General features: G+C 35.1%; 407 protein-coding genes, 19 tRNA genes, 2 other RNA genes and 42 pseudogenes (1 of these 470 only partly in view). 219 read left to right on the top strand and 251 right to left on the bottom strand.

Annotated elements, in window-relative coordinates; all coding sequences use genetic code 11:
• The 6 genes from ONI09_RS02380 to dapA form a co-directional block, all read left to right on the top strand.
• Positions 1 to 570: the 3' end of a hypothetical protein gene (locus tag ONI09_RS02380; RefSeq protein ID WP_265014303.1), read on the top strand. The gene continues 870 nt to the left of window position 1, outside the view; 570 of the gene's 1440 nt are visible here — the last part of the coding sequence; its start codon lies beyond the left edge, outside the window; it ends in the stop codon at positions 568 to 570.
• Between the two features lie 4 nt (positions 571 to 574).
• Positions 575 to 1183 (top strand): hypothetical protein, encoded by a 609-nt coding sequence (locus tag ONI09_RS02375; RefSeq protein ID WP_265014302.1) that lies wholly within the window; start codon positions 575 to 577, stop codon positions 1181 to 1183.
• A gap of 4 nt (positions 1184 to 1187) precedes the next feature.
• The gene (locus tag ONI09_RS02370) at positions 1188 to 2003 is read left to right on the top strand and encodes a hypothetical protein (protein WP_264705397.1); all 816 of its coding nucleotides are present in this window, start codon (positions 1188 to 1190) and stop codon (positions 2001 to 2003) included.
• 13 nt (positions 2004 to 2016) lie between these two features.
• Positions 2017 to 2090 (top strand) — tRNA-Arg (locus ONI09_RS02365).
• 67 nt (positions 2091 to 2157) lie between these two features.
• Complete coding sequence (ssb, locus tag ONI09_RS02360; RefSeq protein WP_010082448.1) at positions 2158 to 2640, top strand: single-stranded DNA-binding protein; 483 nt, start codon at positions 2158 to 2160, stop codon at positions 2638 to 2640.
• Between the two features lie 9 nt (positions 2641 to 2649).
• A complete protein-coding gene (dapA, locus tag ONI09_RS02355) occupies positions 2650 to 3531 on the top strand; it encodes a 4-hydroxy-tetrahydrodipicolinate synthase (RefSeq protein WP_265014301.1) in 882 nt (293 codons plus the stop codon).
• Between the two features lie 38 nt (positions 3532 to 3569).
• Here the strand turns inward: dapA and ligA are convergent, their stop codons facing one another.
• Positions 3570 to 5558, bottom strand: a complete 1989-nt coding sequence (gene ligA, locus ONI09_RS02350) for an NAD-dependent DNA ligase LigA (RefSeq protein WP_265014300.1) — start codon at positions 5556 to 5558, stop codon at positions 3570 to 3572.
• Positions 5559 to 5772: 214 nt separating this feature from the next.
• Between ligA and gltX the strand changes: the two genes are divergently transcribed.
• From gltX to ONI09_RS02305, 9 genes are all read left to right on the top strand, one after another.
• Positions 5773 to 7095 carry a glutamate--tRNA ligase gene (gene gltX / locus ONI09_RS02345; RefSeq protein WP_265014299.1) on the top strand — a complete coding sequence of 441 codons (1323 nt, stop codon included), beginning with the start codon at positions 5773 to 5775 and terminating at the stop codon, positions 7093 to 7095.
• A gap of 20 nt (positions 7096 to 7115) precedes the next feature.
• Positions 7116 to 7271: a hypothetical protein gene (locus ONI09_RS02340; RefSeq protein WP_265014298.1), complete on the top strand. Its 156-nt coding sequence runs from the start codon at positions 7116 to 7118 to the stop codon at positions 7269 to 7271.
• A 660-nt stretch (positions 7272 to 7931) separates the two neighbouring features.
• Positions 7932 to 11261, top strand: coding sequence for a DNA polymerase III subunit alpha (dnaE, locus tag ONI09_RS02335; protein WP_265014413.1), 3330 nt, complete (start codon positions 7932 to 7934; stop codon positions 11259 to 11261).
• 48 nt (positions 11262 to 11309) lie between these two features.
• The gene (locus tag ONI09_RS02330; RefSeq protein ID WP_265014297.1) at positions 11310 to 12083 is read left to right on the top strand and encodes a 30S ribosomal protein S6; all 774 of its coding nucleotides are present in this window, start codon (positions 11310 to 11312) and stop codon (positions 12081 to 12083) included.
• Positions 12083 to 12358, top strand: coding sequence for a 30S ribosomal protein S18 (rpsR, locus tag ONI09_RS02325; RefSeq protein WP_007548890.1), 276 nt, complete (start codon positions 12083 to 12085; stop codon positions 12356 to 12358). The genes ONI09_RS02330 and rpsR overlap by 1 nt, the downstream gene beginning before the upstream one ends.
• 7 nt (positions 12359 to 12365) lie before the next feature.
• On the top strand, positions 12366 to 12920 hold the full coding sequence (gene rplI / locus ONI09_RS02320) for a 50S ribosomal protein L9 (protein WP_265014296.1): 555 nt from the start codon (positions 12366 to 12368) through the stop codon (positions 12918 to 12920).
• A gap of 6 nt (positions 12921 to 12926) precedes the next feature.
• Positions 12927 to 13160: a hypothetical protein gene (locus ONI09_RS02315; protein ID WP_265014295.1), complete on the top strand. Its 234-nt coding sequence runs from the start codon at positions 12927 to 12929 to the stop codon at positions 13158 to 13160.
• Positions 13157 to 14449, top strand: a complete 1293-nt coding sequence (gene purB, locus ONI09_RS02310) for an adenylosuccinate lyase (protein WP_265014294.1) — start codon at positions 13157 to 13159, stop codon at positions 14447 to 14449. The genes ONI09_RS02315 and purB overlap by 4 nt, the downstream gene beginning before the upstream one ends.
• Positions 14449 to 14521, top strand: a tRNA-Met gene (locus tag ONI09_RS02305). Before purB ends, ONI09_RS02305 begins: the two co-directional genes overlap by 1 nt.
• Positions 14522 to 14691: 170 nt before the next feature.
• On the opposite strand, the gene ONI09_RS02300 is transcribed toward ONI09_RS02305, so the two are convergent.
• Complete coding sequence (locus ONI09_RS02300) at positions 14692 to 15948, bottom strand: iron-containing alcohol dehydrogenase (protein ID WP_265014293.1); 1257 nt, start codon at positions 15946 to 15948, stop codon at positions 14692 to 14694.
• Positions 15949 to 15990: 42 nt separating this feature from the next.
• Here ONI09_RS02300 and dapE point away from each other — a divergent pair, with 42 nt between their 5' ends.
• Positions 15991 to 17187 carry a succinyl-diaminopimelate desuccinylase gene (gene dapE / locus ONI09_RS02295; protein ID WP_265014292.1) on the top strand — a complete coding sequence of 399 codons (1197 nt, stop codon included), beginning with the start codon at positions 15991 to 15993 and terminating at the stop codon, positions 17185 to 17187.
• Positions 17188 to 17304: 117 nt separating this feature from the next.
• Here dapE and nth read toward each other — a convergent pair whose 3' ends face one another.
• A complete protein-coding gene (gene nth, locus ONI09_RS02290; protein WP_265014291.1) occupies positions 17305 to 17943 on the bottom strand; it encodes an endonuclease III in 639 nt (212 codons plus the stop codon).
• A 27-nt stretch (positions 17944 to 17970) separates the two neighbouring features.
• Positions 17971 to 19398 carry an isocitrate dehydrogenase gene (gene icd, locus ONI09_RS02285; RefSeq protein WP_265014290.1) on the bottom strand — a complete coding sequence of 476 codons (1428 nt, stop codon included), beginning with the start codon at positions 19396 to 19398 and terminating at the stop codon, positions 17971 to 17973.
• 145 nt (positions 19399 to 19543) lie between these two features.
• Here icd and ONI09_RS02280 point away from each other — a divergent pair, with 145 nt between their 5' ends.
• Together ONI09_RS02280 and ONI09_RS02275 are read left to right on the top strand one after the other, a co-directional pair.
• The gene (locus tag ONI09_RS02280; protein WP_265014289.1) at positions 19544 to 20005 is read left to right on the top strand and encodes an RDD family protein; all 462 of its coding nucleotides are present in this window, start codon (positions 19544 to 19546) and stop codon (positions 20003 to 20005) included.
• Positions 20006 to 20108: 103 nt separating this feature from the next.
• Positions 20109 to 20585, top strand: a complete 477-nt coding sequence (locus tag ONI09_RS02275; protein WP_006279800.1) for an RDD family protein — start codon at positions 20109 to 20111, stop codon at positions 20583 to 20585.
• Between the two features lie 166 nt (positions 20586 to 20751).
• On the opposite strand, the gene rho is transcribed toward ONI09_RS02275, so the two are convergent.
• Complete coding sequence (gene rho / locus ONI09_RS02270; RefSeq protein WP_265014288.1) at positions 20752 to 22155, bottom strand: transcription termination factor Rho; 1404 nt, start codon at positions 22153 to 22155, stop codon at positions 20752 to 20754.
• Positions 22156 to 22354: 199 nt separating this feature from the next.
• Complete coding sequence (locus tag ONI09_RS02265; protein ID WP_320109951.1) at positions 22355 to 22957, bottom strand: cell cycle transcriptional regulator TrcR; 603 nt, start codon at positions 22955 to 22957, stop codon at positions 22355 to 22357.
• Positions 22958 to 23288: 331 nt separating this feature from the next.
• Between ONI09_RS02265 and ONI09_RS02260 the strand changes: the two genes are divergently transcribed.
• A complete protein-coding gene (locus ONI09_RS02260; protein ID WP_265014286.1) occupies positions 23289 to 25097 on the top strand; it encodes a peptidylprolyl isomerase in 1809 nt (602 codons plus the stop codon).
• A gap of 167 nt (positions 25098 to 25264) precedes the next feature.
• On the opposite strand, the gene ONI09_RS02255 is transcribed toward ONI09_RS02260, so the two are convergent.
• On the bottom strand, positions 25265 to 26221 hold the full coding sequence (locus ONI09_RS02255) for an IS5 family transposase (RefSeq protein ID WP_265013977.1): 957 nt from the start codon (positions 26219 to 26221) through the stop codon (positions 25265 to 25267).
• 33 nt (positions 26222 to 26254) lie between these two features.
• Between ONI09_RS02255 and ONI09_RS02250 the strand changes: the two genes are divergently transcribed.
• From ONI09_RS02250 to dnaN, 5 genes are all read left to right on the top strand, one after another.
• Positions 26255 to 26464, top strand: coding sequence for a hypothetical protein (locus ONI09_RS02250; protein WP_265014285.1), 210 nt, complete (start codon positions 26255 to 26257; stop codon positions 26462 to 26464).
• A 205-nt stretch (positions 26465 to 26669) separates the two neighbouring features.
• Positions 26670 to 27359, top strand: coding sequence for an acyloxyacyl hydrolase (locus tag ONI09_RS02245; protein ID WP_265014284.1), 690 nt, complete (start codon positions 26670 to 26672; stop codon positions 27357 to 27359).
• 318 nt (positions 27360 to 27677) lie between these two features.
• On the top strand, positions 27678 to 28571 hold the full coding sequence (locus tag ONI09_RS02240) for an RNA polymerase factor sigma-32 (RefSeq protein WP_265014283.1): 894 nt from the start codon (positions 27678 to 27680) through the stop codon (positions 28569 to 28571).
• On the top strand, positions 28564 to 29061 hold the full coding sequence (locus tag ONI09_RS02235) for an invasion associated locus B family protein (protein WP_265014282.1): 498 nt from the start codon (positions 28564 to 28566) through the stop codon (positions 29059 to 29061). The genes ONI09_RS02240 and ONI09_RS02235 overlap by 8 nt, the downstream gene beginning before the upstream one ends.
• A 123-nt stretch (positions 29062 to 29184) precedes the next feature.
• Positions 29185 to 30342: a DNA polymerase III subunit beta gene (dnaN, locus tag ONI09_RS02230; RefSeq protein ID WP_265014281.1), complete on the top strand. Its 1158-nt coding sequence runs from the start codon at positions 29185 to 29187 to the stop codon at positions 30340 to 30342.
• Between the two features lie 79 nt (positions 30343 to 30421).
• Here dnaN and truA read toward each other — a convergent pair whose 3' ends face one another.
• Complete coding sequence (gene truA / locus ONI09_RS02225) at positions 30422 to 31159, bottom strand: tRNA pseudouridine(38-40) synthase TruA (protein WP_010963021.1); 738 nt, start codon at positions 31157 to 31159, stop codon at positions 30422 to 30424.
• Positions 31160 to 31230: 71 nt separating this feature from the next.
• A pseudogene (locus ONI09_RS02220) lies at positions 31231 to 31353 on the bottom strand (IS630 transposase-related protein); the annotation flags it as partial.
• A 47-nt stretch (positions 31354 to 31400) separates the two neighbouring features.
• Here ONI09_RS02220 and ONI09_RS07075 point away from each other — a divergent pair.
• A pseudogene (locus ONI09_RS07075) lies at positions 31401 to 31499 on the top strand (IS5 family transposase); the annotation flags it as partial.
• A gap of 138 nt (positions 31500 to 31637) precedes the next feature.
• Here the strand turns inward: ONI09_RS07075 and ONI09_RS02215 are convergent.
• The 3 genes from ONI09_RS02215 to ONI09_RS02205 all read right to left on the bottom strand — a co-directional run bounded on the left by ONI09_RS02215 (position 31638) and on the right by ONI09_RS02205 (position 34248).
• Positions 31638 to 32396, bottom strand: a complete 759-nt coding sequence (locus tag ONI09_RS02215; protein WP_265014412.1) for a cytochrome c1 — start codon at positions 32394 to 32396, stop codon at positions 31638 to 31640.
• Positions 32397 to 32743: 347 nt separating this feature from the next.
• A complete protein-coding gene (locus tag ONI09_RS02210; protein ID WP_265014280.1) occupies positions 32744 to 33973 on the bottom strand; it encodes a cytochrome b in 1230 nt (409 codons plus the stop codon).
• Between the two features lie 104 nt (positions 33974 to 34077).
• On the bottom strand, positions 34078 to 34248 hold the full coding sequence (locus ONI09_RS02205; RefSeq protein ID WP_010082675.1) for a J domain-containing protein: 171 nt from the start codon (positions 34246 to 34248) through the stop codon (positions 34078 to 34080).
• A 68-nt stretch (positions 34249 to 34316) separates the two neighbouring features.
• On the opposite strand from ONI09_RS02205, the gene ONI09_RS02200 reads away from it, so the two are divergent.
• Positions 34317 to 35846 carry an N-acetylmuramoyl-L-alanine amidase gene (locus tag ONI09_RS02200; protein WP_265014279.1) on the top strand — a complete coding sequence of 510 codons (1530 nt, stop codon included), beginning with the start codon at positions 34317 to 34319 and terminating at the stop codon, positions 35844 to 35846.
• A 19-nt stretch (positions 35847 to 35865) separates the two neighbouring features.
• Here the strand turns inward: ONI09_RS02200 and ONI09_RS02195 are convergent, their stop codons facing one another.
• A complete protein-coding gene (locus ONI09_RS02195) occupies positions 35866 to 36117 on the bottom strand; it encodes a J domain-containing protein (RefSeq protein ID WP_223823149.1) in 252 nt (83 codons plus the stop codon).
• A gap of 168 nt (positions 36118 to 36285) precedes the next feature.
• Here ONI09_RS02195 and ONI09_RS02190 point away from each other — a divergent pair, with 168 nt between their 5' ends.
• Together ONI09_RS02190 and hisS are read left to right on the top strand one after the other, a co-directional pair.
• A complete protein-coding gene (locus tag ONI09_RS02190) occupies positions 36286 to 36858 on the top strand; it encodes a NifU family protein (RefSeq protein ID WP_264707689.1) in 573 nt (190 codons plus the stop codon).
• The gene (gene hisS, locus ONI09_RS02185; protein ID WP_265014278.1) at positions 36855 to 38081 is read left to right on the top strand and encodes a histidine--tRNA ligase; all 1227 of its coding nucleotides are present in this window, start codon (positions 36855 to 36857) and stop codon (positions 38079 to 38081) included. Before ONI09_RS02190 ends, hisS begins: the two co-directional genes overlap by 4 nt.
• Before the next feature lie 20 nt (positions 38082 to 38101).
• Here the strand turns inward: hisS and surE are convergent, their stop codons facing one another.
• The 8 genes from surE to rseP all read right to left on the bottom strand — a co-directional run bounded on the left by surE (position 38102) and on the right by rseP (position 50609).
• Positions 38102 to 38854 (bottom strand): 5'/3'-nucleotidase SurE, encoded by a 753-nt coding sequence (gene surE / locus ONI09_RS02180; protein ID WP_007550279.1) that lies wholly within the window; start codon positions 38852 to 38854, stop codon positions 38102 to 38104.
• A gap of 1205 nt (positions 38855 to 40059) precedes the next feature.
• Positions 40060 to 41403: a signal recognition particle protein gene (ffh, locus tag ONI09_RS02175; RefSeq protein ID WP_265014277.1), complete on the bottom strand. Its 1344-nt coding sequence runs from the start codon at positions 41401 to 41403 to the stop codon at positions 40060 to 40062.
• Positions 41388 to 42947 (bottom strand): proton-conducting transporter transmembrane domain-containing protein, encoded by a 1560-nt coding sequence (locus ONI09_RS02170; protein WP_265014276.1) that lies wholly within the window; start codon positions 42945 to 42947, stop codon positions 41388 to 41390. Before ONI09_RS02170 ends, ffh begins: the two co-directional genes overlap by 16 nt.
• 303 nt (positions 42948 to 43250) lie before the next feature.
• Complete coding sequence (locus tag ONI09_RS02165; protein ID WP_265014275.1) at positions 43251 to 46112, bottom strand: FAD-dependent oxidoreductase; 2862 nt, start codon at positions 46110 to 46112, stop codon at positions 43251 to 43253.
• A 45-nt stretch (positions 46113 to 46157) separates the two neighbouring features.
• Positions 46158 to 46589, bottom strand: a complete 432-nt coding sequence (gene fabZ / locus ONI09_RS02160) for a 3-hydroxyacyl-ACP dehydratase FabZ (RefSeq protein WP_264707690.1) — start codon at positions 46587 to 46589, stop codon at positions 46158 to 46160.
• Positions 46590 to 46593: 4 nt separating this feature from the next.
• On the bottom strand, positions 46594 to 47145 hold the full coding sequence (locus tag ONI09_RS02155; RefSeq protein ID WP_077188197.1) for an OmpH family outer membrane protein: 552 nt from the start codon (positions 47143 to 47145) through the stop codon (positions 46594 to 46596).
• Positions 47146 to 49482: an outer membrane protein assembly factor BamA gene (gene bamA, locus ONI09_RS02150; RefSeq protein ID WP_265014274.1), complete on the bottom strand. Its 2337-nt coding sequence runs from the start codon at positions 49480 to 49482 to the stop codon at positions 47146 to 47148.
• Positions 49483 to 49490: 8 nt separating this feature from the next.
• Positions 49491 to 50609: an RIP metalloprotease RseP gene (rseP, locus tag ONI09_RS02145; protein WP_264707283.1), complete on the bottom strand. Its 1119-nt coding sequence runs from the start codon at positions 50607 to 50609 to the stop codon at positions 49491 to 49493.
• 99 nt (positions 50610 to 50708) lie between these two features.
• Here rseP and ONI09_RS02140 point away from each other — a divergent pair, with 99 nt between their 5' ends.
• Positions 50709 to 50987 carry an FAD assembly factor SdhE gene (locus ONI09_RS02140; RefSeq protein WP_265014273.1) on the top strand — a complete coding sequence of 93 codons (279 nt, stop codon included), beginning with the start codon at positions 50709 to 50711 and terminating at the stop codon, positions 50985 to 50987.
• On the opposite strand, the gene ONI09_RS02135 is transcribed toward ONI09_RS02140, so the two are convergent.
• From ONI09_RS02135 to ONI09_RS02125, 3 genes are all read right to left on the bottom strand, one after another.
• Entirely contained in the window at positions 50962 to 51288 is a 327-nt protein-coding gene (locus ONI09_RS02135; RefSeq protein WP_265014272.1) for a cell division protein ZapA, read from the bottom strand. The two genes, ONI09_RS02140 and ONI09_RS02135, sit on opposite strands and share 26 nt — an antisense overlap.
• A gap of 72 nt (positions 51289 to 51360) precedes the next feature.
• Complete coding sequence (locus ONI09_RS02130; RefSeq protein ID WP_010963035.1) at positions 51361 to 51639, bottom strand: HU family DNA-binding protein; 279 nt, start codon at positions 51637 to 51639, stop codon at positions 51361 to 51363.
• Between the two features lie 29 nt (positions 51640 to 51668).
• Positions 51669 to 53321 carry a 30S ribosomal protein S1 gene (locus tag ONI09_RS02125; protein WP_265014271.1) on the bottom strand — a complete coding sequence of 551 codons (1653 nt, stop codon included), beginning with the start codon at positions 53319 to 53321 and terminating at the stop codon, positions 51669 to 51671.
• Positions 53322 to 53460: 139 nt separating this feature from the next.
• On the opposite strand from ONI09_RS02125, the gene trmB reads away from it, so the two are divergent.
• Complete coding sequence (gene trmB / locus ONI09_RS02120) at positions 53461 to 54126, top strand: tRNA (guanosine(46)-N7)-methyltransferase TrmB (RefSeq protein WP_265014270.1); 666 nt, start codon at positions 53461 to 53463, stop codon at positions 54124 to 54126.
• Between the two features lie 476 nt (positions 54127 to 54602).
• Here the strand turns inward: trmB and ONI09_RS02115 are convergent, their stop codons facing one another.
• On the bottom strand, positions 54603 to 55250 hold the full coding sequence (locus tag ONI09_RS02115; RefSeq protein WP_265014269.1) for a heme exporter protein CcmB: 648 nt from the start codon (positions 55248 to 55250) through the stop codon (positions 54603 to 54605).
• A 106-nt stretch (positions 55251 to 55356) separates the two neighbouring features.
• Here ONI09_RS02115 and ONI09_RS02110 point away from each other — a divergent pair, with 106 nt between their 5' ends.
• Together ONI09_RS02110 and ONI09_RS02105 are read left to right on the top strand one after the other, a co-directional pair.
• The gene (locus ONI09_RS02110) at positions 55357 to 55749 is read left to right on the top strand and encodes a TraR/DksA family transcriptional regulator (protein ID WP_010963040.1); all 393 of its coding nucleotides are present in this window, start codon (positions 55357 to 55359) and stop codon (positions 55747 to 55749) included.
• A gap of 296 nt (positions 55750 to 56045) precedes the next feature.
• Positions 56046 to 57198 (top strand): annotated as a pseudogene (locus ONI09_RS02105) (transposase).
• A 9-nt stretch (positions 57199 to 57207) separates the two neighbouring features.
• Here ONI09_RS02105 and ONI09_RS02100 read toward each other — a convergent pair.
• Positions 57208 to 57417: a hypothetical protein gene (locus tag ONI09_RS02100; RefSeq protein ID WP_265014268.1), complete on the bottom strand. Its 210-nt coding sequence runs from the start codon at positions 57415 to 57417 to the stop codon at positions 57208 to 57210.
• Between the two features lie 131 nt (positions 57418 to 57548).
• Between ONI09_RS02100 and der the strand changes: the two genes are divergently transcribed.
• The 5 genes from der (at position 57549) to ONI09_RS02075 (ending at position 62012) form a co-directional block, all read left to right on the top strand.
• Positions 57549 to 58874 (top strand): ribosome biogenesis GTPase Der, encoded by a 1326-nt coding sequence (gene der, locus ONI09_RS02095; protein WP_012673406.1) that lies wholly within the window; start codon positions 57549 to 57551, stop codon positions 58872 to 58874.
• A complete protein-coding gene (locus tag ONI09_RS02090) occupies positions 58871 to 59392 on the top strand; it encodes a disulfide bond formation protein B (RefSeq protein ID WP_015589379.1) in 522 nt (173 codons plus the stop codon). The genes der and ONI09_RS02090 overlap by 4 nt, the downstream gene beginning before the upstream one ends.
• Entirely contained in the window at positions 59367 to 59909 is a 543-nt protein-coding gene (locus tag ONI09_RS02085; protein WP_265014267.1) for a demethoxyubiquinone hydroxylase family protein, read from the top strand. The genes ONI09_RS02090 and ONI09_RS02085 overlap by 26 nt, the downstream gene beginning before the upstream one ends.
• 519 nt (positions 59910 to 60428) lie before the next feature.
• Positions 60429 to 61409 (top strand): phospho-N-acetylmuramoyl-pentapeptide-transferase, encoded by a 981-nt coding sequence (gene mraY / locus ONI09_RS02080; protein WP_065094848.1) that lies wholly within the window; start codon positions 60429 to 60431, stop codon positions 61407 to 61409.
• Positions 61410 to 61415: 6 nt separating this feature from the next.
• A complete protein-coding gene (locus ONI09_RS02075) occupies positions 61416 to 62012 on the top strand; it encodes a ribonuclease HII (RefSeq protein ID WP_265014266.1) in 597 nt (198 codons plus the stop codon).
• A 14-nt stretch (positions 62013 to 62026) separates the two neighbouring features.
• On the opposite strand, the gene virB9 (ONI09_RS02070) is transcribed toward ONI09_RS02075, so the two are convergent.
• The 3 genes from virB9 (ONI09_RS02070) to ONI09_RS02060 all read right to left on the bottom strand — a co-directional run bounded on the left by virB9 (ONI09_RS02070) (position 62027) and on the right by ONI09_RS02060 (position 63770).
• Positions 62027 to 62812: a P-type conjugative transfer protein VirB9 gene (gene virB9 / locus ONI09_RS02070; RefSeq protein WP_265014265.1), complete on the bottom strand. Its 786-nt coding sequence runs from the start codon at positions 62810 to 62812 to the stop codon at positions 62027 to 62029.
• Positions 62813 to 62997: 185 nt separating this feature from the next.
• On the bottom strand, positions 62998 to 63453 hold the full coding sequence (gene mlaD / locus ONI09_RS02065; RefSeq protein ID WP_265014264.1) for an outer membrane lipid asymmetry maintenance protein MlaD: 456 nt from the start codon (positions 63451 to 63453) through the stop codon (positions 62998 to 63000).
• 2 nt (positions 63454 to 63455) lie between these two features.
• The gene (locus ONI09_RS02060; protein ID WP_253309564.1) at positions 63456 to 63770 is read right to left on the bottom strand and encodes an NADH-ubiquinone oxidoreductase subunit NDUFA12 family protein; all 315 of its coding nucleotides are present in this window, start codon (positions 63768 to 63770) and stop codon (positions 63456 to 63458) included.
• Positions 63771 to 63834: 64 nt separating this feature from the next.
• Here ONI09_RS02060 and ONI09_RS02055 point away from each other — a divergent pair, with 64 nt between their 5' ends.
• The 3 genes from ONI09_RS02055 to purF are packed head-to-tail and all read left to right on the top strand — an operon-like array spanning position 63835 to position 67861.
• Positions 63835 to 65301, top strand: coding sequence for a proton-conducting transporter transmembrane domain-containing protein (locus ONI09_RS02055; protein WP_265014263.1), 1467 nt, complete (start codon positions 63835 to 63837; stop codon positions 65299 to 65301).
• Positions 65302 to 65346: 45 nt separating this feature from the next.
• Positions 65347 to 66450, top strand: a complete 1104-nt coding sequence (gene rodA / locus ONI09_RS02050; RefSeq protein ID WP_265014262.1) for a rod shape-determining protein RodA — start codon at positions 65347 to 65349, stop codon at positions 66448 to 66450.
• Positions 66451 to 66475: 25 nt separating this feature from the next.
• Positions 66476 to 67861, top strand: coding sequence for an amidophosphoribosyltransferase (gene purF, locus ONI09_RS02045; RefSeq protein WP_265014261.1), 1386 nt, complete (start codon positions 66476 to 66478; stop codon positions 67859 to 67861).
• Between the two features lie 19 nt (positions 67862 to 67880).
• Here purF and ONI09_RS02040 read toward each other — a convergent pair whose 3' ends face one another.
• From ONI09_RS02040 to ruvA, 5 genes are all read right to left on the bottom strand, one after another.
• Positions 67881 to 68390 carry a DNA-3-methyladenine glycosylase gene (locus ONI09_RS02040; RefSeq protein ID WP_265014260.1) on the bottom strand — a complete coding sequence of 170 codons (510 nt, stop codon included), beginning with the start codon at positions 68388 to 68390 and terminating at the stop codon, positions 67881 to 67883.
• Positions 68391 to 68450: 60 nt separating this feature from the next.
• Positions 68451 to 68756, bottom strand: coding sequence for a hypothetical protein (locus ONI09_RS02035; RefSeq protein WP_237357316.1), 306 nt, complete (start codon positions 68754 to 68756; stop codon positions 68451 to 68453).
• Between the two features lie 46 nt (positions 68757 to 68802).
• On the bottom strand, positions 68803 to 69318 hold the full coding sequence (locus tag ONI09_RS02030; protein ID WP_265014259.1) for a hypothetical protein: 516 nt from the start codon (positions 69316 to 69318) through the stop codon (positions 68803 to 68805).
• A gap of 77 nt (positions 69319 to 69395) precedes the next feature.
• A complete protein-coding gene (gene ruvB, locus ONI09_RS02025; protein ID WP_265014258.1) occupies positions 69396 to 70376 on the bottom strand; it encodes a Holliday junction branch migration DNA helicase RuvB in 981 nt (326 codons plus the stop codon).
• On the bottom strand, positions 70373 to 70954 hold the full coding sequence (ruvA, locus tag ONI09_RS02020) for a Holliday junction branch migration protein RuvA (RefSeq protein ID WP_264338838.1): 582 nt from the start codon (positions 70952 to 70954) through the stop codon (positions 70373 to 70375). Before ruvA ends, ruvB begins: the two co-directional genes overlap by 4 nt.
• Positions 70955 to 71748: 794 nt before the next feature.
• Here ruvA and ONI09_RS02015 point away from each other — a divergent pair.
• From ONI09_RS02015 to ONI09_RS02005, 3 genes and pseudogenes are all read left to right on the top strand, one after another.
• Positions 71749 to 72571, top strand: a pseudogene (locus ONI09_RS02015) (IS5 family transposase).
• 37 nt (positions 72572 to 72608) lie between these two features.
• Positions 72609 to 73109, top strand: a pseudogene (locus ONI09_RS02010) (IS4-like element ISWosp8 family transposase); the annotation flags it as partial.
• Positions 73109 to 73282, top strand: a complete 174-nt coding sequence (locus ONI09_RS02005; protein WP_179943778.1) for a hypothetical protein — start codon at positions 73109 to 73111, stop codon at positions 73280 to 73282. The pseudogene ONI09_RS02010 and the gene ONI09_RS02005, both read left to right, overlap by 1 nt.
• Before the next feature lie 16 nt (positions 73283 to 73298).
• Here the strand turns inward: ONI09_RS02005 and ONI09_RS02000 are convergent, their stop codons facing one another.
• From ONI09_RS02000 to ONI09_RS01975, 6 genes are all read right to left on the bottom strand, one after another.
• A complete protein-coding gene (locus ONI09_RS02000) occupies positions 73299 to 74549 on the bottom strand; it encodes a citrate synthase (RefSeq protein WP_265014257.1) in 1251 nt (416 codons plus the stop codon).
• A gap of 80 nt (positions 74550 to 74629) precedes the next feature.
• Entirely contained in the window at positions 74630 to 74899 is a 270-nt protein-coding gene (gene rpsT / locus ONI09_RS01995) for a 30S ribosomal protein S20 (protein WP_265014256.1), read from the bottom strand.
• Positions 74900 to 74950: 51 nt separating this feature from the next.
• Positions 74951 to 75676, bottom strand: coding sequence for a lysophospholipid acyltransferase family protein (locus ONI09_RS01990; RefSeq protein WP_010963063.1), 726 nt, complete (start codon positions 75674 to 75676; stop codon positions 74951 to 74953).
• 55 nt (positions 75677 to 75731) lie between these two features.
• Complete coding sequence (locus ONI09_RS01985; protein WP_265014255.1) at positions 75732 to 76718, bottom strand: tyrosine recombinase; 987 nt, start codon at positions 76716 to 76718, stop codon at positions 75732 to 75734.
• Positions 76719 to 77083: 365 nt separating this feature from the next.
• Positions 77084 to 77719: a DnaA ATPase domain-containing protein gene (locus ONI09_RS01980; RefSeq protein WP_006280257.1), complete on the bottom strand. Its 636-nt coding sequence runs from the start codon at positions 77717 to 77719 to the stop codon at positions 77084 to 77086.
• Between the two features lie 129 nt (positions 77720 to 77848).
• Entirely contained in the window at positions 77849 to 78913 is a 1065-nt protein-coding gene (locus tag ONI09_RS01975; protein WP_320109950.1) for an AI-2E family transporter, read from the bottom strand.
• A gap of 263 nt (positions 78914 to 79176) precedes the next feature.
• On the opposite strand from ONI09_RS01975, the gene ONI09_RS01970 reads away from it, so the two are divergent.
• Positions 79177 to 80370: a bifunctional 2-C-methyl-D-erythritol 4-phosphate cytidylyltransferase/2-C-methyl-D-erythritol 2,4-cyclodiphosphate synthase gene (locus ONI09_RS01970; RefSeq protein ID WP_265014254.1), complete on the top strand. Its 1194-nt coding sequence runs from the start codon at positions 79177 to 79179 to the stop codon at positions 80368 to 80370.
• Between the two features lie 826 nt (positions 80371 to 81196).
• Here ONI09_RS01970 and ONI09_RS01965 read toward each other — a convergent pair.
• On the bottom strand, positions 81197 to 82261 hold the full coding sequence (locus ONI09_RS01965; protein WP_264707434.1) for a 5-(carboxyamino)imidazole ribonucleotide synthase: 1065 nt from the start codon (positions 82259 to 82261) through the stop codon (positions 81197 to 81199).
• A 99-nt stretch (positions 82262 to 82360) separates the two neighbouring features.
• Here ONI09_RS01965 and apaG point away from each other — a divergent pair, with 99 nt between their 5' ends.
• Complete coding sequence (gene apaG, locus ONI09_RS01960) at positions 82361 to 82762, top strand: Co2+/Mg2+ efflux protein ApaG (protein ID WP_179951370.1); 402 nt, start codon at positions 82361 to 82363, stop codon at positions 82760 to 82762.
• A gap of 177 nt (positions 82763 to 82939) precedes the next feature.
• Positions 82940 to 83833, top strand: coding sequence for an Rpn family recombination-promoting nuclease/putative transposase (locus ONI09_RS01955; RefSeq protein ID WP_259245539.1), 894 nt, complete (start codon positions 82940 to 82942; stop codon positions 83831 to 83833).
• 10 nt (positions 83834 to 83843) lie between these two features.
• Here the strand turns inward: ONI09_RS01955 and ONI09_RS01950 are convergent, their stop codons facing one another.
• The gene (locus tag ONI09_RS01950; protein WP_265014253.1) at positions 83844 to 85442 is read right to left on the bottom strand and encodes an ABC transporter permease; all 1599 of its coding nucleotides are present in this window, start codon (positions 85440 to 85442) and stop codon (positions 83844 to 83846) included.
• A gap of 157 nt (positions 85443 to 85599) precedes the next feature.
• Here ONI09_RS01950 and ONI09_RS01945 point away from each other — a divergent pair, with 157 nt between their 5' ends.
• Both ONI09_RS01945 and trhO read left to right on the top strand, forming a co-directional pair.
• Entirely contained in the window at positions 85600 to 85812 is a 213-nt protein-coding gene (locus tag ONI09_RS01945) for a hypothetical protein (RefSeq protein ID WP_265014252.1), read from the top strand.
• 444 nt (positions 85813 to 86256) lie between these two features.
• A complete protein-coding gene (gene trhO, locus ONI09_RS01940; RefSeq protein ID WP_265014251.1) occupies positions 86257 to 87084 on the top strand; it encodes an oxygen-dependent tRNA uridine(34) hydroxylase TrhO in 828 nt (275 codons plus the stop codon).
• On the opposite strand, the gene ONI09_RS01935 is transcribed toward trhO, so the two are convergent.
• The 4 genes from ONI09_RS01935 to terL (ONI09_RS01925) all read right to left on the bottom strand — a co-directional run bounded on the left by ONI09_RS01935 (position 87072) and on the right by terL (ONI09_RS01925) (position 91441).
• Positions 87072 to 87206 (bottom strand): hypothetical protein, encoded by a 135-nt coding sequence (locus ONI09_RS01935; protein WP_255407365.1) that lies wholly within the window; start codon positions 87204 to 87206, stop codon positions 87072 to 87074. The genes trhO and ONI09_RS01935 overlap by 13 nt on opposite strands.
• 56 nt (positions 87207 to 87262) lie before the next feature.
• Positions 87263 to 89713, bottom strand: a complete 2451-nt coding sequence (gene topA, locus ONI09_RS01930; protein ID WP_265014250.1) for a type I DNA topoisomerase — start codon at positions 89711 to 89713, stop codon at positions 87263 to 87265.
• Between the two features lie 87 nt (positions 89714 to 89800).
• On the bottom strand, positions 89801 to 89887 hold the full coding sequence (locus ONI09_RS07070; protein ID WP_419236910.1) for a hypothetical protein: 87 nt from the start codon (positions 89885 to 89887) through the stop codon (positions 89801 to 89803).
• Positions 89888 to 89989: 102 nt separating this feature from the next.
• Complete coding sequence (terL, locus tag ONI09_RS01925) at positions 89990 to 91441, bottom strand: phage terminase large subunit (RefSeq protein WP_265014249.1); 1452 nt, start codon at positions 91439 to 91441, stop codon at positions 89990 to 89992.
• A gap of 883 nt (positions 91442 to 92324) precedes the next feature.
• Between terL (ONI09_RS01925) and ONI09_RS01920 the strand changes: the two genes are divergently transcribed.
• A tRNA-Arg gene (locus tag ONI09_RS01920) sits at positions 92325 to 92398 on the top strand.
• 8 nt (positions 92399 to 92406) lie between these two features.
• Here the strand turns inward: ONI09_RS01920 and ONI09_RS01915 are convergent.
• Positions 92407 to 93357 (bottom strand): complex I NDUFA9 subunit family protein, encoded by a 951-nt coding sequence (locus ONI09_RS01915; protein ID WP_265014248.1) that lies wholly within the window; start codon positions 93355 to 93357, stop codon positions 92407 to 92409.
• Positions 93358 to 93407: 50 nt separating this feature from the next.
• Positions 93408 to 94937, bottom strand: a complete 1530-nt coding sequence (locus ONI09_RS01910) for a UDP-N-acetylmuramoyl-tripeptide--D-alanyl-D-alanine ligase (RefSeq protein WP_265014247.1) — start codon at positions 94935 to 94937, stop codon at positions 93408 to 93410.
• A gap of 183 nt (positions 94938 to 95120) precedes the next feature.
• Between ONI09_RS01910 and ONI09_RS01905 the strand changes: the two genes are divergently transcribed.
• Genes ONI09_RS01905 through mdh form a run of 7 tightly spaced genes read left to right on the top strand, consistent with a single transcriptional unit; the run spans position 95121 to position 98968 of the window.
• Positions 95121 to 95915 carry a hypothetical protein gene (locus ONI09_RS01905; RefSeq protein ID WP_265014246.1) on the top strand — a complete coding sequence of 265 codons (795 nt, stop codon included), beginning with the start codon at positions 95121 to 95123 and terminating at the stop codon, positions 95913 to 95915.
• Between the two features lie 22 nt (positions 95916 to 95937).
• A complete protein-coding gene (locus ONI09_RS01900) occupies positions 95938 to 96195 on the top strand; it encodes a hypothetical protein (protein ID WP_006279579.1) in 258 nt (85 codons plus the stop codon).
• A 3-nt stretch (positions 96196 to 96198) separates the two neighbouring features.
• Positions 96199 to 96567, top strand: a complete 369-nt coding sequence (locus tag ONI09_RS01895; protein ID WP_015589394.1) for an HIT domain-containing protein — start codon at positions 96199 to 96201, stop codon at positions 96565 to 96567.
• A gap of 18 nt (positions 96568 to 96585) precedes the next feature.
• Positions 96586 to 96939: an NADH-quinone oxidoreductase subunit A gene (locus ONI09_RS01890; protein ID WP_006279576.1), complete on the top strand. Its 354-nt coding sequence runs from the start codon at positions 96586 to 96588 to the stop codon at positions 96937 to 96939.
• A gap of 3 nt (positions 96940 to 96942) precedes the next feature.
• The gene (locus ONI09_RS01885) at positions 96943 to 97449 is read left to right on the top strand and encodes a NuoB/complex I 20 kDa subunit family protein (protein WP_006279574.1); all 507 of its coding nucleotides are present in this window, start codon (positions 96943 to 96945) and stop codon (positions 97447 to 97449) included.
• Positions 97442 to 98014 (top strand): NADH-quinone oxidoreductase subunit C, encoded by a 573-nt coding sequence (locus ONI09_RS01880; RefSeq protein ID WP_265014245.1) that lies wholly within the window; start codon positions 97442 to 97444, stop codon positions 98012 to 98014. The genes ONI09_RS01885 and ONI09_RS01880 overlap by 8 nt, the downstream gene beginning before the upstream one ends.
• Before the next feature lie 3 nt (positions 98015 to 98017).
• Positions 98018 to 98968, top strand: coding sequence for a malate dehydrogenase (gene mdh, locus ONI09_RS01875; protein ID WP_265014244.1), 951 nt, complete (start codon positions 98018 to 98020; stop codon positions 98966 to 98968).
• A gap of 27 nt (positions 98969 to 98995) precedes the next feature.
• Here mdh and ONI09_RS01870 read toward each other — a convergent pair whose 3' ends face one another.
• Genes ONI09_RS01870 through ONI09_RS01860 form a run of 3 tightly spaced genes read right to left on the bottom strand, consistent with a single transcriptional unit; the run spans position 98996 to position 100858 of the window.
• On the bottom strand, positions 98996 to 99763 hold the full coding sequence (locus ONI09_RS01870; protein ID WP_265014243.1) for a TatD family hydrolase: 768 nt from the start codon (positions 99761 to 99763) through the stop codon (positions 98996 to 98998).
• Positions 99760 to 100206 carry an RNA pyrophosphohydrolase gene (locus ONI09_RS01865; RefSeq protein ID WP_007548581.1) on the bottom strand — a complete coding sequence of 149 codons (447 nt, stop codon included), beginning with the start codon at positions 100204 to 100206 and terminating at the stop codon, positions 99760 to 99762. The genes ONI09_RS01870 and ONI09_RS01865 overlap by 4 nt, the downstream gene beginning before the upstream one ends.
• Positions 100207 to 100240: 34 nt before the next feature.
• The gene (locus tag ONI09_RS01860) at positions 100241 to 100858 is read right to left on the bottom strand and encodes an AAA family ATPase (RefSeq protein ID WP_265014242.1); all 618 of its coding nucleotides are present in this window, start codon (positions 100856 to 100858) and stop codon (positions 100241 to 100243) included.
• A gap of 179 nt (positions 100859 to 101037) precedes the next feature.
• Between ONI09_RS01860 and rsfS the strand changes: the two genes are divergently transcribed.
• From rsfS to ONI09_RS01840, 4 genes and pseudogenes are all read left to right on the top strand, one after another.
• Positions 101038 to 101355 (top strand): ribosome silencing factor, encoded by a 318-nt coding sequence (rsfS, locus tag ONI09_RS01855; protein ID WP_264707441.1) that lies wholly within the window; start codon positions 101038 to 101040, stop codon positions 101353 to 101355.
• A complete protein-coding gene (locus ONI09_RS01850; RefSeq protein WP_265014240.1) occupies positions 101346 to 101585 on the top strand; it encodes a hypothetical protein in 240 nt (79 codons plus the stop codon). The genes rsfS and ONI09_RS01850 overlap by 10 nt, the downstream gene beginning before the upstream one ends.
• A 1-nt stretch (position 101586) precedes the next feature.
• A complete protein-coding gene (tyrS, locus tag ONI09_RS01845; RefSeq protein WP_265014239.1) occupies positions 101587 to 102837 on the top strand; it encodes a tyrosine--tRNA ligase in 1251 nt (416 codons plus the stop codon).
• Positions 102838 to 103232: 395 nt separating this feature from the next.
• Positions 103233 to 104055: pseudogene (locus tag ONI09_RS01840) on the top strand (IS5 family transposase).
• 16 nt (positions 104056 to 104071) lie between these two features.
• Here ONI09_RS01840 and ONI09_RS01835 read toward each other — a convergent pair.
• A pseudogene (locus ONI09_RS01835) lies at positions 104072 to 104619 on the bottom strand (DUF6444 domain-containing protein); the annotation flags it as partial.
• A 497-nt stretch (positions 104620 to 105116) separates the two neighbouring features.
• Here ONI09_RS01835 and ONI09_RS01830 point away from each other — a divergent pair.
• The 3 genes from ONI09_RS01830 to lepB all read left to right on the top strand — a co-directional run bounded on the left by ONI09_RS01830 (position 105117) and on the right by lepB (position 108928).
• Positions 105117 to 106142 (top strand): extracellular solute-binding protein, encoded by a 1026-nt coding sequence (locus ONI09_RS01830; RefSeq protein ID WP_265014238.1) that lies wholly within the window; start codon positions 105117 to 105119, stop codon positions 106140 to 106142.
• Positions 106143 to 106345: 203 nt separating this feature from the next.
• Positions 106346 to 107233, top strand: coding sequence for an aspartate carbamoyltransferase catalytic subunit (locus ONI09_RS01825; RefSeq protein ID WP_006280416.1), 888 nt, complete (start codon positions 106346 to 106348; stop codon positions 107231 to 107233).
• Positions 107234 to 108181: 948 nt separating this feature from the next.
• A complete protein-coding gene (lepB, locus tag ONI09_RS01820) occupies positions 108182 to 108928 on the top strand; it encodes a signal peptidase I (protein ID WP_010962911.1) in 747 nt (248 codons plus the stop codon).
• Positions 108929 to 108935: 7 nt separating this feature from the next.
• On the opposite strand, the gene hscA is transcribed toward lepB, so the two are convergent.
• The 4 genes from hscA to iscU are packed head-to-tail and all read right to left on the bottom strand — an operon-like array spanning position 108936 to position 111900.
• Positions 108936 to 110684 (bottom strand): Fe-S protein assembly chaperone HscA, encoded by a 1749-nt coding sequence (hscA, locus tag ONI09_RS01815; protein ID WP_264707444.1) that lies wholly within the window; start codon positions 110682 to 110684, stop codon positions 108936 to 108938.
• Positions 110662 to 111114: an iron-sulfur cluster co-chaperone HscB C-terminal domain-containing protein gene (locus ONI09_RS01810; RefSeq protein WP_264705220.1), complete on the bottom strand. Its 453-nt coding sequence runs from the start codon at positions 111112 to 111114 to the stop codon at positions 110662 to 110664. Before ONI09_RS01810 ends, hscA begins: the two co-directional genes overlap by 23 nt.
• Positions 111107 to 111511, bottom strand: coding sequence for a HesB/IscA family protein (locus tag ONI09_RS01805; RefSeq protein ID WP_264705221.1), 405 nt, complete (start codon positions 111509 to 111511; stop codon positions 111107 to 111109). Before ONI09_RS01805 ends, ONI09_RS01810 begins: the two co-directional genes overlap by 8 nt.
• A gap of 5 nt (positions 111512 to 111516) precedes the next feature.
• Entirely contained in the window at positions 111517 to 111900 is a 384-nt protein-coding gene (gene iscU, locus ONI09_RS01800) for a Fe-S cluster assembly scaffold IscU (protein ID WP_007548853.1), read from the bottom strand.
• A gap of 188 nt (positions 111901 to 112088) precedes the next feature.
• Here iscU and ftsY point away from each other — a divergent pair, with 188 nt between their 5' ends.
• Positions 112089 to 113000, top strand: a complete 912-nt coding sequence (gene ftsY, locus ONI09_RS01795; RefSeq protein ID WP_264705222.1) for a signal recognition particle-docking protein FtsY — start codon at positions 112089 to 112091, stop codon at positions 112998 to 113000.
• On the opposite strand, the gene radA is transcribed toward ftsY, so the two are convergent.
• The 9 genes and pseudogenes from radA to trxA all read right to left on the bottom strand — a co-directional run bounded on the left by radA (position 112987) and on the right by trxA (position 120174).
• Positions 112987 to 114330 carry a DNA repair protein RadA gene (radA, locus tag ONI09_RS01790; RefSeq protein ID WP_265014237.1) on the bottom strand — a complete coding sequence of 448 codons (1344 nt, stop codon included), beginning with the start codon at positions 114328 to 114330 and terminating at the stop codon, positions 112987 to 112989. The genes ftsY and radA overlap by 14 nt on opposite strands.
• A gap of 832 nt (positions 114331 to 115162) precedes the next feature.
• Positions 115163 to 115985 (bottom strand): annotated as a pseudogene (locus ONI09_RS01785) (IS5 family transposase).
• Between the two features lie 141 nt (positions 115986 to 116126).
• On the bottom strand, positions 116127 to 116816 hold the full coding sequence (locus ONI09_RS01780; protein WP_265014236.1) for a putative folate metabolism gamma-glutamate ligase: 690 nt from the start codon (positions 116814 to 116816) through the stop codon (positions 116127 to 116129).
• A gap of 1 nt (position 116817) precedes the next feature.
• The gene (locus ONI09_RS01775; RefSeq protein WP_006279286.1) at positions 116818 to 117297 is read right to left on the bottom strand and encodes a dihydrofolate reductase; all 480 of its coding nucleotides are present in this window, start codon (positions 117295 to 117297) and stop codon (positions 116818 to 116820) included.
• Positions 117291 to 118574: a dihydropteroate synthase gene (gene folP / locus ONI09_RS01770; protein WP_265014235.1), complete on the bottom strand. Its 1284-nt coding sequence runs from the start codon at positions 118572 to 118574 to the stop codon at positions 117291 to 117293. The genes ONI09_RS01775 and folP overlap by 7 nt, the downstream gene beginning before the upstream one ends.
• Positions 118571 to 118957, bottom strand: a complete 387-nt coding sequence (locus ONI09_RS01765) for a dihydroneopterin aldolase (RefSeq protein WP_007548841.1) — start codon at positions 118955 to 118957, stop codon at positions 118571 to 118573. The genes folP and ONI09_RS01765 overlap by 4 nt, the downstream gene beginning before the upstream one ends.
• 39 nt (positions 118958 to 118996) lie before the next feature.
• Complete coding sequence (locus ONI09_RS01760) at positions 118997 to 119653, bottom strand: CADD family putative folate metabolism protein (RefSeq protein ID WP_264707420.1); 657 nt, start codon at positions 119651 to 119653, stop codon at positions 118997 to 118999.
• Between the two features lie 78 nt (positions 119654 to 119731).
• Positions 119732 to 119808: transfer RNA gene (locus ONI09_RS01755), tRNA-Ile, on the bottom strand.
• Between the two features lie 42 nt (positions 119809 to 119850).
• Positions 119851 to 120174, bottom strand: coding sequence for a thioredoxin (gene trxA, locus ONI09_RS01750; protein WP_006279168.1), 324 nt, complete (start codon positions 120172 to 120174; stop codon positions 119851 to 119853).
• A gap of 308 nt (positions 120175 to 120482) precedes the next feature.
• On the opposite strand from trxA, the pseudogene ONI09_RS01745 reads away from it, so the two are divergent.
• Positions 120483 to 121486: pseudogene (locus tag ONI09_RS01745) on the top strand (IS110 family RNA-guided transposase).
• Between the two features lie 23 nt (positions 121487 to 121509).
• On the opposite strand, the gene ONI09_RS01740 reads toward ONI09_RS01745, so the two are convergent.
• Complete coding sequence (locus ONI09_RS01740) at positions 121510 to 121881, bottom strand: phage tail protein (RefSeq protein ID WP_065095214.1); 372 nt, start codon at positions 121879 to 121881, stop codon at positions 121510 to 121512.
• 67 nt (positions 121882 to 121948) lie between these two features.
• Complete coding sequence (locus tag ONI09_RS01735) at positions 121949 to 122569, bottom strand: ribonuclease D (RefSeq protein WP_265014234.1); 621 nt, start codon at positions 122567 to 122569, stop codon at positions 121949 to 121951.
• Between the two features lie 180 nt (positions 122570 to 122749).
• Here ONI09_RS01735 and ONI09_RS01730 point away from each other — a divergent pair.
• Positions 122750 to 122822, top strand: a tRNA-Gly gene (locus tag ONI09_RS01730).
• A gap of 331 nt (positions 122823 to 123153) precedes the next feature.
• On the opposite strand, the gene ONI09_RS01725 is transcribed toward ONI09_RS01730, so the two are convergent.
• Entirely contained in the window at positions 123154 to 123297 is a 144-nt protein-coding gene (locus ONI09_RS01725) for a hypothetical protein (RefSeq protein WP_265014233.1), read from the bottom strand.
• Between the two features lie 33 nt (positions 123298 to 123330).
• On the opposite strand from ONI09_RS01725, the pseudogene ONI09_RS01720 reads away from it, so the two are divergent.
• The 3 pseudogenes from ONI09_RS01720 to ONI09_RS07065 all read left to right on the top strand — a co-directional run.
• A pseudogene (locus ONI09_RS01720) lies at positions 123331 to 123687 on the top strand (transposase); the annotation flags it as partial.
• A 42-nt stretch (positions 123688 to 123729) separates the two neighbouring features.
• Positions 123730 to 124382 (top strand): annotated as a pseudogene (locus tag ONI09_RS01715) (IS630 family transposase); the annotation flags it as partial.
• 72 nt (positions 124383 to 124454) lie between these two features.
• Positions 124455 to 125541, top strand: a pseudogene (locus ONI09_RS07065) (IS3 family transposase).
• 193 nt (positions 125542 to 125734) lie between these two features.
• On the opposite strand, the gene ONI09_RS01690 reads toward ONI09_RS07065, so the two are convergent.
• The 4 genes from ONI09_RS01690 to rpmE form a co-directional block, all read right to left on the bottom strand.
• Complete coding sequence (locus ONI09_RS01690) at positions 125735 to 126412, bottom strand: hypothetical protein (RefSeq protein ID WP_265014229.1); 678 nt, start codon at positions 126410 to 126412, stop codon at positions 125735 to 125737.
• Positions 126367 to 127197, bottom strand: a complete 831-nt coding sequence (locus tag ONI09_RS01685) for a hypothetical protein (protein ID WP_265014228.1) — start codon at positions 127195 to 127197, stop codon at positions 126367 to 126369. The genes ONI09_RS01690 and ONI09_RS01685 overlap by 46 nt, the downstream gene beginning before the upstream one ends.
• A 315-nt stretch (positions 127198 to 127512) precedes the next feature.
• The gene (locus tag ONI09_RS01675) at positions 127513 to 128307 is read right to left on the bottom strand and encodes an NAD kinase (protein WP_265014227.1); all 795 of its coding nucleotides are present in this window, start codon (positions 128305 to 128307) and stop codon (positions 127513 to 127515) included.
• Positions 128308 to 128345: 38 nt separating this feature from the next.
• Positions 128346 to 128549, bottom strand: a complete 204-nt coding sequence (gene rpmE / locus ONI09_RS01670; protein ID WP_264707336.1) for a 50S ribosomal protein L31 — start codon at positions 128547 to 128549, stop codon at positions 128346 to 128348.
• Between the two features lie 128 nt (positions 128550 to 128677).
• Between rpmE and fabD the strand changes: the two genes are divergently transcribed.
• A complete protein-coding gene (gene fabD / locus ONI09_RS01665) occupies positions 128678 to 129658 on the top strand; it encodes an ACP S-malonyltransferase (RefSeq protein ID WP_253303648.1) in 981 nt (326 codons plus the stop codon).
• Positions 129659 to 129697: 39 nt separating this feature from the next.
• Here fabD and gpmI read toward each other — a convergent pair whose 3' ends face one another.
• From gpmI to purH, 3 genes are all read right to left on the bottom strand, one after another.
• The gene (gpmI, locus tag ONI09_RS01660; RefSeq protein WP_265014226.1) at positions 129698 to 131218 is read right to left on the bottom strand and encodes a 2,3-bisphosphoglycerate-independent phosphoglycerate mutase; all 1521 of its coding nucleotides are present in this window, start codon (positions 131216 to 131218) and stop codon (positions 129698 to 129700) included.
• A gap of 33 nt (positions 131219 to 131251) precedes the next feature.
• Positions 131252 to 131323, bottom strand: a tRNA-Asn gene (locus ONI09_RS01655).
• 847 nt (positions 131324 to 132170) lie between these two features.
• Positions 132171 to 133682, bottom strand: coding sequence for a bifunctional phosphoribosylaminoimidazolecarboxamide formyltransferase/IMP cyclohydrolase (gene purH / locus ONI09_RS01650; protein WP_265014225.1), 1512 nt, complete (start codon positions 133680 to 133682; stop codon positions 132171 to 132173).
• A gap of 133 nt (positions 133683 to 133815) precedes the next feature.
• Between purH and ONI09_RS07060 the strand changes: the two are divergent.
• Positions 133816 to 133963 (top strand): annotated as a pseudogene (locus ONI09_RS07060) (WPE palindromic element domain-containing protein); the annotation flags it as partial.
• A gap of 87 nt (positions 133964 to 134050) precedes the next feature.
• On the opposite strand, the gene fmt reads toward ONI09_RS07060, so the two are convergent.
• From fmt to ONI09_RS01625, 4 genes are all read right to left on the bottom strand, one after another.
• Entirely contained in the window at positions 134051 to 134950 is a 900-nt protein-coding gene (gene fmt, locus ONI09_RS01640; RefSeq protein ID WP_265014223.1) for a methionyl-tRNA formyltransferase, read from the bottom strand.
• A gap of 12 nt (positions 134951 to 134962) precedes the next feature.
• Positions 134963 to 135328 carry a 50S ribosomal protein L20 gene (gene rplT, locus ONI09_RS01635; RefSeq protein WP_006279340.1) on the bottom strand — a complete coding sequence of 122 codons (366 nt, stop codon included), beginning with the start codon at positions 135326 to 135328 and terminating at the stop codon, positions 134963 to 134965.
• Between the two features lie 20 nt (positions 135329 to 135348).
• Positions 135349 to 135555 carry a 50S ribosomal protein L35 gene (gene rpmI, locus ONI09_RS01630; protein WP_007548610.1) on the bottom strand — a complete coding sequence of 69 codons (207 nt, stop codon included), beginning with the start codon at positions 135553 to 135555 and terminating at the stop codon, positions 135349 to 135351.
• Between the two features lie 98 nt (positions 135556 to 135653).
• Positions 135654 to 136097: a PAS domain-containing protein gene (locus ONI09_RS01625; RefSeq protein ID WP_010962890.1), complete on the bottom strand. Its 444-nt coding sequence runs from the start codon at positions 136095 to 136097 to the stop codon at positions 135654 to 135656.
• Between the two features lie 165 nt (positions 136098 to 136262).
• On the opposite strand from ONI09_RS01625, the gene alaS reads away from it, so the two are divergent.
• Together alaS and ONI09_RS01615 are read left to right on the top strand one after the other, a co-directional pair.
• Positions 136263 to 138896: an alanine--tRNA ligase gene (gene alaS / locus ONI09_RS01620; protein ID WP_265014222.1), complete on the top strand. Its 2634-nt coding sequence runs from the start codon at positions 136263 to 136265 to the stop codon at positions 138894 to 138896.
• A 186-nt stretch (positions 138897 to 139082) separates the two neighbouring features.
• A complete protein-coding gene (locus ONI09_RS01615) occupies positions 139083 to 139226 on the top strand; it encodes a hypothetical protein (RefSeq protein WP_265014221.1) in 144 nt (47 codons plus the stop codon).
• Positions 139227 to 139951: 725 nt separating this feature from the next.
• Here ONI09_RS01615 and ONI09_RS01605 read toward each other — a convergent pair.
• Positions 139952 to 141487: a lysine--tRNA ligase gene (locus ONI09_RS01605; RefSeq protein ID WP_265014220.1), complete on the bottom strand. Its 1536-nt coding sequence runs from the start codon at positions 141485 to 141487 to the stop codon at positions 139952 to 139954.
• Between the two features lie 108 nt (positions 141488 to 141595).
• On the opposite strand from ONI09_RS01605, the gene ONI09_RS01600 reads away from it, so the two are divergent.
• The 8 genes from ONI09_RS01600 to rsmD all read left to right on the top strand — a co-directional run bounded on the left by ONI09_RS01600 (position 141596) and on the right by rsmD (position 157353).
• Entirely contained in the window at positions 141596 to 141892 is a 297-nt protein-coding gene (locus tag ONI09_RS01600) for a type IV secretion system protein VirB3 (protein ID WP_007548615.1), read from the top strand.
• Between the two features lie 9 nt (positions 141893 to 141901).
• On the top strand, positions 141902 to 144307 hold the full coding sequence (locus ONI09_RS01595) for a VirB4 family type IV secretion/conjugal transfer ATPase (protein ID WP_265014219.1): 2406 nt from the start codon (positions 141902 to 141904) through the stop codon (positions 144305 to 144307).
• Positions 144300 to 146864 (top strand): TrbL/VirB6 family protein, encoded by a 2565-nt coding sequence (locus ONI09_RS01590; RefSeq protein ID WP_265014218.1) that lies wholly within the window; start codon positions 144300 to 144302, stop codon positions 146862 to 146864. Before ONI09_RS01595 ends, ONI09_RS01590 begins: the two co-directional genes overlap by 8 nt.
• A gap of 9 nt (positions 146865 to 146873) precedes the next feature.
• The gene (locus tag ONI09_RS01585) at positions 146874 to 149258 is read left to right on the top strand and encodes a TrbL/VirB6 family protein (protein ID WP_265014217.1); all 2385 of its coding nucleotides are present in this window, start codon (positions 146874 to 146876) and stop codon (positions 149256 to 149258) included.
• Entirely contained in the window at positions 149255 to 152236 is a 2982-nt protein-coding gene (locus ONI09_RS01580) for a TrbL/VirB6 family protein (RefSeq protein ID WP_265014216.1), read from the top strand. Before ONI09_RS01585 ends, ONI09_RS01580 begins: the two co-directional genes overlap by 4 nt.
• 89 nt (positions 152237 to 152325) lie before the next feature.
• Complete coding sequence (locus ONI09_RS01575) at positions 152326 to 156060, top strand: type IV secretion system protein (protein WP_265014215.1); 3735 nt, start codon at positions 152326 to 152328, stop codon at positions 156058 to 156060.
• A complete protein-coding gene (locus ONI09_RS01570) occupies positions 156050 to 156682 on the top strand; it encodes a WD_0853 family protein (protein WP_253303722.1) in 633 nt (210 codons plus the stop codon). The genes ONI09_RS01575 and ONI09_RS01570 overlap by 11 nt, the downstream gene beginning before the upstream one ends.
• A 122-nt stretch (positions 156683 to 156804) precedes the next feature.
• Positions 156805 to 157353 carry a 16S rRNA (guanine(966)-N(2))-methyltransferase RsmD gene (rsmD, locus tag ONI09_RS01565; RefSeq protein ID WP_265014214.1) on the top strand — a complete coding sequence of 183 codons (549 nt, stop codon included), beginning with the start codon at positions 156805 to 156807 and terminating at the stop codon, positions 157351 to 157353.
• Here the strand turns inward: rsmD and ONI09_RS01560 are convergent.
• The 3 genes and pseudogenes from ONI09_RS01560 to ONI09_RS01550 form a co-directional block, all read right to left on the bottom strand.
• Positions 157311 to 157625, bottom strand: a pseudogene (locus tag ONI09_RS01560) (hypothetical protein); the annotation flags it as partial. The gene rsmD and the pseudogene ONI09_RS01560 sit on opposite strands and share 43 nt — an antisense overlap.
• 22 nt (positions 157626 to 157647) lie before the next feature.
• Positions 157648 to 158238, bottom strand: coding sequence for a COQ9 family protein (locus ONI09_RS01555; protein WP_265014212.1), 591 nt, complete (start codon positions 158236 to 158238; stop codon positions 157648 to 157650).
• A gap of 6 nt (positions 158239 to 158244) precedes the next feature.
• Positions 158245 to 159798 carry a Mur ligase family protein gene (locus ONI09_RS01550; protein WP_265014211.1) on the bottom strand — a complete coding sequence of 518 codons (1554 nt, stop codon included), beginning with the start codon at positions 159796 to 159798 and terminating at the stop codon, positions 158245 to 158247.
• Between the two features lie 752 nt (positions 159799 to 160550).
• Between ONI09_RS01550 and ONI09_RS01545 the strand changes: the two genes are divergently transcribed.
• The 4 genes from ONI09_RS01545 to ONI09_RS01530 all read left to right on the top strand — a co-directional run bounded on the left by ONI09_RS01545 (position 160551) and on the right by ONI09_RS01530 (position 162542).
• The gene (locus ONI09_RS01545) at positions 160551 to 160673 is read left to right on the top strand and encodes a hypothetical protein (protein ID WP_007549233.1); all 123 of its coding nucleotides are present in this window, start codon (positions 160551 to 160553) and stop codon (positions 160671 to 160673) included.
• Between the two features lie 96 nt (positions 160674 to 160769).
• Positions 160770 to 161129, top strand: coding sequence for a ferredoxin family 2Fe-2S iron-sulfur cluster binding protein (locus tag ONI09_RS01540; protein ID WP_155969176.1), 360 nt, complete (start codon positions 160770 to 160772; stop codon positions 161127 to 161129).
• Between the two features lie 2 nt (positions 161130 to 161131).
• Entirely contained in the window at positions 161132 to 162172 is a 1041-nt protein-coding gene (locus tag ONI09_RS01535) for a hypothetical protein (RefSeq protein ID WP_265014210.1), read from the top strand.
• Positions 162156 to 162542 carry a cytochrome c-type biogenesis protein gene (locus ONI09_RS01530; RefSeq protein ID WP_015589263.1) on the top strand — a complete coding sequence of 129 codons (387 nt, stop codon included), beginning with the start codon at positions 162156 to 162158 and terminating at the stop codon, positions 162540 to 162542. The genes ONI09_RS01535 and ONI09_RS01530 overlap by 17 nt, the downstream gene beginning before the upstream one ends.
• A gap of 344 nt (positions 162543 to 162886) precedes the next feature.
• Here the strand turns inward: ONI09_RS01530 and ONI09_RS01525 are convergent, their stop codons facing one another.
• From ONI09_RS01525 to ONI09_RS06900, 6 genes and pseudogenes are all read right to left on the bottom strand, one after another.
• Positions 162887 to 163135, bottom strand: a complete 249-nt coding sequence (locus ONI09_RS01525; RefSeq protein ID WP_182309100.1) for a transposase — start codon at positions 163133 to 163135, stop codon at positions 162887 to 162889.
• 11 nt (positions 163136 to 163146) lie between these two features.
• Positions 163147 to 163299, bottom strand: coding sequence for a transposase (locus ONI09_RS06920; protein WP_369408987.1), 153 nt, complete (start codon positions 163297 to 163299; stop codon positions 163147 to 163149).
• Positions 163276 to 163457, bottom strand: a pseudogene (locus ONI09_RS06915) (transposase); the annotation flags it as partial. The pseudogene ONI09_RS06915 and the gene ONI09_RS06920, both read right to left, overlap by 24 nt.
• Positions 163417 to 163542 carry a hypothetical protein gene (locus tag ONI09_RS06910; RefSeq protein ID WP_369440743.1) on the bottom strand — a complete coding sequence of 42 codons (126 nt, stop codon included), beginning with the start codon at positions 163540 to 163542 and terminating at the stop codon, positions 163417 to 163419. The gene ONI09_RS06910 and the pseudogene ONI09_RS06915, both read right to left, overlap by 41 nt.
• Before the next feature lie 28 nt (positions 163543 to 163570).
• Positions 163571 to 163618, bottom strand: a pseudogene (locus ONI09_RS06905) (hypothetical protein); the annotation flags it as partial.
• Between the two features lie 167 nt (positions 163619 to 163785).
• Positions 163786 to 163959: a hypothetical protein gene (locus ONI09_RS06900; protein ID WP_406848658.1), complete on the bottom strand. Its 174-nt coding sequence runs from the start codon at positions 163957 to 163959 to the stop codon at positions 163786 to 163788.
• A 133-nt stretch (positions 163960 to 164092) separates the two neighbouring features.
• On the opposite strand from ONI09_RS06900, the pseudogene ONI09_RS01515 reads away from it, so the two are divergent.
• Together ONI09_RS01515 and uvrB are read left to right on the top strand one after the other, a co-directional pair.
• Positions 164093 to 164365, top strand: a pseudogene (locus ONI09_RS01515) (transposase); the annotation flags it as partial.
• 394 nt (positions 164366 to 164759) lie between these two features.
• Positions 164760 to 166667, top strand: coding sequence for an excinuclease ABC subunit UvrB (uvrB, locus tag ONI09_RS01510; RefSeq protein ID WP_264707317.1), 1908 nt, complete (start codon positions 164760 to 164762; stop codon positions 166665 to 166667).
• A gap of 206 nt (positions 166668 to 166873) precedes the next feature.
• Here uvrB and ONI09_RS01505 read toward each other — a convergent pair whose 3' ends face one another.
• The 3 genes and pseudogenes from ONI09_RS01505 to ONI09_RS07055 all read right to left on the bottom strand — a co-directional run.
• Positions 166874 to 169135 (bottom strand): hypothetical protein, encoded by a 2262-nt coding sequence (locus tag ONI09_RS01505; RefSeq protein ID WP_265014209.1) that lies wholly within the window; start codon positions 169133 to 169135, stop codon positions 166874 to 166876.
• A 41-nt stretch (positions 169136 to 169176) separates the two neighbouring features.
• Positions 169177 to 169374: a hypothetical protein gene (locus tag ONI09_RS01500; protein ID WP_265014208.1), complete on the bottom strand. Its 198-nt coding sequence runs from the start codon at positions 169372 to 169374 to the stop codon at positions 169177 to 169179.
• A gap of 808 nt (positions 169375 to 170182) precedes the next feature.
• A pseudogene (locus ONI09_RS07055) lies at positions 170183 to 170903 on the bottom strand (hypothetical protein); the annotation flags it as partial.
• Between the two features lie 525 nt (positions 170904 to 171428).
• Between ONI09_RS07055 and ONI09_RS01490 the strand changes: the two are divergent.
• The 3 genes from ONI09_RS01490 (at position 171429) to ONI09_RS01480 (ending at position 175524) form a co-directional block, all read left to right on the top strand.
• Entirely contained in the window at positions 171429 to 172721 is a 1293-nt protein-coding gene (locus ONI09_RS01490) for a hypothetical protein (protein ID WP_265014410.1), read from the top strand.
• A 272-nt stretch (positions 172722 to 172993) separates the two neighbouring features.
• On the top strand, positions 172994 to 173185 hold the full coding sequence (locus ONI09_RS01485; protein ID WP_265014206.1) for a hypothetical protein: 192 nt from the start codon (positions 172994 to 172996) through the stop codon (positions 173183 to 173185).
• A 26-nt stretch (positions 173186 to 173211) separates the two neighbouring features.
• A complete protein-coding gene (locus ONI09_RS01480) occupies positions 173212 to 175524 on the top strand; it encodes a hypothetical protein (protein WP_265014205.1) in 2313 nt (770 codons plus the stop codon).
• 42 nt (positions 175525 to 175566) lie between these two features.
• Here the strand turns inward: ONI09_RS01480 and terL (ONI09_RS01475) are convergent, their stop codons facing one another.
• From terL (ONI09_RS01475) to ONI09_RS01455, 5 genes are all read right to left on the bottom strand, one after another.
• On the bottom strand, positions 175567 to 177111 hold the full coding sequence (terL, locus tag ONI09_RS01475; protein WP_265014204.1) for a phage terminase large subunit: 1545 nt from the start codon (positions 177109 to 177111) through the stop codon (positions 175567 to 175569).
• Positions 177112 to 177227: 116 nt separating this feature from the next.
• Entirely contained in the window at positions 177228 to 178712 is a 1485-nt protein-coding gene (locus tag ONI09_RS01470; RefSeq protein WP_265014203.1) for a DegQ family serine endoprotease, read from the bottom strand.
• 3 nt (positions 178713 to 178715) lie between these two features.
• Positions 178716 to 179588, bottom strand: a complete 873-nt coding sequence (hflC, locus tag ONI09_RS01465; protein WP_265014202.1) for a protease modulator HflC — start codon at positions 179586 to 179588, stop codon at positions 178716 to 178718.
• Positions 179589 to 179590: 2 nt separating this feature from the next.
• Positions 179591 to 180625: an FtsH protease activity modulator HflK gene (gene hflK / locus ONI09_RS01460; RefSeq protein WP_264707300.1), complete on the bottom strand. Its 1035-nt coding sequence runs from the start codon at positions 180623 to 180625 to the stop codon at positions 179591 to 179593.
• Positions 180626 to 180707: 82 nt separating this feature from the next.
• Positions 180708 to 180923 (bottom strand): hypothetical protein, encoded by a 216-nt coding sequence (locus tag ONI09_RS01455; protein ID WP_265014201.1) that lies wholly within the window; start codon positions 180921 to 180923, stop codon positions 180708 to 180710.
• Positions 180924 to 181078: 155 nt separating this feature from the next.
• On the opposite strand from ONI09_RS01455, the gene ONI09_RS01450 reads away from it, so the two are divergent.
• The 5 genes from ONI09_RS01450 (at position 181079) to ONI09_RS01435 (ending at position 184348) form a co-directional block, all read left to right on the top strand.
• Positions 181079 to 182293, top strand: a complete 1215-nt coding sequence (locus ONI09_RS01450; RefSeq protein WP_458695105.1) for an actin-bundling T4SS effector WalE1 family protein — start codon at positions 181079 to 181081, stop codon at positions 182291 to 182293.
• Complete coding sequence (locus tag ONI09_RS07050) at positions 182290 to 182577, top strand: hypothetical protein (protein WP_458695104.1); 288 nt, start codon at positions 182290 to 182292, stop codon at positions 182575 to 182577. Before ONI09_RS01450 ends, ONI09_RS07050 begins: the two co-directional genes overlap by 4 nt.
• Before the next feature lie 776 nt (positions 182578 to 183353).
• A complete protein-coding gene (gene cutA / locus ONI09_RS01445; RefSeq protein ID WP_006279213.1) occupies positions 183354 to 183689 on the top strand; it encodes a divalent-cation tolerance protein CutA in 336 nt (111 codons plus the stop codon).
• Positions 183680 to 183754 (top strand) — tRNA-Gln (locus ONI09_RS01440). The genes cutA and ONI09_RS01440 overlap by 10 nt, the downstream gene beginning before the upstream one ends.
• A gap of 135 nt (positions 183755 to 183889) precedes the next feature.
• Positions 183890 to 184348, top strand: a complete 459-nt coding sequence (locus ONI09_RS01435) for a hypothetical protein (RefSeq protein ID WP_265014200.1) — start codon at positions 183890 to 183892, stop codon at positions 184346 to 184348.
• Positions 184349 to 184363: 15 nt separating this feature from the next.
• Here the strand turns inward: ONI09_RS01435 and ONI09_RS01430 are convergent, their stop codons facing one another.
• Positions 184364 to 184540 carry a hypothetical protein gene (locus ONI09_RS01430; protein WP_265014199.1) on the bottom strand — a complete coding sequence of 59 codons (177 nt, stop codon included), beginning with the start codon at positions 184538 to 184540 and terminating at the stop codon, positions 184364 to 184366.
• 304 nt (positions 184541 to 184844) lie between these two features.
• Between ONI09_RS01430 and ONI09_RS01425 the strand changes: the two genes are divergently transcribed.
• Complete coding sequence (locus ONI09_RS01425) at positions 184845 to 184982, top strand: hypothetical protein (RefSeq protein WP_265014198.1); 138 nt, start codon at positions 184845 to 184847, stop codon at positions 184980 to 184982.
• A 621-nt stretch (positions 184983 to 185603) separates the two neighbouring features.
• On the opposite strand, the gene recG is transcribed toward ONI09_RS01425, so the two are convergent.
• Positions 185604 to 187625, bottom strand: a complete 2022-nt coding sequence (recG, locus tag ONI09_RS01420; protein WP_265014197.1) for an ATP-dependent DNA helicase RecG — start codon at positions 187623 to 187625, stop codon at positions 185604 to 185606.
• Positions 187626 to 187921: 296 nt separating this feature from the next.
• Between recG and ONI09_RS06895 the strand changes: the two are divergent.
• Positions 187922 to 188751 (top strand): annotated as a pseudogene (locus ONI09_RS06895) (hypothetical protein).
• A 3-nt stretch (positions 188752 to 188754) separates the two neighbouring features.
• Here ONI09_RS06895 and miaA read toward each other — a convergent pair.
• On the bottom strand, positions 188755 to 189648 hold the full coding sequence (miaA, locus tag ONI09_RS01410) for a tRNA (adenosine(37)-N6)-dimethylallyltransferase MiaA (RefSeq protein WP_265014196.1): 894 nt from the start codon (positions 189646 to 189648) through the stop codon (positions 188755 to 188757).
• 75 nt (positions 189649 to 189723) lie between these two features.
• Between miaA and ONI09_RS01405 the strand changes: the two genes are divergently transcribed.
• From ONI09_RS01405 to ONI09_RS01380, 5 genes and pseudogenes are all read left to right on the top strand, one after another.
• Positions 189724 to 190194, top strand: coding sequence for a hypothetical protein (locus tag ONI09_RS01405; protein WP_265014195.1), 471 nt, complete (start codon positions 189724 to 189726; stop codon positions 190192 to 190194).
• A gap of 118 nt (positions 190195 to 190312) precedes the next feature.
• The gene (locus ONI09_RS01400; RefSeq protein ID WP_265014194.1) at positions 190313 to 190900 is read left to right on the top strand and encodes an L-threonylcarbamoyladenylate synthase; all 588 of its coding nucleotides are present in this window, start codon (positions 190313 to 190315) and stop codon (positions 190898 to 190900) included.
• Positions 190901 to 190917: 17 nt separating this feature from the next.
• Positions 190918 to 191739 carry an AAA family ATPase gene (locus tag ONI09_RS01395; RefSeq protein ID WP_265014193.1) on the top strand — a complete coding sequence of 274 codons (822 nt, stop codon included), beginning with the start codon at positions 190918 to 190920 and terminating at the stop codon, positions 191737 to 191739.
• 73 nt (positions 191740 to 191812) lie between these two features.
• Positions 191813 to 192607 (top strand): annotated as a pseudogene (locus tag ONI09_RS06800) (hypothetical protein).
• A 68-nt stretch (positions 192608 to 192675) separates the two neighbouring features.
• Positions 192676 to 193335 carry a conjugal transfer protein TraJ gene (locus ONI09_RS01380; RefSeq protein WP_264707314.1) on the top strand — a complete coding sequence of 220 codons (660 nt, stop codon included), beginning with the start codon at positions 192676 to 192678 and terminating at the stop codon, positions 193333 to 193335.
• 6 nt (positions 193336 to 193341) lie between these two features.
• Here the strand turns inward: ONI09_RS01380 and ONI09_RS01375 are convergent, their stop codons facing one another.
• The 6 genes from ONI09_RS01375 to ONI09_RS01350 form a co-directional block, all read right to left on the bottom strand.
• A complete protein-coding gene (locus tag ONI09_RS01375) occupies positions 193342 to 194823 on the bottom strand; it encodes a proton-conducting transporter transmembrane domain-containing protein (protein WP_265014409.1) in 1482 nt (493 codons plus the stop codon).
• Between the two features lie 69 nt (positions 194824 to 194892).
• Positions 194893 to 195147: a hypothetical protein gene (locus tag ONI09_RS01370; protein WP_265014190.1), complete on the bottom strand. Its 255-nt coding sequence runs from the start codon at positions 195145 to 195147 to the stop codon at positions 194893 to 194895.
• 11 nt (positions 195148 to 195158) lie between these two features.
• Positions 195159 to 195530, bottom strand: a complete 372-nt coding sequence (locus ONI09_RS01365) for a holo-[acyl-carrier-protein] synthase (protein ID WP_265014189.1) — start codon at positions 195528 to 195530, stop codon at positions 195159 to 195161.
• Positions 195527 to 196795 carry a proline--tRNA ligase gene (proS, locus tag ONI09_RS01360; protein ID WP_265014188.1) on the bottom strand — a complete coding sequence of 423 codons (1269 nt, stop codon included), beginning with the start codon at positions 196793 to 196795 and terminating at the stop codon, positions 195527 to 195529. The genes ONI09_RS01365 and proS overlap by 4 nt, the downstream gene beginning before the upstream one ends.
• Before the next feature lie 55 nt (positions 196796 to 196850).
• Entirely contained in the window at positions 196851 to 198062 is a 1212-nt protein-coding gene (locus ONI09_RS01355) for a WH2 domain-containing protein (RefSeq protein WP_265014187.1), read from the bottom strand.
• A gap of 412 nt (positions 198063 to 198474) precedes the next feature.
• Positions 198475 to 198639, bottom strand: coding sequence for a hypothetical protein (locus tag ONI09_RS01350; RefSeq protein WP_162829040.1), 165 nt, complete (start codon positions 198637 to 198639; stop codon positions 198475 to 198477).
• A gap of 181 nt (positions 198640 to 198820) precedes the next feature.
• On the opposite strand from ONI09_RS01350, the pseudogene ONI09_RS01345 reads away from it, so the two are divergent.
• From ONI09_RS01345 to ONI09_RS01335, 3 genes and pseudogenes are all read left to right on the top strand, one after another.
• Positions 198821 to 200076 (top strand): annotated as a pseudogene (locus ONI09_RS01345) (IS4 family transposase).
• A gap of 440 nt (positions 200077 to 200516) precedes the next feature.
• The gene (locus ONI09_RS01340) at positions 200517 to 201044 is read left to right on the top strand and encodes a c-type cytochrome (RefSeq protein WP_265014186.1); all 528 of its coding nucleotides are present in this window, start codon (positions 200517 to 200519) and stop codon (positions 201042 to 201044) included.
• 1 nt (position 201045) lies between these two features.
• Positions 201046 to 201807: an alpha/beta hydrolase gene (locus tag ONI09_RS01335; protein WP_265014185.1), complete on the top strand. Its 762-nt coding sequence runs from the start codon at positions 201046 to 201048 to the stop codon at positions 201805 to 201807.
• A 175-nt stretch (positions 201808 to 201982) separates the two neighbouring features.
• Here the strand turns inward: ONI09_RS01335 and trpS are convergent, their stop codons facing one another.
• The 4 genes from trpS to rpsP form a co-directional block, all read right to left on the bottom strand.
• Positions 201983 to 202981 (bottom strand): tryptophan--tRNA ligase, encoded by a 999-nt coding sequence (gene trpS / locus ONI09_RS01330; protein WP_265014184.1) that lies wholly within the window; start codon positions 202979 to 202981, stop codon positions 201983 to 201985.
• Between the two features lie 17 nt (positions 202982 to 202998).
• Positions 202999 to 203568, bottom strand: a complete 570-nt coding sequence (locus ONI09_RS01325; protein WP_012673267.1) for a nucleotide exchange factor GrpE — start codon at positions 203566 to 203568, stop codon at positions 202999 to 203001.
• A gap of 61 nt (positions 203569 to 203629) precedes the next feature.
• A complete protein-coding gene (locus ONI09_RS01320) occupies positions 203630 to 204616 on the bottom strand; it encodes a polyprenyl synthetase family protein (protein WP_182320705.1) in 987 nt (328 codons plus the stop codon).
• Positions 204617 to 204626: 10 nt separating this feature from the next.
• The gene (gene rpsP / locus ONI09_RS01315) at positions 204627 to 204947 is read right to left on the bottom strand and encodes a 30S ribosomal protein S16 (RefSeq protein WP_006279266.1); all 321 of its coding nucleotides are present in this window, start codon (positions 204945 to 204947) and stop codon (positions 204627 to 204629) included.
• A 375-nt stretch (positions 204948 to 205322) separates the two neighbouring features.
• On the opposite strand from rpsP, the gene ONI09_RS01310 reads away from it, so the two are divergent.
• Together ONI09_RS01310 and ONI09_RS01305 are read left to right on the top strand one after the other, a co-directional pair.
• Positions 205323 to 206279, top strand: coding sequence for an IS5 family transposase (locus tag ONI09_RS01310; RefSeq protein ID WP_265013977.1), 957 nt, complete (start codon positions 205323 to 205325; stop codon positions 206277 to 206279).
• 97 nt (positions 206280 to 206376) lie between these two features.
• Complete coding sequence (locus ONI09_RS01305; protein WP_265014183.1) at positions 206377 to 206529, top strand: hypothetical protein; 153 nt, start codon at positions 206377 to 206379, stop codon at positions 206527 to 206529.
• A gap of 84 nt (positions 206530 to 206613) precedes the next feature.
• Here ONI09_RS01305 and ONI09_RS01300 read toward each other — a convergent pair whose 3' ends face one another.
• From ONI09_RS01300 to ffs, 3 genes are all read right to left on the bottom strand, one after another.
• Complete coding sequence (locus ONI09_RS01300; protein WP_010963017.1) at positions 206614 to 206946, bottom strand: YbaB/EbfC family nucleoid-associated protein; 333 nt, start codon at positions 206944 to 206946, stop codon at positions 206614 to 206616.
• Between the two features lie 3 nt (positions 206947 to 206949).
• Positions 206950 to 208434: a DNA polymerase III subunit gamma/tau gene (dnaX, locus tag ONI09_RS01295; RefSeq protein WP_265014182.1), complete on the bottom strand. Its 1485-nt coding sequence runs from the start codon at positions 208432 to 208434 to the stop codon at positions 206950 to 206952.
• 15 nt (positions 208435 to 208449) lie between these two features.
• Positions 208450 to 208549, bottom strand: an RNA gene (gene ffs / locus ONI09_RS01290) — signal recognition particle sRNA small type.
• A 232-nt stretch (positions 208550 to 208781) separates the two neighbouring features.
• Between ffs and ONI09_RS06890 the strand changes: the two are divergent.
• Positions 208782 to 208898 (top strand): annotated as a pseudogene (locus tag ONI09_RS06890) (WPE palindromic element domain-containing protein); the annotation flags it as partial.
• A 107-nt stretch (positions 208899 to 209005) separates the two neighbouring features.
• Complete coding sequence (locus ONI09_RS01280) at positions 209006 to 209659, top strand: glutathione S-transferase family protein (RefSeq protein ID WP_065094500.1); 654 nt, start codon at positions 209006 to 209008, stop codon at positions 209657 to 209659.
• 1 nt (position 209660) lies between these two features.
• On the opposite strand, the gene ONI09_RS01275 is transcribed toward ONI09_RS01280, so the two are convergent.
• On the bottom strand, positions 209661 to 210308 hold the full coding sequence (locus ONI09_RS01275) for an O-methyltransferase (protein WP_265014180.1): 648 nt from the start codon (positions 210306 to 210308) through the stop codon (positions 209661 to 209663).
• Positions 210309 to 210558: 250 nt separating this feature from the next.
• Here ONI09_RS01275 and ONI09_RS01270 point away from each other — a divergent pair, with 250 nt between their 5' ends.
• A complete protein-coding gene (locus ONI09_RS01270; RefSeq protein WP_006279425.1) occupies positions 210559 to 210837 on the top strand; it encodes a DUF2671 domain-containing protein in 279 nt (92 codons plus the stop codon).
• Between the two features lie 29 nt (positions 210838 to 210866).
• Here the strand turns inward: ONI09_RS01270 and ONI09_RS01265 are convergent, their stop codons facing one another.
• The 3 genes from ONI09_RS01265 to ssrS all read right to left on the bottom strand — a co-directional run bounded on the left by ONI09_RS01265 (position 210867) and on the right by ssrS (position 212267).
• Positions 210867 to 211571 carry a DsbA family protein gene (locus ONI09_RS01265; RefSeq protein ID WP_065094498.1) on the bottom strand — a complete coding sequence of 235 codons (705 nt, stop codon included), beginning with the start codon at positions 211569 to 211571 and terminating at the stop codon, positions 210867 to 210869.
• A 54-nt stretch (positions 211572 to 211625) separates the two neighbouring features.
• Positions 211626 to 212087: a type II toxin-antitoxin system RatA family toxin gene (locus tag ONI09_RS01260; protein ID WP_265014179.1), complete on the bottom strand. Its 462-nt coding sequence runs from the start codon at positions 212085 to 212087 to the stop codon at positions 211626 to 211628.
• A 19-nt stretch (positions 212088 to 212106) separates the two neighbouring features.
• Positions 212107 to 212267: non-coding RNA, 6S RNA (gene ssrS / locus ONI09_RS01255), on the bottom strand.
• 116 nt (positions 212268 to 212383) lie between these two features.
• Here ssrS and ONI09_RS01250 point away from each other — a divergent pair.
• Together ONI09_RS01250 and ONI09_RS01245 are read left to right on the top strand one after the other, a co-directional pair.
• Complete coding sequence (locus tag ONI09_RS01250; protein ID WP_182321265.1) at positions 212384 to 212974, top strand: MlaC/ttg2D family ABC transporter substrate-binding protein; 591 nt, start codon at positions 212384 to 212386, stop codon at positions 212972 to 212974.
• On the top strand, positions 212971 to 214260 hold the full coding sequence (locus tag ONI09_RS01245) for a bifunctional folylpolyglutamate synthase/dihydrofolate synthase (RefSeq protein ID WP_265014178.1): 1290 nt from the start codon (positions 212971 to 212973) through the stop codon (positions 214258 to 214260). The genes ONI09_RS01250 and ONI09_RS01245 overlap by 4 nt, the downstream gene beginning before the upstream one ends.
• On the opposite strand, the gene ONI09_RS01240 is transcribed toward ONI09_RS01245, so the two are convergent.
• Positions 214228 to 215190: a J domain-containing protein gene (locus ONI09_RS01240; protein WP_265014459.1), complete on the bottom strand. Its 963-nt coding sequence runs from the start codon at positions 215188 to 215190 to the stop codon at positions 214228 to 214230. The genes ONI09_RS01245 and ONI09_RS01240 overlap by 33 nt on opposite strands.
• Positions 215191 to 215814: 624 nt before the next feature.
• Here ONI09_RS01240 and recA point away from each other — a divergent pair.
• The 6 genes from recA to plsY all read left to right on the top strand — a co-directional run bounded on the left by recA (position 215815) and on the right by plsY (position 222083).
• Positions 215815 to 216882, top strand: a complete 1068-nt coding sequence (gene recA / locus ONI09_RS01235; protein WP_265014177.1) for a recombinase RecA — start codon at positions 215815 to 215817, stop codon at positions 216880 to 216882.
• Between the two features lie 187 nt (positions 216883 to 217069).
• Positions 217070 to 217762 carry a phosphatidylserine decarboxylase gene (locus ONI09_RS01230; RefSeq protein WP_265014176.1) on the top strand — a complete coding sequence of 231 codons (693 nt, stop codon included), beginning with the start codon at positions 217070 to 217072 and terminating at the stop codon, positions 217760 to 217762.
• A complete protein-coding gene (locus ONI09_RS01225; RefSeq protein ID WP_265014175.1) occupies positions 217759 to 218529 on the top strand; it encodes a CDP-alcohol phosphatidyltransferase family protein in 771 nt (256 codons plus the stop codon). Before ONI09_RS01230 ends, ONI09_RS01225 begins: the two co-directional genes overlap by 4 nt.
• 22 nt (positions 218530 to 218551) lie before the next feature.
• Positions 218552 to 219895 (top strand): alanine/glycine:cation symporter family protein, encoded by a 1344-nt coding sequence (locus ONI09_RS01220; RefSeq protein ID WP_265014174.1) that lies wholly within the window; start codon positions 218552 to 218554, stop codon positions 219893 to 219895.
• Between the two features lies 1 nt (position 219896).
• The gene (locus tag ONI09_RS01215) at positions 219897 to 221363 is read left to right on the top strand and encodes an alanine/glycine:cation symporter family protein (RefSeq protein WP_077188354.1); all 1467 of its coding nucleotides are present in this window, start codon (positions 219897 to 219899) and stop codon (positions 221361 to 221363) included.
• Positions 221364 to 221510: 147 nt separating this feature from the next.
• Positions 221511 to 222083 (top strand): glycerol-3-phosphate 1-O-acyltransferase PlsY, encoded by a 573-nt coding sequence (gene plsY, locus ONI09_RS01210; protein ID WP_007548744.1) that lies wholly within the window; start codon positions 221511 to 221513, stop codon positions 222081 to 222083.
• On the opposite strand, the gene ONI09_RS01205 is transcribed toward plsY, so the two are convergent.
• From ONI09_RS01205 to ONI09_RS01195, 3 genes are all read right to left on the bottom strand, one after another.
• Complete coding sequence (locus ONI09_RS01205) at positions 222078 to 223898, bottom strand: hypothetical protein (RefSeq protein WP_265014173.1); 1821 nt, start codon at positions 223896 to 223898, stop codon at positions 222078 to 222080. The two genes, plsY and ONI09_RS01205, sit on opposite strands and share 6 nt — an antisense overlap.
• 52 nt (positions 223899 to 223950) lie before the next feature.
• On the bottom strand, positions 223951 to 224862 hold the full coding sequence (locus tag ONI09_RS01200) for a cation diffusion facilitator family transporter (RefSeq protein WP_082246115.1): 912 nt from the start codon (positions 224860 to 224862) through the stop codon (positions 223951 to 223953).
• 11 nt (positions 224863 to 224873) lie between these two features.
• Positions 224874 to 224946 (bottom strand) — tRNA-Val (locus ONI09_RS01195).
• A gap of 250 nt (positions 224947 to 225196) precedes the next feature.
• Between ONI09_RS01195 and ONI09_RS01190 the strand changes: the two genes are divergently transcribed.
• The 5 genes from ONI09_RS01190 (at position 225197) to ONI09_RS01170 (ending at position 230422) form a co-directional block, all read left to right on the top strand.
• A complete protein-coding gene (locus ONI09_RS01190; RefSeq protein ID WP_265014172.1) occupies positions 225197 to 225970 on the top strand; it encodes a collagenase in 774 nt (257 codons plus the stop codon).
• Positions 225971 to 225997: 27 nt separating this feature from the next.
• Positions 225998 to 228520 carry a surface protein-related protein gene (locus ONI09_RS01185; RefSeq protein ID WP_265014171.1) on the top strand — a complete coding sequence of 841 codons (2523 nt, stop codon included), beginning with the start codon at positions 225998 to 226000 and terminating at the stop codon, positions 228518 to 228520.
• Between the two features lie 17 nt (positions 228521 to 228537).
• On the top strand, positions 228538 to 228693 hold the full coding sequence (locus tag ONI09_RS01180) for a hypothetical protein (RefSeq protein WP_265014170.1): 156 nt from the start codon (positions 228538 to 228540) through the stop codon (positions 228691 to 228693).
• A 501-nt stretch (positions 228694 to 229194) separates the two neighbouring features.
• Positions 229195 to 230193: a collagen-like protein gene (locus ONI09_RS01175; protein WP_265014169.1), complete on the top strand. Its 999-nt coding sequence runs from the start codon at positions 229195 to 229197 to the stop codon at positions 230191 to 230193.
• On the top strand, positions 230168 to 230422 hold the full coding sequence (locus ONI09_RS01170) for a collagen-like triple helix repeat-containing protein (protein ID WP_265014168.1): 255 nt from the start codon (positions 230168 to 230170) through the stop codon (positions 230420 to 230422). The genes ONI09_RS01175 and ONI09_RS01170 overlap by 26 nt, the downstream gene beginning before the upstream one ends.
• Positions 230423 to 231583: 1161 nt before the next feature.
• On the opposite strand, the gene glyA is transcribed toward ONI09_RS01170, so the two are convergent.
• Both glyA and ONI09_RS01160 read right to left on the bottom strand, forming a co-directional pair.
• A complete protein-coding gene (gene glyA / locus ONI09_RS01165) occupies positions 231584 to 232861 on the bottom strand; it encodes a serine hydroxymethyltransferase (protein ID WP_265014167.1) in 1278 nt (425 codons plus the stop codon).
• 40 nt (positions 232862 to 232901) lie between these two features.
• Positions 232902 to 233990: pseudogene (locus ONI09_RS01160) on the bottom strand (MFS transporter); the annotation flags it as partial.
• Positions 233991 to 234213: 223 nt separating this feature from the next.
• Here ONI09_RS01160 and ONI09_RS01155 point away from each other — a divergent pair.
• Positions 234214 to 235217: pseudogene (locus ONI09_RS01155) on the top strand (IS110 family RNA-guided transposase).
• Positions 235218 to 235240: 23 nt separating this feature from the next.
• On the opposite strand, the gene ONI09_RS01150 reads toward ONI09_RS01155, so the two are convergent.
• The 3 genes and pseudogenes from ONI09_RS01150 to ONI09_RS01140 form a co-directional block, all read right to left on the bottom strand.
• Positions 235241 to 235612 carry a phage tail protein gene (locus ONI09_RS01150; protein ID WP_065095214.1) on the bottom strand — a complete coding sequence of 124 codons (372 nt, stop codon included), beginning with the start codon at positions 235610 to 235612 and terminating at the stop codon, positions 235241 to 235243.
• A 36-nt stretch (positions 235613 to 235648) separates the two neighbouring features.
• Positions 235649 to 235780, bottom strand: a pseudogene (locus ONI09_RS01145) (MFS transporter); the annotation flags it as partial.
• A gap of 153 nt (positions 235781 to 235933) precedes the next feature.
• Positions 235934 to 237142 carry an MFS transporter gene (locus tag ONI09_RS01140; RefSeq protein WP_265014166.1) on the bottom strand — a complete coding sequence of 403 codons (1209 nt, stop codon included), beginning with the start codon at positions 237140 to 237142 and terminating at the stop codon, positions 235934 to 235936.
• A 488-nt stretch (positions 237143 to 237630) separates the two neighbouring features.
• Here ONI09_RS01140 and ONI09_RS01135 point away from each other — a divergent pair, with 488 nt between their 5' ends.
• On the top strand, positions 237631 to 238119 hold the full coding sequence (locus ONI09_RS01135) for a hypothetical protein (protein ID WP_265014165.1): 489 nt from the start codon (positions 237631 to 237633) through the stop codon (positions 238117 to 238119).
• 45 nt (positions 238120 to 238164) lie between these two features.
• On the opposite strand, the gene ONI09_RS01130 is transcribed toward ONI09_RS01135, so the two are convergent.
• Positions 238165 to 239358: a pyridoxal phosphate-dependent aminotransferase gene (locus ONI09_RS01130; RefSeq protein WP_012673336.1), complete on the bottom strand. Its 1194-nt coding sequence runs from the start codon at positions 239356 to 239358 to the stop codon at positions 238165 to 238167.
• A gap of 69 nt (positions 239359 to 239427) precedes the next feature.
• On the bottom strand, positions 239428 to 240444 hold the full coding sequence (hemE, locus tag ONI09_RS01125; protein WP_265014164.1) for a uroporphyrinogen decarboxylase: 1017 nt from the start codon (positions 240442 to 240444) through the stop codon (positions 239428 to 239430).
• A gap of 402 nt (positions 240445 to 240846) precedes the next feature.
• Here hemE and ONI09_RS01120 point away from each other — a divergent pair, with 402 nt between their 5' ends.
• On the top strand, positions 240847 to 241665 hold the full coding sequence (locus ONI09_RS01120) for a transporter associated domain-containing protein (protein WP_007549273.1): 819 nt from the start codon (positions 240847 to 240849) through the stop codon (positions 241663 to 241665).
• A gap of 66 nt (positions 241666 to 241731) precedes the next feature.
• Here the strand turns inward: ONI09_RS01120 and ONI09_RS01115 are convergent, their stop codons facing one another.
• Both ONI09_RS01115 and ONI09_RS01110 read right to left on the bottom strand, forming a co-directional pair.
• Positions 241732 to 242010, bottom strand: coding sequence for a hypothetical protein (locus tag ONI09_RS01115; RefSeq protein WP_406848657.1), 279 nt, complete (start codon positions 242008 to 242010; stop codon positions 241732 to 241734).
• An 80-nt stretch (positions 242011 to 242090) separates the two neighbouring features.
• Positions 242091 to 242384, bottom strand: coding sequence for a hypothetical protein (locus ONI09_RS01110; RefSeq protein ID WP_265014163.1), 294 nt, complete (start codon positions 242382 to 242384; stop codon positions 242091 to 242093).
• A 133-nt stretch (positions 242385 to 242517) separates the two neighbouring features.
• On the opposite strand from ONI09_RS01110, the gene purM reads away from it, so the two are divergent.
• On the top strand, positions 242518 to 243555 hold the full coding sequence (gene purM, locus ONI09_RS01105) for a phosphoribosylformylglycinamidine cyclo-ligase (RefSeq protein WP_265014162.1): 1038 nt from the start codon (positions 242518 to 242520) through the stop codon (positions 243553 to 243555).
• Here purM and purC read toward each other — a convergent pair.
• On the bottom strand, positions 243552 to 244274 hold the full coding sequence (purC, locus tag ONI09_RS01100) for a phosphoribosylaminoimidazolesuccinocarboxamide synthase (RefSeq protein WP_265014161.1): 723 nt from the start codon (positions 244272 to 244274) through the stop codon (positions 243552 to 243554). The genes purM and purC overlap by 4 nt on opposite strands.
• Positions 244275 to 244348: 74 nt before the next feature.
• On the opposite strand from purC, the gene trmD reads away from it, so the two are divergent.
• The 5 genes from trmD (at position 244349) to terL (ONI09_RS01075) (ending at position 249658) form a co-directional block, all read left to right on the top strand.
• A complete protein-coding gene (trmD, locus tag ONI09_RS01095; protein ID WP_265014160.1) occupies positions 244349 to 245059 on the top strand; it encodes a tRNA (guanosine(37)-N1)-methyltransferase TrmD in 711 nt (236 codons plus the stop codon).
• The gene (rplS, locus tag ONI09_RS01090) at positions 245043 to 245420 is read left to right on the top strand and encodes a 50S ribosomal protein L19 (RefSeq protein WP_164225025.1); all 378 of its coding nucleotides are present in this window, start codon (positions 245043 to 245045) and stop codon (positions 245418 to 245420) included. The genes trmD and rplS overlap by 17 nt, the downstream gene beginning before the upstream one ends.
• An 83-nt stretch (positions 245421 to 245503) precedes the next feature.
• Positions 245504 to 246754, top strand: coding sequence for a phosphate ABC transporter permease PstA (gene pstA / locus ONI09_RS01085; RefSeq protein ID WP_015589336.1), 1251 nt, complete (start codon positions 245504 to 245506; stop codon positions 246752 to 246754).
• 6 nt (positions 246755 to 246760) lie between these two features.
• Positions 246761 to 247558 (top strand): phosphoribosylformylglycinamidine synthase subunit PurQ, encoded by a 798-nt coding sequence (locus tag ONI09_RS01080; protein WP_006279487.1) that lies wholly within the window; start codon positions 246761 to 246763, stop codon positions 247556 to 247558.
• Positions 247559 to 248194: 636 nt separating this feature from the next.
• Complete coding sequence (gene terL, locus ONI09_RS01075; protein ID WP_265014159.1) at positions 248195 to 249658, top strand: phage terminase large subunit; 1464 nt, start codon at positions 248195 to 248197, stop codon at positions 249656 to 249658.
• A 242-nt stretch (positions 249659 to 249900) separates the two neighbouring features.
• Here terL (ONI09_RS01075) and ONI09_RS01070 read toward each other — a convergent pair whose 3' ends face one another.
• On the bottom strand, positions 249901 to 250926 hold the full coding sequence (locus ONI09_RS01070; RefSeq protein WP_264707345.1) for an LD-carboxypeptidase: 1026 nt from the start codon (positions 250924 to 250926) through the stop codon (positions 249901 to 249903).
• Positions 250926 to 251543 (bottom strand): lipoyl(octanoyl) transferase LipB, encoded by a 618-nt coding sequence (lipB, locus tag ONI09_RS01065; RefSeq protein WP_010081985.1) that lies wholly within the window; start codon positions 251541 to 251543, stop codon positions 250926 to 250928. Before lipB ends, ONI09_RS01070 begins: the two co-directional genes overlap by 1 nt.
• Before the next feature lie 251 nt (positions 251544 to 251794).
• On the opposite strand from lipB, the gene ONI09_RS01060 reads away from it, so the two are divergent.
• The 3 genes from ONI09_RS01060 to ONI09_RS01050 all read left to right on the top strand — a co-directional run bounded on the left by ONI09_RS01060 (position 251795) and on the right by ONI09_RS01050 (position 253696).
• The gene (locus ONI09_RS01060) at positions 251795 to 252028 is read left to right on the top strand and encodes a DUF6290 family protein (RefSeq protein WP_265014158.1); all 234 of its coding nucleotides are present in this window, start codon (positions 251795 to 251797) and stop codon (positions 252026 to 252028) included.
• Positions 252004 to 252267 (top strand): type II toxin-antitoxin system RelE family toxin, encoded by a 264-nt coding sequence (locus ONI09_RS01055; RefSeq protein WP_320109960.1) that lies wholly within the window; start codon positions 252004 to 252006, stop codon positions 252265 to 252267. Before ONI09_RS01060 ends, ONI09_RS01055 begins: the two co-directional genes overlap by 25 nt.
• A 235-nt stretch (positions 252268 to 252502) precedes the next feature.
• Positions 252503 to 253696: a phage portal protein gene (locus tag ONI09_RS01050; protein ID WP_265014157.1), complete on the top strand. Its 1194-nt coding sequence runs from the start codon at positions 252503 to 252505 to the stop codon at positions 253694 to 253696.
• Between the two features lie 54 nt (positions 253697 to 253750).
• Here ONI09_RS01050 and ONI09_RS01045 read toward each other — a convergent pair whose 3' ends face one another.
• Complete coding sequence (locus ONI09_RS01045; protein WP_265014156.1) at positions 253751 to 256294, bottom strand: AsmA-like C-terminal region-containing protein; 2544 nt, start codon at positions 256292 to 256294, stop codon at positions 253751 to 253753.
• A 3-nt stretch (positions 256295 to 256297) separates the two neighbouring features.
• The gene (gene murJ / locus ONI09_RS01040; RefSeq protein WP_264707423.1) at positions 256298 to 257785 is read right to left on the bottom strand and encodes a murein biosynthesis integral membrane protein MurJ; all 1488 of its coding nucleotides are present in this window, start codon (positions 257783 to 257785) and stop codon (positions 256298 to 256300) included.
• Positions 257786 to 257935: 150 nt separating this feature from the next.
• Here murJ and ONI09_RS01035 point away from each other — a divergent pair.
• The 9 genes and pseudogenes from ONI09_RS01035 (at position 257936) to ONI09_RS00975 (ending at position 269675) form a co-directional block, all read left to right on the top strand.
• Positions 257936 to 258011, top strand: a tRNA-His gene (locus tag ONI09_RS01035).
• Between the two features lie 187 nt (positions 258012 to 258198).
• Positions 258199 to 261801, top strand: a complete 3603-nt coding sequence (mnmG, locus tag ONI09_RS06885) for a tRNA uridine-5-carboxymethylaminomethyl(34) synthesis enzyme MnmG (protein ID WP_406848656.1) — start codon at positions 258199 to 258201, stop codon at positions 261799 to 261801.
• Positions 261802 to 261922: 121 nt separating this feature from the next.
• Positions 261923 to 262288, top strand: coding sequence for a hypothetical protein (locus ONI09_RS01020; RefSeq protein ID WP_265014155.1), 366 nt, complete (start codon positions 261923 to 261925; stop codon positions 262286 to 262288).
• 41 nt (positions 262289 to 262329) lie between these two features.
• Positions 262330 to 262455, top strand: coding sequence for a hypothetical protein (locus tag ONI09_RS01015; RefSeq protein WP_255703159.1), 126 nt, complete (start codon positions 262330 to 262332; stop codon positions 262453 to 262455).
• 577 nt (positions 262456 to 263032) lie between these two features.
• A complete protein-coding gene (locus ONI09_RS01010) occupies positions 263033 to 263677 on the top strand; it encodes an alpha/beta hydrolase (RefSeq protein WP_320109959.1) in 645 nt (214 codons plus the stop codon).
• Positions 263678 to 263682: 5 nt separating this feature from the next.
• Entirely contained in the window at positions 263683 to 264498 is an 816-nt protein-coding gene (locus tag ONI09_RS01005; RefSeq protein WP_265014153.1) for an SDR family oxidoreductase, read from the top strand.
• Between the two features lie 232 nt (positions 264499 to 264730).
• Positions 264731 to 265825 (top strand): annotated as a pseudogene (locus tag ONI09_RS07045) (IS3 family transposase).
• 171 nt (positions 265826 to 265996) lie between these two features.
• The gene (gene polA / locus ONI09_RS00980) at positions 265997 to 268582 is read left to right on the top strand and encodes a DNA polymerase I (protein WP_265014152.1); all 2586 of its coding nucleotides are present in this window, start codon (positions 265997 to 265999) and stop codon (positions 268580 to 268582) included.
• Between the two features lie 49 nt (positions 268583 to 268631).
• Positions 268632 to 269675, top strand: a complete 1044-nt coding sequence (locus ONI09_RS00975; RefSeq protein ID WP_265014151.1) for a hypothetical protein — start codon at positions 268632 to 268634, stop codon at positions 269673 to 269675.
• A gap of 20 nt (positions 269676 to 269695) precedes the next feature.
• On the opposite strand, the gene ONI09_RS00970 is transcribed toward ONI09_RS00975, so the two are convergent.
• The 4 genes from ONI09_RS00970 to ONI09_RS00955 form a co-directional block, all read right to left on the bottom strand.
• Positions 269696 to 270475 (bottom strand): exodeoxyribonuclease III, encoded by a 780-nt coding sequence (locus ONI09_RS00970; protein WP_265014150.1) that lies wholly within the window; start codon positions 270473 to 270475, stop codon positions 269696 to 269698.
• Entirely contained in the window at positions 270475 to 271182 is a 708-nt protein-coding gene (locus tag ONI09_RS00965; RefSeq protein ID WP_265014149.1) for a uroporphyrinogen-III synthase, read from the bottom strand. Before ONI09_RS00965 ends, ONI09_RS00970 begins: the two co-directional genes overlap by 1 nt.
• 253 nt (positions 271183 to 271435) lie before the next feature.
• Entirely contained in the window at positions 271436 to 271933 is a 498-nt protein-coding gene (locus ONI09_RS00960; protein WP_010962975.1) for a hypothetical protein, read from the bottom strand.
• 70 nt (positions 271934 to 272003) lie between these two features.
• A tRNA-Leu gene (locus ONI09_RS00955) sits at positions 272004 to 272088 on the bottom strand.
• A 62-nt stretch (positions 272089 to 272150) separates the two neighbouring features.
• Here ONI09_RS00955 and tldD point away from each other — a divergent pair.
• The 3 genes from tldD (at position 272151) to ONI09_RS00940 (ending at position 275103) form a co-directional block, all read left to right on the top strand.
• Positions 272151 to 273569, top strand: a complete 1419-nt coding sequence (tldD, locus tag ONI09_RS00950; RefSeq protein ID WP_265014148.1) for a metalloprotease TldD — start codon at positions 272151 to 272153, stop codon at positions 273567 to 273569.
• A 55-nt stretch (positions 273570 to 273624) separates the two neighbouring features.
• The gene (locus ONI09_RS00945; protein ID WP_265014147.1) at positions 273625 to 273765 is read left to right on the top strand and encodes a hypothetical protein; all 141 of its coding nucleotides are present in this window, start codon (positions 273625 to 273627) and stop codon (positions 273763 to 273765) included.
• A 90-nt stretch (positions 273766 to 273855) separates the two neighbouring features.
• A complete protein-coding gene (locus ONI09_RS00940) occupies positions 273856 to 275103 on the top strand; it encodes an IscS subfamily cysteine desulfurase (RefSeq protein ID WP_265014146.1) in 1248 nt (415 codons plus the stop codon).
• 34 nt (positions 275104 to 275137) lie between these two features.
• On the opposite strand, the gene ONI09_RS00935 is transcribed toward ONI09_RS00940, so the two are convergent.
• From ONI09_RS00935 to ONI09_RS00915, 5 genes are all read right to left on the bottom strand, one after another.
• Positions 275138 to 276061, bottom strand: coding sequence for an Rpn family recombination-promoting nuclease/putative transposase (locus ONI09_RS00935; protein ID WP_265014145.1), 924 nt, complete (start codon positions 276059 to 276061; stop codon positions 275138 to 275140).
• 157 nt (positions 276062 to 276218) lie between these two features.
• The gene (dxr, locus tag ONI09_RS00930) at positions 276219 to 277382 is read right to left on the bottom strand and encodes a 1-deoxy-D-xylulose-5-phosphate reductoisomerase (protein ID WP_265014144.1); all 1164 of its coding nucleotides are present in this window, start codon (positions 277380 to 277382) and stop codon (positions 276219 to 276221) included.
• Positions 277383 to 277454: 72 nt separating this feature from the next.
• Entirely contained in the window at positions 277455 to 277952 is a 498-nt protein-coding gene (locus ONI09_RS00925) for a hypothetical protein (RefSeq protein WP_265014143.1), read from the bottom strand.
• Positions 277953 to 278272: 320 nt separating this feature from the next.
• Positions 278273 to 278974: an ABC transporter ATP-binding protein gene (locus ONI09_RS00920; protein WP_265014142.1), complete on the bottom strand. Its 702-nt coding sequence runs from the start codon at positions 278972 to 278974 to the stop codon at positions 278273 to 278275.
• Complete coding sequence (locus ONI09_RS00915; protein WP_265014141.1) at positions 278967 to 279749, bottom strand: MlaE family ABC transporter permease; 783 nt, start codon at positions 279747 to 279749, stop codon at positions 278967 to 278969. Before ONI09_RS00915 ends, ONI09_RS00920 begins: the two co-directional genes overlap by 8 nt.
• 918 nt (positions 279750 to 280667) lie before the next feature.
• On the opposite strand from ONI09_RS00915, the gene rpmF reads away from it, so the two are divergent.
• The 4 genes from rpmF (at position 280668) to ONI09_RS00895 (ending at position 284080) form a co-directional block, all read left to right on the top strand.
• Complete coding sequence (gene rpmF, locus ONI09_RS00910; RefSeq protein ID WP_265014456.1) at positions 280668 to 280850, top strand: 50S ribosomal protein L32; 183 nt, start codon at positions 280668 to 280670, stop codon at positions 280848 to 280850.
• A gap of 10 nt (positions 280851 to 280860) precedes the next feature.
• The gene (gene plsX, locus ONI09_RS00905) at positions 280861 to 281898 is read left to right on the top strand and encodes a phosphate acyltransferase PlsX (protein WP_265014455.1); all 1038 of its coding nucleotides are present in this window, start codon (positions 280861 to 280863) and stop codon (positions 281896 to 281898) included.
• Positions 281891 to 282901, top strand: a complete 1011-nt coding sequence (locus ONI09_RS00900) for a beta-ketoacyl-ACP synthase III (RefSeq protein WP_265014140.1) — start codon at positions 281891 to 281893, stop codon at positions 282899 to 282901. The genes plsX and ONI09_RS00900 overlap by 8 nt, the downstream gene beginning before the upstream one ends.
• 222 nt (positions 282902 to 283123) lie before the next feature.
• Positions 283124 to 284080 carry an IS5 family transposase gene (locus ONI09_RS00895; RefSeq protein WP_265013977.1) on the top strand — a complete coding sequence of 319 codons (957 nt, stop codon included), beginning with the start codon at positions 283124 to 283126 and terminating at the stop codon, positions 284078 to 284080.
• A 146-nt stretch (positions 284081 to 284226) separates the two neighbouring features.
• Here ONI09_RS00895 and ONI09_RS00890 read toward each other — a convergent pair whose 3' ends face one another.
• A complete protein-coding gene (locus ONI09_RS00890; protein ID WP_265014139.1) occupies positions 284227 to 285501 on the bottom strand; it encodes an APC family permease in 1275 nt (424 codons plus the stop codon).
• A gap of 135 nt (positions 285502 to 285636) precedes the next feature.
• Here ONI09_RS00890 and ONI09_RS00885 point away from each other — a divergent pair, with 135 nt between their 5' ends.
• Positions 285637 to 285957, top strand: a complete 321-nt coding sequence (locus ONI09_RS00885) for a hypothetical protein (RefSeq protein ID WP_265014138.1) — start codon at positions 285637 to 285639, stop codon at positions 285955 to 285957.
• Between the two features lie 84 nt (positions 285958 to 286041).
• Positions 286042 to 286935, top strand: coding sequence for a hypothetical protein (locus tag ONI09_RS00880; RefSeq protein WP_265014137.1), 894 nt, complete (start codon positions 286042 to 286044; stop codon positions 286933 to 286935).
• Positions 286936 to 287189: 254 nt separating this feature from the next.
• On the opposite strand, the pseudogene ONI09_RS00875 reads toward ONI09_RS00880, so the two are convergent.
• Positions 287190 to 287366, bottom strand: a pseudogene (locus ONI09_RS00875) (WPE palindromic element domain-containing protein); the annotation flags it as partial.
• 135 nt (positions 287367 to 287501) lie between these two features.
• Here ONI09_RS00875 and ONI09_RS00870 point away from each other — a divergent pair.
• The 4 genes from ONI09_RS00870 to ONI09_RS00860 all read left to right on the top strand — a co-directional run bounded on the left by ONI09_RS00870 (position 287502) and on the right by ONI09_RS00860 (position 289754).
• The gene (locus ONI09_RS00870; RefSeq protein WP_265014135.1) at positions 287502 to 288668 is read left to right on the top strand and encodes an aspartate kinase; all 1167 of its coding nucleotides are present in this window, start codon (positions 287502 to 287504) and stop codon (positions 288666 to 288668) included.
• A gap of 91 nt (positions 288669 to 288759) precedes the next feature.
• A complete protein-coding gene (locus ONI09_RS00865) occupies positions 288760 to 288963 on the top strand; it encodes a transposase (RefSeq protein WP_265014134.1) in 204 nt (67 codons plus the stop codon).
• A 158-nt stretch (positions 288964 to 289121) separates the two neighbouring features.
• The gene (locus ONI09_RS06880; RefSeq protein WP_406848665.1) at positions 289122 to 289379 is read left to right on the top strand and encodes a transposase; all 258 of its coding nucleotides are present in this window, start codon (positions 289122 to 289124) and stop codon (positions 289377 to 289379) included.
• A 135-nt stretch (positions 289380 to 289514) separates the two neighbouring features.
• Entirely contained in the window at positions 289515 to 289754 is a 240-nt protein-coding gene (locus ONI09_RS00860; RefSeq protein WP_320109958.1) for a reverse transcriptase domain-containing protein, read from the top strand.
• A 154-nt stretch (positions 289755 to 289908) separates the two neighbouring features.
• Here ONI09_RS00860 and ONI09_RS00855 read toward each other — a convergent pair whose 3' ends face one another.
• The gene (locus ONI09_RS00855; protein WP_265014133.1) at positions 289909 to 291825 is read right to left on the bottom strand and encodes an ATP-dependent helicase; all 1917 of its coding nucleotides are present in this window, start codon (positions 291823 to 291825) and stop codon (positions 289909 to 289911) included.
• 392 nt (positions 291826 to 292217) lie between these two features.
• Here ONI09_RS00855 and ONI09_RS00850 point away from each other — a divergent pair, with 392 nt between their 5' ends.
• From ONI09_RS00850 to ccmE, 8 genes are read left to right on the top strand one after another with little or no spacing between them, the layout of a single operon-like run.
• Positions 292218 to 292805, top strand: coding sequence for an NADH-quinone oxidoreductase subunit J (locus ONI09_RS00850; RefSeq protein ID WP_265014132.1), 588 nt, complete (start codon positions 292218 to 292220; stop codon positions 292803 to 292805).
• Positions 292796 to 293104 carry an NADH-quinone oxidoreductase subunit NuoK gene (gene nuoK / locus ONI09_RS00845; protein ID WP_265014131.1) on the top strand — a complete coding sequence of 103 codons (309 nt, stop codon included), beginning with the start codon at positions 292796 to 292798 and terminating at the stop codon, positions 293102 to 293104. Before ONI09_RS00850 ends, nuoK begins: the two co-directional genes overlap by 10 nt.
• Before the next feature lie 4 nt (positions 293105 to 293108).
• Positions 293109 to 294956 carry an NADH-quinone oxidoreductase subunit L gene (gene nuoL, locus ONI09_RS00840; protein WP_265014130.1) on the top strand — a complete coding sequence of 616 codons (1848 nt, stop codon included), beginning with the start codon at positions 293109 to 293111 and terminating at the stop codon, positions 294954 to 294956.
• Between the two features lie 3 nt (positions 294957 to 294959).
• A complete protein-coding gene (locus ONI09_RS00835) occupies positions 294960 to 296402 on the top strand; it encodes a complex I subunit 4 family protein (protein WP_265014129.1) in 1443 nt (480 codons plus the stop codon).
• On the top strand, positions 296399 to 297784 hold the full coding sequence (locus ONI09_RS00830) for an NADH-quinone oxidoreductase subunit N (RefSeq protein WP_265014128.1): 1386 nt from the start codon (positions 296399 to 296401) through the stop codon (positions 297782 to 297784). Before ONI09_RS00835 ends, ONI09_RS00830 begins: the two co-directional genes overlap by 4 nt.
• Positions 297785 to 297788: 4 nt before the next feature.
• The gene (locus ONI09_RS00825; protein WP_265014127.1) at positions 297789 to 298832 is read left to right on the top strand and encodes a biotin--[acetyl-CoA-carboxylase] ligase; all 1044 of its coding nucleotides are present in this window, start codon (positions 297789 to 297791) and stop codon (positions 298830 to 298832) included.
• Positions 298829 to 298966 (top strand): CcmD-like small membrane protein, encoded by a 138-nt coding sequence (locus tag ONI09_RS07040; RefSeq protein ID WP_006012903.1) that lies wholly within the window; start codon positions 298829 to 298831, stop codon positions 298964 to 298966. Before ONI09_RS00825 ends, ONI09_RS07040 begins: the two co-directional genes overlap by 4 nt.
• Positions 298950 to 299351 carry a cytochrome c maturation protein CcmE gene (gene ccmE / locus ONI09_RS00820; protein WP_012673317.1) on the top strand — a complete coding sequence of 134 codons (402 nt, stop codon included), beginning with the start codon at positions 298950 to 298952 and terminating at the stop codon, positions 299349 to 299351. The genes ONI09_RS07040 and ccmE overlap by 17 nt, the downstream gene beginning before the upstream one ends.
• A 62-nt stretch (positions 299352 to 299413) precedes the next feature.
• Here the strand turns inward: ccmE and ONI09_RS00815 are convergent, their stop codons facing one another.
• The 4 genes from ONI09_RS00815 to ONI09_RS00800 all read right to left on the bottom strand — a co-directional run bounded on the left by ONI09_RS00815 (position 299414) and on the right by ONI09_RS00800 (position 302228).
• The gene (locus ONI09_RS00815) at positions 299414 to 299746 is read right to left on the bottom strand and encodes a hypothetical protein (protein ID WP_265014126.1); all 333 of its coding nucleotides are present in this window, start codon (positions 299744 to 299746) and stop codon (positions 299414 to 299416) included.
• A gap of 101 nt (positions 299747 to 299847) precedes the next feature.
• Positions 299848 to 300291, bottom strand: coding sequence for a hypothetical protein (locus ONI09_RS00810; RefSeq protein ID WP_182320993.1), 444 nt, complete (start codon positions 300289 to 300291; stop codon positions 299848 to 299850).
• A 46-nt stretch (positions 300292 to 300337) separates the two neighbouring features.
• Complete coding sequence (locus tag ONI09_RS00805; protein ID WP_265014125.1) at positions 300338 to 301954, bottom strand: magnesium transporter MgtE N-terminal domain-containing protein; 1617 nt, start codon at positions 301952 to 301954, stop codon at positions 300338 to 300340.
• Between the two features lie 198 nt (positions 301955 to 302152).
• Positions 302153 to 302228, bottom strand: a tRNA-Ala gene (locus tag ONI09_RS00800).
• A 320-nt stretch (positions 302229 to 302548) separates the two neighbouring features.
• On the opposite strand from ONI09_RS00800, the gene ONI09_RS00795 reads away from it, so the two are divergent.
• Positions 302549 to 302621: transfer RNA gene (locus ONI09_RS00795), tRNA-Lys, on the top strand.
• A gap of 19 nt (positions 302622 to 302640) precedes the next feature.
• Complete coding sequence (gene nuoF, locus ONI09_RS00790) at positions 302641 to 303894, top strand: NADH-quinone oxidoreductase subunit NuoF (RefSeq protein ID WP_264707386.1); 1254 nt, start codon at positions 302641 to 302643, stop codon at positions 303892 to 303894.
• A 28-nt stretch (positions 303895 to 303922) separates the two neighbouring features.
• On the opposite strand, the gene infC is transcribed toward nuoF, so the two are convergent.
• From infC to nuoI, 5 genes are read right to left on the bottom strand one after another with little or no spacing between them, the layout of a single operon-like run.
• Complete coding sequence (gene infC, locus ONI09_RS00785; protein ID WP_265014124.1) at positions 303923 to 304441, bottom strand: translation initiation factor IF-3; 519 nt, start codon at positions 304439 to 304441, stop codon at positions 303923 to 303925.
• Positions 304442 to 304453: 12 nt separating this feature from the next.
• A complete protein-coding gene (thrS, locus tag ONI09_RS00780; RefSeq protein WP_265014123.1) occupies positions 304454 to 306355 on the bottom strand; it encodes a threonine--tRNA ligase in 1902 nt (633 codons plus the stop codon).
• Positions 306352 to 306567: a hypothetical protein gene (locus tag ONI09_RS00775; RefSeq protein WP_265014122.1), complete on the bottom strand. Its 216-nt coding sequence runs from the start codon at positions 306565 to 306567 to the stop codon at positions 306352 to 306354. The genes thrS and ONI09_RS00775 overlap by 4 nt, the downstream gene beginning before the upstream one ends.
• On the bottom strand, positions 306561 to 306683 hold the full coding sequence (locus tag ONI09_RS00770) for a hypothetical protein (RefSeq protein ID WP_265014121.1): 123 nt from the start codon (positions 306681 to 306683) through the stop codon (positions 306561 to 306563). The genes ONI09_RS00775 and ONI09_RS00770 overlap by 7 nt, the downstream gene beginning before the upstream one ends.
• Complete coding sequence (gene nuoI, locus ONI09_RS00765; RefSeq protein ID WP_038199316.1) at positions 306683 to 307165, bottom strand: NADH-quinone oxidoreductase subunit NuoI; 483 nt, start codon at positions 307163 to 307165, stop codon at positions 306683 to 306685. Before nuoI ends, ONI09_RS00770 begins: the two co-directional genes overlap by 1 nt.
• A gap of 131 nt (positions 307166 to 307296) precedes the next feature.
• Here nuoI and mnmE point away from each other — a divergent pair, with 131 nt between their 5' ends.
• The 3 genes from mnmE (at position 307297) to ONI09_RS00750 (ending at position 310161) form a co-directional block, all read left to right on the top strand.
• Positions 307297 to 308841, top strand: coding sequence for a tRNA uridine-5-carboxymethylaminomethyl(34) synthesis GTPase MnmE (gene mnmE / locus ONI09_RS00760; protein WP_265014120.1), 1545 nt, complete (start codon positions 307297 to 307299; stop codon positions 308839 to 308841).
• Between the two features lie 47 nt (positions 308842 to 308888).
• Positions 308889 to 308976: transfer RNA gene (locus ONI09_RS00755), tRNA-Ser, on the top strand.
• Between the two features lie 168 nt (positions 308977 to 309144).
• Positions 309145 to 310161 carry an NAD(P)/FAD-dependent oxidoreductase gene (locus ONI09_RS00750; RefSeq protein WP_265014119.1) on the top strand — a complete coding sequence of 339 codons (1017 nt, stop codon included), beginning with the start codon at positions 309145 to 309147 and terminating at the stop codon, positions 310159 to 310161.
• 629 nt (positions 310162 to 310790) lie between these two features.
• On the opposite strand, the gene ONI09_RS00745 is transcribed toward ONI09_RS00750, so the two are convergent.
• Complete coding sequence (locus ONI09_RS00745; protein ID WP_265013977.1) at positions 310791 to 311747, bottom strand: IS5 family transposase; 957 nt, start codon at positions 311745 to 311747, stop codon at positions 310791 to 310793.
• 265 nt (positions 311748 to 312012) lie between these two features.
• Here ONI09_RS00745 and ONI09_RS00740 point away from each other — a divergent pair.
• From ONI09_RS00740 to petA, 3 genes are all read left to right on the top strand, one after another.
• Positions 312013 to 312085, top strand: a tRNA-Val gene (locus ONI09_RS00740).
• A 52-nt stretch (positions 312086 to 312137) separates the two neighbouring features.
• Positions 312138 to 314840 carry a DNA gyrase subunit A gene (gyrA, locus tag ONI09_RS00735; RefSeq protein ID WP_265014118.1) on the top strand — a complete coding sequence of 901 codons (2703 nt, stop codon included), beginning with the start codon at positions 312138 to 312140 and terminating at the stop codon, positions 314838 to 314840.
• Positions 314841 to 314932: 92 nt separating this feature from the next.
• Positions 314933 to 315532, top strand: coding sequence for a ubiquinol-cytochrome c reductase iron-sulfur subunit (gene petA, locus ONI09_RS00730; RefSeq protein ID WP_265014117.1), 600 nt, complete (start codon positions 314933 to 314935; stop codon positions 315530 to 315532).
• Positions 315533 to 315541: 9 nt separating this feature from the next.
• On the opposite strand, the gene priA is transcribed toward petA, so the two are convergent.
• On the bottom strand, positions 315542 to 317884 hold the full coding sequence (gene priA / locus ONI09_RS00725; RefSeq protein ID WP_265014116.1) for a replication restart helicase PriA: 2343 nt from the start codon (positions 317882 to 317884) through the stop codon (positions 315542 to 315544).
• Positions 317885 to 318028: 144 nt separating this feature from the next.
• On the opposite strand from priA, the gene ONI09_RS00720 reads away from it, so the two are divergent.
• Positions 318029 to 319813 (top strand): hypothetical protein, encoded by a 1785-nt coding sequence (locus ONI09_RS00720; RefSeq protein WP_265014115.1) that lies wholly within the window; start codon positions 318029 to 318031, stop codon positions 319811 to 319813.
• Positions 319814 to 319885: 72 nt separating this feature from the next.
• On the opposite strand, the gene thyX is transcribed toward ONI09_RS00720, so the two are convergent.
• From thyX to acpP, 5 genes are all read right to left on the bottom strand, one after another.
• Entirely contained in the window at positions 319886 to 320740 is an 855-nt protein-coding gene (gene thyX, locus ONI09_RS00715; protein ID WP_265014114.1) for an FAD-dependent thymidylate synthase, read from the bottom strand.
• A 9-nt stretch (positions 320741 to 320749) separates the two neighbouring features.
• On the bottom strand, positions 320750 to 322027 hold the full coding sequence (gene murA, locus ONI09_RS00710; protein ID WP_265014113.1) for a UDP-N-acetylglucosamine 1-carboxyvinyltransferase: 1278 nt from the start codon (positions 322025 to 322027) through the stop codon (positions 320750 to 320752).
• A gap of 155 nt (positions 322028 to 322182) precedes the next feature.
• Positions 322183 to 323007, bottom strand: coding sequence for a CPBP family intramembrane glutamic endopeptidase (locus ONI09_RS00705; protein ID WP_265014112.1), 825 nt, complete (start codon positions 323005 to 323007; stop codon positions 322183 to 322185).
• 229 nt (positions 323008 to 323236) lie between these two features.
• On the bottom strand, positions 323237 to 324508 hold the full coding sequence (fabF, locus tag ONI09_RS00700; protein WP_265014111.1) for a beta-ketoacyl-ACP synthase II: 1272 nt from the start codon (positions 324506 to 324508) through the stop codon (positions 323237 to 323239).
• A 13-nt stretch (positions 324509 to 324521) separates the two neighbouring features.
• Complete coding sequence (gene acpP, locus ONI09_RS00695) at positions 324522 to 324782, bottom strand: acyl carrier protein (protein ID WP_323132832.1); 261 nt, start codon at positions 324780 to 324782, stop codon at positions 324522 to 324524.
• A 145-nt stretch (positions 324783 to 324927) separates the two neighbouring features.
• On the opposite strand from acpP, the gene ONI09_RS06995 reads away from it, so the two are divergent.
• Positions 324928 to 325935, top strand: a complete 1008-nt coding sequence (locus tag ONI09_RS06995) for a polyprenyl synthetase family protein (protein ID WP_265014110.1) — start codon at positions 324928 to 324930, stop codon at positions 325933 to 325935.
• A complete protein-coding gene (locus tag ONI09_RS00685) occupies positions 325928 to 326869 on the top strand; it encodes an FKBP-type peptidyl-prolyl cis-trans isomerase (protein WP_265014109.1) in 942 nt (313 codons plus the stop codon). The genes ONI09_RS06995 and ONI09_RS00685 overlap by 8 nt, the downstream gene beginning before the upstream one ends.
• 68 nt (positions 326870 to 326937) lie before the next feature.
• On the opposite strand, the gene hslU is transcribed toward ONI09_RS00685, so the two are convergent.
• Positions 326938 to 328428 carry an ATP-dependent protease ATPase subunit HslU gene (gene hslU / locus ONI09_RS00680; protein ID WP_265014108.1) on the bottom strand — a complete coding sequence of 497 codons (1491 nt, stop codon included), beginning with the start codon at positions 328426 to 328428 and terminating at the stop codon, positions 326938 to 326940.
• A gap of 1 nt (position 328429) precedes the next feature.
• Complete coding sequence (gene hslV / locus ONI09_RS00675; RefSeq protein WP_264707401.1) at positions 328430 to 328984, bottom strand: ATP-dependent protease subunit HslV; 555 nt, start codon at positions 328982 to 328984, stop codon at positions 328430 to 328432.
• Positions 328985 to 329099: 115 nt separating this feature from the next.
• Here hslV and gshA point away from each other — a divergent pair, with 115 nt between their 5' ends.
• Entirely contained in the window at positions 329100 to 330260 is a 1161-nt protein-coding gene (gene gshA / locus ONI09_RS00670; protein ID WP_182321244.1) for a glutamate--cysteine ligase, read from the top strand.
• Between the two features lie 3 nt (positions 330261 to 330263).
• Here gshA and ONI09_RS00665 read toward each other — a convergent pair whose 3' ends face one another.
• The 3 genes from ONI09_RS00665 to ONI09_RS00655 all read right to left on the bottom strand — a co-directional run bounded on the left by ONI09_RS00665 (position 330264) and on the right by ONI09_RS00655 (position 332895).
• A complete protein-coding gene (locus tag ONI09_RS00665; protein ID WP_265014107.1) occupies positions 330264 to 331079 on the bottom strand; it encodes a hypothetical protein in 816 nt (271 codons plus the stop codon).
• 70 nt (positions 331080 to 331149) lie between these two features.
• Positions 331150 to 332097, bottom strand: coding sequence for a ferrochelatase (gene hemH / locus ONI09_RS00660; RefSeq protein ID WP_265014106.1), 948 nt, complete (start codon positions 332095 to 332097; stop codon positions 331150 to 331152).
• Positions 332098 to 332895: a hypothetical protein gene (locus ONI09_RS00655; protein ID WP_006279845.1), complete on the bottom strand. Its 798-nt coding sequence runs from the start codon at positions 332893 to 332895 to the stop codon at positions 332098 to 332100.
• A 113-nt stretch (positions 332896 to 333008) separates the two neighbouring features.
• Here ONI09_RS00655 and ndk point away from each other — a divergent pair, with 113 nt between their 5' ends.
• The gene (ndk, locus tag ONI09_RS00650; RefSeq protein WP_015589428.1) at positions 333009 to 333428 is read left to right on the top strand and encodes a nucleoside-diphosphate kinase; all 420 of its coding nucleotides are present in this window, start codon (positions 333009 to 333011) and stop codon (positions 333426 to 333428) included.
• Positions 333429 to 334027: 599 nt separating this feature from the next.
• On the opposite strand, the gene ONI09_RS00645 is transcribed toward ndk, so the two are convergent.
• Positions 334028 to 334138, bottom strand: coding sequence for a WPE palindromic element domain-containing protein (locus ONI09_RS00645; RefSeq protein ID WP_080717651.1), 111 nt, complete (start codon positions 334136 to 334138; stop codon positions 334028 to 334030).
• A 21-nt stretch (positions 334139 to 334159) separates the two neighbouring features.
• Positions 334160 to 334312, bottom strand: coding sequence for a hypothetical protein (locus ONI09_RS00640; protein WP_156517965.1), 153 nt, complete (start codon positions 334310 to 334312; stop codon positions 334160 to 334162).
• A gap of 222 nt (positions 334313 to 334534) precedes the next feature.
• Between ONI09_RS00640 and recR the strand changes: the two genes are divergently transcribed.
• Together recR and ONI09_RS00630 are read left to right on the top strand one after the other, a co-directional pair.
• The gene (gene recR / locus ONI09_RS00635; protein WP_265014105.1) at positions 334535 to 335140 is read left to right on the top strand and encodes a recombination mediator RecR; all 606 of its coding nucleotides are present in this window, start codon (positions 334535 to 334537) and stop codon (positions 335138 to 335140) included.
• Positions 335141 to 335143: 3 nt separating this feature from the next.
• Positions 335144 to 336364 carry a KAP family P-loop NTPase fold protein gene (locus ONI09_RS00630; RefSeq protein ID WP_265014104.1) on the top strand — a complete coding sequence of 407 codons (1221 nt, stop codon included), beginning with the start codon at positions 335144 to 335146 and terminating at the stop codon, positions 336362 to 336364.
• Positions 336365 to 336409: 45 nt separating this feature from the next.
• Here the strand turns inward: ONI09_RS00630 and ONI09_RS00625 are convergent, their stop codons facing one another.
• The 3 genes from ONI09_RS00625 to ONI09_RS00615 all read right to left on the bottom strand — a co-directional run bounded on the left by ONI09_RS00625 (position 336410) and on the right by ONI09_RS00615 (position 339798).
• On the bottom strand, positions 336410 to 337234 hold the full coding sequence (locus tag ONI09_RS00625; protein WP_265014103.1) for a hypothetical protein: 825 nt from the start codon (positions 337232 to 337234) through the stop codon (positions 336410 to 336412).
• A 69-nt stretch (positions 337235 to 337303) separates the two neighbouring features.
• Positions 337304 to 338668 (bottom strand): pyruvate dehydrogenase complex dihydrolipoamide acetyltransferase, encoded by a 1365-nt coding sequence (locus ONI09_RS00620; RefSeq protein ID WP_265014453.1) that lies wholly within the window; start codon positions 338666 to 338668, stop codon positions 337304 to 337306.
• Positions 338669 to 338841: 173 nt separating this feature from the next.
• The gene (locus tag ONI09_RS00615) at positions 338842 to 339798 is read right to left on the bottom strand and encodes an IS5 family transposase (protein ID WP_265013977.1); all 957 of its coding nucleotides are present in this window, start codon (positions 339796 to 339798) and stop codon (positions 338842 to 338844) included.
• Positions 339799 to 339872: 74 nt separating this feature from the next.
• Between ONI09_RS00615 and ONI09_RS00610 the strand changes: the two genes are divergently transcribed.
• The gene (locus tag ONI09_RS00610) at positions 339873 to 340328 is read left to right on the top strand and encodes an SH3 domain-containing protein (protein WP_265014102.1); all 456 of its coding nucleotides are present in this window, start codon (positions 339873 to 339875) and stop codon (positions 340326 to 340328) included.
• On the opposite strand, the gene ONI09_RS07035 is transcribed toward ONI09_RS00610, so the two are convergent.
• The 7 genes and pseudogenes from ONI09_RS07035 to ONI09_RS00575 all read right to left on the bottom strand — a co-directional run bounded on the left by ONI09_RS07035 (position 340325) and on the right by ONI09_RS00575 (position 349499).
• Positions 340325 to 340657, bottom strand: coding sequence for a hypothetical protein (locus ONI09_RS07035; RefSeq protein WP_458695108.1), 333 nt, complete (start codon positions 340655 to 340657; stop codon positions 340325 to 340327). The two genes, ONI09_RS00610 and ONI09_RS07035, sit on opposite strands and share 4 nt — an antisense overlap.
• A 274-nt stretch (positions 340658 to 340931) precedes the next feature.
• Positions 340932 to 343730 (bottom strand): annotated as a pseudogene (locus ONI09_RS00600) (hypothetical protein).
• The gene (locus tag ONI09_RS00595; protein WP_265014100.1) at positions 343711 to 346065 is read right to left on the bottom strand and encodes a VirB4 family type IV secretion/conjugal transfer ATPase; all 2355 of its coding nucleotides are present in this window, start codon (positions 346063 to 346065) and stop codon (positions 343711 to 343713) included. The pseudogene ONI09_RS00600 and the gene ONI09_RS00595 overlap by 20 nt, the downstream one beginning before the upstream one ends.
• 44 nt (positions 346066 to 346109) lie before the next feature.
• Positions 346110 to 346484 carry a hypothetical protein gene (locus ONI09_RS00590; RefSeq protein WP_253303543.1) on the bottom strand — a complete coding sequence of 125 codons (375 nt, stop codon included), beginning with the start codon at positions 346482 to 346484 and terminating at the stop codon, positions 346110 to 346112.
• 94 nt (positions 346485 to 346578) lie between these two features.
• Positions 346579 to 347820, bottom strand: coding sequence for a hypothetical protein (locus ONI09_RS00585; RefSeq protein ID WP_265014099.1), 1242 nt, complete (start codon positions 347818 to 347820; stop codon positions 346579 to 346581).
• 123 nt (positions 347821 to 347943) lie between these two features.
• Positions 347944 to 348972: an NAD(P)H-dependent flavin oxidoreductase gene (locus tag ONI09_RS00580; protein WP_265014098.1), complete on the bottom strand. Its 1029-nt coding sequence runs from the start codon at positions 348970 to 348972 to the stop codon at positions 347944 to 347946.
• A 5-nt stretch (positions 348973 to 348977) separates the two neighbouring features.
• A complete protein-coding gene (locus ONI09_RS00575) occupies positions 348978 to 349499 on the bottom strand; it encodes a cytochrome b (RefSeq protein WP_265014097.1) in 522 nt (173 codons plus the stop codon).
• 619 nt (positions 349500 to 350118) lie between these two features.
• On the opposite strand from ONI09_RS00575, the gene ONI09_RS00570 reads away from it, so the two are divergent.
• The 4 genes and pseudogenes from ONI09_RS00570 (at position 350119) to ONI09_RS00545 (ending at position 353124) form a co-directional block, all read left to right on the top strand.
• Positions 350119 to 350256, top strand: a complete 138-nt coding sequence (locus ONI09_RS00570) for a hypothetical protein (protein ID WP_213863637.1) — start codon at positions 350119 to 350121, stop codon at positions 350254 to 350256.
• Positions 350257 to 350635: 379 nt separating this feature from the next.
• Complete coding sequence (locus ONI09_RS00565) at positions 350636 to 351832, top strand: phosphoglycerate kinase (protein WP_264707391.1); 1197 nt, start codon at positions 350636 to 350638, stop codon at positions 351830 to 351832.
• Between the two features lie 49 nt (positions 351833 to 351881).
• Positions 351882 to 352676: pseudogene (locus ONI09_RS07030) on the top strand (EndoU domain-containing protein).
• A gap of 223 nt (positions 352677 to 352899) precedes the next feature.
• Positions 352900 to 353124: a diacylglycerol kinase gene (locus ONI09_RS00545; RefSeq protein WP_320109947.1), complete on the top strand. Its 225-nt coding sequence runs from the start codon at positions 352900 to 352902 to the stop codon at positions 353122 to 353124.
• Positions 353125 to 353135: 11 nt separating this feature from the next.
• On the opposite strand, the gene ONI09_RS00540 is transcribed toward ONI09_RS00545, so the two are convergent.
• From ONI09_RS00540 to ONI09_RS00525, 4 genes are all read right to left on the bottom strand, one after another.
• Positions 353136 to 354080: an RluA family pseudouridine synthase gene (locus ONI09_RS00540; protein ID WP_264707654.1), complete on the bottom strand. Its 945-nt coding sequence runs from the start codon at positions 354078 to 354080 to the stop codon at positions 353136 to 353138.
• Positions 354071 to 355270: a hypothetical protein gene (locus tag ONI09_RS00535; protein ID WP_265014095.1), complete on the bottom strand. Its 1200-nt coding sequence runs from the start codon at positions 355268 to 355270 to the stop codon at positions 354071 to 354073. The genes ONI09_RS00540 and ONI09_RS00535 overlap by 10 nt, the downstream gene beginning before the upstream one ends.
• A gap of 107 nt (positions 355271 to 355377) precedes the next feature.
• Positions 355378 to 355755, bottom strand: coding sequence for a hypothetical protein (locus tag ONI09_RS00530; RefSeq protein ID WP_265014094.1), 378 nt, complete (start codon positions 355753 to 355755; stop codon positions 355378 to 355380).
• A 61-nt stretch (positions 355756 to 355816) separates the two neighbouring features.
• Positions 355817 to 357979, bottom strand: coding sequence for a ComEC/Rec2 family competence protein (locus ONI09_RS00525; protein WP_265014093.1), 2163 nt, complete (start codon positions 357977 to 357979; stop codon positions 355817 to 355819).
• A 62-nt stretch (positions 357980 to 358041) separates the two neighbouring features.
• Between ONI09_RS00525 and ONI09_RS00520 the strand changes: the two genes are divergently transcribed.
• A tRNA-Met gene (locus ONI09_RS00520) sits at positions 358042 to 358118 on the top strand.
• Positions 358119 to 358121: 3 nt separating this feature from the next.
• Here ONI09_RS00520 and pdxH read toward each other — a convergent pair.
• Together pdxH and mutM are read right to left on the bottom strand one after the other, a co-directional pair.
• Positions 358122 to 358715 (bottom strand): pyridoxamine 5'-phosphate oxidase, encoded by a 594-nt coding sequence (pdxH, locus tag ONI09_RS00515; protein ID WP_265014092.1) that lies wholly within the window; start codon positions 358713 to 358715, stop codon positions 358122 to 358124.
• A 16-nt stretch (positions 358716 to 358731) separates the two neighbouring features.
• Positions 358732 to 359547: a bifunctional DNA-formamidopyrimidine glycosylase/DNA-(apurinic or apyrimidinic site) lyase gene (mutM, locus tag ONI09_RS00510; protein WP_010963068.1), complete on the bottom strand. Its 816-nt coding sequence runs from the start codon at positions 359545 to 359547 to the stop codon at positions 358732 to 358734.
• A gap of 247 nt (positions 359548 to 359794) precedes the next feature.
• Here mutM and ONI09_RS00505 point away from each other — a divergent pair.
• A tRNA-Thr gene (locus ONI09_RS00505) sits at positions 359795 to 359867 on the top strand.
• 52 nt (positions 359868 to 359919) lie between these two features.
• On the opposite strand, the gene ONI09_RS00500 is transcribed toward ONI09_RS00505, so the two are convergent.
• The 3 genes from ONI09_RS00500 to ONI09_RS00490 form a co-directional block, all read right to left on the bottom strand.
• Entirely contained in the window at positions 359920 to 361446 is a 1527-nt protein-coding gene (locus tag ONI09_RS00500; RefSeq protein ID WP_265014091.1) for an acyl-CoA carboxylase subunit beta, read from the bottom strand.
• A 107-nt stretch (positions 361447 to 361553) separates the two neighbouring features.
• On the bottom strand, positions 361554 to 361856 hold the full coding sequence (locus ONI09_RS00495; RefSeq protein WP_231115838.1) for a hypothetical protein: 303 nt from the start codon (positions 361854 to 361856) through the stop codon (positions 361554 to 361556).
• Between the two features lie 164 nt (positions 361857 to 362020).
• Complete coding sequence (locus tag ONI09_RS00490; protein WP_233641024.1) at positions 362021 to 362236, bottom strand: hypothetical protein; 216 nt, start codon at positions 362234 to 362236, stop codon at positions 362021 to 362023.
• A gap of 321 nt (positions 362237 to 362557) precedes the next feature.
• Between ONI09_RS00490 and ONI09_RS00485 the strand changes: the two are divergent.
• Positions 362558 to 362823: pseudogene (locus ONI09_RS00485) on the top strand (IS4-like element ISWosp8 family transposase); the annotation flags it as partial.
• Between the two features lie 13 nt (positions 362824 to 362836).
• On the opposite strand, the pseudogene ONI09_RS00480 reads toward ONI09_RS00485, so the two are convergent.
• Both ONI09_RS00480 and ONI09_RS00475 read right to left on the bottom strand, forming a co-directional pair.
• A pseudogene (locus ONI09_RS00480) lies at positions 362837 to 363658 on the bottom strand (IS5 family transposase).
• 72 nt (positions 363659 to 363730) lie between these two features.
• A pseudogene (locus ONI09_RS00475) lies at positions 363731 to 364138 on the bottom strand (IS4 family transposase); the annotation flags it as partial.
• 216 nt (positions 364139 to 364354) lie between these two features.
• Here ONI09_RS00475 and ONI09_RS00470 point away from each other — a divergent pair.
• Positions 364355 to 365294 (top strand): annotated as a pseudogene (locus tag ONI09_RS00470) (IS110 family RNA-guided transposase).
• Between the two features lie 193 nt (positions 365295 to 365487).
• Here the strand turns inward: ONI09_RS00470 and ONI09_RS00465 are convergent.
• The 6 genes and pseudogenes from ONI09_RS00465 to rlmB all read right to left on the bottom strand — a co-directional run.
• A pseudogene (locus ONI09_RS00465) lies at positions 365488 to 366471 on the bottom strand (IS4 family transposase); the annotation flags it as partial.
• 26 nt (positions 366472 to 366497) lie between these two features.
• Positions 366498 to 366695: a hypothetical protein gene (locus tag ONI09_RS00460; RefSeq protein ID WP_265014090.1), complete on the bottom strand. Its 198-nt coding sequence runs from the start codon at positions 366693 to 366695 to the stop codon at positions 366498 to 366500.
• Between the two features lie 229 nt (positions 366696 to 366924).
• Entirely contained in the window at positions 366925 to 367902 is a 978-nt protein-coding gene (locus tag ONI09_RS00455; RefSeq protein ID WP_253303422.1) for a quinone oxidoreductase family protein, read from the bottom strand.
• Positions 367903 to 368072: 170 nt separating this feature from the next.
• Complete coding sequence (locus ONI09_RS00450) at positions 368073 to 368609, bottom strand: cytochrome c oxidase assembly protein (protein ID WP_006279376.1); 537 nt, start codon at positions 368607 to 368609, stop codon at positions 368073 to 368075.
• Entirely contained in the window at positions 368610 to 369332 is a 723-nt protein-coding gene (locus ONI09_RS00445; RefSeq protein WP_265014089.1) for a Bax inhibitor-1/YccA family protein, read from the bottom strand. It lies immediately after the preceding gene.
• Between the two features lie 79 nt (positions 369333 to 369411).
• The gene (gene rlmB / locus ONI09_RS00440) at positions 369412 to 370176 is read right to left on the bottom strand and encodes a 23S rRNA (guanosine(2251)-2'-O)-methyltransferase RlmB (protein ID WP_253303421.1); all 765 of its coding nucleotides are present in this window, start codon (positions 370174 to 370176) and stop codon (positions 369412 to 369414) included.
• A gap of 92 nt (positions 370177 to 370268) precedes the next feature.
• Between rlmB and ONI09_RS00435 the strand changes: the two genes are divergently transcribed.
• Positions 370269 to 370763 (top strand): Smr/MutS family protein, encoded by a 495-nt coding sequence (locus ONI09_RS00435; RefSeq protein ID WP_265014088.1) that lies wholly within the window; start codon positions 370269 to 370271, stop codon positions 370761 to 370763.
• Here ONI09_RS00435 and ONI09_RS00430 read toward each other — a convergent pair.
• The 3 genes from ONI09_RS00430 to ONI09_RS00420 form a co-directional block, all read right to left on the bottom strand.
• Complete coding sequence (locus tag ONI09_RS00430; protein ID WP_264705267.1) at positions 370740 to 370901, bottom strand: hypothetical protein; 162 nt, start codon at positions 370899 to 370901, stop codon at positions 370740 to 370742. The two genes, ONI09_RS00435 and ONI09_RS00430, sit on opposite strands and share 24 nt — an antisense overlap.
• Before the next feature lie 211 nt (positions 370902 to 371112).
• Entirely contained in the window at positions 371113 to 371244 is a 132-nt protein-coding gene (locus ONI09_RS00425) for a hypothetical protein (protein ID WP_265014087.1), read from the bottom strand.
• A gap of 402 nt (positions 371245 to 371646) precedes the next feature.
• Complete coding sequence (locus ONI09_RS00420) at positions 371647 to 372681, bottom strand: aspartate-semialdehyde dehydrogenase (protein ID WP_265014086.1); 1035 nt, start codon at positions 372679 to 372681, stop codon at positions 371647 to 371649.
• Positions 372682 to 372821: 140 nt separating this feature from the next.
• Here ONI09_RS00420 and ONI09_RS00415 point away from each other — a divergent pair, with 140 nt between their 5' ends.
• Positions 372822 to 373274: a hypothetical protein gene (locus tag ONI09_RS00415; RefSeq protein ID WP_265014085.1), complete on the top strand. Its 453-nt coding sequence runs from the start codon at positions 372822 to 372824 to the stop codon at positions 373272 to 373274.
• Between the two features lie 24 nt (positions 373275 to 373298).
• Here ONI09_RS00415 and ONI09_RS00410 read toward each other — a convergent pair whose 3' ends face one another.
• Positions 373299 to 373421 (bottom strand): hypothetical protein, encoded by a 123-nt coding sequence (locus ONI09_RS00410; RefSeq protein ID WP_255324202.1) that lies wholly within the window; start codon positions 373419 to 373421, stop codon positions 373299 to 373301.
• 174 nt (positions 373422 to 373595) lie between these two features.
• Between ONI09_RS00410 and ONI09_RS00405 the strand changes: the two genes are divergently transcribed.
• The 3 genes from ONI09_RS00405 to ONI09_RS00395 are packed head-to-tail and all read left to right on the top strand — an operon-like array spanning position 373596 to position 375723.
• Positions 373596 to 374558 carry an IS110 family RNA-guided transposase gene (locus ONI09_RS00405; protein WP_265013931.1) on the top strand — a complete coding sequence of 321 codons (963 nt, stop codon included), beginning with the start codon at positions 373596 to 373598 and terminating at the stop codon, positions 374556 to 374558.
• A 5-nt stretch (positions 374559 to 374563) separates the two neighbouring features.
• On the top strand, positions 374564 to 374782 hold the full coding sequence (locus tag ONI09_RS00400) for a hypothetical protein (RefSeq protein WP_265014084.1): 219 nt from the start codon (positions 374564 to 374566) through the stop codon (positions 374780 to 374782).
• Complete coding sequence (locus ONI09_RS00395) at positions 374767 to 375723, top strand: IS5 family transposase (RefSeq protein WP_265013977.1); 957 nt, start codon at positions 374767 to 374769, stop codon at positions 375721 to 375723. Before ONI09_RS00400 ends, ONI09_RS00395 begins: the two co-directional genes overlap by 16 nt.
• A 124-nt stretch (positions 375724 to 375847) precedes the next feature.
• Here ONI09_RS00395 and murE read toward each other — a convergent pair whose 3' ends face one another.
• From murE to ONI09_RS00370, 5 genes and pseudogenes are all read right to left on the bottom strand, one after another.
• Entirely contained in the window at positions 375848 to 377395 is a 1548-nt protein-coding gene (gene murE / locus ONI09_RS00390; RefSeq protein ID WP_265014451.1) for a UDP-N-acetylmuramoyl-L-alanyl-D-glutamate--2,6-diaminopimelate ligase, read from the bottom strand.
• Positions 377370 to 378603: pseudogene (gene metC / locus ONI09_RS00385) on the bottom strand (cystathionine beta-lyase). The gene murE and the pseudogene metC overlap by 26 nt, the downstream one beginning before the upstream one ends.
• A 7-nt stretch (positions 378604 to 378610) precedes the next feature.
• Entirely contained in the window at positions 378611 to 378895 is a 285-nt protein-coding gene (locus ONI09_RS00380; protein WP_077188332.1) for a BolA family protein, read from the bottom strand.
• A 70-nt stretch (positions 378896 to 378965) separates the two neighbouring features.
• Complete coding sequence (dnaK, locus tag ONI09_RS00375) at positions 378966 to 380888, bottom strand: molecular chaperone DnaK (RefSeq protein WP_265014082.1); 1923 nt, start codon at positions 380886 to 380888, stop codon at positions 378966 to 378968.
• Between the two features lie 86 nt (positions 380889 to 380974).
• Positions 380975 to 382747 (bottom strand): Rne/Rng family ribonuclease, encoded by a 1773-nt coding sequence (locus ONI09_RS00370; protein WP_265014081.1) that lies wholly within the window; start codon positions 382745 to 382747, stop codon positions 380975 to 380977.
• A gap of 149 nt (positions 382748 to 382896) precedes the next feature.
• On the opposite strand from ONI09_RS00370, the gene rpmG reads away from it, so the two are divergent.
• Together rpmG and ONI09_RS00360 are read left to right on the top strand one after the other, a co-directional pair.
• Complete coding sequence (gene rpmG / locus ONI09_RS00365; protein ID WP_015589280.1) at positions 382897 to 383097, top strand: 50S ribosomal protein L33; 201 nt, start codon at positions 382897 to 382899, stop codon at positions 383095 to 383097.
• A 25-nt stretch (positions 383098 to 383122) separates the two neighbouring features.
• A complete protein-coding gene (locus ONI09_RS00360) occupies positions 383123 to 383398 on the top strand; it encodes a helix-turn-helix domain-containing protein (protein WP_265014080.1) in 276 nt (91 codons plus the stop codon).
• 56 nt (positions 383399 to 383454) lie between these two features.
• Here the strand turns inward: ONI09_RS00360 and ONI09_RS00355 are convergent, their stop codons facing one another.
• Entirely contained in the window at positions 383455 to 384336 is an 882-nt protein-coding gene (locus ONI09_RS00355) for a zinc ABC transporter substrate-binding protein (protein ID WP_265014079.1), read from the bottom strand.
• Here ONI09_RS00355 and ONI09_RS00350 point away from each other — a divergent pair.
• Positions 384328 to 385068: a metal ABC transporter ATP-binding protein gene (locus ONI09_RS00350; RefSeq protein ID WP_265014078.1), complete on the top strand. Its 741-nt coding sequence runs from the start codon at positions 384328 to 384330 to the stop codon at positions 385066 to 385068. The genes ONI09_RS00355 and ONI09_RS00350 overlap by 9 nt on opposite strands.
• Positions 385065 to 386495: a 2-polyprenylphenol 6-hydroxylase gene (ubiB, locus tag ONI09_RS00345; RefSeq protein WP_265014077.1), complete on the top strand. Its 1431-nt coding sequence runs from the start codon at positions 385065 to 385067 to the stop codon at positions 386493 to 386495. The genes ONI09_RS00350 and ubiB overlap by 4 nt, the downstream gene beginning before the upstream one ends.
• A 416-nt stretch (positions 386496 to 386911) precedes the next feature.
• On the opposite strand, the gene ONI09_RS00340 is transcribed toward ubiB, so the two are convergent.
• The 4 genes and pseudogenes from ONI09_RS00340 to ONI09_RS00325 form a co-directional block, all read right to left on the bottom strand.
• Positions 386912 to 387247 carry a transposase gene (locus tag ONI09_RS00340; protein ID WP_049973597.1) on the bottom strand — a complete coding sequence of 112 codons (336 nt, stop codon included), beginning with the start codon at positions 387245 to 387247 and terminating at the stop codon, positions 386912 to 386914.
• A 167-nt stretch (positions 387248 to 387414) separates the two neighbouring features.
• Positions 387415 to 387762 carry a transposase gene (locus ONI09_RS00335; RefSeq protein WP_265014076.1) on the bottom strand — a complete coding sequence of 116 codons (348 nt, stop codon included), beginning with the start codon at positions 387760 to 387762 and terminating at the stop codon, positions 387415 to 387417.
• A gap of 177 nt (positions 387763 to 387939) precedes the next feature.
• Entirely contained in the window at positions 387940 to 389553 is a 1614-nt protein-coding gene (locus ONI09_RS00330) for a hypothetical protein (RefSeq protein WP_265014075.1), read from the bottom strand.
• 157 nt (positions 389554 to 389710) lie between these two features.
• Positions 389711 to 390118 (bottom strand): annotated as a pseudogene (locus tag ONI09_RS00325) (IS4 family transposase); the annotation flags it as partial.
• Between the two features lie 216 nt (positions 390119 to 390334).
• On the opposite strand from ONI09_RS00325, the pseudogene ONI09_RS00320 reads away from it, so the two are divergent.
• Positions 390335 to 391274: pseudogene (locus ONI09_RS00320) on the top strand (IS110 family RNA-guided transposase).
• A 193-nt stretch (positions 391275 to 391467) separates the two neighbouring features.
• On the opposite strand, the pseudogene ONI09_RS00315 reads toward ONI09_RS00320, so the two are convergent.
• Positions 391468 to 392451, bottom strand: a pseudogene (locus ONI09_RS00315) (IS4 family transposase); the annotation flags it as partial.
• 81 nt (positions 392452 to 392532) lie between these two features.
• Here ONI09_RS00315 and ONI09_RS00310 point away from each other — a divergent pair.
• Positions 392533 to 392757, top strand: a pseudogene (locus ONI09_RS00310) (tRNA pseudouridine(55) synthase TruB); the annotation flags it as partial.
• Positions 392758 to 392804: 47 nt separating this feature from the next.
• Here ONI09_RS00310 and ONI09_RS00305 read toward each other — a convergent pair.
• From ONI09_RS00305 to ONI09_RS00290, 4 genes are all read right to left on the bottom strand, one after another.
• A complete protein-coding gene (locus tag ONI09_RS00305; protein WP_265013968.1) occupies positions 392805 to 393761 on the bottom strand; it encodes an IS5 family transposase in 957 nt (318 codons plus the stop codon).
• Positions 393762 to 394472: 711 nt separating this feature from the next.
• Positions 394473 to 395051 carry an RlmE family RNA methyltransferase gene (locus tag ONI09_RS00300; RefSeq protein ID WP_010962344.1) on the bottom strand — a complete coding sequence of 193 codons (579 nt, stop codon included), beginning with the start codon at positions 395049 to 395051 and terminating at the stop codon, positions 394473 to 394475.
• A gap of 76 nt (positions 395052 to 395127) precedes the next feature.
• The gene (locus tag ONI09_RS00295; RefSeq protein ID WP_010082598.1) at positions 395128 to 395703 is read right to left on the bottom strand and encodes a PopZ family protein; all 576 of its coding nucleotides are present in this window, start codon (positions 395701 to 395703) and stop codon (positions 395128 to 395130) included.
• A gap of 19 nt (positions 395704 to 395722) precedes the next feature.
• Complete coding sequence (locus ONI09_RS00290; RefSeq protein WP_265014074.1) at positions 395723 to 396946, bottom strand: TolC family protein; 1224 nt, start codon at positions 396944 to 396946, stop codon at positions 395723 to 395725.
• Between the two features lie 129 nt (positions 396947 to 397075).
• On the opposite strand from ONI09_RS00290, the gene rplM reads away from it, so the two are divergent.
• The 3 genes from rplM to ONI09_RS00275 all read left to right on the top strand — a co-directional run bounded on the left by rplM (position 397076) and on the right by ONI09_RS00275 (position 398458).
• Positions 397076 to 397534, top strand: coding sequence for a 50S ribosomal protein L13 (gene rplM, locus ONI09_RS00285; protein ID WP_265014073.1), 459 nt, complete (start codon positions 397076 to 397078; stop codon positions 397532 to 397534).
• A 10-nt stretch (positions 397535 to 397544) separates the two neighbouring features.
• Complete coding sequence (gene rpsI / locus ONI09_RS00280) at positions 397545 to 398000, top strand: 30S ribosomal protein S9 (protein WP_006279875.1); 456 nt, start codon at positions 397545 to 397547, stop codon at positions 397998 to 398000.
• A 146-nt stretch (positions 398001 to 398146) separates the two neighbouring features.
• Positions 398147 to 398458, top strand: a complete 312-nt coding sequence (locus tag ONI09_RS00275) for an HU family DNA-binding protein (RefSeq protein WP_010082594.1) — start codon at positions 398147 to 398149, stop codon at positions 398456 to 398458.
• On the opposite strand, the gene ONI09_RS00270 is transcribed toward ONI09_RS00275, so the two are convergent.
• Positions 398451 to 399158, bottom strand: a complete 708-nt coding sequence (locus tag ONI09_RS00270; RefSeq protein WP_265014072.1) for a pyridoxine 5'-phosphate synthase — start codon at positions 399156 to 399158, stop codon at positions 398451 to 398453. The two genes, ONI09_RS00275 and ONI09_RS00270, sit on opposite strands and share 8 nt — an antisense overlap.
• A gap of 136 nt (positions 399159 to 399294) precedes the next feature.
• Here ONI09_RS00270 and ONI09_RS07025 point away from each other — a divergent pair.
• Together ONI09_RS07025 and ONI09_RS00245 are read left to right on the top strand one after the other, a co-directional pair.
• Positions 399295 to 400346 (top strand): annotated as a pseudogene (locus tag ONI09_RS07025) (IS3 family transposase).
• A 58-nt stretch (positions 400347 to 400404) separates the two neighbouring features.
• Positions 400405 to 401226, top strand: a pseudogene (locus ONI09_RS00245) (IS5 family transposase).
• Positions 401227 to 401763: 537 nt separating this feature from the next.
• Here the strand turns inward: ONI09_RS00245 and ONI09_RS00240 are convergent.
• The 8 genes from ONI09_RS00240 to ONI09_RS00205 form a co-directional block, all read right to left on the bottom strand.
• Entirely contained in the window at positions 401764 to 402399 is a 636-nt protein-coding gene (locus tag ONI09_RS00240; protein ID WP_077188484.1) for a hypothetical protein, read from the bottom strand.
• A 128-nt stretch (positions 402400 to 402527) separates the two neighbouring features.
• Positions 402528 to 405044, bottom strand: a complete 2517-nt coding sequence (leuS, locus tag ONI09_RS00235) for a leucine--tRNA ligase (protein WP_265014070.1) — start codon at positions 405042 to 405044, stop codon at positions 402528 to 402530.
• Between the two features lie 12 nt (positions 405045 to 405056).
• Positions 405057 to 405653: a murein hydrolase activator EnvC family protein gene (locus tag ONI09_RS00230; RefSeq protein WP_006279879.1), complete on the bottom strand. Its 597-nt coding sequence runs from the start codon at positions 405651 to 405653 to the stop codon at positions 405057 to 405059.
• 45 nt (positions 405654 to 405698) lie between these two features.
• Positions 405699 to 406025, bottom strand: a complete 327-nt coding sequence (locus ONI09_RS00225; protein ID WP_265014069.1) for a MerR family transcriptional regulator — start codon at positions 406023 to 406025, stop codon at positions 405699 to 405701.
• Positions 406025 to 406330, bottom strand: coding sequence for an integration host factor subunit alpha (locus ONI09_RS00220; protein ID WP_006279881.1), 306 nt, complete (start codon positions 406328 to 406330; stop codon positions 406025 to 406027). The genes ONI09_RS00225 and ONI09_RS00220 overlap by 1 nt, the downstream gene beginning before the upstream one ends.
• 60 nt (positions 406331 to 406390) lie before the next feature.
• On the bottom strand, positions 406391 to 407512 hold the full coding sequence (locus ONI09_RS00215; RefSeq protein WP_265014068.1) for an MFS transporter: 1122 nt from the start codon (positions 407510 to 407512) through the stop codon (positions 406391 to 406393).
• A gap of 1095 nt (positions 407513 to 408607) precedes the next feature.
• Positions 408608 to 410110 carry a leucyl aminopeptidase gene (locus tag ONI09_RS00210; RefSeq protein ID WP_265014067.1) on the bottom strand — a complete coding sequence of 501 codons (1503 nt, stop codon included), beginning with the start codon at positions 410108 to 410110 and terminating at the stop codon, positions 408608 to 408610.
• Between the two features lie 96 nt (positions 410111 to 410206).
• Entirely contained in the window at positions 410207 to 410848 is a 642-nt protein-coding gene (locus ONI09_RS00205; protein ID WP_265014066.1) for a protocatechuate 3,4-dioxygenase, read from the bottom strand.
• 869 nt (positions 410849 to 411717) lie between these two features.
• Between ONI09_RS00205 and ltrA the strand changes: the two genes are divergently transcribed.
• From ltrA to ONI09_RS00165, 8 genes and pseudogenes are all read left to right on the top strand, one after another.
• Positions 411718 to 413547 carry a group II intron reverse transcriptase/maturase gene (gene ltrA / locus ONI09_RS00200; protein WP_265013697.1) on the top strand — a complete coding sequence of 610 codons (1830 nt, stop codon included), beginning with the start codon at positions 411718 to 411720 and terminating at the stop codon, positions 413545 to 413547.
• A 353-nt stretch (positions 413548 to 413900) separates the two neighbouring features.
• Positions 413901 to 415643 carry a reverse transcriptase domain-containing protein gene (locus ONI09_RS00195; protein ID WP_265014065.1) on the top strand — a complete coding sequence of 581 codons (1743 nt, stop codon included), beginning with the start codon at positions 413901 to 413903 and terminating at the stop codon, positions 415641 to 415643.
• Positions 415644 to 415738: 95 nt separating this feature from the next.
• Positions 415739 to 416050: pseudogene (locus ONI09_RS00190) on the top strand (nuclease/transposase family protein); the annotation flags it as partial.
• A 222-nt stretch (positions 416051 to 416272) separates the two neighbouring features.
• Positions 416273 to 417217 (top strand): hypothetical protein, encoded by a 945-nt coding sequence (locus tag ONI09_RS00185; RefSeq protein WP_265014063.1) that lies wholly within the window; start codon positions 416273 to 416275, stop codon positions 417215 to 417217.
• Between the two features lie 66 nt (positions 417218 to 417283).
• Positions 417284 to 417361 (top strand) — tRNA-Arg (locus tag ONI09_RS00180).
• Positions 417362 to 417443: 82 nt separating this feature from the next.
• Entirely contained in the window at positions 417444 to 418562 is a 1119-nt protein-coding gene (gene dnaJ, locus ONI09_RS00175; protein WP_265014062.1) for a molecular chaperone DnaJ, read from the top strand.
• A 208-nt stretch (positions 418563 to 418770) separates the two neighbouring features.
• Positions 418771 to 420405, top strand: a complete 1635-nt coding sequence (locus tag ONI09_RS00170; protein ID WP_012673044.1) for a ribonuclease J — start codon at positions 418771 to 418773, stop codon at positions 420403 to 420405.
• A gap of 5 nt (positions 420406 to 420410) precedes the next feature.
• On the top strand, positions 420411 to 421673 hold the full coding sequence (locus tag ONI09_RS00165; RefSeq protein ID WP_265014061.1) for a Tol-Pal system protein TolB: 1263 nt from the start codon (positions 420411 to 420413) through the stop codon (positions 421671 to 421673).
• A gap of 41 nt (positions 421674 to 421714) precedes the next feature.
• Here ONI09_RS00165 and gatC read toward each other — a convergent pair whose 3' ends face one another.
• The 3 genes from gatC to ONI09_RS00150 all read right to left on the bottom strand — a co-directional run bounded on the left by gatC (position 421715) and on the right by ONI09_RS00150 (position 424154).
• Positions 421715 to 422068: an Asp-tRNA(Asn)/Glu-tRNA(Gln) amidotransferase subunit GatC gene (gene gatC, locus ONI09_RS00160; protein ID WP_265014060.1), complete on the bottom strand. Its 354-nt coding sequence runs from the start codon at positions 422066 to 422068 to the stop codon at positions 421715 to 421717.
• Positions 422058 to 422984, bottom strand: a complete 927-nt coding sequence (locus ONI09_RS00155; protein ID WP_264707096.1) for a ribose-phosphate diphosphokinase — start codon at positions 422982 to 422984, stop codon at positions 422058 to 422060. Before ONI09_RS00155 ends, gatC begins: the two co-directional genes overlap by 11 nt.
• A 303-nt stretch (positions 422985 to 423287) precedes the next feature.
• Positions 423288 to 424154, bottom strand: coding sequence for an ankyrin repeat domain-containing protein (locus ONI09_RS00150; protein ID WP_213862744.1), 867 nt, complete (start codon positions 424152 to 424154; stop codon positions 423288 to 423290).
• A gap of 413 nt (positions 424155 to 424567) precedes the next feature.
• Between ONI09_RS00150 and ONI09_RS00145 the strand changes: the two genes are divergently transcribed.
• Positions 424568 to 426661, top strand: coding sequence for a WD_0033/WD_0034 family tandem repeat-containing protein (locus ONI09_RS00145; RefSeq protein ID WP_265014059.1), 2094 nt, complete (start codon positions 424568 to 424570; stop codon positions 426659 to 426661).
• Between the two features lie 819 nt (positions 426662 to 427480).
• On the opposite strand, the gene purD is transcribed toward ONI09_RS00145, so the two are convergent.
• Positions 427481 to 428752: a phosphoribosylamine--glycine ligase gene (gene purD / locus ONI09_RS00140; RefSeq protein ID WP_265014058.1), complete on the bottom strand. Its 1272-nt coding sequence runs from the start codon at positions 428750 to 428752 to the stop codon at positions 427481 to 427483.
• 34 nt (positions 428753 to 428786) lie between these two features.
• Positions 428787 to 430064, bottom strand: coding sequence for a serine--tRNA ligase (serS, locus tag ONI09_RS00135; RefSeq protein WP_264707677.1), 1278 nt, complete (start codon positions 430062 to 430064; stop codon positions 428787 to 428789).
• Between the two features lie 143 nt (positions 430065 to 430207).
• Between serS and ONI09_RS00130 the strand changes: the two genes are divergently transcribed.
• On the top strand, positions 430208 to 431284 hold the full coding sequence (locus ONI09_RS00130) for a C48 family peptidase (protein ID WP_265014057.1): 1077 nt from the start codon (positions 430208 to 430210) through the stop codon (positions 431282 to 431284).
• 25 nt (positions 431285 to 431309) lie between these two features.
• Entirely contained in the window at positions 431310 to 432272 is a 963-nt protein-coding gene (gene dusB / locus ONI09_RS00125; RefSeq protein WP_264339239.1) for a tRNA dihydrouridine synthase DusB, read from the top strand.
• 6 nt (positions 432273 to 432278) lie between these two features.
• On the opposite strand, the gene ONI09_RS00120 is transcribed toward dusB, so the two are convergent.
• The 12 genes from ONI09_RS00120 to rpsL form a co-directional block, all read right to left on the bottom strand.
• Entirely contained in the window at positions 432279 to 440792 is an 8514-nt protein-coding gene (locus tag ONI09_RS00120) for a DNA-directed RNA polymerase subunit beta/beta' (RefSeq protein ID WP_265014056.1), read from the bottom strand.
• Between the two features lie 58 nt (positions 440793 to 440850).
• Complete coding sequence (gene rplL / locus ONI09_RS00115; RefSeq protein WP_265014055.1) at positions 440851 to 441252, bottom strand: 50S ribosomal protein L7/L12; 402 nt, start codon at positions 441250 to 441252, stop codon at positions 440851 to 440853.
• Positions 441253 to 441278: 26 nt separating this feature from the next.
• The gene (gene rplJ, locus ONI09_RS00110) at positions 441279 to 441797 is read right to left on the bottom strand and encodes a 50S ribosomal protein L10 (protein WP_006279539.1); all 519 of its coding nucleotides are present in this window, start codon (positions 441795 to 441797) and stop codon (positions 441279 to 441281) included.
• A gap of 12 nt (positions 441798 to 441809) precedes the next feature.
• Positions 441810 to 442463: a 50S ribosomal protein L1 gene (rplA, locus tag ONI09_RS00105; protein WP_077188473.1), complete on the bottom strand. Its 654-nt coding sequence runs from the start codon at positions 442461 to 442463 to the stop codon at positions 441810 to 441812.
• A gap of 4 nt (positions 442464 to 442467) precedes the next feature.
• The gene (locus ONI09_RS00100) at positions 442468 to 442908 is read right to left on the bottom strand and encodes a 50S ribosomal protein L11 (RefSeq protein WP_265014054.1); all 441 of its coding nucleotides are present in this window, start codon (positions 442906 to 442908) and stop codon (positions 442468 to 442470) included.
• 2 nt (positions 442909 to 442910) lie between these two features.
• The gene (nusG, locus tag ONI09_RS00095; protein ID WP_265014053.1) at positions 442911 to 443747 is read right to left on the bottom strand and encodes a transcription termination/antitermination protein NusG; all 837 of its coding nucleotides are present in this window, start codon (positions 443745 to 443747) and stop codon (positions 442911 to 442913) included.
• Positions 443737 to 443937, bottom strand: a complete 201-nt coding sequence (gene secE / locus ONI09_RS00090; RefSeq protein WP_022626186.1) for a preprotein translocase subunit SecE — start codon at positions 443935 to 443937, stop codon at positions 443737 to 443739. Before secE ends, nusG begins: the two co-directional genes overlap by 11 nt.
• A gap of 19 nt (positions 443938 to 443956) precedes the next feature.
• Positions 443957 to 444029, bottom strand: a tRNA-Trp gene (locus tag ONI09_RS00085).
• 13 nt (positions 444030 to 444042) lie between these two features.
• The gene (gene tuf, locus ONI09_RS00080; protein WP_253303378.1) at positions 444043 to 445215 is read right to left on the bottom strand and encodes an elongation factor Tu; all 1173 of its coding nucleotides are present in this window, start codon (positions 445213 to 445215) and stop codon (positions 444043 to 444045) included.
• Between the two features lie 5 nt (positions 445216 to 445220).
• Positions 445221 to 447302, bottom strand: a complete 2082-nt coding sequence (gene fusA, locus ONI09_RS00075) for an elongation factor G (RefSeq protein ID WP_265014052.1) — start codon at positions 447300 to 447302, stop codon at positions 445221 to 445223.
• A gap of 21 nt (positions 447303 to 447323) precedes the next feature.
• On the bottom strand, positions 447324 to 447803 hold the full coding sequence (rpsG, locus tag ONI09_RS00070; protein WP_265014051.1) for a 30S ribosomal protein S7: 480 nt from the start codon (positions 447801 to 447803) through the stop codon (positions 447324 to 447326).
• Positions 447804 to 447808: 5 nt separating this feature from the next.
• Positions 447809 to 448183 carry a 30S ribosomal protein S12 gene (gene rpsL, locus ONI09_RS00065; protein ID WP_265014050.1) on the bottom strand — a complete coding sequence of 125 codons (375 nt, stop codon included), beginning with the start codon at positions 448181 to 448183 and terminating at the stop codon, positions 447809 to 447811.
• Between the two features lie 723 nt (positions 448184 to 448906).
• On the opposite strand from rpsL, the gene ONI09_RS00060 reads away from it, so the two are divergent.
• Both ONI09_RS00060 and prmC read left to right on the top strand, forming a co-directional pair.
• The gene (locus ONI09_RS00060) at positions 448907 to 449056 is read left to right on the top strand and encodes a hypothetical protein (protein ID WP_265014049.1); all 150 of its coding nucleotides are present in this window, start codon (positions 448907 to 448909) and stop codon (positions 449054 to 449056) included.
• A gap of 240 nt (positions 449057 to 449296) precedes the next feature.
• A complete protein-coding gene (prmC, locus tag ONI09_RS00055) occupies positions 449297 to 450136 on the top strand; it encodes a peptide chain release factor N(5)-glutamine methyltransferase (RefSeq protein WP_265014048.1) in 840 nt (279 codons plus the stop codon).
• Positions 450137 to 450292: 156 nt separating this feature from the next.
• On the opposite strand, the gene ONI09_RS00050 is transcribed toward prmC, so the two are convergent.
• The 8 genes from ONI09_RS00050 to ONI09_RS00015 form a co-directional block, all read right to left on the bottom strand.
• A complete protein-coding gene (locus tag ONI09_RS00050) occupies positions 450293 to 451159 on the bottom strand; it encodes a P44/Msp2 family outer membrane protein (protein ID WP_265014047.1) in 867 nt (288 codons plus the stop codon).
• Positions 451160 to 451280: 121 nt separating this feature from the next.
• Positions 451281 to 453284 (bottom strand): type IV secretory system conjugative DNA transfer family protein, encoded by a 2004-nt coding sequence (locus ONI09_RS00045; RefSeq protein WP_265014046.1) that lies wholly within the window; start codon positions 453282 to 453284, stop codon positions 451281 to 451283.
• Positions 453285 to 453314: 30 nt separating this feature from the next.
• A complete protein-coding gene (virB11, locus tag ONI09_RS00040) occupies positions 453315 to 454307 on the bottom strand; it encodes a P-type DNA transfer ATPase VirB11 (RefSeq protein ID WP_265014045.1) in 993 nt (330 codons plus the stop codon).
• Between the two features lies 1 nt (position 454308).
• Positions 454309 to 455751 (bottom strand): TrbI/VirB10 family protein, encoded by a 1443-nt coding sequence (locus ONI09_RS00035; RefSeq protein ID WP_265014044.1) that lies wholly within the window; start codon positions 455749 to 455751, stop codon positions 454309 to 454311.
• Between the two features lie 16 nt (positions 455752 to 455767).
• Positions 455768 to 456568 carry a P-type conjugative transfer protein VirB9 gene (virB9, locus tag ONI09_RS00030; protein ID WP_265014450.1) on the bottom strand — a complete coding sequence of 267 codons (801 nt, stop codon included), beginning with the start codon at positions 456566 to 456568 and terminating at the stop codon, positions 455768 to 455770.
• Positions 456555 to 457235, bottom strand: coding sequence for a VirB8 family type IV secretion system protein (locus tag ONI09_RS00025; RefSeq protein ID WP_265014043.1), 681 nt, complete (start codon positions 457233 to 457235; stop codon positions 456555 to 456557). The genes virB9 (ONI09_RS00030) and ONI09_RS00025 overlap by 14 nt, the downstream gene beginning before the upstream one ends.
• Positions 457236 to 457307: 72 nt before the next feature.
• The gene (locus ONI09_RS00020; RefSeq protein WP_265014042.1) at positions 457308 to 458390 is read right to left on the bottom strand and encodes a GTP cyclohydrolase II; all 1083 of its coding nucleotides are present in this window, start codon (positions 458388 to 458390) and stop codon (positions 457308 to 457310) included.
• Positions 458391 to 458419: 29 nt separating this feature from the next.
• A tRNA-Leu gene (locus ONI09_RS00015) sits at positions 458420 to 458507 on the bottom strand.
• Between the two features lie 190 nt (positions 458508 to 458697).
• On the opposite strand from ONI09_RS00015, the gene ONI09_RS00010 reads away from it, so the two are divergent.
• A complete protein-coding gene (locus ONI09_RS00010) occupies positions 458698 to 459963 on the top strand; it encodes a metallophosphoesterase family protein (protein ID WP_264705508.1) in 1266 nt (421 codons plus the stop codon).
• A 27-nt stretch (positions 459964 to 459990) separates the two neighbouring features.
• Here ONI09_RS00010 and dnaA read toward each other — a convergent pair whose 3' ends face one another.
• Positions 459991 to 461373: a chromosomal replication initiator protein DnaA gene (dnaA, locus tag ONI09_RS00005; protein WP_265014041.1), complete on the bottom strand. Its 1383-nt coding sequence runs from the start codon at positions 461371 to 461373 to the stop codon at positions 459991 to 459993.

The raw sequence follows: 461373 nt of genomic DNA, 5'->3' as shown, positions 1-461373 counted from the left end.
AAGAATAAATTAGCAGCTATTTTTAATACAAAGGAAACTAAAGAATTTTATCTATTCAATTACCTTTATTTAAACTCTCCTCGAATTTTTCTATACTTCGCCCTGGTTTTAGTTACAATGAACACCCTTTGTTTGCTAAATTTGTATTCAAATTTCAATGTCGCTGATAATTTATCAGCAAAGCAGAACACCTTAAATAACCAATTAACAAAACTTAGCCAAAGCTATAATGTAAAAAAAATAGATGAAATTTATGATTTTATTAATATCAATAATATTTTATCAAAAATAGAATACTCTCCTCTTACACAAGTTAAGTATGTAGAAAAGTTAAAAATACCAGGTATAGAGCTTCGATCATTTGAATGGAATTATAATGAGGCAAAAAGTTATATTACCACAACTTTAAAGTTTAATTTTCAATCCGGTAAAAATATTTCTCATCAATACGAGAAACTACGAAAAAATTTAAACGATAATTTTCGTACCTATGACATTAATATTTCTAGCTTACCTGCTGCTAAAGAGCAAAATCTATCTATTGATGTTGAAATAGGAGAGGCAATGTAGATTAATGACTATCTCTCAATTAAAAAGAAAAGCTACAATTCAGTTTATATCGTATTTGTTATTATCTGTTGGATTAATAGGGTTATTAACATATGTTGTTATCTATAACGAAAAGATTTATAATAAAAACCAAATTGCGATTGATAAAATACGTTCTATTAATTTACAGATTACTGGAATTCAAAAAAAGGAAGTTGTTCTAAATAAAAACCTAGATTTATGGAAAAAAATTTCTTCTTCAAATTTTCATAGTAGCAGATACATTACAAATTTAAATTTCGAGCTTAGCAAGTTATATAAAAAGTACTATATATTAGAACCTGAAATATCAATTTCTATACCCGAAGAAGTTGAGCTCCACAACAAAAGTGAACGCACAAAAGTAATAAAAAGTGAAGTGGTCCTAAATTTAAGCTCAATCAGCGATAAGCATATTTTTTTATTTCTACAGTCTATTCCAAATCTGCCCGGTTATGTTATGATCAAATCTCTTATTTTAAATAAGCAGAGAAATATTGATGCTGCAACTATGAATCAGATTTTGAATGGTAATATGATAGAGATAGTGAGAGCTAATATAGTCTTTGATTGGTATACTATATTAAGTAGATAAGGTGATGAACATAAAGCTGTTTTTTATTTTTACGCTACTCATTTCCAATGTTAATGCATATTGCAGTTGTGAAGATATCATAGAAAGCATAGAAATTTGTAAGGAGTATTCTTGCCGACAATATATTGGCAATGAAGATTTTATTGAGCATAAAATATTAGGATTAAATAGTGGAAATTTATGCGTATATATAGAAAAACAAGGTAATGATGAAATGGTTTGTCATCATTCTCAGTATGGAATGATGATAGAAAAAAGATATTTTGAAAGTATTCTTAAAGTTGGCAATCAAGAAATCGACGATTTTATTGATATAGCAAATTTGCGTGCAAAAGAGTGTTTCTTTATCAACAATCAAAAACTAAGCTATACAGATCGGGACGATATAATAAGGGAAGCAGTGGAAAGTGACTTTGACGTTTTGTCACAATATAGTAACGTAAAAAGCATTTTTTTTGATGAAGAGCCAGTTAATAGAATGGTCAATGAAATGGAAAAGTTCAATTTACGATCTTCAAGAGCTGTAAAAGAGGAGGTATCAGATAATTTCAACGGTAAGGTAGTGAGTTTAGACTCAATTTTATATCTTTCTCCCGATACATGGAAAATATGGGTAAATGGAAAACTGTTTATAAATACTCAGGATTTAAAAGTGCACTCAGTCACTGAAAATTATGTAACTTTTGTATGGACCGTAGATCAAAAAGCAATAAAAAAGCATGCGAATGATTCTCAAAATGTATATTTTGGATATGGGAGTATTATGTTTACGCTTTATCCAAAACAAAAATTTGACTTGGATGGCTTATCTATTAAATAACTTAAATATATATGCGCTTGTAGCTCAGTTGGATAGAGCGTTGCCCTCCGGAGGCAAAGGCCGTGGGTTCGAATCCCTCCAAGCGCACTTTTAATTAAATTTGACAATAGTATTTTCACATAAGATAATAAAAGGATTTATTTAGAGCATAATTATGTCTGGTGGTACCATAAACAAAGTCATACTAGTTGGTAATTTAGGAAAAGATCCTGAAATTAGGACTACACAAAATGGAAAAGAAATGGCAAGTTTTTCAATAGCCACGTCTGAAAGTTGGACTGACAAACTTTCCGGTATGCGCTCTGAAAAGACAGAGTGGCATAATATCGTAATTTTTAGTGAAGGATTAGTAAAAATCGTCAAAGATTTTGCACGCAAAGGCAGTAAAGTTTATGTTGAAGGTTCTTTGAGAACTAGAAAATGGACTGACCAAAACGGTGGTGAAAGATACACAACAGAGGTGGTTCTATATAATTTTAATAGCGCTCTTACTCTCTTGGATTCACGAAATAGTGCGCCAAATTCTGATTACAAGCCAAGTGAATACAAACAAGGTGAAACAGAACAAAAAGATAAACACGAAAGTTTTGACAACGATATAAAAGATGAACTACTCGACGATGAAATACCATTTTAACAATTTAAATTGAAATCTACATTTTTATGGACTGCTTGTGTTACTCCTTTTAATTGCAATGGGGATAGCATAGATTATAGCAGTTTGCAGCGTTTACTGACAATGCAAGTTAAAGCTGAAAATGGCGTAGTGTTGCTAGGTAGCACAGGTGAGAGCCTATCGCTTACTGATTCTGAAAAGCGTACATTAGTTGAATTCGTATGTAAACTAAAATTAAATACGAAAATTATAATTGGCGTACCAGGAGTGAATCTATATCAGACTCTTGAATGGCTTGATTTTTGCAAGGTTATGCCTATTCATGGCTATCTAATGACAACTCCCATTTATGCAAAGCCCGGAATTATGGGGCAGACTTTATGGTTTGAAAAGCTGCTTGAGAAAGCACATGTGCCGGTTATGTTTTACAATATTCCATCAAGAGCAGGAGTGAGTCTTCACGCTGAAACTGTACGCAACTTATCCAGCCACGAAAAATTTTGGGCTATCAAAGATTCAAGTGGCACTGTTGATACTTTAGCTCAGTATAAGAAAGTTGCACCAAATATTGAGGTCTTTTGCGGAGATGATAATATGATATCTGATATGGCCGCTTATGGTGCGGCTGGACTGGTTTCCGTTGCTGCCAATGTTTGGCCACGCATAGCGCATGAATACGTTAAGAAGTGCCTCAATGGCAGGAACCCTCAGGCAGATATCTGGCAACAGGCTTGCGAAGCGTTATTTATTGCCAGCAACCCAATACCCACTAAAGCACTTTTGCATGATATTGGGCTCATAGAACATCAAACTGTCCGCCTACCACTCAGCACAGAAGACTTGCCTTCTGTTGAAAAATTGAGGCAAGTCAATAAAATGATTCTTGGATGGAAAGAATTGGCTACTCTCTAAATAGTCTTGCAACTTTGATTTAATATACAATCTAAGTGTCATTTGAACACTCCCAAACTTATCACTTTATGCCACTGATCTTCATCTAAAATTTCTACACCTAATTCCACTGCCTTTTTATATTTGGATCCTGGTTTTTCTCCTGCAATTAGGTAGTCAGTTTTAGCAGAAAGATGTGAGCTGACCTTTGCTCCTAGAGTTTTGGCTCTTACTTTTGCCTCTCCTCTACTCATAGCAAGTAGCTTACCAGTAAACACTATAATTTTATTATTTAAAACAGAGTTACTAGAGTTGGAGCTCACAGGAAGAATTTGAAGACAAGCAGTAAGATCATTTAACATTTTGATGTTATGTTCCTTAGAAAAAAATGATTCCAAAGATTCAGCCACTTTTTTTCCTATGCCGTCTATACCCACTAGCTCAGTATTATCTGATGACAGTTCAATCATCGAATTATACCAATTATCATAAGAAACATAATAATCTGCAAGCAATTCTGCTGCAACTTGGCCAATAAATCTAATACCTAAAGAAAATATAAACCTATCTAGAGTTATTACCCTTCTGCTTTGTATAGCATTTAATAAATGAGCTATTGATTTCTTGCCCCAACCAGACTGTTCTTCCAGATTAAATTCATCCAATCTTTCTTCTAAAGTAAAAATATCGGGAATTTGTTTTATCAGACCAAGGTCGTAAAAAAACTCTATCTGCTTATCACCAAGGCCAACAATGTCAAATGCATCTTTCGATACAAAATGCTTTAGTTTTTCTATTATTTGAGCTTTACAGGCAAATTCCTCAGGACATCTTACTGCAGCCTCTCCCTCAACCTGACGTACTTTACTACCACATTCAGGGCATACTTCAGGAAACACAAATTCAGGTGTATTTGGAAGACGAGAATCTCTGCTTACTTCAACGATCTGGGGAATTACATCCCCTGCCCTTTTGATTGTTACAATATCTCCCTCTCTTATGTCTTTACGTTTTATCTCATCTTGGTTATGCAGACTTGCTCTACTAACTAGCACCCCACCAATATTGACTGGCACTAAATCTGCAACTGGAGTTAAAACCCCTGTTCTGCCCACCTGTATAAATATCTTATTTAACTTTGTTTTTGCATAAACCGCAGAAAACTTGTATGCAAGTGCTGAGCGCGGTACTTTGTGAGTATTCCCTAGACGATTTTGTAGTACCAAATCATTTACTTTATAGACTATTCCATCAATATCATAATCCAAGTTATAGCGACAGTTATAGACTTCGTTATAGAACTTCAGCATTCCATCCAAACTACTCGTTAAGGACTGATGCTCATTTACGCAAAAACCAAGTGCCTCAAGCTTATTTAGTATTTCACTTTGACTTTTCTCTGCTCCACCAATTAAAGAATAAGCAAAATATCTAAGAGGTCTACTTGCTGTAATGTTTGCATCCAATTGCTTTAAAGAACCAGCGGCTGCATTTCGAGGATTGGCAAATTCATCGTTTTCATTTAACTTTAAAAAGTCGCTGTTACTGATGTATATTTCACCTCTTACTTCTAGTCTTCCTTGCACACCTTGCAAAAACTTAGGAAAGCCTTTTATTGTTGCAACATTGTGAGTGACATCTTCCCCTACAAAACCATCACCTCGAGTTGCAGCTTTAACAAATCTTCCATCCTCATAAATTGCAGAAAACGACAACCCATCAATTTTTGGTTCACATAATATCTCTATTTTGTCCTCAATTAAAAACCTCTTTATTTTAGACAAAAATTTCTCTACACCTTGTTCATCATAAGCATTCTCAAGGGAAAGCATAGGTTCTTGATGTTCCACCTTAGAAAACCTCTCATCAGGTGGAGCACCAACACTATCTTGTGTTGCATAAATTTCTGGCTCTATTTCAGCTAACTTTTTCTTCAGTTCATCATATTCAGCATCACTTATTTCTGGCTTATTTTTTTGGTGATACAAAACATTATGATAATTTATTTGATCTTGCAGTTTTTCTCTCATCTTTTCTAAGTTAGTCATGATACCAATATAATGCTACATTAGCCTTTGTCGTCAAGCTGTGAATTTTCTTGAATTTATCATATGGTCTTAATCCATCAAATATCAAAGGTGCCACAATGCTATAGCCATACTTATTCTTCTCTTGCTCAATTGTATTAGCAGATCTCGCTTGCTCTAGCCATATATTTATATAAAATTAAAATAAATTAGAGTAAACAATATTGCTATTTAAATGCTAACAAGATTCGCTCCAAGCCCAACTGGCTACCTCCACGTAGGAAACGTACGAACTGCCTTGGTTTGTTGGATGTACACACGCAATCAAAATGGAAAATTTTTACTCCGTTTTGATGATACTGACCTTCAGCGTTCAGATGTCAAATATATAAATGATATCATACAAGATTTGAAATGGATTGGTATCAATTGGGATGCAAGTTTCAAGCAATCAGAGCGCTTTGAGCGTTACAATGAGGTGTTTTTGCAGTTAATAAAAGAAGGGCATATTTATGCATGCTATGAAACAAGAGAAGGGTTAGACATTAAACGAAAATTGCAGTTAAAACAAGGACTTCCCCCTGTATATGACAGAAGCGCGTTACTTCTAACTGAGCAAGAGAAAATTAGTTATGAGCAAGAAGGAAGAAGACCACATTTTAGATTTAAGTTGGATAGAAATGAAGTTGTTAAATGGAATGATGAAGTTAAAGGTGAAATAAATATTGCAACAAGTCACATCAGCGATCCTGTGGTAAAAAGAGAAGATGGAATTTACACATACATGTTACCTTCTGTTACTGATGATGTTGACTTTAATGTAACTCATATTGTACGCGGGGAAGATCATGTAACTAATACCGCAGTGCAAATCCAAATGATTAAAGCATTAAAAGCGAAAATCCCTACATTTGCTCACCTTTCTCTGCTACATTTTGATGATAGCAAAATATCCAAGCGAACCGGCGTGCTGGACATTAAATCTATAAAAGAAGATGAAATTGAACCGATGGCACTAGTTAGTTATTTAGTGAAGCTTGGAACATCGAATCCAATTGAAGCTTGCGCCTGTATGCAATCTTTGATTGATTCATTTGACATTAAAAAATTTAGCTCAGCATGTACGCAATTTAGCTTGAGTGAAGCATACAAGCTAAATAGCAAAGTGCTGCAACAAATGCCATTTGAAATTATACAAGAACGTTTAAATCAAATTGGAGTGGACTCCTCAGAGTTTTGGTATTTTATAAAGAACAATATAGAAAGGTTTTCTGAGGTGGCCAAGTGGTGGAAAATATGCAAATCCGATATAGAGCCTGTGATTCTTGATAAGGAGCTTATAAAAATTGCGTTCAATGCATTGCCCCAAGGTGATTGTAATGAAAACACGTTGTCAGAATGGGTCAAAACTATTCGACAAACAGTGGATATAAAGGCAAAAAACCTATTTACGCAGTTGCGTTCAGCTTTAACAGGAACAGAAACAGGACCAGAGCTCGCTAAACTATTAATTTTTATCGGGAAAGAAAATATCATTGCAAGGTTAAAAGAAAAGTGAAAACTAAAGAATTATAGCTAATGCAATCCCTACGTCATACCGCGATTCATTCGCGGTATCCCTTAGCCGCTAACAAGCAGCGGGATGACGATTGTCAGGGTGTCATCCAAGTAGCCTCTTTCTTGTCATCCCAGTGCCCAGACACTGGGATGACAAAAAAAGGAGCACTGGAATGACAGCAATCTACGTCATACCGCGATTCATTCGCGGTATCTCAGCCGCTAACAAGAGATCCCGCTAACAAGCAGCGGGATGACGGTTGTCGTTTAGCCATAAACATTAAGAAATTTACCAAATGAAAAAAAAGGCAAAAGAAGCCCCGTGGTTATTATCCGCTTTAAAATATTGGCGTTTTTTATGTTTTAAATGCTTGACAAGCGAGATTCAGCCGCTTTTAATTGCAACTAACTTACGCTGCAAATGTTTAAGAAATTTACTAAGCAGAAAAAAAGACAAAGAATCCCCGAGTTAGCTAGTCTTTTACTATCTCTGTCGAGTATTGGCATTTTTTGATGTCTTGTAACGCTTTATAAGCGCGTTCAGCTTATTTAGATAAAAATCTAGATGTAGATGAAGTTTTGTAAAGACATACAGTATCTATATACTGCAAAAAATTGAACATAAGACGCCGATACATTAAGTAATCCTTACCTTTTAATCTCCAGATTGGCGAAAGCAAATACAATAGCCTCACTATCATGATAAGGGAGCTGGCGGAGTTTGTCAAGTAAGTTTTTGTATTTTAATTTTAGAATTTTATAGGCTTGTGTTCTCATGAAAATTATGTTCTCATGAGTAAATTAATGTTATCCTTTTTTGTTGATCTAAAGTTTCTTATGTTCATACACTTACGTGTTCATAGTGTTTATTCGCTGCTTGAAAGCTCGGTTAAAATTGAGGAGCTGATCGGCCTTTGTTTGCGAAATAAAATGCCAGCGGTTGCAATTACTGATTCAGGTAATTTATTTGGTTCACTTGAGTTTGCAGAATATGCGGCAAGTAGGGGAATACAGCTAATAATAGGATGCAATATTATAGTTAAACATTCAGAACAAAATTTACCTATATTATTGCTTGCAAAAAATGAGCAAGGGTACACTAATTTAGTCACTTTGGTGAGTGAGTCTTTTAGAAAGCGCAAGAATAACAGCGATATTCCTTACGTTGATTTTGATGAGCTGTTGAATTTAAGTACGGGTCTGATCGCTTTAACCGGTGGATGTTTGGCTCAACCATTGTTGGGGCAAGATAAAGAAACGGTTGAAAAACTGCTTTCAGCATTCAATGGTCATTTATATGTTGAATTGCAGCGTCATGGGCTGAATAAAGAGCTAGAGCTTGAAGAAGCTTTGATAGACTTTGCTTATCAGCGCAATATACCACTAGTTGCAACGAACGATGTGTTTTTTCCAAATAGGTCTGACTATGAGGCTTATGATATATTAACGTGTATATCGGAGGGGAGTTATGCCCTGGAGAATAACAGAAAGAAGTTAACTACCGAGCATTACTTCAAGTCTGTGGCAGAAATGGAGGAGCTGTTCAGCGACATTCCCGAAGCAATTCATAACACTTTAGTGATAGCTAAGCGGTGCTCTTACATGCCAAGAAGCAGGCAGCCTATTTTGCCTAAATTTCCTTGTCGAGAAAATAAAACTGAGAATGAAGAACTGAGGGAGCAGGCAGTTGCAGGATTAGAATTCCGTATTGCGAATGAGACAGACATAGACCTTAAACAATACTACGATCGGCTGAATTACGAACTGAGTGTGATAACTTCGATGAACTACGCTGGCTACTTTTTGATAGTTTCTGATTTCATTCGTTGGAGCAAAGCAAATGGCATTCCAGTTGGTCCAGGAAGAGGCTCTGGTGCTGGATCAATTGTTGCTTGGGGCTTGCAGATTACAGACCTTGATCCAATAAAGTTTGGCCTAATATTTGAAAGATTTTTGAATCCTGATCGTGTATCGATGCCTGACTTTGATATCGATTTCTGCCAAGAGAAAAGGGACCTGGTTATTGATTATGTTCAGAAAAAGTACGGTTATGTTGCTCAAATAATCACTTTTGGAAAATTGCAAGCAAAGGCAGTATTGCGTGATGTTGGTAGAGTATTGCAAATGCCTTACTCTCAAGTGGATAAAATATCTAAAATGGTTCCATTTAATCCAGTAAATCCTGTAACTTTATCACAAGCGATAGAGTTTGATCAAAACCTGCAGAAAGAGCGGGATAGTGATGAGGTAATTGCAAAGCTTCTTGATATATCGCTAAGGCTCGAAGGAATATATCGTCACGTTTCAACTCATGCTGCTGGAATTGTAATATGTGATCAAAAGTTGGAAAATTTTGTTCCTGTGTACTACGATCCAAATTCGGCTCTGCCAATCACTCAATACAGCATGAAATATGTGGAGAAAGCTGGGCTAATAAAATTTGATTTTCTTGGGCTTGGTACGCTAACGCTAATAGATCATGTATGTCGTTTAATTAATCGTGATAGACAAAAGATCGATATTTCTTCAGTTCCTTTAGATGACCAAAAAACCTATGAGATGCTCTCAAGCGGTGATTCAATTGGAGTGTTCCAGCTTGAAAGTTCGGGAATGAGAGAAGCTTTAATTAAACTAAAACCGGACTGTATTGAGGATATTATCGCTTTAATTTCCCTTTATCGTCCAGGACCTATGGATAACATTCCAACTTACGTTGCAAGAAAGCATGGACTTGAGAAGCCAGATTATATTCATCCGTTACTTGAAGAAGTATTAAAAGAGACATTTGGGGTAATAATTTACCAAGAACAAGTGATGGAAATAGCCCGTATTCTTTCCGGGTATAGCTTAGCAGAAGCAGATTTGCTGAGACGTGCTATGGGTAAGAAAATCAAGGAAGAGATGGATAAACAACGTGAACTTTTCATCCAAGGGGCAACGAAGAATGGCGTTGATTACGACAGGGCAAGCTATATCTTTGACCTTGTTGCAAAATTTTCTGGTTATGGGTTCAATAAATCTCATGCTGCAGCATATGCGGTGATATCTTATCAAACGGCTTACCTTAAAGCTAATTATCCATTAGAATTTTTTACAGCACTAATGAATCTGAATATTGATGATAGAGATAAACTGAATTTATTTTATCATGCAGCAAAGTTTAGTGGCGTTACCGTTCTTCCACCTGATATAAACAAGTCTCAAGCTGAATTCTCAATAGAGGATGAACGCATACGTTACGGTATTGCTGCCTTGAGGAATGTTGGTTTTTCTATAGCGGAAGGAATAGTGAACGTACGTTCAAGCGCTTGTAAGGACATATGGGAATTCATTCAAAATTCAGGTCATATAATAAATAAGAGAGCGCTAGAAAGCCTGATTAAATCCGGAGCATTCGATAGCGTGCATAAGAACAGAAAGCAGCTATATGAGTCAATGGACACGCTGATTTACTTTGCAAATAAAAACAAACAGGATAGAGAATCAAGTCAAGCTGCTTTGTTTGGTAGTCTTAATGTCCTCAAACCGAAACTTGAGAATGTGGAAGATTTTGATGAAGAGGAAAAATTAGAACATGAGTTATTTTCACTAGGATTTTATTTAACTAATCATCCGCTTGAAAAATTTAGAACTCTTCTGGAAAAGTTAAATATTGGGTTTATCGGAGAAAATAGAACAGCAAAAACTGCTGGGGTAATATTAAATGCACGTATGAGAACTTCAGAGCGTGGAAGGTTTGTTATCCTCACACTTTCTGATCCCCATAACGTTTCTGAAATAGCATTCTATAATAATGAAATAATAGAAGAAAAAAGAGATTTATTTTCACCAGGAACATTTGTGATAATTGATCTTGAAGCTTCGGAAAATACAACAAGATTAGCAGGCAAGGATATATCTGAGTTTACAAAAAGAGTCACTTCTACAGTAAAAGAATTAGTTCTCACCACTGAGTGCACGGATTCGCAAAAAGCCGCTATGGAATTAAACACAATATTGAAAGATGAAGGCAGAACCAAAATAATGCTAAAACTTCTTCTCGAAAAACATAAAGTGAGCATCTTATTACCAGGTGCATACTCAATTGCTCCTCAAGTAATTTATGAAATATCTAATTTAAGCTGGATTAAAGGCGTAGAAATTAATACAAATAACTTGCTTATATAAAAAAGCTTTATATAATGAAATATTTAATCGGTATTAAAGGAAGATATAGTGAATCTTTATGAATTTACTTTTATAGCACAACAAGGATTGTTACAGCAAGAAGTAGAGGAGATGGTCCAAGAGCTAGCTGTTTCATTGAAAAATATTAAAGCAGATATTATGTTCAAGCAAATCAGGGATATTCTGAAAAAAGGAAATGACAAGCTTACAAAACAAGAGTTAGAAGTGCGTGCTGAAGACATTAAAGAAAGTCTAGTTGCTCACTCTGATTTCTTGGAAGATCTTACAAAAATTTTATGGGTTGAATTAGAAGAAGATCTTTCAAATTTGAAAGAAGTGAAGTCAAAAATCGATAAAGAGTTGAAAGATGACCTAAAAGATTTAGGAATAACGCAAGATTTTACAAAATTTCTAGGAGGCAGTACTAAAAGTGCGTTTATCCATAACGCAGTAAATGCTTTGAAGAGAAATATTTCAGAACATCTAATAAAGATTTTTCAAGATATTTTGAAAGATTTTAGAATAAACGGTCCAACTCAATCGAGCAAAGCGTTGGAAATGCTTTTGAAAAACATTGAAGCATCAGGATTAATCAAGTATGAACATTGGGGTCTTTTGGATTTTGCATATCACAAAAATAAAATGAAGAGCGGTCATTATTGTATAATGTGCATAAGTTCTACTGCAAGCATTCTGGATGAATTTATGCGTAGAATGAAACTTAATGAGAACGTTATTCGCCACTTTCCTGTGCAGGTTGATAAAATTTTTGAAGGTAAATCTCATATGATGAATAAACAAATTGAGGAGCAAAGCGCATAATGATGAAAAGACGAAATAGTTTTAATAATTCTTACGTATCTGTAAATAATAGGACTGGCTTTAGGCGTTCTAAAGTTTGCCCTCTTGCTGCGTCTAAAGATGAAGACATAGATTATAAGAATATAGATTTATTATCCAAGTTTACCTCTGACTATGGTAGGATATTACCTAGAAGATTAACAGGCGTATGTGCAAAAAAACAAAGGAAGTTACGCTTAGCGATCATAAGGGCACGTTTTTTAGCTCTTATTCCTTACTGTACTAAAAAAGTTTAGGTAATTTATGTTGATAATTTTAAAGGAAAATATAAGGACTTTAGGTAAGCTTGGTGAAGTTGTCAAAGTTAAACCAGGTTATGCACGTAATTTTCTTTTTCCACAAAAAAAAGCGGTGAAAGCTACCAAGGAAAATTTAACAAAGCTAGAGGAGCAACGTTTATTACTGGAAGAAGAGAATATAAAAAGATTAAATGTAGCAAAAGAGCTTGCGTTGTCACTACATGATAAGTTTGTGGTATTAATAAAGCAAGCTTCAGAGGATGGTAAAATTTTTGGTTCTGTAACAACACGTGAAATTGCGAAAATTTTACTACAAGAAGGACATGTGATAGATCACCGTAGTTTATCTTTTGGTGGAGTAAGCATCAAAAACTTGGGTGAATACCAAGTAAACGTAGAATTACATAGTGAAGTAGTAGTACCAATTACTATATACGTCGTGAAATCCGAAACAGATGCAAATGAGCTAAGGCAAGTAAAATTGCAAAATCAGAAGTCTGAGCAACAAGAGGCAGAGCAAGATGCGAATAAAGAAGCTACTGATGGTGATGATAGCTGATCAAAGATGATCCCTTGTTATAGTTGTAAAGAAATGTCTGCCATGGCTAAGCTGGTGTCATCCCAGTGCTTCCCTCATGTCATCCCAGTGCGTGACACTGGGATCCAGTTTATTTCATCATGGACATTGTTTTATGCTTCTAGAATCCGTTGTCCATTGAATAATTTGCAAATACTTTTATATCTGGATTCCAGTGTCACGCACTGGAATGACACCATTATTGGAATAAATCAAAAATGATTCCCCGCTATAGCAGAAAAGAAATGTCTTCCATTTGGGAGGAAAATAATAAATTTAATATATGGCTTAAAATAGAAAAATTAGCGTGTGAAGCTCAAGCAAAGTTAGGAGTGATTCCGAATAATATTGCTGAGAACCTCTCTGGTGCTATTGAATTTGATGTTGAATGTATCAACGAAATTGAATCCATTGTAAAACATGATGTTATAGCTTTTCTGACATATATTGCTAAAAAAGCGGGAGTTGATGTTCGTTATCTTCATTATGGAATGACAAGTTCTGATGTTTTGGATACATGCCTTGCGGTGCAACTGAAAGAGTCCTGTGATATTTTGCTCGAGAATCTAAAAAATTTACTTGCAGCATTGAAAAAAAAAGCTGAGGACTATAAAGATATTGTTTGTGTTGGACGCAGTCACGGAATGCATGCAGAACCAACAACTCTTGGAATAAAATTTGCCAGATTTTATGCTGAATTTAAACGCAATTATCAGAGATTAATTAGCGCGCAAAAAGAGATCTCAATTTGTAAAATATCAGGTGCAGTAGGCAATTTTGCAAATGTTGATCCGTTTGTTGAAGAATATGTAGCGAAAGAAATAGGACTCATACCTGAAATCATATCGTCTCAAGTCATTCCTCGTGATAGACATGCTATGTTCTTTTCAGTTTTGGGAGTGATTGCAAGCTCAATAGAAAATGTTGCTGTTGAAATTCGTCATTTGCAAAGAACTGAAATCGGCGAAATTTCTGAGCGTTTTTCCACTGGGCAGAAGGGAAGCTCTGCTATGCCACACAAATGTAATCCTATTTTAAGTGAAAATCTGACTGGACTCTCACGTTTAATACGCAGTTATGTTTTTCCTGCGTTAGAAAATGTTGCATTGTGGCACGAACGTGATATATCACACTCGTCTGTGGAAAGATGCATTGCTCCTGATGCTTGTATAACAATGGATTTTGCTTTAGTGCGATTAACAGATTTGATAGATAAATTGGTGATCAATAAGGAAAACATTGAAAAGAACTTAAATTCTTCAAAAGGTTTAGTTTTCTCACAGCGTGTATTGCTTGAGTTAGTAAATAGTGGTTTGGCGAGGGAAGAGGCGTATAAAATTGTTCAGAGCAATGCAATGAAAGTGAAACAAAACAACAGTGATTTTCTGGCCGAATTGAAACAAGATAAACCCTTACTTAAGGTTATTAACTCGGAAAAACTTGAATCTTTGTTTGATTTGAAGTATTATACGAAACATATAGATCGTGTGTATAATAAGGTTTTTAATTAGGCTGAGTAGCTCAGTTGGTAGAGCAGGAGGATCATAATCTCTTGGTCGGGGGTTCAAGTCCCTCCTCAGCCACTCGAACTAAACTATGTTTAGCAAAGCAGTGCTATTGGTGAAACCCAGTGTCAGTTACTTGGAATGAGTTGTATATCCACTCAGGTGAGGAGACAATGGATAAGAGATTGTGAAAAGGGTTTAGCTTTTGGCCTATGATCTCTTTAAATGACAGAATTTCACTACAAAACTTAACTTTCTTCTATGCAGTTAGCTAAGTCAAGAAAGGTGAATCTATCTCTTGTTGTAAACGCAAGATCGACCACTTTACAATATTGTTCTTTATTCCAACTGAGGTGCTCTGGTAAGTGTGGAATTGATAGATCTTCAAATATTTTTTGCAGGTGTTTTGCAGGTAGTAAATTTTGCTTAATTAAACTGGAAATATTATGCCATTCTTTACAAATAATCTCTTGGATTTTTTGCTGCATAATTTGCTTCTGTTCAAAAGTTCTTACAAATTCGATATTATCAAAGCACTGAGTTATATGTTTTACATCTAAAGTGGTCGGTTTGATAATCGGGTTTTGTATTGATAATATCTTTTCCTGCAAATTAGCCATGGTAATCGTCGTAACAGCAATTTTTTCGCCATGTAGTAAGGAATGATCTCTTGTTACCATTTCCATTGCGTGAGCTATCATATGCTCTCCTTGGCTTGCAGAATAGCTGCCTTTTGATATTACCATTCCAAGTCCTGAAATTAGTAGAATTTCCATAAGTAATAGGACCACTTTTCTACTTCTTTTAGTAAGCGCCGTATACTCTCTTAGCAAAATTTGCTCCAAATCGCGAACAAGTGTAAAAGGTAATTCATTGTATTCTGTGCCAAGCAACAAATGAGATAGTAGCCAGTCAGCCTGAACTGTTGAACGACAAATGAAATCTGCAAATCCGCTTAATGTGAGACGCAGTGGTGCATTGGCAAGTATGTCTATATCTATATATACTGCTCTTGGAAGATGTGCTTTGAACGATTTTTTATATCCATTTACTAATATTGAAGCATTTGCAGAGGTATATCCATTCATAGAAGCGGCTGTTGGGAACGATATATAATCTTTTTTCTCGAGGTAGCTTGCATATTTGCAGATATCGTTAACAGTGCCGCTACCAAATGCAACTATTAAGTCACTGTCTTTTGCTTTGTTTCTAACTAGATTTACGGTTTCAAGAGAGGCAGCTCTGCTTGGTGTCATTTCTCTACCTGATGTCATCCCAGCGCGTGACACTGGAATGGCAGGTGGAGCTGGAATAATTAAGTTAGGAATTTTATTAAGTACGTTTTTGTTTAAAAGTTTTGCTGTATTTTTATCTGCAACTAGAAAGACGTCATTTCCGTGTCGTGTGCATATTTCATAGATATCATCAGCAAGGTAGTAATCTGTTATTACTTCCCTTAGAAAAGTTTGTTCGGTTTGATGTAATATTTGTTTTAAATAGTGCATAGAGTGTTTACAATATAGCAGTATAAGTATTTTAAGATTGACATGAAAATTGACCCTGTAGAGCTAACTAGGAAATTGATCTCTTTTGAGAGTATAACACCAGAAGACAGCGGGGCAATAGAGTATATAGCAACAATCTTCAAAAAGAGCGGCTTTGATTGTGAGATTTTAGAATTTGGTGATAAAGTTAAAAATCTTTATGCGAAATATATAAATGGAGTACCAAATTTGTGCTTTGCTGGGCACGTTGATGTTGTACCACCGGGTCAGTTAAAAGATTGGGCATTTGGTCCATTTAAACCAGAAGTGAGGGATGGAATGCTATATGGAAGAGGGGCCGCTGATATGAAAAGCGGAGTAGCTGCATTTATTGCTGCTATGGTAAATTTGATTGCAGAGAAGTTTCAATTTAATGGTTCGATAAGTGCATTGATTACCAGTGCTGAAGAAAACATGGAAGAATATGGAACAAAGGCAGTTTTGGAATGGATGAAAAATAAGCAGAAAAAGATAGATTTTTGTGTGGTTGGCGAACCAACCAGTAGTGAGAAATTAGGTGATACCATAAAAATAGGCAGAAGAGGTTCTGTAACATTTGAATTAATTTGCCATGGAAAACAAGGGCACGTTGCCTACCCAGACCTAGCAGACAATCCAATATATAAGGTAATATCGATATTGAGTAAGGTAAAAAATACTACTTTTGATCATGGTAATAAATATTTTCAACCTTCACATTGCGAAGTTACTACTATCGATGTTGGAAATAATACTAGCAATCTAATACCTGGCTCAGCAACTACACGTTTTAACATTCGATATAACAATGAACAAACACCGGGTGGCTTATATAAGCTGATTGATGAAATATGCTCCAGTGTAACTAACGATTATAAACTTTTTATGCATAGCAGCAGGGACGTTTTCCTCTCTACTCCCGATAGAAATACTGATATTATGCTTGATGCAATAAGTAAGGTTACCAACATTGATGCTATACTTAGCACAAGTGGTGGCACATCTGACGCTGCGTTTATCAAAGATGTTTGTCCAGTGATTGAATTTGGTATAATCAACAAAACTGCACATCAGATAAACGAATGCGTATCAGTAAACGATATACACAAGTTAACAGCTATATATAAGGAATTTATAGAAAATTATTTCAATCCCACTAATAAAATATTGAATCAGGTCAACGTAGTTAGTAATATATCTAGTGGTCCATTGTTAGCTTAGATGTAATCAGATCTCTTGCATAACTGTTGTCTGAATAACAACTGGTGTCATTCCAGCAAAATGTGTCAAGTAAGTTTTTTCCTTTCTATAGCTACTTGGATGACAAAAGAAGAAATACTAGACTTTATACCTTTTGCACTCAAATTCACATAAATCATGAATTACGCACGTTTCACACGAAGGTTTCTGTGCTTTGCAAACATATCTACCATGCAAAACTAGCCAATGATGAGCATAAAGCAGGTATTTTTTGGGAACCACATTTAAAAGAGATTGCTCTGTTTTAAACACATCTTTTTCTTTCACAAGCCCAATTCTATTGCTCACTCTAAAAACGTGAGTATCAACTGCCAATGTTGGAATGCCAAGCCCCGAATTTAAGAACACATTAGTGCTCTTTCTCCCCACTCCAGGCAAAGACACCAAATCATCAAAATTAGTAGGTACTTTGCTGTTGTATCGTTCTACCAATATTTTACTAAGCCCGATTATATTTTTTGCTTTGGAATTATATAAACCAATACTGCTTATGCATTTTTTCAGCTCACTCTGCCCAAAGCTCAGCATTTTTTCTGGCGTATCAGCGATATTAAATAGTTCTCTTGTAATTTTATTAACGCTTACATCAGTTGTCCGCGCTGATAAAACTATCGCAACCAGTAACGTAAAATGATTGGTATAATTTAGCTCTATTTTTGGCGCAGGATTTGATTGTTGAAACTTTTCAAATATTAGTTCTACTTTTTTTGAGTCCATTTCATTTACCACACCTCTTTTAAATATTTAAACAAAAAACCCCTCTTTCCCATCATACAAATACAATTTGTCCATTCTCACCACGTCAAAATTGTGTTCTTCAAGTTTGATTAGCAAGTTATTCACATCACTATTTGTAATAGCTTGCTTTTCATTATTTGCGATAAACCTACAGGTTATTTGATCACTTGAAGGTTTTGAGTTTCCTGGCCAAATCGCAGGACCTTTTGAGTATATTGCTATCATTTGCAGATTACTCGATTCAAATAACCTAACTATTTGGTCAAAGTTGCTGGATTTGTCCCAAGCAAGCGCTATATCACTACCTACTAGCTTTTTGGTTTTATAGTCCTGTTCATAGCTATTTTGTATTTCACTTATTTTGCTATTTGTACTGCTATCGACTGTAAGCTCAGATAATGTTTTCGGTTTTTTTCCTAGATTATCTATAACGGCTTCTGCAAATTCTTTGGTACCAATTTTCTGTTTACTCTTTTTCTCTTTATATAAATCGGCGGTATGTATTCCATCCTCCAAAGTCTTGAGCCATGCATCGTAAATTAGTTTTGCAGTACTCACTTGACTGATGTGGACCAACATATGCACTGCAGCATTCAAAAGTCCAGAAGGATTAGCTATGTTTTTTCCTGCAATATCAGGAGCAGAACCGTGCACTGCTTCAAACATTGCATATTCATTACCTATATTGCTACTTCCAGCGAGTCCAACAGATCCAGAGGTTTGCGCCACAATGTCCGATAATATATCGCCATATAAGTTCTCGGTTACTATAACATCGAAATTCTCCGGTTCTGTGGCAACACGTGCCATCCCAATATCGACTATATAATGTTCTGCCTTTATGTCCGGGTATTCCTTTGCAATACGATCAAACGCCGCATGGAAAGTTCCGTCAGTCATTTTCATTATGTTATCTTTAGTAAGACAAGTTACCTTCTTTCTACTATGTTTTTTTGCATATTCAAAAGCGTACCTGCATATTTTTTCTGAGCCGGATCTAGTAATAATTTTAGTGCATTGGTAAGAGTCACCAGTGAGCCTGTACTCTATTCCGGTGTAAACGTCCTCTTCATTTTCACGTATTACTACGATATCAAACTTATCGAATTTATTTTCTATAACAGGATGATATGAAATGCATGGTCTGATATTTGCATACAACCCTAGATTTTTTCTGAGTGCAACGTTTAAGCTTTTGTGGCCTTTACCTTGAGGAGTTGTTGTCGGAGATTTTAATAATATTTTTGTCCTTTCAATTGATTCCCAACCACTTGGAGAAACTCCGTGAGACCATTCTTTACTATAAACACTCTCCCCTATTTCAATAATATCTATTGAGATTTTCGCTTCTGCTTCGCGCAATATCGACAGCACCGCTTCCATGATTTCTGGTCCGATACCGTCGCCATATGCAACTGTGATTGGTGTTGACATAACTTCCCTAGTTATAAATGATTTAATATTAATTTAAATAATAGAGTGGCACAAGTAGCTAATATTACCCAAGTTAGTATATTTACGGTTCTTTAATAACGTATTTTTATATTATATGATGATATTATGAAATATAGGTGGGGTTATGAATACTGAAATAAATGTTAAAGTAAATTATGTAGGATTTACAAGGCGTATTGTAGCAGAAATACTTGACCTCATCATATTTTCCCCTCATTTTATCTTCGGTTTTATCTATGGTGTATTCATCGTATCATTACAAGATCAAGATCAAGATAAAGACTCTTTTCAGGAACTTGCACAACTAGCAACAGAAATACCATTTATAGTTTCTACAGTGGTCGCAACATTAGTACTAACAATATCCAAAATATTAATGGTAACAAAACTTGGTGGTACCCCAGGAAAACTATTGTGTGGTATGCATATTAAAGATGCTAATACATTTACAAATGTTACCCTTATGCAAGCAACAATAAGATGTATTTCTAAGGGAAGCATCTGGATTATTTTTCGCTTTTTGCTTCATCTGCATTATCATGGTTATACTTTTCTATATCTTTTAATTGTGCTAATTTTATTTTAGTTTGCAGTATTTGATCAACGCAAACAGACTTTTTACGATAAAATGGCAAAAACAGTAGTGATAGACTATAAATCTAGTTGATATTTTTCTTTATAGGTAGTACATGGATAAAAAAGTAAACTACTCAACGATGACAAGACGTACTCTAGCATTTATAGTTGATTGTATTTTATTTATCGCAATACCATTTGGTTTAATGGCGGTGGGTTTCTCACTTACACACGCAATACAAGGGATCATGGGTGCAATAATTGTAATCACCACGATTGTATTTTCTTTATTTTTAATGATACCATGTATATTTCATATATTCATGCTAGTAAAATTTGGCGGCACTCCAGGACACTTGTTATTTAGCATGCGCGTAAAAGACAAAGATACATTTGAGTCAATCACTACAATGCAAGCAATGAAAAGGACTATAGCTCTTTTTATAATTTATTGCATATCACTTTGTAATCCCATTTTATTCTTAGCTATACTAATCTTAGTTTTAGTATGTGCAGTAGGTGATGAACATAAACAAGCTTTTCACGACAAAATTGCAAACACGGTAGTGATAGATTATAAACCTAGTTGATATTTTCCTTTAGCTGTCTGCCACCAAGGGTGTCATTCCAGTGTCACGCGCTAACTTAAGGTAAATTGCCAACTTAACTATAAATATATTTTGGTAAATCCAAATTATTTTAGCTATAAGAGCGTTTTACTTTTTGCTCAGCATATCCATCATAACTGGCTTACTTTTAGTGATTCATGGAGTTAAAAAAGTCAGCATTGCTCTTTGTTAAAAGTAGTTTGTCACATAAAAATTCCATTGCTTCAACGGGTCCCATAGGATTGAGTATCCTACGCACCACCCATATTTTATTTAGTATAGCCTTATCAACTAATAGCTCTTCCTTCCTTGTTCCGGATTTTGTAATATCAATAGCTGGAAATATACGTTTATCAGAAAGTTTTCTATCAAGTATGATCTCAGCATTTCCTGTACCTTTAAACTCTTCAAAAATAACTTCATCCATTTTTGAACCAGTCTCTATAAGAGCTGTGGCGATTATAGTTAAAGAACCCCCATTCTCAATATTACGAGCTGCTCCAAAAAAGCGTTTTGGTCTCTGCAGTGCGTTTGAATCTACACCACCAGTTAGAACTTTCCCAGACGAAGGAATAACCGCATTATAAGCACGTGCAAGTCTAGTAATATTGTCAAGTAGAATTACCACATCTTTTTTATGCTCAACCATTCTTTTAGCTTTTTCTATTACTATTTCAGCAAGCTGTACGTGACGGTAAGCAGGCTCATCGAACGTAGAACTTACTACCTCACCTTTTACAGAACGTATCATATCTGTTACTTCTTCAGGTCTTTCATCTATAAGTAACACTATTAATTCTACTTCAGGGTGATTTATAGCTATAGAGTTAGCCATTTGCTGAAGCAATACAGTCTTTCCTGTGCGAGGTGGAGCAACTACTAACGCTCTTTGCCCTTTTCCAAGAGGAGCTACTATATCTATAGCACGCATGCTTAAGCCTTTTTTATCATCACCATTATTACACTCAAGTACTATGCTTTCCTCAGGATAAAGAGGAAGCAAATTATCAAAATGGACGTACTTTCTTAATTCACTTACTTCAGTAGAGTTTATACTTTGAACCTTAGTTAAAGTAAAATATCTCTCTTTATCACCAGGTGGCCTTATTTCTCCATATGCCATATCTCCTGTACGTAAATTAAACTTCTTTATTTGCCCGTTAGAAATATAAACATCATCGGTACTTGGGGCATAATTTGCACTTGCTGAACGTAAGAAACCAAAACCATCAGGCAATATTTCCACTATTCCACTCCCTGTGGTTATGCCTCCTTCTTCACTCATTTTTTTCATTAAGCTGAATATTATTTCCTGCTTTAGCATTCTACCATTGCTTTTACCGTTAGTTGAAATTTTTCTTTCTTCAGCTGACTCTAACAATTCTTCTGCTGTTTTCTCTTTTAATTCGCTCAGATCTAATGTTTTTCTGTTTTTCTCAGTACCTTCATTGACCATCTGTTTTACTGTATCGTTATTGTAAATTTGCTCACTTTTTTCAGGTTGAGCTGTAACCTTTCCTTTTGCCAAAACATCTTCATTGATTGTTGTCATAATCCTCCAAAAATTTTAATTGATGCTTACTAACCTAAAATGCGACTATAAGATAATAAATTAGGCTGAGTTAGTTTCAGTGCGTATTAAGCTTAATTGTCATTAAACCCCGTACTTTACTTACATTATACTAATAAACACTAGCAAGTCAAGTTAATTTAATGTTAACAAAACACAAAAATTTGAGGATTTTCAATAGCTATTCTTTATATTTTTTTAACCTTTCTTGCTTCTCCTCTTCTACTTTTGCTTTTTCCACTTCTGCTTCTAAATTTTCTTGACTACATAAGCCGAGTAGTACAGGATCTTGGGGTTTTATATTTTGCATGTTATGATGAGATCCATCTCTTACCTGCTCAACTGTGTAATTTGTTGTACTAATTAATTTAGCTATAACGTTATCGTCCAAGATAGGAAATTTTTTTACTAAATAATAAATCGCATCAGGTTTATCTCTACGTCTTGCCGTAGAGGCAAAGCCAATAATGCTACCAATCGCTTTACTTCTTTTTTTTATATTTTTTATAATCAAATTTGGTACACGATTTGAATTTTTTTTGCAATCATCGATTTCTTTTTCAGTAATTATTCCAGAAATAATAGGGTTATATTTTTCTACTTCTATTTCCTCATTAGCTATGTCTTGTACTTCTTCAAGGGCCAATCTGCAACATTGTGCTATTTGATTAAAAGTTAAACCAGTGTTGTCTACTAACCAAGCAGCTATTTGCACTAGAAACTGTTTATTTCTATCGTTATTGCCCTTAGAAGATTCCATTGACATCAAAAAAGCATCTCCCATTTAAAGTATCCCTTACTGTTATACAGAGCTAAAATATAAACTATTAAAACTAAAAAAGCATTAATTTTGTCATTCAATAACTTTTTGTTTGTCACTTCCCACCTCTTAAGTTAATTAAATGCGCTTACCTTTAAGCATATTTCAAACAAAATATTTCCCCTTCCTAAGGTATAGTATAACTCAGTTAAACATATGTTCCTATTTAAGATTAGAGAGTTAAATTTTAAGTTAATATATTGTAATATTATATATATTAGCTAATAAAGCAACAGGTTTACAAGCATTAAATTATCACTATTCTATAATTAATCATTAATTAATTGGGTTTAAAATGAATGTTAAAAATTTTTTCACTAAAGTAACCGTTGTCCTTTTAGCTTGCTTGTTAATCTTCATGGGAATTGGCAACCTTTTATCAGGTGATGATGAAAAAGAAGAGGTAGCTAGGGTTAGAAAAGAAGTTATAACGTCAGATGAGTATAAATCACTATATCAAAATTATGAAAAGCAAATTTCTGGATCTGATGCGAGTAGAGAACAAGTAAAAAAGCTGAAATATGATTTGCTTAACGCACTTATAGAGCAAAAACTATTGTTTAACCTAACTAGTGAGCTGGGGTTGACAGTTGGAGAAGAATCTATAAAAAACCATATTAAAAACACCAAATACTTTCAAAATGATAAAGGTGAATTTGACAAAAATAAATTCTATGAAACGCTAAATGACCTGCATATGACAGAGAAAGAGTATATAGCAAAGCTAGAGAAAGTCCTGCCTGCAATGATGTTCATGACTTCATTATTTAAAGATAATTATCCAGTAACTTTTGGCGAGAAAATTGATGAGCAGATATACAAAAGTCGCTACCAAACTAGAGTAGTTGATATTGTTAAAATAACTGAAGATGCAGTTACAAACATTCCTGAACCAGATGATCAAGCCTTACTTGATTTGTACGAAAGAAATAAATCCCATTTTTATTATCCTGAGTATCGAACTGCGCAATATATTTCCCTAGGCCAAAAGTATTTTGAAGATCAAATCAAGATCTCAGATGAAGAAGTTGATGGTATAATAGAACAACAAGAACTTAAAAATCAAAGAGATATATTCAATGCAATATTTTCTACCAAAGAAGAAGCTGAGACAGCAAGAAGAGCATTTGAGGAGGGTAAAACAAGCTTTGAACAGATAGTAGAAGAGTTTGGCAAAGCAAAACTTGAGGAAACTAGAGTAAATAATATAACTAAGGATTTTTTACCAGAAGACGTGAGAGAGAAGGTATTTGCTCTCAAAGTAGGTGAAGTAAGTGAAGTTTTAGCAAGCAGTTTTGGTTGGCACATAGTAAAAGTGGAAAGTGCGCATCAAATCTCTGATGAAGACTTAGTTGATTTAAAAAAAGACATAAAGTCAGTTCTAACTAACCAAAAGTCTTTTGAAAGAGTCAATGATTTCATAAACCAAGTGAACTATAAGATATACAATGGTTCAGAAATTGAAGAAATATTGAGTGAATATAATTTACCTATACAAACTATTGGTCCAGTAGATGCGAGTGGAAAAGATCAAAGCGGTAATAACGTAGGAGATTCTGGTGATTTGATTTCTTTCATTTTTTCGCGAGAAAAGGATCAGAAAGGTTATTTTAAGGGCGTTGGGGACGCTGTTGTTAGTGTAAAAATCGTCGATATCGTTCCACCCAAATTGCAAAGTTTTGAAGAAGGCAAGGCATTAGCGGTAGAGCTTTGGCGTAGTGAGTTTATAAAAGAAAGAATGTTTAAATTCGGGCAAGAGGTTGCAGTTCAACTAAGAGAAAAAACAGATTTGGAAGAAATTCAAGGTGTGGAATTAGTTAAAGGTCAGCAGATGCACCGCAATAAAGTGGATCAACAAAACTACCCCTTTTCTTTTGTAGAAGAGATTTTCAATATGAAAACAACTGGTTCAGTGACAGATCCTATTCAATACAATAATGAAATTATAATAGGTGTTCTAAAAGAAATGCATTCATCAAATGGCAAATTAAACATGCTTGACACCGGAAAACGTGTGATGATATCGCTAAAAGAGCAATTAATTAGCTATCTGGAATCAAAGTATAAAGTCGAAGTTAATCACGCTATACTTGATGATATATAATCAAAAATCTTATAAGTTGCTTCAAACGCATCCAGTGCCCAGACACACAACTGTACGAACATTGCGATTTGAGAGCAATCTTCACTAGAAAGGATGTCATCCCAGTGCCCAGACACTGGGATGGCTTTGTTGCATCACACTTTATGAGATGGTGATTTATGGTAAATTCATGTAACTATCTCAAATTTAGCCATACCAATATCAGTGAATTTATTAAGCAAATAGCATTTGATTAGCAGTTCTTTTTCTCGATTTATCTCAGATTTATTCCTAAAACTAAATCCGAATATTTGCTTTAATCTTGAGAAAAACCCTTCAATATAAGATCTTTTCCCATAATTTACTTCTTTTTTCCATTCTTTCATGCCATCTTCACCGTATAATTTTATTAACCTAATAGCAGCATTCCTGTCAGACATATAATCTATTTCTGGATGTTCTGCCGCATTGTTTATTGGTGGAATTTTTGTCTTTATATCATATTTGTTACACAACTTATAAAACTTGTGCCTATCACATGCTCTATCTGCATATAGTGCTTTTATGGCATGCTGAAAATCAACTTCTTTTAGCAAATCACAAGCTCCATAGTGATCAGAGTAGACACCATTACTGTATTTTACAGCTATGGCTTTTTTGTTGTTTATATTCAACATTACGTGCAATTTTCTCGTTTGCTCATAGCCACGATATTTTCTGTCAGTGCTATTTTCCTTGCTGTGACCAGGAGTGTTGTTGTATATACTAATTCCTGTACTGTCTATAGCAATTTCGATATCTTCCATATTATTTTTATCAATTCTGCAATCATTTATCTTAATATTAAGTTTCTTAAACCTTCTTGATGCTTGTGAATAGCTGATAACTGCCAAATCTCTTCCTATTTGTTGCAAGTACCCTTTTATAAACCCGACTGTTTGTCTTAAACCAATTCTAAAGAAACTGACGATTATATGCACCAAAATCACAACTTTATCACTATAAATATAGTTGCCGCCCTGCATTTTTGGACAATTCTCGTACCAATTTTCTACGGCGTCATTGATATAACAAAAAATGCTTCCTCTTTCTTGGAGAAATTTGTTATATTCATGGCAGTTACTGACTCTCATTTTTTGTGGCATATTTTTTCTTCAACAGTTAAATGGCTATTTATAATGAATTTTGTCAGTAACTGCCAGTTCTTTTCACTTGAGCGATGCAACAAAGCCATCCCAGTGTCACGCACTGGGATGACAAGAAGAGGGTACTTGAATAAGAGGCATTGCCCTCCTGGTAGACTCAAATCACAATGTTCGTGTAGTTATGGATTCATTCGCGGTATCTCATCCGCTAACAAGCAGAGGAATGACGAGGTCTTTCGATAGTAAATCTTACCTATGTTAGCTATACCAAAAAATCAAGAGTAAAAAAGTCGTGTAACTCTATTTATTCATTAATAAAATCTTTGTCTTCTCCTAAAAATTAGTTAAAATGTAGGATATTTTGTGTTATTAAGTTAGCACTTGACTTAACTTTAGTTGTTACTTAGACTGCTAAAGTGGAATTTTAATTTTTTTTACGAGGACAATTATGCATTATAAAAAGTTTTTTTCAGCAGCCGCTTTAGCAACGTTGCTAAGTTTATCAAACTCTGCTTTTTCAGATCCTGTTGGTCCAATAAGTGATGAAGAAACTAGCTACTACGTTCGTTTGCAATACAACGGTGAAATTTTACCTCTTTTCACAAAAGTTGATGGTATTACCTATAAGAAAGACAATAGTGATTACAGTCCATTAAAAGCGTCTTTTATAGCTGGTGGTGGTGCGTTTGGTTACAAAATGGACGACATCAGGGTTGATGTTGAAGGAGTTTATTCATACCTAAACAAAAATGATGTTACAGATGCAAAATTTACGCCAGATACTATTGCAGACAGTTTAACAGCAATTTCAGGACTAGTTAACGTTTATTACGATATAGCAATTGAAGATATGCCTATCACTCCATATATTGGTGTTGGTGTTGGTGCAGCGTATATTAGCACTCCTTTGAAAGACGCTGTGAATGATCAAAAAAGTAAATTTAGTTTTGCTGGTCAAGTAAAAGCTGGTGTTAGTTATGATGTAACTCCGGAAGTCAAACTTTATGCTGGAGCTCGTTATTTCGGTTCTTTTGGTGCTCATTTTGATAAAGATGCTGCTGCAGGCAAAGACAAAGGGGAACTCAAAGTTCTTTACAGCACTGTTGGTGCAGAAGCTGGAGTAGCGTTTAATTTCTAGTCTATCTCAGTCTTGTTATCCCAGTGGGGTTTTTCTTGTCATCCAAGTAGCATGACACTGGGATCTAGAAAAAAGAAATGTGGATTCCAGTGTCAAGGCACTGGAATAACGCTATTTGCTATGTGTTTAAGCTGTAACGTTTACCATTGTACTGGTAGAATATCATCTAAAGTTACATAATGTTATCCAATTAGCTAACACTGCGGCCTACTGTCTCCAAGAAATTAGATGAAAAATTTGTACTTTTTTCAAATCAAAGCTTGAATTTTTGCCGGAAAATCAATATATTATATGCATGAAGTTTTAATTTAAGTTGTTATGTTGACCCCAATGGCAAGCTTATGTGTCGATAGCAGAACCAATCTCATGCAATATATTGCTAGAGTGCAAAAATTTCCTATGCTGTCTCAAGAGGAAGAGGTACGATTAGCAAAAAATTGGAACCAATATAAGGATGTTTCTTCTGCTCATAAATTGATTACCAGCCATTTGAATTTGGTAGTGAAAATTGCAATGAAATTCAAAAATTATGGACTATTGTTGATGGACCTGGTCATGGAAGGAAATATGGGTTTAATGCATGCAGTGAAAAAGTTTAATCCTGATTTAGGGTTTCGTTTTTCAACTTATGCGGTGTGGTGGATTGAAGCTTCAATAAAAGACTTTATATTGAAATCTTGGTCGTTTGTGAAAATAGGCACAACGCAAGCACAAAGAAGATTGTTTTTTAGTTTACGTAAAATAAAAAAAAGAATTTTACAGTATACAAACAGGGAAACCTTAAATAATGAAGAAATAAAAGCAATATCTAATGAGCTTTCTGTATCCGAAGGAGACGTTCTGCAGATGAATTACCGTATGGCTTGTAAGGATCAGTCGCTAAACGATTGCATAAAAATAGGTGATGACTCTAAAAGGGAGCTACAAGATATGATCCCATGTAACTTGGTTAGTCAAGAAGTAACCTATCAGGATCATGAAGAAAAAGAATTAAAAGAAACAATTTTAAACAATGCACTAGCGAGCCTCAACGAAAGGGCAAGAGACATTTTTATCAGTAGATATTTGTCTGAAAACATTCAAACTCTGGATGAACTTAGTAAAAAATATTGTGTTTCAAGAGAAAGAATAAGGCAGTTGGCTGAGCAGGCGATGGCTAAGGTAAAACAATATATACAATCTGAAAGTTTGAAATTTGGTTTGCATGCGTAGTTTTTTTATATTTTTAATATTTTTTTCGATAGGCGCTTTTGCATCGGTTAGTGATGTACAATTGAAGGAAAAATATAAAGATTGGCTCGTGTATACTGCATTGGAAGATGGAGAGAAAGTGTGTTATATTGTATCCTATCCTAAAAAAAAAAGCGAATATTATACAACCAATCGCAAGCCGTATGTAGTGGTTAGTTACGTTGATAAAAAAGCAGATGAGGTAAGCGTTACCTCTGGTTTTCAGTATGATAAGGAGCCTGTAGCTCTCAATATCGACAAAAAAATTAAATATACACTGCCCATAATACAGGGAAGTTTTGCGTGGGCAGAGCATACAAAAATAGATCAAGATCTCATTCTAAAAATGAAGCAGGGATTATCAATGGTAGTTAATGGAAAAACAAAAACAGTGACCATTGATGATACTTATTCCCTACTTGGTTTTCAAAAAGCGTATCAAAAAATGCATGATTTATGCCATACAAAGTAAATTATTGTAACAGAATAGGTAATTTTCCAGTTGTAGTATAAAACAGACTGCCCTTTCGATAAATAGCACTTTACTTTATATGGGATGTGGATATCATTTAAAATATATTTTTGAGAGTTAGCAATGTCAGAGGTTGCAGGTGTAGATACAGAAATCAAAAAGCAAAATTCTGTGTGCGAGCAGATGCGTTTTAGCGTGAGCCGCACAAGTCTTTTAAATACATTATCCAGAGTAAGTGGAGTGGTTGAAAGGCGTAATGCAATAGATGTTTTGGCGTGTATAAATATCAAAGCACAACACGGCAGCATAAAATTAATGGCAACTGATCTTGACATTTCAATGTTTGCCTCACTTGCTGCAACCGTATTAACAGAAGGAGAAGTAAAAATTTCAGCGCATACTTTACATGACATAGTGAAGAAGTTACCCGCTGATTTGGATGTCAATTTTGAAGTAAACAACCAAGGAAAATTATTGATGTCTTGCGGAAATGCAAACTTTTCTTTACCGAATGTAGTTTCAAGCAGCTTTCCTGCTCTTGAAGAAGACAATTATAAACATGATTTTACTCTACTAAATACAGACCTGATAGACTTATTAACTAAAACAAAATTTGCTGTATCACTAGATGATACAAGGTATAATTTAAATGGAATATATCTACATACAGATGAGCAATTTCTGTACTGCGTTGCAACTGATGGCCATCGTTTATCATGTATAAAGAGGCCAAAGCCTGGGAACATCAATGGCGAATTTGGTGTGATCATTCCACGTAAAACTGTTATGGAGCTGTTAAAAATATTGGACGATTGTAATGAAATTAAAGTAAGACTCTCAGACAGAAAAATCAAGTTTACATGCGGTGAATATATTCTAATATCAAAATTAATAGATGGAACTTTTCCAAATTACAAAGCAGTTATTCCAGCATCTCAAGATAAGCATATGATTATTGAAAGTAAAAAACTTTCAGACGTTATAGATCGAGTTTCCGTTGTTGTATCTGATAAAGTAAAATCTATTAAATTCTCACTACAAGAAAAGCTGCTAACTCTGCATTCAAACTCCCAAGAGTGCAGTGATGCAACTGAATCCATAGAAGTGGACTACAATGAATCCCCTATAGAAATAGGGTTCAACTCGCGTTATTTACTTGATGTTCTATCCTGCATAAAAAATAAATGTAAGTTTAGCTTAGCCGATGGTAATAGTGCTACAATTATCACTGATGAAGACGATTCAAGTGCATTATATGTAGTAATGCCAATGAGAACTTAAACTCGTCATCTTGCTGCTTGTTAGCGGAATCTGGAGATACCGTGGCGGTATGGCACTTATTTCACTAGCTTTTATTAAATTAGTAATCTATCTTTACCAAATATAAGCCAAAAGGTGGTGCAGTAACTCCAGCGGCACTTCTTTTGCATTGGTTTAATATATTTAGCATTTCTTGCGGATTGGTTCTATTTTTTCCAAATTCAACTAAAGTACCCACAATAATCCTCACTTGGTTATGTAAAAAGGAAATAGCAGATATTTTGATGTGTATATGATTCCCATTTTGTATTATATCGATATCATCAATTGTTCTTATCGGATTTGCGGCTTGACAATCTTTTGAACGGAAACTTGAAAGGTCATGTTTTCCAAGTAGATGTTTAGCAGCTTCACGCATAATATTTACATCAAGTGGGCTAAACACTTGCCATACATAACCCGTCTCCAGAGCGGCAGGAGCATAGCGATTAACTATTCTATATTCGTAATATCTTTTTTTTGCTGAAAACCGTGCGTGAAACGCATCATCTACAACTTCTGCATTAAGCACGACTATAGGAATTGATTTTAAATGATAGTTTATTGCATTCCTTATTCTATAAAGCTCAAATTCCTTTTCCATATCAAAATGAGCAACTTGTCCTAAAGCATGAACTCCTGCATCAGTTCTGCCACCACAGTACAAAGTAACTTTCTCACCACTAAAATTAAATATAGCATTTTCTATCTTCTCCTGGATTGAGTTAGCAGAGTGTTGCTGTTTTTGCCAACCAGAGAAATTACTACCATTATATTCTACCGTTATTTTGTATCGCACTGCATTACATCAAGCTCTATCTAAAATAGTCATTTTCTATCTTAACATAATTTATGGTCAAGCCTACAGTGCTGCCACTCCCATAAAGTAGTTCGTCCAATCTTAAATCTTGCTGCCACTGCTTCTCTGCTTTCTCCTTCTTCTAGAGCCTCCATTGCTTTTTTTCTTAAATCATAACTATATGCTGCTGGCATTCAACCTCCTTATCATTATCTATCCTTATCACATCCGGACTTCTATGAAAAGAGCTATAAATCGTGAAAAAGAACTGCTCATTAAGTGCTGTTTGCTTAATAAATTTACTGACATTGGTATGGCTAAATTCGAAATGGCTACATGAATTTATCGTAAATTATTACCGTATAAGGTACGATGCGACAAAGCCATCCCAGTGTCAGCTACTCGGATGACACCGTCATAAAGGAACCAGTGTTAGCTACTTGGATGACAACCATTGTGCTTGAGGCAAAATTGACTATCACTTCTTTTTATAGAGCTTGCTCCAAACTTTGTTGTTAGTTAATACAAAAAACACTGTTAAAACTATAAAATACGCCACTACTTTTAATCCAAGTTTATGCCGGCGCTCTAATTCTGGCTCTGCTGCCCATTGTAAAAAATTTATCACATCATACGCCATATTTTCAACTGTGGCTTGCCTTGCACCATCATATTCCACCATTCCTTCAGAAAGTGGTGGCGCCATAGCTAATCTGCCTGTTGGAAAATACGAATTAAAATATAAATCATTTTCATCGTGTTCGCCGTTTTGATAGCCTGTTAACAATGAATAGACATAATTTGCACCATCATGCCTTGCTTTAATAATTAATGATAAGTCTGGTGGGACTGCACCATTGTTGCTTGCTGCAGCTGCTTCTTTTGTATCAAAAGGCGCAATAAAATAATCCGAAGGTACTCCAGGTCTGTCAAACATTTCACCCAAATCATTCGGACCATCTTTAACTTGATAAGAAGCTGCTATTTGTTTTACATCTTCTTCAGAAAAACCGACATCTTGCAAATTACGAAATGCTACCCTATTCATTGAATGACAAGCAGCACAGACTTCTTTATACACTTTATAGCCACGCTGAATTGACTCTCTATCGAAAGATCCGACAATTCCATCAAATTTCCAGTCTATTTTCTTATTTGGTGATGATTTAAATTCTTCTGCAGATATAAGACTAGATAGAAATAACATGCAGAAGATTGCAAATACATTAGATCCCATGCATAACCACTGTTTTAGTAAATTTCGAATTGATGTCATGCAAGTAGCTGACACTGGAATCCAGCTTATTTCATCACTGACATTATGGTTATCATGCACTCCTAGAATCTGTTGTCCATTGCATGATTTGTAAGTATTTTTATACCTGGATCCCAGTGTCAAGCACTGGGATGACAACGGAAGATAGTGGAATGACACTGTGTGTTGTATACAACGTTCATACAATTGTGTACATGATGCTGGAATCCATTTATTTTTTTTCTGGATCCCAGTGTCAAGCACTGGGATGACAGAAGAGAGCTCTGGAATGACAGAGAATTTTGTAAGAGATCTGCTTTGAATTGACATCACCTCATCTCCGGCACAGAATCACTTAAGGTTTTTGGTGGTTCTTTTGGCTTTTCATACTTACTAAGCAGTGGTAAAACTATCACAAAGTATGCAAAGTAATAAAGAGTAGATAGCCTACTCATAGTGATGTAAGGCTCTTTTACCTCTTGTCCTCCAAGCCAGGCAAGAAGTACAAAATTTATTGCAAAAACCCAAAAAAATTTCTTAAACACCGGGCGACAAGCACCACTTTTAACTTTTGATTTATCAAGCCAAGGTAACAAAAACCACACTAAAATAGACGCAAACATGGTAAGCACACCAGTAAGTTTATCTGGAATTGAACGTAGCATTGCATAAAAAGGTAAAAAATACCACTCTGGAACTATATGTACCGGAGTGACCATAGAATCAGCTTCTATATAATTGTCTGGATGCCCAAGATAATTGGGAGCATAGAAAACAAATGCGAACAAAACTACAAAAAACAGACCAAAAGTTATGCAATCCTTGACTATATAATAAGGATAGAGAGGGATGGTATCCTTATCTGATTTTACCTCCACTCCACTTGGGTTACTAGAGCCAAACCTATGCAGAGCTGTCACATGAAGCATAGCTAAAGCAATAATAACAAAAGGCAGAAGATAATGCAGAGCGAAAAAACGGTTAAGTGTTGGGTTATCCACTGAAAAACCACCCCATAACCATATAACTATTTTATTGCCAATTAAAGGTATAGCAGAAAATAAGTTGGTTATAACTGTTGCACCCCAGAAACTCATTTGTCCCCAAGGCAATACATATCCCATAAAGGCAGTTGCCATCATTGCAAAAAATATAAATATTCCAATAAACCACACCATCTCTCTCGGTCTTTTATAAGATCCGTAATATAATCCACGCATTATATGAACATAGACTACCATAAAGAAGAGCGATGCTCCAACAGCGTGAGTGTAGCGTATTAACCACCCGTAATTCACATCTCGCATTATGCGCTCTACACTATTAAACGCATAATCAACATGCGGAGTGTAGTGCATAGCAAGAAATATACCTGTTATTATTTGTAAAATCAGCGCTATACCAGCCAAAGAGCCAAAATTCCAAGCATAATTTAAGTTTTTTGGCACTTGGTAAGAAGCAGTGTGTCTTAGAAAAGAAAATATAGGCAATCTATATTCTATCCATCCTAATATGCCTTTTTCTTCTTTTATTGTTTCTTTTTTGTTATCTTCCTGCATAACTTAAACCTTTCTGAACACATGTCCATTGCTACTTTTATCTTATTTTTTTATTGTAGCAACTTATCCTTTACGCACAAATAAAAACTTTAAAGCAATATTAATTACCTCTTCAGCAACCTGTCACGTGCTGCGTTTAATTTTTGTGCAAAATATTCCGAGCCTCCTTTATCTGGGTGAACTAATTTCATTAAATTTTGATATGCTTTATTGATTTCATTTTGGTTCGCTCCAGAATCTATTCCTAGCACTTTAAATGCTCCATCTCTGAACATGTTACTACTACCAGACTAGTATGATTTTGTCTTGTAAATTTATTCAACAACCCTATTCTAACTACATAATGAAAAATTATCTACAAAGTGTTTATGAAGATGGTATGAAAATCCAACTATCTAAAGTCAACAAATATTTATTAGTTTTACTGATTACTGTCTCAGCATTTCTCATATCTGGGCAAGTATCCAGTTCAAGCAATATCGAGAATGATTTTCAAGATTTACAAGAAAAATTACCATTATTGAAAGATCAGGATTTGTTATTTTTAGATCCAGCTTCAGCTTTAAATTATGGTGATAGGGCAGGTAAAAAAGTGTTAATGGTTATAGTTCACCATACTGAAACATCAACACTAAAAGGTACAAAAGATACGCTGAATGCTAGAGGATTGTCAGTTCATTTTATTGTCGATAGGGATGGCAGCATCACCTTAATGGTTCCATTAGAGAAAGAAGCATGGCATGCTGGTATTAGTTATGCAAGAGTTAAGGTAGATAGTAAGCTTGAAGGGTTACGGAAGCTTAACAACTATTCTGTAGGTATTGAAATTGTAAACACAGGACTTGAGCTTTTTCCGGAAGAGCAAATGAGATCTGTTAAAGAGCTGATTTTATACCTTATGGAGCGTTTTAAAATTAAAAGGGATATGATATTTAGTCATTCTGAAATAGGAACTATAGTGTATGATCCAGAGCTTGGCTATACAATGCGTAAACCAGATCCACACAAATTGTTTGATTGGGAGTTATTAGAGAAAAATGAAATTGGATTGCACATAAGTGACAGAATAAACCCTAAAGATGCTAAACACAAAATGGGCAAAACATTGTATAAAGCAGGTGATAGAAATGAAGGTATTTTGAAATTAAAACAAAGGCTGAACAGATTTTTCTATAAGATAGAACCTTGGAATGATAAGAAAGGTAATGTAATTTTTCCTGATAATAATGCTGATTACTCAGATGAGTTTGATGAGAATTTTGTATGGGTTATTTATCAGTTTTCAATACATAATTTACCAAGAGAAATTAGAAAAGATCTACCTCTGAAACTAGAACAAGCAGATATATTTCCTGAATTCTTTAGTGAATATAGTCATGGCATTTCTTCTAGTTATCTAACCTTTAGTGAAAAAATTAAATCGACTCTACAACCATGTTTAAGCAAAGTAGATTATGAGAATTTATTATCTTCTCTTGCACAATATGAGAATAACATTTCTCCTGATGCATCTACCACTTTAATGTACAAAATTAAGTTATACTATGATTCTTATTTAAGATATAGCATATTGTCTTCACTCTATAAACCATTTAAGCTTAATGTATTGGAAGAGTTAGAGATTTTAAAGAGTGGAGTGTTATCTTTAAAATCACTAGGTAGCTCTAAAGCTGCAGAAGTTTCCAGTTTAATTGATAGCTTTAAAGTAGATATTTCTTTAGAATTTCAGGGTTTTGAAAAACAGTGGTTTCAGGAGTTTAAGAATGCTTGGAGACAAGAATTTATACCTTCCCTGGAAGAACAGATAACATGGACTGCACTACATGAAGCAATATTGGAGTATTTAGAAAAAGCAAAGGAAGAAATTCGTTAAACGAAAACTTTTTTTAAGATCACTTTTTTAACAATTTATCACGTGCCGCATTTAGCTTTTGCGCAAAATATTCCGAGCCTCCCTTATCTGGGTGAACTAATTTCATTAAATTTTGATATGCTTTATTGATTTCATTTTGACTTGCCTCAGGATTCAGCCCCAGTATCTTTAATGCTTCATCCTTGGACATGTTATCACCAGTGTAATTTTCAGTATAACTTCTACTGCTACTAAATTCGTTCAAAAACTTACTCAATATAGAGTTCATCATGAAACTCATATTATTTTTTTTGTCAGGAAAAGAAAAAATATAACAACGCTAGGGAAGACAAATGTAATTACTATGAATACTAAAAAAAGAAAAAAGATGAATGACATGTATATTTTTTTATCATTTTATGATTAAATAGTAACAATTATAATTGTCATGGTAAATAACATGTTCATCCAGATTGAAGAAACACCAAACCCAAATACGCTAAAATTCCTTCCTGGATTTGAAATTTTAAACGAAGGAGAAACGGCTGATTTTTCAAATGCAAATGAGATAAAAAATTCTAAACTAGCAGCAAATCTTTTTCAAATAGAACATGTGGTAAGAGTGTTTTTTGGTCATGATTTTATTTCAGTAACAAAATTGGGTGGAATTAATTGGGATACATTAAAAGTAGAAATTTTAACTACAATCATGGATCACTTTACTTCAGGTGGAAAAGCACTAGATAAAGAAGGAGTAAATGATAATAATATACCGGATGAAGAATTTTTTGATAAAAATGATATAGAAATTGTAAATAGAATAAAAGAATTAATGGAAAGTTATATCAAACCTGCAGTTGCTCAAGATGGTGGCGATATCAAATTTCGTGGCTATAAAGACGGGATAGTTTATGTTGAGCTACAAGGAGCTTGCTCTGGATGCCCAAGTGCTGCAATTACTTTAAAGCAAGGAGTGCAGAATATGCTGAGCTACCACATACCAGAGGTTGCAGGTATAGAGACCACACTATGACTAATCAAACGGTTAGAGGAACAAAAGATCTCCTGTTTGATGAATGGTACAAGTTTAAACACATAGAACAAACAGCAAGCAGAATCTCAAGTCTATATGGCTTTTTGCCTGCTCAAACTCCAATATTTGAATATACGGAAGTTTTCACAAAGACTTTAGGTGATAGCTCAGACATCATCACTAAAGGGATGTACACCTTTAATGATAAAGGGGGAAAGAGCATAACTTTACGTCCTGAGTTCACTGCAGCAGTTGTCAGGCTACTCATTGAAAAAAAACTGCAAACGCCGATAAAATTATTTTCAACAGGGCCTGCATTTCGTTACGAAAGACCGCAAAAGGGAAGACAGAGGCAATTTCATCAGATAAATTTTGAGGTTTTTGGTGTAGAAGATTCAAAAGCCGATGTTGAATTGATATCACTCGCTCAGCACTTACTAACTGAATTTGGCATCAATAAAAATGTAAAGCTGGAAATCAACTCTCTGGGTGATAGTGAAACAATAACTAAGTATAGAGAAGCTTTGATCTTATACTTTACAAAGTATCAAAATGATCTATCAGAAGATAGCAAAAATAGGTTGATCAAAAACCCACTCAGAATACTGGATTCCAAGGACGAGAAAGATAAATCAATAATTTCTGATGCGCCCAAAATCAGCAATTATTATACGAAAGAGTCCTCAGATTTCTTTGAACAAATACTAAATGGATTAACAATTCTTGATATACCTTATACCGTAAACAATAAACTAGTTCGAGGTTTGGATTATTATTGCCACACAGTGTTTGAGTTTGTTACAGAGGATTTAGGTGCACAAGGGGCAGTTTTTGCCGGTGGAAGATACGATAATTTAGTATCTTCAGTAGGTGGAAAACACACTCCAGCAATAGGATTTGCAGGGGGTATTGAGCGCATAATGGAGTTAATCAATTATTCTCCGAAAGAAGAGCGACCTATTTACCTAATTCCAATCGGTAGAGAGGTTGAAGAATATACCCTAACACTTGCGAATGAATTGCGCAGGAATGGTTTATATGTAATCTATGAATATAGCGGAACGCTCAGAACCCGAATGAAAAAAGCAAATCAAGCAAATGCTAAAGCTGCTTTAATCTTTGGCGATGAAGAATTGAGTAGTAAAACTTTAAAGATTAAAAACATGGATACAGGTGAAGAAAAAATAATTGCTCGCGATAACACAATAGAAAATATCTATTAGGAGCAATGCAAATGTTTTTCTCAGTCAGCTATAGAAGAAAATTCGTCTGCACAAGAATTTTTCATAGTATTCAATGTATCATAATCTGTAAAATCTAATTTTACCGGTGTAATAGTAATAAATCCTTCTTTTATTTTATTTATACTACCACTGCCTGAGTGCTCTCGAGACCAATTTAAGCTAAAAGAGCCATTCGAATTTTCAGTAAAAGTTAAATCCCCATCAATGTTATATTCACCTTGTTCAGCAAATTCTACTCCTTTTACTTTTTCCGTAGCAGGAAAATTTACACTCATCACTATGTTTTTAGGCCAACCAACCTTAACTAGCTTGGCAATAACCTTTGGTGCAAAAACCTTTGTATTGTGCCAGTCTATTTTATCATGATAAACTTGGCTTAGCGCAATAGAAGGTATAGACCTTGCAGCACCTTCCATTACAGCACCAATTGTTCCTGAATAACAAATATCGTCCCCGACATTTGATCCAATATTTACTCCGGACAATATTAAGTCTGGTTTTTTATTCATAACTTTATTTAGCGCAATAATGACACAATCTGCAGGAGTACCAGACACACTAAATTCCCTTTCACTATGTTGTTTTATTCCAATAGATTGTTTCACTGGATAATCAAGAGATCTTGCAGCTCCGCTTCTATCAGTATCTGGTGCCACTATCCATATTTCTGGCGCAAAATTCCGTGCAATCTCTTTGAGTAATTTTATTCCTTCACTTCCAAAGCCATCATCGTTTGTTATCAATATTATCATATACAATACTCAGCTATACAGTTCCAAATTATGTAAACCACTGGCTGTAAATAAACTCATGAGGCTTTAAGTCTCTTTGCATAACTGTGGACTGTAACAAAGAACCTGCTGTAAATCAATAGATTTCTTGCACAGGCCATAACTGTCATTACAATAGAAACGAAAAAGCTTGCTTGACAAACTCCGCCAGCCCCCTTATCATAAACACTGAAGCTATTTATTTATCCTCTCTGTACAGATTAAATGACAAAAAAACTCACGTATCTGGCGTCTCATGTTTAATTTTTTGCACTACGTGCACCTTATGTCTTTATCAAACTTCTACCTACATAAGCTGAAACGCGCTTATAAAGCGTTTAAAACATAAAAAAACGCCAACTTAAAAAATGGATAGTGAATAACTAGCTACCCTAGGGTTTCTTTTGCCTTTTTTTCTGTTTAGTAAATTTCTTAAATATTTATAGCTAAACGACAACCGTCATCCCGCTGCTTGTTAGCGGGATCTAGAGATACCGCGAATGAATCGCGGTATGACGTAGGACTGCTGTCATTCCAGTCTGGAATCCAAAAAAAAGGATGATGTCATCCCAGTGCCCTGACTACTTGGATCCAGTTTTCTTTACAAATTCACAAAAAGTGCTTCATTCTATAACGCAAAACCCATACTCACCAAACCCAATGCATTACTTGCAATTAAGTTTCCTGGATCCAAGTAGTCAAGCTACTCGGATGACACCCTTTTGGATGGAGACCAGTGTCAGCTACTTGCATGACACCATTCTTTTTCCTGGATCCAAGTAGTCAGGGCACTAGGATGACAAGAGAAAGAGGCTACTGGGATGACAGCTACCCTGACAATCGTCATCCCACTACGTGTTAGCGGGATCTAGAGATACCACGGCGGTATGACGGTTCGCAGCGGTATAGTAACTCGTCATCTCGCTGCTTGTTAGCGGGATCTCTTGTTAGCGGCTGAGATACCGCGAATGAATCGCGGTATGACGTGTTGAAACAATCCGATAAGGTAAGCCTCGTCATCCCGCTACGTGTTAGCGGGATCTAGAGATACCGCGGCGGTATGACGTGTTGCTTGGGTCAGCTATAGTATTTCTTAAAATTAATAATAAATTTCTTGGCTAGCAAGAAGCTGTAAATTTTTTTGCGAGACCTAAGCCGGCTTTTGATATAGCTAAAGGTAAGGTCTCTTACTTTCTGCTTAGCATATCCATCAAATCAGATTCTTTGAGTTTACTATGGTCAACTTTACTGAACTTATTTACCATAGAGCTCATTTGATTATACTGCTTAATCAGAAGATTAACGTCAGTTACACTTGTTCCGGACCCCTTAGAAATTCTAAGTCTTCTTTTGCCATTTAAAATATCTGGATTTTGCCTTTCTTTTTCAGTCATTGAGTTTATGATGGCTATATATTTTTTCACTTTATTGTCATCTGGCACACTGCTACTTAGCTTTTTTGTAAATGAACTAGGAATGAATTTCATTATGTTGCTAATGCCATCCATTTTACTCAGAGTTTTTAACATTCCCACTAGGTCGTTTAGGTCGAATTTACCTTTTTTCACTTTCTTTTGTAACTTATCAATTTCTTCCTGACCAACAATCTCAGCAGCTTTTTCAACCAATGATACAACATCACCCATGCTAAGTATCCTTTTTGCAATTCTATCGGGATAAAAATCATCGAGGTCACTTAATTTTTCACCACAAGCAATAAATTTAATTGGACAATTGGTGATCATTCTCATAGAAAGAGCAGCACCACCACGTGCATCACCATCAATACGGGTGAGAATAATACCGGTTACACCTATTATCTCATTGAATGATTTGGCAATGTTGACCGCATCCTGGCCTATCATTGCGTCGGCTACTAAAATAACTTCTGCAGGTGAAGCTATTTCCTTTACGGCTTTCAACTCATTCATCATATTATTGTCAATATGAAGCCTGCCTGCAGTGTCTAGTATTAATACATCATAATTATCGTTCTTTGCTATTGCTATTGCCCTTTTTGTAATTGTAATGGGCTTCTCATCTATTACTACAGGTAAAGTTTGCACATCTATTTGTTTACCTAGCACTTCAAGTTGTTTCTGGGCAGCAGGCCTATAAATGTCTAAAGAGGCAAGCATCACTTTTTTCTTTTGCTTTTTTAGCTTGAAAGCAAGCTTTCCTGAGGTAGTTGTTTTACCTGCACCTTGTAAGCCCACCATCATAATTACAGCAGGGGGTTTAACTGCCAGATTTAAGTCACTTTTCTCTGACCCGAGAACTGCAACTAAATTATCCTGCACAATTTTAATTATCATTTGTGCTGGAGAAACACTTTTTATGACTTTTTCCCCAATTACTTTATCTTTAATGTCGTTGATGAATTTTTTTGCAACTTCAAGTGAAACGTCAGCTTCAATTAAGGCTATGCGTATTTCACGCATGGCAAGATTAAAATCATCTTCAGAAATGATTGACTTTCCTCTCAGTTTAATAAATACAGAATTTAAACTTTCAGTTAACGATTTAAACATAATAGCATTAGTAGAATACTCATTAAAAAGAGAGAAGAAGCTGAAACAAAACTCACTGAGTTATAACTCAGCACTTCTTTAAGTTTAGTAATATTATTAAAGTATAAACCAACAAGTGGATTAGTCAAGTTTTGCACTACGCTGGCAAACATTTCTCTAGTTTTAGAGACTAACTGATTGAACAACAAGACAATATAGGGTATGAAAGCTCTAAAAATCCAATCAACATCCATTTTAAAATTTACTCTCGGGTAAAATAACTTGCGTAAAGGAATAAACAATAAAGTGGTACATAGTAACAAATTAAATTGCGACAAAATATTTTTTGTGTTGTACACAAAATCGAAAATCGAAGGTTTATTGTAAATAGATAAGTAAGGATTGCCAGCGATTACGCATATAAATGCTAAAATAATCATAGTCATTTTACCTCCTCTCTCTGCTAAAGGTTTTGACTTACTTTTTGCAATAAATAAGTAATAAAGAAACTTTAGCCCCACGCTTAAATGAAGCAGCAAATTTAGAAGCTTATATAAATTTTTATACCCTTTTAAGGCAACAGTGTTCATTTCAATTTCAGCTGTGATATATGATTTACTGATAAATCCAACGGTTCCAGGAAATGCAGCCATTGTAAGTATTGCGATTATAGCACACATGCCTTCCACTGACATCAGTTTACCCACTCCATTAAAACTAATTGTTTTTGTTTGTGAAATAATCGAATTACTGACCACAAACAATAATGATTGATAAACAAGAGAGAAGATTATATGCAGTATCAAAATTGGTATTGCTTTTTCCGAAGGACTGAGCAAACTTCCTGCAATAATCAGCAAGCCCATTTGTCCTACAACGTTATAGCATAAAAATCTGCGAATATTTTGCTCAAGAGAAGCAAATATAATGCTGTAAATTGCAGTGATGGCGCCTACAAGCGCTAATATCTCAGTACACTCTTGCCATAGGTTATAAGTGTGTAAAAGCATCACTAAAAAAGAGACTTTAGTGGTAAATAAAGAGAGATATGTGGTGCCATGTAGCGATGCAGCAGGATATGCATCAACAACCCAAAATGAAAAAGGAAAACAAGCGCAGTTTATCAATAAACCCAAAATTATCAGGTTAGTGCTTTGAAGTGCCAATCCTGCTATTAATATAACTCCAACGAAAAAGTGTACACAAGCGTACCTTATTGCAGGTCCACTATCTCTACAGCTAGCTGCGATAATAAAAAATGCACTGATGGTCATTAATTCACAGAATATTATAACCAATATCATATGTTCAGATAAAACTGCATAAAGTGAACTAATAGTGTAAGCAGCAAAAGATAGCATCTCTGAAAAAGTCAAATTTTGTGCTGGTAGAACAGCTAAAAATGCAACTGATAAAAAAGATATTAGTATGGTACGAAAAGATAAATCAAAATCTAGAATTGGGAGAGACCAATTTACTGCAATGCTCAAATTTTCAGGTAATTTTAGGACTATAACTATTAATACAGTCAGTAGAAGTAACAGTGACGATTTATAAAGTTGCACAATAATTAAAACCAATATGGTTTATGCTATCTCAATATATGAATAAAATCAATTTGCATATTAACCACTAATTAAACTAATTATCATATAATTATATCAGAGTTTAGAGGGTTATAGAGAAACCGGTCAGATTAGGTTTTTAATCTAATCTGACCGATAACTTTAATAGTGAGGTAAGCTTTAATATAGCACTCCTAATTCATAACGCTACACTCGTGCATAATTTATTTTTAATTTGTGCACGAGCGTTAGTAAATTATTTACTTTTTGAAATAAAATTTGGCATCACTTTAATATTGAGACTTAGTAAACCTCAGTAGGTCTGCCAGTTGGGCCCATAAGAATTATTTGCTCGCCTTCTCTTAAGTGTCTGCATAAATTAGTGGAGCCGCCGATTTCCAGCACAATAGTGGAAATAATTCCTTTTTTTTTGTCTACTTCAGTGCCGGTTACGGCTATACCTTCCATAGCAAGGTTTGTATTATTGGCTTTTCTGCCATTGGTTTCAAAATTTTGCAATCTAAAGAATTGCCCAGGCTTAAAATTCTTTGCCGCAAGTGGTGCTTTGATCACTATTTCCACAACTTTGTCTGTTAAATATTGAACTTTTATAACCTTTGCAGTGAATTGCTCTTTGATTCTATTAAATAATTCTTTATTAGCCAGGTCTTCAACACTTGACCACGCATTTTTTTTCTGGCCCACAACATCACACACTGGAATGACAGAAACGAAGCTATTAACTCCACTCAAAAGCTGAGAAATAATAGGGTAGCCGTTCTTAGCACTTGCCATAGCTTTCACGACGCTGCCACTATACGAAGGGTGAAGATCACCAAAAAAGCTGATTGTTTTATTGCCTTGCTTATACACTAATATTCTATCTTTATTTTGCATTTTAGGAGAAAATATTGGGTCTATTTCTTTTCCCAATGAATTCAATTGAGTAAAATACCCATTACTTAATTTAAAATGCTTTTCATCTTCTGTTGCAATAACCGTATTTGGCTCAGTACCTGCTGCTATAAAAATAGAACGTGCTTTTATACGTTTGATTTCGCCGGATTTTGTGTCTATCAGTTTTATTGACTCAGCATGGTTATATTTATCCGTCACAACTTCAACTGGCTCTAAGTTTTCAATAAAGTAAATTCCTTCTGACAGTGCATTTTGCACCTCTTCGCTATTTAATCGATAACTCGGTGAATCTTTTAGCTCTTTTCTATATATAACTTTCACTCCCCCGAGGCTCTGCATTAACTCTAATATTTTTATTTCTCTATTCTCTTTTTTTGCTAGCTTTTGCTTTTCTCGGATCAATTGTGCGTGCGATATAAACTCATTCGCAATTTCGCGCTCTTCTTCTGTCCAATCTTTTTCAACACAGTCCTTTCCATACTTATCAACTAATATCTCATAACGAAGAAGAAATTTTTCTACTTGAATTGGATAATACGCTAAAGCTTCAGTGGCAGTGTCAATCGCAGTAAGCCCAGCCCCTATTACAACTATCGGCATACGAACTTGCAGATTTGCTATAGAATCAAATTTAAGAGCGCCAGTCAGTTGTAACGACATAAGAAAGTCAGATGCCATACGCACTCCACGAGCTAGTATATTCTTTATTTTGATCATTCGTGGCTTGCCAGAGCCAAGTGCTAGGGCGATGTGATCAAAACCCGAGTTGAACGCGTCATCAACATTAATCGTGCCACCAAAACGAATGCCTCCATAAAGTGCGAAATGCTCACGTCTTTCCAGCAGTAATCTAATAATCTTTAAGTAATTCTTATCCCACCGAGAAGTAATACCATATTCTGCCACCCCACCAAACCCTCCTGCCGTGCGTTCACTCAATTTTTCGTGTTTGAAATCTTTAATTAACTGGAAATTATCGATCAAAGGTTCAATCTTTAGTCCATCAATGGTGATAACGTTATGCCCATCGTTCAACAAATGATGAGCTAAATTAAAACCAGCAGGACCAAGGCCTACAACTAGAACGTTTTTTCCGGTGTTTTCTCTTGGCAATGAACGCTGAAAATTTAAAGGATTCCAACGGCTGAGCAGAGAATATATTTCAAATCCGTACGGTAAACTGAGCACATCATCCAGAATCCTTGTTTCAATTGCTGGCACATTTACGGGTTCTTGTTTTTGATATATGCACGAATTCATGCAGTCATTGCATATTCTGTGCCCAGTGGCTGCACATAGCGGATTATCTATCATCACAATTGCAAGACTTGCTATGCTGTACCCTTCGCTTTTCACCAGATTCATTTCTGATATTTTCTGCTCTAATGGGCAGCCGTGTAGTTCAACTTTTAGTGGAGATTGTTTAAAAGTATTGTCGTTATTAATTAGCCCCTTTGAGCAGCTGTCCTTACTTTGCTTATGACAAAATATGCAGTAGTGAGCATTATCTAGTGCTTTATTCAAACTCACCTTTTTGCTTGTTAGATCAAAACCGTATCGTCTTTTTACTTCATTTGAATACAGCACTTCAACTTTGTCCACTTCTTTTTTAGAAAATGGTATGAGGTTTTCGTGGTCGATTTTTTTATGAATACTGAATAATATACTCTGTTTATTTTTTACTCTCCACACTGCATATTGTGCTGCAAGTTCTATTTCTTCTTTGTGATTTTCTTTATCTTCAAACCAATGCATCACCTGCTCAGCAAAATTTTTTTCTGTTGTTGGCAAAGTGAGAAAATGACTTAGTTTGTTAGTAATATCTATATTCGCCACATTAGTGTATTTCTTCAATGCATAGCGTTGGACAAATAATCTTTTGCACTTATATATTACAGCAAAGTCGTTGTGCTTTTTCTTTAGCTCCTCTATTTCTTTTTCAATGTTGAAAAGTTTTGCAATAAATTCATCAAGTAAGTACGAAAGGTCTATAATGAGCTGGCTATCTGTCATCCAAGTAGCTGACCGTCCTTCTTGTTTTCTAGATCCCAGTGTCAAGCACTGGGATGACGGGGGGTGACACTGGGATGACATCGAAGAAGAAGCTGCTTTTTCTCTTGCTTCAATTAATGAACAAAACAAGCTCTCATCACATGATTTAATATAATTCAAAAATGTCTCATCTAATTTTATTAATCCATTGCGAGTATATAGATTCGAAAATGAGATTTTGAAATTCAGCTTCATCGCTATACTATAAAGTGTACATGCTGTTTCTTACAGATGAAGATTTTATTTATTTTGCAATACTGCTGAGATTGTTGCTTCTGCAACTTTTTCTTCGCTAACAGATGCAATACACCTAAATTTGTGTACACCTAAACACACACTTTGAATGGTAGCTTGAAGAATCAATGTGTCCCCTGGAGTAACTAGCTTTCTGAATTTTGCATTTTCAATGGATCTCAAGTAAACAACTTTATTTTCTATTGTTTCTTTACCTAGAACACATATAGCAGATGCCTGAGCTAGAGATTCAATTATCAAGACTCCTGGCATTATCGGATGACCAGGGAAGTGGCCAATAAAAAATGGCTCATTGAAAGTCACATTTTTGATTGCTTTTATACTTTTACCAGGATCACACTCTATAACTCTATCTACTAAGAGAAACGGGTAAGAATGTGGTAATATTTTTATAATATCACTGATATTAAATTGCATAAGCCTACTCAATGCCTTTCAAAGCAAATTCAGGTATTTTCTTGTTTATATTGTTTAATACCACATCTGATAAATCAACTTCATCCATGGAGTATAAAACTTGGTTCTTTTTTGAAATAAATAGTACCAAATCTATGTTGTTTTTTTCTGCCGTTTTTTTAGCGACTTCTTTTATCTTGTTAAAAACACTCTCTACTGCGTCTCTATAGCTTTCTTCTAAATGTAACATTTTTTTAGCGTAATTATCTCTAGTATTTACAGTGTGCTTATTAAACTGTTCTGTCTTTTCTTTTTTTGCTTCTTCTGACAAAAGTTCAAATTCTTCTTTTGATGGCTTAAGTTTTTCTAACTCACTTTCAAATTCTTGTTGTAATCTAGAATTCTGCTCCTTTATTTGTTGTTGTATGTTTTGCAGAGCAAGAGATTCATTGATAACTTTATCACTATCAATAATGGCAGCCTTTGTGTTCTGAGGTTGATATCCTACAAACTTATACCCCACAAATAAGGAAATAATTAAGGCAATAACTGATATAAATAACTGTATATATTTCATTCAAATCCCCGCTTCAATAGAAAATTTAACATTTGGTGATGGTATTATATCATAAGATTCCTTTACTAAAGGAAACCCGAAATCCAATCTAAGTCTACCAAAAGGAGAAAGCATTGAAAAGCCAAAACCTGGTGACACTCTCACAAGCTTGCTATCATAGTATTTCCCTTCATACTTCTTATTTTTATCATCTAAGCCAAAAAGTGTCGCATAGTCAACAAATAGTGAGCCTTTGATACCAGCATAGTCATATAGTTTTGGTAGAGGAAAATCCACTTGCTGTGTTAGATTAAAATAAGTTTTGCCTCCCAATGAGCTTTTATTTTTGTCTTCTGCTCTTGGTCCAATACCGGAAAGGTCAAACCCTCTAATCTCATTACCCCCTTTAAAAAAGTGCTGGCCAATGTTTAGATTTTCATCAGTATAAGAAAAAATATGACCTGCCGCCATCTTAAAGCGTAGCGTTATATCATCGTCAATTTTGCTTAATATAGGGTGCGTATAAAAAGATAAGAATTCAGATTTTAGGAAATTCACGTTTCCTCCCAATCCTGAAATATCCTGACTTAAGCGCAGTAAATACCCTTCTTTTGGAGCATATAGATTATCCAGTTTATTATATGCCAACGTGTATCCTACTGATGAAATCTGATGTTTACCTTTTCGGTCCAGTATTATTTCAGAGATATCGGTGTCTTGTCCACCCTTATTATCCATGTGTATATGATTATACTTATAAGAATAGCGAAGGGAATTAGTTAAGTTCTCTGTGACTTTATATGATAACTTTGTAAAAAATCCCATATCGCAACTATCAAAAGTAGTGTTTGGTTTATCTTGTTTTTCATAAAATACACCCATGCCTAGTGACGTATCAGAATCGTTAAAATTATTTTCAACAAACTCTAAATCAGTAGAAAATACGTATTGACTTTTTTCAAGAGCAAAAGAGAGCTCTTTTCCAGTACCAAATAAATTACGGTCTTTGAGGTCAATTTTAATCAATGCTCCACCAGGAAGAGACACACCGCCTCCCAAATACAACGAAGTAGTGTTTTTTTCTTTAACATTTAAGTCAAGATTTACTGTATTGTCATTAACTGCGTAACTATTTACTTTCACTGTTTCAAAAAAATCACTACTCATTAGTTTTTTACGTGACTTTTGAATCTCAGATATATTGTATGCATCACCTTCTGCTACACTTAGCTTACTTCTGATCACTTTATCTAAAGTGCGATCGTTACCATCAATTGTAATTTGATTTATATAAATCTTTTTACCCGGCAGCACTCTGTAGGTTACATCTACAACGTTGTCACGTTGTGCATACTCTGGATTAACTTTTGCAAATATGTATCCTTTTTCATTTAAATATTTGTTTATTTTTTCTACTGTATTATTAATTTTAACTCTATTAAATATCTTATCGTTTTCCTCTGTTATAAAATCCAATATTTCTTCTTTTAGGCTCAAATCCTGAATTTCAGTTTCAATATTAACCTCATTATTTCCAAACAAATACTGCTGTCCTTCGTCAATCAAAAAAGTTAACTCTGTTTGATTGTTATTATCAACCTCAACAATTGGTTGAATATTATTTTGAATATATCCCTTAGACGAATAAAAACGATCGAGCAATTCTGTGTTAATCAATAGATATTGCGGTGAATAATGATTTTCGCCTTTAAAAATGGCTCTAAATAACTTACTAAATATGTCATTACTATGTCTTTTAATAACTTGCTCTAGCTCATTTTCAGAAAAGTTTTTATTGCCTATAAATCTTATATCCTTAATTTTAGAGGTTTTGCCTTCTTTTATTTTGAAAATTAGATTGACCCTATTACTATCGAGCTTCTCCAACTCATATTCAATTCTAACGCCAACCTTACCGTTATTTCTATAAGTAGTGATTAAATTCATTAAATCGTTTTGCAATTTTGTTTCAGTGAAAATAGTTAGCGATTTTGACTGAATCACATTATTTAGTAACTCTTTGCTATTAAATAACTTATTACCCTTTAATATTATCTTGTTAATTAGTGGATTTTCTTGAATTTTTATTACTAAATTTTTTTTATCATCTATGTAAGCATTAACACTAGCAAATAACTTTGTTTTATATAGATCTTTTATAATTGAGTCTATATCATCGTCGTTTATATAATCACCAGATTTTAGTTTTATATAGAACCCTATTGTCTGGTTGCTTACCCTCTCATTACCAATACATTTGACATCTTTCACCTGCACTTTTTCCGCAGTTCCTAAAGCAACAAGCAGGGCAGGAAAAGAAATAAAAACCACTACCAGTATATAAAATAGCTTTTTCATATTTTATTTCAAAAAAGATCCCTAATATCATTTGACATTCCAGTTGCCATAAGCAAAAACAACACTAAAGCACCAAAAATAGCTGCATATTTTTGACATTTCAAGCTTAAATCCCTACGTATAACCGCTTCTATGATATAATGAAATAAATGCCCACCATCTAGCAGTGGTATTGGCAGCAAGTTAATTGCAGCTAAATTAGCTGAAATGATTGCCATAAAATATAGAACCATAATAAATCCCTTTTTAGCTGATTGTCCTGAATATTTTGCGATTTTTATTGGCCCACCTATTTCATTGATACTCCTTTTACCAACAATAATGTGAAAGAGAGCTTTGATCGTTAAGCACATAGTGTGGTAAGTTTCACTTACTGATAAGCTCACAGCCCCAAGAAAAGACGACTGCTTTAATGTATTGACTGAAATAATCCCTATAGTTTCTCTTTCTATTGTGTTGCCAAAAACGTCTTTGTCCTTGATTATTAATGGAGTTAAACTGGTCCTGTGCTTCTCATTATTTCTGCTATACTCAATCTCCATTCTTGTTTTAGGATTCGACATTATCACACGTGAAATATCTTCAAAATATTTTATTTTATGCTCATTGATTTGTGTAATAGTGTCACCTGGCAACAAACCAGCTTGCTTAGCTGCACTACCTTCGATTACATTTTCAATCACCGGTGGAGTGCGATAATAACCTGCTATGCTAAAAAATATTGTAAAAGCTATAACAGCAAATACCATGTTTGCAAAAGGCCCTGCAAAAACTACTGCCGCTTTTTTATGACGCGGTTTTGTATGAAATGAATACAATTTTTCTTCTTCCGTTAATTCCTGTTGATCAGCTGGGACACTCGCTGCATTAGTATCTCCTAGCATTTTAACATAACCACCCAATGGAACAACGCTTAATTTCCATCTAGTTCCAGACTTATCGTTAAAACCAAAAATTTCAGGACCAAAACCTATAGAAAAAGATTCAACTTTAACTTTGCATGCTTTGGCAACAACATAATGCCCATATTCATGCACGAATACTATGACAGAAATTATTAAAGAAAATGATAAAAAATAATATATTCCATCGCTAAATTGATGGATAAGATTAGAAATTAATTCCACCTGTATATTTAGATCTTAACAAAATGTTAAGTATATTAAAATGCGCCTCGCTTGACAAGTATTTAGTTTAACTTTTAAATTAAAAAAAGTTTAATTGTAATGACAGATACCTCAATACTCAGAAGAAAATTAATATATAGAAGCTGGCATAGGGGTTGCAAAGAAACCGATATACTTTTAGGGCATTTCGCATTGAAATATCTTGATAAATTTTCCTTAAGCGAACTAATCGAATACGAAAAAATAGTTGATCTTGATGATTACGAATTATATTGTTACATAACTCGTAAGACAAACCTCCCTCCTGGCTTGAATAGTCAGATAGTCAATTTAATTGCTTGCTTTATTGAAGCTAACCCTTTATGCACTCAAGATTAGTGATAATCTTATTTACCTTATCTAGTACCTCAGTATATTCTATTCTTTTCTCGTTTCTATACTTTTCGCGCTCTTGATTTACTTCATCTAATCGCTTTGTTAATTCTAAAATTTTATCCTCAAGAATTAGTGCTGCAAGTAAGAAATTTAATGCATCCGAACCCTTACCTCCAGTTTTTTGAGATACAGAACTAACTAACTTGTCAAAACTATTAGCAAGGCGTAATAAATGATTCCCCTTCCCACTTTCGCAAGATATTTTATATGTGTTATTACGTATAACTATTTCTACTACTTGCATATGGTGCTAAAAATTTCTATCGTACAGTATAAACTCAAACCCCTACTTTCATCTTATTTATGGTATAAATTTTTATTCATTTATCAAATCAGATAATTTTTTACTGCTACGAAAATATGTTTTAAAGTATTGATTCTTTGTAAACTTCTGTAACATTAAATGGCTTGTTTCTTTCAAGTTATAACTTCTAACTGAAAAAGAACCAAACCCCCTAATTTCAACTCTATTATGATGTTTCAATGTGCTTGAAAGTATCCCAAAAAATCTATCAACTATAGCTGCTATAACAATCTTATCTAAAAAAGGATGTCTTTTTGCTACCCTCGCTATTATATCAGACTTTGTTGCCATTTATATGAAGCCAAAATAAGTAAACCTTATCACTTAGCAGATAATGCTATGTTATATTCTTCAACACCCAATACTTCAACTTCTATTTTTTCTGATATAGAGAATTTTTTATTCTCTGGTAAATGCTCTTGATCTATTAGAAGGGTTACATCGTTCTCAACTTCAACGACTAGTCCATTATCTTCTCTCTTACCTACAATGACCTGTATTTTATCACCTACCTTAACTTTCTTTATCAGTTCTTCAAGAGGATCATACTCTATTTGTTTTATTCCAAGATAAATTCTTGCCCGATTCACGTTAGCCCTTATTACTTTTGCTTCTATTTTATCACCTACATTATACTTCTTTATCTCATCTGAACCATTTTTAGACCAACTAAAATCTTTCACATATATTGTCCCTTCTACATTCTCATCTATTTCAGAATCACCGAAAGCAACAGATACATATGAGCCGGTATTATTCTTCACTTCACCAGAAACAATAGAACCAGGAGGATATTTATTGATAAATACTTGCCAAGGGTTGTCTACACACCTTTTCATGCTTAAACTCATCCTACTCTTAGCAATGTCCATACTGAGAATTTTTACATATACTTCTTGTCCCCTTGTTACGAGACTACTAACTGGTAAATTACTCTTAACCCAAGTTATTTCTGACGAGTGCACTAAACCTTCAATTCCAGGTCTAAGCTCAACAAATAATCCATAATCTTCTATGCTTGTTACATAACCCTTATGCACACTATCAACTGGATATTTTGACTCTGCATCTTGCCAAGGGCTATCTTCTAGCTGCTTCACACCCAAGGAAATTTTAGCATTTTCCTTGTCTATTTTTATAATTTTAACTTTTATAGTCTGACCACAAGTAAAAACTGCAGACGGATGACTTACCCTACTCCAAGAGATATCTGTAATATGTAACAATCCATCTATAACTCCCACTACATCTGATTCATGAATACCGACAAATACACCGTAATGAGTGATACTTTTTATTTTCCCTTCTATTATATCGCCTTCATTTAAAGATTCTAAAAATTTAATTTTTTCACCAGCGTGCAATTTTTCTAACACCAGCTTTCTTGATACTACAATATTGCCCTGCTTCTTATCCATTTTAAGCACGATGAACTTTTGTTCAGTTTCAATAAGGTGCTTCGCATCTTTTACTTGCTTCAAATCCACATGACTCAGCGGTAAAAAAGCGCTTATTCCGTCACCAAGATCAACAATAAAGCCACATTTAATTGAGCGTTTAATAACTCCGCTTACTTCAGCCCTTGTAACTGTATCTTCTTCCAACTTATTCCATTTTTCGTCCCTAATTGCTTTTTCACGACTAAGAACAACATTACCATGATAATCTTCAATTCTTTCCACATAAACTCTGATTTTCGAGCCAATAATGACCTCATCATTACAACCGAGTTCCTTGATCAGAATTCTCCCGTCAGATTTTAAACCAATATCAACCACAACGTCGTTAGGGTTTATTCTTGTAATTACACCTTCTACCACATCTCCTTCTTTAATTTTGTTAACAAAAGAATCTTCAAACAAGGTATTATCTTGATCCTCAAATTGGCCTTGACATATCTCTTCTATAAATTTGTTTGATGATAGCTTTCTGATAGTAACCGGTAGATTTACGACTGGATTATTATTATTCATACCTTTAACTTAAACTTTATTAGAACTCATGTATTATATAATATTAACAATTATTGACAAGTAATTTTTCATTAACTCATTTCGAGAATTGTTTAAGCTATATAAAATATAGTGAGAAAATTATATATGTATCAAGAATATGCTATTTAAGAATAGCAAGTGGATTAGATCGTTCTCCAGAAGGTCCAGGCTAAAACCTGATGTTGATGAAATATTGGAAAAATATTCTATTCAAAACAGCAAGGAATCTATAGAGAAAATTGTAAATTCACAAAAAAGAATATGGGTAGAAATAGGCTTTGGCAACGGTGAAAATATGCTTTACCGGGTGCTCAATGAACCTGATCTATTATTTATAGGATGTGAGCCCTACTTAAAGGGGGTTTCTCGCTTGCTGACAAACATAGAAATACAGAACATAAAAAATATTTTAATGTGGACAGAAGATGCAAGAGAATTGATTGCAAATTTTCCTGATAACAGTGTTGAAAGATTCTTTATTCTCTTTCCAGATCCATGGCCAAAAAGAAGTCACAATAAAAGACGATTAATTAATACGGAATTTTTAAATTTATTAGCAAAAAAAATACTTATAACAGGGGAAATATTCATTGCAACCGATCGTCAGGACTATGTAGAGTGGATAGAATCACATATAAAGCAGTGTAACTCTTTAATCTATAGGGAAGACGATTTCACAAGTTATACTCTTACAAAATACCACAGAAGAGCGCTCAAAGATCAGCGTAAAGTGAGGTTCTTTAAAGTAAGTGTTATTAATAATTTGCAGACTATGGATCAATAGAGTTTTTGCATATCTCTTTTACGTTAACTATAGATTAAAAATAATAAAAAAAGAGGGAGAAATAGAGTAAATTCCTTTAACTACTTCTCCTTATGAAGGAATAGACTTCTTGCATAACCCAAACTAAGTAGAAAAAAGGTATCATCCAAGTAGCCCCTTTCTCGTCATGCCGCTGCGAATCGTCATACCGCCGCGGCGCTAACACGTAGCGGGATGATGAGGCTTATCGTCATGCCACCGCGAACCTTCATACCGTCACGGTATCTCTTAGCCGCTAGCAAGTAGCGGGATGAAGGTTGTCAGGTTAGCTGTTATCCCAGTTTTTGACACTGGGATGACAACGAAGGGCTACTTGGATGACAGGGAAGGATGCTGGAATGAAGGTTTTTCAAATTGTCGATAAACCTAAATCTATAATAACTATTTGCCTTTTTTCTAGGTTATGCAAGAAGTCTACTGAATAACAGTAAGATTTTTCAATCCTGTTCCACAGCAAATTTTAGTGCCATGTGAGTAGTTATGGTGCTGTTAACAATCAAAATAACAAAAACTAAGATGGTGATTAGTAGTGTATAAATATTCAAGGATAAATTTTCAAATTGAGTTAGCATTTTAAAATACACAAAGGTTGGCATTATCATTGGCAAAACAAGAATTTGCGATACTCCTGATGCTAAGTTGTTTCGACCAATCATCAATGCATTTCCAGTAGCTGAAATATTAATGATTATCAGCGTATTAAATAATAAAGACACTCCAACTGCTATTGAGTATTCAATACTATTGCCTAGAATTGCAAAGCTGAATATGGAAGAAATTACTGAAATCGGTAACCCAAATAATAACCAGTGAGCGAAAATTTTATAAGCAACTATAAGCCTAGAAGAGAGTGGCTGTACAAAGATTTGCTCTAATATTCCATCATGATAATCAGATGTAAACAAATTATTTGTAGAAATCTGCAAAACAAATGTAGCACATATCCATGTTAATGTTAACATAACTTCTTGTTTATTGTTGTTTTTAAGTGTAAATGAAGATAAACTTAACATTATGATAAAAATACATACCATATAGGTAAAGCTCTTATCATCTATTACTAATTTTTTTACTGAGTCGATCATACTAGGCTTTTAAATGTTTATTATAAATTATAGTGTTTACTTTGAGGTAGTATAATTTTTTGTTCATAAATTATATAGGTTTTATTATTTTTTTGATAATGCAATTATGGAAAAGTTACCAAAAATAAAGTCACCAGAAGATTACACTCCTTCAGAAGATGAAGAATATATGAGCGTAAAACAACTGGAATACTTCAGCTTAAAGTTACAATCAATACTCGCTGAGTTAGAGAAACAAGAACTAGAAGATAATAGTATTGATACATACTATTCTGATGAAGATAGTGGAAACGAGGAATTAATCAAGCGTAGAAAAGATAGAAAAGAAAAAATTAAGGAGGCGTTAGAAAAAATAAAATTAGGCACTTATGGTTACTGCGATGGAACAGGAGAAGAAATAGGAGTCGAAAGACTTAAAGCTAATCCGCTTGCTATATATTGTATTGAAGAGCAAGAGAGAGTAGAAAAAGAAAAGAACGTGTACAACATTAACGATTAATTTACACATAAGTGGTGAGCCCATTGGACTTCAAGAGGAGCAAGAGGCGCTGAAGTATGTTATGCTATAAAGAAAGTGGAAAATTGGACATTCTCAACTTGACTCCTGCAGATTAAAAATTAAGTTGTATCCGTTCAGGCAATGGCGTCAACTTAAGGAAAAATGTCAGAGATTGTGTATAAAATTTCTCTCTAAATTTTTTATCATTAAATTATCCAAAGAGTGCAAGGGACAGCACTTTTGTTTCTGTTTTATTTCAACAAAGAAGTCTAAAATGTGTCCTTTTTAGGTGAAATATGCAAAAAGGAAAAAACCTTATTCTACAAATTAAAAATATAATATACTCGAAAACTTTTCAGAAAATCCATTGTGTTGAGTTTTACACGAACAAGAAAACTTCCTTTTTCGACAGTATTTTCTATGATTTTAAAGTTAGTTAAAAAAAGTTTGGGAATAGAATGTGAACTTATGGAGCCATTGACATGTACCCTCAAAGCAAGCTTTTTCTAAAGCAAGGTATAAGATTTGCCATACAGGCTTTCAAGAATTTAAGCATCCAAACAGCCTATCAGGATGAACCTGAGTTGGAGAGGCTATAGACTTATTGCAGCAGATGGTTCTGGTATGAGATTACCCAGCTCTGAGGAAATTGTATCCGAGTTTGGCCGCTTTAAACCAAATGGAACAACAGGCACCATTGGCAATTTGTTTGTTGATTTGTGTACTTCATTGATTTGCAGTGCTCGTCTTGCAGCTTGGAATATAGGTGAACAAACCTTGGCGGCAGAGCAATTACCCGAAGTTATCACTCAAATGCGTTTATTAAATCAAGAGAAATTATTATTTATCTATGATCGTCTTCAGTAAAATTCATTCAGCAGCATTATGATTTGGAAGTAGATTTTATTTTTCGCTTGCAAAAAAGAAATTATAGTAAGCTATGGGAACGCTGGCGAATTAGATTTTGATTTTATATTAGAAAATGAAAAGCTAAAAAATAAAATAAAAGGACAGAAAGTAAGAGTTATAGTGCTGACATTAGCCAACTGAGAAACAGAGTTTTTGACCGAGACTTTGGAGCAAAGCTTATGTGTTAAGGTGGCACATAGAGGAGTGCTATAAACGACTCAAAGTAGGAGCAGAGTTAGAGAATTTTTCTGGAGAGGCTGTATTACAAGAATTTTGGGCAAACTTGTTCATGTGCAATATATTATCGCTTCATATATGTGATGCACAAGGGCCTTGGAAACCAGATCAAATTACTGAGTATCGTTTAAATTTTTCAGTTTTATTTAGTGTAATGAGACAGAAACTCTATCAGGTACTTATTGCGCCAAAAAACTTTCAAGCCCTTTTTAAGTATACGTGCTAAAGTTAAAATCCGACCGGGACAGCCGCAATAAAGTAGATAAGCCTAAACGCCATCATGTCTTTAGGAGAGTTTGCTAATGAAAATTCTTAAGTTGACGTCATTGACTGTTCCGATTCGTTATATGACATAAGAGCATCACATATTTCATGCAATGTATTTGAGATGTTTTTTTCCATATGTTGATTAATATGCCCATATATTGTCGTCTCTTCCGAACACTCTGTATCTTTATGTATATGATTTTGTTGCTTTAATTCTTCTCTATCTACACTCTCTATTTGCTCTGACACTAGCATAACTACCTCATATTCTACATAACGAAATAAAAAAATCCTAACTGTAGTATGCTTATATAATCTACGAAGTCAATAGTTAAATTGAAAAGTTTCGGTTATAATTTACTTCATATAGAACATGCCCTTGAATTATGCTAAAAATTGCCATAGTAGGCCTACCAAATGCTGGAAAATCGACCCTATTCAACAGATTAGTAGGAAGAAAAGCAGCAGTAGTGAGTAACATTCCAGGAGTGACAAGGGATAGGCGAGAGGGAATGGGGAGAATTAGCGATTTGGAGTTTAAAGTTATAGATACAGGAGGATGGAACGACCAAACTAGTTTTTCACTGCAAGTTATTGAGCAAATAGAGTTTTCTTTATCCAGTTCAAACATAATTTTCTTTCTTGTTGACGCAAAAGTGCAAAATGAGCGAAATAAAGAGTTTGCAAAGTGGCTGAAGAGAAAAATAAATAAACCTGTGATACTGATAGCAAATAAATGCGAGAGTCATAAATCCGAAAATGTTGATTATTTGCAGTTTTTTGATTTTCTTGGCCCGGTGTATATCTCTGCCGAGCATAATCTTGGCATGGTTGATCTTTATGATGCATTAGCTGGTGTTATTGAAAATTTTAACGAGAACACTGAGTTACCTAACAATGAACTGAGTAGGCTGAGGATCGCGATCATCGGCCGTCCGAATGTTGGAAAATCAACTTTTTTAAATGGTTTACTTGCAGAAAACAGACTAATAACAAGTTCAGAGCCAGGTACCACACGTGATTCTGTGGATATTACATATGATCATGATGGAGAGTTAATTACTCTAATTGACACTGCCGGAATCCGCAGAAAGGCGAATGTTGTAGATGGCTTAGAATCAAGATTTGTTGAGAAAAGCATGGAATCAATCAAGCGCTCTCATGTGGTAGTTTTAATGCTAGACTCCCTAGTTGGTATTGAGCAGCAGGATTTATCAATTGGTGAAGCTGCAATTAAGGGAGGGAAAGGGATTATTGTTGTTTTAAATAAGTGGGATTTAATAGGTAAGGATGACAGAAGCAGGTTAATAAAATTTGTCAAACAACAGGAAGTAACCAGGTTATTCTTGGAAGTGCCAACTATAACAATTTCTGCGTTAAAAGGCATGCGCTGCGGTGATGTGATAGATAAGTGTCTTGAAGTGAGTGAATCCTTGAACAAGAAGATCAGCACTGCAAAACTGAATAAGTGGCTCATAGATGCTGTAGGAAAACATTCTCACCCTCTTGTAAAAGGCAAAGCAGTTAAAATGAAGTATATCGCTCAAATTGGTACTAAACCTCCAGCTTTTTCTTTGATATGTAACATACCTGAAAGTGTTGATGAAAGTTACAAACGCTATTTAATTAACGATCTCAGAAAAAATTTCTTTGCAGACGGTGTGCCAGTTAGATTGCTTTTGAAAAAAAATAAAAATCCCTATGTAAAATGAATACTCTGCTTTATACTTTCAGGGATAATTTACTTAAAGTTATGTGTAATAATTCCAGAATTCCTGCAATCTTTCTGCTGTCGAGTGCCGCTGCTCTAATTTTTGCATATGTGCTAGAATATTTTTTCAACATGCTGCCATGCAAGTTATGTACATACGAGCGAATAGTTTACTATATCGCCGGATTACTTGCAGTAGCGTGCATGCTTAAAGACAACAAAATTCTAATCTATGCAATGTTTTGCAGCTACCTCATAGGTGCAGTAATATCTTTTTATCATATAGGTCTTGAACTCCACTTATTTCATGATGTTTTAGGTTGTACAGAGCAAGCAAGTGGTAACGTTAGTATAGAAGAGCTCAGAAATAATCTACTAAATCCTAATTACTCTCCATCTTGTGACAGACCTCATTACGTTCTAGGTGTTTCCTTAGCAACATGGAATCTAATTTATCTCATAGTAGCTCTGTTCGTATCAGGTAAGGTGTATTGTGGAGAAAGAAAGAAATCTAAATAATTTAAGGTACAGCAACAATCAGTTCTTGCAACAGGCAATTAGAGTAGATCACGCTGGAGAATATGGAGCTATTTGCATTTATTCTGGTCAAAAATTTATTCTTAAGAAATCTTCTATAATCAATGAAATAATTGAAATGGAAGAGCAGGAAAAAAAGCATTTTCACTATTTTAATGAGAAAATCAAAGAGCAAAAAGTTCGTCCTACTGTTTTGTTGCCTGTTTGGCGTGTTTTAGGAGTGTCGCTTGGCGTTGCAACTGCCATTATGGGCAAAAAAGCTGCTATGGCTTGCACTGCTGCAGTTGAAGAAGTTATCGGGGAGCACTACAAAGAGCAAGTTTCACATTTAGAAGATGGGGAATTAAGAGAAACTATAAGTAAATTTCGCGACGAGGAGTTAGAGCACAAAGATATTGCAATTCAGCGCAATGCTGAAAGCGCATTTGGCTACAACATTTTATCATCATTCATAAAAACAGGCTGCAAAACTGCTATTTACTTGTCTAAGTTAATTTAACTAAGCAGCTTTCTTAAAGTGTTTTAAATGTTCTGATAACGACAGAAACCAGGAAGGAATTCAAGTGTAACAATTATTTTATAACTATATTTACATATCACCATTATTAATAAATAATTAGTATTTGTAAATTAAATACATCTAAAGTATAGACTGCAAAGGAGGCAAAAGTGCGTTTTAATTTAGAAGAGGGAAATGCTCTTATGTAATACCTGCCACAGGTTCACAACTGTACGAACATTCATTTTTGAAGGTAAATTGCACAGCAAATGGTGTCATTCCTGTCTGGAATCCAGAAATTTTGCTTATAACTGAGCTGATAAGCTAAAGGTAATTGTCTTACACTAAAACAAACGTTTTTAATTAAGTTGCATAGAACCAGTGTCTGGGCACTGGGATGACACCCCACTGGTGGTCCAAACTACAACGTTCGTACAGTTGTGGGTCAGGCTATAGGATGACAGAAGTTGACTTTATTAGCTATAGGTGGTATGACACTTAGTCAATTTAAGTAAGCAGATGATCTTAGCTACAAAAGTATTTTTTACCTCATTTGTTTTTGGGTTTATTCTTTTTCCCTATTTTATAAAGCTTCTAAAAAAAATAAGCAAAGATGGGCAACCAATTAGATCATGTGGACCAGAAAGTCATTTAATAACAAAAAAGAATGTACCACCTATGGGCGGAATAATAATACTGATTTCTTCTTTATTACCAATTTTACTCTGGGCTCAGTTAACACCAGAAATTTTGCTGCTGATATTGATAACTCTATTTTTTGCTCTACTTGGATTTATTGATGATTATTTAAAATTGAAGACAAATCACTATCGAGGTTTAAGTGCAAAAACCAAAATACTTATTCAGTTTATTGTTGCTCTGGTTGGTGTGTTTATACTTAAGCTATACTCTGCTGAAGGTTTTACAAAAACGTCCCTATTTAAAGGAGTAATAATAGATTTTGGCTATCTATATGTTCCGTTTGCTGCGTTTGTAATTGTCGGCTCTTCTAATGCTGTGAATCTCACAGATGGTTTGGATGGCCTTGCTGCAACTCAAGTTATCACTTCCTTTGCTTTTTTGGGGCTAATTGCATATATAACTCAGGCAGATATGAATATTACTTTATTCTGCATTGCATTTATAGGAGCTATTCTAAGTTTCTTGTGGTTTAACACACATCCAGCAAAAATATTTATGGGTGATGTTGGTAGCTTGTCGGTAGGTGCGGCTTTAGGGTTAACTAGTGTCCTAATTAAAAGAGAAATGCTTTTTGCCATTATTGGAATAATCTTTGTAATAGAGACTCTATCTGTTATTATTCAGATATCATATTTTAAATATACAAAGTTTAAATATGGAGAAGGAAAAAGAGTTTTTCTTATGGCACCAATACATCATCACTTTGAGAAGAAGGGATGGTCAGAAAATGCAATCGTTATGAAATTTTGGATAATTTCTATTATCTGTTCAGTTTTTACTATAACTTTCTTATTATAAAAACCTATGAAATACCCAGACTTTACATTAGAAAATAAATTATCAGGAGTGATAGCAGGAGTGGATGAAGTTGGAAGAGGTCCGCTAGCTGGTCCAGTAATATCCGCAGCCGTAGTGTTTATTGATAGAAATACAATTATTGATGGAATCAACGACTCGAAAAAGTTGACTCCTCAATGTAGGCAAGTCCTATATGAAAAAATAATATCCGTTGCAAAATTTGGTATAGGAATGGCAAGCGTAGAAGAGATAAATTCATACAATATCTTGCAAGCAACAAAACTTTCAATGAAACGTGCGTTGATAGACTTGGACCTAGAGTTAGATTATGTGCTAGTTGATGGTAATCAACCACCTGAAGTGAAATGGCAAGTGAAATCCATAGTAAATGGTGATAATTTGAGTACATCAATTGCAACAGCTTCAATCGTTGCAAAAGTTACGAGAGATCGGCTTATGCAAGAATTGCACAATAAGCATCCTGAATATAATTGGTATAAAAATAAAGGATATGGGACAAAAGAGCACCTTAACGCTATTGGCCTTTATGGAATTACAGAACATCATAGAAAAAATTTTGCACCCATATCTCGGGCATTATAGCCTTTAGATAGTAATCACTTACCTTTTTTGAAAGGCATGTTTTCATTAAATAGGCAAACTGTACTCGATCCATTCCTTAAGGTAAACACTGAACTTACCCTTTCGATTATCAGATAGTTGTCAACTGTACGGAAATTTACTAAAGACTCATATCCTGCAGAATCAACCATAAAAACTGCCGGGAAATCAGAGTTTATTTTATTGAATTGTAGATATGTAAATTTTCCATCATCAAAAACCTTGATTGATATTATTGACTGACTGCCTTTAACGTGCGAGATGGAATAATTAAAATTTAAACCCTTCTTTACAACTTCAATATCGTTTATATCAGGAATAATGGTATGACTAGCTTGTTCGAGGATATCACCGTTATTTGTTGTGTAAATCTCATCACTGCTAAATAGTGGATAAAGAAACCTTACTTCATATGCTAATCTTGGATCATCTAGTCCAGTTGCTTCTTCAGCATGAAGTTCAAAGTAATAAACTCTTTTATTGGTAATTATAGTTGCGTTAGTATCGGCAATATCATCTATAGGCTTAATAAACAATCTGTTACCTTGAGGAAGGAGTTGCCAACCAGTTGAATCACCCATTGAAAGGTTTTGTATTACCTCCCCTGGTTCAAACAATATACTGGACTGATAACCATAAAAACCCGTATACTTATGTATAGCCTGTGGGTTATAATTTATTACCTTTATGTGATTATCTCCAGCTGTTGAACGTGGCTCCTGTTTTGCAAGTGCATCACTACCACAGAGGAACAATAGTACGGCAAACAGTAAACCAATCATAATATCAAAATGAATTAATCTTCATTTTATCATTAATAGACATGCACTGCAACCGTTAAGGCACTTTCTATACTATAAACCCCAAAGCAAGCGGTAGAAAAGGCAAGAAATAAGGCAAATTCCTTAAATACTTTAGAACTACAGGAGGCTTCACCTGAACGGGTACACTTGGAATCCTGCCATTTTCACTTCGTAAACATACCAAGAATTCTGTCCATTATTCCACCCATGTTTGCTTCAGCTTGAGTATACTCTATTGTACCACCATGCAAGATTAGTTTAATATCTGATCCAGGTGATATATTAACAAATTTACTGCCAACAACTCCACTGCTAGTGATCAGAGCTGAACTATCAATTGGCAATTTTATGTCTTTGCTTATACACATATCGATTCGTGCTACGTAGGTAGCTTTGTCAAGTGATACACCAGTTATGCTTCCAACATCTACACCAGAGATCTTGACACTATCACCAACTCCTATACCGTTAGCGTTAGCAAAAAGACCATATATTTTATAGCAATCCTTATAGTTTTTCTTTATGTAAGATAGCTTATCAATAGCAAAGAAAATCAGAAAAATAGTAAAAATTAATACAAATAATCCAGCGGTTATTTCAAGTATATTTGACCTTCGCATCTTTAGTTATCAGGACTCCAGCTTTTATAGTAATTTTTCACTTTTTGGTTTGGATAGTATGCATCTTTTGTACCCGTTAAATTAGGAGTATGTTTTACTTTTCTTTTTTTATTATTAACTGGTACTACATTATCAGTATAGTGAAGCCATATATGCCATTCCGGAGACACTGTTGTAGGCTCAGAAACACTGCTATACATAACCCACCTTTTTCCTTTACTTGATTCATAGTAAGAATTTCCATTTTCATCTCTTCCTACAAATTTATCTTCTCTTCGTAATAGGCGTTTTATTGCATTACAAATTTTAGATAACATAAGGGTATTAAAACAAAAAGTATTATATATACTAATACTTTAACGATATATTAACAACAATTTAATGCAATTACCAATTTTACAAGTTATTATCCCAATAATTGCATCAATGTTTTGCTTTCTTGCCAAGAAACACAAGGTATCTTGGTTTATTTCTTTTATTGCAACAACAATCACTCTTATCATTTCATCAATACTACTCATTAAAACATATAAAGGCAAAATTATAACTTATCACCTTGGGGATTGGGCTCCCCCGTACGGCATAGAGTTAAGAATCGACGTGTTGAACTCCTTGATTCTAACTTTGGTGAATTTTATAGCGCTGATTAGCGTGCTTTATAGCTTTTATATTAACGAAAAAGAAATTAGCAAAAACAAAATCACTGGTTTTTACTCTCTATTTCTACTGTGCTTAAGCGGACTGTTCGGGATTCTAGTAACAAACGACATATTTAACCTTTACGTTTTCTTGGAAATTTCATCTCTTTCTTCTTATGTATTAGTTTCAATGGGAAGGGATAAAAAAGCCTTGGTTGCAGCATTTGAATATCTAATTAGTGGCACTATAGGGGCAACGTTTTACTTGTTTGGCATCGGGCTCTTGTATTCAATGACTGGAACACTCAATATGTCTGACATGGCTGAAAGAATAGTTCCATTATACGATAACAACATCATAAAACTTGGCACATTGTTCATTTTTGTTGGTCTCTCAATTAAAATGGCACTGTTTCCATTAAGCAGGTGGCTGGTTAATGCATATAGTGAGGCGCCAAGTTTCATTAGCATATTCTTTTCAGGCACAGTAACTAAAGTGATGATATATGTTTTCATCAGAATCTTTTATACTGTTTTTCATCAAAATTTTTTCTTATTTAAGCCGCTACTGGACAATGTGATAATTATCCTCGCACTTTGCGCTATTGTATTTGGGTCGATATTTGCAATAACTGCAAAAGACATAAAAAGACTGTTTGCTCACTCTAGTATTAGCCAAATTGGTTATATAATTTTAGCACTGAGTTTTAACTCAAAAACAGGTGTATTTGCAGCAATTCTTCACATAGTAAACCACAGCATAATAAAAACATCTTTATTCATGGCTGCAGGATGTATTTCTTACAAATTTGATACAACAAAAATAGAGAATTTATCGGGACTCAAGAAATCAATGCCTTATACAGCACTTGCGTTCACTCTACTAAGTTGTGCATTAATCGGTGTGCCTTTAACAAATGGATTTGTAAGCAAGTGGTATATAATGAAAGCAATTATCGAATCTCATGCGTGGATTTCCCTTGTAACATTTGCTGCTGGCTCTTTCCTTGCATTGATATATATGTGGAAGATGGTAGAAAAAATGTATTTTGAAAATAGTGCAGCATCAAGCGCTGGAATGACACTAGGCAAAATTAACGATGTGCCATTTCCTATGCTTTTCTGTCTATTGTTTATGGCAGCTTTAACAGTAGTAACTGGAATATATAGCACTCCAATTCGGTTAGTAGTTGAGAAGTTGGTTTTTTGATTTTTATCTTTGTTTCATATTTTACTATACTTTAAGGTTATAAGTGTGGATAGGCTGAAGAAGATTCATTGGTTATTAATCATTAACGTGATAGCGCTGTTTTGCGTTGGCATTGCTGTTCAATACTCTTCTGCTGGAGGAAAGTGGGTGCCATTTGCGATTCACCAACTGGTCATATTCTCCTTCTTTTTCCTACTCGCTATAGCTATGTCATTCATAGAGCTAGATTTTTATTTGAAGCACGCCTACTTTTTTTATATAGCAGCAGTGATTTCGCTATTAGTAGTGAATTTTTTTGGCTCACACATAATGGGTGCAACAAGGTGGATAAGAATTGGATCAATTAGTTTGCAACCATCAGAATTTGCAAAAGTAGGCTTAATACTTGCGCTTGCTCGCTATTTTGATAAGCAGAGTGTATATAAAATGATGGAATTTAAAAGATTGCTTAAGGCACTTATAATTATTTTCTTACCCGTGTTCTTGGTGTTAAAGCAACCTAATTTAGGCACAGCTGTGATAATGTTATTTATAGGGATATCAATTATATTCACAGCAATAATAAAAAGATCTCATTCGGTAATATGTGGAACGCTTGGCATTTTTGCAGTACCGGCTATTTGGCCTTTTTTACGTCCTTATCACAAGCAAAGGATATTGTCGTTTTTGGATTCATCAGTGGATCCACTTGGAATAGGTTATAATGCGCAGCAATCTCAGATAGCTATTGGTTCAGGAGGTTTGCTTGGTAAGGGCTTTGTTAACGGAAGTCAAACTCAACTTGGATTTTTGCCGGAGAAACGTACAGATTTTGCTTTTGCAGTGCTGAGTGAGGAATGGGGATTTTTAGGTAGCATGGCTTTAATTTTGCTTTATACCTCATTACTTGGCATAATTTTCTCTATCGCTTATAGGTCGAAAAATTATTTTTCTAAGTCGGTATCTATCGGCATTTTCGCCTTTTTTAGTGCTCATTTCTTTATAAACATCGGAATGACAATGGGCCTCTTACCTGTGATAGGCGACCCATTGCCATTTCTGGCCTATGGAGGAAGTACAACTGCTGCAAGCTTAATATGCATAGGATTATTGCTGGCAATAAAAGCAGATGAACAACAAAATGCTTGTATTTTACCTATGCTAAAGTAAAATTAAATTTTACTTAATAGTTTTTATGCTAGATGAAATGCGTGAGGAATGTGGGGTATTTGGCATAAGTTGCAACCAAAGTGCTGCTTTTAACTCTATACTTGCTCTCCACGCTTTGCAGCATAGAGGTCAAGAGTCTTTTGGCGTAGTAACCAGTAACAACGATAAGCTGCTCTCTTATCACTTTCAAGGTCAAGTGAGCAGCGTATTTGATGATATAGATGAAATAAAGAAATCCTTACCTGGAGATTGTGCAATAGGTCATGTTCGATACTCAACAAGTGGTAATAAATTTGGAGTGCAGCCCATGTTTAGCAAAAGTGGCAAATTTGGGGATTTCGCCATAGCACATAATGGTAATTTAATTAATATTTCTCCGATACGCGAACAATTGATTAAACAAGAGTGCGTTTTTCAGTCAGATATTGATACAGAAGTAGTAGTGCATCTGACAGCAAGCGGTGAAAAAGATAGCTTTTTAGAGAGTTTTATATATGCATTAAAGCAAATACAAGGTGCTTATTCTTTTGTTGCAATCAATCAAGAAGTAGTTATTGGAGTACGTGATTCATCTGGAATCAGGCCTCTTGTTTTAGGAAAGTTAAACGGTTCTTACGTTCTTGCATCTGAAACTTGTGCTCTTGATATAATAAATGCAGAGTTTGTTAGAGAAATAGAACCAGGCGAATTAGTTACCATCAGTTCGGGTAGTAAGCTAGCCTCAATGTTTCCTTTCCCACAGCAAAAATCAAGTTTTTGTATTTTTGAATACGTTTATTTTTCAAGACCAGACAGCATAATGGAGAATAGGTCTATATACGATACAAGAAAAGAAATAGGAAGAATACTTGCAAAAGAGAGCCCACCAAAAAACAATGTAGATATGGTTGTACCAATACCTGATTCTGGAATACCTGCAGCTATTGGATATGCAAAGCATTCAGGATTACCTATGGAACTGGGAATAATTCGTAATCATTACATAGGAAGAACTTTTATACAACCAACCGCTGAAGTACGTAAAGTTAGAATAAAATTAAAATTCAATGCTAATAAGCACACTTTGAAAGGTAAAAACATAATTTTAATAGATGATAGTATAGTGCGTGGTAGTACGTTAACAAATATAATAGTTATGCTAAAGGATGCAGGAGTAAAAGAGATTCACTTCAAAATTTCAAGCCCACCAATTAAGCATTCTTGTTTTTATGGAATAGATACGCCAGAGTGCAAAGATTTAATTGCTGCAAATAAATCTGTAGAGGAAATTAAGGAAGTTATAGGAGTAGATAGCCTAGCTTTCTTGAGTATTGATGGACTATATCAGGCTGTTAAAGGAGAGGTGCGTAACAATGCTATACCACAATATTGTGATGCTTGTTTCACTGGTGATTATCCGATTGGCAAATAGTCTACGCAAGGTCTTAAGTTTAGAAAATCTTAAACCGCCAAAATTTCTCTTGGCCTTTACTAATTCCGATTCTCGGAGTGCAAATATAATCTGGTTTGAGGTGGGATTCATAAACACAAAATTCGTGGCTTATAGTAAGGTCCTGTTTGTTATGTTCTTTTGTAATATTTAATCTTTTGCACAATATTCCTGGTCCACCTAAATTTGCTTCAAGTGGTTCAATAAGCTTTAATCCCCGTATTAACACTGCTGCTGGGAACCCTTCTGCTTCTGTTACAATGTTTAAACAGTAGTACATTCCATATATAAAATATACGTACAAAAACCCCGGCACACCAAACATTACTGAGGTTCGATTAGTATAGCCTCTTGCCGCATGACAAGCTGGGTCATTCATTCCTATATAGGCTTCAACTTCGGTTATTATTCCACTAAAGTTAGAAAATTTGAGGACTTTTCCCAATAACTCTCCAGCTACAATTAAAGTTGACCGCTCATAGAAATTTCTTGGTAGTATTATGTTGCTCATTATAAGAGTATAAGTTACTTGCAGATGCAAGCAACTTATACTGAATTTTCACTACTTTACCTATTTTGAAGCAGCAGGAGCTTGATGCTTTTGTGATGCGCCGCTCAAGTCTTCTACATTTGTTGAATGCTGCTCCAAAAATTTTACTTCTTCAGAGCTTTGTTGTAATTGTGTTTGTGGCAATTGTGATGCTAACACTTCATGTAAAGGCTTTGCTTCATATTGCCTTCCTACTTTTACTTCTTTATGTGCAGCTAATTGCTCCATAGTAACACCATTACCCTCAATAAGTTCTACGGAGCCATTATCATGAATATTAATTTTAATATTACATTCTTTTCCTTGAGCATTCCACTTTAAAGTCATTTGATATGACCCATTAGCCACTTCATAAATTCTTGCCCTATCCTTATCAATTTGGCAACGTACCCCCCCTTGTTTTTTGGTCAGGTAGTAGCAACGTAACTGTCTTTACATCGTACTTTTTGCACATATTACCACTTAGAATATCATGCAAGTTTACTTCTTTTATATAATCGTTCAGCGCAATTCTTATGACAGGCTTAACACTGTTATCTATATTTTTAGTTTCTCTTAATTTTGTAAGCTTTGCATCAATATTTTTAGATATCTCTTCTTCAATTTGTTTAGCAGCTTTGCCTACAATTTCCCGACCATGATATTTGGTCTCCTCAGCAGTATATCTATACATACCATCGCTATTCTTATGAACATGAGGTTTCACTATTACTTTATTAGTAGTATTAGTAGAAGGGTTGTTCTGATCTACAAAGAACCTCTTCCATGTTTCTTCATCATCAAGAGTGACGTACCTACATTTATCCTTATTCGGTATTGACCCAGATACGCTACCAGCAGCAATATTTTGATCAACAATCAAAGATACAGTTTCATTACTATCTAACATATATGCCTCCATTGTCCTTAATACACAAATGTCAACATACGAGCATTATCTCAATTAGTCAATATAAATTATGACGTTTAATGTTGAAAGCTCAAATACTCCTTTGCTTGATCGGTCAGAACGCGCCCTCTTGGTGTGCGCTTTACAAAACTAATTTTGATTAAATAAGGTTCTACTGTTTCTTCAATATTGCCAACATCTTCGGATAGCGCAATAGATATGGTGTCAATTCCAACAGGGCCTGAAGTGTTGAATAAAAATCTTAGATAATTCATATCAAGTTTATTGAGTCCCATTTTATCTACACCCAATTTTAGTAATACAGAATCAGCGACTTCATAAGTGATTTTTTTATCATCTTTCACTTCAACAAAATCCCTTATTCTTTTGAGTAACCTCAAAGCAATTCTTGGAGTGCCGCGCGCACGGCAGGCAATTTTCCGTGCTGCATCCTCTTCAATTTCAGCAGAAAGAACTCTTGCGCCTCTTTTTATAATATTAACCAGCTCCTCAAAGGAATAAAACTCAAGATGCAAAGGAATGCCAAAACGATCTCTGAGTGGCGCAGAAAGTAATCCAAGCCGTGTTGTTGCTCCAATTAGCGTAAATGGTGGTAGATCTATCCTTAAAGTGCGAGTAGATGGACCTTCACCTACTAATATGTCCAAGCAAAAATCTTCCATAGCAGTATATAAAACTTCTTCGATGCTGCGATTTAATCTATGGATTTCGTCGATAAATAGAACATCTTTTGCATTTAAAGTGGTAAGCACTGCAGCCAAGTCCCCAGCTTTACTAAGTAAAGGACCAGAAGTTGCGCGAAAGCTAACTCTTAATTCTTTAGAAACAATTTGTGCTAAAGTTGTTTTGCCAAGCCCTGGAGGACCGTACAATAAGACGTGATCTAAAGCTTCAGTTCTCGTCTGTGCAGCGTTTATAAACACTTTTAAATTTTGTATTAAGTCTTTTTGCCCGACAAAATCATCAAGTTGCTCAGGCCTGATGTTAATATTGCGCACATCTTCAGTATATTCTTTACCGCACGATATTGATTTCATAATGTTAAGAGCTCCTTAAGCGCCATGCGAATAATGTCCTTAGTATCCAGGTTTGACGATTCGTCTTGTATTTTTTTTATCGTATCATAAGCTTTCATTTTTTCATACCCAAGATTGATCAATGCTGAAAGGGCATCTTCATTAATTGGATTAAAGTTATTGTTATTTATTTCTAGTTTACTTACTTTGCCACTCAATTCAGTGATGATTCGATTTATGAGTTTCAAGCCAAGTCCACTCATCTTGAGTGTTACTTTATCTTCATTCATAATTGCCAAAAATAGCTGTTCTGGAGTTAATTTACTCAAAATTGACATTGCAGTTTTATAGCTAACACCGCTTACTTTAACTAGCAACCTCAAGCACTGCTGTTCTTCTTTGCTTATAAAACCATATAGCTGAGTAGTGTTTTCTCTGTTATTTGCATAGGTTTCGATAAGTAATTTGATTCTACTTCCAATTGCACAAGCACTTAAAGTTTTAGCTGAAAGATACACCATATAGCCAACATCATTCACATTCAGGATTATGTGATCGCTGCGCACTTCATCAACTATTCCACTTAGATTTCCTATCATTTTTAGTACTATATAGGGTTCAGTTTAAATACTCCTGGATCTTAGGTCAAGCAAATGAACATTATAACAGGGAAACGTGGCTAAAAAACCACTTGACACCCTTCGCCAGCCCCCTTATCATAAAACTGAAGCTATTTATTTATCTTCTCTGTACAGATTAAATGACAAAAAAACTCAACGTATTTGGCGTCTCATGTTTAATTTTTTGCACTATGTGTACCTTATGTCTTCACAACATTTCTAGCTATATAAGCTAAAACGCGCTTATAGAGCGTTTAAGACAGTATAGAACGCCGATTTGCAGGATTAGAGAGTGACAACTAGCTAACACTGGGTTTCTTTTGCCTTTTTTTCTGCTTAGTAAATTTCTTAGACATTTAAACTAAGGTGAGTTGCATTTAAAAGCAGCTAAATTGCAGTGTTTAAGACTTTAAAGAACGCCAATACTGAAAATAGATAGTAACCGGGGCTTCTTTTGCCTTTTTTTTCATTTGGTAAATTTCTTGAATATTTATGGCTAAAGTAACTTAGGTTCACCGACAATCGTCATCCCGCTACTCGTTAGCGGGATCTATGCTAAGAGATACCGCGAATGAATCGCGCGGTATGACGGTCTGCGGCGGCATGACGATAAGGTTTATACCTTGTCATCCCAGTGCCCAGACACTGGGATCCAGCCTTTTCATAATCATTAAAACGTTGTATTTTAACATAAAACGGCTACTTTTATACTTAGAGGTTGTCCACAAACCAAGGAATACGTAGTATATAAAGAAAGAATATTGAGGTAAGAGATGAGGAAAAAATATCCAACAGATTTAAGTAAAAGGGAATGGGCAAGAATAGAAAAACACTTCAGAGTATCGTACAAGAAAGGAGGAAGGCCACCAAAATACAGTAAGTGTGAGATAGTAAATGCAATTCTTTATATACTGCGCACAGGATGTCAATGGCGCTATTTACCACACGATTTTCCGCCGTGGAAGGCTGTGCATGAACAGTTTAGAAGATGGAAAAAGCAGGGAATTTTTGAGAAAATGAACTATGATATCACTAAATATAGTAGGTCAAAAATGGGAAGCCGAGCGCATGCATAGTGGACAGTCAATCGGTAAAAACCACGGAAAAAGGGAGGTCAAAGGTTATGATGGTGCGAAAAAGGTAAAGGGGAGAAAAAGACATATAATCACAGATACTCAAGGATTTGTGCTTGGTTGCTATGTAGGAGCTGCAAGCGAAAATGACAGAGATGGGGTGAAGATGGCATTGGACAATATGAAGCAAAAATACAGCAATATTAAGAAAATGTGGGCTGATATGGGATACCAAGGAAAAGATTTAAAGGATTACGTAAAGAGAGAATATGGGATAGATATTGAAATTGTCAAAAGGCCTCCATGTAGGTTTTGGGTGCATAAAGATACACCACTAGAACTATTGCCACAACGGGATCCTGGATTTTCAGTACAGCCGAGAAGGTGGGTGTTAGAGAGGACTTTTGCTTGGATCAATAGAAATAGAAGGCTATCAAAGGAGTACGATTTACTTACAACATCTACTGAAAGTTTCATATATCTGGCTATGAGTAAAGTTATGTTAAGTAGGGAATATGCTTGATTTACTGGTTTGTGGACAACCTCTAAGCTATGGGAACGCTGGCGCATTAGATTTTGATTTTATATTAGAAAATGAAAAGCTAAAAAATAAAATGAAAGGACAGAAAGTAAGAGTTATAGTGCTGACATTAGCCAACTGAGAAACAGAGTTTTTGACCGAGACTTTGGAGCAAAGCTTATGTGTTAAGGTGACACATAGAGGAGTGCTATAAACGACTCAAAGTAGGAGCAGAGTTAGAGAATTTTTCTGGAGAGGCTGTATTACAAGAATTTTGGGCAAACTTGGTCATGTGCAATATATTATCGCTTCATATGTGTGATGCACAAGGGCCTTGGAACCCAGATCAAATTACTGAGTATCGTTTAAATTTTTCAGTTTTATTTGGTGTAATGAGGCAGAAACTCTATCAGGTACTTATTGCGCCAAAAAACTTTCAAGCCCTTTTTAAGTATACGCGCTAAAGTTAAAATCCGACCGGGACAGCCGCAATAAAGTAGATAAGCCTAAACGTCATCATGTCTTTAGGAGAGTTTGCTAATGAAAGTTCTTAAGTTGACGCCATTGGCTGAACGGATACGGAATGACACCATCCTTTTTTCTGGATTCCAGACTGGAATGACACCTCTGGACACTTCCGTCGTAAAGGAACCAGTGTCAGCTACTCGGATGACACCTTTTTTCTACTTAGTTTGGGTTATGCAAGAAGTCTAATGAAGTGAAAATAAATTTATTGACCAAAATAGAGTTGCCTTGGTCTACAGATCTTAGTTTCTTTATCATTTATCATTTCATACCACTGAGTAACCCAACCAGTGGTTCTTGCAAGTGCAAAAATAGGCGTGAACATATTTGAGGGAATATCAATAGCATTCATTATTATACCTGAGTAAAAATCAACATTTGGATATAACTTACGCACGATAAAATATTCATCCTTTAAAGCTATTTCTTCAAGTTTTTTTGCAATTTTAAGCAGTTCGTTATTTTGTTCTAGTTTACTTAGAACCTCATGGCAAGCGCCTTTCAATATACGCGCGCGCGGATCATAATTTTTATAAACACGATGTCCAAATCCCATCAATTTAAATGGATCTTTATCATCTTTAGCTTTTTCGATGAATTTATCTATATCTCCACTTTGCTCTATCTCTTTTAGCATATTTACAACTGCCTCATTAGCTCCACCATGTGCTGGTCCCCAAAGTGTAGCAACTCCTGCAGAGAGGCTTGCAAACAGATTAGAACCAGCCGATCCCACCAATCTGACAGCCGCCGTAGAAGCATTCTGTTCATGATCAGCATGGAGAGTAAATATTTTATCCAGAGCTTTTGCAAAAAGGGCGCTTTTATCATTATCAACAGCATCGCCAAATATCATCTTTAAGAAATTTTCACTGTAACTTAATTCATTGTTAGCATTTATGAATTCCTGATTGTTGATATGCCTATAAATCATTGCAATAATTGTGGAAACTTGCGCTATTGCAGAAATTCCAAAATCTAGGTCTTCACCATTGACATTGTTGCCATGCTTTTCATGATAAGATGCTGACAAACTTGCAAAACATGCAACTAAGATTGACATAGGGTGAGCAGTTTTTGGAAATGCTTTAATTACATTTGTAACTTGCTCTGATACTTTGGATGATTCTTGTATTTTGAGAAGAAATTTTTTGTGTTGCTCTGAACTGGGTAATTCACCATAGAGCAATAAATAAATCACAGCAGTAAAATTATTATTCTCTGCCAAATCAGCTATATTATGTCCCCTATATTTAAGAACTCCTTCATCTCCATCAATGAATGTAATTGTAGAAGAGCATGAAGCTGTAGAAACAAACCCTGGATCGTAAGTGAATAATCCTGTCATCTTATATAAATCCTTGATATTTAACACATCAGGACCTGTTGTTCCGCTTAATACAGGTAGCTCGATTTTTAATCCATTACTTAGTTCTAATAGCACTTTTTTATCCATCACTTAAGCTACTTAAATTTTATACAGAATATACAAACTGAGGAGTATATATTAATACAGTTAACTTTACATTAACCGTATTAAGCGGTCATCAATGCTTTTACTCTTGCATTTAAGCGACTTATTTTACGCGCAGCAGTATTCCTATGAATAACACCTTTATTCACACACTTGTGTAAATTAGATTCAGCATTCCGAAATGCCAGAACAACATTTTCTTTGTCGCCAGACTTGATTATATCAACCAATTTTCTAATAGAGGTGCGAGTTTTACTTTTCCGCATCTTATTTATTAAAGTGCGCTTTGCTATTACCCTTATCATTTTTTTAGCACTCTTATGATTTGCCATATATTAATACCTAAAATACTGTACTTTTCTTTTAATTATAAAGTTTTTTTGTTAATTTGCAATATCAGTTTTTCCTATGGTTAATCTACTGCTTCTCTCTTCAATAATTTTTTCTAAACTTTGCAAGAATTCATTTTTGTTTAACCCAGGATATATTGGGGGCAATATTTCTATTACTGCCTTTCCGGGATTCTTTCTCAGAGAAAGTATGCTTTTTGGCCAAAACAAACCAGTGTTTAAAGCAACCGGTAACACAGGAACAGATAATACGCTATATAAAGCAGCAATACCTGGTTGATATTTTATATTTTGGTTTATAGTTGTTCTTGTACCTTCAGGAAATATTATTATGCTTCTATTTTCTTTTATACGCATTTTTGCTAGTTTGATTATATGGCGTATAGAACTGATACCATCTGAACGGTTAATAAAAATCATTTTCAGCGCTATAAGATGCAAACCAATGAATGGAATCCATTTCAATTCACGTTTTAAAATAAAAACCGCTTTTCTAAATAGTAGTATAAAAATAAATGTTTCAAATGGAGATTGGTGTTTAGATGCAATGATAAAAGGTTGCTTAGGGATGTTTTCCATTCCCCTCACTTCATATTTAATGCCACATAATAAACGCAGCATGAATAATACAACTCTCACCGAACAGACGAGGAAAATGGTTATTACACACTCAGAAAAGAAAATTACAGGGAGAGTAATGAAAGTATAGAATACCTCCCATAATATAAGAAAGAAATTAAACAATAAACTTGAAATCACAAACTCACATAAATTTATTTAAATTTAACTTTATTACAAATTAAAAACAATAAATTTAATTATTGATCATCTGAGTAATAGGATGCGAATCAGCTAATTTGTCCTTTAACTTTTCGTTAGCAATATGAGTATATATTTGTGTTGTAGAAAGGTTAGTATGGCCAAGAACTTTCTGTATCAACACAATATTTGCTCCGCTATTTAGTAGATGGGTAGCAAAAGAATGCCTAATCACGTGTGGAGAGATCTTATTTTCATCAATATTGCATTTTCTTGCCAACTCCTTCATTAATTGACCGACCCTCTGCCTTGTAATTGGTTTATTAGGTTTATCACCTGGGAATAGCCAATCGGATTCCTTTTCTTTAGAGATCAGATTATCACGAACTGATAAATAATTTCTAAGGCTCTGCAATGCTTGTTCATTAAAAAGAATTTGCCTCTCTCTACCACTTTTTCCTTTTATTATTATATAGCATTCTTTGTTATTACTGTTTATTAAATGTGACACTTCACATAATTTCATGCTAATTAGTTCAGAAACACGCATTCCAGAAGAGTAAAGGATATCTAAAATCGCACATAGCCTTTTACTGCTTATCTCTTTATTCGATTCGCTTGCTGATTTTCTCACTGTGTCCATTAGCAAAAATATTTCTTCGACACTTAAATACTTAGGCAAAGGACGAGAAACTTTTGGATTCTTTAATTCAGCATCATTAGCCGGCGCTGGATTAAAATCTATTATTCCGTCATTAAATATACACTTGTAAAAATTTTTCATAGCGGATATTTTTCTTGATATAGAGCTACTTTTATATTTTTTTTGTGTACATAAAGATTTCACATAATCTTTAATATTGGTTTTGTTTACACCAACCAAGGTAGTGCCGCTTTCCAATAAAAATTCTTCAAACTGGTGTAAATCCGAACGATAACTTTCCAGAGTATTTTGTGCAGCGGACCTCTCTGAAGCTAAAGCATCTATGTAATATGTTATGTAAAGATTTTCTTTTTTATTTTGCGACTGTTTATTTTTCATTATCAGTTCCTATATTTATTTCTTTGGCTATAATTTGATTAGAAGTGTTCCCTGTGTTTCTTATGAGAAAATATGAGACAAATAAAGCATTTATCAATAGAGTGAACATCACAAACTTTTGCTTTAACCTTTTTCTTAAATTTAATCTTACTCTTATCATAGTTAAGTTATAACGTTAAATCTATAAAAAACACCTTATAAAGTGAGCTCTACTATAAATATAGAATACTTCTTAGCTGTATCTATCTATATTTATTATAACATAACATTGATTATAATTCTAACATGGACAGATAGAGATTCCAATTACGTTAGTGTTATGGGTGTTAATAAATTTTTAATATACACCTTTACAAAAGAAGAAATCAAATGGCATCTTTTTTTAATAAAGTGCTAATAAAAGGAACAGTCACATTTGACCCTATAGATTCATTATCTATCTTTTCTATAATTTTATCAATGCTATAGAAAGAACGTTCTATTCTTGCTAAAATATAATTAATCACTTTTAAATCAATTTTTAACTGTTTATCTGAAAATCGTTTTATTAGCATAATTCTTAATAATTCCTCGCTTGCAGGCAAAATTTTTACGCTGATAGTTGATAATATTCGAGAACTTAAATCTCTTAGTTTGAAGTTAAGCTTTTTTGGTGAAATTGAAGAAGTGATTAGCAGCCTCTTGTCGTTTTCTTTCATGTAATTGTAACAATGTAATAACATTGCTTCATCTTTAATGTTTTGTACGTCTTCTAAAATAAAAGCATCGCTATACCTAATCTCGCTTACGAAGTTATTCACATTGATAAAGATTGCATCGTTTATTGATTGCCAAATATGAGCAAGATGAGTTTTACCGGAGCTTTTAGGTCCAAAAAGAATCAGACATTTCCAAGATAAATCATTAACTACCGAATTATATACGTGCTTATTTTCATCTAAGATGATGTAATTTTGCCGGCTATAATCAGCTTGATTGTTGTTAAATAAATTTAATTGCACGTTGAACCTCTTACGTAACCTCTTTCTGGTAGTAATTTTTGCGCAGAAATTTACTTACGCTCCTCAAATGTGTCAGGTATTCTGGGCTCATTTCTCCTCTTACCATAAATTGATTATGCAAAAGGTCTGTTAGCCGTTTTTATAAAGCTCACTTTTAAAATATTTATTGATTGCATATTCTACTGATACATTGAACATTGCTATTATTGGAATAAAAAGTAATATACCTGTAAATCCAAAATATGAAGCGCATATAGTAATTCCCAGAATAATTACAGTTGGATGTATATGAACTTTTTTTCCTATTAATAAAGGAACTAATATGTTTGAATCTATTAATTGCCCAACACCAAATAATAGCAAAACAGCAGCACTTTCAAACCATCCACTAAATTGAGTGATAGCGCTCAAAAACCCAATAATGGTATATAATAATGGCCCTACGTAAGGTATGAACGTTAACATTCCTGATAAAATTCCAATAACAATAGAGTGTTCCAATCCGGTTATGCTCAGGCTCACAGAGTAAAAGACCATCATGACAATACATACATTTACCTGCCTCTTTAGATAATTAGATATAATGAAATCCACTTTGAAAAAATAATCTGCAATTTTTCCCCTGTAAGGAATAGGGATTAATTTATTAGCTTTTTCTATAATTAAAGGCCAATCACGTAATATATAGAAAAACACTACAGGAGTAATCACCATTAATGATACCGTGTTAAAGCTTGAACTTAACACTTGGATTACAAAGTTACTAGCAATATCAAGAGCATTCATGAAATAAGATACATAGTTGCTGTAATTTTCTGCTAGATTTTTAGATAAGTGATCAAATAAGCTATCCTCGATTTTTATATTAAGAAATTCTAATACAGAGGGGATTACTTTAAGCTCTAATGAAGGCACTTTACTCACTAAGAAATTTAATATTGAAGTAATTTGAACATATATAATAGGTAAAACAAATGTTATGACTAGTATAAAAGCTATTAATAAAACAAGTATTATAAAAATTACAGAACATGAACGTGGTATTCTATACTTTTCAAACTTAATTACTAGCGGATTAAACAAATATGCAATAATAATAGATATTAAACATGGAAAAATCATAGTACGCATCAGGAATAACATCCCTATTATAAAAAGCAGTATGAAACAAATAGTTATATGACGTTTTTGCATGTGTTTAGCATAGCTAATTTACTGAAAAATATGCAATTTATTTTTCCTATGTTGAAAGTATTTTACGATTTGTAATACTATCGTTTTTTACTAAAATTTAGTTGTTTAATCCGCAGGCAAAGATAGATTTTGAGCTCTCTAAATATCTCTTTTGCTATTATAATTATGCTAGTTAATAGGGGAAGTAACTTTTATATGATGTCAGAAATTTTATTTTTCGGAAAGAATCTTGGATAGAGAGGAAAGCTTCTACAAAAAGAAATATGTGCGCTAAGAAATACAAAATAGCAGCATTAATAGTTGCAGCGGGAGTAGGCAGTAGATGCAATTCTACGATTCCTAAGCAATATATAAAACTGGCAGGTAAATCTGTTTTATTTCATACAATTAAAAGATTTCTGGCTAACCAATATATAGATTACATAAGAATAGCAATTAATAAAGACCATGAAAGTTTCTATGAGAAAGCTATATCACTAATTACAGACACTAAATTACTAAGCCCTGTATACGGAGGAGAAAACAGGCAAAGTTCAGTTAAACTAGGGCTTGAAAGCTTACAAAAAATTAACCCAGATTTTGTAGTTATACACGATGCTTGTAGGCCTTTTGTGTCAGATGTTCTGATAGATAACTTGGTTGAATCTATGATTAATGATCAATATACAGGAGTAGTTCCAGCAATAGAAGTTGAAGACACTATGTCATTGGTGAGTAATAGTTTTATTGAATCTACGATTTCAAGAGGAAAGCTCAGAGCCATACAAACCCCTCAAATTTTTAATTTCAAAGAATTATTATCATGCCATCAATCAGTCAAAGAATTTACTGACGATTCATCACTAATGGTAGAGCACAAAAAACATGTTGCGATTATTAAAGGTGAGAAAAGCAATTTTAAGTTAACCACAAAAGAGGATATCAATATGGCAAAGCTTCTTTTTGAAGAGCCAAAATTTCGTGTCGGAGCCGGTTATGATATACATAAGTTCATTAAAGTTCAAAATGGTGCTGAAAGCTTTATAAAAATTTGCGGTGTGAAAATTGAACACAACATGGCAATAGAAGCGCACTCTGATGGTGATGTTGCAATACATGCAATCGTTGATGCAATACTCGGAGCACTGGGATGTGGCGACATAGGAGAGCACTTTCCTCCTAGTTCCTCTGAATGGAAAGATTGCAATTCATCTCACTTTCTTGACTTTGCTGCTAAAAAAGCAAAAGAAAAAGGGTACAGCGTGTCTAATTTAGATATTACTATAGTTTGTGAAGAGCCTAAAATATCGCCTTACAAAGTAGAAATGAAGAAATTCATATCAAAAGCATTAGAAATTGATGATGAATTTGTAAATATCAAAGCAACCACTGCAGAGAAATTAGGTTATATTGGAAGAAATGAAGGAATAGCAGTGCATGCTTCTGTGTTATTGCATACAAACTTTTATTGGAAATAGAAACGAAAAAACTTACTTGACATCCTTCGCCAGCCCCCTTATCATGAGACTGAAGCTATTTATTTATCTTCTCTGTACAGATTAAATGACAAAAAAACTCACGTATCTGGCGTCCCATGTTTAATTTTTTGCACTATGTGCACCTTATGTCTTCATAAAATTTCTAGGTTTTTACCTAATATAAGCTGAAATGCGCTTATAAAGCATTTAAAACATCAAAAAACGCCGATTTAAAAAATGGATAGTGAATAACTAGCTACCCTAGGGTTTCTTTTGCCTTTTTTTCTGTTTAGTAAATTTCTTAATGTTTATAATTTAGATTAGTTGCGGCTTAAAAGCAACTAAATCGCGGTTATTAAGCGTTTAGAATAAAAAAACGCCATACTTGAAAGTATAATGTAAGTAATTAGCCAACCACGGGGCTTCTTTTGCCTTTTTTTTTATTTGGTAAATTTCTTAATATTTATGGCTGAACGACAATCGTCATCCCGCTACTTGTTAGCGGGATCTAGAGATACCGCGGCGGCATGACGTAGGACTGCTGTCATTCAAGTAGCTGATGCTGGAACCCAGCCTTGCTGTAATCTCATCAAGAACGTTGTGTTTTAACATAAGATCAGCCACTTTTATGCTTACCAACTTAATAAAATTCCTGGATCCAAGTAGTCAGGCTACTCAGATGACACCTTCACAAAGTGAAATGAGATCCCGCTAACAAGCAGCGGGATGACGGGAAAAGAGGTGCTAGAATGACACCGTTTACTATGTAACATCTCATCATATCACAATGTTCGTACAGTTGTGGCGGTATGACGTAGAAAAACTGTTAACTTAAATCTATATTGACATGTCCCATTTTACGCTTATCCCTAACCTCTTTTTTCCCATATATGGTTAAACTAGCTTTTTCGTTGCTCAAATACTTATGAGAATCATATGTATCATTACCTATTATATTTTTCGTCATACAAGGAAAGCATAATACTACTTCCTGCATAGGTAGCCCGCATATTATCCTAACTAGCTGTTCAAATTGACTAACGTTACATGCATCCAAGCTCCAGTGGCAAGAATTGTGAGGTCTGGGAGCTAGTTCATTAACTAACAATTCGTTATCTTTAGTAACAAAAAATTCAATAGCCAGAATTCCTATTACATCAAGTGCGTTTGCTATTTTCTTTGCAGCTCGTTGTACCTCTTGAGTTAATTTGCTATCTATTTTAGCTGGCACTGTTGAAGTATCAAGTATTCCATCAACGTGGTAATTTTCTGCTATAGGAAAAAAAGCTACTTTACAGTTTTTATCTCTTGCAACGACTATTGAAACCTCTTTCAGTAAATCAACACTTGCTTCAAGAATGTACTCTGTATTCCAATCAAAGGAAGCAAATTGCTTCACTTCAGAATCATTCTCAAGCACATATTGTCCTTTTCCATCGTAACCCATTTCTGTTGTTTTCAGCCTTATTGGATAGCCAAAAGCTCTACTGCTTTTCAGTAGCTCATTATAATTTTGTATACTCTTATAGTTAGCAGTTTTTATACCCAAGTTTTTAATAAAATCCTTTTCTCTCAGTCTGTTCTGCGAAATGTGTAACGCTTTTTTACCCGGATAAAAATTTACATCGATATCAATTGCACTACATGGAATATTTTCAGACTCAATAGTAACTAAATCCACACTCTGTGCAAAAGATTCAAGAGCTTTCTTATTAGAGAAATCTGCTATTGTGAAATCATCAGCAACAGAGCAAGCCGGATCGTCTTTAGCACTGGCAAAAACATGTGTTTTTTGTCCAAGTTTTGTTGCAGCGATAGCAGTCATTTTACCTAATTGTCCACCACCTATTATTCCTATTACTTTTTTGCTCAGTGCATCTGGTTCATTCATACTATAAATTGATATTTCCTAATTAAAGTATACTTGAAAAATCTATGAAAAAAGCATATAATTAGAATATTATCTTTTTATCATGAATATTCTATAATGATTCTAGAATACACATTGACTACCAACTTTGTTGAAGTTACAGTTTTACCAATTTACATTGAAGAGCAATCCATTCCTTATGAAAATTGCTATGTATGGATGTATAACGTTAAGATAAAAAACAAAAGCCAATCAACTATTCAATTGTTAAGTCGTCATTGGCAAATAATAGATTATAAGGGCAAAGTAAATGAAATTGCCGGAGTTGGTGTTATCGGAGAACAGCCTGTGATAAAATCTGGAGAGGTATTTAAATACACAAGTGGAACATACTTAAATGTACCGTCAGGAATAATGCAGGGTAAGTATGAATTTCTGAATGAAGAAAGCATAAAAGTTTTTGAAGTTATGATACCACCCTTTTCTTTGGATAGTCCATACATCAAAACTAGACCCCATTAACTGTCAAAATAGTTTATTTGTAACCAGACTGCATTCTGTGATTTTTAGCAAAGCACGATCTTTCATTTGAGCTTTCTTCAATTTAAAATAAATACAGAAACTAGCTATCTTCAAAAATATGGTTGAATAATTGTTAATAATAGTGTATAATCATTAATATTTTCGAGCATTTTTGCCATGGCTCTTTCAAAATTTCTCGATCCTCGCAATGATTTGTGTTTCAAAAAAATCTTTGGAACGGAAAAAAATAAGAATATCCTGATCCACTTTTTGAACGATATTTTAGGGTTTACTGAGATAAATGCAATACAAGAAGTTGAGTTTCTTAGCACTATTATGGATCCCGAAGTTGCCTCTGATAAACAAAGTATTGTTGATGTTCTCTGCAAGGATTCTCACGGAAATAGATATATAGCAGAAATGCAGCTCGCTAGAGACAAGGGCTTCGAAAAACGCGCTCAATTATATGCCGCTAAAGCCTACTCAAGACAATTAGATAAATCTGGCAACTACATTGATTTAAAGAAAGTCTTCTTTATTGCTATATCAAATTGTAACTTACTTCCTGAAGAAGTTGATTATATTTCTACTCACAATATACGTGATATAAAAACTAACGGCCATTACTTAAAAGATTTTCAGTTTGTCTTTATTGAGTTGCCTAAATTCGCAAAAAATAAAGTAGAGCAGTTAGAAAGTATAGTAGAAAGGTGGTGTTTCTTTTTTAAATACGCAGAAGAAACAACAGAAGAGGACTTAAAAGAGATAGCAGAAAAAGCGCCAATAATAAAGCTAGCATATGATGAATTAGACAAGTTTCGTTGGAACGAAAAAGATTTAGTAGCCTATGAAGAAAGGATAATGGATCTACGCAAAGAAGAAGCTATTCTTGAATACAGACTTGATCTTGCTGAAGAGAAAGGTATACAAAAAGGTATAGAGAAAGGGAAAATTGAAGGGAAAATTGAAGTCGCAAAAGCAATGCTGGCTAATAATGTTGATGTCAACACTATTGTTAAGTTTACTGGCCTTTCTATTAGTGAGATTGAAGAATTAAGTGGAAATCTGTGAACAGTTACGTTTATTTTTTATCCTTATCATCAAGTGTAAATAAGGTTATTGTAGAAATTAAGCCTATTATAACTATTATTAACGAAAATGGGGCAGCTTCTCTATAGCGCTCATCGCTTACAAGTTCATATATTCTAGTTGATATAGTTTCAAAATTAAATGGTCTTATAATGAGTGTTGCTGTGAGCTCTTTGATAGTATCCATAAATACGAGCAAAAATCCCGATAATATACTCTTCTTGATGAGAGGGATATGAACATTCAAACATGTAGAAATAGGTCCGTGACCCATGGTATATGCAGTCCACTCAATTTCATTTGGTGTTTTTTTGAGCCCTGACTTTACCGCCTTGAAAGATATAGCAAAAAAACGGAATAAATATGAGTAAACTAATGCGCCAATAGTTCCTACTAAGCTAATTTCCACAACATATTGAGTAATGAAAGAGAATATTCTGCTTAAAAATATTATTATACTAATTGCGATAATTGCATTTGGAATTGCGTAGCCTAAAGAAATGAGACGCGCTATATTGTTGATTACCTTATTTTTACGCGCCGTATATCCAATCATTATTGCAATGCTAATTGAGATTAATGCGGTGATAAATGATAAACTAATGCTATTTGCTATTATGTTATAGAATCTTGCTTCGTATATGAAAAACCCCTTCTCTATGCTCCAATATATGAGCGGAATCATTGGCAAAATAAAACCTATTAATATCGGCAATACACACATAAGATAAGCAAAGATCAACGGTATAGCGCCACTTATACTCCGTTTGTTGTGATAATCTGAATTGGTATTGATTGAAGAGTAGGATATTCCTTTTTTTTGTAGTTTTTTTTCGATAGCTATTAGTGTTGCAACGAAAATCAACTCTGCAACTGCTAAAACAGTAGTTGAATATTTGTCATGCAGTAAAAACCAGGTGCGATATATTCCTGTCGTAAAAGTATCAATAGCAAGAAACTGTGGTGTGCCGAAATCTGTAATTACTTCCATTAGTACCAAAGACAACCCAGCTATAATTGATGGGCGTATGGAGGGTATGATGACAGAAAACAGGCTCTTCAATGAGGAGAACCCAAGTGTTGACGCAATAGTGACTGAGTTACTAACATTCTTTAGACTTGAGCGGACTAACATATAAACGTATGAATATAGGCTGAATCCCATTACTAATATTCCACCACCTAGGGATTTTATTTCAGGAAACCAATAGTCACCTTTGCTCCACTCTAAAATGTCTCTTAATGAGCTCTGCACCGGACCTGAAAACTCTAGTGTATTTACATAGACGAACGCTACTATATATCCAGGAATCGATATTGGAAAGAACAAAGCAATCTCAAAAATTTTACTTCCAGGAAATGAAAAAAATGTGGTAAGCCAAGCTGGAATTACTCCAAATATAAAGGATATTCCCCCCACTCCTATCATCAAAATTAACGTATTCAGTATATATTCAGGGAAAAGTGTGCTGATTACCCATCCGGAATTTGCTGTATCTGTAAATAAGATTGATATTAATGATAATATTGGGCAGACGAATAATATGCTTACTAAAAATAAGAATATATTTTTAAATACTCTTAAAAACATTAATTTGAATCTATATTTTATATTAAAATGTTATATGTAAAAACTGAAGATATCCAGTAATTATAGCTAACCCAAGAAAGGTTTCCCTACGTCATACCGCCCACAACTGTACAAACATTCGTTTGTGAAAGCAGTATGTTAAATGTTATAGCAGGTTTTGCCTCAAACACACAGGCAGTGCCCAGACTACTTGGATCCAGAAAAATTGATTGTAAACAAACGACTATACAACATTTTCAATAAAATTACAAAAAAGCTGGATCCCAGTGGGCTTTGTTGCATCGCTACTTATGAAAGGCTAACTATAGTTAGGATTATAAGCAACCTATTGAAAATCTTGTTTTTTTGCAATCAATCTGATCAAATTTAAGAATAGTAATTTGTTATTTATATTAATAAATTTAATTCTATTGAAAATAGCTAAAGCATTGAAATTCTTGAATTTTAGCCAGATTAGTGAGTGGTAGTGAAATTTCTTTTACTCAAATTTAGGTATTCACTGACCGTTCTTGTTATAAATACCAGAATAATAAGCTACTGATATTCGCTATCTTTTTTATCTTTAATCCATCATAGCTAGCGATGCAACAAAGCCATCCCAGTGTCAAGCACTGGGATGACATCCTCCCTTGTGGAAATTGCTCTCAAATCACAATGTTCGTACAGCTATGGATTCATTCGCGGTATAGATTCCGCTAACGAGTAGCGGAATGACGGTTTTTCAAATTGTAGAGCCACTTTAGCTATAACAGCCGTACTATTGAATATCTTTATAATTTTGTATATCATGTTTTTAGTTGATAAGTGAATAATCATGAGCTTCGTCATTGCAACTTTCTATCATTTTGTAGAACTTTCTAATTATTATGACATGAAAGACGAAATAAAAGCTGCATGCGACAACATTGAATTAAAGGGTACTATACTCCTTGCAGAAGAGGGTGTTAATGCAACAATATCTGGTGAAAGAAACGCAATTGATAAAATATCCGATTTTCTACGTTCTGATTATAGGCTAAGGGACCTTACATGGAAAGAGAGTGCAGCAGAATATCAACTATTTAGCAAGATGAAGGTAAAATTAAAAAGAGAGATTGTGAATCTTGGTGTAAGCAATCTTGATATTTCCCTTAAGGGTAAATATGTTGATCCAGAGCATTGGGATGATTTTACTTCTCAACCTGACGTTTTAGTAATAGATACACGAAACGAGTATGAAGTGAAATTAGGCAAGTTTAAGAATGCAATTAATCCACACACACAATGTTTCCGTGAGTTTCCTCAGTGGACAGAGTCATTTTCTGAGAGTAAAGACCTGAAAGTGGCTATGTACTGCACTGGTGGGATTAGATGCGAAAAATCTACAGCATATATGAAAAGCCTTGGATTTAGTGATGTTTACCATCTTAAAGGCGGCATTCTTTCTTACCTTGAAAAAACTTATAATAAAAATGGTAATTGGAAAGGAGAATGTTTTGTTTTTGATGATAGAATTGCTGTTGATAACTCACTTACTCCAAGCAACACAATAAAATGCATATTCTGCTCAAATCAAGTTTCAACTGATAAACTGAAATCAGTTCCACGTGGCCAAGTGGTTTGTTCTGATTGTAAACTTCAGTGTTATAGCTATAATAAATAAAACATCATACTGCTGCAGTTGTATGCACGTTGTGATTTGAGAGCAACCTCTACCAGAAAGGGTGTCATGCCAGTGCCCAGACACTGGCATCCAGGTTCTTTTTTTCTAGATTCCAGCGTCACACGCTGGAATGACAAAAAAGCTGATTTTTAACGTAGATAATGGTTATGCAAGAAGTCTACTTCTTACCCTTAATCAACTCTAAAGCCTTCTCCAGATCTATACTCTCAATATCTGCACTCTTGCCCAAAGCAACGTTTGTTTTACCGCATTTTATATAGAATCCGTACCTACCGTTGCAGATAAAAACTTCTTTTCCTTTTTCATTAAGCCCGAGAGATTTTAACTCTTTGCGTGGACTGTTTGCAATAATTTGTACGGTTTCGCTCAATTCTGTATTCAGCACCTCTTTGGAGCTTTTCTTAAGAGAAAAGTATTTACCATCATAGAAAATATAGTATCCAAATCGTCCAAGGCCTATTTTTACTTCCTTTCCGGTTTCAGGGTGTTCTCCGATTACTTTTGGCAAGGAAAGTAACTGAGTAGCGGTGCTCAGATCAATATCATTAACATTTATATCTTTTGGTATAGAAACCGCCTTTTTCTTTTCTGACTCATTATTAAACTGCAGGTAAAGCCCAAAAGGACCTTTTTTAATTACTACCTCTTGTCCTGTTATATCATCTATACCTAAACTTTTTGGATATTCTGAATTGTCGTTACTACCTGTAATTTCTTTTGTATGGTCGCATTCAGGATAGTTAGAACATCCAAGGAACACCCCGGCTTTTCCAAAGTTCAATTTCAATATGCCACCTAAGCAATCAGGACATTTCGTATTCACCTCTTTTTTTCCTTCTTCTGAACAAAACCAATCGATTACCAAATCGTGAATGCCGCTGAAAACTTCATCATGCGTCATTTGCTTGACAGAGTTTACATGACCAAAAAATGGCACCCAAAAGTGGCCTAATTCTTTTTTCCAATCTGCATGTCCATTTGAAATTAAATCAAGCTTCTCTTCCATTTGTGCTGTGAAATCATACTCTACACAACGCTGAAAAAAAGTTTCTAAAAATATAGTAACGATTTTACCGCGGCTGCTTGGAATAAACCTTTTGCTATCCAATGAAACGTACTCACGATCTTGTAATACCGAAATAATTGTTGCATAAGTTGATGGTCGACCTATACCGATTTCTTCCATTTTTTTTACGATACTTGCTTCACTATAACGAGGTGGCGGTTGAGTGAAATGTTGTTTTGGCTCAACTGAAATCAGCTTACACGCTTCCCCTTCCTTCATGGCAGGTAGCAGGCCTTCATTTTCGGCTTCTATGTTATCTTGGTAGACTCTATAAAAACCATCAAAGAATATACTCGACCCACTTGCTCGCAGAACTACTTTTTGATCAGTAGAACTAATTTCAACTACCACTTGATCAAGGATCGCCGACTCCATTTGACTTGCAATGGTCCTTTTCCAGATTAAATCATACAATTTAAATTGCTCTGGCGTTAAGTAATCCTTAATACTACCCGGCGTTCTATTGATATCAGTTGGACGAATTGCTTCATGTGCTTCTTGAGCATTTTTGACCTTTTTTACATATTTACGAGGAGACTGCGGTAAATATTTATCACCATATAATGACTTAATTGATCCTCTAATTGAGTTTATAGCCTCATCTGCAATATGAAACCCATCTGTACGCATGTAAGTTATCAACCCTACAGTTTCACCACCAATATCGATACCTTCGTATAAATTTTGCGCTACTCGCATAACATTTTTCACGTTAAAATACAGCTTATTTACTGCATCTTGCTGAAGACTTGAAGTAATAAACGGAGGAAGCGGGTTTCTCTTAACTTGCTTGCATTCTACTGTGCTTACAGCATATTGCCTTGACTCAATCTCCCTGACTAAGTTCTTTGCTTCTTCTTCATTCTTAATATCAAATTTTTCTAGCTTTTTATTGTCATAGTGGCTTAGCATAGCAAAAAAAGCCTCATCTTTGCTATTTTGCATTTCTGTTTTTATGCTCCAATACTCCTGTGTTATAAATTTACTAATTTCATCTTCTCGTTCGCATATAATCTTTAATGCAACAGACTGCACTCGCCCTGCAGACTTGCTTCCCGACAATTTTGTCCACAGCAGTGGTGACAAACTAAATCCAACTAGATAATCCAAAGCTCTACGTGCTTGTTGTGCACGCACTAAATCCATATTAATTTCACGTGGATTTTTTATTGCTTCTTGTACTGCTCTTTTTGTTATCTCATTAAAGACTACTCTATAAATGTTGTTTTCATTACTGATTGCTTTCTTTTCTTTTAATGTCTCTATCACATGCCAAGCCATTGCTTCCCCTTCTCTGTCTGGGTCTGTTGCAAGATATATATCTGATGTTTTGCTTGCGGCTTTTACTAACTCTTTTATATACTTTTCTGCTTTTTCAATGGTTTCATACTTTATAGCAAAATCATTATCCGGATCGACAGAACCGTTTTTTGCTGGAAGATCTCTCACATGTCCAAAGGATGCAGCTACTTTGAACTCTTTACTCAAATATTTACCTATTGTCTTTGCTTTCGCAGGTGATTCAACTATTAATAATGCCATATTGTTAATTATTTTAGTACTTAAAGATAATATGTTGAGAAATATACAATGAAAAGTAAAAAAATATTTTAATGGTTCTTGTGAATTTTACGAACCGGGTTGTGGGACCTTTTCAGAAAACCCTTGGACGTTGCTATTTTTAAGTGACTTTGAAGGCTCATTACAATAGTATATGATCGCAGCAGCAACGAGAAGCTAGATTCCAGTGTCAGCTACTTGCATGACAAAAAAAGGAGCGCTGGGATGACATCCTCCCTTGTGGAAATTGCTCTCAAATCATAATGCCCGTACAGCCGTAACCCTAGAGGTACTGTTTCTCACCCACTGCAAATATTGCACGGTACTGTCCACTTGGTCGTCGTGGCGCGTTTCTGGAAACATTAAAATTTCATACTCAAAATCATTTAGCCATACTGCTTGATGTGGCAGAAAAACCTTGCCAGACTCTATAATCGGAACAATTTGATGAAATCGAGTGAGCTTGTCATCATGTGGCACTATTTCAATAATCGGTAAATCACTGTTTGTCTTTAGCTCTTGCACCAATTGTTGACCACTTGTTTTTGCTTCGATTAAAATTGCGTGTGGCGTCCATCTTGCAGCTAGTGACAAAACCTGTTCTTTAAGCTTTGGATACTCAAGCTTTGCGCGATATACGTCGAGTAAATAGAATTTATTATCTATTTTTGCCCAGATGGTGCAGACACTAAAGTTGCTCATGTTACTTGTTGAAACCGCAGTATCCCAACTTTGTGTTATATGCGAGAGATTATCAGGAAATTTTTTATAGCGTTTCAACCACTCTGGTTTAATTATACCACTTGAAAGCGGCAGAGGGTTTTGTTGATATTGAGCAGCAAAAGCGTAACTCCCAAGTTCAGCTTTTATTATCTCAACTTCTTCTTTTCCTCCATCGAGGGGATATAACAACTGACCTTCTTCTCTTGAATATAATATCCTTACAGGTGACGCTGGTTTATTATATAATCGCCTGGTCGCACAGTGCTGAGCTACTCGGATGATAGGAACGGGAGGTATTGGCTTTTTGATTGAATAAATAACCTGCTTATTTTCAGAAATCATTGGCAAACAAATATGATGCCATATGTTTTTTGGCTTGGAGAGAAGGTGTCCAGTTAAGTCCTCCTGGTGTAGCCTGTGCATTACAAGAACGATGACTCCTTTTTTTCTATCGTTCAGCCTGGTTACTAAAGTCTGATCAAACCAGTTTGTGGCACGCTTTCTAAGCGTTTCACTCAAAGCTTGAGCAGAACTGAGCGGATCGTCCACAATGATAAAATCACCACCTTCACCAGTTAGTGTTCCACCAACTGATGTTGCGATTCTGTATCCTCTCTGCACTGTTTGAAATTTATATTTGGTATTCTGGTCTTTGGATAGTTCTATCTCTGGAAATAGCGCTCTATACCAACTAGACTGCATCACGCACCTGGTGTCGAGCGAGTGCTTTTCGCTGAGCCGCTGAGAATAACTTGCAACTATTATTCTCGCAGTTGGTTGGTTTCCCAGTATCCATGCGGGCCACGCAACGCTTATGCACATGGACTTCATCGAGCGCGGAGGCATATTGAATATTATTCGTTTCACTTCACCAGCGCTCGCTGCTTCCAGCCTATCTGCTATGACTTTTATGTACCGATAATTATTATACTCACACCCCGGCACTACCGTTTGAAAGCATAACTCAATGAATTTTAGAAAGTTCATGATATAATGTTGAAACTAACGCGTGACGCTGGGATGACAAAAAAAGGAGCACTGGAATGACACCCTACTTAACCGTCATACCGCGATTCATTCGCGGTATCTCTTAACATAGATCCCCTACTATACCTTAACATAGATCCCGCTAACAAGCAGCGGGATGACGAATTACTTAACCATCATCTACACCGTCATACCGCGATTCATTCGCGGTATCTCAAAGCATAGATCCCGCTAACACGTAGCGGGATGACGGTTGTTGTTTAGCTATAAATATTAAGAAATTTACCAAATGAAAAAAAAGGCAAAAGAAGCCCCGTGGTTATTATCCGCTTTAAAATATTGGCGTTTTTTATGTTTTAAACGCTTGACAAGCGAGATTCAGCCGCTTTTAATTGCAACTAACCTACGCTGCAAATGTTTAAGAAATTTACTAAGCAGAAAAAAAGACAAAGAATCCCCGAGTTAGCTAGTCTTTTACTATCTCTGTCGAGTATTGGCATTTTTTGATGTCTTGTAACGCTTTATAAGCGCGTTCAGCTTATTTAGATAAAAATCTAGATGTAGATGAAGTTTTGTAAAGACATACAGTATCTATATACTGCAAAAAATTGAACATAAGACGCCGATACATTAAGTAACCCTTACCTTTTAATCTGCAGATTGGCGAAAGCAAATACAATAGCTTCACTATCGTGATAAGGGCGCTGGCGAAGGGTGTCAAGTAAGTTTCTATATAATATTTTCTAAAATAAATAGACTTCTCGCATCCAATTTTGGCAGCGCGCGACACACAACTGCAATGACAAGGTGTCGCAAGATAAACATCATATTCACACGAAGTACTTGACTTCACTTGTACTAAGAAGCATTTTATATATGTTGTGTGCCCGTAGCTCAGCTGGATAGAGCAACAGCCTTCTAAGCTGTGGGTCGTAGGTTCGAATCCCACCGGGCACACTCTTTTATCAATACTTTCTATAAATCTTCAAGTACTCTGGCACCACATTTTCAATTGCTAATGGTCGAACCTTCATTGTTTCAAGGTCAACTGACTTTTCGATTGAACTATTCATCATAACTTTCACCTGATCTTGAGTAAGCATAGGGTTCGTATCTCCGGTTATTGGTTTTAACAGCATAGAAATAATTTTATTTTCTAAAAAGAAAGCTATTAACTTTGCCATTGGAAAAGATACATTGATCAACAAACACTTTCTGTTAGTAACATTCAGAATAAACTTCAATAAGCTTTTGAAAGAGTAAACCTTTGGTCCACCCATGTTATAAATTTTCTTGTCTTGCTTATTAAAACTGATAATACGATATACCACTTCAGCTAAGTCTGTTACACATATTGGCTGAAATTTAGTTGTTCCATTGCCAATTAGTGGTAAGAAAGGAAGAATAGTTGCTAATCTTGCAAATTTATTAAAGAAGTTGTCTTCTTTACCAAATACAAGGCTTGGCCTAATTATTATTGCTTTTTGAAATGCTGAAGTTACAGCTTTTTCACCTTCCAATTTACTTTTGGAATATTTTGACAACTTGCTATTTTCTATTCCCATAGCAGAAAAATGTATCATCATAGGTACATTTTTCATTTTTGCAGCTTTTGCTATCCTTTCAGCTATTTTAACGTGAACAGCGTAAAAATCGTGCTTTTTTGCTTCATATAATATTCCCACTAAGTTTATAGCTACATCACATTCTTCCATACCATCCAGAACTGATTTTTCATCAAAAAAATCGCCTTTAAATACTGATATTTGTCCTAAATTGCCACACAATTTTAAACAAGCAGCTTTTTCCTGATTACGAGTGAATATCTTTATTAAATATCCTTCTGCTGCCAAGCGTCTTACGATGTGTTTCCCTATAAACCCCGTTCCACCAAAAATAATTACACGTTTTGTCACAATTAAAGTTCCTAATAATTTGTTACTGTAAATTAATACAATGATTTCGCTTAATATTTTATTACGAATTCCCGTACAATAAGATCCATTTTCATTCCTCGTGAGCCTTTAACTAGAATTGCGTCATTATTCTGAATAATGTTAGCTAAATCACTTTTCAATTGATTAGAATCATTAAAATGCGTGCCTCTTATATTATCTGGCAAAAGCTCATGCAATTCTAACATAAATTTACCAACTGTATAAACTTTATCTATATTATTTTCTGTGATAATCTTAACCAAATCTGTATGAAATTCTATGCTTTCATCACCAATTTCCAACATATCACCAAGCAAAGCTACTTTTCTCTGATTAGAATATGTACTCAAAGTTTTTATTGCAGTTTTCATCGAAGCAGGGCTGGCGTTATAGGAGTCATCAATTAAATGTATATATTTTCTATTGTATTTGACCTTATGAATATTGCCTCTACCTTTCGCTACACTAAAATTCTTAAGTGCAAGTGGTAATTTTGATAAATCAAGTCCGAGGCTTTGCACAACTGCTGCAACAGCAAGTAGCGAATAAGCAAAATGCTCACCTTGTACACGTAAATTACAGTTTATAATTTGATTATCACTCAGCCTGATTTTTAAACTTAATCTATTAGCAACTCGGTTTGATGTCATTCCAGCGCGTGACGCTGGAATCCAGTCTTTATTATACAACCGTCTGATATGCTCATTTGCAATTGAACTTCCTGGATCCAAGTAGTCAAGCACTGGGATGACAGAAGATAGTGCTGAAATGACAGAAGATTCATCGTTTCTTATTAAGTTTAGTAAACAAACTTCAGCATTTTTATCTTTACCGAAGCTTATTACATTTCTATTGGCGTGTGATGAGAGATAATCATAATATTTATTATCTCTGCTTAAAACCAAAGTACCGTTATTTTTCATACCATACAGAATTTCTAACTTCGCTTGTGCAACGTCAAATAGTGATGAAAAATTTTCAGTATGTGCAGGTTCGATGTTGGTAATAACTGCAATATTCGGATTACTAATTTTTGATAATTCTTTTATTTCACCAGCTTTATTCATTCCCATTTCAAGAATTAAGTACTGGCAGTTTTTTGGAGCTTTCAGAATTGTCAAAGGCAATCCTATATTATTATTTAAGTTACCTTCGTTTGCATGGGACACTCCATATTGCGATAAAACAGTATGCAGCATACCCTTTGTAGTGGTTTTCCCGACACTGCCTGTAACTGCAATAACTTTAGCATCAATAAGAACATTTCTAATGTAGTATGATGCCATATCGTGCAAAGCTTTCAGGGTATCTTGTACAATCATGAGAGGGAAACTTTTATATTTACCCTCACTCACTATTGCAGCGACAGCCCCTTTTAAAAACGCTTCATGCAAAAAATTATGGCCATCAAAATCCTTTCCCTTGAGGGCAATAAATAAATCACCTTTTTTTATGCTTCTTGTGTCCGTTGAAATATTTGAGCTATGTATCCAATTACAACCATTTACGTCTCTTCCGCCAGTTGCATCAATGATATTATTTGTGTTCCATTTAAACATAATTTAGAGTATTCTTTATAATAAATTGAACAATAAAAGTAGCGAAAATACTACATGTTTTAGACAATGTGCAAATAATGGTTGCAATCCCTATAATTCTATCTTATAACGGATATAGAAGTTTAAATTTTTTCGTCTCTAATTAAAATGTATTTAGTTATAGAAACTACCTTGGAGGTATGTATGGCAGAATCTATTTGGGCTAAGATAGGCGGAGCAGTTAAAACAGGTGTAGAAGCTACAGGTCGGGTGTTTGCTCTTGTGCCTAAAGCACTTATTTACCCTATAAAGAAGCCGTTTGCTTCAACGGGTGAAATGAAACATGATGCTACAGTTTCGTTAAAGAAAGCTGTTGGTATAGATGTACCTGAAGAAGAAAGGGAATATGATCCACCTATAGAAACCACACAGGCTAGTAAGGATCTTGGTGTACAAATAACAGAGCAAAAGAAAGGGATAGGAAAGGTAAGTTTTTTAGTGTCAAGAACTCTGACGGGAGATATACCTTATTTGAATGATGAACAATTGAATAAAATAAAAGCACTAAAAAGTGAGTATTCAAACATCACTATACATAGAGAAGAAAATAAAATTGTAATTGAAGTTGATGTTAAAAAAATAATTGAAGACATTAAAACTGACTCTAAAAATAAAGGAAAGAGTCCAGAGGAGATAAAAAAGCTTGCTATTGAAGAAATTAAACAAAAAGTTGACGGTAACCTTAAAGATCTAGCAAAAATTACTGGTGGAGAATTTAAAGTTCACACAGACTTAAAATTGCTGTATGGTATTGCAGAAAAATTGTATAAGGAATATGATAATCAAAAGCAGTTATCAGAAGCTACGAAACCTGCAGGACTTACAAATAGCGAAGAGTTACTAAAGGCTGGTCAGCCTTCAGTAACTATAGCTTCAGGTGAGAAAAAATGGGCGCAAGAATCTATAAAGCCAGGTAAGTCGCAAAGTTGTGGAATGTAAAAATAAGTTATAGGGGAGTATTATGAGTGAAGCTAAAAAAATAGAGGAAAGACATCATAGTCTCACTGTTCCTGGGGATATGTATCACTTACAACCAGGAGTTATTACTGGAAAAAGGGTAAGTGGAATAGAACCCTTTTTGAAAGAACAGCAGGACATGGTAAAAGTAAGGGAACTTGTAAGCTCTTTAAATCTTGAAGATGCTTCTGGTGAAGCGATAAAACCACTATCTACACCTAATGTAGAGAAAAACGAAGAAAGAGGGAAAGGTCGCTCTTAAAATATGAGCAATGAAGTTTATGATAGCGATAACATCTTTGCTCAAATATTAAGAGGTGAGTTACCTTGTGAGAAGGTACATGAAAATGAAAATGTACTAGCTTTTCATGATAAGTACCCTGACGCACCAGTTCATATTTTAGTTATACCAAAAAATCAATATATTTCATATGATGATTTCATTCTAAAAGCTCCTGAAGAGGAAATAGCGGATTTCTTCAAAACTGTAAGAGAGATAGCACACAAATATAATCTAGAAAAAACAGGATATAGATTAGTCACTAACTACGGTGAAAATGGAGAGCAGGTTGTACCACACTTTCACGTGCATATTTTAGGTGGTAAAAAGTTAGGAAAGCATGTAAACTCATAGTGTTATATGTTTTGTTAAATGAGCGAATATTTAACCATAGTAATCTTTATCTGCGTATCAATTGTAGTATCTTTTGCTTTAGGTATATTGCCTATGTTTCTTGCAGTGAGTAAGCCAGATGGTGAAAAGCTTTCCACATATGAGTGTGGCTTCAATCCACTATCCAGTGCAAGAAAAAATTTTGACATTAAATTTTATCTAGTTTCAATATTATTTATAATATTTGACTTAGAAATTGCTTTTCTTTTTCCTTGGGCTGTTTCTTTATCTAAGATAAGCTATGGTGGATTTTGGTCTATGATGGTATTTCTTGCAATACTCACTATAGGTTTTATCTATGAATGGTGTAAAGGTGCATTAGAGTGGGAGTAGTTTATGACAAATCAAATTCTATCTAATGATGACTGGGGTCGTTATAAAAAAGAAGGGTTTCTTGTCACTAAATTTGGTGATTTAACAGATTATGTAATGAATTGGGCAAGGTCTGGTTCATTGTGGCCAATGACATTTGGTCTTGCATGTTGCGCAGTTGAGATGATGCATACTGCATCCAGCCGTTATGATCTTGATAGATATGGTATAATGTTTCGTGCAAGCCCACGTCAATCAGATGTGATGATTGTTGCTGGCACACTAACTAATAAAATGGCAGCAGCATTGCGCAAGGTTTATGATCAAATGGCAGACCCGAAGTATGTTATTTCCATGGGAAGTTGTGCAAATGGTGGTGGTTATTACCATTACTCTTATTCAGTAGTCCGAGGCTGTGATAGAATTGTGCCAGTTGACGTGTATGTCCCTGGATGCCCACCAACCGCTGAGGCGTTGCTATATGGAATGCTATGCCTACAAAACAAAATAAAACGGACTCGGAATGGATAAAACTGCAAAGTATATACAAAAAAAGACCAAATGCGAGTGCATTCAAAAAGATGATGGTATTATTGTAATATATTCAACTTTAGATGAAATTGAAAAGCACCTATTCTTTCTACGTGATGATGAAAAGTGTAGGTTTGAGCTATTAGTTGATATTTTTGGGGTTGACTATCCAAATAGAGAGAAGCGCTTCGAGCTAATATACAATCTGCTCAGCATTGTGCATAATATTAGAGTACACATAAAGCTTCAGTTATGTGAAAGCGACATGCCTCCAAGTGTAGCGAAGATATTTAGTACGGCTTTGTGGTTTGAGCGTGAAGTGTTTGATATGTATGGAATAGAGTTTTCTGATCACCCTGATTTGCGTAGGATTCTAACAGACTATGGATTCAAAGGTCATCCAATGTTAAAAGATTTCCCTCCCACTGGTTATGAGGAAGTAAGATATGATATAGAGACAAAAAAGGTTGTGTATAATCCTATAGATTTACCGCAAGATTTTCGTATGTTTGATAGCTTATCGCCTTGGGAAGGTAAAACCATAAAAGTAAATACAAAGGAGTAGAAAATGACAGTACAAAGAAAAAAAATATCTTTAATCGGTGCAGGAAATATCGGTGGAACTCTCACCCATATGATTGCACTAAGGGAACTCGGTGATGTTGTTTTACTTGATATTAGTGATGGAATACCACAAGGTAAAGCACTCGACATAGCAGAATCATCCCCTATTGATGGATTTAATGTCAATATTACTGGCACAAATAGGTATGAAGATATAAAAAACTCCGATGCAATTATAATAACCGCTGGCATCGCTAGAAAACCTGGAATGAGCAGGGATGACCTCCTGCAAACCAATGCTAAAGTAATGAAGGAGGTTGGCGAAAATATTAAAAAATATTCTCCAAACGCGTTTGTAATAGTGGTTACCAACCCTTTGGATGCCATGGTTTCAGTGGTGCATAAATTTTCAAACCTTCCAACTAATATGATTGTTGGCATGGCAGGAGTGCTTGATTCTTCCCGTTTTCGTTACTTTCTTGCAAGTGAGTTAAATATCTCAGTTAAAGATATATCTGCTTTTGTGCTTGGAGGACATGGCGACACTATGGTACCACTAATCAATTGTGCTTCAGTTGCTGGAATTCCACTTACTCAAATTATCGATATGGGTCTTATCACACAGAAAAAAGTCGATGAAATAGTTGAATGCACTCGCAATGGCGGTAAAGAAATAGTTGATCTGCTTAAGTCTGGATCTGCATACTACGCTCCTGCATCTTCAGCTATATGTATGTTAGAATCATATTTAAAAGATAAGAGGCGCATATTACCATGTGCTGCTTACCTTAATGGTGAATATGGTGTAGAAGATTTGTTTATTGGTGTTCCTGTAATTATTGGAAAAAACGGAATTGAAAAGATCCTAGAAGTTAAAATGAATGATAGTGAACAAGAAATGTTTAATAAGTCTGTAAACTCGGTGAGAGAGCTGGTGAAATCTTTAGGTTCATAAGCAAATTAATGGTTTTATAGAGCTTCTTTATAGCTCAAACAACCTAAAAAAGTTGCTTGTCGTTACCTTCGCTACTTGTTCTGGTGACTCATTCCACAACTCTGCCAAACAATCAACAACGTATTTCACCATTGCTGGTTCATTCTTTTTTCCCCTATAAGGCTCAGGTGATAGATATGGTGCATCAGTTTCGACTAAAACACGCTCGCGTGGTACATTTTGTGCAATTTCTCTGAGTAAGCTCGCATTTTTAAAAGTAATAATTCCAGAAAATGAAATATATAACCCCAAATCTATAGATTGATAAGCAAGTTCTTTAGAGGAAGCAAAGCAGTGCATTACTCCACTAAAAGCACCGGCTTTCATTTCTGACCTTAACATATCGATCATCTCATTATCAGCGCTTCTTGTGTGAATAATTAAAGGTAGTCCAGTTATTCTTGACGCTTCTATATGTAATGCAAAACTTTTTTTCTGATTGTCTTTGTTGTCAGATTTATAAAAATCTAACCCGGTTTCACCGATACTAATTACCTTTTGGTTCTTGGTAAATTCAACTAATTCATCAACATGTATACACTCACCGTTTTCTATAGCAACATCAAGCGGATGTATACCAACAGAGGAGTAGACCTGATCATAGGATGAAGAAATTTTTAATAACTTAGGAACATCGTCAATGCTTACGCATATGTTATGCAAAACCTTTACACCATTTTGCTCTGCCCTTGAAATTACTTTTGGTATTTCATCGTCAGAAAAATAAATCAAGTGGCAATGAGAATCTACTATCATGAGCTTATTGTTGAGGCTTTTATTATAGAAGAAAACTCTTCTATCACTGTTTTATAAACTTCTTTTTTAAATGATATAGCACTGGCTACTAAACTATCTATACCTTGCCAACGCCACTCTTTGAACTCTGGATGACCAGTATAATTAATATCAATGTCCTCATCCTCTCCGCAAAACTTCATTAAGAACCACCTTTGCTTTTGACCAGAATATTTTCCATTCCAGCATATTGGTATAACTTCTTCAGGCAAGTTATAGTATATCCAATCCTTGCTTTTAGTTATAACCTTTACTTTATTAGTACCAACCTCCTCTAGCAACTCACGTAACGCTGCTTGTTCCAGTTCCTCACCATCATCAACACCTCCTTGTGGCATCTGCCAGTAAGAATCGCTATCAAAGCGTTTTCCAATAAAGGCATGTCCTTGTCTGTTAAATAGCATTATGCCAACACAAGGACGGTACTTATCTTTCTGCTCAACCACGAGTACGCTCTGTTTTTAAATGATTTGTTACAGAAGTTTTAATTAATTTTCCATTTTTTTCTTTCTTCATCTCTTCAACAATTTTCTTTGCAACTTCCTTTGCACTCAAGTTCGAGTTATCAATTTCAAGCGAACCCTCAGGTACAAATAGCCTTTTCCCTTCAATTTTCTTTATAGCAAAATCCGGATCAGTAATTTTATTTTCCTGATATCTCTCTTCTGATTGGACACGTCTTACTAGTTTTTCATTATTACAATGTAATACTACAGAAAAAATTTCCATGTCCATTTTTTTACTTAAATTTACCACTGAGTTATATAATCTTTGGTCATAGGGATCACCCTCTATCAATTCATTTGTAAATATATAATGTTTTGATTTTACGTAGTGTTTTTCCAGTATTGCTAATACATTTTCCCTAACTGCAAAAATTTTTTCCCATAGGTCATCTGGAACTTCAGCGTTTTGTAATTTAACAATATCAAATATAATATTATTGAATAGATTATTGCTTACTATTACTGCACCAATGATTTTACACAGTTCCTTTGCAGTAGTAAACTTACCACTGCCTGGAAAGCCGATTAAGTAGATGAGAGTCTTGCCCATAATGAATACTAGTAAAAAGCTATTTTCAATTATATAAAAAGTATATACATTGTACATGCTAAAAACATGATGATAAAATAGATGCAGGTAATACCTTTAACAAGTAGTTGCATTGAAAATAGTTCATATTTAGAAATTTTGAGTATATAATTATAAATGAATCATATAACCTGTAAACAATGCTTAGCGATATGAAATCGATAAGAAGTACAATTGAAGAGATAATAGATCAAAATAAAGGTCATGATATAGTAATTTTTGATGTGCAGAATAAAACCGTTATTGCAAAATATATGATTATTGCATCTGGTGATTCAAGCCGTCACGTTAAAGCTTTAGCTGAGCACGTAATAAAAAGCCTCAAGCCACATGATAAAATAGATGTAGAAGGTATGGATGAAGGCAATTGGGTGGTTTTGAATTTTCAAGGCATAATGGTTCACATATTCAGGCCGGAAGTAAGGGAGTATTATAAAATAGAAGAGTTATGGAATTGATTATCCAGATAGCTGGTACACAATTGCACAAACGTTGTAATTTTGAAGGCAACTCCTGCACAGGTAGTGGTGTCATGAAAGTAGCTGACACTGGAATCCAGTTTTTCATGCAATTTCATCGAAAACGTTGTATAGTGTGCTTGTTTATAATTAAGTTCCAGTGTCTGGGCACTGGCTTCTCTATTAGGGTTACCTTCGGCATTAATGACAGGACAGACTGGGGTTTATAAAATGAAACACGCATCTGAATTTTTAAATTTCATCCAAGAAAGAGGGTACCTATACCAATGCACAAACATTGAAGGACTAGATCAATTATTATTGCAGAGCAATTATATAGTTGCATACATTGGGTTTGATTGCACAGCACCAAGTCTTCATGCTGGTCACCTAATTCAGATTATGATGCTCTGTCACCTACAAAAATTTGGTTATAAGCCGATAGTCTTACTTGGAGGTGGCACAACAAAAATTGGTGACCCATCCTTCAAAGATAAAGCAAGAAGCATCTTGCCTGTAGAGAACATCAATCAAAATACATCCAGTATAAGGAGAATATTAGAGAAAATGGTGTCTTTTAATGACAGCAAGACTGGTGCAATGATAGTAAATAACGCAGATTGGTTGGATAACATAAAATACATAGATTTTTTGCGTGATATAGGAGCTTATTTTTCTGTAAATCGTATGCTAAGTTTTGATAGTGTGAAAACCAGGCTGGATAGAGAGCAAACCTTAAGCTTTCTGGAATTTAATTACATGCTATTGCAAGCTTACGACTTTATTGAATTAAACAAAAAATATGATTGTCGTCTGCAGATTGGAGGGTCAGACCAGTGGGGAAATATAGTAAACGGAATTGAACTTGGAAAAAAGTTGAATTTACCTGAGCTATTTGGCCTTACCATGCCTCTTTTATTAAATGCACAAGGAAAAAAAATGGGCAAAACTGAAAGTGGAGCAGTGTGGCTTGATGATAATATGCTAAAGCCTTACGACTACTGGCAATATTTTCGCAACGTTGATGATCAAGATGTTGGACGTTTTTTAAGATTGCTCACTGATGTGCCAATTGATGAGATTAGAAAATTAGAGTCTTTAAAGGATCAAGAAATAAATGAAGCAAAAAAGGTCTTGGCAACAGAAGTGACAAAAATATGTCATGGTGACAAAGAAGCGGAACTTGCACAATTTGCTGCAATTTCTGCTTTTGAGAATGAAGATAGCTCACTACTTCCTGATTACATCATAAAAAAAGAACAAGTTGCAAGCGGCATACCCTTAGTAGACCTACTACATGACACCGGTTTTGAACCTTCAAAAGGCGCTGCAAAGCGTTTAATACAGGGCAACGGATGCAAGATTAATGATAATGTTGTAAACAATATTGATCATGTAATAAATTTCGAAAGCTTTAAAGATCAGCCATTTATAAAATTATCTGCAGGAAAGAAACGCCATGTAAAAGTTGTGGTAGATTAGGTCTCGAAGTAAGAAAACAAATTTTATACAAGTGAGAAATTAGATATGGAGCAAATTTTCAAAATTCGAGAATTATGTATAAAACAACTGGAAAGATAGTAGAAAGCGAAATTCTATTATATATAGCTAAAGTGGCTTAGGTTTACCTACAATTTGAAAAACAACAAATTCGTCATTCCGCTACTCATTAGCGGAATCTATACCGCGAATGAATCCATAACTGTACGGACATTGCAATTTGGGCCTACCAGGAGGGCAATGCCTCTTATCCAAGTACCCTCTTCTTGTCATCCCAGTGCTTGACACTGGGATCCAGGAATTTTATTAAGTTGGTAAGAGGTTGTCCACAAACCAAGGAATACGTAGTATATAAAGAAAGAATATTGAGGTAAGAGATGAGGAAAAAATATCCAACAGATTTAAGTAAAAGGGAATGGGCAAGAATAGAAAAACACTTCAGAGTATCGTACAAGAAAGGAGGAAGGCCACCAAAATACAGTAAGTGTGAGATAGTAAATGCAATTCTTTATATACTGCGCACAGGATGTCAATGGCGCTATTTACCACACGATTTTCCGCCGTGGAAGGCTGTGCATGAACAGTTTAGAAGATGGAAAAAGCAGGGAATTTTTGAGAAAATGAACTATGATATCACTAAATATAGTAGGTCAAAAATGGGAAGCCGAGCGCATGCATAGTGGACAGTCAATCGGTAAAAACCACGGAAAAAGGGAGGTCAAAGGTTATGATGGTGCGAAAAAGGTAAAGGGGAGAAAAAGACATATAATCACAGATACTCAAGGATTTGTGCTTGGTTGCTATGTAGGAGCTGCAAGCGAAAATGACAGAGATGGGGTGAAGATGGCATTGGACAATATGAAGCAAAAATACAGCAATATTAAGAAAATGTGGGCTGATATGGGATACCAAGGAAAAGATTTAAAGGATTACGTAAAGAGAGAATATGGGATAGATATTGAAATTGTCAAAAGGCCTCCATGTAGGTTTTGGGTGCATAAAGATACACCACTAGAACTATTGCCACAACGGGATCCTGGATTTTCAGTACAGCCGAGAAGGTGGGTGTTAGAGAGGACTTTTGCTTGGATCAATAGAAATAGAAGGCTATCAAAGGAGTACGATTTACTTACAACATCTACTGAAAGTTTCATATATCTGGCTATGAGTAAAGTTATGTTAAGTAGGGAATATGCTTGATTTACTGGTTTGTGGACAACCTCTGATATGCCGCCAACACTTATGTTCAAATTAAAAATGTCATTTATGATACTAGCCACTTCACGCTTTGAGTTTTTGTAAAATCCGCTGAGTGCTGCAATTATAGACTTAACCCTTGGACCAAATGTATCTGGCGTAACACCTTCTGGTAACTTGCTACTTTTTCTTTTTCTGCATCTCCAACAACGACCATGTTCCAATTACTACATAAGGCCTAATTTCCGGAAGATCAACTTTTTGGTGAACATAAGGTTTTTCGCATATTACAAGCTCTCCTCCGCATTCGCAAATATTAGGCAACTCTATTTTTACTACTTTATCCGCTTCCATTGTGGCATGAAAATTTCCTTTATGCCCAACCTGATCGCCAACATTCCTTTCGCTTTTTGGCTTGTCCTTTTTTATTTTGTATAGCTCTTTTGAGCTGGGCAGGGATGAGTTTTTTGAATTTAAACCGAGCCTTTCCTTTAATTCAGCGTTCTCTATCTTTAAAGCTTTATTTTCTGCTTTTAAGTTTTCTATCTCTGCTTTCAGTTTTTCTATTTTTTGCTGTAAATTTTTGCAAAGTTCTCAAAGGTTTACCACATTACCTCACTTTTGCTCTATGATTATCTTTATTATCTTGCTTTGTCTACCTTATTCTACCACTCCGCTGAACGGATACAATTTACTAAACAGAAAAAAAGGCAAAAGAAACCCTAGGGTAGCTAGTTACTCACTATCCATTTTTTAAGTTGGCGTTTTTTAATGTTTTAAATAGCGGATTTCAGCTTATATTAGGTAAAAACCTAGAAATTTTATAAAGACATAAGGTGCACATAGTGCAAAAAATTAAGCATGATTTACGCCAAATACATTAAGTTTTTTGTCATTAATCCACTGCAGAGATTGCGAAGATAAATAAATAGCTTCGGTGTTATAATAAGGGGGCTGGCGAAGCTTGTCAAGGAAGTTTTTATGATTTATCTAACGAACTTTACACTTGCTAAAGTTGTACCATCTTGGTAACTTTAACTGAAAGAAGTTATTTTTTATCCAATATGAAAAAAGCCTTTATATTCACATCCTTAATAGCAATTATATTGATAGTTATTACTTATTTATACAGAAACGACGGAACTAATGACTCACAAGTGGTAAATGTTTATTCATCGCGCAAAGAAGAATTAGTACGTACTTTGTTTGATGAATTCACGAAAAATACAGGTATTAAAGTACGTTACATCATTGATGATTATTCTCAGCTACTTTCACGAATGGAAAACGGTGGTGAAGCTGACTTATTTTTGACTGCTGATGCAATCAACTTAATTCTAGCAAAAAAAAGAGGACTTTTATCTCAAGTAGATTCAGAGGTTTTAAAAAGTGTTATACCTGCAAGATTTAGAGACAGTGAAGATTATTGGTTTGGTCTTACAAAAAGAGCTAGGATATTGGTTTACAATAAAGAGTCAGTAGACCCTAAGGACTTAAGTACTTATGAAGATTTAGCAAATGAAAAATGGAAAGGAAAAATATTAGTCCGTTCTTCTACAAGTCCATATAATAGATCGTTAATTGCTTTTATGATTGCAAATAATGGTTTTGAAAAGACGAAAGAATGGGTAAGCGGAATTGTGAGCAATATGGCAAGAAAACCAAGTGGTGGTGATACTGATCAAATTTACGCCGTAGCAGCGGGTGAGGGAGATGTTGCAATAGTAAACAGCTACTACTTTGCGAGAATTCTTTCATCAGAAAATAAAAAGAATGTTGCAGACAAGCTAGGGGCTTTTTTTCCTAATCGCAACGATCACGGTGTAATGGTAAACATCAGTGGTGCAGCAGTAACAAAAAACGCAAAAAACAGGGAAAATGCTATAGTCTTATTGGAATTTTTAGTAAGCAAGCAGGCTCAAGAGTTATACGCTAAAAAAAACCAAGAATATCCTATTGTTGAAGGCGTTGAAACTTCCGATATACTAAAATCTTGGGGAAATTATTCACAAAGTGATTTGCCTCTAAGTGAACTTGAGAAGCATCTTTTTAAGGCTGTTATGATAGCGGATGAGTGTAAGTGGAAGTAATCCCCAGCGCCACTAAACATTGGGATGAAAGATTTATGCTAATATACCTTACTCTTGACTCGCTGAACTTTTTCTTCCTTCTAACTTAATTTTGACTTTACTATCTTTTTCCGTTCTTTCACCAAAACAATTGCTGCACAAGAAGTCTATTGAAAAAAGGTAATAAGAAAGTAGAATAGGTTCAAGTAGTTGAAAAGGAAACTATGAACAAGAGAAGGAATTTGTTAAACATCTCAGACCTTACAGTCGATGATGTAGAAAATATAACTAAGTTGGCCAACCAGTACCTTAAAAAAGAAGTTGCAAATAGTCATATCTTGGAAAATAAGACAGTAATAAATTTATTCTTTGAAGATTCAACGCGTACACTTGCGTCTTTTGAAATAGCAGCAAAAAGCCTTGGAGCAAATGTTGTAACTTTGCCAATAAGATCTTCTTCTATTAACAAGGGAGAAGATCTAAAAGACATGATCAAAACATTAAATGCAATGAATCCTGATTACATAATAATCAGGCATAAAAGTAGTGGTATCATTAATACACTGGCAAAGTATGTTAACTGCTCGCTAATCAATGCAGGCGATGGAAGTAGTGAACATCCAACTCAAGCTCTTGCAGACTATCTTGTAATCAGCAATCACAAAAAGCAAATAAAGGACCTCAAAGTTGTGATATGTGGAGATATTCTGCACAGTAGAGTTGCAAGATCAAATATAAGATTGCTAAAAATGTTTGGAGCAGAGATAAACTTGGTCGCACCACCAACTTTGATTTGTAAGCATTTTCCTGAAGTAGATTCAGTCCATTATTCATTAATTGAAGGTATAAAGGATGCTGACGTAATTATGCTTTTGAGATTGCAGAAAGAGCGCATGAATAATAGTTCTTCAGAGAAAGAATATTTTTATTTGTATGGACTTGATTCACAAAAGCTATCATACGCAAAACCAGATGCGATTGTTATGCACCCAGGGCCAATAAACAGAGGGATTGAGATTAGCAGCGATGTAGCAGATTGTGTTATTTTACAGCAAGTAGAATTTGGATTGGCAATACGTAAGGCAGTGTTGCACTATTATAGGCCTTGCTAATATTAAAAGATGCTACACAACTAATGCAAAAAGGGGGGCATGAAATGACAAGGCTTGTAAATGGTTTGAGAATGGCCATTAAGATGTTAAGGCCGAGGATATGGTGTGGAAGTTTTTACGAAAGCCTGAAGTCAATCAACAACCTTGCAGAACGGCAAATTAGACGGCTATCGTAAAAACAGCTTTTTCACCTGGTCGGAACATGGAGAAAGATTTGTGGAAAGAATGTTGTCGGTATTTTTGACATCACGTCTCAATGGCCAAAATCCCTTCCAAAAGTTACGACTGCTTAGTTCTTTATTCATTCTCACAATCCGTGAACGGTTACAACCTGGATTCCAGTGGGCTTTGTTGCATCGCTAGCTATGATGGATTAAAGATAAAAAAGATAGGGAATATCAGTAGCTTATTATTCTGGTATTTATAACAAGAACGGTCAGTGAATACCTAAATTTGAGTAAAAGAAATTTCACTACCACTCACTAATCTGGCTAAAATTCAAGAATTTCAATGCTTTAGCTATTTTCAATAGAATTAAATTTATTAATATAAATAACAAATTACTATTCTTAAATTTGATCAGATTGATTGCAAAAAAACAAGATTTTCAATAGGTTGCTTATAATCCTAACTATAGTTAGCCTTTCATAAGTAGCGATGCAACAAAGCCATTCCAGTGTCAGCTACTTTCATAACACCATATTACCTTAACAAAAGCAAATGTTCGTACAGATGTGCATCAGCTACTTTCATCTGCCACCTGCAAATTGCAATGTTCGTACAGTTATGTGTCACGCTACTTGGATGACACCGTTGAAAGAAATGAACCGCCTTTTCAAAATTGTTTTGAATAGAGGAATAACATTCACAAGTAAAATTTCATATTACCATTTTTTAATTTATGTATTATAATAAGCTTAATCTATAAGAAAAACAAAGTTGGAAAAGTTGGAAGAACTAAGCAAAAACTGGGTGATAAGAACGGGAAGATTTTTATCTTCATTGTTTTTTTTACTGTTGATTGCGCTATCAATACGTAGTTTTTTATTCGAGCCATTTCATATACCTTCTGGTTCAATGAAAAGCACCCTACTTGAAGGGGATTACATTTTTACTAGTAAATATTCATACGGTTACAGTAAGCACTCCTTTCCATTTTCTCCAAACATTTTTAGCGGCAGGATTTTTTATACCCCTCCAAAGCGTGGCGACATAGTAGTTTTCAAACCCACAAGAAATGACAGCATCAGGTTTGTTAAGCGAGTAATAGGAACACCAGGTGACAAAGTGCAAATGATAGAGGGAGAATTATACCTAAATGATCAGAAAGTAGAGCGAAGGCAAATTGAAAGTTTTTTTGATTATGAGTCAAATCGTAACATACCAAGATATATAGAAACGCTTTTAAGTGGCAAGGAGCATGAGATTTTGGTAGATGACATTTCTAATAAGCTATCATATAACACTCCGGTTTATTATGTACCTAACGATCAATTTTTCGTTATGGGAGACAATAGAAATAATTCTTTAGATAGTAGGTTTCCTGAAGTTGGTTTTGTACCAATGGAAAATATCATTGGGCGTGTAAGCATAGTTGGTTTATCATTTAAATTAGGAAAGGTCGATTGGTTACCATTTAATTTCAGGTTACCTGTTGCTTTGAGATTAAATAGGGTATTGCACAAGGTTGTGTAAGCTTTTTCTACCTATTTGTTAATTCACACAACTCTAAAGAAGAATTTTCTAACTCGGCGATAGTGTTGTTAATTTCATTCAAGTCATTGCCTTGTAAAGCGTTTTTTGCATTTTGTAATAGGTTTTTCAACTTTTGATCAGTGGAAAGGTTATTATTGTTTTCAACCAAGTGTATGAGTTTATTTCCATTAATTTTAGCACCTGCAAGGGAACGAGCCTTCATATCTTCGTCAAAACTGTTTATTGACTGGTTAACCATATTTTGAACATCAGCTTCACTCAAGCCAAAACTTGAATTTACTTTAACTGTCTGCTCAATTCCAGTAGTTTTTTCTCTTGCAGTAACAGTCAAGATTCCGTCAACGTTAACTGTAAATTCTATTTCAACTCTTGCAGAACCTGCAGGCAGTGGCGGTATACCTTTTAGTTCAAACTGCGCTAGAGATTTGTTATCCTCTATCATTTCACGTTCTCCCTGACAAACATGAATTTTCATTGCTGTTTGCCCATCAATATAAGTTGTAAACTCTTTTGTTTCTGAAACTGGCAGTGGCGTATTTCTTGGTATGATTTTTTCAACTATGCCTCCCATAGTTTCTATGCCAAGTGATAGAGGTAAAACATCCAGGAGAATATTCCTATCTTTTGAGCTCGAAGTTAAATCATGAGCCTGCAGAGCTGCCCCAATGGCAACTGCTTTATCTGGATCCACGTCATTTAGTACTTTATTTCCAAAGAGTTTGACTAGTGAATTTTGAACCAATGGTGTTCTAGTTGCACCACCAACTAAAATTACTCCTTTTATATTATCAATTTTAAGATCTATGTTGCTTATAGTACGAGTGACTATATTGATAGTCTTATTGACCAAAGAACTGATTGCCTGCTCGAATTCTTCTCTGGTAATTTCGCACTCAAATGGCTTGCCGTTAACATTAAATTCAAAGATACCTATAGTGTGATTGCTTAGGTACTCTTTCACAGAGCGTGATTCGATAAGTAAGGAATTTAGTTGCTTAGCCGTCTTTTCTCTATACTTATCAATCACAATTGAACTCAGCAAATGATCAAAATCATCACCGCCGAGTTTGGTGTCACCACCAACCGCAAGGACTTGAAACACTCCTTGGTGCAATTTCAATATCGAAATATCGAACGTTCCGCCACCAAGGTCATAAACTGCATATATTCCACTGCTATTGTTCTTTTCAATGGAGTAAGAAAGCGCTGCAGCGGTTGGCTCGTTAACGAGGCGAAGAACTTCTATTCCAGCTAATTTTGCCGCATATTTGGTTGCGTTACGTGCTGAATCGTCAAAGTAAGCTGGCACAGTAATCACTGCTTTTTTTACTTTCATCTCTATAGACTCTTCTACCCTCTTGCATAAAGCTTTTAATATCTCAGCAGAAATCTCAACAGGAGTAAGATACTTCTCCTCTGCGCATTTTATTCTAATAACTTTTTCGCTTTCATGATCTATTTCAAAATTGACGCCTTCTTTATTTAATTCTTCAACACTTTTACCCATTAAACGCTTTATTGAGTAGATTGCATTTTGACCGACATCGTAGCCAGTTTTCAATGTATTATTTTCATATGAAAGAGCAGAAGGCAGTAGCTCTCTTCCTTGTTCATCTTTAAATATCTCCACATTGCCAGCTTTATTTACCATGGCAATTAAAGAATTGGTAGTACCAAGATCTATACCAAAAACTACTTCACTTGAATTTGGTTCAGAAATTTGAATTGGTTGCATTCTTTTTCACCTCCTCAAATGACTTATATAAATATTTCAATCTTAAGACCTGTGTAGCAGCTCCATCAAAATTCTTTACAGCAAAAGTGTTAATTAGGTTTTTAACGCAATCTTTTATTTTTTCATCAATCATCCTGCTTGCAAATTGTAGATCGTCGCAGTCTAGTAAGTACTCTCTTATTTCTATTGATTCATTTAATATTTCAGAATTCGGATGATCCTTTGCCACACCAAAAAGATTCAACAAATGCTCAGCACGTTTTAGCGGTGACTTTAGTATCTGATAAGCTCTGTTAATATTTTCCATGTTTTGGGACTGTCTTTCATTTATATCAGTCCTGCTTAGCTCGATATATTTTTTCTCTAACTCATCAAAACTGATATTGAAAGCTGGTTCGATTTCAAACAATGTAAAATAGTTGCTAGACATGAAAACTCTCTCCACAACCACATTTTCCTTTCTCATTAGGATTTTTGAAAACAAAACCCGATGAAAATTTTTCTTCTACATAATCCATTTCAGAGCCAAGAATAAACATGACGGACTTTGGATCGATCAACACTTTAACTTTTTGGCCATCACTACAGTTTTCCTCAATTATCGACTCTAAAGGACGAATATCATACGCATATTCAATGTCATATTTTAAACCAGAACATCCTTTTTGCTTAATTAGCACTCTTATTCCTATTGCTTCTTCAAGGTTAGTATGCTTTTTTTTGTCCAATAAATACCTTACCCTTTCCACTGCATTTGCAGTTATGGTGATAAGTTTTTTATTCTTTGTTACAGTTTCACCTCCGCCTACTTCTTGATATTCACTCATGCTTCTTAATTCTTTTGCTTACTTTGATAATCATGAATAGCAGCTTTTATAGCATCTTCAGCAAGTACCGAACAGTGTATCTTCACTGGAGGTAAAGACAACTCTTCCACTATTTGAGTATTCTTTATCTGTGTAACGTCACTGATGGTTCTTCCCTTTATCATCTCTGTTAACAAAGAACTTGAAGCAATGGCAGAACCGCAGCCAAAAGTTTTAAATTTTGCATCTTCAATAACACCTTTGTCATTGACCTTTATCTGCAGTTTCATTACATCACCGCACGATGGTGCACCAACTAGACCAGTGCCAACATTTGGATCATTTTTATCCAGAGAGCCAACATTCCTTGGATTTTCGTAATGATCTAATATTTTCTCATTATAACTCATAAAACTACCTGTGAACCACTACATTTATTATAACACATTTAAGTTAAAAACTAAAGTAAAATACACTAGTATCACGGGAATTTTACTTTCAGAATGCACGTAAAACGTCGTATTTAACTTTACAAATACACGTAGTGCGTGTCATTCTTTATATTGTAATTAAGTTTGAATTTTAAAAGGAGTATCCCTTGAGTTTGTTTAGTAACCTTTATAAAGGCTTGTTGAAAACTTCTTCTCGCTTTAGCGACGGGGTGAAAAGTATTTTTTCTGGCAAAAAAAAATTAGATCAGTCGCTTTTAGATGAGCTAGAAGAATTGCTAATTAGCATGGATATTGGTCATAAAACTTCTAAGTTGATTATCGATAGGCTCACAAGCATCAAGTTTGACAAGGAAGTTGAGTATAATATTATCACGCAGCAATTAGTGAATGAAATAGAAGCTATATTAAATCCAGTCGTGCAGCCGTTAGTTTTGGATAAAAAACCCCACATAATAATGGTATGCGGAGTAAACGGTAACGGTAAAACCACAACTATAGGTAAGCTCGCATATAAATATAAGGAGATGGGAAAGTCCGTTATGCTTGTTGCATGCGATACATTTAGAGCTGCTGCTAGTGAACAATTAAATATTTGGGCAGAACGCTCTGGTTGTTCTATCGTTACTGGAGAGTACGGTAGCGATTCTGCGAGTGTGGCATATAGAGCTGTAAGTCAAGCTATGAAAGATAGCGTTGATGTTGTTCTAATTGACACAGCAGGAAGGCTGCAAAATAATGTGAACCTTATGGAGGAATTATCAAAAATATATAGAACGATAAAGAAATTGGATGACACTGCCCCTCATGACGTTATTTTAGTTCTTGATGCAACTACCGGCCAAAATGCTTATAGCCAATTAGAAGCATTTAGCAAAATGGTTAATGTTACCGGGCTAATCGTAACAAAGTTAGATGGCACTGCTAAGGGCGGAGTGGTAATTGGACTTGCAGAAGCTTATAAGATAAAGTTACATGCTATAGGAATTGGCGAAAATATAGAGGACTTAAGGGAGTTTACTAGCAAAGAATTTGCTGAAGCGTTATTTAATTGTAATTAAAAATTTCTCTTAATTCCCTTACGTGACCAAGCTTAATTATCTCAATATCGTGAGAAGAGTAATTACCATTTTTAGGCATAATTGCTTTTTTGAATCCTAACTTTTGTGCTTCTTTTAGTCTGAGATCAGCATGCAAGACATTCCTAATTTCTCCTGAAAGTGCAACTTCACCGCAGATTATTGAAGAAGTTGGCAGCGGTAAATTTACTACACTTGAAATAAGGGAAGCAGCAACAGCAAGATCAGCCGATGGTTCCTGTATTTTGAGTCCCCCTGCAATGTTTAGGTATACCTCTTTATCATGCAAAAACATTTTGCAACGAGCATTTAGCACTGCGATGATCATAGCCAATCTATTAATATTCCACCCAACTACTGCCCTTCTTGGGGTTGCCATATTAGTCCCTGCTATTAATGCTTGCACTTCCATTAAAATTGGTCTTGAACCTTCAATTCCTGCAAATACGGCGCTGCCAACTACTTCTCTGTCATGGTCCATCAGAAACAATGATGATGGGTTATCAACAGGCACAAGTCCTGCTTCAGACATCTCAAAAACACCAATTTCATTTGCAGGGCCAAATCTATTTTTAATAGTACGTAAAATGCGGTATTGATTGCTATTTTCACCTTCAAAATATAATACCGTATCCACCATATGCTCCAAAGTTTTAGGTCCAGCTATTTGTCCATCCTTAGTTATATGACCAACTATTAAAAGAGAAATACCATATTGTTTCGCAAGAATGGTTAATTCATGTGCGCAAGTGCGGACCTGAGTTACAGTTTCTGGTGCTGATGTAATTCTGCTATCATACATTGTTTGTATAGAGTCAATTACTAAAAATTTAATAGTTTTATTTTCCTTTATTGTTGCTACTACATCAGTTAAAGACACTGTAGATAAAAGCTTAATTTTAGGTTCATTTATCTTAAGACGCTTTGCTCTGAGACTCACTTGCTCTAAAGATTCCTCGCCAGATACATAAAGACATTCAAAAGAGGAAAGTTGCACAACATTAGCTGCAATTCTAAGCAAAAGGGTGGATTTCCCAATTCCAGGTTCGCCACCAATTAAAATGCTAGCACCTTGAACGATACCCCCACCAAAAACTCTATCTAATTCTTCTATTCCTGTTAAAAAACGACTTGGAGTGATAATTTCGCTACCCGATAACGTCTTTATTAAAATTGGTGCAGATATACTTCTTTTGCCCGTTTTTACTGCTATTTCCTCAACAATTGTATCCCAATTGTCACATGCGATGCACTTCCCTACCCACCTACCAGTGCTGTGACCACAGGATTGACATACATATACAGTTTTCATCAAAGCCAAAATTATTTTGTTGTAATTGTAATAAAAATTAGCTGAATATGCGAAGTAAATCTATAGCTAACCCAAGAAAGGGTTCCCTATGTCATACCGCGATTCATTCGCGGTATCTCAAAGCATAGATCCCGCTAACACGTAGCGGGATGACGAGGTCATGCCACCGCGCGAACCGTCATACCGTCACGGTATCTCTAGATCCCGCTAACACGTAGGGGAATGACGAGGTCATGCCGCCGCAAACCGTCATACCGCCGCGGTATCTCTTAGCCGCTAACACGTAAGCGGGATGACGGTTGTCGTTTAGCTACAAACGTTAAGAAATTTACCAAATAAAAAAAAGGCAAAAGAAGCCCTGGGGTTATTATCCGCTTTAAAATATTGGCGTTTTTTATGTTTTAAACGCTTGACAAGCAAGATTAAGCTGCTTTTAATTGCAACTAACTTACGCTGCAAATGTTTAAGAAATTTACTAAGCAGAAAAAAAGACAAAGAATCCCCGAGTTAGCTAGTCTTTTACTATCTCTGTCGAATATTGGCATTTTTTGATGTCTTGTAACGCTTTATAAGCGCGTTCAGCTTATTTAGATAAAAATCTAGATGTAGATGAAGTTTTGTAAAGACATACAGTATCTATATACTGCAAAAAATTGAACATAAGACGCCGATACATTAAGTAATCCTTACCTTTTAATCTGCAGATTGGCGAAAGCAAATACAATAGCTTCAGTTTTATGATAAGGGGGCTGGCGAAGGGTGTCAAGCAAGTTTTTTGTTTCTATTCCCAATGTTATATGGTTATGTAAGAGGTTGTCCACAAACCAGTAAATCAAGCATATTCCCTACTTAACATAACTTTACTCATAGCCAGATATATGAAACTTTCAGTAGATGTTGTAAGTAAATCGTACTCCTTTGATAGCCTTCTATTTCTATTGATCCAAGCAAAAGTCCTCTCTAACACCCACCTTCTCGGCTGTACTGAAAATCCAGGATCCCGTTGTGGCAATAGTTCTAGTGGTGTATCTTTATGCACCCAAAACCTACATGGAGGCCTTTTGACAATTTCAATATCTATCCCATATTCTCTCTTTACGTAATCCTTTAAATCTTTTCCTTGGTATCCCATATCAGCCCACATTTTCTTAATATTGCTGTATTTTTGCTTCATATTGTCCAATGCCATCTTCACCCCATCTCTGTCATTTTCGCTTGCAGCTCCTACATAGCAACCAAGCACAAATCCTTGAGTATCTGTGATTATATGTCTTTTTCTCCCCTTTACCTTTTTCGCACCATCATAACCTTTGACCTCCCTTTTTCCGTGGTTTTTACCGATTGACTGTCCACTATGCATGCGCTCGGCTTCCCATTTTTGACCTACTATATTTAGTGATATCATAGTTCATTTTCTCAAAAATTCCCTGCTTTTTCCATCTTCTAAACTGTTCATGCACAGCCTTCCACGGCGGAAAATCGTGTGGTAAATAGCGCCATTGACATCCTGTGCGCAGTATATAAAGAATTGCATTTACTATCTCACACTTACTGTATTTTGGTGGCCTTCCTCCTTTCTTGTACGATACTCTGAAGTGTTTTTCTATTCTTGCCCATTCCCTTTTACTTAAATCTGTTGGATATTTTTTCCTCATCTCTTACCTCAATATTCTTTCTTTATATACTACGTATTCCTTGGTTTGTGGACAACCTCTAAGAAGTCTAATAGCAAATTTTTAAGTTCCTCTTTAACTCTTTAACCAGCGGGCTCGCATGAGGAGAGGAGAGTAAAGGTCCTATTCCATAGATATCTTCACACTTTTTTCTTCTTCTGTAGTTGGCGGATGAGTAAGAAAGTGAACCTTTGGTGCACCACTAATTATTGCCATCGGTGTTTGCTCTGCCCCTTCTCCCATCACTAAAACAGCAGATGTTGCCAGTGCATCAAGAAGATTGACTTGTGTTACTTGCAGTGGTTGATTATAAAGATCTGGCTTGCCTATATAGGAATAAAGTGGTTCAAATCCACACAAACCAAGAGCAACGCCCGTAACCCCAAGGCGCATAGGTGTTATGTTACTATCTGTAATCAAAATACCAAGATGTTTTATGCAGTGTTTTGTCTTGAGATAGTTCCATATTGATAGAGCTGTTTTCTGAACATCCTTTGGGTATAAAATATACATTTCATTACCATTTGATTCATCAATACCAGCAGATGGAATTAAGATATTGTCTTTGATTGTTAAATAGATGCCGTAAGAATTATGGTCTACATCAACAATTGCATCAGCTTCTCTTTTGATTAGCTCTTCTTTAGAACAAGCAGTTTTGCAAACTACTTGTTTTTGACAAATAGAAATGATTTCTGATGTGATAGCAAGAACAACTTCCTCTCTTAGCAACTCTGAAACATAGCGATCAAGAACCTGCTCTAATACTTCTCCACATTCAATGCGGTGGGTATAAATTGCTTCAACATGCATATTAACGTGTCAGCTTGCATATAGTATAATCTTTTGTTTGAGCAAGAGCGGTTTTATACCATCCATCAAGAAGTGTTAAGTTGAAATATACATCACCTTTATAAAGTCTGTGAATTTCTGTTATGATAAACTCTGAAATTAGATCATACTCCAAAAAAAGGTGCGCTATTTGTGCTCCACCAATCATGAAGACTTTAGAACTACTTTGGATTGACAAAAACTCTTGCATAGAAGAAATAATAGTGCATTTTACTCCTCTGTTAAAACAAGAATTTAATTTGTTACGAGAAAAAACAACAGGGATACGATCCTTCAATATGTTTTGAGGCATAGTTTCAAATGTTTTTCTTCCCATAACAATAACTTGTTTGTCAGTCACCTGACGAAAATGATCTAACTCACTTGGATAATGCCAGGGCAATCCATTATTTATTCCAATTACCCCCTTGGGATCAACAGCCATAATTCCGATAACTAGCATCCCTGTAAAGCAGCTTGAGCTACAAAGAATCGCATGTGATCACGCACATTATGCACTCGAAGGAAATCAACCTTGTTGTGCAATGCAGATGCTAAAGCAATTGTTTCTAAATCTCGGTTAAAGACAGGTTCTGTAGAAAAAGAAGAAATAAATGACTTTCTAGAATGACCAACCAGAACTTTGCAGCCAAAATTTTGTAACGTTTCTATACTGCGTAAAATCTGGATATTCTGGTACATAGATTTGCCAAAACCAATACCAGGATCAATAATGATCGAGCTTTGATCAAAACCTAGAGCTAGTAATCTATTAATGTTCCTTTCTGCCCAATTACTTATGGTATCAATTGGATCAATGTCACTTGGGATAATGTTGTCACTATGTGGTGGTATGGAGAGTGAATGCATAATAACGATACTATATCCACTGCTAGCAATCGCTTTTAAGGTATTATCATCTAGATCTCCCTTCTGATCGTTTACCCAGGCAATGTTGTAGTGCTCCAAAACATTCAAAATAACATCTGGCCAGAAACTATCAATGCTGACTTTAATGTCACCAACTTTCATATATTGATTAAGGTCATCAAGCACTGGTTTTAAGCGTGCATATTCTGCTTTTGGAGTTTGTATTGAGGAGCCAGGTCTTGTTGATTGAGCACCAAGTTCAACTATGCTTGCACCATCTGATAACAGCCGCAGTGCCTGCTTGGTTGCTTGATCTGCATCATAATAAAGACCACCATCTGAAAATGAATCAGGAGTAATATTGACAATACCTATAAGCTCTGGTGAAAGCGTAAAACTCCTTAAAAAGCAATCCTTAATGTTAGGGTTAACAGTACCAAACGTTTTGTTAACTACTGCCATGGGACTCAGCATTGCCATCAAGTGAAGCAAAAATGGTCTGTTTATCAATTCTGGGTGAGGAATCTTAAGGTAGGGTGTATCAAGTGTCAGGTCATCCCATAACAAAATATCCAAATCAATAACGCGAGGTGCCCATTTTTCATAGACCTGCAGACGGCCAATGTCACATTCAATTTGTTTAAGGCCCTTTAACAGCTCTTCAGGAGAAGAAGAGCAACTTCCATACACAACCATATTTAGAAATGGCCTGTCCCACCCAGGTGGAGCATCATTTGGTAAAATAGCCTTAGTTTCCAGAATAATTGAAGATTTTAAATTTTTAAAATAGCGTTCCTGCAGTAACTGAGCAGCCTTTTGTAAATGGGAAAAGCGATTCCCCATATTTGAGCCAATAGAAATGTAAATCATTCTTGCAACGCATTACGATAAGTAAAGAAAACACCTCCATGCACACTGGGGACAGGTGGTGCAACTTTGTGAATAGTTACGCCTATAGAAGAAATAATAAGCTTTTTTTGCATCACAAGGTTATTAATGGTCCTGTATATATCATGAGTTAAATGCTCGATTAAGTTGAATTGCTTGCTTTGAACGAGAGATTGAATACTCTGAACTACCTCCAAGTAGCATATAGTATCCTCAAGCCGGTCAGTTGTAAGTCCTAAAGGGGGGGATTTAAAGGTAAAATCAATATTAACACTAACTAATTGAGAATGATACTTCTCTTCTGCACTATAGCCTAAATGAACCCAAAGCCGTAAGTCAGATATAAGAAGATTACATGCAGACATTGCATTCCAACATCACTGAGTTTAAGCTACTTACAACTACTAACACACGCTAGCATTCATCATTCCATCAAGAAAACCCCACAAGAGCCTTGCTCCCTTTTGAGCACCCTGCATAACTTTATCTTGCTCTTTTTCATCTAGATCTTCAATAAGATTTGCACATTCCTCAGAATGCCATTCATCAGCATGCATATGGACCGTAAAAAATTGAAGAGAACGCTCATCACTTATTGAATAGTGTTTTTTTAAACCTTCAATTTTAGACTTGGAAACCTCTGGAGTTTGACGTTCGTAAGCGTACAAGGCTCCAAGACCTGCTGCAAAACCTGATCTTACAATGTCAAAGTAACCATCAATTAATTCTTGTGTCTCCTTAATCTGTGCACTTTCACGAAGATCAGATCGCGCAACGCCAAGCCCTTCAGCAAAACGTTTCCATAACTCTGGATGATTTTCATCACCTTGTTCCTCTTCTATTAAATTACCAAGTAAAACCTGTCGCATTTTTAGATCTGGGCACAGAAAATGTATACCACTGATGTAACGAGGAAACGCAGCAACGTGGTGATAATATTCTTTAGCATAGGTTTGTAAAGCTTGCAAGCTTAAGCTTCCTGTATTCCATGATTGGTAGAATGGATGATTTAGTAAGTGCAATTCATCTAACTTGTTATTTAGAGACTTAGTAAATTTCATTATTTCCTCCATTATATCAACATATAGTTCATATACTACAGCTTTCTCATTGTTACGATCATGCTAAGATCAATACAATGGTGGGATTGGTAGGACTCGAACCTACGACCAATTCGTTATGAGCGAACTGCTCTAACCGACTGAGCTACAATCCCTTTTATCAATATTTATAATACACACAAAAGCAAATTTGTCTATTAGCTTATTTCACTATCAACCCAACTTGACAAATCATTTGTTGCACCAATTTTGCGTGCAATTTCCTTACCATCTTGAAATATGATTAAAGTGGGTATAGATTGCACTCCATACTTACTTGGCACTTCAGTCCCTTCATCTATGTCGAATTTGCAGATCTTAATCTTGCCTTTTCTGTCTTTAGCCAATTGTTCGATACGTGGCATTAGACTTTTACATGGCCCACACCATTCTGCCCAAAAGTCTATCAGAACAAACCCTTTATAGTCAGTGACTTCAGATTTGAAATTTTGATCATTTACCGATGTAATATCATCACTCATAAAATACCTAAATTTTTGTAAAATATAGCGTATCTATTAGCAGTTAATCAACTAAATTCTTACCGCAGAGCTTGAAAAATTGCCCTTGTATCTTGTCAAAAGCATCTAATGTTTTAAGCTTATGCATTAGATGGAGAAGGGAAGAACTTTGTAAATTGCCCTAGATACAAAATCTGTGTTTTAGAAAAGAGCTCCCTTCTCAAAAGTAGAGGCTGGACGGTATCGTAGAAAGACCTAAATGGTTCTAATTCTGTATTCACAAGGTTAGCCTTACTTTTCATTTTAAATGGTAACGTATGAGGTTATATATGATCAACAACTTTTTAGGTATAGACATATCAAAAGATCGCTTTGATATTTTTCTCTCATTTATAAGTAAAAAAGGAAAACGTGAAACTAGGAAAAGGAGCTTTAAGAACGATGATCATGGGTTTCAAGGTCTGCTGAGCTTTCTACAAAAACATAATATAGAACAAGCAAAAGCCTGCATGGAAGCTACTGGTTGTTATAGTGAAGCTCTGGCTGAATTTCTACACAATGCTGGACATTTTGTTAGTGTTGTAAATCCTTATTGTATTAAGTCTTATGCAAGGAGTAAGCTTGTACGACAAAAGAATGACCAGATTGATGCAGAGATTATTGCCAAAGACAGGAACCAACTCGCTGGACACCACCTTCTTCTGAAAAGAAAAAATTAAAGCATCTTTATCGTTGCTCAGCTGCATTAAAAGATGGATTAACATTCGTAAATAATCATTTAGAAAAGAAGGAGAGACTGCCTGAAGAAGTTGCAAATGCTTGGGAAAACCTTGCAGTGAACATAGAACAATCAATAGAAACAATAAAAAACTCCATACGTGAACTATTAAAACAGCACAAAGAGTTGTTGGAAAACTTTCAACTCTTATTGACTATTCCAGGAATAGGAGAGGAATCAGCAATAGCTATTTTAGCTGAAATTCCTGACATAAAAGCTTTTATAAATGCCAGACAATTGGCAGCATATGCTGGAACTATACCACGAAATATAACATCAGGATCATCTGTATATGCCAAGCCCAGATTAAGTAAATCAGGTTCACGAACATTGCGTAAAGCAATATATTTTCCCGCTATAGTAGCTAAAAATCACAACCCTATTATTGTGATTTATTGCGAGAGGTTAAAAGAGAAAGGCAAGCATAATATGGCAATTGTGGGAGCTGCAATGCGTAGGTTACTTCATGTAGTTTTTGGTGTTTTAAGTTCAAAAAAGGCCTTTGATCCAGATCATATCAAGAACTATAGAACTAGGAGGTTGACTGAAGTTTAAAATCAAAAATTGAATGTAGTTGGTTAGTGAATATGTGTACCACTATAACTCTTTAAACTTAAACTAAATTCAACTTTTTTCGGCAGCCCACCAGGAAAAAAAGATATCTGTCTTTCCTCTAATTGTGTAATCACAAACTGTCCTAAAAAATTACCTAAACTATCTACTAAAGTGTGTGGGATCTGATCTTTTTCAGCTTCTTTCATATTCTTTAGTTGATTTAGCCCCTTAAGACTATTAAGGTAAATGGTTATTTCTAGCTCTATATTTTCTACTCCTTGTCCTATGTTTTGAAGTGACGGCATTACATCAATACATTCAATTACGCTCCAGCGATTCTTTTTGTTATACTTTAAACTTGTTGGAACAAACTTATATGGACCAAAAGATAACATTTTTATATTTTTCTCGTTGACTTACAAGACGGTATCTAAAGTGTTTTGCATAAACAAAAAACTTCTATTACATCTGGTGGTTAAAGATATCCACGTTTTCCCAACCCATTAAGTCTAACTCAATACGAGTAGGAAGAAATTCAAAGCACTTTTGGGCCAATTCTTTTCTATTTTCACGTTCCAGCATTAAGTCTAGCTTTTCCTTTATCCTGTGGAGATACAAAACATCAGATGTAGCATAACTTTTTTGTTTGTCTGTTAAATTTTCATTTCCCCAATCAGAAGATTGCTGCTGCTTATTTAGTTTGGTATCAAGCAGCTCTAAGCATAACTCTTTTAAGCTATGATTATCTGTGTAAGTGCGAACTAAACGTGAAGCTATCTTTGTGCAATAGCACGGAAGTGCCCAAGTTTCCAAGTAATAACGTATTATGCTCACATCAAATCGCGCGAAGTGAAATATTTTAGTTATATTTTTATCCTCTAATGTTTTTCTCAAATTTGGCGCTGTATAATCGTTCTTGAGTTGAACTAAGTGAGCGTTGCCATCATTAAAAGAGAGCTGCACAAGGCATAATCTATCTCTGCTATGAAGTAGCCCCATTGCCTCGGTATCAACAGCTATAGACCTTATATCATCTGGTATTGAACTAGCTGGCAAGTCGTCTTTATATAAAAATATTCCCATAAAATTAATACATTTTTTGGCACAATTGAAAACCTATGATAATCAAAAATGAGTCTTAAGTATACGAAAAGATCATAGAAGGAACCACGCAAATTTATGGGCTCTCACATTTTTCGTGTACACGGGGTTTACAAATCGCTGTATATGCCTATAATTAAGTAAATTTAGGTTAATTTAATTGCGGGAGTAGCTCAATTGGTAGAGCGCAACCTTGCCAAGGTTGAGGTTGAGGGTTCGAACCCCTTCTCCCGCTCTTTGCTTTCAAAATCATTTCGTCAAAAATCCCTTGACAAACTCCGCCAGCCCCCTTACCACGAAGCTGAAGCTATTTATTTATCTTCTCTGTACAGATTAAATGACAAAAAAACTCACGTATCTGGCGTCCCATGTTTAATTTTTTGCACTATGTGCACCTTATGTCTTTATAAAATTTCTAGGTTTTTATCTAATATAAGCTGAAATGCGCTTATAAAGCATTTAAAACATCAAAAAACGCCGATTTAAAAAATGGATAGTGAATAACTAGCTACCCTAGGGTTTCTTTTGCCTTTTTTTTCGTTTGGTAAATTCCTTAATATTTATAGCTAAGAGAGCCCAAGAGAGGTGTCATTCCAGCGCGTGACGCTGGAATCCCAAAAAAAGGATGATGTCATCCCAGTGCGTGACACTAGGATGGCTTTGTTGCATCGCTCAAGTGAAAAGAACTGGCAGTTACTGACAAAATTCATTATAAATAGCCATTTAACTGTTGAAGAAAAAATATGCCACAAAAAATGAGAGTCAGTAACTGCCATGAATATAACAAATTTCTCCAAGAAAGAGGAAGCATTTTTTGTTATATCAATGACGCCGTAGAAAATTGGTACGAGAATTGTCCAAAAATGCAGGGCGGCAACTATATTTATAGTGATAAAGTTGTGATTTTGGTGCATATAATCGTCAGTTTCTTTAGAATTGGTTTAAGACAAACAGTCGGGTTTATAAAAGGGTACTTGCAACAAATAGGAAGAGATTTGGCAGTTATCAGCTATTCACAAGCATCAAGAAGGTTTAAGAAACTTAATATTAAGATAAATGATTGCAGAATTGATAAAAATATAGCTCTTTCCATAAAAGTCCGGATGTGATAGGATAAGGATAGATGATGATGAGGAGGTTGAATGCCAGCAGCATATAGTTATGATTTAAGAAAAAAAGCAATGGAAGCGCTAGACGAAGGAGAAAGCAGAGAAACAGTGGCAGCAAGATTTAAGATTGGACGAACTACTTTATGGGAGTGGCAGCAAAGAAGAAAAGAAACAGGAGACTTTCAATCAAAAAAACTTGGAAATGGGGGTTACAATCACAAAATTACCGACTGGGATACCTTTGCCAAATTTGCCAGAGAACACGGAGGAAAGACTCTATCGGAAATGGCTAAACTTTGGAACAACGTTAGTATCCAAACGATCTATCGAGCCCTTAAAAAAATTGGATTTACGCGCAAAAAAAGACATATGGATACAAGGAAAGAAACGAAGAAAAACGTGCTGAATTTTTGAAAATTATAGCGACAAAAGAACCTAAAAACTTAGTGTATATAGATGAGTCTGGCATTGATAACACCGAAGACTACCCCTACGGATATTGCCAGAAAGGACAGCGGTTTTATGCCTTAAAATCTGGAAAGAAAACTCAACGAATCAGTATGGTTGCAGCCTTAAGTGGAAGAAAGATAGTTGTTCCGTTAACCTTTGAAGGCCACTGTAATATGGATGTTTTTAATGGATGGTTTGAGCAATTTTTGACACCGATCTTGGAACCTGGACAGACTGACCTTACCCAGAAAAAGTGGAGAGAAAGAAAAGAGTTTTTTTGGGTAAAATAAAATTTTGGAGGATTAGAAATGGTAAGAGAATATACGGCAGAATTCAAATTGGAAGCTGTTAAACTGGCAAATGAACAAAGAAAGGCAGGTCAAACAATTACAAAAACAGCAAAGGATTTAGGAATAAAGGGTGGTTTATTAGGAAAATGGATAAAGAAACACAACGAAAAAAAGTCGGCAGCAGATGCATTTCCAGGTAGAGGTAACATGGCTCCTTACGACAAAGAGAGGTTTGATTTACAAAGCAAGAGTAACAAGGGAAAGAGACATTTAAAAAAAAACCCTGGCCAGTCAAAAAGAGTAAAATATTTTTTTATATAGTAACTGCTATAAAGTACAGGAATTATGTAGGATTTTCTGCTAGTGGCTACTATAAGTGGACCACAAGAAAAATAAGCAGTAGAGAATCAGCAAATAAAGAGCTACTCGAAGCTATTCAAAAAATATATCAAGTTTCTAAATGTAGATATGGAGCTCCTAAAATTCATGCTGAATTGAAGGCTTTGGGTAAAAGTTGCAATTTGAAAACGGTGCAAAGTATTATGCAGAAAAATGACATCAGGGCTATACTGAGAAGAAAGTTTAAAATTAAAAAACAACAAACAGATAATAGAGCTGTAGCTCCCAATATACTAGATCAAAACTTTATTGTTGATCAACCAAATAAAGTATGGGATTACTTACATCAAAACCAAGGAGGGATGGCTATATTTGGCAGCAATAATTCTCACGTATGGTAGTTAATGAGTAGTGCAATAAATAAACAATTGGTTATGAACTCTTTATTAATGGCCATTAATAGGCGTAAACCTGTTAAAAATCTACTGCTGCACAGTGACCAAGGTTCACAATATGCTTTGCAAGGTTATCAATATCTCTGATCCATAAAAAACATAGATGAATCATAAAGGTTGTTGTTACGACAATTCTGTTGTGGAAAGCTTCTTCAGTTCTCTAAAAAGGGAGTTACCAATAGACACCTCTCGGCACTCTAAACAGCATATCAAAACTGCTATATTTGAATATATAAAAATTTTTTATAAAAAACAACGTCACTATTAACTATTGCATTCCAGAACAATTTGATGCATCATTCTTTTTGTAAAAAACATTCCACACTTTCTCTCCACTTTTTCTGGGTAAGGTCAGTCAGCTACTTGGATGACAGGGGAGGTGCTACCCTGACAATCGTCATCCCGCTACGTGTTAGCGGGATCTAGAGATACCGCGAATGAATCGCGGTATGACGGTCTGCGGCGGTATGACGTAGGGCTGCACTAGCTATATCATGCATTTTATTAACCGACACTATAAACAACATCCTTACAATTATGAGATTGAACCACAACTTGCTCAAGCGTTAAGCTGCTGCGTTTAGCGTCTTTACCGTGGTTTTCTCCAAGAACATTTGTTCTTTCGTGTTTTATTTCTTCAATGAATTTCTTGTTAACGCTTTCAGGGTCAATCTTTTCCTGCGAATATATAAGATTAGTGCAATTTGTTTTTCTATAATAATGTATGCCAAAACCCACAATGAGTAATGCAAGTATACCAGAACCTATAAGTAATGATAATCCTATGTTATTAGTCAAAGGTTTTTGGTAAAATTTTTGTACACCATTAACACCATGTGTTGCAAGTAGCCCTAGAGGAAACGCTATATTTGCAGCAACTACACCAGTAAATAATGCAGTAAATATTGGTCTGTCGTTAATTACTGATTTTATTTTATTAGTTCTAGTAATTACTTTTTCGTCAATGTTAGTGAAGCCTTGTTTAGCTTCCCAAGCATTAAGTACAAAATTTGAATGAGTGCCATTGCTATATTCCAGTCTTACAGATTTTATAGCTTTATCTTTTGGCTGGTGCTCCAACACCTCAGCTAAAATTTTATCCGCATCTTTTTTTTGAATGGAATGTTCTTCAGTATCTATAAATTGCCTTGTTGCAAAAAATATTGGACCAATTGCAAGCAATGCAGCAAGTGCGATAACTGGTATAGTGATATATTTTGGGCTGTTTGTAAAAAATGCAATAAATTTTGCTTTATCTTGTAAATATAATAAAGCTGCAGATATACTGAGTATAATAGCACTTGCACAAAAATTATAAAACCCTTCTGCTGCATGGCATACTTTGCTCTTGGCAAGAATCTGTTTGTTTTTTTATTTGTTGTGCTACCTATATCAGAATTTAGTGACAAAGACTCTTCAGAGTCATCTTTGCTTTTATACGATGGTAAAGTATTTGAAGACGCACCTAAATCATCTTTTGAGTTTTGACCACCTATTCCACTGTCTAAACTCTTTTTCGAAGATTTTGCATTTGGGTCTATAGCTGCATAAATATGTTCTTCTGATCCATTACCAGATAATCCTCCTAAACCTAAACTTGCTGTTTGTGATACCCAATCATGAGTCTCACCTTTTGTTTCTTCTAGGGAAGGAGGTAGTACTTCAGTACTAAGACCAAACAAATTTTTGTCTTCTTTGTCTTGTAAACCTGGAGCTTTTGGCAAAATCGGTGGTGCTCCATCACCATCTTTTTGTCGATTTACAGATGCATAAGTAGGATCCACTTCCTCATCATCTGATTCTTCATGTGACATTCCCTGCACACGTGGTACTACATTCAGCACACTTGAGATAGCATTTCCTGCTTCTTCAGGCGATGGTGGATCTTTTAGTGTTATCTTGCTACTGTCACCTGTTTGTTCGTAAGAAGTTAATTTTACTGTTGATTTTTCGACTGACCCATGCATATTCACTCCAAAGTTAATTACTATGCTGCATTGATTACGCTATAGTTATTAAGATGTAGTAAATACCAATTTACAGATAATGTATCTGTTTAGCAGAGTGGCAAAATAAAGTAGACGAGAAAAGACAACTATAGGAACAAATGGGTGTCATCCCAGTGCACAGACACTGGGATCCAGAAAATTTGATTGTGTACTATACAACATTTTTGATCAAAAGCTGGATTCCAGTGTCAAGCACTGGAATGACATCACAGGGGCACTGGAATTTTTGTTTCAATATTTGTACATTAGCCATGTATCTGAACAGATACATTATTAGTATAGAAATTGTCTATCAAAGATCCTTTCATTCAGAGGGTAATCTTTGTCAAAAAGCAAAGTTATTGTGTTTTCGTGGTCTTTTTGTATTTTTATCTGTGATATATTATGAAACTCCTTGTAATCTGATACTACAAGTGCTGGACGGTTTTTTGTGTCGTTAATGTCAATTTGTACGATTGTATCGTTTGATATTAACGCTCCATTCCAATGCCTTGGGTAATAGCTATTGATAGAAGTGAGTGCAAGTAAATTTGAATTTAGCGGCAAGATTGGGCCACCGGCAGAGAAGTTGTATGCAGTGCTGCCTGTGGGGGTAGATAATATTACTCCGTCCCCTCTAAATTTTTCTACTTTTAGCTTATCATTAATAGTAATATTCATCTCTACTATTTGGTTCGCTTTTCTAAAAACGTATACTTCGTTTACTGCTATGTAATGATATCTCTTGCCACTTGTGTCTGTTGCTTCTATTTTTAGCAAAGTTAACTGAGTTGAAGTTGCATGCTCTATATGATCAATTAAATCTTCACTGCAGCTAAAGCATTTATTCATCAAAAACCCAACATTGCCAGTGTTTACTCCGTATACGTGTGTGTTTTTGTTTTCTATAACGTAATTATGTAAGGTGCGTAGCATAAAGCCATCACCGCCAATAACTATCAATAGATCGATTTCGGACTTATTTTCTTCTGTTATATTGATAAAATTAAGTTTCTTTAATAGTTTAGATACTTCCTGGGACTTTGGTGATGGAGAAGCAACATAGCCTATATTTTTGTATTTATGCATGCTTCAGTAAACTCTCTAAAACTTAAAGAGGAGGAAAATTAGAAAATGCTTCCATATTTATCGTTAAACTTAGCTAATTTGCTAGTTTTACTTGCTGACTCGCTTGTCAAACTTCCAGTCCATGCAGGGTGAGTAAGAGGATCTCTATCAAGCTTTACCCTGTCTCCCTCCTTTCCATAAGTGGAACGAGTTTCAAACTCTTGACCGTCTGTCATAACTATAATAATTTTATGATAATTCATTGTTGCTTATAAACTTTTAGTCAGTTAATATTCTAGTGAACTTAATTCACTAAGTCAATCATTATTCTAAAATATTGACAAAAAATAGATAAAATGTTATGCCCAATAGGGAATAAATAATAGTTATCATGATTTTCGCTTTCCCTGGTCAGGGCTCTCAGTTTGTAGGAATGGGAAGGAGCTTATATAGTGAGTTTTCCGTTGCAAGACAAGTATTTAATGAAGTAGATAGCATATTGGGTAGAAAGCTGTCTCATTTAATCTTCAACGGTCCTATTGAAGAATTAACCATTACAGAAAACGCTCAGCCAGCTATAATGGCAGTATCAATTGCAATGCTACGTGTTATGGAGCATGTGTTTGGCAAATCTCTTTTCACTGATCACAATGTTAAATATGTTTGTGGGCATTCAGTTGGCGAATATACAGCGCTGTGTGCTGCAGGAGCGTTAACGCTTGAGTCTGCAATCAAGCTGCTGAAAGTTCGCAGCGAAGCAATGCATGAAGCTTCACTGAAATGTAAAGGCGGAATGGTTGCGTTGCTTGGAGCAGAGATAAATGAAGTGGAAGATATATTGAAATCAGTTCAAATTGACGGAATTTGTGAAATTGCAAACGATAACGGTGGCGGACAAGTGGTTATAAGTGGCACTAGAGAAGCTCTTGAAATGTTACCCGATTTATTCAAAAACTCGAGTGTGAGGAAACTAATTAAATTACAGGTTAGTGGGCCTTTTCATTCATCTCTTATGAAACCTGCTGATGAAAAAGTTTTGGAGTTTTTGAAGGGTATTAAAATAACCCGTCCTATAGTTCCTTTGATATCAAATGTTACAGCTAAAGAGGAGAGTGATCCCAAAGTTATAAAAACTTTACTCGCCAAGCAAGTTGTAAGCAGAGTGAAATGGAGAGAAATGGTTTTGTATATGTCAAGCCGTGGCATTAACAAATTTGTTGAAATTGGCCCTAATAAAGTTTTATCTAATTTGGTCAAAAGAATTGACCAATCTATCAGTACAAAAAATATAGATAGTATTGGTGATATTGACAGCTTCTTTAATGAATCATTAGTACTAACAGCGAAAAATTTAAAAGTTGGATTAAGTTAAAACACATCTATTTGATGTCATTCCGGTGCATAACGCTGCCTAGCTGGAATGACAGAGGGTAATGCAAGAAATCAACGAACTGCCTGTCATTTCGTTTGGTTTTTTAATTCCAAGTAGCTGTAAAATAGTAGGGGCAATGTCAGATAACCTTCCGTCTCTTAGTTTTAGATTATCGCAAGACACAATAAATGGCACTTTATTTAGAGTGTGTGCTGTATGAGGTGTATTATTTTCTTCATCGAACATACATTCCACGTTACCATGGTCTGCAGTAACAATTAATGCGGTGTTGCTTGACTTTTTAACAGCATTCAGCACTTTCGCAAGACAATCATCTACAGCTAGCACAGCTTTCTCGGCTGCTTTTATATTACCTGTATGCCCTACCATATCAGGATTAGCGTAATTTACAACTATCAGTGCGAATTCTTGGGAGTGAATTTTTTCTACAAGCTTTTCTGTGAGCTCGAAGGCTGACATTTCGGGCTGCAAATCGTAAGTTTGAACTTTTGGTGAGGGAATGAGTATTCTTTCTTCACCAGAGAAAGGTTCTTCTTTTCCACAATTGAAAAAGAAAGTCACATGAGCGTATTTCTCGGTTTCGGCGATACGTAATTGTCGTAATTTATTGTCTTCTATTGTTTGTCCTAGAGTATCAGCGAAAGAAGTAGGAGGAAAAATATAAGGAGTTTTGAGATCTTCTTTATACTTCATCATACTTAAAATTGAAGAGAATTTTGCTACCTTAGCGTAATCTGTTTTGCCAAGCAAAATACTTGCTAATTGTATCATTCGATCAGCACGAAAGTTAGCCAACAGCACTCCATCTTCTGGTTTTATACCTTGATAGTCACCTATTACTGCGGGCCTAATAAACTCATCAGTTATGTTATTTTGATAATTTTCATCAATCAACGATACTGCATTATCATGACAAGGTGCCTTTGCAAATGCGATAGCCTCATAAGCTTCGATTGTTCTCTTCCACCTGTTGTCACGGTCCATAGTATAGTAACGCCCAGAAACAGTAGCAATTCTTGTGTCATTTCCCTTTATACTCTTTGTAAATTCTTGAATGCATTTTTTTCCTGAATTTGGCAATGTGTCTCTGCCATCTAAAAATGCATGTATCACCACTTTTATTCCATGCTGTGATATTTTATTTGCTAAAGTTGAAATATGCTTTTGATGCGAATGAACACCACCATCGGACACCAATCCCATTATATGGCATACTCCGTTCTTACTTTTTAGATCATTAATAAAACTTTGTAGATTTACATTGTTTTCTATTGTTCCAATCTCTTGATTAATACGCTGAAGGCTTTGCATTACTACTCTACCACTGCCAATATTCATATGGCCAACTTCTGAATTACCTATTTGACCACCAGGTAACCCCACATCAGCTCCACAGGCGGATAAACTGCATTTTGGATAATTAGAGCTAATATATTGCCAACAGGGTGGATTTGCGTTGCTAATAGCATTGTATTTACTGTTTTCTACTCCATTTCCCCAGCCATCTAGTATACATAAAACGACTGATTTAATGCCCATATAAAATCAACACTAAAATTCAACAGAGAAGAGCTCCCCGGGCCGGATTCGAACCAGCGACCAATTGGTTAACAGCCAACTGCTCTACCACTGAGCTACCGAGGAATAAACCGTTTTTAATTTACCATGTTGAACGTTGGTTGTAAACGTTTTTTGTGTAGACTTTAAGTCCAACTGGTCACAGAAACGAAAAAACTTACTTGACAAACTCCGCCAGCCCTCTTATCATGAAACTGAAGCTATTTATTTATCTTCGCAATCTGTGCAGGTTAATGACAAAAAACTTAGGGTATTTGGCGTCTCATGTTTAATTTTTCGCACTACGTGCATCGCATGTCTTTAAAAATTTCTAGGTTTTTACCTATATAAGCCGAAACGCGCTCACAAAGCGTTTAAGACAGCAAAAGACGTCAAATTGACAAGGGAGAATTTGAATGCTAGCTACTACGGGGTTTCTTTGCCTTTTTTCCTGCTTAGTAAATTTCTTAAACACTTGCGGTGTAGGTTAGTTGCAAGTTAAAAGCAGCTAAATCGCTCTTAATCAAGCGTTTTAGAATAAAAAAAAAGCCGATATTTTAGTACATAGTAAATAGCCAACCACCACGGGGCTTCTTTTGCCTTTTTTTTCGTTTGGTAAATTTCTTAATGTTTATGGCTAAAGATTGCACGAATGTTGCAATTACAAAAGCGTTTCTACTAGGAGGGTGTCATCCCAGTGTCAGCTACTCGGATGACATTACAGGGAGCACTGGGATGACATCATAGGGGCGCTGGAATGACATCATAGGGGGCTACTTGGCTGACAACCGTCATCCCGCTACGTGTTAGCGGGATCTCTTGTTAGCGCTGCGGCGGTATATTTGTCATCCCGCTAGCGGGATCTATGTTGAGAGATACCGCGAATGAATCGCGGTATGACGGTTTGTGGCGGTATGACGATAAGACACAAAGCCTAATGGAAAAAACTGCGAACGCCAGTGAAAAACATAGCAATTTTATTTTCATTTGCAGCTTTTATCACATCTTGATCTTTCAGCGAGCCGCCGGGCTGAATTATAGCTGTAATCCCATGTTTTGCGCTTTCTACTATGCTATCTGGAAATGGGAAAAATGCATCTGAAGCAAGCACCGCACCTTTACATTTTTCACCTGCTTTTTTCACTGCAATGTTAACACCATCTATTCTGCTTGTTTGTCCTGCACCGATGCCAATAGCACAACCATCTTTTGCTATAACTATTGCGTTGGATTTCACATGCTTACATATTTTCCAGGCAAAAATAAGATCTTTTTTTTCTTTTTCTGTTGTAGTGCATTCTGTTACTTGTTCTGCTTTTATCTTGTGATCATTATTTTCTTGCACCAAAAACCCGCCAACAACGTTTTTAATTTGGTATTTCACATTTTGTTGGAAAGATTTATGAATAATCACTCTTAAATTTTTCTTTCTTTGTAAAATTTTTAGCGCCTCATTGTTTACTGATGGTGCTATCACAACTTCCAAAAATATCTCGTTTAATTTTTCTGCTAGCCTTAAATCTATCTCCCGATTTAAGGCAACTATACCACCAAAACTGCTTACTTCATCACACGATAGGGCCTTTTCATATGCCTCCAAAGCATTATCACCAACAGCAGCGCCACACGGGTTATTGTGCTTTATTATCACTGCTGCAGGTTCTTCGAATTCAGAAGTTATGTTAAGTGCGGATTCTATATCTACTATATTATTATAACTCAACTCTTTTCCATGTAGTTTTTCCAACGGATATTCTGTAAATTGATTACTATAAAATGCAGCTTTTTGATGAGGGTTTTCACCATACCTTAATTCTTGTGCTTTATGCCCACATAGTGCGAAAAACTCTGGCAACTCATTATTTTTACTCTGGGATAAAAACCAACTGTGAATATTAGAATCGTAGTGTGCAGTGAGAGCAAATGCTTTGGTTGCTAAATATTTTCTATATTCCAATGTTGTTTCATTGTTATTTTTTATCATCTCAGCTTTTAGTGCTTCGTAGTCTTGAATGCTAGAAATAACTGAAGTAAAACGAAAGTTTTTTGCTGCAGCTCTAATTAACGCCACTCCGCCGATATCAATTTGTTCTATAATTTGCTCTTCATTTGAGCCGCTACTTACTGTCTCCCAAAATGGGTATAGGTTAGTTATAAGCAGCTCTATTGGCTCAATACCTAGATTTTGTATTTCCGTTTTGTGTTTTTCTCTATTACAAAGTATTCCTCCATGAATTTTAGGGTGTAAAGTTTTTACTCTACCACCCAGTATCTCTGGAAATTGTGTGTAATCTGAGACCTCTTGTGTTTTTATTCCTGCACTAGATAGCGTTTTATAAGTATTTCCCGTTGAAAGAATTTCTATTTGTTGCTGCATTAAAAACGATGCAAGATCAATTATATTCGTTTTATCGTATACTGATATTAAAGCTCTTTTTATTTTCATTTTTATATGGAAAGTTTTTTAAAATTATATCTAAGAAAAAGGAATTTGTCTATATATAGCTACTACGTCATACCGCCACGGTATCCACAACTGTACGAACATTGTGATACAAGAGACCAAGAAAGATGTCATCCCAGTGCCCAGACACTGGGATCCAGAAAACTTCACTTTAAATGAGCACACCAGGTGGCTGTACAATAGAAACTGGATTCCAGACTGGAATGACACCATCTACTACTCAAATTACCTGCAAATTGCAATGTTCGTACACCAAAACGCGGTATCTTGTTGTAGATTCCGCTAACAAGCAGCGGAATACCAAATTGTAGAAGTTGCTTTAGCCCTCCTAACCTTCCCTCCAAAGTAGTCTATTCTATAAATTTTTTTACCATGCTTGATTTCAAGCCACGAATAAAATCTTCAATACTGCAAGGATTTCTCCCTTCCATTTGTACAACTTTAGGAATTAAAGTGCCACCTTTTAAACTTATGTGCATATTATCGTTAACAATCTCACCTTGTTCTGAAGCGAGAGCTTCAAAGTCAGCATCAAGTATCCTGATACGTTTATTTTCTATCTTAATGAATGCTTTTGGGTAAAACGCTTTAACCTTTCTATAAGCAACTTCACAGGCATCACTTGCATAAATTTTATAGTCTTCCACTTTGTCAGCGTAACATGCATTGTTATCGTTCTGTTTTAAGGGAAGCTGTTTTTCAATTTCGTTTAGCACTTTCAGCAGTAAATCACTGCCTAGCTTAGATAATTTATCATGCAATGTCTTGTAATTATCGTTCTTTTCGATAAGAAATTTTTCCTGTTTTAAAATAGGGCCGGAATCTAATCCTTCATCCAATTGCATAATGCTAACCCCGGTTTCTTGATCTCCTGCTAAAATTGTGTGCTGTATCGGGGCTGCACCACGCCACCTTGGTAGTAATGAAGGATGAATATTAATACAACCATATTTTGGAATATTCAAAATTTCTCTTGGAAGTATCAATCCATACGCGGCAACAACCGCAACGTCTGGCTTGAAATTTCTAAATTTTTCTTGCTCTGCCGAGAACTTTAGAGAGATAGGAGTACATACCTCTATGTTACTTTCTTCAGCGATAACATGTACTGGAGATTTCATTGGCTTCTGTCCACGCCCCGAAGGTTTTGGAGCCTTGGTGTATACTGCCACCACTTCGCTCTTTGATTTCAGTAATAAGCTCAGAGAATTAACAGCAAATCCTGGTGATCCCATGAAAATAATTCTCATGGTGTTTTTGCTTTAAGAATTCTCCGCTAATTTACCACTTACAGTTTCTACTAATTTGGCAAAATCATCCTTATAATTAACTGCCATCTCAGCAAGAATTTTTCTATTTAAATCAATGCCGGCAAGTGTAAGACCATGCATAAACCTACCATAAGTAAGCCCATGCTCTCTTGCTGCTGCATTAATACGTATTATCCATAAGCTACGGAAATCACGTTTACGGGTTCTTCTGTCTCTGTAAGCATATTGCAGTGCTTTTTCAACTCTTTGCAATGCAATTCTATAACAGCTTTTTGCACGTCCTCTATAACCCTTTGCCAGTTTCAATATTTTTTTATGACGAGCGTGAGTAGTGACTCCACGTTTTACCCGAGCCATTTTATTTTACCTCCATTTTGTTAAATACCGTAAGGCATATGAAGCTTAACTATACGCGAGTCAGATTTACCAAGAATCGTTGTACCGCGCTGATTACGAATATTAGATTTACTTCTCTTTACCATGCCATGCCTTTTGCCTGACTGAGTAGAAATAACTTTACCCTTAGCTGTAAGGTGAAAGCGCTTTTTCACAGAAGATTTGGTCTTTAATTTTATTTTCTTCATATTCCAAATAAATTTACAAGCACTACTATTGAGTTCTTTAATAGTAATTAAGCATTAGTATAAATAATTTTATTAAAGAATCAAATTAAAATTGTACATTAAAGGAGTTTAAAAGTAATTACGCCCAATATGTGTGTTATACCTTCTTTATTCCCAAGTGGCAACAATACTTGCCTCATTTTAACACTTTCACTTTCTTCCTCTTCATTGATCGGGCATTTACTCTCTATTACAGTATCAAGTTTATCAATAACTGCATCTATTTTATATAGTCGCAAAAATGGTGCATCAATTGCATACTTATTATCAATGCGCGTCTTTTTCTCAAAACCATAGAATTCAACAGCCTTTTCTCCTGCATTTTCACAAATATAACCTTGATCCTTGACTTCAATGACAAAACAATGCTGCCATGATTCCATTATTTCTGCAGTGTCTATTTCATGCCTTTCTGGCCAATCTCTGTCTGATCCTTTTATGTCATTCCAGTGTTGAGTCACCACATTTGCTATTCTTTTTTCTTTGCCTACATAAATTTCCATTCCAATTTCCACATATAAAACACAGATATGAGGTAAATTTATCGTGAATATATTGATTTTTTCTTACCACAAGGTGCATGTCACTAGAAGTTCTGAGATCTAGAGAGTGGTATTGATTTTATTTCCATTACAACTTATTATTTATAGATAACCTCAATAAAAACGATGAAGCTAAACGAAATCAGAGAAAGATTTATAAAATTTTTTGTAAATAATGACCACGAGCAGGTTTCTTCTTCTCCTTTGATTCCAGAACATGACCCAACGCTCATGTTCACAAATGCTGGTATGGTGCAGTTTAAAAATATTTTTACTGGTGCTCAAAAAACTGAAATGAAACGTGCTGTCTCAAGTCAAAAGTGCCTAAGAGCAGGCGGTAAACACAATGATCTGGAAAATGTTGGCTATACAACTCGGCATCACACATTTTTTGAAATGCTCGGAAATTTTAGCTTCGGTGATTACTTTAAGGAAACTGCGATAGAATTTGCGTGGGAATTTATCACTAAAGAGTTATCTCTTGATAAAAACAGACTATCCATAACCGTCTACCATACTGATGATGAGGCGTACGAGATTTGGCGTAAGATAAGTGGCTTTTCAAGTGATAAAATCATAAGAATTACAACGGATGATAACTTTTGGAGTATGGGAAGCACTGGTCCGTGCGGTCCATGTTCTGAAATTTTTTATGACCATGGGAGTCCTAATTTACAAGAGGGCGATAGAATTGTTGAAATCTGGAATCTGGTATTCATGGAATTTAACAAAGATGAAGAAGGTAATTTACACAAATTGCCAAAAAAATGCATCGATACTGGAATGGGCCTTGAAAGAATAGCGGCTGTTATGCAAAACGTCCATGATAACTATGATATTGATCTATTTTCTGCTCTGATAAGTAAATCACAAGAGTACTGTGGAAGAACGGAAAATAAAATAGTGCATAAGATCATAGCAGATCATCTTCGCGCGGCTGCATTTCTCATCGCAGAAGGAGTGCTTCCTGGAAATGAGGGCAGGAATTACGTATTACGCAGATTAATTAGGAGAGCCACACGTTATATTCACCTGCTTGGATATAATGATTCCCTACTCCATCGTATTTTTCCAGTGTTGATAGATAGCACGAGTTCGGCTTATATGGGAGCTGAATTAGTCAGAGCTAAAAGCTTAATAGAAACGACGTTAAAATCAGAGGAAGAAAACTTTAAAGACACTTTGATGAAAGGTATCAATCTCCTGGAGAAATTCACTACAGATTTAAAATCGGGCGATACTTTGCCTGGAGAATCAGCGTTTAAGCTATATGACACCTACGGATTTCCTTTGGATATTACACTTGACATTTTAAAAGAGAAAAAAATAAATTTTGACCAGAAGGGTTTTGATGATGCAATGGGAGAACAAAAAGAGAGAGCACGTGCTAAATGGGCTGGATCTGGTGAAAAATCTGTTGAGCAAGTATGGTTTGATTTGATCAATAAATTTGGCAAAACAAAATTTGTTGGTTATGAGTTCAATGAAGTAAGTGATGCGAAAATACTAGCTATAGTTTCCTCTAAAAATGAAGTAATTGATTCTGCAAAGGAGGGAGAAAAGATAACCATTATACTTGATAAAACACCTTTTTATGGCGAGTCAGGTGGACAAGTGGGAGATACTGGCAGTCTGATCAAATCTGATAGAAGTATTATTATAGTCGAGAATACCAATAAGGTTAATGACCTATATTTGCACAGATGCATAGTTAAGTTCGGTTCAATTTGTAAAGGTAACACAGTTGCAGCAAGCATTGACAAGGAAAGAAGGCAAACCTTAAGAAGAAATCATTCAGCTACACATCTTCTGCACTTTACACTCAGAAAAATTCTAGGTGATCATGTCACTCAAAAAGGTTCCCTAGTTGCACCAGATAGACTGAGATTCGACTTCAGCCATAACACTCAAATGACTCAAGATCAGTTGTTTTGGGTAGAGGATATGGTAAACTCTCTAATCAGAGAAAATCTTTCCGCATCTACAAAAATTCAAAGCATGAATCAGGCAATAGACGAAGGAGCTATGGCGTTATTCGGCGAAAAATATAGAGATCAAGTAAGAGTAGTGAAGATTGGAGATTCAAGGGAACTGTGTGGTGGCACGCACGTTGAACATACTGGAGAAATCGGTTTATTTAAGATAGTAACAGAGAGTTCTGTTGCTTTTGGAGTGAGGAGAATTGAAGCTTTAACTGGTCAGGAAGCAATCAATTATGTACGTGATAATGAAATTAACTTAAAAAAAGTTGCAGAATTCGTAAAAGCGCCAGTGAGTGAAATAACAAGCAGATTAAGTATTTTAAGTCAAGAACACAAAAAATCCGAAACCAAAATAAAAAACCTATATAAAAAGCTTGTGAGTGCAGAGAATATAAAAAGCACCGAAATAAATGGAATAAATTTTATAAGCCACACTTTCACTGATATTCCAGCAAATGTAATAAGAGAGTTTGTTTTGCAGCAACAAAAACCAAAAACGGTAATAGCTTTTACGGCAACAGAAAAAGATAAAACAGTCTTGATTATTAAAGTAAGTAAAGACTTAATCAATAAGATTAGCGCAAAAGAACTAATATCCATAGCAGTTAAAAAGAACTGTGGTGGGAATGCTGAACTTGCACAAACAGGCTGTGATAGCAATAAAATAGATGATGCCATTACAGCCATTTATAGCAAAATAACAGCTTCTAAGCACTCTACGTCATACCACCACGAACCGTCATACCGCCGCGGCGCTAACAAGCAGCGGGATACTTAACCATCGTCTACACCGTCATACCGCGATTCATTCGCGGTATCTCTTAGCCGCTAACAAGAGATCCCGCTAACAAGCAGCGGGATGACGAATTACTATGCCGCCGCGAACCGTCATACCGTTGCAAACCGTCATACCGCGATTCATTCGCGGTATCTCAAAGCATAGATCCCGCTAACACGTAGCGGGATGACGGTTGTCAGGCTAGCTGTCATCCAAGTAGCTCGACTACTTGGATCCAGGAAAAAGAGTGGTGTCATGAAAGTAGCTGACACTGATTCCTTTATGATGGTGTCATCCCAGTGCCCAGACACTGGGATCCAGGAAACTTAATTGCAAGTAATGCATTGGATTTGGTGAGTATGGGTTTTGCGTTATAGAATGAAGCACTTTTGGTGAATTTATAAAGAAAGCTGGATCCCAGTGTCAAGCACTGGGATGACAAGGTATAAACCTTATCGTCATGCCGCCACGAACCGTCATACCGCGATTCATTCGCGGTATCTCAAAGCATAGATCCCGCTAACACGTAGCGGGATGACGGTTGTTGTTTAGCTATAAATATTAAGAAATTTACCAAATGAAAAAAAAGGCAAAAGAAGCCCCGTGGTTATTATCCGCTTTAAAATATTGGCGTTTTTTATGTTTTAAACGCTTGACAAGCGAGATTCAGCCGCTTTTAATTGCAACTAACCTACGCTGCAAATGTTTAAGAAATTTACTAAGCAGAAAAAAAGACAAAGAATCCCCGAGTTAGCTAGTCTTTTACTATCTCTGTCGAGTATTGGCATTTTTTGATGTCTTGTAACGCTTTATAAGCGCGTTCAGCTTATTTAGATAAAAATCTAGATGTAGATGAAGTTTTGTAAAGACATACAGTATCTATATACTGCAAAAAATTGAACATAAGACGCCGATACATTAAGTAACCCTTACCTTTTAATCTGCAGATTGGCGAAAGCAAATACAATAGCTTCACTATCGTGATAAGGGCGCTGGCGGAGTTTGTCAAGGAATTCTTATTAAAACTAAAGAGCTCAAATGAAAGGAGGTAAACTCTAAAGTATACATTTAGTAGCGCTTTCTATGAGAGAAATCGTATTACCTATTCCGTAAAGCTTTATGAAAGATCCCATTCTTGGACCGGTTTTTTGGCCAAGTAACGTTTCATATAATAGCTGAAACCAGTCACGTAAGTTGGTGTAATCATATTTTTTTCCAATAGAAAATACCTGAGATTGAATTTCTTCAGCAGTAGCAGTTGTAGATAGAGAATGTAAAGTGTCCTTCAAATCTAGTAACGCTGCTTTTTCTTTTTCATTTGGAGTTTTATATGATTTTGTTGGCTTGATAAAATCGTGATAATACTTTACTGCAAAGTCTGAAAGTCTATCAAGCATTTTATTATTTTCTGGTGTAACGTTTGGTGCATAAGAGGATATAAAACCCCATAGGATCTCTTTGTTTTCAGCATTACAAGCTGCTGCTAGGTTTAAAAGTAGTGAGAAATTTATGCCTGAAGTTTCTATATTGGGAACATTGCCCTGGTGAATGTGCCAAGCAGGATTATTTATATCCTTTTCTTTGTTCTCATGATAACGCTTTACAAATTCTAAATATTCATCAGTTGATTTTGGTATCACATCAAAATATAAACGTTTAGCTTTTTTAGGACTCTGAAAAATGTACAATGCTAAGCTCTCTGTTGGTGCGTAAGTTAGCCACTCTTCAATTGAAATGCCATTTCCTTTTGATTTTGATATTTTCTTTCCTTCTTTATCAAGGAAAAGCTCGTAGCAAAACAGAAGTGGTGGCTTTTCTCCAAGTATTTCACATATTTGACTTGAAAGCACAGCAGATGGAGTTAAATCTTTTCCGTGAGCTTCGTAATTTACTCCAAATGCGGCCCACCTCATTCCCCAATCAGGTTTCCATTGCAGTTTACATTTTCCTTTTGTCACTGGAACTTCTATTTTTTCCCCGTTTGGGTCTTCATATGTGATTGTTCCTTTCTCTGTATTTGTTTCAATTACTGGAACTTGTAAAACTTGAGAAGCTTTTGGGCATATTGGCAAGAATGGACTATAAGTCTGCTGTCTTTCTTCCCGAAATGATGGAAGCATTACGTCCATCACTTTATCATAATTTTTCAGTAAGAGTAAAAGTTTTTCATCGTAAACGCCAGATTTATAACACTCTGTTGCACTCCTGAACTCGTATTCAAATTCAAACATATCAAGAAATTTACACAACAATGAATTCATATGATGACCATAACTCTGATGAGTGCCAAATGGATCAGGTATCATAGTCAATGGTTTATTTAAGTGCTCTCTTAGCATCTCTTGATTTGGCACATTATCTGGTATTTTTCGCAAACCATCCATATCATCTGAAACTGCAATGATTTTGGTTTTTATACCAGGAGCTATTTTTTTTAATGCATTTACAATAACTGTAGTGCGGAAAACCTCTCCAAAGGTTCCTATGTGGGGTAAACCAGAGGGTCCATAACCAGTTTCAAATATTATTTCTTTTTTATTAGGAAACTCTTGCAATATTTTTTCTGCTTCTTGAAATGGCCAACTTGTCATTATCGGGATTAAATAATGTATCTTAACTTAAAGTGCTACTAGTTTCAATGGATTTTTAATATAATGATATAGTATTAGTGTTAGAGCTATTATTAGAAGGTTAAAGATATGTCCACAGGTAGTATACAAACAGATCAATTATTTAAAGGTCTTACAAGACCTGCAATGCTCTTTGGTGTGAGTTATATGTTTGCAATATTAAACGTCCTGATTTGCATGCTAATTTTCATTAATTCAAATGATTTAAGAGTGATTCTCTTAATGTTACCAGGTATACATGGACTTGGTTATATAGCTTCTGCAAAAGAACCGTTGTTTATTGAATTATTTATGGTAAAATTGGGAAAGTGCTCGAAATGTTTAAATCGTTTTTATCATGGAGCCAATTCTTATGATATTGCTTAACGTTGTGTGATGCTGAGGTTTAGGGCTGTTCAATCAAAGAATAAATCTACTCTGAGCAGGGAAGTTCACGCTGCTGAATTTATTCCTTATTCTTGCTATTGGAATAGCACAACCTTGATGACAAAAGAAAATTGGTTGGTTAAGGTTATAAAATTAAGTGGCTTTGCATTTGAAACCGCCGATGACGAGGATTTAGTCATACAGAACAACATCAGGAATCAGATGCTAAGAAGCATTTCATCTCCGGGATTTAGTTTGTATTTTCATACTATCAGACGTAAGAAAAATATTTTTTCTGATGAATTTGCAAGTCAAGGTTTGCCGAATTTTTTCGCTAATCACGTAAATCTAAAATGGAGAGAAAAACACGCAACAAGGCAATCATTTATTAATGACCTATACATTACGATTATCCGTAGAGCGGACACAAAAGGAGTAGAATTTTTGTCACATCTACTAAAAAAATTCGGACATGTAACTTCAAAACATGCTTGGGAAAGTGATATACGTGCCACGTATGAAGATTTAGAGGAAACGACAAATCGTGTAGTGACAAGCCTTAGAAATTATTCGCCTAAAATTCTTGGAGTAAAAGAAACTCCAGATGGTTTGTTCTGCGAAATAATGGAGTTTCTATCTAGAATCGTAAATTGTGGCTTCGTTACAAATACGCTTTTTCCGCTAAGAACTGAAATATCAAGATACTTACCAGTACATAGGTTATTCTTTGGCCGTAAGATGATACAGGTTGTGACTCATAATGAGAGTAAATATGCTGGAATAATTAGTATCAAAGAATATGGAAATCATACTTCTGCAGGAATGCTTGATTCGTTTTTACAACTTCCTTACGAGTTTATAATTACGCAATCTTTTCAATTTATAAACAGGCAAATGGCGATTGGAAAAATGCAGATACAGCAAAATCGAATGATACAGTCTGCAGATAAAGCTATTTCTCAAATAGCAGAAATTTCTCAAGCGCTTGATGACGCAATGAGTGGTAAGATTGCGTTTGGTCAACATCACCTGACTATTTTATGTATAGAAAAAAGTCCTAAATCATTGGATAACGCTCTGTCGTTGGTAGAATCAGAGCTTTCTAATTGCGGTGTTTACCCTATACGTGAGAGAGTTAACCTTGAACCAGCATTTTGGGCGCAAATTCCTAGTAATTTCGATTATATAGTGAGAAAAGCTACAATAAGTAGTCTTAATTTGGCTGGATTTGCATCTCAACATAATTATCCTACTGGTAATAAATTCAATAACCACTGGGGAGATGCCGTTACAGTTTTTGACACGACATCTGGTACTCCATTTTTTTTCAACTTTCATATAAGGGATGTTGGACACACTATGATAATTGGCCCAACTGGTGCTGGTAAAACTGTTTTAATGAATTTCCTGTGTGCCCAAGCGATGAAGTTTTCTCCAAGGATATTCTTTTTTGATAAAGATCGCGGTGCAGAGATTTTCTTAAGAGCACTTAGTGGTATCTATACTGTAATAGAACCAAGAACTAAAACAAATTTTAATCCTTTACAACTTGATGATACCTCTGATAATAGAACATTTTTAATGGAGTGGATAAAGTCTTTAATTTCGGTATATAATGATAAATTTACTTCAGAAGATATTGCACGAATTAATGATGCAATTGAAGGAAATTTTAAATTAAGAAAAGAAGACAGATTCTTGAGAAACCTCGTACCGTTTTTAGGGCTTGCAGGTCCTGATACTCTAGCTGGGGCAATATCTATGTGGCATGATAATGGTTCTCATGCTGCAATATTTGACAATAAAGAAGATTTGCTAGATTTTTCACGAGCAAGAGTATTTGGTTTTGAGATGGCTAGCTTGCTCAAAGATCCTGTTGCTCTTGGACCTGTCTTGATTTATTTATTTCATAGGATTAGTATATCTCTTGATGGCACTCCATCTATTATCGTTCTTGATGAGGCATGGGCGTTAATAGATAATCCAGTTTTTGCACCCAAGATAAAAGACTGGTTGAAGGTACTGAGAAAACTAAATGCTTTTGTGATTTTTGCTACTCACAGTGTTGAGGATGCAAGTAAAAGTACTATTAGCGATACGCTTGTACAACAAACAGCGACACAGATTTTTTTACCAAATCTGAAAGCTACTAGTGTCTATCGGGATGTTTTTATGTTAACTGAACGTGAATATATATTAATTAAGCACACAGATCCGAGTACTAGATTCTTTTTGGTGAAACAAGGAGTCAATGCTGTAGTAGCTAGAATAGACTTAAAAGGCCTGGATGATATAATCAACGTATTATCCGGACGTGCAGAAAGTGTTCTATTGTTACACGATATATTAAATGAAGTTGGGGACAACCCAAAAGTATGGTTGCCTATATTTTATCAGAAGGTAAAAAATGTTTAAGACTAAGCTGTCATTGCTATTAATTGCGATATTTTTACTAAATATAGACTTTTTACTCTCATATCCAGTGCTTGCAGATGGAGTAAGTGGTACTGACAAGACAGAATTTGTTAGCAGATTTAATTCCACTGGCAGTTTTAGTCGTGCCTCTAATCCTGATTGTGGAGCGTTTAAAACAGCTGCAGCACTTGCTGGAATAGCGATTGCTGTTGGCGCAATATTTACTGGCATTGTTTTGATCGTTTCTTCTGCTGGTTTGTTTACCGCTCTTGTTATTGTTGGAATGATAGCTGCAATTGTTGGAGTCTGGAAAGCGATAGGAGGGATTGTTGTTTGTGAACATAGTTTTGTTAAACACCCAGTTGCACGTGATCATGATGGAAAATACAAAAATTTTAAATTAGAAGACACAGGTTATAGTGGCTGCACCAATGAAAATTACCAAACAGAAGAGGAATATTTTTCTTGTTTGCAAAATAAAGCTCAGGAAGACGTGAACAAAAAAGATTATGACGGGAAAAGAGCAGAAAAAGAAGCCTTAAATTCTAACGTTCAGGAGAGTACAGAGAGTTATTACTGGCCAAAAAACGGTGTGCAATACAGTGAATATATAGAAGTATGTCATCGAAACCCTTTAACTTTTGGTAATCTTTTTAACAAGAAAGACTTTGATTTCAGAAAAGAAACTGGATACATAGATTTTGATGTCAGGGAGAAAGATACTGGATATGTAGATGGGTCATGGTCCCCGAAGGTTGATGGTGAGCTGAAATGTAAAGTTCTCAAAGCAGGACAGAGCGAACCCATACATGGAGCTACATTTAAAGCAGTAAGAAAAATGGGCAGATTATGTGTGGAGTTAGCAAGTGTGAAAATGCTTGGTATCGAAATGACTCCTTGGCCGCAAGGGGTTGATATGGGGTGCACGGAATTGCCACCTGACCCACTTGCTCCTATGTGTGAAAAATCTGTGATGATATTCAAAAATAAAGATGGTACAGGAGAGGAAAAAGTTCCTATTGGTAATAATGATGACTATAAAACTATTATCAGATCTAAAGAAAAAAGACTCAACGGACAAGGGGGGAAAATTTTTGTAGGTTATGATAATGCTGGCTGTTTTAGCTCGTATGTTTCTGAAGCTTGTTATAACCAGGCAGGGAGTAAATCATTAGCTCCTATTCCCGTAACTTCTATGATAGTGCAATGCATTAAGGAATCGTTAGATAATTTAGTTGCAGGTAAAGGTGCACCAAATGGTGAGAGTTTTATATCTGTAGCACAGAAAAGGCTGAAAAACACTGTAACTGCTGTTTTAGTTTTAGCTTTAATACTGTTCTCTATAAAAGCCATGTCTGGTGGAGTTCAGAGGCCTCAAGAAATGTATATGTTGATCATAAAATTCGCTTTAGTGATTTACTTCACAACAGGCAGTACCATGTCTCATTATTATGGAGAATTAACTCGTCTCTCAAATGGTTTGTCAGAGATAGTGCTAAAAGCATCATCTGAAAGTAAAGGCATATGTAATTATAAAGCAGGTACAGATTATGAATATACTCGTGCAGGAAAGAGGGTATCTTACAGTTATCTTGCACCTTGGGATAGGCTTGATTGTAGAATTTTATTTTATTTAGGTGCCCCTTTAGATGGAATTGGTGGCAAAATTGGTACTGGAGGTGTTGCAACGTTAGCAGTCTTGCTTGGTGCTGCTCCTGTCTTATTAGTTGCAGGTTCGGTAATCGGTATTATTTTTGCTGGTGGACAAATTTTAGTAGCTCTTGTCTGTATATTTATGACCGTTCTGATGATGATGGTTATTTTGTGGCTGTGCTATGTATTTATTTTATCTCTAGTTGCTTTAAGTGTAATCATCATTTTATCACCTTTGTTCATTCCTATGGTTTTATTCCAACACACCAAAGGATATTTTGAAGGCTGGGTGAAAGAGTTGATTACCTATAGCTTATACCCGGTTATCCTTTTTGCGTTTTTGTCCTTTGTGTTCATAGCATGTGATAAAATCTATTTTAAAAATTTAAATTTTGAACTGGACGAGTCATATAAAAATGAACAACCGGACAAGTCATATGAAAAGAAACAAGCAGAAATCTCATATAGTAAGAAAAAACAGTGGTTTAAATTGAAAGATGGGGAATGTGATAAAAATGAAACTACTCTTGCATGTATGATGCAAAATTATAGCTTTAAAAAGAGCAGCATACTTGGTCTATTCGACTTTACATACATGGAGTTTGGCAGCTCTCTCATCGGAGAATTATTAAAATTGTGTTTAGTATTATTCCTCTTTTACCACTTTTTAAACATTCTTCCTGGCATGGCTGCTGAACTTGCTGGTAACCATAGAGCAGCACTTGGCTCAGGTCAGACACCTGGACAAATGGTGGGCAAAGCTTTATCTGCTGCCAAAGCTGCTGCTGGGGGTGTTGCTGGAGTTGCTGGTGCTGCTGCTAAGAAGTTGAGTGGTGGAGACAAGAGTAAATCTCGAGGTTCTGGTTCTAGTAGCTCCGAGAGTGTTAACAAAAGCACTGAATGAGTTGGATTTATGCTAAAATTTTTGCTGATAATACCGTTTTTTTTTCTGTCAAGCTGCGGGGAACATCACTGTATTAAGCCAGAAAATTTATCAGGTTTGCGTGAAAAACTAGATATAGTGTCAACAGAGCAGAAATGGGTTGATTCTGGTGTTAATATTTCAGATAGAATAAGAGTAACAGAGATTGATATAGTGCCTAGTAAGGTTAATTTTTGTCCTAAGCAGTATGCAGATTTTGCAATTGGGCCTGGGAGAAATGACGTTGCATTACCATTTGCACTTAAAAAAGGCGATACGATAAGCTTTAGTGTGATTGGAAGTAAAGTGTGTAAAGATAAAGAGAGTGAGACAAAAATCAGGTATTTGAAAATCGACGAAAAGTGTAGCGAGCAAGAAACGGAACATTTTGCACATGTTTTAAATCAAGAGAAATGCCAAGGTGGCAAGGATGGGATATGTCCTAATAAATATATAATAGGCGATGCGCAATGGTTGAGTGGAAGAGAGTACTGGTTTTCGAAGTTAGATCAAGATGAAAGAAAAAAGGAAATTGAAAATATTATTAACTCTATAAAACAAGGAGAGAATATAGATTGCAGCAAGCTTTCAGAGAGCAGTGCAAGTAAGATAGATACCCACATTTTAAATTCACTCTGTAGACGTATATGTAAATTTTCTTCTGTTCGTAGAGGCGAGGATTGCGTGTATATTGAATATAATAATATAGAAATTGAGCTATTCAATGCTTTAAATTCTAGTGGTGAATCTGTTGTTGCTGAAATTATTAGTAACGTATTAAAGGGAAAACAGGTAAAAACTGACATTACATTTCTAAAAGTTGGTATGGATAATGAAACTCTTGAACACATTCCAGGTGGTGGTTTATGTACTAGTTGTGATCATAAGATGGAGAATGACCATCAAATACCAAGTTTAACTTTTAGTCTATGTAGCAGAAATGACAAGAGCTGCTACAATACAAATGACAAAGGCGGGTTCAACATAAGAGTAACGAAGAACCATAGTCTGGAAAATAGCTTGTATATAAGTGTTTCCGATAAATTCCCTGAGCATAAGCCTGGTGAAAATCAAGCGGATATATCTGTAGATATCAGCAAAGTTCATGACATGGAAAACTTGAAAGGAAAATTAAAAGACAAAACAGGCACCATATATTACGGAATAAGAGACCATGGCTGCGATTACAAAAATGAAGGTCAGTTTAGTATTAACCTAACAACTAAAGAGCCACCTACAAAAACTTTTAGTGCAATATATAATTTCTTTGATGAAAAAGTGAAAACTGCATTTTTCGGCTCTAATTATAAAGACCCTAACGCAATTCACTCTGATACTAGTCCTGTGAAGTCTCTTTACGAAAGTTTTATAAAATCAAGCAGAACAAATACCATTAGATCTACTATAATATCACTATTAGTACTATATATAATCTTATATACTCTTTATTACTTTTTTGGATTAACTCATATTTCTATATATGAGTTTTTAATTATATGCGTAAAGATAGGAATCATCGCCCAGCTATTGCAGGATAATAGCTGGGACTTTTTTTATAACAACGCATTCTCTATATTTATTAACACTCCAAAACAACTAATAGAAATAGCAAATTTTAGAGGCACTACTTCAAATGTTTTTGAGTTTCTTGATTTGCCGCTCAATAGGTTCTTGTCATCGCATTCAGTATTGTTAATAGTATCTCTTATATTTTCTGGCCCTTTGGGCATTGTATCTTTTTGCTTGGTGATTTGGGGTTTAATCACAGTGAGCTTATCTATTTTTAATGCCTTATTTTCTTTTATTACATCTATAGCAATAGTTGCGTTATTACTTTCTTTAGCACCTATTTTTATTATTTGTCTTTTATTTGCGTATACTAGGCAGATGTTTCAAAGCTGGGTTAAAAATTTAGCAAGATTTGCAATTCATCCAGTGGTCCTTTTAATTTTTATATCACTGATAAGTCAGGTTATGGATTATATTGTGTATTCAGTATTTGATTTTGAGGTCTGCTCTACATGTATACTTAATATTAACCTAAAGATTTTTAACCCTTGTATTTTTTATGGTTATGCTTCCAAATATACACCTAATATTACCGCTATGATGGCTTTTGTTATTTTGGGACACGCTATGAAAGCTTTAGTTGAAGCTTCTTCGGCAATATCTGACTCGTTGTTTGGTGCTTATGTAGCAAGCGAACCTGGAAGACAGTATCAACAAAGCTTAATGGGAACAGTAGGGTTAGATGAACAAAGCGTTCAAAGAAGAGAAAGAGGAGATGCCTCTCAACAGTCAGGTACGTCAAGACCTCAAATACCACAAGGGACTCAAAGGTCAACGCCTCAGATACTACAAGGAAGACAGCAATGATAAGTAAAAGATCACTATTGTTGATACTGTGTCTTGCAATCACTGGTTGTAATATGGATTGTGTCGAGCCTGGGTTGCAGAGCAAAAACACCAGCGTTAATGTGGATGTTCCAGTTCGTCAAGCCGATAAAATTCATTGGGTTGATTCTGGTCAGGTAATTAGTCAGGGTGAGAAAATCAAATTCACCCTCGATGGATCAGTAAATTTTTGCCCTTTTAAAGAAGACAAAAATCCAAGGAAAGTACTTGTGCCAGCTAGCTTTTGTGCTGATGGCTCAGAACCAAATTATAGTAAGGCTGCGGATATTAATAGTGTACCTAACAATTATGGTGTTAATGAAAGTAAAAACGAACTATGTGGTGGCAAAGGATTTGGCAGCAATAGACGTTATGTGGACACTGGAATTAAAGTAAATCCTGGTGACAAGTTAAGCTTCAGCTTAGTTCCCAGAAAAATAACAATTGATTACGACAATCCAGAAGGGAAAGGCATCAATTTTGATGACAATTGTTATAAAGCTGTAGAAAATGACCGTAAGGAAACTGTATATAAGAAAGCTACAGTGAGTGAAGTACATCAGGGGGGAGAGTTTTTTTGTGATGGTAAAGATGGTACAAAAAATAAAATACAATTTTTACCTCTTGATAAAACAAAAGCAAAGGAAAGCAAAGTGCTAGTTGGCAATGGGTATACCCCATATGATAATAAGGTGCATTTTAATAAAGGTTATATTCAAGACAACGAACCATGGGTATATGGTTCACTACTTGATTTACGCCGCGCTAAAATAGGATTGAACGAGTTATGTGATGGAAAAAACTGTAGTCTTGATGAGAGAAAAAAGTACTCCTCCTATGAGCTTAACTGTTACCATCAAAATATATGCTATACTGAGAAGGGTATATGGAACTATGGTTTAGGTCAAGCAGGAGAACGGAACTGTGTCTCCTCTATAAGGTATAAGAAGTACGATAAAGGGAATAAATGTGATATGTATTCTTATCTAGAAAAAATGGAAGGGAATGTTAAAGCAGGTAGTTTTACTGAAGATGATAAATCTTGGGCTGAGGCTCTTGTTGCAAAAATAAGCGATCCAGGTGATGCAAGTATTTCTGAAGGCAAGCGTAATGATATGAAGGGCGATGCTAAAGGTATTCAATGTCTTCCAAAAAGAGGAGAAGCAGGAAAGGAGAAAAATGATAAACTAGTATGCTCAAAAATCAGTGATAATTTTGAAGATTTTTCCTTAAAATTAAATCATGACTATCCAATAGGAAGTGTAACACCTGGTAGCAGTGTGATGCTTGCCATTGCAGATTATGGTCACTATGGAGCTAATAGAGGTGGGTACCATGTTAAAGTGACTAGATCATGTGAATATATTAATGGCGAAAAATTATATGTATATTTAGGTGATGAGCCACCTAAAGATTTGCATGATGTGGGAACTAATGATTTTAAAGTGGTAGGAGTGAGAGAAAGAGTAAACGGAAAAGATGAGTACACCATATTAGATGTAATAAGCGGAGAACACTTTCAGAACGAAGAATCTAAGAAGATATATTTCGGCATCAATGTAAGCAACGTAGAGAGAGATGACATTACAGATAAAAATGGCAAATATTATGAAAATAATAAGTACACAGTAACTTTATTTGTTAAAAGAAAAATTAATGATTTTATTTCATCGAATGTAAACGGGGTATTTAAACTTATAAAAGAAGAAGTAATTGGGGACAGCGTTAAAGATTCATACAAAGGATATGCAAGAGGTCTTCTTCAAGGGGTAAGAGCTTTGCTTACTCTATACGTTATATTTACTATCGTTGGCTATATGCTTGGAACAATACAGCTAAGTAAATTTGATTTCATTGTAAGAATGTTCAAGATAGCATTTATAGCTTTTGCCTTTAGCGATAGAAGCTGGGAACTTTTTGGTACAACTTTATCCAGACTTTTTATAGATGGTAGCACTTATTTGGTTGATAGATTTTCTGGCTATATAGGGGAAGGGGGGAGAAAATTTGCATTCTTAGACTTGACAGCAGGAGTATTATTCACAGCAGAAACTTGGTTAAAGTTTTTATCATTGATGCTCTCTGGTCCTTTTGGCTTTATTGCATTTTTGGCAATACTCTACGCTACTTTTATGTTCTTAAAATGCATTATTAGCGCTACGTTTAAATATGTAATATCTACTGTTCTAGTGGCGTTTTTACTGTCATTAACACCTTTATTTATCGTATTTATTCTATTTCAAAAGACTAAACCCTTGTTTGATAATTGGATAAAAACGTTGGCTCATGTTTCATTAGAACCAGTCATTTTATTTTCATTTTTATCTCTTTTAAATCAGTTGATGTATTCAGTTTTATATAACCTCACAAATTTTTCTGCATGCTATCAATGTTTAATTAGCGTAAATTTCTTATCGTATGATCTGTGCTTGATGAAATCAATACTGCCTCTTGGATACAGTCCTGGCACTAGCGTTGATGTTGCACTCAGTACCGGAGAAAGGGCTGGTGGACACTTTGCAGCATTACCTATAGACCTAATCCAGGCGTTTATATACCTCATTATTGCCGGTGCAATGGAAGCTTTTGTTTCTATATCGGAAATTATGGTACAAACACTATTTAGCTCTGGTTATGGAGTTACTGGCGGTGTTGGTACAGTTGCTAAGAGCGCATCGCAAGCTATGCTGTCAACCGTTGGCCTTGATGATAAGACCCAAAGTATGATACAGAGTATCAAGCAGAAAATGAGTAAAGATCGGGGAAAAATTGAGGCTAAATTACCTAATACGCCAAAGCAACCAGACAAAAAAGAAGATTCTAAAGGAAGTTCTGATAAAACAACGAGTGATAGACCTGAAACATTAAAACAATCAGATCAGCAAAAAAATTCTGATGAAACAATAAGAAGTGATCCTAGTGCTAAAGCTAAAAACAAGGAAGAAAATGAAGAGGAGTAAGATATAAATGATATTATGGAGTAACTAATTAAAAAGATATTTTAAGTAAAGTTTTAGAAATTTATTCTGTATTTGGAAAAAGTTTAGATATGCAATCACGTTTAGGCAAATGTTGGTTTAGGGTATTACTTCTTGCAGCTTATGTGCTGATCACAGGTTGTAGTAAAAACGATATGCCTTTTCCAAGGTGTATATCTGCTGACTATTTTGGTCCTAAACCTATTGCAGTAAGCGCTCATTTTTCAAGCGACCACGATGCGTTTATTCCAGGAGATGGAGAAGTTATTGATCCTGAAACTGGCGAAATTAATTATGGTTTTCACCATAACCAAGTGGTGAAGTGGGAGGATACCGGACTCGAAACCAATGGAGATAGTTTAAAAGTGCGAGTTAATGGTGCATGGACATCTTGGAGTAATAATAACAAGAAGGAATCTAAAAAAGGCAGTTATACCTTACAAAGCTTGGAGCAGTTAAAATATGCAACTAAATTTGAAGGCGAGCCAGGTGATAATAGTCTACCTGACTTTCACTTAGTTTGTAATGATTATAAACCTAGCATACAGAAGTTTTCAAGTAAGCCTAATGCAAGTTGCACTGTAAATTGCAAGTGCATTAATGAAGATGATGGTGCAAATACAGTATCACGTGGTGCTCCATGTTGGTTTACCAACGGTCATGGTGCTTATCTTTTGTTTCAAAGGCCTGGTGACGATAGTCCTAACAAAGATTTGAAATCTATGCGCAATCCTTCATCTCCTACTGTACATCTAGGTTACAACTCCGTGGCAGAGAATGGGAGCGGTCTTTTTGCTTTAGACAGAGATAGCACTAAATTAAAGGACAGGGATTGTGATACGGTGAAATTAGAAAAGGGATGGAAAATATATGTAAAAATATTAGATAGATATTACTTAGATAATGTAGGTGGCTACTCTTTTGAGTTCTTAAATGGAGTGCAGCAGCCAAGTAGTTTTGGGTTTTTTGATTACATTTATAACTATCTAAAATGTGTATTATTGATTAACGAAAATTGCAAAGAACATTTTAATAGCAATGATCCTGCAGTTGCACAAGCTATGTTCGAAAATATAGCTGAAAAAAGTACGAGCTTTCACAATTTTGTTCTTTCCTTGCTTGTTCTATTTGTAATGATTTCATCGCTTCTTTATCTTTTTGGCATGATACGAGAAACTAAGCATGATATGCTCATCAGAATGATGAAAATCACTCTAGTAATAGTGCTTATATCTCCTGGAAGTTTTAGATTTTTCTATGATCATTTTCTTGTTTTATTCGTTAAAGGTCTTGAACACTTGATAAGTGTAATTACTAACTTTGCTCCCAACATGAACACCGGAAGTATTGCTCAAGGAGATGAAGCTAAGTTGTTTAGCTTCATGGAGGACATGTTCAATAAATTTTTTGCTTATTCTGTTTGGAAAAAGTTTGCAGCGTTTTTACATTACCAAATGTGGGCAAGCCTTCTTATGATACCGGCAATTTTCATAGGGATTGTACTATACTTCTTGTTGTGCTTGTATGCTTACATAATATTTCTCTCTGGCTTTATGGGTATAGCTTTTCTTATAGCTATCATGCCACTGTTTCTAATTTCTATTTTATTTTCACCGCTGAAAAGTCTATTTGAAGGTTGGATAAAATTCTGCATCAGTTTTTGTTTACAATCGATTATGATATTTACTCTCTTGTCATTGTTGGCTTCAATGATAATGAACACCTTTTATAGACAACTAGGTTTTACTGTATGCTACAATAAATGGTTCGAGGTAAAGTTATGTGCTCCAAAATGGGTGTTTGGCGGTTTTTGTATCGTTGATAAGCAGTACTTTGGTTGGACCCCAGGGCAAATTTTTGTACCTTACACTCTTGGAGAAGCTTCTTCTCTTAACATAGATAAAAGTATAGAAGGTATAGAAAAGATAAGCAGAGAAGGTGGTACAATAAAATTTACTGGTGGTGCTGGATATATCCCGCTTCCACCAGATTACCCTAAAGATAAAAATGGTGAACATATAAAAGGGTTTCGTTATATAGATTATCCTTTCTTTAATCCAATTCCTGGAACTAAAGATAATCCAGCAGACCACTATATTGCAGAAAGTGATATGGTAGTTAGTAATGGCTGTAGTGAAAAAGATCTAGTGCGCTTAACAAATAGTTTATCTCATGCATCAGAGAGGGCTGACATTATATTACTGATCAACAATATAGAGAAAAGGATAGGTGATGTTAGTGAAATAATAAAACGCTACTGTCAAGATATAAATAAATGCAATAGTTATAGGGAAATAATTAATGAAATAAGATCTTTAGTGCGGAGTGCGGTAGAAAAACAAGGTTGTAGAATACTGAAACTTCATGATTTATATAAGGATCCCAACAGTGAATACTGTCAGAAATGTAAAGATTGTGAGGATTGCAAAAATTATCAAGAAAATAGCGATTACCAAAGGGTGCAAGACATACAGAGAGGTTATTTAATCAATGCAGGGGAAATCTTTGTGTTATTCTTGCTTTCATTTTTAATGTTCTCCTTACGCGAGTTCGTACAACAAATGGGCTCAAGTATAGCTGGTGGTGGATTCAGCGTTTACAATATATCTAGAATGTATGAAGCATCGCCTTTGGTTGGCATAATGGAAGGATTAAAACAGCATTATTGGCAAGACGCAATTGGTGAAAAACTAGAATCTTTAGGTAATTGGGCTACTCATTTACCGGATAGATTAGCCGGAGGTACAGCTAATCTACTGGGTAGGATACCAAGAGTTGGAGGAGTGCTGAAATACGCTATTGATGTGCCACGTAAATTTGTAGGTGCTACTATTGAAGCAACAAAATTTGCAACATCACCTAAAAATGACGTTGATAAACTTGAGGAAAAAATCTACAGGGCATTTGGAGTTGATAAGGAAGATATTGCGCATAGAAGGATCGGTAAATATTTAGAATATTACAAAGGATATGTAGGATCACATTTGGGCTATACAATAGAAGATGCTATGAAGTTTACTTGGGAGCATGGTCTTGACTCTATAGGAAAGCATGGCTATGATCATAACCTACTCTATAGAGCAAAAGAATATAGGCGAGATTTCTTAGAGAAGCTTCATGATTACACTATCGGCTGTAAGAGAGAACCAGAAAAAGACAATCCTGATCAATCAAATAAGGTAGAACGAGAGTTAGGCACGGAACTAGTAAGAGATAACCATGATCAGCCACTAGAAGAAGGCGACCCTCTTCGACTACGAGGGGGAGGTCAGCCAGATAAGGTAGTACGAGAACTAAGCACAGAACAAGAAGAAAAGCCTAATCAACTACAGCATGATCAGCCAACAGAAGAAGATAAGCCTGATCAATCAAATGAAGTGACACGAAATTTAGGCACGGAACCAAAAGGTTCAGATGAAATTGATGATTCTGGATCTGCTTTTGAAGGTATGGAAAAACGTGCTGAAAGAGAAGGCAGAAGAAATCAAGATAAAGTTTACAACCTCTCACCACTTTTTGAAATGAACACTCCAGAAGCTGTAGAAAAACGTGCTGAAAGATCTAGAAGAAAAGAAGAAAGAGATCGAAAAGACGAAGTTTATAATCTTAAGCCTTTATTTAAAGAACCAAAAAATCCAGAAGAGTACGTTAAGGCACTTTTTGAAATGAATACCCAGGAAGCTATAAAAAAACGTGCTGAAAGAGAGAAAAAAAGAAATCGAGAAGACAGTAAAAGGAAATTACCGGAACCAATGAGGAAACCAGATGCAAAAGGAGATGAGAAGAGGATTGAAGATGAAGACTAATAAAAATTTCAAAGGCCTTGATTATTATAAATTGCAGCAAGACAAAGATGGCAACATAAAGTTAAATGACTACGACGACATTTTAAATGCGCGTAGGGCAAGGGTAGACTTGTTGCGGGATAACACATCACTTGACAAGGATGTCAATTTTGCTAAATTGAATAAAGCTTTGAGTGAGAAATTTGTAGATAATCATGGTTTATTGTCTGAATTTGATAAGGAAGACAAAGAGATTGCACAAGAAAGGCTTAAGATGTCTAATATTTTAGACAATCTTGATAATCTTGCAAACATTAAAAGTGAAGAGCTATTAGAGGTTAGTTTATTGCTATCAGACCTTAGCTTCATAGAGAGAAATGTTGTACTAAATACCGATCAGAATTCTGATCTTACAGAGTTTAAAAGTCTATTTATCGAAAAAAAGGCATCTGGTAAAGAGTATAGTGAAGAAGAATGTAGAGGCTTTCTTGATAATATAGATAAAATCAATACTATAATTAAGTTAGAGTTAGAAAGCAGAATTGAAGGGCTAAATCATGATGAAAAAAATGATCATGATGATTTACAAGATGAGATTGGTCAAGCAATTAATGCAGCAGGCAAATCAGAAAAAGATAACTGATGAGCCTTATGTTTGTGTTTTTCTTACAAGCGACTCGATAGCTTCTCTCTATTAAACTGCTAAAGCCATATTGACATTAATCATATAGTATAAATAATTAATTATTTTGGAGCTTATTTAATATGCTACGCATCATTGCAGGCAAATATCGCGGAAGAAAAATAACTACAGGTAAGCATTTAGCTGCACGGCCAACTATGAGTATTGTCCGAGAAGCAATATTTAATATGCTTTCCTCAAGGAAACCTATTTATAACTTGAATGTACTTGATTTATTTTGCGGAAGTGGCTCTTTTTCATTTGAAGCGCTTTCTCGCGGCGCTAAACATGCATTCATGGTGGATTCAGATTATTACAATTTGCAACTGCCTAAAAAAACAGTAGAAGATTTTGGAATTACGAACAATGTCACGCTAATTTGTTGTAGTGCTAACAAATTGCCACAACCTATTTCAAAGTGCGATGTAGTTTTTATAGACCCACCTTACAATAGCAATCTAGTTGAATCAACGTTGAATGGACTAGCTCACTCAGGCTGGTTAAGTGATGATGCATTGATAATTCTAGAGATTAGGAAAAACGAAGATTTTGAGTGCAATAAAAACTTCAGTATAATCTTGGAACGCACCTACGGTATAGCGAGAATAATTTTTCTTTCTCTATTAATTTGAACTTGCATATACTTTTCATTGATGAGTTCCAGTTCTATTTTCGTCAAGTTTCCGGAGAAATTACTTATTCTGTACTGCCCTAGATCAAAATTTTTATTAAATTCAGAGTCTATTAAATATTCATGTGCTTCTTCAATAAATTTATTTTCTTTTTCTTCGTAACTGGTGTATTTTGTTGGACCATTATTATCCTCACGATAAACTAAATGTTCTTTATGATCAGCATGAATATTTTTATTTTCACAAACCTTTTCAGGATCGTGCTCAAGTACTTTTCTACCAACAATCAATAGCTTATAAGAAATTTCCTATGATTCCTTTTAAGCGAGTTTTGAATTTTTGAAATGTCATGACATTGTTGATATGGTTATCAAGAAACGATAAAGTATCCACAAAATCTTCTGAATAATCATTGATAAAAAAAAGTATCGTACTTAAGTACACTCCAGCTAATATTGCTCTTTTTGTATAGTAGTTAAAATCTGTTGATTGGTCATGAATGCCATACCAAATCGCACTAATAGTTCTGTATAAAAGTTTACTAGAAAAATATGTATTTTTTGGTGATACGGAGAATAATAAAACATTTTTTAAAAGTTCTCTATAATTTGGTAGCTTAGCGTAATTTGAAAGGCGTATTTGAATGGCTAACTTTACTCGCTCTCGCACTTTCATATCTTCTAAATTAGAATTCCTTAGTTCAGCTTCCATTGAGCTATTTAAGTCCTCTGCTATGTGCTCCAAAGCGCTATATATTCCATTCTGAAATTTGCAAAAGCTATTAGCTAGATTAAGGTCAGTGCACACCTTTAATAGGGTTTCATCGCTTATCCCTTCAAATGGAATAACCCTAATTAGCTTATCTATTATTAACTTTTGTTCCACGCAACATCATACTAAACAGCATGTGTGATTGTACCTGAGATTTTCAAACATTCTACAAAATGCTTCACCACGTTCCTCGAAATTTTTCCATTGATCAAAAGAAGCACACGCGGGAGAAAGTAATATTGTTACTTCTTCTGTGCTATTTAAGGCCTCTTCAAAAGCCAATCTGAATGCATCTTCTAGATTGCAACATTTAACATAATCTACTTTATTCTCCATAACATTTGCAAAAGCTTCGGTTGATTTTCCAATAAGAAAAGCTTTTCTAACCCTTGTAAAATGCTTGCTTAATGATTCTATTCCACCTTTTTTGCTTCTTCCACCAACGATCCAATTTATGTTTTCATAAGATAAGATCGCCTTTTCGCTCGATTTTGCATTAGTTGCTTTGCTATCGTTCACGAAAAACACATTTCTTATTTTGCCAAGCAGTTCATTCCTATGCCTCAGTCCTGAAAAGGACTTGATTCCATTGATAATAGTGTTGCTATCTACTCCAAGTACCTTACATACGGCATATGTGGCTGCTATGTTTTCTGCGTTGGATATTAGGTTTATTTTCACGTCGCTTACTGATAAGCTATGATTCTCTAGTTTTAACGAGATCTTCTGGATCCCAGTGCCCCTTTTGTCATCCAAGTAGCTGACACTGGGATCCAGATAATTTCGATCTATAACAGTAATCTGTTCACTATAATCAAGCAAATTGTTACCTGCCAATGATATTAGATCTCTTGCACCACCCTCTGTCATCTGAGTAGTTGGCAATGGTTTTTCTTTTCTGGATTCCAGCGTCACGCGCTGGAATGACATCGGGGAATATGTTACTGAGATTGGAATTTTGTCTCCAGTGAATTTGTTGAATATATCAGCAGTAATCTCATTGTCACATCCTATTACGGCAACCTCACTACCGTTTATCAGTTTTAATTTAGTTGCTATGTAGTTCTCCATACTTCCATGCCTATCTATGTGATCTGGTGTAATATTGAGCAGTGCTGAAATGTCCACGTTAATTTCATTCATCAACTCCAATTGAAAAGAGGAGAGTTCGATTACATAAATTTCTGCATCTCTTTCTAGATCCAAAACAGGAACGCCTAAATTTCCACCAATAGCTACTTTTTTCCCTGCAGATTTTAATATGTGCCCTATTAGTGATGTAGTGGTTGATTTACCATTTGTTCCTGTGACGCCTATTACCTTCTGGTTCGTAGTTTTAGCTTCAAGAAATAGCTCAATGTCTGATTTTATTTTGCAATCAAATCTCCTTGCAAGTTTTACTATCCAATGTGGCTCTGTTGGCACTCCAGGGCTTAAAACCAATGCACTGATCTCATGCCAATTGTATTCCTTGGGATGAATAAAATTACATTTTTTATACATCATTTTTGCATTTGCTATTTGCTCTTCATGATCATCCCATGCATATATTCTTGCACCATTCTTTGTTAGAGCGTTAATGGCGGATAAACCAGTTTTACCAAGACCAAAAACCGCAACGTTTTGATTTTTGTATTTGTTTAGTTGCACTGCTAGATAACTTATGCGAACCATTTTATAAAGATATCGTACAAACTACAACAGACTTCTTGCATAGGTCACAACTGTCATTCAATAGAAACGAAAAAACTTACTTGACACCCTCCGCCAGTCCCCTTATCATGAAACTGAAGCTATTTATCTATCTTCTCTGTACAGATTAAATGACAAAAAAACTCACGTATCTGGCGTCTCGTGTTTAATTTTTTGCACTATGTGCACCTTATGTCTTTATAAAATTTCTAGGTTTTTACCTAATATAAGCTAAAATGCGCTTATAAAGCATTTAAAACATAAAAAAACGCCAACTTAAAAAATGGATAGTGAATAATTAGCTACCCTAGGGTTTCTTTTGCCTTTTTTTCTGTTTAGTAAATTTCTTAATGTTTATAATTTAGATTAGTTGCGGCTTAAAAGCAACTGAATCGCGGTTATTAAACGTTTAGAATAAAAAAACGCCATACTTGAAAGTATAATGTAAGTAATTAGCCAACCACGGGGCTTCTTTTGCCTTTTTTTCATTTGGTAAATTTCTTAATATTTATGGCTGAACGACAATCGTCATCCCGCTGCTTGTTAGCGGGATCTCTTGTTAGCGGCTGAGATACCGCGAATGAATCGCGGTATGACGGTTCGCGACGGCGTGACGATAAGCTCGTTATCCTGCTGCTTGTTAGCGGCTAAGAGATACCGCGGCAGTATGACGGTTAAGTGGGGTGTCATCCCAGTGTCAGCTACTCGGATGACAGGAGAAGGAGGCTACTTGCATGACACCATTCTTTTTTCTGGATCCAAGTAATCAGGGCACTGGGATGACAAGAAGAGGGCACTGCCGTCATAAAGGAACCAGTGTCAGCTACTCGGATGACAACAAAGAGCTACTTGGATAACAAGAAATATAGGCACTGGAATTGCAAAGAGTTTGCAAATATTAGTTATTACCTGTAGGATATAGAGAAATTAGTAAGGATTTTAATAGGAATAATATGCCATCTGTTACTTTTATTTTACCTGATGGGAGTAAGAAAAGTTATGAAGCTGCAGAGGGAGAAACTCTGCTCAATTTAGCCCATAGAAGTGATCCAGATCTGCTTGAAGGTGCATGTGAAGGCTCTCTTGCTTGTTCTACATGCCACGTGATTGTTGATCCAAAATCTTATGATGCTGTAGAAACGCATAATCCCATATCTGATGAGGAAAATGATATGTTAGACCTAGCTTTCGGCTTAACAGAGACATCAAGACTTGGGTGCCAAATAAAAATCACAAAAGATATCGACGGCTTGTGTGTAACCATACCAAGGGGTACAAGAAATATATCATTGGATAAACAGGGGAGTGATTAGCTATGCGTAAGATTTTTATCTATATTATCATCTCTTTACTTTTGTTTATTCCTGTAGCGTATAGTGGTTTTTGGTATTTTTCTGCATGTAAGGTAAAAAATCTTTTAGCTGAAACAATACTATACATTAACGACGAAAAATTTGATATTTCACATGATTTTAGTGGATTTCCTTCTAACCTAATTTTTCGTGTGACAAACCCAAAATTTTCCAATGAGCAATTAACCATCTCATCTGATGCTTTATTGATAAAAAATAGATTGTTTGATAAATCAGTATATATCTACATACCAAGCAATGAAGTCAATATTGCTGTTCATGGTGATGAGAAAAAGAATATAAAATGCCACACAAACGATAGCAGCCACTTTGTTGTTAGACTAAACGATTTACCATCTTCATTGCGATTCAACAAAAATAGTACCGTGATAGAATATATAGATACACTTCGTTACGAAGATTATGGATTAAAATGTGATGTTTTAGAAAATCAGCAAAGTGTTATAACTGAAGTGAATGATAAAAGCAATTACATTCAATTTCACCTCGATAAAGAACCAAGTGGAAATACTAAACTAGGATTTGATTTTTATACTTATCGGTATAAAAATACTGCAAGTCCTGAAAGTTACCTTAGTATCGACACTAAATTTGATTACGAATTTGTAAACCACATCTCAGCTTCCAGAATTAATTTCAACATAGAGAAATTTTTAATTCAAAGTAATAATTTTTCTCTTGCTGCAGATGGTGGAGTGCGAAATTATAATTTGGTTACGTCTTCATTTAAAGACAAAATCAACGTGGCTATATCAAATTATAAAGAATTAATCTCGTTTATGATTGGTGACTCAAAAACTTCAGATGCGTTTGAAAAATTAATGTCTTCCTTATCAGAAAAAACAACTGATGATGGCATTCAATTTTCAATAAAGTACGATGATGATGTAGGGTCAAGCTTTATTGGAAAGTTATCCACCACTGATTTTATGAACCAGCTCAGTAAAATAACCCAATTAACCAAGGATGAGAGCAGTAGTTAGTTTACTTTTCATATTGATATTCCACTCAGGCGTAAACGCTTTTACTCTGGATAATAAACTCAGAGATAAAAGCATGGAAAAACGAGCAACCAGTTTATTTGAAATAATAAGGTGTCCAATATGTTCTGGCGAATCATTGTCTGAATCTGGATCTCAGATCGCGTATGATATGCGAGAAGCAATTCGTAAAAAAATCAATGATGGATACACAGATGAAGAGATAATCTCAGAGTTAAAAAATTCTTACGGCAATTCAATTATAATCGTACCGCCTATAAAATCTAGCACTTACATTTTGTGGTTTATTCCACTTACAACTCTGCTTATTGGGTGTTTTTTAATACAAAGATACATCAATACAACCACTTAAACCTTTTATATATAGCTAAAGTGACTTAGGTTCTCTAATTGCACATAAGTCAACAATAATTTTCACACAAATCAAAACAGCATATCTTCTCCATAATCCTTGGTAATTTTACATAAGTTAAAAGTAGCATATGGTTCTCTCCGCGGTCTGAGATGACAATAAATTTGTCAAGCCGCATTATACTTGTTAGGCGGAAGTGGACGGCAACATATTTACCACGAAGTCTAACTAAGTTCTTGCTTGTCCCTTCCATCGGCATTGCTATCTTTATTTTCAATAAAATTATTGTCCTATGCTCTTTTGATGTTTATTGATAATAAAATTCTGTTTTATCAACCAACATCCTATGCATAATTACAGCTAATTTTCTTGCTACTGCTACAATTGCTTTTTTCATTCCTTTTTTCTTCGCAACCCCAGTTTTTTAATTTAAATGTCCTCTTGGTAACTGTAAGCATTGTTTGTGCAGCTTCATATAACATACTTCTACATTCCGCTGGTCCCATCTTTGATATGCTGCCATGCCGATCAACTTCTCCAGAAGAATATTGCCTTGGTGTCAACCCTATATACCCCAGTTGCGGATTAGCCAACGAAGTAAAGCTTAGAAATGCAGCGGCTGCATGGAATATGAAACAAGCGTAGAAAAAATGTGTACCAAAAAATTTATCGGTGATCTGTGGCGAGTATGCTCAATCTCAAATTTGTTTTTCAGAGAGCCAAAAACTGTCTCAATAATCGATCTTTTTCTTAACAAAATCTTCTCATTTAGCACCATTAATGAGTTTTTCATACCCTTTTTATACTGGTTACAAGCTTTGACCCTCTATCGAATAATTCGTGAAAAAGATCTTTTTTGATATATCCTTTATCTCTAAACAATAATCCAGTCAATTTCTGAGTTAAATTTGGCACAGGTATCAACGTTGCCTTTTGTCACCGTAACCCCTTGAATTTCGCCAGTTTCGTTGATTACTAGATGTACCGAAAAACCACCCATAAGTAGTCTTTCCAATCTTTGCCAACCCTTTGAAAACTTTGTTTCTCGAGGTCCTTTTTGGATGGCAAACAGCGATAGATTATGTACGAAATCCCTGTCACTTTTGACTGTTCGCAAAACCATTGCATTAAGAGCACTAAATACCATAAAACCCGCGATTTTAACCTGATAAACCTACTATAGGATGGCAATTTTGGAAACGCTGATTCGTATAATAATTTCAAATAATGCACATAGAAAATTTTAAAATTGTCGCACTTGATATAGCAATATTATGGTAAAAATCTCTGAATGCGTAATCTCTGGCGTCCTGGTTGGTTTTTTGCCACTTGGTAGAAGTTTTTCTGCAAAATTTTCATCGACTGTATTGCAAAAATCATCGACTATACAAAAGATTTTTGTTACTTTCTCTTTCATTGGTAACCTCCTATTTTAGGAATGAATATCAAATACCTTGGAGTTTACCCTATTTCCTTACCTTTTCTATTTTTTCTAATTTACAACTGGGGTTAGCAGTGCTGTGAGAATGGTTGAAAGCGCAAAAGAAAACCTCTCGGAAGTTAAAAATATACTGGTCGATGCAGGTTATACAGGAGAAAATTTTGCAACTAAAATAAAAACGATTATTGGAGCAACTGTAGAAGTAATAAAACGAAGTGAATTACATTCCTTTGCTGTATTGCCACAAAGATGGGTTGTAGAGCGATCTTTCGCTTGGTTAGAAAAATGCAGACGATTGTGGAAAAATTGCGAGCGAAAACTTAACACTAGCCTGCAAATGGTCGTTCTTTCCTTCATTTCTCTTCTATTGAGAAGATTTTAAACAGGTTCTAAATCTTTATTTTAAAAATGTCATATTGACCACCGGTACCTGAAAATACTATTCCAATTGATCAGAGCTATCCATTTCCTTAATTTTTGTAACGTTGTCATAGGAGTACTATAATTTAGTATCAACTATGTTTTATTGTTTTTGCATCTAAAAAAATTTAGCTTATTCAAGCAGCATTTTGCCTTTTTTTGGATGTAGGGATTTTTTAGGAATTGTCTTCTTGAATTCTATGGTATTTTGTTTAACATTGAAACAAGATTCCAGTGTCAGCTACTTGCATGACATTGTTGGTTAATGTTTTATGGCTTTACGATAGCTATACAACTTATCTTAAAAGCAATATAGTGTTTACTATACAATGAATCAAAGATAGTAAGTAAAGTCTATGAAATTTCAAATCGCTACACATTTTCAACCGGCTGGGGATCAACCACAGGCAATCGATAGCTTAATTGCAGGGCTAAATAGTAATAAAAGAGATCAGGTTTTGCTTGGAGTTACTGGTTCTGGGAAAACTTTTACTATGGCAAATGTTATTGCAAGAACAAATAGGCCTGCATTAATTATGGCACACAATAAAACTTTAGCAGCACAGCTTTATGAGGAAATGAAAGGATTGTTTCCCCATAATGCTGTTGAATACTTCATTTCTTATTATGATTATTATCAACCTGAAGCCTATTTACCACAAACTGATACTTATATCGAAAAAGATTCTGCAATTAACGAAAGAATTGAGATGCTGCGTTATTCCACCGTCTGCTCCCTTTTGGAGCGCAGGGATACGATCGTAGTTGCCAGTGTTTCCTGCATATACGGTCTTGGTTCGCCTGAGAGCTACCGCAGCATGATCATACCGCTTAGTGTTGGAAATAAAATTCGTATTAATGATTTCCTGAGCAACTTAACTGATCTTCAATACAAGCGCTCTGATGCCAGGTTTGAGAGAGGATATTTCAGAGTGCGCGGCGATATTGTTGATATATTTCCTTCCCATTATGAAAATAAAGCTTGGCGTTTATCGTTATTTGGCGATGAAATAGAAGAAATTTCTGAAGTTGATGCTATAACGGGCAATGTTACCAAAGGCGTAAATAAAATCACCATTTTTCCAAATAGCTATTACATAACCCCGCGTGAGGCTTTGTTGCAGGCAATTGAACTAGTCAAAAAAGAGCTGCATGAACGCTTGGATTATTACTACTCGCAAAACAAGATTGTTGAAGCAAAGCGCCTCGAGCAACGCACTAATTTTGATATCGAAATGATGAGAACAACAGGAATATGTAAAGGTATTGAAAATTATTCGCGTTATCTCTATGGAATGGAAGCTGGGGATCCACCACCTACTTTGTTTGAATATTTACCCAAAGACGTAATTTTATTTGTTGATGAGAGTCATGTCACCGTTCCTCAGGTTGGTGCGATGTACAGTGGTAATGAGGCGCGTAAAAAGAAATTGATCGACTATGGCTTCAGGCTCCCTTCCGCTTTTGATAATCGTCCATTAAAATTTGAAGAGTGGGAGGGAGTTAGGCCGCAGACTGTTTACATTTCAGCCACTCCAGGAAAGTATGAGTTGGCAAAGACCAATAATGTATTTATAGAGCAAGTTATCCGTCCAACAGGGCTTACGGACCCAATCTGCATTGTAAAACCAATAGAGAGTCAAATTGATGATGTAATTCATGAGGCACAAGTGACAATAGGGAAGGGATTTTGTGTTTTAATCACTACATTGACGAAAAAAATGGCTGAAAATTTAGCTGAATATATGAGTGAATTGAATATGAGAGTGAGTTATTTGCATTCTGATATTGCTGCGCTGGAGAGAATAGAAATTATATACAAATTGAGATCTAAAGAAATCGATGTTTTAGTAGGTGTTAACTTGCTGAGGGAAGGTCTTGATATTCCAGAGTGTGGGTTGGTTGCAATTTTGGATGCTGATAAAGAAGGATTTTTGCGATCGGAAACTTCATTAATTCAAACGATCGGTCGTGCTGCGCGTAATGCTGAAGGTAGAGTAATTTTGTATGCAGATAAAATCACTGGTTCTCTGGACCGTGCATTAAGAGAGACCGAAAGAAGAAGAAAAAAACAAGAAGAACATAATATATTGCACAATATTGTCCCAAAGACTATAATAAAACCTATATCAAACACCTTACAGGAGAGGGCAATAGCAGAGCCGAAAGTAAATACTAATAAGGATGATTTGAGAAAGCAAATGATAGAGCATGCTAAAAATTTAGAATTTGAAGAAGCAGCAAGAATAAAAAAATTATTGTAAGGTTAAGTAATATATGATGCTATGGGCATAGTATAAAAATGTAAATATTTTATTGATATCTTTATATTAATACTTTTTAAATATTTAGTACGGTACAATATTTACAATGGACAAGAAAAACCACCGACAGCATCCCCAGGGTCAGGGGCTTTGGCTCCAACCCTAATAAAACACTTGGGTGGCTGAGAGTAGTGAAATTAATAAGCCTAACACTTACCTATTTGATGAGAGGAACTACTCAAACTTAACGACTCCAGCCTTGAAAGTGGTAAAGAATCTCTTTTCGGAGATTTTCTTGGACTACCTCCATCTTCAGGCGATGGAGACTTACGTTTTGGCGATCCTCCTCTAGTATTCTTACAATCCATAGACTCATAACCACTTGTTGTTGCCTCAGCTTTAGAGCTTACGTTTTCAGCATCAGTTACGAACCCGGAAGAGTAACCGCTGTCTTTATTATCTTCGGGCTTCATCTTTTCAGCTTTTGATTTATCTTTAGCAGGCCATCGCTCTCCCCTAAACAACTCTACTTCCGAACCATCATAATCACGGTTAATCCAGTATCCACCTTTGTCTTTTGTAATTGAAATATATTCTAATACGCTTTCATCGGGATAACAGGTTTTAATTGCTTTTTTAGGGGATAACCCATGTTCTTGCACCTGAAAATTTACCCATTTGTCCTTTTCAGATTTCACTGCCTTTTCGACGATGTTAATGTCGATATCTTTTATTTCTACTTTTCCCTCATGCTCCCGACTAAAAAGTTCTTTTAAGTTAAGTAAGGCACCACGACTTATATTAGCAACAACTGTTGTTTCTTGGTTTTTCTCACAATTAGAAAGAAATTGAAATGGAAACTCATTGAAATCATAGGCTTCTTCCTTATTGACACGATACTCTTCTTTCGTTTTATCTATTATCTCCTGTAAATATTCTTTTACATCAACGCCATCATCAATTAAACTAGCAATCTTCCCATTTTTTACAATAAAGCTAGTATGAGGAGGATCCAAAGCATAATTACTTAAGTTAAACCAATAAAGCAATGCTTTAAACAACTTTTCTTCTTCCTTTTCCTTAGTAACTTGCTGTTTTTCAGGTTCCTTATTACAAATGTTCGCCGTATCTTTTAGAGAATCTTCAGAAACCCCAGAATTTAAGAATGTTGAACTATCCCATGCTCTAGGAGAAAGAATTGATGGTGGTCTACGGGTCAAAGATAGCTGTGATTGACCGCAAGTGGATTGACTTGAATCTATTTCCTCCGGCACCAACTGAAACAGCCCCCTTTTTCCTCCCTCTATTTCTGATTCTTGCCTGGGAGGCCTCTCTAACCCTTTACCACGACTTCGCTTGGGAAACTCCTGTGTCTGTGATGCTTCAGCTAATAGCGTTCGAGGAAGCTCAGGGTCAATGGCCAGTTCATGTTTTGCATTGATTACAGAGCTTTCTATGATTTTAGTTATCACACAGTGAGAAATGTATGGATTGGAAAAGTCTATGCTATACAGTCCATTACCTCCATTTATTGCTAATTCCCCCTGGGTTCCACCATAAAGATCATTAAATACAGCACCATTAAATGCATGATTTAGTTTAAGAGCTTCTTCATTTGTCAATATCCGCTTTCTTCCGCCATTTAATACAAGAGGTATAAGAACTGAGGCCTCTTCTCTACCTAGAGGAGAAGCACATACAAAGCCAGCTATTATTATTTCCGTTGGTTGATCAATAAATTCCATTATCAACTCTTTAAATGCTTTTACATCACCACGAACTTTGCTATCAGCCTGGAGACCCATACCTTTAAGCCATGTAATATACCGTGCTACACTATCGATAAAACGAGCGTCATCAAAAACGTCCCTGATATATACACTATTGCCTTTAACCTTCAGAGGGTTCTTAAAACCATTCCTATACCCATATCTATTCTCCATCCTTGACAAAAACTCACGCTCAAATTCCTCACGTAATTGTTTATTATCAAATTCACCACACCATAAATACTTTTTCTTGTTGAATGGTACGGCTGTGCTACTAACTCGCATATCTTCTAGAACACCCTTTGCAAGTGAAGCAGCCAAATGAGACTTTAAATTAAAAATTACACCTTGATCTACAGGTGCTACAAACTCAATTCTACCTTGCTTATCTACGGACCAGTCCCCTTTATAGATATAGTTAAATGGAAAAGACGTAACATCAAAATCTTTCTTGGCTGTATCCAATATTTCTTTATCATTACTTTCTTCAATGCCATAGAATTCACGTATTATCTTCCTTTTTATACTGTCCAGATATTCGCTACACTGATAATCCTTCATACCCTTATCAAATGAGACTACAATATAGTCCTCCCCGCCCCTGCTTTGCAGCGTAAAATTAGTTTTAACTGTATTACGAGCATAATTATGTACATTAAAAGCACTAACCAACGCTCTCACTATTTTTCTACCATACATACCAACCTCCCCATTTTTAAATTACAACAACTACCTTTCACTTAACGTTTCATAGAACTACCAGGTCCGTTTTTTTTCTGCTCAGACTGACGCCTCCTTTCTAGTAGCTCCTTGGCTTTATCACTATGACCATCATACCTCATTCCTCTTGCTCCCTGCACTATACCACCACCTGGTGCTGTATTATCACGCTTCCACTTTTCAGCATCAAAACCTTTTTTATCATTACCACTATACATATTGCCTCCTAAGTAAAAATATTATGTAATTGATGTACTAAAAATAAAATTAAGTGCAAGCACTTTTTTATATTTTTTTTCAAAAAATTTTATTCACTCTTTTTCATAAAACACAAATTTCAAGATTCCAGCGTCACGCGCTGGAATGACAAGTCATTGGCAACCCTAAGTTCCCTACGTCATACCGCGATTCATTCGCGGTATCTCAAGCATAGATTCCGCTAACACGTAGCGGAATGACGAACTGTCGACATCTATCTATATGCCCCTGGATTCCAGTACTGGAATGACACTCTTTTTTGTCATCTAAGTATTAGCTATCCCCACTATGGTGTCTTTCCTACTGACTGACCTTCTGCACATTTCTCAACTTTTATATCATTAGTCAATACTTTTGGTGATTGAGCATTACTCACAGAACCTTCATTCTCAGCACCTTTCCAAGTACCCATGTTAGTAAAATCAAATCCACAATCAGCAACAGAACTTTTAACGGATTGCTCTGAAGCCTTTCTGTCAGACATAGATTTTGGGATAGGTTGATTCGAAGCTTTTCCATCAAAAATAGACTCTTGAGCAGATTGGTTTGAACCTAAGTCTCTATCACTTCTCCAATCACTATCACATCTTTGACCACCTTTTAGTTTTTGCTTATACGTATTCGTTGCAGGCTTCTTCTGTGGACACACCTCTTCCTCCGGTTTCCCCGGCTTCGCTTTTTTCTCTTCTTCCACTTTTGGTTTTACCTCGCGGATCTCCTCCTTTATAACCTCTTTAGGTATTAGTTCTTTCATAGGTTTTGGTAAAAGATCAAGCTCTGGTTTGCTCAGAGGGACTGGCCTTACAAATCCTGGTGAAACTTCAAAAAGGAAAACTGGCACTTTAGGTTTTTCTCTTTCATCTACCTTTATTTCTACGTCTTTATGAACTTCTTTATTTTCTTCCTTTAATGATGTTTTTTCTGCTTTTTTATCTTCTTTTTCTGTAGATGCCTCTACCGCAGCCGCCAACTCAACTCCAAACATCTCTGCAAACATTGTAACAATCCATCCGACAACGGCCATTTGTAACCTGAGTTCCAGATCTTGCAATGCAGTTAATCTTTCTAACGCCCTTGCAAACTCTTCTTCTGATAACTCACCACTGCCTAATTTCTCCTGCAATTCTTTTATCTCTTTGTCCAACCTCTGATTGAAACTTAAATCGCGTGCAAAAATCTTCTTGATTAACTCCTTAAGCTTATCACGCAAAAACTTCATTATCGCAGCAATCAGGTTTTTTTCTTTCTTCTCCTTGAGCATTTGGTAGATTTTCGGATCATCTACATCTACTTCAAAAAGGGTAAAGAGAGATTCAAAGAAATTCCAGAAATCTCCGAGTACTCTTCCTTTTTCACCAGTGAAGTAATCCTCATCATCACCTTCTCCGATATGTAGCTCTGCTTGAGATGATATTTCATCGATACAACTAGAAGCCTGACGCTCACACTCGAGCCTCCTGAGCAAATCTTGTCTGATGAGCTCCTCTACGCACTGCCTCTATTGTCTGATATAGCTAAAGTGACTTACGATAATTTGAAAAACAAAAATTCGTCATTTCGCTACTTGTTAGCGGAATCTATACCGCGAATGAATCGCGGTATGACGTAGGACTGCTGTCATCCCAGTGCGTGACACTGGGATCTCGTTCCTTAACTTTATAGTGTAAATTATTTCAAATTGTGTCTAGCTGCAAGTATAATAATTTCCATTTATAGATAAAGTATGTTGCAAATGTTATGCCAAAGAGTATAGTAAAATCTATATCAAATACTTTACAAGAAAAAGTGGGATAGAGGCAAAAGCAAATATTAATAAGGATAATTTAAGAAAAGCGCATGCTAGAGTTTGAAGAAGCAGTAAAAATAAAAATATTATTGAAAGGTTAAATAGCACATAATATAATATATATATAGTGTAAAAATGTAAATAATTTTATTGACATCTTTACATTAATAGTTCTTAAATATTTAGTACTGTAGAATTAAATTATTAAGTTTTATGAAGGAAGCAAAAATGGTGGAAAGCTTTTCAGGTAACAACAGAGGCAGTAATTTTATTGAGGAGGCAAAAATAATGGAAAATTTTTCAGATAATAACGGAAACGGTAGCTCGATCTTCCAAGGAAAAATCAGGGAGCAAGATTTCTCTGCAGAGCAGAAGCTAAATGAACTAAAAGCAGCCATAGAGGAGCTCACCAGACAAGATTTGCTCAGAAGGCTCGAGTGTGAGCGTCAGGCTTCTAGTTGTGTCGATGAAATATCATCTCAAGCAGAGCTACATATCGGAGAAGGTGATGATGGGGATTACTTCACTGGTGAAAAAGAAAGAGTACTCGGAGATTTCTGGAATTTCTTTGAATCTCTCTTCAACCTTTTTGAAGTAGATGTAGATGATCCGAAAATCTACCAAATGCTCAAGGAGAAGAAAGAAAAAAATTGGCTTCTTTCGATAATTAAGTTTTTGCGTGATAAGCTTAAGGAGTTAATCAAGAAGATTTTTGCACGCGATTTAAGTTTCAATCAGAGGTTGGACAAAGAGATAAAAGAATTGCAGGAGAAATTAGGCAGTGGTGAGTTATCAGAAGAAGAGTTTGCAAGGGCGTTAGAAAGATTAACTGCATTGCAAGATCTGGAACTCAGGTTACAAATGGCCGTTGTCGGATGGATTGTTACAATGTTTGCAGAGATGTTTGGAGTTGAGTTGGCGGCTGCGGTAGAGGCATCTACAGAAAAAGAAGATAAAAAAGCAGAAAAAACATCATTAAAGGAAGAAAATAAAGAAGTTCATAAAGACGTAGAAATAAAGGTAGATGAAAGAGAAAAACCTAAAGTGCCAGTTTTCCTTTTTGAAGTTTCACCAGGATTTGTAAGACCGGTTGTTCTGAGCAAATCAGAACTTGATCTTTTACCAAAACCTATAATGCCTCCTATATTTAAAGAGGTTATAAACAATGAGAACCGCGAGGTAAAAGAAACAAAACCAAAAGTGGAAGAAGAGAAAAAAGCGAAGCCGGAGGGACCGAAGAAAGAGGTGTGTTCACCGGAACCTACAGGGCAGACGCCGAAGAGAGATCAGCAAAAAAGAGGTAGAAAGTTTAAACTTGATAGTACACAGTCAAGAAGGATAAATTTGAGTAATAATAATCAACGGAATATTCCATCTGACAATCAGCAAGAACAAGCTTCTAATGGAAAGTCTAATGCTAGTACTGCTCAACCACCAAAAAGATTGATTGATGATGTAAAAGTTAATAATCATGTGGATTCAATAGGAAAGGCACCAGAAAAAGCACCATCGAGGGGATAGCTAGTGTTAGCTTTAGATGACAAAAAAGACTGGATCCCAGTGTCTGGGCACTGGGATGACAAGAAAGAGAGGTACTGGTATGACATTAAAGAGTAGGGATTGATGGCAAAGAGAAATACAGGTGTCATTCCAGCGCGTGACGCTGGAATCTAGAAAACTGAATTTTATGAAAAAGAGTGAATAAAATTTTTTAAAAAAAAATATAAAAAAGTGCTTGCACTTAATTTTATTTTTAGTATACTAGTCACGTAATATTTTTACTGGAGGTTAATATGCATAGTAATAACGGCTCAGGCAAAAGGCAATTTGATAATACTGCACCAGGAGGAGGGAGAGTTGATATAACTAAATTAGATCAGAAAAAGCTAGAGAATTTTGGTGAAAGGTTTAAGCGTGAAGATGAAGGGAGGAAAAGAAGGGATGAATCCAATAAAAGTAGTGGTCAAGGCAGTTCAAGATTTTAAGGTATATTAAAAGTAGGGAGGGTATTATGTTTAGTGCGAGTGAAATGAATCAAGCATTAGTAAAGGCATTTAATATTAGTGTTTGTTATAACAATATTATTAATACTAATCTAAAAGTACAAAATGTACATCGAGGTTTACGTAACAAGGATCATATTGTTATCTCATTTGATAAAAGTATGGATGCTGATCAATGCATGAAGTATTTAGACAATATGAAAGGAAGGATAGTAGAAACATTCTGTGGAAATGAAAGTACTGCTAGTTTATCTTTTGATATGAAATCTTTTCCTTTTAATTTCAATCGGAGCCAATTGGTAGATAGTAATGGAAAGTATAGATTTTCAGTGCCGATAGATCAAAGTATAGTTTTCAATCTAAAATGTTTGCTAGCTAATGGGCTTGCGAGAGACATCACAGGTGCTATGGGAAGAAATTTTGGTTTAGAACATGTAGAAGAGTATACATCTGATGAAAGCTTTGACAGGAAATCTTATCTATATTGTATGCGTTTCTATGGTAAAAGGTTACAAGAGTATTTTATAGAGTCATTCTCAGCGACAGTAAAAGGTTATAAAAATAGTCCTAAAAGAACTGATGATTTCTTGAAAGTCAAGGACAATTGTGTATATATAAAGAAAAGCCTCTTTGATAAAACTAAGTTCATTAATGAGATAGAAGAAAGTCAAGCATGTTTGATAGGACGTGATCTTCAAACTTCTAGCTCAGATGATCCAGCTATTGGGAAGATTAAGTATTTAATAACTGGCTTCATTCGTAAAGCATGCCCTCCTCTTTATTATGCCTTTCATACTTCTTATTCAGGAAATAATGAGGATTCAATTTTAGTTCCTATTGTAAGTTGTGATAACTATTATAGATTTTTAACCAAAGAGGAAGTAGATACTATTAATAGTAGCTTTGGTATGGTTGTGTTAAATAATATTGAAAGTTACACTTTACCAAAACACCTACCAGTATTTGGTAGTAGAGGAATATACGGTATAGACTTTTCTAATAAAGAAATTTCTCACTGTGTGATAACCAAAATAATAAAAAACTCTGTAATCAACAAAGACCATGAACTGGCCATTGACCCTGAGCTTCCTCGAACGCTATTAGCTGAAGCATCACAGACACAGGAGTTTCCCAAGCGAAGTCGTGGTAAAGGGTTAGAGAGGCCTCCCAGGCAAGAATCAGAAATAGAGGGAGGAAAAAGGGGGCTGTTTCAGTTGGTGCCGGAGGAAATAGATTCAAGTCAATCCACTTGCGGTCAATCACAGCTATCTTTGACCCGTAGACCACCATCAATTCTTTCTCCTAGAGCATGGGATAGTTCAACATTCTTAAATTCTGGGGTTTCTGAAGATTCTCTAAAAGATACGGCGAACATTTGTAATAAGGAACCTGAAAAACAGCAAGTTACTAAGGAAAAGGAAGAAGAAAAGTTGTTTAAAGCATTGCTTTATTGGTTTAACTTAAGTAATTATGCTTTGGATCCTCCTCATACTAGCTTTATTGTAAAAAATGGGAAGATTGCTAGTTTAATTGATGATGGCGTTGATGTAAAAGAATATTTACAGGAGATAATAGATAAAACGAAAGAAGAGTATCGTGTCAATAAGGAAGAAGCCTATGATTTCAATGAGTTTCCATTTCAATTTCTTTCTAATTGTGAGAAAAACCAAGAAACAACAGTTGTTGCTAATATAAGTCGTGGTGCCTTACTTAACTTAAAAGAACTTTTTAGTCGGGAGCATGAGGGAAAAGTAGAAATAAAAGATATCGACATTAACATCGTCGAAAAGGCAGTGAAATCTGAAAAGGACAAATGGGTAAATTTTCAGGTGCAAGAACATGGGTTATCCCCTAAAAAAGCAATTAAAACCTGTTATCCCGATGAAAGCGTATTAGAATATATTTCAATTACAAAAGACAAAGGTGGATACTGGATTAACCGTGATTATGATGGTTCGGAAGTAGAGTTGTTTAGGGGAGAGCGATGGCCTGCTAAAGATAAATCAAAAGCTGAAAAGATGAAGCCCGAAGATAATAAAGACAGCGGTTACTCTTCCGGGTTCGTAACTGATGCTGAAAACGTAAGCTCTAAAGCTGAGGCAACAACAAGTGGTTATGAGTCTATGGATTGTAAGAATACTAGAGGAGGATCGCCAAAACGCAAGTCTCCAGAACCTTTAGCTGGAAGTAGTACAACAAGAAAAACTCGAAGCGAAAGCGATAGTTCATCATTTGAAGGGGGAGTAGGTTCACCACGCCCAGGTTTTTCCGGTTCCACAATCGAACAAGTCCGCGAACAGCTCAATAAAACCGGAATATAAAAATGATAAGGGACCTTTTGGAAACTAACTTAGGTTTATTATCTAATCCACTGCTCTCAGCCATCTAAGCGTTTTATTAGGGTTGGGGCCAAAGTCTCTGACCCTAAAGGCGCTGGTGTTAATTTTTCTCATCCATTGCAGATATTGCGCGGTACTATCCACTTGATCATCGTGGCGAGCTTCTGGGGACATTAAAATTTCATATTCGAAATCGCTGAGCCATACTGCTTGATGCGGCAGAAAAACCCTGCCAGACTCTATTATCGGAGCAATTTGATAAAATCGAGTGAGTTTGTCATTGTGTGGAATTATTTCGATAATCGGTAGATCGCTATTTGCCTTTAGCTCTTGTGTTAATTGTTGACCACTCGTTTTTGCTTCGATCAAAATTGCGTGTGGCGTCCATCTTACAGCTAGTGACAGAACTTGCTCTTTAAGCTTTGGGTACTCAAGCTTTGCTCGATATACATCAAGTAAATAGAATTTATTATCTATTTTTGCCCAGGTGGTGCAGACGCTAAAGTCGCTGGAATCGTTTGTTGAAACTGCAGTGTCCCAGCTTTGAGTTACATGTGAGAGATTATCAGGGAAATTTTTATAGCGCTTTAGCCACTCTTGTTTTATTATAACGCTTGAAAGTGGTAGAGGATTTTGTTGATATTGAGCAGCAAAAGCGTAACTCCCGAGTTCAACTTTTATCATCTCAACTTCTTCTCTTCCTCCCTCCAGGGGATATAATAACTCATTCTCTTCTCTTGAGTATAATACTCTTGCAGGTAGTGTCATTCCAGCACTTGATGCTGGAATCCAGTCTTTTGCGGTTGAATTTTCTGGATCCCAGTGTCTGGGCACTGGGATGACAGGAGGGGGGGTTGGAATGACACCAGTATGGTTATTAATTGAATAAATAACCTCCTTATTTTCAGAAATCATTGGCAAACAAATGTGATGCCATATGTTTTTTGGCTTGGATAAGAGGTGCCCAGTTAAGTCTTCCAGGTGGAGCCTATGCATCACAAGCACAATTACTCCTTTTTTTCTATCGTTGAGTCTCGTTACTAAAGTCTGATCGAACCAGTTTGTGGCACGTTTTCTAAATGTTTCACTCAAAGCTTGAGCAGGGTTAAGCGGATCATCCACAATAATAAAGTTACCACCTTCACCGGTTAATGTTCCTCCAACTGATGTTGCGATTCTGTATCCTCTCTGCACTGTTTGGAATTTATATTTAGTGTTCTGGTCTTTGGATAGTTCTACCTCTGGAAATAGCTTTTTATACCAATCAGATTGCATTATGCACCTCGTATCGAGCGAATGTTTTTCGCTAAGCAACTTAGAATAACTTGCAACTATTATTCTTCCAGTTGGCTGATTTCCCAGTATCCATGCGGGCCACGCAACACTCATACATATGGACTTCATTGAACGCGGAGGCATATTGAATATTATGCGCCTTACTTCGCCAGCATTCGCTGCTTCCAGCCTGTTTGCTATGACTTTTATGTACTGATAATCATTATACTCACATCCCGGCACCACTGTTTGAAAGCACAGTTCAATGAATTTTAGAAAATTTATATTATCCATATGTGTATTTTAGTGAATGGAATGTAGACTGTAATAGTTTTGATTTGTCTTGTGAGATTGAGGTGTTACAATGACAGGCTTACAATGCTGCTAATTTAGTAAATAACCTACGAGTGCTATTTCTTCAACTTTATCGAAGTAAAGAATTGATTTCCATTGCGGTAAATGAGCAACATTATTGAATCTTTACCGTTTTTCTTTACTGCTGAATCAACTTGTTTTTGAAAATCATTAGTATTTTCTATATCGGTTCCATCTAATTGGATAATAATGTCTCCTTTTTTAATACCATGCAACGTGGCATTACTGTTACTATCTACATTAGTAACTATCACACCTTTTGTAGGATTACTTTCTTTTGATTCTTTTGGCAGGTTTGAAACAGTTAAACCAGTTATGTAATCGGATGTTGATTTGTTTTCTTCTTGATTATTACCTTGACCATCATTTGCAGATTCTTCAATCACAACCTTAATATTGACCTCTTTGCTCTTTCTAAGTAACTTAATTTGTACTTTTTTTCCAGGTTCAGTTCTTGAAACCATTTGAGGCAGTTGTGTCATTCTATCAATTTTTTTATCATCAAATTCTAATAATATGTCACCCACCTTAATTCCACCTTTTTCTGCAGGACTATCCTTTACTATACTTGCAACCAATGCGCCTTTTATATCTTTTAAACCCAAGGACTCAGCAAATTCTTTCGTTATAGGCTGAACTTGCACACCAAGCCAACCATGTTTTATTTTTTTGCCACTTTTTAATGTGTCAATAATTGACATAGCTAAATTAGATGGTATAGCAAAGCCTATACCCACATTGCCGCCAGACTCAGATGGGGAATAGATAGCGGTGTTAATGCCTATAACTTTTCCATTTAAATCAAATAATGGCCCTCCAGAGTTGCCTCTATTAATTGCAGCGTCGGTTTGAATAAATTCATTCATAGTGCCGATACTAATGTCTCTAGACCTTGCAGATATAATTCCTGTGCTTACAGAGCTACCCAAACCAAATGGGTTACCTATTGCAATAACTGTATCGCCAACCCTTGCTGTATCAGAATTACCAAATGCAACAAAAGGAAGATCTTTATTAGAATGAACCTTAAGCACAGCAAGATCAGTTCTTGCATCATAGCCTAAAACTTCTGCTTTGAAATAAGTATTATCGTTCATAGTAACTGTGATATCTTGGGCGTTTTTAATAACGTGACAATTGGTTACTATAGTTCCACCTTTATCTATAATAAACCCAGAACCAAGCAACACCACCTCTCTGTTAACACTAGGGCCCCTATCCATAAAAAACTGATCAAAATGCTCAAAAAATTCTCTAAAATCATCAAAGAAATTATTTCTTGGCATAAAAGGGATTTTAGCTCTATTGTTACTTTCTTGTTTGATTATTTGTTCGCTTGAAATATTTACAACCGCAGGAATGAGTTCTTCCACTAAATCGGCAAGTCCTTGATTACAGTTACATGCAGTAGTGCTAGCATTAACGACCTTTTTTGCATTCCAATCAAACATATTAGCGTACGAAGAAAACGCAATTAGAAAATATGCAAATATAGATAAAATAAATGCCTTACTTTTCATAAATTATTTCCATCCTTTGTTTAAAATATCTAAAAAGTTATTGTTTGGTGAAAGTACAAATTTAGTATTATTTTCGGCAAATGATTTACTGTAAGCGCTCATAGAGCGATAAAAGTTAAAGAACTCTTCATCAACCTTAAATGCCTCATTATAAATTCTAGTTGCTTCAGCATAACCACGGCCCCTTATTTCGTACGATTCTTTTACTGCACTGGAGATAATTTCCCTTTTTAATTTATCAGCTTTTGATCTAACTTCCTGCCCAGCTTGCTCTCCTTCTGCTCTAATTTCTTTTGCTTCTTTTTCCCTTTCAGTTTGCATACGGCGAAATATTGCAGAACTATTTTCTTCTGGTAAATCTGCTCTCTTAATTCTTACATCTATTATTTCTATGCCAAATTTTTCAGCTTCAGAATAAACTCCACGCTGAATCAATTGCATAACCTCTGATCTTTTTTCATTCAACAAGCTAATCAACGAAAATCTGCCTATATTTTCTCTTATGTGTGCTTCTATAACCGGATATAATCTTCTAACCAGCCCTGATTCATTCCTCACAGCCTGGTAAAAAGTAACAGGATTTGTTATTTTATATTTTGCATACGCATCTACTATAATACGTTTTTGATCCGCTGTTATCACTTCCCTTGGGATCTTATCAGGACTTAAATCTAAAACTCTTTTATCAAGAAACTCTACACTATTTATGAATGGCAACTTAAAATATAAGCCGCTTTCCCTAACATCCCTTACAACTTTACCCAGTTGTATAACTATTGCTTGCTTTGTTTCTTGCACAACAAATATTGAATTAGACAAAACAATCAATAAAACAACAAATACAGAAACAAAAACAATTCTAATATTACTACTCATGGTTATTTTCCTAAATTTGTAAGAGGTAAATAAGAAAACATACCTTTCAGATCATCAGTTACAACAACTTTGTCTACCTTACTGAAAATATTTTCCATAGTTTCAAGATAAATACGATTCTTAACGAGAGAAGGATTCTGTCTATATTCCTCATAAAGAGATAAAAAGCGATTTGCATTACCTTTTGCTTCATTTATTACTTCATTTTCATATGCTTGTGCATCTAATTTTATCTTTATCGCTTCACCCTTTGCTCGAGGTATAATATCATTATTATAAGCATATGCTTCGTTTATAGTACGCTCTTTGTCTGCACGAGCACTTTGTACATCTCTAAACGAACTGATTACTTTTTCTGGTGGATCAATTTTTTTCATTTGAACAGATAAAATCTCTATGCCCATTTGATATCCATCAAGAATCTGCTGCAATAGAATTCTAGTATCTCTAGAAATTTCTGGTCTGCCTTGACCAAGTGCAAAAGAGATCGTGTTTTTACCTATTATTTCTCTCATGGCACTTTCAGCAGCATTTTTAACACTGAAACCGGGTTTGTAATCCCGCACTTTGAATAAATAGTCCTTAGCATCTCTAACGCGCCATTGAACCTCGAAGTTAACGTTGACTATATTTTCATCTCCAGTTAGCATCACGCCTTCACCGCGATCTGTATCTCGCCCATAAGAACTACTTACCCCAATTTCTTCACGATTTACTTCCTTAACGTTCACTTTAAAAACCTTGCCAATAGGGTAGGGGAAGTGATAACGCAAACCAGGTGTTTCTGTATTAGAATATCTACCAAAGGTAAGTTCTATACTTTCTTCACTAGGATGGACAATATAAAAGCCAGTGCAAGCATAGAGCAGCAAAATAATTACAATGATGAAATAAGGTTTTTTGCCCCTGTTTCTGGTTAATCCATTAAGAAAGAACCTTATATCAGATACAGCTTTACTTAAAATATCTTCATTATTAGGAGTTTTGTTCCCTACCGGTTTCTTTCCCAGATTCCAAGGATTATTATCATCAAACATAATGACTGATTCTATAATTAATACGCTAATATTACTTCTTTAATAAGAAAATGCAAACATAAATTACTATTTTATTTACAAATTAATCATCAGGATGGAAAACATGATCGTACACTTCCTTTTCTCTATGTAATATGGTCGAATCTATGGAATTTTCTGGCTTTTTTTTGAATTCTTTGTTGTCACTCTTTAAGTGCACTACGTCTTTGTGAAAATGGGAATTATACCTAAATAGTAAAGCTATTATTATTAAAGTTATAACAGCCAAAAAGATGAGAGTCCTTTTTCTATACCTCATAAATGCTGCAGCTTCTTGACCTAATTTTCTACGCTACCACAAAACACGTCAAGCGAAATTATTTGAAGACAAATAAATACTGGCAATCAATTTAACACTAACTTAAGAATCAAGGAATACAATTATACTATATTTAATTAATAGTGAGGTTTAAAATGTTAGCCAGTGAACAAACAAATTCAAGTCCTGTTAAAAAAAGTTCTACTTTTGTGGAAGCTTTGCAGGGTAAACTACATGATATAAAAAATTTCTCTAATTGGTCTGCAAAAGAGCAAATGGTTGCAGTAGGTGCAGTAGGTGTGATGGTTGGTGCATTACTTCCATTTGTGGCAGCTGCTTTACCGATTGCTGCAACAGGTGCAATAGTTGCCCTTACTCTATTTTTTGCTGTGAAAGCAGTTGAATACACATTCAAAGGGCTCAAATGGTCAGCAGAAAAAACAGTTAATGGGGCGAAATATACTGCCGGAAAAGTTAGAGATGGTGCTGTACATGTTAAAGATAAGGTGAAAGAAGGTTATGAACATTCAGTAGATTCACTGAAAAAAGGCGCTAGTTTTGTAGGCGAAGGAGTGGCAAATAAGTTCCATAAGGCATCTGGTGAAACGGACTATTTAGATAAGGTAAAAAGGTTTACTCCAGATGCAATTAAGAAATCTGACGAAATAAGAAATGATATGAAAGCAATTTTTGCTGATAAAGGAAATAATTCTGGGTTAGTGAAAAATATACTTTCTGGAATATCGTCAGAAATTGATTTAAAAATGGCAGAGAAGGCAAAATCAGGGGAGATTGAGCATACTTCTCGATGGCAAGTACAGAAAGAATTCATTAATAATTTAAATGAAAAAAGCTTGCATAACTTGTTAACACAAAGGTCATTACCTAAAGGTAGTTATTTCATCGACAGTGTTTTCTCTGAACATCACGATGAAATTAAGAAGGTTATTAAAGAATGTAGAGAAAATCATTTGTACTCAAGCGTAAGCAATATGTTTGACAGAGCAGAGAAAAAAGCTAACAGGCCTTCTGTCAAAAGTTTAACTAGGTCTGTGTCATCATCATTCTCTTCACTGGGAAGAAAAGGCTCTGAACAATCTAACAGCTTGTCAAAAAGCAGTTCACTAGATTCTGTAAGGACTGACAGTACAGAGCCACCTATAAAAGTAGGAAATAGCACTTTTTACGTTGCTCCACTGAAGCTACCAAGAAGCAATTCACTAAATTCTATAGGAACTGAAAGTACTGCTACTGTCTCTGATTCAGATTCTCAGAACTTTGCAACAGTCCGTAGAAGCAATTCATCTAGTAGCTTACTCCTAAGCTTACTCCAGTTGCTCCACCAGAACTACCTAGAAGCGCCTCATTGACTAACTTAAATGGACAAAGTTCTTTCAGTGAAGATGTTCTCAGTGATCCTATTGTGGAGCAAAACCTGGATAGTTTGAGTAACAGAACTCTCACTCACAGTAATTCTACTGATAGTGGAATGGGTTCTGGTTCTTCTACGCTAACAAGAAAACAAGTTCTTCCTTTAAAAGAAGAATTTGACAGAGAACTCGAAGAAAAGTTGGCAAAACGACGCGCATCTCTAGATCAACCTAGTGCAGAACCTGTCAACTCAAGAGCTACAGCAACTCCAGGAACAGTGTAATAAGTAAAACTTCTACCTTCTCCAAAAGGATGTTACTCAATGAGTAACGTCCTTTTTTTGTTTTTAAACTATAGAAAAATCCTAGATCCCAGCGGTATGCGTACAACCGTATGAACATTGTGATTTCTCTGCTAGGAAAGGTGTCATCCGAGTAGCTGACACTGGGATGGCTTTGTTGCATCGCTAGCTATGATGGATTAAAGATAAAAAAGATGGAGAATATCAGTAGCTTATTATTCTGGTATTTATAACAAGAACGGTCAGTGAATACCTAAATTTGAGTAAAAGAAATTTCACTACCACTCACTAATCCGGCTAAAATTCAAGAATTTCAATGCTTTAGCTATTTTCAATAGAATTAAATTTATTAATATAAATAATAAATTACTATTCTTAAATTTGATCAGATTGATTGCAAAAAAACAAGATTTTCAATAAGTTACTTATAATCCTAACTATAGTTAGCCTTTCATAAGTAGCGATGCAACAAAGCCCACTGGGATCCAGGAAAGTTTGCTTGTTTACAAGCAAACTAGCATAGAAAGTGGTTACAACGTTTTCGATGAGATTATATGGAAAACTGAATTCCAGTGTCAAGCACTGGAATGACATCACAGGGGCACTGGGATGACACCTTTACGTTTGAGGCAAACTAGCTATAACACTTAACATACTACCTTTGCAAACAAATGTTCATACAGTACGCGCTGGCGTTATTTTCTCTTGATGAATAAATCTCGGTAGAGTATAGTAGCAATGCATTTATGTAGCTACTAATGAATAATTTAGTTTTGGTTTATACAACTTTTTCAAATTTTGAGGAGGCTAAAACTGTTTCTGAAGAATTATTAAACGAGAAATTAATTGTATGTGTAAATATATTTCCCGAAGTGAATTCTCTGTATTTATGGGAAGGTAAAATTAGTAATAGTTGTGAAGTAGTGGCAATTATGAAGAGCAGGAATGATCAAGTTGATAAAATTGTAGAAAAAATCGAAGCAATGCATTCTTATGATCAGCCAGCTATTGCTGTGATGCCCATAGAAAAAGCAAATAAATCTTTTACTAATTGGGCTAATAGTGTTATTGATGTAAGTAGTATTGGGGTGTAGCCAAGTGGTAAGGCAGCGGTTTTTGATACCGCCACGCGAAGGTTCGAATCCTTCCACCCCAGCCATATTGAAGTGGGTGTGAAATGATATTACTTTTCTATAAATTAAGATTATTGAATTATATATTAGGTAGTCTAAAAGATATAATTGTGAAACTGTTTCTCTTCACAATGTATCTTTACACATTCAGCATTGTGCTCATGTTTCTCAGCAATGGTTTTTGGTATGCTGTAGAATTTTGCTCTTTCAAAAATGCGTTTTACCGTTTGTTTCAATATTGCAAGTGGTATTATGAAAATAGGGAAGATCTCGGTTACGGAATTTCTATTCGAATATTAGTGGCGTTTCTTACTCCGCATTTTCTCTATAAATTATTACTTGGCACAGGCTGGAAGTCCTTTTTAAAGGAAAAGATAATACAGATACTCAACACAAGAAGAAAAAAGGGTAGTGAGTTCAGTAACAGTAGCAAACCAAGTGGCAGTAGTTATAGTGATAAGAATAATTACAGCAATAACAGTGGTAACAATGAGCGTCAAGCTCAAGATGCAAAGCGAAAAGTAAACATGATAAAGCAGCTATTAATCAAAGATATAGGGGCAACTATAGATAGGAGATTGAATTATATTTTTTTCGGTAAAAGGAGTAAACCTCATTAAGTATATAAAAAGACTTTATCTAGTAAGGCTTTTTAAGGTTGGCTGTATTTTATTTTTTACGTATACCGGATCACAATCAGCCAATATACATGTATGCACAAAATCTTGACTAAAGTCTGGCAACCAAGAAATTGCCTTACGTTTTTCTACCAAGCTTTCTGTTTTTTTACAGTTACTTGCTGCATCAATCATTGCCTGCGCTATTACTGATTTCTACAGCAAATAATACCTTTGTATATCATCTGACGTACTATTTGTTTCATAGTGGTTAAGAAATTCTTTAAAATTGAAGTTGTTTGACATAATGATACCTCTTTGGATTGAAATTTGAAATGATTTGAGTTTATGTCGCCACAGCAGATTCCGCTAACAAGCAGCGGGATAACGAATTACTTAACCGTCATTACACCTTCATACCGCGATTCATTCGCGGTATCTCGCTAACAAGCAGCGGACCGTCATACCGCCGCGGCGCTAACAAGCAGCGGGATGACGGTTGTCAGGCCAGCGCCCCCATGATGTCATTCAAGTAGCTGACACTGGTTCCTTTATGACGGCAGTGCCCCTATGGTGTCATCCCAGTGTCCCTATAATGTCATCCCAGTGCCCAGACACTGGGATCCAGGAATTTTGATTGGATACTGGGTTGGTAAGCATAAAAGTGTTATGTAAAATACAACGTTCTTGATGGGATTGTGTGAAATGCTGGATTCCAGACTGGAATGACATCACAGGAGCACTGACCTCTCTTGGGCTCTTTTAGCCATAAACATTAAGAAATTTACCAAATAAAAAAAAGGCAAAAGAAGCCCCGTGGTTATTATCCGCTTTAAAATATTGGCGTTTTTTATGTTTTAAACGCTTGACAAGCGAGATTCAGCCGCTTTTAATTGCAACTAACTTACGCTGCAAATGTTTAAGAAGTTTACTAAGCAGAAAAAAAGACAAAGAATCCCCGAGTTAGCTAGTCTTTTACTATCTCTGTCGAGTATTGGCATTTTTTGATGTCTTGTAACGCTTTATAAGCGCGTTCAGCTTATTTAGATAAAAACCTAGATGTAGATGAAGTTTTGTAAAGACATACAGTATCTATATACTGCAAAAAATTGAACATAAGACGCCGATACATTAAGTAATCCTTACCTTTTAATCTGCAGATTGGCGAAAGCAAATACAATAGCTTCAGTTTCATGATAAGGGGGCTGGTGAGGTTTGTCAAGGAAGTTTTTTTGTTTCTGCGGGCTACCTGGTTTTTCTACTGAAATTTTGAAAAATGTAATCTACTCCTATATTCAAATATATCAAGCAGTAATTCAAAATCAGCCATTGCGCCTTTTGCGTTATTATACGCGAGATTGAGCAGCTCTTTGTCCTGATATAAATCAGCAAATTTAAATTCCATACATCCTGATTGTTTTGTGCCTAAAATATCTCCACTGCCTCTTAGCATCATATCCCTTTCAGCAATGTAAAATCCATCTTGTGACTCACACATGATCTTTAACTTTGAAGATGAGCTTTTACTTAAATTATCGTATAATAATACACAAAAAGATGGCTTGTTTCCTCGCCCTACTCTGCCTCTTAACTGATGCAATTGTGATAACCCAAATTGCTCTGCATTTTCTATAATCATGATGGTTGCATCTGGCACATCTATACCAACTTCTATCACAGTGGTTGCAACAAGCAGAGAAAATTCATTCCTTTTGAAGGAAAACATAACTTGATCTTTCTGCTCCTGAGTCAATTTTCCGTGTATTATTCCGACTTTATCAAGAAATGTTTTTTGTAATTCCTGAAAACGCATCTCTGCTGCAGCAATATTGGTCTCTTCGTTTTCTTCTATATATGGACAAATCCAATATGCTTTTTCGCCCCTGTTTATAGCACCTTTTAGCTTTTCAATAACATCTGGCATCCTACTAATGTTCATAGTTACAGTTTTTATTGGCAATCTGGATTTTGGTTTTTCTTTCAAAATTGAACATTCAACATCACCATACATAGCTTGCTGCAAGGTTCTTGGAATGGGAGTTGCAGTAACGAAAAGTATATCGGCATTTTCTCCTTTTCCTACCAAGCGATTTCTCTGCATCACTCCAAATCGCTGTTGCTCGTCTATGACTGCAAGCCCTAAATTTTTAAATGTAACGTTAGCTTGAAATAGTGCATGAGTGCCAATCACTATATTTAAAACACCACTTGCAAGTTCGTTCATGATAATCTTTCTTTCCTTGCGCGAAGTTTTACCAGTAAGCAGCGCAACTTTTATATCGGTACAGGATAAAACTTCCTCAATCCAATTATAATGTTGCTCCGCCAAGATAGTAGTCGGTGCCATTAGAGCTGCCTGCATGTTGTTTTCTACCACATTTATCATCGCAAAAAGTGCAACTACGGTTTTGCCACTACCAACATCACCTTGCAGCAAGCTTATCATGCGATACTTGGATTTTTGTCTCTCTGAGATCTCATCTATTGCACGAGTTTGATCATTTGTTAATTGAAACGACAATTCATTTAAAACTTGCTCTTTGTATTTACTCAATATTATAAATTCTCTTCCCCTTTCTTTCACATGATTTTTTCTTGCAAGTTTCAGCGCTAGCTGATACGCAAACAATTCATCATAAGCAAGCCTTTTTCTACAAACCTCAGCTTCCGCCAATGAGCTTGGTCTGTGCAACTTTATGATGCTTTCCCTCCAACTTAACCATTTTTTTTGCTTGATTAATGTATCATCTATCCACTCTGGTAAATCAGGCAATTCCTTTAGATTAGAGCTTATTATGTTCCCAATGCGCTTATTGGTAATGCCACGGAATAATTGGTAAACTGGCTCTATGCAAGCTATTTCTTTAAATTGGTTGATGTCAAGCGACACGTAATCTGGATGAGTAATTTGCCAATGTTCAGCAAATTTTTCGAGTTTGCCACTGATGATCACATTCGCTCCAATTGGAAATAGTTTATATAAATACTTAACTGAGTAATTAAAAAAGACTATGAATATATACTGACTCTCACTTTCAACGACTATTTTATATGGTCTACCTCTAAAAGTGGGCGACTGATGTTCATAAACTTTTGCAATGAAAGTTGTAAATTCTCCAACTCGAGCATCAGATAGTAACTTGCTTCTATCCACATAACTAAGTGGCTTATAAAACAGCAGATCCACCACCTTGTCCCCACCACAAAGTTTAGGCAATATTGCGGAATGGAACTTAGGTATATTCTCCAGCCTGCTATTTAGAAAAATCTGATTGCTCATTGAGATTCATACATGTGTAAAACTGTTATAGAGCCTTTTTAAAATCTTGTCACCTTATGGTCAGGTATGCACTATAGCTAGCACAGCTCTCTAACGTCATACCGCGATTCATTCGCGGTATCTCAGCCGCTAACACGTAACGGAATGACGAATTTGTTGTTTTTAAAATCGTCGGTAAGCCTAAGTTACCCCTAACTATATTTGCTATCATAGGGCTTATAGTAGGTATTTTATTAACTTATTAATCATTTTTATGTGTTATTATACCATTAGCAGTCTATATCAAGGTATTAATGATGAACAGCTCTACACCAAAAGAAAAGGAAAATCCAATAGTTACACTAAGAGCTCAAGCAGAAAAGTTTGGTTTTAGCAGGTTGAGGGCTGGTAAAGATAATGCTGAAGCGAATTCTGGTGCAACTATGTACGTAGATCTTCCAAGAATGAAACTTGTTATTCAGAACAAAGTTATAACAAAAGAGCTTGTTGATGAATTATATAATAAACATACCAACCTCATTTCAAATGACAAAAATAAGTACCGCCAATTTGTAAAACAAGTTTTTACAGAGCTATTTGAATATGCTGAAGCAGAAGTTCCAAATGATTCTATTCTAGAAGAACTAATCACTAATTGTAACCAGGCTGCTTATGTGGGTGCATTGTATGGTAAAGGAGAGGACCTATCCTTCATTTAGCTGAAACATATGGGTTATTGTTTCAGTCTAATCATGTAACACATATTAATTGTAGTGATCCAAGTCATGCGGCAATCAGAATTGAAGAAAAAATTGCAGTTCGCACTTTTGCAGAACTGGAAGAAGAATTATGTAAATTGGATAGCTCGCTAGAATTCACACTTAAGTCTCAAGGTGATAAAAATGTAACATATGAAGATGGTAAATTGTCACTTACTGTTCCTAAGAGACTGAAGGACTATAACATAGGTGATAAAAACTTGTTTGACGTTATAAAAGAGTGTTTTCAGAAATTTTGCGAGAGGCTTGGATTTTTTAAAATAAAAATAGAGCATGGCTTGGATAAGCCACCAAAAGTGAACAGCCATCTGGAAAATATGGAACCGCCCATTCATAGCAATGAGTATGGAAATACACCTAGAAACTAACAATTAAAATATTTCAAGCGCTGTTAGCTCATTTGCACAATCAATGACTTCAGAACTTGGGAACTGGTTTTTAAACCAAGTATACTGGCGTTTTGCGTAGTGTCTTGTGTTTATTTGAGCAATCTGTATCGCTTCGTCTAAAGTAATCTCACCTTTCAAATACTTTACAATTTCTGGCACTCCATGTGCTTTCATAGCTGGCAAATGTGGGGCTAGGTTCATGCTAAGTAGCTTTTTTACTTCATCAAGTGCTCCATTTTCAATCATTATAATGAAACGAGAATTTATTTTTCGGTATACATCTTCACGTTTAGGCAGAATTGTATATATCTTAAAATTATTGAATAAAGGAGGCTGTCTATTCTCTTGCCATACAAAAATTGACTTGCCAGTTTCAGTGATAACTTCAAGTGCCCTTGAAAGGCGGTGCGAGTCATTCATGAACACTTTACCTTGAATCCTTGGATCTTTGCTTAGCGCTAATTTGTAAAACTCCTCTTTACTTAAATTTTTCCTTAATTTGCTTACATTTTTCCTCACTTCCTGACTTATTTGTGGCATTGATGATAAGCCTTTGATTAAACTGCTGATGTAAAGCCCGCTTCCTCCAGTGATGATAGGTATTTGAGCATTTTCTAATGCGTGATTAACTTCTTTTTCTAAATCTTCTAACCATAGACCCACGGAATAATTTTCTTTTGCTGAAACATAACCATATAGTTTATAAAATACTTCTTGCTTTGGTGGTTGAGCAGTAATTATGGGAATTTCTTCATATACCTGCTTTGAATCACAATTTATTATACTAATATTTCCATATTTTTCTATCAGGTTATCGCATAATTCTGATTTACCTGAGGCCGTAATTCCTGTAATAATTACTATATTATTTTTCATTTATATTAATTTAATTAACATATGATAAAGTGTAGTAAAAGTTTGGATTCTACAATCTAAAGTTTGGAGATTTTTATGGCAGAAAACAACGACAATCATTCATTTACTAAGCGTTTCACAAACAGGACTCCTGGCGGTACAGGGGAAGGTTTTTCCAGTCAGTATTCGTCTCAAAACACCAAAGAACGGGCATTAGGGGAAAAAGGAAAAATTTCTGAATTAGCAGGCAAAAAAACCGAATCCAAGGAAGCTTTTTCTGAAAGTGGCGGCATAAAAAGTAAAAGCAGAACTGTCAATGAAAGATCTTTTGCTGATGCAACAAAAAGAAGTAGGTCAGATCTTATATACTTAGTCCGTGGTAAAGATCGTGGAAAATCAGCGTGGCATTATGTATTAGTTGATAAAGAGAAAAGAGAAATGTTTCTAGCAAAAAGCAGAACTGGCTCTATAGATGCTGCAGACTATGGAGAGATTTTGTATTCAGGATGGGGAGAGGATCCACCACAGGCAATAATGGATAAAGTCAATGAAGAGTTTGGGTTGTAGCAAATCTGCATAACAAATGGTAAGCTGCGTTGTATTATATTCACAAAAACTAGCAGTTACTATATAAGATACAATGCAACAAAACTGATCTAGTTGTTATGAATAAGTTTTTAGCTATATGGTATCTAAAATAATAAATGCAATACAGAACAACTTGTTAGTGTGTTTTCCAACAGAAACAGTGTATGCTCTTGCTTGTAATGCATTAAATAATGAATCTATAGGAAAAATATATCAGATAAAGAAACGCTCTCAAAATAAGCCACTCTCCATATTTGTTAGTGATATTTACAATTTGACAAAAATAGCAAAGGTAAAGGAAAGATATATTGATTTAATAAACCACTTTTCTCCTGGACCAATTACCTATATTTTACCACTTAAAAACAACAATATATTGCCAAACGAATTCTTTAAAGATAGTATAGGCATCAGAATCCCTAAGCATCCTATTGCAATTTCAATATTAAATAAACTTAAAGTTCCAATAGTTGCAACTAGTATAAATATTTCAGGAGAAAAAAGTGTATGTAAGGCAGACGATATACCACAATCCATTAAGCAACATTTATCTGTAGTGATTGAAGATGATGAACTAATTTCTGGTACAGAATCTACTATTATTGACTTAACCGAAGATAAGATTAAGGTTTTAAGGGAAGGTGCAATTTCATTACAAACAGTAAACAACGCATTTTCAAACTAAGATCTATAGGAGAAAAAATGAAAAGAGTAATAGGTCACAACCAGGCCAAAAAAAAATTAATGAACAACTTATCTGTTCAGTCTTGGCTGATCTGTGGTAAAAAAGGTATAGGAAAAGCAACGCTTGCAAAATCCTTCTCCAATTGGTTACTCATAAAAAGCTATAATGAAGTAGCATTGGACTTACACATTGTTGAAGGTGATACTATCGGAATAGAAAAAGTCAGAGAAATGAAAAACTTTCTACACTTAAGTCCCATTCAATCAGAACACAAAATAGCTATAATAGATAGCTTAGAGGCAATGACTAATAACGCTAAAAACGCAATATTGAAAATATTAGAAGAGCCGCCAAAAAATTCTAAGATATTTATAATTAGCCATAAGCCATATGATATACAAACCACTATCTTGTGTAGGTGCTTTCAGCTAAATTTACTTCCATTAACTTACGATGAAACAAATCAAGTTGCTTCATCTCAATGTAAATTTGATGATCAAACGTTTGACGAAATGATTACTTTATTTCCTGGAATGCCAGGAATGATAATAAATGCAATAAGTAGTGATGCTTATGAAGCATACAAATGCTTTTATAAATTTCTTCATGATTTAAAGAATCCCAATATGATTAATAAAGTAATTAATAGCGAAATCGAACTAGAACTAGCATCATATATAATTCAGGCCTTCATTTTAGAAAGCATAAAGAGAGAGGTAAATGATGTTGAAATTCTGCTAAGTCAGTGGAAAAAAATAGATGAACTTTTTGTTGTTGCTAAGCAACTCCACTTAGATAAAAAGCATGTTTTAGCTAATGTAGTTAATATCATGACATAAGTTTACAAAGTATAATACTTTTAACATAAATTCATGATAAAATCCTGTTAATTTAATACTTGAAGTATATAATTTGACTGATAATAAATTAACTGTATGGCAATCAATAGAAGTTTTGACAAAAGCCATACTGAACATGCAGAAAGAATTGAGTTCAATCAAGAATATAGCTTTAGACCAGGACGTCACCTTAGAAAAAGGAAAGGAGTTATTAAGTGGCATCTATGAGGCAAATTTTAAGCTAAACAAGGCAATCAATATAGCCACTTTGCCAAAAATTGGCTATCATATGCTAAATGGCGAGCTTGTTGTACGTAATCATATTACAGAAGAGGAAGTAAAGATTCCTAGAGATTTTCATTACCTTAAAGTCGTTAAATCTGATCATGATGATCATAAATTAACGTTTTGTAATTTTTTAGGTAACGAGTTTTTTGAATATAAAAAGTATGATCCACAATATTCTGGTATTTCAGATGAATATAAATTTGTGAATTTTGGTAGTGTAAAAAAGACTCATAATCTATGATTTAAGGAATACGCTGGTCATGCACCTAAATTTTTTGCTGCAGAAGGGCCTATTGAGCCTGGATCCCAAAACCATGCAATTGATCTATTTGAGCTAGTCAAAAGTGGTAAAGGTAGAAAAGTGGGAGCCTTTGCTGATGAATTTGGTTATTTTGATGATCAAAATAAATTGCATTATTATAATTATCACAAAAGTGCAGAAAGTAATACTTATGATCCTGAAAATTTCAGTGTAAAAATGATAAATATAGATGTGAGCAAAATCGATAAATTCTACCTCATTGCAGAACAAGGTGATATAATCATTCATCCTATTTGGGAAAATTTAGACATATTTTAAAGTTTTTTTTAGAGTATCTAAGCTTATTGTTATTATAATGATCCGACTAGGTCTGGTAGTATTGTGTTATGGAAGATAAATTACTTGAATCAGTAAAAAACAAAAGTTATTTCAGTAAAGCAGTCGAATGGTACTGCCATAGGTATCTGTTTTGTGTAGCAGAAAGATCTTGGATGGCATTAATAGTATCGCTTCTCCTAGTATGCTTATGTTTATTAACATTAAACATATACCTGTTATTTCCTATTAAAAAAGATTTAAATTTTGTGAAGTATATGAACCACACAGAAGATGAGTTCTCCGCAATGCATAAGCTTAGTTTCAGTAAAAAGGAAGATGAATACACTTCCACAGCGAGGTACTTAATAAGTAAATACATCGAAATATATGAGTCCATTAAGACCGTTGAACCGAAGTACCAAGAAAATTTTATAAGAAACAATTCTATACATAAAATCTATCAAGGCTTTCAGGAAAAAACGAACAATGAAGCTGTTTCATCCAAAAGAAAAATTGCCAACATAAATGTAATAACATTATCTATTGATCGATCGACCAAGGACTTAGTTACATTTGCTGGAAATGCTACTGTAGTTTTTGCAACCGAGCAAAATAAGGAGGTGAAAAATCAGGCTGTTGAGATTAGCTTCACTTTGTCGAATATAAAAGCAACTCTGGCTGGTATAATACCATTTAAATTTATTGTTAATGGTTATAAATACAGATAATCACATTTAAAATATTACTTGGTAGCTAAAAAAAATAACCAAAGTGCACATAGCAGTAATAACTGGAGGTAAAACTAGAAGAATTGGCGTTTTTTTAATGAAGTAATTCTGAGAAGGTTTTAAGAAAAAGGCATTGTAAATCATCGGTAAAAAGTACAGAGCGTTGAGTATAGTACTAACAATTAACACTAGAGTTACAAACACAGAAAGTATTACATTGCCAGAGTTGAAAACAGCTTGAAAAATGAGAAATTTACCCCAAAAAGTTGGAGCAGGCGGCACCCCTATCATAGACAACGCACCTATAGCAAATGCTGTCATGCTAATTGGCATACTGCGTCCTATACCGTAAATCTTATCTATATATTTCTCACCTGCTCTCGTTATTATTGCTCCGGCAACGAAAAACAAAGTGATTTTTGCAAATGCGTGGCAAACTAATTGAAAAATTGCAACCCTCATGCTGAGCTCACTAAAAGTTGAAGCGAACAATATAATATATGACAATTGAGAGATGGTAGAGTAAGCAAGCAATTTCTTTAATTCTTTTTGCTTTAGTGCAATCAATGATGCAGTAATAATAGTAAATCCAGCAGCGTACGGAAGCCACCCTCCAGCAAACCAATTTTGCTGCACAAAACGTTGCATGTTATCGACGCCAAAAGTGTATAATATAACTTTTATGATGATGAAAACTCCGGATTTCACAACAGCAACAGCATGCAGTAGTGCACTCACAGGAGTTGGTGCAACCATTGCTTTTGGTAACCAAAAATGCATTGGCATTAATGCAGCTTTTCCTATTCCGTAAATTAGCATAGCAAAACACACTGCAATAAAAGTGATGAGTGAAGTATCAAATTTGAATATTCCACCACTTACAAAGTCTAAAGTATGAAATTCATTATATAAAAGGCCTATTGCAGGAAAAAATAATACCAAAGAAGAGAAAAATAGCACGCCAAAGTAATAGCGTCCTGCAATCATTGATTCATTTGTTGAGTTGTAAGTAACCAGAGGGTATGTACTAATAGTTAGAAGCTCATAAAAGACAAATGTAGTAAGCAAATCTCCAGAAAAAGCAATAAACATCGCACAGCTAATCGATATTGAAAAAAAGCATAGAAAACTTGAGTGATTGCTATCAGCATAGTTATTCTGCATATAACATATTGCATATATACTGGTTAGTATCCATAAAAACGATATCAATAAACTGAATATTACTCCGGTAGACTCTAGCTTTAAACTAATGTGCAAATTATTACCAAAATCCATGAGGATAAATTGAGAATGATCACCATACACCCAATATAAAGTGCACAGACACGTATACGCAAATAGAAGTAGAGAAGAAGTGACAGTAATACTATTGTTCACTCTGGGCCATTTACCAGTAAAAAAAATAGCTAACGCACTTAAAAGTGGAATCAACGCAGTAATTAATAAATAATTCTCAGTAATAAAAAATGGTAAGGAAAGATACATTAACATTAAATTTTTTGTTTAGGTAAAGTTGGAATTATACTCAAATCATAGAAAAACCGCTATGTTTTTTTAGTTATTTGTGTATGCTATAGCTATACTGCGATTCATTCCACAACTGTACGAACATTTGTTTTTGTTAAACACAACAAAGATGTCATCCCAGTCTGGGATCCAGGAAAGTTTGCTTGTGAGCAAGCAAACTAGCATAGAAAAACGTTTTCGATGAGATTGCAGAAGCCAGTGTCTGGGCACTGGAATGACACCATTTGCTGTGCAGTTTACCTTTAAAAATGAATGTTCATACAGTAAGCCATAAGATGACAAAAGAGTAAACTTTATCTGTGTGAGCTATAGACGCAAATTATAACAAATGCAGTAGCGTAATCTCCATCGTCACTCAGAGAAAGATGAATTTTGGAGATAAAATCCTTGCTAACGGTAAGATATGGCTTGCCTCTTACATCATTGTATATTTCTATATCTTTCATTATAATACCCTGACCACTACCTCGTGCTTTAACAAAAGCCTCCTTTGCTGCAAAGCGTTTAGCAAGATACCTTGCTCGCATTTCTTGACTATTATACTTTCTACTTAGCTCTATTTCTTTTTCAGTGTAGATTCTATTGAGAAATTTTTCCCCGTATTTTTGTAATATCCTCGATACTCTTGGTATATATACTATGTCAGTGCCGATACCGTGTATCATTTTGTGCTAAAGTGATTTATTGCTTCTTCAATCTGCATTTCCTTTACCTCTCCAGTTGCTCTATTTTTTACTTCAACTATCTTTTCATCTATTGCCTTTTTTCCGACAATTATTTGCCACGGCAAGCCTATCAGATCCATTCTAGAAAATTTCACTCCTACACTCCCTTCCATATCATCGTAAAGCACTTCATCGCTTTTTAAAGCTTTATATATTTTATCTGCAGCCTCCGTTACTTTCGGTTGTAAATTGATTAAACCAATTCTGAAAGGAGCTACCGATTCTGGCCAGATAATTCCTTTATCATCATGAAAAGCTTCTATTATTGCACCAACAAGTCTTGAAACCCCAATGCCATACGAACCCATATGTATATTGACATTTTTTCCATCTTGAGAAATAACACTTGCCTTCATAAGCTTTGAGTATTTGTCGCCAAAATAAAAAATATGCCCTATTTCAATACCTTTACTAACATTTAACTGCTCTTGTGATATAGGGCAAGTCTCAGGATCATGCATATCATCTGCAACTGCGTATATACTCTTCAAACTTTCAACATCTTCGCTTTCTAGCAACTCAGAAAATTTGTTGTCGTAATATAAAGTGCTTTCACCAGTGTTTGCCAATATATGAAACTCGTGGCTCAAATTTCCTCCAATTGGCCCCGTATCAGCTCGAACTCCAATTGGGGTAAGTCCCATGCGTTTGAAGATTTTTATGTAAGTCTTGTACATCAAATTGTATGAATTCTGTGCACTTTCGTAATCCACATCAAAACTATATGCATCCTTCATCAAAAATTCCCTACCCCTCATAACGCCATAACGTGGTCTTACCTCATCACGAAATTTCCATTGAATTTGGTATAAACAAAGTGGCAAATCTTTGTAACTTTTTACCACATTTCTAATTAGATCAGTTGCTACCTCCTCGTGCGTTGGACCAAAAAGCATATCTTCCTCATGCCTATCCTTTATACGCAACATTTCCTTACCGTAATCATCGTAACGCTCTGATTCTCGCCAAAGATTTGCCGGTTGTACACAAGGCATCAACACTTCAATAGCACCAGATTTATCCATTTCATCTCTGATGATGTCTTCAATATTTTTAAGCACGCGCAGACCAAGTGGTAACCACGTATAGATGCCAGATGCTATCTGCTTTATTAAACCTGCACGTAAAGAATATTGATGGGAGATAATTTTAGCATGAGCAGGCTTTTCCTTTAGAGTTGGTAAGTAATACTTGGATAAACGCATATAATAGATCTGATTGTATTAAGTAATCTTAATACAATCAGACTTGTAGGCAAACTTATTTTGAAAAAGAAGGGAAGTGCGTGGTGCTTTCCTTAACAGAACGAGTAAATGAGTCTTTCACTTCAGTCGCTGTTGTTGCAAGAGGAGCTTCAGGTTTCGTTTTTAAATTAACAGGCTTAGGCGGTATCAGTGGCTTTTTTGTATTTGGTTGGTGGCTTGGCGGAGCTGCAGTTTCAGGATATTGTTGGTCATCATCAGATCTATAACCACTCTCGGGAGTGCTTGTCCCTTTTTTATTGTCTGATTGGGAATTTGAAGGCGTAGATTTTTTCCTGCTTTTTGTCAGCACCTTCTTTTTCTGCTCTATCTCTTTCTGTTTGTCTTTGCTTTCATCTGTAGTCCAACCTGAATCGCTAATAGAATCAGAATGCTCACTTTCACTATCTGAGAATTCAATGGCTATTCTCCTTGCAAGAATAGAAGCCGTATCACACTTTGTTTTTGGAGTACTCTTCTCAGGGCTTTGTTGATTTTTATTAACTGGTTTCAATTTAAAACCTCCTCTTATTTCTGCAAATAAAGGATTTTTGGAATCTGTTTGCTCACCTTCACTATTCTTTTCTCGTTTTTCCCTATTTTGTTTTAATTTTTCATCGCGTGCTTTTTTCTGTTCTTTGCTCACACCTGCCTTACCGCCAGCTTTTTTTATACTATTAAGTAAATCATTACTACCCTGTTGAGTTGATGAATTTTGAGGAGGTGGTGGTGGTGCACAGCTTGATAGAGGAGGAGGCGGCGGCTGTAGCATATTGGCACTTGGATTTGGTTGTGTTTCAAACGTTACTGGAGGTGATTGAGGAGTAGGTACATTTGATTTATTCTCCAGATTAGTACAATTTTTACACACAAATTTTTGTGGTTCTTGAGATGGAGTATGGCCGAATTTCTGTCCATTAAGACCTACTTCTTTCTTATTATCATCTCTAGAAATAACCAGTTTAACAAGATATGTCACTGAAATAAGTGCAACAACCGCAGAAACAGCAAAGATTGCTAAAGGAACTGCTGCAATGGCACCAGAACCAGAAACTGCTGCAATGGCACCAGAACCAGAAACTGCTGCGATAACATAAGGAAGATATTGACCAGATGTGAAACCAAATACAGACAATAATGAGACAGTAATTAAAGGTTTCCATATAGTCCCCTTAGTTTTAGTAAGCTCCTGACTATCTTTTAGCAATGAAGAATTATTGGATGTCGTCATTTCTTTGTCTCATTTGTTAATGATAATTTAATAATAACCCAATTAATAATTTCTGTCAATAATGAATTATGAAAAATAAAGTCAAAATTTGAATAGATAAGCTATAAGTAATATACGACCAGCAATAGCCATACAATAGACTTCTTGTATAACCCACACTAAGTAGAAAAAAGGTGTCATCCAAGTAGCTGACACTGCTCTCCTTTGTCATTCCAGTGCTTGACACTGGAATGACACCGAAGGGGCTACTGCCGTCTTGGATGGAAACCAGTGTCAGAACTAGTTAACCATGGGGCTTCTTTTGCCTTTTTTTCCATTTGGTAAATTTCTTAAATATTTATGGCTAACATGAAGCTAAGTACGAACTTTGTTAAACATAACAAATGGTGCCATTCCAGTGCTCCTTTTTTTGTCATCCCAGTGCTTGACACTGGGATCCAGTTTTCCATATAATCTCATCGAAAATGTTGTAACCACTTTCTGTGCTAGTTTGCTTGCTTACAAGCAAACTTTCCTGGATCCCAGTGTCTGGGCACTGGGATGACATCATAGGGACACTGGGATTACACCCTGACAATCGTCATCCAGCTACTTGTTAGCGGCTAAGAGATACCGCGAATGAATCGCGGTATGACGGTTCGTGGCGGCATGACGATAACCTCGTCTCACTGCCATTAAGTTAAGGAAAAAAGATAGATTTTATGGGATAATGATGTATACCAATAAGTTTAAAGGTAGTATGAGTAAAAAAGGCAGTAATAAAATTTATTCAAAATGAATTGGCAAGTCTAGAATTTATAGAATCCCATAAATCATCTTCAAAAGATTTTATGAGAAAGAGGAAGTTATCTTTTATTGACATATTTATCTTAATTTTAAGAAAAAGTGTAAAGTCGCTGCAAGTAATACTAAACGAATTTATTTTATATAGGAAAAAAGACTATACCGTTACTGCTAGTGCTTTTAGTCAAGCAAGAAAAAAAATGAAACACAGTGCATTTTCAGAAATTAACGAGGGTGTGGTTTCCTTGTACTACCAAGACCAAAAATTTAAAACTTGTTTTGGCTTTAGAGTGTTAGCTCTTGATGCCTCCAAAATCATTTTACCAACAAGCGTTGAAATAAAAAATGAATTTGGCTCAAGAAAAATACGTAACCAAAAACCAAAAGATTTAGGTGATTATGCAAGTGCAACCTTTGCGGTTTGTTAAGATGTGCTAAATAATGTTGCCATAAGGTCAGTGTTAGATAGAGGTAACACTCATGAAATTAACTTAGCAGATGAAATGCTTAAAGTTGTAAATACTAATGACTTACTGATTTGTATATTTATCTTATAAATTTCTTTCTAGCCTTACAAAAAGAAAAATTGCTTATGTCATTCGATGTCCCAGATCATCTTTTAATGAAGTGAATGCTATGTTTGAAGAAAAAAGCCCATCTAGTGTTGAGGTTACCATATGTGCTCAGCGTAAGATAAAACAAGAAAATAGTGGAATAACGCTTCAAAGTGGTACTGCCATCTGGTGAAATTGAAGTGTTAGCTACATCATTAATGGATGAACAAAAGTTTCAAACTGGAGGATTTAAGGAGTTATATTTTTTACGCTGGGGAGTTGAGACATTTTTTGCAAAACTCAAAGGAAGACTAAGTCTAGAAAATTTTACAGGAAAAAGTGTTGAGTCTGTTAAACAGGATTTTTGGTCAGCTATCTTTATTAGCAACCTAGAAAGTGTTATGACAGAAGATGTAGAAGAAGCGTTGAATATGGACTTAACCGATGATAAGCTTAAGAGGAGCATTAACAAATCTGTCTCATTTAACGCGATCAAAAACTTGGCTTTCGACATTTTTGCTACGGAATCAGATACTGACTGCATTATGGATCAATTATCAAAGCTATTTTTGATGAACACTTTGGCGGTAAGAAAGGGAAGGAAAGTTGATCGTCATAAGGTACCTTATCTTCGTTCGTTCAATTACCAAAAAAGGGTTAGAAAACACATATTTTGACTAGAGGTAGTATTCATATCTTCTGATAATAACTGGGTAGCTTATTGCCATAGCTCCTGTAAAATGACTTCTAAACAAACTATTTCTTAAGTAATTTACACTTCAGAGTTTATCTGCTTTAAAGTTTACTCTATTCTGTTTCAGCATTTGTCATAAATCCTTAATTATTTCTGACTTTTTAGTTCAGTTTTTAACCATTCTTTCCTTAACTTAATGGCAGTGAACCTCGTCATCCCGCTACTTGTTAGCGGGATCTCTTGTTAGCGGCTGAGATACCGCGAATGAATCGCGGTATGACGGTTCGCGGCGGTATGGACGTAAGAAAACCTTTCTTGGGTCAGCTATAGAGACTCTCATCTTTAGCGAGCTTCAAGGTAATTGGTTGCTATTTGCGAAAATATTCGCATAATTTAAGTAACATTACTTAATAAAAATTAACTATGGAGCTTAATAAGATTGCAGCATCGATTTTACTTTCTGGGCTAATCATTATGATAGTTAGTAATGTAGTTGATATGCTTTACAGTCCAGAAGAATATAAGATTGAACACCAAACGATAGTAGCTGCTGGCAGCAATGAGTTCCAGCAAGAAATCGAGCAAGTGGCGCTTGATATTGGAGCGCTCATGCAGAATGCTAGCTTTGAGAAAGGTAAATCAGCAGCAAAAAAATGTATAGCCTGCCATAGTTTTGAGAAAGGTGGAATGAATAAAGTAGGACCAAACTTATGGAACATAGTTGGAAATAAAAAGGCCCATCTTGGTAACTCATTCAATTACTCAAAAGCAGTGCTTGACAGAGGTGGAAAATGGGGGTATGAGGAGCTATTTGCCTTTTTAAAGAACCCAAAAGCCTATATAAAAGGTACACGTATGGCATTTGCAGGTATTTCCAATCCACAAGAAATTGCAGATCTAGTTAGTTATTTGCATCAATTGAGTGATAGCCCGGTTGCTTTGCCAAAGTAGTATGGATTATTGTAAATTGTTTGATGGAAATAATGGTCACATAGCATATCGAAAGCTACAAGGAAAGAAAGCTTCTGTAGTTTTTTTCGGTGGATTTGCATCCAATATGGATGGAACTAAAGCAACTGCTATTTACAAATTTTGCCAAGAAAATGACGTAGCATTTGTGCTATTTGATTATTTTGGTCACGGTAATTCAAGTGGTAATTTTATTGATTACACGATAAGTGATTGGCAAAAAAATTGTGCTAAAGTAATGAGTGAATTAACTAGCGATAAACAAATAATTATAGGTTCAAGTATGGGAGGATGGCTGATGTTGCTCACTGCCCTTCAATTTCCAGAAAAAATTGCAGCACTAATTGGTATATCGTCTGCTCCCGATTTTACTGAAGATTTGATATTCAAGCAATTGTCAGGCAAGCAAAAAGAAGAACTAGATTCTAAAGGTGTAATAGATTTTACTTCAGAGCATTGTACATACAAAATAACTAAAAATTTGATCGAAGATGGCAGAAAGAACCTTCTTTTAAACAAAAAGACAATAGATATAAACTGTCCTGTGCGCTTGCTGCATAGCATTAATGATAAAGATGTTCCTTATCAAACTTCATTGAATTTAGCTGAAAAAATTAAGTCAACCGATGTTGAAGTACACTTAATAAAATCAGCAGAGCACAATATGTCTGACAATCATTCACTGGAAGTTTTATTTAAGACCATTAGAGAATTTTGTAACCAGACTGCATTCTGTGATTTTTAGCAAAACACGATTTTTCATTTGAGCTTTCTTCAACTTAAAATAAATACAGAAAATTGCTGCCTATAGCTAAACTGACTTAGATTTACCGACAATTTGAAAAACCGTCATCCCGCTACGTGTTAGCGGCTGAGATACCGCGGCGGTATGACGGTTCGCACCATCACACTTTGGAACCTTACAGATATTGAGCAAATCCAATAATATCCTTGATTTCTTTTATATTATGGGTTGCAATTTCTGCTGCTTTCTTTGTGCCTTTTTTTAATATTTCATGTAAATGGAATTGGTCTTTTAAAAGATCATTCATTTTCTCACGTATGGGTGATATAACACTGATAATTAAATCAGCTAACTCTTTTTTGAAGTGCTTCATGTCATGTTTGTTCACTTCTTCACATACTTTTTCCGCATTTACATTACTAAGCACTGAATAAATGTTTATCAAATTGCTTATTTCTGGTCGGCACTTTAAAGTAGCAAAGCCTAGAATTGAATCTGTTTTTGCTTTTTCTATTTTTTTGACAATTAAGTCATCCGTATCATCAAGGTTAATGTACGAATGTTCTGAAGGATCAGATTTACTCATCTTGCTTGTGCCATCCCTTAAGCTCATTATCCTTGATGTGCAATCCAAAGTTAAGATTTCAGGTACGATGAAATAATCCAGCTTATAATGATTGTTAAAAGCTGATGCAATATCACGTGCAAGCTCCAAATGCTGTTTTTGATCATCACCAACAGGAACGTATTTAGTTTGATACAACAATATATCCGCAGCCATAAGTACTGGATAACTATATAATCCAAGAGAGGCTTTTTGTTTATCGCTGCCAGCTTTATCTTTAAATTGAGTCATGCGATTAAGCCAACCAATTGGTGTATAGGATCCAAGCAGCCAGCCCAGTTCTGCATGACCACTAACTGTGGACTGACTAAAAATAATGGACTTTTCTGGATCTATTCCGCATGCAATATAAGCTGCTGCTGTTTTGAAAATATTACTTTTTAATTCACTTGCGGGAAGCTTATTTGCTGTGATTGCGTGTAGGTCGACAATACAAAAAAGAGATTTGTATTTATCCTGTAAGTCTATCCACTGTTTGATTGCACCAAGATAATTACCTAAATGTAGTACGCCACTTGGCTGGATACCTGAAAAGACAATACTTGTCATTATACATTTACCTCATGCTAATCGCTTCCACAATCAGCAGATTTCTTAGAAAGAATAACCATTGCAGGACGGAGCAACCTATTTTTGATAGTATAACCAGTTTGTAGTACTTCTACAATGGTGCCAGGCTTTTTTTCATTGTCTTCTCTTTCCACAACAGCTTGGTGTAAATTACTATCAAAAAGCTCACCAAGTGGATCTACTTCCTCTATTCCATGTTTTTTTAGATCATTTATAATTTTTTGATAAGCTACTTTAATCCCCTCATGAACAGGATCACCGTCTTTCAAAATTTCCATTACTCTTTTTAAATTGTCGCACGAGTCGATCATATCACGTGCAAGTTTTGTGACTGCGTAGTCACTTGCATCGCTAATTTGCTTTTGCATTATACGTTTGACGTTTTCATTATCTGCAACAGCACGGCGTAAATGATCTTCAAGCTGAACTGCACGTTCTTTTAATGTATTGAGATCTTCATTTAAATCATCAGTTTGCTTATGGTTATCACTTTGTTGGTCGTCACCTTTCTGCCTACTTACCATATCAGCAAACTTCTTCTTTTTCTCCTTACTGCTATCTGACATATCATTACCCTTAGGAATCTAATAAATATATAACAATTAATCTGAAAATATCAAGCGCCAGCTACATTCGTCTTTCTATGCTCGCATTTAAAAAGTTAATTAAAGTAGTTTTATAAAAAGAATCAGAAAAAGTACTAATATCATTTTGTGCCATATTAATGTAGTGTCTAGCTTTTTCCATAGAAAGCTGAATGGCATTATGGTGATTAATATAGTGTAATGCTTGGTCAAAATTGTGTCTAGCTGAAGAAAAGCATTTTTCCCAGAATGTTTGCTCTGCTGGACTGCCCTTTTCGTATGCTATAATAGCAGGTAAGGTGACTTTACCTTCGAAAAAGTCTTTTCCGACTTGTTTTCCAGAAGTGCCTTGATTAGCAGTATAATCGAGCATATCATCAACTATTTGAAATGCCATACCAAAATTAAAACCAAAATTCTTTAACCTCTCTGTTTCGTCATTTGTTGCACCAGATACTGTTGATGCAGCTTCACAGCATGCAGAAAATAAAGATGCTGTCTTTTCTCCAATGATATCAAAATAATTTTCCCTGACTGTGTGGGGGTCAAAGCGTGCTGTCATCTGCTTTATTTCACCCTTCACAAGTAAATGCGATGCTTTAGATAAAATAGAGAGAATATTTAAATTTCCACACTCTATAAGCCATCTAAATGCTAGAGTCAACAATAGATCACCAACTAAAATGCTTGATTTATTTCCCCAAATCTTATTCGCTGTTTTAACTCCATGGCGTGCCTCACTTTCATCGAGCACATCATCATGAAGTAAAGTAGCATTGTGTATAAACTCTACCGATGCAGCAACGTTGATCCTATTCTCCCCAGAATAGTTTAGCATTTTACATATAATAAAAACTAGTTTAGGCCTTATTTTTTTTCCACCTGACCTAACAAGATGAGATATAATATCAGTAGCAAGCTTAGCATCTTCATCATTGACATTTTTGAAGACAAAGTCATTCATAGCTGACAAATCAGAAGATACAATATCGTCTAATTTATCGCTGTTTGTTAAATCAGTATTTAGCATTTTAAGAGACTTATGCCTCTTGCCCTTGTGCTTTCTCGTTCTCTACTTTCTTCTTTTCTGTTTTCTTTGGTTCTGTTTCTAAAGTTACTATGCCTTTTTTGATAAACCACAGTACTCTTTCAGTTGCCTGCGCGCCTACACTTAGCCAATGTTTTAATCTATCAGCTTTCACCACAACACGATTTTTATTGTCTTTTGGTAACATTGGATCATATTGTCCTATTTTCTCAATAAAACGCCCATCTCTTGGTGCTCGTGAATCAGCTACAACTATCCTATAAAAAGGGCGTTTCTTTGCGCCAAACCTCGCCAACCTTATTTTAACTGCCATGTTAACCTTTATTCATATATTAGCCACAATTTTATACAATGAGCCGTTTTAAGTCAAATGAATTATACAACTTTTGCACCTTATAATATAATTACCAATAATGTAGGGCAGTGCCGGGTGCACAGCTATACGAACATTCATTTGTGAAGGTAAATTGCACAGCAAATGGTGTCATTCCAATGCTTGACACTGGAATCCAGCCTTTTTTTAATCATTAAAACGTTGTATTTTAACATAAAACGGCTACTTTTATGCTTACCAACTTAATAAAATTCCTGGATCCCAGTGGGCTTTGTTGCATCGCTCAAGTGAAAAGAACTGGCAGTTACTGACAAAATTCATTATAAATAGCCATTTAACTGTTGAAGAAAAAATATGCCACAAAAAATGAGAGTCAGTAACTGCCATGAATATAACAAATTTCTCCAAGAAAGAGGAAGCATTTTTTGTTATATCAATGACGCCGTAGAAAATTGGTACGAGAATTGTCCAAAAATGCAGGGCGGCAACTATATTTATAGTGATAAAGTTGTGATTTTGGTGCATATAATCGTCAGTTTCTTTAGAATTGGTTTAAGACAAACAGTCGGGTTTATAAAAGGGTACTTGCAACAAATAGGAAGAGATTTGGCAGTTATCAGCTATTCACAAGCATCAAGAAGGTTTAAGAAACTTAATATTAAGATAAATGATTGCAGAATTGATAAAAATAATATGGAAGATATCGAAATTGCTATAGACAGTACAGGAATTAGTATATACAACAACACTCCTGGTCACAGCAAGGAAAATAGCACTGACAGAAAATATCGTGGCTATGAGCAAACGAGAAAATTGCACGTAATGTTGAATATAAACAACAAAAAAGCCATAGCTGTAAAATACAGTAATGGTGTCTACTCTGATCACTATGGAGCTTGTGATTTGCTAAAAGAAGTTGATTTTCAGCATGCCATAAAAGCACTATATGCAGATAGAGCATGTGATAGGCACAAGTTTTATAAGTTGTGTAACAAATATGATATAAAGACAAAAATTCCACCAATAAACAATGCGGCAGAACATCCAGAAATAGATTATATGTCTGACAGGAATGCTGCTATTAGGTTAATAAAATTATACGGTGAAGATGGCATGAAAGAATGGAAAAAAGAAGTAAATTATGGGAAAAGATCTTATATTGAAGGGTTTTTCTCAAGATTAAAGCAAATATTCGGATTTAGTTTTAGGAATAAATCTGAGATAAATCGAGAAAAAGAACTGCTAATCAAATGCTATTTGCTTAATAAATTCACTGATATTGGTATGGCTAAATTTGAGATAGTTACATGAATTTACCATAAATCACCATCTCATAAAGTGTGATGCAACAAAGCCCACTGGGATCCAGGAATTTTATTAAGTTGGTAAGCATAAAAGTAGCCGTTTTATGTTAAAGCACAACATTCTTGATGAGATTACGGCAAGGCTGGATTCCAGTGTCAAGCACTGGAATGACATCGTTTACTATGTGATATCGTGCCATACTGCAATGTTTGTACAGTTGTGGAATGAATCACGGTATGACGTAGGGCTATGCTAGTATAGGTACATTATATGAAGAAGTACTAGCGTTGGGAACATTAGAAAAAAAATACTTACACTAAAAGAAACTTCAGTAGTAAATTCAAAAAGGAAGTTTAAACCCAGATGGTAAACCCATCATACCTGCAAGATCAGAAGTTGCATTCGCCATATCTTCTTCTGCTTTTTTAACGGCATCATTAAACGCTGCTGTTACTAAATCCTCTACTATATCTTTTTCCTCATTTCTCATAAGTTCTAAGTCTATGTTCACCTTTTTAGCTTTATAGCTACCTATTTTTATGACTTCCACTAATACAGAAACTTTGCCACCACCAGAAATACCTTGAAACTCTTTTCCAACATATTTTTCTTGAGCTTCTGCAAGCTTTTTTTGCATCTCTTGCGCTTGTTTCATTATTTGACTAAAATCCACAACTTACTCCTTATTTTCTATATTAACTACTTTTGCACCTTTAAACGTGTCAAGGACATCCTTAACTGCAGGTGCATAATTTAAATTACTCACTTCCCTGTTTATATAACCTGTATCAACTGCAATAACCCACTCTTGCTGAGTCACCTGGTTTAAGTAATTTTTTAAATCATTGCAAAAATTACTATCCAACTTAGATACAGCTTTTAATTTTAAATATCCAGGTTTACAATCTATTAATTGTAGATTATTATACAGTTGTTTGTAAAGATAAATTTGGTTACTCCGCCTTAATAGTTGCAAAACTTTGTCAAAATCATAATTTTGTTGCTGTTCATTTCTTACATTACGCGTATTTTCCGGCTGTGCATTCTGCGAAAGAATTTTTTTGACCACCTGTTCCGGAGAAGGCAGATCAGAAAGATAACAGAGGCTAATTAACATCATTTCAGCAGCAACATCGTTGCATGTTGAAGTTTTTATATCTTGAATACCTTTAAGCAACATCTTCCACAATCTCGAAAAAAATATTAAAGATCTCTTTATACTTAAATCTTTTATCCTATTCTTTTCATGCTCTGTAACTGCATTATCAATCTCTTTTGTAATCAAAAAACGGCATGCTAACTGAATTGTTTGCAATAGACCTTCAAAAATACTAAGTGGGTTTGCTGTTTTTACCGCCTTGTCAAACACTGATAGAGCTTTCTGTAAATCACCTTCTAATATTGCCCCTAATAGATCGAATATAATATCTTTATCCACTAGGCCAAGTATGTCTGTCACATTTTTAGTGGATATTGCACCATCTTTGCTATATAGCACTGCTTGATTCATCAAAAACAAGGCGTTACGCATTGAATTTCCAGAGTGTCGTGCAATTAATTCTAATGCTCCCTTTTCAATGGAATAACTCTCTTTTTGTGCAACATCATTTAAACGTTCCACTATTTTAGCTACAGGAATGTTGTGTAAATCAAATCTTTGACAACGTGCAATAATAGTTATTGGTATCTTTTTTATTTCCGTAGTTGCTAAAATGAACTTTACACTAGATGGTGGCTCTTCTAGGGTTTTAAGTAATGCGTTAAATGCACTGCTAGATAGCATGTGTACTTCATCTATAATGTAGACTTTGAATTTAGAGCTTATAGGTGAATAGCAAATATCTCCCAGGATTACTTTAATATCGTCAATGCTAGTGTGACTTGCTGCATCGATTTCAATTACATCTGGATGGCTTGAATTTTTTATTGCTAGACAATTTTCACATGATCCGCAAGGTTCAAAAATTGGCCCCAGGGAACAATTCAAACATAAAGCTATTATCCTTGCAGTGGTGGTTTTACCAACTCCACTACTACCAGAGAGCAGTATAGATTGTGGGATTTTGTTTAAAATAAAAGCATTTTCTAATACACGCACTAATATATCTTGACCTATTAGATCTTTGAAGCTACTAGGACGATGTTTTAATGCTATATTCATAGCCTCGGATAAAACAAATAATGAAATAGGTATGCAACCCAAAAAGGTTCTGATATGGCTGCTTCATTTCTGATCTGACCAAATTACAGAGTTTTTGCCTGCATACCTTATAAAATATTATACTTTTTTTTTTATTTAGCAAGGTATATCCTATGTTAGTTTTATAATTTGATATGTCAGATTTTTTGCAGTGCTATTTTGAAGTAAACAAAAAGTTAGTTGTCATGCAAGTCACTACAAGATTGTCACTCCAATGTTTATTTATGTCATTTCAGCGCTTATTTATGTCATCCCAGTGCCTAGGCATACAGCTGTATGAATGTTGCGATATAAGAGCAATTTTTACCGAAAAGGATGTCATCCCAGTGCTTGACTACTTGGATCCAGAAAACTTAACTGTAAATGAGCGCACTAGGCAATTGTATAACAAGAACTGGATTCCAGTGTCAGCTACTTGCATGACACTACCTGCTACGCAAACTTCTGTGGACTACAAAGAAAGTTCGTACAGTTGTAGGTCAAGCCATAGAGTAACAAAAAAAGGATATTGGTATAACAAAAGAGAAACATTATGATTTTATATCATTTTCCTCTTTGTCCATTTTCACGAAAAGTTAGAGCTTTTCTAAAAGAAAAAAAATTAGGCTGTGATCTAGTGTATGAAAATCCGTGGGAAAAGCGGAATGAATTTATGGAGATCAATCCAACCGGGCAAGTACCAGTGTTAATAGATAATAACTTTGTAATAGCGGATAGTAATGCCATTTGTGAATATATAGAAGAGACTTACAATAGCGACGTCAAATTACTTGGTTCATCCACTATTATTAAGTCTAAAATACGCGCTCTAATCAATTGGTTCGATAACAAATTTTACAATGAAGTTACTAAGTATATTATGAATGAAAAAGTAATTACTAACCGCAGCCCTGACTCTAGATTTCTTCATGCAGCTCAGCATAACCTGCCTTGCCATATGGAATACATCGAACACTTAATTAACAAGAACGTTTGGCTTGCAACTGATAAGTTCACTTTAGCTGATATTACTTTAGCATCGCATATTTCCGTAATGGATTATGTAAGTAGTTTTCCATGGGAAAAAAGTAAAATTTTAAAAGAATGGTACTCCATTGTTAAATCAAAGCCTTGTTTTCGTGAGATATTATTAGAGAGGATTTCTGGTTTAATCCCTCCTAAACATTATGCTGACCTTGATTTTTAACTTATGTTAGCTTTAAAGCTACAGTCATTCCTTCATCAGTTGGAATCAATATAGAGAAATATTTTTTTTCATCTGATAATCTATTATTAAACTCCCTCATGGCATGCCATGATTTTTCTGATGCTTCTTTTGGAGGCGATTCTAAAAATACTGTGTTAAACAGTAGAGTGTTATCTGCAACGATTAGCCCATCTTGTTTAATGTATGACTCTGCCCAATCTAAATACTTAGGATAACTACTTTTGTCAGCATCAATAAATATCATGTCAAATGGTGCTTTTGCTGATAATTCATTAATTTTTTCCAGTGCATCGCCTTCTATTAGAGTAATTTTATCACTTAGATTAAAAGCACTAAAATTTTTTTTTGCTATTCTTGAGTGTTGAGGATTATTTTCTATTGTATATATATGACCGTCTTTTAGTAGAGCTTTTGCCATGCAAATCGACGAGTAACCGTATAACGTGCCAATCTCAACAATACTTTTGATTTTTTGGATTTTTATAAATAAACTTAATAGCTTTCCTTCTTTAGGGCCAATTTGAATATGTTGCTTTTTTTCAAGAATACAATATTCTTGTATTTTTTTATATTCTTTTGCAAATAGATTTCTTATGTATGACAATTTTATACTAAAATTATTACGCATATATTATAAATTAGGGAGACTTAATTCATACACAATTTATAAATATAATAATATAGTTTAAAATAATAAAAACATTTATTTTAAGTTATTATTTCATAGTATAAAATTTTAAGTGACAAAAATTATTATATATCGTACTATAGTTAACTAGTATAATAAACAGTCGATTATTATGCTAGAATTAAAGGGATTGTTTATGCGCATTTCTCTTTTTAAAATATAATTTTTATAATCAATTAGAGGGGGTTATATGTCTTATACTATTGCTGGTGAAGTTGAAACGTTAAACAAAAAATCTAACAAGAATGAAGGGGTTATGTTACTACATAATCCAGCTTATCGTGAAAAGTATAAAGAACGTTTTGATGAAGCTCAGAGAAAAGTTATGGATATGGTTCAGTTTTACGATGGGACAATAGTATTAATAGAGAATAAAATCGCTATGTATTACTACACTTGGCACAGTAAAAAAAGAGAGTTTGAGCGTAAAAAACAACAAACAGTAGTGAAAAACAATGACTCAGCATAGAGTCTTTTATATGGTAAGCTACAGTGGTATTACTTCACTATAGCTTTTCCATATAATTTATCTATCACATTAGTGAAATATTTCAGCTCTTTATACCCTCCATGTTTAACTTTATTATGCTCTATATATGATTTATCATCGTTAAGCTTGATGAAAAATATTGGAGTGGCTGTGATACCAAGTTTATTAATTGCCAGTGATTTATCATTTACGATTTTATCCATTATTTTCTTATCATTAATGCATTGGTTAAATGCATCTTGCTTTAAGTTGCTTAGTGCAGCAATTCTTTGTAGTAAAGTCAAATCACTTAAATTGTAGTAATTCCACGAATCTATTGAGTTAAAAACAGCTTTGTTAAAATTAAAGTAGTCTTCTTGTTTTTCGTAGCAATGACTTAGCATTGCAGCCTTTAGCCCTCTGTAATCCAAAGGAAAATGACGAAATATATATAACATCTTACCTGTGTCTATATATTTCTCTTTAATTTTAGGAAAAACATTCCTATGAAAAAGAGAGCAGTGATAACAAGTTAATGAAGCATATTCTATCATTAGAATTGGTGCTTTTGGATCTCCTAATAATTTATCATCAGGTAATGGCGATAATAGCTCATTTGATGTTATTTCATTGGGTTTTTTTTGAATGTATTGGTTATCGGATAAATCTTGCTTAACAACTGCATAAGAATTAACACTTATGAAAATTAATAAAAACAATAGTCTAAAAATCATTACAATGTAAACACTTAACTTACTAAAAAAAATTATACATTTATATTAATAATGTCAAGATAACTTTTGTTTAGCAAGGCTTTCAGCCCTATCTTTAAATGCAGCAATTATTTTACTTTGTGTATACTTATGTACTGAGTTTAATAAAGTGGAAAATGAGTTGGACTTAAACTTAAACTCTATATAAAACTTTACCATAGTTTTATTTTCATCTATGGGAATGAATTGCCATTCATTGTATAGATGTTTAAATATTCCATTTGATGATACAGCTTTTATCCAACCTTCATTTGTTCCACTTGGAGAAAGAGAAGTAACTTCTGATGTATATCTACCTTTAATTCCATGAAAAGCTGCGAGGAGATCCACAACCATTTGGTTGTTAATTTTTTCTTTTATATAAACGGCTTTGCACCAAGGAACAAAATCAGGATACCTTTCAACATCAATTACAATTTGGAATACTTCATTAGGCAAACATAGGAAAACACCCTGTTCTTTGTATTGATGAAGCATAAATGTTAAACCAATCAAAATAGGATCCGTATCTACCGTCAGCCTTAGTAGATTCCTGAGACTAAAGTTAAGGTGGGCATCGCTTATCAATTTCAACGAAATTAACAGAGGCAATTCCCTTGACTAGAAATTATCGCTCGGGAAATTTAACTTAACTCATAACGCATAGAACAGACCCTTAATTAATTGTAGATGATTTATACAAGGTGTGTCTATAGATATATTAAAGCTAGCGATTATTATTTAATCTTTATTAAACTTTGCATTCTAAGTATCATAGCTAATAAATATATCTTATGAACATTACTAAAGTTTTAACTATCATTGTTTTTATTGTAATTTCTTCAAGTGCTTACACTAATTGTACAGATCACAAAATTTTTGTGCATACTATGAAGCAACAAGTGGATGGTATATCTACAAAGGAGAATAAAAAAAACCGGGAATGTGTGCAAAAAAAGCTTCAGGAGGTCATTCAAAACAATGTTAACCTCAAAGGAATATCGCAATTCGTTATAGGGAAACATTGGGCTTTAGTTAAACAAAAAGAAAAAGAAGATTTTTTAAGAGAGTATGAAGTGTATCTTACGCGTTTGTGCGTTAAAATTTTATATAAATACATGCATGATAGTGAAATGATCATAATGAGTACAAAAGCAGTTGACGATGAAACTTGCTTAATTGGTACAAGATTTTCTTACGGTGATGAAGAATTTACAAATATTGATTTTAAAGTTACTAAAAATAACAGTTCTTTCTTGATAAGTGATGTTGTAATGAGTGGAATAAGTATTGCTATTAATCAACGTTATCAATTTAGTGAAAAAATCGACACACATGGCATAGCAAGTGTGATAGATGAATTAAAATGTAACAACAATCTATGATATATATGCCTCATTGGCCTAAGCCACTTGGTAGCAGGCCGAATGATTTTTCTCTTGATCGCATAAAAGGCTTTCTTAGCAAACTAGATAACCCCGAGAAAAAAATGCCTCCCGCAATTCATATAGCTGGAACTAATGGGAAAGGCTCAACACTAGCATTTATAAGATATATAATGCAAGCAGCAGGGTATAAGGTACACGCATACACTTCTCCACATTTGGTGAATTTTAATGAAAGAATAGTTATTGCAGGCAGTTATATCGACGATAATGAATTATATAGCTTGTTAGAAGAATGCCGTGCCGTAATTGCAGAACAACCTATCACTCTGTTTGAAGCTGCAACTATTGCAGCTTTTTTAGCTTTTTTTCGTCATAAAGCCGATATAACTTTAGTTGAAGTGGGTATGGGTGGAAGGCTTGATGCAACAAATGTTATAGATAATCCGATTTTAACAATCATTACTTCCATTGCACTTGATCATACAGAATATCTTGGCCCTACTGTAGAAACCATAGCAGGTGAAAAAGCTGGAATAATGAAACCTAATATTCCTTGTGTAATAGCACCACAAAAAAAGTCTATAATGAATACACTAGAATTCCATGCAATAAATAAGAAATCTCCTCTGTATAGAGGAGGCCTTGAATGGAATTGCAAAAAAAAGAACAACAAAATGGTTTTTCAATCAGCTATTCAATCAATAGAATTTCCTTTGCCATCTTTAAAGGGTGATCATCAGGTGATTAATGCAGGCAATGCTATTGCAGCATGTAGTATTTTAAGTGGAAAGTATGAATTTGATATTGGAGAAGAGGATATCACTTCAGGTTTACAGTGCACTTATTGGCCTGCACGGCTAGAGTCTATAAAAGAAGGTAATTTAATTTCCCTACTACCGAAAGATTGGCAATTATTTTTAGATGGTGCACACAATAATGATGGTGCTAGAGTACTATCTCAGTGGGTAAGAGATAACTTTGCTGAAGGTGTCTATATAATTTTTGGTGTTACTCGTAACAGAAATGTAGAAGAGTTCTTAGAACACTTAAAACCATATATCAAACTACTATGTGCGGTTTGTGTTAAGTCTGAACCTAAAGCAACAAATACAAATTTGATTAGGGAAAAAGCCAATAACATAGAAATAAAGGCAGTTGAATGTGAATCAATTGGCGATGCAATATCAAATCACATATTAAAAGCCTCTACCCAAAACGTCAAAACCATACTAATCTGTGGCTCATTGTTCCTAGCTAGAGACTTCGCTATGGAGAATAGCTAACTTTGATGATATTAACTGACCGATGGGGAAATAACTTTGATTGCTCATAGTACTGCTTGGCTTTTCGTTATCGACTTCTATAAACTGATCATCACCTTTAAATTGCTCCTCAATTGAATTTATAGCTGTCTTTTTGAGAATATAATTACTTGCAGCATTTAAAATAGGTGAAGTAACAATTAAAAGCGTGAATGGTAATGAAAGTAATAAGCCGGATAACATCATAGAGTTAGTTATACCAAAGCCGTTGGCAACTAAATCTAATCCCACACCGAAAAACATTAAAGATGTACAGATTGTGTTGCTCAAAATAACTGAATTTTTTAGCCACTTTAATTTAGTCCTATCACTCTTTGAAAAATTTTCGCATTCTTGGTCAAAGTTAAACAATAATAAAATATTAGTCTGATGATTAAACTCTTTCCCATTTCTAGTATAAATGCTCTTAACAGCTAGACTCAAAATAGATCCTGCTAACAAGGGAGCAAGAAAACCTACTGCTATTGGTACATTAGAAGAAATACCATTAATTATTAAAAATGCAATTGATGTGAAGGATACTAAAAGAACTCCTAAGAGATTTGAATAAGAAGAATATTTTACATAAGCAGTTACATTATTGTTAATTGACTGCTGCTTATTATAGAGTTTATTTCTGCACTTATCATCTAAGTATTTTTGCAATTCTTCATAACTGCGACTCCACAACTTACCGCGTAATTCTTTTATTAAATTATTTCTTTTATTGAGACCTTTCTCCAATGGCTCTATTATAAATTCTTCGAAAAATGGCTTATTTAATGCAATAATCTTAAATTTCTCCTCCGCTTCTTTATTGTTTGGGTTTTTATCTGAGTGATATTTTAACGATAATTTACGGTATTGTTGACTAAGCTTTTTCTTAATATTCTTAATGTCAGAATTTACCACATCCTCCTTTTGAATATTAAATGTTAAAAACAACTGCTTTAAAGCGTGGTACTCATTTTCATTCAAAACATTTCTAGCCACATTACACCTACAAATTAACTAACTATTAATGTTCTATAATATACATATTTCCAAACTATGTCAATTATTTCATAAATATCTTTGGTAAAAATTATTTCTGTTATGACTAGCATGATAAGTGTATGAAGCGACTAAAATTGTCATTACAGCGCTTAGTGTACGACAGTGCTCCAACATTTAGGGTTGCAGTTTTCATGGCAGATCTGAGTAGCTGACCCATCTAAGAGGTGTCATTCAAGTAGCTGACACTGGAATGGCTTTGTTGCATCGCACCTTATACGGTAGTAATTTACAATAAATTCATGTAGCCATTTCGAATTTAGTCATTTCAGTGTTGGCTACTTGGATGACACCACCTGCTATGCTGCAAATTGCAACGTTCGTACACTAAAGTATAGTGTGTTACTAACGAAGGCAAACAAATATCTGCTTTATGAAAACGTTAATATTTTTCATTGAAATAATACATAAATACTAGAAAAACCTTGGCAGGTTATTCGCGTTTGATTACCATAGAGAATTATATAAATTAATAAATGATCTATGGCAAGTAACCCAGAAGAAAGAAATAGTGATAAACAAAAAGCGCTAGATAACGCAATAAGCCAGATTGAAAAAGCATTCGGTAAAGGTGCAATAATGAAGTTGAAGCAAAACCCTGTAGAAAAAATAGACACAATATCCACAGGATCAATTGCGCTTGATTCGGCTCTAGGTGTTGGAGGTCTGCCAAAAGGGCGTATAATTGAAATATTTGGCCCCGAGAGTTCTGGTAAAACCACTCTTGCCTTGCACGTGATTGCTGAAGCACAAAAAAAAGGAGGATCATGCGCATTTATCGATGCAGAACATGCATTGGATGTCTTATATGCTCGTAAACTTGGGGTAAGCACTGATGATTTAGTGATTTCACAACCAGACACTGGAGAGCAGGCGTTGCATATTGTTGAGTATTTAGTGTGTTCTGGTGCGGTTGATGTGATAGTTATTGACTCTGTCGCAGCATTAACTCCAAGAGCTGAAATTGAAGGTGATATGGGTGATCAACATATGGGGCTGCAAGCAAGGCTTCTAAGTCATGGGCTACGGAAACTAACCTCTGCCGTTTCAAAAGCGAACTGTATATTGATATTTATTAATCAAATTCGTATGAAAATAGGAGTAGTGTACGGAAATCCTGAAACTACCACGGGTGGAAATGCATTAAAATTCTATACTTCTGTAAGGCTTGATATAAGAAAAGTTGGTGTAATAAAAGACAAAGAAAATGTTACAGGTAATGAAACAAGAGTTAAAGTTGTAAAAAATAAAGTTGCTCCTCCATTTAGAGAAGCGAAATTTGATATAATGTACAATGAAGGTATATCAAAACTCGGAGAAATAATAGATATGGGAGCAAAGCTTGGTGTGCTTGAAAAAGCAGGCGCTTACTATTCATATAACAACACACGTCTTGGGCAAGGAAGAGAGAATGTAAAAACTTACCTAAAAACAAACAAAGAAGTCGCAAATGAAATAGAAACGAAAATCAGAGATTTACTCAGAAATCATGATAATTCTATCATAATAGACGAGGATAGTGAGCAACTTTTAGAAGAATCAGTTTTCTGATCTAAACTTAGGCATTAGATTTTGTGTTGGACGGGTTGTTACAGTATGACGGTAATTCTATGTGCTAATATAACAATCTGTAATGTTACCTTGTATCAAAAAGACTTTGCTGAAGCAGTTAAAAAAAGCTTTTCATGAGAAATTATAAATGATAAATTGTTAACAATAGGTTATTGTTAATAAGATTATGTGTTTTGGTTTACCTAATATAAACAGGGAAGGTTATTCATTTATAGTAGTTTCCTTTATAGTAACGTGTATAGCATTCTCTATATCTTGGGGGTTTGGCGTTACGTGCTTGTTTCCGACATTATTGTGTACTTATTTCTTTCGTGATCCAGCAAGAGCTGTGCCAAACAATAAGAATCTTATATTAAGTCCTGCTGATGGTGTGATTTCAAAAATTGAAGAAGTTAATTATCCTTTATCAGCAGAAAACGGAGAGGAGAAGAAGTTTACGCTTGTTAGCATATTTTTAAGTGTTTTGAACGTCCATGTGAACCGTATACCAATATCTGGTACGATAAAGGAAATGAGTTATAAAAAAGGCAAGTTTGTATCCGCAATGAGCAATAGGTCTAGTAATGAAAATGAAAAGCAGGTTATTGTAATTGAATACGAAAAGGGGAAAGAAATTATTGTGGAGCAAATAGCTGGATTAATTGCACGTCGTATCGTTTGTAATTTAGGAGTATCCCAGAACGTAAAAGCAGGTGAAAGGTTTGGAATTATAAGGTTTGGCAGTAGAGTGAATATCTATGTTCCTGCTGATACAGAAGTCAGAGTTTCAGAAGGGCAAACTGTTATTGGTGGTGAAACAATTATAGCAAACTTAAATAAGGAAAACGTTCAAGAGAAGCTTACTTTTGACGTTATATGAATAACGATGGAAGTAACAGTAGATTCTTACCTATTACTAAATTATTCCCAAACTTTATAACTTTATTGGGTTTATGTTCTGGTCTCACTTCACTTAAATTTACATTTAATGAACAATGGGAATTCTCAGTAATTTTTATCACCATTGCAGCAATAATAGATGGAATGGATGGCAGAATAGCTAGAATTCTAAAATCAACTAGCGATTTTGGAGCCCAGCTTGATTCTTTTGCAGATTTTCTAAATTTTGGTGCAGCGCCTGCATTTCTTTTGTATTTTTGGAAGCTAAACGAAATCAAAGTCATAGGTTGGATTTTAGTAATGATATACGTAATCTGCATATCAATAAGACTTGCAAGATTTAATGTTTCGCTACACTCAGAACAACCATACTGGGAAAAATTTTTCTTTTCTGGTGTTCCAGCTCCAGTGTGTGCTTTACTTTCTTTGTTACCAATAATTATTACCTTTCAATCTCATGAGAGTGAATACTTACTTCTCATAGAGCGATTTTTTAACACAAGAAACGTAGCTTGTTACTTTCTGGCCATTTCATTTTTTTCGATAAGTCACATTCCAACTTTCTCTGCAAAATATATTTATGTTCCCAAAAGCCTATCCTATATATTTGTGTCATTTTTTGGAGTACTTATTGTATTTTTCATCAGTAAGCCCTGGATGACTCTACCAATTTTAGGTATAGTGTATACACTTACTATTCCAATAAGCATCGGGTTTTACATATATTTTACATATAAAACTCGTTAGCTAACAAAAAATAGAAAACTGCATGATTTTGAAGATAAGTGAACTATTAAATTCATTTCTGTATATAAGGATATTCAACATTCCATTTATAATTATTTGGGTAATTGCAACTGGAATCTTTTGTACTGCCCAGTTCAAATTCATTAACTTTAGGTTACTTAAATATGGAATACAGACGCTATTCAATCTAAAGTGTAATAACAGCAACAATGGCATAATCACTCATATTCAAGCGTTTGCAACAGTAATTTCAGGAACAGTTGGTCTTGGAACAATATCAGGAGTTGCAATAGCTATCACAATAGGGGGCCCAAGTGCAGTTTTTTGGATGGTAATTACCGGAATACTTGGTATGTCGATAAAGTTTGCCGAGGTGGTGCTTGCATTTACTTATCGCTCTGAAAATACAACTGGCGGGGCTTTTTATTACATGAAGTACGGGCTTGCAAAAATTGGATTTGCAAAAACTGGTAGATTTCTTGCCTTCACTTATTCGATTATGCTACTTATTGCAATGATTTTGGGCGGTATACCATTTCAAGCAAATCAAATAGCAGCACTATCAAATAACCTCCTAGAATACAACGCATCCATTATTATATCCCTGCTTGTCTTTATTGTAATATTGGGAGGAATAAAGCGCATTGCTTTCGTTTCAACGAGCTTAGCACCAATTATGATAGTGCTATATGTGGGTATGTGTATATATTTAATTTATGTAAACGGAAGTAATTTGCTGAATGCTCTATCCATAATATTCCAAGATATCTTCAATAAATCAGCTATAGGAAGCGGAGTATTGAGCGGATTAATAGCCGGAGTGAGAAGATCAGCGTTTGCTAACGAAGCAGGTACCGGAACAGCAGCTATAGCACATTCAGCTGTAAAAGAAGAAGATCCAATTAAAGTTGGGTGCGTTGCAATGATTGCACCACTTATAGACACAATATTAATCTCATTTTTGACTGGTATTGTGATAATTATCACTGGTATGCATAGCACTGATAACGTGGGTGATATTACACTAATTAGTTCGATATTTTCAACAGCTTTGCCCTTGTTCAGCAAGTTAGTTTTTCCGCTAATGATGTTTTCCTTTGCATTTTCCACAATAATAGCTTATTGTCACTACTGTGAAGTTGCTTTGCTGTATTTATTTGGTAGTAAAAAAATACTGATACCGTTCCAAATTCTTATAGTGGTTTCAGTGTATATCAGCTGTATGTCAAAGAATATAGAATTTATATCTTATCTAGGTGACAGTTTGTTTATGTGCCTTATGATTCCAAATGCTGTTGCAATATATCTACTAAGAAGGAAAGTTTTGAATACAATAGATTCTTATTACAATTCTAAAGGGTATTAACATGATTTATAGATTGCTTTGTATGGTGTTATTTTGCCTATTGTTTAATGATGTGTACGCTGCTTCAGGTTTTTACGAAAGTTATGACGCTGTGTTGAACGGAATAAATAATTTCATGAATGAAGTACTGTTTTTCAAGATCCTTTACGTGCCATTTATAATCCTTCTACTAGTTTTTGGTTATGTGTTTCTAACATTACGGTTTGGATTTCTCAACATAAGAATGTTTAAGCATGCATTTGCTATTTTATGTGGAAAATATGACACGAATCACCATGATGGTCATATTACGCATTTTCAGGCATTTATGACTGCACTTTCAAGCACAGTAGGTCTTGGAACTGTTGCTGGAGTCGCAATTGCAGTTTCAATGGGAGGGCCAGGAGCGGTGCCTTGGATGATGATTACAGGTTTTTTTGGTATGTCAGCAAAATTTGCTGAGGTAACGTTGGCGTTTAGACATAGAACAGAAGATCAGGACCAATTGTTTAGTGGTCCCTTTCAGTATATAAGGAATGGTCTGGAGGAATTTGGATTTAAAAAACTTGGTATTGTGCTGGCTGCCATGTATGCAGTATTCTTTGTATTATCAGGTCTTGGTGGAAGTGTAGCGTTTCAAACCAATCAAATGGTTTCAATATTATCTGGCTATTCAAGTTGGGTAGATGGTCACTCTTGGTTTCTTTCTTCCATAATCTCTGCGCTGCTTGCTCTAGTGATTATTGGCGGAATTAAAAGGATAGCTAGAGTATCTTCTGCACTAGTGCCTATTATGTCACTTATATATATCTTTAGTTGTATTATTATTATTGCATTTAATATTCATAACCTTGGTTATACGTTAAAAATATTATTTTCCACTATGATAGATTTCAATGCTGTTGGTGGAGGGATGGTAGGAGCATTTGTTGCTGGAATTCAAAGGGCAATCTTTGCCAGCGAAGCGGGTGTTGGTTCTGCTTCAATTACTCATGCAACAACTAAAGATGAAGAACCAGTAAGAACTGGGCTTGTTGCTATGATAGAACCATGCTTTGACACAATGTTAATTTGCTGTTTAACAGGAATAACAATAGTAATAACAGGTGCATACCAGACTAGTGTTGGTGAAGGGATATTAATTACTCAAAAGGCATTTGAGACAGTTTCTCCATGGTTTCCTATACTTTTAACCATAGCTGCACCTTTGTTTGCATTTTCTTCGGTAATTTCATTTGTATATTGTTGTGAAATGGGGTGGTTATATTTGTTTGGTGCAAAAAGTATAGTGATATATCGCATAGCGGTAATAATTGTGGCGTTTTTCTCTGGCCTTTCTAAAGACATAATGGCTATTGCTAATATTGGCGGAACTTTATTCTCTTGTTTAGCTCTTATCAACATGACAGCGCTTATACTGTTTAGTAATCAGATTAACGAGGAAGTTCAGTGCTACCTAAAAAGGCTGAGGAATAATAAAATCAATTAAATTTTGGCATATGCGGAGAGGTATAGCTATAATAAGTAAGATTTCCCTATGTCATACCGCGGATTATTCGCGGTATCTCAGCATAGATCCCGCTAACAAGCAGCGGGATGACGAAATTTTGCGATTATTAATCAGTAAATTTTACCTGTGTTAGTTATAGTCCTTACACTATCCTACATACTCGGTTCAATACCGTTTAGCTTAATTATTACAAGAATAAAAGGGATAAACTTAAGAGAAGTAGGTTCAGGAAACATTGGTGCTACAAACGTTGCAAGGACGGGAAATAAATTTCTTGCTGCTTTGGCATTATTTCTGGATTCCTTTAAGGGATTTATTGCCGTTTATATAGCACAACAATTTTGTGATAATAACGATTTTTATATATATGTATCTGCAATTTTAGCAGTTTTAGGACACATGTTTCCTATTTGGCTAAAATTCAGTGGAGGAAAGGGCGTTGCAACCACTCTAGGGATACTGATAGCATTTAACATTGATATTACTTTAGTATTCGTAATAATTTGGATAATAGTCTTTCTTGCCTTTAGATACTCTTCCCTTGCTTCACTCAGTGCTACTTCAACGGCTGTAGCATGGTCCTTTTTTTTTCAGAGGAATTTGTTCTTAACATTACTAATTATAGGAGCACTGGTCTTCCTAAAACACCACAGAAATATTGTGAATCTTCTGCAAGGTAAGGAAAATAAATTTTTATAAGTGTACTGACTCTGTTGCTATATTACTAACAGATACTTCATGCGAGAAACGACTTGAGACTACTTCTTCTACTTCTTTTATCATTTCTTCCATGTTTTTTCCACTTTTCTTACATGCATCATCAAGTGCTAATTTTAGTTTACGTATATCATACTCTTCTAGCATCTTATTCATTTCTTTTTTCGTTATCTCTAATTTTTTTAGTAAGATGTTCTCCATTATCTCTCTCTCATCACCTTCATACTGGCCACTTAGTCTGCTATATGCAATGCAACACTTCTTTTCTCGCGGCAAGGTTGACAGACCCCGCAATGTAACATCCACTTGAACTTCTATAGAGTTAACTTCCCTAGCCTTTTCAGCAGCTTCTGACCTAAATTTCTCAACTTCTCCTATTATTATTTTGTTAGCTATTCTTTTAGCTCCATCCAAAGATGAATCCTTGAGAGAAAAATCTGTCTCGAGTAGATCTCGATTTAATAGCTCTAAGAATACTTTTTTTCCGATGTTTTCGAGTAAACTTTCTTGGTCACCTAAACCATGCTCCTGCAGTTTATTTCTCATGTGCTGAACCAGCTCACAACATTGTAATTTATTTAACTTTATAGAGCTAATATTTTTCATTAACGTCAGCACAATTTGTTCACTATATTGAGAAGTAATACTCAATAATTTTCTCATTAAAGGAATACTTACTTCTGAAATAAAATCATCAACTATTTTTTGACTTTCATCATCTTCATAACCATTTTGAACGTCATACCAAGCCTTAAAAATTTCTTTATTGTTTTTCTTGTTTTTTAACCTGTCTAACATGAACTTACGTGCTTCATTTTGTGCTCCTGGAAGTAATATTTGCCTAGGAGGAGTAAATCTAATTTCTGGATCAGGATGAATACCCTCTAGCGTGCTTAACATTCTATAGATAATACCGGTGAAGCAAGTGTTAGGAATTCGCTCTTTTCTAGAGAAAGTTTGGCTATCAAGCAAATTTGTAATTAACGCGTCTTTTTTATTTTTTACAGCTTCTCTGTCTCCATCATTGCAGGCTTTCAGAACTAAAAGTAAAATCCGTCCACCTGTAAAGCGGGAGCTATACTTTTGATCATCTTTGCAAAAGTCATTTAAAAATGTAATTACCCTTCCTTTATCCTCATCACTAAATTGACGATAATTAAGTTCATTTAAATCATTAATATATTCAATAAATTGCTTAAATTCTCTATCATTAATAACGTCTTCGGATACTTTTTCACCATACTTATCTTTTAATTTATCAATATTTTTAATGATATCATCATTTAATTGATGGGGCAGTAAATGTTCAAGCTTAATATCAAAACTATTAACCATACCACGTAAATTTTCTTTTATACCTTCCAAAAAGAAATTTATAGAAGCTTTAAGCAGCGTAAATGGGTTAAAATCTTTTGGCCTTAGTTCACTCTGCAATAAAATTAATAGCATTGTAAGTGGTATAGTTCCCAGTAACGAAATAAGCAAGAAAGTGGTAGTGAAAGTTAGATATGTTATGAAAGCAGAAAACAAGAGGAAGGCTGCTACCTTGATTGTATTGTTCTTAAAAAATATTTCCCAATATTCCCTTTTGCTCATTTTTTGCTGTTTTGCCGTTTTTATTTCTTTGTAGATATAAAGAGTTTTAATTTCAGACCTGAAGAATATAGTACCAAGAGAAAAAAGAACATTAACGGGATTAGTGATAATGCTTAAAGAAACAAAAGCTGCAAAATAACTAACAAACTTTAGCTTGCTAGATTCCTTTGAAGGAAATTGTATTTGAGAAATGCCTATCATGGCCTACCTTTGACATCATTACACTCTAGTAATAGCATAATAATTTAAAACGTCAATGTTTAAGTATTTTATTATCCGCACACTCATCGTATTCGATCTCGACTGTAGAGTGTGCTATCTCGAACCTATTTAGTAGTATTTTTTTTATCTCATACAAAATATCAGTGTGTTGTGCATCTTGCTTTACTTTGGCATGCATGGTAATTATAAAATAATTATCAGACAGTGACCATGCATGTATGTGGTGCACATCTATCACTTCAGGTAATTCTGATGTGATCTTACTTTTTATTTCCTCAGTAGATATCCCTTCAGGTGTACCTTCAAGAAGTATGTGGCAAGAATTCTTTAGAATTTTGTAGCCACTATTCAAAATGATTACACTGACAAATACCGATAAAATCGGATCCACCATTTGCCATCCAGTAAACATGATAATTATGGATGCAAGTATAGCAGCTACAGAACCTAAAATATCTCCTATAACGTGTAGTACAGCACTTTTTATGTTTATATTGCTCTCGCATTTACTATGCAATATAAAAAAGACTATGATATTAGAGATCAGGCCAAGTGTAGCAATTACTAACATTACTTTCCACTCAACATTGACTGGAAAAATAAACCTCTTTATTGACTCAATTATAATGATTACTGCAATGAGGAATAGAGTTAAACCATTAACAAATGCTGCAATTATCTGCAACCGATGATATCCGTATGATCTCTGCAAATCGGATTTCTTAGCTGAAAACCTATGTGCTAACCAGCTTAAAACTAAGGCAAAGAGGTCAGTGAGCATATGCCCTGCATCTGATAATAGAGCAAGCGAATGTGAAATTATTCCACCTACTATTTCCATAAACATTGTTATCGCAACTATTATTATGGAATAGATTAAGCGCTTGGACTGCGCTGCTGAGTGTTTACCGTTATGCACTGCTGTCATATAAAATCTTTTCATAAACAAAAACGTGGGTAACACTGGGTTCGAACCAGCGACCGCTTGCACGTCAAGCAAGTGCTCTACCAACTGAGCTAATTACCCATCGTGGTTTTAGTATAGTGCTTTGGTGGAATGAAAGTCAATAAACCACTTTGCTTTTGTCCTTGTCCAATGTGATTCCGGAATATAGCTGTATAGAATTTCAGCCATATTCTAAATTTTACATATTAAGTTAACTATCTATACTTTATTTATTAAGATATAAATTATATTAATACAGGGATTTACGTTTTTTTTAGGGAAATTACTTTATGCTTGATATTGAAAGATCAGCAAATTAGAGGTTAAAATTATGACAATTAGTCAACAAGTAAATAAAAATATAACTAAAGCAGAATATTTCAACAATAACGGCAAAGGGTTTAATTCGCCACATGTTATAGAAGTTGAAGATTTAAATATTAAAGTAGAGGTTTATTCTCACAATTTAAGAGCAAGTAAAGTTGCTAACATTGAAAGTGAGATAAGAGAAACAGCTACTAATTTTAAAAACGCATTCGAGTTAGAACGCGGCAGTTCAGAACAAACATTTAAAATTTACATGTTTGATGACAAGGATGATTACACTCACCTTGGCGGAAGCGAGCGTTTCGGTTCTTACCTTGGAGACGAAGGTGGTAAATGTTACTACAAAGGGAAAGCTGACGTTTTTGCTGAAATGTACGTCTACCAGCAAGGTGGCGTTCATAACCTTCAGCATGAATTTGCACATGGTTTAACTTACTTGGCTACAGGAGGCAAATCTTTACCTACAGTATTAATGGAAGGAATTGCAGACTACTTTGAGCATCATTCAGATCATAAATTCAATTCTCAAGGATCAAGTATCGACAAAACTGAAGCTGCAAATTTGGATTTAGATAAAATTTTAAGTTTAGAATACTCAAAGGACAGCGAAGCAAATAGCTTGGTTTATAAAACAGGTCATGCGTTGATAATGTACTTACAGGAAAAAGATCCTAGTTTATTAAGAGACTACCTAGATGCTTTACGTCAAGGTAACTCAGATGAGTCAAAAAGTTTCTTGAAAGACATAAAAGGACACGATACTGACTTCAAAAGTTGACTTGCTGAGAATGATACAGAAACTGCAATGGAACATCTCAACGCTTTGCAAGTTACAAAAGGAGATTTCATAGCAATTGGTCAAGAAATAGTGGGTGGAGAAATTAAAAACGTATCCTACTATAAAGCAAATATAGAAAAAATGGATGGAGAAAACGTTGCATTTTATGATGTTGCTCGTGCTATAAATAGGGCAACAAATGATACACTTGATATATCAAAGGAATATCATTTCCTCAAGGTAGTAAAAACTTCCGATGGACAGGATAAACTAACTTACTCTGACCAACAAGGTAATGAATATCGAAACAGTCAAGAGTATAAAAATCAGGCTTTAAGGATATTATCAAAATATGATACAGAAATTAAGAATCAGGTAGATGAATTTGATAATTTGAATAAAGAACGTGGTGAAATGTATCAAAAATATCATAAAGGAGAGATTACTATTGAAGAGTTACGTAATGAGGAAAATACAAAATACAGACCAGCATTTTTAAAGTTTGATCAACTAAAAAACAAAGCTGTTGATAAGATTGAAAATAATTCCCAAGCAGCAAAAATATTAGATGGGCTGGTCAATATCGATCCAAACTTAATCAGAGGTACTCATATTGATCTACAAGAAGGTAAGATTTTTTCTATGCAAGCTCATGGTCAAGGAGATATGGGTGCACTGTCTATATATGACGGAAATACAAAGCTTGGAGAATTATTGAGCGAATCAGGATTTTTTAAGCAAGTTGAAGGCCAAACTAAAGAAACTTTCGTTTTTGAGGATATATTACACAACTTAAATGTTTCATACGAAGGTGGTGCTTACATGGCAGTTACAAAAGAAAACGGTCATTATAAAGCTTCCCTAATAGATGGCAGAACAGTTGAACGTGATGAATACTTTGATGAGGCGCATTTACATGAAAATGAATTGTTGCATCCTAGCACTGGACACATCCAAAAAGATTTAGATTCTCTGCTCCTTAGAGGTACCAAAATTTTGAATCATCAGGATTCAGAGCATGCCCAATATTCTGATGAGCAAAAGGCAAATGGAGTAATCGTAGAAAAAGGAAAACTACTGGATAATAAGGGAACAGATAGGACAGACGACGATGTACACGAAGCGGTTGTAAAACAAGGAGGCGAAAATTTACATACATTCAAAAATATGGGCTTTTATATTACCGAAAAAGGTGATCTATTTATTCATGACCATGGAGCAAATGTAAGGTTTCAACTACCACAAAGTATTACTCATCTAAAATTAGTGGAAAAAGACGGAACATATAAGCTTGTTCCGGTGACGAAAGATGGAAATGAACATCCAATAGGTATGCCAAATATATCAGATGAATATAGATACATAGATCCAATATTTGCACATGAATATGAAAAGAGAGATTATTCCCATAAACATGTAAATGTGGGCCTTATAAACTTAGAGAAATATGGCTCTGGCAAACTTTTTGCTATAAAGTACGACCCAAATGATTATCACATACAAAGAAACTCCAGCGGTGAAATAGTTAGAATAAAAGATCAAACATATTTCACTAAAGTAAAATTGTTTGATGGTGATGAAGAAATCGGAATGTTGTCTAATAACTTTCACAATTTCAAAGGGAAAATATTCTTTTCTGCTGACTACAACTACAGTTATAACGATTTCCTAGCATCTGTTTCTCCTCAAGTTGAAATTGAAGATATGGGAAATGGAAGTAAAAAAATAACTTTTGATCAAGGCAGTGGCGATATCGGTGATACTAATAGAGGCTACACGGACTATCAGAGAATATTTACAAAAGAGAAACAAACCGAAAGTCCAAAAGGGCAAGTAAGTGAAACTAAGACAGAAGTTCATAGTACTACTAATGTTGTTGCACAAGCTGCTGAAGAGAAAACTGCATCAAACGACAATAGTGAAATGCAGTCTGATCAGCCACAAATTCCAACAAGGGCAAAAAGGTCAGCTTCAGTGGAGGAGAAAGAGCAAGAACAGGTAGTATTAAAAGACACAATTCTCAAAATAGAAAAGAGCTACGAGCAGGACTCAGAAGGAAAGCACAAGGCAAATGTAACGATAGATTATAATGATGTAAAAGCCTTATATGATAGAGCGGAAGGAGCAGAAAAGCAATCTGTGTTAGATTTTTGGAACAAACTGCACACATCAGAATACAAGGTTGGTGCTTTGCCGGAAGACAAATACTATTTTGAAAAAGGCAAATTCGTAATCCACGATAGTGATACGAAAAAGCTTATAGTGTTACCTGAAGATAAGGTGTCCATCAAGATAATGAAGGATGGTGATAGTTATAGTTTAGCTATATCAAGTGGTAATGGCAAAGTAATAAGCAGCATTAGTAAAATAGATAATCCAAATTACGAATTGCTGTCAGATTCAAGTCATTTCAATTCAGGGGAGCAAGATAATATTGTATTATCAGATCAACATCACGAATATAATCTTTATCTAGAGAATGGTTTTGTGAAAATGTTCGATTGCGCAAGCGATCACATTTATCACGACCACAACTCAGCCTATATCTAATACATACAAGGAGGGCAGTGCCCTCTTCTTGTCATTCCAGTGTCAAGCACTGCCGTCTTGGATGGAAACCAGCGTCACGCCCTGGAATGACAGGGTTTGTCATCCGAGTAGCCCCTTCGGTGTCATCCCAGTGCCCAGACATTGGGATGGCTTTGTTGCATCGCTACTTATGAAAGGCTAACTATAGTTAGGATTATAAGCAACCTATTGAAAATCTTGTTTTTTTGCAATCAATCTGATCAAATTTAAGAATAGTAATTTGTTATTTATATTAATAAATTTAATTCTATTGAAAATAGCTAAAGCATTGAAATTCTTGAATTTTAGCCAGATTAGTGAGTGGTAGTGAAATTTCTTTTACTCAAATTTAGGTATTCACTGACCGTTCTTGTTATAAATACCAGAATAATAAGCTACTGATATTCCCTATCTTTTTTATCTTTAATCCATCATAGCTAGCGATGCAACAAAGCCCACTGGGATCCAGAAAACTTAACTTTAAATAAGTGGCTGCATAATAAAGGCTGGATTCCAGACTGGAATGACATCATCTGCTACACACTTGAATGACAAGAGAAGAATTCTGAAACAACAAGTTTCAAGGAAATCTTATGTAAAATCTAACATTAACGAAAATTATACTATTTTCATGCATGCTATGGTTTTTGTAATTAATGGAGGGTGATATTGCGTTGAGTGAAAAATTGAGTACAATAGAAAACCTTGCAACTAACAAAAATTTTTTAGGAAAATTGATAGTGGAACTCAATAAAGGTGCTAATGATAAAGGTATATATACTAAAAAAGGTGTGGATGATGAGTTGAGAAAGAAAGCTAATACTGCAGATGTTTACACTAAAAGAAATGTAAATGATGAGTTGGCAAAAAAAACTGACAAGAATTACGTCGATGCTGAGCTAGGAGAGAAAGCTGGTGCAGCTGATCTAGCCAACAAAGCTAATACTGCAGATGTTTACACTAAAACTGATGCAGACACTGCTTTTGTCAAAGCTACAGAGCTTAAAACAAAAGCTGCAGCGAAAGATGTCGTGGATGCTATAATTGCTTCTACTGATTTTACCGATAAAGTATACACTAAAAATGATGCAGATACTGCGTTTGTTAAAACTGCAGATCTTGCAACAAAAGTTGCAAAAAAAGCTGTTGTGGATGCTTTAATACCAGAATTAGCAAAAGGTGATGATGATAATGGTATCTATACTAAAAAAGGTGTTGATGACACGTTTCTTAAAACTGCAGATCTTGGAACAAAAGTTGCAGAAAAAGCTGTTGTGGATGCTTTAATACCAGAATTAGCAAAAGGTGCTGATGATAAAGGTATCTATACCAAAAAAGGTGTTGATGATGCATTTGTTAAAACTTTAGGACTTACAGATACGCTAAAAACAGAAGTAGTAAAACAGCCTGTTGTGGATGCTACAACTGCTTCTCCTGATTTTACAAATAAGGTATATATTAAAGCTGCTTCAGCCGATGAAGTTTACACTAAAACTGCTGCAGAGACTGCTTTTGTTAAAGCTACAGAGCTTAAAACAAAAGCTGCAGCGAAAGATGTCGTGAATGCTATATTTGATGCAAAAGACGGCGACAAATCAATTTTAGTGGATAAATTAGGAGGATTTCTTGATGCTACTGACAACAGCGTATGGTGACAAAAATGATCAAACAGCAAAGGTGTTCTTAGGAGGTAAAGGGCTAAAAGGGGAGACAGGAGCCACTGGTCCTAAAGGAGCAGATGGTAAAGATGGAGCTCAAGGCCCACAAGGAGAGAAAGGGGAGACAGGAGCAGATGGTAAAAGTCCAACAGCTGCTGAAATAGCTACTGAGAAAGCCTTACAAGAGCATGTAACAAAGATAAGCAATACAAAGTCCAGAATTTAAAAGAGCTGTGCAAGAGGAAATGTCACAACCGTATTTTGAGCCTCCAACAAGTGATGATGCTGCACTTAATTGGACTTGGTAATACAGCTTAGATCCAAGTAGTCACGCTACTTGGATGACGTCATATGGTCCTCTGATGACGGAAAAAGGACTCGGATAACACCCTACAATGTCATTCCAGCGCGTGACGCTGGAATGGCTTTGTTGCATCGCTACTTATGAAAGGCTAACTATAGTTAGAATTATAAGCAACTTATTGAAAATCTTGTTTTTTTGCAATCAATCTGATCAAATTTAAGAATAGTAATTTATTATTTATATTAATAAATTTAATTCTATTGAAAATAGCTAAAGCATTGAAATTCTTGAATTTTAGCCAGATTAGTGAGTGGTAGTGAAATTTCTTTTACTCAAATTTAGGTATTCACTGACCGTTCTTATTATAAATACCAGAATAATAAGCTACTGATATTCTCCATCTTTTTTATCTTTAATCCATCATAGCTAGCGATGCAACAAAGCCCGCTGGAATCCAGCCTTTTCATAATCATTAAAATGTTGTATTTTAACATAAAACGGCTACTTTTATGCTTACTAACTTAATAAAATTCCTGGATCCCAGTGTCTGGGCACTGGGATGACACCCTACTAGCAGAAGTTACTCTCAAATGTTTGTTCATGTTAGCTACAAACATTAAGAAATTTACCAAACGAAAAAAAGGCAAAAGAAGCCCCAGTCATTGTCTATTTTCAGTATTGGCGTTTTTTAAGTCTTAAACACTGCAATTTAGCTGCTTTTAAATGCAACTCATCTTAGTTTAAATGTTTAAGAAATTTACTAAGCAGAAAAAAAGGCAAAAGAAATCCCGTATTAGCTAGTTGTCACTCTCCAATCCTGCAAATTGGCGTGCTATACTGTCTTAAACGCTTTATAAGCGCGCTTCAGCTTATATAGGTAAAAACCCAGAAATGTTGTGAAGACGTAGGGTGCGCATAATGCAAAAAATTAAAAATAAGACGCCAATTACGTAATACTGTTGTCGTTTAATCTGCACAGATTGAAGATAAATGAATACCTTCAGTTTCATGATAAGAGGGCTGGCGAAGGGTGTCAAGTAAGTTTTTTCGTTTCTACCAGCTACTTGGATGACACCACATAAATTAATAAATAGGAAAATTACTACAAATCCTTTCAACTTTAGCTTTTACTGCTTTTTCGACACTTGAGCTATTTCCGCTGATTAATCCTTGAATTACTTCATTTATTAGACCAGCTATCTCTTTAAAATTTTCTGCCTCAAGTCCGCGTGTTGTCTCAGCAGCGGTGCCAAAACGGAGCCCTGAAGTGATGGTCGGCTTTGCTGTATCAAATGGTACAGAGTTTTTATTACAGGTAATACCGGATCTCTCAAGGCTATCTACAACGTCTTTTCCAGTTAATTTCTGCGATCTTAAGTCAACTAGCACTATATGAGAGTCAGTGCCACCGGTTATAATGTCAAGTCCATGCTTTTGCAATTCTTGAGCCAGCACTTTCGCATTTTCCACGACTTTCTTGCTATAAGTCTTAAACTCTGGTGCTAATGCTTCTTTAAATGCAACAGCTTTTGCAGCTATCACATGCATAAGTGGCCCGCCCTGCAATCCTGGAAAAACTGCGGATTGAATTTTTTTGTGTAATGCTTCATCATTGGTCATCACTATTCCACCACGAGGACCACGCAAAGTTTTGTGAGTCGTGGAAGTCATAACATGTGCATATTCAGCAGGGGATGGATATTCGCCCGCTGCAATAAGCCCTGCATAGTGAGCAATGTCTGCAAGCAAATAAGCACCAACTTTATCTGCAATCTCGCGAAAGCGTTTGAAGTCCATTTTTCTTGGATAAGCAGAAGCACCAGCTATGATCAATTTCGGTTTATGCTCCAGCGCCAGCTTTTCTATCTCATCCATATTGAGCAGATAAGTGTCTTTATTTACTGTATATTGAATCGACTTAAACCATTTACCAGAAAGGCTTGGCGCCGCACCATGAGTTAGGTGCCCACCGCAACTCAGTGACAATCCAAGTATTGTATCACCTGGAGTAAGCAGTGAAGCAAACACGGCTTGATTTGCCTGAGAACCAGAGTGAGGCTGAACATTTGCAAATTTTACACCAAACAACTTACAAAGTCTTTCTATAGCCAGACTTTCAACTTTGTCCACATGCTCACAACCACAGTAATATCTTCTGCCTGGATAACCTTCTGCGTATTTATTAGTCAGAAAAGAGCCTTGTGCCTCCATTACCGCTTTGCTTGCAAAATTTTCTGATGCAATTAATTGCAATTGTGATTTTTGGCGTTGTAATTCTTTTTCTATAAACTGATAAACCTCGTTATCAAAAGACTTTAAACTATTTTTAGAGCCACAGATTTTCTTTAAAACACTCATCATAGATCAAACCTCGCTTTAATTTTAAGATGCACAAGCAATTTTAAGACTGCTTGTCCTGCTTTTTTAACCATAAGAGCCCAAAAACAGCTATTAGCAAACATACAGGAATAATAGATGTTGCTTTTATCAGCAATTCAGCACTATAAATAGGACTTCCATGTATAATCGCTTTATCCCAATAAGAACCTATTACCTTCGCAATTCCAGTGTGAAAGAGGTAGCCAAAAACCATAACTATCATATTTGATACAGCTGTAGTTAATCCTATTAAGTTATTATTTATATAACTTAATGCTTTGTACAGTGTTACTATTTGATATCCAGAAGCGAAACCTATAACAAGAAGTGCAGGCAATACAATATACAATCCGCCAGCCCGTGTAAAAAGTAAAAGGAAACTAGCAATCATTGCAAAGGAACAGACAATAATAACTTCATAATGTCTATTTGGGTATTTTTCTAATATGTGAGCAAAAGAGAGCAATCCAGCTGCAAATCCTACATATATAACAGAAGAAATTGAAGACGCTAGATCACCGGCCATTTGATATACCTCACATAAAAAAGCTTTTGTCCAAGCATCAGCAAAACCTTCTAGTGGACCTACCATTAAGCCACCAAAAAAACTAATTAGAATGATATATTTATTGAAAAGCACAGTTTTTAGATCCTTCATGCTAATTTTTTCTTTTCGAAAGTCGTAAGCATTGTAAGGAATAACTAAAAATAAAGATAAAGCGAGTAAGAAACCAAACCCTGAAAGAATATAAATTACGTAATTCCAACCAAACTCATCAGGCAAAAGTTCTATTGGTAGACCACCATATATTGCCCCTAATAGCCCTATAATAACAGATATGCTTGCCATTTTTGCTGATTTTTCTCGCGAAAAATACATACTGGCAACTTTAAATACTCCTATTGCTGACGCAGACGAGCCAATCCCAACAATTATTCTACCTAATACTGAATAATACCACTCATCAAAGCACACAAGAGGTAATGTTCCAATAGATACCAAGACAGCACAAATAGGTAAAACAATTTTTGGACCGAATCTATCAAAACAAAGACCAACAGGGATATGAACTAGTGTAAATCCCACATAGTAGAGACCATTAAATTGCCCTTGTATCTTGTCAAAAGCATCTAATGTTTTAAGCTTATGCATTAGATGGAGAAGGGAAGAACTTTGTAAATTGCCCTAGATACAAAATCTGTGTTTTAGAAAAGAGCTCCCTTCTCAAAAGTAGAGGCTGGACGGTATCGTAGAAAGACCTAAATGGTTCTAATTCTGTATTCACAAGGTTAGCCTTACTTTTCATTTTAAATGGTAACGTATGAGGTTATATATGATCAACAACTTTTTAGGTATAGACATATCAAAAGATCGCTTTGATATTTTTCTCTCATTTATAAGTAAAAAAGGAAAACGTGAAACTAGGAAAAGGAGCTTTAAGAACGATGATCATGGGTTTCAAGGTCTGCTGAGCTTTCTACAAAAACATAATATAGAACAAGCAAAAGCCTGCATGGAAGCTACTGGTTGTTATAGTGAAGCTCTGGCTGAATTTCTACACAATGCTGGACATTTTGTTAGTGTTGTAAATCCTTATTGTATTAAGTCTTATGCAAGGAGTAAGCTTGTACGACAAAAGAATGACCAGATTGATGCAGAGATTATTGCCAAAGACAGGAACCAACTCGCTGGACACCACCTTCTTCTGAAAAGAAAAAATTAAAGCATCTTTATCGTTGCTCAGCTGCATTAAAAGATGGATTAACATTCGTAAATAATCATTTAGAAAAGAAGGAGAGACTGCCTGAAGAAGTTGCAAATGCTTGGGAAAACCTTGCAGTGAACATAGAACAATCAATAGAAACAATAAAAAACTCCATACGTGAACTATTAAAACAGCACAAAGAGTTGTTGGAAAACTTTCAACTCTTATTGACTATTCCAGGAATAGGAGAGGAATCAGCAATAGCTATTTTAGCTGAAATTCCTGACATAAAAGCTTTTATAAATGCCAGACAATTGGCAGCATATGCTGGAACTATACCACGAAATATAACATCAGGATCATCTGTATATGCCAAGCCCAGATTAAGTAAATCAGGTTCACGAACATTGCGTAAAGCAATATATTTTCCCGCTATAGTAGCTAAAAATCACAACCCTATTATTGTGATTTATTGCGAGAGGTTAAAAGAGAAAGGCAAGCATAATATGGCAATTGTGGGAGCTGCAATGCGTAGGTTACTTCATGTAGTTTTTGGTGTTTTAAGTTCAAAAAAGGCCTTTGATCCAGATCATATCAAGAACTATAGAACTAGGAGGTTGACTGAAGTTTAAAATCAAAAATTGAATGTAGTTGGTTAGTGAATATGTGTACCACTATAACTCTTTAAACTTAAACTAAATTCAACTTTTTTCGGCAGCCCACCAGGAAAAAAAGATATCTGTCTTTCCTCTAATTGTGTAATCACAAACTGTCCTAAAAAATTACCTAAACTATCTACTAAAGTGTGTGGGATCTGATCTTTTTCAGCTTCTTTCATATTCTTTAGTTGATTTAGCCCCTTAAGACTATTAAGGTAAATGGTTATTTCTAGCTCTATATTTTCTACTCCTTGTCCTATGTTTTGAAGTGACGGCATTACATCAATACATTCAATTACGCTCCAGCGATTCTTTTTGTTATACTTTAAACTTGTTGGAACAAACTTATATGGACCAAAAGATAACATTTTTATATTTTTCTCGTTGACTTACAAGACGGTATCTAAATCTGCAATGCTTATATTAAATTTTGTTATTAATACAGGCGCAATTATGTTTGGCATGACACGTAACACATACTGGTACGCATAGAAAAGAGATACTATCAACCATACAAAAAAATTACTTTTCGACATACCTACCACCTAATAAAACCCAATTACAATTAAAACAAAAATATCAAAGTAAAATAAAGTATTATATTTCATAATAACAAGAACCTTAAATTAGTACATCTAACGATTTTATCATACGAGCCTTCGATAAATTATCTACTTATTACAATCAACTTATCTAAAATCTTTATTTTTTAACCATAAGAGCCCAAAAACAGCCACCAGCAAACATACAGGAATAACTGATGTTGCTTTTATCAGCAATTCAGCACCATACACAGGATTTCCTTGTATTATTGTTCTATCCCAACACAAATCTACTATTTTTGCGATCCCAGTGTGAAAAAAATAGCCAAAAACCATAACTATCATGTTTGACACAGCTGTAGCCAGGCCTACTAAGTTATTATTTACATAACTTATCGCTTTGTAAATGGTAACCACCTGATATCCAGATGTGAAGCCAATAATAAAAAGCGTAGGTAATACAACATACAAGCCACCAATCTGATTAAAAAGCAAAAGAAAACTAGCGATCATTGCAAATGAGCATGCAATTATTACTTCATAATGCTTATTTTTATATTTTTCCAATAAATAAGCCAAAGAGAATGATCCTGTTAACATTCCTATCAATATTACGGAAGAGAGAGAAGATGCCAAGTCTTCATTCATTTTATATACTTCAAAAAAGAATGCTTTCACCCAACCATCGGCAAAACCTTGCATTGGACCGACCATGAGTCCACCAAAAAAGCTAATTAGAATAATATGCTTGTTGAAAAGTATGTTTTTTAAGTCTCTAATGCTAACTTTTTCCTGTTGAGCATTGCTTTCAGGCGTTACTAAGAACAGCAACAGAGCAAGTAAACACCCAAATGCTGAGAATGTATAGATAACATAATTCCAGCCAAATTTATCGAGTAAGAAGTCTAAAGGTAACCCGCCACATATCCCTCCCAAAATTCCTATAATTATAGATAAGCTGGCCATTCTTGCTGATTTTTCTTGCGCAAAATACATGCTTGCAACTTTAAAGATTCCAATTGCCGAAGCGGATGACCCAATTCCCACAATTATTCTTCCAATTATTGAATAACTCCACTCATCAAAGCATATAAGCGGTAGTGTTCCGGTAAATGTCAAAACGGTACAAGCAGGTAAAACAAACTTTGGTCCAAATCTATCAAGGAAAAGACCAATAGGTATATGAGCTAGCGTATAGCCTACATAGTATAACCCACCAAACTGGCCAACATCTGCAATACTTATGTTAAATTTTGTTATTAATTCAGGCGCAATTATGTTTGGAATTACGCGTAATATATATTGGTATGCATAAAACAGTGACGTCAACAACCAGATTAAAAAATTCCTCTGCAATACTTTACCCCAAAGCTAGCATTATAGATACTCTGTTTATAGAAAACAATATTTTTATGAATACTTATTTTAATTTACCGGAATTTTATACAGTTGAACTCATAGCCAACATAAGTAGTTTATGCATTAACTAAATTTTCCAGGTTCAAGTTTGGATGATAGAAAAAGTTCACTTTTTCTATTTTTAAAAGAGACCTTTTATTTTACTTATAATTTTTTCTACCATATCTACAACTGGCTCATGAATAAGGTATATGAAAAAAATTACACCACAAATGATAAGTATATTTATGATTTTACCCTTATTCATCTTTATCTTGAGCTTCACTTTTGTTACAAGATCCATTTTATTTATGTTTTTATTTCATGCTGACAATTATATCTTAAATACCATAATTTTCAGTAAAATTTGACTTCAGAAGTATTCTATTAATTCAATATTAACCTTTTTATGTGTAAAATAGTTAATATAATATTAAAGCAGGCTGATGAATATAAGCACGATAGATAATACGCTGCAAAATTACATAACAAAATACATTGAACAAACATTCGCTACACACGTGCTAAGCAATAGATACGACAAATTGTATAGGAAACTTCTAAGTGGTATAGAAGAGATAATAAAGCTTGCTGTAAATGAAGCAAAACACTACGATGAAAATTTAGAAGATCTATATAACGATTCAAGATTTAATAAGAAATTTATTCAAGCTGTTGCTAAACATCAGATGTCGGAATTTTTAAATACTTATCCGAAAAGAAAAGAAATTGTTGCAGAATTTTACAATGAACATCACATTAACGAAAGCGATTTAAAGACTCTGGAAAAGGGGAAAGATTTAGTAAATAAAATAAATAACATTAACTTACTGCAACAAAATGAAAAAAATGAGGAATTCAATATTAGAAAGACACTTGCTCAATCAATAAAAATGCCTTCCATAGAAAAATACAAGTTAGAACATTCAAAATAACCTTGGCGAAGTATGGCAAAATATACAACTTATGGATAGTCTATTTCATTTTAACTCCTGGCACGCTTTAGTAATACTATCACACCCAATTTCTAATTGTTCCTGAGAGGTTGCATAAGAAATTCTGATAAAATTTTCTAGACCAAATGCAATTCCTGGAACCACAGCAACCAAATGATCTCCCAGTAAGTATTCAGTAAAATCTAAATCATTATTTATTATCTTACCACTTTTTGTGCTTTTACTGAGCAATCCTTCACATGAGACAAATAAATAAAACGCACCTTGTGGAACAGACGCTGATAATCCCGGGGCAGAATTTAGCTCTTTCACCATAAAATCTCTACGACTCTTAAAAATCCTTGTTCTTTCTTTCAAAAAACTATGATCACCGTTTAATGCTGCTGCTGCTGCTGCTTGTGCTATCGAATTTGGATTAGAAGTGCTTTGAGACTGCAGCGTAGAGATAGCTTTTACCACATCACTTCTACCTGCAATATACCCTATTCTCCAGCCTGTCATTGCATAGGCTTTTGATACTCCATTGACTACAAAAACTCTATCATAAAGCTTCGGCTCAACCTGAGCGATAGTAAAAAACTTTTCGTCGTATATTATATGCTCATAAATATCATCTGTAACGACATTCATATGTGGATATTCAAGCAATATTTGTGCTATGTCTTTCAATTCATCACATGTGTACACAGCTCCTGCAGGGTTGTTCGGTGAGTTAAGAATTAACCATTTAGTTTTTTTAGTTATCCTGCTTTTCAATAATTCCGCTGTCAGTTTAAAATTTTGTTTGCATTCTACTACAACTGGCAAGCCGCCAAAAAGACTTACCATATCAACATATGAAACCCAATAAGGAGCTGGAATAATAACTTCATCTCCAGAGTTAATTGTTGCCATGAACAAATTGAATAACACCTGCTTAGCACCTGTACCAACACAGATTTGGTTAAGCGTGTACTCGAGGTTATTATCCTTTCTTAACTTATTAATTATTGCTTCTTTCAGCTCACGCGTTCCATCAACAGCAGTATATTTAGTCTTACCTTCACTTATTGCTTGAATAGCTGCTTTTTTTATATGATCTGGAGTATCAAAATCCGGTTCTCCTGCAGCTAAAACACAGATCTTTTTTCCTTCATTTTTCAACTTATTTGCCTTATCAGTTACAGCAATCGTAGGTGATGGCTTTATTAGGAACATTCTTTTTGCAAGGTCTGACATATTTTAATGAAGCTAAATTTAAATGATAAACCCCGTACAACAAAAAAGCTAGGAATTTTGTGTATTGTATTAGTAGCTTTTTACCAGGTTTACCAACGCAGCAATATTTTCAACTGGAGTATCAGGGAGTACTCCATGTCCGAGATTAAATATGAAGGGTAAATCTCTAAAGCAATCTATTATACGTTTTGCTTCTTTGATTGCTTCCGTTTTATTATAGGCTAAAAGATTAGGATCAAGGTTTCCTTGTAGAGGGATGTTTAGATTCGCTTTCGCCCATTTTATTGGAACATTATAATCTATACTTACTGCAGATACACCTGTTTGTTCGCAGTAATCTTTATAAAGATTTCCAGCAGACCTTGGAAAACCTATTATTGGAAAATCAGAAAATCTACCCCTTATTGCCAAGATAATTCTCTTTGTTGGTTCGATAACATATTCTTTAAACAATGGTTCCGATAACGCACCAGCATTACTGTCAAATAGCTGAATAACATCTGCTCCAAATTCTATCTGTTTAATTAGATAAATAATCGTTACTTCCGTTATTCGTTCAATTATTTCCTTCAAATACGAAGAATAAAAATTTAATACTTTGGAAAAAGTTTTGCTGCTCCCACCTTCTATGATGTATGAGGCTACTGTCCATGGTCCACCAGCAAATCCTATGAGAGATTTTTCTTTTGGTAATTGGCTTCTGACTTTTTTTATAGCGTTTAGAATTGGTAAGGTTTTAGTTTCAATTTCTTGTGGACCCTTCAATTCCTTAGGACTTTCCACGGGTTTTATTATTGGACCTACACCGCGTACGAAATTCACGTCACAACCCAAAACATCAGCTATTATTAAAATGTCTGAAAAAATTATCGCCGCATCCATGTCAAATCTTGTCACCGGCTGTAACGTCAATTCTGTCACTAAATCTGTGTTGTAGCATATCTCCATAAAATTATTCATATTTTCTACTGCTTTGCGGTACTCAGGAAGAGACCTGCCAGCCTGACGCATTAGCCAGATAGGCACTCTTCCACCCGGCTCATTTCTCTTAATAATTTTCGCTATTGTTGTTTTGCCGCTTTCCAATCTATTCTATTTATTCTTTTGTATATTAAAGTATAGTAATAATAATAGTTCTATCAATAACTTGTTACTAACTTAAAATTCAGTAAAAATTGGCGTTGTTCAACTTGTGGATAAATATGTGAGTAACTTTCTTATATTATTGATTTTCTGTTATGATTTATGTGTATAAGTAAGGTGTTTAGAGTGTTAGTAATTTTCTTTTATGGAAAATACTTTACCATCATGCATTGTTACACAACTATGTATATATTGTTGAAAAAGTTGTTGATCAATTGTTGGTATTTTATATCAACAATTGATTCACAAATTAATTTGACATTATTCACATGCTTATTAAACATTTAATAACAGTTTTCTTGATAAATCTAATCTGAAAACGTTTTTGCCATTACAGGGAATAAATTGAGTAAAAAAAGAACCTTAGTAGAAAAAATAGCATATAGAATTTTTCTCTTCCTTTTCAAAAAAGCTTCTGTGTTGAAAAAGTGTGCGACTGAGGCATTAATGAAAGATCTGCCAGACCTTAATATATTTAATGGTCTATTAAAATTCCGCGATTGTGGTATAATGGATATAATGACTCCACGTACAGAGATATGCGCAGTAGACATTGAGTCAAGCGAGCGTGAAATAATAAAGAAGATAAAAAACACTTGCCACACTAAAATACCAATTTATAAAAATAACTTTGATAACGTAATAGGCTTTTTTTATGTAAAAGATGTTATTTTTAATAGGGATAAAAATTTTAATCTGAAACATATTATACAAAGCGTAATATTTGTTCCACCCTCGATGAAGACAACTAATCTTTTTGTTAGGATGAACTCTTCTAAATCATGCTTAGCTATCGTATTGGATGAATATGGTGGAACTGATGGTTTAATTTCAATGACTGATCTTATAGAGGAACTAATACCAAACATTGATAGTGAAAACGAAATAAATTCAGAATATACCATTACTGAATTGTCTCAAAATAAGTTTGAAGTATCAGCAAGGGCTCTTATAAAAGATATAGAAGAGGATCTAAAAATAGAATTACGTGACCCTGAAGAAGACTATGTTACACTTGGTGGTTTGATTCTTTCGATTGCTGGTAAAGTGCCTTCTGTAGATGAAGTCATTAAATATAAAAATGGTATGAAGTTTATCATCAAAGATGCAAATGAGCGCTACATTAATAAAATAGTACTAGACTTAAGTGATTACAAAAATTAGATTTGGTACCCCTTGTCGGGGAATGCCTTGACACGAAGAAGAAGTTATAATAACCAAATATGCAACTCAAGTTATAGTTAAACCTATTTCCAGCAAATTATTTTCGCAAGTATAATGCATTTCAGTGTTATAGTACTCTAATAATAAAGAGGTCATATAGATATTAATATCTTTTATATTTAAATTAGTGTCATTTTTTTTGATTAATTTGTCTACTAATGATTTGCTTATTGGTTTGTGTTCATTTAGAATTTTTATAGTTAATAGCATTTTATCTTCTGTTTGACTCAGTAAAACAGATACTAGTTCAACTTCCGCCACTGCACTGGCTATAGTTAGCACCATATTGGAAATTATCTTATTTATCTTTTCAATTAAATCTTCCTTATTTTTTGCAGAGTATGCGTCTATTTTCCACGTAAGCTTTACTTTTTTTTTAATAAATAATTTTCGATATTAGATTTGGTCTTATCAAAGCTATAATTATCCATTGAAGAAGAATATGCCTGCTTCATAACTTTATGTTTATATATTAAATCATCGGAGCTTTCTTTAAGAAACAACAACGCTTCCTTCTGCGCATCAGCATCATTCTTATCTATTACTTCAAGCTCTTCTACGCCAAACGTTATTCCATTCATAGAGTTAGCAAAGTCATGAAGCAGCCGTCCTGATAGCAGTTCCGTTATTAACAGTATGTTTTTGGCATTTTCGTTCATTGGATAATTATAAATGATTTAAGTTACCTTATATTGGTAAGTATATAATAGTCAATTAAGAGAAAGTTTCGTTGCACTTTTTATATCAAGGCATTAATATAGTATTAACAATTTTAAAATTTATAAAAGGATTATGAATACTTACACCAGATCAGGAATAGATATTGAACTATATAATAAGTTAATAAAAGAAGTCAAGCCTATTGCTCAAGAAACTACTAGAGAAGAAGTAATCAGCGAAATAGGTTCATTTTCTGCGTTATTTGATTTTGCTGCACTAAGTAAGAAGTATGACCATCCAGTACTCGTTTCCTCAACTGATGGAGTAGGTACGAAACTGTTGATAGCTCAAGAAGTGAATAAACATGATACTATAGGTATAGATTTAGTTGCAATGTGTGTAAATGACTTACTTGCACAAGGAGCAACGCCTTTGTTTTTCCTTGATTACTTTGCAACAGGCGTTTTGACCAAAGATGTTTTATTATCTGTGGTTAAGGGCATTGCAGAGGGGTGCAAGCAAGCTAAAATAGCATTGGTTGGTGGGGAAACTGCAGAAATGCCTGGAATGTATGGTAATAATCACTATGACCTTGCAGGGTTTGTGGTTGGTGTAGTTGATCGAAAGCAAATTCTTCCAAACTGTAGTATGATGAAAGCAGGTGATTATATAGTTGGCTTAGAGTCAAGTGGAATTCACTCAAATGGGTTTTCTTTAGTGCGCCATGTTTTCAAAACCTTAGGTATAAATTATAACGATACATCTCTATGGAATAATAAATCTTGGAATGAAATACTACTTGAACCAACAAAAATATATGTTGATTCTTTGTTGCCTATCATGTCACAAGTAAAAGGTATTGCGCACATCACGGGTGGTGGTTTGGTAGACAATATTCCGCGAATTCTTCCAAAAAACTTATTTGCAAACATAGACATTAATTCCTGGAAATGGCCAGATATATTTTTATGGCTAACAAAGGAGGGTAAAATAGAGAAGAAAGAAATGCTAAAAACATTTAATTGTGGTATTGGTACGGTATTGATCGTAAGTTCTGAGAATATGCAAAACGTGAAAAATCATTTCCAAAAACGTGGAGAAAAAATTGAAATTATTGGAAAACTTGATGAGGCATATAACCCTCCACTTGATAGAGTAGTATTTAGTTAACCTAACTTTACTGACAGTCTTTTTGCAACTTCTAGGTATGCTTCCTTTAAATCTCCTAAATTCAAACGAAAAACATCTTTATCTAGCTTTTTATAAGTATTTTTATCCCATAATCTGCAGTTATCAGGGCTAATTTCATCAGCTAAAACGATTTTAGTACTGTCATTTATTAATCTGCCAAATTCTAACTTGAGATCAACTAAATATATACTTGCATTTGAAAATAGGTGAACTAATATTTCGTTGATTTTTAAAGTTGTAGTTTTAACTTCATCCATTTCTTTGCTAGATAGCCAATCAAAATACAATATGTGATTTTCACTTACCATTGGGTCGGCTAGGTCATCATTTTTGTAAAAAAAATCGATTATAGGAGATGCAAGCCTCTCACCTTCTTTGATATTAAAACGTTTGCAAAAGCTCCCAGCTGCGACATTTCTAACTACTACCTCAAGAGGTGTTATCTTGAGCTTTTTGACTAGCTGTTCTCTTTCATTCAGAGTTTTTATAAAATGCGTGCTAATTCCTGCTTCTTCGAGCTTTTCCATGATAAAAGCACTAACATGATTATTAATTATTCCTTTGCCCTCAATAATTTCATATTTTTCCTTATTGAATGCTGTGACATCATCTTTAAAGTGCTGTATGACAGTTGATGAATCTTCAGTTTCAATAATGGCTTTCGCTTTACCTTCGTATATCGTTTTATTCAGTGACATGTTTAATTTAACTATATATTATATCAATTTACTGTTCTTAGAGTGTAGCCCCAAATAACTTAAAATAAACCTTAATGGCATTCAATGTTACAATATTAACCATATTTCCAGAAATGTTTCCCGGGTTTTTGAACTATTCTCTTGCCGGAAAAGCGTTAGAAAAAAAAATATGGAGCCTTGAAGTAATAAATATTCGTTCTTTTGCAAAAGATAAACATTCAACTGTGGATGATGTTCCATATGGAGGCGGAGCAGGAATGGTTATGCGCCCTGATGTAATTGGTAGTGCAGTGGATAGTATGTTCTCTGTTCATAAAAACACTAAGTTTATTTACATGACTCCATCTGGCGCGAAGTTTAATCAGAATATTGCCAGAGAATTATTAGAGTTTCCTCATATAACAATATTGTGTGGTCGATTCGAAGGTATTGACCAAAGGATAATTGATGCGTATACTCCTTATGAGTTAAGTATTGGAGATTATATACTTTCAGGAGGTGAGCCAGCTGCAATGGTGGTTCTTGATGCATGCATTAGACTTCTTCCAGGTGTAGTAAATAATACCGGTAGTATTACTGAAGAAAGTTTTAATTATGGTGGTGGTGTACTTGAATATCCTCAATATACTAGACCTGAGCAGTGGAAGGGATATAAAGTACCTGAGGTTTTGTTATCTGGCAATCACAAAAAAATAAGTGATTGGAGGCAGAAGCATTCTCATGTTATAACAAAAAAGCGTAGGCCTGAATTATTGAATGGAGAGATAAATGACAAATTTACTTAAAAAATTTAACGAACAGCAAATGCAAGTGTTAGCTAAAGAAATACCAGAATTTCGTCCTGGCGATGATTTGAAGGTCACTTTTAAAGTAGTTGACGGTGCAAGTGAACGTATACAGATATTTGAAGGTGTATGTATATCAAAAAGGAACCGCGGGTTACATTCTTCTTTTGCAGTCAGAAAAGTTAGCCATGGAGAAAGTATAGTGTCTCAGTTTTTTGTTTATTCTCCTGCACTGGTTTCAGTGCAAGTGACAAGAAAAGGAAAGGTTCGTAGAGCAAAACTGTATTATCTGTGCAAACTATTTGGAAAAGCTGCAAGGATCAAAGAACGTACTACTTATGTTAAAAAGAAATCTAAGTAGATACAATAGGGAATGACATCAACGGTTATTAAACTGGACGTTTGTACAGCTGTGGGCTTGACGATGGGATCCAGGAAAAATAAATGAGTATAAAGAAAAAATTCCTTAAATTACTTCAGTCAAGGCGTGTACATGCTCGTATAAAAAGGAAAAATAAAAAGAACAGAGCGCTACGCTTTTGTTCTTTCACGGCACTAGTTATCTCACTTGGCTGTCCTGTGTGTATATTGTTGAGTATATTAGTTAACTCTTACAGTGCCTTAACAGTAACGAAAATTTTATTGCCAGTTGAAATAAATGCTGATCTTACTTTGGCGAGTAATCCTAGTGATTTGCGGTATAAGTCCATTGGCTTACTCAACGATTCTTTACGTAAGGTGTTTGGAGGAACTGATTTTAAAGACGGTGACGAAATTTTAAGTCGTAATTCTTACAAAGAACTAGAGAAATTTTTTCGTAAGAAAGTAAAAGATAGTGGTGAATATGAGATCTGGTTTACCGCGTCAAGTATAATTAATTCAATAAATAAAGATAAATATTTGAATGATCGTTATGCTAAATTACTTGATTGGCTAAAAGAAAAGAGGAGAGTGAAAAAATTTTTTAATAAGTCTTTATTCCTTAAATCTGACTCTCGTGAACCTGAGAATGCAGGGATTTTAGGGGCATTTATCGGTTCATTAATGACAATTATAGTGTGCCTAGCATTAGCATTACCAATAGGAATTATGTCGGGCATCTGTCTTTACGAATTTATGCCTAAAAATAGGCTAATGACTAATATTGTAGAAATTAGCATAAATAATCTTGCTGCAGTGCCTTCAATAATATTTGGTGTAGTGGGCTTAACTCTCTATCTTGGCATATTTGGGCTACCACGCTCTTCACCACTTGTTGGTGGAATGACTCTTTCATTTATGATGTTACCTAATATTATAATTGCAACAAAAAATGCCTTTGCGAATGTTCCTATTACGATAAAGGATGCAGCGTTTGCGCTCGGTGCACCTCACATCAAGGTGATATTAGATCACTCTTTACCGATTGCGTTACCAAGAATAATACATGGTACTGTGCTTGCAATTGCAAGGATTTTAGGTGAATCTTCTCCTTTACTTATGATGGGTATGGTGGCATTTATTGCTGATACACCTACGTCCTTTTTCGATCCGGCGACTGTTCTACCTGTGCAAATATACATCTGGTCAAGCAATCCTGAAATTGCATTTGTTGAACTTGCTGCTATCGCAATTATAGCTTTATTATTGGTGTTATTTGCGTTAAATTTAGTAGCAAATTTTGTAAAAAGGAAATTCGAATTTTTTAATTTTTAGCAATTCATGAAAATCACAGTCCTATCTGGTTATGGCTTAAATTGCGAAAAAGAAACTGCATTTGCATTTATGGAATGCAGCAGAAAACTTGGTATTGGTAATATTGAAGTAAAAATCGTTCACATTAACGATATCATAGATAATCCAGGTGAACTGAAATTAAGCAATATACTTGCAATTCCAGGGGGTTTTTCTTATGGTGATGACACTGGTGCTGGTAATGCGTTTGCTTTACGTATTAAAAACAACTTGTTGGATGAGTTTCAAGAGTTTTTATCTCAGGACAAGCTGATTATAGGAATATGTAATGGTTGTCAGATATTAGTAAAATTAATTCCAGAATTCTCTAGTCTAGCTTTAATCCATAATGATATAGGCAATTATCAATGCCGTTGGATTAGAGTGAGAGTTAATTCAAAGAGTAATTCTGTTTGGCTACGGGGCCTGAGTGAACTATATCTCCCTATTGCTCATGGGGAAGGCAAATTTTTTATGGATCAAGATATTTTGAACCAATTGATTGAGAGCAATTCCACCGCATTACGTTACATTGATAAAAATGGCAACTATGCTAACCTACAATTTCCTTACAATCCGAATGGATCTACATACGACCTAGCAGCTTTATCAGATAAAAGTGGGAGAGTGCTAGCTTTAATGCCCCATCCAGAAAGGGGAATATTTTTTACCCAGCAAGATAATTGGCCCCTTGAAAAAGAAAAGAGCAAGCGTTTAGGTGTTGCTGTGCCAAAATATGGCGATGGAATGCTTATATTTGAAAATGCACTGAAGTATTTTTGTTAAAATTTATTGATAGGGATTTATGGTCGAAATTATCCCCTGATATTGCAAAAAACTTGCTTGACAAGCCTTGCCGGTCCCCTTATCATGAAACTGAAGCTATTTATTTATCTTCTCTGTGCAGATTAAATGACAAAAAAACTCACGTATCTGGCGTCCCATGTTTAATTTTTTGCACTATGTGCATCTTATGTCTTTATAAAATTTCTAGGTTTTTACCTAATATAAGCTGAAATGCGCTTATAAAGCATTTAAAATATCAAAAAGCGCCAACTTAAAAAATGGATAGTGAATAATTAGCTACCCTAGGGTTTCTTTTGCCTTTTTTTCTGTTTAGTAAATTTCTTAAATATTTATGACTAAAGGTTAGTTGCATTAAAAAGCAGCTAAATCGCGGTTATTAAGCGTTTAGAATAAAAAAACGCCATACTTGAAAGTATAATGTAAGTAATTAGCCAACCACGGGGCTTCTTTTGCCTTTTTTTTATTTGGTAAATTTCTTAATATTTATAGCTAAACGACAACCGTTATCCCGCTGCTTGTTAGCGGGATCTAGAGATACCGCAACGTCTCACCTATAGCCTTCAGTGCTCCTTTTTTTGTCATCCCAGCGTCACGCGTTGGTTTCAACATTATATCATGAACTTTCTAAAATTCATTGAACTGTGTTTTCAAACGGTAGTGCCGGGGTGTGAGTATAATGATTATCAGTATATAAAAGTCATAGCAGACAGACTTGAAGCGGCAAATGTTGGCAAAATGAGGCGAATAATATTCAATATGCCTCCGCGTTCAATGAAGTCCCTGTGTGCTAGTGTTGCGTGGCCCGCATGGATACTGGGAAATCAGCCAACTGCAAGAATAATAGTTGCAAGCTACTCTCGGCTGCTTAGCGAAAAGCACTCGCTCGATACAAGATGCATAATGCAGTCTAGTTGGTATAGAGAGCTGCTTCCAGAGGTAGGACTATCCAAAGATCAGAATACCAAATACAAATTTCAAACAGTGCAGAGAGGATACAGAATCGCAACGTCAGTTGGAGGGACGTTAACAGGTGAAGGTGGTGATTTCATCATCGTGGATGATCCACTGAGTCCCGCCCAAGCTTTGAGTGAAACGTTTAGAAAGCGTGCTACAAATTGGTTTGACCAGACTTTAGTAGCCAGGCTCAACAATAGAAAAAAAGGAGTAATTGTTCTTGTGATGCATAGGCTACATCAAGAAGATTTAACCGGGCACCTTCTCTCCAAACCGAAAAACATATGGAACCATACTTGTTTACCGATGATATCTGAAAATAAGGAGATTATCTATTCAATCAAAAAGCCAGCGCCTCCTTTTCTTGTTCCTGTCACCCGAGTAACTACAAATGAGTACAAAAGCTGGATTACAGCATCAAGTGCTAGAATGACACCACCCGTAATATTATACTCAAGAGAAGAAGGTCAGTTGCTATATCCCCTCGATGGAGGAAAAGAAGAAGTTGAGATGATAAAGGTTGAACTTGGAAGTTACGCTTTTGCTGCACAATATCAACAAAACCCTCTGCCACTTTCAAGTGGTATAATTAAACGAGAGTGGCTGAAGCGCTATAGAAATTTTTCTGATAGTCTCTCATATGTCACTCAGAGCTGGGACACTGCAGTTTCAACAAGCAGCATGAGCAACTTTAGCGTCTGCACCACCTGGACAAAAGTGGGCAATAAATTCTATTTACTCGATGTATATCGCGCAAAGCTTGAGTATCCAAAGCTTAAAGAGCAAGTTCTGTCACTAGCTGCAAGATGGACACCGCACGCAATTTTAATCGAAGCAAAAACAAGTGGTCAGCAATTGGTGCAAGAGCTAAAGACAAACAGTGATTTACCAATTATCGAAATAGTACCACATGATGACAAACTCACTCGATTTTATCAAATTGTTCCGATTATAGAGTCTGGCAAGGTTTTTCTGCCGCACCAAGCAGTATGGCTGAACGATTTTGAGTATGAGATTTTAATGTTTCCTGAAACTCGACACGATGATCAAGTGGATAGTACCGTGCAATATTTGCAGTGGGTGAGAGATAGTAGCTCTAGGGTCGCAGCTTTACGGGCATTGTGATTTGAGTCTACCAGATCCAAGTAGTCAGCTACTTGCATGACACCCTGACAACCGTCATCCCGCTACGTGTTAGCGGGATCTAGAGATACCGCGAATGAATCGCGGTATGACGGTTCGTGGTGGTATGACAGTTCGTGGCGGTATGACGGTTCGCGGCAGCATGACGATAAGCTCGTCATCCCGCTACGTGTTAGCGGCTAAGAGATACCGCGGCGGTATGACGGTTAAGTACGTGTTAGCGGCTAAGAGATACTGCGGCGGTATGACGTAGAGCTCGCGTTAGCTATAAGATTAGCTAAATTCTGCACGTCCATAAAAAACAAACCTTCTTTTTCGTCTTGAACGCTAATAATAGCGTGAGTGTTAAAAGGTAAAGGATCATTTGTATGTCCATGGCCTACCCCTTTCATTGTAAATACAGGAAAGTTAACACTTTTTGCAAACCTTTCTTTTATAACTTCAACAAGGTTATCGTTATAGCAGTTAACGAAATCCCCAAAGATTACTGCATGTACTCCATCAAAGATGTGAGCTTGTTTTAGGTGATCTAAACTGCGCTCTATTGCGTATGGGTAGACTCTTATGTCCTCTAAAAATAGAATTTTACCTTTCGCATTTATTTGCCAAACAGTTCCTATACTGTTTTCAACTAAAGTCATATTACCACCGATGATTTTAGACTTTAATCTGCCATCTTTTAGTCTAATGCCATTATTTATCGTCTTTAGGTTATCAAATCTGATAGAATCCCGCTTGTTAAGAATTAACTCTTTCAATTTTTCAACAGAGCTTTCAGAAACGGAGTTATTTACTATCATTTCCAACATGGTGCCGTGAAGAGTTTGCCAATCATATTTAGCTTGTAGATGGATGTGCAAGGCAGTTATATCGCTATAGCCTATGAGGATCTTTTTGTTTTGAGCAATCCTTTCTTTTTTATCATTGGGTAACTTTTCTAGATAGGGAATTAACCGAGAAGCCCCTTCTCCTCCTCTGATACACCAGATTATTTTACTATCACCGGTTAGTGCACTAACCAAATCATTTGCTCTGAATTCATCAGAGTTGGAATAAAATGGATTATCATTACTATATATTTTCTCCGAAATATGGGGATTAAAATCCAAAGCTTCTACATATTCTTTTATGGTAGTCAGATCTGATTCTTTTCCCTTGGAGGAAGGAGCAATAATATCAACTTGGTCGATTGCATGAATACTTGTGTTAGCACATAAAGTGAGAATGAAATATAAAAGATAAACAATCATTAAAATATCTTATAAAACTCTTTTTTTAGTATATCATCCAATTCAGAGAGTGGAACTTTCACTCCTAGTTCTTCCATTGACGTGACGCCATAACCTTGCAACCCACAAGGAATAATACCCTTATAGTGAGAGAGGTCTGGAAAGACGTTAAGCGCTATGCCATGATAAGTTACCCATTTTCTTAAGCGAATACCAAAAGCTGCAATTTTTTTTTCTACTCCGTTATGGTTTACCCAAATGCCTATTCTATCTTCTCTAAACTCTCCAAGTATATTAAATTGCTTTAAAACATTTATGATCCACTTACTTAGATCTCTAATATATAGCTTTATATCGCATTTGTTTCTTTTTTTAAGGTTTAACATTAAATATATAATGCGCTGTCCTGGACCATGATATGTGTGTTTACCACCCCTTCCTGTTTTATATATGGGAAATAGTTTTTCAACAATATCATCAGCTGTTGCACTGATTCCTGCAGTATAAAGTGGAGGGTGCTGGAGTAGCCATACCAATTCGTCTGCTGAATTATTGTGAATTTGTTGAATTTTCTCTTCCATGGATTTTACAGCACAGTTATAATCAATAAGCTGATTAGATATTAGCCATTCTGTCATATTCTATTTCTTTTTTTTTAGTATAGCAGTTCGTTTTTTCCTGTTATTCCAGTGTGTGACACTGGGCGCAGCCTTTCTTATTCCTAATATACTTAATACTAACTTCTGTGCTATTTCTCCTTAACAAACATAGTACATGACAAATGTTTAATTATTTGTCAACACAGGTCCTCTTTACGTATAGGCAACTTTTTTTATTGAAAAATTCAGAAAAATGTTGTATACTTATTAGTAGATTTTAGGTAAAATATATGGCAAACTCAAAGTTTAGCATAACTTTCAACAACGAAATTTCAGAGTGTCTTGCTGGACTGGCTAAAATAAGAAATAAGTCCATTAAAGAACTAACAGAGAAGCTAATACAAGAAGCAATTGAAAATGAGGAAGATAAAATACTAATTGAGCGTGCTGCTAAACGTAATGTTTCAGGTGTAAAGAAAATTAGAAGTGAGGATGTAGACTGGGATACAATATTATCTTCATAGAAAGCGTTCTTGAGAAAGACCTTCCAGCTCTTCCAAAAACAATAAGATTAAGGATCATAAATGCGATAAATAAGCGCCTTACAGTTGATCCCATTAACCTTGGTGAGCCATTATATTACAGATTTAAAGGACAAAGAAGATTAAGGGTAGGTGATTATCGCGTTATCTATTCCGTAAATATTATAAAATATGAAGTGGTTATCACAGAGATAGGACACAGAAAAGATATTTATAAGTAAGTACATCATATAAATATTAAATATATTTTTACTCCTTCCTGATTCATTTTCTACCTTAGGTGGCTTCGCTCAGCTCAAAAAAAAAGCTCATTCTTTTTGCTACCCCTTATTGTGCCTGCCATTTAACTATTGTGTAGAGATTGCTCTCAAACATAATGTTCGTACGTTAGTATATCCTTCCTGTGACACCAATTGATATAATTCTACCACAAATTCAATTTTTTAGGAGGCATATATGAATCTCAATATTTTTCAAAGAAAAAAAAGCGCAGTATTTACTAAATATTCTGCTTTGCAGCTAATGATGGAGCCAAGTTGGAGTAAGCGTGATTATGTAAGTTCTGCTGAGGAAGGTTACATAAAAAATGTTATTGCCTTTCGAGCAATTAATATGATTGCAAGTGCTGCATCTTCGGTACCTTTTACTCTCTGCCAGCTTACTGAACAGGGAAAATCGCAATTAAAAGCCCATCCATTACTGAAATTACTTTATTCTCCTAATCCAATGACATCAAAATCGGAATTTATTGAGGGGATTGTAACTTATCGGTTAGTTAACGGCAATTCTTATATATTGATGATTGAGTCACAGAATAGTAGAAAACCACCAACAGAGCTTTATCTTCTGCGCCCAGATAGGGTTGAAATTGTTCCAGGGAGAAATAACGTTCCTTATATCTATCGTTATACCATAAATAACAACAGTTATGACTTTAAAGTTGATAAACTAACTGGATGTTCAGCAGTGTTGCACTTAAAGACCTTTAATCCTTTGAATGATTGGTATGGGTTATCACCAATTGAGGCAGCTGCATATAGCATAGATCAACATAATCAGGCGGGTGCTTGGAATCAAGCGATGTTGCAAAATAGGGCAAGACCAAGTGGTGCAATAGTTGTAAAATCAGCAAAAGATGGAAGTGGTGGAAGTTTTAGTCAAGAGCAGTACCAACGCTTAAAAGCGCAGATAAATGATCATTATTCAGGTTCTATAAACGCTGGAAGACCGATATTGCTTGAAGGAGGCTTGGAGTGGAAAGAAATGAGCTTATCGCCAAGGGATATGGATTTTATTGAGTCCAAACACAGCTCAGCTCGTGATATTGCGCTAGCTTTTGGCGTTCCACCGCAATTGCTTGGCATACCGGGTGATAACACTTATAGCAATTTAGTCGAAGCACGCTTATCCCTCTGGGAGCAGACGGTTTTACCAACGCTAGAAAATATTATCTGTCACCTGAATTCTTGGCTGATACCAAGATTTGGTGAAGATCTGTGCTTGTCGTATGACAAAGATGCAATAGAAATTCTCATGGAAAAAAGACAAAAGTTGTGGAAATACGTAGAAAACGCAAGCTTCATGACGCTCAACGAAAAGAGAGAAGCATTTGGCTTGCCACCACTGCCAGGTGGTGATGAGTTAGGTTAAGTTTGTATCCGTTCAGATGAGTTTATTGTCCCCTAAACCGTACGCCTAAGTAAATCAACTATTTTTCTTGCCAACCAGAGCGGTGAAGATTTGGTCTACATCAAAACTCATCTTAGGACGCCAAATAGGGCCATCCAAATGCATATCGATATAGATTGGATTACTATAATTTGGTGGTATGAAAAAGAACCTGAATATAGAATTTAAAGTGAAGTTAGATAAGGTTAAATTAGAAGAGATCGACCCTGATGCTTGATCAATCCCGAATTGTAAACTAGTTGAACATATGCCACTCTTAATACTTGCTTTTCCGCTAATATTTTCAAAAAATGTTTTACCGTTATATATATCAATATAAGCAAGTGTGGAGATTTCAGACTTATTATTACTGCTTAACAAATTAGTGATAAATGAATTGAAATCTACATTAGTAACTTCTATTCCTTGCGCTTGTAAGTTTACATCTCCTGATAAGTTACTAGCCCAATCATGAAAACTTTTTCCTTGAGTTTTGATTTCACCATTTAAGCTTACCTGACCATTTACATTGTCAATTCCTATAACCTTACCAATCTTTTTAGTGTCCAAATTTACAATAGAAAATCTTGTATTCATTGAGTCTGATCTTAAATAACCCTGAAAAAACACTTGCCCGCGTTCTAATACGTAACTTGCCTGCCTGATAGTGATAGTGTTGTTTCTCATTACCGCATCCAAATTAAAATCTTTTAAAACATTCTGCTCGGTTTTAAATTCTGCAGTATTGATTTGCACATTTGCATCAAAGCCTTCTTTATCATCCAAAAAATCAAGCTGCTTTGTTGACCATTGAATTTGATCTATCTCATTTCTTGAATTTCTTTTCGTCTCTACTAAATTTGGTAATGTAATAATTTTTCCATTAAATTTACTGCCCGTAAAGTTAACATCTAATAAAGGTTTGGCGTATTTTTGATCTGCTAATATTTTTGCATTACCGGTAATATCGAAATCTTCTCCAGATAGTTTTATTTTATCTGCAACTAGCTTACCTTTTTCCATTTTCAGCAAAAAATCCAAATTTTTAATTTTCGTATCATTCAATGTAAGCTTATTAACACGGGCCTTTATATTTGTATCATACTGAAAATTTTTCAGCCATTGCATTTTAGGTAAACTGCTAAATAATGAATGATCATATTTATCTGCATCAAGATTATGCATGCTAAATTCACCATTGACCACATTGTGTTTTTTTGTATGGCTTACTCTAATTGACCCTTGCAAGGATTCCTTATTATTTAGCAGTCTAATGTCTGAGATAGATAATATTCTTGGTGCAAGGTGCAGTTTAGAACTTAGTGTAAATTGATTTTTCTGGTTTTCTTTCATCTTTATAGAAGGGAAAAAACATGAAATGAATGACTCAAAATCATTTCCTTCGACTAATAAGTCACCGTTGAATTCAGATAGGACATTATTGTTTGAGATCTCTCCTGATAAGTAAGATATATTATTGATTCCAGGAAATTTAAGAAGCGTATTAACTTTTACTTTGCCATCAGTGGATTTTAGTACAGCACGGAAATTGTCCAATATTTTGTTTTGATATTGAATGTTAGAAGCTTCTATATTAAAATTTAAGCTCAAGTTCTTTGGCACAAATGCTCTAAAGCATTCCAGAAGGTCTTTTATATTTGTTGTTTTTTGTGAATCATTTTGTATGGAATCTAAGTCAACTTTACTGAAGCTAATATTGAGATTAGTGTGATCGCTTTTTCTATCGTTTTGTATTGTACCACTGGCTTGCATGCTTTTGGAATCAATTTTTAAGTCAGTTACCGTAAACTCACTTTCGTTAAGACTTATATTGGATGATATCTTGATATTTTCGCTAGGAATAACACAAGGGAGAAAGCTAAGATTAATGATTTTTGCTAAATTACTCACAGAACCGGAACTATTATTAATCGTTAGTGTTAAATTACCCTGGAGTTCTTCTTGATTTCTATTACCTGTAAATAGCAAATTTACAAAATTTGATTCAACACTAATGTGTACGTCCCTTTTTGTGATATCAACCTTTCCTGAAAAATCGTAATTATTATCACCTACCTTTACTTTACCAGAGAATTGCCTATTTTTTTTTACAGCAACCTCCTTTATGTTAACAATATCAGCGAAATCACTCTTAAAACTTACTTGGCTGTCTTTTATTACTATATCAACTATGTTACCACTGGCTTTTGCATTTATAATATTAAGTAAATTTTCTTTATTGCTTTTCATGCCAAACAATGTGATTGACTTTGGTTGCAATGAGAATAAAAGCAACGATAGGAACGATGGCCTTATTTCAATTTTTCTTACACTAATTAAATCTGATAACTTTTGCTCTTTATTTTCGTTGTATTGTATATATACATTATAGATAGTGAGCTTTGGGGTAATCAACGAAACTTTAATTTTTCCTCCAATATGCACTTTAGCATCATACGTCTTCTCCAACTCTTTTACAACATATCCTTTGTAGTCACTCCAATCCTTAAAAGTTGCAGCAACATGCATGAGAATTAATAGCAGCGAGATTGATAATATAGCATATAAAGAAAGTCTCATAATTTACACATGCTTAAAGTTTCCCTTAAATATTAAATAGAGAATACCAAAATAAACAATAACACTCAAAGCTATTAAAGTCGTTAAATAAACAATACGAGCCAACATTTTATCAAAAAATAATCCTGCCAACAAAGAATTAAAAATATAAAGGGCTATTGACATGACTGCCGTTGCTACAAAAATTTTCATGACATTTAACAATAACGCTTGGCTAACCTTATACATTTTATTTATTGTTAAATAACTAATTAATAGAATGGAGTTTATCCAAGTGGAAACGGAAGTAGCAATAGCAATCCCCGTATGCTGATACTCGTTCATTAACAAAAGGTTTAGCACTACATTAATTCCAAGACACATTAGCGAAAATATGGTTGGTATTTTCAGATTGCCTTTAGCAAAAAATGTAGGTAGCAATACTTTATTTATAATAAATGCAGGTAAAGAAAGAGAAAATGCTATTAAAGTGGGAACAGTTTGCTGCACTGCATAATGATCAAACCGGCCGTAAGAAAAAAGCGTAAGTAAAATTATGTCGGGAATAATGATAAAGGCAGCAGTTGTTGGCATAATTAACATTAATCCTATGTTGAGAGCCTTGTTCTGTATTTTGACTATATTTTCAGTATTATCCACCTGTTTTGAAATTAAAGGAAGAAGCACTGTACCAATTGCAGTACCGATTATTCCCTGCGGTAGTTGATTTAGTCTATCGGCATAATATATATAGGACACCGCATTTGGTATAAAACTCGCCATGATTGTATCAATCCATAAGCTTATTTGAGTTACACAATTATTGATAATTGCAGGTACCACACGCTTAAAAAATAACCTTACTTCATTGCTTAATTCAAGGCTAAAAGAAAAAGCTGCCTTTAATTTATATGCACTAAATAGCATCAGCAACAACTGAAAAACTCCTCCTATCAGCACAGCTATAGAAAGGTTGTGCGCTGAGGTTTTTACGTAAGGCACAAACAAACTGATGATTAAACAAAGATTCAAAACGATTGGTGCAATAGCTGTTGAAGCAAAATGCTGCTTTACTTGCAGCATTCCACCAATAAGTGATGCAATTGAAACAAAGATTATGTAGGGCATCATAATTCTTGATAAAGTAACAGTAAGGGTAAACTTACTTTGGTCAAATCCAGGAGCAAAAATTTGAATCATATAAGGGGAGAAAGTTTGCATAATAAGGCAAAAAATTACTAAGATAATAAACGTAATGGATATTACACTACTTGCAAAATTAAATGCCTTTTTATCATCGTGTGATTCTGTTGAATATAACGGTATAAAGGACGTGGTAAATGCTCCTTCTGCAAAAAATGCTCGAAATAGATTGGCAAAGCGAAACGAAGAAAAAAATATGTCTGCAAGAGAGTTTGCGCCAATAACCGTAGCAATTAATACATCCCTTATTAACCCTGAGATCCTTGAAATAGCCGTAAAAAAACTAAATGTGAAAATACTTTTAAACATACCACTACTTCATTAGTGTCAATACAATTAACTATAATGGTAAAAGTATCAATGAAAATATTTATTGGCTAAACTTAAAACCCTCTGCAAAAAGAGAGTTAAATAATCAATTGACTATTTGCGCTCTTATGTTAGAAATTTTATATCTTGGCGGGCGTAGCTCAGTTGGTAGAGCGTCAGTTTGTGGTACTGAATGTCGCCAGTTCGATCCTGGTCGCTCGCCCCACTAAAACCTGATAATTTGAAAAACCATCATCCCGCTGCTTGTTAGCGGGATCTAGAGATACCGTGACGGTATGACGTGAGTTAGCTATGCATTGGCCACTGATGATTGAAATAGTTAATTACTGTAAAATTTGACATTAACCGCTAATAGTTAGAATATTAGTAGAGTAAGAATTACTCAAGAAGGCATGCATAAATATGATGTAGTAGTAGTAGGTGGTGGTCATGCAGGGTGCGAAGCTGCTGCTGCTGCAGTTCGCCTTGGTGCAAACACGCTGCTTATAACTCATAAAATTTCAACTATAGGGGAAATGTCCTGCAATCCAGCAATCGGAGGAGTTGCAAAGGGCGTTGTAGTCAGGGAAGTTGACGCTCTTGATGGAATAATGGGAAGAGCAATTGATCAAGCAAGTATACACTCAGTCATTTTAAATAGCAGCAGAGGTGCAGCAGTATGGGGCCCGCGTGCACAGGCAGACCGAAAATTATACAAGCAAGCAATACAGGAAATTATTCTAAATTATAATAATTTGACGGTAAAAGAAGAGTCGGTTGACGATTTTCTTATAGAGAGTAATAACAATGGAGAATTGTGCATTAAAGCTGTAATAACAAGCTCAGGGGAGCATATACTGACAAGTAAAGTCGTTCTAACTACAGGGACTTTTCTGCGGGGTGTGATTCATATAGGAGAGCAGGTAACTCCTTCAGGGAGAATGGGAGATAAGCCTGCCGTAGAACTTGCAAATACGTTGAAGAAATATAATTTTAAATTAGGTAGATTGCGTACCGGAACTCCGCCAAGGCTTGATCGTGGCACTATAAACTGGTCAATATTGCAAGAACAAGTGGGTGATAATCCACCTGTGCCGTTTTCTTATCTCACAGAAAAAATTAACCAACCTCAGGTATCATGCTTTATTACCCATACTAATGAAAACACGCATAAAATAATTAGAGAAAATCTTCATAGGTCAGCTTCTTCATATTTAGATGACATTGTTGCACCAAGATACTGCCCATCCATTGAAACTAAGGTTAAAAAATTCGCAGAAAAAAGTAGTCATCAAATATTTTTAGAACCAGAGGGCTTGAATGATGATACTATATACCCGAACGGAATTTCAAATTCATTGCCTATTGAAGTGCAGTGTGAAATGATAAAGAGTATCAAGGGACTTGAAAATGCAGAAATACTAAGACCTGGATATGCAGTTGAGTATGACTATATTGATCCACGAGAACTAAGCCATACTCTTGAAACTAAGAAAATTAAAGGCCTATATTTTGCTGGCCAAATTAATGGCACTACTGGATATGAAGAAGCAGCAGGGCAAGGAATTATTGCCGGAATTAATGCAGCACTCTCTGCATCTGAAAAAAAAGAAAGCTTTGTTCTTCATCGCACAGACTCATATATCGGCGTAATGATAGATGATCTAGTCACCAAAGGGGTGATCGAACCTTATAGATTATTTACCTCACGTGCAGAATATAGGCTAGCTATCAGGTCAGACAATGCAGATAGAAGATTAACACAAAAAGGTTATGATATTTCCCTTGTTTCGCATGAGAGATACTCTGTTTTACAGAATAAACTTGAATCCATTAAGCAGCTTGAAGAGAAGTTAGGGAGTCTGACGATTACTCCTGAGCAGCTTAGGTCTTATGGTATCAAAATATCTTATGATGGGATAAGAAAAACGGCACTAGATTTACTTAGCTATCCAAACATCGACTGGAATAAATTACAAGAAATATGGCCGGAGTTAAGCAGCGTCACGCGCTGGAATGACAAAATGGGACACACCAAAGCGGATAATAGAGCTAAGAATGAAATATGCGAAGCGGTTGAAATTGAAGCAAAATACAAACCTTATCTAATAAGACAAGAAGCGGATATGAAGTTTTTACGAGAGGAAATTAACACTCAAATTCCAATTGATTTCAACTATTCACAAGTTAAAGGCCTGTCAAGTGAAGTAATAGAAAAGTTGCAGACGATAAAACCAGCGACGATTGGCATTGCAAAGCAAATACAAGGCATCACTCCCGCAGCGATAGTGAGCATATTAGTGTACCTTAGGAATAAGAAAACGAAAGTAGCTGCTGTGAGGTATCCCATGTCAAAAATCGAAGAATTTCGTTCATTTATGCATGAAATAAATGTTGATGCATTTATGTTGCATACTAAAGACGAATATTTAAATGAATATTCAGACGAGTTAACCAAGTTATGTGGCTTCACAGGAACAAATGGGCTACTTATCGTTACAAAAGACAACAAGTGCCCATTTTTTACGGATGGACGCTACATCACACAAGCTCGCAATCAGCTCGATCAGGGCAATTTTCAAGTATATAATATACAAGAAGAGGATCCACGCGAATGGATAAAAGCAAACTTAACATCGACTGCCTCACTAGGTTATTATTTGCAATATTTTACCATAGAAGATATAAGAAAGTATGAGAATATCTGTAAATTAATACCCTGTTTAGCTGGAAAAAAAAGTGACTGTCGAAAACAAGCAGTGGTTTTACATTCTATTGAATATACTGGTGAAAGTAGTAAGGACAAATGTGAAAAAATAGCTAAAAGCATAGATAAAGAAGCTGAAGTAGTGCTTTTAACTGATCCAAATTCAATTTCATGGTTATTAAATTTAAGAAATGAAAATGCTAAATATACTCCATGTATATTGGGCCGTGCTATATTGTATAAAAGCGGTAATGTTGATTTGTTTATTCAAGATAAAGAACATTCAACTATAGAAGCAAATTTAGGCAATCATATAAATATTTTTGATATTAGTGAGCTAGAAAATTCGCTGCACAAGCTAAATTCAATAGTTATAGATCCAAACACAACTCCAATGAGTATTATGGCTGTAATAAAAGATAAACAGGTAGCTGAAAGAGAGGATCCTTGTCTAATTTATAAAGCAGTAAAAAACCAAACTGAAATAGCTGGGGCTATAAATGCGCACATCAGAGATGGAGTGGCAGTTACAAACTTTCTACATTGGCTTGAAAATAATGTTGGTACAGAGCTTGAAGCTGAAGAGAAACTCTTAGAATACAGAAAAGAGCAGAATTTGTTTAAGCAACTAAGTTTTCCAACAATTTCAGCATTTAATGAGAATGGAGCAATAATTCACTATCGTGCAAGCAGTAAGACGAATAAGGTAATTCAGAAAAGTGGACTATATTTGATTGACTCTGGTGGCCAATACCTTGACGGCACAACTGATGTGACAAGAACTGTAGCAATTTGCAGTCCAACTAATGAGCAAATAACCCACTATACAATAGTGTTGAAAGCTCACATTGCTATAGCAAGTGTCATCTTTCCTCCTGGCACTACTGGTGGAGAATTGGATATATTGGCACGTACGCATTTATGGAAATTTGGAATGGACTATATGCATGGTACAGGGCATGGAGTAGGAAGTTACCTATCAGTACACGAAGGACCACAAGCAATATCAAAAAGTAATAAAGTGAAACTCACGCCAGGGATGATACTTTCCAACGAACCTGGCTATTACATTCCGGGAGAGTATGGAATAAGAATTGAAAATCTGATATATGTTGACAGGCAAGAGAATGGCTTCTTAAACTTTAAACAACTGACCTCTATTCCATATGATAGAAGACTAATAAATGTGCAAATGCTTACTAAGGATGAAATTGAATGGATAAATGGCTACCATCAATTTGTCTATAAAAACTTAGAAAATAGCGTAAAAGATAAGGAATGGTTAAAGAAGGTATGTGACCCTTTATAAGCAAAGGAGCATTTTTTATTATTTAAAAAGTATTAATGCAATTGTGACAGGTATTTTGTATTGTTTTTAATTTTAAAATAAGATATAACAAAGGACACGTATTTTTAGGTAGGTTATAATTATGATAGGCAAAGAGCAAGAAGATGAATTTATGAAGCAGTATATGGATACTTGCAAAGAGCAAATAGAAAAATTAGCCAAGGATCCTGAATTGCTTAATCAGACTTTAAAACCATTTATGCAAATGTCTCAGCAGCTTATGGCTGGCGGTATGTTAGAAGGGGCTATGCCTGGCATGATACCTGATTTGGGCAGTATGGATGTTAACAAGATGATTGCTCAGATGAAGGAAATGATTGACTACATAAGAGGTAACTATAAGGAACTAATGAAAGAGCACAGCTCGCAGATTCAAGAGCTTGATGAATCCAGTAAAAAGCTAAGAGGCTTAGTTAAAAAATTGATAGAAAAGATCGAAAGTAAATAAATAACATCTGGATTTCTGTCATTCTATATACAACTTTCTAGTTGGACGGTAAGTCGAGGTCAATTATTGATGTCATGAAAGTAGCTGACACTGGTTCCTTTATGACGGCAGTGCCCAGAGGTGTCATCCCAGTGCTTGACACTGGGATGGCTTTGTTGCATCGCTAGCTATGATGGATTAAAGATAAAAAAGATGGAGAATATCAGTAGCTTATTATTCTGGTATTTATAACAAGAACGGTCAGTGAATACCTAAATTTGAGTAAAAGAAATTTCACTACCACTCACTAATCCGGCTAAAATTCAAGAATTTCAATGCTTTAGCTATTTTCAATAGAATTAAATTTATTAATATAAATAATAAATTACTATTCTTAAATTTGATCAGATTGATTGCAAAAAAACAAGATTTTCAATAGGTTACTTATAATCCTAACTATAGTTAGCCTTTCATAAGTAGCGATGCAACAAAGCCCACTGGGATCCAGTTCTTATTACCTGGTGTAAAGTTAAGTTTCCTGGATTCCAGTGTCAAGCACTGGAATGACAGCAATCCTACGTCATACCGCGATTCATTCGCGGTATCTTAGTATAGATTCCGCTAACAAGTAGCGGAATGACGGTTTTTCAAATCGTCGATGAACCTAAGTCACTTTAGCTATAGTATCGGGAACGTAATTGCACATTGGTTTTACAAATTTGAAAATTAGTGTTAAATAAAAATATAAACGCAAAAGGAAAAGAAATGATTGAACTTAAAGGCCCAGAAATTTGTGCAGGCGGAAATAAGAAAAATTTGATTATTTTTTTACATGGTTGGGGCTCAAGTGGCGATAATTTCATTCACCTTGCTAAAGTTATGAGCAAGTTTTTACTGGGTTCATATTTTGTAGCACCCAATGCTCCGTTTAAGAGAGAAATAGGTGATGGTTATCAGTGGTTCAGCTTGGAAGATCGTAGTGAGGAAGCGCTATATAATGGAGTAAAAAATGCTACATCAATTGTAAATCATTTCATTGATACAAAATTAAAGGAGCTTAATTTAAAAGATATGCAACTTTCTTTAGTTGGATTTTCTCAAGGAGCAATGCTTGCAATACATACAGCTCTCACCCGCTCTCAATCCTGTGCATCAGTTGTTGCATACTCTGGTAGGTTTCTTTCACCTTCAAAAACTGCACCAGAGATCAAGTCAAAACCTAACATATGTGTTATCCATGGTGATGCTGACGACGTGGTACCTTTTTCGTCCCTCGACTTAGCGGTTAAAGCTCTGAAAGAAAATGGAGTAAATGTTGAAGGACACCCAATTCATGCATTAGGGCATATTATTAATGAAGAGGGAATAAAATTAGGAGTAGAATTTATCAAGAAGAATTTTAAAAATTAATTTTCATGCACTTGTTTTGCTTTGGTTATGGATATGTAGCTAAATTTTTATCGAAAAAATTACTGAACTTAGGTTGGAAAGTCAGTGGCACATCAAGAAGTAAAAATATACAAGATGTAATCCTCTTTAATTATGAGAAAGTTAGTCAAGATCTGCTTAAAAGCGCAACGCACGTTTTAATTTCTATTCCTCCAGATGGCGATGATGTTGTGGAGAGATACGGTGATTGCCTGCAAAATGTAAAATGGCTTGGTTATTTGTCTGCAACTAGCGTCTATGGTGATCACTCTGGTAATTGGGTGAATGAGGAATCTGAAACAAAACCTATAGAAATCAGAGGAGAAAAGCGCCTTAGATCTGAAAAGAGGTGGCTGAATAGCAAACTGCCTGTACATATTTTTCGTTTAGCTGGAATATACGGTCCTGGTAGGAACGTGTTAATTGACTTGCAGCTTGGCAAAGCAAGAAATGTGAAAAAAGAAGGGCATTTTTTTTCTCGTATTCACGTTGAAGATATATCGAATATTTTATTTTCTTCCATGCAAAACATAAAACCTAGTGAAATATACAATTGTGCAGACGATTTACCCACTACACAATCTGAAGTGGTAATATATGCGACCAAACTTCTCAATGTTAGCCCTCCAGAACCAATTGAGGCTTCTTCCCTACCAGATTATGCACAGAGTTTTTATTTAGGATCAAAAAAAGTAAGTAATGTTAAAATTAAAAAAGATCTTAATGTCTCTCTAATTTACCCTAACTACAAGGTGGGATTAGAAAGTTTGCATGTAAAAAAAACTGAAATCACATCAGAATGATAGATAGGCTTATTGTCACTGCCATTAAGTTAAGGAAAGAATGGTTAAAAACTGAACTAAAAAGTCAGAAATAATTAAGGATTTATGACAAATGCTGAAACAGAATAGAGTAAACTTTAAAGCAGATAAACTCTGAAGTGTAAATTACTTAAGAAATAGTGACCTTACCCAGAAAAAGTGGAGAGAAAGAAAAGAGTTTTTTTGGGTAAAATAAAATTTTGGAGGATTAGAAATGGCAAGAGAATATACGGCAGAATTCAAATTGGAAGCTGTTAAGCTGGCAAATGAACAAAGAAAGGTAGGTCAACCAGTTGCAAAAGTAGCAAGAGATCTAGGAATAAGGGATAGTGTATTAGGAAAATGGATGAAGAAATATAACGAAAAAAAGTCAGCGGCAAATGCATTTCCAGGTAGAGGTAACATGGCTCCTTACGACAAAGAGAGATTTGATTTACAGAAAGAGTTAGCAAAAGTAACAAGAGAAAGAGACATTTTAAAAAAAGCCCTGGCCAGTCAAAAAGAGTAAAATATTTTTTTATATAGTAACTGCTATAAAGTACAGGAATTATGTAGGATTTTCTGCTAGTGGCTACTATAAGTGGACCACAAGAAAAATAAGCAGTAGAGAATCAGCAAATAAAGAGTTATTAGCAGATATTCAAAAAATATATCAAGCTTCTAAATGTAGATATGGAGCTCCTAAAATTCATGCTGAATTGAAGGCTTTGGGTAAAAGTTGCAATTTGAAAACGGTGCAAAGTATTATGCAGAAAAATGACATCAGGGCTATACTGAAAAGAAAGTTTAAAATTAAAAAACAACAAACAGATAATAGAGCTGTAGCTCCCAATATACTAGATCAAAACTTTATTGTTGATCAACCAAATAAAGTATGGGATTACTTACATCAAAACCAAGGAGGGATGGCTATATTTGGCAGCAATAATTCTCACGTATGGTAGTTAATGAGTAGTGCAATAAATAAACAATTGGTTATGAACTCTTTATTAATGGCCATTAATAGGTGTAAACCTGTTAAAAATCTACTGCTGCACAGTGACCAAGGTTCACAATATACTGCGCAAGGGTATCAATATCTCTTAGCTGTAAAGAATATAGATGAGTAATAAAGGCTGTTGTTACGACAATTCTGTTGCAGAAAGCTTCTTTAGCTCATTGAAAAGAGAAATACTTATTGATACTTCACAACACTCTGCTCAACAAACTAGAACTGCAATATTTGAATACATAGAAATTTTTTATAACAAACAACGTCACTATTAACTATTGCATTCCAGAACAATTTGATGCATCATTCTTTTTGTAAAAAACATTCCAAACTTTCTCTCCACTTTTTCTGGGTAAGGTCATATGTGTACATCCCCATCATGAATGCTATTTTCGGTAAAATCTCTTACAACGCTCAAAAGCAGAAAAACAAAAACTTGATTTTCTCAGCTAAATAGTGGACCATCAAAAGCACGCATAAATATCTACAATGAAAGAAAAAACTTTCACAATCATCGATGGCTATGGTTTTCTTTTCAGAGCTTACTATGTACTACCTCACTTAATTACCACAACAGGAATGCCAATAGGTGGTGTATATGGCTTTCTGAATATGGTTCTTAAGTACATTGCCCATTCGGACTACTTAACTATAGCACTTGATGCAGGGAAAAAGAATTTTAGGCACAATTTATATCCTGAGTACAAAGCGAACAGAGTAACGCCTCCTGAGGATCTAACTCCACAGTTCACCATACTGAGGGAAGCGGTAGAAGCTTTTAACCTCAGCTATGAAGAGATTGAAGGTTATGAAGCAGATGATATAATTGCAACACTAGCTGCAAAATACGCCAACCACCAAGACTTTAAAGTGGTAGTCGTTTCATCAGATAAAGATTTATTTCAACTCTTGAACCACAATATTTTAATATTCGACCCCATTAAAAATATATATATAGATGAAAAACAAGTAATAGAAAAATTTGGCGTAAACTCACACAAGCTTCTTGATTTATTTTCTCTAACTGGTGATGCATCTGACAACATTCCAGGCGTTCCGGGAATAGGTCCGAAGACTGCAGCTAAATTACTAGATGAATTTGATTCATTGAATAATATTATAGAGAACATTGATAACATCGAGCAAACGAGGATTCGTAATATTCTTGCTGAACATAAGGAAAAAGCGCTAATTTCAAGAGAACTTTTATCACTATGCGAAAAAGTAGACCTTCAACATGATATTGCAAAATGTGAAGTTCGCCCTCCAAATATGGAAAAACTATTATCCTTTTTAAAGAAGTATGAATTCAATTCTTTAATAGGTAAAATGGAAAAGCTTTTTTCCTATAATGGGTCTAGCGCAAAAGAGAAAATAGAATATAGTAGTGAAGAGTTAGAGAAATTTTTGGAGCATTGTAGATATGAAGGCAGAATTGCAATTCATTGCCACTTTGAAGACAACTTATTAAATAAAATTTCCTTATCTTATAGCGAAAGTAATATTTTTTATATAGAGCAAGACAGCATACAAGATGCACTCATTATAATTAACTCAACTTTACTCTCAAATGGGGCGCTTAAAATAATACATAACATTAAAGAAATCAGGAAAATCTTCCCTACAGTAGAGAAGATGCTAGATTCAGTTGATGACTTGATGATAATGTCGTATAGCTTGGATACAGGAAAACACGATCACAGTATTCCAAACATAGTTGCGCATAATTTGAGTGAAAATGCAGAAATTTTCTCGGCAAAAACTTTAATAGCAATTCATGAAAAGCTAAAGCAAAGGTTATTTCAGGAAAAATTGTTCACAATTTACGAGCGCTTCGATAAGCCACTTATGAAAGTAATATTTGATATGGAGAAAAATGGGATATTACTGAACATACAAAAATTACAGGAGCTGTCCGATAAATTTCAGCAGGTAATTGCCGTGCTTGAAGATGAGATATATAATTTGGCAGGAGAAAGATTTAATATTGCTTCGCCAAAACAATTAAGTGATGTTTTATTCAACAAAATGGGGCTTAATAAAAAGAAAAAGTCAAAAAAATCTGGATCGTATAGCACCAATTATGAAGTTCTAGAGGCACTCGAAGAAGAAGGGGTAGAAATCGCAAGTAAAATCTTAAATTGGCGACATTTAAGTAAATTAAAAGGCACCTACACTGATGCATTAATAAAGCAAGTTGATCCACTTGATGGTAGAATACACACAAGCTTTTCAACGACTGCAACTGCAACTGGAAGGCTGAGCTCCAGTAATCCTAATTTACAGAATATTCCTATCAGAAGCGAAGAGGGAAATCTTATCAGACAAGCATTTATTGCGCCAAAAGGGCATAAGATAATTTCTGCTGACTATTCACAAATAGAGTTAAGACTCCTGGCACACGTTGCAAACGTTGCAGCATTTAAAGAAGCTTTTGCAAACGGACAAGATATTCATGAGATCACCGCTAGGCAAGTTTTTGGAGTGCAAGAAATAGATGAGCAATTAAGACGCAAAGCAAAATCCATCAATTTTGGAATTATATATGGCATTAGCCCATTTGGTCTTGCAAAGCGGCTTGGAATTACCATTGCGGAAGCTGCTGAATACATTAATTACTATTTTTCCTGTTACCCAGAAATAAAGGCCTATATGGAAAAAGCAGTGTCTATCGCAAGATTGCATGGTTATGTAGAAACTTTGTTTGGCAGGAGATGCTTTGTAAGAGACATAAACAATACAATTCCTTATATAAGACAATTTGCAGAAAGGGCAGCAATAAACGCACCACTGCAAGGCACCGCCGCTGATATAATAAAACGTGCGACGATTCAGCTTTTTGACCAATTAAAAGTAGGTAAAATAATCCTCCAGGTTCACGATGAACTACTGGTTGAAGTAGAAGACGAAAAGGTACAAGAAACAGCAAAACTTATGAAAGATATAATGGAAAGTGCAATAGAAATTTCTGTACCACTTGAAGTAGAAATAAAAGTTGGCGACAACTGGGGTCTAAATTCCCTTAATTATGACTTAAACATCGTGAATTCTAGGAGTATAAATCATTTGAACTAATACGAAAAATATGTTAGAATAGAGCATAGCAAATGCAAATAGGTCAGCCATGACAGGCCCACAAGTAAAAAGTTCAAAACCTCCAAAGTTACCTACTCAGGTAACTAACGAAGATGAGAAAATTTTTGAAAAAGAGGAACATCAGGTAATCCGTGATGCCTTTATACAATTGCTAAAAAACAAAGTACAACCTAAAGAATTAAAGGAAGATGACGAGGCAGTACTCGCTTTTATGCTAAGTCAGAATCAAATTATATTCAATAATGTCAAGCTAGAAGATGTAGAACCACTCAGTGAAGAGAATTTTTCTCAGTTTTTACTTTCCGTATTTGAGAAAATTAGAGAGAAAAAATTAGCTAATGAGGAGAATCTCAAGAATGGTAAAATAAAAGAAGTAGTAGATGACTGTGTAGCTGATATACGCGGTACAGAAGCTAAAGATTCATCCATAAAGTTTGTATTGGAAATGCTGCTGCTGCTAATTGGAGGGATCAAAATAGACCCGAAAAATATTTCTGGCTCCTTTATGGATGGGATGAAAGAAAAAATACCATTCTTAGGTAAAGACAAGAAAGAAGAGGATGAACCACCACTCAGTGATGAAGAGATGGTAACAACGTTCTTAAGCAAGATCTTTTTTCCTGTCCTTCTTTCCACTATTCTAATGTTAATTTTTGGTCCTACTACACTCGGAGTAGTTCTTACTGCTATCGGCACAATATTTGCCATAAAAGGAGGAGTGGAGGTTCTTTTTTCAAATAACAAAAAAGGTACTTTGTATGACCCTAACTCACAAGATAAAAATGATACAGAAAAGAGAGAAAAACTGAATGGAAAAATTCTCGAGGGCATTGATGATATTTTAAAAACCCCAGTTACAGAAGTTGAGAAAGGTACCTCTGTTTCTGAACAAATTTCCCAAGGAAAAGAAAAGAGTGAAAAACAACCTGTTCCTGAGCAAATTTCCCAGGAAAACAACAGGGGAAACGAAGAAAGCAAACAGCAAGATCAACCTTGGACAAGAAAGGAAAACAAACGAAGGGAAGAACCACAGAGCAGCAAAGGTAAGACTACTCAGGTTTGCCAAAAGTGAATTGTGTAAGAGATCTGCTATTATTCTATAGCACATACAACAGGAGTATGGTCAGACGGATTTTCTAGCTTACGCAATCTATCATCTATGTAGCATGTTTCCAATTTATCTACAGCCTGTGGTGATAACAGCATATAATCTATTCGCATTCCTTGATTATTTCTGAGTGAATTGCCTTGATAATGCCACCAAGTGAATTGTTGCAAATTTGGGTGAGATATTCTAAACGCATCTTTAAACCCAAGATTCAAGATCGCTCTTAACTTCTCACGTTCTTTTATATGAAAGCACACTTGGCCATTCAATAAGTTTGAATCAAAAACATCAATTTCATCCGGTGCAATATTATAATCGCCAGCTATAATAGTTAACTCTTCATTCTTTAACAAAGTGCTCATCCTTTCATATAGATTATCAAAAAACTTGAGTTTATATTCAAATGCTTGAGAGTCCGGGCTTTGACCGTTTGGAACGTATACACTTCCCACCCTTACCTTCTGATTATTGTGCTTTATTATGCACTCTATATAACGCGCTTCTTGATAACCTTCTACGATATCAATCTTAAACTTCTCCATTATCGGATATTTAGATAAAACACAAACGCCATTTCTTGCAACTTGTCCATAGACAGCACATTCATATCCCAGCTTCTCTATCTCTGCATAAGGAAATTGCTCTTCCATACATTTTATCTCTTGCAGCAAAATTATATCTATCTGACTATCAACTATAAAACTACAAAGTTGGTTAACTCTTTTACGTATGGAGTTTACATTCCAAGTTGCAATCTTTAGCATCAACAATCCTTATTAATTATATCAATTAAACTCTCCCCAGTAGGCAACCTCGATGTTATAATTTTTTTCCATTTGATTAACTTTAAACTATCAGCAATGTTCTTACTCATAGTATATGCAACTGTATTATTCATCACATGAGATAGCCCACTTTTTAGAACTAATGAACAAAATACCCTTGCTGTCTGTGAGGAAAAAAAAGCAACACTATCAATTTTACCATCCAATAGTAAATTTTTACACCTATTAGTTAGATTCCTTTTTATAATTGTTTTATAGAGTACAACTTCTCTTACGTTAAAATCTTCTTCAGATAATCTCTTTTTTAGGTCACATGATACTTCTTGTCCCCTTATATACAAGAACTTTATTGCGTTTGAATAATGAGCTTTTATGAATGATATCAGACCATCAACGTTGCTGTCTGCTGAGATTATATCAGAAAATCCCAAATTTTTTGCAGCCTGCATGGTTGAATTACCAACTGTAATAATCGGAAAGTCATCCTCTTTGCATATTTGACTAAAAGCCTTTACACTGTTTTTACTTGTAGATATCACAACGTCAAATTCGTACGCAGATATATCAGGATTTAAGTACTTTATTGTGAATACTGGTTCTATAAAAACTTTGCATCCATACTTTCTCAATATATTTCTTGTATTGAACGAGTCCAATAAAGGCCTCGTTAATAAAATAGACTTCATTCTGATTTATTTCACTACTAGTAAAATAGTACCCTTTATACACAAATTACTGAATAAAAACTTTTATTTTGATAGCTTGAGCAATTATTCAAGTAATTGATGTGGAAGTAGGAGTACTAAGCGCTCCTACCCCAATAAGCCCACAATTTCTGCTTACACTTTTTTGACGCTAATTACATCGAACTCTTTTGAATGGCTTCCTTCAGTGGAATTATATAGCTAATATTCCTGTATAAGTTAAATAAGTTAATACTTAAGCTTGTACTCTTGCAGTATTTGAAGAGAGATTCTCAAGGACGTTTTTTGTCTGTGGTTCACTAATCATAGTTTGAACGATATTAGCTGCCATAATAACACAGCCTAGAATAAAAAAAGGCGTAGAAACAAAATAAATAACAGAAGACTCAAAAAGCGACATAGATGCAATACCTCCTATTAGAAATGAAGCACTGGATGCTATATCAAGATAGATCTTTGTTAACTTTTTTTGTCCTGGAGTGTTTTTTATGCCAGATTTCTTATTAAGATTCTGTTGTCGGGAATGATCATTTAGTGACCATATATTTAAAGCAAACGAAAGTGCACTGAATATAGTGCCGGCAATACTAAAATACAGACTTAAGACAGGAATATTCAAGACCAATGCCGCTATGTATCCAATGAAAGAGATAGTAGATAGTGTAGTAACTAAGCGTTTCGAGTAAGTTCGTACCTTCTTTCTGTAGGCTAACTTATCTTTTTCACCATACATAGCATAAATATTACCTAATATGTTATATTATAACATTAATTAATTCAATAAGCAATATGGAAGCTAAGAGTGCCCGAGAGAAGACTTGAACTTCCACAACTTAAAAAGTTACTAGCACCTGAAGCTAGCGCGTCTACCAATTCCGCCACCCGGGCTTTTTATAGTTTACTATGTTAAAGTTAAATAATATACTTAAACAATTTTTAGTTCAAAGGTAATGCCAAATCTAGATCAAATATTTTTTGCTCAAAACAATGTTAATATTAATAACGTATATAAAATAGTCAATAACGCTTTGAGCAATAGCGATGGTGGTGAGCTGTTTCTAGAATTTTGCCAGTCGGAGTCCCTGGTTTTTGAGGATAACATATTAAAACACATGGACTTGAATACTAGAAGGGGATTTGGTTTAAGGTCTTTTTGTGAAGATAGTACATCTTTCGTTTGTTCTTCTGAGATCAGCGAAAAAGAAATTAGTAATGCTGCTTCTATGGTAAAAAGCTCAGTGTCTTTAAACAAGACAAATTCAATAAATTTAAACGAAGAGACAAAAAGCCTATATTCGAGGATTAACCCTATAAATGAAATGGATCTGAATTCAAAGATTAAGCTACTCAATGAGGTTAATGAGTATGTAAGGTCCAAAAATAACTGCGTGAAGCAAGTAAAAATAACTCTAAGTGGAGAATGGCAAGTTGTACAAATAATAAAGGGTGATCACAGATTAAGAGATATCAGGCCTCTGGTACGTTTTAATGTGCTAGTCATTGTAGAAAAAGATGGCCGTACCGAAAGAGGTTCTGCAGGGCATGGTGGAAGGGACTCTTATAGTAAGTTTATTTCTGAGAAAAAGTGGAAAGAAGTTGCAAACCAAGCGTTAGAACAAGCACTGGTAAATCTTGAAGCAATTCCAACTCCAGCCGGAGAAATGACAGTCGTTTTAGGTCCAGGCTGGCCAGGAATATTGTTACACGAAGCCGTGGGTCATGGACTTGAGGGCGACTTCAATCGCAAAAAAGTCTCAGCATTTTCAAATTCTGTGGGTAAACAAGTAGCAGCTAGTGACATCACAGTAGTTGATGACGGAACTCTGCCCAATTTGTGCGGCTCTATCAGCGTAGACGATGAAGGCACTCCACCCAGTTATAATATATTGATAGAGGATGGGATCCTAAAAGGATACATGCAGGATCATATGAACGCTAAACTCATGGGTGTAAGCCCAACTGGTAATGGTAGAAGAGAAAGTTATAAAGAAGTTATTATGCCGCGCATGACAAACACCTATATGTTGCCCGGAAAGTATACATCGAAGGAAATAATATCTAGCGTAAAGAAAGGTCTATATGCAGTAAATTTCGGTGGTGGGCAGGTTGATATAACGTCAGGAAAATTTGTTTTTTCATCTTCGGAAGCTTACCTAATAGAAAATGGCAAAATTACACAGCCAGTCAAAGGGGCAACACTAATTGGTGACGGTCCAACAGTGTTGAAAAAAGTATCTATGGTTGGTAATGACTTAAAGTTAGATCCTGGTGTTGGCACATGCTCGAAAGATGGACAAAATGTGCCCGTTGGAGTTGGTCAGCCGACACTCAAAGTCGACGCAATAACTGTTGGTGGAACTGAGATATAGATAAGGGCTAAAACGGATTCCAGCGCACGGCGCACAGCTGTACAAACATTATGATTTGGAAGCAATTGCCACCAATAGGGTGTCATCCCAGTGTCTGGGCACTGCCTTTGTGTTTGAGGCAAAACTGGCTATAACATTTAACACACTGCTTTTGCAAATAAATGTTCGTACAGTTATGTGTCAGCTACTTGGATGACACTTTTGTACTTGATGCAAGATTATATCTTGAAAAAATTAAGTTTTAATGCTATAAAATAACCGTAAATTTTGTCTCCGTGGTAGCTTTATGAATGTTGAAAGTAAAAAAATACACGATGCTAAAATAAAATTACCAATATTTCTTGATTATCAATCTACTACTAAAGTAGATCCCCGTGTTTTAGAGGTGATGATACCTTACTTTGGTGAGTTCAGCAATGCACACTCTCGCAGCCATTCATTTGGTTGGACTGCTGAAGAAGCAGTGGAAAAAGCAAGGAAACACATCGCTGATCTGGTGAACGCAGATAGCAAAGAAATTATCTTTACCTCAGGTGCAACTGAGTCAAATAATACAGCAATCAAGGGCGTTGCTCACTTTTATAAAAATAAAGGAAATCATATAATCACTGTCTGCACGGAGCATAAGTGTGTTCTGGATTCTTGTCGGCATCTGGAAAATGAAGGCTTTAAAGTTACATATTTGCCTGTTAAGCAAAACGGAATTATAGATTTATCAAAGCTTGAGGAAGCAATTACTGATCAAACAATCCTGGTTTCAGTGATGATGGTAAATAATGAAATCGGAGTAATTCAGCCTGTCAAAGAAATTGGTGTAATATGTAGAAAGCATAATATATTTTTCCACACAGATGCAGCTCAAAGCTTTGGAAAAGTTCCAATTGATGTTAATGAGATGTGCATTGATCTTATGAGTCTCTCTAGCCACAAAATTTATGGACCTATGGGAATAGGCGCATTATATGTACGTAGAAAGAATCCTCGTGTTAGGCTGATACCACTAATTAGTGGTGGTGGACAGGAAAGAGGCATGCGTTCTGGAACAGTTCCAACACCTCTTGCAGTTGGTTTTGGTGAAGCGGTACGTATTGCTAGAGAAGAAATGAAAAAAGAAACAACTAGAGTGGAAGAATTAAGGGATATTTTGTATAACAAGATAAAAGAAGCGTTTCCTGATATCGTTTTAAATGGTGATTATGAAAATAGAATTCCTGGCAACCTAAACTTGAGCTTTCCCTATGTTGAGGGTGAGTCTCTCATCATGGCAATCAAGGATTTAGCAGTAAGTTCTGGTTCTGCGTGCACGTCTGCGTCTCTTGAGCCTTCCTATGTAGTACGGTCGCTAAATAATGGCCATGACCTTGAGCATTCATCAATTAGATTTGGCCTAGGCCGATTTACAACTAGAGAAGAAGTTTTGTATGCAGCAGATCTTGTTGCTAAAAATGTTGGCCGACTGAGAGAAATGAGCCCACTTTGGGAGATGGTACAAGAAGGAGTAGATTTGAACACCGTGAAATGGGACTCTCATTAAATGTATCCGTTCCAACTGCAAATGCACTTTGAAATTACTCTGTACCGTTCACACTTAATTCTTCAATCTCACTAATAGAAAGGCCAGTAAATTTGACAATAGTGTTGACATCAACATTGTTAGCCAGCATTGCTTTTGCGACTTCGATTTTTCCTTCGATTTTTCCTTCCTCTTTACCGATTTGGATGCCTCTTTCTTCGCCAATTTGGATGCCTTTTTCAGTAGCAAGATCAAGTCTGTATTCAAGAATGGCTTCTTCTTTGCGTAGATCCATTATTCTTTCCTCGTAAGCTACTAAATCTTTTTCATTCCAGCTAAACCTGTCTAATTCATCGTAGGCTAACTTTATTATCGGTGCTTTTTCTGCTATTTTCCTTAAGTCTTCTTCCGTAGTTTCATCTGCATATTTGAAGAAAAATAACCAACGATCCACTATGCTTTCTAGCTGTTCTTCCTTATTCTTAGGAAATTTAGGTAGTTCAATAAATACAAATTGAAAATCTTTTAAGTCATGCTCATTGGTTTTCTCATCTCTTATAGTGTGGCTGGATATATAATCAACTTCTTCAGGAAGTAAGTTACAATTTGATATAGCAATAAAGAAGATTTTCTTTAAATCAATGTAGTTGCCAGATTTATCTAATTGTCTTGAGTAAGCCTTAGCAGCATACAGTTGAGCTCGTTTTTCGAAACCTTTATCGCGAGTAAGCTGCATTTCAATCACATACCTGGCCCCACTAGAATCCCTGCAAAGAACATCAACTATACTTTGTCTCTCGGAGGCAATTTCAGGATTCAAAATGGTGCTGATAAATTCTATTTCTTGTATAGTATTAACTTCAGTACAACCTAAAATATCGTTCAAAAAATGGATGAGAATGTTCTTATTTTTTTCAGTGCCAAAGATTTTCTTGAATGTTAGGTCCAATTTTGGATCGAGGAATTTAGAAAAAGCCATAAGAAATCCACTTAGAAAGCATTAATAATTATACACACAATTATTCAACTATATTTTTGAAGATAGCTAGTTTCTGTATTTACTTTAAATTGAAGAAAGCTCAAATGAAAGATCGTGTTTTGCTAAAAATCACAGAATGCAGTCTGGTTACATTACTCTAGCTATACGCAACAACTTTACTTTCAACAATTTTATTAGCAATAATACGACTTTCATAATCAATATTTATTATATCAGATAGTGAATTAATATCGGTATAACTACCAAAACTTTCCATTGTTGATTCCACTACCTCTACTATTTCCAAAAAGCCGATTCGTGACTTCAAAAATTCATTAACAGCTATTTCATTTGCAGCATTGAGCACAATACTGTTTGTTTGTGGAGTAGAAGAGTTTAACACTTCCATGCTAAGCTTTAGCGCAGGAAAACGCTTATGGTCTGGCTCTTGAAAGGTCAATTTTCCTTGCTTTGTTAAATCTAATTTACGATTTAAAGCTGATCTTTCCGGCCAAGATAGAGCATATGAAATAGGAATTGCCATGTCAGTTTCTGCAAGCACAGCAAAGTTGAACCCATCCTTATAAGTTACAATTCCATGTACTATTGACTCAGGATGCACTATTGCTTCAATTTTATCCGGGCTGATATTAAACAAGTTATGTGCTTCTATTATCTCTAGTGCCTTATTCATCATTGTTGCACTATCAACCGAGATTTTCTTTCCCATATTCCAAGTGGGGTGACTAAGCGCCTGATCTACCATGATATTTCTTAATTGCTCAAGGCTATAATTTAAGAATGGTCCACCAGAAGCAGTAAGTATGATCTTTTCTACGCATTTGTCGTCATTTTGCAAAATTTGAAAAATTGCATTGTGCTCAGAGTCAATAGGGATTATTTGTACATTTTTTTCTTTAGCTTTTTTGAGTAATAACTTTCCACCGCAAACAATGCTTTCTTTGTTTGCCAATGCAATGACTTTGGTACCGCTTTCTATAACTTCCATAACTGGCTCAAGGCCTGCAACGCCAACTATTGCAACAACTGAGAGATCAACAGGTATAGCAGCAACATTTGTAGCACCAATTGCTATTTTTACATCTGTACCAAGTAGACTTTCTTTCAAATCTTTGTAAAGTCTTTCATCGGAGATAGCAACATATTTTGCATTCAGCAGTTTTGCTTGGTGTGCCAGTAGAGCAAAGTTCGAATGGGCGCTTAGTGCTTCCACTTGGTATTCTTCTTTTCTCTTTGAGAGCAAATCTACAGTCTTTTTTCCAACACTTCCTGTTGATCCTAAAACTGAAACCTTTTTCACTAAGACAAACTCATAACAATAGCAACTTTTCTTATTAGGCCTTCTTCCAACTATTCAATAGTTTTTAAGCGTTTAACCAAGTTCATGTCCGTGGTCATCGCCAACAGATGGTGAAGGACCAGGTGAAAAAGATTGACCATGGTGATCACCTGCATCATGCATGTCTTGCAAACCATCAGCATTATGAGCTATTTCGTTATTGGCATGATGGTAATCATCTGAGTGATGTCCATCATCACCATGAGCCATGTCCATTCCTTCTGATGGCATATCTTTCCCACCTCCACCTGAAAAATATTCTGCAAGGCCTTCAAGAAGTTTTATGCCAAACATATTACCTGACTTTCCAAACAGTGTTACTAAACTACTGCCACTCACCAAACCTTCAAACACATTATTATAAGCAGCAATTGCTCCTTCATGAAAGTTGAACAACCATTTCATTCCATCGACAACTGTTGAAATAGAGTCACTGTGACCAAGACCAAAACCACTTTTCTCACCAGCAGCCTCTTGGTGTTGCTGATGAGCTTGCCATTCTGCAATATTTGGACCTTGAGCTTCACTCATAAATTTTTACTCTCAACCTTAAGCTATTATTTTATCACAAATATTGCAAAATATCAATAGAGCTTTTGAATATAGCTAATACAAACAATTTCTGTCATCCTATATATAGCTAAACTGACTTACGACAATTTGAAAAACGACAAATTCGTCATTCAGCTACTAGTTAGCGGAATCTATGCCGAGATACCGCAAATGAATCGCGGTATGACGTGTTAGCTATAGGATCCAGTTTGAAAAAAATCTGAATTCCAATGTCCACTACCTTTTACAAAGTTAAAACTTAAAAATATGACTGTTAGCAATAGTGTATATATCTTTAGCTATATATAATGAATGAATTTTTTTATATATTCGTTATTAGTATTTTGTATTTCCTGAACAGTTCCATGGGAAATGATCTCCCCTTCATATAATACTGCTATTTTATCAGCTATTTTAAATGCACTATGAATATCATGTGTAATCGTGATAATTGTAGGGTTAAGATCTCTAGATAATTTTATTATTATCTCGTTTACTATATCTGACATAATTGGGTCCAATCCTGAAGTTGGTTCATCCAAAATAATGATTTCTGGATTGTGTGCAATCGCCCTTGCAAGTGCCACTCTTTTTTTCATTCCACCTGATAGCTCTATTGGAAACATATCTGCTATGCTTTCCTCCAGTCCAACATCATTTAACTTCTCGATTGCTAGCTGTTTTGACTCTTTTTTGCTGATATTAAAGCGCTTTTTATAATTAAAAGATATATTTTCCCACACTGTAACGTAGTCAAATAAAGCGGAATTTTGAAATAAAACCCCAAATTTATTTTTGCTTTTACTATTTATTTTAACAGACCCTGAGTCTGGAGCAAGCAAGCCGATAATTGTTTTTGTTAATACAGATTTGCCGCTTCCTGAGCCACCAAGTATGACTAATGATTCCCCTTTTAATATATCAAAATTTAGATCTTTTAGTACTGTCCTATCATCAAAAGATAAGCTTAAGTTCAATATTGATATTATGGGGTTACGCATGTATCAAAGTAATCATGTAGTTTGCTAAAATGATCAGTATGGACGATAAAACAACAGTTGATGTTGTAGCAACACCTACTCCTTGTGCACCTTCTTTGCAATGGTAACCGTAATAGCAGCTTGAGACAGAAATTATGGCGCCAAATACAGTTGCTTTTATTAGCCCAGTTATAAAATCATACGTATTAAAGAACTGAGCTGTGTGTTTAATGTATATATTTAAATTGTGGTTAAATTCGAAGACTGCAGTGATACATCCTCCAAATATTCCTATTAAATCTGCACATACTGTAAGTATGGGAAATACTATGATTGACGCTAAAATCCTTGGTGCAATTAAATATTTAAAAGGGTTGATGTTCAAGGTTGTAAGTGCATCTATTTGCTCGGTGATGCGCATTGTACCAATTTCTGCTGCAACTGATGATCCAACCTTTCCTACCATTATTAAGCTGATCAAAACTGGTCCTAACTCTTTAATGATAGTGATCGTAACAAGTTTGGGTATTATCTGTTCTTGGTTAATTAATGGGTCACTCAAGCTACTTTGTAAAACTATTGCCGCTCCTATAAAAACTCCAGTGAGCCCAACAATTGGCAGAGAGAAAAAGCCTATCTCTATAATTTGTCTTGCTATGTTGCTAAAATAATATGGTGGCACAAGGCAGTGGTATAGAGATTGAATAAAAAATATGAATGCACTACCAAGCCTTAACAAAAAATTGATAGAGTACCTACCAATTATTCTAACACTATTTATATCAAAAAAGCTCACTTTGTATTCATTTTAGCTAGAGATTAGTCTTACTGATTTTATTAAAATTTTTATTAACTTTATCGCAAAGTATAGCTGAGATATGTTTTAAGTTCAACATACTTGATGTTTTAATTTAAAGCTCATATAGCTAACCCAAGAAAGGTTTCCCTACGTCATACCGCCACGGTATCCACAACTGTACGAACGTTGTAGTTTGGGAGCAATTCCCACCATTGGGCCAGTGCCCAGACACTGGGATGGCTTTGTTGCATCGCTAGCTATGATGGATTAAAGATAAAAAAGATAGGGAATATCAGTAGCTTATTATTCTGGTATTTATAACAAGAACGGTCAGTGAATACCTAAATTTGAGTAAAAGAAATTTCACTACCACTCACTAATCTGGCTAAAATTCAAGAATTTCAATGCTTTAGCTATTTTCAATAGAATTAAATTTATTAATATAAATAACAAATTACTATTCTTAAATTTGATCAGATTGATTGCAAAAAAACAAGATTTTCAATAGGTTGCTTATAATCCTAACTATAGTTAGCCTTTCATAAGTAGCGATGCAACAAAGCCCACTGGGATCCAGCTTCTATGCAACTTAATTAAAAACGTTTGTTTTAGCATAAGACAACTACCTTTAGCTCATCAGCTCAGTTATAAGCAAAATTTCTGGATTCCAGACTGGAATGACATCATCTGTTGTGCAATTTACCTTCAAAAATGAATGTTCGTACAGCTATGGATTCATTCGCGGTATAGATTCCGCTAACGAGTAGCGGAATGACGGTTTTTCAAATTGTAGAGCCACTTTAGCTATAGAACTCAATTACATAAGCAAACCTTACTTATTTTACTATCCCTGTTTACTTCCTGTAAAAAACATGTTACTAATGTATTGTATTTTGTAGTAGAATGGAGGAAATTTTGGCAGTTCCAAAAAGAAAAAATTCAAAGTCAAGGCGTAATATGCATCGTTCTCATCATGCTATTGAGCCTAAGAATATTGTGGTGTGTTCAACAACTGGGGAATTCATGTTGCCTCATAACGTAGCAGTTGATGGCAGTTACAAAGGAAAACGGGTTTTCATCAAGCAACAGGCGGAGTGACTATTATGATATGTTACCTACGGTCAATAATAATATAGTTATTGCACTTGACGCTATGGGGGGCGATTTTGCGCCTCTTTCCGTAATTCAGGGTGCTGGTTTTTTTTTAGACAACCTTGTTGACCCAGGCATTAAAGTTTTTTTTCATATTTATGGAGATAAGGAAGAGGTATCTCCTTTGCTTTTGAAATATAAAAAAGTAAGTAACAATTCTGAATTTACTCATTGTTCTGACAATGTCCTTACAAATGATAAGCCATCTTTTGCGCTGAAACATCGTAAAGACTCAAGTATGAAAGCTGCAATTGTTGCAGTGAAAGAAGGTAAAGCTTTCGGAGTGGTATCTTCAGGCAACACCGGAGCGTTGATGGCAATTTCCAGATTTATTTTAGGAACATTACCAAACATTTATCGTCCTGCTATTGCCTCTATCTGTCCAACTAAGACAAAAAGCTTCGCTTTGCTTGACCTTGGTGCAAATGTTGATTGTAATGCCGACTCATTATTTCAATTTGCGTTAATGGGTAGTATATTTGCAAAAATAGCATTAAAAATTGACAATCCTGAAGTTGCTTTGCTAAATATCGGCACAGAAGAAGTTAAAGGTAATGACTCAGTGCGCGGCGCTTTTGAGTTGCTTAAAAACGCTCCAGGCATTAATTTCAAAGGGTATATAGAGGCAAGTGAATTTTTAGAGGGTAATATAGATGTGATTGTTGCTGATGGTTTTGTTGGCAATGTAATGCTCAAAACGGCTGAGGCAACCGCTAGTACCTTTATCAATCTAATAAAGCAGGAAGTATTCAATTCGTGGATAGCGAAAATGCTTGTTGGTATATTGTTAAAATCCAAACTAAATAAAGCTTTAACGCGTTTTAATCCCAAAATTAGAAGTGGAGCTATGTTTTTAGGGCTGAATGGTATCATCATTAAAAGTCATGGAAATTCTGATGCTATTTCTTTTGCCCATGCCATAAAATTTGCAGTAAATGCAATTAGTGAAAATTTAAATCAAAAGATAATTAACGGGGTAAGTCATATTGAATAAAAGTTTCATATTAAGCACTGGATCTTACCTACCAAGAAAAATGTTGAGTAACAACGAAATTGCATCGATAGTTGAGACGAGCGATGAATGGATAAGGCAGAGAACAGGAATAGTTCAAAGGCATATAGCAGATGAAGGAGAACTAACGTCAGATCTAGCTGTAAATGCAGCAAAAAGTGCTATAGAAAAAGCTAAAATTTCAGTAGATGAAATTGACTTGATTATAGTTGCTACAACAACTCCTGATAAAACTTTTCCTAGCTGTGCAACGATTGTACAAAGTAAGTTAAAATGTAAAAACGCATTTGCTTTTGATGTACAAGCAGCATGCTCTGGTTTTATATATGCAGTTACAGTTGCTGATTCGCTCATAAAATCTAACAATAGAATTAAATATGCATTGGTTATAGGTGCTGAAATAATGTCTAGGATTGTTGATTGGGAAAATAGGTCAACTTGTGTACTCTTTGGTGATGGTGCTGGTGCAGTAATAATGAAATCAGCATGTCATTTTAACGTCATTCCAACAAATGATGCTGATACTTGGGTGGCAGAGAAGGGGGTTACAAAAGGTATAATTTCAACTAGCCTATATTCTGATGGCAATGTGGACATACTATGTACGAACGGAGGGATATCCTCAACTGGTGATTCTGGAAAAATATGCATGAATGGAAGAGAGGTGTTTAAACATGCAGTGGATAAGTTAACAGCCTCAGTAGAGGAAACTCTGAAATGCAATAATTTGAAAATCACTGATATTGACTGGTTAATTCCCCATCAAGCAAACATTCGTATTATTGAAGCAGTAGTAAAGAAATTAGATTTTCCTATAGAGAAAGTGATTAATACCGTTGATCAGCATGCAAACACCTCAGCGGCATCAATTCCACTGGCCTTAGACTATGCAATACAAGAATCAAAAATAAAATCAGGAAATCTGGTACTGCTGATTTCAATAGGTGCAGGCCTGACCTGGGGTTCCGTGTTGCTGCACTATTAGACTTCCTGCATTACCTCCTGTCATCCAAGTACCCTCTTTGTCATCCCAGTAGCCCCTTCGGTGTCATTCCAGTCTGGAATCCAGTTCTTATTGTACATTCACCTGGTGTAAAGTTAAGTTTCCTGGATCCCAGTGGGCTTTGTTGCATCGCTCAAGTGAAAAGAACTGGCAGTTACTGACAAAATTCATTATAAATAGCCATTTAACTGTTGAAGAAAAAATATGCCACAAAAAATGAGAGTCAGTAACTGCCATGAATATAACAAATTTCTCCAAGAAAGAGGAAGCATTTTTTGTTATATCAATGACGCCGTAGAAAATTGGTACGAGAATTGTCCAAAAATGCAGGGCGGCAACTATATTTATAGTGATAAAGTTGTGATTTTGGTGCATATAATCGTCAGTTTCTTTAGAATTGGTTTAAGACAAACAGTCGGGTTTATAAAAGGGTACTTGCAACAAATAGGAAGAGATTTGGCAGTTATCAGCTATTCACAAGCATCAAGAAGGTTTAAGAAACTTAATATTAAGATAAATGATTGCAGAATTGATAAAAATAATATGGAAGATATCGAAATTGCTATAGACAGTACAGGAATTAGTATATACAACAACACTCCTGGTCACAGCAAGGAAAATAGCACTGACAGAAAATATCGTGGCTATGAGCAAACGAGAAAATTGCACGTAATGTTGAATATAAACAACAAAAAAGCCATAGCTGTAAAATACAGTAATGGTGTCTACTCTGATCACTATGGAGCTTGTGATTTGCTAAAAGAAGTTGATTTTCAGCATGCCATAAAAGCACTATATGCAGATAGAGCATGTGATAGGCACAAGTTTTATAAGTTGTGTAACAAATATGATATAAAGACAAAAATTCCACCAATAAACAATGCGGCAGAACATCCAGAAATAGATTATATGTCTGACAGGAATGCTGCTATTAGGTTAATAAAATTATACGGTGAAGATGGCATGAAAGAATGGAAAAAAGAAGTAAATTATGGGAAAAGATCTTATATTGAAGGGTTTTTCTCAAGATTAAAGCAAATATTCGGATTTAGTTTTAGGAATAAATCTGAGATAAATCGAGAAAAAGAACTGCTAATCAAATGCTATTTGCTTAATAAATTCACTGATATTGGTATGGCTAAATTTGAGATAGTTACATGAATTTACCATAAATCACCATCTCATAAAGTGTGATGCAACAAAGCCATCCCAGTGTCACGCACTGGCATGACACCCTTTTCTTCCTATAGTTGTCTTTTCTCGTCTACCTTATTTTGCCACTCTGCTGAACAGATACATAACATTTGCTATACAGAAACTCTGCGATACCAAAATAAATAAAGAGGTACGCCACTTGCAGTGAATAAGCTTGCGATCAGCAAGGTATTCACAGAAGTTTCAAATATTACCCAGCAGCAAAAGGTTGTTGCTATACTGCCAATTAAAAATTTGTAACAACTCTTTTCTTGCACAATAACTTTGAGAAAAGCAAGACTGCATGCAAGGTAAACAAATAAAAATGAAACTACAGAAAAGTCGATAATTGATGTGATCTGCTTAGCAAAATTGTTGCTTGAAGTGAGGATTAGTAAAGTTGCAGTTCCAAGTGAGCTAGTTGTTATGCCCCAGAAAGGAGAACCGTGCTTGTTTCTTTGAGCAAAAAACTGTGGCATCAGTTTATCTTTTGCAAGGCCAAGGGCCACTTGTCCACTAGCTAGTACCCAAGCGTTTAAAGTACCAACACAAAAAATGAACGCAGTTATAGAAATAATCAAGTGCCAATTGCCAGAGGCCATAATTTTTATTGCGTCAACATATGGTGCTCTTGAACTTGCTAAATCATTGCCATTTATTAATCCCATAATTGCAAGATTGTTGATAAAATACACAACAGCAACAGAGATTGTTCCAAGTACCACAGCTCTTGGTATTGTTCTAGCTGGATTATCAACTGACCCTGCAGGTGCTGTTGCCAATTCAACTCCAATAAAACCCCATAGAGTAATAAGTGTAGAACGGGCAAGAATCTGCGATGTTGTAAGATTTGATATTTCTTCACTTATGATGAAGTTATTTCTATCAAAAAAAAACAATGCTGCTATAGGTATTACAAGCAATACAGAAATTTTTATCACCGTCAATAAAAACTCAACGCGTCCAGCAGTAGCTACTCCTCTAAAATTTATTAGTGTAATAATTGTAAGTAATAACATCTCTAAAAACAGATGTACGTTTTGAATATCTTCATGGAAAAATGGTGTAAGATAACCAACACCCACAACTATTACGGCTGTTGTGCTAACCCATGAGATCACCCAATACGTCCAACCAACAAAAAAAGCTGCAGCAGGGCCAAAAGCATGCTTTACATAGACGTGAGGGCCACCCGTTTCCGGAAATTTTGCGCAGAGTGAGGCAAAAACTAAAGCAAGAGATATAGCACCAAGCCCTGATATTATCCAGCTTATAAGGCTATACATGCCATATGGAGCAAGGCTAATTGGAAGCATAAAAATTCCAGAGCCAATTTGGCTGCTAATCACTAAGGCAAAAATAGCCCAAAAACCTATTTTATTTGACACAATAATTTTTGTTTAAATGGATTAACAATATACCCTAAACTCAGAAATTTCAATTGATCTTTTAACATAAAAACTTGCATTTTTTTCAATTTATTCCTAAAATAGATTATATTAACAGATTATTAAGAGGGGGTTATGAATCCGAGATTAAAAGCATTTTTGATTGCACTTTTGTTTCTCGTGTATCATTTAAATCTTCTTGTTAACTATATCCTTGACCCGATTCTAGTTCGTCCCTTTGAAAGATTATACAAAAACTTAATTGTTGATGGTCTTTATGCCTATTTATCTACAAGCACTTCTAGCCCTGCACTAGCATTTTTGGCTACAGGTTTTATTGTTATTGCTGCGTTTATTTGCCTGAATAAAATGCTTCTTCCCTTGCAAGAGAAGATCATAAACAACTATACCTCCTTTAAAAACAACAATATTGATAGCAATAGCATGTTGTTTTAGGTTTATAAAGATCCAACAATAAAATTAAAGGACAAAATCTTATTCTTCAGTATACACTTGATATATTACCTACAGCTTCCATTTTTGTATATTGCATCAAAGGTATCAGCTCTACGTGGGTTTCTTATATTTAATTTTGGTTTATTATTGTTAAATTATGCACTGCTAATTCCAGTAGCACTTCTTGAGTTAATAAAATATCCATCAGTAAAACTCTTTTCACCTTTGGGTTTGAATGTAAAGCAGCTAAGCTTTTTGTTTAATGTAAGTGATGTGGGTACTAGTAGTCAGAGCGTTCATACTAGAAGTTTTCAGCAAATCGTTATTGAATGTGCCAAAAAATTAAAGGAAGAACATGGTACGCCGTTAAATGAGTTGGATGAAGAGTTTAAAAGTTATATAAGCGGTTTAACAAGTCAGCAAAAACGAATGATAGAACCTTATCTAAGATTGGATGGTTATGAAACTGGGGAGTGGGTAAATTGGGTAGATTCACAAACCGAATTGACATTGACACAGGCTATAAATTTAGTTTTAATTGCGGCAAGAGAGCAAAATGCAGACGTAGAACTATTGAAATCTATATTACTGGTTCGCTTTGAAGAAAGTAACCGCCAATGTGGTCCTGGAATGCTTCTCCGTATTATTTATGCATTAAGTGGCCTTGAAGCAGAAAACAACTTTGCAGCTCAACTGGAGCCTCAGCTAATGGGGAAGTTGGCTGGTAATGCTACTAAAAGATTTCTTGAGAAATATGTGGATAAGCACTACCATAAAATAAAAGTTTTGAAAGAAAATTTTGATAATTTGTATTCACCAAGTTCTGGGGTGGATTTGAGCAACGTGAGTGATGAAGTAAAGGACGGCATTTCTTATACAAGAGATGCTATAAAAGAATTCGTGTTTAAGGAATTATATGTAAAGTTTTATAACGACTATGGGGAGCATATTCAGAGAGGGCAGATAAAACAAAGTTAAGGGAGTTAATAACGGATGAAGTCGTAGACGCGGCAATATATTCTAAAATAGATGAAATAGAAATCCCTGCAGAACCACCTACTTATCTTGAAAGAGTAAAAGCATTTTTTGGAGGTCATGCAAGGTCTTCTGCTGCTTAGTGGTTTAGTTCGTGCTATATAGCTAAACTAACTTAGATTTACTGACAATTTTAAAACAACAAATTCGTCATTCCGCTAATAGTTAGCGGAATCTATACCGCGAATGAATCCATAGCTGTACGAACATTGTGATTTGAGAGCAATTTCCACAAGGGAGGGTGTCATTCCAGTGCTTGGCACTGGAATCCAGCCTTTATTATGCAGCCACTTGGTTGAAATTAAGTCTTCTGGATCCCAGTGTCTAGGCACTGGGATGACACCATTTGCTGTGCAATTTACCTTCAAAAATGAATGTTCGTACAGCTATGGAATGAATCGTGGTATGACGCGTTAGCTATAGCTTTGTCCTCCCTTTTCTAAATGGCTTGCAAGCTGCTATCTCTACAAAAACTATATTTTTCTTCAGAAGAGAGTTATATTGTAACTATGGACAAAATAATCATAAAAAAATTTGGTGGGACTTCGCTAACTGATTTAAACCGAGTTGCAAATTTGATAAAAAACGATATTGAGAAAGGTTGTAATGTAATCGTTGTTGTATCTGCTGTTGCAGGATTTACTGACCAAATGGTTTTTCAGGCTAGGCAAATCTCAAATTTAAGTTATAGACAAGAGTTATCAGAGTATGACGTTATGCTTTCAGCAGGAGAACAAATCTCTTGCGGTCTATTAGCTATCACTCTCCAATCGATCGGAGTTAATGCTAAATCGTGGCTTGCCTGGCAGTTACCAATTGTAACTGATGATTTTTATTCTGAGTCTAAAATAAAAACAATAAAGATTGAACGTGTGAAAAGATCTTTTGCTGAGGGTTATACTGCTGCGATCATTGCTGGTTTTCAGGGTATAAATGATGATAGAATCACTACTTTTGGAAGAGGAGGCTCTGATATATCAGCAGTTGCCTTCGCGGTAGCCTTTGGTGTTAGAACTTGCGAAATTTTTACTGATATTGATGGAATATATACAGCAGACCCGAGAATTGTTCCAAAGGCACGCAAGCTCAAATTTATCTCTTACGATGAAATGTTGGAAATGTCGTCATCTGGTGCTAAAATACTGCATAATCGTTCAGTACAACTTGCAATGAAACATAACATTAAAGTGCAAGTGCTATCCACTTTGAAGGAAGTAGAAGGCACCACAGTGCTACACAAAAGGGATGTACTAGAGAGATACTTAATTACTGGAATAACTTATAGCACTAATGAAGCTCTTGTAACTTTCACTAACCTTGCAAATAACTTGCGTACTTTAAGAGATATAGCAGGAGCAAACGTTAAAATTGATATGATACATGGGTCAAGTTTTGTTATCTCCAAATTTGATATTGATTTAATGGAAAAGTTACTGAATAAGAATGAAAATTATGCTATAAACGATAATGTAGCTAAAATTTCAATAATTGGTATTGGTGTTATGTCTAACACTGAAGTGATGCACCGCACACTCAAGGTTTTAAGCGAAAAAAAGATAGAAATACTTGCTATCACAACATCTGAAATCAAAATCAGTATAATTGTTCAAAAAGAATGCGCTGCAGCTTTAGTCAAAGATTTACATACTGAGTATGAGCTTGATATGCAGCACTAGGATAGGCTTGACGTCCAGTTGTCTAAGAGTATGTCTTGAAAAGGAATGAGGAAAAAAATATGATAGTGTAAGTAAAAAATAGGAGGGAAAATTGTATCCAAGTGATATAAGTGATAAGGAATGGGAAATTTTGGAGCCACATGTTGCACAAGGAGAGATAGGGAGGCCAAGAAAGCACAATATCAGAACAATTATTAATGCAATAAGGTATATAATGAGAGGTGGTTGTCAATGGAGAATGCTGCCGAAAGATTTTCCTCCATGGAAGACGGTGTATGACTGTTTTCTCAGGTGACGTAGTAATGGCAAATTGGAAAAAATACATAATATGCTAGTAAAAGAGGTAAGAAAAATGTTTGGTAAAAATGAAACACCTTCAGTAGGAATAATTGACAGTCAATCAGTAAAAACCACTCAAAAAGGGGATCCAGAGGATATGATGCTGAAAAAAAAATAAAGGGTAGAAAACATCATATTGTTGTAGATACAGTGGGCTTAATTATTGCGGCTGATGTTCATAGTGCAAGTGTTCAAGATCGTGATGGTGCTCTAAATCTTTTCACTCAAGCTAAATACAAGGCTCCAACTTTACGTAAGTTTTTTGCTGATCAAGGATACATAGCAAAACCGCTGTTTATTGGAGACAGGATACGATTACCAAGAAAGCTGTTGATGTTACAGGATTTTTCGACAATCTGGACCACAATTTAGCACTGCAGGCTATCAAGAAGCACACAGACTGCAAATGGGTCATACTGTATGTTGAAAGGTGGATGAAATCCCCTATTCAGCAAGCAGATGGCAGTAAGGTAGTTAGGGAAAAAAGGAGTTCCGCAAGGAGGTTCAATAAGCCCAATCATTTCAAACATATTTATACACCATGCATTTGATATATGGATGAAACAAAATCACCCAACAGTACCATTTGAAAGATATGTGGATGATGCGATAGTGCACTGCAGAACTAAAAGACAGGCAGAATTTATGCGAGCAGCAATCGAAGAAAGATTGGCACAATGTAAGCTAAAATTGCAACCTGATACCAATGCCATTCCAAAACTCCATCATTATACTGCCTTAGTATAACCTTCTCACTTCTATTGTCTATTTGTTTGTTATGTAATAGAAATTGGTATGAGATTGAAGAATTAAGTGTGAACGGTTACAGAATTTTTGCCAGGAGAAACATATAGTTGAAGTAATTCAGATTTGTAAGATATGTTTATCTGCAATTATAGCTTCAACAGTAGGCAATGTTGCTTTTAATTACCTCAACATTTTCTCTTGGCAATTCTTTAATGAACCGAGAAGTGCGCATCGGTTGCCACTGGTTGTTAATTTCCCTCCTATCTGCACATGAAATGATTAACCTTTCCTTTGCCCTGGTTATGCCAACATATGCAAGTCTTCTTTCTTCTTCTAAAGCTTTACCACTTTTGTCATCAAAAGATCTTTGATGAGGAAATAATGCCTCTTCCCAACCAGGTAGAAACACGCACGGGAATTCAAGTCCTTTGGCTGCATGAAGAGTCATAACATATACGGTGTCATCGTTATTCATATTATCCACTTCCATCACCAGACTTATATGCTCCAAGAAAGTTGTGGCATTATCGAAATTTTTTAAAGATGAGATGAGCTCTTTAACATTTTCTATTCGTGCTAAGCCTGTTACCTCCTCATTTTCAAGCATTTCAATATATCCTGATTGGTTTGCTACGATTTTAACGAATTCATGCAGTGGTTTTACGCTTACTATTTCTTCCCAAGCTTTAATTTTATTTAAAAAATCGTTGAGTGAGAGTTTAATTCTTTCGGTTACCTGATTACTATTAACTAATATTTTTGCTGCCTCAAAAAAAGAAATTTTGTTATCCTGAGCAGTCGTGTATATTTTCTTTAGAGTTGTAGCTCCTATGCTTCTTTTTGGCCGATTTACTATCCTTTCGAAAGCTAAGTCATCGTTATTGTTTGTAACAAGTCTTAAATATGCAATTATATCCCTGACTTCCTGACGTTCGTAGAATTTTACGCCACTTATAATCTTGTAGGGAATTGAATATTTTATAAAATACTCTTCGAGAACTCTAGTTTGAAAAGTGGCCCTTACCAGCACTGCAATGTCACTAAATCTGTATTTATTGAGTTTCAATATCTGTTCGCTTATGAACCTTGCTTCAGCTTTCCCATCCCATAATTTTATTAGATTTACCTTTTCCCCTTCAATGTTTGTTGTCCACAATTTTTTTTCTAAGCGAGTCTTATTGTGATTGATAACATATGACGCAGTTGCAAGTATGTGGGATGTTGACCTGTAGTTACACTCTAGTTTAACGGTTTTTGCATTTTTAAAATCATCAGAAAACTTCAAAATATTTTCAACTTCTGCACCACGCCAACTATATATCGACTGGTCATCATCTCCTACACAGCAAATATTTGAGTGCTCTTTTGCAAGGTATTTTAGCCAAAGATATTGTATCGCATTTGTATCTTGATATTCATCTACCATGACATATTTAAACTTGTTTTGGTAGTAGGACAGAACTTCGGTCTTTTGATTAAAGAGCTGTATGTTATATAGCAATAAGTCACCAAAATCGACAGAATTAAGGAATTTCAACCTTTCCTGATACTGGTGATAGACCTTGAGTGCAGTTACATATACTGGCCTAAATGATTGAATATCTTCCACTTCAGATGGCAATAAGCACTTCTCTTTCCATTGCTGAATAATATTCATAATGGTCTTACATTTTTCTGATAGGTAATCAGGATTTATTTCATTGATAATATTTTTTATTACCTGTAATTGGTCATCCACACCAATGATTGTAAAATTGGGGTTTAAGCCCACAATTTCTGCGTGCATGCGCAAAATTTTTGCTGCAATTGCATGGAAAGTGCCAAGCCATGGTATATTTGTGCCCGTTAGCTCAAGTACCCTTGATACCATCTTATTTGCTGCTTTATTTGTAAATGTAACTGCTAATATCTCATCAGAATAAGCGTGACCGTTTCTAATTATGTGTGCTATTCTTGAAGTAATCGTTCTTGTTTTTCCCGTCCCGGCTCCTGCCAGTATCAAAACTGGTCCATCTATGTTAGTTACAGCTGATTGTTGTTCTGGATTTAGCAGTGAGAGATAATCGTTCATCGTAGCCCTATAGATTATAATTTCGTAAAGTTAAACCTATGATTGAAATATTGTAAAGGTTTTATTGAATAGAACAGTTAAAGAATGCTTCACTCAAGTACTACATATTTAAACGTAGGTTTTACATCTATTTTGTTTTAGTAGTTTCAGGTGTATGTTGAGTAACAACAACTTGATTTGAGGTATTGGCACCAGAACTTCTGCTTGTTGGGTGGATAAGTGGAGTTTGGAATGGCTTATATGTACGCCTTCATTTCTATTTCTTCAGCTTTATAATAATTTAAAATGGAGCTGGAGCTTTGTAGTACAATGTTTTCAAACGTTTAATATAATATTGACTTTACCACGATAGTCACTTTAAATTAGTAACTATTGTTGCAGTTAAAGTATCGATGCCTTTTTTCTTTTATTTTTTTGCAATTCTCAGCATTTTATCTGCTGTATGCGTAATTAGTGTAAGAAATCCTGTGCATGCAGTATTATTTTTAATTTTCACCTTCGTTAACTCTGCAGTTCTTTTCATTCTCCTTGGAGCTGAGTTCATTGCTATGATGGTGATGATAGTATACATCGGTGCGGTTGCGGTGTTGTTCCTCTTTGTAGTTATGATGCTCGATATTGACTACATAAGGTTGCGCCAGGGTTTTGCAAAGCATTGCACTCTTGGTGCTATGTTGTGTGTTGTGTTTTTTCTAGTCATCAGCTTTGTAATCCGCAGCTCAGCACCGAATATAAGCAATGTTATAAACTATAATACCAATAATGTGAAAGCTATTGGTAATTTGCTGTATACCGACTACATGTACGCTTTTCATCTTTCTGGTATTCTGCTGCTTGTTGCAATTGTCGGTGCAATTGCTCTTACTTTGCAGAACAAGAAAAAAGGAGTTAAAAAACAGAATGTATTAAAGCAATTGACACAATCTTCATCTGTAAAATTGATTAAGGCTAAATTTGGAAAAGGAGTAGAATGGAAATAGGATTAAATCACTTTTTGATAGTTGCTGCTGTTTTGTTCACTATTGGAGTGTGCGGTATTTTCATCAACCGTAAGAGCATAATCAATATATTGTTATCAATAGAAATATTATTGCTGGCAATTAATATCAACTTAGTTGCTTTTTCTGCCTTTATGAATGATATAGTTGGGCAAATTTTTGTGATGTTTGTGTTGACTGTTGCGTCAGCAGAGTCAGGAGTTGGGCTTGCAATATTGGTTGTATATTATAGAAGCCGTGGCAATATAGATGTTGAACAAGCAAATTTAATGAAAGAATGAAAGTATGATGGATATACTGAAATTAATAGTATTTTTGCCACTTTTTGGTTCGCTATTTGCAGCACTTTTTAGAAAAAGTCAGTTAGTTACAACGGCAGGGATTGGAATATCTGCAGTTTTATCTTGGTATGTTTTTCTCACCTTCTCTGAAAATTATCACTTGAGTTTATTTCCTTTGTTTTCATTGAGCATCTTAAAAGTAAATTGGGCAATTAGTGTGGATGCTCTCTCATCCTTAATGCTTATTGTTATTACCACCGTTTCACTGGTAGTACATCTCTACTCTATCGGTTATATGGAGCATGATAAGGGGAAGTCGAGGTTTTTTTCTTACCTATCGCTATTTACGTTTTGCATGATTGTGCTGGTTGTAAGCGATAATTTCGTGCAGCTTTTTTTTGGCTGGGAAGGGGTTGGCTTATGTTCTTATTTACTCATAGGATTTTGGTTCCAAAAATATTCTGCAAATAATGCAGCAATTAAAGCATTTGTTGTGAATAGGGTAGGAGACTTTGCACTATTGATTGGAATCTTTCTTGTTTATTATACATTTCACTCTTTGAATTTTACTGAAGTTTTTGACACAACTGATCTTCTTGGCACGCAGAACATTAGGGCATTCTGCTGTGAATTCAAAGTAACTCATATAATATGCATATTACTTTTTATTGGCTGTATGGGTAAATCTGCACAGCTTGGTTTACATGTTTGGTTGCCAGATGCAATGGAAGGGCCAACTCCTGTTTCTGCACTTATTCACGCAGCAACGATGGTAACAGCAGGTATATTTTTAGTAGCAAAGTGTTCTTCATTGTTTGAGTTATCAAATGTGGCACGAGAATTAATAGTTATCGTTGGAGCACTCACTGCTTTTTTTGCAGCCACCGTTGCAATTACTCAGAACGATATAAAGAAAATAATTGCTTATTCAACCTGCAGTCAACTTGGTTATATGTTCATGGCATGTGGGCTTTCTGCTTACAATGTTGCTATTTTTCATTTAATGACACACGCTTTTTTTAAAGCTCTACTATTTCTTGGTGCTGGCAATGTGATTCATGCAATGCATCATGAGCAAAACATTCAGAAAATGGGAAATTGCTGGAAGAAAATCCCTTGCACTTACGCTCTCATGTGGATTGGATCTCTTGCGCTTTCTGGGATATTCCCATTTGCAGGTTTTTATTCAAAGGATTTGATAATTGAACATGCTTATAGCACGGATAGCTTTGCTTTTGTAATAAGCTTAGTTGTTGCATTCTTCACAGCGTTTTACTCTTGGAGGTTATTGCTTCTTGTGTTCCACAGCCAAAAACAAAGTAAAATTAATATACATGAGGCACCAAAGATTATGCTTATACCATTACTGATACTCGCTTTTGGATCAGTATTTTCTGGAATATGGGGAGCAAATATTTTGAACATAACTAGTAATGCGTTTTGGAAATCAAGTTTAGTGATGATTGATGAGCATGGAGTTCATAATTTCTTTATAAAACTACTGCCAACCTTAACAAGCCTAAGTGGAATAGCACTTGCGTACCTAATTTACCAATATCAAGTAATTAGGCAAATTAAAAGTAAATTTTTACTTAAGTTTTTGCAGAATAAATGGTACTTTGATGAGGTGTATGAGTTTGTTATAATTGCACCGATAAGGTTTATATCTAGGCTTCTATGGAAGTTTGATGTTAAGGCTATTGATTCATTTGGACCAAATGGTGTTGTAAGGTTGGTTAATGAATGTTCAAAAAGTTCTATAAAGTTACAAACTGGTTATATATTTGATTATGCATTTATTATGTTTGTTACTTTAATAATCGGTGCTTTATATATTATTGGAATTAAATAGAAGGTGTTGTTACTTAGTATATTTTTGCTTCCACTGATAGGAGCGTTGATTTTATCCTTAATCAGGATTAATCATCAATCTATACACTTAAGATTCCTTGCTCTATTTTTTGCTGTACTTCCATTTTTGCTTAGCATTGTAGCTTGTATAGAATTTGATTATAACGATGCGGACTTTCAGTTTGTCAGCTACCCAATTAGAAATGTTGGAATAGGGATAGATGGTATATCGTTGCTTTTCCTTCTGCTTACAACTTTCTTGTTTGTAATTTGTATACTCTACAACTGCAAAATGAGTTATACAACCCTTAGGCTATGTATGGCATTATTTCTACTGCTTGAGAGTTTTGTAGTCGGTTTTTTCGTTTCACTGAATGCTATAAGCTTTTATGTGTTTTTTGAAGCTGTTTTAATACCAATGTTCTTTATTATTGGCATCTGGGGAGGAAAACACAGGGTATATGCAACGTTTAAGTTGTTTCTTTATACATTAACTGGCTCATTATTATTTCTACTTGGATTGGTTTACATCTATAACATTTTTGGAACGTTTAATATACAAAAATTAGCTACATTAGTGCCAAGCCTTGATCTTGAAGTGCAGTCATTGCTGTGGATTGCATTTTTTATTTCTTTTGCAATAAAAGTACCGATGTTTCCATTTCACACTTGGCTTCCTGATGCGCATGTACAATCACCAACTTCTGGATCTGTGATTTTAGCTGGCTTGCTTATTAAAATGGGAGGATATGGATTTTTAAGGTTTTCTATTCCAATGCTTCCTCAGGCAAGTTTATATTTTTCAAATTTCGTTGTTGTGCTGAGCATTATTGCGGTGATATATGCTTCGCTAGTTGCGTTTGCTCAAGATGATATAAAGAAGTTAATAGCTTATTCTTCAATAGCACATATGGGGATCGTTACTGCTGGCCTCTTTTCATTTTGTGAGGAAGGAGTACTGGGTAGCATATTTCAAATGATTAGTCATGGCCTTATTTCTGCTGCTTTATTTTTGTGTGTTGGAATGCTATATACTCGAACTGGAACTTTGGAGATTGCAAAATATTTTGGCATAGTAAACACAATGCCAAAATTTGGTTTTATGTTCATTTTATTTTCAATGGCTTCAATAGGGCTACCTGGAACATCTGGATTCATAGGTGAGTTTTTGGCTATGGTTGGAATGTTTAAGAGCATAGGGTTTTTTACAGGATTTATCGCACTTGGCACTATTTTAAGCGCAGTTTATATGCTGAATTTATGTAAGCAAATAATATGGGGGGTTAGCTATTCTAAATTATTAAATAACCGCTTGGATAGCATAGAATTTTCTGTCTTAATTCTGCTTGCAGTGTTTGTTATTTTGCTTGGATTCTACCCAACCCTTGCACTGAATTATTTGAAGCCATGTATGGCAAATTTGTTAGTCAAATATAATGCGCTATGAATTATATACAGATATTGCCGGAAACGTTCTCTATTATCTCCTCGTTAGTGTTGCTACTGCTTGGAATTATATTTAACCGCCGAACTATCAACTTATTAGCACTTGGCTGCACAGTGGTAACTTTGATTATTTTAATTATTTCGGCAGAAAACAATGAAATTTTTCTCTTTAATTCGTTGTTAAAACTCAATTTATACATCAGGTCAGCCCAAGGGTTAATTCTCAGCACAGGAATTTTAATACTTTTGATGCTGAATTTATCAAAATATGACTATAAATATGAATTTTCAATACTGATTCTTTTTGCGCTATTTGGCATGATAACTTTGGTTTCAGCAAATAGTCTGATTTCTTTTTATTTAGCTTTTGAGTTGATGAGTATATCTTTGTATGTTCTTGCGAGCTTTAATAAAGATTCAGCTTATTCATGTGAAGCAGGAGTGAAATATTTTACACTTAGTGCACTATCTTCCTGCATTATGCTATATGGAATGTCGCTGCTTTATGGATATACAGGACAAGTCAATTTCTCTGAGCTCGGTTCATTCTTGCAAAGCCATCAGATAACTTATGGAATAGTTTTTGGATTAGTCTTTATCCTAATTGGTTTGTGTTTCAAGCTTGCTATTGCTCCTTTTCATATGTGGGCTCCAGATGTCTATCAAGGTGCACCTACCATAGTAACTGCGTTTTTTTCTACGGCCCCAAAAGCTGCACTTGTAACATTTTTAATTCGATTGATGAATGAAGAGTTAGTAAATGTAAAAAGTTATGTTCAGCCTATTTTCTTATACGTTTCAGCATTGTCTGTGCTTATCTCAGCTTTTGGGGCCTTATGTCAGCAAAACTTAAAAAGGCTGCTTGCTTACAGTTCAATTGGTCACATTGGTTTTATATTTGCTTCACTTTCTATTTTTACACAAGCAGGAACAGATAGTGCCTTAATGTATCTGGTGATATATATCATCACAAGCATAGGGCTATTCTCATATCTCGTACAAATTGACGATGACGATTGTGATATTGCAAATTTATCTGGTATAGGGAAGAAACGCCCAATTGTAGCATTTCATCTTTCTGTGCTGTTACTCTCAATGTCGGGAATACCTCCACTTGCTGGGTTTTTCGCTAAATTTTTTATATTCAAAAGTTTAATAAATTCTGGCTTTATCAGCCTGTCCTTGATCCTTGTAATAGCGAGTGTGATATCATGCTACTATTATTTAAATATCATGAAAGTTATGTATTTTGATAAAGCTAGTGGTAATAAGGTTGCTTATTCTAAGGGTCTATTCATTATCACTTCAGTGGCTTCACTGATCAACCTCGTTCTTTTCTTGTATGTAGAAGATCTTTACTCACTCATTGAACTAAAGGGCTGACAAGGTGATCCCTGAGGGCTTTCATATTCATCATTACAAAGAAGTTTCAAGCACTAATAAAGAAGCATTGGATTTAATTGATAAAGGAATATCAAATGAAACCGTTATTATTGCCGATAAACAAACAGAAGGCAGGGGGCGCACCGGAAAAAGTTGGGTTTCTCCAGAGGGTAATTTTTATGCGAGTTTGGTGATAAACCTCTTTAACGATTATCTGAATGAAAGCCAGCTTTCGGTGTCATTCCAGCGCGTGACGCTGGAATCTAGAAAAAAAGAAGAATGGTCAAGCACACAACTGTACAAACGTTGTGGTATTCCCACCAAGGATGATGTCATCCCAGTGCCCAGACACTGGGATCCAGAAAACTTAATTACAAATGGGCACATCAGGCAACTGTGTAATAAGAACTGGATTCCAGTGTCATGCACTGGAATGACACCACATACCACCTGCAAATTGCAGTGTTCGCATAGTTATGTGTCAAACACTGGGGAAAATACTGGGATGACAGAAAGAGGTTTAATGAATCAAGTTAGCAAATTAACAGAATTGACTTTTGTGACTGCTCTTGTTGTAGGGAATACTTTACTGTCATTTATGGATGATAGTAACATTCAATATAAATGGCCAAATGATGTCCTAGTTGATAGTAGAAAAATCAGTGGAATATTGCTTGAAAAAAGATCCAATTCGAATTGGCTTATTGTAGGAATTGGAATTAATGTCAATCATGCACCACTTCCAGGAACAACGTGTATTAGCAATTACGGTGAATCTGTGTCTAACATAGATCTATTAGAGAAATTAATAATAAATTTTAATAAGCTAAGAAAGCAATGGCTGTTTGATGGGTTTTATGCTATAAGAAAAATGTGGCTCACAAGAGCATTCAAGATGAACGAGCAAATCAGTGTAAAGTTAGCTGACAAATTGTATGAAGGAATTTTTGCTGATATAGATAAAAGTGGTAAATTGGTGTTGCAGCAAAAGGATGAAAGCTTAATTTATTTTGATGCAGGTGAGTTATTTATTAACGATATATTATGAACACGTATGTGATTTTTGCTTACCTTATTAGTCTTACATTGATTACCGGAGAACTGATTCTTACCATTTCTTGCTATATTAAAAGTAAAAAAATTCTAGAAAGCCTGAAAGATAATAATGAAGAAGAAACATAAGCGATTACTTATAACTTCAGGAATTTTCTGCTTTTTAAGCTGCATAGTCTTTTTTATTTTAACAACGCTCAAAGAAAACATCTCATTTTTCTATACAGTAAGTGAGGCAATAGTTTTACAAAATAGTCAAAAACTAATCCGTGTTGGTGGAATGGTTGTTGAAAATAGCGTGATACGGAGCGAAAGTGAAGTAATTTTTCAAATGACAGATTTTAACAAAAGCGTTGTGGTAAAATATCAAGGGATACTTCCACCAATGTTTTCAGAAAAAAGTGGTGTTGTTGTGCAAGGTAAAATGTTTGATAATAGTACTTTTCTTGCAGATACAGTGTTTGCAAAACATGATGAGAACTATATGCCGAAAGTTTTAAAACAGATTCCCTAATTCAGCTGTATTGAAACGATATGTAGAGAGAGTAACAGCCCACTGGGCTATTACTTTTTTTCTTATATGAATTCAGGAGCATCCATTGGTGGCGGTTCTAGCGAAGATTTTAAATCGTTAATTTCTTTTATTAGCTCCTCAAGCTTACTCCTTTCTTCTGTTAGCATGTCATTTAATTGACTGATAGAGTTGCTATTGTTATGCAATACATCATCCAATTCAGGAACGAATTTCGTGTTCAGCTCTGCGATTAATTTATCTAAAGCTTTGTGGACATAACCAAGCTGCGCTGGATTTCGCGCAACTGTTTCATCATAACCTTTAGGTTTGGTGTTAACTTCTATTTTGCTTATTACTTTAAGTTCGTTTTTGCTTTCTTGTTTACTATTATTCATGCTAACTCCTATAAAAAATTATAATTTCAAAATCAACTCAGCTATATTGAAATGATATGTGGAAAGGGTAACAGCCTGATATCAGGCTATTACCTTTTTTATTAAAGCAATCCGTTCTCTTCACCAGTAATATGGAGTAATGGAGGAGCTTCTCCAATATCTGGAATCGAATTCCTAAGATCTGCAAGTTCACTGTCTATACTACTTGTCTTGCTGCCTATACTATCTATGGTTGATGATAATTGTGTTATTATACCACTTTGAATTGCACTATCCATATTTTCGTCATACTTATTAATGCTGTTTATCAAGCCATCATAAAAATTTTTAAGGTGCTTGATGGTCAATGTAATTTGTGGCATCTTATCAATCTCTTCTTGTGTCATATCCTTAGTTATATCAAATTCTTCCTTTGTTTTACCACTGACAATCTTCTTTATTACTGGCTTTTCAAAGCTTGGTTTATCAAACTTCGGCTTCGAAAGTTGTAATGTATTATTTGATTCAACTTCTTCACTAGAATATAATTTTATATTTTTATTCATAATAGTTACCTCCTATAAAAAAACTACTTATCTTTATAAATCACTACTATACAAATAACAGTGAGTCATTATTAATGTCTACTATTGTAAAGTCTGGAGCCTGTCCAATGTCTGGCATATCGTCCTTGATTTGCTTGAGCATCTCAATCATTTCCTTGTTCTGTTTACTCTGCTCTTCAAGTTTCTCTTTTAATGCATCAATAATAGCTTTAGACTGATCCTTACTGCCGAGATCACCAATCACAGCTGTCACTTTCTCATAAGGCAGTTTGTGAATGATATCTTTAAGCTCTTCTGCACCCACGTTATCCAAAAGTTCCTTAAACTGCTCATTAGACATATTGCGAGCAAAAGCTTGAAGTTTCTCTGGGTTGTTAGCTAAAGACTTAATGATAATCTGGATCCTATTAGAATCAGTTAAATCCTGAGCAATTATGCCAAGTTTATCATGATCAAGCTTATTAACTAAGTCTTCCAGTTGTTCTTTTCGCAGACTATTTACTAAAGCTTTTAACTGGTCACCTTCTAATTCTTTGGAAAGTATCGTCAAGTGGTGCTCAGCCAAGTCTTTTGCAAGCACTGTAAATTGCTCGTCATTTAAAATTTTAATAAGTGCTTTGAACTGATCCACTTTTAAGTGAGATAAGATTTCTTTTACTTGCCCTGGATTTAAGTCTCTAACTAGAGTTTCAAGCTGAGCATCATTTAAAATAGGAACAATTATTTGTAATTTTTCTGGATTTAGTTCCTGAGCAAGGGTTTGTAATTGGTGATTGGTTAGATGATCTACTAAAGCTCGTAGTTGGTTATCTGTTAAGTTCTTTGCTAAAGCTTGCAAATGGTTTGAGCTCAGTTCAGGAATGATTTTTTGTAGCTGTCCATCCGTTAAATTCTGTGCAAGAACCTGCAGTTGATTTGAATTCAGTTCAGGAATTATTTTTTGCAGTTGCTCGTTACTAAGAGTATTGGCAAGGGTCTTTAGTTGGTCGTCTGTTAGGTCCTGAATAAAGACTTTGGTAAACGCGCTTGATAGCTTCTCTGGCATATTAGATGATATTATATCTTTTATTGTTTGTTCCTTGCTCTGTAATTTAATATATTGGAGTGCCTTATTGTCAGGTGTATCAATAATATTTCCTTGATCATCTGAGAAATAATATTTATTAGTACCTGACTCTTCCCATGTTACATATTGATATTTCACTGGTTGTATCCCAAGAAAGTGCCGATATATACTATGAGAAGATTCTGATACTTTGTAGTCAACTGATATCTTCATTAATTTGTCATTGAGATATGCAAAGGAATGCGAGTTATTTACATAATCGAGATCAGCATTTCTAAATGGCACGACCGGAAATTTACACTTTGTGATTAGATCTCCTTCTTTATCACAACGGTAAGATGTTTTCTCCAAATCTTTTCCATTTTCCTTTATACATACAACAGGTTTAAACGGACCATCATTCCAGGCATCGCAAAATTTTATAGGTAAGCCTAGTGCTATATTGTCTTTATCATCAAGTGGTATAAACCCAATTTTAATAAGTTTATCAAAAATTAACCCCCCGCTATCTGCAGAATCTTGAAATATCTTCAATCCAGTCTCGTTAAGCACCTTTTTTCCAGGCACCATCTTAAAAACATGTTTTTTTCCACTCATAGGTGTTACCAATAAATTCATTGTTAGTATTCTAACATTTATTGATTAATTTATTGTTAAGTTAGTATATATCAGAATTATAATAACAAATATTACTTGCGTAGAGAAAAGTTATAGAAAGAGGGATTTTTTAGGGAACTAGTGTAAAATACTCATGGACTAAAATAGGCTGACTTTATGATATGTTAGAACCTATATTGGTGGAGGCAAGCGGGATCGAACCGCTGACCTTCTGCGTGCAAAACAGATGCTCTACCAGCTGAGCTATACCCCCAGGTAATTCTTGCTTAAAGCATAAATCACTCAGGCTGAAATGCAAGAAATATTTATCTATTAGGCTATTGCTAAATAGTGTACAAATTCTGTAGGGTGTACACACTTCTCTATTTTTTTGTCTCCTTAGCGTTATACGTCACACCATCCAAATAAATCTGTGAACTGAAAATTAACAAGAAGTTTTCCTTTAAAAATTTTTTAACTAAATTATCACTAACGCAGTATATTATATAATTTATTTAACCACACATGAAAATTTTAGTTTGATTAAAACGGATAAAAACTGTATTGATGTTTAGTATAGCTGAAAAATGAAATGATCCCGTAGCTCAGCCGGTAGAGCAACTGACTTTTAATCAGTGGGTCACGCGTTCGAATCGCGTCGGGATCACTCACAAATTTTGAAAAACATGCTAAAAGAACAAGACAAAATATTCACCAACCTAAATGGTAAAGAAACTCCACTACTTGAGGGTGCAAAAAAACGTGGTAGCTGGCAAAAGACAAAGGAGTTACTAGATTTAGGATCAGCAAAGATCATTGATGAAGTAAAGAAATCTGGTTTGAGAGGTCGAGGGGGTGCAGGATTTTCCACCGGCCTTAAGTGGAGCTTTATGCCCAAGAATCTTCCAAAAGCATATTTAGTAGTCAATGCAGATGAGTCAGAACCTGGTACATGTAAAGATAGAGATATATTGCGATATGAGCCACATAAGTTACTTGAGGGAATTCTCCTGGCCGGCAAAGCGATCAGCGCATCAGTTGCGTATATTTATATCAGGGGTGAATTTTATAATGAATATTTAGTTCTAAAAAAAGCACTTGAGGAAGCCTATAAAGAAGGTTTAATTGGAAAAAATGCCTGCAAATCAGGTTATGATCTTGATGTGTTTATCCATAGGGGCGCAGGAGCTTACATATGTGGGGAAGAAACAGCTCAACTCGAATCAATTGAAGGAAAAAAGGGCTTTCCTCGCATGAAGCCTCCATTTCCCGCAGGTGTTGGACTTTTTGGCTGCCCAACCACAATAAACAACGTTGAAACTATAGCCATGGTTCCAGATATTCTGAATCGCGGAGGAGAATGGTTTACATCTCTTGGTAAACCAAATAATACTGGTACCAAGGTCTTTTGTATTTCAGGACATGTAAACAACCCGTGTAATGTTGAAGAAGAGCTCGGAATTCCATTACGTGAATTAATTGAAAAATACGCAGGTGGAGTGCGAGGAGGTTGGGATAATTTACTTGCTGTAATACCTGGTGGGTCTTCAGTGCCATTAATTCCAAAATCTATATGCGATACTATTGAAATGGATTTTGATTCATTAAGAACTGCACAATCAGGGCTTGGTACTGCTGCTGTAATAGTGATGGATAAATCAACTGATATAATAGCTGCAATAGAGAGGTTATCACACTTTTATATGCATGAGTCCTGTGGACAATGCACACCATGCCGTGAAGGTACTGGATGGATGTGGAGGATTATGAAGAGGATGGTGGCAGGAGATATTAAACCTGATGAAATAGATAAGCTGCTTGACCTTACAACTCAAATAGAAGGACATACAATTTGCGCGCTTGGCGATGCTGCAGCTTGGCCGATTCAAGGATTAATAAGACATTTTCGCCATGTTATCAAAGAGAGAGCGATAATTTAACTTTACTTATACTTCTTAAGCCGTTTTGCTACTTAGCAACCAGAGCTAAAAAATATTGATTCCCTTCTCTTTTAGGTGCCAATTCTACCTTTGCGATATCTTCAGTGTCTCGAATTAGCCGTTCTAATTTTTCCAGTCCAACTTCAGTGTTTATAAGCTCTCTCCCTCTAAATCTCATTGTGACTTTAATTTTATGTCCGTGGACAAGTAAGTCTCTTGCTTGACGCAATTTTGTTTCGTAGTCGTGATCACCAATATTAGGACCCAGTTTAATTTCTTTTATAGTTAATGTTTTTTGTTTCTTTTTTGCTTCACTTGCTTTCTTTTTTATATCATACTTTTGCTTGCTATAATCCAGTATTTTACATACTGGAGGGGTTGAATCAGGTGCAATTTCCACCAAGTCTAAACCAACACCCTGTGCAAATTCCAAAGCTCGTTCTATTGGCACGATTCCGACCATTTCACCATTATGATCAACTAAGCGTACCTCCTTAGCTGTGATAAATCCATTAATCCTGTTTTTATTGTTCTTTTTAACTTGCAAACTTTAACTCCCTTAATTCAAATTAATACTTTTTAACAGCGATTCATTAGCCTTTTCCAAAGAAAAAGACTCCTGTCTTTCCGATCCTAAATTTCTTACTGACACAGTTTTACTTGTAACTTCATTTTTGCCTACAATCCACAATATAGGAACCTTGTTTGAACTATGCAAACGTATCTTATAACTAATTTTTTCATTGGTCAAATCAGTCTTGACTCTCACACCTTGTTCTTTTAAAATATTGCTAATTTCTGTGGCGTAACCGTCAGCCTCATTTGTAATGGTCAGAATAGCAAGTTGCGTTGGAGCAAGCCAAACTGGAAATTTTCCTGCATAATTTTCTATCAAAATTCCAATAAAACGCTCAAAAGTTCCAAGAATTGCCCTATGTAACATGACAGGGTGATGCTTTTGTCCATCTGCTCCTATATAAAAAGCTCCCAGACGTTCTGGTAAAATGAAATCAACTTGTAATGTTCCACATTGCCAGCTTCTGCCTATTGCATCTTTCAAGACAAACTCTAACTTTGGACCATAAAACGCACCTTCACCAGGGTTAAGTTTATAACTCAAGCCTGCTTCTTTAACGGCTTCAAGCAGCGCTTTTTCAGCTCTATCCCACACTTCATCATTACCTGCTCTAATATCTGGACGGTCTGAAAATTTCACAGAAATTTCATTAAATCCAAGCTCTGAATATACTTCTTTTAAAAGGTCACAAAACTTTATAGTCTCAGAATTCACTTGTTCTTCCATACAAAAAATGTGTGCATCGTCTTGCGTAAAACCACGCACTCGCATCAGTCCGTGCAATGATCCTGAGCTTTCATTTCTATGGCATGTGCCAAACTCTGCCATACGTATTGGTAAATCACGGTAGCTCCTGGTGTGAGAATTAAAAATCTGCACATGACAAGGACAATTCATGGGTTTTATTGCTAACTTTTTATTCTCAGACTCGTCAACAATAAACATATTTTCACGAAACTTATCCCAATGTCCAGATCTTTCCCACAGCTCTTTACTTACTAAAATAGGAGTTTTTACCTCAAAATAGCCATTATTTGTTAGCTTCTTTCTGATGTAAGACCCAAGAACATTATATAGAATATATCCTTGTTCATGCCAAAAAACCTGCCCAACAGCTTCCTCTTGGATGTGAAATAAATCCATATCCTTGGCAATTTTGCGGTGATCACGTTTCTCTGCTTCTTTGAGACACTCAAGATAAGCGTTTAATTCATCCTTATTTCTCCATGCTGTGCCATATATTCGCTGCAACATTGGTCCCTTTGCATCACCTCGCCAGTATGCACCCGCTACTTTCATAAGTTTAAACGCTTTAACTCTGCCGGTTGATGGTGAGTGCGGACCACGGCATAGGTCAACAAAATCACCTTGCCTATAAACAGTTAGGTTTTCACCCTCTGGTATGGATGAGATAATATCAACCTTATATTTTTCGCCTATACCACTAAAGAAATCAACTGACTGCTTGCGAGTCCAAACTTCTCGAACAAATCTGTGGTTACTTTTTACAATCTCTTTCATTTTCTTTTCTATTGCGGTAAGATCGTCCGTGGTGAAGGTACGACCTGTAGCAAAATCATAGTAAAAACCGTCCTGAATTGTTGGGCCGATAGTAATCTGAGTATTAGGAAATAGCTCTTTCACTGCCTGTGCCATTATGTGAGCAGCATCATGCCTTATTATATCTAAACCCGCTTCGTCACTCAGTTGTATCACCTCTATCTCTGCATCAGCTTCAATTTCACGTGAGAGATCATGCAACTCACCATTTACCTTAAAGGCAATTGCTTCTTTCAAAACATCCGGTTGTAATATATCAAAGCCAGTAACTTTACCACTGTATTCTTTTACTTTTTGTTCGGCTGAAAAAGTAATCCTAATCATTTATCGACCCTTTTGTCTAACCCTCTCTTTGTCATCCCAGTGCGTGACACTGGGATCCATCTTATTTTCATAATGGAAATTAGTTTAACGTATGCTCCTAAAATCTGTTGTCCATTGCACAATTTGCAAATATTTTTATACCTGGACCCCAGTGTCAAGCACTGGGATGACACCTTTGTGTTTGAGGCAAAACAGGCTATAACATTTAACATACTGCCCTCGCAAACAAATGTTCGTGCAGTTGTGTATCAGCTACTGGGATGACACCACCCCTAGTGGGCACTGCCCCTAAATCATAATGGATAACAGGGTTATAAGCTCTGAACATTAATAATAAGGCCTATTCTTCTTTAACCTGAGTGCAATTGCGTCTTCCCAAACTTCACCATTACGCAATAACTTTTCTTTATTGTACATTAGCTCCTCTCTTGTTTCAGTAGCAAATTCAAAGTTAGGACCTTCAACAATTGCATCAACTGGACATGCCTCTTGGCAAAGTCCGCAGTATATGCATTTTGTCATATCAATATCATAGCGCGTGGTGCGGCGACTACCGTCTTCTCTTTCCTCTGCTTCAATAACTATTGCTTGAGCAGGGCAGATAACTTCACATAATTTACAAGCTATGCATCGTTCTTCACCGTTTGGATACCTACGCAACGCATGCTCACCACGAAACCTTGGACTTAAAGGGCCCTTCTCCATAGGATACCTCAAAGTAACCTTTGGCTTAAACATATATTTTAATGTAATAACAAACCCTTTAATTAACTCTACAAAAGACCAGTACCAAGCTAATTTCTTGAGCATAAAATATTTAAAACTTGTGTCAGTCATTATAAATCATATTATCAGTTTTCAAAATAAATATTTTCACCTGGGTGACTTTTTAGGTATTTTGGTTTCTTAAGTGTAATATTGCTAAGTAGTTTATATAAATAATGACAAACACAAATGAAACTATTTTCGCTTTATCGACCGTATTTGGTAAGTCAGGAGTTGCAGTAATCAGAATTTCAGGCAACTACGCGCTTAAAGCTTTAAATCATTTTCATATTAAGAAAGAAATTAAACCAAGATTTGCTACTTTAGTTGATCTATATGATGATTCCAGTCAATCGATAGATAATGGAATAATCATCTATTTCCCTGCTCCAAACAGTTTCACTGGCGAGGATGTTATAGAGCTACAAGTGCATGGAAGCAAGGCCGTCATAAAAATCATCTTGGAGGAATTATCAAAAATTTTCGTTATGGCCAGGCCTGGAGAATTCTCACTTAGGGCTTTTCTAAATGGTAAATTTGACTTAACGCAAATAGAAGGGATTGCAGACTTAATTGATGCTGAGACGAAAATGCAAGCTAAACAAGCGATTAAGCAGATATCAGGAGAATTGGAGAGACTATACAGCAATTGGAGGCAAAGATTAATAACGATACAATCCAAAATCGAAGCATATATAGACTTTCCAGAGGACATTTGGGCAGAAAAAAGTGAATTGGAAAAAATTAATAATGAAGTGCAATCTCTCGTGCAGTTGATACAAGAGCATTTAAATGATAATAGACGGGGCGAAAGGTTGCGTGAGGGTTTACATATTGTAATAACTGGTGAACCAAATGTCGGTAAATCAACTCTGTTTAATTTCTTAGCCAAGCATGATATTGCTATTGTTTCTGAATATGCAGGCACAACAAGAGATATACTTGAAGCTCATATTGACATTGGCGGATACCCAATCATTCTCTCTGATACTGCTGGAATTCGTGAAAGTTCAGATCCAATAGAATCAGAAGGTATAAGTCGAGCGAAAAAGAGGTCTTTTGAAGCTGATTTAAGAATAGAACTGTTTCCTTTTGAACAACGACACGATGTCAATTATCAAGCCACAGGCAATATACCATCTGTAGTACCAGTGCTTGACACACAACTATGCAAATATTGTAATCAACAAACGGTGTCATCCCAGTGCTTGACACTGGGATCCAGATATAAAAATACTTGCAAATTATGCAATAGACAATGGATTCTAGAAACATGTGCTGAAAACAATGTTCATGATGAGATAAGCTGGAAACCAGTGTCAGCTACTTGCATGACATCAGACCAAAATGACACCATTTATGTATTGAGCAAAGCTGACGATGTTATCAATAATCACAATATAAAAATTAATGGCATAGATCTTTTACCCATTTCTATTCTAAAGGAAATAGGTACAAACAAATTGATCTCTCTCATAAAAGAGAAGGCAGAGGAAAAATTTGGGCATGATAGAGACACTCCTGTAATCACTCGGCAAAGACATAGGAATCACATGAAGAAAGCACTGGAACATTTACAACGTTTTAATATCGATAATCCAATTGAGTTGATATCTGAAGATTTGAGGCTTGCTGCATTTGAACTTGGTGCGGTGATTGGAATTATTGATGTTGAGGAAATATTGAGTAGTGTGTTTAGCAACTTTTGCGTGGGCAAGTAAAGCTTTTATAGATTGCTTAAAATCAAATGTTGTGATAGAAAAGGAATGGACGGATGGCCGAGCGGTTTAAGGCACCAGTCTTGAAAACTGACGTACGTGATGAGCGTACCATGGGTTCGAATCCCATTCCGTCCGCACAGCATCTCGCTATGCTAGCTGATTTTTAGAGCTTATTTGGACTATGTGGTTCATAACGCTGGAAATCTTGTCTAATCTAGCCACATCTTTTAAAAATACATCCCTTTGTAAATTGACCTTGTTAGCAAAGAAAGCTAATATCTATAAATAGATCACCATCTGAATATGAAAACCGATATAGTAATAATAGGTGCAGGACCTGTTGGAATATTCACTGCTTTTCAAGCGGGAATGCTTGATATGAGATGTCATATAATAGATGTTTTGGATCAAGCAGGAGGACAATGCACAGCTCTTTACCCAGAAAAGCCAATATACGATATACCTGGTTATCCTGTAATTACTGCCCAAAAATTAATTGAGCAGCTAATGGAGCAAGCTTCGCCATTTAAGCCTATTTACCATTTAAGTCAAAAAGTAGAAAAGATTTCAAATAACGAAGGTGAAAACTTTACTATCATAACGAGCATAGGTACAGAGGTAAAATGTAAGGCTGTTATTGTTGCTTCAGGTAATGGAATGTTTGAACCTAACCGTCCACCCTTAAGTGGTATATTAGAATATGAAAATAAATCTGTATTTTACAGTGTAAATAAAATTTCTGATTTTCAGGATAAAACTATAGTCATTGCAGGGGGGGGTGATTCTGCGGCTGATTGGACTGTAGAACTTTCTAAAGTTGCAAAGAAAATTTATGTGATACATAGGAGAAAGGAATTTCGCTGCACCCCTGAAACTAGAAATAAATTAGAATCACTTGAAATTGATGGAAAAATAGAACTGGTAGTGCCATATCAATTACACGAACTAGCAGGAGGTAATGGGCAATTGAGCACAGTGATAGTAAAAAACATTGCCTCTAAGGAAGAAAAAGAAATATCCGCTGATTTTTTGCTGCCATTTTTTGGATTGTCAATGAATCTTGGTCCAATAAACAATTGGGGTATACAGTTAGAACATAGCCGCATAGTTGTCGACCCAGCTACACTTAAAACCAGTAGAGATAGGATATATGCAATCGGAGATATAGCTATTTATTCAGGCAAACTAAAATTAATACTAAATGGTTTTGCTGAGAGCGCCATGGCTTGTTATGACATATACAAAGTAATCCACAACTCTCCAGTCAATTTTCAATATTCAACTTCAAAGGGAATTCACGGGAAAGAAAAACTTCCTTGACAAACCTCGCCAGCTCCCTTATCATGAAACTGAAGCTATTGTATTTGCTTTCGCCAATCTGCAGATTAAAAGGTGACGATTACTTAATGTATCGGCGTCTTATGTTCAATTTTTTGCAGTATATAGATACTGTATGTCTTTACAAAACTTCATCTACATTTAGATTTTTATCTAAATAAGCTGAACGCGCTTACAAAGCGTTACAAGACATCAAAAAATGCCAATACTCGACAGAGATAGTAAAAGACTAGCTAACTCGGGGATTCTTTGTCTTTTTTTCTGCTTAGTAAATTTCTTAAACGTTTGCAGCGTAAGTTAGTTGCAATTAAAAGCAGCTTAATCTCGCTTGTCAAGCGTTTAAAACATAAAAAACGCCAATATTTTAAAGCGGATAATAACCCCAGGGCTTCTTTTGCCTTTTTTTCATTTGGTAAATTTCTTAAATATTTGTGGCTAAACGACAACCGTCATCCCGCTGCTTGTTAGCGGGATCTAGAGATACCGCGAATGAATCGCGGTATGACGTAGGACTGCTGTCATTCCAGTGCTCCTTTTTTTGTCATCCGAGTAGCTGACACTGGGATGGCTTTGTTGCATCACACTTTATGAGATGGTGATTTATGGTAAATTCATGTAACTATCTCAAATTTAGCCATACCAATATCAGTGAATTTATTAAGCAAATAGCATTTGATTAGCAGTTCTTTTTCTCGATTTATCTCAGATTTATTCCTAAAACTAAATCCGAATATTTGCTTTAATCTTGAGAAAAACCCTTCAATATAAGATCTTTTCCCATAATTTACTTCTTTTTTCCATTCTTTCATGCCATCTTCACCGTATAATTTTATTAACCTAATAGCAGCATTCCTGTCAGACATATAATCTATTTCTGGATGTTCTGCCGCATTGTTTATTGGTGGAATTTTTGTCTTTATATCATATTTGTTACACAACTTATAAAACTTGTGCCTATCACATGCTCTATCTGCATATAGTGCTTTTATGGCATGCTGAAAATCAACTTCTTTTAGCAAATCACAAGCTCCATAGTGATCAGAGTAGACACCATTACTGTATTTTACAGCTATGGCTTTTTTGTTGTTTATATTCAACATTACGTGCAATTTTCTCGTTTGCTCATAGCCACGATATTTTCTGTCAGTGCTATTTTCCTTGCTGTGACCAGGAGTGTTGTTGTATATACTAATTCCTGTACTGTCTATAGCAATTTCGATATCTTCCATATTATTTTTATCAATTCTGCAATCATTTATCTTAATATTAAGTTTCTTAAACCTTCTTGATGCTTGTGAATAGCTGATAACTGCCAAATCTCTTCCTATTTGTTGCAAGTACCCTTTTATAAACCCGACTGTTTGTCTTAAACCAATTCTAAAGAAACTGACGATTATATGCACCAAAATCACAACTTTATCACTATAAATATAGTTGCCGCCCTGCATTTTTGGACAATTCTCGTACCAATTTTCTACGGCGTCATTGATATAACAAAAAATGCTTCCTCTTTCTTGGAGAAATTTGTTATATTCATGGCAGTTACTGACTCTCATTTTTTGTGGCATATTTTTTCTTCAACAGTTAAATGGCTATTTATAATGAATTTTGTCAGTAACTGCCAGTTCTTTTCACTTGAGCGATGCAACAAAGCCATCCCAGTCTCGGCTACTTGGATGACACCATTTATTGTAAGGACTTACCTCACATTTACTCTATGATTATCTTTTTAGATCACCTTGTCTACCTATTTTGCCACTCTGCTGAACGGATACAATTTATTGCTATTTTTGTTTACAATAATAATATTGAGCTATAGAATTAGATCTAAAGGGGCAATTAGCTCAGCTGGTAGAGCATCTCGTTTACACCGAGGAGGTCGGCAGTTCAAGTCTGTCATTGCCCATTTGCTTAACTGAATGTTAGTATTATTAATTACTTCAATTAAAGTATAAAAAATGCAGGATAATATAGTACCAATCTCAATAGTAAAAGAGCTGGAAGATTCTTATCTCTCCTACGCAATGAGCGTTATCATAAGCCGGGCTATACCTGACGTGCGGGATGGATTTAAACCTGTTCACAGGCGCATATTATATGCAATGTCAAGAGCTGGATTCGATGCCGGTAAGCCATATAAAAAGGCAGCTCGTATAGTTGGGGATGTAATGGGGAAATATCACCCACATGGTGATGCAGCTATTTACGATTCCTTGGTTAGAATGGCTCAAGATTTCTCTCTTCTTTTACCGCTTATTGATGGGCAAGGTAACTTTGGTTCGATAGATGGAGATCCACCAGCTTCAATGCGATACACAGAAGCAAGACTTCAAAAAGTGTCGCACTTTTTACTGAATGATATTGATGAAGATACAGTTAATTTTAGGCCAAACTACGATGGAAATGAAACAGAACCAGTTGTGCTGCCTGCAGAGTTTCCGAATCTATTGGTAAACGGTGCAAGTGGTGTTGCAGTTGGTATGGCAACCAATATTCCTTCTCATAATCTTGGAGAAATAATAGATGCTTGTATATTATATGTAGATAATCCTGAAGTTACTTTTGATGAGTTACTTGAAGTGATGCCAGGGCCGGATTTCCCAACTGGGGGAACGATTCTTGGAAGGTCTGGAATAAGATCAGCATTTGCAACGGGTCGTGGATCAATTGTTGTGCAAGGCAAGACTCACATAGAAGACCTGCCACAAGATAGGCAAGCAATAGTGATTGATGAAATACCTTACCAGGTAAACAAAGTAAAATTAATTGAGAAGATAGGTGAGCTTGTAAAAGAAAAAAGAATTGATGGCATAACAGAAATTAGGGATGAGTCCGATAAGTCTGGTATTAGAGTAGTAATTGACCTCAGAAGAAATGCTGAGGCAAGTTTTATACTTAATCAAATATTGGGGCTAACTCCACTAAGAAGTAGTTTTAGTGTTAACACTTTAGTGCTCAATAACAACAGGCCTGCTTTGATGTCGTTAAAAGAAATCATAGCTGCTTTTGTTGACTTTAGAAAAGAAGTGTTAATCAGGAGAACAGAATTTCGTCTAAGAAAAACGAGAGAAAAAGCTCATATATATATAGGGCTCTACATTGCGGTCCTCAGCATAGATGAAGTGATAAAAATCATCCGCGGTGCAAAAGATCCTGCGGAAGCAAGTAGAGAACTTTTAAATAAAGAATGGAAAACTTCAAATGAAATCAACACTATTATTGAGTTAATTTCAGATAGCGCAAGCTTTTTGAAAGATGGAGTGTATAGATTAACTGAGCTACAAATTAAGGCTATCCTTGATATGAAACTGCAGCGTTTAACAGGCCTTGAAAAAGACAAATTAGAAGCTGAGCTAAGTTCAATGATCAACCTGATAAAAGAATATATCGCTTTTCTTGGCTCAGAAGAGAAGTTGATGAAAGAAATAAAAAACAATTTACAAGAAATAAAGAACAGATTTGCTGTGCCGCGAAAAACTTCAATAGAAGAGTCAGACGCGGACATTGAAGCTGAAGATCTAATTCCACAAGAGGATATGGTGATAACCGTAACTATGAATGGTTATATCAAGCGTGCAAAACTTTCTCACTACAGAACTCAGCGTCGTGGTGGAAAAGGAAAGCTAGGACAGGGATTAAAAGAAGAGGATGTAATCACAGAATTATTTGTTGGAAATACCCATACTAGCTTTTTATTCTTTTCTAACATTGGTCGAGTTTATAGATTAAAAGTTTATAAGTTACCTCTTGCAGAGCCAACTGCACGTGGAAGAGCGCTTGTTAACATATTTCCGCTTAGCGATGGTGAAACTATAACTAATATCATGCCATTGCCAAGTGAAAATGACGAAAATCAAAACATAGTTTTTGCTACTGCCTATGGAAACATAAGGCGTAACTCTTTAGCGGATTTTCACTATATTCCAAGCAATGGAAAAATAGCAATAAAGCTCGACGAAGGAGACAAATTAATATTGGTTAAAGTATGCAATGCAATTGATCATGTTTTTCTTGCAACAAGATTCGGCAAAAGTATCAGATTTGTTGTAAGTGATGTGCGTCAATTTAAAAGTCGCAATTCAGATGGCGTAAGAGGTATCAAACTTGCAAAGAATGACAGCGTGATATCCATGACCATATTAAATGGGATAGGTGTAGCAACAGAAACAAAAGAACTTTACTTAAAAGTTCCACTTGCAAAAAGGCTGGGAACTGCAATTAATAACTCTATTGATTCTAAATTGGAAAAGACTTTGAATGATTTAGGAATAGATAACGAATTATTCTTAAAACTTGCAGTGAATGAGGAGTTTATATTAACTATTACCGAAAATGGCTTTGGTAAAAGAACTTCTGCGTATGAGTATAGAATAACTAACAGGGGTGGTGTTGGTATCACCAATATTCTTACTACTAGCAGAAACGGTAATGTTATTGCTAGTTTTCCAGTTGAGCAGGGTGATAATATAATGCTTATTACAGATAAAGGAAAGTTAATTCGCATTTCGGTCAATGAGATTAGAATTGCAGGACGCAGCACTCAAGGAGTCACTCTGTTTAAAACAGAAAGTAGAGAAAAAGTGGTGTCAGTAGCGAAAATTGAAGATCCTGATTCCACTGAAGATAGTATTTCTGAAGTTGAAAACTCTATCGCTTCTTAACCGTAGTATAGGTTAAACAAAAAGCGCAAGTTTTTGTTGATTAATATGCAGTATTTAAATTAAAATATATACTTATGGCTAAGTAAAGATCAATGGACAAAAAATTAACTAAAAATAAAAAACCACTGGCAGACAAAGAGGATAAAAAAACACCTCCTGTTAAAGATCTTACTAAAAATAAGAGTAGGAGAGATTTTATAACATTAACTACATGCGCTATAGCAGGTATAGGAGCTGCAAGCGGACTTTGGCCACTGGTTAAATCTATGAATCCTTCTGCTGAAGTTCTAGCAACTTCCACAGTGGAGGTGAATTTGTCTGGAATTCAGGAAGGACACGGAGTAAAAGTAAAGTGGCAAGGTAAACCAGTATTCATTCGTAGACGCACAAAGCAAGAAATTGAGGCTGCAAGAGCTGTGAATGTGAAGAGCTTGAGGGATCCTCAATTAGATGAGCAGAGAGTATACGAAGGGAAAGACGAATGGTTAATTATGCTTGGAATATGTACACATCTTGGGTGTGTACCGGTTGACCACGCTACAAGAGATGGTAATGGTTGGTTTTGTCCTTGCCACGGTTCATATTATGATACATCAGGTCGAGTAATTGGGGGTCCTGCACCGAAAAATATGGCTGTACCTGATTATTTTTTTCCCAGTGAGAATGTTGTGGTAATTGGCAAGAAGGCTTAACGGAACTCGTTAAAAAAAACTCACAGGATCAACATCTATTATCACTGCAATACTCGAATTCAAGTTACAATTTTTAATCCAATATTTCAGCTTTTTTTGTATAGATAAACTGTGTTTATTGTGTATTTTTAATAATACCCTATACCGATACTTATTATTTAAAAAATTTATCGCTGCTGGTGATGGGCCAAGAATTTCAAATTCCTTTTTGTCTACACCTACATTTTTTTCCTGGATACAAGTAGTTAAGCTACTTGGATGACAAAGAAGAGATTTTACTATTTCATTCGCTGCTTTTTGTGTTGCAATCTGATTCTTACCACAAATGATAAGCGCTATTAATCTGCTAAATGGTGGCATTTTGGCTTCACGTCTTGACTTAAGTTCAATTTCATAAAATGAGTCCCTTTTTTGATGCAGCAATGCTTTTATTATTGAACTTTCAGGGTTATTGGTTTGCACTATTACCATTCCTTTTTCATTAAACCTTCCTGATCTGCCTGCAACTTGGTACAATAATTGATACGTCTTTTCCGCTGCTCTCAAATCAGAATTTTCGAGGCTCAAATCTGCATTTATTACTCCAACCAAAGTTAATTTAGGAAAATTGTGCCCCTTAGCAATTATCTGTGTGCCGATTATAATGTTCACCTCTTCCTTTAACACTAAATCAATGATGTTACTAACCGACTTCTGATCGCTGCTTATCATCGCAGTTTTTGCGTTTGGTATTAATTTCACCATTTCTTCAAGCAACCTTTCAATTCCTATGCCGTAGAGGGACAATGGCTGTTCACTTTGGCAATTAGAGCATTTCTCTGGAAGTTTTAATTGATAAGAGCAATGATGGCACAAAAGAGCATTTTTTTTCTTGTGATATGTAAGCCAAACAGCACAATTTAAGCAGGAAATTTTATATCCACACTTTTTACAAATTGCCAGTTGTGCATACCCTCTGCGGTTTAGAAAAAGCATAACCTGCTGTTTTTTCTCTATGGTTTGTTTGATGCTTTCAAAAAGCTCAGAGGAGATCCATTGCTTGTTGTTCCTCATATCTACTACTTTAATGAGTGGCAATTCTGCACCACCAAATCGTTTAGTTAGCTTTACATGATTGTAATTCCCGTTTTTAACATGATGAATCGTTTCAAGCAGTGGAGTAGCTGATGATAAAATAATCGGAATATTTTCAAATTTGGCTAAGATTATCGCCATATCTCGAGCATTATATATAATTCCCTGTTCTTGTTTAAAAGATGAGTCGTGCTCTTCATCAACGATAATCAATTTTAGGTTTTTATAAGGCAAAAAAAGCGCTGACCGTGCACCAATAATTATCTGCGCATTTCCATTTGCTATATTGAGCCAATTATTCAGGCGAGTTTTTGGAGTGAGCCCTGAGTGCCATTCAACTAAGTTTTTTGATATCTGACCGCGAACACGATTTACCAATTGTGAAGTTAAAACAATTTCAGGTAGGAGGATTAAAATTTGTGCATTACCCTCTCCTGGTGTCATTTCAACATATTCTGGTGTCATACTAGTACGTGGCAAAGACGGTATGCTAAATGTTACAGTGGGTTTTGCCTTGAGTACAAAGGTTTCATTCCAGTGCTTGACACTGGAATCCAGGAATTTTGATTGTAAATTAGGTATTGGTCTTAAGTTAAAATAAACATTTGTAATGAGGTTGTATGAAAAACTGGATCCCAGTGTCAGGCTACTCGGATAACACCCTCTTGGTAGACCCAAATCACAATGTTCGTACAGTTGTGTCTCTGGGCACTGGGATGGTAAAGTCTGAGCAGCATTTGGAACGGCAGTGTAATTCTTAATCAATTGTGCAATCACAGAGAGATAAACTTCGGTTTTTCCAGACCCGGTCTCACCGTCAAGCAAAGTTACTGAATATTCGTTCAAATTGCTGATTATTTTATCACTAGCTACCTGCTGTTCAGGACTCAATTTGCAGCTTATTTCACTTGTTTCCTGCTTTTGTTCAACACAAACCAATTTATCTATGTGATTTACTTTTAACACTCCTCCCATTATCACTTTGGCAAGCATACCAATAAGTATTAAATTGTATTGTGCAACCCACTCTGCAAATGCAATCAATTTTGGTCTAATATTTGGTAAATCGATTTTTTGCTCAATAAATTTTAATTCTCGGTTACTTTTATCACTGTATTTCCAAACTATTCCGATTAAGCGTTTTTTGCCAAATGGCACCACTACGTAATCTCTAAGTAAAATCTCAGTATTTTCCTCAATTGCATATGAAAATAACTGATCAATTGGAAGTGGTAGTAATACGTCAACTGTTTTTGCCATAGTGATTGAGTTTAACATTGTTTTAAAGAGCTTGTAACTTTATTAAGCTTGGCAATATAGATGAATCGGTACAGAGAAAATCTTAACGTTTAACACATTTTTCATAGTACAGACCGTATGATTGATAAATAAAATGATTTATAGAATTTGTGGAGGCTACCAATGGTCAACGACAAGATTACTTTGAACTTTGAAATAGAAAAAGGCGAACCTATAGATCGATACTACTTTTCTGCACATATAAAGCTTACAGATGAAAGCAAAAATCTTTTGCGCGAGAAGCTTGGCAGTACAATTCAATTCGATAATCTAGATGATCACTTCAATCTTAACCATGAGAATTTTTATATCTACTACAACAAATATAGTGAGCACAATGGTAGAAGTGAGCTATACGTTAGGGATGATAACGGTAAATATTTAACCTCCAATCTTCCACTTAATTACTATGGATTCTCAATGGAACTATCACCTGACGGAGCGTCAATTGCAGATTATGGTTTTTATCCTCTGTATGCAATCTATAACCCAAATCACTATGATAAAGCAAAGGAAAAAGTATTTGATGATCACGGTGAATTGTCACCAATTGCATCAAATGTGTTAGATAATTTTTTAAGCAACACAAATAGCTTAACCACACAAGATATATTACAAAATGTATTCTCACAACTGCAGAAGAAAGCTGATGAAGAAGCAGAAAGATTGGCAAAAGAAAGAGAAGCAGAAAGACAAAGGGAGGAAGAGTTAAATGAAAAGAACGAGGAGTTAAAAGAACTTGTAGAAAAGGATGAGATTAAAATATTCAAAGTGGTAAAAGATAATGATTTAGGTAATGGGCATTCAGCAGTAGTTTTACAACTTGATGGGGAAGAAGGTGACAAGATACCTCTCGACTCTAGTAAATACTACATAGCAGAGTATAGACACCACCCAGAATGGGAAGGCGATGAATATTTAAATTTTGTTAGCCCTGATAGTGATATGCTGGTTAATTATGAAAACTTATTTTTTGTGCTCAATCAAAGCTCCTACTCAGACTTTGAAAGTGGGTTTTATTCAGAAAACAGAACCGATCCCCATAATTATGCTAAATATTCAAAGGAACCATATTTGAGTGGTGACCAGCTATCTGAAAAATTATCTAATGAATTGGAGGAAGATAGCAATCAGATAGGTACTGAATTTACAATTGATGATGAGCAAGTAGACGAAGAAGTTGTGGTAGAGAGTGAAGCCAAGTCTGGGGAGAAAGGAACGGTTGGTGAGGATAACGCAAAAAATACTATACAGGAAGAAGAATCTAACTATATAGATCAAATGCAAGCGGATGATAGCAGCAGTTATAAACCAGCTTTGCAAAGCAATCGTGATGATTATGCTGATACGAAAAAAGCTCTGCAGGAAAAATTGCATGGAGATGAAATACACAAGCAAAGTAATGAGAAAGCTCAAAAAGATATAGAAGTAAAAAAAGTAACTGTGGAAACTGACAGTAGCAGTAATAAGACTGAAAAACAAACAAAACCAACAGAAGATGAACAAGAAACTGTTATGGCAAGTGTGATAGAAAATATGGATAAAAATTCTGATATTGAAGCAGAAACTTCTAACAGTGTTGCAAATTCACAACATCCCTTAAAAATAAAGACAGGAAGTCCTCTTGAAGTGGGAAAGTATAAGGTGGAGCTGCAAGTGACATATGATGATGTAAAGAATTTTTATGATACCGTACGTGGTAAATATCATGCTGGCGATGGATATAACTACGAACAAGTAATGGTTTTATATAATGAAATTGTTAGGCCCGCTCACAATCATCATTACGAGCTGTTTACTCTTGATGAAGCACATGTTGCTAATGATCACCTGTTTATCAAGGGTCAGGATTTTGGAACTCTAAATGATTTTAATGAGATGTTCTATAAAAGTGATGAGTTAATGTGATGTAAAAAGCAAGATTCAATCTGGTGAACGAGAGTTAACTGACAGAGGAGATTGACACGTATGCCTTTATCTTTAAGATTGTTTATCAAGTATAGACATCAGCTCGCCCCATTCTCTTTTACCAATATTACTTTCTTCTCTAGTAACGTTTTCCCCTTTAATTAATTTGCGAATTATTTCTAGACCAGTTCTTGAAATACAGGCTGATTCTAGGCAATATTCAACAAAGGCATTGTAGGCCAGTGGAACCCATTTTTTTATTATATCCAGCATAACTTCTGCATAAACTCTGATTTCATATTGGGCATGCTTATCAGCTCTAAGCTTCAAAAAATGAAGGAGATTATGCAGATCTATTTTCCAATAAAATTGCGTGTAGTAATTAAGCATTAGGTTAGTTCTGGCAATTTCTCTTGCAAGCCCCTGCTCAATAAATTTTTCATAATGAGAATATACTAAATTAGAGTCATTTGTTAGAGAATCTATTATTTCCTTTGAGGTATCTGGATCAAAAGCTTCCCCGCTACCTTGTTTATTATTGTCAGATTGTTTTGCAACTTGTTCTGGTTTAGGTGTATAAAATTCATTATCAAGTATTGAATACCTTGCTGAATATTCATTCACATTTGCAGTTCTATGCCTTATCCATTGCCTTGCAACAAAAATTGGAAGTTTCACGTGAAACTTAATTTCACACATTTCAAATGGAGTTGTATGATGATGTCTCATTAAATACTTTATAAGTGCTTCATCCTGACTTATCTGTTTTGTTCCCTTGCCATAAGAAACACGAGCAGCTTGAACTATAGCGCTATCAGAGCCCATATAATCCACTACTCGAATAAATCCATGGTCTAATACCTTATGTTCTTCATATAAGATTGCATCTATTTCTTTTACTCTAGTTCGTTTGGTTGCTTCATTCATAAAATATCCTCAAGACGAAATGGAGATATCAGCTCCACATGAATTGAGTTTTTCATGCATTGCTTCATATCCTCTCCATAAATGATGTGAATTATTTATTATAGTTTCTCCACCAGCTACCAAAGAAGCAAGCACCAAAGCTGCTGTTGATCTTAAGTCAGTAGCATATAGATTAGCTCCAGATAAGCTTTTTATTCCACTTATAGTAGCTTTGCTTTTCTCGATGCTGATATTAGCACCTAACTTTCTCAATTCATCTGCATGTGTAAATCTGTTTTCAAAAATGTTCTCTTCAATTACTGATATCCCATCAGCGATGGACATTGCAGACATCAGTTGTGGTTGCATATCACTGGGAAAATTGGGGTATGGATCTGTCGCAACGTTAGCAGACTTAATAGAGCCATTTTTTCTGGAAATAACAATGCCTCCATCATACAGTTCAACCATAGCTCCTATAGTCTCCAACTCATTTGTAATACACCTTATATCAGATAGATTTATTCCTTCTAACTCCAACTTACCACCGGTTATTATAGCAGCTAGTGCATAGGTACCTGTTTCTATGCGATCTGGTATTATTTTATGAACACATCCATTTAGTGCTTCAACTCCTGTTATTATGACCTTTGTATTATCAATTTCAATATCAGCACCCATTTTCTTCAGAAAATCTATTAAATCAAGAACTTCCGGCTCAGTTGCAGCATTGTTTATTGTTGTCACTCCTTCTGCAAATGTTGCTGCCATTATTACATTTTCTGTTGCGCCAACACTTATTTTCTCAAATGTGATTTCTTTTCCTTGTAGCTTTCCTTTCACTGTTGCAATTATATTATAGCCGTCAATTTCAATTTTAGCTCCCATTTCTTCTAATGCTTTAATATGCATATCAACGGGACGCTTTCCAATGTTGCATCCACCAGGAAATGCTGTTCTCGCTTTGCCAAATCTGCTAAGCATTGGACCCAATATTAGAAAAGAAGTTCTTAGCTTACTTGCGGTTTTATATGGCATCACGTGATTGTTGATATTGCTGCAGTCAATTTTCAAAGTATGGTTCGCTTTATAATTTTTATTGTGCATAAAGTTCACTTCTGCTCCAAGACTTTCAAGCAACTTAGACATTAGATGCACATCAATTAAATCAGGTACATTATGCAAAATTACCGGGGAGCTACTTAATAGACTTGCTGCCATTATTGGTAAAACAGCATTTTTTGAGCCATTAATCTTGATTTTTCCGACCAAAGGTTTGTAGTTATTTCTTATTAATATCTTGTGCATTTAATCAGATATAAAGTATAATTCATTAGTTTATTGAAGTCTTACTAAGTATAATATATTGACCGTAAAAGGCAAAATTTGCTTTTTCTTCCTCATCATCCCAGTGTCATGCTACCTGCATGACACCTGATGCGAATTGCCCCCGAAATTTTATACTATGAATTACTCAAATGACGCTCTCGAGCTTTATCAAACCAAATAACACCAATTGCAACAATGAAATAACCAGCTGCTCCTAATGTAAGGCGAATTACTGCATCGAAAGTTGACAGAGGAGGAGACGGCATTAGAATGCTCAAAACACTATACACAAGATTATTTGTTGCATGAGCAATAGTTACTGGCCAAATCGAGTTGTCTTTTTCAAACAACCAGGTAAACATTATAGACATTGCACAAATATAAAGGGTATAAGCACAAATAGTCGGGAATGTAAAGCCATCCTTCCACAAAGCTGAGCCAGCAACCACATAAGTTGGTATGTGCCATACTGACCAAATAATACCGACAATAATTGCTCTGATATAAAAATTTGATATTTTGCTTTTAAGATTTTTCAAAAGATAGCCACGCCAACCGATCTCTTCACCAAGAGACATAATGATCCACATCACAAAGGTTGATAATAAAACAAATAACATCACTAATGGACTCAAAACTGCACTCAAATCCTTTACACGGTCTAACGTAAAAGACTCTCGGAAAAATGAAAAACCGCAGTAAATTGACAAAAGACCATTGGAAATTAGCATACTGACCAGAATAAGTATAAACCCTAATAGACAGTTTTTTGGCGAACTAAGTTTAAAAAGATCCCTTACCTTCTGTTTATTATAAATGGTTAGCAAAATTGCAACTGAAGCCGGAACAAATGTTGTTAATAATGTTATATCTTTGAAAGGTAAGCACCAAGCTATAATGCACGTCAAAAAATATGTAATTACAACAAATAATGTATAATTAATAGTGGTTAAATTCATGCATACGCCTATCAATTCCTTTTCTGCATTATTGATCTTTATTCATAAATTGTCAATAAAATACTTCTTCAGGGATGAATAGAATATTTTTTCTTTTTGAATTGCTATTGATAGTTTAATTTTTATATGTATTCCCTTTCACAACCGTTTGTCATCCCAGTGTCACGTGCTGGGATGACAGTAGGAGAGCTGCTTGCATGACAAGAGGAAGACACTGGGGTGACATCAACTAAACTTGTCCAAATATGAGCGATGCATTAGTGCCACCAAAACCAAACGAATTAGAAAGTGCATATTGAATTTTATGCTCCTGAGCTTTAAACGGTACAAAATTTAAATCACATCCTTCTGAAGGCTTGTGTAAATTTAAGGTTGGCGGAATAATTCCATTATTTAACGCAAGAATACTGAATATTGCTTCAACGCTCCCTGCAGCACCAAGTAAATGTCCTATAGAAGATTTAGTTGAAGAAACAGGTATTTTATAAACGTAGTCACCGAATAACTGTTTCATTGCTATTACTTCAATTTTATCTCCAAGTGGCGTTGAAGTTCCATGTGCATTGATATACCCTACTTGATTGGGATTAATTTGCGCGCTCTTTAAAGCAAGCTGCATTGCCTTAAATGCGCCTCTTCCTTCTGGATGTGGTGCTGTAATGTGGTGCGCATCTCCTGTGAGTCCGTACCCAACCAGTTCAGCATGTATTTTTGCCCCCCTTTTTTTTGCATGTTCGTATTCTTCCAACACCAATATACCTGCTCCTTCACCCATAACAAAACCATCGCGTTCTGCATCCCATGGTCTTGAAGCTTCTTTGGGTTTATCATTGAATTTAGTTGATAACGCTTTCATAGATGCAAAACCTGCAATTCCAACTCTACACAGTGCACTTTCTGCTCCACCTGCAATCATAACATCTGCTTCACCAAGTTTTATAGTTCTTGCTGAGTTTATGATTGCATGCGCACCTGTTGCACATGCGGTTACTGCTGAATCGTTTGGACCTGTAAATTCGTATTTAATAGAAATATGGCCAGATATCAAATTTATTAGACTTGCAGGGACAAAAAATGGACTGACACGTCTGGGCCCTTTTTCCTGCATGGTAATAACATTTTCCTGAATTGACGGAAGACCACCTATACCAGAGCCAATAGTCACACCAACACGTTCCTGATTGATATTTTGGCTTTCCAAAATTAATGAATCATCTACTGCCTGAATAGCTGCTGCAATACCGTAATGGATAAAACGATCTGTCCTTTTTGAGTCTTTCTCAGAAATATAATCTAGTGGATTGAAATGGTGCTCAATGTTGTCTGATTGCAACGGCACCTGCCCTGCAATTTTGCAAGCAAGATCAGAAGAGTCAAATCTATCCGTATTGATTGCTTTTATGCCAGACTCACTTTTTATTAGCCTTGACCAAGTGTTGTCAACATCTGCCGCTAGTGGAGTGATTAAACCAACACCAGTGACTACTACTCTTCTGCTCATTTAACACTAACTATTAGCCTTTTTTATTATTAATGTACTCAACTATTTGCTCCATAGTTTCCATTTTTTGTGCGTCTTCATCTGGAATTTCTATTCCAAACTCTTCTTCTGCTGCCATGATGATTTCAACTGCATCTAAGCTGTCTGTACCATGATCCGAAAGCTTTGAAGAGCTGTTGAATTTCTCTACATCCTTACTAATATGCTCTAGTATAATCTTTTTCACTTTTTCTTCTATGTCTTCTCTAGTGCTCTTTGCTAGTTCGCTATTCACATTTCTTACCAAAAAAATAACCTATTATTTGATGTTATAAAAAATTTTTATGTTTGCAATATCTTTTATAACTGGTAAACTACAGTAAAGTTTTCTACTGCCCTAGCTGGCTAGCGTTACGTGCTAAACAATTAACAATTCAAAAATGCTAGACGAAACAACAAAAAATTTGCTTATTGTAGAAGTAAATAAACTCTTACCCGAAAATAGCGAGAATAATCTTATATCAGCTATGCGTTATATACTCCTTGCTCCTGCAAAACATATACGCTCCTTTTTAGTCGTAGCTTCATCGCGAGTGTTTAACGCGGAAGCTAAAAAAGTAATATCAGTTGCTGCAGCAATTGAATTTGTTCATGCTTACTCTCTAATTCACGATGATTTACCGTGCATGGACAACAGTGATACTCGCAGAAGCCAGCTAAGCTGCCATAAAAAATTTGATGAAGCAACAGCAGTGCTTGCCGGAGATGCACTACTTACTCTGGCTTTTGAGGTATTATCTTCGTTAAATGAGAAACGCTGTGAGATCATAAAAGTTCTTTCTCAGGCAATAGGAATTAGGGGAATGGTGGGAGGACAGGCTTTAGATATTAACAGTGAGCATATAGATTTTAGCCCCCAACCCTCTGTCATGCAAGTAGCGGACACTGGGATCCAGAAGGCTTTGCCTACAAGCATTTCGTGCAAAAAGCCATGCGATAGTGGAGCTGAACATGAAATGGATTCCAGTGTCAGCTACTTGCATGACACCCTTTCTACCTTAAAACTACAACATTCGTACGGCTGTATGTATGACGCTGGAATGACGTCGGGCCAGGCTGATAAAATAAAAGAAATTCATTTGATGAAAACCGCAAAACTATTTGCAGCTTCATGTGAAATAGGTGCTATAATAGGGGATGCTACAGACAAGCAACGTAAAGCGTTATATAACTATGGAATAAATCTAGGGCTTATCTTTCAAGCTAAGGATGATATTGAAGACTACAAACAAGATAAAACAAATAACCTAATGTCTGTGCTTGGTAAAAGTGAAGTAGAGGACTATATAGACGGCCTCTTTAAACAAGGCTTGGATAATTTGAGTGCGCTTTCAGGGGATACTAATTATTTATATGATTTATTGAATCAAGTAAAGAAAGATGGTTAGAAAAATTATATTACAAATGCTTATTTCCGTAGTAACGATTCTCACTTTAACTTCTACTTTTGTGTTTACTATTGTCTATATAAACAAAGGTAAACCGGAAAAAAAGGACAAGCTTTATGAGATAAATGCCACGCATGGTGGTTTGATACAGACGATAGCATATTACCTAGTGAAGCCAATACTTGAATCAGCACTTGACCGCTATATTGAAAAGCATGGGCTGACAGAATATTTAGAAGAAATGACGCAGCAAAAAGAAGAAGATTCAATAAATTTTTATGAAATTACTGAAGGCAGTGGCAGCAAGGCTTTTTGTGGCCTGGAAGTCCTATTGCAAATATATAAAATTTCTAATAATAACTTAGCAACACTCCCTAGCAAAGTTTCTGATGTTACTTTGAAAATAGGTCAAGATAACCTAAAAGAAGTGAGTTTAGGGGTAATAGGTATGAAAGAAGGCGGAGAGCGTGTAGTTACTATTGCCAATGATAACAAAATGAATTTTAATTCTTATTACGTCAAACTGATCGAAATAAAGGATAAATATCCCGACTCAGTAAATAATCTGATGGTTTTTAATGACTTAATTAACAAGACTGGAAAACAAGTAAGGTGCGGTGATGAGATATCGGTTAAATATAGCGTAAAGGAGCATAATGGAGAATATATAGCCAAAGATCAAACAGTGCAATTTAGGGTTGGCGATAAAAAAATACCACTTGCTATAGAGCTTGGAGTTGTGGGAATGAGAGCTGGTAATAAAAGAACTATTCTTTCTCCGCCTGACCTTTTGACTATTACTGACGATATGTTAATACAAGACATAGATTATGATGAAGAAAATATCTCAATAATTGACTTAAGCTTAGATGTTAAGCAAGAGGTCGCAGCACACCATTCTACTGTTGAAAAACAGCCTAAAGAATATAGCTGAAATTTTAGGTCTACTGGCTGACCTTCTGAACACTTTCTATACTACTTAAAGTAGGCTTTTCGTTTTTCCTAAAGTATAAACTTAGATAAATCAAGCTGCTTCGAAATTGACTCAAGTTTATCTTTTACATACTTGCTGTCTATAATGAGTTTTTCGCTATTTTTCTCAAAAGCAATGAAACTTATCTCATCTAAAAGCTTCTCCATAACAGTGTGAAGCCTTCTTGCGCCTATATTTTCCACTTGCCTATTAACTGTAAACGCTATTTCAGCTATGGTTTTTATACCATCATCAGTGAACTCAAGTGTCACATTTTCTGTTTTCATTAAAGCTATGTACTGCTTTAACAAACTAGATTCTGGTTCCTTTAATATTCTTATTAAATCTTCTTGAGTAAGTGCCTTAAGTTCTACCCTGATCGGTAATCTACCCTGCAATTCCGGTAAGAGGTCAGATGGTTTAGACTGATGAAAAGCACCAGATGCAATAAATAATATATAGTCTGTTTTTACATGGCCATACTTAGTTGTAACAGTTGTTCCTTCAAGTAATGGTAACAGATCGCGTTGCACTCCTTCTCTGTTTACTTCACCTTTTACTTCTGTACGCGCTGCAATTTTGTCTATTTCATCCAAAAATACTATACCGTCATTACTAACAAGATCAATGGCTTCTTTGATTATCTTATCTTCATCCATTAGCCCTTCACTTTCTTCATTAATTAATATTTCACGCGCTTCTTTTACCTTCACCGTAATAGTTTTTGTTTTTTTGCTCCCGTTAAACATCTTGCCCATTATTTCTGTTACATTCATCACACCAACTTGCCCACCTGGCATACCTGGTATATCGAAAGTAGGTAACATACTCTTGCTCTCTCTGACGTTAATAGAAACTTCTCCGTCCTCAAACTCTTTATTCCTCAACCTTTCTCTAAAAATTTTTTTACTCTCTTCGGTTGCATTTTCGCCTACCATAGAGTTTACTATTGTTTTCTCAGCTAAAATTAAAGCCTTTTTAGCTAAGGCTTTACGGGCTTTCTCTTTAACTAAAACTATTGCTGCATCAACTAAATCGCGTATTATCGAATCAACGTCACGTCCAACGTACCCTATTTCAGTAAACTTCGTTGTCTCAATTTTTATGAACGGTGCACCGGCAAGTTTTGCTAAGCGACGAGCTATTTCAGTTTTACCAACCCCTGTATGACCGATCATCAATATATTCTTAGGTATGATTTCATCACGCAATGGAAATGGAACCTGATTGCGACGCCAACGATTTCTGAGCGCAATAGCAACAGCACGCTTTGCATCATCCTGTCCGATTATGAATCTGTCCAATTCTTTAACTATCTTCTGTGGTGGCAGGTCATCTAACAAAACTTGAGTGCTGTCATTAACTTGAACATCGCTGTCATTTGAATCAAAACCACTCTTAGCATCTTTATAGAGGTTATCTTTTTCATCGTAGGTGTCACTACTACAAGACCGCCCTTCTGAAAGGGTTATGGGCTGATTGGAAAAATTGGTGCATAAAGTTTTTTGCTTGGAAGACATATCACTCCTCTATCTTTTCAATAACTACATTATGATTTGTATAAACACATATATCGGCAGCTACCTTCATAGCCTTTTTCGCAATTTCCTCTATTGATATTCCTTTAATATCAATTAAAGCTCTTGCTGCAGATAGAGCAAAATTTCCCCCAGAGCCAATAGCGGCGATTCCATCTTCAGGTTCAAGAACATCACCTGTTCCCGTAATTACTAATGAAATAGATTTATCTGCAACGATCATCATAGCCTCTAATTTCCTCAGATATTTATCCATTCTCCAGTCTTTTGCAAGTTCAACACATGCTCTCATTAATTGCCCTGGGTGCTTATCAAGTTTAGATTCTAGTCTTTCAAAGAGAGTAAATGCATCAGCTGTTGCTCCAGCAAACCCAGCAATTACAGAATCACCAGAAAGACGCCTAACTTTTTTTGCTCCGGATTTTATAACAGTGTGGCCCAGTGAAACTTGTCCGTCACCTATTACTACTACACTTTTATCTTTTCTAATTGACAGTATAGTAGTGCCATACATTTTACTGTTGTTGTGTTGAATCATTTTTCTATCACTTTAAATAAGAATCCCATTATACTTTAATCTTTAGTCAAATTTGCTAAATATGTTTAATTATAGCTTATAATATAATACCTTCCTTATAACATTTAAAGTGTAGATGCAAAACATAATTCACCCAGATTTGGAAAAAAGTATAAATAATTGGTTTGAGGCAAAATTTAACGGCCTTACATTGCCATTTTATAGCTCTATAGATCTTAGAAACTCCAGCTACAAAATTGCCCCAGTGGACGCTAATTTATTTCCTGCGGGGTTCAATAACTTAAGTGAAGAATCAAGAACGATGGCAGCAAGATTGATAGAAAGCTACTTTAAAAGACATCAATACAAAAAGGTTCTTATAATACCGGAAAATTATACACGAAATAAAATGTATATAGAAAACGTATTTGCTATAGAGAAAATACTGCAACTGGCTGGTTTTGAAACTAAGATTGGCCTCTTTCATAATGAAACGTACAATTTAATAGAACCGTATGAAGCTATTGTGAAGGAAACCTCTCTATTAAAGACAACTTCAGGATTTGTGCCTGATGTTATTATACTGAACCGTGATATGACGAGCCACATTCCAGACACGCTAAAAGACGTAAAGCAAGATATAGTACCAAGCCCACTATACGGTTGGCATAGCAGGCAGAAATTTAAGTATTTTGAAATCTATCAAGAATTAGCGTCCGAGTTTTGTAGCGAATTTAAAATGGACCCATGGCTAATTTCTGTGCTTACAGAGAGCTGTGATGGAGTTGATTTTGATGATGATTCATCACTAGGAGCAGTAGCAACTAAAGTTGACCAAATATTATCTCTAGTGCAAAAAAAATATGAGGAATATGAAATAAAAACACAACCTTACGTTTTTATCAAAGCAAGCAATGGCACATATGGGATGGGCATTATAACAGCAACAAGTGGAGAGGAAATATTAAACCTCAATAAAAAAAAGCGTCATAAAATGAAAAAGATAAAAGAAGGAATAGCAATCAATAGTGTTATTATACAAGAAGGTGTACCAACCATTGACGTATTTAAAAGCAGTTCTGCAGAACCGCTAATATACTATATAGGAGATACTCCAACATGTTACTTATACCGATGTAATAGCAGGAAAGATGTATATTCCAGCTTAAACTCCATTGACTGCGAATTTTATGACGTTAGCAAAATAGTGGAAGAGAAACCTCTAGCACTTTGGAATATAGTTAGTAAATTAGCAGTGTTAGCATTAGCGGTAGAAATAAGGTCTTTTCACCTCTAACCCTTACATTCCCACAACGTCGCCATTGGGGAGACCATTACCATCATAATCGTGCCTAATATGATTAGCGCCATCAAGTTCAGTGGAAGGATCATCATTGATAGGTTGATTAAACAATTTATCAAACTGAACTACCAAGAATACTGCACTATATATTATGCTGACTGTTACGCTTAAGTTGAAATTATAGATTATACCATTACCTAAGTTTATTGGTATAGTTGGAGTCTCTATCCTTCTTAATATGAAGTTTAATAAACCTAACGACAAAGTTAATGTGCTGATAATGAGGTCCTTCTTACACTCAGCAGACTTTTCAGGATCCTTATTATCTAGGTATTTTCTCCATGAATAATAGTAACTTATAGGTTCCGAAATAAACAGAAATAGGATCGTTGATGTTAAGCTAACATAACTTATTACATCTGCATTACCTCTAGCCAAAAAATGTATGACTTTCAGAATCATCAACGCTTCTATGGTGCTATTTGTAAGACTAGCCGATTTACCCAAAATTTTTGCTAATTCTTTTTTACCTTTAGGGTCTTTATAATCTTTTACCAAATCCCGTAAGATAAATGCAGAATGGATAATGTATAGGGTAGATGTCGGAAATTTCACCCATCGGGCAACATTCTTTATAAAGGAGATATTGGATCTGTTATTGTCAATAAACTCACAGCAAAATTGCAGTGAAATCTTACACAATAGGGCTGTTAAACCTGTTGTGATGCAGATTACCTTCCTGAAATCATGATCATAAATATCATGCACCTTTTGTGCGAGTATGTTAGATTTCTTTTTTAGCTTGTTTGGCATGAAATAGTTAATAACTTCCTGTTACTCTATCACATAAAATCCTAAAAGAAAAGCCCTATGAATCAGGACTTTAAGGGAGATTTATGCACAAATCGGCTAAGCATTTTATAAACAAGGGATCGGTACTGAGAGTTGGCACGCGAAAGTAATATCCATCCTTGATAATTGTTTTATATTCTATATCAAGTTCAACTAGAGTTTCTGAATGCTCAGAAACAAAAGACATAGGTGATAGAACTACAGGTACACCATCAGCTTTTGCGCGTAATAGCTCACTTTCAGTGCTTGGCTCTAGCCATTTTACAGGACCTATCTTACTCTGATAACATATTGACCAATCAAGATCTTTAATATTCAAATTTTTTACTATTAATTTTACTGTTTCTTCTATCTGTGAAGCATAAGGGTCGCCCTTTTTAATGATACTAAGAGGTAAGCTATGGGCTGAAAATAGGACTCTTGGTTTACCGATTTTGCTAGCCAATTTATAGTACTTAGCTATCAGATTAGCGTGAGCTTCAATAAAATCTTGGTTATCATAATAACGGTGAATCATTTTTGTATTGCATTTTAGGCCATACCGTTTAGCATTTTTTTGCCAATTCTCGATGGATGACAGAGTTGTGGTAGTTGAATATTGAGGGTATAGTGGCAGCAGAATCACTTCATCAGGATCAAACTGTTTTACACTTTCAATAACTTCGTCAGCAAATGGACGCCAATAGCGCATGCAGATGAATACCTTGTATACATGGTTTCTATTTTCGTTTAATTTTAGTTCTAAAGCATTAGCTTGCATTTTTGTATTCTCTAGAATTGGCGATTTACCTCCAATTTCCTCGTATATTTTTCGTGCAGTATTTTCTCGTTTTGCAGATATAAACTTTGCTAAAAGAAACCGAAAGGGATTCGGTAGATTGATTATTCTCCTGTCATAAAAAAGGTTGAATAAAAAAGGACGGACCGCATTTAGTGAATCAGGCCCGCCAAGATTAAATAAGATAACTGCCTTTTTCACCTACGCACTACTACAACAAGTTACTTTCGGGGTACCTATAAAATTAGCTACACACTCATCAAATTTAGTTATAGGCACTAAATTTCTCACATTTGCATACAATAAGTGGCCAAATCTCTGCATGTTACTCTGTGTGGATTCAAAACTTCTATCAAAAAACAGATCAACACAAAAACTTGGCACGGTTTCAAGAAGTTCAACAGCAGCTAAAGATAGCATTATACAACTTTGCAGGACCTTCAAAAGAACCTTTAGAGGGAAAAGTAAAACTTTAACGAAAAGAGAGGTGCTACTCGTTTCATTCAGTGGTTGCCCTGAATTGGGCGAATTATACTCGATGTGTTTTCTATTTTGATCAAAAATAGGAAATTTTATAGTATCTTTCTTAAATTCCGCGTCTATTTCTTTTCTACTATGGTTAGTGATTTTTTCCATTAACTTCTCACGCAGATGAAAAGTTCTGACAATAAAACATGTGGCAATCATTAAGGCAGCACATAAAAGTGCGCATTGCATGAGGCTCATACTGCCTAGCATAGCTGGCAGTGCAAAACAAACAAGCGGTGCTATGATTGTCATTTCAAGAAATGGAATAGTGTTTCTTTTCATTGCAAAGGCAGCACCTTCTTTTAATTTTGTATTATGATGTGAACTATATTCCAAATAACTTAAAAATGCCAGACTAAAAGTCAAAAACCCTTTTGTTCCACACAAAAGCGATGACTTAAAGTTACTTACTAATTTTTTAGTAGTAGATTCAGCTTGTTTAGTAGTGTTATTTTTACAACATTTACCCATACAATACCTCCTTGATGATTTGTCCTTAATTATAGATAAAAAATCACTTCTATGAAATTAAAATTTGTAATAAAATAAATCTATAAATGTACTATTCTATATAAGGAAATAATATGGCAATTGAGAAGACACTTTCAATCTTAAAACCTGATGCAGTAAAAAATAATATTACAGGCAATATAAATTCCTACATCGAACAATCTGGGCTGAAAATCACAGCACAAAAAATGATGTTACTAACAAAAAAACAAGCAGAGCTGTTTTATGAAATTCATAAAGATAGGCCTTTTTTTGGGGAATTAGTAGAGTTTATGACCTCTGGTTCTGTGGTAGTTCAAGTTTTAGTTGGTGAAAATGCAGTAAGTAAATACAGACAAATCATGGGAGCTACCGATCCAAAGCAGGCAGATAAAGGCACAATCAGGGGTGATTTTGCTGATGATATTAGTGAAAATAGAGTTCACGGCTCAGATAGTCTAGAAAATGCTCGTAAGGAGATAGCTTTCTTTTTTGCTGAATGTGAGTTGGTGTAGTCAACTCAGATTGGCGTCATCCAAGTAGCTGACAACATAGAAACGAAAAAACTTCCTTGACAAACCTCACCAGCCCCCTTATCATGAAACTGAAGCTATTGTATTTGCTTTCGCCAATCTGCAGATTAAAAGGTAAGGATTACTTAATGTATCGGCGTCTTATGTTCAATTTTTTGCAGTATATAGATACTGTATGTCTTTACAAAACTTCATCTACATCTAGGTTTTTATCTAAATAAGCTGAACGCGCTTATAAAGCGTTACAAGACATCAAAAAATGCCAATACTCGACAGAGATAGTAAAAGACTAGCTAACTCGGGGATTCTTTGTCTTTTTTTCTGCTTAGTAAATTTCTTAAACATTTGCAGCGTAAGTTAGTTGCAATTAAAAGCGGCTGAATCTCGCTTGTCAAGCGTTTAAAACATAAAAAACGCCAATATTTTAAAGCGGATAATAACCCCAGGGCTTCTTTTGCCTTTTTTTTCATTTGGTAAATTTCTTAGTATTTATAGCTAAAGTAATTTAAAAGTCCGTGAAGGGTGTCATGCCAGTGCTTGACACTGGCATCCAGTTTTCCATATAATCTCATCAAAAATGTTTATTTTCTAGCTACTTTTATACTTATCAACCCAGTATGCTTACTTACAATTAAAATTTCTGGATCCCAGTGTCTGGGCACTGGGATGACAGCTAGCCTGACAACCGTCATCCCGCTACTTGTTAGCGGGATCTAGAGATACCGAGAATGAATCGCGGTATGACGTAGGACTGCTGTCATTCCAGTCTGGAATCTAGTTCTTATTGTACATTTACTTGGTAGAGTTAAATTTCCTGGATCCAAGTAGTCGGCTACTCGGATGACAGGAGAAGGTACTGCCGTCATAAAGGAACCAGCGTCAGCTACTTGGATGATACCTTTTTTCTACTTAGTTTGGGTTATGCAAGAAGTCTATTATAATCAGGCTTTAAGTGTGCGGAAGTAATTTTTTTCGTTAAAGTAAAAAATTTTTTCTATAGCTGATCAAAGTGGGATCAAGAGAAACTTACCACTTTCTTTACAAAGGGTTTGATGTTACCATTTGACTGCCTATTCTGAGTTTATTGAATGAACGTTAACATAAAGAATCTAGTTCATGCTTTCTCTAAATTGCCAAGTTTAGGGCCATCATCATCACGCAGGTTAGTTATACATTTACTCCAAAACAAAGAAAAAGTTATGCTACCACTTGCATCTTTGATTAAAGAGCTAGCAGATCTTATAATAGAGTGTGAAGTTTGCGGAAATCTAGATACTAAGTCACCTTGTTCTATTTGTACTAACCCAAAACGTGACACTAAGTTACTGTGTGTAGTAGAAGAATTAGGTGATCTATGGGCGTTTGAAAAAGGAAATATATATTCAGGTTTATACCATGTTTTGGGTGGCAGATTGTCTGCAATAAATGGCATAGGTCCAAAAGAACTCAACCTTGACACTATTCTGAAAAGAGTGACAGAGTCTAAAATTGAAGAGATAATTATCGCAATTAATCCGACATTAGGGGGCCAAGTTACTGCACAATATATAATTGAATTGCTAAAAAATTTGGATGTGAAAATATCACGCCTTGCTTGCGGCATACCAATGGGCGGAGAAATTGACTATCTTGATGAAGGAACGCTGAGGATAGCACTTACTTCAAGACAAGAATATGAGTTAAATATAAAATAAGACATGTGCTTAAAAAAACTTATATCGCTAATAAAATTCAAAAAGAAAAAAATAGTGCCACCACTTAAAGTGGTGGCTTGGGAAAATGACCGCCTAAACTATAAGCAATTTTCAGGTAAATTCAACACTATAATTAAAACAATTGATCAGTCTTTTACAATAATATCTTTGGAAGGATATGATGGATGGGGCAAGACGTTTTTTTTGAAAGAATGGGTAAAAGAGTTAAAACAGCAAAATGAAATTGCAGCTTATTATAGTGCATGGGATATCAATGCATTGGACCAACCACTGCCTTCTTTTTTAAATTTCCTATTTGAAGATTTATTTGTATCGTATAAAGTAAAAAGAAGTGTTATACAACAGTTCAAGAACATAAACCAAGAGCTATTTTCTCTAAACACACTAGGAAAGCTGATCAGTAAATCTCCACTTGCTATGCTTTCAGTATTTCTTGATGCTGCAAAAGAGGCTGATAAAAAAGACATAGGTTTTGTCTTGAGTGAATTAAGTCTTCTCCAAAGAAGAAAAGAGAGTACTAGAGATTTTAAAACACAGTTAGCGGATGTGGTTAATAAAATCAGAAAAGACAAAAACATTTATATAATGGTGGATAATCTTGATGTGTGCCGTCCTAAATTCGTTGTCGATTTTTTGGAATCTATAAAGTATATGCTTGATGTGGAGGGGCTGGTTTTCATTATTTCTGTAAGTAAAGATAAGAGTAATGTACAAAGAGCAATCAGCACAATACTTGGACCAAATTTTGACCTAAAATCTTTTACTGATCTCTCTTTACATTTGCCAAAACAACCGATAGTAAAATTTACAAAAGAACTATTTGAAAATATTAAATTACCGAAAAAGTCAAAAAATTTGATTGTAGATAGTTTTATATTTTATGCAGAAAGCCTGTCACTATCGTTAAAAACAATAGAATACTGCGTAAAAAAAATAAAGCTGTGTCTTCTGAATCACACAAGAGAAGAATTACCTGATCCGAATTTGTTTTCATTTTTGGTAATACTGCAATCGATAAATATTGATATATATGAGGAATTAGGTTTTTCATATCAAAGAGCATTGGAAAAAATTGAAAATGAATATAAATCTTTAGTTCTAAATGGTCAAGAAGAATGGGAAAAACTTAAAACCTCTCTAGAAACTGCTTTTGCAGAGAGGGAGTCAAAAATTAACAAAGCTATAAAGGATATACTATTTTGAAAAGATACCCTACCTTTACATATACAAAGATAGGGTAACATTTGATTAACGCCCTTTTACTATGTCATTACCTTGTTCAAACTTTCTGATTAATTCGCTTACATTGACATTAGATAATTTTTTACCTGCAGATTTGTCATTATGTGAAGCATCAGGTTTACGAAGGTCTTCCTTACTGTTACTCCTAGTAATATTACATCTAACAATGTTTGAATTATTAGACTTATCGCTTACATCTGAAATATTGCTTTTTTCACTACATGAAGACGAATTACTCGACATATTGCCTAAGCTAAAGAGCTTTTTACCTTGATAGATTGGATTCCAATCAAGTGGATTATAAGTTTTTTTGCTAGTCTCAACCTTTTGGTTATTTTGCTGTTTAGGAGAAAAACCAAGTTTTTCTCTTTCTTTCTTGCTTAGCGTTTTGAGAAATTTTACGGTTTCTAATTCATCAGTTGCTTGTACTTTATGTAAATCAAAGCTTTTTTGATGGTTATCCTGCTTAACATTTTCCATCATTTTATCTTTTATTGTTCTATCCTCATCATCAGAAGTGCTGCTACTAATATCACTGATACCACTATCCCCTGAATTGCGGCGTTGTTTGTTAGGAGTGCTATGAATGTTGTCTTCCATGAGTTTTTGCATTGTTGGGCCAAATGTTCTTCCAAGATTGCTACTCACTGTTTTATTACTATCATTTGCTTGAGAATGAGGTACATTTTGCTCAAAAATTGCTTTTATTCCAGCAAATTTAGCTTGGGAAGATTTCGGAGGAACAGGTGGGGCAACCATGCCTTTTGAGTTAATCTTTCCTTCATTTTGAGGAAAAATTTTTGGATTATTTTTTTCTACTGTAGTATTCATTTTTTTACCTCTAAACCTATTAACTAATAAAAGTATAAACTTAGAGGTATTAATTTTGTAATAACAATGCTAATAGATTACCGCAGTTTCAATAAGCATCACCAGAGGATTCTCTATATAATGCTTAAAGGCATTTAAAAACTTTGCTCCGAGTGCCCCATCAACTGCTCTATGGTCAACAGAGAGCGTTACTGTCATTATTTCTGCTATTTCTATTTTCTCATTCATAACAATTGGTTGTTTTTTAGATGCACCAACTGCCATAATGCAAGATTGCGGCGGATTGATTATAGCACTGAAGGCTTTTATACCAAACATCCCTAAGTTGGAGATAGTAAACCCTCCTCCTTGAAACTCTTCAGGTTTCAATTTTCCAGATCTTGCTCTGCTTACTAAATCTTTCACTTCTTTTGATATAGATAAAATACCCTTTTTATCAGCATTTTTTACTATAGGAGTAATTAGCCCATCTTCAAGTGCCACAGCGATTGAAATATCTATATTTGAATATCTCAGTATTTTATTATCTATCCACGAAGAATTTATATCAGGAAATTTTTTCATGCTGAAAGCTGCAGCTTTTATGATTAGATCATTAATTGTTACTTTATTGTTTTCATCTGCTGAGTTAATCTCGTTTTTTAACGATATTAACTTATCAACCTGGCAATCTACAGTTAAATAAAAATGTGGAACATTCTGTTTTGATTCAGTCAGGCGCTGTGCTATCACTTGGCGCATGTTGCTTACTTCAACTATGGTATCTTTCTCAGGACTTTCAGTATGTATACCACTGCCTAAAAACTCCAACACATCAGCCTTAATTATGCGACCATATGGTCCTGTACCTTTTAATTGCTGCACATTAACCCCTTCATTTTGAGCTATTTTCTTAGCTAATGGGCTTATTTTTGTTCTACCTTCTGCATAACCCTCTGTCATCTGAGTAGCTGACACTGGGATCCATTCTTCTTTTCTAGATCCCAGCGTCAAGCACTGGGATGACATTGAGGGGTTGGATTCCAGCGTCACGCGCTGGAATGACACCGAAGAATGACTTATTGGCTTTCCGTTTAAATCTTGGTGTTCTGATTTTTGATTATCAACAGCACTTTCTGTCACTTCCTTTTTAACTGCACTATTGATGGAAGTTGAAGTATAGTTGTTAAGTGCACTTTCATCTTCTCCTTCTTCCAGCATTAAAGCTATTGGTTGATTTACAGACACGCCACTTGTTCCTTCTGTTACTAAAATTTTTGCTATGACTCCTTCATCTATAGATTCAAACTCCATTATGGCTTTATCAGTCTCTATCTCAGCAATTACGTCGCCTACTTCAACTTTGTCTTGTTCTTTTTTATGCCACTTTACAATTTTTCCTCCAGTTTTGCTCATTGTCGGTGAAAGAGCAGGCATTAATATTTCTATAGGCATTGATTTTGCATTTAAAGATCTATTCAATTTTTAATTTACTCTTTATCTTATGTCAACCTAATCGTGAATTATGATGAATAAGTCTGTTACACTATCCCTCACGTTATCCCAGTGCGTGACACTGGGATGGCTTTGTTGCATCACACTTTATGAGATGGTGATTTATGGTAAATTCATGTAACTATCTCAAATTTAGCCATACCAATATCAGTGAATTTATTAAGCAAATAGCATTTGATTAGCAGTTCTTTTTCTCGATTTATCTCAGATTTATTCCTAAAACTAAATCCGAATATTTGCTTTAATCTTGAGAAAAACCCTTCAATATAAGATCTTTTCCCATAATTTACTTCTTTTTTCCATTCTTTCATGCCATCTTCACCGTATAATTTTATTAACCTAATAGCAGCATTCCTGTCAGACATATAATCTATTTCTGGATGTTCTGCCGCATTGTTTATTGGTGGAATTTTTGTCTTTATATCATATTTGTTACACAACTTATAAAACTTGTGCCTATCACATGCTCTATCTGCATATAGTGCTTTTATGGCATGCTGAAAATCAACTTCTTTTAGCAAATCACAAGCTCCATAGTGATCAGAGTAGACACCATTACTGTATTTTACAGCTATGGCTTTTTTGTTGTTTATATTCAACATTACGTGCAATTTTCTCGTTTGCTCATAGCCACGATATTTTCTGTCAGTGCTATTTTCCTTGCTGTGACCAGGAGTGTTGTTGTATATACTAATTCCTGTACTGTCTATAGCAATTTCGATATCTTCCATATTATTTTTATCAATTCTGCAATCATTTATCTTAATATTAAGTTTCTTAAACCTTCTTGATGCTTGTGAATAGCTGATAACTGCCAAATCTCTTCCTATTTGTTGCAAGTACCCTTTTATAAACCCGACTGTTTGTCTTAAACCAATTCTAAAGAAACTGACGATTATATGCACCAAAATCACAACTTTATCACTATAAATATAGTTGCCGCCCTGCATTTTTGGACAATTCTCGTACCAATTTTCTACGGCGTCATTGATATAACAAAAAATGCTTCCTCTTTCTTGGAGAAATTTGTTATATTCATGGCAGTTACTGACTCTCATTTTTTGTGGCATATTTTTTCTTCAACAGTTAAATGGCTATTTATAATGAATTTTGTCAGTAACTGCCAGTTCTTTTCACTTGAGCGATGCAACAAAGCCCACTGGGATCTTGGTTCAGTACTATTATCCTATTGTTTTTATTATTTAGCCATAGCTTGTTTGCTAACAACTTTGTTTCAACCAAATCAAATAAGATCAACATAAGAACGGGGCCAGGGTTTCACTATCCTGTAAAATGGATATACACTTGCAAAAATCTGCCCCTGAAAGTGATAGAAGAGTTTGAGAGTTGGAAAAAGGTCTGCGATATAGATGAAGACTGCGGATGGATAAAAGGCAATCTTCTTAGTGATAAGCGCTACGTGATTGTAAAAGAAGATACTTATGGATATCAAAAACAGAGTGTAGACAGCAAGATTACTATGAAAATAGACAAGTTTGTTGTGATGAAGATAGAAAAATGCAACGAAGAATGGTGCTTTCTTTCCACCCCAAAACGCAAAGCATGGGTACAAAAAAAACATATATATGGGGTTGATTAGGTTGACAAAAGATCTGAATTAACACTAGTTTCTGGGCCTTCTGTAGCATGCTCTTCAGATGAAGCAGAGGGTTCTTGAGGCTCTGGAGACTGTACAGGGCTATCACAGAAACTCCTTAACATCTCCTCAGCGGATGAATCTAAAATTTGTACAATAGACTTTTCACTCTGCTCTTTTAGCGATTGATCCATTCTAGAAATCAACTCAGAAAACTCGCTACCTGATTTTTCAGCTTCATTTTTTATTTTACTTTCTATGCTTGCAATATTGCCTTGTTCAATTTCTTCTTTTGTTATGTTGAACGAATTTGCAGCATCTTGATATCCAATCTTGCAATTTCCACAACCAATTATGCAAAAAGCAATAGAATTAGATATTTCGCTTGCAGCTCACTTATGTATAGCGTAAGCCAAATAATTGTCATGGTATTTAATGCTAAATTGTTGTTCTATTAGCTCAGAAATTTTATTCTTTAGAGACATAAAGTACCCTCCTTACATTCGTTATACCTTTTTGTTAAGATACAGCAATTACACCATTTACTACATGCTTTACTTTAATTAATTATTAAAACGAGAGCATAATTTTCAGAGTTATATCTTTTTACCTTAACAATTCTTTTTTGAGTTCCTCTTCAATCATCTTAGTTAAACTCGTGTCAAACTCACTCCTCGAAAAATCCCTAACCTCCCCGGGATCATATCGATTTCCTATCATTTTTTCAATAGCATCATTTATTATGTTTATGTCAAATCCCTTTATAATAGGCGCTACCTTCACCTGCCCTGCAGAGCCTTTACCATAAATTCTTTTGCTTTTATCAATGCAACCACCTGCACCAGGTTTACTGCTTCCAAAACCCTTGCTACACTTTACTGTTTCATGCTTGATTTCACCATTTTCTATATATATTATTTTATTATCTTCAGTAACCCGCAATCCTGTTGTTGTGGTTTTTTCTTTTAATTTTACACTATCATCAATTATTGGTTCGGTATAATCCTTATACTCATATATTTTATAGATGCCTCCGCCTCCCATAGTGATTAAATCCTTGCACTCTTGTTTACCTAAACAACACTTTCTTATAAAAATAGGACCCCCATCCTTATCTGTATATTCCTTTTCCCTGTTACCTCCTCCCTGTTCAACTTTAATGTTAATTATAGGATAATCAAGATCAATTTCCAATTCAGCTTTAATATAATCTCCTGGCATTCCTACTCTACTTTCAGTGGAATTAGGTGTGTAAGTGTAAGGTGTATCTTTTATGTGACCTGCTTCACCACATCCCCACACTTCTATTTCAACACGGCTAGATGTTATTTATGAGCCATCCACATCATAATCTCCACTTCCAAAAACATGGGACTTTTCGCTCTTTTTTTCCGGTTCTTGTTTCTCTTTTTCCAGTTGTTTCTCGATTATCTCTTTTAACTTCTCTTTGAGACCTTCTAAATCGAACCTACACAATTTATCAGCGTAAAAAACCTCTGTTCTGTTTGCTTTAATCAGTTGATCTTTTAATTGTGTACACTTTCGTACTTCATTTTTTTCATCTCTTAATACTTTACCATCCTTATCTTTACAATCCACTTCCTCATACCTTAAGTAGAATGGCTTATCATCTTCATTTTTATTCAAATATTGTTTTGAACGGCTACACTTTCCATCAAAGCAGATGCAACCATCATCACCTTGCTCACATCCTTCTTTATGCTCTACATCCGTCAATTTGTATACTACTTTCAGTCCTTCACCAGATTTTAATTTTTTGTCTATTTTGCTATCTTTCTTCACACAATAACTGCATTCTTCCTTCTTCTGCTCATTTTCATCAGGGAAGAAAACATACTCTTGCTTATTAAATATTATTTTATCCAACCTCTCTTGAGTTTCTTTCAAAGGGTAAACTATTTCCTTGCTTGGAAGATAATAGAACTGATTTGATTCCTTGGAGTAAACAGCATTGTATTTAGTATATCTTGTTCCCATTAATTTTAGTGGTATTATTTTATTTTCTCTTTCAAGAACAAACTCCTCTGGTTCTGGCTGCCATCCAGAAAGACAAAGCATTTTACTGTTAGAATTTCCTTTATACTTTACTTCTATTTCTGGTTGTCCTAAGTTGTTCAATTTGCACTTATTCCCCTGAAACTCTTTACATTCCGTTTCAATATCAGGAACATATCCATATTCTTTCAGAACTTTAAATTGTTGCGGATTACTTTCTAATATACCTTCTATAATATTATCAATGTAACTTTTTGTGTTACTACTGTCAGTCGTTTTTGCTACTATTGCTGGTTTTACTACTTTTAAAGATAGAGGGCCGATGTTCTTAGTAGAATTAGTGATAACATTGAAAGTACAGACACCATTGCTGTAGACTCCATGTGCTCTGTAAGTACAAGTGCTCTCGCTCATCTTCATTTTTATTTCTAGCGTGTTTTCATTTGCTACCTTCACTATCTCAGGCTCTGGAGCAGGTGGTGCCGGGAAACAGCGGACGAACTGTGGATTTTTTTTGTCTATACTTTGAGTTCCATGGTATTCAGCGCAGAGCTGGCCCTTTTTTCTATAGGTTTTGAAGTAATAGTGAGTATCCTTATCTGTAACAGTATATGAGTGATTTGGAATGTTCTCATTATTTGAAACAACGTGTGGAAAACCTAACTCTTTTCTTTCCTCCAGTCCGCTAATTATCACTCCAACTCTTGGATCGAAGTAATCATTATCTTCATTTGTTATAGGAACAATTCTAACTTGTGGAGGTGACATCGCAAGTTGTTCACAGAATGGAGGGGGGCTAGGTGCAAGTGGCACAGGAGCACATTTTACTGCCGTTTGGTAGCAGGTATCACAGACTTTTTCCATCTCCCCAGGACGGAAAATATTCTCACCCGAAAATACTCTAGAACCCCATGAAGAAATTCCTGACATACAAGCCCCTTTTTGACTGCAAGCACATATTTTAGGAGAGTTAGCGAATCTTCTTTTTTCCTCATCAGTAACACCGTCTGCCCATTCCCATTTAAGACCCCGAGCAATTTCTCCTCCAGCTTTTGTTTTATCTCCTTCCCAGTCGATAAAAGCTGCAGCAGAAACTCCAGCTCCTGTACCTTGCGTTCCATATATCTGGCGGCAGGATTCCCCACTTTGTAAGCCATAACAATAACTTTGTCCATCATAAGCACATACTCTAATTTTGGGATTAAAGTAACCATCAACTCCTTGATCTTTTATTGCTTGCACCTTAATTTCCTTTACCCAATCTCCACCAACTATTGCTTCCCACCAAGTATTACTTTCTACAAATGTTGGACAATCAGCATATCCTTGATACGAAAGACCAAGTATCAAAAAAAATATCAATAAGAAATTAAGCTTTACACTTCTCATAAAATACCGGTAACCACTCATTAACTTCTTCTCCTTTTTCTTTTATTGCCTCATACATATACTTTATAGTCTCTTTGTTAGCTGAAAGTACATGTATTTCTTGCATATCCTTCAAATCCAGATTTAAGGTTACTAATCCTTTGTACTGTTTTATCAAAAATAAACCTTCCTGTGTTGGCGTCTGCAGAATTATATTCAGCTCCTCTTTCGATAGAGAAAATGCCTTCATGTATAATCTATTTGCATTGACGTTCGGCATCAAGATTCTTGTATCAACATGTTTATCTAAATATTGAGTAAATTTGCTAGCAAATGCGAGATTTAAATTCTCAGTACTTAGGATTACTACAACATTTAGTTCCGTCATTCTTTGCATCCAGTTATCAAACTCTTTCTCTGTAGGAAAAATATTACTTATCTCCCATGCTTCATCCAAAACAAGTATTGCAGGCGAGCCATCACATTTTGCCTCAAAAGAATATAAAAAATAGTAAAGTATCACGGACATACATTCCTTTTGTTTTGTAAGGTTTGCGGTGTTGAGAGATATAATTTTTGTTTCCCAGTCAATATCTGATTCATTACCATCTTGAAATAAGTAAGCAAAGTCACCATCGTCACACCATCTACTTATCTTACCCTCGAGAAGCAAGAGCACCTCAGAAATTTGTGAAATAGAACGCGATTCCCTTGGTATAGCAAATATAGAATCCACGATTTTTCTTATCTTTTCTTCTACGTCCACCAAGCTCGTATCGGCTACCATTCTTCTGATCAGTTCAACCAACATATTGCGATTGGAAGCACTATCTTCAATGTTTAGTGGATTAAATTTTAGGCTTTTGTCCTTATATTTTGGATCGATTATGTAATATTTACCACTCACTGCTTTAGTAAAAATTATTGATTTTCCAGTGTTATCCAATATGACAATTCTTGGGTTAAACTTTCTTGATTCTGATAATAGAAAATTAATGAGTGAAGTTCTGCCTGAATTTGGAGCTCCGAGTATCGTAGTATGGCCATTATTTCTTTTTCCATGAAAATTAAAGAAGTAAGGATTTCCTTTTTTTGAGAAAAAAATCATTACCGCTTCTTTCCACCTTCTTCCTTTTAATGTACCTGACGTAAAATCGTGCAGCATAGCAAAGCTGCAAGCGTATTTTGTTAAGATATTTTTCGGTTGCGTAATAAAAGCAAAATTGCCTGGAAGTTGTGCCCAAAAATGACTTTCCATATGTAAATCAGTTCTAAACATCATGAAGCCAACTAATGACATTATAGAAGATAAATCACTAATACTTTCAGCTAACTTATTCCTATCATCTGCAAATATTGTAAAAATAATTTTCTGTTGGCAGAAGTCTATACTAGAGGTCTTTTCAAGCTCTATTATTTCTTCAATTCCTGAGCTTTTAAGTAAGGTATTATCCTCACTAATTTGCAGCATGTTGATTTGTTTTTTAAATTCTTTTATTGCTTTGTTATTACTAGTAAATATCATTATTTCTGTAATGATAAATTCAGATTCAAGCTGCAAGCATCTATCTATATTACCTAAAGAGATTTCCCGGTATTCTTTTATGCTGAAAATAGAGCCAAATTTCTGTTGATTTTCAAATATTGTTTGAAACGTATTGAAACCAAAAGCTATTTTAAAATTTCTAATATATTGCGACAGGTCCCTTTCATGTATTGGATAATCTTTGTGCGTTAATGTAACAACATAGTGGAGAAATTCTATCATTTCAGAATATATTTTACCTTCACTAAACCTTAGACTCAGTTTTTTAGCTCCAAAAGGTCCTAAATCATTTTGAATTACGTCAGTTATCTTTTGCAACTCCTGATGGTTTTCTTGTAAAGACAACTTATGCTTATTCTTTATTCTATTGAAAAAAAACGAATTATTAGTATGCTTGCCAAAATCGCTAAACAATATTACAATGTATAGTTCATTTATATACTGTAATTTACTATCAGTTAGTTTATTAAACCACGTTGAATGTAGATTGTCAGAGAAGTCTTCAGTTTTATTCCATTTCAAGCTCAGTTTATTGCGCTTTCTAACGGTATGAATCCAAACGGTAAAATACAGGCTATTAATATTTTTTGATATGCTTTTTCTAATTTCAGTTCTGAGGTCGCTGTAGTTATCAACAGAAGAATAATCTTCTAACTTGATTATTTTTAACAATTCTCCCTGTTTTGTGAGTATGGTTTCTTCATCGTAATGACAAGCATAAGGAACAAAATCTAAATCAATGCTTTCTAGTAATGCTAAGTTGTTCTTTTTTTTAAGCTTAGAGTTAACTGTTGGTACTTTTAACTGCATATGCGTATTCAATAAAGATAATTAAAAAAGATAAAAATACTATCTTAATTTTTATCTTTTTTTTCGCTATCGGATTGTAATTTTATATCTTTTGTAAAGTTAAATTTTTCTTTTAAGTAGTCTGTTGCCTTTTCTGTACTACCGAACATCAGGACCAGTACACCAAACATTATCATAAAAAAGATTAGACCTCTGAACACTACTGCAAGTATCACTGCAGCTATACACAACCCTATGATTGTTGAAGGACTCATATTTTCTACAGTATCTTTAACTGAAAATGAAGAAATAAAATTTTTTACCGTTTCTTGTATACCCTTTAATTCATCACTCGCCGAACTTGCTTCGCTAGAATATGATGCAAAAATGAAACTTAATAAGGCTATAAAAACCAAAACTTTATTCAATTGAATGCGCATCAACTAAACACCTTTTAAACATTCCTCAAATATAACAACTTTTATATCAATAGGCAAGAACTGAATTCACTTATCCACTACAAGTAACACATATTTAATTTTTACCGCTGCGAACATGCTGTAAGCTCTTATCATCAACAGGACGACTCAAATTGGTGGATGTTAATTCACTTGAAGGGGTTAAATACCATGTAGTTATTGCCTCTATAGCAAATACTGCTCCTATGACACACAATATTACTAATTTTGCTATTGCTGCTGCAACAAGACATCCCACTGCTAGAAGAGCACAACCTGCTGCAAGTGCAACGTGAAGATTTCTATCATTGGATTGTTTTTTAGATAGGATATCTTTAGAAGCTTCTTGTTTGCTTGAAACAGCTTTCTCCTCTTTTTCTTCGGGTTGCATTGGATCTTTCTTCTCATGATGTTTAGGAGGAGATCTTCGTCCACTTGGCCCTTTGGACCTTGTTTTAGTTAGATGTGCTAATTTTGTCTCTCCTTCATCCTCTGGTTGTAAGCCATTATCTCCTTCAACAGAGCTCAATGTTGAGTTTAAACTTTCCTCAGATGAAGTGCTTGTTACTAAAGTTAAACTGCTCCTTCTGCTACTTACTGGTGATTTCAAACTTTCTTTACTCGTTCTAGGTGAGTCTATTCCACTATCTGAGTCATTGCCACTACTGAGTTTAGAAGTTTGCTTCTCCTCTATTTCTTTCACAACCTTGCTACATTTTTCAAACACTTCCTCTGTAACATCTGAATTACTAAGTATTTTATTATCACCACTTTTTTTCTCAGCTACATTCAAGGGTGTTTCTTGTGTGTTGTTTTGCTCTTCAATATGTTTTAGCTGCATTTGATCTTCAATATTTTCTTCAACAGCATTTGGTATTGAGCTTACACTGCTGCTCCTGTTAGTAATATCCAAAATTGTTTGTACTATTGCTGCCTTTTTTTTTGAGTCTAGTTTTTTTGACTCTGTTATTTCTGCTTTCAACGCTGGAAGAAAGTGTTGGATATAATTATTATAATGTTCTCTTTTTTTCCCCACTGATTTTTCTAACTCAGCTAATGCTTCAGGACTAGTTCCTTGCTTGGATGACTCTAAGTGTTTTGCAATAGCCTGCTCATTTTGTCGTTCTCTCAGTATTTTTTCCAATTTAGCCAATGTTTTAGGACTAGCTCCCTGCTTGAACAACCTTTTGCATTCTTTGGAAGTCTCATCTTGATTTTCTTGATAATTTTCTGCTGTTACCTTTTTGTATATAGTGTTGCTCAATTGTTGGTCAATATCTCCTTCCTTACTCTTAGGTTTTTTAAAGGGACTGTGCATAACATTCCTCCATACATAATAAAATGTATAGATACCTTTTTAGCGTTAATTTTACATTAAAACTGGGCAATTATGCCATATTATAAATAATTGCGGCAACTTGCTTATTGGAAGGTCGCTTAACTATTTGCTTTCTGGGCTTTCTACTTCTACAGATTTGCTATTAATATGATTCTTTGCTTGTTGAACTAACATATCCACTACTTCTTTTACAGGCTTTTCCCTATCAACCATGCCAACACTTTGGCCGGCCATTAAAGATCCTGTTTCAACATCTCCTTCAATCACTGCCCTTCTTAAAGCTCCAGCCCAGAACTTTTCTATTTCAAGCTGCCCATCTTCTTTTGAGATCTGTCCCTTTTGGTATTCATCAATAACTTCTTTTTGACGCTTCATGAAGTCATCGCTTGCTTTGTTGGCTATAGCTCTTACAGGAATTACAGGAAAATCAGCACTTATCTGTACAGAAGGTATTGCATTACGTGCGGCCGATTTAATAAACACTTCCTTAAAATTTTTGTGGGCAATTGACTCATTAGTGCAGACAAATAATGTACCTATTTGACAGCCACTTGCTCCCATTTCCAGATAATTAACTATCATTTCACCTCTTCCTATTCCACCTGCAACAAACACTGGTATTTGTTCATTTTTAAAATGAGGCAATATCTCTTGTGCAAGAACAGAAGTACTAACTGGACCTATATGCCCACCTGCTTCCATTCCTTCTATTATTAATGCATCTACTCCCATTTTTACTAACCTTTTCGCAAGGCTTAATGCTGGTGCAAAGCACATAACTTTAATGCCTGCACCCTTGATTTTTTCTATATTAGGCTTTGTTGGCAGTCCACCGGCAAGCACTATATGGCTCACTTTCGTTTCAATACACACATCTATCAACTCACTCAACTTTGGGTGCATAGTAATTAGATTTACACCAAATGGCTTGTGAGTTAACTTCTGTGTCTCTATGATTTCTTTTTCCAGTAAGTCTGGGAACATTGCACCACATGCAATCACACCAAAACCACCAGCGTTTGAGATTGCTGAGACCAAGTTTCTCTCTGAAACCCAGCTCATAGCACCACCCATTATAGCAAACTCACTGCCAAGAAAATCTGTTCCTTTTTTCCAGAGGCTACTTAACATATAACCTATATCATACGTTTAAAAATGTTTTGTTTATCTATAAATGTGTGTTTTAAGGCGCCAAGTATATGTAAGATTATAAAGAGTACCATAAAATATGCAAGCATCGAATGTAGCTCGTTAGCCGTGTTAGCTAGATCTTTGTTTTGATTAATCAACAAAGGGATATGAAAAAAATATTTGATCTGTTTGCCAGAAGCAGAAGACATGACATAGCCAGATAGTGGCATTAGCACCATCAAAGAATATAAACCAAAGTGTACTGCTTTACTTATATTGATTACAAACCGAGAAAAATTTGCTGGAAGTGGTGGAACATAAGTAAAGACGCGAAAAAATATGCGTACTATGATTGATCCAAAAATAGTGATACCGCAAGCCTTATGAATAGCGTATATGTTGAACTTAATTTCATTGCTAAGTGGCAGGCTTTTCATATAAAGTCCAGAACAAAGCATACCGATAATAAAAATAGCCATCAACCAATGGATAACTCTTAAACCTAGGCTATATTTATCGTCTTCCATTTTGATTACCCTAAAGTAGCATTTATATAATAGAAAAACTATTTTTCAATCAAAATCATTAAAGCAATTTAGATTTACCGACAATGTAGCTATACAAATTCGACCCAGCCGGAAGTCAAGGGCACCTAAATCAAGAAACGGATTAAACGAAAAACTTACTTGACAAACTCCGCCAGCCTCCTTATCATGAAACTGAAGCTATTTATTTATCTTCGCAATCTGTGCAGGTTAATGACAAAAAACTTAAGGTATTTGGCGTCTCATGTTTAATTTTTCGCACTACGTGCATCGCATGTCTTTAAAAATTTTTAGGTTTTTACCTATATAAGCCAAAACGCGCTTACAAAGCGTTTAAGACAGCAAAAAACGTCAAATTGACAAGGGAGAATTTGAGTGCTAGCTACTACGGGGTTTCTTTGCCTTTTTTCCTGCTTAGTAAATTTCTTAAACACTTGCGGTGTAGGTTAGTTGCAAGTTAAAAGCAGCTAAATCGCTCTTAATCAAGCGTTTTAGAATAAAAAAAACGCCGATATTTTAGTACATAGTGAATAGCCAACCACCACGGGGCTTCTTTTGCCTTTTTTTTCGTTTGGTAAATTTCTTAATATTTATAGCTAACATGAAGCTAAGTACGAACTTTGTTAAACACAACAAATGGTGTCATTCCAGTGCTCCTGTGATGTCATTCCAGCGCGTGACGCTGGAATCCAGGAATTTTATTAAGTTGGTGAGCATAAAAATAGCTGTTTTACGTTAAAATACAATGTTTTGATGATTATGGAAAGGCTGGATTCCAGTGTCAAGCACTGGAATGACACCATAGGGGCACTGCCATCATAAAGGAACCAGTGTCAGCTACTTAAATGACATCATAGGGGTGCTGGGATGACACCCTGACAATCGTCATCCCGTTACTTGTTAGCTGCTAAGAGATACCGCGGCGATATATTCGTCATCCCGCTACGTGTTAGCGGGATCTCTTGTTAGCGCCGCAGCGGTATGACGGTTCGCAGCGGCATGACGATAAGGTTCCAGTGTCAAGCGTTTGGCATGCAAATTTCCTTAAACGTTCGTAAGCTTAAAACTTTACTTTAGATCAAACTGCTGTATAGTAACTTTATAGCTTCAATTTTGTAATGAACATACCTAGTATAGAAAATTGTGATCTTCACAATAAAGCCGTCTTACTCAGAGTTGACTTCAATGTTCCTATAAAAGATGGAGAAATTCGTGATGTCACTCGTATTTTGAGAGCATTGCCTACTATTCAGTATTTAGTGAATGCGAGTGCAAAGATTATTATTATATCACATTTTGGACGCCCAAAGGCCAGAGACAATAATCTGTCACTAAAAAATGTAATTGACACTTTATCGCAGTTACTAAATAAAAAAGTGAAATTCATTGACGATTGCGTTGGTGAAAAAGTACAAAGAGCAGTAAGTGTTATGGATGCAGGAGATATAATATTACTAGAGAATCTAAGATTTTATAAAGAGGAAGAGCAAAGTGACTCAAATTTTGCCAAACAACTAGCATCTCTAGCGGATATATATGTAAATGATGCATTTTCTTGCTCTCACAGAGCTCACGCTTCTATTTCACGCATTACAGAATTTTTACCTTCTTATGCGGGATTTTGCTTGCAAGATGAGCTAAAGTATCTTGAAAAAGCTGTATCATTTAAAGCTAAACCTATTACTGCGATAGTTGGGGGAGCTAAAATATCAACTAAAATAAAAGTGCTTATGAAGCTAACAGAAAAGGTTGATTACCTAGTTCTAGGTGGTGCAATAGCCAATAATTTTTTGTCATTTAGCAAAGTAAATATAGGTAAATCTTTCTTTCAAAATGGTGTTGACGACCTTCTACATAATATTGTTGAAACAGCAAATAAAAACAATTGCAAAATAGTTGTGCCAGAAGACGTTCTGGTTGCAGTAAACTCTGATTACAGCACTAGTATTTCAAGAAGAACTGAGTCCATTTTGGACGGTGATATAATTTTGGATATCGGACCACAAACTTTGAGTACAATAAGCAGTATAATAGCAAGCAGTAAGACTCTGCTGTGGAATGGACCTATTGGTGTTTTTGAACATTCAGCTTTTGCAAGTGGTACAATAGGGGTAATGAAAATCGTAAGTGACTTAACGCACAAAGGAAAGTTAACCAGCATAATAGGGGGAGGCGATAGTCTATCTGCAATAAGCGCTGCAGGCCTTACCGATAAGGATTTTACATATGTTTCCACTGGTGGAGGAGCATTTTTAGATTGGTTAAGTGGCGATGAAATGCCGGGAGTTGCTGCTCTGCAAAAACGATTAGATTAAAACTTTTTTAAATTATTTCTTATAGGCTAGCTTTTTTGTGAACGTGATTATGTCGAAGACAGTTAAACTAATTTTGTGTTTAATAATACCAATAATAGGATTTATTTTTTATATTAAGGATCATTATTTTCACACCGGCTATGTAGAAGAAAATGTTGAAGTCAATTTTGAACCATTTTTCAGTTTACAACCAGCCACCGTTTCAGAATTAACTGACTTCGATAGAGGAGTGTTGAAAGTTTGTGGAGATTGGGGAGCACATCCAGATAAAGAAGATTTCAAAATTTTACTTAGTTGTCCGCAGCATCAAGAAGTAGTGAAAGGAATATATAAGTGATTACGCCAGATGCGGATTTGGAGTTACTTAAAGATGAACTGGCTAACATTTGGTTTACAAATAGTGAAAGTGAAAAAGAAACTATAGGGTTTGGACATATTTTTTGTGGTGAGCCAAACGATAAACTAGGTGGTATGCATTTTGTAGGTAGATATGTTGAAGCTCAAGAAGATAAATGGGCAGGTGCAATTTGGAATGAGAAGTCCCTATGCAATAAATCAGATATTAAGCCGCCAGTTTATACATTTGGAATGAAATATTTAGGTAAGGATGGGGAAGTGAAAGTTAAATGCCCAAATGGATACGCATATAACCTTCATGCCGATAATTTCTGCAACTAAGGCGTTTAAGGAATTAGGAAAAGATGGAATGTGTCTATATGAAATGGAAGATGACGATTATCAATCAGTGTTTGTAAGAAAGAATGATGCTATACTCACGTTCTATCCTGACTTAACACCAAAATGTGATGATAAGAGTACTTATTGTAGTTGCGGTAAATCTTAATTTCAAAACCAATAGGGTGAACAAATGATAAAAATGCTATAGGGTGTAGCAAATCCAAATGAGTTAAAATTTTGATTAAAGGGTTTTGTGAATAATAATGAAGAAGGGCATTATTCGTCTAATAAAAGCAATTCAATACTCTTGTGAAGGAATAAAATCAGCTTTTATATCAGAAATTGCGTTCAGATAGGAGTTACTGCTTTTTATAGTATGTGTCTCAATTTTGTTTGTTTTGGATGTAAGTAATCTAGAACGTACAGTAATGATAAGCAGTCTATTCCTGGTGTTAATTGTGGAAATTGTTAACACTGCTTTTGAAACGACAATTGAGCGTATTTCCAGTGAACAACACATACTTTCAAAAAAGGTGAAAGATCTAGGCAGTGCAGCAGTTTTTCTTTCATTAATTAACTTCCTGATAACATGGATGATAATATTGACAGGTTAATACGAATGTTATTAAGATATGTTGTCAAACTCACCAATTAAAGTTTTTATATCTTGCGGTAAATCAGAGACAAATTCCATGTATTCCTTACTTTTTGGGTGATATAAGCCCAGTGTATAAGCATGTAGTGCTTGTCTATTGAAATTACGAATAAAACTAGAGTTTTTAGCATATTTTGCACTTTTACTACTATTTTTTCCATAAACTTGGTCACCAACTATGGAATGCCCTATGTGGCTCATGTGGACTCGAATTTGGTGTGTTCTGCCTGTCTCTAAAGTGCATTTAACCAGGCTTACTTGTCCTATAACTTTTTGCACTAAATAGTGAGTGATTGCTAATTTGCCTGTGATTTTTGTTACACACATCATTTCTTTATTACCGCGTTTGGGAGCAATGTTAGTTTTTATCGTGCCTTGCTGAGAAGATAATGTTCCCCAAACTACTGCTAAGTATTCCCGCTTTATTTTGCGATTCGATAACAATTCAGACAAAAAACTATGGGCTGCTTCATTTTTTGCAATTACCATTAGCCCACTAGTATCTTTATCGAGTCTATGAACAATTCCTGGTCTTACATTAAGGTGAGCGATAACTGCGTTCAAAAGCGTATCATTGTTTGTCCCAGCACCTGGGTGCACTGTTAATCCACTTTGTTTACTCAGAACTATAATGTCCTCATCTTCATAGACGATATCAAGTTTTATGTCATAATTAGGCTCAATTGATGTGGATATGTCAGGTTGAACGAGGTGTACTATATACTCTTCACCTGGTTTTACTATGTGATCATTATTAATTATCGGTATGCCAAGTAATTTCACCTGCCCATTTTGTATCAATCTTTGAGCTTTACTGCGTGATATGTTGCATTTTTCAGCTATATAGGTGTCTAACCTTAATTTCTCTTTATCATTATTAACACTTAAGGTTATTATTGAGTGATCTATAGTGATTTACCCCGCGCCATTTCCCATGCTGCTTGAACATTTGGGTCTGTAAACATTGTTGCACTAGACTCAATTTGCAGATCACCTTGTTTTTTAATATGGCAAATTGTTTGAGAGCCATCTTTCCAGTAGATTGTAACTTTATTATCAAAATCTCGTAATGTTGCCTCAACCTTTTTTTCTTTATTATCTTTTTCTTCCAGCTTAATAGATTCTAATAAATAATATAGAAAGTCACTTGGTTTGCCGTTGATTTTTTCTTTCCATTCATCTGTTTTTTCTTGTTCAGATTTTTTTTGCTCTAACTTTTCCTTCTTTTGCTGCAGCTTATTTTGTTCTGCTTCCAGCTCTAACTTTCTAACTGTGTCACGTAGTTCTTTGACTTTATTTTCTAATACTAATAATTTATTAGTATTATTTCCATTGTTAGCTTCTAAATCAGGCGTACTTGGTTGAGCTTGCTTCTTTTTTATTTCTTCTAATTCATTCCTTACTACGTTTAATTGCTCCTTCAATTCCGTTTTTTCCTCTTTTAACTTTTTTAGCATGCTAAGGAACTCGTTATTATTAGACTGCGTAGTTGATTGAAGCCAGCCTACAAAGCGGCTTGGTTCAAATCGTTCAATCTTATCTTCAGCAATTTTAATAGCATTCTCTAACCTAGAAAAAGTACCTTCAATATCTAGTGAATGTGCTTTTTTTGTCAATTCTTTAGTGTTGTTTAAAACTTCTGAAATTTCTGCATGTAGCCAATCTAAATCTTTTTTGATGTCTTCTCTGATTTTTTTTAGGTGATCAAGCGTTTCTTTAATGTTAATATTTGCAGGCTTTAAAAGACTATTATCAAGTAAATCGCAAGCTTTTTTAAGGTTACTGTCAAATGAGTTGCAAAGCGGACTAAGTAGTTTTTTCATTAGAGATATTAGTTCATTTTCCCTTTTATCAAGCTTATTTTCTACTACTGATACAACCATGCCCTTTCCAGACCAGTATGGAAATAGAAGACCTAAAGAACTGTGTTTTCTAATAGTATGATTTTCATGATCCACGCTATTACTGATTAGATTGCTAAGTGTTGATATGATGCATAAAAGAATAGCGACTAATAAAGCTATTAATATTATTGGAGCATTAATGGATTGTGATATTGCTGAAACTACTATAATAGTACCAAATACATATGATCCAGTAAACAAGAGAATCCTATTTCTATTTTCTGCTTCTATATCTTCTAGTATTTCTCTCTGCGTCTTAGAATTTGGTAAAACTATTGAAAGCTTTTTCCTCTTACGATCTAAATTTGTTACAATTTCAATTTTTTCGGCTTCTTGAACAATCTGGCTGACTGTTCATCAACTTGATAGTTTCCTATTTTTTTATCTATTTCATTCTCTTTTATTTTTTGTGTATTTATAAAGTTTATAACAGCAGTAAATAATAGAACTATAAGAGGAATAAAGGCAAGAGGTGCTGGCGTGAACGCAAACCCAGCAATACTTACTGTAACAGGCTGAATAGAAAAGGCAGTAAATGCTATAAGAGTAGCAATGGTACTTGCTATCGATATAGTACCAGAATACTTTCTTATAGAGCTCAAAATTCTACTGGGCTGGTCAGAAAGTTTTCTAAATCCTAAAAAATCAAAATAGTCTTTGAAAGGATCTTGAGTGTCTGTAACCATAACATTTTTCTAGTTTAAACTCATTTAGGTATACATTAACCAAACCTTAAAATCAAGTTTCTTAATTTTTCAACATGTGCCAAGGCCTATTGGAGCGCACTGTATTAATCTTTACGTAACGATTTGTTAACCAAACAGAATGTGTGCCATACGTTTCTAGATCAGCATGTTTAATAATTTTAGCGTTGCAAGCTGAATAGTCGAATTCACTTAATTGAATTGTTAAATCAACCTTATCACAATTTTCTGAAATATCTTCTTTTTTATAAGCTAGCAGCACTAATTTATTATTTCCTTTATTATATATGCAGCCATAATCGTTACACTTTAGCCTTTTATCTGAGTTATTGTATTTTTTATGATTCAAAATTTGGTTCTGCCCATTTTGCTTCGCCCATGTTTTGACAACAAAGTTCCTATTTTTCCTGATGAGAGAATATAGTAAGTTATCACTTTCTTTTACAGCAACATTATCAGCATTTATTAGGATGTCGGGGGTTTTATATGCAGCGCTAAAGCAAATACCTAGTACAATAAAAAAAAATCCCAAAAAACGCCAATTTCTTTCCCACAAGCACAGCCACAATAACCCAAATGTTATTATAATAATTGATGAGGCAGGAAAAGTACGAATGGGAATAACCAAATACTGAAGACTAGCGATTGCATTTGTTATATACAAGATACTGTCAATTGGGCGCTCTATAAATGGCGCTATAATCCATTCAATACCTAAAAGAATCAATAAGACATAAATTATTCCAAGTGGAATAATAATTAATGTAACTATTGGTATAGCAACTAAATTTGTGCTAATGCCACTAATTGAAAAATAATTAAAATTATATATCGTATACGGAACAGTTGCTAAACTTGCTATTACTGAGCTGATCATTATCGACACAAAATATTTCATTATTTTTATTTTGAATAATTTATTAGCATTAATTTGATAACTGGCAACCAGTGCCAAAACAGCAGAAAATGACATCTGAAAGCCAGGCTTTAAAATTGCTTCTGGTTCTACTGAGAGTATCACTGAAGCAGCAAACGCAATTGCTATTAACCCTCGATATTTTCTCTCTATCATTATTGCAACGAGTACTAAAATCACCATGATGTAGGCACGCTGAGCAGAAATTTGCATACCGGTAATCAACAAATAAAACGTGGTTGGCAAGATAGTAAGGAATGCAGATATTTTCTTGGTGTTATACTTAAGAGTCAAAGTTTCAGATATTGCGAATAAATTACGAAACACTACAAAAAACAGACCAGCAACGAATGATAAATGCAAACCAGATATGGCAAACAAATGTGCTATACCTGAATCTCGTATTGCGTCCATAGTTTTTTGATCTATGCCATCTTTTTTACCGATCAGTAATGCAGAGATTATATCCGCATGTGGTTTTTTGATATTTTGCTGCAGGTTTTCATAAATGTATTGACGGAAAGATTCTATATACTCTAGAAATTGCCTTGCTTCAGCCTTTTTGTGTAGGGCTATTTTGCTTGTCGCAAAACCTGTTGCACTTATTTTCTGGTAATATGCTATTCTTGCAAAATCGTATGCATACTCCGAAGGCGCAATCTTTAGAGGGAAGAGTTTTGCTGATAATTTTACTTGATCGCCTATTTTAATGCCCTTTTCCACTTTGGTTCTAACTGATATTCTGATGTTATCTAGAGCTCTATCCGGTGTCATTCCAGCGCGTGACGCTGGAATCCATATCTTTTTTTTCTGGACCACAGTATCAAGTACTGGGATGACAAAAGGGGGCGCTGGGATGACAGGAGAGGATTTTGAGATAGTAGGGGATTTTTCAACAGAAAGCAGAAATTGTTTATATGAGCCCCTGTCGTTAATATCCTTCACTGTGGCAACGATATCTTTTACATATCTCTCTTTATCAAGAATTTGAGTATCAACTAAAGCTGTTCTTAATTTACTAGCTGTAAATCCTATGAGCACTGCAATTAAAGCGATACACAATATCGCGTACCTTTTATACAATATTGCAATCAAAATTAGTGTGGGTAAAAGCAAAAGAAAAATAGATATGCAGCTTGGTTCAAAACTTAGGGAAAAATAGGTTAGAATTCCTACACACTGAAAAACAGGAAACCACAGTATCAAGTTATATTGTTCATTGCGCAGATCGTTACATATATAACTAACTATTATGTCAAGAAAAGTTAATAAGTGTGTCGATATTTGCATGTGGTGAAATTTTATTTTTCTTTTTTCATTATTTGTATATATAATAACTAAATAAGCAACGACGCGGGATGGAGCAGCTCGGTAGCTCGTCAGGCTCATAACCTGAAGGTCGTAGGTTCAAATCCTACTCCCGCAACCATTTTTAAGGATATAGTTGTTCCACTTTCCAATCGCTTCCCTCAACAAGAGTGTATCTAAATCTAATATGCTTCCTATATTCACTTTCTTGCCAAAATTCAATTACTTTTGGGATTACGCAAAATCCCACCCAAAAATCAGGACGAGAAACTTGTGTATTGTGACATTCTTTTTCCTTCAATTTTATAGCTTGCTCAAAATCTTGCCAATCTTTCAGAATGCTCGATTGCTTTGAGCACCATGCGCTAATTTGACTACCCAGCGCTCGAGAAGAGAAGTATTTGTCAGTTCTTTCATCGTTTAGAAGTTTAACCTCTCCTTCAATTCTTACCTGCCTAGCAAATTCTATCCAATGAAACACTAATGCAGCTTTGGGGTTCTCAGTCAATTCTTTCCCTTTTTTACTGTTTACGTTAGTGAAAAACACAAAACCTTCTTTGCTATATTCCTTTAGTAATACCACTCTTGCAGATGGAATACAGTCTTTGCTACAAGTTGCTAGCGTCATTGCAGTTGGTTGTTCACACGGAGAATTAAGTACTGCTTTGTACCACTTTGAAAACAAATCAAATGGATCTTTTTCAAGCGAAAATATCATATCAAAAAATAAAATCTTAATTCTGGCACGCGTTGCAAAAATAAGTGCTACGGCCATTTTGTCGTATAAGTGTTATGATATTATTGCAAATCTTGCAAGGTTTTTGAACTTTACCATATACGTAAAAGTTATTTTGAAAGTATCCAGCAGATCCAGATGGCTGTGCATAATCTTTCAGTGTTGAACCACCTGCAGCAATTGCATCACTCAGAGTATTTTTTATTTCAGCAGCAAGTTTTTCGCACTCTCTATAGGTCAAGTTTTTTGCTGACCTGAGTGGTGATATACGGGCTCTAAACAAGCTCTCAGAAGCATATATGTTGCCTACGCCAACTATTGATTTATTGTCCATTAACGCTGATTTGATATTCACTTTTTTGTTTTTCAGCAACTCCTGTAAATAGTCTCCACTGAATTCATCCGTGAGGGGCTCTATTCCAAAATCGCTAAAAAAATCCGTTTCTTGTTCTTTATTTAAAACGATAACTAATCCAAATCTTCTTGGGTCATTAAAAATTATTGAAGTATTGTCAGAAAATAAAAATACCACGTGATCATGCTTATTCCGCATTTGATCGTGGTCAGCATATATAAGCTTTCCGCTCATGCCAAGATGTATGATTACAGCCACACTACCATCTGTATTCCAGATGGTATACTTACCTCTACGCTTGATGTTGCGTATGACTTTGCCCTTTAGCATATCATCAATATTTTTTGTTATTGGGGCACGTAAATTCCAATTATTCACTATAACATTACTGATTTGCTTGTTTTTAATTTTATCAAGCAAAAAATTAGAGATTACTTCCACTTCCGGTAGTTCTGGCATGATACCTCCTTCAAAACTTAAGTTTCTGATGGTAATTTTGTCGTTCTCAAATACATTCGAGTATTCTGCGGTGCTTTCTCCTAAAAATTCCTCACCACAAACGAGTTTTGAAAGGGTTCTCTGTCTACTCTGTTGCTGCTTTTTTCTTTTCAAAATATTTTGCTTTAAAGCTTTTGCCAATCTTTTTCTCTCTTCTTCTTTTTCCTTATTCTTCTTTGTGTTATTCATTATCATAATATATAAACTTGCCGTTGTAGCTCAGGTGGTAGAGTACGTCATTGGTAATGACGAGGTCCCAAGTTCGAGTCTTGGTAACGGCACACTGATATACTTATAATATTGCATAACTTGTAAGCAAGGCTTAGAAGAAAGTTACAGAGGTAAGTTGTCATGCTTTTTCCATATCCTTTCTACCCTCTTGTTTTTGAGTAGCTCTAATGCTTTACAAAAGTGATACCTTGTTTTACTTGGCACTATAATGTCATCAATGTATCCATATGATGCAGCAAAAAATGGGTTAGCAAATTTTTCTTTATATTCTTTAATTAACGTTTGCTGATCTTTTTCGTGTCGAAATATAATCTCAACTGCACTTTCAGGGCCCATCACAGCTATTTCAGCAGTTGGCCAGGCATAATTTATATCACCTTTTAGATGTTTCGAATTCATAACAATGTATGCACCACCATACGCTTTTCTAGTGATAAGGCTAATTTTCGGCACGGTCGCTTCAGCGTAAGCGTAAAGCAGTTTCGCTCCGTGTTGTATTATATTATTGTATTCTTGATTTGTACCCGGCAAAAATCCTGGAACATCAATAAGTGTGATGATCGGAATGTTAAATGCGTCACAAAACCTTACAAACCTCGCAGCTTTTCTTGAAGAATCAATATCCAAACATCCTGCAAGGTGCATAGGTTGATTTGCAACAATACCGACAGTATTTCCTCCAATTCTACCAAAACCAGTTATGATATTACGAGCAAAATCAGGTTTCAGTTCAAAGAAATTCCTTTCATCACAAACTTTTTCAATGAGTTCATACATATCATAAGGAGTATTAGGATTGGTAGGAATTAGAGTGTTTAAGGATTCATCAATGTTGTCAACATCATTACAGATTGGTGCAGATTTTGGTGATTCTTGATTATTTGCTGGTAAGAAAGTAAAGGATTCACGCATTTTTAGCAGCATTTCAACATCATTATTGAATGCAAAATCCGCTACTCCTGTTTTGCTTGTATGAATTTTTGCTCCACCGAGGTCTTCGAAACTTACATCTTCGTAGGTAACCTTTTTTACTACATCTGGCCCGGTTATAAACATATATGAACTGTTTTTCACCATGAAAGTAAAGTCAGTTAATGCTGGGGAATAAACTGCACCTCCTGCACATGGGCCCATAATTAAAGAAATTTGTGGTATAACACCCGATGCATTTACGTTTCTTTGAAAAATTTCTCCATAACCAGCAAGAGAATTTACTCCTTCCTGAATTCTGGCTCCACCAGAATCATTTAGTCCGATAATTGGAACTCTGGCATTAATTGCCATATCCATAATTTTGCATATTTTTTTTGCATGTGACGCACCAAGTGAACCACCAAAGACAGTAAAATCCTGAGAATAAACAAAAACTTTTCTGCCATAAATAGTACCATGACCAATCACTACCCCATCACCTAAAAAGTTAGCATTTTGCATGCCAAAATCATTTGCATGATGTTTTACGAATTTATCGTATTCTGCAAAAGAACTTTCATCGAGCAATATACTGAGCCTTTCTCTAGCAGTTAATTTCCCTTTTTCATGTTGTTTGGTAATCCTGTCAGAACCGCCTCCTTTTTCAGCTTCTAGTGCTTTGGTTTTTAGATTTTCTAGTATTTTAAAGTCTTGCATACAATAAAGTAGTTTTCAAATTAGTTGTAGACTTTATTAAGTTTACAAACCCTACTAACTATACACATACACTATTGCTATATGCAACAATGTATGTATGATAATTGTTAATGCTCTGGTGATTCATGGTCACTACTTTGAAAATGTTGCGATGTGTCAACACTTTTCATATTAGAAAGAGGTGGACTAACTGCACTGCTTTTCGTTTGTGCAAAACTTTTAGCAGCTTCAACAACCTTGCTTATACGAGGTTCTTTTTCTAGCTCTTTTAGGTACTTTGAGAAGATTTCACAACTTTTGTCATCCATATGTACCATTATTTTACCAAAACTTTCAGCTTTTTCAGAAGATAAAATCATTTCGATCTTTTCATCGCCTACCCTAAAGGTCATTTTTACTTTGCCTTGCATATCATGATATTGCCAGCTTTTTATTCAGATTAGATTATCTCCTTCTCCTATTCGCAATGCACCATATTCTAAGTCCTTAAATTCCGGGGAGTTCATAAATTTTGCAGGAGTGATCACACTTTTTTCTGGACACTGTACATAATAAAATTTATTATCTCTTTCTACTACAATTCCTTTTTTTTGTCATTTTCAATACTATCACTTACAATTTGTTTTAGACGTGACAAATATTCGCCGCGTTCTTTCAGTATATCTTCTGGCAATAATCTCCGAACTTCTTGGCTCACATCAGTGCCTGTTGAAACTAGATTAAACATTTCTAACATAAGAGGCCGTAGTTTTTCTTTTCCAGTCTCAGTAACATTTTTATCTTGCTCCATGAGGTGGTATAAGATCAGTATCGAATAATCTATTATTGATGACTTTTTTCTCCTTGGAATACATCAACACTAAACATGACCTTGTGCTTTTTTGCATCGTCTATAGATTTTTGAAGTCTCTTTGCTATGTTTTCGATAGCTTCATCATTAGGTAAGTGTTCAGGCAATGGCGTCAACTTAAGGAAAAATATCAGCGATAGTGTATAAAATTTCTCTCCAAATTTTTTATCATTAAATTATCCAAAGAGTGCAAGGGACAGCACTTTTGTTTCTGTTTTATTTCAACAAAGAAGTCTAAAATGTGTCCTTTTTAGGTGAAATATGCAAAAGGGAAAAAACCTTATTCTACAAATTAAAAATATAATATACTCGAAAACTTTTCAGAAAATCCATTGTGTTGAGTTTTACACGAACAAGAAAACTTCCTTTTTCGACAGTATTTTCTATGATTTTAAAGTTAGTTAAAAAAAGTTTGGGAATAGAATGTGAACTTATGGAGCCATTGACATGTACCCTCAAAGCAAGCCTTTTCTAAAGCAAGGTATAAGATTTGCCATACAGGCTTTCAAGAATTTAAGAGATTGTCCACAAACCAGTAAATCAAGCATATTCCCTACTTAACATAACTTTACTCATAGCCAGATATATGAAACTTTCAGTAGATGTTGTAAGTAAATCGTACTCCTTTGATAGCCTTCTATTTCTATTGATCCAAGCAAAAGTCCTCTCTACCGCCCACCTTCTCGGCTGTACTGAAAATCCAGGATCCCGTTGTGGCAATAGTTCTAGTGGTGTATCTTTATGCACCCAAAACCTACATGGAGGCCTTTTGACAATTTCAATATCTATCCCATATTCTCTCTTTACGTAATCCTTAAATCTTTTCCTTGGTATCCCATATCAGCCCACATTTTCTTAATATTGCTGTATTTTTGCTTCATATTGTCCAATGCCATCTTCACCCCATCTCTGTCATTTTCGCTTGCAGCTCCTACATAGCAACCAAGCACAAATCCTTGAGTATCTGTGATTATATGTCTTTTTCTCCCCTTTACCTTTTTCGCACCATCATAACCTTTGACCTCCCTTTTTCCGTGGTTTTTACCGATTGACTGTCCACTATGCATGCGCTCGGCTTCCCATTTTTGACCTACTATATTTAGTGATATCATAGTTCATTTTCTCAAAAATTCCCTGCTTTTTCCATCTTCTAAACTGTTCATGCACAGCCTTCCACGGCGGAAAATCGTGTGGTAAATAGCGCCATTGACATCCTGTGCGCAGTATATAAAGAATTGCATTTACTATCTCACACTTACTGTATTTTGGTGGCCTTCCTCCTTTCTTGTACGATACTCTGAAGTGTTTTTCTATTCTTGCCCATTCCCTTTTACTTAAATCTGTTGGATATTTTTTCCTCATCTCTTACCTCAATATTCTTTCTTTATATACTACGTATTCCTTGGTTTGTGGACAACCTCTCAAATCTTACTATTACCCACAAATATGAGGTTCGTGAGCAAGTCGCCATCCTTCTGCTAAATCAAAGAGACGTTTATATCCTTTCCAAAGAGTAATTGGTCCTGGTTTTGGGTCATTTTTTCTTGCTAAATGACCTCCAAGTTCACGAAACGGCTTCTTTTATAGTAGGGGCTATATTTGGACATGGTTTCCTGTGTATTTTAACATATAAAACTTTCCATTCTTCCTCAGCTAATAAGGCAGTACATGGTAATGTTGGGTTAGTTCTTGCAATTGATGTAATAAAGAAAATTCTCCAAGCAATAATGCTCATGACTGTTAAATACCTCATTAATCTTTCTGCTATTCCAAGCCTACATTCTTCAACTTTGAGACCGGATTTAAAATTTTATGTAATATCTCTATTTTCCATCTAAGGCAATTGTAAGTTAAAAACGTGATATAAAAGAGATAAGAGAGAAAGATAACCCTGCTCACTAGGAATAGCGGGCGTGCGCGACCGAAAGGAAATTGGTATTACAACCGTTGGTATCAAGGTACGCTAGCCCTATCTCTCGATACGTTTGAATAGTTGCTTGGGACATATATATGCACCCGTTTACAATCTTAAATTAACTAAAACTATCGAGGTTTATTATGGTTACATCTTATCAAAATTTTATTGGCATTGACATCGGAAAATTTAAAAATGTCGTTGCAATTCACAAACAGAAGAATGCTGTCGAATTTGATAATAATGCTTCTGGTTGGCAACAATTATTTCAAGAGTTTTCAGATATTCTACCTAATGCTTTAGTGACTTTAGAAAATACAGGGAAATATGAGCTTGGCTTATCACATTTTCTTACCGACAAAAATATTGCCGTGCATCGAGCTAATACTCGTAAAGTAAAAAGCTTTATTTTATCTCACGGAACTTTAGCAAAGTCTAGATGCAAGAGCTCTTGCTCAATATGGATTTGAACGCCATAGAACTATCTCTCTATTTGTACCTACCTCTACAGAACAATCAACTTTGGCTGCACTTTGTCAACGTCGTGATGATATTACGCAAATGAGAACTCAAGAAAAATGCAGACTTGAAGCACCGGAAAATGATCATATAAAAGAAAGCTGTCAAAAGACCATTGAGTTTTTCGATAGTCAAATAAACGAACTCAATGATACTATACAAAAGATTATTGATGAAAGCCGCGAATTACAACAACGCCAAAAAATTCTTAAAACAGTTCCTGGAATAGGTAAAAAGTTATCACAAGATTTTTTGTGTTTAATGCCAGAGCTTGGTTACTTAAATAGAAAAGAAGTAGCAAGTCTTGCCGGAGTTGCATCGCATCCAAAAGAAAGTGGTAAAGCTGTTGGTTACCGAAGGATTACAGGTGGTAGAAGTAACGTTCGTTCAAAGCTCTTTACAGCCGCTATGGCTGCTACAAGGTCAAAATCTATACTTGGCGCCTTTTATTCTAAGCTTGTTGAAAGTGGTAAGAAGAAGATGGTGGCTATAACAGCCCTAATGCGTAAAATTATAGTAATTGCTAATACAAGACTTAAAGAAGCAATTAATTTGCATACTTAAAAATCTTCACAACGGTAACTGAAATTGGCTAATGAATATGTGCGTCCACACAGACTTAAAGCACATATTCATTAGCTTAAGCAGAAATTGCTGTGGTAGCTGTTTGATATAAAATTCTATTTCTATGACAAACGGGTTTTTATTGCCCATATAATTTGCAAAATTACACAAATAAAAAAATTTTTAAAAAACATAATTGATACCAACTAATTTTTTCAACAGCTTCATCGAAAGTATTAACTGAAAGATTCGTTAATAGCATCCATTCTAGCGGTTTTTTTTTAAGGGAAGGGGAGTTTTCTCAACAACATAAACTGCATAAAGTGGTAATTTAGGTAGTTCTTCCGTCTTATGCCTAATATTATTCTTAGATGGATTCATCATAAGCTTTCCAAATCTAACTTCCAAACGTGCTGTTCTTTTTGGCTTATTATCTTTTACAGGAACTTCAACTTCTACCGTACCTGCACAATGAGAGGATTTAATAAATGCCCATAACTTCTGCTCACCTTTTTCAGGATATCGAGATTTTCTATTTACTGCTCTATCTCTGCATGCTCTAACTAGCACTGCCGAATTAAGACTATGTGCAAGCTCAAAAAAGTCATATATATCTGCTTCTCTATCGCATACAGTTATAGTCTCAGTTTGAGTTGGATCAATAATATTATTTGTTTTTCTTAAAGTTTCCAACCACTTTACGCTTTCTTTATCTTCAATGCGATCGCTCTTTTTTTTAAGGTTCTCAGTTTCTTCAGGTCTTGAATAAACTTTTTGATCTAGTATCCCTAGTACCAAACCTTCTATACTAACGGCAAGAGCTGTATGCATTATAATACCTTTTGCAGTATCATAACTGGACAAATTTGCTAATCCGCTTGTTTTTTTATGGTTATTATATACAATGTAACTGGTATCTTGAATGACAAGAACCCTCTTGTGAGCTTTTGTTCTCTCAACTGTTTTATCAATGTGTGAAGCTAGAATATCGACTTCTTTTACGTTCTCATTTTAAAAAAAACGATATGCTGCTTTTGCTTCTGACCAACTTTCACATGCTTGATTAATCTAACTTTCAGGTAATTTTGTCAAACATATCAGCAATCTTTACTAATCGCTCAGTTAACCTTTTATCTCCAAATTCATTTTTAGCCCATTCATTACTCTCGTTTGCCATTTTTATACCCTCAATATTTGCAAACTTTAATATTGTAATATTTTACTTTTTAGTCCGTTTATATTTGTGGGTAATAGTAAGGAATGACACCGTCTTGGATGGAAACCAGTGTCAGCTACTTTCATGACACCATCATAAGGTGAAACTGGATCCCAGTGTTTGGGCACTGGGATGACAAGAAGAGAGCACTGGAATGACAGGAGAAGGGGGGCTACTACCGTCATAAAGGAACCAGTGTCAGCTACTCGGATGATACCTTCTTTCTACTTAGTTTGGGTTATGCAAGAAGTCTATTCGCGGTATAGATTCCGCTAACACGTAGCGGGATGAAGGTTGTCGGTAAATCTAAGTCAGTTTAGCTATATGCTTTTAATTCCCCCAAAAGGAGAATGAAATATGTGAAATTCTAGTTGATATAATTTAATGAATGGTTAGTTTAAATTACTAATTTATTTAAGAGACTTTGATGATATTTAGCCCACTCGCTTTTCTATTTTCCATATCACGATGTGCTTGAATTATTTCATCAAATTTATATTTTTTATTGATCCGTACAGTTAAAAGTTTTTTTCTTATCATCTCGAAGATTTCCATTGTGGTAAGCACTAATGTGAATCTATCATGCTTATAATGGTATATTGAGGTTCCAGTTGCAAATAACGAACGTGAACTAAGTAAAGAAAAACTAATAGGAGCGTTACCTGATATCTGCCCATAGGAAACGTATATGCCGAACCTGCCTAAAGATTCAAAAGAGAGCTTACTTGTAGCGTAACCTATGGGGTCATACACTGCACCTACTCCTCTGTTTTGCGTAATCTCCATAATTTTAGAAACGAAGTCTTTATCATTGTAGTTTATTGCGTATGTGCAGCCACTTTGTAAAGCTATCTTCATTTTTTCATCAGAGCTTACAGAACCTATCACTACACCTTTTTTATCCTTTGCCCATTGACATATTATTTGCCCTAAGCCACCATTAGCTCCATAAACTAGCACGAAAGCACCAGGCCTGATTTTATAAGATTGATTAACTAAATAGTGAGCTGTCATACCTTTAAACAGCACTGCAGCAGCAACTTCATCAGATATGTCATCTGGAATTTTTATCAGATATTTCTGGTGTATAATGCGCTTTTCACAATATGCCCCTGGAGGAGCTGTGCAATATCCAACTCTGTCTCCAACTTTGAATCCATCACTGATTTTTTTACCAAGTTTTTCAATAACCCCAACTGCTTCCACTCCAAGCACTGATGGTAAATTTTTAATTTTGCGTGTACCTTTTCTGTGCTCTAAATCATAACGATTTAAGCCGATAGTTGTGTGACGCACTAAGACTTCCTCGCCTTTTGGCTCACCTATGCTCTTATCTACAAATTCTAATACTTCTGGTCCCCCAGTTTTTTTAATTTGTATAGCTCTAACCATGATGAATATTAAGACAAAAACTTTGATTATGTTATCTAACAATTAATATTTTGCAAAGTTATTGTTTTCACAATCAATAGACTTCTTGCGTTACCTCCTGTCATTCCAGTGTCAGCTACTTGGATGACACCCTATTGATTACTGAAATGACATGGTTTGCAAACATTCTGTTACTTAAGCTTAAAAAACGTGTATGACAGTGTTATTTCGCTCAAATCTTTTGTATTGTTATCAAGCATTATCTCAGGATCTATATAAAAAGATACGGGCATAGCTGCTTTTTGTTTTGGTAGCAACATTTGTTCTTCAAAACAAAAGCATGCAATTTTATTGAAATACTTACCTGCTTTGAAAGGCGTAACGTTATACACCGCCATTCCAAATGAAGGCTGATCAGATAGATTTTTTGCGTAATAAAACGCTAAACTTTGTTCTCCTATGTTTACGTCAACGTAGTTAGTTTCTGATTTAAACTCCCAAGGTAGATCGGACATTATATCAGCATTGAAATGGACCCTGATCTTTTGGTTAGTTATATTTGTTGTTGTGTTAGTTACTTTTCTTATTGTGCCACCATACCCAGTAGCTTTACAGAAAATGCTATATAGAGGTACCGATGCATATGCAAGACATATCATCGACACAACTAAAGATACTAAAAAGAAAACTATAGAATTCTTACTGCCTTTCCTTAAAAAGGAAAACATCTAATCCCTATTGTTGAACAAGTTAAGTAACCTGAGTAGATTGAGAAACATATTAATAAAGTCAAAATAAAGATTAGTTGCACTGAGTATTGCCAATTTAGTAGTAGCAACTTCTGATCCGTCATTATGTTTATAATAAACGTCCTTGATTCTTTGAGCATCATACGCAGTCATTAAGGTAAAGACTATTACTGATATGAACGATATTGCAAAGTGGAAAGGACTACTTCCAAGAAATAAATTTACTATAGACGCAATGATTAACCCCCAAACTCCTATAATCAAGAAAGAGCCCATACTTGTAAGATCTCTTTTTGTAGTATTGCCATATAAAGCCATAGAGCCAAACATGATTGATGTAATGAAAAACGCCCTTGCTATATTTTCTGCAGTATAAACTATAAAAACATAAGATAAGGAAAGCCCCATTAACACTGAGAACGAGAAAAATATAGTAACGGCAGACTGAGCACTTAGGTGTTGAATTCTATAAGACATGTAGAACACCAATGCAACCGGAGATAACATTACCACAAGCGATAGAACGGGATTAGAATAAATTACTTGAAAAAGACCAGAAAATACTGTTAAAAATGCAACAAGCCCTGTGACGCCCAAAGCTAAAGCCATGTAATTGTATACTTTAGTTAGGTAACTTCTAAGCCCAGCGCTATAGTAAACGCCTTGAGAGCGAATATCCTGTTCATTTCTCATATAAGACATAATATAACTCCTTTTGTCCATTATTTAACACATTATAATATAAAACCACATTTTTATCAAGTGTTTTTATTATAAACAGCTATGCGCTGGCATTTGTTTTAATATAAATAGAATATAGGCCTATTGCTGCTGCATTTGAAACATTTAAGCTGTCAATTACGTTTGATATTGGGATCTTTAAAAGATAATCACAATTTTCTTTAACTAACCTCCGCATTCCTTTCTCTTCAGAACCAAAAATAATTACTCTTTTTTTCTCAAGACTCTTTATTTCATCTATATTTTCTTTAGCATTGCAATCAAACCCGTAACACCAATAGCCGACCTTTTTTAAATACTGCATAGTTTTTACTATATTTGTAACGTATATTAGCGGAACAATATCTAAAGCCCCACTTGCTGCTTTTGCAATAGATGCATTTTCACTCGGTGAATGGTTATGTGGTAAAACCAATGCGTTGACATTAAAACAAGCTGAAGTTCTTAAAATCGACCCAATATTGTGCGTGTCAGTGACTTGATCTAAAATGACTATAGTAGAGCTGTCGTTTGAGCTTTCAGCTACTTCTTCGATGCTTAAGTTATAAAGAATAGGGGCAACATTTAAAGCAATTCCTTGATGGTTAGCACCTTTAGATAAAACGTCATTAAGTATTTTGTTTTCTACTAATCGAACTTTAATGTCCTTACTATTTACACATTGCCTAATTTCTTTTTCATGTTCTCTATAGAAATTTTCTGTTACTAACAGTTCTATACACTGCCTATTTTTATTCTTCAGTGCTGACATGCAGGTGTGCTTTCCATACAGCCAAAAATTCTCATTAGTTTTTGACGATTTCATCGTATTATCGAAAATCGGGTTTTTATAGAATAAGCAACATTTTACTATGTTTGGATATTGTTGTAAAATTACACAATTCGATTAATGCGTTTATGTCGGACGATGAGTTGGATTGGCAAAAAAATGTTAAGCCAATAGAATGTGGAAAAGTTACTTTGAAAATTGATCATAAAGTAAATATAAAGTCTATGGTTGATAAAGGTACCTCCGACTTACAAAGGAATTTTCTTAATACCAATAATGGTAACTCATCATTTTGTCTTGACAAAAACACAAAATCAAAAGTTGATAGGGGTAAATATTTTATAAGCGATAAGCTCGATTTGCACGGCTATAGTATAGAAGATGCTTACTGTAAATTGATAGATTTTATTATCAAAAATTATCGAGCAGGAAATAGATGTTTATTGGTAATTACGGGATACGGCAGTGCAACAAATAAAACAGACACTATAAAGAGTAACTTAAATAAATGGTTAAATGACACTAAAATCCAGCATATGGTTCTATACTACCAACAAGCTACGAAAAAACATGGTGATAAAGGGGCTTTTTATGTTTTATTAAGAAGGCTTAGGCCCTATTAGCTGCTTAAGTTTCCTTTTAAGCCTTAATTTTTCTTGTATAACCATACAGTGTTCGGCAGCGCGTGACGCACAACTGTGCGAACATTGGGATTTGGGTCTACCAGGAAGGATGTCTCCCAGTACCTCTTTTCCCGTCATCCCGCTACGTGTTAGCGGGATCTCATTTCACTTTATGAGTGTGTCATCCGAGTAGCCCCTTTCTCGTCATCCCGCTACGTGTTAGCGGGATCTCATTTCACTTTATGAGTGTGTCATCCGAATAGCTTGACTACTTGGATCCAGATTGGATACTGAGTTGGTGAGTATAAAAGTATAGCTTCTACGTCATACCGCCGCGGTATCTCAGCCGCTAACAAGTAGCGGGGTGACGAGTTACTATACCGCTGCGAACCTTCATACCGCGATTTATTCCATAGCTGTACGAACATTCATTTTTGAAGGTAAACTGCACAGCAAATGGTGTCATTCCAGTGCTTGACACTGGAATCCAGCCGGCTTTGTTGCATCGCTAGCTATGATGGATTAAAGATAAAAAAGGTGGAGAATATCAGTAACTTATTATTCTGGTATTTATAACAAGAACGGTCAGTGAATACCTAAATTTGAGTAAAAGAAATTTCACTACCACTCACTAATCCGGCTAAAATTCAAGAATTTCAATGCTTTAGCTATTTTCAATAGAATTAAATTTATTAATATAAATAACAAATTACTATTCTTAAATTTGATCAGATTGATTGCAAAAAAACAAGATTTTCAATAAGTTGCTTATAATCCTAATTATAGTTAGCCTTTCATAAGTAGCGATGCAACAAAGCCATTCCAGCGTCACGCGCTGCCATGTGGTATACAAATTTCCTTCGAATTACAACGTACGTGCGCTCTATATGCACTTGATTGACAAATGCTCTCTTATCAAAATCTCAAGAATCTGCACTATATTTAATGCTGCGCCTTTGCGCAGGTTGTCAGCCACTATCCACATATTTAATCCGTGCTCAACAGTATTGTCTCTTCTAATACGCGATACATATACAGCATTCTCCTGTACAACATCAATTTGAGTTATGTATTCACTATCTTCACGCCTGTTGTACACTAAAACTCCACTATCTTCGGCTTCACTTAGCACTTCACGAGCTTGTTCTTCAGTGATATGTTGATCAAATTCCACATTTACTGCCATAGCGTGACCGATAAAGACGGATACCCTTACACAAGTTGCAGTAACTTTTATATCTTCCTCTAAAATTTTTTTTGTCTCCTCTTGCATTTTCCATTCCTCTTCTGTAGAACCATTTTCCATGAATTCTCCTACATGGGGAATGCAATTGAATGCTATTTGCTTAGAGAATATCTTGGGTTTTTTAGCTTCGTTCATAAAGATTTTTTTTGTCTGGTCATAGAGCTCATCCATTGCTGCTTTGCCTGCACCAGAAGTTGATTGATAAGTTGAAGCAACGATTCTCTTTATTTTTGCTTTTTGGTGTAATAGATGTAGTACTAGCAGCATCTGTATTGTAGTACAGTTTGGATTGGATATTATGTTGTGGTTTTTATATTCCATAATTTTTTCTTTATTAATCTCTGGAATAATGAGTGGCACACCCTCTTTCATTCTAAAATGGGAACTGTTATCTATCACGATGCATCCAGCCTGTGTTGCAATTGGTACATACTCTTCAGAAACATGAGATCCAGCACAGAAAATGGCTACATTAGTTCCAACGAAGTCATAATCCTCAAGGCATAAAACTGTTAACTCTTTGTCACCAAAGCTCACCTTCTTCCCTTCTGATTTTTTCGATGCAAGTGCAATAACGCAATCTATCGCCTCATCTTGAAATTCAGCAAGCGTGCTTAATACCTCACGCCCTACTCTTCCGGTTGCTCCAATAACAGCAATTTTGTATCCCATATAGATGAACCTCTAATTTCAAAGTTCTATTATATTTTTACTGACAAAATTTACAATTGTTTTAATATTTTTACCTTGCAATTAATTGTAATTTAGCTATTATTATGCAATATTAGTAATATTATATAATGAAATGAAAGATGAGTAAGGAATACGATGAAACTAAGGTTAAACCTGCAATTTCTACACCTCAAGGGCCTGAAGGAACCAATGGATCAAAGGCCCAAAGTGTTCTTTCGAATAAAAGAAAGCCTACAATAAATTTTGATGATAAAAAGTATGGTGTAAAAACCTCTAAAATAGACCAACAGTCTCTAAACAAAAGACAAGAATCTTCAAAGCTAAGAGATTTCTTAAGGTCAATACCAATAATAAGGAGATTTTTAGCAAGGATTTTCACACCTGAAAAAATAGAAATCATCAGTAACCCTATGTATGACAACATGGAAGCATATAAAAAATCGCAGGAAGATTACCCTAGTAAGATAAAAGATGAAACTAGTATAGATGATGAACACACAAAAGAAGTAGATAGTAAACTTGAGAAGGGTAATGTTGAACAAGTGGACAACAAGAAAAGTCGTAGTTCATAAATATCAATCATTTAAAAATTATCTCTAGTTATAACATTGTATCTGTTCAGATGCATGGCTCATGTACAAATATTGAAACAAAAATTCCAGTGCTCCCTTTCTTGTCATCCCAGTGCGTGACACTTGTATCTTTATGATGTGAGGCATTAGAGCTAAAATACCTCACAGGGAGGGTGAAGCTGATGCGACACTAATGCCATTAAGCCAGATTTTGCTTCCCTTCCATAGAGTTAAAGACTGAACAGTATCTTTTGGAATTATATCCCGTATTACAAGGTTAGTCTAAACTCTCAGTTTATTTATAGTCTTGGAGGCAATTTTATGCAAGTAAATGCTATTTTAGGTGTGGATATTTCAAAAAAGAAATTTGATGTTTGTTTGTTAGTGGACAGTAAAAAACGACACAAAGTCTTTCAAAATAATCAAGATGGTTTTGCAAAACTTGTAGTTTGGTGCAATGGCCATGGAGCAAATCTTACTCATTTATGTCTTGAAGCAACTAGTTGGTATGGAGAAGATTTGGCTACTTTTATGCACGATTTAGGACATAATGTCAGTATAGTAAACCCAGCCCAAATCAAAGCTTTTGGCAAAAGTGAGCTGCTCAGAAATAAGACAGATAAATCAGATGCAGCTATGATAGCTAGATTTTGTATCGCCAACAAACCTGCTCTTTGGAAGCCCATTGCACCTGAAATGAGGCATTTGAGGGAGCTTTACCGTTGCATGCAATCGCTAAAAGATGATAAGGTGCAACAGACAAATCGCTTGGAAAACAAAAATATGCATTCCAGTTGCAAAGAAGCTATATCTAAAGTAATTTTGGCAATAGAGGAGCAAATTATTGTTCTCGAAAAAGAAATTAATGAGCATATAAATAACTATCCACATCTAAAAAATATGGTGGAAAACCTTAAGACTATAAAAGGTATAGGATATCTTACTGCTGTTGTCGCAGAAATGCCATCAGTTGATAACTTTGACAATGCTAAACAATTTACAGCTTTTGCTGGTCTAAATCCAGGACATTATCAATCGGGATCGTCAGTAAGTAAGAGAAGTTGCATATGCAAAATAGGATCTGAGCGTATTCGAAAAGCTCTTTATATGCCAGCTATAGTAGTCAAAAACCATAATAATCATTTTCAAAAGTTTTGTCAGCGTCTAGCAAGTAAAGGCAAATGTCCAAAAGTCATAGTTCTTGCGTTAATGCGAAAATTAATGCATGTCTTTTTTGGTATTCTTAAAAAGAATCAACCATTTAATTGTAATTTTGTTGGATAATTTGTTTGACAGCAGAGACAGTATCTGGGATCCAGGAAAGTTTGCTTGTGAGCAAGCAAACTAGCATAGAAAGTGGTTACAACATTTTCGATGAGATTATATGGAAAACTAGATCCCAGTGGGCTTTGTTGCATCGCTCAAGTGAAAAGAACTGGCAGTTACTGACAAAATTCATTATAAATAGCCATTTAACTGTTGAAGAAAAAATATGCCACAAAAAATGAGAGTCAGTAACTGCCATGAATATAACAAATTTCTCCAAGAAAGAGGAAGCATTTTTTGTTATATCAATGACGCCGTAGAAAATTGGTACGAGAATTGTCCAAAAATGCAGGGCGGCAACTATATTTATAGTGATAAAGTTGTGATTTTGGTGCATATAATCGTCAGTTTCTTTAGAATTGGTTTAAGACAAACAGTCGGGTTTATAAAAGGGTACTTGCAACAAATAGGAAGAGATTTGGCAGTTATCAGCTATTCACAAGCATCAAGAAGGTTTAAGAAACTTAATATTAAGATAAATGATTGCAGAATTGATAAAAATAATATGGAAGATATCGAAATTGCTATAGACAGTACAGGAATTAGTATATACAACAACACTCCTGGTCACAGCAAGGAAAATAGCACTGACAGAAAATATCGTGGCTATGAGCAAACGAGAAAATTGCACGTAATGTTGAATATAAACAACAAAAAAGCCATAGCTGTAAAATACAGTAATGGTGTCTACTCTGATCACTATGGAGCTTGTGATTTGCTAAAAGAAGTTGATTTTCAGCATGCCATAAAAGCACTATATGCAGATAGAGCATGTGATAGGCACAAGTTTTATAAGTTGTGTAACAAATATGATATAAAGACAAAAATTCCACCAATAAACAATGCGGCAGAACATCCAGAAATAGATTATATGTCTGACAGGAATGCTGCTATTAGGTTAATAAAATTATACGGTGAAGATGGCATGAAAGAATGGAAAAAAGAAGTAAATTATGGGAAAAGATCTTATATTGAAGGGTTTTTCTCAAGATTAAAGCAAATATTCGGATTTAGTTTTAGGAATAAATCTGAGATAAATCGAGAAAAAGAACTGCTAATCAAATGCTATTTGCTTAATAAATTCACTGATATTGGTATGGCTAAATTTGAGATAGTTACATGAATTTACCATAAATCACCATCTCATAAAGTGTGATGCAACAAAGCCATCCCAGTGTCACGCACTGGCATGACATCACTTTTGCTTCAATATCCCCACATTAGCGGAGGTAAGCCCATTGCGAAAATCAGTATGTTAAGGCATGATTTTTAATAACCTCAACATCGCTAAATTCAAAAGTTTGGTTGCCTATAATTTGAAATTTCTCATTTCCCTTTCCTGCAACTAGCAGAATCATACCCTCGTTATAGGCAATATCTACGCCTTTCTCTGTAGCTTCTCTCCTACCTCCTATCTCCAGTGCATCAGGGCAATGTAGCAAAATATCGTGGCGAATTTTTGCCGGATCTTCATCACGCGAATTATCATCTGTAATTATTACTTTATCTGCATACATTTGTGCTATTTTGCCCATTTCTGAACGTTTCGTCTGATCGCGATTTCCACCGCATCCAAAAACTAGAATTATTTTTTTGTTGATATGCCATTTTAAAGACAATAGGGCTTGTTTAAGCGCACTTGGAGTATGAGCGTAATCCACGAATGCAAAAGGTTGCACTTTTTCCATTCTTCCTGGTGGAGAAACGAGTTTTTCTACGCATATTTCTCTGTAATTTAATCCAGATATACCAATTGCACATAGCAGATTATATGCTTGAAATTTTCCTAAAACTGGGAAAAATGTATTGTAAATTTGGTTATCAATTTTTACTGTAAGATGTTGACCATTAGGGGTTGATGTTTGCTCTAATAAAGTAATATCAGAGCCTTTTTTTCCATAAGTCACAACTTTATTACTGCGTTTTTCAGCTATTTTAAGCAATGCGCCGTATTCATCTATATCCGCATTTAAAATCGCTGTTTTTCCTTCTGGTAATACTTCGTAAAATAACCTTTTTTTAGTTTCTAAATATCCACCAAGACTTTTATGGTAATCTAAATGATCTTGCGAGAAATTAGTAAAAGCTGCAGCACTCAACTTTAATCCATGGATTCTGTATTGATCAATCCCATGACTTGATGATTCCAACACTAAGTGTTCTACACTTATACCACGCAATGTTGCGTAAAGGTCTTCTGCACCTGGAGTGGTAAGGCTGTTGCTATTACCTTTTCTGCCATTATTGATGCATGTTCCAAGTGTTCCAATAGACGCAGCATTATAGCCAGAGTTTTGCCAGATCTGGCGGCAAAATTCTACTACTGAAGTTTTACCATTTGTACCAGTTACAGCAGCAACATATTTGGGCTGTTTGAATTGATAAAACCTGCTGACTATTTCGCTGTATATTTCTTGAGGGTTTGGGTGTTCAAGCACTGCAAAGCTCGAAGTATCTGTCATTCCAGTGCGTGACACTGGAATCCAGTTTTTATTATACAATTGCCTAGTGTGCTCATTTGCAATTAAATTTTCTGGATCCAAGTAGTCAAGCACTGGGATGACATCTTTCTTGGCCCCTTGTATCACAACGTCTACACAGTTGTGTACGTAACACTGTGATTCAGTAGGAAGGATATGGATTCCAGTATCGCATGTTGCGTATTCTTTACTCCTTTCTGACACATAAACAAAAAGATAACCTTCCTTGACTCTCTTGGGATTACATGTAACGCCCTTGATTTCAATATCAAAGTTAACATCAATAATGTTATGCAGTAATTCTCTCAGTTTCATCTGCCAGCTTTGATATTCAAACATGGCAGTCTTGCTAGTGCAGCATTTAAATCAGAGATCAAATCCTCAGAATCTTCTAGTCCACAAAATATCCGCATGAAACTTCCACCATAATCTGAATTCATTACAGATCTTGACATAGATCTACGATCTATTGGTAATATCAAACTGTCGCACCCTCCCCAAGAAGCACCAATACTAAAAATTTTCATATGATCAACCATGCAGCTTAGTTCTTCACATGAATATTCTCTATCCAGTATTATACTGAATACGCTACTTGCTCCTTTGAAGTAACTTTTCCATAATTCGTGTTGAGGATGGGAGGGAAGTGCTGGATACAAAACTTTTTTGATTTTTGAATGTTTTTCTAGCCACTTTGCCACTTCCATTGCTGTATTTTGGTGCCTTGCCATACGTGCATGCAGTGTTCTTAGTCCCCTATGTGCAAGGTAGCAGTCGTGCGATTGAATGGTTACTCCATAATTTTTATAGCTCTCATAAAGCAATTTAAAAGTTTCACCTTCAGCAACCATAGCTCCCATCACTAAATCTGAGTGACCGGCTAGATACTTTGTCACCGCATATAGTGCAACATCAACTCCATAATCAAGCGGCTTAAATAACAAAGGAGTGGCCCATGAATTGTCACAAACGGTTACAATTCCACGTTCTTTAGCAACTTTTACTATATGCTCTATATTCGAAATCTCAAACGTTACAGAACCAGGAGTCTCGATCATTATCAATGAAGTATTACTCTGAATTAAATCAGTTATATCCTGTGTTGGATCATAAAAAGTTATTTCTGTTCCTCTTTTTGGTAGCTCATTTTCTGCAAACCTCCTAAGCCTATAATAACTATTATCTTGAATTAAAACGTGCGAGCCTGCTTTAGCGAAAGTTAGAATAGCAAAAGTAAGTGCAAATAGTCCGGAAGGATAAATAAGCGCTTGTCCACTCCCTTCAATTTCAGCCAGTGCATTTGAAAGATAATGAACAGTAGGAGTACCAACATTACTGTAGCTATAATCCCTTGCAACACCATCATTGATTACATCGTATATACTTTCTCCATTTGCTGCATTTAAGTAGTCCTTGTAAGTAGGGAATAATATGGTAGAAGAATGATAAACTGGCGGGTTCATGGAACCTTTATAGTCATTAAATTTTCTTCCTGCTTTAACTAATATAGACTCTTCCTTCACATTTTTATTATTTATTTTTTAAATTGTACTCATCTTGCGTATACAAGTGAAGAGAAATTGCATGTATTAGCTCTATCTCACCCTTCAATAACTCATAAATCAACTTGTGTCTTTTTAGAACGCTCATTCCAATAAAGCCGTCAGATATTAATATTAATTTAATGTGCGAAGGTAATGTTGAAGATGAAGCAAAATAATGATCAGCATGCTTTGCTGATTCATCGATAATGTTGATATCAATTACATCTATCGAATCGCGTATCTTTTCTTCTATTGTTTTAATAATATCCATAATGGTTTCTTTAAGCAACAATATGCTCCTCTTGTCATCCCAGTATCAGCTACTTGGATGACAATCGCAATTACTTATTCTCTTCTTTATTATCTATGTCTTGATAATCAGAATCTACTACTTTTTCCTCTTTATCATTTGGATTTCCTTCTGATGAAAAGCCATTTTCAGCACTATTTTGTTGAGATGCTTGATACATAGCTTCTCCAAGTTTCATAGATAATTGAGAAAGATTAGTGACTTTCTGCTGTATTGAATCAGCGTCATCAATGTTATCAGATTTACTAACTTCTTTTAATTCGTTAACTGCATTTTCAATAGCAGATCTATCTTCTGGTGAAACTTTATCACCATACTCTGTCAGAGACTTTTCTGTAGAATGGACTAAGCTATCCGCTTGATTCTTCACTTCAATAAACTTTTTGCGCTTTTCATCTTCTTGCGCTTTTTCTTCAGCTTCTTTTACCATGCGATTTATTTCATCATCAGATAAACCACCTGAAGATTGAATGCGTATTTTTTGCTCTTTTCCAGTAGCTTTATCTTTTGCAGAAACGTGTGCTATTCCATTTGCATCTATATCAAATGTCACTTCAATTTGTGGCCTTCCGCGCGGAGCAGGAGGTATCCCTTCCAAACTAAACTGACCGAGTAGCTTATTATCAACTGCCAGTTTTCTTTCACCCTGATGCACCTTAATTGTAACAGCTGTTTGGTTATCTTCTGCAGTTGAAAACACCTGAGATTTTTTAGTAGGAATTGTAGTATTACGCTCAATAAGTGGAGTGAATACTCCTCCTAGAGTTTCAATACCAAGAGAAAGTGGGGTCACATCAAGTAGTAATACATCTCTTACATCACCTTGAATGATCCCCGCCTGTATTGCAGCTCCAATTGCTACAACTTCATCAGGGTTAACTCCTCTATGTGGATCTTTGCCAAAGAATTCTTTAACTTTCTCTATGACTTTTGGCATACGAGTCATGCCACCAACAAGAACCACTTCGCCAATTTGACTAGCAGATAAACCAGCATCCTCAAGAGCTTTTTTACAAGGAGCCATAGTTCTTTCGATTAAATCATTCACTAAGCTTTCAAGTTTTGCTCTCGTTAATTTCATATTTAAGTGTTTTGGACCACTTGCATCAGCTGTAATAAACGGTAGATTTATTTCCGTTTCCATTGCACTTGATAATTCAATTTTCGCTTTTTCAGCAGCTTCTTTGATTCTTTGCATAGCCATTGGATCATTTTTCAAATCAATGCCATTACTTTTCTTGAATTCATCTAGTAAATAACTCACTACTCCATTATCAAAGTCTTCACCTCCAAGATGGGTATCACCGTTTGTTGCTTTCACTTCGAAAACTCCATCACCTATTTCAAGTATTGAAACGTCAAATGTACCACCACCAAGGTCATATACTACTATTGTGTGCCCATGTTTCTTATCAAGACCATAAGCAAGTGCTGCAGCAGTCGGTTCATTTACTATTCTGAGTACATTTAATCCGGCAATTTTTCCTGCATCTTTTGTTGCTTGACGTTGAGAGTCGTTGAAGTATGCTGGCACTGTTATCACAGCATCTTTTACTTCCTCTCCAAGATAAGCTTCTGCTGCCTCTTTCATGTTTTGTAGTATAAATGCACCAATTTGACTAGGAGAATATTCTTTATTATCACTTGTTTTAACCCATGCATCACCACTTTTTGCTGCAAATACTTTGTATGGTACACTTAGATTTTTCATCTCAGGATCACTATATTGACGGCCTATTAATCTCTTAGTAGCAAAAAAGGTATTACTTGCATTGGTGGTTGCTTGCCTTTTTGCTGGAGCACCAATCAACCTTTCTCCTGAAGAAGTCAATGCAACTATAGATGGAGTAGTTCTTGCCCCTTCTTTATTTTCTATTACCTTTGTATCCTTGCCCTGCATTATTGCAACACAAGAATTTGTTGTTCCGAGATCTATGCCTATTGCTCTTCCCATAATGAGTACCCCATTGTAAATATTATCTGATATAAGAATATATAAGTATAGGGCTCATTAATTACAAGCCCAATTTAGGTTTCTAATTAGTTATTAGAACTTAAAAGGCGCGAAAGCCACTTAGTCAGCCAAAAATTGCCTCGTAGTTTATTTGAATTATCAGCTTCTTCATTGCTGCTATCCCCAATTTGGTATCCAGAGTTCTGTAATGGCTTATAACCGTTTAAATTAACATCATCTCCTTGTTTTAAAACAAATGTATTTATATCTAAACTGTTATCAATACTAACGTTCAATGTAATATTAAACTCTTTTTCGATTGTAGAAACTGTATTGCGTTTGTTATTAAAAATGTGCGCTATAACTGCACTGTGTGCTACTAAATCAAAAGACTTATTTCGATTCTTGTTAGCAATATATTGTAAATCCCTTAGTATTGATGAAACAATTACTTCGTTTGATTTTACTCTTCCAGTACCTTTGCAGTGTAAACACTCTGTAGTATTAATTTCTTGTATGTTTGGTTTAATTCTTTGTCTTGAAAATACCATTAAACCAAAGTCATTTATGTAGCTAAATTGAACTTTAGCTTTATCATCTTTAAACGCTTGCTTTATAGCAGATTCAACAGCTCTGCAATACTGATATTTCAACATATCAATAAAATCGACTACTATTAATCCTGATAGGCCCCTAAGATTCACCTGTCTTGATATTTCAGGTACTGCTTCCATGTTGGTTCTATAAGCTGTTTCTTCTATGCTATCTTCTCCTGTCATCTTTCCTGAATTCACGTCTATCGAAACAAACGCCTCAGTTAAAGTTATTATCAAAGACCCACCAGATGGCAATTCTACTCTATTGCTATATAACTCAGAAATTTGATCTTCGATTCCGTAGTAAGTAAAGATCGGAGCATAACCTCTATACAATCTATAGCGCAACTTACTACCTTTTAGTGCATTGTTAGCATATTGCCTAACTGCCTCAAAAGCTTCCTTTCCAGACACTATAACTTCTATACCATCGCTACAAAAATCACGAACAGATCTCATAATTACATCTGCTTCATTGTAAATTAATGATGGAACGTTTACAGAGAAGGCATTTTTTTGAATGCTCTGCCATAATGAGGATAAGTAATTGTAATCCTGCTCAATTTCTTTCTTATTTTTTCTTGAACCAACAGTTCTTACTATTAAACCTGACCTTTTTGGCAAGTTTATTGAACTCAGTATCTCCTTTAACTGCTTTCTGACATTAGCATCTTCAATTCTGCGAGACACTCCACCTTTACTCATGGAATTTGGCATGAAAACACAGTATCTACCCACTAAAGTTATGTATGTTGTAAATGAAGCTCCTTTATTGCCTCGTTCCTCTTTAGTTAGCTGAACCAATACTTTTTGATTTACTGAAATAACATCTTGTAATTTGTATTTTTTATATAAAGGTACCTCTCTTACAAAACCACTACCTGACTCGTTGACATTCTTACTAGCTGCAGAATCTGAAGAGACATTTGCTATGGTATCGTTCCCTTTTTCTGTATAATCGTCATTTGAGTAGCTCTCAAAGATAGTTTCCTTTTCTTTTTCTGGAATATTGAAGTAATCTAGAGATATCTCGGAAAAAGACAAAAAACCTTGCTTATTTTTTCCATATTCGATAAATACGGCTTGCAAAGAAGGCTCTATACGCTTTATATAAGCAACGTATATATTACCTCTTAATTGTTTTTTTTCCTTGAATTCTTGTTCAAATTCTACAACCTTATTATTAACTGACAAGGCAACTCTTACCTCATTAGAACAGGTGGAATTTTCTATCAATAATAACCTTTTGCCACTATTTACCACTTATTTACCGTTTGCTTTTCATTCTGAAGTTAACTTCATGCTACTTAATGCACTGTTGATTGTCAAGAATTTTACGATCTGCATTATTCGGTTGACTTTTAGTGTTTTGCGTAATAAACTCGCATAGAATTTATTATATCATTATAAGTATGGCGAAAAAAAATGCTTCTTTGCTCGTTAAGTTAGTTAGCACTGCAATCAAGACAACAAAGACTGGTGAAGAAAAATCAACAGGTTATTTTTATGTAAAAAAGCGTAATCCAAAAAAGCTTACCAAAAAACTGGAGTTTAGGAAGTATGACCCAGTAGTCAGAAGGCATGTGTTATTTAAAGAAGAAAAACTAAAGTAATTTTTTTATAAGGGATTTTATTATTATGCAAAATTTACAATTAAGTTATCCTATAATAGTAGAGTTGGGGGATGTGAAAGATACAAAACTGAAATTAATAAAGGTCATTGCACAATTAATAAGTAAGAAGTACACAACACAGAAAAAAGCAGCAAACGCTCTAAAGATTGATCAACCTAAAGTATCTCAAATCAATAGGTCAAAAATCGAAGGGTTCTCCTTAGAATACTTGCTTAACTTATTGATTGTATTGGACCAAGACATAAACGTAAGAATAAAGCATAATTCTAAACCTGCATAATATGTAAAGGACAAATAAATGCAGAACAATAAAACAGTAAGCTAAAAGGGAACTTATTACTCAACAAAACAAGACTTAAAATTTTGTGCAATGTTATTGATTATAGCTAGATATGCATCTTTTCCAGGCTCTATGTCTGATCCAATAGGATCAAGAACTACCATTTTTGCGTCATTAGAAAGAGCATTAGGCTTTATGCTGTCTTCCTGTGAATGAGCAAATATACACTTAACGTTTTCTTCCTTCATTATCTTTTTTAGCTTCATTAAACTCCTCATACCTATGTAAGAATCCCCTTCTATGGAAAGAATGGCACTTGGGTGATTTAAACCAAAATATTTTTCAAAATATTGATAAGCATCGTGAGTGACGATATATTTTTGATTTTTAAAATCATTCAGTTCTTTCATGATTTCTTTTACTTCTTGGTCTATTTTTTTTATAGCTTTTGTTGCATTAGAGTTGTATCGATGGGAATTTTCTTTATCTATGTTAGACAATGTTGCACTTACAGAAAGTATCATGCTCTTTGCATTTTCGGGACTCAGCCAAATGTGTAAATCTTTTTCATCTTTAATGTGAGTAATTTTTCTAGAAAATGAATGTGGCCGAGTAGGAAGTAGGTTGATTGCCTTTGACAATTGCACTAGTTCTTTATTATTTTTGGCGAAAGTTTGAACAAACGTCTCTAAGTTATCGTCAACATAAAATATAACGTCACTTGATTCTAAATTACTCGCATCAGATGGCTTTAATATATAATTATGCGCAGATGTTGCATAGCCAAGCAATTCCGGTTCTAAAATCCCTTCTGTAATAGAAGCTACAAGTGAGTGGATAGGTTTGATTGTAGCTACAACTTTTAAATTGGATGAAAAGGCGATATTATAGTATAGTGTAAATGAAAGTAATAGAAAAAAAGTCAGTAAATGTCTCATATAAACGTTGAGAAGAAGTTAAATTTTGTCAATAAATTGAATAATGTCAATAATCGTGTTCTAAAAATAGAAAATCTTGCTCTCACATATGATGGTAAAAGAATCCTTTACAATATCAATATGTTCATGGAAAGAGGAGACATAATTACAATACTTGGTCCAAATGGTGGAGGTAAAACCTCTTTAGTGAAAGCAATTGCTGGCATAAATAAAAGCTGTACCGGTAATATCGTATTTGCTGACAACATAAAAATTGGCTATATGCCGCAAAATTTTAGTATTAGTAATTTGATGCCAATAACAGTTGAATATTTCCTTTTAAATAGCTCCTTGAAAAGACTAAAGAAAAATCAATCCATTATTACAGAAACGATAGAGTTGGTTGGTATCGGTAACATTTTGAAGAATCAAGTGTTAGAAATTTCTGCAGGGCAAACACAATTATTGCTACTTGCACGTTGTTTAATTGCAGAGCCTGACTTGATCATTCTAGATGAACCAGTGAGTGCAATGGATATTAACGCGCGGGCTAAATTTTATGATATTATAAATAAAATAGCAAAAAAACGATTGGTATCGATTCTTATGACTTCTCATGATCTTAACTCTGCTCTATCATCCTCAGATTACATAATTTGTATAAATAATACTATCTATTGCCAAGGCAAGCCTGATGAGATTATGAAAAATAGAACCCTAAATGAAATATTTAGCAGTTACGCAGCGAAATGATTCAAAATATTTTGCGTCTTCTGCACATAACTACGGTGCTGACGCGTTACAATATATTACCTTATTTACTTCCACCATCAAAAAAATCAATAAATAAAATACAAGGCCACAAGCTAAAGTGTGCTCTTGAAAAATTAGGTCCGGTGTTCATTAAGTTTGGGCAGTCTATCTCATCACGTACTGATGTTTTAAATGAAGATATAACAAATAACTTGTTATTGATATGTGATAGATTGCCATCATTTTCACATAAAATAGCAGTTAAAACTATAGAAAGTGAGTTTAATTGTAAATTGAGCGACATTTTTTCAAGCTTTTCTGAAAAGCCAATTGCAGCAGCATCGATTTCTCAGGTGCATAGAGCGGTTACAACTGAGGGTAAGGAAGTTGCTGTGAAGGTTTTAAGGCCAAATATTGAGAAAACATTCTCAAGAGATATAAAAATGCTTTCTTGGCTTGCAGAAATTGCAGAAAAATTTAGCGAACAATCAAAAAGGCTGAGGCCAATTGAATTAGTTAAAACTTTTGCTGAAATTTGCCGATTAGAGTTAGATCTACGTTTTGAAGCTGCTCACTCTTCGGAACTAAAGAAAAACACAAAAAATGACAGAGGTTTTTATGTACCTGAAATAGATTGGAATAGAACTGCAAAAAAGGTTTTAACATTAGAATGGATAGAAGCAACGCCAATATACGAAGTTGAAAAACTGAATAATCATAAGCAAATAGCTATCAATCTTATAGAATCGTTTTGTAATCAGGTATACAGGGATTGTTTTTTTCATGCTGATATGCATCCTGGAAATCTAATGGTTGATAGTAATAACAATATTATTGCTCTGGATTGTGGAATCATGGGTAGAATAGATCGTGAGACATGCTATTACGTTATAGAGATACTCAAAGGCTTTTTAAATCGGGATTATGATCACGTTGCAAAAATGCACTTTAAAGCTGGTTACATTTCATCACAGCATAGAAATTTTGTCACAGCTTGCAGGGCGATAGGTGAACCCATTATTGGGCAGCCTATACAGAAGATTTCATTTGCTAGTTTACTTGCTCAGCTATTAAAAATAACTGGTGATTTTGATATGAAAGTTCAAACACAATTGTTATTGCTGCAGAAAACTATGATTTTACTGGAAGGGACATGTAGAAAGATCTACCCAGAAATCAATATGTGGAAAGTAGTTGAAGCGTGGATAAGCAGTCAACATGAAAGTAAAATAGGGTATAGGGAAAAAATTAGAAGTTCTTATCCTGTAAAAACAATCCAAGGGATATTTAGCCTTATAGAAAAATTAAACCTAATAGCTGATAAAAAATTAGAAAACATCCAAATTAAAAATAAATCAAATGGAAAAGTCTATTTTTTATTGTGGTTTGTAATTATAATTCTAATCGTTAAACTTTTAATTTCTTAAACTATGGGAAAAAACTGCGTCAAATCCAATTTTTATTCAACTTAATTTTTAATCTGCAGGAGCCGAGTTGAGAATGTCCAATTTTCCACTTTCTTTATGTATCTGTTCAGCAGAGTGGCAAAATAAGGTAGACGAGAAAAGACAACTATAGGAACAAATGGGTGTCATGCCAGTGCGTGACACTGGCCTCTTGTTTCAATGTTAAACAAAATACCATAGAATTCAAAAAGACAATTCCTAGAAAATTTCTACATCTAAAAAAGGCATAAGTTATGTTAATGCTGTTTGAATGAGATGATATAAAGATAAGCCAAATTTTTACAAAGAAAACATTTCAAGCAGCAAGACACCTTTGATTGAAAGAGAGCACCAAATTTATGGGGTGAGTAACTGTGCTATTTCAACTATAGTATTTTCTAAAACGAATGATAAACGTCTAAAATGGTATTACCAACTAAAAGGTGTAAGTCTGTACATTGATGCATTAGAGGTCTGAGGCAACTTTTGATGGTGTGCCAACAATGCTCTATCGGATTTAGATCAGGTGAATATGTTGGAAGATAAAGCAAATGACAGCCAAAAGACTCTATTAATGACTTTGTTTTGGGAGTTTTATGGAATGTAGCATTATCCATAACTATGGTTGTATCACGCTGTAATTGTGGAAGTAATCTTCGCTCTAACCATACATTAAATATATCTTTATTACACCCTCCTGTGAAGGTCATTGGTGCAATAAACTTCTCATCCACCTATTATACTCACTCTTTCCCGCTTTTTTCCTGGAACATCAGCATATATTTTTTCTCCTCTTGGAGCTCGTGCATATTCTCGGTATAGTCTATTATCAACTCCTGCTTCATCTATATATAAAATGCTACAGTGGTCTATTTTTGAGACTTTATCGATAAATTGCTGCCTATCTGCTTGATTGCGCTCTTGATAGAATGTGACTTTTTTTAAAGGTTATTTTTAGCTGTCTTAATCTATACCAAATTGCACTTATCCCAAAGCCAAGGTTTTGTTTCATTTCTGCTAGTGTGTGATCTGGGTGTTTTTTGACATATTCTTTGAGTATTTCTGGATCTATTTTTCGAATAAAACCAGTACTTTTTACCGCTTTGAGACCTTGGCCAGTAGCTTTCTTTTTTAGCCATCTATATAGTGTTGCTATCCCTATCTCAAAAACCTCTGCAACTTCAACCTTTGACTTTCCTTTTTCTACCAAAGACACTGCTTTTTCCCTTAAATCTACACTATGTACCATTGCTTTCCCTACTTTAAAAAAACATATTATACCTTTATCATTCGCTTTTGAAAATACTATAGTTAGCGGAATGACGGTTTTTCAAATTGTCGGTAAATCTAATTCAGTTTAGCTATAATTTCCTAAATTTGCTCACAATCTCTTGACTTGACACATATGTTTTTTTCCCAAATGTTACTATCTTCCTCCTTTTCCTTTCTCAATTTGTGCAACCATTTCCTTTACATTTGCATGCGTGAGAAGGGAATTTTTGCTGACATGAGATTTTGGATCAGATTTTGCTGTTACGTGTTTCGTTGCAGATCTTTTATTCTCTGTTAGAAATGAATGAGATTGTTTTTTCTTCACACCGATATCCGCTTGTGCTGCTGGAGTGGTTTTGCTTTCAGCAAGCTGTACATTAGCATTTCCTTTTGCTTGATTTTGCTCAAATTTTTCTTTTAATGCCTTTACTTTACTGCCCATCTCGCGATTAGCTCCTCCTTTCATAGTAGCTGCTGCTACTTTTGGTATCGCCTTACCAGCAGCTTTTTGTGCTGATTTCCTATTGTCTTGATTTTCAGATTTTAGTGGTACTCTTTCAGCTGATTTTTTAAGAATTACTCCTACTACTTTTGGCTCTGTGCTTACTTTTTGACTAGCACGGCTTAGATTTTTAGGCTTTGGCGGTACTGCAGGTTTATCTTTGATTACCACTTTCGATTCTTGTCTAACTTCTTGACCAGTAGTAAACATTTTTTTTGGCACTTGCGGTGGTTTTGGTGGTACGAGGGATTGAGGTTGTTGTTTCTGCTTACGTTCTCTTTTTGCTTCTATATGTTCTTTAGAAACTGTTGCATAAATTGGCTCTTCTTTGGGCGATTTTGAACTCTGCGAATTTTCTATTAAAATTTTACTCTTCTTCTCTTGATAATTTGATATCTCTTTGTATACAGACTCTTCATTTAATGAACTTTCATAGCCTAAATCTTCTCTCTGCTCATATAAAGGATTTTCCTTTTGCTTTTTCTCTTGATAATTTGATATGTCTTCATATTCAGACCCCTGATCTAATGAACTTTCATAGCCTGAATCCTCAGAAGGATTTTCCTTAGCATCAGGCATACTAAAACTATTAGCTCCTTTTAGTAAAGAAGATGTAGACTTTGCCTTGCTTTCTCCATCTGAGGATATTTCTGATTTAAAGCGTACCTTCCTCAAATCTGGAGCAGCCGGAGGTGCTGTTGTTGGTCGCTTTATTTGCCTCATGCGATTACCACCTAATTTTTCTTTCGGCTGTTCTTCTTTTCGCAGCTCAAAAGTACTTTCCTTTTGCTTTCTACCTTCCAAACTCACTTCGTGCGATCTATCTTTTCCTTGACTCTTTTCACTTTGTTCTAAATTTAAAGAATCTTTTAAAATATTATTTTTTCTGAAATCTTTTTCTAATTGTTCCAAGAGATCAATTTTTTTTAAAATTCTTGTATACTTAGCTGCTGTTTCTAAAGTGAAACTTGACAACTCATCATTTACAAAATTACTTATACTACTGTTCTTGGTTGGAAAATTTTTTCCCAAAATTCTATTCATTAATGTTTTAAAAAGACCTAATGGCTGTTCTACATAATTGTTCAAGTCAGTATATATAACAAACTCAGCTATACCTTTTGCCTCACCTGTAAAACCTTCTAATGCATGAGATAAATCCCTTAACGTTTTGTTATATTGTTTCTCTGCATTTCCTAGCTTTACAGCTTTGATCAGAGAATCGAGATTTTTTTTATAGTTCTCACTTTTAAATGGATTATTCATACTAATTACAGCTCATTATTTATTAAAATATAGATCTAAAATATTAAGATCTAGTAAATGTTACTTTTGTAATTCATGTAGAACTATAGCTATAATAAGTAAGATTTCCCTACGTCATACCGCCGCGGTATCTCCAGATCCCGCTAACAACTTACTATTACCCACAAATATGAGGTTCGTGAGCAAGTCGCCATCCTTCTGCTAAATCAAAGAGACGTTTATATCCTTTCCAAAGAGTAATTGGTCCTGGTTTTGGGTCATTTTTTCTTGCTAAATGACCTCCAAGTTCACGAAACGGCTTCTTTTATAGTAGGGGCTATATTTGGACATGGTTTCCTGTGTATTTTAACATATAAAACTTTCCATTCTTCCTCAGCTAATAAGGCAGTACATGGTAATGTTGGGTTAGTTCTTGCAATTGATGTAATAAAGAAAATTCTCCAAGCAATAATGCTCATGACTGTTAAATACCTCATTAATCTTTCTGCTATTCCAAGCCTACATTCTTCAACTTTGAGACCGGATTTAAAATTTTATGTAATATCTCTATTTTCCATCTAAGGCAATTGTAAGTTAAAAACGTGATATAAAAGAGATAAGAGAGAAAGATAACCCTGCTCACTAGGAATAGCGGGCGTGCGCGACCGAAAGGAAATTGGTATTACAACCGTTGGTATCAAGGTACGCTAGCCCTATCTCTCGATACGTTTGAATAGTTGCTTGGGACATATATATGCACCCGTTTACAATCTTAAATTAACTAAAACTATCGAGGTTTATTATGGTTACATCTTATCAAAATTTTATTGGCATTGACATCGGAAAATTTAAAAATGTCGTTGCAATTCACAAACAGAAGAATGCTGTCGAATTTGATAATAATGCTTCTGGTTGGCAACAATTATTTCAAGAGTTTTCAGATATTCTACCTAATGCTTTAGTGACTTTAGAAAATACAGGGAAATATGAGCTTGGCTTATCACATTTTCTTACCGACAAAAATATTGCCGTGCATCGAGCTAATACTCGTAAAGTAAAAAGCTTTATTTTATCTCACGGAACTTTAGCAAAGTCTAGATGCAAGAGCTCTTGCTCAATATGGATTTGAACGCCATAGAACTATCTCTCTATTTGTACCTACCTCTACAGAACAATCAACTTTGGCTGCACTTTGTCAACGTCGTGATGATATTACGCAAATGAGAACTCAAGAAAAATGCAGACTTGAAGCACCGGAAAATGATCATATAAAAGAAAGCTGTCAAAAGACCATTGAGTTTTTCGATAGTCAAATAAACGAACTCAATGATACTATACAAAAGATTATTGATGAAAGCCGCGAATTACAACAACGCCAAAAAATTCTTAAAACAGTTCCTGGAATAGGTAAAAAGTTATCACAAGATTTTTTGTGTTTAATGCCAGAGCTTGGTTACTTAAATAGAAAAGAAGTAGCAAGTCTTGCCGGAGTTGCATCGCATCCAAAAGAAAGTGGTAAAGCTGTTGGTTACCGAAGGATTACAGGTGGTAGAAGTAACGTTCGTTCAAAGCTCTTTACAGCCGCTATGGCTGCTACAAGGTCAAAATCTATACTTGGCGCCTTTTATTCTAAGCTTGTTGAAAGTGGTAAGAAGAAGATGGTGGCTATAACAGCCCTAATGCGTAAAATTATAGTAATTGCTAATACAAGACTTAAAGAAGCAATTAATTTGCATACTTAAAAATCTTCACAACGGTAACTGAAATTGGCTAATGAATATGTGCGTCCACACAGACTTAAAGCACATATTCATTAGCTTAAGCAGAAATTGCTGTGGTAGCTGTTTGATATAAAATTCTATTTCTATGACAAACGGGTTTTTATTGCCCATATAATTTGCAAAATTACACAAATAAAAAAATTTTTAAAAAACATAATTGATACCAACTAATTTTTTCAACAGCTTCATCGAAAGTATTAACTGAAAGATTCGTTAATAGCATCCATTCTAGCGGTTTTTTTTTAAGGGAAGGGGAGTTTTCTCAACAACATAAACTGCATAAAGTGGTAATTTAGGTAGTTCTTCCGTCTTATGCCTAATATTATTCTTAGATGGATTCATCATAAGCTTTCCAAATCTAACTTCCAAACGTGCTGTTCTTTTTGGCTTATTATCTTTTACAGGAACTTCAACTTCTACCGTACCTGCACAATGAGAGGATTTAATAAATGCCCATAACTTCTGCTCACCTTTTTCAGGATATCGAGATTTTCTATTTACTGCTCTATCTCTGCATGCTCTAACTAGCACTGCCGAATTAAGACTATGTGCAAGCTCAAAAAAGTCATATATATCTGCTTCTCTATCGCATACAGTTATAGTCTCAGTTTGAGTTGGATCAATAATATTATTTGTTTTTCTTAAAGTTTCCAACCACTTTACGCTTTCTTTATCTTCAATGCGATCGCTCTTTTTTTTAAGGTTCTCAGTTTCTTCAGGTCTTGAATAAACTTTTTGATCTAGTATCCCTAGTACCAAACCTTCTATACTAACGGCAAGAGCTGTATGCATTATAATACCTTTTGCAGTATCATAACTGGACAAATTTGCTAATCCGCTTGTTTTTTTATGGTTATTATATACAATGTAACTGGTATCTTGAATGACAAGAACCCTCTTGTGAGCTTTTGTTCTCTCAACTGTTTTATCAATGTGTGAAGCTAGAATATCGACTTCTTTTACGTTCTCATTTTAAAAAAAACGATATGCTGCTTTTGCTTCTGACCAACTTTCACATGCTTGATTAATCTAACTTTCAGGTAATTTTGTCAAACATATCAGCAATCTTTACTAATCGCTCAGTTAACCTTTTATCTCCAAATTCATTTTTAGCCCATTCATTACTCTCGTTTGCCATTTTTATACCCTCAATATTTGCAAACTTTAATATTGTAATATTTTACTTTTTAGTCCGTTTATATTTGTGGGTAATAGTAAGATAAATAATAGTGCAAATTTTTCTATGATATGCGGTAGTGGTGTATATGTAAGATCAATTGCTCGTGATCTTGGAATTGCATTAAATTGTTTTGGACACATTACAAAATTAAGAAGAACTATGGTAGGTGACTTTAGAGAAAATGAATCAGTGACAATTGAGCAACTTACTAAAAAAAACACAACAACTTACTCTCCGATGTCATCCCAGTGCTTGACACTGGGATGGCTTTGTTGCATCGCTCTTCGGATAGTAGGTAACGTACAATAAATTCATGAAGCTATCTCAAACTTAGCCATGCCTATTTCAGTAAATTTGTTAAGCAAATAACACTTGAGTAGCAGTTCCTTCTCACGATTAATCTCAGATTTGCTCTTAAAACTAAACCCAAATATTCGCTTCAACCTTGAGAAAAATCCTTCAATATACGATCTTTTTCCGTAATTTACTTCTTCTTTCCATCTTTTTATACCATTCTCACCATGTAATTTCATTAACTGAATAGCGGCATTTTTATCAAGCATATAATCCAATTTTGGATGCTCTGCTGCGTTGTTTTTCGGAGGAATTTTCGTTTTTATACCATATTGATTACACAGCTTATAGAGCTTTTCTCTGTCATATGCCCTATCTGCATATAGTACTTTTATGACATACTGAAAATCGACTTCTTTTAGCAAATCACAAGCTCCATAGTGATCAGAGTAGACACCATTACTGTATTTTACAGCTATGGCTTTTTTGCTGTTTGTATTCAACATTACATGCAATTTTCTTGTCTGTTCATAGCTGCGATACTTTCTATCTTCGCTATTTTCTTTGCTATGACCAGGAGTGTTGTTGTATATACTAATTCCTGTACTGTCTATAGTAATTTCGATATCTTCCATATTATTTTTATCAATTCTGCAATCATTGATCTTAATATTGAGTTTCTTAAACCTTCTTGATGATTGTGAATAGCTGATAACTTGCAAATTTTTCCCAATTTGCTCAAGGTATCCTGCTATAAACCCAACTGTTTGCCTCAGGCCTATTCTAAATAAACAAGTTATTATGTGCACCAAAATTACAACTTTATCGCTATAAATATTGTTGCCACCTGGTATTTTTGGACCATTCTCGTACCACTTTTCTATGGCTTCGTTGATATAATGAAAAATATTTCCTCTTTTTTCTAGAAATTTGTTATATTCGCTATGGTTACTGACCCTCATTTTTTGTGGCATATTTTTTCTTTCAAGGTTAAATGGCTATTTTATAATGAATTTTGTCAGTAACCACCAGATTTTTTCAGTTGCTATGCAACAAAGCCATCCCAGTGTCAAGCACTGGGATGACAAGATATAAACCTTATCGTCATACCGCCACAAACCGTCATACCGCGATTCATTCGCGGTATCTCTAGATCCTGCTAACAAGTAGCGGGATGACGATTATCGTTTAGCCATAAACATTAAGAAATTTACCAAATAAAAAAAAAGGCAAAAGAAGCCCTGGGGTTATTATCTGCTTTAAAATATTGGCGTTTTTTATGTTTTAAACGCTTGACAAGCGAAATTCAGCTGCTTTTAATTGCAACTAACCTACGCTGCAAATGTTTAAGAAATTTACTAAGCAGAAAAAAAGACAAAGAATCCCCGAGTTAGCTAGTCTTTTACTATCTCTGTCGAGTATTGGCATTTTTTGATGTCTTGTAACGCTTTATAAGCGCGTTCAGCTTATTTAGATAAAAATCTAGATGTAGATGAAGTTTTGTAAAGACATACAGTATCTATATACTGCAAAAAATTGAACATAAGACGCCGATACATTAAGTAATCCTTACCTTTTAATCTGCAGATTGGCGAAAGCAAATACAATAGCTTCAGTTTCATGATAAGGTGGCTGGCAGAGTTTGTCAAGCAACTTTCTTGCTTCTGTGAGTACCTGGATTAATATTATATAGAAGGTTTGCTGCCAATAAAGCCTAAACTTACCAAATACATTTCTGTAGATTCAGATCTACTTGACTTTGGTTTAAAGTATTTTACTGTTTTAAACATTTTTTTTAGCTCGTTACAAAAATCTTTATCAGATTCTCCTTGGAAAATTTTTACTACAAACGTGCCACCATGGCTCAAGAAATGCTTTGCAAAATTGAGCGCTGCCTCACATAAAAGCATAATTCTGATATGATCCAACGATTTTAAACCACAAGATTCGGGCGCCATGTCAGATAAAATTACATCAAATTTTTGATCCTTGAATTTTTCTCTTAAAATTTCAAACTCATTGATAATATCACATTGTATAAACTCTACTCCATTAATTGCGTTCATTGGTTTTATGTCAAGAGCAACCACATTTGCACCTTTCTGAGATGCAACTTGTGACCATCCACCAGGAGAAGCACCAAGATCAATAATTTTTTGCCCTTCTTGGAATAATTTAAATTTGTTATCCATTTCTACCAGCTTATATGCTGAGCGTGACCTATAACCATCCTTGCTAGTTTTTTGCACATACTGATCATTCAAATGACGATGTAGCCACCTTGTTGAAGATAGTTTTCTGCCTCTAGCCGTCTTTACTCTAGTTTTTATTGCTAATACCCTACTTATTATTGATTATATCTTTAAGCTCTTTTTCAACTACTTCTTTTACCAGTGCATGTAGATATTTATTCAGCCATTCTGAGAGCTGAGGTTTTAAAAGAGATGTAACTAATTCTTCAACAGTAAGGTTCGCTTTTTTTTGTTGTTTATGCTGTAATTCGTTTTGCATTTTTCCAAGCAACGCTTTGATCTCTTCCATATTCTCTTTTAAAATTAGATGATCGTTATTTTGCGCTTGTAAGCCGCTATTACTCGCTTTGTTATTACTCATTTGGATATTATCGTACAAATAAATATCTTTTTTTTCTTCTGAATTGTAGCTATGGCCATTAAATTGGTTATTGTTGCAAGCCATTTCCTCACTTTGGTCATCATTATCAATGTCCTCTTTTTCATTATTTTCTTTTTTGCCATCTTCTTCTATTTCTTCTGGATACTCTTCCTCAAGGTATAGCACATCATCATTTTCATCCTTTATTTCTGCTTTATCGTTACTCGCGTTTTTACCCGATATAGCTTTTTTTATATCTTCTAGGATATCTTTTACAGATTGATTGCCTTGTTCATCATGCATAGTGCTAATACCATTAAATTTAGAGGTCTATACTATTTATCATAAAAAGCAAGTTGTAAACACTAATCACATAATTGCTTTTTGCTTCAACTAAGTCTGAACGTGCTTTAAATAATGCATCTTCAGTGTCCAAAAGGTCAGATGTACTCTTTAAATTTAAGTTTACTTCTTGCTCAACTCCTTCCAATGCTAGAGCTGCTGCTTTTTCCGCTTCTTGACTTGCTTTGATAATGGCCTTTGCTGTCAACACATTATTCCAAGCATTTACAACTGCTTGTTCTATATTTTTTACCGTTTCATAATAATCGTAGGTAGATTTTTTTGCATCCATTTTAGCTTTACTGACACCAAAAGCATTAACTCCTCTCTTAAAGATTGGAACATCAAGAGTAAAAACTACATGAACATTTTCTAATAGTTTGTCTACCTTCATACCATCCTCCCCAAAATTTTTGCTTGCACTTAGATTTAAAGAAGGAAGCCACTTGGAGCTTTCAGCAATCACTTCCATTCCGGCTGCTCTTTTTTGATAAACTGCTGCTTTTAGAGATAAATTATTGGTTTTTGCTAACTGTAAACATTCATTTAGCTCTGGAACAGAAGGTAGTTTATCATTAGCTTCAGAAAGGTCATCAGCATCTTCGCCAATCAAATGATAATAAGCAATATTTACCAACTTTAATTTACCTTCAGCATCAACTCTTTCGGATATAGAAGACGAAAATTTTGCTTTTGCTAACAAAACTTCAGCATTGGTTATCTCCCCAAGGGAAAAGCGTTTTTTCATAGCTGACAAATGTTCCAAAGAAACGCGTTCTTTATGTTCTCTGAGCTTTAATATTTCTGTCTTTTGTAAAACATTAACATATGCTTTCACAGCATTAAGTGCAAGCTCTTGTTTTAATTGCTGAAATCGCATCTTTTCTGCTTTGAGAAGATGGCTTGATCGACTGAACGTGGCAAAGGTACCACCGCCATCGATTAATTTCTGGCGCAATGTAAGTTTTTTTTCAGATGTATCAAGATTAAAGTTACTATCGAAATTGTATTGCAAATTAATGTCAGGTAAAAATCCAGCTAACCCAGAAGATTTATAGTGTTTTTCTGCGCTTTTATATTGGTAAAATTGAGACTTTATTTTTGAGCTATTTTTGATGGCTTTGCTTATCACTTCTCCCACATCGGTTGCATAGCAACTTATAGTATTAAAAATGATCGCAAGTGTGATAATCAATCGAAACATTCTAATTCCTATGCATATTGGTTGCGCAGCTCAATTACTAACATAAATTACTTTAATAATCAATAACTAATATTGTTGACACTATTGAGAAATTAAGTATATCATAGCTTACTATTGTTGGATCAAATAATGAAGACTTTTTTCTTAAAGGAGAAACAAATCAATAAAAAGTGGTTTGTCATAGATGCAGAAGGATTAGTGGTAGGGAGGCTTGCAGCATTTGTAGCGACACTATTACGTGGAAAGCATAAACCTGAGTATACACCTCATATGGATTGTGGCGATAATGTAATTATTATCAACGCAGAAAAGGTGCATTTCACCGGAAAGAAGCTTAAAGATAAAATTCACTATAAGCATACAGGTTATTCTGGTGGTTTGAAGAAAACTACTCCAGATAATATTTTAAATGGCAAATTTCCTGAGCGTGTAATAGAAATGGCAGTGAAAAGGATGCTTGATGATGGGCCTATGGCACGTAGACGCTTTGAAAATTTGTATGTTTATTCTGGTTCAGAGCATAAGCATCAAGGACAGCAACCTGAAAAGATAGATTTTGCCTCTTTGAATCGTAAAAATAAAAAGTAATGGAGTAAAAATGAAGAGTTCTACAATAAATAACAATGATTGGTCAGAAAAGACAATTAAATCAGCAGTTGATTCGCTTGGTCGTTTATATGCTACAGGCCGAAGAAAAGAATCTGTAGCAAGAGTATGGATAAAGCCGGGGAGTGGAAAATTTAGTGTTAACAAAAAAGGCGATCTAATTTCTTATTTTAAAAGAGAGTCAGTGTGCCAAATAGTAAAAATGCCATTTGTTGCAACTTCCACATTGGATAAATACGATGTATTTGCAACTGTAAAAGGTGGAGGGCTATCTGGTCAAGCAGGTGCTCTAGCTCATGGAATAAGCAGAGCTTTAAGTAGTGTAAGCCAAGATTTGCATTCTATACTACGTAATGGTGAGTTCTTAACTAGAGATTCACGTGTTGTTGAACGTAAGAAATATGGTCAACATAAAGCTCGGAAAAAGTGTCAATTTTCTAAGAGATAGTTATTTTATAGGGGTGTTTTTTTGTAAGTATTATACAAATATTTGCAAAAATGTATGATATCCTCTATTTTTGTGATGAATTTAGTTGACTATCGGTGTCAACATAATATGCTATTTATGTGATTTTTTCAATATTAAGGTAGTTTATGAGTAAAGAAGATATAATAAAACAATTAAAGGAAGATTGTTCTAGTCAGAATATAGATATAACAAAATCTGATTTGAGCAAGATTCATGATGCGTTTATTAAAATAATAAAGAATGAGCTGCATGGGAAAGGTGAAATACGTTTGCATGGAATAGGAACATTTTCTACTGCTATCAGTCAGGAAAAACAATGTCGTAACCCCCAAAGTGGTCAGATCATGACTGTTCCTAAAAAGACAAGGGTAAAATTTAAAGCAAGCCAAACTCTTTTAAGTATTTTAAATGAGAAGGAAAAAGCAGCAGTTAGTTAGACATTGTCATTTTCATTGTTTTTACTACGCTGTGTAAGCCGTAAAATACAGCTTCGCTAATTAAATAGTGGCCTATGTTAAGAGTTGAGATGTGAGGTATTCTTGTCATCTTCTTAGCGTGTTTATAAGTTATGCCATGTCCTGCGTGGCATTCTATTCCTAATTTATTGACGTACTCTGCAGCATTAGTAATTAACTGTAACTTTTTTTCTGATGGATTATCACAGTAATCCCCTGTGTGAATTTCTATTATGTCAGGTTTTGTCCCTAGCTTTTCAAGATATTTTAGTTGATCAATATTTGGATCGATAAACAGTGAGACTTTTATGCTAGAGCTATGCATTTCCTCTATTATACTAGAAAGTTTACTGTGCATATTCACGATATCCAGGCCACCTTCGGTTGTTAATTCTTCTCTTTTTTCTGGTACTATACTAATCGAATAGGGTTTTACCTTTTTTGCTATTTCAAGCATTTCTTCCGTGGCTGCAATTTCAAGATTTAGCTCAGTGCTAATGCTTTTTTTTAGGTTAAATACGTCTTCATCTCTAATATGCCTTCTATCTTCTCGTAAGTGTACAGTAATAAAGTCTGCTCCAGCGTCAATGGCTATTTCTGCTGCTTTCAATGGATCTGGATAAGAAGTTCCGCGTGCGTTGCGGAGGGTTGCAACGTGATCGATATTAACACCTAGTTTCACAATCCACCTCAGAAATTATTTATAGATTATACATGTTATTAGGTTTTTTGCATAGTCATTGTTTGACCTTACCCAGAAAAAGTGGAGAGAAAGAAAAGAGTTTTTTTGGGTAAAATAAAATTTTGGAGGATTAGAAATGGCAAGAGAATATACGGCAGAATTCAAATTGGAAGCTGTTAAGCTGGCAAATGAACAAAGAAAGGTAGGTCAACCAGTTGCAAAAGTAGCAAGAGATCTAGGAATAAGGGATAGTGTATTAGGAAAATGGATGAAGAAATATAACGAAAAAAAGTCAGCGGCAAATGCATTTCCAGGTAGAGGTAACATGGCTCCTTACGACAAAGAGAGATTTGATTTACAGAAAGAGTTAGCAAAAGTAACAAGAGAAAGAGACATTTTAAAAAAAGCCCTGGCCAGTCAAAAAGAGTAAAATATTTTTTTATATAGTAACTGCTATAAAGTACAGGAATTATGTAGGATTTTCTGCTAGTGGCTACTATAAGTGGACCACAAGAAAAATAAGCAGTAGAGAATCAGCAAATAAAGAGTTATTAGCAGATATTCAAAAAATATATCAAGCTTCTAAATGTAGATATGGAGCTCCTAAAATTCATGCTGAATTGAAGGCTTTGGGTAAAAGTTGCAATTTGAAAACGGTGCAAAGTATTATGCAGAAAAATGACATCAGGGCTATACTGAAAAGAAAGTTTAAAATTAAAAAACAACAAACAGATAATAGAGCTGTAGCTCCCAATATACTAGATCAAAACTTTATTGTTGATCAACCAAATAAAGTATGGGATTACTTACATCAAAACCAAGGAGGGATGGCTATATTTGGCAGCAATAATTCTCACGTATGGTAGTTAATGAGTAGTGCAATAAATAAACAATTGGTTATGAACTCTTTATTAATGGCCATTAATAGGTGTAAACCTGTTAAAAATCTACTGCTGCACAGTGACCAAGGTTCACAATATACTGCGCAAGGGTATCAATATCTCTTAGCTGTAAAGAATATAGATGAGTAATAAAGGCTGTTGTTACGACAATTCTGTTGCAGAAAGCTTCTTTAGCTCATTGAAAAGAGAAATACTTATTGATACTTCACAACACTCTGCTCAACAAACTAGAACTGCAATATTTGAATACATAGAAATTTTTTATAACAAACAACGTCACTATTAGAGGTTGTCCACAAACCAAGGAATACGTAGTATATAAAGAAAGAATATTGAGGTAAGAGATGAGGAAAAAATATCCAACAGATTTAAGTAAAAGGGAATGGGCAAGAATAGAAAAACACTTCAGAGTATCGTACAAGAAAGGAGGAAGGCCACCAAAATACAGTAAGTGTGAGATAGTAAATGCAATTCTTTATATACTGCGCACAGGATGTCAATGGCGCTATTTACCACACGATTTTCCGCCGTGGAAGGCTGTGCATGAACAGTTTAGAAGATGGAAAAAGCAGGGAATTTTTGAGAAAATGAACTATGATATCACTAAATATAGTAGGTCAAAAATGGGAAGCCGAGCGCATGCATAGTGGACAGTCAATCGGTAAAAACCACGGAAAAAGGGAGGTCAAAGGTTATGATGGTGCGAAAAAGGTAAAGGGGAGAAAAAGACATATAATCACAGATACTCAAGGATTTGTGCTTGGTTGCTATGTAGGAGCTGCAAGCGAAAATGACAGAGATGGGGTGAAGATGGCATTGGACAATATGAAGCAAAAATACAGCAATATTAAGAAAATGTGGGCTGATATGGGATACCAAGGAAAAGATTTAAGGATTACGTAAAGAGAGAATATGGGATAGATATTGAAATTGTCAAAAGGCCTCCATGTAGGTTTTGGGTGCATAAAGATACACCACTAGAACTATTGCCACAACGGGATCCTGGATTTTCAGTACAGCCGAGAAGGTGGGCGGTAGAGAGGACTTTTGCTTGGATCAATAGAAATAGAAGGCTATCAAAGGAGTACGATTTACTTACAACATCTACTGAAAGTTTCATATATCTGGCTATGAGTAAAGTTATGTTAAGTAGGGAATATGCTTGATTTACTGGTTTGTGGACAACCTCTAACTATTGCATTCCAGAACAATTTGATGCATCATTCTTTTTGTAAAAAACATTCCAAACTTTCTCTCCACTTTTTCTGGGTAAGGTCAATTGACAACTGTCCACTTTCTATTCCCATGGATTCATATTTTTTGCCTTGACCAAGAAAAAATTCAGCTATTGCCTTACTTTCTCTTGCAACAACTTCTTCCTTAACAATTTTTCCTTTCTCATCAACGATACTTATAAAAGTTTCTTTTAGTGAGATCGCTATAATATTCCATGAGACTGCTCCTACTAATAAAAGTTTAAATTATTTTTGAAGAACTTATTCTACTGAATTCGTTACTTCGTGCTAAAATAATGGACTCCATCATTCAACAGCAATTACAGTATGTTTACCCTTTTTTTTGTTATTTTTCTAATCTATAGCTAGCGTTCAAAACCATATTCGAAAATACGTTTTTGGATTTTTTTTAATGCTGTTTATTTCATCCTCAACATCGTCTCTACCTTTATGAACTAAGTAGCAGCATTAAAAATTATAACGTACCCCTATCTCTAGAGTTGCATCTGGTATTTGTTTTGCTTTTATACCACTTAGTTGCCCACCCATGGTCATACCAACTGCACCAATTATCTGCGGAGTAATTTCATAATCAACACCTAACTTTAGTTTATAGGAAATAGAACTCAGTATTTTATCTACTACAGATGAACCAGCAGCTTCACCACCTGATTCTGGAGCACCTTGTGTTTCTTCTTCCTTTTCTTTTTCTTCTTGTGAACTATTGTCATCACCATCAACTGTATCACTAACACCAAAGCCAAAAGGTGTTATTTGGAGATATCCTCCTAAACCTCCGCTGACATATAGTTTAACGGGATCAATATCAAGGTCAGGATAGAAGCGGTAGTTTGCCAATAAGCTAGCTCCTATGCTCTTTAATGACTTAATATTACTGAGAACCTCAAGTTCAAATTTAGAGTTTTGGTCATAATGGTAACCAAGAACAACACCAGGTTTCATTTTAAAGCCACCACCCCAACCAGCACCAAAGTTTAAACCTGCATAGTACTTATCTTCTGACTTACTTGCACTATTACTAGCTGCACCTGCTAGAGATGAAGTAAGCAACACAGCCAAAACGCACAATCTCTTTATTTTCATATAACTCCTCATACAAAAAAATATATAATGCATAAGTATACATCCTTTATATTAAAAAAGATATAACTACATGTCAAAAAAAGTATAGCCATAAAATCAGATTATATAAAACGTACTACTCAGGTCTTTTATATAACTATATTTACTATCTTATTTGGTACAGCATATACAGTGCGAACTTTGCTTTGATCGATCTTACTGGACACAGAGTCTATCGCTATTTTCTTCAATTCTTCTTGAGGTAAGTTAATTGCCACCTTGATTGTTGTACGTAATTTTCCATTGATTTGCACTGCTATAGTTACCGTATCGTCAACTAATAATGATTCATCAGCTTTTGGCCAAGGTTGACCTCCTATTTCTTGCCATAGGCTTTCAGCTAGATGTGGTATGAATGGTTCGATTACTCTGATTAATATACATATACCTTCATCAATAAGAGATTTTCCAGTTTTTACGTCTATTTCAGCTATTAAATTCGTCATCTCACGAAATTTTGCCACTACACAGTTTAATCTGCAGTTTTCCAAGTCATCTGTAAGTCCGTGTAAGAGTTTATGAATTTTTTTTCTGTACTCTAGAAGTCCACCCGTAACATTTTCATTATCATAGTGTATATTTACAGGTCTTAGCTGCATGACCATACGCCACAATTTATTTACATAACGAGAACAACCTTCCACGCCATCATCGGACCATTCCATATCTTTCTCCGGAGGAGTGTCGGACAACACAAACAAGCGAGCAGTATCAGCACCATACTTTTCTATGATAAAGTTTGGGTCAACTGTATTCTTTTTCGATTTGCTCATTTTTTCAACTTTGCCCACTTGAACCTTAGCTCCTTGTGCAATCAACTCTTTTGCTTCTGCGGGAAATAGCCACTTACCATTTTCGTCTTTATAAGTTGCATGGCAGACCATTCCTTGAGTGATTAAAGTAGAGAAAGGCTCTTTAATATCAAAATAGCCACATTTGGTTAAAGCACGGCAGAAAAATCGTGAGTAAAGCAAATGCAGAATTGCATGCTCTATTCCACCTATATAATAATCAACAGGCATAAAACGATTACACGCATCTTTGTCTATTGATTTATCTTCGCTACAGAATGCAGCAAAATACCAAGAGGATTCAAAAAAGGTGTCAAACGTATCAGTTTCACGCTCTGCTCGCTTTCCACATTTTGGGCAATCAACAAATTTCCAAGTAGGATGTTTATCAAGTGGATTGCCACCACTTGTGAATTCCACATCCGCGGACAGTATTACAGGCAGGTCTTTTTCTGGCACTGGAACAGTACCACAGTCTTTGCAATATATAATAGGTATAGGGCATCCCCAATAACGTTGTCTCGAAATTCCCCAATCGTGCAAACGATAGTTTATTGTTTTTTTGCCTATTTTTTTTTCTTCAAATTTTTTAACTATGGCTTCCTTTGCTTCACTAACCATTAATCCGTTTAAGAATTCGGAGTTAAACATTGTCCCGTCTCCAGTATACGCCTCCTTTGTCATCTGAGTAGCTTGACACTGCGATCCATTGTAAGAATTCTGGTCACGCGCTGGAATGACACCTAAGTGGGCTGAAGAAATAACGGGAATTATCGGCAAATTATATTTCTGTGCAAATTCAAAGTCACGCTGATCATGTGCAGGGCAACCAAAAATCGCGCCTTCCCCATATTCCATCAACACAAAATTCGCTATGTAAAGCGGCAATTCCTTATCAAGAAATGGATGTTTGACGTTTAATCCGGTGTAAACTCCTATTTTTTCATCGTTCTCTCTTTTCGATTTTATTTCTTGGATCCCAGTGTCAAGCACTGGGATGACAACAGAAGAACCATTCTTTAAATCCTGCACAATAGGATGCTCTGCTGCCACTGCACAAAAAGAAGCCCCAAACAAAGTATGAGGATAAGTTGTAAAAACTTTTAATTTCTTATTCAGGCCAACTACTTCAAACTCTATAGTTGCTCCTTCAGATTTTCCTATCCAACGCTCCTGCATTGTTTTGACTTTTTCTGGCCAATTTTTCAAACTTTGCAGACACTTGAGTAAATCTTCAGCAAAATCAGTAATCTTTAAAAACCATTGGGACAACTTACGTTTTTCAACAACTGCACCTGATCGCCATCCTTTTCCATCAACCACCTGTTCATTTGCAAGCACTGTTTGGTCCACTGGATCCCAGTTAACCCATGATTCTTTTCGATAGGCAAGCCCATGCTTTAAAAAATCCAGGAAAAATTTTTGTTCGTGTTTGTAATAATCAGGCTCACATGTGGAGAGTTCACGCTCCCAATTATAAGAAAGACCTATAGATTTCAACTGTGTACGCATATTATCTATATTCTCTTTTGTCCATATTTCGGGGCTAATATTGTTATCCCTTGCTGCATTCTCAGCTGGTAATCCAAACGCATCCCAGCCAATTGGATGCAAAACCTCAAATCCATTAGCTCTCTTGTAACGCGCTATCACATCCCCTATTGCATAGTTACGTAAGTGTCCCATATGAATTTTACCAGATGGATATGGAAACATTTCCAACACGTAACACTTTTCTTGTTTACCACTCTTGCTTACAGAAAAATCCCATTTATCTTGATAAAATTTTTCAACACTTTTAAAATCATATTTCATATAAATCCAAATTCAATTACAGTTCATATGCATCAAAGGATCAACCGCTTGGCCATTATGTCGTATTGTGAAACACATCTGTGGATCTTTATCTTGTGTGCTTGATTTACCTGCAGATCCAATTACTTGACCTTGCTTTACTTTATCGCCAATTTCAACATGTATGTTTTTTAAATAGGAGTACACAGTCATGTAATTATCTTTGTGTTCCACTATAATTAAATTCCCATACCATCTCAGCCCTTTGCCTACATATATCACTTTGCCTGGTGCAGAGGAAACTACGTTCGTTCCATTTTGAGCAGCAATTTTTATGCCATCCTTACACATTTCATCAGAAGAGGTAGCTGAACCTTTAACTGGCATTACAAATTTACAATTTACCCCCACATTTTGTGTATTATTGTTATCTTTGTATATCCTATTTATGATGGCTTTTCTACTTTCTTTTTGCACTGAAGGCTCCCTAATTAAATGGTACTCTCTTGTATATTCCAGATCTCTTTTTCCATAAAATTCTTCGCCTTTAAGCAGCACAGGTGCAGGTTTTTGCAGGCCACAGCCTATTAATATTGCTAATAACATAAGAAATGAGGCTATATGCCACATTTTAAACTCTCACAAAATTCCAAAATTTTAGCGAGACGTAGTGTTTCACGCCTGCTTGTTACTTTCCTCGTTATTTATTTTACTAGTTAAATAGTCCCTCAAATCGGTGAGTTCTTGCAACAAATTCTTTGCGACTTTTATATCATTACCAAATTCTTTTTGCACTCCTTTTATTGTATATCCTTTATCATATAGCATGTATTTTACTTTCTTTATGGCCTCTATACACTTGCGATCATATAGCCTTCTTCCTTTACGCTTTGTAGGCTTAATTTGATGAAATTGACCTTCCCAAAATCTCAAAACATGCTGTTCCAAATGTAGCTCTTCAGCTACTTCCCCAATCGTATAAAATAATTTTTCCTTGTTCATTAATTATTGATTGATTTTTTTATAATTTTTGAAGGCCTAAAAGAAACTGAATTTCTTGCCTGAATCATCACTTTCTCCGATGTATTTGGTATATTTCCTGGTCTTTCCTTCTTTTTCTTAACCAAGAATGTTCCAAATGACGATATTTTTACTATTCCATCCTTTACCAAGCTTGTCTTTATTTCGTCCAATATATCATCTATTATCGAAACAGAGTCTTCCTTTGATAATCCTATTTCTTGGTTTATATCTCCAGCTATCGTTGCCTTAGTTACTGTTGTGTCTTTTGTTGTAACGTGATCCATTATTGATAAATATTACAATACGTAAATATAATATAGCAATCGACTCGAGATTCAGCTACTTTATTTTTTAGAGTATGTCTCTTTTGTTGCATAATTTAAAATACCGGCAACTATCAATATCGCAAATATTGCAAAAAGTGCCATTTTATGATCTGTAAAAAGTGCTAACATTGACACTATAACTCCACTGCCAATAAACATAAATCCATTGATAATGGATGATGATGTGCTGATGTATTTTCGTTTCACAATCTCGCTGCCGACAGTAAAATTAAGCATATGTCCTCCCGCAAAAAACCCGAACATTAACATACAAAAGTACACAACGTGGACTGTTAAATGGCTGTATAGTAAAATAATAATTGAGACGCCTTGCAATAAAGCAAAAGCAGAAATTACATGTTTCCTATTTTTAAATAAGTTTGAGATTCGATCTGCAATTGGAGCACCAACTGCAAGACCAAGCCATAGTATTGCAGTTGCTATACCTGACTCCATTGCATTGAGTTCTGAGTTGCCCAGTAACCTTGGAGCCCACAAGGTATTAAGTGCTAAAAATGTTCCAAAAGTAATAGCACCCACCACTGAAGTTATCCAGATATCTCTTAATTTTAGCACTGTTAATATAGAGCACATTACTGTCTTCATAGAGCTTTTTATTGTGCGCTTTTCTGAGCTGCTTTCTGGAAGTGTGCTTGGACAAAAAAGCGTAAGTACAAATATCAACACACCAAATAGTATTATGCATACAATCAGATTTTTCCAATATGCATCTTCGGCAAGCAAGTTAGAGAACAGTATTTGAATTACCAAAGCAGAAAGGCTTGAAATTGTCTGCACTAGTGAAAACATTAGTCCAAATTGGGCAGCGGAAAAACATATGCTACTTGTGTGAGCAGCACCAATAAAACCAAATGATGCTCCAGTTGCAATCAACACTTGAGACAAAATCAAATGGGAGAAATTGTCACTATTAATAAGGACAAAAAACCCCAAGATCATAGTTGATAACGAGAAAAAATAAATTTTTTTACTGGAAAAAACATTAAACGTTGCTCCACTAAAAAATTGTAAGATGGCGAAAGTCCAAGTATATACTGAATTAGCCAGTGCAACTTGCGCGATTGTAAGTCCAAGTTCCTTTTCGAGATTTACACTTATAAAGGTATAAATTATCTGCATGTTGCTGAATATAACAACCAAGTTACTAATCAGCCAAATGAACCAAGCCTTAGCTCTGCTTTCCATAAGATTTATTTTTATAAGTAATCTATTAGAAATTTAACACTAAGTCTCTTTTTAAGCTATTGTTTCCTGACTACTGTTATAGCTAACCCAAAAAACGGTTTCCCTACGTCATGCCGCCGCGGTATCTCTTAGCCGCTAACAAGCAGCGGGATGACGATTGTCAGGGTGTCATCCCAGCGCCCCTATGATGTCATCCGAGTAGCCAACACTGGTTTCCATCCAAGACGGTGTCATTCCAGTGCTTGACACTGGAATGGCTTTGTTGCATCGCTACTTATGAAAGGCTAACTATAGTTAGGATTATAAGCAACCTATTGAAAATCTTGTTTTTTTGCAATCAATCTGATCAAATTTAAGAATAGTAATTTGTTATTTATATTAATAAATTTAATTCTATTGAAAATAGCTAAAGCATTGAAATTCTTGAATTTTAGCCAGATTAGTGAGTGGTAGTGAAATTTCTTTTACTCAAATTTAGGTATTCACTGACCGTTCTTGTTATAAATACCAGAATAATAAGCTACTGATATTCGCTGTCTTTTTTATCTTTAATCCATCATAGCTAGCGATGCAACAAAGCCCACTGGAATCCAGACTTTAATCGTTATACTTGTAAATAATCTGGTGAAAATAAACGTTCATCTCAAAATGCAGTATTTTTGTTGAAATAGCTCAACTGGATCCCAGTGTCTGGGCACTGGGATGACACCATAGGAGGCTACTTGGATGACAAAAAAAGGAGCACTGGGATGACAGCAGTCCTACGTCATACCGCCGCGGTATCTCTAGATCCCGCTAACAAGAAGCGGGATGACGAGCTTATCGTCACGCCGCCACGAACCGTCATACCGCGATTCATTCGCGGTATCTCAGCCGCTAACAAGTAGCGGGATGACGGTTGTCAGGGTGTCATGAAAGTAGCTGACACTGGAATCCAGAAAAAAAGAAATATGTATCAGCTACTTTCATTTGCTGCGCCTCGAAAATAAACGTTCATGTAGCTAAGCCATAAATCCAGTATAAAGACCTTTAATCATTGGCTTCGTAGTACTTCTCAACCAACTTATTAAGTAACCTTACACCAAAACCTACTGCTCCTCTTGGACAAATGTCAGTACCTTTCTCGTGCCAAGCAGTGCCTGCGATATCTAAATGTGCCCAGCAAGTTTCATTCACAAAACGCTGTAAAAACTGTGCAGCCATTATGCTATCTCCGCCAGAACCTGCAGGAGCGATGTTTTGAACATCAGCAATCGGTGAATCAATAATTTTGTCATAAGTTTCATTCATAGGAAAACGCCATAACTTCTCATTTACTTCATTTCCTGCATCAATCAGACGGTTTGCTAATTCATCATTATTTGAAAAAAGACCAGCATATTCGTTATTTCCAAGTGCAACCACTATAGCACCAGTTAAAGTTGCAAGATCAATCATAAATTTTGGTGAGAATCTGTCTTGCGTATACCATAAAGCATCTGCAAGTATGAGCCTTCCTTCTGCATCGGTGTTCAACACTTCTATTGTCTGTCCAGACATTGAAGTTACTACATCACTTGGTCTTTGAGCATTACCACCCACTGCATTTTCTGCAAGTGCGACCACACCGATCGCATTTACTTTTGCTTTTCGTCCTGCTAAAGCATGCATCACCCCAACCACAGTAGCAGAGCCTGCCATGTCATATTTCATTGACTCCATACCACGTGAAGGTTTGAGTGATACTCCACCAGTGTCAAACGTTATACCTTTACCAACAAAAGCTATTGGCTTTTGTTCTTTAGCAGCCCCATTCCATTTTATCACTACTAATTTTGGTTCTTTACTACTTCCTTGTGCAACTCCAAGCAAGGCTCCCATTTTTTTCTCTTCCATCTGCTTTTTATCAAGCACCTCGATTTCAAGGCCAAGCTTAGTAAGTTCTTTTTTTATATGATCAGCATAGGATTCTGGATATAGAATGTTAGGAGGCTCTGTTATAAAAGAGCGCACAAGGAATATACTCTCACCTTCTTGCCTTAAGTGCTCAAATGATCTTTCAGCATTACTTAATTGCTTATCTTTTACTAATACGGTAATCTCCTCTACCTCTGTAATTTTCTCATCCTTTTTAGTTTTATACTTATCAAACTTAAAACTACGCAGAAACGCACCATATGCAACATTTGCTGCACTACCTTCGATTAAAACTGCTGCTTTTTTAATTTTTAATCTGCTTAGCTCACAATATATTTTACCACCAATATTTAATTCTTTATTTTCATTCCATTCATCCTTCTTACCCAGTCCAACAACTATAACATTTTTTTCTTCTGGCAAAGCAGTAGAGAAAAATTCACCAAAACTTCCATTGAAATCGCTAAATTGCTTTATATTATCTATGACCTGTTTTCTTTGCAAAACTCCGCTATCATTTACGGTTTCGTTGTCTTCAAATAAACCCATTACCATTGTTTTAAAATCGGGCGAAATTTTAGAAATTGTTATTTTCATTGCTGGTATCTCCGTTGCAAATAATTGTAAATTGTACATAAAACATAGCAAAAACATCAGTAAGATATTTTTCATATACATCCTAAGTACAATAACACTTAAGTTTACTATGGACTCCCTTACATGCAAGGGTTTTTATCTTTTATTAGAGAACTTATTATATCCGCCCAAGGTAATGTTAAACGTATAGGTTTTTATGACCTGATCACTGTAAGTAAATGGTGTTATGAGAAGGCTTGCAAGCCCATTACTAACAAAATCTCCAAGAACAGGATCAGCACAATTATCGCAATTATGGTCAACAAAAAACATTTGCGTTGTGAATTCCGGAAAATCCGGATGTTGAACTAGAAAGTTAATATGTGGAGCTCTATCACCAATTTTACCAGGTGCTATCGTAATAAAATTATAATAGCCAAGATTATTCACTACAAACCTTCCTGATCCAGCAAAATTCGGATCATCCTCTATATTCTTATCGTAATGGTTCACGCCGCGTGAATTCGCGTGCCATATAGAAACTACAGCATTTTGTATTGGTAAACAGTTTATATCAGTAATTCTACCCACTATGTGTATTAATTCTCCTGTTGCACTATTTGGAGAACCAGGTTTCCTTCTTAAATTGTTTGAAGAGCTAAAATTTTTTGGCCTTGCATCAAGGTCATATATTTCTGGAGTTTCAATGCAGTTGAGCAAAACAGGATCAGCTGCAAATAGCGGCAAAATGAATACCATTTGTACTAAAAACGCTAATAAGATATTTTTCACATTCATTTCATTTATAATAGACTTCTTGCATAACCATATAACAAACTTTTATTGGAAATAGAAACGAAAAAACTTGCTTGACACCCTTCGCCAGCCCCCTTATCATAAAACTGAAGGTATTCAGTTATCTTCATCTGTGCAGATTAAACAGCAAGAAAACAACGTAGTTGGCGTTTTATTTTTAATTTTTTGCACTATGTGCACCTTATGTCTTCACAATATTTCTAGGTTTTTACCTACACAAGCTGAAACGCGCTATTTAAAACATTAAAAAACGCCAACTTAAAAAATGGATAGTGAATAACTAGCTACCCTAGGGTTTCTTTTGCCTTTTTTTCTGTTTAGTAAATTGTATCCGTTCAGCGGAGTGGTAGAATAAGGTAGACAAAGCAAGATAATAAAGATAATCATAGAGCAAAAGTGAGGGTGCGATCCGATGTCATGAAATCATGATGGTTAAATTCCATCCACCATAACATCTGGTTGAAATCATAGTTCACATTTTAGGAAATTGGCAATTTTCTAGGGTGCAAGCATGAACTAAAAGGGAGTAATATTAAACCTTATAATAAATCCTCTCGAGAAGAGTTAGATATGGTTACGAAAGAAACTTATGTTTGAATTGTCGTCATTGCAAATATGCGAAAAAAAAGGTTGATACGCATAAACCAAAAGGTACAGAGAATGGATGATTAAAATGCTCACGTTTAATCAAGATGTTTCCGATCTCTCGGCAAAAAGTAAGAACCTAAATCCAACACGAAATGGTTTCATGGAACGGAGTAACCACATGGAAGCTCTTGTTAATCTTTATAAGAGTAACAAGCAGGTAGCCAACCGCAAGTCTCTGTGTGGAGGGATTGTTTAAGAAGCTAATGCCTAGGGTAATGTCTAGGATATGCAGACGTGGACACTGTAATTTGGAAGGTAAAGTTGTAAATAGTAGTGAATATGTTATGAGCCAACAAAATGTTAGGTATGAATGGAATGAAATTCCTTGGCGCAAGCTAGAGAAATTTTCGTTTAAGCTACAAAAACGAATTTACCGAGCTTCACAATGTAATGATATCAAAAAGATGCACAATCTTCAGAGATTATTACTCAAATCAACAAGTGCAAGAACGATAGCAGTTAGAAGGGTAACTCAGGACAACAGAGGGAAAAAAACTGCAGGTATTGATGGAAAAGCTAACCTTAGTCAAAAAGAAAGATTGCAATTGGCAAACTCCTTAGATATAAGGGAGAAAGCAAAGCCATCAAGACGCATTTGGATTTCAAAACCTGGAAAGAATGAGAAACGCCCATTGGGGATACCCACTATATCGTGTCGAGCAAAACAAACACTTGTAAAAATGGCTTTAGAACCTGAGTGGGAGGCAAAATTTGAGCCAAACACTTATGGTTTTAGACCTGGTAGATCATGTCATGACGCCATTGAAGCAATATTTCAAGCGTTGAGTCGAAAGACAGCATTCATCTTAGATGCTGATATATCTGGGTGCTTTGACAATATTAACCATAATAAACTACTTGAAAAGCTCAATACCACACCAACGTTAAAGAAAATATTAAGAGGATGGTTGAAAGCAGGTGTTATGGAAAATAGAATATATAAACCAACTGAAAGTGGTACTATCCAAGGAGGAACAATTTCTCCATTGCTCGCCTGTATCGCTCTAAATGGTTTAGAAAGCTATTTAAAAGAAACAATGGCAGGTCAGATAAGAAGCTATAGAAAAGAAAAACTTGGTAGATCATGTAGAGAAAAGGCAAAAAGATCACTCAGCATAATTACTTATGCCGATGACTTTGTGGTATTTCATGAAAGTAAGCAAATTGTGCTTAAGGCAGAGATTTTAATTAAGGAATGGTTAAAAACCATTGGATTAGAATTAAAGTCATCAAAGACAAAAATTTCTCATTCATTGAATCCTCTAAAGGAAAAAAAACCAGGCTTTGATTTTCTTGGATTTACAATACGACAGCATACAGTAAAACAAGGTAAGAAAACATACAAGTTACTAATAAAATCGAGCCGCAACTTTATAAAACGATATACATTAACCGCTAAGTACAAACTTAAAGAAATGTGTGGAGCACCACAAGAAGCTATTATAAAAAACCTAAATCCACTTATTAGAGGATGGTGTCAATATTATACTTCAGTGATTTCAAGGAAAGTCTTCGAGTTACTAGATAGCGTTATGTTTAGAAAACTATGGAAATGGGCAGTACGTAAACATACAAATAAAGGCAAATACTGGATAAAGAGGAAATACTTTAAAAGGTATAAGAATGATAATTGGAGGTTTATGACAAGTAATGGAAAATATCTTATCAAACATGGAGACCATGCTATTAAGCGGCATATCAAAGTGAGAGGAGCAAAATCTCCATATGATGGAGACTGGATATATTGGAGCAGTCGTAGAGTACCAGATAAGTCACTAAGAGTGATAAAATTACTGAAGATGCAACAGGGTAAATGTAATTATTGTCAGCTATATTTTAGGTCAGAGGACATAATTGAAGTGCATCATCAAGACAAAAATAGGAACAATAATACCATAGGAAATTTGTCTTTATTGCACGGGCATTGCCATGATTATTTACATAGGAGTGTGTATGACAAACACCAAGTTAGAGAGAAGCCGGATGTGGTGAAAGTCACAAGTCCGGTTTCGAAGTCGAGTGGGGAGAGGTGACTTTCCTCACTTAGATAACTAAAAGCAGGTAACACTAAACCTCATGGTGAATCCTTGCAAACAGAGTTAGATATGATTACAAGAGGAACCTATGTTTGAATTGTCGTCAAAGCATAGTATGCGAAAGGAGGTTGAATTACGCATAGACCAAAACGGTATGAAGCAAAAGTGGAACTAAAGATTGAAGACTTTAGTTATTGATGTTCCCAGCTTCCGGCAAATAGTAGGAATCTAAGTTTAACGTGAAACGAAGCCATGGAACGGAGTAACCACATAAAAGCTCTTATATTCATTAAAATATAAGTAGGTAGCCAACCACAAGCTGCTATGTGGAAGGATTGTTTAAGAAGCTAATGCCCAAAGTAATATCTGGGATATGCAGACGTAAACACTTTAATTTGGAAGGTAAAGTGGTGAATAGTAGTGAATATGTTATGGACCAGCAAAAAGCTAGGTATGAATGGAATGGAATTCCTTGGCGAAAGCTGAAGAAATCTTCATTTAAGCTACAAAAACGAATTTACCAAGCTTCTAAATGTAATGATATCAAAAAGATGCATAATCTTCAAAAATTATTGCTCAAATCAACAAGTGCAAAAACACTGGACAATAGGGGGAAGAAGACTGCAGGTATTGATGGAAAGGCTAATCTTAATCAAAAAGAAAGATTACAACTATCATATTCTTTAGATATAAAAGAAAAAGCAAAGCCATCAAGACGCGTCTGGATCCCAAAACCTGGTAAGCCATCGGAGCATCGCCTGCTTGGTATACCTACTATATCGTGTCGAGCAAAACAAACACTTGTAAAAATGGCTTTAGAACCAGAATGGGAAGCAAAACTTGAGCCAAACACTTATGGTTTTAGACCTGGTAGATCATGTCATGATGCAATTGAAGCCATATTTGATGTGCTAAAACAGAAAACAGCATATGTATTAGATGCTGATATTTCTGGATGCTTTGATAATATTAAACATTGTGTGCTGCTTGAAAAACTTAATACCACACCAACTTTAAAGAGAATTATAAAAGGATGGTTGAAAGCAGGCATTATGGAAGATAGAAAGTTTAGTCCCACCAAACGTGGTACAATTCAAGGAGGGACGATCTCACCGTTGCTAGCTTGTGTTGCATTACACGGATTAGAGCAACATGTCAAAAAAGCATTAACAAACGAACTCTTTCAATGCATGAAAAGAAAATACGGTAGGATATCGCATAAAAACGCGCAAAAGTCTATTAGTGTAATTTTCTACTGTGATGATTTTGTCATCATACATGAAAACGAAGAGATTATTCTTAAAGCAAAAATTTTAGTTGAAGAATGGTTAGAAACCATTGGACTAAAATTAAAGCCCTCTAAAACAAGAATTTCTCATACATTAAGAACCATTGACGAAACAAAACCAGGATTTGATTTTCTTGGATTTTCAATAAGACAATATCCAACAAAAGAAAGTAAAAAAGGTTACACATTATTAATAAAACCAAGTCGTAATTCTATAAAGCAGCATACATTTGCTATTAAACATAAACTTAGAGAAATGCGTGGGGCGCCACAGGAAGTAATAATAAGGAATCTCAATCCAATAAACAGAGGATGGAGTCAATATTACTCTTCGGTAGTTTCATGTAAAATCTTTAGCTCATTGGATAATACTATACATAGAAAGCTCTGGAAGTGGGCAGTCTTTAGGCACCCAAACAAAGGGAAATGCTGGATAAAAAGAAAATACTTTAAAAAGTATAATAACGATAACTGGCGTTTTATGACAAGTAACAAGATACATCTTATTATACACAGCGATCATGATATTAAACGACATATCAAAGTGCAAAAAACCAGATCTCCATATGATGGTGATTGGGTATATTGGGGTAACCGTCTGAGAAAAATACCAGATAAGCCATTAAGAGTAATAAAACTATTGAAGTTACAACAAAGTAAATGTGATAATTGTAGACTATGGTTTAAAAGTGATGATACAATAGAAATACATCACAAAGACCGGAATAGACGAAACAACATGATCAAAAACTTATCTTTGTTACATGGACATTGTCACGATGAATTACACAGGAGGTGTGCATGAAAAGCACCAAATTGGAGAGAAGCCGTATGAGGCGCAAAGTCTCACGTACGGTTTTGAAGTCGAGTGAGGAGGGGCGACCTTCTTCACTTAGACAACAGTATGCAGATGAAACTACAGATGAAGACCTAAGGAATATAGCAGAAAAATCACCAATAGTAAAGCTAGCATATGATGAGTTAGACAAGTTTTGCTGGAATGAGAAAGATTTAGTAGCATATGAAGAAAGAATAATGGATCTACGTAAGGAAGAAGCCATTCTTGAATACAAACTTGAGGAAGGTATAGAGAAAGGAAAAATCGAAGTTGCAAAAAATTTACTTAAAGCTTGTGTATCTGTTAATTTAATAGCTGAATCTACTGGCCTTTCTCAAGCTGAAATTGTACAGCTTAAGCAAGAAGTGGCCTAAGTATCACGGTTTTCAGGGCTTTTTTAGCTCGGCAGTGGTCTGAAAAGTCCATTTTTCACTTTATAAAATGTTTATATTTTACCACCTACTTTATTTGAATAAGTTCTTCTGCCACACTCTGAACGGATACTTGAACCAGGCTCAAGTTGACAAGTAGATGTTATCTTGTTATAATAAGTAAGTAAGTATTTATTAATTTAATCTTAACTTAAGAGGGTATTTATGGTAGCAAGTTATAGTGTTTTAAAAAGGTATGCGTTAGCCTATATAAAGAAATCTGGTAGTAACAGTGATGTTAAAGAGTTTTTACAATTTTGTAATACGCAAAATACCACAAATTGGAGTGAGGAGAATTTTAAAAATGCGTATGAAAAATTTACACATCCAAATTCAAGCAATAGGCACGATACAGGAAGCAGAAATGATCAATATAACGCAGGGAATAACGCACAACCTACAGGCTCTCAGATTACACATATACATGTACACAATAGAGGTTTAGACTTTTGGGATTATTTGCTATTACAATGCTGGATGGATTCTTTATTCGGTGGACGTGGTCACACTACGGTTAATAATATAACGAATATTAACAATGGTAATACCACTCATCAAGGGAGAAAAGAGAATAAAAAAGAATCAGAAGACAGTAGAAAGCTATTAGCTTTGGGTATAGTAGCTGCAGTTGTGTGTGTTGCTTTCCATGCTGGTATGTGTTTTTGGTATAACAGCAGCAGAAAAGTGGCTAGAAAAGAAGAAAAAATAGATTGCCTGGATAGTAAATTTAAAACGTTCAGAAATATAGAATTTGCGGTTGGCGTTGTTTCTTTGGCAGCTTTGGTAGCTTGTGCTGTTTACCCAGTCTTACCAGTGTGGGGTTTAGCTATCCTTGGCGTTAATTCTCTCGTATGTTTTGCTGGTGGTTTAGCTTTTCATATGAAGCATGAGGAAGAATCAGAAAATATCGAGAAAGCTAAAGGAGCGGTAGATAGCTGTCTTAGACAAGGGCATGGTTATGGAGATTCTTCTCGTTATGATGCACCACCTCCTTACTTTTCTCAAGATCCTAATACTACTCCAACTGCTCCTCCTCAAAATGCATTTGATAATCCTTATTTGCAACAGAAGTTTGGGAATTGTAAGGGGTTCATGCGTGATAAAAATTAACAGTTTTATTTTTAGCCAAATTAATTGAATCAAGCTACAAAACCTGCTAAAGTTAACTTTGTGAAAGCACCCTTAGCTCAGTTGGATTAGAGCATTTGACTACGGATCAAAAGGTCGGGCGTTCAAGTCGCTCAGGGTGCACCACATTTTATAGGAAACAGAAGTCACACTTGAAATTAATATATGTAATACCTATCTTTAAAGGTTAAGCACTAAACTATTGTATATGAGCAAAAAAGACTACTATGATCTGCTGGAAGTAGGCAGAAATGCCAGTATTGATGAGATAAAAAAAGCGTATAAAAAATTAGCGTTAAAATATCATCCTGATAGAAATCCTGGCAATCAAGAAGCAGAGGAAAAATTTAAAGAAGTAACAGCTGCATATGAAGTTCTGTCTGACTCTGAGAAAAGAGCAGGCTATGACCGTTATGGCCACGAAGGTGCTTCTGGTGGATTTCAAGGCTTTAGCTCTGCAGGAGATTTTAGCGACATATTCAATGACTTCTTTGGTGGAGGATTCGGTGGTGGTGCAAGTAGATCGAGAGCAAAAAGAAGTACAACAGGAGTGTCTGGAGCAGACCTACGTTATGATCTTGAAATTACCTTAGAAGATGCATTTAAAGGAATACAAGCGCCTATACATTATGTGACAAATGTAAAATGTGATACATGCCAAGGCACAGGTGGCGAAGGAGCAATTAAACCAGTTCAGTGCCACACATGCCAGGGAAGCGGTAGGATTAGAACTCAACAAGGCTTTTTTACCATCGAAAGAACATGTACTACATGCTATGGGGAAGGAGAAATAATACAAAACAAATGTAAGAAATGTGGTGGAAGTGGACGTAGAAGAGATGAAGTAAATATATCCGTTTCAATTCCAAAAGGCATAGAAGAAGGAGCTAAGGTAAGGATAAGTGGTAAAGGAGAAGCTGGAACAAAAGGTAGAAAAAGTGGAGATTTATACGTATACGTGAAAATAATTTTCCATAAAATCTTTGCTAGAAATAAAGCAGATTTACACTGTAAAGTGCCTATAAGAATGACACTAGCAGTGCTTGGTGGTGAAATCGATATTCAATCAATTGATGGAGCTAAAATAAAAGTAAAGGTCCCTGAAGGCACTCAAACTGGTACCAAACTACGTTGTAGGGAAAAGGGTATGCCATATATGAACTCACATGCTCGTGGTGATTTATATGTACAGGTAATAGTTGAGACTTTAAATCCAAAAAATTTAACTAAAAAGCAAATTGAACTATTAAAAGCGCTTGAAGAAGAGGAAAATGCAAGTGTACAACAGCAATCTGAAGGGTTTTTTAGTAAAGTAAAAAAAAAATAAGAAATCTGCTAAATGACATAAAGGGGTAACTGTTTACGGGTTTTCATTTAATCCTGCAATTCTTTGACCTTATTAATGGAAAACTTAACAATAGTGTTATTATTAGCCAACAGAAACTTCTTAGTTCCTTAAAACTATGTAAAAGCAATAAATTTCTTTATTTAAGGTCGAAGTTTTGCTATTCTCAGGTTTTAATAATTTAAATTTAATGAATATAAACAAAAATGAGTTTTTATTTCTTCCGCTTGGGGGAGTAGGAAGAATCGGGATGAATGTTAGCCTATATCATTACCAAGGTAAGTGGATTATGATCGACCTTGGTGTTGGTTTTGCAGATGAAACTATGCCAGGTGTTGAGCTGCTCATTGCTGATATAGATTTTATTGCTCAAAGAAAAAAAGATTTACTTGGAATAATAATTACACATGCACATGAGGACCACTGCGGTGCAGTGCCCCACTTGTGGGAAGAGTTGCAGTGCTCCATATATACAACAAAGTTTACGGTTAATTTTCTTAAAGAGAAACTAAAAGAATTTCGATTGGAAGGTATAGTGCCTGTGAAAGAGGTAGACATAAATGGCAGCATAAATTTGGGTCCTTTTACCGTCGAGTTTATAAATGTAACTCATTCAATTCCTGAGGCAAATTCAATATTAATTAGCACTGAAATGGGTAGTGCACTCCATACCGGAGACTGGAAATTTGATCCAAAACCTGTTGTTGGATTAACTTCTAATATGGAGCGTCTAAAAGAAATTGGCGATAAAGGTGACCTGCTTGCAGCAATTTGCGATTCAACCAATATATTAAGCAAGCATCACCCTGAGTCAGAAGGTGAAATTTATAATAATATTTATAACATAATAAAGCGGTCTAAAAAATTAGTTGCTGTTTCGCTATTCGCTTCAAATGTGGCACGAATTGAAACGATAAGCCAAGCTGCAAAAGCACTAAATAGAAAAGTAGTTTTACTTGGTAGATCTTTATGGAGAATAGTGAAAGTTGCGCAAGATAGTGGTTATTTAACTGATTCTCCTCAGTTTCTTGAAGCAAAGGAAGCAGTAAATTTTCCAAGGGAAGAACTGGTGCTACTTTGCACAGGTTGTCAAGGTGAGCCACTGGCAGCTACCGCAAGACTTGCTGCTAAGAGTCATCAAGCATTTAAAATGCAGCAAGGTGATACCATGATCTTTTCGTCAAAAATCATTCCTGGAAATGAAACTCGTGCGCACAACATGCTCAATGCCTTTATTGAGATGGGGGTAGAAGTTATTACTGAAAAAACAGAGCATGTTCATGCTTCTGGGCATCCAACAAGAGAAGAGCTAAAGGAAATGTATTCTTTAATAAAACCGAAGATGTCTATTCCAGTTCACGGCGAATATATTCACACGCATGCACATGTAAAATTTGCTAAAGAGTGCGGTGTGGCAAAAGCAATAATGATTGCACCAGGTGATATTGTTAATTTGGAGAACGGAGAAAAGGTTGATTCAATTGATGTTGACTACTTTGGTATTGATGGTATGTTGCTACGTCATCCGGAGAGCAGTGTTATAAAAATGCGTAAAAGAATGAGAGATGCCGGAGTTATTGTGGTAACAGCAGTTGTAAACAAGAAAAATAAATTGCTTGCTAAACCAAAAGTATTTGTACCTGGTGTTTTTGAAGTGCTAGAAGATGCAGCTACCATACAGAAAATTGTCAAGAAAGTTGAGTCGTTGTTTAGTTTGCAGCCAACAAAAAAAATTAAAAATAAGATTGAAAGTTCAATATTGAGTATCTTAAAGGAATATTTACTAAAAAGACCTATAATTGAGGTTCAGATAGAACAGGTATGAAATGAATGAAGCTATTCGTTCATCTGGTGTTATTTATTTCGTTATTTATTCCTTATTTTACAAAAGCTGCTTTATATGTTGATATAAAAAAAAGCAGTGTTGGTAACATTGGTCTTGTTGTATCTAAATGTACATGTAAAACAGCGTTGGAAAGCGAATTAAGCGAAAATATTGCAAAGGTAATAGGAACAAATTTATCTAATTGTGGCTTATTTAATGTAAAACGTGGCGCGGAAGCTGAATCTAAATCTTGGAAAAGCGATACTGTAGTCACAGTAAGTTTAAGCGAAATATCTGGTAGTGCATTAGAGCTATCATTTCGTTTATTTGACACTTTTACAAAAAGAGAATTACTTACTCAGTCAGTTGTTTTTCCAGCAAAAGACTGGAGAAAAATTGGTCACCTCGTTTCGGATGTGATACATGATAGATTAATTGGTGAGAAAGGGCACTTCAACACAAAAATCACGTATATCGCTGAAGAAAAAGATAGCAACTACAAATCTGTGCGTAAAATTGCTGTGATGAATCAAGATGGAAGTAATATAAAATACTTAACAAATGGCGATAGATTTGTGTCAACACCGAGATTCTCACCAAATGGAAAGGGCATTGTTTATATCTCGTACGCAAATGGTAAAAGTTATATAATATTAAAAAATTTAAAAGATAACACTGAATCAATAATCAGCGCATTTGAAGGAGTTGTTTCTGCACCAAGATTTTCTCCCGATGGTAAATCTCTTTTAATTTCCCACTCATTGGGTGGTGAAACGAATATATTATCTTTGGATTTAAGTAGTAAACGAACAAAAAAAATTACTAAAGGTTCAGCTATAAGCACTTCTCCCTCTTTTTCTCCAGATCAAAAGTATATGGCTTTTAGTTCTGATATAAGTGGGAGTCAGCAACTGTACGTTATCGATTTTACTAACAAAAGTAAAAAACCTAAAAGAATTAGTTTTGGAAGTGGAAGATATGCTACGCCTGTTTGGTCGCCAAAAGGAGATCTGATAGCTTTTACAAAGATTCAGTCAGGAAAATTTTACATAGGAGTTATGAAGCCGGATGGCAAAGAAGAACGTCTGCTTTCAGAGGGGCATAAAATTGAATCCCCGGCATGGCTACCAAATGGTAGAGAAATCATTTTTACAAGAACAGAATCACCAAGCAACTCTAAACTATATTTAGTAGACTTAGTAAAGAAAAATCAAAAAATGGTTTTCACTCCCACAAATGCTTCTTTACCGGATTGGTCTTATTTTTGAAAGTAGATCTATTATAGATTTGATATGAGCCTTATTTTACTTTAATCGCTTATAACCTTTGGCACTACGAAATACCCATGCTCAGGTTTTGTATTGGACAATATCTCTTTTTTAATGTTTTGAGAATTTATAACATCATCGCGTACATGAATGTCCTTGTCTATGCTGCCATAACGCATAGGAAAAACACCTTCAGTATTAACTTGCAATAAAGTATCATGTATCCAATCCAGCATTGTCAGTTCTTTGGAGTAGTGATCAATCTCGTCATTTGATAACTTAATCCTTACAAGCTGTGCAATTTTAAGCATTTCTTCTTTGGTAATTGTTATTTTTCTCTTATTTGCAAATTCTATTAGTGAAGTAATAACGTCTTCTGTTGACTTAGCTGGCATCTTTACCTCCTTGGATAAAGTGAGTTAAAATATCTACGACCGAAACAACTTCTATTTTACCAGTTTTTTCAAATTTGTGAAGTATGGTATCCGTAATCACTAATTTATCTAAAGAAGAGGAAGAAATTTTCTCAACTGCACTTCCTGAAAGCACGCCATGTGTGATGCATGAAATTACGGACTTTGCTCCGTGGCCTTTTAAAGCAAGAGCTGCATTACACAATGTTCCACCAGAGTCAACTATATCATCAACAATGACACAATTTTTATTTGCAACTTCTCCTATTATGTTCATTACTTGAGATGTGCCTGCTTTCTCCCTATATTTATCTACTACAATAATCTTATCATTTAACCCTATCTTGTACTTTTCCTCTAAAGTCTTTGCAAAAGCACGTGCTCTGCCAATTGCTCCAACATCAGGTGCAACAATTGCCAAATTTTCTGTGTGTATAGAGTCAACAAATGCTTCAAAGCAGTTCAAATTAGTTATCGGTACATCAAAGAATCCTTCAATTTGACTTGAGTGCAAATCAATAACTGCAACACTACTTGCACCTGCAGTTTGAATAAGATTTGCAACTAATTTAGCACTTAAAGCAGATTGCATATTATTGTTCTTGATAATTCTATCTTGTCTGCTATATCCATAATAAGGAATAATTACTACTATCCTTTTGGCTCCTAATCTATTTACTGCATCAATTATAAGCAGAAGCTCCATAAGGTTATCATTCACAGGGGGAGAAAGAGATTGTATTATATATACTTCTTGATTATATAGATCATTTGCTACTTCTACATTTACCTCACCATCGGTAAACTTTGATATCCAAGCAGAGGATGGTTGAACATCTAGCCGGTTAACTACTGATTCCCCTAATTCCTTACTAGCATTACCTATTATTATCTTCATAACGCACTAATTGAGTTTTTAAGATTATACAGAAATTGTGAAATAATTGAAATGTAAGTTTCTTTATCTAGTATTCTTGTCGGCGAATTAGGTATCTCTTGTACAATGACCTGTCATTTTCACGCATTGTTTCAATATACAGACCCAAATTGAAACAACTATACAAAATCCTGCTTATGTTTCAAGATAAATGACTTTAATGAAATATAATTTATCTAGTCATTTGTATCTGCTAACATACTACACTTCCCATTGTAGAGCCTCTGCAACTTACTGAAATTTATAATCGCTTTGTAAAAAGCTTTATACTCTTTGCTTAATTGGAGGTGCTACCTCTGCACTTTCTGCTCTGTCTAGGGTACTACTTGGTTTTTCTGCAGTAATTTTTTGAGTGCTACCATCTGCCTTATTCTTGATATCTGCTCCATATGATCTTAATACTTCAATAGCTTTCTCGTTTCCACTATTCAGCGCAATATCCAAAGCATCCATTCCATCATTATTTTTGTGGTTGATAAAATTCTCTAACTCAAAGATTTTTATACATTGCTCAATGATGAATTCTACCACTTTTCCAGGGCAATTATTAGCGGCAGGAAAGAGTACTGCATTGTTATTATTGTCTTTCTTTGTTACATCTGCTTTGAGCTTGTCTATCAAATACTTGATAATTTCTATTCTGCTATCATCTTCTGCTTCAGTGCACTGCCTAGCAGCTAAAAACAGAGCTGTTCGCCCATTATTGTCCACATCTTCGATATTTTGCCCCTTATCAATTAAGGCTTGTATTATATTTTTATTCCCATACAAAGCAGCAAAGTGAAGAGGAGTATACCCTTCGGTACTTTCTCTTTCATTAATCAATGCACCATGGCTAGCTAGTAATTCTATAAATTCTGGCGTATTTGCAAAAACTGCAAAGTGCATTGGTGTTAGATCATCTTTACCATGATTTTGAGTTTTTGCATTAACGTTTGCTCCATTTTTTATCAGCAATTTTGCTATTTCTAATTGTTTGCGTCCGATGGCAATATGCAGTGGCGTACGATTGCGTTCATAATGATCATTGACGTTTGTGCCACACTTTATTAGTAGTTCTGCAGCTTCAATATTACCTTCCTGAATTGCAACGTATAAGGAAGCATATCCATCTTTTGTTTCCTCTGTCATACGAAATTGCGAACATGTTAGTTCATATATTATTAAGGATTATTATTAAGTTTTTATTAATACAATATTAATGTAGCGGGATGACGAGCTTATCGTCATCCCGCCACGAACCGTCATACCACTGCAAACCGTCATACCGCCGCGGTATCTCTAGATCCCGCTAACAAGCAGCGGGATGACGGTTTTTCAAATTATCGTAAGTCAGTTTAGCTATAGCTACAAGTTTCATTCTTCCCTTACAAATAACTTTACTGCGTCCTTTTTTCGGATTCAGAATTAGCAAGAAACGTTCTTGTAAGTTGGTCTACTAAAATTTTGCTTTATAAAACAATGTCTGAACTATGCAATTAATACATTATCAACACAATTGATTCATAAAAGCAAATATTATAACCACGAAGAGAGAAAATGTTATGCTTAGTTTAATAAGAAAGACCTTGAGAAAAAAAATGACTCATCAGGTAAACGATTCGAAATTGAAAGAGAAAGATGAAAAAAGTATTTTAAAATTAGCATCAAAAATAAAAGGCAAAAAAAGTAGCATTGCTGAAGAACTAGAAAAAATATCTAAAAAGGAAAAACAAAGGATTCTTACTACGGAAGTAAGCAAACATCGGGGTAAAGAACCAACTATTATATCACTTGCTTATGCTATACTACGTAAAGATAGTATAGCTGTTGAGAAAATGTTAAGAGTAGCTAAAGAAAACGTTATTCTGAAAGACATTCTTGACGCAACAACAACTATAAAATATCCAGGTGGTCAGGAAGAAACTTGCACACCACTTACTTATGCCATATTATGTAAAAATAGCAAAACTATTGAAGAAACTTTAAAAGTCTCTAAAGAAAACGGTATTCTGAAAGATATTCTTAACGCAACAACAACTATAAAATATCCAGATGGTCGGAGAGCAACTGTTACACCACTTGCTTATGCTATACTATATGAAGATAGTATAGCTATTGAAGAAATTTTAAAAGTCTCTAAGGAGAACGGTATTCTGAAAGATATTCTTAACACAACAGCAACTATAAGATATCCAGATAACAAGGAAGTGACTTACGCGCCACTTGCTTATGCTATGTTCTGGAAGGATAGCAAAGCTATTAAAGAAATTCTAGTAGCAGCTGAAGAGAACAGTATTCTGAAAGATATTCTTAACACAACAACAACCATGAAATATCTAGACCGGGAAGTGACTTACACACCACTTGCTTATGTTATACTACGTAGAGATAGTATAGCTGTTGAGAAAGTGTTAAGAGTAGCTAAAGAAAACGGTATTCTGAGAGATATTCTTGACACAACAATAACTATAAAACATTTAGATAGCCGGGAAGTGACTTACACACCACTTGCTCATGCTATGTTCTGGGAGGATGGCAAAACTATTGAAGAAATTTTAAAAGTCTCTAAAGAAAACGATATTCTGAAAGACATTCTTGACGCAACAACAACTATAAAATATCTAGATGGTCAGAAAGAAATTTACACACCGCTTACTTACGCTATATCATGTAAAAATAGCAAAACTATTGAAGAAATTTTAAAAATCTCTAAAGAAAACGGTATTCTGAAAGATATTCTTGATGCAACAACAACTATAAAATGTCCAGATGGTCAGGAAGAAACTTGCGCACCGCTTACTTATGCTATACTACGTAAAGATAGTATAGCTGTTGAGAAAATGTTAAGAGTAGCTAAAGAAAACGTTATTCTGAAAGACATTCTTGACGCAACAACAACTATAAAACATTCAGATAGCCGGGAAGTAACTTACACACTACTTGCTTATGCTATACTGCGTGAAAATAGTATAGCTATTGAAGAAATTTTAAAAATCTCTAAGGAGAACAGTATTCTGAAAGATATTCTTAACGCAACAATAACTATAAAATGTCTAGATGGTCGGAGAGTAACTGTTACACCACTTGCTTATGCTATACTACGTAAAGATAGTATGGCTGTTGAGAAAATGTTAAGAGTAGCTAAAGAAAACGTTATTCTGAAAGACATTCTTAACACAACAATAACCATAAAACATAAAAATAATCAAAAAGTAACTGATAAGTTACTTGCCGCATTACATGATCGCAAAGTTATTCAAAAAATTTTAGACATAGCTAGAGAAAATGATATTCTGAAAGACATTCTTAATGCAACAATAACTATAAAATATCCAGATAGTGAAGAAAAAATCTACACACCACTTACTTATACAATATCATGTAAAAGCAACGAAGCTTTTAATACAACAAGAGCTATAAATCAAGATGGTCAGGAAAAAACTCACATCCCATTTCCTACCCTTGATAAAAGAGAAACTGAATTAAAATTAAAAGAAAAAAGACAAAGTAGAAGAGATGAGGGATTAAATTTTAACAATGGTAGTAGTGACAAAAATGTTGAAATAAAAGTTAATGGGGATATCTTGTTGCAGCATAGTAGTGGAACTAAAAATGAAATAAATCATACTGCTGTACGTAATGATGTAGGGGGGTAAAGCTTCCTATAGAAAGTAGAACAAATGTTAAAGTACGGAATATAAGTGGATGCAAAGTAATGACTGTAGCTTCTATGGTGATTGAGTTGGTAGATAGTAAAGCGACATGTGTACTGTTAAAACCCACCACTAAATTGGAAGAAGTAGCTATAACATATTTTCAAGGTTTAACACTATATTTATGAAACTTAATTTATATGTGCTAAACAAGATGCTGATTAGTTTTATAGGGCTAACCCAAGAAAGGTTTCCCTACGTTATACCGCCGCGGTATCTCTAGATCCCGCTAACACGTAGCGGGATGACGGTTGTCGTTTAGCTATAAATATTAAAAAATTTACCAAGCGAAAAAAAGGCAAAAGAAGCCCCGTGGTGGTTGGCTATTTACTATGTACTAAAATATCGGCTTTTTTTTTATTCTAAAACGCTTGATTAAGAGCGATTTAGCTGCTTTTAACTTGCAACTAACCTACACCGCAAGTGTTTAAGAAATTTACTAAGCAGGAAAAAAGGCAAAGAAACCCCGTAGTAGCTAGCATTCAAATTCTCCCTTGTCAATTTGACGTTTTTTGCTGTCTTAAACGCTTTGTAAGCGCGTTTCGGCTTATATAGGTAAAAACCTAGAAATTTTTAAAGACATGCGATGCACGTAGTGCGAAAAATTAAACATGAGACGCCAAATACCCTAAGTTTTTTGTCATTAACCTGCACAGATTGCGAAGATAAATAAATAGCTTCAGTTTCATGATAAGGGGGCTGGCGGAGGGTGTCAAGCAAGTTTTTCGTTTCTGTGAACCACCTGCTAACCGACAGCTAACATTAACTACCGATATCGTATCTGAAGAAGCACCTTGGCCATTCTAAAAAATTTAATGCTGAGTACACCTTACTTTTGGCTTCCTCTATAGTGCTCCCTTCTGCTACTATATTTAGCACTCTTCCGCCATCGGAAACTAAGTTACCACTTTCATCGAATTTAGTACCAGCATGAAACACCAACACACCAGGAATGCTTTCAATCTTATCTAATCCTTTAATTACTTCTCCCTTTTGATAATCACCCGGATAGCCTTTACTTGCAACAACTACACAAACTGTAGATTTGTTGTTAAGTTCCACCATTTTGACATTTAACTTTCCTTCTGCAACTGACAACATCAATTTTAACAAATCGCAATTTGAATCAAATCTAGGTAATATAGATTGCGTTTCTGGATCACCGAATCTAACGTTATACTCGAGAAGTTTTGGGCTATCTTTGCAAATCATTAAACCAGCAAAGAGTACTCCTTTATAAGACGTACCCATGTTAACCAATGCTTGAGCTGTAGGGTATATTATTTTTTGGATAATTTTTTGCTCCATGTCCTTACTTATAATTGAAGGTGATGAGTACGAGCCCATACCTCCAGTATTTTGGCTTTCATTACTTTCATCAACTCTCTTATAATCTTTTGCACACCCAAGAGTTACTACTTTCAACCCATCAATAAGAGCAAAAAAACTTACTTCTTCTCCAACTAAAAACTCTTCTATGATTATTTCTTCACCTGATTCACCAAATTTTTTCTCCACTAGCATTGAATTTATTGCTGAAAAAGCTTCGCTTTCTGTATTACATATAACCACCCCTTTTCCTGCTGCAATTCCATTTGCTTTCACTACAAGTGGAAACTTTATTTTATTGCTACGTACAAAATCTTTAGCTAACCCTTCATCAACAAAACACTCGTACTTGGCAGTTGGTATACCATATCGTTTACATAGTCCCTTGGTGAAAGACTTCGATCCCTCAAGTTTTGCAGTTGCTTGACTTGGAGCAAAAACATTTATTCCCTCTGCAGCTAAATCATCAGCAAGCCCATCAATTATTGGTTGTTCTGGACCAATAACAACCAACTCTATATTTTCTCTCTTGCAAAATTGTGTAACATCCACTGAATTTTGAATATTTACATCCACAAGAGCCCCAAGATCTTTCATAGCTTGGCGACCAGGAGTTACATATAACTCAGTCAAGATAGGAGATTTTTTTAGAGCCCAAAGTAGAGCGTGCTCACGCCCACCAGAACCTATAACCAGAACCTTCATCTTTATTTCCTCGCTTTTCTATATGTCAAAATTATTATTTGCTTATAACAGTATCATTACTCATGTATTTTTGCAACACGTTTGGTATTGCAATCGACCCGTCAGAATTTTGATAATTCTCCATTATGGCAATAATCGTTCTTCCTATAGCTAAAGCTGAGCCGTTTAAAGTGTGAATATATTTTTTCATCTTTTTATCAGTTTCTGAAGAGTATTTAGCGTTCATCCTTCTTGCTTGAAATGCACCACAATTTGAGCAGCTTGATATTTCTCTATATTTATCTTGCTCAGGTAACCATACCTCTATGTCATAAGTCCTTTGTGCAGCAAAACCCATATCGCCACTACAGAGTAGCATTACTCTATACGGTAATTCTAGTTTTTTTAATATCTCTTCAACAATACTCGTCATGCGCTCAAGTTCATCATTTGATTGGTCTTCAGTTGTGATACTCACCAATTCCACTTTACCAAATTGGTGTTGCCTTATCATGCCTCTCGTGTCTCGCCCTGCGCTACCTGCTTCTTTACGAAAGCACTCCGAATATGCAGTAAAGCGAATAGGCAGTTCTTTTTCTTCCATTATTTTGTCAGCAACTAAATTTGTTAAAAACACTTCACTTGTGGGAATCAACCTCAATTCGTCGGTAGTTAAATACGAATCGTCAGAAAATTTCGGTAGCTGACCAACATTATACATAGCCTCGTTTTTCACCAAAGTCGGGTGGTACACCTCAGTATAGCCAAATTCATTAACATGCATTTCAAGCATAAAATTTATTAGCGCTCGTCCAAGCTTAGCTAACTGTCCTTTTAATATCGTAAATCTTGATCCGGAAATTCTCGCCGCTTGTTCGAAGTCTATTAAACCTAATTTTTCTCCGAGTTCATAATGAGATTCTGGTACAAAATCAAACTGTCTTTTTCCTCCATATCTTCTCACCTCTAAATTAGAGTTCTCATCTGCGCCTATTGGCACATCTTGCGCAGGAATATTCGGCAAGTTAGATAAAACATTCACTAACTTATCCTTTTCTGCTTGTTCTTTTAAGCTGATTGCCTCTATCTCATTTGTGATGCTTTTTGACAACTCTATTTGCTCTTCACAGGGGCTCTTGCTCATTTTAAGCTTTTTTATTTCCTCTGTGATTTCATTGCGCTGCCTATTCAAATCCTGCAGTTTAGTGGTTAATGATCTTTTCTCGTGATCGATTTCTAATATCTCTTCCGCAGTAGATTCTCTAATTCCCCTGCTTTTCATTGCCTTTTCAAATCCTTCAGGGTTTTTGCGTATATATTCTATATCGTGCATATATTGTGCTATTACTAACATGGTTACTGTACTCCAAAAGCTCTTAATATTCAATATATTCTCATACTACTAAAATTATTATGGTTGATTTTTTTGTTAGAATTTGTTAAAATTTAATTAACTTAGCGTTCATAGGGTGTAGTATGTTGGGTATTACAAAAAATAATCAGAAAGAGAGCACTGACTTTGCTGGTGAGGAATTCGTTATCTACGCTACTTGTGTATGCCTAGCAGCCACATTCGCTGCTGGCTGTTTAGGGGCGGTAATAGGATCCCCTCTATTGACCTTTCCACTTGCTATGCTAATTTCTCATCCTGTGATTTGGATTATAATGGGAGTAGTTCTTACAACAGCATACAAATTAGCGAAGAACTATATTAATGGAAAAAGAGCAAGTCAAGGTGAGCAAAAAACTCAAGATGGAGATAGTGGTATTGTACCAGGAAGTGAACCCAATTCAAGGAACAGTAGTCGTAGAAGCTCTTTGGATAGTGGTTTGGGTGGTAAAGAGTTTCACGAAGATTTGGACACTCTTGTGCATCAGACAAACAGAAAAAACTATAGTTACTGGTTAGATGATAATGACATTACACATATTGCAAGAGTTGTATATGGGTACTCACAAAGTGAATATAGTAATAATAATGTCTATTTTCTTGCCCCTAGCTATTCTAATGGTTGGGACGAACTCACAAAAGAATTTCTTCAGAATTATAGAGGTGAATTCAAACAAAATTCTAAATTGATATTTACTTCGGTTCTTCATATTAACAATAATCATTGGGTAACTTTGGTTATTAAACCTGATGCAGGTGATAAAAAATTTAGAGCTTATTACTGTGACTCATTTGGTAATCAATTGCCAGATAATGTGCTAAATATTGTTAAAAGAGAACTGCAAAAAGAGGAATGGGTATTAGACATAAGAATTTCCCCAACTAAGCAGCAAGGTGACGGGTATAACTGTGGAATATTTGCGTTAGAAAATGCTCATAAAATTACACAAATGCTTAACGAAGACAAATCATTTGACGAAATTGACAAAAAGTTATCAGAATATAAATTTGATTTGAATGAGAAAAGAGAAGAATTTACAAGAGCGCTTATGGAAGATGAGAAATGTAAGGAAGATCTAAGAAATCGTAAGCGTCCGCCAAGGACGAAAACATCTCAGTCTTCTATTTCAAGGGAGAATGCAAGTTTGTGTTGCATTATGTAATCAATGAAAAATTACCATTGACCTTATGCCCCTCCAAATAGGAAATTTGACAATTGATTCTCCAGTTATTTTAGCTCCAATGTCTGGAGTGACTGATTATCCGTTTAGAAGTATTGTGAAGAAACTTGGTGCAAGTTTGTTAGTTTCAGAGATGATTGCAAGCAGAGCTATGATTATGCAAACTCGCCAGAGTTTGCAAAAAGCAAAAGTCGATGCATTAACTGCTGTTCAGCTTGCTGGATGCGAACCGAATGTTATGGCAGAAGCTGCAAAATTGAATGAGGATATGGGAGCTAAAATTATAGATATAAATTTTGGTTGCCCTGTTAAGAAAGTTGTAAACGGTTATGCAGGATCAGCGCTAATGCGTGATGAGAAAAAAGCCGCTGAGATAATTGAAGCTGTGGTCAAAGCAGTGAATATGCCAGTTACGGTGAAAATGCGCACTGGATGGAACGATGAAAATCGCAATGCCCCGAGACTTGCGAAAATTGCCGAAGACTTAGGAGCAAAAATGATCACTGTGCATGGAAGAACAAGAGCGCAGCTTTATAATGGTCAAGCAGATTGGAAATTCGTTAGAAATGTTAAAGAGCAAGTGAAAATTCCAGTTATAGTAAATGGTGATATTAAAAATTTAAATGATATTCAGAATGCTCTCAAAGAATCTGGAGCAGACGGAGTGATGATAGGTCGTGGTGCCTACGGTAAACCTTGGCTGATTAATCAAGCAATGAACTTTCTCAGTGGAAGTGAAACTTCTGAGCCAACAGCTTCAGAGAGATTAAGCATCATACTCGAGCATTACGACAATATTCTTGAGTACTATGGAAATGACACAGGAATAAAGATGGCCCGCAAACACATAGGTTGGTACAGTAGCGGGCTTCAAGGCTCATCTGAATTTCGTGTGAGAGTAAATAACATGACAGATAGCACAGAAGTGAAAGAAAATATTATTGGCTTTTTTGGTCAAGAGACACACTAGCTGTACTCAATTCGACTGATCGTATGCCACTACGCTCTCTTCCTCACCAGAGTGTAAATGACAACCATTATCCATCAACCATTCCTCGTCATAAGTTTCAATATCAAAATATTTTTCATATTTATCCACATTATCACAAAGTGAAAGTGCTCTGATCTTATTCATAATCAAACCTGTACCAGCAGGAATTAATCTTCCTACTATAACATTTTCTTTTAATCCACTTAAAGGATCACTCTTCCCGCAGAATGCTGCTTCTGTAAGTACTTTTGTTGTCTCTTGGAAAGAGGCAGCAGAAATAAAGGAGCTAGTTTCAAGACTTGCCCTAGTAATCCCCTGCAGAATAGGAAGATAATGAGTAGGCCGTTTGCCAGAGTTACTCATAGCATCATTTTCCCTATCAACTTCCAGCTTGTCAATGCTTTCGCCAACCAAGTACATAGTATCACCAGGATCAGTAATTTCCACTTTTTGTAGCATTTGTTTTAAGATCACCTCTAAATGCTTATTGTCTATACGAACACCCTGCAATCTATAAACTTGCTGTATTTCAGAAATCATATAGTGCGCTAAAGCTTCTAACCCAAGCACACGTAAAATATCATGGAGATCAGGGTCACCATCCATCAATAGATCACCTTTACGTACAAAATCACCTTCATTGACTATTACATGCTTACTTCTTGATACCAAATATTCAACTGGAGAAATTTGTTCATCTACAGGTTTAATTAATATACTGCGTTTTCCTCTACGGTCTTTTTCAGAAAATGCTACATAGCCATCTATCTCACTAACAATAGCATGCTCTTTAGGACGACGTGCTTCAAATAACTCTATAACCCTCGGTAAACCACCAGTAATATCACGAGTTTTAACTGACTCTCTTGGTGTTCTTGTAATAACATCACCTGCATGAACCTTCTGGCCATCTTGTACATTGAGCACTGCACCGATTGGTATAAAATAACATGCTTCAACGCCACTTGCGAGTGTCATTACTTTACCATTATCGTCAAGCAGCACAATACGAGGACGTAAATTAGCTCCACCAGAATGCAATTTCCAGTCTTTTACTACTTTGCTTGATATTCCTGTAGATTCATCCATCACTTCAGTGATCGAAATTCCATCTTTTAAGTCCTGATAAGACACTGTACCAGTCTTCTCCGTGATAATAGGCAATGTATAAGGATCCCATTCCGCAACTTTATCGCCAATTTTTACTGACCCACTCTCATCTACATAAAGCTTAGCGCCGTAAGGTACACTGTGCTTCAACTTCTCACTACCAAGGCTATCAATCAACACGACTTCACAGGAACGGCTTATCACAATTTTATTTCCGTTTCTATCTATAATTATATTACTATTGTTTAACTTTATTTTAGCATTAATAGAAGCTATAATATTCGAGGATTCAACGCCTCTAGTCATTACTCCACCTATATGAAAAGTACGCATCGTTAACTGAGTACCTGGCTCTCCAACAGATTGAGCAGCTATAACACCAACTGCTTCACCTACTGAAACAATTTTACCAGTTGCAAGGTCTCTTCCATAACATAAAGAACATACACCAGGACTTATTTCACAAGTTAAAGGCGATCTAATTTTTACAACATCAAGACCTGCAATGCTGATTTGCTTTACTTTATCCTCATCAATTAATTCCCCTGCTTTTACTAATAATTCTTTTGTCACTGGGTTGTATATATCATTTGCAGCTGTTCTACCCAGCACAACACTCTCTAGAGATGCAACTATAGTACTTCCTTCAACTGTAGCTCTCACAACAAGACCATTTTTTGTTTTACAGTCATGCTTTGTAACTATGCAATTTTGAGATACATCAACTAAACGACGAGTTAAGTATCCAGAGTTTGCAGTTTTAAGTGCAGTGTCAGCTAAACCTTTACGCGCACCGTGAGTAGAATTAAAGTATTCAAATACGTTCAATCCTTCACGGAAATTAGAAATTATAGGTGTTTCTATAATCTCACCAGAAGGTTTGGTCATGAGCCCTCGCATTCCTGCTAGCTGTTTCATCTGTGAAGTAGAACCCCTTGCACCAGAGTTAACCATCATATACACTGAGTTGTACTTACTATTTCCATCATATATAGATATTGCTTTTAACATATCATTAGCTATCATATCCGTACACTTAGACCATTCATCTATAACCTTGTTATACCTCTCACTTCTAGTTATTAGCCCATCTTGATATTGCATAGAGAATTTCTTAATTTCACCCCTCGCGTGATCAACATGTGTAGCTTTAGTTTCAGGTATAACCATATCACAACGACCAAAAGAGACACCAGAAAATGTGGCATACTCAAAGCCAAGTACCATTAATTTATCAGAAAATGCCACTGTAGCACTTTGACCACAGTTACGATATACCAAATCAACTATACCAGTTATTTCCTTGACTGTTAATATCTGATTTATTAGATCGAAGCCTAGATTCTCATGCTTAGGAAAAATTTGCCATAATATTAAACGGCCAGGAGTTGTACAAACAGTTTTATAGTGAGTTTCACCGCTGCTATTAATATACTCCATCCTATACTTTATACTAGAATGAATATGTAAAGTACCATCACTCAAGGAATGCTCAACTTCACAAAAAGCACCAAAAGATGGTAAATTATCTTCCTTAGGTTCTTGTAAAGTCAGATAATATATACCAAGTACTATATCTTTACTAGGAACTATAATCGGTCTGCCATTAGAAGGACTTAAAACGTTATTAGTGGACATCATCAACACCCTAGCTTCAAGCTGAGCTTCCAATGAAATTGGCACATGCACTGCCATTTGATCACCATCAAAATCAGCATTAAACGCCGTACAGACAAGCGGATGAAGCTGTATTGCTTTGCCTTCAATAAGGATTGGCTCAAAAGCCTGAATACCAAGTCTATGTAGCGTAGGCGCTCTATTCAACAAAACAGGATGCTCTTTTATTACCTCTTCAAGCATATCCCAAACTTCTGGTTTTTCTGCTCTTATCAACTTACTAGCAAACTTAATAGTTGGAGCCATACCATACATCTTAAGCTTTGAGTAAACAAAAGGTTTGAATAGCTCAAGAGCCATTCTTTTTGGTAATCCACACTGATTTAGTTTCAAAGTTGGACCAACAACTATTACAGAACGTCCAGAGTAGTCTACCCTTTTTCCTAAGAGGTTCTGGCGAAAACGACCCTGTTTTCCTTTTAACATATCACTAATGGACTTTTTATATCCAACAGCACCAGCTTTATTTACCAAAGTATTACGACGACTATTATCAAAAAGAGAATCAACTGCTTCTTGTAACATCCTTTTTTCATTACGAATCATAATCTCAGGAGGATTTAAGCTCAACAATTTCCTCAACCTATTATTTCTATTAATAATAGTCCTATAATGATGATTCAGATCAGAAACTGCAGGACGACCACTCTCAAGCGATACCAAAGGACGCAAATCAGGTGGTAAAATAGGTATAGTTGTAAGTATCATCCACTCAGGCCTATTTCCAGATTTAATGAAGTTTTCAACAATACGCAATCTCTTTATAATTTTCTTTCTTCTTATCTCAGAAGCAACAGATTCTAATTCTAGTCTTAAATCCTTCCTAACTTCATGTAAATCAAGGCGCGTTAGCAACTCTCTTATAGCTTCAACACCTTGCATAGCTACAAAACTATCGATCCCATAGCTATCTTTAGCTTCATTATAAGCTTTTTCACTAATAATCTCACCTTTTTCAAAAGGCGAAACAAGAGGATCTATTACGATATAATTATCGCTATATAAAATATTCTCAATATCTCTGAGAGACATATCCAATAATGCTCCAATTCTTGAAGGAAGCGATTTCAAAAACCATATATGAGCAACAGGAGATGCAAGCTCTATATGACCCATCCTTTCTCTTCTTACTTTAGAAGATGTAACTTCTACTCCGCATTTTTCGCATATGCGACCTCTGTGTCTTCTTTTTTTGTATTTTCCACATAAACATTCATCGTCATTGACAGGGCCAAAAACCTTAGGGCAAAATAATCCACCTTTCTCAACTTTGAACGTACGATAATTTGCAGTTGAAACATCTTCTATCTCACCACAAGATATACGCTTAATACTTTCAGGGCTAGCAATCGATATGCTAACCTCATTAAAAGGTTGTGCAATGTTAGTGTGAGATATATCTTCAATCACTACATCATTTTGCTTTAAATCTACATTTAAACATAAAGAACGTAGTTCTTTTATCATCACATTAAAGGATTCAGGAATTCCACATTCAAAATTACTGTCACCTTTTATTATCGATTCATAAATCTTAACTCTACCATTAATATCATCAGACTTCACAGTTAACATTTCCTGCAAAGTATAAGCAGCACCATAGGCTTGTAATGCCCAACATTCCATTTCACCAAAACGCTGACCACCAAAATGAGATTTTCCTCCAAGAGGTTGTTGAGTAACCAAACTATAAGGCCCTACTGAACGCGCATGAATTTTACCATCAACCAAGTGGTGCAACTTAAGCATGTACATGTAACCAACTGTAACCTTGCGGTCGAATTTTTCACCACTGCAACCGTCATATAATACAGCTTGTCCAGAGTTATCTAAACCAGCAAGTTCAAATAATTTTGCTATTTGTTCATCTTTTGGACCCTCAAATACAGGTGCAGCAACAGGAACGCCATCACGTAATTCGCGTGCAAATTCAATGAGATTATTATCACTAATATTACGAATATCATTACAGATAGATACGTTACTGCCATAGCTATAAACCTCAATCAGGAAGTTACGTAAATTGCTGTATGAACTTTTACAAGAGTTCAAATAGTTCTCTACTAACTCATTCAACTCGTCATTTAGTGCATTCTTATTAGGTGTATTTAAAACAGAAGCCGTTATTTCATCATCATCAATATTTTCAATTTTTTTATTATCAAGGTATGCTACTGCAAATTGTGTAAAATTATCATCGTTAAGGGACCTAATTCCCTTGCAAAAAGCACTTTTGATCTTATTGATCTCATCGAGAATATTACTTACCTTTCCCCCTAATTTTCTACAAGCCCAACCTACATGCGTTTCCAGTATTTGCCCTACATTCATTCGTGAAGGAACACCAAGAGGGTTAAGAATAATATCAACAGGAGTACCATCTTCCAAATAAGGCATATCTTCCACTGGCACAACTCGAGAAATCACACCTTTATTTCCATGTCTACCAGCCATTTTATCCCCTGGTTGCAGACTATGTTTCACGGCAATGAAAACTTTTACTGACATCGACACACCTTGAGGCAGGTCATAACCTTCATGTAATTTTTCTACTTTTCGCTTAAACTGTGCTATTGCATGTGATACTTTTTCATCAAAATCTTTTTTTAAGCTCTTAACTTGCTCAGAAATGGATTGGTTTTTTAATCCTATACCCCACCATTGCTCACGTTCAATAGAGTCAAATTTTTCTCGATCTTGAGAACCAGAATTAATAAGAAGTTTCTTCAGTTCATCATAGAAATATCCACTAGTAACATTGATTATATAATCTCGCTCTTCCTCAAAGTCATTTATCTCTTTTTGTTTGATGAGTAATGCCCTTTCATTTTCTTCAACCCCCCTGCGTGTAAAGACTTGTACATCAATTACTGTCCCTTCAACATCTGGAGATGTATATAAAGAGGAATCCGCACAATCGAATGACTTTTCACCAAAAATTGTCATTAATAACTTCGTTTCAGGAGGCAATGAAAGAGAAGGTTTAGGTGTAACTTTACCTACCAGAATATAGCCTGGACCAACTCTTGTACCAATTTTCACTATACCACTATCATCCAAGTGATATAGATTTTCTTCATTAACACCAGGTATAGCACGAGTTATTTTTTCTGATCCTAAAGGGGTATCATGTACAACACAGTCAAATTCTTCTATATGAATAGAAGTAAAGAGATCTTTTTTAACAACTTCACTAGAAATAATAATAGAGTCTTCAAAATTATAACCTTGCCAAGACATAAAAGCGACTAGCAAATTTTTACCAAGCGCCAACTCACCACTGTTAATTGCAGGACCATCAGCTATTACATCACCCTTTTTAACATAATCACCTACGCACACTAGCGGTCTTTGATTAATACAAGTATTATGGTTAGAACGCTGAAATTTCCTTAGATGATAAATATCTACGTCCAAGTAGTTAACCCTTTCTTTATCAAAAGCACGTATAACTATAGAGTTACTATCAGAACTATCAACTATGCCATCGCGTTTTGCTAAAACTACAGCACCAGAGCCAGAAGCTACAAAAGACTCCATACCGGTAGCAACCAGAGGAGCGGTAGGCTTCAATAAAGGTACGGCCTGACGTTGCATATTTGAGCCCATTAATGCTCTATTAGCATCATCATTTTCTAAAAATGGAATCAAGGAAGCTGCAACTGATATTACCTGCTTAGGAGATACGTCAATGTAACTAACTTGGTCGCTACTTACCATGACGAAGCTACCAGCATATCTACAGTATAGCATGTCATCAACAAAGCAATTATTTTCATCAAGCTTTACGCTAGTGTCAGCTATATGATGTGAGCCTTCGTCTATAGCAGAAAGATACTCAATTTGATCAGTAACAACCCTATTGACTACTTTTCTATAAGGGCTTTCAATGAAACCATATTTATTAATACGCGCGTATATAGCTAAGCTGTTGATTAACCCTATATTTTGCCCTTCAGGAGTCTCAATAGGGCAAATTCTTCCATAATGAGTTGGATGAACATCACGCACCTCAAATCCTGCCCGTTCTCTTGTTAAACCGCCAGGACCTAACGCGGATAACCTTCTTTTATGTGTTATTTCAGATAACGGATTAGTCTGATCCATAAATTGAGATAATTGAGAAGAATTGAAGAAATCTCTTAAAACATTAGTTAACACTTTTGGATTAATAAAATCAGATGGAGAAACTTTATCTAAACTAGAAGTGGACATAGAATCAACTATTGCGCGTTCCAATTTCAACAACCCAGTTCTAAATTGATTTTCTATAAACTCTCCAACTGATCTTACTCTTCTGTTTCCTAAATGATCAATATCATCTACAGATCCTTGACCGTCACGTAACAATACTATTTTTTTCACAATTTCAATAATATCTTCATGCGTTAAAACAGTTAAATCCTCATCATAATTTAATCCAAGGTAAGAGCTAAGCTTCAACCTACCAATGTTAGACAAATCATAATATTCCGGACTGAAGAAAAGATTACGGAAAAACTCTTCTACTATCTCTAAAACAGGAACTTCACCAGGACGCAAAACTCTATATATTTCATATAGTGCATCCTGATAAGACATGTTTTCATCTAAGAAAAGCGTATTTAATATATAAGGTCCAACAAACAAATTATCTATGTTCAACACTGATATTTCATCTACAGATAATAACTCAAGCTTCTTTATGTCTTCCAGCTTTATAGATTCACCAGCAGATAAAATTTTCGTAGAGCTAGCACTATCCATTAAATCTTCTGCGAGGAATAAACCACATATAGAATTAAAAGGAACCAGATACTCTTTCAATTCATTATCATATAGCTTTTTAGCTAGTCTTGAGGTAATACGAACGTTAGCTTTAAGCAGCACATTACCTTCAATATCCATTAAGTCGAAAGGCAGCCTCACCCCTTTAAATTTATCAGGAACAAAAGGCACTTTCCAACCATCTTTATGTTTTACATACTTTATTTTCTCATAAAATCTATCGAGTATATCATTATTTGATAGACCCAACGCCTTTAATAAAACTGAAATTGGCAATTTTCTTTTTCTATCAACACGAAAATACAAATGGTCTTTAACATCAAATTCAATATCAAGCCAAGAACCCCTATAAGGAATAATTCTAGCAGAATAGATCAATTTACCAGAATTGTAAGTTTTTCCCTTATCGCTATCAAAAAATACACCAGGAGACCTATGCATTTGTGAGACGATAACTTTTTCCACACCATTAATGATGAAAGTGCCCTTATCAGTCATCATAGGCAACCCACAAAAGTGGACTTTCTGCTCTTCTATAGATTTTACAACGGTTGCAAGTTTAGAATGATCTCCACTCTCTTTAATCGATTTATATTCATCAAGAGAAATACCATCCTGCATAACAACAAGACGTATAGAAGCAATAACCTGAGCAGAAAAAGTTACACCACGCTTTATACACTCAGATTCATCATACTTAGGATCATCTACCCTACAACTTATAAACTCAATAGTAGCCCTACGCAAAGGATCATTTATTGGAAAGATTGTATGAAAGATAACTTCAAGTCTTTCATTACCCTTATTCTTAGGAGTAAAAGAATCATATGATTCTTTTTGAACCTTAACCAAATCCAATAAAGAATCTTTTAAATCAATCGACCTAGAATAAGAAACTCTAGGAACAAAAGCACCAGAAGCGTACATATAAGAAGAATCAACCATTAAAATACCCCAAACTAATTAAAAGAGCTATATCAATATAAAATTAATACATTAAATATTATTCAAGCTCCACTTTAGTTGCTCCTGCTTCAATAAGTTTTTGCTTGATTTTTTCTGCTTCGTCTTTAGGAACATTAGCAGTCAAATCTTTAGGTAAAGATTCAACCAACTCTTTTGCTTCTTTTAAACCCAATGTAGAATTAACCTCTCTCACAGCTTTAATAACTCCTATTTTTTTACTCGCATCAATTTCTTTAATCACAACTTTATACTCAGCTTTTTCTTGAGCAGCAGGAGCAGCAGCATTATCACCAATAGGCGCCCCAGCACCAACAGCTCCACCAAGAAAAGAACCAGCAGGCAACCCTATTTTCTCTTCTAAAACTTTTACAAGTTCAGAAGTCTCTAATAGGTTTAAAGATAATATTTTATCAACCAAATCACTTGTTACATTACTCATAATTACCACCTTACTTAACAACAAATTTATTTTTTAGAACTATAATAATCCAAAACTCTCATAAGCCTCATAGAAGATGAATTAATAGACAACGCTAACCGAGCAGGAATATCATAAGATATTAAACGCATAATTTTAACACGCAATTCATCCAGAGAAGGCAACTTAGCCAGTTTATTAACATCTTCCACTGTTAACAATTCATTTAAATGAGCTGCGCAAATCACAGACATTTTTTCTTTGTTAGCATTAGTAAAATCAACTATTAATTTTGCAGCTTCTACTATGCCACTAGAGTATATAATAGCAACAGGACCGGAAAATTTGCCTGATAAATAAGAGAATTTACCAGTCCTTTCCAAAGCCAAGCGCGCTAGAGTGTTTTTAACTACTAATACCCCACCTGCTATAGACTTCAGACTATTCCTCAGAGTTAATGAATCATTAGCATTTATAGATTTAAAATTTACTAATATCAAGAAATCATTATTTACAAATACGTTTATTGTGCTCTGTATAAATTCATCCTTATCTTTACGCTTCACGGTATCACTCCCTTAAATTATATCTTCCACTTTGCCTATCTTATAAGCTTTACCCATAGTTGAATTTAAAAAAACACCCTTAAAGTAAATTCCTTTCGCAGAAATAGGTTTATTATCTTTAATTACTTTAAGAAAGGCTTTTAAATTTTCTAGCAAGTCATCAATATCAAATTTAATATTTCCTAATTTACCATGAATAACACCATTTTTATCTGTTCTAAATTTTACCTGACCAGACTTAATGGTTTTAATAGCTTCTGCAATGTTAGAAGTCACAGTACCAAATTTAGGGTTAGGCATCAGCCCTTTAGCACCCAATACTTTTGCAATAGGAGTGATTTTTGCCATAAAATCAGGAGTAGTAATGCACCAATCAACATCTAACTTTCTACCTTTTTTTATTTCTTCAACTAAATCCTCTCCTCCTGCAATATCAGCACCAGCTTTTTCAGCTTCTAATAAATGTTTATCTTGAGCGAAAACAGCTACTTTAATATTCTTCCCGATACCTTTAGGCAAAACTACTGTACCACGCACCTGCTCTTCAGATTTACGTGAATCTACGCCTAAATTGACCGCAATATCAACTGATTCATTAAATTTTGCTGAAGCAGACTCAACAATCTTCCTCAAACACTGCTTAGGATTATCATTATATGTATTCATTTACCTAACCTTCCACAACTTCTATACCCATAGATTTTGCAGTGCCTACAACCATTTTCACTGCTGAATCTTCATTATCCACTTTCATATCAACCATCTTGCACTTTGCTACTTTAATTATAGCAGACATAGGTAATTTAGCCACCAATTCTTTACCAGGATTACCAGAACTTTTACTTAATTTAGCCTCCTGCTTAAGTAAATAAGCCACAGGCGGAGCGCTGACAGTAAAATCATGAGAGCGATCATCCTTTATGGAAATTCGCACTGTTACTAAATCGCCTACTTTACAATTAGCGTTAGCAGCACTAGTAACTTTATTAAAAGCTTCACAAAACTTAGGAACAGGTATACCACGTGGGCCAAGTACTGAAGCAATTTTCGGTCCTGGGACTGCTTTCCCAGCTTCCATAAGTAAGTTAATCTTAGCAACTATAACACTCATAATTAATCCTCTATTTTCTCTACTTGAGCCAGATCAAGCTCTATTATTGTCGGCTTACCTAAAATCGATACTTCCACATTAATAATTTTTTTCTCATCGTCTACCATATTTACCTTACCAGTAAAATTTTGAAAAAGACCATCATTAATTTTCACTTTTTCACCTTTTTCATAACCATAACCTAACTTCTTTGTCTCTTGAGCATTATAAAGTGCATTACACATTGAGTGAATCTCATCATCCAAAATCACCTTTGGAATATTACCGTTTTTCAAAAATCCATAAACCTTAAGAGATTTTGGTATATTATTGATAAAATTCAATACTTCATCGCATAAATTCACGTATAAAAAGACATAACCAGGAAAGCATTTCCTTCGTGTAGCAATTTTCTTAGATTTCAACTCTACTTCACTTAGCTCTTCATATGGAATAAAAACTTCCTTAAAGTAATCATTAACACCCAATCTCATAGAATTTTCCAATATATGTTGGCGCACTTTCTCTTCACAATTAGAAGCAACTCTCAAGATATACCATTTATACCTATTAAATTCTTTACACTTTAAACTTATCTCGTCATCTAAAATCATCTCAAAATTACCAGATTCGCCACTGCAGAATCCAGGCGTTTGATTCAAAATATTTTTGCTTTCATCACACAGATGCATATATACATACACTTCACATAATTCTTTTATATCAGACTTTGAATTACATACCGTTTGATAAGGAATAAACACTTCCTTAAAATAAACAGCATTACTTACCAATTCGCGTATACCTTGCTCATATCCATAATCAACTTTAATGATATACCATTTATATTCACATTCCATAAATAATTCCAAATAAAGCCTTAATTACGTAAAGAGACATAAAATCCACAAAACAGAAGAAAATCGAAAAGCATAATATAACAATCATTACAACAAATAGAGATGACAACACCTCCTGTTTCTTTACCCAAGCAATTCTTCGTATTTCTTGCTTTATATCACAGAAAAAACCACACAAACTTTTTAACATTTCCACCACAACATTAATGCAGGAGCGATAGGAATTGAACCTACAACCTCTGGTTTTGGAGACCAGCGCTCTACCAATTGAGCTACACTCCTATAACTCAAACTCTCACTCCAAAATTTCAGAAACAACACCAGAACCAACAGTTCTACCGCCTTCTCTTATCGCAAAACGCAATCCCTTATCCATTGCTATCGGTACTTGCAATTCTACTTCTACACTCACATTATCTCCTGGCATTACCATCTCCTTCCCATCTAGCAATTTTATGCTCCCAGTTACATCCGTTGTCCTTAAATAAAACTGTGGCTGGTAATTCGCAAAAAATGGTGTATGCCTTCCTCCTTCCTCTTTCTTTAATATATAAACCTCCGCCTTAAACTTTCTATGCGGTGTTATCGTCCCCGGTTTCGCTAATACTTGCCCTCTCTCCACTTCTTCTCTTTTTGTTCCTCTTAACAATATTCCTACATTGAGTCCTGCACTTCCCTTATCCAGCAACTTCTTAAACATCTCAACACCTGTGCATATCGTCTTTTGCGTCGCTTGCAGACCTATTATCTCTATCTCTTCTCCCGTCTTTATCTCTCCCTTCTCTATTCTTCCTGTTACCACTGTTCCTCGCCCCGATATCGAAAATACATCTTCGATTGGCAATAAAAATGGTAAATCCACAGGCCTTGGTGGAACCGCTACATATTCATCTAACTTTTCCATCAATTTGTCTATTGATTTCTTTCCATATTCGCTGCTGTCATCCTCCAGCGCCTTGAGTGCTGAACCAACCACCACAGGCACTTCATCCCCTGGAAATCCGTATTTACTCAGTAATTCCCTCACTTCCATTTCTACTAAATCTATCATATCAGCATCAGCAACATCAGCTTTATTTATATACACCACGATATATCCAACACCTACCTGCTTCGCCAGCAATATATGCTCTCTCGTTTGTGGCATTGGCCCATCAACCCCCGACACTACCAATATCGCCGCATCCATCTGTGCTGCACCTACTATCATGTTCTTTACATAGTCAGCGTGTCCAGGACAATCAACGTGTGCATAATGCCTTTTTTCCGTCTGATACTCAACATGCGCTGTTGCTATCGTTATCCCCCTCTTCCTTTCTTCTGGCGCTTTATCTATCTGATCGTACGCTACAAAATTTCCATAATGCTTCGTTATCGCCGCTGTTAACGTCGTCTTCCCATGATCCACATGTCCTATTGTTCCCACATTTACATGCGGCTTTCCAAATGCTTCCACTACTGCTGTCATAATTATTACCCTTCATTATACTCTAACTTTAACTCATCAACCACATATTGTGGCACTTGCTCATAACAAGAAAAATGCATACTATACTGCGCCCTTCCCTGAGACATAGAACGCAAAACGTTGATATAACCAAACATATTTGCAAGAGGTACCGAAGCAGTAATTATTTTACTATTATTACCTAAATCGAGCATATCAGCAACATTTCCTCTTCTACTATTTATATCACCCATAACATCACCCATATATTCTTCAGGAGTAATGATTTCAACTTTCATTATAGGCTCCAGCATTTTTGGACCAGCTTTATTTGCCATCTCTTTAAAAGCACCTTTAGCAGCAAGTTCAAAAGCTAAAGGACTAGAATCAACCTCATGAAAAGCACCATCAAGAAGGGTAGCCTTAAAATCAATCAACGGAAATCCCGAAATTATACCACCTTCTTTTATCAACTCCAAGCCATTTTCTACCCCAGGAATATACTCTTTTGGAATAGCACCACCTACAATTTTACTTTCAAATTGAAACCCAGAACCAGGCTCAAGAGGTTCAAATTTTATTTTAACCTTAGCAAACTGACCAGCTCCACCAGATTGTTTTTTATGAGTGTAATCAATTTCAACAGATTTAGTGATAGTTTCACGATATGCAACCTGAGGAGCACCGACGTTAGCCTCAACGTTAAATTCGCGCTTCATTCTATCAACAATAATCTCAAGATGGAGCTCACCCATGCCTTTCAATATAGTCTGGCCACTTTCCGCATTTACTGACATTCTCAAAGAAGGATCTTCTGCAACCAACCTATTTAGAGCAATACCTAATTTTTCCTGATCTGAAGTGGTTTTAGGTTCCACAGCAATTTCAATAACAGGCTCAGGAAATTCCATACGCTCCAATAATATAGGAAAATCAACAGAACATAAAGTATCTCCGGTGGTTGTTTTCTTTAGCCCAACTAAAGCAACTATATCTCCAGCCCTAGCCTCAGTTATATCTTCTCGGTTATTTGCATGCATAAGTAACATTCTGCCAATCCCTTCAGTTTCGTTTTTTAACGCATTTGAAGCGGTAGATTTAGACTTTAATTTACCAGAATAAATACGGATAAACGTCAAGCTGCCTACAAATTTATCCGTCATCACTTTAAATGCAAGAGCAACAAATTTCTCTTTTTCTGAAGGTTTGACCTCAATTTTCTTTTCTGAATCTTTAGGATCAATTCCAACAATTACATCAACATCAATAGGAGAAGGTAAAAAGTCAACCACACCATCTAAAAGTGGTTGTACGCCTTTATTTTTAAAAGCTGATCCACACAATACAGGAACAAATTTTCCTTTAATGGTCCCATTTCTCACGCATTTTTTCAGTAAATCCACTGGCAGATCATTAGACTCAAAGTAAGTATTCATCGCTTCATCATCCATCTCAGCTGCAGCATCTAATAAAAGATTTCGATATTCTTGAGCCTTATCAAGCAAATCAGAAGGAATATCTTCATAAGAAAATTTAGCGCCCAACGTTTCTTCTTGCCATATAATGGCTTTCATAGAAATAAGGTCAATTATACCTTTGAAATCTTTCTCACTCCCTATTGGTAAATGAATAACTAAAGGTGCTGCACCAAGCTTCGCCTTTATCATATCAACACATCGATAAAAATTTGCCCCTATTCTATCCATCTTATTAACAAAGCAGATACGAGGAACGCTATATTTATCAGCTTGACGCCACACTGTCTCAGATTGAGGTTCAACTCCAGCAACTCCATCAAATACAGCAACTGCACCATCCAAAACCCTTAAAGATCTCTCAACTTCAATAGTGAAATCAACGTGACCAGGAGTGTCTATTATATTGACCCTATGATCATTCCAAAAACATGTTGTTGCAGCAGATGTGATTGTAATACCACGCTCTTTTTCCTGCTCCATCCAATCCATAGAAGCTGCACCATCGTGCACTTCACCAATTCTATTTTGCTTACCAGTATAAAATAAAATACGCTCTGTTGTGGTAGTCTTACCAGCATCTATGTGAGCCATTATCCCTATATTTCTGTATTTAGATATTCCAATTTCCATATCACAATTAATTAGCTAACATTAAAAACGAAGATGAGAAAATGCCTTATTAGCTTCAGCCATTTTATATTTTTCTTCGCACATCTTAAACGCACCACCGCGTTTATTATAAGCATCCAGTATTTCAGATTGCAAACAATCAACAGTGGTTTTTCCACTCTTTTTTCGAGCAGCAGAAGTTGCTTTAGCAATCCACCTTAACGCTAAAGCAACCGCTCTATCTTGTCGAACTTCAACAGGTACTTGATAAGTTGCACCACCAATGCGTCGAGAACGCACTTCTATAGAAGGAGTAACATTTCCTACTGCTGTCTCAAAAATTGATAACCCACCTTCGCCTATTTTCTTTTCAGCTAAAGACAAAGCTTCATAGATAATCTTTTCTGCAGTAGATTTTTTACCACATTTCATGATTGTATTAATGAAACGCATCAGCAAAACACTGCCGTAACGCGAATCAGGACTTATTTCTCTTTTTTTTGCTTTATTCCGACGAGCCATAAACTTTAACCAGATTTCTTTACACCATATTTTGAACGAGCTTTCTTTCGATTTTGCACACCACGCAGATCAAGGGCACCTCTTATTATGTGATAACGCACACCTGGCAAATCTTTAACCCGCCCACCACGTATCAAAACAACAGAGTGTTCTTGTAAATTATGACCTTCACCAGGTATATAAGCCGTCACTTCACCATACCCACTAATTTTTACTCTGGCTACTTTACGGAGTGCTGAGTTAGGCTTTCTAGGAGTTGTAGTATACACCTTAGTGCAAACACCTCTCCTTTGAGGGTTGCTTTCTCCCAAAGCTGGTACCTTTTTCTTATGGTTCAATCCTAATCTACCCTTACGTATTAATTGATTTATCGTAGGCATATGTTATAAACTCAAGCTCATTAAAATAACTAAGTTTTTAGTTATAAAATAATAAACCTCAATAGTCAATATAAAAATAAACATTACTACTCTAATAATTAAGCTCAACTGCCTTGAAAGCCATCAGTAGACTTCTTGCACTACCTCCCAAGCCACAACTGTCATTCAGTAGAAACGAAAAAACTTACTTGACACCCTTCGCCAGCCCCATTATCATGGTACCGAAGGTATTCATTTATCTTCAATCTGTGCAGATTAAGTGACAACAGTATTACGTAATTGGCGTCTTATTTTTAATTTTTTGCACTATGCACACTTTACTTCTTCACAACATTTCTGGGTTTTTACCTATATAAGCTGAAACGCGCTTATAAAGCGTTTAAGACAGTATAGTACGCCAATTTGCAGGATTAGGGAGTGACAACTAGCTAATACGGGATATCTTTTGCCTTTTTTTTGCTTAGTAAATTTCTTAAACATTTAAACTAAGGTGAGTTGCATTTAAAAGCAGCTAAATTGCAGTGTTTAAGACTTAAAAAACGCCAATACTGAAAATAGACAATGACTAGGGCTTCTTTTGCCTTTTTTTTGCTTGGTAAATTTCTTAATATTTATGGCAACATGAACTGGGCAGGAAGGTGTCATTCCAGTGCTTGACACTAGAATCCAGTTTTCCATATAATCTCATCGAAAATGTTGTAACCACTTTCTGTGCTAGTTTGCTTGCTTACAAGCAAACTTTTCTGGATCCCAGTGTCTGGGCACTGGGATGACAGGGGGGAGGAGGCTACTTGGATGACACCATTCTTTTTCCTGGATCCAAGTAGTCAGGGCACTGGGATGACAGGAGAAGGTACTAGGATGACACCCTGACCTCGTCGTCCCGCTACGTGTTAGCGGAAGCTAGAGATACCGTGACGGTATGACGTAAAGCTCGCATTAGCTATACTTTTATGCTCACCAACTTAGCTGGATCCAAGTAGTCAAGCTACTTGGATCTGCAAATTGCAATGTTCGTACAGCTGCGTGCTTGACACTGGGATTTAGTGCAGCTACCCTAAACTGGAAGCTCATCTTGCTATTCTTGGCTGAAAGGAACATATTTTTAGAATAATGAAAACAATCAGCACTTTAATTCAAGAAGGATCGGAGTTATTATCGTCACATAAAGTTGAATCACCACATTTAGATTGTGAAATCATCATGCAGCACGTACTTGGAGTGGAAAGATCATTCATAATTATGAACCATGCTGATCAAGTGCCGATGGAGAAAGAACTTTTATTTTGGAAATTAACAAAAAAAAGAGCGGAAAGATATCCAATATCGCAAATAATAGGTAATCGTGAATTCTGGAGTAAAAATTTTATAGTTAACCAGCATGTTTTGGATCCAAGACCAGATAGTGAAACATTAATCTCAACAGTGTTAAAATATTACCCAAATAAAAAGCAGAGACTAAAAATTGCAGATTTTGGTACAGGCACAGGTTGTTTATTGATATCCGTACTTAGTGAGTATGAATATGCCGTTGGTATCGGTTTTGAAAAAAGCTTGGAAGCATACAAAGTTGCCTATCAGAACACAAAGAAACATGATCTTCTCAGCAGAGCCAAAATATTTCCAAGCTCATGGACAGAGTGCAGAGGTTCATTTGATCTGATAATTAGCAATCCTCCATATATTAAAAGAAGCAAATTAAAAGACTTACAAGCCGAAGTGCAAAAAGAGCCAAGAATTGCTCTTGATGGTGGAATTGATGGTTTAAACTGTTACTTGAGTATTTTTCCAATATTGAAAAAGTGCCTTAAAAAAAATGGGTTTGCAATATTGGAGATAGGTGAAGATCAAAATGATATTGACAAAATAATACCCTCATACAAATTAGTTTTTCAGGAATATGTACATGATTTGGCAGGAATGAAGAGGTGCATTGTTATGCAAAAAACATAGCTAATGTTTTCTTCCTTCATCCCATATTATCCTATGTCATCCCAGTACCCTCTAGCTAGTCATCCAAGTAGCGTGACTACTTGGATCTATATTTACTATGGTAAAGGCATAGGATGACAGGAACGGTTTTATGCATTTTTTAAAAGGGCAACATGTTTAAGCTTTGCTGGCAAAGTGGAAAGTAAGGCCAGCCTCTATACCGTGTGTGTAAAACAATGTATTACCTATATTTATATCTTCTTTTGCTGCATTTGCTGGTTTACTCTGATCATCAAGCTTCTTTTTACCCCTGTTATTAGGATCATCTATAATTTCCCCAAGCGCATCAGTTGTAAGTTTAAGACCATCACCAATAACACCACCAATAGCACCAAAACCTCTATATCCGATATGCATATTTACATCTTCGTTTATGTGATAATCAAGGCCAGCTTTTAATTGACCTGCGGGTCTTATTGACGATTTTTCAAACATTGTCATTCTTGTTGCACCGACTCCAACCCCAACATAAGGAGAAAAAGAGAAACGGTCGCTCTTCCAATGATGATAAACATTTGCCATTAGAGACATGTTTTCAATTTGGTCATGATTAACTGTAGCACTATAGATATAAGTTTTTTTACCAGCATCCTTACCAATGTCCTTTAGGTATGAAACAGTTATTTGACTACTTGCTAAACCAATATTATCCACTTTTACAGAAGAATACATTCCTTCTAATTCAGCCCTATAGCTGTTGTTACCCAATTCTCCTGTGTAACCAAGTGCTACATTTGCAGCAAAAGGTGGATTGTAACCTCCTTTATACTCACTTAGTGACTGACCTTTTGTGTTCTGAGCATCTCTGTCATTTATAGACAAATTTTTGATATCTGTAGTGCTTGTTTTTAGTTCACCCATGCCATTAAAAAATTGACCATAATACCCACTACCAAAGTAAAACCCTTCTGTCTCACTCGCAAAAGATTGTTGTGACAACAATAAAGCAAGTGCTGTAACCGCTAATGTTTTTTTACTAATCATTACTACTCCCCTAGTTAAAATAGCTAATCTAATACTAATTAATTAAAAATGGCTTAATATGAAAAACCTAATTATTTGCATAACTTGCACTTTTCTGAGCTAAAAATAGGCAAAGTTAACCTTACTTCTCGTCATTTTTTAATTTATCCTCATCTTCAAATTCATCCTCCTCTTCTTCGTCATCAAACCCATCATCGCTCCTATCCTCATCTTCCTCGTCATCATCTTCAAACTTATCGTCGATATCTTCATCATCAATATCTTCGTCTGCAAATTCATCTGATTCATCATATACTGCATCTTCGGTTTTAGTTTCAGCAGGATAATCAACTGAATTAGGTCCCTCAAGAACATTATTCCCCTCGTTATTAACCTTATCTTTGCTCGCAGCGGCAGAAAGAACTTTGTTTGGGTCATATGGTTCTTGTGTAGGCACACGAGTTTGTTTGAGCAGCCTTCTTGTGAAGGTGGTATCACTGTAGTACAAAATTTTCTTTGATTTAATTGGGTAAGTCGACTCTATTAAAATTATCTGATCGTCACGTGGCAACATAATAACTTCTTGAGGCAATAGCAATGCTCTCTGTATTTCAGAGATATGTAATGACCTTGAAGCAGGATTTAAATCTAAAAATTTAGGCTTATTCAACGATTCTTGTTGTACAGTTTTGTTTCCTATAAGTTGCGATATTAAATTAGCTGTTTCAATATTATTGGCTGCAAAAGTTATTCTGTAAGTCGAGTTTGACAAAAAGGAGTTCATCCCTGCTTCTTCGTATATTCCTTTGAGCTGCTCAGTATCTTGAACAATTAAGAATAACCTAACTCGATAACCACGAAAATATGCAATACCTGTTTGAAATTGCTCCATTTTTCCAAGTGTAGGAAACTCATCCATTAAAAACAATACGCCATAAGGCTCGTCATCCGATGGCAATTTTCTACATAAAAACTCAGTTGCCTGTTGGTAAAAAACCTGCATTAAAGGCCTGAGCCTAGTCAAGTTGTCAGGAGTTAAACCAACATAAACTGTAGTTTTCTTCTTTTTAAAATCTAAAATATTAAAATCACTTGACGCAGTTGCAGTATCAATCAATGGGTTTGCCCACAATTCAAGTGATGAGTTCATGGTTGATACAACACCCGACCTTTCTTTATCAGCTTTTTGTAAAAAAGCTGCAATGTTCATATATGCTACAGGGTGTAGTATTTTACCCATTGTATCAAGAGCAACAGCAAGATTATAGACTACATCATCACTACGCATCGTACGCACAACTTCACCAAAAGATTTGACTTTCTCTGGTGCAGCAAGTAAGTATAATACCACTCCAACAAATAAACTTCTTGCTTCATTTTGCCAAAAGTCTTGTTCAGGCATAATTAGGTTGGCTATTTTCTGCACATCGTCAACCATCTGTCCAGGTTTTTCACTAATCCATTGTAATGGATTGTAACAGTGACTTATTCCATCTGGCTGCGCTGGATTCCATACGTATACTTTTTGTCCTTGTCGTTCTCGCCAACCACTTGTTATTTCATAGTTTTCTAACTTTATGTCGTGTACAATTACCGAGTCAGTCCAAAATAATAAATTAGGAATTACAAAACCAACACCTTTACCAGAACCTGTAGGTGCAAATAATAATGCATGCTGAAACCCATCAGCAATAAAGTAGCTTCTTTTATCTTTACCAAGCAGTAATCCCTTTTTGCTTCTTAAGCCTGCTTTTCGTATGTCTTTCTCTGATGCCCACTGCGAATCTCCATGCAGTGATTCTTTCTTTTTAAATGGTCGCCACTCAATTATCCTTTCTCTTAAATTCCATAAGATAATCATTAAAACAATGATAGGCAGTGCAGAAGATATAATTAATGTGATTTTGAGCTCAAGGCTATATAACTCTGGATGATGCCAACAATATTGTATATGATCAAAAATCGTTGGCCAAAGAGCTTGAGGGAAAGGCGTCAAACTAGGATTAATTGCCTTAAAATCCACAGCATCCGGACCATCAGCAAACAGAATAAACAATATACCAGATAGATAGAAGCAAAACTCAAGTACGCTAAAAGCTACTACACCTCCTATGAGAATATTACGTAGGTGATTTCTATTACTCATAAACTACTCTTCCTTAACTTATGTATAAATTTAAGCATTTTCGCTCGCAGATCTAGTAAATAATATCTCAGAAATGCTTCTTTTGTCCCCACCGGTTCTTTTTAGCTGAATAACAATATCAATCACATTTCTAATGTATGGTATAATTTGGTCTGGAGGAATGCCAAGATTTGCCTGCATAACCATCAATTTTATTTGCTCAAGGGCCATTGTTGGACTATCTGCATGAAGGGTTGATATTGATCCAGGGTGACCAGTATTTATCGCCCTGAGAAAACTAAAAGCTTCCGCTCCACGGAGCTCACCAACTATTATTCTGTCTGGCCTTAAACGTAAGCACGCTTCTATCAAATCTTGAGTGGTTACTTTTGCTCTGCCCTGCCCTCCTTTAGAGGCAATTAGATGGACTTTATTGGGATGATCGTTCAAAACGATTTCCCTTGCATCCTCAACAGTAATAATTCTTTCCTCAGCTGGAATAGCACGCAAAGTAGCATTAGTAAAAGTAGTCTTACCAGTGGAAGTTCCACCACTAATTATAATATTTTTCTTACTTATTACAGCGTATTCTAAAAACTCTTTTATTTTTTTTTGCCTTAACAATAAATCCAAATGACGGTCAACTGGATTATCAGTTGCTTCTGTAACAGTTTCAGAAAAAGCCCCCATTTTTTCGTAATCATCGAGTGCTAACTGCATGCTAGAAGGCTTACGAATCGACATGACTACTTTATCAGGTTCACATGCTGGCGGAAATACTATCTGTATACGATAACCATTTGGTAATGTTGCCGAAAGTAACGGCGCTTCTTCGCTAAGTTTTTGTTCTGTAGCTTGAGCAATCAGTCTGCCAAGAGACTTCAAATGGTTAAGATCGAATACTTCTAATTTTTCACACCTTATTTCACCGCGATTTTCAATCCATACTTCCTTTGGCTTATTTATTGATATTTCATTTACGCCTTCTTCTTGAAATATGCCTTGTAATGGCTCCAAATATGTATCAAGTGCAGCATAGTTCATTTCATTGATTTAATATTGCCTGTGGAGGAAATACTATATCTTGGTTAACAAATACTTTCAATGCAGTGCCTTGATCAACATAAATAGTTGGTTTTTTATCTGTATATCTGCCCACTACATCCCGCATATCTTTAGAAAAATCCTCGATTGATTTCCCGATTGCTTCATCATAAACAGACTTGCTTTTTCTTTGAATTTGTTCTAACAGTTGATTTACAATTTCCAGGCTTATATTTACCTCGCCTTCTTCAATTCTTAGTGCTTTTGCTATTTCCTCTTTCATTATTTTTAGTAAATCTTGTCTGCTTTTGGCACTCCGAATTCTTCCGATAGCCCCAAGGCCTAATTTCCATTTGTCACTAGATATCTTCTTTTCTGGGTCAATAATGAGTTGGAGAGAAGAAAAATCTATTTCGGTTGCAGCGATAGACTTTACTGCATCTCTGATAGTTAGCGTATCAACAAGATTAGAAGCCTTTTGTCCTATAACAGCAGAACCAATCGAAACACCAGCAAGTGTCACTGAAGAGAATAACGCACTTACTATTTTGTTATCAACTATTCCTGCTATTCCTGCTCTACCAAGCTCGTCAGTACTAAGTGATGAGATTGCAATATCTATTCCATGTGGCAGAATCACTCTATTCCAGTTTATATTTACACGAGATTTAGCAACATTCGAGTCAAATGAATAACTGCCTATCAATCTTGAGCCTTTAGGTATTAAAACTGTATCACCAGTTTCTGCATAAACATCTCTACTCACCATAGCACGCAGCATTCCTTGCAGATCAGAGTTTATTGCAGTTTCAAGAACAGCATCAATAATTTTACCTTGAGTAATCATTAAACCAAGCTTTCCTACCCTGGTAGCTTTGCTCGATTGTGCTGAAGTGTCGGATAAAATAGCATCAGCAGCCTTGTTCTCTCCACTACCACCTGAAATTGTTAACATTTGTGCACTACGTCTGTCTCTAGGATAACCGCCACCCCCTATTGTAGGAAATGAGGTAGGTAAATTGCCCATAACATTACTAGAAGGAAAATTTTGCTTTGGCAAAATAGGTATATTTGACGCAGAAGTTTCTTTTGGTTTCTCTTCTTCTTTTTTAATTTGTTTTATTTCTGGTACGATTTGTGGTGTAGGAAGAGGAGGTAAGGGTGGTAAGGAATCGGTTATTATTCTTTCAGGAACCATTACATTATCTGGAACTTGTTCCAACTTTCCTTTCAACTCTTGAACGTTTTGCTTTGTTTCCTCTTTTTTAATAACTTCTGAACCCTCTTTATGAGAAGGACTAAAATAGAGATAATACACTCCACCAACCAGAAGTACTAAAATAATGACCATCAATGCCCTATGACCTTGATTAGAGCCAACTGTTACTACCTTATTCTCTATTTCTGATTCATCTTCTGAATTGTTACGCCTTTCTTTATTCATATTGCATGTACCACAGCTAAAGTGACCTATTTATAATTTCAACTTCACCATCTTCATAACGCATAAATAGCTTTTTATGTACTCCTTTTATTATAACATAATCATCAAATAACAGCCTTTTACAAGGTTTATCCTCCCCTTCTACAAAAACCTGAGGTATTTTATTATTATTTCTAAATTTTAAATAGGTTAAATAACCATCATCAAATAACTCGATCGGAACTATATCCGCATTACCACCTTCATCAATATATGTATAATTGTACTTCGTATCATTTTCTTGTATTATTTTTTTTAGCTTGTCTGTAGTATATTGCATTTGAGTAGGTAAAGAAACCTCATCTAAATCAACATCAAATTCACCTTCTTCTTGAGGATAATAAAAACGTACTACGTAAGATATATCCTTTTCAGCAGAATAATCGTGATCCACTTTCTTAGCATCAGTATCCGGGTATTTATCGTAGTTTGGCCTTGAGATTAAATCAAAAATGTAATTTCTTTTTTTAGTTGTCGTAATAATCATGTTAGTGCGACTACTAACTTCAAATGGCATGATAAGCAATTTATTGTCATAAGGATTAATTTTCCAACTTGATGCATCACCAACAGCGATATTTTTAACTTTTTCTCCTTCCGCAAATTCAATATAAGAATAGTAACCCTGACTAAAAACCACCGTAAATACTTCATTAGGGCTATACACAAAAGTCTTTATTCTACTATCTACAGAAATAGGCTCATTATAATTAATGGATGCGTTTAAATTGCCACTGACAAGTAAAGCTAAAACTAATAATATCCTATACATATTCATCATCTACTCTATATGAAATAACTTGAAATCCTAATGGGTTAATATATCTTTGCTGATCATCCATTTCAAGCGATGCATATCTATATGACATAATAACTATCTTATTTTTTCTCGTAGAACTTCCATCTTTCCGTGTAAATTCCACAAAAAATCTCACCTGAAGAGCATCGTTACCCAACTTTTGAATTGAGCGAATTTTAAATTCACTTTTGGTATCTGAATATAAATTAAAAAGATCATCCATATTCTGCGATCCTACATAATTTCTAAATTCATTATACACATTAGGCGAGGAAAACAACCTCACCTTTGTATAATAGTTATAATTATAATGATATGGATCAAAAACCTCCCTTGTTTTTATATACTCTGAAATAAAATAATCGTTTAGCGCTTCATCTGCAGAATACTGTTTTACTGTGACAGGATCAACCAATTGCACTATTCCTGATTTCTTGTCAATTTCTATAACAAATGGCTCAATAGTGCTACTTGTGCTAATTTTAAATATGACTAATATGCTGATAGAGATCGTTGCTAATAATATTAATGCAAATAAAAGTAGAATATTCCTTTGAGCAATAACTGTGCTGTAGCGGTTTGAATTCCAATTTATATCCTTATCTAAGGATTCAGTATTTTTTTCTCGCTTAAAAAATCTTAGCATTTTAGTATTCCTAAAAATCTTAACTTATGTTAATAAACATAGCAAATTAACAAAGTAGTTACAGCAAAAAAGCTAAAAAACTCTTAATCTATGGCCTAATTTACCAAACTTTGTCTCCATATATGAATCGTTATATTTATTACGTTCCACAATAAGTGGTAGACACTTTGTAACTCCTATACCACTACTTTCCAATTCTGACAATTTCCTATCATTGTTTGTAAGTAATTGGATTTTGTTAATGTTCAATTTCTTAAGCATTTTAGCTGCAACAGCAAAACTCCTTTCATCATCTTCAAAACCCAATGTTCTATTTGCATCAACAGTATCAAGATTATGTCCTCTTTGCATACTGTACGCTCTTAACTTATTAGTTAAACCAATGCCCCTTCCATCTTGCATCAAATACAATATAATACCACTTCCAGAGTCAGCTATCATTTGAATTGCTTGATGTAACTGACTCCTGCAATCGCATGACAAGCTATCTAACAAGTCACCCGTATAACACGAAGAATGAATTCTTACTAATGGTTCGCCATCTTTATCTGGATTGCCAATGATAATTGCATGATGTTCTCTTCCACCACTTTCGGTTCTATAAGATATGATATTTACTTCTTGAGTCTGTTTTAAAAATAATGATGTTTTGCACACTTCATATACATCCTGATTTTCTTGAAAATTATTTATGAATGACGTGTCCAGTGCAATAACGTCATTTTTCTCGCACCAATTTCGCATTTCATGATTATTCTCAAAAGTCATATCAGCCACTAACGCGTACGGCAATAATTCTGAGAACTTAAGCAAGGTAATAGCACATTCATCTATTGTCTTTGAGCATTGCAACTCTTTTATGCAATCTTCCTTTGAACAGTTTATTAAATGGAGCAGTTCATCAAAATTATTCACCAACAGACGTTTGCTGTTATGTTCTTTATTCTGAGATATGTATTTTACCTTACTTGAAGTTAAAGTAACATATACATTGCTTGATATAAGCTTGTATTGATTAAATAAATCTCTTTCTAAAGCCTCAGCAGCAGCAAACAATAGGTAATTACTTTCATCATATATTACAATTGGCTGACCGCGCCTGATTTCGCTGATAGCTCTTTCTACCTTATTGCTACCCTGATTTCCTATAAACATTTTTACCCATATTAAACAGCGACAAAAACTGGTGCGGCCGAGAAGACTTGAACTTCCAAGGCCTTATGAGCCACAGCGACCTCAACGCTGCGTGTCTACCAATTCCACCACGGCCGCACTATATCCTAGTTTTTATATAATTATTTTAAATTACTTAATCATTTTAGAATTTTTCATCTAGAGTGTCAATCTGATACTAGAATAATTTAGAAATTGTTTGTATAATTTGATTATGAATTTTGTGATTATAAATTTTAATCATTTAAGATAACCTTACTACTAATTTTTAACTTAGGTTTTTATACAAATGAATATAGCTAATATCTTTATTTTTTTAGCTCTCTCTCTTATAACTAGCTTTCATTTCGTCCATGCACAAATATTATACACATGGTCTCAAGTTATCCCAGAAAATAAACTAAGCATACGCGCAATTACGGACAATGACATGTGTCCCATTGTTTATGTTGATGGCAAGGAAACAGAAATGCTGAATCGCAGCTCAATTAACAATGGTGATCATAACGAAACAGTTTGTGAACTGACAGTACAAACAAGTGCCAAAGACGTTAGTATTGAGGATCTACGGGTTCCTATATTACCAAAAAAGGTTAATAAAATTGCTTTCATTGGTGACACGGGCTGTAGAATAAATATGTTATTTCAGCAGGAATGTAATTCGGTAGATAGCTGGCCTTTAAAAAAAAATTTAGACTCAATTGCCCTTCATAAACCAGATTTAATTATCCATGTTGGTGATTATCATTATAGGCAAACAAGATGTAGAAATACAAAAAAGTGTGGCGATATTTATGGATATAATAAAGAAGCTTGGTACGCTGATTGGTTTGAGCCTGCAAAGGATATTTTATCACAATCCCCTTTCCTTTTTGTTCGTGGAAACCATGAGAGTTGTGATAGAGCTTATGAAGGATGGTTCAGGTATTTAGATTCATACCCCTTTTCGTCTGAAAAATGTGGAAACTTCGTTTCTAGTTGGTCCTTAGATGCTGGACCGATGAAATTTTTTATCTTCGACTCTTCATCCGGTGAGGATATTTTTACAACCCAAAGCACAATTGATGCTTTTGAAAGGCAATTTGATAAATTGATACAAGATAAGCCCACGTGGTTTTTAACTCATAAACCACTTTGGAGATCTCCAAAAAAAGAATTTTTGACATTAAAAAGCCATGGCAATCTTACACAAATTGAAGCTTTTGGGGATAGATTTCTAAGCAATGTTACTACCATAGTTTCCGGCCATATTCATATAGCCCAGATTTTATTAATGGATAATGTTCCAGACCAGATTATAGTTGGAAATGGCGGTTCATTACTACACGCTCAAGATCAAGAACCTGTTTATCAAAATGTAGAATTTGACTATTCAAATGGTAGAAACTACTTAGCACACGAAGTTAGAAACTTTTTCGGCTTTGGCTTTGCAATACTAAACTTAGATGATCACAAATTTACCTTCTATAACCAAGATAATAAGGAAATGTATTCTGCGAAGCTAACAGAAGATTTTAAACTTAAACGGATTAAAACTATAGTCGATTCATTTTAGGATTTGTTATTAGCTATTTTAAAAACGCTACTTAAACATTTTTTTTAATCGATTGATTTCATCAGCAAATTTTGAGTCGGTCTTTATAAAATTTTCTACTTGTTTTACTGCATGTATAACAGTAGCATGGTCTCTGCCACCAAAGTTTCTCCCAATATCTGGTAGGCTTTTTTGCGTAAATTTTTTGGCAAAATACATAGCTATTTGTCTTGGCCTTGCAAGACTGCGAAGCCTTCTATTGGATTGCATATCTGCAACCTTTATATTGAAAAATTCAGCTACTTTCTTTTGTATTTCTTCTATTGTGACTGACCTATGATTTGACCTAAGAAGATCGATTAGGGTTTCACTAGCTGATTCTACCGTCATACTTCTTCCAATTAATGAGGTATGGGTAACCTTATTTAATGCTCCTTCTAATTCTCTTATATTAGATTTTATGTTCCTTGCTAAAAACTCTAGGACATCTTTCGGAACATACATATTCATCTGCTCCACTTTTGCCTGCAATATACCAAGCCTCAATTCAAAAGTTGTTTCATTAATATCTGCCACCAACCCCCAACCGAGTCGTGATTTTATTCTTTCTTCCACTCCATCAAGATCACTAGGAGACCTATCAGCTGATATAACCAATTGTTTATTTTGGTCTATCAATGCATTGAAAGTGTGAAAAAATTCTTCTTGTGTACTATCTTTACCACTGATAAATTGCACATCATCTACCATCAATACATCTACTGATCTAAATTGCTCTTTAAATAACATAATATCTTTGCTTCGCAGCGCTGTAATATATTGGTACATGAATTTCTCTGCTGATAAATACACCACTTTTCTTTTTGCTGATGGGGAATTGACTATGTGCCAAGCTATAGCATGCATTAGATGTGTTTTACCAAGTCCCACTCCACCATATAGAAACAAAGGATTGCTGCCTAATATTGGATCTATAGATTCTGCCACACGCTTTGCCGCCGTAAATGCTAATTCATTTGGCTTTCCCACTACAAAATTATCAAAGGTGAACCTTGGATCCAGCGGCGAACCAAGATTATGATTACTTTCCTCTCTGTTTTTTAGTATAACATTAAAATTTGAATTCCTCTCCTCAATTACTTGAATATCAATAGAACGTATACTTTTATCTTCGCTTTGCCATAATGATAATGTTTTTTTCATGTAATGAACTGTAATCCACTCTTTTATAAACCTTGTTGACACGGATAAAAGAACTTCCCCATTTCTGCTACTGACAAATTTTAGTGAACTCAGCCAGCTATTATATGTTGCTTCTCCATAAAGATTATAAAGACAATTTTGGATTTTTTCCCAAGTAACATTGTGATCCGTTACTGTAATAATCTGATCAAAAAACATAGTAGAAACCTTAGGGCTAGTTAAGTTCAT

Source organism: Wolbachia endosymbiont of Drosophila pseudotakahashii, assembly GCF_026015925.1.
GTDB lineage: Bacteria > Pseudomonadota > Alphaproteobacteria > Rickettsiales > Anaplasmataceae > Wolbachia > Wolbachia pipientis.
Note: the sequence above shows the minus strand (reverse complement) of the source record. Positions and strands in the feature narration are given on the sequence as shown.

Coding starts and splice junctions, on each gene's coding strand:
- ONI09_RS02375 (WP_265014302.1), top strand. CDS start 575: ATGACTATCTCTCAATTAAAAAGAAAAGCTACAATTCAGTTTATATCG.
- ONI09_RS02370 (WP_264705397.1), top strand. CDS start 1,188: ATGAACATAAAGCTGTTTTTTATTTTTACGCTACTCATTTCCAATGTT.
- ssb (WP_010082448.1), top strand. CDS start 2,158: ATGTCTGGTGGTACCATAAACAAAGTCATACTAGTTGGTAATTTAGGA.
- ligA (WP_265014300.1), bottom strand. CDS start 5,558: ATGACTAACTTAGAAAAGATGAGAGAAAAACTGCAAGATCAAATAAAT.
- gltX (WP_265014299.1), top strand. CDS start 5,773: ATGCTAACAAGATTCGCTCCAAGCCCAACTGGCTACCTCCACGTAGGA.
- ONI09_RS02340 (WP_265014298.1), top strand. CDS start 7,116: ATGCAATCCCTACGTCATACCGCGATTCATTCGCGGTATCCCTTAGCC.
- dnaE (WP_265014413.1), top strand. CDS start 7,932: ATGTTCATACACTTACGTGTTCATAGTGTTTATTCGCTGCTTGAAAGC.
- rpsR (WP_007548890.1), top strand. CDS start 12,083: ATGATGAAAAGACGAAATAGTTTTAATAATTCTTACGTATCTGTAAAT.
- rplI (WP_265014296.1), top strand. CDS start 12,366: ATGTTGATAATTTTAAAGGAAAATATAAGGACTTTAGGTAAGCTTGGT.
- ONI09_RS02315 (WP_265014295.1), top strand. CDS start 12,927: ATGATCCCTTGTTATAGTTGTAAAGAAATGTCTGCCATGGCTAAGCTG.
- purB (WP_265014294.1), top strand. CDS start 13,157: ATGATTCCCCGCTATAGCAGAAAAGAAATGTCTTCCATTTGGGAGGAA.
- ONI09_RS02300 (WP_265014293.1), bottom strand. CDS start 15,948: ATGCACTATTTAAAACAAATATTACATCAAACCGAACAAACTTTTCTA.
- dapE (WP_265014292.1), top strand. CDS start 15,991: ATGAAAATTGACCCTGTAGAGCTAACTAGGAAATTGATCTCTTTTGAG.
- nth (WP_265014291.1), bottom strand. CDS start 17,943: ATGGACTCAAAAAAAGTAGAACTAATATTTGAAAAGTTTCAACAATCA.
- icd (WP_265014290.1), bottom strand. CDS start 19,398: ATGTCAACACCAATCACAGTTGCATATGGCGACGGTATCGGACCAGAA.
- ONI09_RS02280 (WP_265014289.1), top strand. CDS start 19,544: ATGAATACTGAAATAAATGTTAAAGTAAATTATGTAGGATTTACAAGG.
- ONI09_RS02275 (WP_006279800.1), top strand. CDS start 20,109: ATGGATAAAAAAGTAAACTACTCAACGATGACAAGACGTACTCTAGCA.
- rho (WP_265014288.1), bottom strand. CDS start 22,155: ATGACAACAATCAATGAAGATGTTTTGGCAAAAGGAAAGGTTACAGCT.
- ONI09_RS02265 (WP_320109951.1), bottom strand. CDS start 22,957: ATGGGAGATGCTTTTTTGATGTCAATGGAATCTTCTAAGGGCAATAAC.
- ONI09_RS02260 (WP_265014286.1), top strand. CDS start 23,289: ATGAATGTTAAAAATTTTTTCACTAAAGTAACCGTTGTCCTTTTAGCT.
- ONI09_RS02255 (WP_265013977.1), bottom strand. CDS start 26,221: ATGCCACAAAAAATGAGAGTCAGTAACTGCCATGAATATAACAAATTT.
- ONI09_RS02250 (WP_265014285.1), top strand. CDS start 26,255: ATGAATTTTGTCAGTAACTGCCAGTTCTTTTCACTTGAGCGATGCAAC.
- ONI09_RS02245 (WP_265014284.1), top strand. CDS start 26,670: ATGCATTATAAAAAGTTTTTTTCAGCAGCCGCTTTAGCAACGTTGCTA.
- ONI09_RS02240 (WP_265014283.1), top strand. CDS start 27,678: ATGTTGACCCCAATGGCAAGCTTATGTGTCGATAGCAGAACCAATCTC.
- ONI09_RS02235 (WP_265014282.1), top strand. CDS start 28,564: ATGCGTAGTTTTTTTATATTTTTAATATTTTTTTCGATAGGCGCTTTT.
- dnaN (WP_265014281.1), top strand. CDS start 29,185: ATGTCAGAGGTTGCAGGTGTAGATACAGAAATCAAAAAGCAAAATTCT.
- ONI09_RS02215 (WP_265014412.1), bottom strand. CDS start 32,396: ATGGGATCTAATGTATTTGCAATCTTCTGCATGTTATTTCTATCTAGT.
- ONI09_RS02210 (WP_265014280.1), bottom strand. CDS start 33,973: ATGCAGGAAGATAACAAAAAAGAAACAATAAAAGAAGAAAAAGGCATA.
- ONI09_RS02205 (WP_010082675.1), bottom strand. CDS start 34,248: ATGTTCAGAGATGGAGCATTTAAAGTGCTAGGAATAGATTCTGGAGCG.
- ONI09_RS02200 (WP_265014279.1), top strand. CDS start 34,317: ATGAAAAATTATCTACAAAGTGTTTATGAAGATGGTATGAAAATCCAA.
- ONI09_RS02195 (WP_223823149.1), bottom strand. CDS start 36,117: ATGATGAACTCTATATTGAGTAAGTTTTTGAACGAATTTAGTAGCAGT.
- ONI09_RS02190 (WP_264707689.1), top strand. CDS start 36,286: ATGTTCATCCAGATTGAAGAAACACCAAACCCAAATACGCTAAAATTC.
- hisS (WP_265014278.1), top strand. CDS start 36,855: ATGACTAATCAAACGGTTAGAGGAACAAAAGATCTCCTGTTTGATGAA.
- surE (WP_007550279.1), bottom strand. CDS start 38,854: ATGATAATATTGATAACAAACGATGATGGCTTTGGAAGTGAAGGAATA.
- ffh (WP_265014277.1), bottom strand. CDS start 41,403: ATGTTTAAATCGTTAACTGAAAGTTTAAATTCTGTATTTATTAAACTG.
- ONI09_RS02165 (WP_265014275.1), bottom strand. CDS start 46,112: ATGAAGCTGAATTTCAAAATCTCATTTTCGAATCTATATACTCGCAAT.
- fabZ (WP_264707690.1), bottom strand. CDS start 46,589: ATGCAATTTAATATCAGTGATATTATAAAAATATTACCACATTCTTAC.
- ONI09_RS02155 (WP_077188197.1), bottom strand. CDS start 47,145: ATGAAATATATACAGTTATTTATATCAGTTATTGCCTTAATTATTTCC.
- bamA (WP_265014274.1), bottom strand. CDS start 49,482: ATGAAAAAGCTATTTTATATACTGGTAGTGGTTTTTATTTCTTTTCCT.
- ONI09_RS02140 (WP_265014273.1), top strand. CDS start 50,709: ATGACAGATACCTCAATACTCAGAAGAAAATTAATATATAGAAGCTGG.
- ONI09_RS02135 (WP_265014272.1), bottom strand. CDS start 51,288: ATGCAAGTAGTAGAAATAGTTATACGTAATAACACATATAAAATATCT.
- ONI09_RS02130 (WP_010963035.1), bottom strand. CDS start 51,639: ATGGCAACAAAGTCTGATATAATAGCGAGGGTAGCAAAAAGACATCCT.
- ONI09_RS02125 (WP_265014271.1), bottom strand. CDS start 53,321: ATGAATAATAATAATCCAGTCGTAAATCTACCGGTTACTATCAGAAAG.
- trmB (WP_265014270.1), top strand. CDS start 53,461: ATGCTATTTAAGAATAGCAAGTGGATTAGATCGTTCTCCAGAAGGTCC.
- ONI09_RS02115 (WP_265014269.1), bottom strand. CDS start 55,250: ATGATCGACTCAGTAAAAAAATTAGTAATAGATGATAAGAGCTTTACC.
- ONI09_RS02110 (WP_010963040.1), top strand. CDS start 55,357: ATGGAAAAGTTACCAAAAATAAAGTCACCAGAAGATTACACTCCTTCA.
- ONI09_RS02100 (WP_265014268.1), bottom strand. CDS start 57,417: ATGCTAGTGTCAGAGCAAATAGAGAGTGTAGATAGAGAAGAATTAAAG.
- der (WP_012673406.1), top strand. CDS start 57,549: ATGCTAAAAATTGCCATAGTAGGCCTACCAAATGCTGGAAAATCGACC.
- ONI09_RS02090 (WP_015589379.1), top strand. CDS start 58,871: ATGAATACTCTGCTTTATACTTTCAGGGATAATTTACTTAAAGTTATG.
- mraY (WP_065094848.1), top strand. CDS start 60,429: ATGATCTTAGCTACAAAAGTATTTTTTACCTCATTTGTTTTTGGGTTT.
- ONI09_RS02075 (WP_265014266.1), top strand. CDS start 61,416: ATGAAATACCCAGACTTTACATTAGAAAATAAATTATCAGGAGTGATA.
- virB9 (WP_265014265.1), bottom strand. CDS start 62,812: ATGATTGGTTTACTGTTTGCCGTACTATTGTTCCTCTGTGGTAGTGAT.
- mlaD (WP_265014264.1), bottom strand. CDS start 63,453: ATGCGAAGGTCAAATATACTTGAAATAACCGCTGGATTATTTGTATTA.
- ONI09_RS02060 (WP_253309564.1), bottom strand. CDS start 63,770: ATGTTATCTAAAATTTGTAATGCAATAAAACGCCTATTACGAAGAGAA.
- ONI09_RS02055 (WP_265014263.1), top strand. CDS start 63,835: ATGCAATTACCAATTTTACAAGTTATTATCCCAATAATTGCATCAATG.
- purF (WP_265014261.1), top strand. CDS start 66,476: ATGCTAGATGAAATGCGTGAGGAATGTGGGGTATTTGGCATAAGTTGC.
- ONI09_RS02040 (WP_265014260.1), bottom strand. CDS start 68,390: ATGAGCAACATAATACTACCAAGAAATTTCTATGAGCGGTCAACTTTA.
- ONI09_RS02035 (WP_237357316.1), bottom strand. CDS start 68,756: ATGACTTTAAAGTGGAATGCTCAAGGAAAAGAATGTAATATTAAAATT.
- ONI09_RS02030 (WP_265014259.1), bottom strand. CDS start 69,318: ATGTTAGATAGTAATGAAACTGTATCTTTGATTGTTGATCAAAATATT.
- ruvB (WP_265014258.1), bottom strand. CDS start 70,376: ATGAAATCAATATCGTGCGGTAAAGAATATACTGAAGATGTGCGCAAT.
- ruvA (WP_264338838.1), bottom strand. CDS start 70,954: ATGATAGGAAATCTAAGTGGAATAGTTGATGAAGTGCGCAGCGATCAC.
- ONI09_RS02005 (WP_179943778.1), top strand. CDS start 73,109: ATGAAAGTTCTTAAGTTGACGCCATTGGCTGAACGGATACGGAATGAC.
- ONI09_RS02000 (WP_265014257.1), bottom strand. CDS start 74,549: ATGGATAAAAAAGTGCTATTAGAACTAAGTAATGGATTAAAAATCGAG.
- rpsT (WP_265014256.1), bottom strand. CDS start 74,899: ATGGCAAATCATAAGAGTGCTAAAAAAATGATAAGGGTAATAGCAAAG.
- ONI09_RS01985 (WP_265014255.1), bottom strand. CDS start 76,718: ATGAAAAATAAACAGTCGCAAAATAAAAAAGAAAATCTTTACATAACA.
- ONI09_RS01975 (WP_320109950.1), bottom strand. CDS start 78,913: ATGCAAAAACGTCATATAACTATTTGTTTCATACTGCTTTTTATAATA.
- ONI09_RS01970 (WP_265014254.1), top strand. CDS start 79,177: ATGTGCGCTAAGAAATACAAAATAGCAGCATTAATAGTTGCAGCGGGA.
- ONI09_RS01965 (WP_264707434.1), bottom strand. CDS start 82,261: ATGAATGAACCAGATGCACTGAGCAAAAAAGTAATAGGAATAATAGGT.
- ONI09_RS01955 (WP_259245539.1), top strand. CDS start 82,940: ATGGCTCTTTCAAAATTTCTCGATCCTCGCAATGATTTGTGTTTCAAA.
- ONI09_RS01950 (WP_265014253.1), bottom strand. CDS start 85,442: ATGTTTTTAAGAGTATTTAAAAATATATTCTTATTTTTAGTAAGCATA.
- trhO (WP_265014251.1), top strand. CDS start 86,257: ATGAGCTTCGTCATTGCAACTTTCTATCATTTTGTAGAACTTTCTAAT.
- topA (WP_265014250.1), bottom strand. CDS start 89,713: ATGGCATTATTAATAGTTGAATCACCTGCGAAAGCAAAGACAATAGGT.
- terL (WP_265014249.1), bottom strand. CDS start 91,441: ATGAACTTTCTAAAATTCATTGAGTTATGCTTTCAAACGGTAGTGCCG.
- ONI09_RS01910 (WP_265014247.1), bottom strand. CDS start 94,937: ATGTTTAAATGGAACACAAATAATATCATTGATGCAACTGGCGGAAGA.
- ONI09_RS01905 (WP_265014246.1), top strand. CDS start 95,121: ATGGCAGAATCTATTTGGGCTAAGATAGGCGGAGCAGTTAAAACAGGT.
- ONI09_RS01900 (WP_006279579.1), top strand. CDS start 95,938: ATGAGTGAAGCTAAAAAAATAGAGGAAAGACATCATAGTCTCACTGTT.
- ONI09_RS01895 (WP_015589394.1), top strand. CDS start 96,199: ATGAGCAATGAAGTTTATGATAGCGATAACATCTTTGCTCAAATATTA.
- ONI09_RS01890 (WP_006279576.1), top strand. CDS start 96,586: ATGAGCGAATATTTAACCATAGTAATCTTTATCTGCGTATCAATTGTA.
- ONI09_RS01885 (WP_006279574.1), top strand. CDS start 96,943: ATGACAAATCAAATTCTATCTAATGATGACTGGGGTCGTTATAAAAAA.
- ONI09_RS01880 (WP_265014245.1), top strand. CDS start 97,442: ATGGATAAAACTGCAAAGTATATACAAAAAAAGACCAAATGCGAGTGC.
- mdh (WP_265014244.1), top strand. CDS start 98,018: ATGACAGTACAAAGAAAAAAAATATCTTTAATCGGTGCAGGAAATATC.
- ONI09_RS01870 (WP_265014243.1), bottom strand. CDS start 99,763: ATGATAGTAGATTCTCATTGCCACTTGATTTATTTTTCTGACGATGAA.
- ONI09_RS01865 (WP_007548581.1), bottom strand. CDS start 100,206: ATGCTATTTAACAGACAAGGACATGCCTTTATTGGAAAACGCTTTGAT.
- ONI09_RS01860 (WP_265014242.1), bottom strand. CDS start 100,858: ATGGGCAAGACTCTCATCTACTTAATCGGCTTTCCAGGCAGTGGTAAG.
- rsfS (WP_264707441.1), top strand. CDS start 101,038: ATGCTTAGCGATATGAAATCGATAAGAAGTACAATTGAAGAGATAATA.
- ONI09_RS01850 (WP_265014240.1), top strand. CDS start 101,346: ATGGAATTGATTATCCAGATAGCTGGTACACAATTGCACAAACGTTGT.
- tyrS (WP_265014239.1), top strand. CDS start 101,587: ATGAAACACGCATCTGAATTTTTAAATTTCATCCAAGAAAGAGGGTAC.
- ONI09_RS01830 (WP_265014238.1), top strand. CDS start 105,117: ATGAAAAAAGCCTTTATATTCACATCCTTAATAGCAATTATATTGATA.
- ONI09_RS01825 (WP_006280416.1), top strand. CDS start 106,346: ATGAACAAGAGAAGGAATTTGTTAAACATCTCAGACCTTACAGTCGAT.
- hscA (WP_264707444.1), bottom strand. CDS start 110,684: ATGCAACCAATTCAAATTTCTGAACCAAATTCAAGTGAAGTAGTTTTT.
- ONI09_RS01810 (WP_264705220.1), bottom strand. CDS start 111,114: ATGTCTAGCAACTATTTTACATTGTTTGAAATCGAACCAGCTTTCAAT.
- ONI09_RS01805 (WP_264705221.1), bottom strand. CDS start 111,511: ATGAGTGAATATCAAGAAGTAGGCGGAGGTGAAACTGTAACAAAGAAT.
- iscU (WP_007548853.1), bottom strand. CDS start 111,900: ATGAGTTATAATGAGAAAATATTAGATCATTACGAAAATCCAAGGAAT.
- radA (WP_265014237.1), bottom strand. CDS start 114,330: ATGAAAACTGTATATGTATGTCAATCCTGTGGTCACAGCACTGGTAGG.
- ONI09_RS01780 (WP_265014236.1), bottom strand. CDS start 116,816: ATGCATGTTGAAGCAATTTATACCCACCGCATTGAATGTGGAGAAGTA.
- ONI09_RS01775 (WP_006279286.1), bottom strand. CDS start 117,297: ATGCTAGTTATCGGAATTATGGCTGTTGATCCCAAGGGGGTAATTGGA.
- folP (WP_265014235.1), bottom strand. CDS start 118,574: ATGATTTACATTTCTATTGGCTCAAATATGGGGAATCGCTTTTCCCAT.
- ONI09_RS01765 (WP_007548841.1), bottom strand. CDS start 118,957: ATGTCTGCATGTAATCTTCTTATATCTGACTTACGGCTTTGGGTTCAT.
- ONI09_RS01760 (WP_264707420.1), bottom strand. CDS start 119,653: ATGAAATTTACTAAGTCTCTAAATAACAAGTTAGATGAATTGCACTTA.
- trxA (WP_006279168.1), bottom strand. CDS start 120,174: ATGAGTGATGATATTACATCGGTAAATGATCAAAATTTCAAATCTGAA.
- ONI09_RS01740 (WP_065095214.1), bottom strand. CDS start 121,881: ATGTTATCTTTTGGTCCATATAAGTTTGTTCCAACAAGTTTAAAGTAT.
- ONI09_RS01735 (WP_265014234.1), bottom strand. CDS start 122,569: ATGGGAATATTTTTATATAAAGACGACTTGCCAGCTAGTTCAATACCA.
- ONI09_RS01725 (WP_265014233.1), bottom strand. CDS start 123,297: ATGAATTTTGTCAGTAACTGCCAGTTCTTTTCACTTGAGCGATGCAAC.
- ONI09_RS01685 (WP_265014228.1), bottom strand. CDS start 127,197: ATGCATGGGTCAGTCGAAAAATCAACAGTAAAATTAACTTCTTACGAA.
- ONI09_RS01675 (WP_265014227.1), bottom strand. CDS start 128,307: ATGCATAAATACAAAAATATAGGCTATGTTGCTTCTCCATCACCAAAG.
- rpmE (WP_264707336.1), bottom strand. CDS start 128,549: ATGAATTATCATAAAATTATTATAGTTATGACAGACGGTCAAGAGTTT.
- fabD (WP_253303648.1), top strand. CDS start 128,678: ATGATTTTCGCTTTCCCTGGTCAGGGCTCTCAGTTTGTAGGAATGGGA.
- gpmI (WP_265014226.1), bottom strand. CDS start 131,218: ATGGGCATTAAATCAGTCGTTTTATGTATACTAGATGGCTGGGGAAAT.
- purH (WP_265014225.1), bottom strand. CDS start 133,682: ATGAAAATAAAAAGAGCTTTAATATCAGTATACGATAAAACGAATATA.
- fmt (WP_265014223.1), bottom strand. CDS start 134,950: ATGAGAATTATTTTCATGGGATCACCAGGATTTGCTGTTAATTCTCTG.
- rplT (WP_006279340.1), bottom strand. CDS start 135,328: ATGGCTCGGGTAAAACGTGGAGTCACTACTCACGCTCGTCATAAAAAA.
- rpmI (WP_007548610.1), bottom strand. CDS start 135,555: ATGAAGAAAATAAAATTAAAGACCAAATCTTCTGTGAAAAAGCGCTTT.
- ONI09_RS01625 (WP_010962890.1), bottom strand. CDS start 136,097: ATGGAAATTTATGTAGGCAAAGAAAAAAGAATAGCAAATGTGGTGACT.
- alaS (WP_265014222.1), top strand. CDS start 136,263: ATGAAGCTAAACGAAATCAGAGAAAGATTTATAAAATTTTTTGTAAAT.
- ONI09_RS01615 (WP_265014221.1), top strand. CDS start 139,083: ATGACGGTTGTCAGGCTAGCTGTCATCCAAGTAGCTCGACTACTTGGA.
- ONI09_RS01605 (WP_265014220.1), bottom strand. CDS start 141,487: ATGACAAGTTGGCCATTTCAAGAAGCAGAAAAAATATTGCAAGAGTTT.
- ONI09_RS01600 (WP_007548615.1), top strand. CDS start 141,596: ATGTCCACAGGTAGTATACAAACAGATCAATTATTTAAAGGTCTTACA.
- ONI09_RS01595 (WP_265014219.1), top strand. CDS start 141,902: ATGCTGAGGTTTAGGGCTGTTCAATCAAAGAATAAATCTACTCTGAGC.
- ONI09_RS01590 (WP_265014218.1), top strand. CDS start 144,300: ATGTTTAAGACTAAGCTGTCATTGCTATTAATTGCGATATTTTTACTA.
- ONI09_RS01585 (WP_265014217.1), top strand. CDS start 146,874: ATGCTAAAATTTTTGCTGATAATACCGTTTTTTTTTCTGTCAAGCTGC.
- ONI09_RS01580 (WP_265014216.1), top strand. CDS start 149,255: ATGATAAGTAAAAGATCACTATTGTTGATACTGTGTCTTGCAATCACT.
- ONI09_RS01575 (WP_265014215.1), top strand. CDS start 152,326: ATGCAATCACGTTTAGGCAAATGTTGGTTTAGGGTATTACTTCTTGCA.
- ONI09_RS01570 (WP_253303722.1), top strand. CDS start 156,050: ATGAAGACTAATAAAAATTTCAAAGGCCTTGATTATTATAAATTGCAG.
- rsmD (WP_265014214.1), top strand. CDS start 156,805: ATGCTACGCATCATTGCAGGCAAATATCGCGGAAGAAAAATAACTACA.
- ONI09_RS01550 (WP_265014211.1), bottom strand. CDS start 159,798: ATGGTTCGCATAAGTTATCTAGCAGTGCAACTAAACAAATACAAAAAT.
- ONI09_RS01545 (WP_007549233.1), top strand. CDS start 160,551: ATGACACCATTCTTTTTTCTGGATCCAAGTAATCAGGGCACTGGGATG.
- ONI09_RS01540 (WP_155969176.1), top strand. CDS start 160,770: ATGCCATCTGTTACTTTTATTTTACCTGATGGGAGTAAGAAAAGTTAT.
- ONI09_RS01535 (WP_265014210.1), top strand. CDS start 161,132: ATGCGTAAGATTTTTATCTATATTATCATCTCTTTACTTTTGTTTATT.
- ONI09_RS01530 (WP_015589263.1), top strand. CDS start 162,156: ATGAGAGCAGTAGTTAGTTTACTTTTCATATTGATATTCCACTCAGGC.
- ONI09_RS06910 (WP_369440743.1), bottom strand. CDS start 163,542: ATGGGTGGTTTTTCGGTACATCTAGTAATCAACGAAACTGGCGAAATT.
- ONI09_RS06900 (WP_406848658.1), bottom strand. CDS start 163,959: ATGAAAGAGAAAGTAACAAAAATCTTTTGTATAGTCGATGATTTTTGC.
- uvrB (WP_264707317.1), top strand. CDS start 164,760: ATGAAATTTCAAATCGCTACACATTTTCAACCGGCTGGGGATCAACCA.
- ONI09_RS01505 (WP_265014209.1), bottom strand. CDS start 169,135: ATGTATGGTAGAAAAATAGTGAGAGCGTTGGTTAGTGCTTTTAATGTA.
- ONI09_RS01500 (WP_265014208.1), bottom strand. CDS start 169,374: ATGTATAGTGGTAATGATAAAAAAGGTTTTGATGCTGAAAAGTGGAAG.
- ONI09_RS01490 (WP_265014410.1), top strand. CDS start 171,429: ATGGTGGAAAGCTTTTCAGGTAACAACAGAGGCAGTAATTTTATTGAG.
- ONI09_RS01485 (WP_265014206.1), top strand. CDS start 172,994: ATGCATAGTAATAACGGCTCAGGCAAAAGGCAATTTGATAATACTGCA.
- ONI09_RS01480 (WP_265014205.1), top strand. CDS start 173,212: ATGTTTAGTGCGAGTGAAATGAATCAAGCATTAGTAAAGGCATTTAAT.
- terL (WP_265014204.1), bottom strand. CDS start 177,111: ATGGATAATATAAATTTTCTAAAATTCATTGAACTGTGCTTTCAAACA.
- ONI09_RS01470 (WP_265014203.1), bottom strand. CDS start 178,712: ATGAAAAGTAAGGCATTTATTTTATCTATATTTGCATATTTTCTAATT.
- hflC (WP_265014202.1), bottom strand. CDS start 179,588: ATGAGTAGTAATATTAGAATTGTTTTTGTTTCTGTATTTGTTGTTTTA.
- hflK (WP_264707300.1), bottom strand. CDS start 180,625: ATGTTTGATGATAATAATCCTTGGAATCTGGGAAAGAAACCGGTAGGG.
- ONI09_RS01455 (WP_265014201.1), bottom strand. CDS start 180,923: ATGAGGTATAGAAAAAGGACTCTCATCTTTTTGGCTGTTATAACTTTA.
- ONI09_RS01450 (WP_458695105.1), top strand. CDS start 181,079: ATGTTAGCCAGTGAACAAACAAATTCAAGTCCTGTTAAAAAAAGTTCT.
- cutA (WP_006279213.1), top strand. CDS start 183,354: ATGAATAATTTAGTTTTGGTTTATACAACTTTTTCAAATTTTGAGGAG.
- ONI09_RS01435 (WP_265014200.1), top strand. CDS start 183,890: ATGTTTCTCAGCAATGGTTTTTGGTATGCTGTAGAATTTTGCTCTTTC.
- ONI09_RS01430 (WP_265014199.1), bottom strand. CDS start 184,540: ATGATTGATGCAGCAAGTAACTGTAAAAAAACAGAAAGCTTGGTAGAA.
- recG (WP_265014197.1), bottom strand. CDS start 187,625: ATGAGCAATCAGATTTTTCTAAATAGCAGGCTGGAGAATATACCTAAG.
- miaA (WP_265014196.1), bottom strand. CDS start 189,648: ATGAAAAATAATATAGTAATTATTACAGGAATTACGGCCTCAGGTAAA.
- ONI09_RS01405 (WP_265014195.1), top strand. CDS start 189,724: ATGGCAGAAAACAACGACAATCATTCATTTACTAAGCGTTTCACAAAC.
- ONI09_RS01400 (WP_265014194.1), top strand. CDS start 190,313: ATGGTATCTAAAATAATAAATGCAATACAGAACAACTTGTTAGTGTGT.
- ONI09_RS01395 (WP_265014193.1), top strand. CDS start 190,918: ATGAAAAGAGTAATAGGTCACAACCAGGCCAAAAAAAAATTAATGAAC.
- ONI09_RS01380 (WP_264707314.1), top strand. CDS start 192,676: ATGGAAGATAAATTACTTGAATCAGTAAAAAACAAAAGTTATTTCAGT.
- ONI09_RS01375 (WP_265014409.1), bottom strand. CDS start 194,823: ATGTATCTTTCCTTACCATTTTTTATTACTGAGAATTATTTATTAATT.
- ONI09_RS01365 (WP_265014189.1), bottom strand. CDS start 195,530: ATGATACACGGTATCGGCACTGACATAGTATATATACCAAGAGTATCG.
- proS (WP_265014188.1), bottom strand. CDS start 196,795: ATGCGTTTATCCAAGTATTACTTACCAACTCTAAAGGAAAAGCCTGCT.
- ONI09_RS01355 (WP_265014187.1), bottom strand. CDS start 198,062: ATGACGACATCCAATAATTCTTCATTGCTAAAAGATAGTCAGGAGCTT.
- ONI09_RS01340 (WP_265014186.1), top strand. CDS start 200,517: ATGGAGCTTAATAAGATTGCAGCATCGATTTTACTTTCTGGGCTAATC.
- ONI09_RS01335 (WP_265014185.1), top strand. CDS start 201,046: ATGGATTATTGTAAATTGTTTGATGGAAATAATGGTCACATAGCATAT.
- trpS (WP_265014184.1), bottom strand. CDS start 202,981: ATGACAAGTATTGTCTTTTCAGGTATCCAGCCAAGTGGCGTACTACAT.
- ONI09_RS01325 (WP_012673267.1), bottom strand. CDS start 203,568: ATGTCAGATAGCAGTAAGGAGAAAAAGAAGAAGTTTGCTGATATGGTA.
- ONI09_RS01320 (WP_182320705.1), bottom strand. CDS start 204,616: ATGCTAAATACTGATTTAACAAACAGCGATAAATTAGACGATATTGTA.
- rpsP (WP_006279266.1), bottom strand. CDS start 204,947: ATGGCAGTTAAAATAAGGTTGGCGAGGTTTGGCGCAAAGAAACGCCCT.
- ONI09_RS01310 (WP_265013977.1), top strand. CDS start 205,323: ATGCCACAAAAAATGAGAGTCAGTAACTGCCATGAATATAACAAATTT.
- ONI09_RS01305 (WP_265014183.1), top strand. CDS start 206,377: ATGTTAAAGCACAACATTCTTGATGAGATTACGGCAAGGCTGGATTCC.
- dnaX (WP_265014182.1), bottom strand. CDS start 208,434: ATGAATATAGCATTAAAACATCGTCCTAGTAGCTTCAAAGATCTAATA.
- ONI09_RS01280 (WP_065094500.1), top strand. CDS start 209,006: ATGATTTTATATCATTTTCCTCTTTGTCCATTTTCACGAAAAGTTAGA.
- ONI09_RS01275 (WP_265014180.1), bottom strand. CDS start 210,308: ATGCGTAATAATTTTAGTATAAAATTGTCATACATAAGAAATCTATTT.
- ONI09_RS01270 (WP_006279425.1), top strand. CDS start 210,559: ATGTCTTATACTATTGCTGGTGAAGTTGAAACGTTAAACAAAAAATCT.
- ONI09_RS01265 (WP_065094498.1), bottom strand. CDS start 211,571: ATGATTTTTAGACTATTGTTTTTATTAATTTTCATAAGTGTTAATTCT.
- ONI09_RS01260 (WP_265014179.1), bottom strand. CDS start 212,087: ATGCTTCATCAATACAAAGAACAGGGTGTTTTCCTATGTTTGCCTAAT.
- ONI09_RS01250 (WP_182321265.1), top strand. CDS start 212,384: ATGAACATTACTAAAGTTTTAACTATCATTGTTTTTATTGTAATTTCT.
- ONI09_RS01245 (WP_265014178.1), top strand. CDS start 212,971: ATGATATATATGCCTCATTGGCCTAAGCCACTTGGTAGCAGGCCGAAT.
- recA (WP_265014177.1), top strand. CDS start 215,815: ATGGCAAGTAACCCAGAAGAAAGAAATAGTGATAAACAAAAAGCGCTA.
- ONI09_RS01230 (WP_265014176.1), top strand. CDS start 217,070: ATGTGTTTTGGTTTACCTAATATAAACAGGGAAGGTTATTCATTTATA.
- ONI09_RS01225 (WP_265014175.1), top strand. CDS start 217,759: ATGAATAACGATGGAAGTAACAGTAGATTCTTACCTATTACTAAATTA.
- ONI09_RS01220 (WP_265014174.1), top strand. CDS start 218,552: ATGATTTTGAAGATAAGTGAACTATTAAATTCATTTCTGTATATAAGG.
- ONI09_RS01215 (WP_077188354.1), top strand. CDS start 219,897: ATGATTTATAGATTGCTTTGTATGGTGTTATTTTGCCTATTGTTTAAT.
- ONI09_RS01205 (WP_265014173.1), bottom strand. CDS start 223,898: ATGATAGGCATTTCTCAAATACAATTTCCTTCAAAGGAATCTAGCAAG.
- ONI09_RS01200 (WP_082246115.1), bottom strand. CDS start 224,862: ATGAAAAGATTTTATATGACAGCAGTGCATAACGGTAAACACTCAGCA.
- ONI09_RS01190 (WP_265014172.1), top strand. CDS start 225,197: ATGACAATTAGTCAACAAGTAAATAAAAATATAACTAAAGCAGAATAT.
- ONI09_RS01185 (WP_265014171.1), top strand. CDS start 225,998: ATGGAACATCTCAACGCTTTGCAAGTTACAAAAGGAGATTTCATAGCA.
- ONI09_RS01175 (WP_265014169.1), top strand. CDS start 229,195: ATGGAGGGTGATATTGCGTTGAGTGAAAAATTGAGTACAATAGAAAAC.
- ONI09_RS01170 (WP_265014168.1), top strand. CDS start 230,168: ATGCTACTGACAACAGCGTATGGTGACAAAAATGATCAAACAGCAAAG.
- glyA (WP_265014167.1), bottom strand. CDS start 232,861: ATGATGAGTGTTTTAAAGAAAATCTGTGGCTCTAAAAATAGTTTAAAG.
- ONI09_RS01150 (WP_065095214.1), bottom strand. CDS start 235,612: ATGTTATCTTTTGGTCCATATAAGTTTGTTCCAACAAGTTTAAAGTAT.
- ONI09_RS01135 (WP_265014165.1), top strand. CDS start 237,631: ATGAATATAAGCACGATAGATAATACGCTGCAAAATTACATAACAAAA.
- ONI09_RS01130 (WP_012673336.1), bottom strand. CDS start 239,358: ATGTCAGACCTTGCAAAAAGAATGTTCCTAATAAAGCCATCACCTACG.
- ONI09_RS01115 (WP_406848657.1), bottom strand. CDS start 242,010: ATGGTGCTAACTATAGCCAGTGCAGTGGCGGAAGTTGAACTAGTATCT.
- ONI09_RS01110 (WP_265014163.1), bottom strand. CDS start 242,384: ATGAACGAAAATGCCAAAAACATACTGTTAATAACGGAACTGCTATCA.
- purM (WP_265014162.1), top strand. CDS start 242,518: ATGAATACTTACACCAGATCAGGAATAGATATTGAACTATATAATAAG.
- purC (WP_265014161.1), bottom strand. CDS start 244,274: ATGTCACTGAATAAAACGATATACGAAGGTAAAGCGAAAGCCATTATT.
- trmD (WP_265014160.1), top strand. CDS start 244,349: ATGGCATTCAATGTTACAATATTAACCATATTTCCAGAAATGTTTCCC.
- rplS (WP_164225025.1), top strand. CDS start 245,043: ATGACAAATTTACTTAAAAAATTTAACGAACAGCAAATGCAAGTGTTA.
- pstA (WP_015589336.1), top strand. CDS start 245,504: ATGAGTATAAAGAAAAAATTCCTTAAATTACTTCAGTCAAGGCGTGTA.
- ONI09_RS01080 (WP_006279487.1), top strand. CDS start 246,761: ATGAAAATCACAGTCCTATCTGGTTATGGCTTAAATTGCGAAAAAGAA.
- terL (WP_265014159.1), top strand. CDS start 248,195: ATGAACTTTCTAAAATTCATTGAACTGTGTTTTCAAACGGTAGTGCCG.
- ONI09_RS01070 (WP_264707345.1), bottom strand. CDS start 250,926: ATGATTGTTTATCTTTTATATTTCATTCTCACTTTATGTGCTAACACA.
- lipB (WP_010081985.1), bottom strand. CDS start 251,543: ATGACAGAATGGCTAATATCTAATCAGCTTATTGATTATAACTGTGCT.
- ONI09_RS01060 (WP_265014158.1), top strand. CDS start 251,795: ATGGCAAACTCAAAGTTTAGCATAACTTTCAACAACGAAATTTCAGAG.
- ONI09_RS01050 (WP_265014157.1), top strand. CDS start 252,503: ATGAATCTCAATATTTTTCAAAGAAAAAAAAGCGCAGTATTTACTAAA.
- ONI09_RS01045 (WP_265014156.1), bottom strand. CDS start 256,294: ATGAGACTTTCTTTATATGCTATATTATCAATCTCGCTGCTATTAATT.
- murJ (WP_264707423.1), bottom strand. CDS start 257,785: ATGTTTAAAAGTATTTTCACATTTAGTTTTTTTACGGCTATTTCAAGG.
- mnmG (WP_406848656.1), top strand. CDS start 258,199: ATGCATAAATATGATGTAGTAGTAGTAGGTGGTGGTCATGCAGGGTGC.
- ONI09_RS01020 (WP_265014155.1), top strand. CDS start 261,923: ATGATAGGCAAAGAGCAAGAAGATGAATTTATGAAGCAGTATATGGAT.
- ONI09_RS01010 (WP_320109959.1), top strand. CDS start 263,033: ATGATTGAACTTAAAGGCCCAGAAATTTGTGCAGGCGGAAATAAGAAA.
- ONI09_RS01005 (WP_265014153.1), top strand. CDS start 263,683: ATGCACTTGTTTTGCTTTGGTTATGGATATGTAGCTAAATTTTTATCG.
- polA (WP_265014152.1), top strand. CDS start 265,997: ATGAAAGAAAAAACTTTCACAATCATCGATGGCTATGGTTTTCTTTTC.
- ONI09_RS00975 (WP_265014151.1), top strand. CDS start 268,632: ATGACAGGCCCACAAGTAAAAAGTTCAAAACCTCCAAAGTTACCTACT.
- ONI09_RS00970 (WP_265014150.1), bottom strand. CDS start 270,475: ATGCTAAAGATTGCAACTTGGAATGTAAACTCCATACGTAAAAGAGTT.
- ONI09_RS00965 (WP_265014149.1), bottom strand. CDS start 271,182: ATGAAGTCTATTTTATTAACGAGGCCTTTATTGGACTCGTTCAATACA.
- ONI09_RS00960 (WP_010962975.1), bottom strand. CDS start 271,933: ATGTATGGTGAAAAAGATAAGTTAGCCTACAGAAAGAAGGTACGAACT.
- tldD (WP_265014148.1), top strand. CDS start 272,151: ATGCCAAATCTAGATCAAATATTTTTTGCTCAAAACAATGTTAATATT.
- ONI09_RS00940 (WP_265014146.1), top strand. CDS start 273,856: ATGAATGTTGAAAGTAAAAAAATACACGATGCTAAAATAAAATTACCA.
- ONI09_RS00935 (WP_265014145.1), bottom strand. CDS start 276,061: ATGGCTTTTTCTAAATTCCTCGATCCAAAATTGGACCTAACATTCAAG.
- ONI09_RS00925 (WP_265014143.1), bottom strand. CDS start 277,952: ATGAGTGAAGCTCAAGGTCCAAATATTGCAGAATGGCAAGCTCATCAG.
- ONI09_RS00920 (WP_265014142.1), bottom strand. CDS start 278,974: ATGCGTAACCCCATAATATCAATATTGAACTTAAGCTTATCTTTTGAT.
- plsX (WP_265014455.1), top strand. CDS start 280,861: ATGTTACCTACGGTCAATAATAATATAGTTATTGCACTTGACGCTATG.
- ONI09_RS00895 (WP_265013977.1), top strand. CDS start 283,124: ATGCCACAAAAAATGAGAGTCAGTAACTGCCATGAATATAACAAATTT.
- ONI09_RS00885 (WP_265014138.1), top strand. CDS start 285,637: ATGAATCCGAGATTAAAAGCATTTTTGATTGCACTTTTGTTTCTCGTG.
- ONI09_RS00870 (WP_265014135.1), top strand. CDS start 287,502: ATGGACAAAATAATCATAAAAAAATTTGGTGGGACTTCGCTAACTGAT.
- ONI09_RS00855 (WP_265014133.1), bottom strand. CDS start 291,825: ATGAACGATTATCTCTCACTGCTAAATCCAGAACAACAATCAGCTGTA.
- ONI09_RS00850 (WP_265014132.1), top strand. CDS start 292,218: ATGCCTTTTTTCTTTTATTTTTTTGCAATTCTCAGCATTTTATCTGCT.
- nuoK (WP_265014131.1), top strand. CDS start 292,796: ATGGAAATAGGATTAAATCACTTTTTGATAGTTGCTGCTGTTTTGTTC.
- nuoL (WP_265014130.1), top strand. CDS start 293,109: ATGATGGATATACTGAAATTAATAGTATTTTTGCCACTTTTTGGTTCG.
- ONI09_RS00830 (WP_265014128.1), top strand. CDS start 296,399: ATGAATTATATACAGATATTGCCGGAAACGTTCTCTATTATCTCCTCG.
- ONI09_RS07040 (WP_006012903.1), top strand. CDS start 298,829: ATGAACACGTATGTGATTTTTGCTTACCTTATTAGTCTTACATTGATT.
- ccmE (WP_012673317.1), top strand. CDS start 298,950: ATGAAGAAGAAACATAAGCGATTACTTATAACTTCAGGAATTTTCTGC.
- ONI09_RS00815 (WP_265014126.1), bottom strand. CDS start 299,746: ATGAATAATAGTAAACAAGAAAGCAAAAACGAACTTAAAGTAATAAGC.
- ONI09_RS00810 (WP_182320993.1), bottom strand. CDS start 300,291: ATGAATAAAAATATAAAATTATATTCTAGTGAAGAAGTTGAATCAAAT.
- ONI09_RS00805 (WP_265014125.1), bottom strand. CDS start 301,954: ATGAGTGGAAAAAAACATGTTTTTAAGATGGTGCCTGGAAAAAAGGTG.
- nuoF (WP_264707386.1), top strand. CDS start 302,641: ATGCTAAAAGAACAAGACAAAATATTCACCAACCTAAATGGTAAAGAA.
- thrS (WP_265014123.1), bottom strand. CDS start 306,355: ATGATTAGGATTACTTTTTCAGCCGAACAAAAAGTAAAAGAATACAGT.
- ONI09_RS00775 (WP_265014122.1), bottom strand. CDS start 306,567: ATGTTAAATGTTATAGCCTGTTTTGCCTCAAACACAAAGGTGTCATCC.
- ONI09_RS00770 (WP_265014121.1), bottom strand. CDS start 306,683: ATGTTCAGAGCTTATAACCCTGTTATCCATTATGATTTAGGGGCAGTG.
- nuoI (WP_038199316.1), bottom strand. CDS start 307,165: ATGCTCAAGAAATTAGCTTGGTACTGGTCTTTTGTAGAGTTAATTAAA.
- mnmE (WP_265014120.1), top strand. CDS start 307,297: ATGACAAACACAAATGAAACTATTTTCGCTTTATCGACCGTATTTGGT.
- ONI09_RS00750 (WP_265014119.1), top strand. CDS start 309,145: ATGAAAACCGATATAGTAATAATAGGTGCAGGACCTGTTGGAATATTC.
- ONI09_RS00745 (WP_265013977.1), bottom strand. CDS start 311,747: ATGCCACAAAAAATGAGAGTCAGTAACTGCCATGAATATAACAAATTT.
- gyrA (WP_265014118.1), top strand. CDS start 312,138: ATGCAGGATAATATAGTACCAATCTCAATAGTAAAAGAGCTGGAAGAT.
- petA (WP_265014117.1), top strand. CDS start 314,933: ATGGACAAAAAATTAACTAAAAATAAAAAACCACTGGCAGACAAAGAG.
- priA (WP_265014116.1), bottom strand. CDS start 317,884: ATGTTAAACTCAATCACTATGGCAAAAACAGTTGACGTATTACTACCA.
- ONI09_RS00720 (WP_265014115.1), top strand. CDS start 318,029: ATGGTCAACGACAAGATTACTTTGAACTTTGAAATAGAAAAAGGCGAA.
- thyX (WP_265014114.1), bottom strand. CDS start 320,740: ATGAATGAAGCAACCAAACGAACTAGAGTAAAAGAAATAGATGCAATC.
- murA (WP_265014113.1), bottom strand. CDS start 322,027: ATGCACAAGATATTAATAAGAAATAACTACAAACCTTTGGTCGGAAAA.
- ONI09_RS00705 (WP_265014112.1), bottom strand. CDS start 323,007: ATGAATTTAACCACTATTAATTATACATTATTTGTTGTAATTACATAT.
- fabF (WP_265014111.1), bottom strand. CDS start 324,508: ATGAGCAGAAGAGTAGTAGTCACTGGTGTTGGTTTAATCACTCCACTA.
- ONI09_RS06995 (WP_265014110.1), top strand. CDS start 324,928: ATGCTAGACGAAACAACAAAAAATTTGCTTATTGTAGAAGTAAATAAA.
- ONI09_RS00685 (WP_265014109.1), top strand. CDS start 325,928: ATGGTTAGAAAAATTATATTACAAATGCTTATTTCCGTAGTAACGATT.
- hslU (WP_265014108.1), bottom strand. CDS start 328,428: ATGTCTTCCAAGCAAAAAACTTTATGCACCAATTTTTCCAATCAGCCC.
- hslV (WP_264707401.1), bottom strand. CDS start 328,984: ATGATTCAACACAACAACAGTAAAATGTATGGCACTACTATACTGTCA.
- gshA (WP_182321244.1), top strand. CDS start 329,100: ATGCAAAACATAATTCACCCAGATTTGGAAAAAAGTATAAATAATTGG.
- ONI09_RS00665 (WP_265014107.1), bottom strand. CDS start 331,079: ATGCCAAACAAGCTAAAAAAGAAATCTAACATACTCGCACAAAAGGTG.
- ONI09_RS00655 (WP_006279845.1), bottom strand. CDS start 332,895: ATGGGTAAATGTTGTAAAAATAACACTACTAAACAAGCTGAATCTACT.
- ndk (WP_015589428.1), top strand. CDS start 333,009: ATGGCAATTGAGAAGACACTTTCAATCTTAAAACCTGATGCAGTAAAA.
- ONI09_RS00645 (WP_080717651.1), bottom strand. CDS start 334,138: ATGACGGTTGTCAGGCTAGCTGTCATCCCAGTGCCCAGACACTGGGAT.
- ONI09_RS00640 (WP_156517965.1), bottom strand. CDS start 334,312: ATGACGGCAGTACCTTCTCCTGTCATCCGAGTAGCCGACTACTTGGAT.
- recR (WP_265014105.1), top strand. CDS start 334,535: ATGAACGTTAACATAAAGAATCTAGTTCATGCTTTCTCTAAATTGCCA.
- ONI09_RS00630 (WP_265014104.1), top strand. CDS start 335,144: ATGTGCTTAAAAAAACTTATATCGCTAATAAAATTCAAAAAGAAAAAA.
- ONI09_RS00625 (WP_265014103.1), bottom strand. CDS start 337,234: ATGAATACTACAGTAGAAAAAAATAATCCAAAAATTTTTCCTCAAAAT.
- ONI09_RS00620 (WP_265014453.1), bottom strand. CDS start 338,668: ATGCCTATAGAAATATTAATGCCTGCTCTTTCACCGACAATGAGCAAA.
- ONI09_RS00615 (WP_265013977.1), bottom strand. CDS start 339,798: ATGCCACAAAAAATGAGAGTCAGTAACTGCCATGAATATAACAAATTT.
- ONI09_RS00610 (WP_265014102.1), top strand. CDS start 339,873: ATGCAACAAAGCCCACTGGGATCTTGGTTCAGTACTATTATCCTATTG.
- ONI09_RS00595 (WP_265014100.1), bottom strand. CDS start 346,065: ATGCAGTTAAAAGTACCAACAGTTAACTCTAAGCTTAAAAAAAAGAAC.
- ONI09_RS00590 (WP_253303543.1), bottom strand. CDS start 346,484: ATGCGCATTCAATTGAATAAAGTTTTGGTTTTTATAGCCTTATTAAGT.
- ONI09_RS00585 (WP_265014099.1), bottom strand. CDS start 347,820: ATGCACAGTCCCTTTAAAAAACCTAAGAGTAAGGAAGGAGATATTGAC.
- ONI09_RS00580 (WP_265014098.1), bottom strand. CDS start 348,972: ATGTTAAGTAGCCTCTGGAAAAAAGGAACAGATTTTCTTGGCAGTGAG.
- ONI09_RS00575 (WP_265014097.1), bottom strand. CDS start 349,499: ATGGAAGACGATAAATATAGCCTAGGTTTAAGAGTTATCCATTGGTTG.
- ONI09_RS00570 (WP_213863637.1), top strand. CDS start 350,119: ATGAAGCTAAGTACGAACTTTGTTAAACACAACAAATGGTGTCATTCC.
- ONI09_RS00565 (WP_264707391.1), top strand. CDS start 350,636: ATGAACATACCTAGTATAGAAAATTGTGATCTTCACAATAAAGCCGTC.
- ONI09_RS00530 (WP_265014094.1), bottom strand. CDS start 355,755: ATGGTTACAGACACTCAAGATCCTTTCAAAGACTATTTTGATTTTTTA.
- ONI09_RS00525 (WP_265014093.1), bottom strand. CDS start 357,979: ATGCAAATATCGACACACTTATTAACTTTTCTTGACATAATAGTTAGT.
- pdxH (WP_265014092.1), bottom strand. CDS start 358,715: ATGATATTTTCGCTTGAAAAAGATCCATTTGATTTGTTTTCAAAGTGG.
- mutM (WP_010963068.1), bottom strand. CDS start 359,547: ATGCCAGAACTACCGGAAGTGGAAGTAATCTCTAATTTTTTGCTTGAT.
- ONI09_RS00500 (WP_265014091.1), bottom strand. CDS start 361,446: ATGCAAGACTTTAAAATACTAGAAAATCTAAAAACCAAAGCACTAGAA.
- ONI09_RS00495 (WP_231115838.1), bottom strand. CDS start 361,856: ATGCAAGGCAAAGTAAAAATGACCTTTAGGGTAGGCGATGAAAAGATC.
- ONI09_RS00490 (WP_233641024.1), bottom strand. CDS start 362,236: ATGGAGCAAGATAAAAATGTTACTGAGACTGGAAAAGAAAAACTACGG.
- ONI09_RS00460 (WP_265014090.1), bottom strand. CDS start 366,695: ATGACGGTAGTAGCCCCCCTTCTCCTGTCATTCCAGTGCTCTCTTCTT.
- ONI09_RS00455 (WP_253303422.1), bottom strand. CDS start 367,902: ATGGTTAGAGCTATACAAATTAAAAAAACTGGGGGACCAGAAGTATTA.
- ONI09_RS00450 (WP_006279376.1), bottom strand. CDS start 368,609: ATGTTTTCCTTTTTAAGGAAAGGCAGTAAGAATTCTATAGTTTTCTTT.
- ONI09_RS00445 (WP_265014089.1), bottom strand. CDS start 369,332: ATGTCTTATATGAGAAATGAACAGGATATTCGCTCTCAAGGCGTTTAC.
- rlmB (WP_253303421.1), bottom strand. CDS start 370,176: ATGAAATCGTCAAAAACTAATGAGAATTTTTGGCTGTATGGAAAGCAC.
- ONI09_RS00435 (WP_265014088.1), top strand. CDS start 370,269: ATGTCGGACGATGAGTTGGATTGGCAAAAAAATGTTAAGCCAATAGAA.
- ONI09_RS00430 (WP_264705267.1), bottom strand. CDS start 370,901: ATGACGGGAAAAGAGGTACTGGGAGACATCCTTCCTGGTAGACCCAAA.
- ONI09_RS00420 (WP_265014086.1), bottom strand. CDS start 372,681: ATGGGATACAAAATTGCTGTTATTGGAGCAACCGGAAGAGTAGGGCGT.
- ONI09_RS00415 (WP_265014085.1), top strand. CDS start 372,822: ATGAGTAAGGAATACGATGAAACTAAGGTTAAACCTGCAATTTCTACA.
- ONI09_RS00410 (WP_255324202.1), bottom strand. CDS start 373,421: ATGCCTCACATCATAAAGATACAAGTGTCACGCACTGGGATGACAAGA.
- ONI09_RS00405 (WP_265013931.1), top strand. CDS start 373,596: ATGCAAGTAAATGCTATTTTAGGTGTGGATATTTCAAAAAAGAAATTT.
- ONI09_RS00395 (WP_265013977.1), top strand. CDS start 374,767: ATGCCACAAAAAATGAGAGTCAGTAACTGCCATGAATATAACAAATTT.
- murE (WP_265014451.1), bottom strand. CDS start 377,395: ATGAAACTGAGAGAATTACTGCATAACATTATTGATGTTAACTTTGAT.
- ONI09_RS00380 (WP_077188332.1), bottom strand. CDS start 378,895: ATGGATATTATTAAAACAATAGAAGAAAAGATACGCGATTCGATAGAT.
- dnaK (WP_265014082.1), bottom strand. CDS start 380,888: ATGGGAAGAGCAATAGGCATAGATCTCGGAACAACAAATTCTTGTGTT.
- rpmG (WP_015589280.1), top strand. CDS start 382,897: ATGGCGAAAAAAAATGCTTCTTTGCTCGTTAAGTTAGTTAGCACTGCA.
- ONI09_RS00360 (WP_265014080.1), top strand. CDS start 383,123: ATGCAAAATTTACAATTAAGTTATCCTATAATAGTAGAGTTGGGGGAT.
- ONI09_RS00350 (WP_265014078.1), top strand. CDS start 384,328: ATGTCTCATATAAACGTTGAGAAGAAGTTAAATTTTGTCAATAAATTG.
- ONI09_RS00355 (WP_265014079.1), bottom strand. CDS start 384,336: ATGAGACATTTACTGACTTTTTTTCTATTACTTTCATTTACACTATAC.
- ubiB (WP_265014077.1), top strand. CDS start 385,065: ATGATTCAAAATATTTTGCGTCTTCTGCACATAACTACGGTGCTGACG.
- ONI09_RS00335 (WP_265014076.1), bottom strand. CDS start 387,762: ATGGTACATAGTGTAGATTTAAGGGAAAAAGCAGTGTCTTTGGTAGAA.
- ONI09_RS00330 (WP_265014075.1), bottom strand. CDS start 389,553: ATGAATAATCCATTTAAAAGTGAGAACTATAAAAAAAATCTCGATTCT.
- ONI09_RS00305 (WP_265013968.1), bottom strand. CDS start 393,761: ATGCCACAAAAAATGAGGGTCAGTAACCATAGCGAATATAACAAATTT.
- ONI09_RS00295 (WP_010082598.1), bottom strand. CDS start 395,703: ATGCATGATGAACAAGGCAATCAATCTGTAAAAGATATCCTAGAAGAT.
- ONI09_RS00290 (WP_265014074.1), bottom strand. CDS start 396,946: ATGTTTCGATTGATTATCACACTTGCGATCATTTTTAATACTATAAGT.
- rplM (WP_265014073.1), top strand. CDS start 397,076: ATGAAGACTTTTTTCTTAAAGGAGAAACAAATCAATAAAAAGTGGTTT.
- rpsI (WP_006279875.1), top strand. CDS start 397,545: ATGAAGAGTTCTACAATAAATAACAATGATTGGTCAGAAAAGACAATT.
- ONI09_RS00275 (WP_010082594.1), top strand. CDS start 398,147: ATGAGTAAAGAAGATATAATAAAACAATTAAAGGAAGATTGTTCTAGT.
- ONI09_RS00240 (WP_077188484.1), bottom strand. CDS start 402,399: ATGAAAATAAAGAGATTGTGCGTTTTGGCTGTGTTGCTTACTTCATCT.
- leuS (WP_265014070.1), bottom strand. CDS start 405,044: ATGAAATATGATTTTAAAAGTGTTGAAAAATTTTATCAAGATAAATGG.
- ONI09_RS00230 (WP_006279879.1), bottom strand. CDS start 405,653: ATGTGGCATATAGCCTCATTTCTTATGTTATTAGCAATATTAATAGGC.
- ONI09_RS00225 (WP_265014069.1), bottom strand. CDS start 406,025: ATGAACAAGGAAAAATTATTTTATACGATTGGGGAAGTAGCTGAAGAG.
- ONI09_RS00220 (WP_006279881.1), bottom strand. CDS start 406,330: ATGGATCACGTTACAACAAAAGACACAACAGTAACTAAGGCAACGATA.
- ONI09_RS00215 (WP_265014068.1), bottom strand. CDS start 407,512: ATGCAGATAATTTATACCTTTATAAGTGTAAATCTCGAAAAGGAACTT.
- ONI09_RS00210 (WP_265014067.1), bottom strand. CDS start 410,110: ATGTACAATTTACAATTATTTGCAACGGAGATACCAGCAATGAAAATA.
- ONI09_RS00205 (WP_265014066.1), bottom strand. CDS start 410,848: ATGAATGTGAAAAATATCTTATTAGCGTTTTTAGTACAAATGGTATTC.
- ltrA (WP_265013697.1), top strand. CDS start 411,718: ATGCCTAGGGTAATGTCTAGGATATGCAGACGTGGACACTGTAATTTG.
- ONI09_RS00195 (WP_265014065.1), top strand. CDS start 413,901: ATGCCCAAAGTAATATCTGGGATATGCAGACGTAAACACTTTAATTTG.
- ONI09_RS00185 (WP_265014063.1), top strand. CDS start 416,273: ATGGTAGCAAGTTATAGTGTTTTAAAAAGGTATGCGTTAGCCTATATA.
- dnaJ (WP_265014062.1), top strand. CDS start 417,444: ATGAGCAAAAAAGACTACTATGATCTGCTGGAAGTAGGCAGAAATGCC.
- ONI09_RS00170 (WP_012673044.1), top strand. CDS start 418,771: ATGAATATAAACAAAAATGAGTTTTTATTTCTTCCGCTTGGGGGAGTA.
- ONI09_RS00165 (WP_265014061.1), top strand. CDS start 420,411: ATGAAGCTATTCGTTCATCTGGTGTTATTTATTTCGTTATTTATTCCT.
- gatC (WP_265014060.1), bottom strand. CDS start 422,068: ATGCCAGCTAAGTCAACAGAAGACGTTATTACTTCACTAATAGAATTT.
- ONI09_RS00155 (WP_264707096.1), bottom strand. CDS start 422,984: ATGAAGATAATAATAGGTAATGCTAGTAAGGAATTAGGGGAATCAGTA.
- ONI09_RS00150 (WP_213862744.1), bottom strand. CDS start 424,154: ATGACAGAGGAAACAAAAGATGGATATGCTTCCTTATACGTTGCAATT.
- ONI09_RS00145 (WP_265014059.1), top strand. CDS start 424,568: ATGCTTAGTTTAATAAGAAAGACCTTGAGAAAAAAAATGACTCATCAG.
- purD (WP_265014058.1), bottom strand. CDS start 428,752: ATGAAGGTTCTGGTTATAGGTTCTGGTGGGCGTGAGCACGCTCTACTT.
- serS (WP_264707677.1), bottom strand. CDS start 430,064: ATGCACGATATAGAATATATACGCAAAAACCCTGAAGGATTTGAAAAG.
- ONI09_RS00130 (WP_265014057.1), top strand. CDS start 430,208: ATGTTGGGTATTACAAAAAATAATCAGAAAGAGAGCACTGACTTTGCT.
- dusB (WP_264339239.1), top strand. CDS start 431,310: ATGCCCCTCCAAATAGGAAATTTGACAATTGATTCTCCAGTTATTTTA.
- ONI09_RS00120 (WP_265014056.1), bottom strand. CDS start 440,792: ATGGTTGATTCTTCTTATATGTACGCTTCTGGTGCTTTTGTTCCTAGA.
- rplL (WP_265014055.1), bottom strand. CDS start 441,252: ATGAGTAATGTAACAAGTGATTTGGTTGATAAAATATTATCTTTAAAC.
- rplA (WP_077188473.1), bottom strand. CDS start 442,463: ATGAATACATATAATGATAATCCTAAGCAGTGTTTGAGGAAGATTGTT.
- ONI09_RS00100 (WP_265014054.1), bottom strand. CDS start 442,908: ATGAGTGTTATAGTTGCTAAGATTAACTTACTTATGGAAGCTGGGAAA.
- nusG (WP_265014053.1), bottom strand. CDS start 443,747: ATGGAATGTGAATATAAATGGTATATCATTAAAGTTGATTATGGATAT.
- secE (WP_022626186.1), bottom strand. CDS start 443,937: ATGTTAAAAAGTTTGTGTGGTTTTTTCTGTGATATAAAGCAAGAAATA.
- tuf (WP_253303378.1), bottom strand. CDS start 445,215: ATGACAGCAGTAGTGGAAGCATTTGGAAAGCCGCATGTAAATGTGGGA.
- fusA (WP_265014052.1), bottom strand. CDS start 447,302: ATGGAAATTGGAATATCTAAATACAGAAATATAGGGATAATGGCTCAC.
- rpsG (WP_265014051.1), bottom strand. CDS start 447,803: ATGGCTCGTCGGAATAAAGCAAAAAAAAGAGAAATAAGTCCTGATTCG.
- rpsL (WP_265014050.1), bottom strand. CDS start 448,183: ATGCCTACGATAAATCAATTAATACGTAAGGGTAGATTAGGATTGAAC.
- prmC (WP_265014048.1), top strand. CDS start 449,297: ATGAAAACAATCAGCACTTTAATTCAAGAAGGATCGGAGTTATTATCG.
- ONI09_RS00050 (WP_265014047.1), bottom strand. CDS start 451,159: ATGATTAGTAAAAAAACATTAGCGGTTACAGCACTTGCTTTATTGTTG.
- ONI09_RS00045 (WP_265014046.1), bottom strand. CDS start 453,284: ATGAGTAATAGAAATCACCTACGTAATATTCTCATAGGAGGTGTAGTA.
- virB11 (WP_265014045.1), bottom strand. CDS start 454,307: ATGAACTATGCTGCACTTGATACATATTTGGAGCCATTACAAGGCATA.
- ONI09_RS00035 (WP_265014044.1), bottom strand. CDS start 455,751: ATGAATAAAGAAAGGCGTAACAATTCAGAAGATGAATCAGAAATAGAG.
- virB9 (WP_265014450.1), bottom strand. CDS start 456,568: ATGAATATGTATAGGATATTATTAGTTTTAGCTTTACTTGTCAGTGGC.
- ONI09_RS00025 (WP_265014043.1), bottom strand. CDS start 457,235: ATGCTAAGATTTTTTAAGCGAGAAAAAAATACTGAATCCTTAGATAAG.
- ONI09_RS00020 (WP_265014042.1), bottom strand. CDS start 458,390: ATGTTTATAGGAAATCAGGGTAGCAATAAGGTAGAAAGAGCTATCAGC.
- ONI09_RS00010 (WP_264705508.1), top strand. CDS start 458,698: ATGAATATAGCTAATATCTTTATTTTTTTAGCTCTCTCTCTTATAACT.
- dnaA (WP_265014041.1), bottom strand. CDS start 461,373: ATGAACTTAACTAGCCCTAAGGTTTCTACTATGTTTTTTGATCAGATT.